The sequence below is a fragment of the Stenotrophomonas sp. yr243 genome (assembly GCF_900184195.1).
GTDB classification, from domain to species: domain Bacteria; phylum Pseudomonadota; class Gammaproteobacteria; order Xanthomonadales; family Xanthomonadaceae; genus Stenotrophomonas; species Stenotrophomonas lactitubi.
Genome location: NZ_FXWT01000001.1, coordinates 94,481 through 546,903, shown reverse-complemented (window position 1 = coordinate 546,903; position 452,423 = coordinate 94,481). Strand labels below are relative to the sequence as shown.

The 452,423-nt window shown below is 66.0% G+C and carries 430 protein-coding genes, 2 tRNA genes, 1 other RNA gene and 3 pseudogenes (1 of these 436 cut by a window edge); 243 read left to right on the top strand and 193 right to left on the bottom strand.

The window, feature by feature from the left end; translation table 11 throughout:
* The 6 genes from panB to QOL57_RS02540 form a co-directional block, all read left to right on the top strand.
* Window positions 1-724, top strand: the 3' portion of a protein-coding gene (gene panB, locus QOL57_RS02565; RefSeq protein WP_089240331.1) for a 3-methyl-2-oxobutanoate hydroxymethyltransferase. The gene continues 92 nt to the left of window position 1, outside the view; only the last 724 of its 816 coding nucleotides appear in the window; its start codon lies off the left edge, out of view; its stop codon occupies window positions 722-724.
* Entirely contained in the window at window positions 721-1,560 is an 840-nt protein-coding gene (gene panC, locus QOL57_RS02560; protein WP_089240333.1) for a pantoate--beta-alanine ligase, read from the top strand. Before panB ends, panC begins: the two co-directional genes overlap by 4 nt.
* A gap of 66 nt (window positions 1,561-1,626) precedes the next feature.
* Complete coding sequence (locus tag QOL57_RS02555) at window positions 1,627-2,121, top strand: hypothetical protein (protein WP_089240335.1); 495 nt, start codon at window positions 1,627-1,629, stop codon at window positions 2,119-2,121.
* A gap of 87 nt (window positions 2,122-2,208) precedes the next feature.
* Window positions 2,209-2,589, top strand: coding sequence for an aspartate 1-decarboxylase (gene panD / locus QOL57_RS02550; RefSeq protein WP_004153087.1), 381 nt, complete (start codon window positions 2,209-2,211; stop codon window positions 2,587-2,589).
* A complete protein-coding gene (gene pgi / locus QOL57_RS02545; RefSeq protein ID WP_089240337.1) occupies window positions 2,586-4,100 on the top strand; it encodes a glucose-6-phosphate isomerase in 1,515 nt (504 codons plus the stop codon). The genes panD and pgi overlap by 4 nt, the downstream gene beginning before the upstream one ends.
* A gap of 26 nt (window positions 4,101-4,126) precedes the next feature.
* The gene (locus QOL57_RS02540) at window positions 4,127-5,065 is read left to right on the top strand and encodes a hypothetical protein (protein ID WP_141134257.1); all 939 of its coding nucleotides are present in this window, start codon (window positions 4,127-4,129) and stop codon (window positions 5,063-5,065) included.
* A 38-nt stretch (window positions 5,066-5,103) separates the two neighbouring features.
* Here QOL57_RS02540 and QOL57_RS02535 read toward each other — a convergent pair whose 3' ends face one another.
* Window positions 5,104-5,673 carry a response regulator transcription factor gene (locus tag QOL57_RS02535; RefSeq protein ID WP_032952096.1) on the bottom strand — a complete coding sequence of 190 codons (570 nt, stop codon included), beginning with the start codon at window positions 5,671-5,673 and terminating at the stop codon, window positions 5,104-5,106.
* Window positions 5,670-6,890: an ATP-binding protein gene (locus QOL57_RS02530; protein WP_089240341.1), complete on the bottom strand. Its 1,221-nt coding sequence runs from the start codon at window positions 6,888-6,890 to the stop codon at window positions 5,670-5,672. The genes QOL57_RS02535 and QOL57_RS02530 overlap by 4 nt, the downstream gene beginning before the upstream one ends.
* A 114-nt stretch (window positions 6,891-7,004) precedes the next feature.
* Here QOL57_RS02530 and ispG point away from each other — a divergent pair, with 114 nt between their 5' ends.
* The 3 genes from ispG to QOL57_RS02515 all read left to right on the top strand — a co-directional run bounded on the left by ispG (window position 7,005) and on the right by QOL57_RS02515 (window position 9,850).
* Entirely contained in the window at window positions 7,005-8,270 is a 1,266-nt protein-coding gene (gene ispG / locus QOL57_RS02525) for a flavodoxin-dependent (E)-4-hydroxy-3-methylbut-2-enyl-diphosphate synthase (RefSeq protein WP_089240343.1), read from the top strand.
* Window positions 8,251-9,000, top strand: coding sequence for a phosphatase PAP2 family protein (locus QOL57_RS02520; RefSeq protein ID WP_089240345.1), 750 nt, complete (start codon window positions 8,251-8,253; stop codon window positions 8,998-9,000). Before ispG ends, QOL57_RS02520 begins: the two co-directional genes overlap by 20 nt.
* 202 nt (window positions 9,001-9,202) lie before the next feature.
* Window positions 9,203-9,850: a response regulator gene (locus QOL57_RS02515; RefSeq protein ID WP_025878804.1), complete on the top strand. Its 648-nt coding sequence runs from the start codon at window positions 9,203-9,205 to the stop codon at window positions 9,848-9,850.
* A 289-nt stretch (window positions 9,851-10,139) separates the two neighbouring features.
* Here QOL57_RS02515 and QOL57_RS02510 read toward each other — a convergent pair whose 3' ends face one another.
* From QOL57_RS02510 to zwf, 5 genes are all read right to left on the bottom strand, one after another.
* Entirely contained in the window at window positions 10,140-10,799 is a 660-nt protein-coding gene (locus tag QOL57_RS02510) for a bifunctional 4-hydroxy-2-oxoglutarate aldolase/2-dehydro-3-deoxy-phosphogluconate aldolase (RefSeq protein WP_089240347.1), read from the bottom strand.
* 237 nt (window positions 10,800-11,036) lie between these two features.
* Complete coding sequence (edd, locus tag QOL57_RS02505) at window positions 11,037-12,953, bottom strand: phosphogluconate dehydratase (RefSeq protein WP_089240349.1); 1,917 nt, start codon at window positions 12,951-12,953, stop codon at window positions 11,037-11,039.
* 58 nt (window positions 12,954-13,011) lie between these two features.
* A complete protein-coding gene (gene pgl, locus QOL57_RS02500; RefSeq protein ID WP_089240351.1) occupies window positions 13,012-13,734 on the bottom strand; it encodes a 6-phosphogluconolactonase in 723 nt (240 codons plus the stop codon).
* Window positions 13,731-14,738, bottom strand: coding sequence for a glucokinase (gene glk / locus QOL57_RS02495; RefSeq protein ID WP_089240353.1), 1,008 nt, complete (start codon window positions 14,736-14,738; stop codon window positions 13,731-13,733). The genes pgl and glk overlap by 4 nt, the downstream gene beginning before the upstream one ends.
* The gene (zwf, locus tag QOL57_RS02490) at window positions 14,735-16,171 is read right to left on the bottom strand and encodes a glucose-6-phosphate dehydrogenase (protein WP_089240355.1); all 1,437 of its coding nucleotides are present in this window, start codon (window positions 16,169-16,171) and stop codon (window positions 14,735-14,737) included. Before zwf ends, glk begins: the two co-directional genes overlap by 4 nt.
* A gap of 352 nt (window positions 16,172-16,523) precedes the next feature.
* Here zwf and ugpC point away from each other — a divergent pair, with 352 nt between their 5' ends.
* Complete coding sequence (ugpC, locus tag QOL57_RS02485) at window positions 16,524-17,606, top strand: sn-glycerol-3-phosphate ABC transporter ATP-binding protein UgpC (protein WP_089240356.1); 1,083 nt, start codon at window positions 16,524-16,526, stop codon at window positions 17,604-17,606.
* 127 nt (window positions 17,607-17,733) lie between these two features.
* Here ugpC and QOL57_RS02480 read toward each other — a convergent pair whose 3' ends face one another.
* A complete protein-coding gene (locus QOL57_RS02480; RefSeq protein WP_089240358.1) occupies window positions 17,734-18,609 on the bottom strand; it encodes a folate-binding protein YgfZ in 876 nt (291 codons plus the stop codon).
* Between the two features lie 269 nt (window positions 18,610-18,878).
* Between QOL57_RS02480 and sdhC the strand changes: the two genes are divergently transcribed.
* The 9 genes from sdhC (at window position 18,879) to QOL57_RS02435 (ending at window position 25,667) form a co-directional block, all read left to right on the top strand.
* Window positions 18,879-19,271, top strand: coding sequence for a succinate dehydrogenase, cytochrome b556 subunit (sdhC, locus tag QOL57_RS02475; protein ID WP_089240360.1), 393 nt, complete (start codon window positions 18,879-18,881; stop codon window positions 19,269-19,271).
* Complete coding sequence (gene sdhD / locus QOL57_RS02470; RefSeq protein WP_025878813.1) at window positions 19,268-19,654, top strand: succinate dehydrogenase, hydrophobic membrane anchor protein; 387 nt, start codon at window positions 19,268-19,270, stop codon at window positions 19,652-19,654. The genes sdhC and sdhD overlap by 4 nt, the downstream gene beginning before the upstream one ends.
* 31 nt (window positions 19,655-19,685) lie before the next feature.
* Window positions 19,686-21,476, top strand: a complete 1,791-nt coding sequence (sdhA, locus tag QOL57_RS02465; RefSeq protein ID WP_089240362.1) for a succinate dehydrogenase flavoprotein subunit — start codon at window positions 19,686-19,688, stop codon at window positions 21,474-21,476.
* 66 nt (window positions 21,477-21,542) lie between these two features.
* Window positions 21,543-22,328, top strand: coding sequence for a succinate dehydrogenase iron-sulfur subunit (locus QOL57_RS02460; protein ID WP_089240364.1), 786 nt, complete (start codon window positions 21,543-21,545; stop codon window positions 22,326-22,328).
* Between the two features lie 73 nt (window positions 22,329-22,401).
* A complete protein-coding gene (locus QOL57_RS02455; protein WP_089240366.1) occupies window positions 22,402-22,650 on the top strand; it encodes a succinate dehydrogenase assembly factor 2 in 249 nt (82 codons plus the stop codon).
* On the top strand, window positions 22,601-23,050 hold the full coding sequence (locus QOL57_RS02450; RefSeq protein WP_089240368.1) for a hypothetical protein: 450 nt from the start codon (window positions 22,601-22,603) through the stop codon (window positions 23,048-23,050). Before QOL57_RS02455 ends, QOL57_RS02450 begins: the two co-directional genes overlap by 50 nt.
* A gap of 23 nt (window positions 23,051-23,073) precedes the next feature.
* On the top strand, window positions 23,074-24,315 hold the full coding sequence (locus QOL57_RS02445; protein ID WP_089240370.1) for a lipoprotein-releasing ABC transporter permease subunit: 1,242 nt from the start codon (window positions 23,074-23,076) through the stop codon (window positions 24,313-24,315).
* On the top strand, window positions 24,308-25,021 hold the full coding sequence (gene lolD, locus QOL57_RS02440) for a lipoprotein-releasing ABC transporter ATP-binding protein LolD (protein WP_089240372.1): 714 nt from the start codon (window positions 24,308-24,310) through the stop codon (window positions 25,019-25,021). The genes QOL57_RS02445 and lolD overlap by 8 nt, the downstream gene beginning before the upstream one ends.
* Window positions 25,022-25,217: 196 nt before the next feature.
* On the top strand, window positions 25,218-25,667 hold the full coding sequence (locus QOL57_RS02435) for a DUF6491 family protein (protein WP_089240374.1): 450 nt from the start codon (window positions 25,218-25,220) through the stop codon (window positions 25,665-25,667).
* A gap of 67 nt (window positions 25,668-25,734) precedes the next feature.
* On the opposite strand, the gene QOL57_RS02430 is transcribed toward QOL57_RS02435, so the two are convergent.
* From QOL57_RS02430 to ftsY, 3 genes are all read right to left on the bottom strand, one after another.
* Window positions 25,735-26,004, bottom strand: a complete 270-nt coding sequence (locus QOL57_RS02430; protein ID WP_025878821.1) for an oxidative damage protection protein — start codon at window positions 26,002-26,004, stop codon at window positions 25,735-25,737.
* A 5-nt stretch (window positions 26,005-26,009) separates the two neighbouring features.
* Window positions 26,010-27,134 carry an A/G-specific adenine glycosylase gene (gene mutY / locus QOL57_RS02425; protein WP_089240376.1) on the bottom strand — a complete coding sequence of 375 codons (1,125 nt, stop codon included), beginning with the start codon at window positions 27,132-27,134 and terminating at the stop codon, window positions 26,010-26,012.
* Between the two features lie 117 nt (window positions 27,135-27,251).
* Entirely contained in the window at window positions 27,252-28,580 is a 1,329-nt protein-coding gene (gene ftsY, locus QOL57_RS02420) for a signal recognition particle-docking protein FtsY (protein ID WP_089240378.1), read from the bottom strand.
* Between the two features lie 131 nt (window positions 28,581-28,711).
* Between ftsY and QOL57_RS02415 the strand changes: the two genes are divergently transcribed.
* Window positions 28,712-29,014: a hypothetical protein gene (locus tag QOL57_RS02415; protein ID WP_089240380.1), complete on the top strand. Its 303-nt coding sequence runs from the start codon at window positions 28,712-28,714 to the stop codon at window positions 29,012-29,014.
* A gap of 348 nt (window positions 29,015-29,362) precedes the next feature.
* On the opposite strand, the gene htpG is transcribed toward QOL57_RS02415, so the two are convergent.
* Complete coding sequence (gene htpG, locus QOL57_RS02410; RefSeq protein ID WP_089240382.1) at window positions 29,363-31,255, bottom strand: molecular chaperone HtpG; 1,893 nt, start codon at window positions 31,253-31,255, stop codon at window positions 29,363-29,365.
* Window positions 31,256-31,926: 671 nt separating this feature from the next.
* Between htpG and rsmD the strand changes: the two genes are divergently transcribed.
* The 6 genes from rsmD (at window position 31,927) to QOL57_RS02380 (ending at window position 36,737) form a co-directional block, all read left to right on the top strand.
* Window positions 31,927-32,505 carry a 16S rRNA (guanine(966)-N(2))-methyltransferase RsmD gene (rsmD, locus tag QOL57_RS02405; RefSeq protein ID WP_089240384.1) on the top strand — a complete coding sequence of 193 codons (579 nt, stop codon included), beginning with the start codon at window positions 31,927-31,929 and terminating at the stop codon, window positions 32,503-32,505.
* Between the two features lie 26 nt (window positions 32,506-32,531).
* Window positions 32,532-33,041: a pantetheine-phosphate adenylyltransferase gene (coaD, locus tag QOL57_RS02400; protein WP_008267036.1), complete on the top strand. Its 510-nt coding sequence runs from the start codon at window positions 32,532-32,534 to the stop codon at window positions 33,039-33,041.
* Between the two features lie 78 nt (window positions 33,042-33,119).
* A complete protein-coding gene (locus QOL57_RS02395) occupies window positions 33,120-33,611 on the top strand; it encodes a hypothetical protein (protein WP_089240385.1) in 492 nt (163 codons plus the stop codon).
* A gap of 132 nt (window positions 33,612-33,743) precedes the next feature.
* Window positions 33,744-34,025 carry a YfhL family 4Fe-4S dicluster ferredoxin gene (locus QOL57_RS02390; protein WP_025878828.1) on the top strand — a complete coding sequence of 94 codons (282 nt, stop codon included), beginning with the start codon at window positions 33,744-33,746 and terminating at the stop codon, window positions 34,023-34,025.
* Complete coding sequence (ggt, locus tag QOL57_RS02385) at window positions 34,022-35,749, top strand: gamma-glutamyltransferase (RefSeq protein ID WP_089240387.1); 1,728 nt, start codon at window positions 34,022-34,024, stop codon at window positions 35,747-35,749. Before QOL57_RS02390 ends, ggt begins: the two co-directional genes overlap by 4 nt.
* Before the next feature lie 100 nt (window positions 35,750-35,849).
* Window positions 35,850-36,737, top strand: a complete 888-nt coding sequence (locus QOL57_RS02380) for an MBL fold metallo-hydrolase (RefSeq protein ID WP_089240389.1) — start codon at window positions 35,850-35,852, stop codon at window positions 36,735-36,737.
* 310 nt (window positions 36,738-37,047) lie between these two features.
* Here QOL57_RS02380 and QOL57_RS02375 read toward each other — a convergent pair whose 3' ends face one another.
* Together QOL57_RS02375 and upp are read right to left on the bottom strand one after the other, a co-directional pair.
* On the bottom strand, window positions 37,048-37,338 hold the full coding sequence (locus QOL57_RS02375; protein WP_089240391.1) for a PsiF family protein: 291 nt from the start codon (window positions 37,336-37,338) through the stop codon (window positions 37,048-37,050).
* A gap of 118 nt (window positions 37,339-37,456) precedes the next feature.
* On the bottom strand, window positions 37,457-38,089 hold the full coding sequence (gene upp / locus QOL57_RS02370; RefSeq protein WP_089240393.1) for a uracil phosphoribosyltransferase: 633 nt from the start codon (window positions 38,087-38,089) through the stop codon (window positions 37,457-37,459).
* 153 nt (window positions 38,090-38,242) lie between these two features.
* On the opposite strand from upp, the gene QOL57_RS02365 reads away from it, so the two are divergent.
* The 4 genes and pseudogenes from QOL57_RS02365 to QOL57_RS02350 form a co-directional block, all read left to right on the top strand.
* Window positions 38,243-40,795 (top strand): TonB-dependent receptor, encoded by a 2,553-nt coding sequence (locus tag QOL57_RS02365; RefSeq protein WP_089240395.1) that lies wholly within the window; start codon window positions 38,243-38,245, stop codon window positions 40,793-40,795.
* Window positions 40,795-41,925 carry a phytase gene (locus QOL57_RS02360; RefSeq protein ID WP_089240397.1) on the top strand — a complete coding sequence of 377 codons (1,131 nt, stop codon included), beginning with the start codon at window positions 40,795-40,797 and terminating at the stop codon, window positions 41,923-41,925. The genes QOL57_RS02365 and QOL57_RS02360 overlap by 1 nt, the downstream gene beginning before the upstream one ends.
* A gap of 59 nt (window positions 41,926-41,984) precedes the next feature.
* Window positions 41,985-43,286 (top strand): metallophosphoesterase family protein, encoded by a 1,302-nt coding sequence (locus QOL57_RS02355; RefSeq protein WP_089241258.1) that lies wholly within the window; start codon window positions 41,985-41,987, stop codon window positions 43,284-43,286.
* Window positions 43,287-43,296: 10 nt separating this feature from the next.
* Window positions 43,297-43,431: pseudogene (locus QOL57_RS02350) on the top strand (inorganic diphosphatase); the annotation flags it as partial.
* Between the two features lie 261 nt (window positions 43,432-43,692).
* On the opposite strand, the gene QOL57_RS02345 reads toward QOL57_RS02350, so the two are convergent.
* The 3 genes from QOL57_RS02345 to QOL57_RS02335 are packed head-to-tail and all read right to left on the bottom strand — an operon-like array spanning window position 43,693 to window position 44,610.
* Window positions 43,693-43,815 carry a hypothetical protein gene (locus QOL57_RS02345; RefSeq protein WP_280521850.1) on the bottom strand — a complete coding sequence of 41 codons (123 nt, stop codon included), beginning with the start codon at window positions 43,813-43,815 and terminating at the stop codon, window positions 43,693-43,695.
* Between the two features lie 45 nt (window positions 43,816-43,860).
* Window positions 43,861-43,983, bottom strand: a complete 123-nt coding sequence (locus QOL57_RS02340; protein ID WP_280521851.1) for a hypothetical protein — start codon at window positions 43,981-43,983, stop codon at window positions 43,861-43,863.
* A gap of 45 nt (window positions 43,984-44,028) precedes the next feature.
* Window positions 44,029-44,610, bottom strand: coding sequence for a hypothetical protein (locus QOL57_RS02335; RefSeq protein WP_089240399.1), 582 nt, complete (start codon window positions 44,608-44,610; stop codon window positions 44,029-44,031).
* A 112-nt stretch (window positions 44,611-44,722) separates the two neighbouring features.
* On the opposite strand from QOL57_RS02335, the gene QOL57_RS02330 reads away from it, so the two are divergent.
* Both QOL57_RS02330 and QOL57_RS02325 read left to right on the top strand, forming a co-directional pair.
* Complete coding sequence (locus QOL57_RS02330; protein ID WP_089241260.1) at window positions 44,723-46,138, top strand: deoxyribodipyrimidine photo-lyase; 1,416 nt, start codon at window positions 44,723-44,725, stop codon at window positions 46,136-46,138.
* A 141-nt stretch (window positions 46,139-46,279) separates the two neighbouring features.
* Window positions 46,280-46,975: an OmpA family protein gene (locus tag QOL57_RS02325; protein WP_089240401.1), complete on the top strand. Its 696-nt coding sequence runs from the start codon at window positions 46,280-46,282 to the stop codon at window positions 46,973-46,975.
* A gap of 164 nt (window positions 46,976-47,139) precedes the next feature.
* On the opposite strand, the gene QOL57_RS02320 is transcribed toward QOL57_RS02325, so the two are convergent.
* On the bottom strand, window positions 47,140-48,171 hold the full coding sequence (locus tag QOL57_RS02320; protein ID WP_025878839.1) for a LysR family transcriptional regulator: 1,032 nt from the start codon (window positions 48,169-48,171) through the stop codon (window positions 47,140-47,142).
* 147 nt (window positions 48,172-48,318) lie between these two features.
* Here QOL57_RS02320 and QOL57_RS02315 point away from each other — a divergent pair, with 147 nt between their 5' ends.
* The 6 genes from QOL57_RS02315 (at window position 48,319) to QOL57_RS02290 (ending at window position 56,142) form a co-directional block, all read left to right on the top strand.
* Window positions 48,319-48,546: a hypothetical protein gene (locus QOL57_RS02315; RefSeq protein WP_089240403.1), complete on the top strand. Its 228-nt coding sequence runs from the start codon at window positions 48,319-48,321 to the stop codon at window positions 48,544-48,546.
* Entirely contained in the window at window positions 48,543-49,313 is a 771-nt protein-coding gene (locus QOL57_RS02310) for an SDR family NAD(P)-dependent oxidoreductase (RefSeq protein WP_089240405.1), read from the top strand. Before QOL57_RS02315 ends, QOL57_RS02310 begins: the two co-directional genes overlap by 4 nt.
* Window positions 49,314-49,404: 91 nt before the next feature.
* Window positions 49,405-50,628, top strand: coding sequence for an efflux RND transporter periplasmic adaptor subunit (locus QOL57_RS02305; RefSeq protein ID WP_089240408.1), 1,224 nt, complete (start codon window positions 49,405-49,407; stop codon window positions 50,626-50,628).
* 127 nt (window positions 50,629-50,755) lie between these two features.
* Entirely contained in the window at window positions 50,756-53,926 is a 3,171-nt protein-coding gene (locus QOL57_RS02300; RefSeq protein WP_089240410.1) for a multidrug efflux RND transporter permease subunit, read from the top strand.
* A gap of 63 nt (window positions 53,927-53,989) precedes the next feature.
* On the top strand, window positions 53,990-54,727 hold the full coding sequence (locus tag QOL57_RS02295; RefSeq protein ID WP_089240412.1) for an SDR family oxidoreductase: 738 nt from the start codon (window positions 53,990-53,992) through the stop codon (window positions 54,725-54,727).
* A complete protein-coding gene (locus QOL57_RS02290) occupies window positions 54,721-56,142 on the top strand; it encodes an efflux transporter outer membrane subunit (protein ID WP_025878845.1) in 1,422 nt (473 codons plus the stop codon). Before QOL57_RS02295 ends, QOL57_RS02290 begins: the two co-directional genes overlap by 7 nt.
* Before the next feature lie 43 nt (window positions 56,143-56,185).
* Here the strand turns inward: QOL57_RS02290 and QOL57_RS02285 are convergent, their stop codons facing one another.
* Window positions 56,186-56,563, bottom strand: a complete 378-nt coding sequence (locus QOL57_RS02285; RefSeq protein ID WP_089240414.1) for a VOC family protein — start codon at window positions 56,561-56,563, stop codon at window positions 56,186-56,188.
* Window positions 56,564-56,702: 139 nt separating this feature from the next.
* Between QOL57_RS02285 and QOL57_RS02280 the strand changes: the two genes are divergently transcribed.
* Window positions 56,703-56,966, top strand: coding sequence for a hypothetical protein (locus QOL57_RS02280; RefSeq protein ID WP_089240416.1), 264 nt, complete (start codon window positions 56,703-56,705; stop codon window positions 56,964-56,966).
* Between the two features lie 18 nt (window positions 56,967-56,984).
* Here QOL57_RS02280 and QOL57_RS02275 read toward each other — a convergent pair whose 3' ends face one another.
* The 6 genes from QOL57_RS02275 to QOL57_RS02250 form a co-directional block, all read right to left on the bottom strand.
* A complete protein-coding gene (locus QOL57_RS02275; protein WP_089240418.1) occupies window positions 56,985-57,839 on the bottom strand; it encodes an endonuclease/exonuclease/phosphatase family protein in 855 nt (284 codons plus the stop codon).
* A gap of 137 nt (window positions 57,840-57,976) precedes the next feature.
* On the bottom strand, window positions 57,977-58,219 hold the full coding sequence (locus QOL57_RS02270; RefSeq protein ID WP_080149122.1) for a hypothetical protein: 243 nt from the start codon (window positions 58,217-58,219) through the stop codon (window positions 57,977-57,979).
* 41 nt (window positions 58,220-58,260) lie between these two features.
* Window positions 58,261-58,491, bottom strand: coding sequence for a hypothetical protein (locus tag QOL57_RS02265; RefSeq protein WP_089241262.1), 231 nt, complete (start codon window positions 58,489-58,491; stop codon window positions 58,261-58,263).
* Window positions 58,492-58,577: 86 nt separating this feature from the next.
* On the bottom strand, window positions 58,578-59,282 hold the full coding sequence (locus QOL57_RS02260) for a PA1136 family autoinducer-binding transcriptional regulator (protein ID WP_089240420.1): 705 nt from the start codon (window positions 59,280-59,282) through the stop codon (window positions 58,578-58,580).
* Between the two features lie 5 nt (window positions 59,283-59,287).
* Complete coding sequence (hchA, locus tag QOL57_RS02255; protein ID WP_089240422.1) at window positions 59,288-60,160, bottom strand: glyoxalase III HchA; 873 nt, start codon at window positions 60,158-60,160, stop codon at window positions 59,288-59,290.
* An 86-nt stretch (window positions 60,161-60,246) separates the two neighbouring features.
* On the bottom strand, window positions 60,247-61,173 hold the full coding sequence (locus QOL57_RS02250; protein WP_089240424.1) for an AraC family transcriptional regulator: 927 nt from the start codon (window positions 61,171-61,173) through the stop codon (window positions 60,247-60,249).
* Between the two features lie 119 nt (window positions 61,174-61,292).
* Here QOL57_RS02250 and QOL57_RS02245 point away from each other — a divergent pair, with 119 nt between their 5' ends.
* A complete protein-coding gene (locus QOL57_RS02245; protein ID WP_089240426.1) occupies window positions 61,293-61,985 on the top strand; it encodes an alpha/beta hydrolase in 693 nt (230 codons plus the stop codon).
* Window positions 61,986-62,054: 69 nt separating this feature from the next.
* Here the strand turns inward: QOL57_RS02245 and QOL57_RS02240 are convergent, their stop codons facing one another.
* The 5 genes from QOL57_RS02240 to ssrA all read right to left on the bottom strand — a co-directional run bounded on the left by QOL57_RS02240 (window position 62,055) and on the right by ssrA (window position 66,875).
* Window positions 62,055-64,061 carry a hypothetical protein gene (locus QOL57_RS02240; RefSeq protein ID WP_089240428.1) on the bottom strand — a complete coding sequence of 669 codons (2,007 nt, stop codon included), beginning with the start codon at window positions 64,059-64,061 and terminating at the stop codon, window positions 62,055-62,057.
* Between the two features lie 116 nt (window positions 64,062-64,177).
* Entirely contained in the window at window positions 64,178-64,645 is a 468-nt protein-coding gene (locus QOL57_RS02235) for a hypothetical protein (protein ID WP_089240430.1), read from the bottom strand.
* Between the two features lie 90 nt (window positions 64,646-64,735).
* A complete protein-coding gene (locus QOL57_RS02230) occupies window positions 64,736-65,059 on the bottom strand; it encodes a hypothetical protein (protein ID WP_089240432.1) in 324 nt (107 codons plus the stop codon).
* Window positions 65,060-65,082: 23 nt separating this feature from the next.
* On the bottom strand, window positions 65,083-65,436 hold the full coding sequence (locus tag QOL57_RS02225; protein ID WP_089240434.1) for a TM2 domain-containing protein: 354 nt from the start codon (window positions 65,434-65,436) through the stop codon (window positions 65,083-65,085).
* Between the two features lie 1,046 nt (window positions 65,437-66,482).
* Window positions 66,483-66,875, bottom strand: a transfer-messenger RNA (tmRNA) gene (gene ssrA / locus QOL57_RS02220).
* A gap of 163 nt (window positions 66,876-67,038) precedes the next feature.
* Here ssrA and QOL57_RS02215 point away from each other — a divergent pair.
* Both QOL57_RS02215 and QOL57_RS02210 read left to right on the top strand, forming a co-directional pair.
* Entirely contained in the window at window positions 67,039-67,470 is a 432-nt protein-coding gene (locus QOL57_RS02215) for a GNAT family N-acetyltransferase (RefSeq protein WP_089240436.1), read from the top strand.
* Between the two features lie 141 nt (window positions 67,471-67,611).
* The gene (locus QOL57_RS02210; RefSeq protein WP_089240438.1) at window positions 67,612-68,184 is read left to right on the top strand and encodes a hypothetical protein; all 573 of its coding nucleotides are present in this window, start codon (window positions 67,612-67,614) and stop codon (window positions 68,182-68,184) included.
* A gap of 91 nt (window positions 68,185-68,275) precedes the next feature.
* Here the strand turns inward: QOL57_RS02210 and smpB are convergent, their stop codons facing one another.
* Window positions 68,276-68,779: an SsrA-binding protein SmpB gene (gene smpB, locus QOL57_RS02205; protein ID WP_025878861.1), complete on the bottom strand. Its 504-nt coding sequence runs from the start codon at window positions 68,777-68,779 to the stop codon at window positions 68,276-68,278.
* A 57-nt stretch (window positions 68,780-68,836) separates the two neighbouring features.
* On the opposite strand from smpB, the gene QOL57_RS02200 reads away from it, so the two are divergent.
* Together QOL57_RS02200 and QOL57_RS02195 are read left to right on the top strand one after the other, a co-directional pair.
* Complete coding sequence (locus tag QOL57_RS02200; protein ID WP_089240440.1) at window positions 68,837-69,262, top strand: type II toxin-antitoxin system RatA family toxin; 426 nt, start codon at window positions 68,837-68,839, stop codon at window positions 69,260-69,262.
* A 3-nt stretch (window positions 69,263-69,265) separates the two neighbouring features.
* Complete coding sequence (locus QOL57_RS02195) at window positions 69,266-69,523, top strand: RnfH family protein (protein ID WP_089240442.1); 258 nt, start codon at window positions 69,266-69,268, stop codon at window positions 69,521-69,523.
* Window positions 69,524-69,559: 36 nt separating this feature from the next.
* Here QOL57_RS02195 and bamE (QOL57_RS02190) read toward each other — a convergent pair whose 3' ends face one another.
* Window positions 69,560-69,955 carry an outer membrane protein assembly factor BamE gene (gene bamE, locus QOL57_RS02190; RefSeq protein ID WP_025878864.1) on the bottom strand — a complete coding sequence of 132 codons (396 nt, stop codon included), beginning with the start codon at window positions 69,953-69,955 and terminating at the stop codon, window positions 69,560-69,562.
* 103 nt (window positions 69,956-70,058) lie between these two features.
* Here bamE (QOL57_RS02190) and fur point away from each other — a divergent pair, with 103 nt between their 5' ends.
* Window positions 70,059-70,466 (top strand): ferric iron uptake transcriptional regulator, encoded by a 408-nt coding sequence (gene fur, locus QOL57_RS02185; protein WP_025878865.1) that lies wholly within the window; start codon window positions 70,059-70,061, stop codon window positions 70,464-70,466.
* Window positions 70,467-70,523: 57 nt separating this feature from the next.
* Here fur and QOL57_RS02180 read toward each other — a convergent pair whose 3' ends face one another.
* Window positions 70,524-71,768, bottom strand: coding sequence for an SGNH/GDSL hydrolase family protein (locus QOL57_RS02180; protein WP_089240444.1), 1,245 nt, complete (start codon window positions 71,766-71,768; stop codon window positions 70,524-70,526).
* Between the two features lie 97 nt (window positions 71,769-71,865).
* Between QOL57_RS02180 and QOL57_RS02175 the strand changes: the two genes are divergently transcribed.
* On the top strand, window positions 71,866-72,783 hold the full coding sequence (locus QOL57_RS02175; RefSeq protein ID WP_089240446.1) for a LysR family transcriptional regulator: 918 nt from the start codon (window positions 71,866-71,868) through the stop codon (window positions 72,781-72,783).
* 104 nt (window positions 72,784-72,887) lie between these two features.
* Here QOL57_RS02175 and recN read toward each other — a convergent pair whose 3' ends face one another.
* Window positions 72,888-74,549 (bottom strand): DNA repair protein RecN, encoded by a 1,662-nt coding sequence (gene recN, locus QOL57_RS02170; RefSeq protein ID WP_089240448.1) that lies wholly within the window; start codon window positions 74,547-74,549, stop codon window positions 72,888-72,890.
* A gap of 115 nt (window positions 74,550-74,664) precedes the next feature.
* On the opposite strand from recN, the gene hrcA reads away from it, so the two are divergent.
* The 4 genes from hrcA (at window position 74,665) to dnaJ (ending at window position 79,723) form a co-directional block, all read left to right on the top strand.
* Entirely contained in the window at window positions 74,665-75,729 is a 1,065-nt protein-coding gene (gene hrcA, locus QOL57_RS02165) for a heat-inducible transcriptional repressor HrcA (protein ID WP_089240450.1), read from the top strand.
* A 63-nt stretch (window positions 75,730-75,792) separates the two neighbouring features.
* Complete coding sequence (gene grpE / locus QOL57_RS02160; protein WP_089240452.1) at window positions 75,793-76,308, top strand: nucleotide exchange factor GrpE; 516 nt, start codon at window positions 75,793-75,795, stop codon at window positions 76,306-76,308.
* A gap of 201 nt (window positions 76,309-76,509) precedes the next feature.
* Window positions 76,510-78,435, top strand: a complete 1,926-nt coding sequence (gene dnaK / locus QOL57_RS02155; protein ID WP_089240454.1) for a molecular chaperone DnaK — start codon at window positions 76,510-76,512, stop codon at window positions 78,433-78,435.
* Window positions 78,436-78,589: 154 nt separating this feature from the next.
* Window positions 78,590-79,723 carry a molecular chaperone DnaJ gene (dnaJ, locus tag QOL57_RS02150; protein ID WP_025878872.1) on the top strand — a complete coding sequence of 378 codons (1,134 nt, stop codon included), beginning with the start codon at window positions 78,590-78,592 and terminating at the stop codon, window positions 79,721-79,723.
* A gap of 64 nt (window positions 79,724-79,787) precedes the next feature.
* On the opposite strand, the gene QOL57_RS02145 is transcribed toward dnaJ, so the two are convergent.
* Both QOL57_RS02145 and QOL57_RS02140 read right to left on the bottom strand, forming a co-directional pair.
* The gene (locus QOL57_RS02145; protein WP_141134259.1) at window positions 79,788-80,171 is read right to left on the bottom strand and encodes a hypothetical protein; all 384 of its coding nucleotides are present in this window, start codon (window positions 80,169-80,171) and stop codon (window positions 79,788-79,790) included.
* A 147-nt stretch (window positions 80,172-80,318) separates the two neighbouring features.
* A complete protein-coding gene (locus QOL57_RS02140; protein WP_089240458.1) occupies window positions 80,319-81,116 on the bottom strand; it encodes a helix-turn-helix transcriptional regulator in 798 nt (265 codons plus the stop codon).
* A gap of 73 nt (window positions 81,117-81,189) precedes the next feature.
* Between QOL57_RS02140 and QOL57_RS02135 the strand changes: the two genes are divergently transcribed.
* From QOL57_RS02135 to QOL57_RS02125, 3 genes are all read left to right on the top strand, one after another.
* Window positions 81,190-82,389, top strand: coding sequence for an MFS transporter (locus QOL57_RS02135; protein WP_089240460.1), 1,200 nt, complete (start codon window positions 81,190-81,192; stop codon window positions 82,387-82,389).
* 561 nt (window positions 82,390-82,950) lie between these two features.
* Window positions 82,951-83,859 (top strand): pyridoxal kinase, encoded by a 909-nt coding sequence (gene pdxY, locus QOL57_RS02130; RefSeq protein WP_089240462.1) that lies wholly within the window; start codon window positions 82,951-82,953, stop codon window positions 83,857-83,859.
* Window positions 83,856-84,980: a prephenate dehydrogenase gene (locus tag QOL57_RS02125; RefSeq protein WP_089240464.1), complete on the top strand. Its 1,125-nt coding sequence runs from the start codon at window positions 83,856-83,858 to the stop codon at window positions 84,978-84,980. The genes pdxY and QOL57_RS02125 overlap by 4 nt, the downstream gene beginning before the upstream one ends.
* Window positions 84,981-85,146: 166 nt before the next feature.
* Here QOL57_RS02125 and QOL57_RS02120 read toward each other — a convergent pair whose 3' ends face one another.
* From QOL57_RS02120 to QOL57_RS02100, 5 genes are all read right to left on the bottom strand, one after another.
* The gene (locus QOL57_RS02120) at window positions 85,147-85,341 is read right to left on the bottom strand and encodes a hypothetical protein (protein WP_089240466.1); all 195 of its coding nucleotides are present in this window, start codon (window positions 85,339-85,341) and stop codon (window positions 85,147-85,149) included.
* 68 nt (window positions 85,342-85,409) lie between these two features.
* The gene (locus QOL57_RS02115; protein WP_089240468.1) at window positions 85,410-87,188 is read right to left on the bottom strand and encodes an ABC transporter transmembrane domain-containing protein; all 1,779 of its coding nucleotides are present in this window, start codon (window positions 87,186-87,188) and stop codon (window positions 85,410-85,412) included.
* Entirely contained in the window at window positions 87,181-87,777 is a 597-nt protein-coding gene (locus QOL57_RS02110) for a YigZ family protein (RefSeq protein ID WP_089240470.1), read from the bottom strand. Before QOL57_RS02110 ends, QOL57_RS02115 begins: the two co-directional genes overlap by 8 nt.
* Before the next feature lie 34 nt (window positions 87,778-87,811).
* Entirely contained in the window at window positions 87,812-88,801 is a 990-nt protein-coding gene (locus QOL57_RS02105; protein ID WP_089240472.1) for a hypothetical protein, read from the bottom strand.
* Window positions 88,798-89,316, bottom strand: coding sequence for an RNA polymerase sigma factor (locus QOL57_RS02100; RefSeq protein WP_218946912.1), 519 nt, complete (start codon window positions 89,314-89,316; stop codon window positions 88,798-88,800). The genes QOL57_RS02105 and QOL57_RS02100 overlap by 4 nt, the downstream gene beginning before the upstream one ends.
* Window positions 89,317-89,563: 247 nt before the next feature.
* Between QOL57_RS02100 and QOL57_RS02095 the strand changes: the two genes are divergently transcribed.
* Entirely contained in the window at window positions 89,564-92,410 is a 2,847-nt protein-coding gene (locus QOL57_RS02095; RefSeq protein WP_089240476.1) for an EAL domain-containing protein, read from the top strand.
* Between the two features lie 19 nt (window positions 92,411-92,429).
* Here QOL57_RS02095 and QOL57_RS02090 read toward each other — a convergent pair whose 3' ends face one another.
* Both QOL57_RS02090 and QOL57_RS02085 read right to left on the bottom strand, forming a co-directional pair.
* Entirely contained in the window at window positions 92,430-93,023 is a 594-nt protein-coding gene (locus QOL57_RS02090; RefSeq protein ID WP_089240478.1) for a TIGR00730 family Rossman fold protein, read from the bottom strand.
* Between the two features lie 201 nt (window positions 93,024-93,224).
* The gene (locus QOL57_RS02085) at window positions 93,225-94,721 is read right to left on the bottom strand and encodes an aminotransferase class III-fold pyridoxal phosphate-dependent enzyme (protein ID WP_089240480.1); all 1,497 of its coding nucleotides are present in this window, start codon (window positions 94,719-94,721) and stop codon (window positions 93,225-93,227) included.
* Window positions 94,722-94,967: 246 nt separating this feature from the next.
* Between QOL57_RS02085 and queA the strand changes: the two genes are divergently transcribed.
* From queA to fabV, 6 genes are all read left to right on the top strand, one after another.
* Window positions 94,968-95,999 (top strand): tRNA preQ1(34) S-adenosylmethionine ribosyltransferase-isomerase QueA, encoded by a 1,032-nt coding sequence (queA, locus tag QOL57_RS02080; RefSeq protein WP_089241264.1) that lies wholly within the window; start codon window positions 94,968-94,970, stop codon window positions 95,997-95,999.
* Between the two features lie 140 nt (window positions 96,000-96,139).
* Window positions 96,140-97,270, top strand: a complete 1,131-nt coding sequence (gene tgt, locus QOL57_RS02075) for a tRNA guanosine(34) transglycosylase Tgt (protein WP_089240482.1) — start codon at window positions 96,140-96,142, stop codon at window positions 97,268-97,270.
* Between the two features lie 136 nt (window positions 97,271-97,406).
* Entirely contained in the window at window positions 97,407-97,751 is a 345-nt protein-coding gene (gene yajC, locus QOL57_RS02070) for a preprotein translocase subunit YajC (protein ID WP_089240484.1), read from the top strand.
* A 61-nt stretch (window positions 97,752-97,812) separates the two neighbouring features.
* Window positions 97,813-99,669 (top strand): protein translocase subunit SecD, encoded by a 1,857-nt coding sequence (gene secD, locus QOL57_RS02065; protein WP_089240486.1) that lies wholly within the window; start codon window positions 97,813-97,815, stop codon window positions 99,667-99,669.
* Window positions 99,670-99,684: 15 nt separating this feature from the next.
* Entirely contained in the window at window positions 99,685-100,665 is a 981-nt protein-coding gene (gene secF, locus QOL57_RS02060; protein WP_089240488.1) for a protein translocase subunit SecF, read from the top strand.
* A gap of 677 nt (window positions 100,666-101,342) precedes the next feature.
* On the top strand, window positions 101,343-102,602 hold the full coding sequence (gene fabV / locus QOL57_RS02055) for an enoyl-ACP reductase FabV (protein WP_089241266.1): 1,260 nt from the start codon (window positions 101,343-101,345) through the stop codon (window positions 102,600-102,602).
* A 111-nt stretch (window positions 102,603-102,713) separates the two neighbouring features.
* Here fabV and QOL57_RS02050 read toward each other — a convergent pair whose 3' ends face one another.
* From QOL57_RS02050 to QOL57_RS02040, 3 genes are all read right to left on the bottom strand, one after another.
* The gene (locus QOL57_RS02050) at window positions 102,714-104,783 is read right to left on the bottom strand and encodes an EAL domain-containing protein (protein ID WP_089241268.1); all 2,070 of its coding nucleotides are present in this window, start codon (window positions 104,781-104,783) and stop codon (window positions 102,714-102,716) included.
* A gap of 91 nt (window positions 104,784-104,874) precedes the next feature.
* Window positions 104,875-106,059 (bottom strand): NAD(P)/FAD-dependent oxidoreductase, encoded by a 1,185-nt coding sequence (locus QOL57_RS02045; RefSeq protein WP_089240490.1) that lies wholly within the window; start codon window positions 106,057-106,059, stop codon window positions 104,875-104,877.
* Window positions 106,056-106,604, bottom strand: a complete 549-nt coding sequence (locus tag QOL57_RS02040; protein WP_033830883.1) for a YaeQ family protein — start codon at window positions 106,602-106,604, stop codon at window positions 106,056-106,058. Before QOL57_RS02040 ends, QOL57_RS02045 begins: the two co-directional genes overlap by 4 nt.
* A 180-nt stretch (window positions 106,605-106,784) precedes the next feature.
* Between QOL57_RS02040 and QOL57_RS02035 the strand changes: the two genes are divergently transcribed.
* A complete protein-coding gene (locus QOL57_RS02035) occupies window positions 106,785-107,654 on the top strand; it encodes a pseudouridine synthase (protein WP_089240492.1) in 870 nt (289 codons plus the stop codon).
* Window positions 107,655-107,667: 13 nt separating this feature from the next.
* Here QOL57_RS02035 and QOL57_RS02030 read toward each other — a convergent pair whose 3' ends face one another.
* Window positions 107,668-108,156, bottom strand: coding sequence for a YaiI/YqxD family protein (locus QOL57_RS02030; protein WP_089240494.1), 489 nt, complete (start codon window positions 108,154-108,156; stop codon window positions 107,668-107,670).
* Between the two features lie 304 nt (window positions 108,157-108,460).
* On the opposite strand from QOL57_RS02030, the gene QOL57_RS02025 reads away from it, so the two are divergent.
* The 4 genes from QOL57_RS02025 (at window position 108,461) to QOL57_RS02010 (ending at window position 112,314) form a co-directional block, all read left to right on the top strand.
* Window positions 108,461-108,670: a cold-shock protein gene (locus tag QOL57_RS02025; protein WP_025875108.1), complete on the top strand. Its 210-nt coding sequence runs from the start codon at window positions 108,461-108,463 to the stop codon at window positions 108,668-108,670.
* A 152-nt stretch (window positions 108,671-108,822) separates the two neighbouring features.
* Window positions 108,823-109,512: a glutathione S-transferase gene (locus QOL57_RS02020; protein ID WP_089240496.1), complete on the top strand. Its 690-nt coding sequence runs from the start codon at window positions 108,823-108,825 to the stop codon at window positions 109,510-109,512.
* Window positions 109,513-109,543: 31 nt separating this feature from the next.
* On the top strand, window positions 109,544-111,109 hold the full coding sequence (locus QOL57_RS02015) for a YdiU family protein (protein ID WP_089240498.1): 1,566 nt from the start codon (window positions 109,544-109,546) through the stop codon (window positions 111,107-111,109).
* Between the two features lie 668 nt (window positions 111,110-111,777).
* Complete coding sequence (locus tag QOL57_RS02010; protein ID WP_089241270.1) at window positions 111,778-112,314, top strand: adenine phosphoribosyltransferase; 537 nt, start codon at window positions 111,778-111,780, stop codon at window positions 112,312-112,314.
* Window positions 112,315-112,419: 105 nt separating this feature from the next.
* Here QOL57_RS02010 and dbpA read toward each other — a convergent pair whose 3' ends face one another.
* The 4 genes from dbpA to QOL57_RS01990 all read right to left on the bottom strand — a co-directional run bounded on the left by dbpA (window position 112,420) and on the right by QOL57_RS01990 (window position 115,941).
* A complete protein-coding gene (gene dbpA / locus QOL57_RS02005; RefSeq protein ID WP_089240500.1) occupies window positions 112,420-113,796 on the bottom strand; it encodes an ATP-dependent RNA helicase DbpA in 1,377 nt (458 codons plus the stop codon).
* A 134-nt stretch (window positions 113,797-113,930) separates the two neighbouring features.
* Window positions 113,931-114,203, bottom strand: coding sequence for a hypothetical protein (locus tag QOL57_RS02000; RefSeq protein ID WP_089240502.1), 273 nt, complete (start codon window positions 114,201-114,203; stop codon window positions 113,931-113,933).
* Between the two features lie 44 nt (window positions 114,204-114,247).
* Window positions 114,248-114,790, bottom strand: a complete 543-nt coding sequence (locus QOL57_RS01995; protein ID WP_157803072.1) for a CbrC family protein — start codon at window positions 114,788-114,790, stop codon at window positions 114,248-114,250.
* A 74-nt stretch (window positions 114,791-114,864) separates the two neighbouring features.
* A complete protein-coding gene (locus tag QOL57_RS01990) occupies window positions 114,865-115,941 on the bottom strand; it encodes a YeiH family protein (protein ID WP_089240506.1) in 1,077 nt (358 codons plus the stop codon).
* A gap of 101 nt (window positions 115,942-116,042) precedes the next feature.
* On the opposite strand from QOL57_RS01990, the gene QOL57_RS01985 reads away from it, so the two are divergent.
* Window positions 116,043-116,918 (top strand): LysR family transcriptional regulator, encoded by an 876-nt coding sequence (locus QOL57_RS01985; protein WP_089241272.1) that lies wholly within the window; start codon window positions 116,043-116,045, stop codon window positions 116,916-116,918.
* A gap of 329 nt (window positions 116,919-117,247) precedes the next feature.
* Window positions 117,248-119,128, top strand: a complete 1,881-nt coding sequence (locus tag QOL57_RS01980) for an ATP-binding cassette domain-containing protein (protein WP_089240508.1) — start codon at window positions 117,248-117,250, stop codon at window positions 119,126-119,128.
* A 159-nt stretch (window positions 119,129-119,287) separates the two neighbouring features.
* Here QOL57_RS01980 and QOL57_RS01975 read toward each other — a convergent pair whose 3' ends face one another.
* A complete protein-coding gene (locus QOL57_RS01975; protein ID WP_089240510.1) occupies window positions 119,288-119,749 on the bottom strand; it encodes a cytochrome c in 462 nt (153 codons plus the stop codon).
* 9 nt (window positions 119,750-119,758) lie between these two features.
* A complete protein-coding gene (locus QOL57_RS01970; RefSeq protein ID WP_089240512.1) occupies window positions 119,759-120,154 on the bottom strand; it encodes a c-type cytochrome in 396 nt (131 codons plus the stop codon).
* Between the two features lie 205 nt (window positions 120,155-120,359).
* Between QOL57_RS01970 and QOL57_RS01965 the strand changes: the two genes are divergently transcribed.
* The 3 genes and pseudogenes from QOL57_RS01965 to QOL57_RS01955 all read left to right on the top strand — a co-directional run bounded on the left by QOL57_RS01965 (window position 120,360) and on the right by QOL57_RS01955 (window position 128,112).
* Window positions 120,360-121,511 carry an efflux RND transporter periplasmic adaptor subunit gene (locus QOL57_RS01965; protein WP_089240514.1) on the top strand — a complete coding sequence of 384 codons (1,152 nt, stop codon included), beginning with the start codon at window positions 120,360-120,362 and terminating at the stop codon, window positions 121,509-121,511.
* A 62-nt stretch (window positions 121,512-121,573) separates the two neighbouring features.
* Window positions 121,574-125,029, top strand: a pseudogene (locus QOL57_RS01960) (efflux RND transporter permease subunit); the annotation flags it as partial.
* Window positions 125,026-128,112, top strand: a complete 3,087-nt coding sequence (locus tag QOL57_RS01955) for an efflux RND transporter permease subunit (RefSeq protein WP_089240518.1) — start codon at window positions 125,026-125,028, stop codon at window positions 128,110-128,112. The pseudogene QOL57_RS01960 and the gene QOL57_RS01955, both read left to right, overlap by 4 nt.
* Window positions 128,113-128,262: 150 nt before the next feature.
* On the opposite strand, the gene QOL57_RS01950 is transcribed toward QOL57_RS01955, so the two are convergent.
* The 6 genes from QOL57_RS01950 to ykgO form a co-directional block, all read right to left on the bottom strand.
* A complete protein-coding gene (locus QOL57_RS01950; protein ID WP_176429876.1) occupies window positions 128,263-129,495 on the bottom strand; it encodes a TraB/GumN family protein in 1,233 nt (410 codons plus the stop codon).
* The gene (locus QOL57_RS01945; protein WP_089240522.1) at window positions 129,488-130,018 is read right to left on the bottom strand and encodes a GNAT family N-acetyltransferase; all 531 of its coding nucleotides are present in this window, start codon (window positions 130,016-130,018) and stop codon (window positions 129,488-129,490) included. The genes QOL57_RS01950 and QOL57_RS01945 overlap by 8 nt, the downstream gene beginning before the upstream one ends.
* Before the next feature lie 14 nt (window positions 130,019-130,032).
* A complete protein-coding gene (locus QOL57_RS01940) occupies window positions 130,033-130,920 on the bottom strand; it encodes a carbon-nitrogen hydrolase (protein ID WP_025875046.1) in 888 nt (295 codons plus the stop codon).
* 164 nt (window positions 130,921-131,084) lie between these two features.
* On the bottom strand, window positions 131,085-132,122 hold the full coding sequence (locus QOL57_RS01935) for an agmatine deiminase family protein (protein ID WP_089240524.1): 1,038 nt from the start codon (window positions 132,120-132,122) through the stop codon (window positions 131,085-131,087).
* A gap of 39 nt (window positions 132,123-132,161) precedes the next feature.
* The gene (locus tag QOL57_RS01930) at window positions 132,162-132,491 is read right to left on the bottom strand and encodes a hypothetical protein (RefSeq protein WP_089240526.1); all 330 of its coding nucleotides are present in this window, start codon (window positions 132,489-132,491) and stop codon (window positions 132,162-132,164) included.
* Between the two features lie 146 nt (window positions 132,492-132,637).
* Window positions 132,638-132,763 carry a type B 50S ribosomal protein L36 gene (ykgO, locus tag QOL57_RS01925; protein WP_005409283.1) on the bottom strand — a complete coding sequence of 42 codons (126 nt, stop codon included), beginning with the start codon at window positions 132,761-132,763 and terminating at the stop codon, window positions 132,638-132,640.
* A gap of 197 nt (window positions 132,764-132,960) precedes the next feature.
* Between ykgO and cmk the strand changes: the two genes are divergently transcribed.
* The 8 genes from cmk (at window position 132,961) to galU (ending at window position 141,252) form a co-directional block, all read left to right on the top strand.
* Window positions 132,961-133,638: a (d)CMP kinase gene (gene cmk, locus QOL57_RS01920; RefSeq protein WP_032977572.1), complete on the top strand. Its 678-nt coding sequence runs from the start codon at window positions 132,961-132,963 to the stop codon at window positions 133,636-133,638.
* A gap of 201 nt (window positions 133,639-133,839) precedes the next feature.
* A complete protein-coding gene (rpsA, locus tag QOL57_RS01915; protein WP_025875032.1) occupies window positions 133,840-135,525 on the top strand; it encodes a 30S ribosomal protein S1 in 1,686 nt (561 codons plus the stop codon).
* Between the two features lie 89 nt (window positions 135,526-135,614).
* Window positions 135,615-135,920 carry an integration host factor subunit beta gene (locus tag QOL57_RS01910; RefSeq protein WP_005409286.1) on the top strand — a complete coding sequence of 102 codons (306 nt, stop codon included), beginning with the start codon at window positions 135,615-135,617 and terminating at the stop codon, window positions 135,918-135,920.
* A 77-nt stretch (window positions 135,921-135,997) separates the two neighbouring features.
* Window positions 135,998-136,282 carry a lipopolysaccharide assembly protein LapA domain-containing protein gene (locus QOL57_RS01905; protein ID WP_025875021.1) on the top strand — a complete coding sequence of 95 codons (285 nt, stop codon included), beginning with the start codon at window positions 135,998-136,000 and terminating at the stop codon, window positions 136,280-136,282.
* A gap of 6 nt (window positions 136,283-136,288) precedes the next feature.
* Window positions 136,289-137,467 (top strand): lipopolysaccharide assembly protein LapB, encoded by a 1,179-nt coding sequence (lapB, locus tag QOL57_RS01900; protein ID WP_032977571.1) that lies wholly within the window; start codon window positions 136,289-136,291, stop codon window positions 137,465-137,467.
* 3 nt (window positions 137,468-137,470) lie between these two features.
* Window positions 137,471-138,448 carry a glycosyltransferase family 4 protein gene (locus QOL57_RS01895; protein ID WP_089240528.1) on the top strand — a complete coding sequence of 326 codons (978 nt, stop codon included), beginning with the start codon at window positions 137,471-137,473 and terminating at the stop codon, window positions 138,446-138,448.
* 15 nt (window positions 138,449-138,463) lie between these two features.
* A complete protein-coding gene (locus QOL57_RS01890; protein WP_162292010.1) occupies window positions 138,464-140,377 on the top strand; it encodes a nucleoside-diphosphate sugar epimerase/dehydratase in 1,914 nt (637 codons plus the stop codon).
* Complete coding sequence (gene galU / locus QOL57_RS01885) at window positions 140,374-141,252, top strand: UTP--glucose-1-phosphate uridylyltransferase GalU (protein WP_025875017.1); 879 nt, start codon at window positions 140,374-140,376, stop codon at window positions 141,250-141,252. The genes QOL57_RS01890 and galU overlap by 4 nt, the downstream gene beginning before the upstream one ends.
* A 495-nt stretch (window positions 141,253-141,747) precedes the next feature.
* Here the strand turns inward: galU and QOL57_RS01880 are convergent, their stop codons facing one another.
* The 3 genes from QOL57_RS01880 to QOL57_RS01870 all read right to left on the bottom strand — a co-directional run bounded on the left by QOL57_RS01880 (window position 141,748) and on the right by QOL57_RS01870 (window position 146,127).
* Window positions 141,748-142,956 (bottom strand): acetyl-CoA C-acyltransferase, encoded by a 1,209-nt coding sequence (locus QOL57_RS01880; protein ID WP_089240530.1) that lies wholly within the window; start codon window positions 142,954-142,956, stop codon window positions 141,748-141,750.
* Window positions 142,957-143,059: 103 nt separating this feature from the next.
* Entirely contained in the window at window positions 143,060-145,432 is a 2,373-nt protein-coding gene (locus tag QOL57_RS01875; protein WP_089240532.1) for a 3-hydroxyacyl-CoA dehydrogenase/enoyl-CoA hydratase family protein, read from the bottom strand.
* A 26-nt stretch (window positions 145,433-145,458) separates the two neighbouring features.
* A complete protein-coding gene (locus tag QOL57_RS01870; RefSeq protein WP_089240534.1) occupies window positions 145,459-146,127 on the bottom strand; it encodes a TetR family transcriptional regulator in 669 nt (222 codons plus the stop codon).
* A gap of 346 nt (window positions 146,128-146,473) precedes the next feature.
* Here QOL57_RS01870 and ndk point away from each other — a divergent pair, with 346 nt between their 5' ends.
* The 19 genes from ndk to QOL57_RS01775 all read left to right on the top strand — a co-directional run bounded on the left by ndk (window position 146,474) and on the right by QOL57_RS01775 (window position 171,064).
* Entirely contained in the window at window positions 146,474-146,899 is a 426-nt protein-coding gene (ndk, locus tag QOL57_RS01865) for a nucleoside-diphosphate kinase (protein WP_089240536.1), read from the top strand.
* 10 nt (window positions 146,900-146,909) lie between these two features.
* A complete protein-coding gene (gene rlmN, locus QOL57_RS01860) occupies window positions 146,910-148,115 on the top strand; it encodes a 23S rRNA (adenine(2503)-C(2))-methyltransferase RlmN (protein WP_089240538.1) in 1,206 nt (401 codons plus the stop codon).
* Window positions 148,102-148,887, top strand: a complete 786-nt coding sequence (gene pilW, locus QOL57_RS01855) for a type IV pilus biogenesis/stability protein PilW (RefSeq protein ID WP_089240540.1) — start codon at window positions 148,102-148,104, stop codon at window positions 148,885-148,887. The genes rlmN and pilW overlap by 14 nt, the downstream gene beginning before the upstream one ends.
* Before the next feature lie 18 nt (window positions 148,888-148,905).
* Window positions 148,906-149,766, top strand: a complete 861-nt coding sequence (locus tag QOL57_RS01850) for a RodZ domain-containing protein (RefSeq protein ID WP_089240542.1) — start codon at window positions 148,906-148,908, stop codon at window positions 149,764-149,766.
* Between the two features lie 64 nt (window positions 149,767-149,830).
* Window positions 149,831-150,469, top strand: a complete 639-nt coding sequence (locus QOL57_RS01845; RefSeq protein ID WP_089240544.1) for a tetratricopeptide repeat protein — start codon at window positions 149,831-149,833, stop codon at window positions 150,467-150,469.
* Complete coding sequence (gene bamB, locus QOL57_RS01840) at window positions 150,469-151,677, top strand: outer membrane protein assembly factor BamB (protein WP_088100629.1); 1,209 nt, start codon at window positions 150,469-150,471, stop codon at window positions 151,675-151,677. The genes QOL57_RS01845 and bamB overlap by 1 nt, the downstream gene beginning before the upstream one ends.
* A 15-nt stretch (window positions 151,678-151,692) precedes the next feature.
* Entirely contained in the window at window positions 151,693-153,090 is a 1,398-nt protein-coding gene (gene der / locus QOL57_RS01835; RefSeq protein WP_025874993.1) for a ribosome biogenesis GTPase Der, read from the top strand.
* A gap of 213 nt (window positions 153,091-153,303) precedes the next feature.
* The gene (moeB, locus tag QOL57_RS01830) at window positions 153,304-154,440 is read left to right on the top strand and encodes a molybdopterin-synthase adenylyltransferase MoeB (protein ID WP_089240546.1); all 1,137 of its coding nucleotides are present in this window, start codon (window positions 153,304-153,306) and stop codon (window positions 154,438-154,440) included.
* 354 nt (window positions 154,441-154,794) lie between these two features.
* Window positions 154,795-156,630: a monovalent cation:proton antiporter-2 (CPA2) family protein gene (locus QOL57_RS01825; protein ID WP_089240548.1), complete on the top strand. Its 1,836-nt coding sequence runs from the start codon at window positions 154,795-154,797 to the stop codon at window positions 156,628-156,630.
* 175 nt (window positions 156,631-156,805) lie between these two features.
* Window positions 156,806-157,684 carry a bifunctional methylenetetrahydrofolate dehydrogenase/methenyltetrahydrofolate cyclohydrolase FolD gene (folD, locus tag QOL57_RS01820; protein WP_089240550.1) on the top strand — a complete coding sequence of 293 codons (879 nt, stop codon included), beginning with the start codon at window positions 156,806-156,808 and terminating at the stop codon, window positions 157,682-157,684.
* Window positions 157,685-158,100: 416 nt separating this feature from the next.
* Window positions 158,101-159,558: an IMP dehydrogenase gene (gene guaB, locus QOL57_RS01815; protein ID WP_089241276.1), complete on the top strand. Its 1,458-nt coding sequence runs from the start codon at window positions 158,101-158,103 to the stop codon at window positions 159,556-159,558.
* Window positions 159,559-159,719: 161 nt separating this feature from the next.
* On the top strand, window positions 159,720-160,145 hold the full coding sequence (locus tag QOL57_RS01810) for a hypothetical protein (protein ID WP_283401528.1): 426 nt from the start codon (window positions 159,720-159,722) through the stop codon (window positions 160,143-160,145).
* The gene (gene guaA / locus QOL57_RS01805) at window positions 160,142-161,707 is read left to right on the top strand and encodes a glutamine-hydrolyzing GMP synthase (protein WP_089240554.1); all 1,566 of its coding nucleotides are present in this window, start codon (window positions 160,142-160,144) and stop codon (window positions 161,705-161,707) included. Before QOL57_RS01810 ends, guaA begins: the two co-directional genes overlap by 4 nt.
* Window positions 161,708-161,947: 240 nt before the next feature.
* Complete coding sequence (locus tag QOL57_RS01800; RefSeq protein WP_280521852.1) at window positions 161,948-162,136, top strand: helix-turn-helix domain-containing protein; 189 nt, start codon at window positions 161,948-161,950, stop codon at window positions 162,134-162,136.
* Window positions 162,137-162,165: 29 nt separating this feature from the next.
* Window positions 162,166-164,295 carry a DNA methyltransferase gene (locus tag QOL57_RS01795; protein ID WP_089240556.1) on the top strand — a complete coding sequence of 710 codons (2,130 nt, stop codon included), beginning with the start codon at window positions 162,166-162,168 and terminating at the stop codon, window positions 164,293-164,295.
* Window positions 164,296-164,298: 3 nt separating this feature from the next.
* On the top strand, window positions 164,299-166,899 hold the full coding sequence (locus QOL57_RS01790; RefSeq protein WP_089240557.1) for a DEAD/DEAH box helicase family protein: 2,601 nt from the start codon (window positions 164,299-164,301) through the stop codon (window positions 166,897-166,899).
* Between the two features lie 159 nt (window positions 166,900-167,058).
* A complete protein-coding gene (locus tag QOL57_RS01785; RefSeq protein ID WP_176429888.1) occupies window positions 167,059-169,692 on the top strand; it encodes a TrlF family AAA-like ATPase in 2,634 nt (877 codons plus the stop codon).
* Complete coding sequence (locus QOL57_RS01780) at window positions 169,674-170,849, top strand: RNA-binding domain-containing protein (RefSeq protein WP_089240560.1); 1,176 nt, start codon at window positions 169,674-169,676, stop codon at window positions 170,847-170,849. The genes QOL57_RS01785 and QOL57_RS01780 overlap by 19 nt, the downstream gene beginning before the upstream one ends.
* A gap of 62 nt (window positions 170,850-170,911) precedes the next feature.
* Window positions 170,912-171,064 (top strand): hypothetical protein, encoded by a 153-nt coding sequence (locus tag QOL57_RS01775; RefSeq protein ID WP_176429877.1) that lies wholly within the window; start codon window positions 170,912-170,914, stop codon window positions 171,062-171,064.
* A 101-nt stretch (window positions 171,065-171,165) separates the two neighbouring features.
* Here the strand turns inward: QOL57_RS01775 and QOL57_RS01770 are convergent, their stop codons facing one another.
* Window positions 171,166-171,522 (bottom strand): hypothetical protein, encoded by a 357-nt coding sequence (locus QOL57_RS01770; RefSeq protein WP_089240562.1) that lies wholly within the window; start codon window positions 171,520-171,522, stop codon window positions 171,166-171,168.
* A gap of 544 nt (window positions 171,523-172,066) precedes the next feature.
* Window positions 172,067-172,990 carry a LysR family transcriptional regulator gene (locus tag QOL57_RS01765; RefSeq protein WP_089240564.1) on the bottom strand — a complete coding sequence of 308 codons (924 nt, stop codon included), beginning with the start codon at window positions 172,988-172,990 and terminating at the stop codon, window positions 172,067-172,069.
* A 96-nt stretch (window positions 172,991-173,086) separates the two neighbouring features.
* On the opposite strand from QOL57_RS01765, the gene QOL57_RS01760 reads away from it, so the two are divergent.
* Window positions 173,087-173,926 (top strand): type 1 glutamine amidotransferase domain-containing protein, encoded by an 840-nt coding sequence (locus tag QOL57_RS01760; protein ID WP_089240566.1) that lies wholly within the window; start codon window positions 173,087-173,089, stop codon window positions 173,924-173,926.
* A gap of 98 nt (window positions 173,927-174,024) precedes the next feature.
* A complete protein-coding gene (locus QOL57_RS01755) occupies window positions 174,025-174,762 on the top strand; it encodes a hypothetical protein (RefSeq protein WP_089240568.1) in 738 nt (245 codons plus the stop codon).
* Between the two features lie 69 nt (window positions 174,763-174,831).
* Here QOL57_RS01755 and QOL57_RS01750 read toward each other — a convergent pair whose 3' ends face one another.
* From QOL57_RS01750 to QOL57_RS01740, 3 genes are all read right to left on the bottom strand, one after another.
* Window positions 174,832-178,038: a zeta toxin family protein gene (locus QOL57_RS01750; RefSeq protein ID WP_089240570.1), complete on the bottom strand. Its 3,207-nt coding sequence runs from the start codon at window positions 178,036-178,038 to the stop codon at window positions 174,832-174,834.
* 5 nt (window positions 178,039-178,043) lie between these two features.
* Window positions 178,044-178,385, bottom strand: a complete 342-nt coding sequence (locus QOL57_RS01745; protein WP_244900797.1) for a hypothetical protein — start codon at window positions 178,383-178,385, stop codon at window positions 178,044-178,046.
* Window positions 178,386-178,495: 110 nt separating this feature from the next.
* A complete protein-coding gene (locus tag QOL57_RS01740) occupies window positions 178,496-178,834 on the bottom strand; it encodes a hypothetical protein (RefSeq protein ID WP_230112326.1) in 339 nt (112 codons plus the stop codon).
* A gap of 208 nt (window positions 178,835-179,042) precedes the next feature.
* Between QOL57_RS01740 and QOL57_RS01735 the strand changes: the two genes are divergently transcribed.
* On the top strand, window positions 179,043-179,825 hold the full coding sequence (locus QOL57_RS01735) for a 3-hydroxybutyrate dehydrogenase (protein ID WP_089240574.1): 783 nt from the start codon (window positions 179,043-179,045) through the stop codon (window positions 179,823-179,825).
* Between the two features lie 91 nt (window positions 179,826-179,916).
* On the opposite strand, the gene QOL57_RS01730 is transcribed toward QOL57_RS01735, so the two are convergent.
* The 3 genes from QOL57_RS01730 to QOL57_RS01720 form a co-directional block, all read right to left on the bottom strand.
* Window positions 179,917-180,357 (bottom strand): chemotaxis protein CheW, encoded by a 441-nt coding sequence (locus QOL57_RS01730; RefSeq protein ID WP_089240576.1) that lies wholly within the window; start codon window positions 180,355-180,357, stop codon window positions 179,917-179,919.
* 175 nt (window positions 180,358-180,532) lie between these two features.
* Window positions 180,533-180,991, bottom strand: coding sequence for an SRPBCC family protein (locus QOL57_RS01725; RefSeq protein WP_089240578.1), 459 nt, complete (start codon window positions 180,989-180,991; stop codon window positions 180,533-180,535).
* Between the two features lie 2 nt (window positions 180,992-180,993).
* Window positions 180,994-181,308: a metalloregulator ArsR/SmtB family transcription factor gene (locus QOL57_RS01720; RefSeq protein WP_032976138.1), complete on the bottom strand. Its 315-nt coding sequence runs from the start codon at window positions 181,306-181,308 to the stop codon at window positions 180,994-180,996.
* A 440-nt stretch (window positions 181,309-181,748) separates the two neighbouring features.
* Between QOL57_RS01720 and QOL57_RS01715 the strand changes: the two genes are divergently transcribed.
* The gene (locus tag QOL57_RS01715) at window positions 181,749-182,273 is read left to right on the top strand and encodes a GNAT family N-acetyltransferase (RefSeq protein ID WP_089240580.1); all 525 of its coding nucleotides are present in this window, start codon (window positions 181,749-181,751) and stop codon (window positions 182,271-182,273) included.
* Window positions 182,274-182,366: 93 nt separating this feature from the next.
* Complete coding sequence (locus tag QOL57_RS01710) at window positions 182,367-184,136, top strand: oleate hydratase (RefSeq protein ID WP_089240582.1); 1,770 nt, start codon at window positions 182,367-182,369, stop codon at window positions 184,134-184,136.
* Window positions 184,137-184,219: 83 nt separating this feature from the next.
* Here the strand turns inward: QOL57_RS01710 and QOL57_RS01705 are convergent, their stop codons facing one another.
* A complete protein-coding gene (locus tag QOL57_RS01705; protein ID WP_089240584.1) occupies window positions 184,220-185,065 on the bottom strand; it encodes an oxidoreductase in 846 nt (281 codons plus the stop codon).
* Between the two features lie 102 nt (window positions 185,066-185,167).
* Here QOL57_RS01705 and QOL57_RS01700 point away from each other — a divergent pair, with 102 nt between their 5' ends.
* The 3 genes from QOL57_RS01700 (at window position 185,168) to QOL57_RS01690 (ending at window position 187,427) form a co-directional block, all read left to right on the top strand.
* Complete coding sequence (locus tag QOL57_RS01700; protein WP_198512181.1) at window positions 185,168-186,121, top strand: AraC family transcriptional regulator; 954 nt, start codon at window positions 185,168-185,170, stop codon at window positions 186,119-186,121.
* Between the two features lie 127 nt (window positions 186,122-186,248).
* Window positions 186,249-186,836: a TetR/AcrR family transcriptional regulator gene (locus QOL57_RS01695; RefSeq protein WP_089240586.1), complete on the top strand. Its 588-nt coding sequence runs from the start codon at window positions 186,249-186,251 to the stop codon at window positions 186,834-186,836.
* 90 nt (window positions 186,837-186,926) lie between these two features.
* Complete coding sequence (locus tag QOL57_RS01690; protein WP_089240587.1) at window positions 186,927-187,427, top strand: hypothetical protein; 501 nt, start codon at window positions 186,927-186,929, stop codon at window positions 187,425-187,427.
* A gap of 24 nt (window positions 187,428-187,451) precedes the next feature.
* On the opposite strand, the gene QOL57_RS01685 is transcribed toward QOL57_RS01690, so the two are convergent.
* Window positions 187,452-188,693, bottom strand: coding sequence for a hypothetical protein (locus tag QOL57_RS01685; protein ID WP_089240589.1), 1,242 nt, complete (start codon window positions 188,691-188,693; stop codon window positions 187,452-187,454).
* A 75-nt stretch (window positions 188,694-188,768) separates the two neighbouring features.
* Window positions 188,769-189,770 carry a transcriptional regulator FtrA gene (gene ftrA / locus QOL57_RS01680; protein WP_089240591.1) on the bottom strand — a complete coding sequence of 334 codons (1,002 nt, stop codon included), beginning with the start codon at window positions 189,768-189,770 and terminating at the stop codon, window positions 188,769-188,771.
* A gap of 340 nt (window positions 189,771-190,110) precedes the next feature.
* On the opposite strand from ftrA, the gene QOL57_RS01675 reads away from it, so the two are divergent.
* The 10 genes from QOL57_RS01675 (at window position 190,111) to QOL57_RS01630 (ending at window position 201,745) form a co-directional block, all read left to right on the top strand.
* Window positions 190,111-192,687, top strand: a complete 2,577-nt coding sequence (locus tag QOL57_RS01675) for a TonB-dependent receptor (RefSeq protein WP_089240593.1) — start codon at window positions 190,111-190,113, stop codon at window positions 192,685-192,687.
* A 52-nt stretch (window positions 192,688-192,739) separates the two neighbouring features.
* On the top strand, window positions 192,740-193,321 hold the full coding sequence (gene msuE / locus QOL57_RS01670; RefSeq protein WP_089240595.1) for an FMN reductase: 582 nt from the start codon (window positions 192,740-192,742) through the stop codon (window positions 193,319-193,321).
* A gap of 3 nt (window positions 193,322-193,324) precedes the next feature.
* Window positions 193,325-194,350 (top strand): LLM class flavin-dependent oxidoreductase, encoded by a 1,026-nt coding sequence (locus tag QOL57_RS01665; protein ID WP_089240597.1) that lies wholly within the window; start codon window positions 193,325-193,327, stop codon window positions 194,348-194,350.
* Window positions 194,351-194,516: 166 nt separating this feature from the next.
* The gene (locus QOL57_RS01660) at window positions 194,517-194,879 is read left to right on the top strand and encodes a DUF3088 family protein (protein ID WP_089240600.1); all 363 of its coding nucleotides are present in this window, start codon (window positions 194,517-194,519) and stop codon (window positions 194,877-194,879) included.
* A gap of 14 nt (window positions 194,880-194,893) precedes the next feature.
* Entirely contained in the window at window positions 194,894-195,871 is a 978-nt protein-coding gene (locus QOL57_RS01655; RefSeq protein ID WP_089240602.1) for an LLM class flavin-dependent oxidoreductase, read from the top strand.
* Between the two features lie 16 nt (window positions 195,872-195,887).
* On the top strand, window positions 195,888-197,231 hold the full coding sequence (locus QOL57_RS01650) for an LLM class flavin-dependent oxidoreductase (protein WP_089240604.1): 1,344 nt from the start codon (window positions 195,888-195,890) through the stop codon (window positions 197,229-197,231).
* A 4-nt stretch (window positions 197,232-197,235) separates the two neighbouring features.
* Window positions 197,236-198,456, top strand: a complete 1,221-nt coding sequence (locus QOL57_RS01645) for a M20 aminoacylase family protein (protein WP_089240606.1) — start codon at window positions 197,236-197,238, stop codon at window positions 198,454-198,456.
* Entirely contained in the window at window positions 198,453-199,013 is a 561-nt protein-coding gene (locus QOL57_RS01640; protein ID WP_089240608.1) for a GNAT family N-acetyltransferase, read from the top strand. Before QOL57_RS01645 ends, QOL57_RS01640 begins: the two co-directional genes overlap by 4 nt.
* Window positions 199,010-200,752 carry an amino acid ABC transporter permease/ATP-binding protein gene (locus tag QOL57_RS01635; RefSeq protein ID WP_089240610.1) on the top strand — a complete coding sequence of 581 codons (1,743 nt, stop codon included), beginning with the start codon at window positions 199,010-199,012 and terminating at the stop codon, window positions 200,750-200,752. The genes QOL57_RS01640 and QOL57_RS01635 overlap by 4 nt, the downstream gene beginning before the upstream one ends.
* An 18-nt stretch (window positions 200,753-200,770) precedes the next feature.
* Complete coding sequence (locus QOL57_RS01630; protein WP_089240612.1) at window positions 200,771-201,745, top strand: ABC transporter substrate-binding protein; 975 nt, start codon at window positions 200,771-200,773, stop codon at window positions 201,743-201,745.
* A 103-nt stretch (window positions 201,746-201,848) separates the two neighbouring features.
* On the opposite strand, the gene QOL57_RS01625 is transcribed toward QOL57_RS01630, so the two are convergent.
* The 3 genes from QOL57_RS01625 to QOL57_RS01615 all read right to left on the bottom strand — a co-directional run bounded on the left by QOL57_RS01625 (window position 201,849) and on the right by QOL57_RS01615 (window position 206,373).
* Window positions 201,849-202,220: an Imm1 family immunity protein gene (locus QOL57_RS01625; protein ID WP_157803073.1), complete on the bottom strand. Its 372-nt coding sequence runs from the start codon at window positions 202,218-202,220 to the stop codon at window positions 201,849-201,851.
* Between the two features lie 22 nt (window positions 202,221-202,242).
* Entirely contained in the window at window positions 202,243-205,362 is a 3,120-nt protein-coding gene (locus QOL57_RS01620; RefSeq protein ID WP_089240616.1) for a discoidin domain-containing protein, read from the bottom strand.
* Window positions 205,363-205,476: 114 nt separating this feature from the next.
* Window positions 205,477-206,373, bottom strand: coding sequence for a LysR family transcriptional regulator (locus tag QOL57_RS01615; protein WP_089240618.1), 897 nt, complete (start codon window positions 206,371-206,373; stop codon window positions 205,477-205,479).
* An 84-nt stretch (window positions 206,374-206,457) separates the two neighbouring features.
* Here QOL57_RS01615 and QOL57_RS01610 point away from each other — a divergent pair, with 84 nt between their 5' ends.
* Window positions 206,458-207,237, top strand: coding sequence for an NAD(P)H-dependent oxidoreductase (locus QOL57_RS01610; protein ID WP_089240620.1), 780 nt, complete (start codon window positions 206,458-206,460; stop codon window positions 207,235-207,237).
* A gap of 56 nt (window positions 207,238-207,293) precedes the next feature.
* On the opposite strand, the gene QOL57_RS01605 is transcribed toward QOL57_RS01610, so the two are convergent.
* The gene (locus QOL57_RS01605; protein ID WP_089240622.1) at window positions 207,294-208,373 is read right to left on the bottom strand and encodes an MBL fold metallo-hydrolase; all 1,080 of its coding nucleotides are present in this window, start codon (window positions 208,371-208,373) and stop codon (window positions 207,294-207,296) included.
* A gap of 103 nt (window positions 208,374-208,476) precedes the next feature.
* Here QOL57_RS01605 and QOL57_RS01600 point away from each other — a divergent pair, with 103 nt between their 5' ends.
* Window positions 208,477-209,088: a TetR/AcrR family transcriptional regulator gene (locus QOL57_RS01600; RefSeq protein ID WP_089240624.1), complete on the top strand. Its 612-nt coding sequence runs from the start codon at window positions 208,477-208,479 to the stop codon at window positions 209,086-209,088.
* A gap of 16 nt (window positions 209,089-209,104) precedes the next feature.
* On the opposite strand, the gene QOL57_RS01595 is transcribed toward QOL57_RS01600, so the two are convergent.
* Window positions 209,105-209,737, bottom strand: a complete 633-nt coding sequence (locus tag QOL57_RS01595) for a TetR family transcriptional regulator (RefSeq protein ID WP_089240626.1) — start codon at window positions 209,735-209,737, stop codon at window positions 209,105-209,107.
* 103 nt (window positions 209,738-209,840) lie between these two features.
* Here QOL57_RS01595 and QOL57_RS01590 point away from each other — a divergent pair, with 103 nt between their 5' ends.
* Window positions 209,841-210,500: an O-methyltransferase gene (locus QOL57_RS01590; protein WP_089240628.1), complete on the top strand. Its 660-nt coding sequence runs from the start codon at window positions 209,841-209,843 to the stop codon at window positions 210,498-210,500.
* A gap of 7 nt (window positions 210,501-210,507) precedes the next feature.
* On the opposite strand, the gene QOL57_RS01585 is transcribed toward QOL57_RS01590, so the two are convergent.
* Both QOL57_RS01585 and QOL57_RS01580 read right to left on the bottom strand, forming a co-directional pair.
* Entirely contained in the window at window positions 210,508-212,448 is a 1,941-nt protein-coding gene (locus QOL57_RS01585; RefSeq protein ID WP_089240630.1) for an EAL domain-containing protein, read from the bottom strand.
* A 99-nt stretch (window positions 212,449-212,547) separates the two neighbouring features.
* Window positions 212,548-213,264 carry an SDR family oxidoreductase gene (locus tag QOL57_RS01580; protein WP_089240632.1) on the bottom strand — a complete coding sequence of 239 codons (717 nt, stop codon included), beginning with the start codon at window positions 213,262-213,264 and terminating at the stop codon, window positions 212,548-212,550.
* A gap of 71 nt (window positions 213,265-213,335) precedes the next feature.
* Between QOL57_RS01580 and QOL57_RS01575 the strand changes: the two genes are divergently transcribed.
* The 4 genes from QOL57_RS01575 to QOL57_RS01560 all read left to right on the top strand — a co-directional run bounded on the left by QOL57_RS01575 (window position 213,336) and on the right by QOL57_RS01560 (window position 217,015).
* Entirely contained in the window at window positions 213,336-214,139 is an 804-nt protein-coding gene (locus tag QOL57_RS01575) for an APH(3')-II family aminoglycoside O-phosphotransferase (RefSeq protein WP_089240634.1), read from the top strand.
* 147 nt (window positions 214,140-214,286) lie between these two features.
* Window positions 214,287-214,877, top strand: coding sequence for a TetR/AcrR family transcriptional regulator (locus QOL57_RS01570; RefSeq protein WP_089240636.1), 591 nt, complete (start codon window positions 214,287-214,289; stop codon window positions 214,875-214,877).
* The gene (locus tag QOL57_RS01565; RefSeq protein ID WP_089240638.1) at window positions 214,874-215,908 is read left to right on the top strand and encodes a DUF418 domain-containing protein; all 1,035 of its coding nucleotides are present in this window, start codon (window positions 214,874-214,876) and stop codon (window positions 215,906-215,908) included. Before QOL57_RS01570 ends, QOL57_RS01565 begins: the two co-directional genes overlap by 4 nt.
* 99 nt (window positions 215,909-216,007) lie before the next feature.
* Complete coding sequence (locus QOL57_RS01560) at window positions 216,008-217,015, top strand: aminoglycoside phosphotransferase family protein (RefSeq protein WP_089240640.1); 1,008 nt, start codon at window positions 216,008-216,010, stop codon at window positions 217,013-217,015.
* Between the two features lie 558 nt (window positions 217,016-217,573).
* Here QOL57_RS01560 and QOL57_RS01555 read toward each other — a convergent pair.
* The 7 genes from QOL57_RS01555 to QOL57_RS01525 all read right to left on the bottom strand — a co-directional run bounded on the left by QOL57_RS01555 (window position 217,574) and on the right by QOL57_RS01525 (window position 224,208).
* Complete coding sequence (locus QOL57_RS01555; RefSeq protein ID WP_089241280.1) at window positions 217,574-218,461, bottom strand: DMT family transporter; 888 nt, start codon at window positions 218,459-218,461, stop codon at window positions 217,574-217,576.
* 32 nt (window positions 218,462-218,493) lie between these two features.
* On the bottom strand, window positions 218,494-219,558 hold the full coding sequence (murB, locus tag QOL57_RS01550; protein WP_089240642.1) for a UDP-N-acetylmuramate dehydrogenase: 1,065 nt from the start codon (window positions 219,556-219,558) through the stop codon (window positions 218,494-218,496).
* An 8-nt stretch (window positions 219,559-219,566) separates the two neighbouring features.
* The gene (locus tag QOL57_RS01545) at window positions 219,567-220,622 is read right to left on the bottom strand and encodes a quinone-dependent dihydroorotate dehydrogenase (protein WP_089240644.1); all 1,056 of its coding nucleotides are present in this window, start codon (window positions 220,620-220,622) and stop codon (window positions 219,567-219,569) included.
* A gap of 9 nt (window positions 220,623-220,631) precedes the next feature.
* Window positions 220,632-221,402 carry a class I SAM-dependent methyltransferase gene (locus QOL57_RS01540; RefSeq protein ID WP_089240646.1) on the bottom strand — a complete coding sequence of 257 codons (771 nt, stop codon included), beginning with the start codon at window positions 221,400-221,402 and terminating at the stop codon, window positions 220,632-220,634.
* 7 nt (window positions 221,403-221,409) lie between these two features.
* Window positions 221,410-221,700: a DUF4190 domain-containing protein gene (locus QOL57_RS01535; protein WP_025874887.1), complete on the bottom strand. Its 291-nt coding sequence runs from the start codon at window positions 221,698-221,700 to the stop codon at window positions 221,410-221,412.
* Between the two features lie 187 nt (window positions 221,701-221,887).
* A complete protein-coding gene (locus QOL57_RS01530) occupies window positions 221,888-222,676 on the bottom strand; it encodes an SDR family NAD(P)-dependent oxidoreductase (protein WP_089240648.1) in 789 nt (262 codons plus the stop codon).
* Complete coding sequence (locus QOL57_RS01525) at window positions 222,676-224,208, bottom strand: aldehyde dehydrogenase family protein (RefSeq protein WP_025874884.1); 1,533 nt, start codon at window positions 224,206-224,208, stop codon at window positions 222,676-222,678. The genes QOL57_RS01530 and QOL57_RS01525 overlap by 1 nt, the downstream gene beginning before the upstream one ends.
* 196 nt (window positions 224,209-224,404) lie before the next feature.
* On the opposite strand from QOL57_RS01525, the gene QOL57_RS01520 reads away from it, so the two are divergent.
* A tRNA-Arg gene (locus QOL57_RS01520) sits at window positions 224,405-224,481 on the top strand.
* A gap of 93 nt (window positions 224,482-224,574) precedes the next feature.
* Here the strand turns inward: QOL57_RS01520 and QOL57_RS01515 are convergent.
* From QOL57_RS01515 to QOL57_RS01430, 18 genes are all read right to left on the bottom strand, one after another.
* Window positions 224,575-225,564, bottom strand: a complete 990-nt coding sequence (locus tag QOL57_RS01515; protein ID WP_089240650.1) for a tyrosine-type recombinase/integrase — start codon at window positions 225,562-225,564, stop codon at window positions 224,575-224,577.
* A 180-nt stretch (window positions 225,565-225,744) separates the two neighbouring features.
* On the bottom strand, window positions 225,745-226,056 hold the full coding sequence (locus QOL57_RS01510; protein WP_089240652.1) for a hypothetical protein: 312 nt from the start codon (window positions 226,054-226,056) through the stop codon (window positions 225,745-225,747).
* Complete coding sequence (locus QOL57_RS01505; RefSeq protein WP_089240654.1) at window positions 226,053-226,643, bottom strand: hypothetical protein; 591 nt, start codon at window positions 226,641-226,643, stop codon at window positions 226,053-226,055. Before QOL57_RS01505 ends, QOL57_RS01510 begins: the two co-directional genes overlap by 4 nt.
* The gene (locus QOL57_RS01500; protein WP_089240656.1) at window positions 226,640-228,739 is read right to left on the bottom strand and encodes a DNA cytosine methyltransferase; all 2,100 of its coding nucleotides are present in this window, start codon (window positions 228,737-228,739) and stop codon (window positions 226,640-226,642) included. The genes QOL57_RS01505 and QOL57_RS01500 overlap by 4 nt, the downstream gene beginning before the upstream one ends.
* Window positions 228,732-228,923 (bottom strand): hypothetical protein, encoded by a 192-nt coding sequence (locus QOL57_RS01495; protein WP_141134260.1) that lies wholly within the window; start codon window positions 228,921-228,923, stop codon window positions 228,732-228,734. Before QOL57_RS01495 ends, QOL57_RS01500 begins: the two co-directional genes overlap by 8 nt.
* A gap of 4 nt (window positions 228,924-228,927) precedes the next feature.
* Window positions 228,928-229,428: a DUF1643 domain-containing protein gene (locus QOL57_RS01490; protein ID WP_089240660.1), complete on the bottom strand. Its 501-nt coding sequence runs from the start codon at window positions 229,426-229,428 to the stop codon at window positions 228,928-228,930.
* Window positions 229,421-230,386, bottom strand: coding sequence for a hypothetical protein (locus QOL57_RS01485; protein ID WP_089240662.1), 966 nt, complete (start codon window positions 230,384-230,386; stop codon window positions 229,421-229,423). The genes QOL57_RS01490 and QOL57_RS01485 overlap by 8 nt, the downstream gene beginning before the upstream one ends.
* Window positions 230,383-230,667 carry a hypothetical protein gene (locus tag QOL57_RS01480; protein ID WP_089240664.1) on the bottom strand — a complete coding sequence of 95 codons (285 nt, stop codon included), beginning with the start codon at window positions 230,665-230,667 and terminating at the stop codon, window positions 230,383-230,385. The genes QOL57_RS01485 and QOL57_RS01480 overlap by 4 nt, the downstream gene beginning before the upstream one ends.
* The gene (locus QOL57_RS01475; RefSeq protein WP_089240667.1) at window positions 230,664-230,876 is read right to left on the bottom strand and encodes a hypothetical protein; all 213 of its coding nucleotides are present in this window, start codon (window positions 230,874-230,876) and stop codon (window positions 230,664-230,666) included. Before QOL57_RS01475 ends, QOL57_RS01480 begins: the two co-directional genes overlap by 4 nt.
* Window positions 230,877-230,953: 77 nt before the next feature.
* Window positions 230,954-231,196: a hypothetical protein gene (locus QOL57_RS01470; protein WP_089240669.1), complete on the bottom strand. Its 243-nt coding sequence runs from the start codon at window positions 231,194-231,196 to the stop codon at window positions 230,954-230,956.
* Window positions 231,196-231,600, bottom strand: a complete 405-nt coding sequence (locus QOL57_RS01465; RefSeq protein ID WP_089240672.1) for a hypothetical protein — start codon at window positions 231,598-231,600, stop codon at window positions 231,196-231,198. The genes QOL57_RS01470 and QOL57_RS01465 overlap by 1 nt, the downstream gene beginning before the upstream one ends.
* A complete protein-coding gene (locus QOL57_RS01460; protein ID WP_089240674.1) occupies window positions 231,593-231,775 on the bottom strand; it encodes a hypothetical protein in 183 nt (60 codons plus the stop codon). The genes QOL57_RS01465 and QOL57_RS01460 overlap by 8 nt, the downstream gene beginning before the upstream one ends.
* A gap of 211 nt (window positions 231,776-231,986) precedes the next feature.
* Window positions 231,987-232,226: a hypothetical protein gene (locus QOL57_RS01455; protein ID WP_089240678.1), complete on the bottom strand. Its 240-nt coding sequence runs from the start codon at window positions 232,224-232,226 to the stop codon at window positions 231,987-231,989.
* Window positions 232,223-232,462 carry a hypothetical protein gene (locus QOL57_RS01450; protein WP_089240680.1) on the bottom strand — a complete coding sequence of 80 codons (240 nt, stop codon included), beginning with the start codon at window positions 232,460-232,462 and terminating at the stop codon, window positions 232,223-232,225. The genes QOL57_RS01455 and QOL57_RS01450 overlap by 4 nt, the downstream gene beginning before the upstream one ends.
* On the bottom strand, window positions 232,459-232,695 hold the full coding sequence (locus tag QOL57_RS01445) for a hypothetical protein (protein ID WP_089240682.1): 237 nt from the start codon (window positions 232,693-232,695) through the stop codon (window positions 232,459-232,461). Before QOL57_RS01445 ends, QOL57_RS01450 begins: the two co-directional genes overlap by 4 nt.
* A 165-nt stretch (window positions 232,696-232,860) precedes the next feature.
* The gene (locus QOL57_RS01440) at window positions 232,861-233,745 is read right to left on the bottom strand and encodes a zinc ribbon domain-containing protein (protein ID WP_089240684.1); all 885 of its coding nucleotides are present in this window, start codon (window positions 233,743-233,745) and stop codon (window positions 232,861-232,863) included.
* 25 nt (window positions 233,746-233,770) lie between these two features.
* Window positions 233,771-234,433 (bottom strand): S24 family peptidase, encoded by a 663-nt coding sequence (locus QOL57_RS01435; RefSeq protein WP_089240686.1) that lies wholly within the window; start codon window positions 234,431-234,433, stop codon window positions 233,771-233,773.
* Window positions 234,426-235,139, bottom strand: coding sequence for a hypothetical protein (locus QOL57_RS01430; RefSeq protein WP_244900801.1), 714 nt, complete (start codon window positions 235,137-235,139; stop codon window positions 234,426-234,428). The genes QOL57_RS01435 and QOL57_RS01430 overlap by 8 nt, the downstream gene beginning before the upstream one ends.
* A gap of 54 nt (window positions 235,140-235,193) precedes the next feature.
* Between QOL57_RS01430 and QOL57_RS01425 the strand changes: the two genes are divergently transcribed.
* From QOL57_RS01425 to QOL57_RS01190, 48 genes are all read left to right on the top strand, one after another.
* Window positions 235,194-235,637 (top strand): phage regulatory CII family protein, encoded by a 444-nt coding sequence (locus QOL57_RS01425; RefSeq protein ID WP_089240690.1) that lies wholly within the window; start codon window positions 235,194-235,196, stop codon window positions 235,635-235,637.
* Window positions 235,634-235,945: a winged helix-turn-helix domain-containing protein gene (locus tag QOL57_RS01420; protein ID WP_089240692.1), complete on the top strand. Its 312-nt coding sequence runs from the start codon at window positions 235,634-235,636 to the stop codon at window positions 235,943-235,945. Before QOL57_RS01425 ends, QOL57_RS01420 begins: the two co-directional genes overlap by 4 nt.
* A 22-nt stretch (window positions 235,946-235,967) precedes the next feature.
* Window positions 235,968-236,843, top strand: a complete 876-nt coding sequence (locus tag QOL57_RS01415; protein ID WP_244900802.1) for a helix-turn-helix domain-containing protein — start codon at window positions 235,968-235,970, stop codon at window positions 236,841-236,843.
* On the top strand, window positions 236,809-237,411 hold the full coding sequence (locus QOL57_RS01410) for a hypothetical protein (RefSeq protein WP_244900804.1): 603 nt from the start codon (window positions 236,809-236,811) through the stop codon (window positions 237,409-237,411). The genes QOL57_RS01415 and QOL57_RS01410 overlap by 35 nt, the downstream gene beginning before the upstream one ends.
* Window positions 237,412-237,600: 189 nt before the next feature.
* The gene (locus QOL57_RS01405) at window positions 237,601-237,819 is read left to right on the top strand and encodes a hypothetical protein (protein ID WP_089240696.1); all 219 of its coding nucleotides are present in this window, start codon (window positions 237,601-237,603) and stop codon (window positions 237,817-237,819) included.
* Window positions 237,777-238,193, top strand: coding sequence for a Ref family recombination enhancement nuclease (locus QOL57_RS01400; protein ID WP_244900806.1), 417 nt, complete (start codon window positions 237,777-237,779; stop codon window positions 238,191-238,193). Before QOL57_RS01405 ends, QOL57_RS01400 begins: the two co-directional genes overlap by 43 nt.
* On the top strand, window positions 238,186-238,689 hold the full coding sequence (locus tag QOL57_RS01395; protein WP_089240700.1) for a hypothetical protein: 504 nt from the start codon (window positions 238,186-238,188) through the stop codon (window positions 238,687-238,689). The genes QOL57_RS01400 and QOL57_RS01395 overlap by 8 nt, the downstream gene beginning before the upstream one ends.
* On the top strand, window positions 238,686-239,024 hold the full coding sequence (locus tag QOL57_RS01390; RefSeq protein WP_157803074.1) for a Lar family restriction alleviation protein: 339 nt from the start codon (window positions 238,686-238,688) through the stop codon (window positions 239,022-239,024). The genes QOL57_RS01395 and QOL57_RS01390 overlap by 4 nt, the downstream gene beginning before the upstream one ends.
* Window positions 239,024-239,233 carry a hypothetical protein gene (locus tag QOL57_RS01385; RefSeq protein WP_089240704.1) on the top strand — a complete coding sequence of 70 codons (210 nt, stop codon included), beginning with the start codon at window positions 239,024-239,026 and terminating at the stop codon, window positions 239,231-239,233. The genes QOL57_RS01390 and QOL57_RS01385 overlap by 1 nt, the downstream gene beginning before the upstream one ends.
* Complete coding sequence (locus QOL57_RS01380; RefSeq protein ID WP_089240706.1) at window positions 239,233-239,556, top strand: hypothetical protein; 324 nt, start codon at window positions 239,233-239,235, stop codon at window positions 239,554-239,556. Before QOL57_RS01385 ends, QOL57_RS01380 begins: the two co-directional genes overlap by 1 nt.
* On the top strand, window positions 239,553-239,786 hold the full coding sequence (locus tag QOL57_RS01375; protein ID WP_089240708.1) for a hypothetical protein: 234 nt from the start codon (window positions 239,553-239,555) through the stop codon (window positions 239,784-239,786). Before QOL57_RS01380 ends, QOL57_RS01375 begins: the two co-directional genes overlap by 4 nt.
* Window positions 239,776-240,189 carry a hypothetical protein gene (locus QOL57_RS01370; protein WP_089240710.1) on the top strand — a complete coding sequence of 138 codons (414 nt, stop codon included), beginning with the start codon at window positions 239,776-239,778 and terminating at the stop codon, window positions 240,187-240,189. The genes QOL57_RS01375 and QOL57_RS01370 overlap by 11 nt, the downstream gene beginning before the upstream one ends.
* Entirely contained in the window at window positions 240,186-240,911 is a 726-nt protein-coding gene (locus QOL57_RS01365; protein ID WP_089240712.1) for a hypothetical protein, read from the top strand. Before QOL57_RS01370 ends, QOL57_RS01365 begins: the two co-directional genes overlap by 4 nt.
* Complete coding sequence (locus tag QOL57_RS01360; protein ID WP_141134262.1) at window positions 240,887-241,684, top strand: hypothetical protein; 798 nt, start codon at window positions 240,887-240,889, stop codon at window positions 241,682-241,684. Before QOL57_RS01365 ends, QOL57_RS01360 begins: the two co-directional genes overlap by 25 nt.
* A gap of 102 nt (window positions 241,685-241,786) precedes the next feature.
* Window positions 241,787-242,452, top strand: a complete 666-nt coding sequence (locus tag QOL57_RS01355) for a glycoside hydrolase family 19 protein (protein ID WP_089240716.1) — start codon at window positions 241,787-241,789, stop codon at window positions 242,450-242,452.
* A complete protein-coding gene (locus QOL57_RS01350) occupies window positions 242,449-242,766 on the top strand; it encodes a hypothetical protein (RefSeq protein ID WP_089240718.1) in 318 nt (105 codons plus the stop codon). The genes QOL57_RS01355 and QOL57_RS01350 overlap by 4 nt, the downstream gene beginning before the upstream one ends.
* A gap of 5 nt (window positions 242,767-242,771) precedes the next feature.
* Entirely contained in the window at window positions 242,772-243,038 is a 267-nt protein-coding gene (locus tag QOL57_RS01345; protein ID WP_141134263.1) for a hypothetical protein, read from the top strand.
* Window positions 243,025-243,459: a hypothetical protein gene (locus QOL57_RS01340; protein ID WP_089240722.1), complete on the top strand. Its 435-nt coding sequence runs from the start codon at window positions 243,025-243,027 to the stop codon at window positions 243,457-243,459. The genes QOL57_RS01345 and QOL57_RS01340 overlap by 14 nt, the downstream gene beginning before the upstream one ends.
* Complete coding sequence (locus QOL57_RS01335; RefSeq protein WP_089240724.1) at window positions 243,435-243,737, top strand: hypothetical protein; 303 nt, start codon at window positions 243,435-243,437, stop codon at window positions 243,735-243,737. Before QOL57_RS01340 ends, QOL57_RS01335 begins: the two co-directional genes overlap by 25 nt.
* A complete protein-coding gene (locus QOL57_RS01330; RefSeq protein ID WP_089240726.1) occupies window positions 243,734-244,033 on the top strand; it encodes a hypothetical protein in 300 nt (99 codons plus the stop codon). Before QOL57_RS01335 ends, QOL57_RS01330 begins: the two co-directional genes overlap by 4 nt.
* A complete protein-coding gene (locus QOL57_RS01325) occupies window positions 244,033-244,248 on the top strand; it encodes a hypothetical protein (protein ID WP_089240728.1) in 216 nt (71 codons plus the stop codon). The genes QOL57_RS01330 and QOL57_RS01325 overlap by 1 nt, the downstream gene beginning before the upstream one ends.
* 121 nt (window positions 244,249-244,369) lie before the next feature.
* Window positions 244,370-244,612, top strand: coding sequence for an HNH endonuclease signature motif containing protein (locus QOL57_RS01320; RefSeq protein ID WP_198512182.1), 243 nt, complete (start codon window positions 244,370-244,372; stop codon window positions 244,610-244,612).
* Between the two features lie 102 nt (window positions 244,613-244,714).
* Entirely contained in the window at window positions 244,715-245,140 is a 426-nt protein-coding gene (locus tag QOL57_RS01315; RefSeq protein ID WP_089240732.1) for a hypothetical protein, read from the top strand.
* Entirely contained in the window at window positions 245,073-246,827 is a 1,755-nt protein-coding gene (locus tag QOL57_RS01310) for a terminase TerL endonuclease subunit (RefSeq protein ID WP_089240734.1), read from the top strand. Before QOL57_RS01315 ends, QOL57_RS01310 begins: the two co-directional genes overlap by 68 nt.
* A complete protein-coding gene (locus QOL57_RS01305) occupies window positions 246,824-247,393 on the top strand; it encodes an HK97 family phage prohead protease (protein WP_089240736.1) in 570 nt (189 codons plus the stop codon). Before QOL57_RS01310 ends, QOL57_RS01305 begins: the two co-directional genes overlap by 4 nt.
* Before the next feature lie 106 nt (window positions 247,394-247,499).
* Window positions 247,500-248,939, top strand: a complete 1,440-nt coding sequence (locus tag QOL57_RS01300) for a phage major capsid protein (RefSeq protein ID WP_198512183.1) — start codon at window positions 247,500-247,502, stop codon at window positions 248,937-248,939.
* Between the two features lie 75 nt (window positions 248,940-249,014).
* Window positions 249,015-249,278 (top strand): hypothetical protein, encoded by a 264-nt coding sequence (locus tag QOL57_RS01295; protein WP_089240740.1) that lies wholly within the window; start codon window positions 249,015-249,017, stop codon window positions 249,276-249,278.
* Complete coding sequence (locus QOL57_RS01290; RefSeq protein WP_176429878.1) at window positions 249,278-250,714, top strand: phage portal protein; 1,437 nt, start codon at window positions 249,278-249,280, stop codon at window positions 250,712-250,714. Before QOL57_RS01295 ends, QOL57_RS01290 begins: the two co-directional genes overlap by 1 nt.
* Complete coding sequence (locus QOL57_RS01285; protein WP_089240742.1) at window positions 250,707-251,573, top strand: hypothetical protein; 867 nt, start codon at window positions 250,707-250,709, stop codon at window positions 251,571-251,573. The genes QOL57_RS01290 and QOL57_RS01285 overlap by 8 nt, the downstream gene beginning before the upstream one ends.
* Window positions 251,566-251,961, top strand: a complete 396-nt coding sequence (locus tag QOL57_RS01280; RefSeq protein WP_089240744.1) for a phage head-tail connector protein — start codon at window positions 251,566-251,568, stop codon at window positions 251,959-251,961. Before QOL57_RS01285 ends, QOL57_RS01280 begins: the two co-directional genes overlap by 8 nt.
* The gene (locus QOL57_RS01275; protein WP_089240746.1) at window positions 251,961-252,302 is read left to right on the top strand and encodes a phage head closure protein; all 342 of its coding nucleotides are present in this window, start codon (window positions 251,961-251,963) and stop codon (window positions 252,300-252,302) included. The genes QOL57_RS01280 and QOL57_RS01275 overlap by 1 nt, the downstream gene beginning before the upstream one ends.
* Complete coding sequence (locus QOL57_RS01270) at window positions 252,299-252,802, top strand: hypothetical protein (protein WP_089240748.1); 504 nt, start codon at window positions 252,299-252,301, stop codon at window positions 252,800-252,802. The genes QOL57_RS01275 and QOL57_RS01270 overlap by 4 nt, the downstream gene beginning before the upstream one ends.
* Entirely contained in the window at window positions 252,783-253,340 is a 558-nt protein-coding gene (locus QOL57_RS01265; protein ID WP_089240750.1) for a methyltransferase domain-containing protein, read from the top strand. The genes QOL57_RS01270 and QOL57_RS01265 overlap by 20 nt, the downstream gene beginning before the upstream one ends.
* Window positions 253,334-254,014, top strand: a complete 681-nt coding sequence (locus QOL57_RS01260) for a glycosyltransferase family A protein (protein ID WP_089240752.1) — start codon at window positions 253,334-253,336, stop codon at window positions 254,012-254,014. The genes QOL57_RS01265 and QOL57_RS01260 overlap by 7 nt, the downstream gene beginning before the upstream one ends.
* On the top strand, window positions 254,011-254,502 hold the full coding sequence (locus QOL57_RS01255; RefSeq protein WP_089240754.1) for a hypothetical protein: 492 nt from the start codon (window positions 254,011-254,013) through the stop codon (window positions 254,500-254,502). Before QOL57_RS01260 ends, QOL57_RS01255 begins: the two co-directional genes overlap by 4 nt.
* Complete coding sequence (locus QOL57_RS01250; RefSeq protein WP_089240756.1) at window positions 254,502-254,855, top strand: DUF3168 domain-containing protein; 354 nt, start codon at window positions 254,502-254,504, stop codon at window positions 254,853-254,855. Before QOL57_RS01255 ends, QOL57_RS01250 begins: the two co-directional genes overlap by 1 nt.
* A gap of 52 nt (window positions 254,856-254,907) precedes the next feature.
* On the top strand, window positions 254,908-255,405 hold the full coding sequence (locus tag QOL57_RS01245; protein WP_089240758.1) for a phage tail tube protein: 498 nt from the start codon (window positions 254,908-254,910) through the stop codon (window positions 255,403-255,405).
* Window positions 255,406-255,467: 62 nt separating this feature from the next.
* Window positions 255,468-255,857 (top strand): phage tail assembly chaperone family protein, TAC, encoded by a 390-nt coding sequence (locus QOL57_RS01240; RefSeq protein ID WP_089240760.1) that lies wholly within the window; start codon window positions 255,468-255,470, stop codon window positions 255,855-255,857.
* 32 nt (window positions 255,858-255,889) lie between these two features.
* Window positions 255,890-256,096: a hypothetical protein gene (locus tag QOL57_RS01235; RefSeq protein ID WP_089240762.1), complete on the top strand. Its 207-nt coding sequence runs from the start codon at window positions 255,890-255,892 to the stop codon at window positions 256,094-256,096.
* A gap of 17 nt (window positions 256,097-256,113) precedes the next feature.
* Entirely contained in the window at window positions 256,114-258,270 is a 2,157-nt protein-coding gene (locus QOL57_RS01230) for a hypothetical protein (RefSeq protein ID WP_089240764.1), read from the top strand.
* The gene (locus tag QOL57_RS01225) at window positions 258,263-258,598 is read left to right on the top strand and encodes a phage tail protein (protein WP_089240766.1); all 336 of its coding nucleotides are present in this window, start codon (window positions 258,263-258,265) and stop codon (window positions 258,596-258,598) included. The genes QOL57_RS01230 and QOL57_RS01225 overlap by 8 nt, the downstream gene beginning before the upstream one ends.
* A 9-nt stretch (window positions 258,599-258,607) precedes the next feature.
* Window positions 258,608-259,417 (top strand): hypothetical protein, encoded by an 810-nt coding sequence (locus tag QOL57_RS01220; protein WP_141134264.1) that lies wholly within the window; start codon window positions 258,608-258,610, stop codon window positions 259,415-259,417.
* 2 nt (window positions 259,418-259,419) lie between these two features.
* A complete protein-coding gene (locus QOL57_RS01215; RefSeq protein WP_141134265.1) occupies window positions 259,420-259,899 on the top strand; it encodes a hypothetical protein in 480 nt (159 codons plus the stop codon).
* A complete protein-coding gene (locus tag QOL57_RS01210) occupies window positions 259,896-260,591 on the top strand; it encodes a phage minor tail protein L (RefSeq protein ID WP_089240770.1) in 696 nt (231 codons plus the stop codon). The genes QOL57_RS01215 and QOL57_RS01210 overlap by 4 nt, the downstream gene beginning before the upstream one ends.
* A 371-nt stretch (window positions 260,592-260,962) precedes the next feature.
* Window positions 260,963-261,703: a C40 family peptidase gene (locus QOL57_RS01205; RefSeq protein WP_089240774.1), complete on the top strand. Its 741-nt coding sequence runs from the start codon at window positions 260,963-260,965 to the stop codon at window positions 261,701-261,703.
* Complete coding sequence (locus QOL57_RS01200; protein WP_089240776.1) at window positions 261,696-262,286, top strand: tail assembly protein; 591 nt, start codon at window positions 261,696-261,698, stop codon at window positions 262,284-262,286. The genes QOL57_RS01205 and QOL57_RS01200 overlap by 8 nt, the downstream gene beginning before the upstream one ends.
* The gene (locus QOL57_RS01195) at window positions 262,283-265,750 is read left to right on the top strand and encodes a DUF1983 domain-containing protein (RefSeq protein WP_244900808.1); all 3,468 of its coding nucleotides are present in this window, start codon (window positions 262,283-262,285) and stop codon (window positions 265,748-265,750) included. The genes QOL57_RS01200 and QOL57_RS01195 overlap by 4 nt, the downstream gene beginning before the upstream one ends.
* A 292-nt stretch (window positions 265,751-266,042) precedes the next feature.
* Entirely contained in the window at window positions 266,043-266,747 is a 705-nt protein-coding gene (locus QOL57_RS01190) for a hypothetical protein (RefSeq protein WP_089240779.1), read from the top strand.
* Here QOL57_RS01190 and QOL57_RS01185 read toward each other — a convergent pair.
* Together QOL57_RS01185 and QOL57_RS01180 are read right to left on the bottom strand one after the other, a co-directional pair.
* Entirely contained in the window at window positions 266,734-267,186 is a 453-nt protein-coding gene (locus QOL57_RS01185; protein ID WP_089240781.1) for a hypothetical protein, read from the bottom strand. The two genes, QOL57_RS01190 and QOL57_RS01185, sit on opposite strands and share 14 nt — an antisense overlap.
* Before the next feature lie 104 nt (window positions 267,187-267,290).
* Window positions 267,291-267,956, bottom strand: coding sequence for an SOS response-associated peptidase (locus QOL57_RS01180; RefSeq protein ID WP_089240783.1), 666 nt, complete (start codon window positions 267,954-267,956; stop codon window positions 267,291-267,293).
* A 324-nt stretch (window positions 267,957-268,280) separates the two neighbouring features.
* Here QOL57_RS01180 and QOL57_RS01175 point away from each other — a divergent pair, with 324 nt between their 5' ends.
* The 3 genes from QOL57_RS01175 (at window position 268,281) to QOL57_RS01165 (ending at window position 269,413) form a co-directional block, all read left to right on the top strand.
* Entirely contained in the window at window positions 268,281-268,790 is a 510-nt protein-coding gene (locus QOL57_RS01175) for a hypothetical protein (protein WP_089240785.1), read from the top strand.
* Window positions 268,791-268,799: 9 nt separating this feature from the next.
* Window positions 268,800-268,903, top strand: a tRNA-Ser gene (locus QOL57_RS01170).
* 156 nt (window positions 268,904-269,059) lie between these two features.
* Window positions 269,060-269,413 (top strand): N-acetyltransferase, encoded by a 354-nt coding sequence (locus QOL57_RS01165; RefSeq protein ID WP_342351571.1) that lies wholly within the window; start codon window positions 269,060-269,062, stop codon window positions 269,411-269,413.
* Between the two features lie 262 nt (window positions 269,414-269,675).
* Here the strand turns inward: QOL57_RS01165 and QOL57_RS01160 are convergent, their stop codons facing one another.
* Both QOL57_RS01160 and QOL57_RS01155 read right to left on the bottom strand, forming a co-directional pair.
* Complete coding sequence (locus tag QOL57_RS01160) at window positions 269,676-270,035, bottom strand: response regulator (protein ID WP_089240789.1); 360 nt, start codon at window positions 270,033-270,035, stop codon at window positions 269,676-269,678.
* Window positions 270,025-271,158 (bottom strand): PAS domain-containing sensor histidine kinase, encoded by a 1,134-nt coding sequence (locus QOL57_RS01155; protein ID WP_089241288.1) that lies wholly within the window; start codon window positions 271,156-271,158, stop codon window positions 270,025-270,027. Before QOL57_RS01155 ends, QOL57_RS01160 begins: the two co-directional genes overlap by 11 nt.
* Before the next feature lie 178 nt (window positions 271,159-271,336).
* On the opposite strand from QOL57_RS01155, the gene QOL57_RS01150 reads away from it, so the two are divergent.
* The 5 genes from QOL57_RS01150 (at window position 271,337) to QOL57_RS01130 (ending at window position 277,478) form a co-directional block, all read left to right on the top strand.
* Entirely contained in the window at window positions 271,337-274,435 is a 3,099-nt protein-coding gene (locus QOL57_RS01150) for a response regulator (protein WP_089240791.1), read from the top strand.
* The gene (locus tag QOL57_RS01145) at window positions 274,432-275,256 is read left to right on the top strand and encodes a CheR family methyltransferase (protein WP_089240793.1); all 825 of its coding nucleotides are present in this window, start codon (window positions 274,432-274,434) and stop codon (window positions 275,254-275,256) included. Before QOL57_RS01150 ends, QOL57_RS01145 begins: the two co-directional genes overlap by 4 nt.
* On the top strand, window positions 275,256-275,831 hold the full coding sequence (locus QOL57_RS01140; RefSeq protein ID WP_089240795.1) for a chemotaxis protein CheB: 576 nt from the start codon (window positions 275,256-275,258) through the stop codon (window positions 275,829-275,831). The genes QOL57_RS01145 and QOL57_RS01140 overlap by 1 nt, the downstream gene beginning before the upstream one ends.
* On the top strand, window positions 275,828-276,967 hold the full coding sequence (locus QOL57_RS01135; RefSeq protein WP_089240797.1) for a hybrid sensor histidine kinase/response regulator: 1,140 nt from the start codon (window positions 275,828-275,830) through the stop codon (window positions 276,965-276,967). Before QOL57_RS01140 ends, QOL57_RS01135 begins: the two co-directional genes overlap by 4 nt.
* An 82-nt stretch (window positions 276,968-277,049) precedes the next feature.
* Window positions 277,050-277,478 carry a BLUF domain-containing protein gene (locus tag QOL57_RS01130; RefSeq protein WP_089240799.1) on the top strand — a complete coding sequence of 143 codons (429 nt, stop codon included), beginning with the start codon at window positions 277,050-277,052 and terminating at the stop codon, window positions 277,476-277,478.
* Window positions 277,479-277,481: 3 nt separating this feature from the next.
* Here QOL57_RS01130 and QOL57_RS01125 read toward each other — a convergent pair whose 3' ends face one another.
* Complete coding sequence (locus tag QOL57_RS01125) at window positions 277,482-277,769, bottom strand: metalloregulator ArsR/SmtB family transcription factor (RefSeq protein WP_089241290.1); 288 nt, start codon at window positions 277,767-277,769, stop codon at window positions 277,482-277,484.
* A gap of 117 nt (window positions 277,770-277,886) precedes the next feature.
* Between QOL57_RS01125 and QOL57_RS01120 the strand changes: the two genes are divergently transcribed.
* From QOL57_RS01120 to QOL57_RS01110, 3 genes are all read left to right on the top strand, one after another.
* The gene (locus tag QOL57_RS01120) at window positions 277,887-278,324 is read left to right on the top strand and encodes a YeeE/YedE thiosulfate transporter family protein (protein WP_089240801.1); all 438 of its coding nucleotides are present in this window, start codon (window positions 277,887-277,889) and stop codon (window positions 278,322-278,324) included.
* On the top strand, window positions 278,321-278,734 hold the full coding sequence (locus QOL57_RS01115; RefSeq protein ID WP_089240803.1) for a YeeE/YedE family protein: 414 nt from the start codon (window positions 278,321-278,323) through the stop codon (window positions 278,732-278,734). Before QOL57_RS01120 ends, QOL57_RS01115 begins: the two co-directional genes overlap by 4 nt.
* 63 nt (window positions 278,735-278,797) lie before the next feature.
* Entirely contained in the window at window positions 278,798-279,850 is a 1,053-nt protein-coding gene (locus QOL57_RS01110; protein WP_089240805.1) for a linear amide C-N hydrolase, read from the top strand.
* Here QOL57_RS01110 and QOL57_RS01105 read toward each other — a convergent pair.
* Window positions 279,847-280,629 (bottom strand): DUF6491 family protein, encoded by a 783-nt coding sequence (locus QOL57_RS01105; RefSeq protein ID WP_089240807.1) that lies wholly within the window; start codon window positions 280,627-280,629, stop codon window positions 279,847-279,849. The two genes, QOL57_RS01110 and QOL57_RS01105, sit on opposite strands and share 4 nt — an antisense overlap.
* Window positions 280,630-280,709: 80 nt before the next feature.
* Between QOL57_RS01105 and QOL57_RS01100 the strand changes: the two genes are divergently transcribed.
* The 6 genes from QOL57_RS01100 to thrC all read left to right on the top strand — a co-directional run bounded on the left by QOL57_RS01100 (window position 280,710) and on the right by thrC (window position 287,539).
* On the top strand, window positions 280,710-281,429 hold the full coding sequence (locus QOL57_RS01100; RefSeq protein ID WP_089240809.1) for an AraC family transcriptional regulator: 720 nt from the start codon (window positions 280,710-280,712) through the stop codon (window positions 281,427-281,429).
* A 66-nt stretch (window positions 281,430-281,495) separates the two neighbouring features.
* Entirely contained in the window at window positions 281,496-282,446 is a 951-nt protein-coding gene (locus QOL57_RS01095) for a DMT family transporter (protein WP_089240811.1), read from the top strand.
* Between the two features lie 138 nt (window positions 282,447-282,584).
* Window positions 282,585-282,722, top strand: a complete 138-nt coding sequence (locus QOL57_RS01090) for a hypothetical protein (RefSeq protein ID WP_176429879.1) — start codon at window positions 282,585-282,587, stop codon at window positions 282,720-282,722.
* Window positions 282,723-282,807: 85 nt separating this feature from the next.
* Window positions 282,808-285,312 (top strand): bifunctional aspartate kinase/homoserine dehydrogenase I, encoded by a 2,505-nt coding sequence (thrA, locus tag QOL57_RS01085; RefSeq protein ID WP_089240813.1) that lies wholly within the window; start codon window positions 282,808-282,810, stop codon window positions 285,310-285,312.
* Window positions 285,309-286,223, top strand: coding sequence for a homoserine kinase (locus tag QOL57_RS01080; RefSeq protein ID WP_089240815.1), 915 nt, complete (start codon window positions 285,309-285,311; stop codon window positions 286,221-286,223). Before thrA ends, QOL57_RS01080 begins: the two co-directional genes overlap by 4 nt.
* Before the next feature lie 29 nt (window positions 286,224-286,252).
* Window positions 286,253-287,539, top strand: coding sequence for a threonine synthase (gene thrC, locus QOL57_RS01075; protein WP_089240817.1), 1,287 nt, complete (start codon window positions 286,253-286,255; stop codon window positions 287,537-287,539).
* Between the two features lie 102 nt (window positions 287,540-287,641).
* Here thrC and QOL57_RS01070 read toward each other — a convergent pair whose 3' ends face one another.
* Complete coding sequence (locus QOL57_RS01070) at window positions 287,642-288,394, bottom strand: helix-turn-helix domain-containing protein (RefSeq protein ID WP_089240819.1); 753 nt, start codon at window positions 288,392-288,394, stop codon at window positions 287,642-287,644.
* Between the two features lie 126 nt (window positions 288,395-288,520).
* On the opposite strand from QOL57_RS01070, the gene hisS reads away from it, so the two are divergent.
* The 19 genes from hisS (at window position 288,521) to cueR (ending at window position 309,219) form a co-directional block, all read left to right on the top strand.
* Window positions 288,521-289,918: a histidine--tRNA ligase gene (gene hisS / locus QOL57_RS01065; RefSeq protein WP_089240821.1), complete on the top strand. Its 1,398-nt coding sequence runs from the start codon at window positions 288,521-288,523 to the stop codon at window positions 289,916-289,918.
* Between the two features lie 23 nt (window positions 289,919-289,941).
* On the top strand, window positions 289,942-290,211 hold the full coding sequence (locus tag QOL57_RS01060) for a hypothetical protein (RefSeq protein ID WP_089240823.1): 270 nt from the start codon (window positions 289,942-289,944) through the stop codon (window positions 290,209-290,211).
* A 164-nt stretch (window positions 290,212-290,375) separates the two neighbouring features.
* Window positions 290,376-290,684 carry a YerC/YecD family TrpR-related protein gene (locus QOL57_RS01055; RefSeq protein ID WP_025874839.1) on the top strand — a complete coding sequence of 103 codons (309 nt, stop codon included), beginning with the start codon at window positions 290,376-290,378 and terminating at the stop codon, window positions 290,682-290,684.
* A gap of 34 nt (window positions 290,685-290,718) precedes the next feature.
* Window positions 290,719-291,630 carry an ATP phosphoribosyltransferase gene (hisG, locus tag QOL57_RS01050; protein ID WP_033830971.1) on the top strand — a complete coding sequence of 304 codons (912 nt, stop codon included), beginning with the start codon at window positions 290,719-290,721 and terminating at the stop codon, window positions 291,628-291,630.
* On the top strand, window positions 291,627-292,922 hold the full coding sequence (gene hisD, locus QOL57_RS01045; protein ID WP_089240825.1) for a histidinol dehydrogenase: 1,296 nt from the start codon (window positions 291,627-291,629) through the stop codon (window positions 292,920-292,922). The genes hisG and hisD overlap by 4 nt, the downstream gene beginning before the upstream one ends.
* Window positions 292,919-294,013, top strand: a complete 1,095-nt coding sequence (gene hisC / locus QOL57_RS01040) for a histidinol-phosphate transaminase (protein ID WP_089240827.1) — start codon at window positions 292,919-292,921, stop codon at window positions 294,011-294,013. The genes hisD and hisC overlap by 4 nt, the downstream gene beginning before the upstream one ends.
* Window positions 294,010-295,083 (top strand): bifunctional histidinol-phosphatase/imidazoleglycerol-phosphate dehydratase HisB, encoded by a 1,074-nt coding sequence (hisB, locus tag QOL57_RS01035; protein ID WP_089240829.1) that lies wholly within the window; start codon window positions 294,010-294,012, stop codon window positions 295,081-295,083. Before hisC ends, hisB begins: the two co-directional genes overlap by 4 nt.
* Window positions 295,080-295,682, top strand: coding sequence for an imidazole glycerol phosphate synthase subunit HisH (hisH, locus tag QOL57_RS01030; protein ID WP_089240831.1), 603 nt, complete (start codon window positions 295,080-295,082; stop codon window positions 295,680-295,682). Before hisB ends, hisH begins: the two co-directional genes overlap by 4 nt.
* Entirely contained in the window at window positions 295,679-296,413 is a 735-nt protein-coding gene (gene hisA, locus QOL57_RS01025; RefSeq protein WP_089240833.1) for a 1-(5-phosphoribosyl)-5-[(5-phosphoribosylamino)methylideneamino]imidazole-4-carboxamide isomerase, read from the top strand. Before hisH ends, hisA begins: the two co-directional genes overlap by 4 nt.
* Window positions 296,407-297,183, top strand: a complete 777-nt coding sequence (gene hisF / locus QOL57_RS01020) for an imidazole glycerol phosphate synthase subunit HisF (RefSeq protein ID WP_089240835.1) — start codon at window positions 296,407-296,409, stop codon at window positions 297,181-297,183. The genes hisA and hisF overlap by 7 nt, the downstream gene beginning before the upstream one ends.
* Window positions 297,173-297,793 (top strand): bifunctional phosphoribosyl-AMP cyclohydrolase/phosphoribosyl-ATP diphosphatase HisIE, encoded by a 621-nt coding sequence (gene hisIE, locus QOL57_RS01015; RefSeq protein ID WP_089240837.1) that lies wholly within the window; start codon window positions 297,173-297,175, stop codon window positions 297,791-297,793. The genes hisF and hisIE overlap by 11 nt, the downstream gene beginning before the upstream one ends.
* Before the next feature lie 64 nt (window positions 297,794-297,857).
* Window positions 297,858-299,447 carry a calcineurin-like phosphoesterase family protein gene (locus QOL57_RS01010; protein WP_089240839.1) on the top strand — a complete coding sequence of 530 codons (1,590 nt, stop codon included), beginning with the start codon at window positions 297,858-297,860 and terminating at the stop codon, window positions 299,445-299,447.
* Window positions 299,448-299,495: 48 nt separating this feature from the next.
* Window positions 299,496-299,780 carry a hypothetical protein gene (locus QOL57_RS01005; protein ID WP_089240841.1) on the top strand — a complete coding sequence of 95 codons (285 nt, stop codon included), beginning with the start codon at window positions 299,496-299,498 and terminating at the stop codon, window positions 299,778-299,780.
* 85 nt (window positions 299,781-299,865) lie between these two features.
* A complete protein-coding gene (locus QOL57_RS01000) occupies window positions 299,866-300,888 on the top strand; it encodes a glucokinase (RefSeq protein WP_089240843.1) in 1,023 nt (340 codons plus the stop codon).
* A 52-nt stretch (window positions 300,889-300,940) separates the two neighbouring features.
* The gene (locus QOL57_RS00995; protein ID WP_089241292.1) at window positions 300,941-301,939 is read left to right on the top strand and encodes a N(4)-(beta-N-acetylglucosaminyl)-L-asparaginase; all 999 of its coding nucleotides are present in this window, start codon (window positions 300,941-300,943) and stop codon (window positions 301,937-301,939) included.
* Window positions 301,936-302,667, top strand: a complete 732-nt coding sequence (locus QOL57_RS00990) for a copper homeostasis protein CutC (RefSeq protein ID WP_089240845.1) — start codon at window positions 301,936-301,938, stop codon at window positions 302,665-302,667. The genes QOL57_RS00995 and QOL57_RS00990 overlap by 4 nt, the downstream gene beginning before the upstream one ends.
* A 383-nt stretch (window positions 302,668-303,050) precedes the next feature.
* The gene (locus QOL57_RS00985) at window positions 303,051-306,008 is read left to right on the top strand and encodes a TonB-dependent receptor (RefSeq protein ID WP_089240847.1); all 2,958 of its coding nucleotides are present in this window, start codon (window positions 303,051-303,053) and stop codon (window positions 306,006-306,008) included.
* A 244-nt stretch (window positions 306,009-306,252) separates the two neighbouring features.
* Window positions 306,253-308,754 carry a heavy metal translocating P-type ATPase gene (locus tag QOL57_RS00980; RefSeq protein WP_089240849.1) on the top strand — a complete coding sequence of 834 codons (2,502 nt, stop codon included), beginning with the start codon at window positions 306,253-306,255 and terminating at the stop codon, window positions 308,752-308,754.
* Between the two features lie 12 nt (window positions 308,755-308,766).
* Window positions 308,767-309,219 (top strand): Cu(I)-responsive transcriptional regulator, encoded by a 453-nt coding sequence (gene cueR, locus QOL57_RS00975; protein ID WP_089240851.1) that lies wholly within the window; start codon window positions 308,767-308,769, stop codon window positions 309,217-309,219.
* A 77-nt stretch (window positions 309,220-309,296) separates the two neighbouring features.
* Here the strand turns inward: cueR and QOL57_RS00970 are convergent, their stop codons facing one another.
* Window positions 309,297-309,491 (bottom strand): heavy-metal-associated domain-containing protein, encoded by a 195-nt coding sequence (locus tag QOL57_RS00970; RefSeq protein WP_089240853.1) that lies wholly within the window; start codon window positions 309,489-309,491, stop codon window positions 309,297-309,299.
* Between the two features lie 153 nt (window positions 309,492-309,644).
* Window positions 309,645-312,719, bottom strand: a complete 3,075-nt coding sequence (locus tag QOL57_RS00965; RefSeq protein ID WP_089240855.1) for a TonB-dependent receptor — start codon at window positions 312,717-312,719, stop codon at window positions 309,645-309,647.
* A 1,049-nt stretch (window positions 312,720-313,768) separates the two neighbouring features.
* Between QOL57_RS00965 and QOL57_RS00960 the strand changes: the two genes are divergently transcribed.
* From QOL57_RS00960 to QOL57_RS00935, 6 genes are all read left to right on the top strand, one after another.
* Entirely contained in the window at window positions 313,769-316,207 is a 2,439-nt protein-coding gene (locus QOL57_RS00960) for a GH92 family glycosyl hydrolase (protein ID WP_176429890.1), read from the top strand.
* 96 nt (window positions 316,208-316,303) lie between these two features.
* On the top strand, window positions 316,304-317,353 hold the full coding sequence (locus QOL57_RS00955; protein ID WP_089240857.1) for a LacI family DNA-binding transcriptional regulator: 1,050 nt from the start codon (window positions 316,304-316,306) through the stop codon (window positions 317,351-317,353).
* A 70-nt stretch (window positions 317,354-317,423) separates the two neighbouring features.
* Window positions 317,424-318,737, top strand: coding sequence for an L-fucose:H+ symporter permease (fucP, locus tag QOL57_RS00950; RefSeq protein ID WP_089240859.1), 1,314 nt, complete (start codon window positions 317,424-317,426; stop codon window positions 318,735-318,737).
* Window positions 318,738-318,744: 7 nt separating this feature from the next.
* Complete coding sequence (locus tag QOL57_RS00945; RefSeq protein ID WP_089240861.1) at window positions 318,745-319,740, top strand: carbohydrate kinase; 996 nt, start codon at window positions 318,745-318,747, stop codon at window positions 319,738-319,740.
* Window positions 319,737-320,963 (top strand): AGE family epimerase/isomerase, encoded by a 1,227-nt coding sequence (locus QOL57_RS00940; protein WP_089240863.1) that lies wholly within the window; start codon window positions 319,737-319,739, stop codon window positions 320,961-320,963. The genes QOL57_RS00945 and QOL57_RS00940 overlap by 4 nt, the downstream gene beginning before the upstream one ends.
* A gap of 58 nt (window positions 320,964-321,021) precedes the next feature.
* Window positions 321,022-323,643 carry a glycoside hydrolase family 2 protein gene (locus tag QOL57_RS00935; protein WP_089240865.1) on the top strand — a complete coding sequence of 874 codons (2,622 nt, stop codon included), beginning with the start codon at window positions 321,022-321,024 and terminating at the stop codon, window positions 323,641-323,643.
* Between the two features lie 124 nt (window positions 323,644-323,767).
* Here the strand turns inward: QOL57_RS00935 and mtnC are convergent, their stop codons facing one another.
* From mtnC to QOL57_RS00910, 5 genes are all read right to left on the bottom strand, one after another.
* Window positions 323,768-324,463 carry an acireductone synthase gene (gene mtnC, locus QOL57_RS00930; protein WP_089240867.1) on the bottom strand — a complete coding sequence of 232 codons (696 nt, stop codon included), beginning with the start codon at window positions 324,461-324,463 and terminating at the stop codon, window positions 323,768-323,770.
* Between the two features lie 3 nt (window positions 324,464-324,466).
* Entirely contained in the window at window positions 324,467-325,024 is a 558-nt protein-coding gene (locus tag QOL57_RS00925; RefSeq protein ID WP_089240869.1) for an acireductone dioxygenase, read from the bottom strand.
* A gap of 92 nt (window positions 325,025-325,116) precedes the next feature.
* Window positions 325,117-325,758, bottom strand: coding sequence for a methylthioribulose 1-phosphate dehydratase (locus QOL57_RS00920; protein ID WP_049467062.1), 642 nt, complete (start codon window positions 325,756-325,758; stop codon window positions 325,117-325,119).
* A 548-nt stretch (window positions 325,759-326,306) separates the two neighbouring features.
* The gene (locus tag QOL57_RS00915) at window positions 326,307-327,734 is read right to left on the bottom strand and encodes an amino acid permease (RefSeq protein ID WP_089240871.1); all 1,428 of its coding nucleotides are present in this window, start codon (window positions 327,732-327,734) and stop codon (window positions 326,307-326,309) included.
* Window positions 327,735-327,831: 97 nt separating this feature from the next.
* On the bottom strand, window positions 327,832-329,307 hold the full coding sequence (locus QOL57_RS00910; protein WP_089240873.1) for an amino acid permease: 1,476 nt from the start codon (window positions 329,305-329,307) through the stop codon (window positions 327,832-327,834).
* A 176-nt stretch (window positions 329,308-329,483) separates the two neighbouring features.
* On the opposite strand from QOL57_RS00910, the gene QOL57_RS00905 reads away from it, so the two are divergent.
* Window positions 329,484-330,053, top strand: coding sequence for an NUDIX hydrolase (locus QOL57_RS00905; protein ID WP_176429880.1), 570 nt, complete (start codon window positions 329,484-329,486; stop codon window positions 330,051-330,053).
* A 181-nt stretch (window positions 330,054-330,234) separates the two neighbouring features.
* Here the strand turns inward: QOL57_RS00905 and serA are convergent, their stop codons facing one another.
* Window positions 330,235-331,476 (bottom strand): phosphoglycerate dehydrogenase, encoded by a 1,242-nt coding sequence (serA, locus tag QOL57_RS00900; protein WP_089240876.1) that lies wholly within the window; start codon window positions 331,474-331,476, stop codon window positions 330,235-330,237.
* Window positions 331,477-331,645: 169 nt separating this feature from the next.
* Between serA and QOL57_RS00895 the strand changes: the two genes are divergently transcribed.
* The 3 genes from QOL57_RS00895 (at window position 331,646) to QOL57_RS00885 (ending at window position 335,263) form a co-directional block, all read left to right on the top strand.
* The gene (locus QOL57_RS00895; RefSeq protein WP_089240878.1) at window positions 331,646-333,034 is read left to right on the top strand and encodes an FAD-binding oxidoreductase; all 1,389 of its coding nucleotides are present in this window, start codon (window positions 331,646-331,648) and stop codon (window positions 333,032-333,034) included.
* Between the two features lie 62 nt (window positions 333,035-333,096).
* Window positions 333,097-333,396: a DUF2388 domain-containing protein gene (locus QOL57_RS00890; protein ID WP_089240880.1), complete on the top strand. Its 300-nt coding sequence runs from the start codon at window positions 333,097-333,099 to the stop codon at window positions 333,394-333,396.
* A 100-nt stretch (window positions 333,397-333,496) separates the two neighbouring features.
* Window positions 333,497-335,263 carry a DUF4105 domain-containing protein gene (locus QOL57_RS00885; protein ID WP_244900811.1) on the top strand — a complete coding sequence of 589 codons (1,767 nt, stop codon included), beginning with the start codon at window positions 333,497-333,499 and terminating at the stop codon, window positions 335,261-335,263.
* On the opposite strand, the gene QOL57_RS00880 is transcribed toward QOL57_RS00885, so the two are convergent.
* Both QOL57_RS00880 and QOL57_RS00875 read right to left on the bottom strand, forming a co-directional pair.
* A complete protein-coding gene (locus QOL57_RS00880; RefSeq protein ID WP_089240882.1) occupies window positions 335,241-336,308 on the bottom strand; it encodes an ATP-binding protein in 1,068 nt (355 codons plus the stop codon). The two genes, QOL57_RS00885 and QOL57_RS00880, sit on opposite strands and share 23 nt — an antisense overlap.
* The gene (locus QOL57_RS00875) at window positions 336,308-337,024 is read right to left on the bottom strand and encodes a response regulator (RefSeq protein ID WP_089240884.1); all 717 of its coding nucleotides are present in this window, start codon (window positions 337,022-337,024) and stop codon (window positions 336,308-336,310) included. The genes QOL57_RS00880 and QOL57_RS00875 overlap by 1 nt, the downstream gene beginning before the upstream one ends.
* A gap of 130 nt (window positions 337,025-337,154) precedes the next feature.
* Between QOL57_RS00875 and QOL57_RS00870 the strand changes: the two genes are divergently transcribed.
* The 4 genes from QOL57_RS00870 to QOL57_RS00855 all read left to right on the top strand — a co-directional run bounded on the left by QOL57_RS00870 (window position 337,155) and on the right by QOL57_RS00855 (window position 342,656).
* Window positions 337,155-338,315: an efflux RND transporter periplasmic adaptor subunit gene (locus QOL57_RS00870; RefSeq protein WP_089240886.1), complete on the top strand. Its 1,161-nt coding sequence runs from the start codon at window positions 337,155-337,157 to the stop codon at window positions 338,313-338,315.
* Between the two features lie 21 nt (window positions 338,316-338,336).
* Window positions 338,337-341,501, top strand: a complete 3,165-nt coding sequence (locus QOL57_RS00865) for a multidrug efflux RND transporter permease subunit (protein ID WP_089240888.1) — start codon at window positions 338,337-338,339, stop codon at window positions 341,499-341,501.
* Window positions 341,482-341,874 (top strand): nuclear transport factor 2 family protein, encoded by a 393-nt coding sequence (locus tag QOL57_RS00860; RefSeq protein ID WP_089240890.1) that lies wholly within the window; start codon window positions 341,482-341,484, stop codon window positions 341,872-341,874. Before QOL57_RS00865 ends, QOL57_RS00860 begins: the two co-directional genes overlap by 20 nt.
* An 83-nt stretch (window positions 341,875-341,957) precedes the next feature.
* Window positions 341,958-342,656, top strand: a complete 699-nt coding sequence (locus tag QOL57_RS00855; RefSeq protein WP_089240892.1) for an MliC family protein — start codon at window positions 341,958-341,960, stop codon at window positions 342,654-342,656.
* Between the two features lie 50 nt (window positions 342,657-342,706).
* Here QOL57_RS00855 and QOL57_RS00850 read toward each other — a convergent pair whose 3' ends face one another.
* The 7 genes from QOL57_RS00850 to QOL57_RS00820 all read right to left on the bottom strand — a co-directional run bounded on the left by QOL57_RS00850 (window position 342,707) and on the right by QOL57_RS00820 (window position 349,522).
* Complete coding sequence (locus QOL57_RS00850; RefSeq protein WP_089241298.1) at window positions 342,707-343,255, bottom strand: hypothetical protein; 549 nt, start codon at window positions 343,253-343,255, stop codon at window positions 342,707-342,709.
* Window positions 343,245-343,811 (bottom strand): elongation factor P-like protein YeiP, encoded by a 567-nt coding sequence (yeiP, locus tag QOL57_RS00845; RefSeq protein ID WP_089240894.1) that lies wholly within the window; start codon window positions 343,809-343,811, stop codon window positions 343,245-343,247. The genes QOL57_RS00850 and yeiP overlap by 11 nt, the downstream gene beginning before the upstream one ends.
* A 49-nt stretch (window positions 343,812-343,860) precedes the next feature.
* A complete protein-coding gene (locus QOL57_RS00840; RefSeq protein ID WP_089240896.1) occupies window positions 343,861-344,631 on the bottom strand; it encodes an SDR family NAD(P)-dependent oxidoreductase in 771 nt (256 codons plus the stop codon).
* 79 nt (window positions 344,632-344,710) lie between these two features.
* The gene (locus tag QOL57_RS00835) at window positions 344,711-347,284 is read right to left on the bottom strand and encodes an EAL domain-containing protein (protein ID WP_089240898.1); all 2,574 of its coding nucleotides are present in this window, start codon (window positions 347,282-347,284) and stop codon (window positions 344,711-344,713) included.
* The gene (locus tag QOL57_RS00830; protein ID WP_089240900.1) at window positions 347,281-348,174 is read right to left on the bottom strand and encodes a hydroxymethylglutaryl-CoA lyase; all 894 of its coding nucleotides are present in this window, start codon (window positions 348,172-348,174) and stop codon (window positions 347,281-347,283) included. The genes QOL57_RS00835 and QOL57_RS00830 overlap by 4 nt, the downstream gene beginning before the upstream one ends.
* A 171-nt stretch (window positions 348,175-348,345) precedes the next feature.
* Entirely contained in the window at window positions 348,346-348,732 is a 387-nt protein-coding gene (locus QOL57_RS00825; RefSeq protein WP_089240902.1) for a VOC family protein, read from the bottom strand.
* Between the two features lies 1 nt (window position 348,733).
* Window positions 348,734-349,522: an enoyl-CoA hydratase-related protein gene (locus tag QOL57_RS00820; RefSeq protein WP_089240904.1), complete on the bottom strand. Its 789-nt coding sequence runs from the start codon at window positions 349,520-349,522 to the stop codon at window positions 348,734-348,736.
* Between the two features lie 119 nt (window positions 349,523-349,641).
* Between QOL57_RS00820 and QOL57_RS00815 the strand changes: the two genes are divergently transcribed.
* From QOL57_RS00815 to QOL57_RS00805, 3 genes are read left to right on the top strand one after another with little or no spacing between them, the layout of a single operon-like run.
* Entirely contained in the window at window positions 349,642-349,896 is a 255-nt protein-coding gene (locus QOL57_RS00815) for a FeoA family protein (protein ID WP_089240906.1), read from the top strand.
* On the top strand, window positions 349,893-351,755 hold the full coding sequence (gene feoB, locus QOL57_RS00810; protein WP_089240908.1) for a ferrous iron transport protein B: 1,863 nt from the start codon (window positions 349,893-349,895) through the stop codon (window positions 351,753-351,755). Before QOL57_RS00815 ends, feoB begins: the two co-directional genes overlap by 4 nt.
* Entirely contained in the window at window positions 351,755-352,009 is a 255-nt protein-coding gene (locus tag QOL57_RS00805; protein WP_089240910.1) for a DUF6587 family protein, read from the top strand. Before feoB ends, QOL57_RS00805 begins: the two co-directional genes overlap by 1 nt.
* 205 nt (window positions 352,010-352,214) lie before the next feature.
* Here the strand turns inward: QOL57_RS00805 and QOL57_RS00800 are convergent, their stop codons facing one another.
* From QOL57_RS00800 to QOL57_RS00790, 3 genes are read right to left on the bottom strand one after another with little or no spacing between them, the layout of a single operon-like run.
* Window positions 352,215-352,796 carry an NAD(P)H-dependent oxidoreductase gene (locus tag QOL57_RS00800; RefSeq protein ID WP_089240912.1) on the bottom strand — a complete coding sequence of 194 codons (582 nt, stop codon included), beginning with the start codon at window positions 352,794-352,796 and terminating at the stop codon, window positions 352,215-352,217.
* A 55-nt stretch (window positions 352,797-352,851) separates the two neighbouring features.
* Window positions 352,852-353,247, bottom strand: a complete 396-nt coding sequence (locus QOL57_RS00795; protein ID WP_089240914.1) for a MerR family transcriptional regulator — start codon at window positions 353,245-353,247, stop codon at window positions 352,852-352,854.
* Window positions 353,248-353,251: 4 nt separating this feature from the next.
* Window positions 353,252-354,031: a 3-oxoacyl-ACP reductase gene (locus tag QOL57_RS00790; RefSeq protein WP_176429881.1), complete on the bottom strand. Its 780-nt coding sequence runs from the start codon at window positions 354,029-354,031 to the stop codon at window positions 353,252-353,254.
* Window positions 354,032-354,101: 70 nt separating this feature from the next.
* Here QOL57_RS00790 and dapB point away from each other — a divergent pair, with 70 nt between their 5' ends.
* From dapB to QOL57_RS00765, 5 genes are all read left to right on the top strand, one after another.
* Window positions 354,102-354,830 carry a 4-hydroxy-tetrahydrodipicolinate reductase gene (gene dapB / locus QOL57_RS00785; RefSeq protein WP_089240918.1) on the top strand — a complete coding sequence of 243 codons (729 nt, stop codon included), beginning with the start codon at window positions 354,102-354,104 and terminating at the stop codon, window positions 354,828-354,830.
* 334 nt (window positions 354,831-355,164) lie between these two features.
* Window positions 355,165-356,295 (top strand): glutamine-hydrolyzing carbamoyl-phosphate synthase small subunit, encoded by a 1,131-nt coding sequence (gene carA / locus QOL57_RS00780; RefSeq protein ID WP_089240920.1) that lies wholly within the window; start codon window positions 355,165-355,167, stop codon window positions 356,293-356,295.
* 149 nt (window positions 356,296-356,444) lie between these two features.
* Window positions 356,445-359,687: a carbamoyl-phosphate synthase large subunit gene (gene carB / locus QOL57_RS00775; protein ID WP_089240922.1), complete on the top strand. Its 3,243-nt coding sequence runs from the start codon at window positions 356,445-356,447 to the stop codon at window positions 359,685-359,687.
* 8 nt (window positions 359,688-359,695) lie between these two features.
* On the top strand, window positions 359,696-360,160 hold the full coding sequence (greA, locus tag QOL57_RS00770; RefSeq protein WP_176022519.1) for a transcription elongation factor GreA: 465 nt from the start codon (window positions 359,696-359,698) through the stop codon (window positions 360,158-360,160).
* 3 nt (window positions 360,161-360,163) lie between these two features.
* Window positions 360,164-361,084: a phosphoglycerate mutase gene (locus tag QOL57_RS00765; RefSeq protein WP_089240926.1), complete on the top strand. Its 921-nt coding sequence runs from the start codon at window positions 360,164-360,166 to the stop codon at window positions 361,082-361,084.
* Between the two features lie 38 nt (window positions 361,085-361,122).
* Here the strand turns inward: QOL57_RS00765 and QOL57_RS00760 are convergent, their stop codons facing one another.
* Window positions 361,123-362,181: a DUF1176 domain-containing protein gene (locus tag QOL57_RS00760; protein ID WP_089240928.1), complete on the bottom strand. Its 1,059-nt coding sequence runs from the start codon at window positions 362,179-362,181 to the stop codon at window positions 361,123-361,125.
* Window positions 362,182-363,225, bottom strand: a complete 1,044-nt coding sequence (locus tag QOL57_RS00755) for a DUF1176 domain-containing protein (RefSeq protein ID WP_089240930.1) — start codon at window positions 363,223-363,225, stop codon at window positions 362,182-362,184. It lies immediately after the preceding gene.
* 121 nt (window positions 363,226-363,346) lie between these two features.
* On the opposite strand from QOL57_RS00755, the gene recJ reads away from it, so the two are divergent.
* Entirely contained in the window at window positions 363,347-365,104 is a 1,758-nt protein-coding gene (gene recJ / locus QOL57_RS00750) for a single-stranded-DNA-specific exonuclease RecJ (protein ID WP_089241300.1), read from the top strand.
* Window positions 365,105-365,116: 12 nt separating this feature from the next.
* On the opposite strand, the gene QOL57_RS00745 is transcribed toward recJ, so the two are convergent.
* Entirely contained in the window at window positions 365,117-366,166 is a 1,050-nt protein-coding gene (locus QOL57_RS00745) for a DUF1176 domain-containing protein (RefSeq protein ID WP_089240932.1), read from the bottom strand.
* Window positions 366,167-366,299: 133 nt separating this feature from the next.
* Between QOL57_RS00745 and QOL57_RS00740 the strand changes: the two genes are divergently transcribed.
* On the top strand, window positions 366,300-369,215 hold the full coding sequence (locus QOL57_RS00740) for a VIT domain-containing protein (protein ID WP_089240934.1): 2,916 nt from the start codon (window positions 366,300-366,302) through the stop codon (window positions 369,213-369,215).
* 102 nt (window positions 369,216-369,317) lie between these two features.
* On the opposite strand, the gene QOL57_RS00735 is transcribed toward QOL57_RS00740, so the two are convergent.
* Window positions 369,318-370,529, bottom strand: coding sequence for an acyltransferase family protein (locus QOL57_RS00735; RefSeq protein WP_089240936.1), 1,212 nt, complete (start codon window positions 370,527-370,529; stop codon window positions 369,318-369,320).
* A gap of 197 nt (window positions 370,530-370,726) precedes the next feature.
* On the opposite strand from QOL57_RS00735, the gene QOL57_RS00730 reads away from it, so the two are divergent.
* From QOL57_RS00730 to QOL57_RS00695, 8 genes are all read left to right on the top strand, one after another.
* Window positions 370,727-371,569 carry a LytTR family DNA-binding domain-containing protein gene (locus tag QOL57_RS00730; protein WP_089241302.1) on the top strand — a complete coding sequence of 281 codons (843 nt, stop codon included), beginning with the start codon at window positions 370,727-370,729 and terminating at the stop codon, window positions 371,567-371,569.
* 90 nt (window positions 371,570-371,659) lie between these two features.
* A protein-coding gene (prfB, locus tag QOL57_RS00725) for a peptide chain release factor 2 (protein WP_099818762.1) occupies window positions 371,660-372,785 on the top strand; the annotation gives its coding sequence in 2 pieces (ribosomal slippage) (window positions 371,660-371,734 and window positions 371,736-372,785; 1,125 coding nt in all).
* Window positions 372,786-372,884: 99 nt separating this feature from the next.
* A complete protein-coding gene (locus tag QOL57_RS00720; protein ID WP_089240938.1) occupies window positions 372,885-373,667 on the top strand; it encodes a helix-turn-helix transcriptional regulator in 783 nt (260 codons plus the stop codon).
* Between the two features lie 684 nt (window positions 373,668-374,351).
* Complete coding sequence (locus QOL57_RS00715) at window positions 374,352-375,743, top strand: NAD-dependent succinate-semialdehyde dehydrogenase (RefSeq protein WP_089240940.1); 1,392 nt, start codon at window positions 374,352-374,354, stop codon at window positions 375,741-375,743.
* A 75-nt stretch (window positions 375,744-375,818) separates the two neighbouring features.
* Complete coding sequence (locus tag QOL57_RS00710; RefSeq protein ID WP_089240942.1) at window positions 375,819-377,459, top strand: acetolactate synthase large subunit; 1,641 nt, start codon at window positions 375,819-375,821, stop codon at window positions 377,457-377,459.
* A gap of 200 nt (window positions 377,460-377,659) precedes the next feature.
* Window positions 377,660-379,171 (top strand): lysine--tRNA ligase, encoded by a 1,512-nt coding sequence (lysS, locus tag QOL57_RS00705; RefSeq protein WP_089240944.1) that lies wholly within the window; start codon window positions 377,660-377,662, stop codon window positions 379,169-379,171.
* 204 nt (window positions 379,172-379,375) lie between these two features.
* Window positions 379,376-380,521, top strand: coding sequence for a two-component system response regulator (locus QOL57_RS00700; protein WP_089240946.1), 1,146 nt, complete (start codon window positions 379,376-379,378; stop codon window positions 380,519-380,521).
* On the top strand, window positions 380,518-382,689 hold the full coding sequence (locus QOL57_RS00695; RefSeq protein ID WP_089240948.1) for a response regulator: 2,172 nt from the start codon (window positions 380,518-380,520) through the stop codon (window positions 382,687-382,689). The genes QOL57_RS00700 and QOL57_RS00695 overlap by 4 nt, the downstream gene beginning before the upstream one ends.
* A 105-nt stretch (window positions 382,690-382,794) precedes the next feature.
* Here the strand turns inward: QOL57_RS00695 and QOL57_RS00690 are convergent, their stop codons facing one another.
* From QOL57_RS00690 to betI, 5 genes are all read right to left on the bottom strand, one after another.
* Window positions 382,795-383,667: a crotonase/enoyl-CoA hydratase family protein gene (locus tag QOL57_RS00690; RefSeq protein ID WP_089240950.1), complete on the bottom strand. Its 873-nt coding sequence runs from the start codon at window positions 383,665-383,667 to the stop codon at window positions 382,795-382,797.
* Between the two features lie 161 nt (window positions 383,668-383,828).
* Window positions 383,829-385,505 carry a long-chain fatty acid--CoA ligase gene (locus tag QOL57_RS00685; RefSeq protein ID WP_089240952.1) on the bottom strand — a complete coding sequence of 559 codons (1,677 nt, stop codon included), beginning with the start codon at window positions 385,503-385,505 and terminating at the stop codon, window positions 383,829-383,831.
* Between the two features lie 230 nt (window positions 385,506-385,735).
* Window positions 385,736-387,412 carry a choline dehydrogenase gene (gene betA, locus QOL57_RS00680; RefSeq protein ID WP_198512189.1) on the bottom strand — a complete coding sequence of 559 codons (1,677 nt, stop codon included), beginning with the start codon at window positions 387,410-387,412 and terminating at the stop codon, window positions 385,736-385,738.
* 107 nt (window positions 387,413-387,519) lie between these two features.
* On the bottom strand, window positions 387,520-388,992 hold the full coding sequence (gene betB / locus QOL57_RS00675; protein ID WP_089240956.1) for a betaine-aldehyde dehydrogenase: 1,473 nt from the start codon (window positions 388,990-388,992) through the stop codon (window positions 387,520-387,522).
* Between the two features lie 41 nt (window positions 388,993-389,033).
* Window positions 389,034-389,624, bottom strand: a complete 591-nt coding sequence (gene betI, locus QOL57_RS00670; protein ID WP_089240958.1) for a transcriptional regulator BetI — start codon at window positions 389,622-389,624, stop codon at window positions 389,034-389,036.
* Window positions 389,625-389,794: 170 nt separating this feature from the next.
* On the opposite strand from betI, the gene QOL57_RS00665 reads away from it, so the two are divergent.
* Window positions 389,795-391,345 (top strand): BCCT family transporter, encoded by a 1,551-nt coding sequence (locus tag QOL57_RS00665; RefSeq protein ID WP_089240960.1) that lies wholly within the window; start codon window positions 389,795-389,797, stop codon window positions 391,343-391,345.
* 158 nt (window positions 391,346-391,503) lie between these two features.
* Here the strand turns inward: QOL57_RS00665 and acnA are convergent, their stop codons facing one another.
* Together acnA and bamE (QOL57_RS00655) are read right to left on the bottom strand one after the other, a co-directional pair.
* Window positions 391,504-394,257: an aconitate hydratase AcnA gene (gene acnA, locus QOL57_RS00660; protein WP_089240962.1), complete on the bottom strand. Its 2,754-nt coding sequence runs from the start codon at window positions 394,255-394,257 to the stop codon at window positions 391,504-391,506.
* Between the two features lie 258 nt (window positions 394,258-394,515).
* The gene (gene bamE, locus QOL57_RS00655; RefSeq protein WP_089240964.1) at window positions 394,516-394,896 is read right to left on the bottom strand and encodes an outer membrane protein assembly factor BamE; all 381 of its coding nucleotides are present in this window, start codon (window positions 394,894-394,896) and stop codon (window positions 394,516-394,518) included.
* 190 nt (window positions 394,897-395,086) lie between these two features.
* Here bamE (QOL57_RS00655) and QOL57_RS00650 point away from each other — a divergent pair, with 190 nt between their 5' ends.
* From QOL57_RS00650 to acnB, 3 genes are read left to right on the top strand one after another with little or no spacing between them, the layout of a single operon-like run.
* Window positions 395,087-395,311: an AbrB/MazE/SpoVT family DNA-binding domain-containing protein gene (locus tag QOL57_RS00650; RefSeq protein ID WP_025878955.1), complete on the top strand. Its 225-nt coding sequence runs from the start codon at window positions 395,087-395,089 to the stop codon at window positions 395,309-395,311.
* A 6-nt stretch (window positions 395,312-395,317) separates the two neighbouring features.
* Window positions 395,318-395,719 carry a type II toxin-antitoxin system VapC family toxin gene (locus QOL57_RS00645; RefSeq protein WP_089240966.1) on the top strand — a complete coding sequence of 134 codons (402 nt, stop codon included), beginning with the start codon at window positions 395,318-395,320 and terminating at the stop codon, window positions 395,717-395,719.
* Window positions 395,720-395,760: 41 nt separating this feature from the next.
* Window positions 395,761-398,352, top strand: coding sequence for a bifunctional aconitate hydratase 2/2-methylisocitrate dehydratase (gene acnB / locus QOL57_RS00640; protein WP_089240967.1), 2,592 nt, complete (start codon window positions 395,761-395,763; stop codon window positions 398,350-398,352).
* A gap of 122 nt (window positions 398,353-398,474) precedes the next feature.
* Here acnB and QOL57_RS00635 read toward each other — a convergent pair whose 3' ends face one another.
* The 50 genes and pseudogenes from QOL57_RS00635 to QOL57_RS00390 form a co-directional block, all read right to left on the bottom strand.
* Window positions 398,475-399,461 (bottom strand): hypothetical protein, encoded by a 987-nt coding sequence (locus QOL57_RS00635; protein WP_089240969.1) that lies wholly within the window; start codon window positions 399,459-399,461, stop codon window positions 398,475-398,477.
* Window positions 399,462-399,505: 44 nt separating this feature from the next.
* A complete protein-coding gene (locus tag QOL57_RS00630; RefSeq protein ID WP_089240971.1) occupies window positions 399,506-401,089 on the bottom strand; it encodes a hypothetical protein in 1,584 nt (527 codons plus the stop codon).
* Between the two features lie 92 nt (window positions 401,090-401,181).
* Window positions 401,182-402,255, bottom strand: a complete 1,074-nt coding sequence (locus tag QOL57_RS00625; protein WP_089240973.1) for a chemotaxis response regulator protein-glutamate methylesterase — start codon at window positions 402,253-402,255, stop codon at window positions 401,182-401,184.
* Entirely contained in the window at window positions 402,252-402,848 is a 597-nt protein-coding gene (gene cheD / locus QOL57_RS00620) for a chemoreceptor glutamine deamidase CheD (protein WP_025878962.1), read from the bottom strand. Before cheD ends, QOL57_RS00625 begins: the two co-directional genes overlap by 4 nt.
* Complete coding sequence (locus QOL57_RS00615; protein ID WP_089240975.1) at window positions 402,845-403,714, bottom strand: CheR family methyltransferase; 870 nt, start codon at window positions 403,712-403,714, stop codon at window positions 402,845-402,847. Before QOL57_RS00615 ends, cheD begins: the two co-directional genes overlap by 4 nt.
* A 32-nt stretch (window positions 403,715-403,746) precedes the next feature.
* Window positions 403,747-406,011 (bottom strand): methyl-accepting chemotaxis protein, encoded by a 2,265-nt coding sequence (locus QOL57_RS00610; protein WP_283401527.1) that lies wholly within the window; start codon window positions 406,009-406,011, stop codon window positions 403,747-403,749.
* A 742-nt stretch (window positions 406,012-406,753) separates the two neighbouring features.
* Entirely contained in the window at window positions 406,754-409,144 is a 2,391-nt protein-coding gene (locus QOL57_RS00605) for a methyl-accepting chemotaxis protein (protein ID WP_089240979.1), read from the bottom strand.
* 98 nt (window positions 409,145-409,242) lie between these two features.
* The gene (locus QOL57_RS00600; RefSeq protein ID WP_025878966.1) at window positions 409,243-409,626 is read right to left on the bottom strand and encodes a hypothetical protein; all 384 of its coding nucleotides are present in this window, start codon (window positions 409,624-409,626) and stop codon (window positions 409,243-409,245) included.
* A 137-nt stretch (window positions 409,627-409,763) separates the two neighbouring features.
* Window positions 409,764-410,255 carry a chemotaxis protein CheW gene (locus QOL57_RS00595; RefSeq protein ID WP_025878967.1) on the bottom strand — a complete coding sequence of 164 codons (492 nt, stop codon included), beginning with the start codon at window positions 410,253-410,255 and terminating at the stop codon, window positions 409,764-409,766.
* Window positions 410,256-410,469: 214 nt separating this feature from the next.
* Complete coding sequence (locus QOL57_RS00590; protein WP_089240980.1) at window positions 410,470-411,243, bottom strand: flagellar brake protein; 774 nt, start codon at window positions 411,241-411,243, stop codon at window positions 410,470-410,472.
* 213 nt (window positions 411,244-411,456) lie between these two features.
* On the bottom strand, window positions 411,457-413,703 hold the full coding sequence (locus tag QOL57_RS00585; RefSeq protein ID WP_089240982.1) for a methyl-accepting chemotaxis protein: 2,247 nt from the start codon (window positions 413,701-413,703) through the stop codon (window positions 411,457-411,459).
* Between the two features lie 386 nt (window positions 413,704-414,089).
* Entirely contained in the window at window positions 414,090-416,069 is a 1,980-nt protein-coding gene (locus QOL57_RS00580) for a chemotaxis protein CheA (protein WP_089240984.1), read from the bottom strand.
* 45 nt (window positions 416,070-416,114) lie between these two features.
* Complete coding sequence (locus QOL57_RS00575) at window positions 416,115-416,480, bottom strand: response regulator (protein WP_025878971.1); 366 nt, start codon at window positions 416,478-416,480, stop codon at window positions 416,115-416,117.
* Window positions 416,477-416,785: an STAS domain-containing protein gene (locus QOL57_RS00570; protein WP_059064119.1), complete on the bottom strand. Its 309-nt coding sequence runs from the start codon at window positions 416,783-416,785 to the stop codon at window positions 416,477-416,479. The genes QOL57_RS00575 and QOL57_RS00570 overlap by 4 nt, the downstream gene beginning before the upstream one ends.
* Window positions 416,786-416,869: 84 nt before the next feature.
* Window positions 416,870-418,099, bottom strand: a complete 1,230-nt coding sequence (locus tag QOL57_RS00565) for a chemotaxis protein CheW (RefSeq protein WP_089240986.1) — start codon at window positions 418,097-418,099, stop codon at window positions 416,870-416,872.
* Entirely contained in the window at window positions 418,096-418,878 is a 783-nt protein-coding gene (locus tag QOL57_RS00560) for a ParA family protein (RefSeq protein WP_025878974.1), read from the bottom strand. The genes QOL57_RS00565 and QOL57_RS00560 overlap by 4 nt, the downstream gene beginning before the upstream one ends.
* A gap of 151 nt (window positions 418,879-419,029) precedes the next feature.
* Window positions 419,030-419,896: pseudogene (gene motD / locus QOL57_RS00555) on the bottom strand (flagellar motor protein MotD); the annotation flags it as partial.
* Between the two features lies 1 nt (window position 419,897).
* The gene (locus tag QOL57_RS00550; RefSeq protein WP_089240989.1) at window positions 419,898-420,638 is read right to left on the bottom strand and encodes a flagellar motor protein; all 741 of its coding nucleotides are present in this window, start codon (window positions 420,636-420,638) and stop codon (window positions 419,898-419,900) included.
* Window positions 420,639-420,763: 125 nt separating this feature from the next.
* Entirely contained in the window at window positions 420,764-422,608 is a 1,845-nt protein-coding gene (locus tag QOL57_RS00545) for a chemotaxis protein CheA (RefSeq protein ID WP_089240991.1), read from the bottom strand.
* 2 nt (window positions 422,609-422,610) lie between these two features.
* A complete protein-coding gene (locus tag QOL57_RS00540; protein WP_025878978.1) occupies window positions 422,611-423,216 on the bottom strand; it encodes a protein phosphatase CheZ in 606 nt (201 codons plus the stop codon).
* Entirely contained in the window at window positions 423,216-423,608 is a 393-nt protein-coding gene (cheY, locus tag QOL57_RS00535) for a chemotaxis response regulator CheY (protein ID WP_005413247.1), read from the bottom strand. The genes QOL57_RS00540 and cheY overlap by 1 nt, the downstream gene beginning before the upstream one ends.
* Window positions 423,609-423,627: 19 nt before the next feature.
* Window positions 423,628-424,371 carry an RNA polymerase sigma factor FliA gene (locus QOL57_RS00530; RefSeq protein WP_025878979.1) on the bottom strand — a complete coding sequence of 248 codons (744 nt, stop codon included), beginning with the start codon at window positions 424,369-424,371 and terminating at the stop codon, window positions 423,628-423,630.
* Window positions 424,368-425,255, bottom strand: a complete 888-nt coding sequence (locus QOL57_RS00525; protein ID WP_025878980.1) for a P-loop NTPase — start codon at window positions 425,253-425,255, stop codon at window positions 424,368-424,370. Before QOL57_RS00525 ends, QOL57_RS00530 begins: the two co-directional genes overlap by 4 nt.
* Complete coding sequence (flhF, locus tag QOL57_RS00520; RefSeq protein WP_089240993.1) at window positions 425,242-426,861, bottom strand: flagellar biosynthesis protein FlhF; 1,620 nt, start codon at window positions 426,859-426,861, stop codon at window positions 425,242-425,244. Before flhF ends, QOL57_RS00525 begins: the two co-directional genes overlap by 14 nt.
* A gap of 145 nt (window positions 426,862-427,006) precedes the next feature.
* A complete protein-coding gene (gene flhA, locus QOL57_RS00515; protein WP_089240995.1) occupies window positions 427,007-429,109 on the bottom strand; it encodes a flagellar biosynthesis protein FlhA in 2,103 nt (700 codons plus the stop codon).
* Window positions 429,106-430,236: a flagellar biosynthesis protein FlhB gene (flhB, locus tag QOL57_RS00510; protein ID WP_089240997.1), complete on the bottom strand. Its 1,131-nt coding sequence runs from the start codon at window positions 430,234-430,236 to the stop codon at window positions 429,106-429,108. Before flhB ends, flhA begins: the two co-directional genes overlap by 4 nt.
* Window positions 430,237-430,465: 229 nt before the next feature.
* Complete coding sequence (locus QOL57_RS00505) at window positions 430,466-432,592, bottom strand: bifunctional diguanylate cyclase/phosphodiesterase (protein WP_089240999.1); 2,127 nt, start codon at window positions 432,590-432,592, stop codon at window positions 430,466-430,468.
* 162 nt (window positions 432,593-432,754) lie between these two features.
* The gene (gene fliR / locus QOL57_RS00500; RefSeq protein WP_089241001.1) at window positions 432,755-433,546 is read right to left on the bottom strand and encodes a flagellar biosynthetic protein FliR; all 792 of its coding nucleotides are present in this window, start codon (window positions 433,544-433,546) and stop codon (window positions 432,755-432,757) included.
* 16 nt (window positions 433,547-433,562) lie between these two features.
* Window positions 433,563-433,832 carry a flagellar biosynthetic protein FliQ gene (locus tag QOL57_RS00495; protein ID WP_005413254.1) on the bottom strand — a complete coding sequence of 90 codons (270 nt, stop codon included), beginning with the start codon at window positions 433,830-433,832 and terminating at the stop codon, window positions 433,563-433,565.
* A gap of 77 nt (window positions 433,833-433,909) precedes the next feature.
* Window positions 433,910-434,689: a flagellar type III secretion system pore protein FliP gene (gene fliP / locus QOL57_RS00490; protein WP_089241003.1), complete on the bottom strand. Its 780-nt coding sequence runs from the start codon at window positions 434,687-434,689 to the stop codon at window positions 433,910-433,912.
* Window position 434,690: 1 nt separating this feature from the next.
* Window positions 434,691-435,098, bottom strand: a complete 408-nt coding sequence (fliO, locus tag QOL57_RS00485) for a flagellar biosynthetic protein FliO (protein WP_089241005.1) — start codon at window positions 435,096-435,098, stop codon at window positions 434,691-434,693.
* Entirely contained in the window at window positions 435,095-435,430 is a 336-nt protein-coding gene (gene fliN / locus QOL57_RS00480) for a flagellar motor switch protein FliN (protein ID WP_089241007.1), read from the bottom strand. Before fliN ends, fliO begins: the two co-directional genes overlap by 4 nt.
* A complete protein-coding gene (fliM, locus tag QOL57_RS00475; protein WP_025878989.1) occupies window positions 435,427-436,431 on the bottom strand; it encodes a flagellar motor switch protein FliM in 1,005 nt (334 codons plus the stop codon). The genes fliN and fliM overlap by 4 nt, the downstream gene beginning before the upstream one ends.
* A gap of 10 nt (window positions 436,432-436,441) precedes the next feature.
* A complete protein-coding gene (locus QOL57_RS00470; RefSeq protein WP_025878990.1) occupies window positions 436,442-436,957 on the bottom strand; it encodes a flagellar basal body-associated FliL family protein in 516 nt (171 codons plus the stop codon).
* 221 nt (window positions 436,958-437,178) lie between these two features.
* Window positions 437,179-438,348 (bottom strand): flagellar hook-length control protein FliK, encoded by a 1,170-nt coding sequence (locus QOL57_RS00465; protein ID WP_089241009.1) that lies wholly within the window; start codon window positions 438,346-438,348, stop codon window positions 437,179-437,181.
* Window positions 438,348-438,830 (bottom strand): flagellar export protein FliJ, encoded by a 483-nt coding sequence (gene fliJ, locus QOL57_RS00460; RefSeq protein WP_089241011.1) that lies wholly within the window; start codon window positions 438,828-438,830, stop codon window positions 438,348-438,350. Before fliJ ends, QOL57_RS00465 begins: the two co-directional genes overlap by 1 nt.
* Entirely contained in the window at window positions 438,827-440,227 is a 1,401-nt protein-coding gene (locus QOL57_RS00455; RefSeq protein ID WP_089241013.1) for a FliI/YscN family ATPase, read from the bottom strand. Before QOL57_RS00455 ends, fliJ begins: the two co-directional genes overlap by 4 nt.
* Window positions 440,224-440,832 carry a FliH/SctL family protein gene (locus QOL57_RS00450; protein ID WP_176429891.1) on the bottom strand — a complete coding sequence of 203 codons (609 nt, stop codon included), beginning with the start codon at window positions 440,830-440,832 and terminating at the stop codon, window positions 440,224-440,226. The genes QOL57_RS00455 and QOL57_RS00450 overlap by 4 nt, the downstream gene beginning before the upstream one ends.
* 29 nt (window positions 440,833-440,861) lie before the next feature.
* Window positions 440,862-441,848: a flagellar motor switch protein FliG gene (fliG, locus tag QOL57_RS00445; protein WP_089241304.1), complete on the bottom strand. Its 987-nt coding sequence runs from the start codon at window positions 441,846-441,848 to the stop codon at window positions 440,862-440,864.
* Window positions 441,849-441,858: 10 nt separating this feature from the next.
* Window positions 441,859-443,505, bottom strand: a complete 1,647-nt coding sequence (gene fliF, locus QOL57_RS00440) for a flagellar basal-body MS-ring/collar protein FliF (protein ID WP_089241017.1) — start codon at window positions 443,503-443,505, stop codon at window positions 441,859-441,861.
* A 12-nt stretch (window positions 443,506-443,517) separates the two neighbouring features.
* Window positions 443,518-443,883: a flagellar hook-basal body complex protein FliE gene (gene fliE, locus QOL57_RS00435; RefSeq protein WP_025878997.1), complete on the bottom strand. Its 366-nt coding sequence runs from the start codon at window positions 443,881-443,883 to the stop codon at window positions 443,518-443,520.
* An 847-nt stretch (window positions 443,884-444,730) separates the two neighbouring features.
* Window positions 444,731-446,236 carry a sigma-54 dependent transcriptional regulator gene (locus QOL57_RS00430; protein ID WP_089241019.1) on the bottom strand — a complete coding sequence of 502 codons (1,506 nt, stop codon included), beginning with the start codon at window positions 446,234-446,236 and terminating at the stop codon, window positions 444,731-444,733.
* Window positions 446,233-446,610 (bottom strand): response regulator transcription factor, encoded by a 378-nt coding sequence (locus tag QOL57_RS00425; protein ID WP_049460600.1) that lies wholly within the window; start codon window positions 446,608-446,610, stop codon window positions 446,233-446,235. The genes QOL57_RS00430 and QOL57_RS00425 overlap by 4 nt, the downstream gene beginning before the upstream one ends.
* 14 nt (window positions 446,611-446,624) lie before the next feature.
* Window positions 446,625-448,034 carry an RNA polymerase factor sigma-54 gene (gene rpoN, locus QOL57_RS00420; RefSeq protein ID WP_089241021.1) on the bottom strand — a complete coding sequence of 470 codons (1,410 nt, stop codon included), beginning with the start codon at window positions 448,032-448,034 and terminating at the stop codon, window positions 446,625-446,627.
* 300 nt (window positions 448,035-448,334) lie between these two features.
* On the bottom strand, window positions 448,335-448,967 hold the full coding sequence (locus tag QOL57_RS00415) for a response regulator transcription factor (RefSeq protein ID WP_089241023.1): 633 nt from the start codon (window positions 448,965-448,967) through the stop codon (window positions 448,335-448,337).
* 91 nt (window positions 448,968-449,058) lie between these two features.
* On the bottom strand, window positions 449,059-449,637 hold the full coding sequence (locus tag QOL57_RS00410) for a PilZ domain-containing protein (RefSeq protein WP_089241025.1): 579 nt from the start codon (window positions 449,635-449,637) through the stop codon (window positions 449,059-449,061).
* Entirely contained in the window at window positions 449,634-449,927 is a 294-nt protein-coding gene (locus QOL57_RS00405; RefSeq protein ID WP_025879004.1) for a hypothetical protein, read from the bottom strand. The genes QOL57_RS00410 and QOL57_RS00405 overlap by 4 nt, the downstream gene beginning before the upstream one ends.
* Entirely contained in the window at window positions 449,924-450,340 is a 417-nt protein-coding gene (gene fliS / locus QOL57_RS00400; RefSeq protein ID WP_089241027.1) for a flagellar export chaperone FliS, read from the bottom strand. The genes QOL57_RS00405 and fliS overlap by 4 nt, the downstream gene beginning before the upstream one ends.
* Window positions 450,341-450,469: 129 nt before the next feature.
* Window positions 450,470-451,888: a flagellar filament capping protein FliD gene (gene fliD / locus QOL57_RS00395; RefSeq protein ID WP_089241029.1), complete on the bottom strand. Its 1,419-nt coding sequence runs from the start codon at window positions 451,886-451,888 to the stop codon at window positions 450,470-450,472.
* A gap of 443 nt (window positions 451,889-452,331) precedes the next feature.
* Window positions 452,332-452,409: a flagellin gene (locus QOL57_RS00390; protein WP_258954736.1), complete on the bottom strand. Its 78-nt coding sequence runs from the start codon at window positions 452,407-452,409 to the stop codon at window positions 452,332-452,334.
* Window positions 452,410-452,423 lie beyond the last annotated feature (14 nt).

Below are 452,423 nucleotides of genomic sequence, written 5' to 3'. Positions count from 1 at the left end.
CGACGCAGGCTTCGCCCGCACGTTCGATGCCAATGGTGTCGACCTGATCCTGATCGGCGATTCGCTGGGCATGGTCGTGCAGGGCCACGATTCGACCCTGCCGGTGACCGTCGCCGACATGGTCTACCACACCCGCGCGGTCGCCCGCGTGCTGCAGCGCGCGCTGCTGATCGCCGACCTGCCGTTTGGCGCCGATGCCACCCCGGAACGCGCGCTGGATGCTTCGCTGCAGCTGCTGCAGGCAGGCGCGGAGATGGTCAAGATCGAAGGTGCCGGCTTCAAGGTCGACATCATCCGTTACCTGGTCGAGCGTGAGATTCCGGTCTGCTCGCACCTGGGCCTGACCCCGCAGTCGGTGCTGCGCCTGGGTGGCTTCAAGATCCAGGGCCGTGGCGATGCCGCGCGCCAGCTGGTGGAAGACGCCAAGGCCGTTGCCGAGGCGGGCGCCAGCATCATGGTGCTCGAATGCGTGCCGACGCCGGTTGCCGCTGCCGTCACCGCTGCCGTTCCCGTGCCGACCATCGGTATCGGTGCTGGCCCGCAGTGCGATGGCCAGGTGCTGGTGCTGCACGACTTCCTCGGCCTGGACAGTGGCCACCGTCGTCCGAAGTTCGTCAAGGACTTCCTGGCCGAAGGTGGCTCGGTGGCCGGTGCCACCCGCGCCTACGCCGATGCCGTGCGCGATGGCAGCTTCCCCGACGAAGAGCACGCGTACGCCCAATGATCCAGACCTTCAACGAACTCGGTGCACTGCGCGCGCAGATCGCGCAGTGGAAGGGCGAGGGCCTGCGCGTGGCGCTGGTGCCGACCATGGGCAACCTGCATGGCGGGCACCACGCGCTGATCACGCTGGCAAAGCAGTACGCCGACAAGGTGGTGGCCAGCATCTTCGTCAACCCGACGCAGTTCGGGCCGAACGAGGATTTCAGTCGCTATCCGCGCACCCCCGAAGCCGATGTGGCCGGGCTGGAGCAGGTGGGCTGCGATGCAGTGTGGCTGCCCAGCGTCGAAGCGATGTACCCGCTGGGCGTGGACAAGACCACGCAGATGCATGCGCCGGGCGTCAGTGAAGTGCTGGAAGGCGCCAGCCGCCCGGGCCATTTCGATGGCGTGTGCACGGTGGTGGCGCGACTGTTCCTGCAGGTACAGCCGGACGTGGCCGTGTTCGGCCGCAAGGACTACCAGCAGTTGGCAGTCATCAAGCAGATGGTGGCCGAGCTGTCGTTCCCGATCCAGATCGTCGGTGCCGAGATCGTGCGGGATGAGGATGGCCTGGCCAAGAGCTCGCGCAACCAGTACCTCAGCGCCGAGCAGCGCCCGTTGGCGACCACCCTTCATCGCACCCTGCTGGGCATGCGCGAAGGTTATGTCGCCGGGCACGGCCGTGAACGCATCGAGGCCGACGCCGTCGCTGCGCTGCAGGCGGCCGGCTTCCAGGTGGATTACGCGGTGCTGCGCACCCCGGAGCTGGCCGAACCGACCTTTGATGGCGGTGGCCGCGTGGCCCTGATCGCCGCCCGCCTGGGCACCACCCGGTTGATCGACAACCTGGAGTTCTGAGCCGCATGCGGCTCAGGGGCGCCCGCAGCGGGCGCCTCTCACCTTCCCATGGACGGGAGACCGGAAATGAATACCCCCACCACTACCGGCCGTCTTGCCCGGGCCTCGATCCTGGCGGTACTGGCCGCCGGCATGGTGCCTGCCCAGCTGATGGGCGCCCTGTTGTTCGCGCTCGACTTCGCGCGTACGCCCGTACCGGCACTCACCGGCGGTGCGCTGATGTTCGTGCTGGGCGTGTGCAACGCCATCGCGGTGTTGCTGCCGATGGCGCTGATCCTGCAGTCCCAGCGGCGTCTGCGCCGGACCGCCTTCCTGCTCGTGGGGTTCGGTCTGGGCGCGCTGGCCATGGCGACCTGTGCCTGGCCGGGCGCGGACAATGGTCCGCTGCTGCAGCGCCTGCGCTATGTCGATACCTTCGACGTGATCAGCTACGGCCTGTCGGTGCTGGCCGCGGGCGGCTTTGGCCTGGTCGCCGGGCTGACCTTCCATGCGGTGTTCGGCCTGTCGCTGCAGGGCGTCTGCGGGCATGCCCCGGCAGCACTACCGGTCGAGGGCGCCTGAACGGTCTTCAGCGTCCCGTCCCAGCCCCCTGATGACGGCCAAGCGGGTGCTAGAATCCGCTCTTTCCTTTGCCGTTGCAGCGCCCCCATGCACCTGTCCCTGCTCAAGACCAAGATCCACCGCGCCACCGTCACCCATTCCGAGCTGAACTACGAAGGCTCGATCGCCATCGATGACAACCTGCTGGCTGCCACTGGCATCCGTGAATTCGAGCAGGTGCACATCTGGGACGTGACCAACGGTGCGCGCTTCTCGACCTATGCGATCCGCGCCGAAGCCGGCAGCGGCGTCGTCTCGCTCAATGGTGGCGCCGCGCGCCACGTGCAGGTCGGTGACATCATCATCATTGCCGCCTTCGCCAGCATGACCGAGCAGGAAGCCGACAGCTTCAAGCCGAAGCTGGTGTACGTTGATGGCAACAACCAGATCTCCCACACCAACGACACGATCCCGACCCAGGCCGCATGACAACGAACAACGGATTCGACTCGCTGCATTCCCACGCCCAGCGCCTGAAGGGCGCAAGCATTCCCAGCCTGCTCGCCGCCGAACCCGGCCGTGTGCAGGACCTGGCGCTGCGGGTCGGTCCGTTGTATGTCAACTTCGCCCGGCAGAAATACGATGCCGCGGCGTTGCAGGCGCTGTTGGCGCTGGCTGCCGAACGTGATGTCGGCGGTGCCATCACGCGCCTGTTCCGTGGCGAGCAGGTCAACCTGACCGAAGGCCGCGCTGCGCTGCACACCGCGCTGCGTGGTGATGTGGTCGATGCGCCGGTGGCGGCCGAGGCCTATGCCACCGCGCGCGGCATCCGCCAGCGCATGGGTGTGCTGGTGCGCGCGCTGGAAGACAGTGGCGTGACCGATGTGGTCAGCGTCGGTATCGGTGGTTCCGATCTCGGTCCGCGCCTGGTCGCCGACGCGCTGCGTCCGGTCACAGGTGCACGCCTGCGCGTGCATTTCGTGTCGAACGTGGACGGCGCCGCCATGCAGCGCACGCTGGCCACGCTGGATCCGGCGAAGACCGCTGGCATCCTCATTTCCAAGACCTTTGGTACCCAGGAAACCCTGCTCAACGGCCAGATCCTGCATGACTGGCTGGGCGGCAGCGACCGCCTGTACGCGGTCAGCGCCAATCCGGAGCGCGCCGCCAAGGCCTTCGCCATCGCCGCCGATCGTGTGCTGCCGATGTGGGATTGGGTGGGTGGCCGCTATTCGCTGTGGTCGGCCGTCGGTTTCCCGATCGCACTGGCCATCGGCTTCGAGCGCTTCGAGCAGTTGCTGGAAGGTGCCGCGCAGATGGATGCGCATGCGCTGGACGCGCCGCTGGAGCGCAACCTGCCGGTGCTGCACGGCTTGACCGACATCTGGAACCGCAATCTGCTGGGCTCTGCCACGCACGCGGTGATGACCTACGACCAGCGCCTGGCGCTGCTGCCGGCCTACCTGCAGCAGCTGGTGATGGAAAGCCTGGGCAAGCGCGTGCAGCGCGATGGCCAGCCGGTCACCACCGACACCGTGCCGGTGTGGTGGGGCGGTGCCGGCACCGACGTGCAGCACAGCTTCTTCCAGGCCCTGCACCAGGGCACCAGCATCATTCCGGCCGATTTCATCGGCTGCGTGCACAACGACGACCCGTATACGGTCAACCACCAGGCGCTGATGGCCAACCTGCTGGCGCAGACCGAAGCACTGGCCAACGGCCAGGGCAGCGACGATCCGCACCGCGACTATCCGGGCGGCCGCCCGAGCACGATGATCCTGCTCGACGCGCTCACCCCGCAGGCGCTGGGCGCCTTGATCGCGATGTACGAGCACGCGGTGTACGTGCAGTCGGTAATCTGGAACATCAATGCCTTCGACCAGTTCGGCGTCGAGCTGGGCAAGCAGCTGGCCAGTGGCCTGCTGCCCGCTCTGCAGGGTGAGGATGTGGCAATCGCCGATCCGATGACCCGCGAGATCCTGGCGCAGCTGAAGGGCTGAGCGCGCCGCGCCGGATGCATATTTCGATGCACTGGCGCGACCTCGTTCGACGAAGGCAGCCCGAGTCGTGGGCGGGTCTGCACCTGACCGTGTCGGCCCCCCTGCGCCCTGCGCTTGTGGTTTCGGTGTGCCCGCCGGACCGGATGCGGGTCGGTACCGAGGATCGCCCCATGTTGTGGGCGAGGGTGGAGCCCGACTACTTCGGCGTGGACCTGCTTCGCGGCGCCTCCCCGGCCTCGCCTGCGATCATTCCACCGATCACGGCTGCCGAGGCGCGGGCGTTGCACTCGCATGATCCGGTGCGGACTGCCGCAGCTTGGGCACGCCATTTCGCGCAGGCCCTTGCCCGTTCGGATCGATCTCCGCTGGCCCAGGGCGAATGGCTGCTGCAGCCGACGCTGCATGGCGCAGAGCGTGCGCGGATGCCGCTCACGCTCGCATCAGATGCGCTGGCCCGACCGGCGGTTGATAACTTGAGCTGGTCGGACGTGATGCACGGCGACTGCCTGCCTCCCGTCCTGTTGCGGACGCCATCACTGGCCGCGGATGGGCGGGTCAAGGCTTGGGCAAGGCAGACCCGGGCAGGATTACTGCCACCGGTGCTGCTGATGTGGGTCAGTGGCCTGCAAGCACATGTGGTGCTGGACGGACACGATCGACTGCAGGCGGCCGTGCAGGAGGGTACCGCTGTGCCGGTGCTGGTTCTGCTGCGTCACGGCGAACGGTGCGTGGATGAGCAAGGCCTGGCGCGCGCTGACGCCATCGCTGATCGATCTGGCGACGCGGCCATGACAGTCGAGGCCCGCAACCGGCTGCTGCTCGATCTGTATACCCCTGCACGCGACGTCCTGCCCAGTCGGGCCGATCTGCTGCGTGGCGGAGTGGATCGATGGATTGCGGAAGTCGAAGCCGAGGCCAAGCAGCAGGGCGTCGAGGTGGGCGTGCTGCTGGGGGGGGTGACCTAGCGTGCGCTACCGACATCCCGTTGCGGGATGCCGGACATTCACCGACTCGGATCGCGCTCCGGGCTCGGCCGTTTGGCCAGCTTGCGCTGCAGCGAACGCCGGTGCATGCCGAGCAGGCGCGCGGCCGCCGACACGTTGCCGCCGGTTTCATGCATCGCCTGTTGGATGTGTTCCCACTGCAGGCGGCTGATCGGGGTCATCGCATCGGGCACTTCCATCTCGCCGTCATCGGCGGGACCATCGTCTTCTTCGCCCAGCGCGCGCAGGATCATCGGCACTGTCGATGGCTTCGGCAGGTAGTCGTCGGCGCCGAGCTTGATCGCCTCCACCGCGGTGGCGATGCTTGCATAGCCGGTCACCAGCAGGATCCGCATGTCCGCACGCAGCGCGCGCAGCGGTTGGATCAGCGCCAGGCCGGAATCGCTGCCCAGCTTCAGATCGATCAGTGCGAACGCTGGCGGATGCTGGCGGGCCAGTGCCAGTGCGCTGGCGGCATCCTGTGCGGTCTGCGTCTCCAGCCCTTTACGGGCCAGGCTGCGCTGCAGCGTGCGCAGGTAGAGTTCGTCGTCGTCGACCAGCAGGCCAAGGGTGGAAGCAGTCATGGTCATTCCTCGCGGGGGGCCAACGGCAGGCGGAAGCCGACGCGGCTACCGGCCCCTTGGGCCGGGCGCATCCACATCTCGCCATCTAGGCGTTCGATGGTGGCATGGGACAGGGCAAGCCCGACGCCCATGCCTTCACTCTTGCTGCTGCCGAACAGCTTGCCCGGCAGCACGGCGGCGCGGGCATCGAAGCCATGGCCGTAATCGCGTACTTCGCCGATCAGATCGTCGCCTTCGATGCGCAGGCTGAGGTCGACGCGCGGTCGTCCGGCCTGCTCGCCGGCATCGGCAGCGTTGTTCAGCAGCACCATCAGCAGGTGGCCGACGCCCGGGTCCAGCGGCAGGCGCAGCGGTGCGTCGTCGTTGCGATGCAGGTCGATGGTCGGGCGCACCAGCCGCCACTGCTCCAGCACCTGCTGGGCCGTGGAGTGGGCGCGGCCGGGGCGGTCGTTGGAGGCCGGCGCGGCCAGTGCCAGCACGCGCTCGCGGCATTGCACCAGCAGCTCGCGCAGGGTTTCCATGTCCTCGCGTACTTCCGGCTCTTCGCTGCGCTCGGCCACGTCGTCGGCGAGCAGGGTCATGGTCGCCAGCGGTGTGTTCAGTTCGTGCGCCACCGAGGCCGCATGCGTGGCCAGGGCGACGATGCCTTCGTTGCGCGCGAAGCGTTCGCGCAGCGCCGACAGTTCCAGCTCGCGCTCGCGCAGGGCGATCGCCAGCCGGGTGGAGAAGATCAGTACCACCGCAGCGGACAGCAGGAAGGTGGCGATCACGCCCCAGCGATTGAGGTCCAGTGCGTTGAAGTAGCCGGCCGGCAACGGTTGCCCGAACAGTCCGCTGGCGGCATAGCCCAGCAGGCAGGCGCTGGCCACGGCCAGGGCCCAGCGCAGGGGCAGGGCGAACGCGGCCAGGGCGATCAGGATCAGGAACAGCGAGCCGAACGGATTGGCGATGCCGCCGCTCCAGCTGACCATCCAGGTGAGGATGATCACGTCCACCAGGATGTGGCCGAAGGCGGTCAGCGGCGCGGTATCGGCAGGTTCCGGGCGCAGCTGCGTATACAGGTTGAATACGGCAAGCACGGCCACGCCCGACCACAACGGCAGTTGCGGCAACGGCAGTCCCAGCACCCAGGTGGCGACCAGGATGGTGGCCGCCTGGCCAGCCACGGCCAGCCAGCGCAGGCTGCACAGGGTTCGGAGAAACGGGGCGTCGGGACCGGTCATTCGCGCCCATCGTATGCGTTCGCGGGGATGCCTGCCTGCGACAATCGGCCGCAGCCGCACTGCCGCCTGAATGCGACACACCCGCAAGGTCGGGGCGGGCGTTAGAATGCCCGCATGCATGACGCCGTCACCCGCCCTACAGCGCCCTCCGATGCCACTGCCTGGCCCCGTCGCCTGACCCAATCGGTCCAGATCGGTGGAGTCACCGTGGGCGGTGGCAAGCCGGTGGTGGTGCAGTCGATGACCAACACCGACACCTCCGACGTGGCTTCCAGCGTGAAGCAGGTCGCCGAGCTCTGGCGCGCCGGTTCGGAAATGGTGCGCCTGACCGTCAACACGGTCGAAGCGGCGGCGGCGATCCCGCGCATCGTCGACAAGCTGGCGATGATGGGCATCGATGTACCGCTGATCGGTGACTTCCATTACAACGGCCATCAGCTGCTGACGGCCGAACCGGCCTGTGCCGAAGCGCTGGCCAAGTACCGCATCAACCCGGGCAACGTGGGCTTCGGCAAGAAAAAGGACCTGCAGTTCGCCCAGCTGATCGAGTTCGCCATCCGCTACAACAAGCCGGTGCGCATCGGCGCCAACTGGGGCTCGCTGGACCAGGCCCTGGCGGCGAAGCTGATGGACGAGAACAACCATCGCGAACAGCCCTGGGACGCCGGCCGCGTGCTGCGCGAGGCGCTGATCCGTTCGGCGCTGGATTCGGCCGAGCAGGCCGTGGACATCGGTCTGCCGCGCGATCGCATCATCCTTTCGGCCAAGGTCAGTGGCGTGCAGGAACTGATCGCGGTCTACCGCGACCTGGCCCAGCGTTCGGATTTCGCCCTGCACCTGGGCCTGACCGAAGCCGGTATCGGCAGCAAGGGCATCGTCGCCTCGGCGGCGGCGCTGAGCGTGCTGCTGCAGGAAGGCATCGGCGACACCATCCGCATTTCGCTGACGCCCGAGCCGGGCCAGTCGCGCACGCAGGAAGTGATCGTTGCCCAGGAACTGCTGCAGACCACCGGCCAGCGCGCGTTCACCCCGCTGGTCACGGCCTGCCCGGGCTGCGGCCGTACCACCTCGGAGTTCTTCCAGGAACTGGCCAAGGTGGTGCAGACACACGTGCGCGAAAAGATGCCGCTGTGGAAGATCCAGCATCCGGGCGCGGAGAACATGACCCTGGCGGTGATGGGCTGCGTGGTCAACGGGCCGGGTGAGTCGCGCCATGCCAACATCGGCATCTCGCTGCCGGGTACCGGCGAAGCACCGTCGGCGCCGGTGTTCGTCGATGGCGAGAAGAAGGTGACCCTGCGTGGCGAGAACATCGCCCAGGAATTCGTCGCCCTGATCGATGATTACGTTGAACGCACCTATGTCCGAAGCGCCGGGTAAGCCGACGATCCTCGCTGCACCGGAGCCAGCCTCCGGTTTCCGCCACTGGATGGCGCGCAATGCCTGGCGGCTGCTGTTGCTGTTTGCCGGTGTGCTGCTGCCGCTGGCCGGATTCGTCGCCCTGGCCGACGAGGTGCACGAGTTCGAGTCCTTCCATTTCGATGCGCCGCTGCTGTGGCAGATGCACGGCCTGCATTCGCCGTGGCTGGACCGCATCTTCGTGCTGCTGTCGAAACTGGGTTACGAGTGGTTCCTGATTCCGGCCGATGTGCTGATTGTCGGCGCACTGGCCTGGCACCGGCGGTGGCGCGAAGCGACCTTCGTGGCCGTGAGCTTTGTAGGGTCCGCGCTGCTGAACATGGGCAGCAAGCACTTCTTCCAGCGTGACCGGCCCAGCCTGTGGGAATCGATCGCGCCGGAATCCACGTTCAGTTTCCCCAGCGGCCACGCGATGGGCTCGATGACCCTGGCGGTCACCCTGGTGCTGCTGGCCTGGAATACCCGCTGGCGCTGGCCGGTGCTGCTGCTGGCGCCGTCGTTCAGCCTGCTGGTAAGCGTTTCCCGGGTCTATCTGGGGGTGCATTACCCCTCGGACATCCTGGCCGGATGGTGTGCCGCGCTGGTTTGGGTGGTAGGGTGCTACCTGGTCATGTTCAGCCGCCGTCATCCATGGCGACGGCACGGTTCGCCGCCAGCGACGGCCAGCGAAGCGATCACGCAAGGGGAGTGACGTGGATGCCCTCCCAAGGGCGTCTACCTGAGGGACGGGTTGTTTCGTTGTAGCGGGTTCTGCAGGGCAAGGGGCACGATCAGTGCGTGAAGAATGTGATGCGCAAGGCAGAACGCCGGAATTGCGCAACATCCGCGCTTGCAGTGGTCAGGTGCTCCTGCCTAGGTTGACCCGTATTGGCCGCATTCGAAGAGGTACGTGAATGACGATTCGAGTCTACCTGGTGGATGACCACGCGTTGGTCCGCACCGGGATGAAGATGATACTGTCGAGTGAAACCGACATTGAAGTGGTGGGCGAGGCCGAGACGGGCGAAGACGCGCTGCCCGCTATCCGCCAGCTGCAACCGGACGTGGTGCTGTGTGATCTGCACCTGCCCGGGGTGAGCGGAATGGAAGTGACCGAGCGCATCGTCCGGGGCCACCGCAGCACGCGGGTGGTCATCGTGTCGGTGCTGGAGGACGGTCCGCTGCCCAAGCGCCTGCTCGAGGCCGGCGCCGCCGGTTATATCGGCAAGGGCTGCGATGCGCAGGAACTGCTGCGCGCGGTGCGTGACGTGGCCGCCGGACGGCGTTACCTGGGCACGAGCATCGCGCAGAACCTGGCGTTGTCCACGGTGGAAGGCAACGGCTCGCCATTCGACAACCTGTCGCCGCGTGAGCTGGAAGTGGCATTGCTGCTGACCCAGGGCCTGCGCCAGGAAGACATCGCCCGCCGTCTGAGCCTGAGCGCGAAGACGGTCAACACGCACAAGGCGCGGTTGTTCGAGAAGATGGGAATCCACGACAACATCGCGTTGGCGCGGATGGCCAGCCAGTATGGGTTGGTGGATCCGGCGCGGCCGCTGTAAGGGTTTCGGCCAACGGCTGAGCCCCTCGCGGTGTGCGGTGGGTTTCATGGGGTTGGCCCTGCGGAGGGATTGCGCAGGGGACGCCGTGAATCCATCCCTGGAGGCTCGGGCGCGCCATCCATGGCGCTTACGCCCCTGCGCAATCCCTCCGCAGGGCCACGGACAGGTTCCGTGCGCCGCTACCGCGGAATGAAGAAGGAAGAGCGGGGGCGGGTCGCGCGCTGCGCGCGCTCGCAGCCAGGGGTCGGATCCCTTTCCCTGCGGGAAAGGGCTCTGACCCCGTACTGTTTCAGTGGCCGCGTACGCGCTTGACGATCTTCGCGGCCTGCGCCGCGCTTTCGCGCACCTTGTCCCACTGGCCGGCGTCGATCCAGTTGCCCGGCACCATCCACGAGCCACCGATGCAGACCACGTTCTTCTGCTCCAGGTACTCGGCGGCAGTGTTCTCGGTGATGCCGCCGGTCGGGCACAGCTTGAGGTCGGCAATCGGGCCGGCAACGCCCTTGATCATGGCCAGGCCACCCACGGCCGTGGCCGGGAACAGCTTGCAGACACGGAAGCCGCGCGCGTAGAGCGACAGCAGCTCGGTCGGCGTCGCCGCACCCGGCACCACCGGCAGCGGTGCCGCAGCCAGCGCATCGGCCAGCACCGGCGGCGTGCCCGGGGTCACCAGGAAATCCGCGCCCGCATCGATGGACTGCTGCATCTGTTCCACCGTCAGCACCGTACCGGCGCCGACCACCACATCCGGCAGTTCGCGCTTGAGCATCGCCAGCGCTTCCATCGCCACCGGCGTCCGCAGCGTCAGCTCGATCGCCGGCAATCCGCCTTCCAGCAACGCCGCACTGACTGCACGCGCCTGGTCCAGCGTATGAATCGTCACCACCGGCAGGATGCCGGCCGCATGCAGCAACTCCGCCGCCTTCACCTGATGTTGTTCGATACCCATAGCTCTGCTTCTGCCTTTGCTTTCGCTCTTGTTGTGCTTTCAATGATCACTTCGCGGCGTATCGGCGCCGGAAACTGTGATGCGGCGGAGGGCAGGCCGTCGCCAGGACCGTTCGCGCCACGGATGGCGCGATCGAGCCTACAGGGATGTATTTACGGCGTGTCCTGGCGACGGCCTGCCCTCCGCCGCCCCCAGGAAACCAACCGCCGCCGCATACCCGCAGCGCTCTTCAATCCCTCAGGCGTCCTTACCCTCATGTGGCGCCGCCGCCGCAGCAGCATCGTGCCCCAGCTCATACTCCGCGTCGTAATCCCACGGCCCACCGTCAGCCGCCGCCGGACCACACGAAATCGAGATCGCGCCCTGATCCGCCGGACCCACCACACGCCGGTTGATCGCGAACAGGTTGCGGCCCAGGTCATTGGCGGCCGGCGCCGTATTCGGCGCATGCGTACGCGCCGCCCATTCGGCCGCGTCCACCAGCACTTCAAGCGTGCCGGCTTCGCCATCCAGGCGGATGATGTCGCCCTCGCGCACCTTGCCCAGTGGACCACCGCGTGCGGCTTCCGGGGTCACGTGGATCGCCGCCGGAATCTTGCCCGACGCGCCGGACAGGCGACCATCGGTGACCAGCGCCACGCGCCGGCCCTGGTTCTGCAGCAGGCCCAGCAGCGGTGCCAGCGAATGCAGTTCGGGCATGCCGTTCGCGCGTGGGCCCTGGTAACGCACCACGGCCACGAAATGCTCGGGCAGCAGGCCGCCGGCGTGCAGCTTGTTCAGCACCTGCGGTGCATCGACCACCACGGCCGGCGCTTCGATGGTGCGGTACTGCGGCTTCACCGCCGACAACTTGATCAGCGACTTGCCCAGGTTACCGCGCAGCAGGCGCAGGCCGCCCTGGCTCTCGAACGGATTGTCGACACCGCGCACCACTTCTTCATCGGCGCTGCGTTCCAGGCCTGGCAGATACACCAGCTTGCCCTCGCGCAACTGCGGTTCGAGGGCGTAGTCGGCCATGCCGCCACGGGCCACGCTGACCAGATCGCCATGCATCAGGCCGGCCTTGATCAGTTCGCCGAACACGAACGCCGGGCCACCCGCTGCAGCAAAGCGGTTCACGTCGGCTTCGCCGTTCGGATAGACGCGCGCCAGCAGCGGAATCAGCTGCGACAGCTCGTCGAAGTCATCCCAGGTCAACACGATGCCGGCCGCACGGGCCACGGCAATCCAGTGGATGGTGTGGTTGGTCGAGCCACCGGTAGCCATCAGCGCGATGATCGCGTTGATGATCGCGCGCTCGTCGATGATCCGGCCCAGCGGACGGAAGTCGTCGCCCAGCGCGGTGATGTCCAGCGCACGCTCGGTGGCTTCGCGGGTCAGTGCATCGCGCAGCGCGGTATCCGGGTTGACGAACGACGCGCCCGGCAGCTGCACGCCCATTGCCTCCAGCAGCACCTGGTTGGAATTGGCAGTGCCATAGAAGGTGCAGGTGCCCGCGCCGTGGTAGGAGGCCGATTCGGCTTCCAGCAGTTCTTCGCGGGTGGCTTCGCCGGCGGCGTAGCGCTCGCGCACTTCGGCCTTCTGCTTGTTGGGAATGCCCGGCGTCATCGGGCCGGCCGGCACGAACACCGCCGGCAGATGGCCAAAGGCGAGGGCGCCGATCAGCAGGCCCGGCACGATCTTGTCGCACACACCGAGGTACACGGTGGTATCGAACATGTCGTGGCTGAGCCCGATCGCGGTGGCCTGGGCAATGACATCACGCGAGAACAGCGACAGCTCCATGCCGCCACGGCCCTGGGTGACGCCGTCGCACATCGCCGGCACGGCACCGGCCACCTGCGCCGTAGCGCCGAGTTCGCGGGCCACCGCACGGATCTGTTCGGGATAGGTCTCGAACGGCTGGTGCGCCGACAGCATGTCGTTGTAGGCGGTGATGATGCCCAGGTTGGCCGTCACGCCGCCACGCAGGCGGCTCTTGTCGGTGCCACCGCAGGCGGCGAAACCGTGGGCAAGATTGCCGCAGCTGAGGCGGCTGCGGAACGGGCCATCGCGCAGGGAGGCGTCGATCGCTGCCAGATAGGCGGCGCGCGAGGCGGCGCTGCGGCGGATGACGCGCTCAGTGATGGCTTGCAGTTGCGGATGGAGGCTCATTGGCTACCGGCGTTCGAGGTGGCGAGAGGCAAGCGGCGGCAGGGCGCCGCCGCCGACATCAATCAGCCCAGTGGACGCGCAGGCGCGCGCCGTCCAGGTTGATCGCGTTGAGGATCGGATACTGCTGGGGGTCGTTGCTGTCCAATGCCTGGCGCAGCACCTGCAGCTTCTGCTTGCCGCGCAGCAGCAGCAGACGCTGGCGGCACTGACCCAGCCCGCGCGGGGTCAGGGTGATGCGCAGCGGCCACTGGTTGGCACCGGGGCAGCCGGTTGCATCAAGCGCGGCATACGGCAGGGTGCTTTCGAGGGCACGCTGCAGGTCGCGTGAGCCCGGGAACAGCGAGGCGGTATGGCCGTCATTGCCCATGCCCAGTGCGACCAGGCTTGGCCGCTGGCTGTGCTGGGCCTGCAGGTTGGCGGTGTACACGCACTCGGGCAGCGGCTTGCCGATCCGCACCAGCGGATCGAAGTGCGCACCTTCAGCACGTGTGAGCAGGTTCTCGCGCACCAGCCACGCATTGCTGTCGCGATCCTGCGGGGACAGCCAGCGCTCGTCGGCCAGGCTCACTTCAACGCGGTCCCAATGCACGTCCAGCTCGGCCAGCGCCTGGTACACCGGTGCCGGCGTGGTGCCGCCGGACAGCAGGATGCGTGCGCGGCCCAGCTCGGTGATGTCGTGGTTGATCGCCTGTGCCATTTCAGCAGCAACCGCTTCGATCCAGCCATCGGCATCGCCATGGTTGATGAACTCGATACGGTCGTCGTGGAAGGTGGGGCTCATGCGGCAACTCCTGGTGCGTCACGTTCGGCGTCGGCGGCATAGGCAGCGGCGCCCAGCAGTCCGGCGTGGGGATGCATCACGGCCAGCGACGGCACCCGCGCCATGATCGAAGAGAACCGGCCCTTGTGTTCGAAGCGCTGGCGGAAACCGGAGTGCTGCAATGAATCGAGCATTTTCGGAGTCAGCCCGCCGGTCAGGAACACGCCGTCCCAGGCGCCCTGGGTCAGCACCAGATCACCGGCAATGGCGCCGAACACCGCGCAGAACACATCCACGGTACGCATCGCCTGTGGATCGCCGTGCAGGGCGCGGGCGGTCACGTCCACCGGTTGCAGTTGGCCCGGGTCGATACCCGCCATCTCGCAGATTGCGCGATGGATGTTGACCAGGCCGGGGCCGCAGATCAGCCGCTCGTTGGAGACGCGCCCGAACTGCTCGGACAGGATCTCCAGGATGCGGATCTCTTCTGGCGTTCCCGGTGGGAAGCTGACATGGCCGCCTTCGGTTTCCAGCGGGTAACAGCGGCCGTGGCGAAGGATCAGGCCGCCGACGCCGAGGCCGGTCCCCGGCCCGATCACTGCGTAGTTGCGCGGCTGGCCCAGCTTGCCTGGGACCCAGGCGGCACCGCCGACCTGGACCACGTCATCGGGTTGCAGCAGCGAGATTGCCATCGCCTGCGCGGCGAAGTCGTTGATCAGGTGCAGTTCGTTGAAACCCAGCATCGCGGCTGTGCGGCTGCGCGAGATCACCCATGGATGGTTGGTGATGCGGGCTTCGTCACCATCGACACGACCGGCGACTGCGAACACGCCACGGCTTGCGGTGGCGCCGATCTGTTCCAGATGGTGGCGCGCGGCGTCACCCAGCGACGGGAACTCCGCCACTGCGTACTCGCGGATGCTCTCTTTCAGCAGCGGGGCGTCCTGCGAGGTGTCGGCAAGGGCGAAGCGGGCATTGGTGCCACCGATGTCGGCGACCAGCACCGGCTGCGAGCTGGCACTCATTCCGACGCTCCGCTATCCGGCGCATCCACGCCCTGCGGCAGGAAGTCGACCGCGTTGGCCGGTCCCCATTGGCCGGCAGGGTAGGGTTCCAGCGGCAGGTCGGCGGCCTTCCAGGCATCGGCGACGCTGTCGATCCAGGCCCAGGCGGCACGCACTTCGTCATCGCGCACGAACAGGGTGTGGTTGCCATTGAAGGCGTCCAGGAACAGGCGTTCGTAGGCGATACGGCGATGCAGGCCGGTCGGCACCGAGAGTTCCAGTTCCAGTGGCTGCAGTTCCAGCGCGCCCCATTCCGGGCCGGCCAGGCTGCTCATCAGGCCCAGTTCGATGTTCTCCTGCGGCTGCAGCTGGAACACCAGGCGGTTCGGTGCGGCCTGCGCACGCTGCGGACGCTCGAACAACCAGTGCGTGACCGGCTTGAGGGTCACCACCACGCGGGTGGTGCGCTCGGGCAGGCGCTTGCCGGTGACCAGGTGGAACGGCACGCCGCTCCAGCGCCAGTTGTCGATGTGCGCGGTGACGCCTGCGAAGGTTTCCACATCGCTGCCTTCCGGCGGCTGGTAGGCCTGTGCGGGCTGGCCGTTGATGCTGCCGGCGGTATAGCGGCCACGCACGCTGTCACGCGCTGCGTGCTTGGCATCCAGCGGGCGCAGCGCACGCAGCACCTTGACCTTCTCGTCGCGGATGCGGTCGGCTTCCAACGACGCCGGCGGCTCCATTGCCACCATGCACAGCAGCTGCAGGATGTGGCTCTGCACCATGTCGCGCAGCGCGCCGGAGCGTGCGTAGTAGGCGTCACGGCCGTCCACGCCTTCGCTTTCGGCGACCAGGATGTGCACCGATTCGATGTAGTTGCGGTTCCATACCGCTTCCAGCAGCGTGTTGCCGAAGCGCAGCGCGATCAGGTTCTGTACCGCCGCCTTGCCCAGGTAGTGATCGAGGCGGAACACGCGGTCTTCGTCGATCCACTGGCCGATGGTGGTGATGATCTCCTCGGCGCTTTCGCTGTCACTGCCGATCGGCTTTTCCAGCATCAGGCGCGCAGGTGCGGCCAGTGCGCCGCCCTTGGCCAGGCCTTCGCAGGTGGAGATGTACAGGCCCGGCGGGATCGCCAGGTAGCTCACGCAGCGGCGGTCGACCAGGTCGGATACCGCGGCGGCGACCGAGTCGACGTCGCGCAGGTCGACCGAGCGGTAGTCGATGCGGCGCAGCAAGGAGGCGATGTCCTCCTGGCTGGCCATCGGCATCGCCTGCTGCAGTCGTGGCCGCAGGATGTCATGGAAGGCTTCGGTGTCATGGCCGGACAGGGCCAGCGCACGGATGCGGAAATCCTCCGGCAGCAGGCCGTCGCCGAGCAGGCGCAGCAGCGAAGGGAACAGGTAGCGCTGGGCCAGATCACCTGTGGCACCAAACAGGAAGAGTGTGTCGTGCATCGCTCGAGTTTCAGATCCGGGTGACATCGTTGTCAATCGCTTCATGGCTGGGTTCGGGGGACATCCGCGCAACTGCCTGTCCGAGGCTCGGTGGAGGCGCTTTCCCGGCGTGCCGGAAGACCGTTCCAATCGAAACCACTACGCAGGTGGCCTTTCGTCTGGCCATCGACGCATATCGGCGCGCACCGACGTTCGGATAGTGCCACGTGAAAACGTTTACATGGCAGAATGGGCAACTGTATTCGATTGCAGTGGTCGCCGTCATGCGGCGACCGCGCAATCATCACTGCCATCGGGAGGGCCGAGGCAGTCCCAAAAGACAGCCCGGCGTCGGGCGGACTGGATGAGTGAAATGGCAAAAGTGCAGTTGCAGGGTGTGCGCAAGGTCTACGACAACGGCCAGGTCGCGGTGAAGGACGCCACCTTCGAGGTCGCCGACGGCGAACTGATGGTGCTGGTCGGCCCGTCCGGGTGTGGCAAGTCGACCCTGCTGCGGATGGTGGCAGGGTTGGAAGAGATCAGCGGCGGCACGTTGACCATCGGTGATCGCGTGGTCAACGACGTGGCACCGAAGGACCGCGACATCGCGATGGTGTTCCAGAGTTATGCGCTGTACCCGCACATGACCGTGGCCGAGAACCTGGCCTTTGGCCTGAAGCTGCGCGGGCATGACAAAGCCACCATCGACAAGCGCATCAGCGAAGCCGCGCAGACGCTGGGCCTGACCGAGATGATGGACAAGCTGCCCAAGGCGATGTCCGGCGGCCAGCGCCAGCGTGTTGCACTGGGCCGTGCGCTGGTGCGTGAGCCGGCGGTGTTCCTGCTCGACGAGCCGCTGTCCAACCTTGACGCCAAGCTGCGCCACAGCGTGCGCACCGAGATCGCGCAGCTGCACCGCAAGCTGGGCACCACCATGATCTACGTGACCCACGATCAGGTTGAAGCGATGACCCTGGGCCAGCGCATCGTGGTGCTGAAGGACGGTGTCATCCAGCAGATCGATACGCCGATGGCGCTGTACGACCGTCCGGCCAACCTGTTCGTGGCCGGTTTCCTCGGCAGCCCGGCGATGAACGTGCTGCGCGGCACCCTGCAGGGCGACGCCGGTGGCGTGACCGTGGTTGATGGCGCGTGGCAGGCTCCGCTGGGGCAGGCGACGATCGATCCGGCGTGGCTGCAGAAGCCGATCGCGGTGGGCGTGCGTCCCGAACACCTGCAACCGGCAGACAGCGAAGACACGCATGCGTTCACCGCGCGCGTCGAAGGCATCGAGCCGGTCGGCAACGAGATCTTCGTCAACATGAGCAGCGGCCAGCACGCGCTGACCATGCGCGTGGCGCCGCAGTCGCTGCCGGGCGTGGGCGAGGACATCCGGGTGGCGATCCACCCGCAGGGCCTGCATTTCTTCAACCCGGAAACCGGCGAGCGCCTATAGTCCTGTAGAGCCGAGCCCACGCTCGGCTGCTTCATCGCAGTGCGGACCAACGGTCCGCACCCACCGGAACAGGGGCTCGGGCTCGGTAGATCCACGCCATGCGTGGATGACGTACCGGATCGACGCCTCAGCGCGCCAACCCGTCCAGCAGTGGCATCCGCTGCGCGGGCGCATCACCCACCTGCAGTTGGCCGTCATTGGTCTCCAACGGCAGCACCGCCAGCGCCAGATCGCCGGCCACGCTGGCCAGGGTGCCGAGCGCGACGCCGTCCTGCTGCACGCCATCGCCGGCCTGCGCCGGTGCTGCGGTATGCAGCAGCTGCACCGCGCGCTTGGCCTTGCCGAGGAAATGGGTGCGCGCGACGATTTCCTGACCGGGGTAGCAGCCCTTCTTCACGCTGTAGCCGTTGAGGCGGTCCAGGCCCAGCTGTTGCGGGGTCCACACCTCGCGCTGGCTCGCTTCCAGTCGCGGCAGGCCAAAGCGCAGGTCGGCCTGGCGCCAGGCCAAGGCAAAGGCAGCGTCCCCGGCTTCGTCGCTGTCCGGGAAGGCCTCGACCGGGCCGATGCGCAGCGTGCGGGGAAGTGCGTCGCTGCCCAGGTCCAGCTCCCAGCCGTGGCTGCCAGCCAGCGCGATGGCTGCGCCGGTAGCGGCTTCCGGCGCAGTAAAGGCTCCGGCCACTGCCAAGTCAGCATGCACCTGCAATTTCACTTTGCGGCGGAACACGAAGCGCTGCAGTTGCGACGCAATCGCATCGGCATCGCCGTCGGCGAGCACCAGCAGCACATGGTCATCGGCCAGCCGCAGCAGCTGAAACACTGCCAGGGTGCGGCCTTTGGCGCTCAGCCACGCGCTCCATTGCCAGTGCAGCTGGGGCAGGGCGGTCACGTCGCTGCTGAACTGGGCATGGGCAAAAGCCACTGCATCCACGCCCTGCAGGCTCAGCAATTGATGGCCGGGCAGGCGCGGATATGCGACGAAAGCAGGGGGAAGGTTGTCAGGCACGTGAACGAGGTCTAAAATTTGTGCGTTGCGAGACCCATCATGATAGGCCAAACAACCCCCACTCCCGACGCCGAAGCTGAAGCCCCGCTGGTTCCCCCGGTCCCTGTGCCCGTGGAACAACCAGAGGTGGAAGAAGAATTCGGTGGCCGCGGCGGACTCGATCCGGTGCGGTATGGCGATTGGGAAAAAAACGGACGCTGCATCGATTTTTGATCAGCATTGAGCCAACGCGGCCTTATGCCGCCCAGCCGAGACAACGAGCCCAGCGAATGGCGACCAGACAACGTCCCCTTTCTCCGCACCTTCAGGTGTATCGCTGGCAGATTCAGATGGCCACCTCGATCCTGCATCGAGCCACTGGCGTCTTTCTGTCTGTTGGTGCCCTCATCATCGCCGGAGGCCTGTTGGCTCTGATGATGGGGCCCGAATCCTGGAACTGCTTCACCGGCCATGCCGGGGCCTGGTATGGCCGCGTGTTCCTGTTCGCGTGGACATGGTCGTTCGCCTATCACCTGTGCAATGGCATCCGCCATATCGTGCAGGACTTCGCGATCGGATTCCGCATTGCCACCTTCATCCGCAGCAGCTGGATGTCGGTGATCGGCAGCCTGCTGATCACCCTGGCGGTGTGGGCCTATGTGATGTTCGGAGGTGCCGCGTGAGCAAGTTCCGTACCCCGTTGAAGGGCGTGCGCGGTCTCGGTTCGGCCAAGACCGGCACCGAGCACTTCGTGCATCAGCGCCTGACCGCCGCCGCACTGGTGGTGCTGGGCATCTGGTTCCTGGTGTTCGTGCTGGGCCTGCTGGGCTCGGATTACGTGACCGCCACTGCCGCGATCGCCAAGCCGTGGAACGCCGTTCCGCTGATCGGCCTGCTGATCGCCATGTTCTGGCACGCCCAGCTCGGCCTGCAGGTCGTGCTGGAGGACTACATCCACGAATCGCTGCTGGCCCTGGTGCTGCAGACCGCGGTGAAGTTCGTCGCCGTGCTCGGCATGATCGTCAGTGTGTTTGCGGTGGGCCGCATCGCCCTCGGCGTTGCCTGAGCCCAGGCGCCAAGACAGGAATCCAGACTAGATGTCCGCTTACAAGATTACCGAACACAAGTACGACATGGTCGTGGTGGGCGCCGGCGGCGCCGGCCTGCGTGCCACGTTCGGCCTGGCCGCCAAGGGCCTGCAGACCGTGTGCCTGACCAAGGTCTTCCCGACCCGGTCGCACACCGTCGCCGCCCAGGGCGGTATCTCCGCCGCGCTCGGCAACATGGGCGAGGACGACTGGCGTTACCACTTCTTCGACACCATCAAGGGGTCGGACTGGCTGGGCGACCAGGACGCCATCGAGTACATGTGCCGTGAAGCGATTCCGGCGATCATCGAGCTCGAGCACTACGGCGTGCCGTTCAGCCGCACCGCCGAAGGCAAGATCTACCAGCGTCCGTTCGGTGGCATGACCACCCAGTACGGCGAAGGCCCGGCGGCGCAGCGTACCTGCGCGGCGGCCGACCGTACCGGCCACGCGATGCTGCACACGCTGTACCAGCAGTCGCTGAAGCACGACGCACGCTTCATGATCGAGTACTTCGCACTCGACCTGATCTTCGATGACGAAGGTGCCTGCCGCGGCGTGCTGGCGTTGGACATGTCCGACGGCACGCTGCACCTGTTCCGCGCCCAGGGCGTGGTGCTGGCCACCGGCGGTTACGGCCGTGCCTACTTCAGCGCCACCTCGGCGCACACCTGCACCGGCGACGGTGGCGGCCTGGCCATGCGCGCCGGCATCGCCATGCAGGACATGGAGTTCGTGCAGTTCCATCCGACCGGCATCTACGGCGCCGGCTGCCTGATCACCGAGGGTGTCCGCGGTGAAGGTGGCATCCTGCGCAACAGCAGCGGCGAGCGCTTCATGGAGCGCTACGCACCGCACTACAAGGATCTGGCTTCGCGCGACGTGGTCAGCCGTTCGATGACCATCGAGATCCGCGAAGGCCGCGGCGTCGGCGAGCACAAGGACCACATCCTGCTCGATCTGACCCACCTCGGCCCGGGCGTGATCGACGACAAGCTGCCGGGCATTGCCGAGAGCGCCCGCATCTTTGCGGGCGTCGACGTGCACAAGCAGCCGATCCCGGTGATCCCGACCGTGCACTACAACATGGGCGGCATCCCGACCAACTACCACGGTGAAGTGGTGCGCAAGGACGGCGAGAACCCCGATGCGGTCGTGCCGGGCCTGTACGCTATCGGCGAAGCGGCCTGCGTTTCGGTGCACGGTGCCAACCGCCTGGGTTCGAACTCGCTGCTGGATCTGGTGGTGTTCGGGCGTGCGGTGGCCAATCGCTGCGCGGCGACGATCACCCCGGGCGCGTCGCACAAGACCCTGCCGGCCGACGCCTGCGACAAGGCGCTGGGCCTGCTGGACAAGCTGCGCCACGCCAACGGCGATACGCCCACTTCGGTCATCCGCGATCGCATGCAGCGCACCATGCAGGCTGACGCGGCGGTCTTCCGTACCAGCCAGACGCTGAAGGAAGGCTGCGAGAAGATGGACAAGATCTTCGACTCGTTCCAGGACGTGAAGGTCTCCGACCGTTCGCTGGTCTGGAACTCGGACCTGATCGAGACCTACGAGCTGAACAACCTGCTGCTGAACGCGGTGGCGACGATCAACTCGGCCGAGCAGCGCAAGGAAAGCCGCGGCGCACACGCGCACGAGGACTTCCCGAACCGCGACGACGTCAATTGGCAGAAGCACACCCTGGTCAGCGTGGACGAGAAGGGCAAGTGCAGCTTCGACTACCGTCCGGTGCACATGTACACGTTGACTGATGACGTGTCCGTGGTGCCGCCGAAGCCGCGCGTGTACTGATCCGACCCCGCCTAACATGCAATCCGCGCCCTCGGGCGCGGGCCGCCTGAGCCAACGAGAGCAGCCATGGCCGAGTTTTCACTCCCCAAGAATTCCAAGATCACGAAGGGCAAGCACTTCCCCGCCAGTACCGGCGGCAAGAACGTGCGCACCTTCAAGATCTACCGCTGGAGTCCGGACGACGACAGCAATCCGCGCACCGACACCTATGACGTCGATCTGGACGCCTGCGGCCCGATGGTCCTGGACGCGCTGATCAAGATCAAGAACGAGATCGATCCGACCCTGACCTTCCGCCGCTCGTGCCGCGAAGGCATCTGTGGTTCGTGCGCGATGAACATCGACGGCACCAACACCCTGGCCTGCACCCGAGCCATCTCGGACTGCGGCAAGAAGGAAGTGCCGATCTACCCGCTGCCGCACATGAACGTGGTCAAGGATCTGGTTCCGGACCTGACCCACTTCTATGCGCAGTACGCCTCGATCAAGCCGTGGATCCGCACCCAGACCCCGGCACCGCCGGACCGTGAGCGCCTGCAGTCGCCGGAAGACCGCAAGAAGCTCGATGGTCTGTACGAGTGCATCCTGTGCGCGTGCTGCTCGACCAGCTGCCCGAGCTACTGGTGGAATGGCGAGCGTTACCTGGGCCCGGCGATCCTGCTGCAGGCCTACCGCTGGATCATCGATTCGCGCGACGAGGACACCGGTGCGCGCCTGGACGATCTGGAAGATCCGTTCAAGCTGTACCGCTGCCACACCATCATGAACTGTGCCCGGACCTGCCCGAAGGGCCTGAACCCGGCGCTGGCGATCGCCGAGATCAAGAAGCTGATGATGGAACGCCGCGCCTGATACGGCGCCGGGTAGCTGCATGACCCCAGTAGAGCCACGCCATGCGTGGCTTTGCTGTATCTGGAGAAACACGATGGAAGAAGATGTTCTGCTGAAGAAGCTGCGTTGGCGTTGCCGGCGCGGCATGCGCGAACTGGACCAGTTGTTCGGTCGCTACCTGGACCGTGAATGGAGCAGTGCACCGACCGAAGAGCGCGAGGTTTTCCTGTTCCTGCTCGATTGCGAGGACGATAAGTTGTGGCGCTGGTTCATGGGCTACGAGGCCTGCCCACATGCGCACGCCGTGCCCCTCATGCACAAGATCCTCGCCCTCAAGCCTTGAGTGGCGCCCGTCGCGGCTGCAGGCCGGTGCTCAGTTGGCCGTACTGCTCGCCGCGCCGTGGCTGCTGCGGGCCTCGGATCTGCCGTCCGTGCATCTGGTTCCCGCGCTGATCGGGGTCTGGGTGCTTGGCCTGGCCGAACTGGCCTGGCGCCTGCGGCGGCCCCGCGTGGTGGTGCAGCTGCCGCCTGTGCCAGAGCCGCTGCGCGTGGACGGCCACGACATTCCCGAGCCGCGACTGGTGGTGCGCGGGCCGTGGCTGCTGCTGCACTGGCGCGAGGACTGGCATCGCCGACGGCTGTTGTTCTGGCCGGATGTGCTCGATCGCGGGCAGCGACGTGAACTGCGACTGGCCGTATCCGCACGCGCCGTTTCCCGTCAGCCCCGGTCGGTGGCACCATAGGCTGAATCGACTGGCGTGCCTGCATGTTCAAACCCATTCCCGTGGCCATTGGCCTGCGCTACCTGCGCGCCAAGCGCCGCAACGGCTTCATCTCCTTCATTTCGATGGCATCGATCCTGGGCATCGCGCTCGGGGTGACGGTGCTGATCACCACACTGGCGGTGATGAGCGGTTTCCAGAAGGAGATCCGCAGCCGCCTGCTGCAGATGACCGCACACACCACCATCAGCCGCGACGGCGAACCGATGCCGGACTGGATGCGCGTGGTCGATGTGGCCAGCAAGGATCCGCGCGTCGCCGGCGCTGCGCCGTATATCGAGATCCAGTCGATGATCAGTGGCCCGCGTGTGCAGGGTGCGATCATCCAGGGCATCGACCCGGCGCTGGAACCCAAGGTGTCGGTGATCGACAAGAAGGTCACCAAGGGCAGCTACGGCAGCCTGACCCCGGGCAGCTTCAACCTGCTGCTGGGCAAGGAACTGGCCGTCTGGCTGGGCGTGGACGTCGGCGACCAGGTGCTGGTGACGTTCGCGGAAGTGCAGGGCACGCCGGCCGGCGCGGTGCCGCGGATGAAACGCTTCACCGTCAGCGGCATCTTCGAGGCCGGTTACAACGAAGTCGATCGCGGTGTGGGTTTTGCCAACATGAAAGACCTGGAGCGCGTACTGCGTTCCGATGGTGCCACCGGCGTCCGCCTGAAGCTGCATGACATGGACCGCTCGCTGGAGGTGGGCGTGGACCTGGCGCAGAACCTAGGCGGCGCTTATCGGGTCAGCGACTGGACCCAGCAGAACGCCAACCTGTACCACTCGCTGCGCATGGAAAAAGTGGTGATGGGCATCCTGCTCTCGCTGATCATCGCCATGGGCGCGTTCAACCTGGTGTCCTCGCAGGTGATGCTGGTGACCGACAAGCAGGCCGACATCGCGATCCTGCGCACCCTCGGCCTGACCCCGGGCGGGGTGATGCAGGTGTTCATGGTGCAGGGCTCGCTGATCGGCATCTTCGGCACCCTCGCAGGCCTGATCGGCGGCATCACCCTGACCTTGAACCTGGAGCGCATCCTCGGCGCGATCGAAGCGGTGTTCAAGATCAAGCTGCTGCCGGAGGATGTGTACTACATCACCGGCCTGCCTACCGACATGCAGACCGGCGACATCGTGGTGATCACCCTGGTCGCGCTGCTGATGAGCTTCCTGGCCACTCTGTATCCCGCCTGGCGGGCAGCACGCACCCAGCCGGCGGAGGCCCTGCGTTATGAATAAGGTCTTCAATCGCGGCGATGAAGTGATCCGTGCCGAAGCGCTGGGCAAGACCTACGCTGAAGGGCGCATGCAGACCCCTGTGTTCGATGGCCTGGACCTGACGGTGACCGCCGGCGAGACGGTTGCGATCATCGGCGCCTCCGGTGCCGGCAAGAGCACGCTGCTGCACCTGCTGGGCGGGCTGGACACGCCCACCGCGGGCGAGGTCTATGTCACCGGCCAGCGCATGTCTGCGCTGTCGGACACTTCGCGCGGTCTGCTGCGCAACCAGGCGCTGGGCTTTGTCTACCAGTTCCACCACCTGCTGCCGGAATTCACCGCGCTGGAAAACGTGATGATGCCGGTGATGCTGGCCGGTACCGCAGTGGCGGAGGCCAGCACGCGTGCGACTGCGCTGCTGGAATCGGTCGGCCTCGGCCATCGCCTGGATCACAAGCCCGGCGAATTGTCCGGTGGCGAACGCCAGCGTGCTGCAGTGGCGCGTGCGCTGGTCAATCACCCGGCCTGTGTGCTGGGCGACGAGCCGACCGGCAACCTGGATGACCGCACGGCCGCGACCGTGTTCGAGTTGATGCTCGAGCTCAACCGCGCCCGCCACACCAGCCTGGTGCTGGTCACCCATGACCGTTCGCTGGCGCGGCGCCTGGACCGGGTGCTGGAACTGCGCGAAGGGCGCCTGCACGCGCTGGCCCACGCCGACGTCTGAGCGGGCTGGGCCCGCTTTGGTAGATGCCGACCTTGGTCGGCTGGTCCTGCAGGGCAGGCGCCAACCAAGGTTGGCGGCTACCGCGGTTGCAAGCGACCTGGGAGCGCCGACCAACGGCTGAACTGGGCCGCCGGCCGTCGCGCCGGCGCTGCCTGACTGGGCGCATGATGTGCACAGTTCGTCCGTGGAGATCGCCATGAAGACCCTGTTGTTGATCGCCGGGCTGTGCCTGGCCCTGGCTGGCTGTGCAACCACTGGCCGCTTGGGCAGTGCCGAGAAGCTGGAGCTGTATCGTGCCCACGCCGGCGCACCGCAGAAGGACATGCAGTTCTTCGGCAGCCTCAATGGCTGGACCGAACTGGGCGACAGCGCGCTGGCGGTCTGGACCAAGCCCAGCGAGGCCTACCTGCTGGAGCTGAGCGGACCGTGCCCGGATCTGTCCTACGCACCAGCGATCGGCTTGACCAGCCACATGGGCCGCGTTTCCGCACCGTTCGACAAGGTGCTGGTGCGCGACCCGACCAGCGGCCCGCGCATGCCGTGCTTCATCAAGACCATCCGCAAGCTGGACGTGAAGTCGCTGCGGGCGGAGGAAAAGGAAATGCGCCAGGCGCAGGTGCAGGAACGCGAAGAGTCCACGAAATAGGCCGGTAGCGCCGGGCCATGCCCGGCGGATGCGGGAACGCCGGGCATGGCCCGGCGCTACCTCCAGATCAGGCTTCCGGGGTGAAACCAGCGGGCTTCTCCGCGTCCTTCTCGAACAGGAACTTCACCAGTTCCGTTTCCAGGAAGGCGCGATGCTCCGGCTTGCGCGGGGAGAGGCGGTTCTCGTTGATCAGCATGGTCTGGTGTGCCAGCCATGCGGTCCAGGCTGGCTTGCCGATGTGGTTGAAAACGCGCTGGCCCAGCTCACCCGGGTAAGGCACGAAGTCCAGGCCCTCGGCATCGCGTTGTTCGTACTGGCAGAAGACGGTTCGGGGCATGGCACTCACTCGTGGTTGCGGGATTTCGCGGAGGTTCGCTTCGGGGCCTTGATGGGCGTGCCATCAAGCAGTTTTCGGATAGGGGCTGGCAAGCCCAGTGCAGACAGTTCGGCGGCGTCGACCCAGCGCAGCGTGGGTTCTTCCACACGCAGGCCGTGCACCTGCCGTGACAATACCTGCAGATGCAGCTTGTAGTGGCTGAAGGTGTGCTGCAGCACCGGTAGTTCCTCGGCATCTTCCAGTGAACCATCGACGTGCACGTCGAACCAGTCCTGCAGCTCGCTGCCCGCATCGGCCTGCGGAAGTGTCCACAGCTGCGCCCAGATGCCGGTATCCGGCCGCTTCTGCAGCAACACGCGCTGCTGCTTGTCGCGCAGCAGCAGGGCCACCGCCTCGCGTTCGGGCAGCACCTTGCTCGGCTTGGCTGTTGGCAGTTCGGCGGTGCGGCCTTCGCGACGGGCCACGCAATCCTCCTGCAGGGGGCAGATCACGCAGGCCGGTCTGGATCGGCTGCAGACCGTCGCACCGAGGTCCATCTGCGCCTGGGTGTAGTCGGCCATGCGTCCCGCCGGTACCTGCGCGACCTGCGCTTCGGCGATGGCCCACAGCTGCTTTTCGACGGCGGGCAGGCCAGGAAAGCCTTCGACGCCGTGATAGCGGCTGAGCACGCGCTTGACGTTGCCGTCGAGGATCGCGAACGGGTCGTTCCAGGCTTGGCTGAGGATCGCGCCGGCGGTACTGCGGCCGATGCCGGGCAGGTCGTGCAGGGCATCGAAATCACGCGGCAGGTCGCCCCCGTGTTCGCTCACGCAGCGTTTGGCGGCGGCATGCAGATTGCGCGCACGCGCGTAGTAACCCAGCCCGGCCCACTGCGCCATCACCGCGTCGTTGCTGGCGGCGGCAAGGTCGGGGAGGGTGGGGAAGTGCTGCAGGAAACGGTGGAAGTACGGAATGACCGTTGCCACCTGGGTCTGCTGCAGCATGATCTCCGACAACCAGACCCGATACGGGCTGCGCGGATGCTGCCAGGGCAGGTCGTGGCGGCCATGGTCGTCGAACCAGTGCAGCAGGCGGGCGACGAAGCCGTGCTCGGGGGCTGGCATGGCGCTGGCGTTCTGCTGGCGGGGCATTGGTACTCCAGGAGGCAGCCACCCATGGGGTGGCTCTACTACGGCAGCGGCCGGTCACCCATGGGGTGGCTCTACCGGGTTGCAGTAGAGCCACGCCATGCGTGGCTGCACGGTGTATCAGGCACCCAGCGCTTCGGGCAACAGGGCGTCGACGAAGGCTTCCGGATCGAACACGCGCAGATCTTCCGGGCGCTCGCCGATGCCGGCGAAACGGATCGGAATGCTGAACTCACGGGCCAGCGCGAACACCACGCCGCCCTTGGCGGTGCCGTCCAGCTTGGTCACCACCAGGCCGGTCACCTTGACCGCGGCATTGAACTGGCGCAGCTGCGAAAGCGCGTTCTGGCCGGTAGTACCGTCGATCACCATCAGAACTTCGTGCGGCGCGTTCTCGTCGATCTTGCCGAGCACGCGGCGGATCTTGCCCAGTTCGTTCATCAGCCCGGACTGGGTGTGCAGGCGGCCGGCGGTATCGGCGATCAGTACCGACGTGCCGCGGGCCTTGCCGGCCTGCAGCGCGTCGTAGGCCACCGAGGCGGCATCGGCGTTCTGCCCCTGCGCGACCACGGCCACGCCGTTGCGCTCGCCCCAGATCTGCAGCTGGGCCACGGCGGCAGCGCGGAAGGTATCGCCAGCGGCCAGCATCAGGCTGTGGCCCTCGTCCTTGAAGCGCTTGGCCAGCTTGCCGATGGTGGTGGTCTTGCCGACGCCGTTGACGCCGACGGTCAGCACCACGAAGGGCTTGGCGTTGCGGTCGATGACCAGCGGCTTTGACACCGGCTGCAGGATCGCGATGAGGTCAGCACGCAGTGCCGCCAGCAGGGCGTTGGCATCGATGAATTCGCGCGCCTTCATGCGCTTGCGCAGGTCGGCGATCAGGTCGGTGGTGGCGGCAACGCCGACGTCGGCGGTCAGCAGCGCGGTCTCGATCTCGTCCAGCAGGTCGTCATCGAGTTTGGGATTACGCGAGAACAGGCCGCCGAAGCTGCGGGCGAAAGTGCTGTTGCGCAGGCGTTCGCGCCAGCCGGGCTTGCCGGCCGGGGCGGGCGGGGCATCGACCAGCACCGGCAGGTCGGCGGCCGGGGCGGCCGGTTCCTGCGCGGGGATGACCGGGGCCAGCGGAGCGAGGACCGCAGCGGCGGCGGCCGCTTCGGCTGTGAAGTTCTCCGGCGCCAGCACGCGTTCCGGCGCGGCTTCCGGAATGGTCTCCTGCGGCGCTTCCAGCGTTGCCTGCGCTGCTGACGTTGCGGGCGCGACGACTTCGGGGGTGGCGGTTGGCATCGGCGCTTCCGCCACGGGCGGGGCTACCGGTGCGGCCGGGGCCTGCTCGGGCGGCGCGGCCGACGGGAATGCCGCCGCCAGCTCTTCAGCCGAGTAGTGCTGGGTCTTGGGCGCGTCCGGTGTGGCGGCGTCCTGGGGCTTCTTGCGGCGGAAAAAACTGAGCATTGGCAAAAGGCGCTGAAATCAGAGGGATATGCTACCACCCGGGCCTGTCTGGCCGGCGTGGACTCAAGGTCGCAGCCGCGCGGCCGTTAACCGGTGCGGAAGGCTGCATTGGGTGGCCTGGGAGACCCCCGATGAACGATGTGACCGGTGTTGCCCTCAGCGGGATGCGTGCGGCCCAGCGGGGCGTGCAGGTGGCCGCGCACAACGTGGCCAATCTGGCGACCGCGGATGCACCGCGCCTGCAACTGCAGCGCGAAGCCGCAGTGCAGGGCGGGGTGGAGACCCGCGTGACGTCCACCGGCGACACCGACCCGTCCGCGCCGCTGGGTGACCTGTTGGCCGCCAAGGCCGAGGTGGTGGCCTTTGCTGCCAACGCTGCGGTGATCCGCCGCGAGGACCAGATGCTGGGCTCGCTGCTGGATCGGCAGGCGTGATCTGAGCGGCTTTGGGCGGGCCTGGTGGCTGGCCTTGAGGGCAATCGTGGCCTGCTTCTGCGGAACACCAACCGCGCCGTGCTTCGGGGGACAACCGCGATCCGCTCTGGTAGGTGCCAACCTTGGTTGGCACGCTTTTGCAGTCGAACCAAGCGCCAACCAAGGTTGGCACCTACCAGGGCAGCGACAGCGCCAACCAAGGTTGGCACCTACCAGGGCAGCGACAGCGCCAACCAAGGTTGGCACCTACCAGGCCAATGACAGCGCCAACCAAGGTTGGCCTCTACCGGGGCAATGGCGGTGCCAACCGAGGTTGGCGCCCACCAGTCTGGGCGATCCCGGCATCGATCAGGCCGACAGCTCCAGCAGCAGCTTGTTCAGACGGGCCACGTAAGCACCCGGATCCTTCAGGCTGTCGCCAGCGGCCAGTGCGGCCTGGTCGAACAGCACCCGGCCCAGGTCGTCGAAACGTGCGCCGTCGGCTTCGGCATCCAGCTTGGCGATCAGCGGGTGACCCGGGTTGATCTCCAGTACCGGCTTGCTGTCGGGCACCTTCTGGCCGCTGGCTTCCAGGATCTGGCGCATCTGCAGGCCCAGGTCCTGTTCGCCGATGGCCAGCACCGCCGGCGAATCGGTCAAGCGGTGCGACACGCGCACTTCGGCCACGTCATCGCCGAGCACGTTCTTCAGGCGCTCGACCAGGCCTTGCTTGTCCTTGGCAGCGGCTTCCTGTTCCTGCTTGTCCGCTTCGCTTTCCAGCGCGCCCAGGTCGAGGTCGCCGCGGGCGATGTCGACGAAGCCCTTGCCGTCGAAATCGGTCAGGTAGCCCATCAGCCACTCGTCGATGCGGTCGGTCAGCAGCAGTACTTCGATGCCCTTCTTGCGGAACACTTCCAGATGCGGGCTGTTGCGCACCTGGCTGTAGCTCTCACCGGTCAGGTAATAGATCTTGTCCTGGCCTTCGGCCATGCGTCCGATGTAGTCGGCCAGCGACACGGTCTGTGCATCGGCCTCGCCACGGGTGGAGGCGAAGCGCAGCAGGCCGGCGACCTTCTCACGGTTGTTGTAGTCCTCGGCCGGGCCTTCCTTCAGCACCTGGCCGAATTCCTTCCAGAACGTGGCGTACTGCTCGGGCTTGTCGTTGGACAGCTTCTCCAGCATGTCCAGCGAACGCTTGGTCAGCGCGGCCTTCATCGAATCGATGACCGGGCCGGACTGCAGGATTTCGCGCGAGACGTTCAGCGACAGGTCGTTGGAATCGACCACGCCCTTGATGAAGCGCAGGTACAGCGGCAGGAACTGCTCGGCCTGGTCCATCACGAACACGCGCTGCACGTAAAGCTTCAGGCCCTTGGGTGCATCGCGGTGGTACAGGTCGAACGGCGCACGGCCCGGCACGTACAGCAGCGAGGTGTACTCCAGCTTGCCTTCGACCTTGTTGTGGCTCCAGGCCAGCGGGTCGCTGTGATCGTGGGCGACGTGCTTGTAGAACTCGGTGTACTCCGAATCGCTGATCTCGGTGCGCGGGCGGGTCCACAGTGCGCTGGCGCGGTTGACGGTTTCCCATTCGACGGTAGCACCTTCTTCGCCGCCTTCCTTGGGCATCTGGATCGGCAGGCCGATGTGGTCGGAGTACTTCTTGAGAATGCTGCGCAGGCGCCAGCCGTCGGCGAAGTCGTGCTCGCCATCCTTCAGGTGCAGCACGATGCGGGTGCCGCGCTCGGCCTTGTCGATGGTGGCGACATCGAAATCGCCTTCGCCACGCGAGGTCCAGCGCACGCCTTCACTGGCGGCCAGGCCGGCACGACGCGAGGTGACTTCGACCTCGTCGGCGACGATGAAGGCGCTGTAGAAGCCGACGCCGAACTGGCCGATCAGCTGCGAGTCCTTCTTCTGGTCGCCGGACAGCTGGCGCAGGAAGTCGCCGGTGCCGGATTTGGCGATGGTGCCGAGGTGGGTGATGGCATCGGCGCGGCTCATGCCGATGCCGTTGTCTTCGATGGTAATGGTGTGCGCGGCCGGATCGAAGCTGACGCGCACGCGCAGTTCGCTGTCGCCTTCCAGCAGCTCGGGCTGGGTCAGGGCTTCGAAGCGCAGCTTGTCGGCGGCGTCGGCGGCATTGGAGACCAGCTCGCGGAGGAAGATCTCCTTGTTGGAGTACAGCGAGTGGATCATCAGCTGCAGCAGCTGCTTGACTTCGGTCTGGAAGCCAAGGGTTTCGGTCTGGACGGTTTCGGTCATCGGGTAGGGCTCCATGTGCGGTGCCGCGCAAGCGCGTGCGGCCTCGCCAAGGGGTAAGGGTGATTGTCCCGAAATCAAGGGGTTGTTCTGGCAGGGCTGCGCCCTGCACCCGCAGAGGCCAGGGCAACAGCAACAGCAACGGCAAGAGCGGGCATTCCGTGGGATGGCGGGGCGGTGTGGGTGGGCAGGACACGCCGTAAACCCATCCATGGGGGCTCGATGGCGCCATCCATGGCGCCAACGGTCCTGCCCACCCACACCGCCCCGCCTTCGACAGATCGTCGCGACCTGCAGTAGATAGATCCACGCCGTGCGTGGATGAAATCTCTCAGATATCGAAATCCAAAACAGGGGCAGATCCGTTTTCCGCAGGAAAGCGGATCTGACCCCACGAGCCGTTCCAACAGATCGCAGGAAACTGTCGAAGGCGGGGTGGGTCAGGTTGTGGGGGTGTCCGCGGCATGGATGCCGCGGCCAAGCCCCCATGGACGGGTTTACGGCGTCCCCCACAGCCTGACCCACCCCGCCTACCCACAGGAAACCAGCTTTTGCCGTTGCTCTGGCTGTTGCTTCGGCCGTTGCTGTGGCCTCTGCGGGTGCCGGGCGCAGCCCGGCCGAACTACAATCCCGCTCATGCTGAAATTCTCGAATACCTCCCGCCGGGGGCGCCGATGAGCGGCCGTACTGCGAATGACGGCCAGGTCCGCATCATCGGCGGGCGCTGGCGCAATACCCGGCTGCCGGTGCCGACCCTGCCGGGCCTGCGGCCCAGCAGCGACCGCGTGCGCGAAACCCTGTTCAACTGGCTGACGCCCAAGCTGGGCGGGGCCCGCGTACTGGACCTGTTCGCCGGCAGCGGCGCGCTGGGGCTGGAAGCCGTCTCGCGCGGTGCCGCGCATGCCACCCTGGTCGAGCGCGATGTGCAGCTGGCGCGCAATCTGTCCGCTGCCGTGGCCAAACTGCAGGCAGGCGACAGCGTCACGGTCGCCCAGGCCGACGCGCTGCGGTGGCTGCAGGCCGCGCCGGCGCAGCAGGCCGATCTGGTGTTCATCGACCCGCCGTTCGCCGATGGCCTGTGGCAGGACGTGCTGGCCCAGCTGCCGCGGCATCTGGCCGCCGATGCCTGGCTGTACCTGGAGTCGCCAGCCAGCCACGTGCCGGTGCTGCCCCCGGAATGGCTGCTGCACCGCGATGGCAGCACCCGCGAGGTGCGCTTTGCCCTGTACCGCCGCGCCACTGCTACACTTTGACCTCATCTGAACATCTGCAACCGCCCATGACCGTGGCCAACCGCCGCATCGCCGTCTATCCCGGCACGTTCGACCCCATCACCAACGGTCACATCGACCTGGTGAGCCGGGCCGCGCCGCTGTTTGAAAAGGTCGTGGTGGGCGTGGCGCAGAGCCCCTCGAAGGGACCGGCACTGCCGCTGGAACAGCGCGTGCAGCTGGCGCGTGGCGCCCTCGGCCACCACAGCAACGTCGAGGTCATCGGCTTCGATACGCTGCTGGCCCATTTTGTACGTTCGGTGCAGGGCGGCGTGCTGCTGCGCGGGCTGCGCGCGGTGTCCGACTTCGAGTACGAATTCCAGATGGCGAGCATGAACCGCCACCTGATCCCGGAGGTCGAGACCCTGTTCCTGACCCCGGCCGAGCAGCACAGCTTCATCTCGTCCTCGCTGGTCCGCGAGATCGCACGCCTGGGTGGCGATGTGTCCGGCTTCGTGCCGGCCGCCGTGCTCGAGGCGCTGCGCAAGGTCCGCGAAGCGAAGTCGGCGCAGTCGTAAGCCCTGCCCAGCAGTAGATCCTGTAGTACCACGCACCCCATTACGCACACCAACACGCAACATTCCGGGAGGAAACCCATGAACAACACCATGCGCGCGATGCTGATCGCCTCGTTTGCCCTGGCTTTCACCGCCTGCAAGAAGGAAGAAGCCGCTCCGGTCGACGAAGCCAAGCAGGCGCTGGTCGCCCCGGCCAAGGAAGACGACGCAGGCTGGAAGAAGTACCTGCAGGAAGTGGCCATCCAGAACATGGGCAACATCACCAACAGCCCGTTCCTGTACTACCTCTCGCCGGAAACCGACCCGGACTTCCAGGCCAAGTACGAGCGCCAGACCGAGAGCGCGACCCAGGCCGTCGCCCGTGGCGTGCAGCCGGGCAACATGCTGGCCTTCGGTTCGTCGGCCTCGGGCAAGATGGCTGACATGATCCAGGTCGTGTTCAAGGACGTCTCGCCGGATTCCATGAAGGGCGTGCGCGTCGTGTTCATCGGCCAGTCCGCCGACAACGCCCGCGTCCAGGCCGTGGTCCAGCCGACCGGTGCCGAGTACATTTTCGTCGAAGCCAAGTAAGACCGAGCCGAGGCGGTCGTGCTGCGGCACGACCCGGGCGGCGCCCTGCGATGGGCGCCGCTGATGACCTGACCGGCCCGCGCGCCCGCGCAGGCCGGTCCTTGTCCCAAGGCGCGGGCGTGGAGTATCGCCATGTCGCTGAAAATCAATGAGCTCTGCGTCAACTGTGACGTATGCGAGCCGGCCTGCCCGAACCAGGCCATCACGATGGGTGAAACCATCTACGTGATCGACCCCGCCCGCTGTACCGAGTGCGTGGGTCATTTCGACGAACCGCAGTGTGTGGTCGTGTGCCCGGTCGAATGCATCGACCCCGATCCGGACATCGTCGAAACCGAAATCGAGCTGCTGGCCAAGTTGCGCCAACTGCAGCACGATCATCCCGAACTCTATGCGGAGCCCCCATCCGAATGAAGCCGTTCGCCCGCCCCCTGTTGTTGCTCGGCCTGCTGCTGAGCCCCGTCGCTTGGGCTGATGCCCCGGCCCGCGCCGAGCGCCCTGACGGCGCGGCCATCGCCAGCGGCCACGCCCTGGCCACCCAGGCCGGTGTCGACATCCTGACCCAGGGCGGCAACGCCTTCGACGCGGCGGTGGCCGTGTCCTCGACCCTGGCCGTGGTCGAGCCGATCAGTTCTGGACTGGGCGGCGGCGGCTTCTTCCTGCTGCATGATGCGGCCACCGGCAACGACGTGATGCTGGACGCGCGCGAGACCGCGCCGGCCGCAGCGACGCCGCAGGCCTTCCTCGACAAGAAGGGCGACCTGGACCGCGACCGCTCGGTCAACGGCCCTTGGTCGGCCGGCATTCCCGGCCTGCCGGCGGCGCTGGTCGAACTGTCGGCCAAGCACGGCAAGCTGCCGCTGGCGGCCTCGCTGCAGCCTGCGATCCGTATCGCACGTGAAGGCTTCCCGGTCTATGAGCGCATGGCCAAGGGCTATGCCTCGCGCCGCGAGGTGATGGAACGTTATCCCGGTACGCGCGAGGTCTACCTGCGCAATGGCAAGCCGATCGCCACCGGTGACCTGTTCAAGCAGCCGGAACTGGCGCAGACCCTGGAACGCCTGGCAGCCGGCGGCTTCGATGGCTTCTACAAGGGCCAGACCGGCAAGCTGCTGTTGGCCGGCGTGAAGCAGGCCGGTGGCAAGTGGACCGCCGAGGAACTGGCTGGCTACCGCGTCAAGCAGCGCGCGCCGATCGTCTTCAACTACAACGGCTGGAAGATCACCACCGCGCCGCCGCCGTCCTCCGGTGGCATCGCCTTGGCCAGCATGCTGCAGATCCTGGAAGGCTGGGACATCAAGCAGATGGATGCGGCGCACCGCACCCATCTGGTGGTGGAGTCGATGCGCCGTGCCTACCGTGACCGCACCTTCTTCCTCGGCGATCCGGATTTCGTGCAGATCCCGCAGAAGGTGCTGGCCAGCAAGGATTACGCGCAGGGCCTGCGCGCGACCATCCACCCGGAAAAGGCCACCCCCAGCGACCTGCTGTCGGGCAATCCGACGCCGCTGGAGGATGACGAGACCACCCATTTCTCGATCATCGACCGTGACGGCAACCGTGTCGGTGCCACCCAGACCGTCAACCTGCTGTACGGCTCGGGCCTGATTCCGAAGGGAACGGGTGTGCTGCTGAACAACGAGATGGACGACTTCGCGCTGAAGCCGGGCACGCCAAACGCCTTTGGCGTGATGGGCTACGCCGCCAATGCACCGAAAGCCGGCAAGCGCATGCTCAGTTCGATGACGCCGACGTTCATGGAGAACGACGACAAGGTGATCGTGCTGGGCACGCCCGGTGGCAGCCGCATCATCACCATGGTGCTGCTGGGCATCCTCGGCTACGACGCTGGCCTGGATGCGCAGCAGGTCGCCGCGCTGCCGCGCTACCACCACCAGTGGCTGCCGGACCTGATCGAAGCCGAGAGCAACGCTTTCGACGCTGCGACCATCAAGCAGCTGCAGGCGATGGGCCACAAGATCGACCTGCCGGGCGAGGTCGCCGCCGGTGGCCGTGGTTCCAGCCATGTGTGGGGCAACCTGCAGACGGTGGAATGGGACCGCAAGGCCAACAAGCTGTTTGGCGGCAGCGATCCGCGCAACCCGGTCGGCAGCGCCCAGGTCGTGCCGGCTCCCTGATCCGGCGGCGGACGCAGACCTGAGAACCCCGCCCGCAACGGCGGGGTTTTTCATTTCCCGGCTAGCGATTATTTAACGAGCGGCGACCGATAATTGCGCCATGAAACTATGGTCGATCCGCGGTAATACCCAGCGCCTGGATGGCGGTGCGATGTTCGGCAATGCACCGCGTGCGTTGTGGGAGAAATGGGCAGCGCCGGATGAGCTCAATCGCATCGAGTTGGCCTGTCGTGCGTTGTTGGCAAGCCCGCTTGAGGGCAAGACGGTGCTGTTCGAAACCGGCATCGGTGCGTTTTTCGATCCGCGCATGCGCGAGCGCTATGGCGTGCAGGAAAGCCAGCATGTGCTGATCGATTCATTGCGCGAAGCCGGCTTCGAGCACGAAGACATCGACGTGGTGGTGCTCAGCCATCTGCACTTCGACCATGCCGGTGGCCTGCTGGCAGCGTGGCGCGAAGGCCGCGAACCGGAACTGCTGTTCCCCAATGCGACGTACGTGGTCGGTGCGCAGCATTGGCAGCGCGCGTTGCAGCCGCACCCGCGCGATCGCGCCAGCTTCATTCCGGAACTGCCGGGCCTGCTGCAGGCCAGTGGGCGCCTGGAAGTGGTGGACGGTGAATATTCGAAAGTGCTTGGCCACAGCGTGCGTTTCAGCTACAGCGACGGCCACACGCCGGGGCTGATGCTGGCCGAGATCGTAGGGCAGGGGCGCGCAGGCGCAGGGGCGCACGGCGGTGTGGTGTTCTGCGCCGATCTGATTCCCGGTCGTTCGTGGGTGCACGTGCCGATCACGATGGGCTACGACCGCAATGCCGAGCTGCTGATCGACGAGAAGCGGCAGTTCCTGGAAGACAAGCTGGCGCGCAACGTGCATCTGTTCTTTACCCATGATCCGCAGGTGGCGTTGGCGCAGGTCGGGCGGGATGAGAAGGGGCGTTTCGTTACGCTGCATGAGCAGGGCGAGCTGAAGGCGCGGGCGTTGGGGTGAGGTGTGCCGGCAGGGCTGCGCCCTGCACCTGCCGAGGCCGAAGCCGAAGCAACAGCAACAGCAACAGCGGGCTATCCGTGGGGTGGCGGGGCGGTGTCGGATGACGGGGACGCCGCAAGTACGTCCTTGTAGGCTCAGCCGCGCCATCCATGGCGCGGATGCCCCGCCATCCGACACCGCCCCGCCGCTGACAGATTTTCGTGACCCGTCGGGGTCGGATCCCGTTGCTGCGCAACGGGCTCTGACCCCGTTCAACGACGGTCAGTGGATCCACGCCATGCGTGGATGGGCCTTTCTTCGCTGTTTTTTACTATGCCTTGAGGCAGCTGCTCATGAAGGTCTTGCGGGCGTCGCCGGCGAGCTTCCTGGTGGCGGCGTCGGCGTTGCACTTCTTCATGCGTTCCTGCGGCGTGGTGGGGGCTGCCGGGGCGGCTGCGTGCGCGCTCAGGCATGTGCTCTGCGCGGATTTGTAGGCGTCGCCCTTCAGCCCTTTGTTCTTTGCCGAACAGTCGGCCATGCGCTGCTGTTGCGGGGTGGCTGCGTTGGCGGCAAGCGGGAGGCTGAGCAGCAGGGCGGCGGCGAGCAGGAATGATGCTTTCATGGTGGCTCCAGGGCAGGGCGGCTGCGCGGAGCATTCGCCCGTCGCCGCAAAGCCGGCGTGAAGGTGCCTGGAGCAGGTGGAGCACTTCCTTTCGAAAGCGCTCCGACCGCGGTCGATCTCAGCCCACGCGGGTACCGAAGATGCGGTCGCCGGCATCACCCAGGCCCGGCAGGATGTAGCCCTTTTCGTTGAGCTGCGCGTCGATCGCGGCGGTGTAGATCTCCACGTCCGGGTGCACGGCCTTCACTGCTTCGATGCCCTCCGGTGCGGCAACCAGGAAGATGCCCTTGATCCGGCGGGCACCGGCGCGCTTGAGCATGTCGATGGTGGCGATCAGGGTGCCGCCGGTGGCCAGCATCGGGTCGAGGATCAGCGCGTCGCGCTCTTCCAGGCGGCCGGTCAGGCGCTCGAAATAGGGCACTGGCTGCAGGGTTTCTTCATCGCGCTGCAGGCCGACCACGCTGACGCGGGCGGCCGGGATCAGCGACAGCACGCCGCTGAGCATGCCCAGGCCGGCGCGCAGGATCGGCACCACGGTGATCTTGGCGCCGGCGATGCGCTGCACGGTGACCGGGCCGGACCAGCCCGGCAGGGTGTGCGGCTCGGTTTCCAGGTCGGCGGTGGCCTCGTAAGCCAGCAGCGTGCCAAGCTCGTTGGCCAGTTCGCGGAAATCCTTGGTGCTGAGCGCGGCGTTGCGCATCAGGCCGATCTTGTGCTGCACCAGCGGGTGGCGCACTTCGACGATCTTCATGGGAGGGTCTGGCAGAAGGGGAGAGCCCCATTTTAAGCGGAATGCTCGGTGGTGCCGAGCCGGGTCCGGCAGGCCAGGCTCCACCGGTGTCATGCCCATGCAACCTCGCGGACATACCGTGCTGACCCAATCTTTACACCGTTGGGGATAGCTGTGCAGAAGAAGAACACGTTGGGCCTGGCAATCAGCCTCTCGCTGCTGGTGACGGCCAGCCCGTCGGTACTGGCAGCCGAAACTGCTGCCGCGGCCGGCGGCGGCGCCGCGGCGACTGATCTGGACCGCATCGAAGTACGTGCGCAGCTGGAATCGCAGGTGCGCGCGGTTGACCTCAAGCGCAGCAGCGACGCCATCGAAGACGCCGTGTCCTCCGACGCGCTGGGACAGTACCCGGACAAGAACGTGGCCGAGTCGCTGCAGCGCCTGCCGGGCATCAGCGTGACCCGCGACCAGGGCGAAGGCCGTTTCGTTGTGGTGCGTGGCCTGGATGCCAACCTCAACAGCGTCAGCGTCGACGGCATCGCCATCGGCACCCCGGAAGATTCCAGTCGTGCGGCGCCGCTGGACGTGATTCCGTCCGATTCGACCGAGCGCCTGCGCGTGGTCAAGTCGCCGACCCCGGATATGCCAGGTGACGCAATCGGTGGCGCGATCCTGGTCGAATCGGCGTCGGCCTTCGACCGTGACGGCCGCAGCCTGCGCGGCAAGATCGAAGCCAGCCACCAGCAGCTGTCCGGCGAAACCAGCCCGAAGGCCGCTTTCAACTACAGCGAAGTGTTCAACGATACCTTCGGCGTGGCGCTGGGCGTGAACTACCAGAAGCGCAAGTTCGAATCGGACAACACCGAAGTGGAGTACGACGGCGAAGACGATGCCGCGCCGGGCGACGTCACCGCGATCAACCTGCAGCACCGCAAGTACGAAATCGAGCGCAAGCGCATCGGCGCCAACCTCAACCTGGACTGGCGCCCGAACGATGACAGCAAGTACTACCTGCGTGCGCTGTACAGCCAGTTCGATGATGCCGAAACCCGCCAGCGTGTGATCTTCAATTTCGACGACGCGAAAATGGTCAAGACCGGTACTGACCAGTACCGCCTGGATGGAATGCCGAAGGATTCCATCGACAAGCGCATGCGCTACCGCACCAAGGAAGAGAACACCTTCGCGGCCAGCCTGGGTGGCGAGAACAAGCTGACCAACGCCGTGGTCGATTACAAGCTCGGCTTCACCCGTACCGAAGAGCGGGTGAACGATGAAATGGAGGCGCGCTTCAAGCTCAACGGCAAGGCCTTCAACGGAACGCTGGACCAGAGCAGCCGCCTGCCCAGCTACAGCTTCGACAATCCGCAGTGGCTGGACAACGCGAACTACGCGTTCGATCGCATCGTGCTCTCGCCCAAGCAGGTGAACGACAAGGAACACAGTGCGCAGGTCAACGTGCGCTTTGACGGCGACAACAGCAGCATCAAGTTCGGCCTGCTGGGGCGCTGGCGCGACCGCGACGTCAACGTCGACGAAAGCGAACTGCGCGTCGGCCCGAAGATTGCCCTGTCCAGCTGGACCACCGGCTCGCCCGATCACCGCCACGGCACCCTGGGTGACGGCATGGATTCGGATGCCATGCGCGCGTACTGGGCGGCCAACGGCGGCCAGTTCAGTGCCCGTCCTCAGGACGTCGGTGCCAATGCGATGACCTCGCTGGAAGAGGACTACATCGCCAGTGAAGACATCTTCGCCAGCTACGCCATGGGCACCTGGGATGTCGGCGCGCTGCGCATCATCGGCGGCGTGCGCGTGGAGAACACCCGCTTCAAGGCCGAGGGCAACCAGGTCGATGTGGCTGCCAACGGCCGCAGCTACACCGTGACCCCGCGCGTGGCCAACAGCAGCTACACCAACGTGCTGCCGGGCCTGCACCTGCGCTACGACGCGGCCGATGACTGGGTGCTGCGTGCCTCGGCCAACAAGACTGTTTCGCGCCCGTCCTTCGGCGATATCTCGCCGCGCGTCGGCTACAGCCGTGGTGACGAGGAAGTGCGCCTGGGCAACCCGGAGCTGGACCCGTACGAATCGAAGAACATCGATCTGTCGGTGGAGAAGTACCTCGGCAGCACCGGCATCGTCTCGCTCGGTCTGTTCCACAAGTCCATCGACGGTTACATCGTCGAGACGGTACGCACCAACGATCCGGCGTACGGCGGTTTCGACGTGACCCAGCCGATCAACGGCCGCAAGGCGACGGTGCGTGGTGCGGAGCTGAACTGGCAGCAGCAGCTGGCCTTCCTGCCCGCCGGCCTGGACGGCCTGCTGGTGGGCGCCAGCGGCACCTGGCTGGACACCGAATTCGACGCGGGCATCGAGGATCGCGCCGGTGAGGACTTCGCCTTGCCGCGCGCCTCCAAGCACGTGTACAGCGCACACATCGGCTATGAAAAGTACGGCCTCAGCACGCGCCTTGCGGCGGTGTACCGCAGCGAGTACCTGGACACCATCGGCAAGGGCCGTGCATTCGATATCTACGTGGCACCCAACACCCAGCTCGACTTCTCGCTGGACTACAAGTTCAACGCGAACGTGAGCCTGTACTTCGAAGCGCAGAACCTGCTGGACAAGCCGTTGGAGCTGTACCAGGGCACGCGCTCGCGCACCCTGCAGCTGGAAGAGTATGGCCGTACCTACGCCGTAGGCCTGAAGGTGGCGCTGTGATGGTGCGCGGCATGACCCTGATGGCCGCCTCGCTGGCCGCCTCGCTGGCCGCCGTTCTTGCCGCCGGCTGCACGCCGGCAGCGGACAAGGCGCCGGCCGTGGCTGCAGCGACGGGCGCTGTGGCACCCGTCGAGCGCAAGGTGGCGACCATCGCCGAGGCGTTCCTGACTCCGATGACCCCGGCCGACAACATCGATTCGCCGGCTTCCTGGCAGGCACTGGATGGCAAGACCTGGCTGATCGCCACGGCCAAGGCCACCGACAAGCTGGCGGTCTACGACGGCAGCAATGGCCAGCATCTGCGTGACGTCGGCAGCACCGGCACCGATCTGGGCCAGTTCGATCGTCCCAATGGCATCGCAGTGACCGATGACCTGCTGTGGATCGTCGAGCGCGACAACCACCGTGTACAGGTGCTGTCACTGCCGGACTTCGCTCCGTTGGCCACCTTCGGTGCCGACGACCTGCGCAAGCCCTACGGCCTGTGGGTGGACCGCCGCGCCGATGGCTACAGCGTCTACGTCACCGACTCCTGGGACAACGGCGAGGACGCACAGGGCAAGGACATCCTGCCGCCGCTGGCGGAGCTGGACAAGCGCGTGCGCCAGTACCACGTGACCCGCGACGGTACCAAGGCCCAGGCAACGCTGTCGGCCAGCATCGGTGATACCAGCGAAGCCGGCGCGCTGCGCGTGGTCGAATCGATCTGGGGTGATCCGGCCAATGATCGCCTGCTGATCGCCGAAGAGGACGAAAGCTACGCCAGCGAATTCAAGGTCTACACCCTGGCCGGGCGCTTTACCGGCACTACCTTCGGTCGCGACGTGTTCAAGGCGCAGGCCGAAGGCGTGATGCTGCGCACCTGCGGCAAGGACGGCTGGTGGATCACCACCGAGCAGGGCAAGCAGCGCAGCGTGTTCCATCTGTTCGACCGCCATACGCTGAAGCCGGTGGGCGCGTTCCAGGGCAATACCGTGGCCAACACCGATGGCATCTGGATGATGCAGCAGCCGACGCCGCGGTTCCCGCACGGTGCGTTGTATGCGGTGCACGATGACCAGGGCGTGGTGGCGTTCGACTGGGAGAGCATTGCCAAGCAGCTGGCCCTTCCGCTGGAGTGCGGTTCGTGAGCCCGCGTTTGACGCGCGTGCTTGCGGTCGGCCTGCTGTTGGCATTGCCATCGCTGGCGATGGCGGCAGCCGAGCCCAACACCCAGGTGCCGTCGGGCAGCCGTTACTACGCAGCCGCATCGGTGCCGGACCGCATCGTCGCCTCTCCGTCGGTCGACCCCAGCCACGGTTTCGCGGTGGCCTGGCGCACCGATGGCAGCGTGCAGTCGCCGCTGCTGGAAATCGCACTGGCCGACGATTCGCCGGCCATCGAGGGCATCCGCCAGGTGCGCGCGAAGACCCAGACGCTGCAGACCGAGAACGGCCTGTCGCATCATCATCGCGCCGATATCGATGGCTTGCAGCCGGACACCCTGTACGTCTATCGCGTACAGGGCAATGGCAGCTGGAGCGCCTGGAACCAGCTGCGCACCCTGGCCGCTGCCGAGCAGCCGCTGACCCTGCTGTACTTTGGTGATACCCAGAACAAGAACGTCAGCCATGTCAGCCGCGTGGTGCGGGCCGCACAGAAGGCCGCACCCGATGCGCGGATCAGCCTGTTCGCCGGTGACCTGGTCAGTGGTGGCGATAACATGGACGACAGCGAATGGGGCGAATGGTTCGCCGCCACCAGCTGGCTGGCGCAGGAGACGCTGGTGGCGCCGGCGATCGGCAACCACGAGTATTTCGAGGAATTCGAGGACACCCCGCAGGAGCGCCGCGTACTGGGCCGTCATTGGCCGGTGACCTTCGCCCTGCCGGGCAACGGTGCCAATGCAGCGGCGGGTACCAGCTACTGGTTCGATGCGCAGGGTGTGCGCGTGGCCGTGGTCGATGGCACTTCAGCGCTGGATCTCGGCACCGCCAAGGCGCAGGCGCAGTGGCTGGACAAGGTGCTGGCCGGCAACCGGCAGCCGTGGACCATCGTGCTGCTGCACCAGCCGTTCTATTCACCGCGCGAAGGCCGCGAAAATGCAGCCCTGCGCAAGGTGCTGCTGCCGGTGGTGCGACGCCACAAGGTGGATCTGGTGCTGCAGGGGCATGACCACACTTACGGCCGTCGCGGTGAAGGGCAGGCGGCAACGCCGCAGTACGTGGTAACAGTGGCAGGGCCGAAGCAGTACCGTCTGTCGGACGAAGCACGCAGGACGATGGAACCTGTGGGCGAGGACACTCAGCTGTTCCAGGTGTTGCGTATCGACCCGCAGCACCTGCGCTACGAGGCGCGCACCGTCACCGGACGCCTGTACGACGCCTTCGAGCTGAAGCGCGATGGCAGTGGCAGCAAGCAACGGGTGGAATTGCAGGAAGGGCGGATTGCTCCGCGTGACTGCGCACGTGCGCAGACCGCCAAGGGTCGCACCGACCGCTGCTGGGAGTGAGGACAGACCGATGAGCACGCGCCCGCGCATCGTTCCGATAGCCGCCATTGCCGTTGCCCTGTTGCTGATGGGCAGCGCGGTGGCCGCAGCAGACTCGGTGCTGCCCCCGTTCCTGACCGCACTACTGAAGCAGGCGCCGCAGGATAGAGAAACGGGCGGGTGATCAGGGAAGGCATGAAGTAGATCCACGCCACGCGTGGATTGAACCCACCCGTGCACCATCCACGCACGGCGTGGCTCTACTGCATCGCGTCCAGGAACAGTTCTGTCTCGTCCGTGCCGCTCAGCAGCGCTGAAGCAGGCGCCGCAGGAAAGAAAGACGGGTGGTGATCAGGGAAGGCATGAAGTAGATCCACGCCATGCGTGGATTGAACCTTTCCGTACACCATCCACGCATGGCGTGGATCTACTGCATCGCGTCCAGGAACGGTTCTGCTTCATCCGTGCCGCCCAGCAGCGCTGAAGCAGGCGCCGCAGGAAAGAAAGACGGGTGGGTGATCAGGGAAGGCATGAAGTAGATCCACGCCATGCGTGGATTGAACCCACCCGTACACCCTCCACGCGCGGCAGGGATCTACTGCATCGCGTCCAGGAACAGCTCTGCCTCGTCCGTGCCGCCCAGCAGCGCTGAAGCAGGCGCCGCAGGAAAGAAAGATGGGCGGGTGATCAGGGAAGGCATGAAGTAGATCCACGCCATGCGTGGATTGAACCTTCCCGTGCACCATCCACGCATGGCGTGGATCTACTGCATCGCGTCCAGGAACAGTTCTGCTTCATCCGTGCCACCCAGCACTGCAGCGACAGCGCGCAATGCCGCTTCGCGATGTTCGGCACGGATCCCGCCATCATCGTCATCGCTGTACAGATCTTCATCGGCCTCGAGGTAAACGCTGCCGGCCGCCGCCAGTGCGGCCATCAAGGTCGGTACGTCGGCGACGAACTCGTCGGCGTTCCAGTGGCCCGCGCCATGACGGGCGAACAGAACGCGGCCATCGTTGATGTCGAGGATGAGAGGATCGGCGCCACGGTCGGCGATCACCAGCCAGTGCGCTGGCCAGTCGCTGATCGGTTCGCCATCGATGCCGTTCCAGCGATAACCAGCCTGGTAAGCCCACAGGCGCTGCAGGGGCGGCAGCCACACTTCGAGGCCCGGTACGGTGATGCCGCTGGGGCCTTTGGCAGGATTGAATACCTCACCGAACGGGCCGACGCGTGCATAGAATCCGGCCAGCACGTCCGGCAGCGGGAACGGCCCTTGCCACGCGTCGGCGGATTGCGGTTGCAGGGGGCCAAAGCGGGCAAAAGTGGCGCGAAGATCATCCATGACGAGGGCAGGGCGGAGGCGGAAGAGCACGCAGCCTAGCAGAGCCGGTCGCACGCATCGCCTTCACCGCCACTGGCTATCATGGCCGCCCAGCAACAGAGAGGCAGTGCACGTGTCGGTAGCGTTGGTATGGTTCCGTCGGGACCTGCGGTTGCAGGACAATCCGGCGCTGCAGGCGGCGCTGGACGCAGGCCACGATGTGGTGCCGGTCTACATCCATGCCCCGCACGAAGAGGGCGACTGGGCGCCGGGTGCCGCGTCGAACGCATGGCGCCACCGCTCGCTGGCGGCGCTGGATGCCGACCTGCGTGCACGCGGCTCCTCGCTGGTGCTGCGCACCGGCGGCAGCCTGCCGACCCTGCAGGCGCTGATCGATCAGACCGGCGCCGAGGTGGTGTACTGGAACCGCAAGTACGAACCGGCGACACAACCGCGCGATGCCGCCATCAAACGCACGCTGCGCGAGCAGGGCATCGATGCGCAGAGCTGCAACGGCAGCCTGCTGTTCGAGCCCTGGGACATCGCTACCCAGCAAGGGCAGCCCTACAAGGTATTCACTCCGTACTGGCGCAACGTGCTCAGTCATTGGCGATTGCCTGCCCTGCTGGAAGCACCGCGCTTGTTTACCGCACACACGGTTGAAGGCCTGGCCCTGGACGCGTTGCAGCTGGCGCCGTCATTGCAGTGGGATTCCGGCTTCTGGGAGCACTGGCAGCCGGGCGAGGCCGGCGCGTTTGAGGCGCTGTCCGTATTCGAAGATGGTGCGCTGCGCGGCTATCGCGAGCAGCGCGATCTGCCGGATCGAGTAGGTACTTCGCGACTGTCGCCGCACCTGCATTTCGGCGAAATCGCCCCGTGGCGCATCGCACACGCGCTGGAGGGCCTGCGCAGCGCTGGCACCGATGCCGACATCGACGGCTACCTGCGTCAGCTGGGCTGGCGTGATTTCGCCTACCACCTGCTGCACCATTTCCCGAAAACGCCCACGGACAACCTCAATCCACGCTTCGATCGCTTTCCGTGGGCCAACCCCAGTGCCGCCCAGCTGCAGGACTGGCAGCGCGGCAACACCGGTGTGCCCATCGTCGATGCTGGCCTGCGCGAGCTCTGGCATACCGGCTACATGCACAACCGGGTGCGGATGATCGTCGCCAGCTACCTGTGCAAGCACCTGCGTGCGCATTGGCTGCACGGCGCGCACTGGTTCTGGGACACGCTGGTGGATGCGGACCTGGCCAACAATACGATGGGCTGGCAGTGGGTGGCCGGTACCGGTGCCGACGCGGCTCCCTATTTCCGGGTATTCAATCCCGTTACCCAGGCCGAGAAGTTCGATCCACAAGCGAGTTACATCAGTCGTTGGGTGCCGGAGCTGGCGGCGCTGCCGGTGAAGGCGCGCTTCGCTCCCTGGCAGCACCCGCAACTGTTGGCCGAACGCGCGCCCGGGTATCCGCGTACGCCGCTGGTGGACCTGGCGGCAGGCCGTGATGCGGCGCTGGCCGCCTACCGTCAGTCGGCGGCGGGGTAAAGCGCTGGCTGAGCGGTCCAGACAGCTAGCTGAACACGTCCCTGTCGGCCGGTGCGATCATCATGCCGACATCGCGTCCGGCTGTTTATCCTCGTTGCCGCCCGCAAGCCGCCGGCCCGACCGGAAACCAAGGAGAACACCATGATCCGCAACACTACCCGCAACGTCGCACTGGCCCTGATGAGTGCGGCCGTCCTGTCGGCCTGCGCCACCGGCGGCTCCTACGTGCAGAGTGATCCGTACGGCAACCCGACCGAGCAGCAGAACCGCACCGGTCGCAACGCCCTGATCGGTACCGCCATCGGCGTGGCCGCGGGCCTGCTGACCGGCGACAGCGCGACCGAGCGTCGCCAGCATGCGCTGATCGGCGCGGGTATCGGTGCACTCAGCGGCGCCGCCGTGGGTCAGTACCAGGATCGCCAGGAGCGCGCGTTGCGCGAGCGCACCGCCAACACCGGCATCGACGTCGAGCGCCAGGGCGACAACATCATGCTGAACCTGCCGGACGGCATCACCTTCGACTTCGGCAAGTCGGCACTGAAGCCGCAGTTCTACGGTTCGCTCAATGGCGTTGCCGGCACCCTGCGCGATTACAACCAGACCATGATCGAAGTGGTCGGCCACACCGACAGCATCGGCAGCGACGCGGTCAACAATCGCCTGTCCAAGGAGCGCGCTGATTCGGTGGCGCAGTACCTGATCGGCCAGGGCGTGCAGAGCGTGCGCATCGAGACCCTGGGCGCTGGCAAGTCCTATCCGATTGCCGACAACAGCACCGATGCCGGCCGTGCCAAGAACCGCCGCGTCGAGATCCGTGTGATTCCTCTGAAGCAATAACGCGCAGCGTTATTGCTGTTCCGGCGCAGCCGGAACGAAAATGCCGCCCTTGCAGGCGGCATTTTTTGTAGGTGCCGGGCTTGCCCGGCACGCCGATAGCGCATGTAGAGCCGTGCCGACCAAGGTCGGCACCTACCAGGATGGGCTCGCGCTATTGTTGCAGTCTACGCCGCCGACGCAGCCACCTTCTCCAGAATCCGCTTGCCGCTGCTCGCCAGCGCCGCTTCTTCCTGTTCCTGCTGCTGCCGCGCCAGCTTCGCGCCGGGGCACTGCGCCAGCATGTAGTTGGCATCGAAGTTGAGCTTCTCGACCAGGAAATCGACGAACGCGCGCACCTTCGGCGAGACCAGGCGGCCACCGGCAAACACCGCATTGAAATCCACTTCCGGCCCGGTCCAGCCGGCCAGTACGCGGCGCACCATGCCCGACTCGACGAACGGCTTGGCCATCACGTCGCCGGTCAGCAGCAGGCCTTCGCCACACACCAGCGCGCCATTCAACGCAGACATGTCGTTGGCCGTCATCAGCGGCGTCACCGGGAAGTCGCGCAGTTCGCCACCGTTCTCGCCCAACTGCCAGGTAAAGCGTGGCGAGTTGCCGGTGTGGTACGGCTTGCGCATGGCCAGGATGCGGTGGAACTGCAGCTCTTCCGGATGCAGCGGCTCGCCGTAGCGCTCGATGTAGGCCGGGCTGGCGAACACCTGCGTGCGCAGGCTGCCAAGCTTGCGCGCCACCAGGTTGGAATCGGGCAGGGCACCCACGCGCAGGGCGAGATCGGCCTCGCCGGCGATCAGGTCCAGCTTCTCGTTGCCCATGTGCATGTCCAGGCGGATCTCCGGATACTGCGCATGGAACTGGCCCAGCAGCGGCGCGATCCAGGTGATGCCGATCGAATAGGGCACGGTGAAGCGCAGCCAGCCGCGTGGGCCCGACTGCAGCTGGCTGACCGCGCTTTCGGCTTCTTCAAGCTCGCGCGCGATGCGCTGGCAATGCTCGTGATAGATCGAGCCGGCCTCGGTGAGGCCGAGGCGGCGCGTGGTCCGGTGCAGCAGTCGCGCGCCGAGGCGCGTTTCCAGTTCCTGCACCTTGCGGCTGACCGTGGTCTTGGGCAGGCCGAGCGATTTGGCAGCCGCGATGAAGCTGCCTTGCTCGACCACTTTGACGAAGATCAGCGTCTCGTTGAGATCGTGGGACATGGTCAGGAATCCTGGACGTCGGGGATGGGGCAATCGTGACAGAACGATTGGACCGGGGACGGGATGATTATTCCCCTTAATCAGGACTAATCAAGTAGGGGTTTGAGGTCTATCGTGGCGCCATTCGCTAATTGGAGCCCGTCCGCCATGAGCCTGCGCAACATTCTTGCCCGCTTCCGGATCGCCGGCCAGAACGCCCTGGACCTGGCGATGACCGTCGAATCCCGCCCTAGTTCCTTGGTACACAAGGACTTTCGTGAGTTTACCGCACCCATGCGTCAGCAGCGTGGCGGTGCCTTGCGGCTTGCTTCGCATAAGGGTGACCGACTGCGTCGAATCGGGACTATCCCGGATTTGGGAGGAAATGTCCCGTGAATGGGATTCTGACCCCCGAGGTCCTGGTTCTCGGCGGCACCGGTGCCGTCGGCCAGGGTGTAGTCGGCGCATTGCTGGAGGCCGGCAGCCCCGTGCTGGTGGTCGGCCGCGATCCGCGCCGCCTGGCGGCATTGCACGAGCAGTTCGCCGATGAGCCGGGCCTGCAGACAATGCTGGGCTCGCTCAGCGACGACAGCTCGGCACGCGTGCTGGCCGAACGCGTGGCGCAGCGTCCGCGCCCGCTTGCGGCAGTGATCGCGGCAATGGGTGGTCCGTACAACCGCGGTCGTGTGGTCGAGCGCGGCGGTGACGCACTGGCGGCGGCATTGCAGGCTGACCTGATGCCGCATGTGCACGCGGTGCGTCATCTGTTGCCGCTGCTGCAGGACAACGTGCACGCCCGTCGCTACGTGATGATCGGCAGCCCGGCCGGGCTCAAGCCCTGGGCCGGTTATGGCGAGACCTCGATCACTACCGCCGCGCTGCGCATGTACGCGCAGGTGGTGCACCAGGAAGCGCAGGCCGTGGGCGTTCGCGCGCAGATGCTGGAAGTGTGCAGCCCGGTATGCACGCCGGCCAACGCCGCCAATGCCTGCATCGAATGGCCCAGTTCGCTGCTGGTCGGCCGCCGCGTGGTGTCCCTGCTCGACGGTTGCCGCGACAACCGCGCGATCGTCCGTTGCGACAGCAGCGATGCCGAACTGCCGCGCGGTCTGCTGCACCTGGAAATACCGCCGCTGTGGCGCGACACCGCAGGCGTTGCTTGACCTCAGCCTTGGTTGAGGTCGCAGGATACGCCGCCGAAAGTTGATAGCAATTCTCAAATAGCTGTACCACCCCTCCGTACGGATGCATGCCATGACTTCCCCCAACACCACTCCACATCGTTTCCGTCATCGCCTGGCGATGGCTGGCGTGTCGATCCTCGCTGCCGCCGTCCTGGCTGCCTGCAGCGGTGGCCATGCCGAAGAAGCTGGCGCACCGCCCCCGCCGCAGGTCAGCGCTGCCCCCGTGCTGCTCAAGCAGATCAGCCAGTGGGACGAATTCAGCGGTCGCGTCGAGGCCGTACAGAGCGTCGAACTGCGCCCGCGCGTGTCCGGCTACATCGACAAGGTCAACTACGTTGAAGGCGAAGAAGTGAAGAAGGGCGCCGTCCTCTTCACCATCGATGCCCGCAGCTACCAGGCCGAGTACGATCGCGCCAACGCCGAACTGGCCCGTGCACGCACCCAGGCGGTGCTGGCCCGCAGCGAGTCCGAGCGTGCCAAGCGCCTGGCCGAGCAGCAGGCAATCTCCACCGAGACGGCTGAACAGCGTCGCGCGGCCGCCGACCAGTCCGGTGCGGCAGTGCAGGCTGCGCAGGCCGCCCTGGACGCAGCCCGCCTCAACCTCGAGTTCACCAAGGTGCGTGCGCCGATCGACGGCCGTGCCGGTCGCGCGATGGTCACCGCAGGCAACCTGGTCACCGCCGGTGACAGTGCCAGCGTGCTGACCACGCTGGTCTCGCTGGATACGGTGTTCGTGTACTTCGATGCCGATGAAAGCACCTTCCTGCGGTACGCGCAGATGGCACGCAAGGGTGAACGCCCGAGCGAACGCGACAGCGAGCTGCCGGTGAAGGTCGGTCTGTCCGGTGAAGAAGGCTACCCGCACACGGGCAAGGTCGACTTCCTCGACAACCAGGTCACCCGCAGCACAGGCACCATCCGCGTCCGCGCGCTGCTGGACAATGCCGACCGCCAGTTCACCCCGGGCCTGTTCGCCCGCGTGCAGCTGCTCGGCAGCGGCCAGTTCCAGGCCATGTTGATCGATGACAAGGCCGTGCTGACCGACCAGGACCGCAAGTACGTCTACGTGGTCGACAAGGATGGCAAGGCCCAGCGCCGCGACATCCAGCTTGGCCGCATCGCCGAAGGCCTGCGCATCGTCGAGCAGGGTCTGGCCGCCGGTGACAAGGTGATCATCGATGGCGTGCAGAAGGTCTTCATGCCCGGTATGCCGGTGCAGGCGAAGGCGGTGGCGATGCAGCCCACCGCTGCGCCGGCGCCGGGTCGCGATGCAACTGCCGCACTGAACCACTGATCCGCCGTCTCCTGATCCGCGTACCCGCTTAGCTGCCGGTGCCAGCGGCAGCCGTCACTGCCTTCACCAGATTGGTGAGGGGCAGGGCGGCTGTTGCCCGCCGACGGCCTTTTCCAGGAATTCTTCCATGGACTTTTCCCGTTTCTTCATCGACAGGCCGATCTTCGCGGCGGTGCTGTCGATCGTGATCTTCGCCGCCGGCCTGATCTCGATTCCGATGCTGCCCATCGGCGAGTACCCCGAAGTGGTGCCGCCGTCGGTAGTGGTGCGTACCGTGTATCCCGGCGCCAACCCCAAGGTGATCGCCGAAACCGTGGCCACCCCGCTTGAGGAGGCCATCAACGGCGTTGAGGGCATGATCTACCTCAAGTCGGTGGCCGGCTCTGACGGCGTGCTGCAGATGACCATCACCTTCCGCCCGGGCACCGACCCGGACGAAGCGGCGGTGAAGGTGCAGAACCGTGTCGCCCAGGCCCAGGCGCGACTGCCCGAGGACGTACGCCGGCAAGGCGTGACCACCCAGAAGCAGTCGCCCACCTTCCTGATGGTGGTGCACCTGACCTCGCCCAACGGCAAGTACGACACCCTGTACCTGCGCAACTACGCCCGCCTGCACGTCAAGGACGCGCTGGCACGTATCCAGGGCGTGGGCGACGCGCAGATCTTCGGTGGTGGTGACTACGCCATGCGCGCCTGGCTGGACCCGGACAAGGTTGCCTCGCGCGGCCTGACCGCCAGCGATGTGGTGCGCGCCATGCGCGAGCAGAACGTGCAGGTCTCGGCCGGCCAGCTCGGCGCCGAGCCGATGCCCAACAGCCAGTTCCTGACCCTGATCAACGCCCAGGGCCGCCTGCGCAGCGAGCAGGAGTTCGGCGACATCGTGCTCAAGAGCGGCGCCGACGGTGAAGTGGTGCGGTTGTCGGACGTGGCCCGGGTTGAACTGGGTGCCGGCGATTACACGCTGCGCTCGCAGCTGGACGGCAAGAACGCGGTAGGTATCGGTATCTTCCAGGCCCCCGGCGCCAACGCGCTGGAGATCCGCGACGCGGTGATGGCCAGCATGGACGAGATGCAGAAGACCATGCCTGCCGACGTGAAGTACGAGGCGGTGTATGACACCACCATCTTCGTGCGTGACTCGATCAAGGCGGTGGTCTCCACCCTGCTGGAAGCCATCGCGCTGGTGGTGCTGGTGGTGATCCTGTTCCTGCAGACCTGGCGTGCCTCGATCATCCCGCTCATCGCGGTGCCGGTGTCGATCGTCGGTACGTTCGGCGCGCTGTACCTGCTGGGCTTCTCGATCAACACGCTGAGCCTGTTCGGCCTGGTGCTGGCGATCGGCATCGTGGTCGATGACGCGATCGTGGTGGTGGAAAACGTTGAACGCAACATCGAAGAAGGCCTGACCCCGCTGGCCGCTGCGCATCAGGCGATGCGCGAAGTGTCCGGGCCGATCATCGCCATCGCGCTGGTGCTGTGTGCGGTGTTCGTGCCGATGGCGTTCCTGTCGGGCGTCACCGGTCAGTTCTACAAGCAGTTCGCGGTCACCATCGCCATTTCCACGGTGATCTCGGCGATCAACTCGCTGACCCTGTCGCCGGCCCTGGCTGCCCGCCTGCTGAAGCCGCATGGCGCGCCGAAGGATGCGCCGACCCGCATCATCGACCGTCTGTTCGGCTGGGTGTTCCGTCCGTTCAACCGCTTCTTCAAGTCCAGCTCGGAAAAGTACGAGCGCGGCGTGTCGAAGATCCTCGGCCGTCGTGGTGCGGTGTTCGTGGTGTACGCGGTGCTGCTGGTCGGTACCGGCTTCATCTTCAAGCTGGTGCCGCCGGGCTTCATTCCGACCCAGGACAAGCTGTACCTGATCGCGGGTGTGAAGCTGCCGGAGGGTTCGTCGATCGCGCGTACCGATGAAATGCTGCGCAAGGTCGCCAAGATCGCCCAGGAAACCGACGGTGTGGCCCACACCATCTCGTTCCCGGGTCTGAATGCCCTGCAGTTCACCAACACCCCCAACACCGGTGTCGCGTTCATTCCGCTCAAGCCGTTCAGCGAGCGCCATGGCCGCACCGCCGCGCAGATCAATGCGGAGATCAACCAGAAGATCGCAGGCCTGCAGGAAGGGTTTGCCTTCGCCATGATGCCGCCGCCGATTCTCGGCCTCGGTAACGGCAACGGCTACCAGATGTTCATCCAGGACCGTGGCAACCTCGGCTATGGCGCGTTGCAGAACGCGGTGCAGTCGATGCAGGGTGCGGTTGCGCAGACCCCGGGTATGGCCTTCCCGATCACCAGCTACCAGGCCAACGTGCCGCAGCTGGATGCCGAGGTGGACCGTGTCAAGGCAAAGGCCCAGGGCGTACAGCTGACCGAGCTGTTCGACACGCTGCAGACCTACCTCGGTTCGGCCTACGTCAACGACTTCAACCAGTTCGGGCGTACCTGGCAGGTGATCGCACAGGCCGATGGCCAGTTCCGTGACAGCGTCGAGGACATCGGCAAGCTGCGGACCCGCAACGATCGTGGCGAGATGGTGCCGATCGGCTCGATGGTCACCGTCAAGGAAACCTACGGTCCGGACCCGGTGCTGCGCTTCAACGGCTACCCGGCCGCTGACCTGGCCGGTGAAGCCGACCCGCGTGTGCTGTCCTCGGCCGAAGCGATGAACAACCTCACCGCCATCGCCGCCAAGGTGCTGCCGGTCGGCATGGCTACCGAATGGACCGACCTGAGCTACCAGCAGGCGACCCAGGGCAAGGCTGCCTTCATCGTGTTCCCGGTGGCGATCATGCTGGCCTTCCTGGTGCTGGCCGCGCTGTACGAAAGCTGGTCGCTGCCGCTGGCGGTGATCCTGATCGTGCCGATGACCCTGCTGTCCGCGCTGTTCGGCGTGTGGATGACCGGCGGCGACAACAACGTGTTCGTGCAGGTCGGCCTGGTGGTGCTGATGGGCCTGGCGTGCAAGAACGCGATCCTGATCGTCGAGTTCGCCAGGGAGCTGGAGATGGGCGGCAAGGGCATCGTCGAAGCGGCACTGGAAGCCTGCCGCCTGCGTCTGCGCCCGATCGTGATGACCTCCATCGCCTTCATCGCCGGCACCGTGCCGCTGGTGCTGTCGCATGGTGCTGGCGCCGAAGTGCGCTCGGTGACCGGTATCACCGTGTTCGCCGGCATGCTGGGCGTGACCCTGTTCGGCCTGTTCCTGACCCCGGTGTTCTACGTGGCACTGCGCAAGTTCGTCACCCGCAACGGTGGTGGCCAGCTGGTGCAGCACGGCGAGCCGACCATCCACCACTGACATGGAAAACAGCGGCGCCGGCAACCACCGGCGCCCGCTTCCCCCTACCAAGGCAATGAATCCATGAACACCCATCAGAACAAGATCGCGCTGGTCACCGGCGCAACCCGCGGCATCGGCCTGGAAACCGTGCGCCAGCTGGCGCAGGCCGGCGTGCATACGCTGCTGGCCGGGCGCAAGCGCGAGACCGCTGTCGAACTGGCACTGAAGCTGCAGGCCGAGGGCCTGCCGGTGGAGGCACTGCAGCTGGACGTCAACGATGGCGCCAGCATCGCCGAGGCGGTCGAGCAGGTGCGCCAGCGCCATGGCCGTCTGGACATCCTGGTCAACAACGCCGGCATCATGATCGAGAACCCGGCACAGCTGCCGTCGGAGCAGTCGCTGGACACCTGGCGTCGCACCTTCGACACCAACGTGTACGCGCTGGTGGCAGTGACCCAGGCCTTCCTGCCGCTGATCAAGCAGGCCAAGTCGGGCCGCATCGTCAACGTCTCCAGCATGCTGGGCTCGCAGACGCTGCATGCCGATCCGACCTCGGGCATCTACGATTTCAAGATCCCGGCCTACAACGCCTCCAAGGCCGCGGTGAACAGCTGGACCCTGGCCCTGGCCCATGAGCTGCGCAGCACGCCGATCAAGGTCAACACCGTGCACCCCGGCTACGTGAAAACCGATATGAACGGTGGAAACGGCGAGATCGAAATCGCCGAGGGCGCACGCTCCAGCGTGCAGATGTCGCTGATCGGCGAGTCTGGCGCCAGCGGCAGCTTCACCTACCTGGGCGAGGTGCTGCCATGGTGATCCGCACCCTGGCGATGGCCGTCTCCAGCCTGGTGCTGGCGGGCTGTGTCAGCGTCGGCCCCAATTACAAAGCACCGGTGCAGGAGCCTGTCGTCCTGCAGGGCGCGCAGCAGCCGGTCTTCAGCACCACCTCGCCGGTGGCCAGCTGGTGGGCGCAGTTCGATGACCCGGTGCTTGAAGAACTGGTCCATGGCGCGCTGTCGGACAACCTGGACCTGCGCGTGGCTGTCGCCCGTGTCAGCCAGGCCCGTGCAGTGTTCGTCGAGAGCCGCTTCGACCAGGCGCCACACGTTACCGCTGGCGGCAGCTACGATCGCCGCAAGCAACCCGATCCGCAGCTGGGTGGGCAGCGGGTGTTCAGTGAAAGCTACCAGCTCGGCTTCGATGCGGGCTGGGAGCTGGATCTGTTCGGCCGCAAGCGCCGTGCTGCAGAGGCCGCGCGTGCCGACCTGGACGCAGAGCAGGCCAACCTCGCCGACGCGCAGGTGCTGATCGCTGCCGAAGTGGCACGCAACTACTTCGAGTTGCGTGGCACCCAGAAGCGCATCGCGGTAGCCCAGCGCACCCTGGTCAACCTGCGCGATACGCAGCGGCTGACCGAGGCTCGCTGGGAACTGGGTGCCGGCAGCGAGCTGGACGTGCAGAGCAGCCGCGCACGGTTGAAGGCCATCGAGGCCGACATCCCGCTGCTGGAAGTGGCCGAGACGCAGTCGCGCAACCGGCTGGCCGTGCTGCTTGGGCAGCGCCCGGAAGTGCTGACCGCCATGCTGGCACCGCACGAAGTGCCGGCGTTTGCCAAGGCATTGCCGCTGGGTGATACCCGCGAACTGCTGCGTCAGCGTGCCGACGTGCGGGTCGCCGAACGTCGCCTGGCTGCCGCCACCGCACGTGTCGGCGTTGCCACGGCCGATCTGTTCCCGCGGCTGTCGTTGTCCGGTTTCGTCGGCTTCCTCGGTGGCGATGCCAGTGGCCTGGTCAACGGCAACAACAAGGCCTGGTCGCTGACCCCGTCGTTGAGCTGGGCGGCATTCGACTTCGGTACGGTCAAGGCACGCCTGCGTGCCAGCAAGGCCGAGGCCGAGGGCGTAGCTGCGCAATACGAACAGGCTGTGCTGCTGGCGCTGGAAGACACCGAAAACGCGTTGACCCGCTACTCCAAGCAGCAGGCGCGGCTGGCCATCGTGGTCGAGCAGGCGCAGGCAGCGCGACGTGCCGAATCGCTGGCGCAGATCCGCTACCGCGAGGGGTCGGAAGACTTCCTGACCCTGCTTGACGCGCAGCGCACGCAGCTGGTGGCCGATGATGCACTGGCGGCCGCCGAATCGGAGGTCAACGTCAGCGTGGTGGGCGTGTACAAGGCACTCGGTGGCTGGGGCCAGTCACCGCAGGCGCCGAGCGTGGCCCAAGCGCGCTGATCGGCAGGGGACGGGAGCATCTGCTTCCGTCCCCTTTTTTTCGCTATGGCCAGAGGTTGGCCGGGGCATCGTGATCGCGCATGCGTACGATGCAGAAACGATGACCGGTGGGCGCTTCCATCACCCACCAGCGTTTGACGAAACCGACCCGGCGCGCACCGAGCTTTTCCAGCCGTTCGGCTTCGGCGTCGATGTCATCGCTTTCGATATCCAGATGCACCCGTGACGGGTGATCGACCCGCTGCACCTCCACATTCAATCCCGCCGGCGCACCTGTCAGGTCGGCGTACTGTGCGTCGCCTTCGGCACGGGCGGGCTCGGCCTGCAGGCCCAGCGCTGCGGCCCAGAAGCGGGCGCTGTCTGCGGCAGGCGTGTCCTGGCAATCGATGATGAATCCGGCCAGTCGGCTGCGATGGGTCATGTGCCGTCTCCGCTCAATGAGGGTGCCGGCAGGGTAGCGCGTGCGCCGCCGCGCGCGTTCTCGCGGTCATGACGTTTCTGACTCTGCCGGAAGTACCGCCCACCGTGTAACTAGTGGGGAAACCAAGGGAGGACGGGACATGAGCGAACAGAAGCAATCGGCCCAACGGACGCTGCTGGGTGATCCCGGCCTGCCGGGGGCTGGCCTGTCGGTGGCCGTGGTGATGCTGCTGGTGCTGGCGGCGATGGCTGCGGTGATCGGCTTCCTGCGCCTGCCCGATTCAATGCTGGGTATTGGCCTTGTCGGCATTGCGGTGTTCCTCGCCGTCGGCGCACGCATCTGCCAGGCGCGCGACCAGCACCAGGCGCTGTACCGCCTGCTGGGCAAGCGACCCCCGCCGTAGCGAGGGTCGCTGCAGTGCTCAGTGTTTCGGCCAGTCCAGTTCAACGACCAGCGGGAAGTGGTCGGAGGGCAGCACGCCATCGATGCGGCGGTCATCGGTCAGGAAGCTGCGTGCTTGGAAGCCGCGCACCAGCACCCAGTCCAGCTCGGCGGTCGCCGTTCCTGTGAAGTCGTGGAAGGTCAGGCGCGGACCCTGCGGCGACTTGACCTGGCGACGGGTGTCCTGAAGCACGCGAGTGAAGGCCTGGTAGGTGCCGCCGCCCGGCTCGCTGTTGAAATCACCGGTCAGCACCACCGGCAGATCGGAAGGCAGCGCGGCCACGCGCGCGGCGATCAGTTCGGCGCCCTTGATCCGTCGCGGTTCGTCCTCGTCGCGGTAGGGCAGGTGGGTGTTCATGAAGTAGAAGCGGCGGCCGTCATCCAGGCGACGGAACACTGCCCAGGTGACCATGCGCGGGAACAGGTTGCCCCAGCTGATGCTGCCTGCGACCTCGGGCGTATCGGACAGCCAGAAGTTGCCGGATTCTTCCACCGCCAGCACCTTGCTGTCGTAGAACACGCCCATGTGTTCGTCGCCACTGCCACCGCGTCGGCCTTCGCCGAACCAGCGATAGTCGGGCAGGTGCTCGGCCAGGTAGTTGGCCTGCTCCAGCACCAGTTCCTGGGTGCCGATCACCGCCGGGTGCGCCTGCTGGATCACCTTGACCATGGCATCGCGGCGGTCTTGCCAGCGCTTGCCAGGGTCGGTGTCGGCGGGCGTACGTACGTTGAAGGACATCACTTTCAACGGCGCGGGCGAGGCTGCCCAGGTGACGGCAGGCAGTGCAAAAGCCAGGAGTGCGCAGAGCGCGGACGTGCGGAAGCGTGACAACATCGTGGAATCCCTCCATTCCATGAAAGCGGTTTCATGGAGGATGCCATGGAAGGCAAGGGCAGCGGTATGCCGGGACGGGCGGCTGCAAAGGTGCCGGGCGGACGGCGTGCGACCGCCCGGCAGATGCTACTGGGCGATCAGGGGTCGTACATCATCCCGTTCTCGTCGCGGTTGTAGTGGTCGCTGGCCACACGGGTGCCATCGTCATAGACCACGTACAGCGTGCAGCGCTGGTGGATGCCGAAGCCGGCACGGAAGGGCACGCACTCTTCCTGCAGGCCGACCTCTTCGGCGGCATTCGCCGGTGCTGAAGGCACCAGCGCGGCAAGTGCCACTACTGCAGCGAAGGAAAAAGCGGTCATTCGATTGTGCAGCGTCATTGATCACACTCCTTGTAGTCGTAGTCGGTGTCCAATCCAGATCAGTCCGCCGGGAGGTACCACTGGCCGTTCTGGTCGATCCAGTACACCCAGGTATAGGGATTTCCGTTCTCGTCGACGCCGTGGGTTTCGCAGCGCTGGTGATAGTGGGGGCCCATTTTCACTGGTACGCAGATGTCGCCACCCGAGGGGTCTGCGTGTGCGTCCCCCATCGTCGCCATGCTGCCCACGATCAACATCAATGCGGCCATCGAGGCCAGTTGCAGTTTCATCAGCATCATCCTTGCTTCTGCAATCGCGCACATGCGCCTGGCCTGTTTAGCATGCGACCGCAGCAGCCGGAAGTGTCGCGCCTCGTTCAGTCTCCGATTTCACCCCGTCGGCCGGCCGCCCGCACTGCCTGCGCGTTGGTCGCCACGCCCAGCCGCTGGCGTGCTCTGCGCAGGTGGTTTTCCACCGTGCGCGTGGACAGACCCAAGGTGGCAGCGATGTCAGCCTGGCGCCGACCGGCGGCAACCCAACGCAGTACCTCGCGCTCGCGAGCGCTGAGTGTGCCGGCTGGCACAACCGCCGGGGCGACAGACAGCCGATGCGCCGCACGGAAGGCGGCGGCGCCGATCAGCTCCAGCAGCAACCGTGCCGATGGAGATGCGTCGATCGTGCGCCCGCCCCAGCTGACCGCCCCTTCCAACCCGGTCGCACCGAACACCGGCACCTGCAGGCCGTGCAGTCCTTCGCCGCGCGGTTGCCGCACGACCTGGTAGCGCTCGCCGCGCATGCCCTGCTGCTTGCTCCAGAAGAAGGGCGCATCGCTGTCCAGCACATGCCGATTGACCGGGCACGCATGCAGATAGTGCGCCACGTCAGTGCTGGTGCCATCCCCGAACCAATCGCCATCGATCCAGTACAGGCGCTGCGCGCCGCGTTCCAGATCGGTGCCGGTGGCGAACATCAACGTGCGGTCATAGCCCAGCGGCGCGCCGGTGCTGCGCAGCAACGCGCCGATCGCCGCCAGCGAGCGTGCGCGTTCCAGCACCAGCAATGACGGCACGACGCTGTCCATGTCGATCAGCGACCGGCCAGCGCATCCAGCAGCGTGCGTGCGGCCAGCTTGCCCAATGCATTGCCGGCCAACGGGCTGTCGCCGGTCAACAGCAGGCGGTCCTGCATCACGCTGCCATCGATGCCCTCGTTGACGATCTGCACGCCCTGCTGTGCCAGACGCTCACCGAAGAACCATGGCAGCTGGCCAGGCATGTAGCCGATATCCGGTGTCTGCCGGTCCATCGAATCGGGGAAGGCGCAGATCCGATGGCCGCGGAACAATGAACCGCCATCGGCTTCATCCACGCCGGCTGCCAGCAGCGCGGCAGGGCCGTGGCAGAGGGTGATGATGTGGCGTTGCTGGGCCATCGCCCATTGCAGCGTGGCCTTCACTGCACGGCTTTCCGGCAGGCCGATCAATGCACCATGACCACCGGGAATGAAGACCGCGGCATAGTCCGAACCGGCATCGAGTGAGCCCGCCACCTCGTCCAGGTGCAGGGGCTGGCGGAAGCGAGGCTCGTGGCGCTCGTACAGGCTACCGATCTCGCGGTCTTCGCGTGGGAACGCCCACCATTCGAACTTCACCGGGTTGCCTGACAGTGTGGCCACATCGATCTCGAAGCCGGCCTTGTCCAGGTGATACATCGGCAGCAGCGTCTCCACCGGATGGTTGCCGGTGGAGAACAGATGGCCGTTGGCGGTTGGCAGATAACGTTCGTCGGCGGCGATCATCAGCACTTTCCAGCGTCCGTCACGACGGGCATCGGGATAGTCCGCGCCGGACAGATCGGTGGTTGCCGAAGTGAACTGGGACAGCGAGTACGGCGACGGGAAAAACGCATCGCGCTCGGCCGGATCGGGGCTGGGCTGACGGCTGGGCTCTGACGTGTTCATGCGGACCTCCTGCGGAAGAGAGTCTTCAGCTTAGACAAGCCGATGCGTACGCACGATGAGGGATTTCCCCCAATGACCGCACGCGCTCAGTCCTCGCCGATCCATCCGTTGGCCGCCGGCCCGTGTTGGCGATAGCGGTTCGGGCTCACGCCGAAGTGGCGACGGAATGCGCGGCTGAACGCTGGCTCGGATTCATAGCCCACTTCGCCGGCAATCTGTGAGATGCGACGATTGCCGCTGGTCAGCAGTTGTGCCGCCAACTGCAGCCGCCAGCCGGCCAGGTAGCGCATGGGGGTTGTTCCAGTCGCGAGGGTAAAGCGCTGCGCGAAACCCGAACGTGAGTGGTTCAAGACCGAGGCAAGGCTTTCCACGGTCCAGGGCGCACTCGGCCGCGCCTGCATTAGGGTCAAGGCGCGCCCGACCAGCGGATCGGCCAGCGCGTGCAGGCGCTCGCAGTTTTCCGCGGCACTGGTGCCCAGCCAGTAGCGCAGGGTCCAGACGAAAAGCAGGTCGAGCAGCCGCGACAGCATCAGGCCGCTGCCCAGGCTGGGGTGGGCGGCCTCGGTCTGGACTGAAGCAAGGGTCACTGCCATCCAGTCGGTGGAACTGGCCGGGAATCCCGTGGGCATCCTGTCCACGCCGGGAACGTGCAGCCAGCCGGGCAGGGCATCCAGCAACAGGCTGCTGCCGGGGCCACTGAATCCGAAGGTGGCCCGGGTCAGCTGCACGTCACCGGCCGAATCGGAAGGGCAGTCGATGCGGTGCGCGCGGCCATGCGGCATCAGCAGCAGGTCTCCGGTCTGCAGCAGCGCGGCACTGCTGCCCGTGTGCAGCTGCGGCGTTCCCTGTTCGATGAAGTGGAAGCAGCCATCGCCGGCAGGCAGGCTCAACGACTGCCCGGGACATACCCGCTGGCGGGCGACGTCGCCGCCGTGCATGCGGGCGGACTGGAAGATCGCGAAGAGAGCATCGGATCCGGTATGCAGCGCGAGGGTGTCGTGGAGTCTTGGCATGTTTTTCCGGAGTCTGGGCACCGCCGTTCAACCGGGCGATCCGTAGTCTGGTGAAGAACGCGATGGCCGCATCCGCTGCCACCTGCGCAACATCCCATCCAACGTAGGAGAACTGCAACATGAGCAAGCCCACTGTGATCCTGGTTCATGGCTTCTGGGGCGGTGCCGCCCATTGGGCCAAGGTGATCCTCGAACTCGACCAGCGTGGCCTCACTGACCTGCACGCGGTGGAGCTGCCACTGACGTCGCTGGCCGACGATGCAGGACGCACCCGCCAGATGATCCGCCAGATCGAAGGACCGGTGCTGCTGGTAGGGCATTCCTATGGTGGCGCGGTGATTACCGAAGCTGGCAACGAACAGAACGTGGTGGGGCTGGTCTACATCGCCGCGTTTGCTCCCGACGCCGGCGAAAGCCCCGGTGCCATCACTCAGCAGCAGCTGCCCGAGGCAGCGCCGAACCTGGCCCCGGACAGCGATGGCTATCTGTGGCTGCAGACGGAGAAATTCCACGAGAGCTTCTGCCAGGACCTGCCTGCCGGCGAAGCGCGGGTCATGGCAGTGACCCAGAAGGCGCCCTTGGCGAGCACCTTTGGCGATGCCATCAGCGATCCGGCATGGCGGCACAAGCCCAGTTGGTACCAGGTGTCCAGCGCCGACCACATGATCCACCCCGACAACCAGCGCCGGATGGCCGCGCGCCTGCAGCCGCGTGCCTGTATCACCCTGGACGCGAGCCATGCATCGTTGGCCTCGCAGCCTGCGGCAGTTGCCGACCTGATCCTGCAGGCGGCGCAGTCCACTGACGGCTGAACGCAGCGCAGCCTCCCCAGCTTGCCGGTCAGGGCAGTGCGGGCCGCGGTCGTCACCAACGCCGCGGTATTACCTGGCCGGCAACGGATGGGCCTCCATATCCTCATGCAGGATGCGGCGGAGTTCGACGATGGCCGGTGTAGCTTCCTGCACGCTGTGACCGGACACGATCACCTTTTCCGAGACGGCATTGGGCAGGTGCGAACTCCAGTACGGGACCAGTCCATCATCGGTCTTTTCCAGCGGACCTTCTGCCTGGGTACGGGCGATGATCGAGTGGTAACGCACCTTCGGCGATATCGGTAGATCGGCCACTGCCTTGACGAAGGCATCGTCCTTGTCCAGGTTCTGGATGCTGTTCATCTGGTAGCCGTGCTTGTCATCGTTGCGCTCGACCTTGCCGTCGTTTGCCAACGTCGCGACATCCTCCAGCACGGTCAGCGGCAGGCGCACGAAACGGCCCAGCCAGCGTCCCAGGCGCGTGCCGGCAACATCGGTGCCGCGATGCGGGGTGGCGATGAACACCACCCGTGAAATTTCCGGTTCCGGCTGGAATGTCAGCACCGGCGCGCCCTTCGTGCGCAGCAGTTCGCGCTGCGCCGGGGTCATCTGCGCGGTCGCCAGCAGGGTGTCGACCAGGTGGTCACCGGAGGAGGACACCATCAACCGCGAAATCACCCCGCCCATGCTGTGCGCGACCACCACCATGTCGTGCGATGCGAGCGCCCGGCCGCTTGGGTCGTAGTGCCGCAGTGCCTCGTGCAGGATCCGCCGGATCTCGTCGTGGCTGAGCGCGATCGGCATGTTGGTCGGGTAGTAGAACTGCCAGATCTGGAAGTCGCCGCGGATCTCATCGTCGCGCATCAGCTCGTTGGCCACGTTCACCCACGCTTCCGGGCTGCTGGCCAGTCCATGGATCATCAGCAGCACGCGGCGGTTCGGATCGTACGGCTGCATCATGAACAGATGCGGCTTTTCGATGCCACCTTTGCCACCGAACAACGAACGCAGCGATTGCCGGCTGAAGTTGGAGCGGGCCAGCCACAGTGCATAGCCCGCGGTGAAGTTCGCCGCCAGCGGTACCTGCTCGCCGTGAAGTTCCACCACCGCCACCTGGTAGGGGTCGTGGATCTCCAGTTCCGGCTCGTCGTCGTGCAGCACCTCCCACAGGTTCTTTCCCGAGAAGCGCAGCAGCACGGTCATTGACGGCGACGGCATCTCGCTCCAGTCGCGCTCGGCCGCCGGTGCGGTGCCTGCAGCGGCCGCCGCCAGCCCGGTGCTGGCCGGGTCGGCCATCACCGCCACCAGTTCGGCACCGAAGCCATCACGTCGATGCACGCTGCGCAGGGTGCCGGTGAAGGACATCGATGCCGCTGGTACCAGTTCGATCGGTTCGCGCGTGTCCGCTGCCGCGCCATCGTCGGCAGGCGCCAGCACGAAGGTCCACCGACCCAACTGGAATCGCCCGTTGTCGTTGCGCACCTGCTTGCTCGAATAGGCCTCGAACAGCAGCACGGCGGATTCCTGCACGGCCAGGTTGTAGTAGTCGCGAACCTGGGTCTGGCGGTCTTCGAAGCCACGCTGGTTGGCGGTGCGTTCGGTGAAGAACAGATACGCATAGGACTGCCGTGCGATCTGCATCCACGCATCCAGGCGCGGTTGGAAGGTCGGGTCGGGCTGAGCGGTCGCGGCCTTGCTGCGCGCAACCGACGCTGACTCGCGCTTCGGCGCCGGCATCGTCATTGCGTACTGCACCCACAGCTCGGCCAGCGACGAGCGCTTGTCTTCCTCGCGGACGACGATGCTGGCCTCCATCGCTTCGATGCACGGCAGACCCGGCTTGGCGCAGGCACCTTCGTCCAGGCCTGCCACGCGCAGGGTCTCCATGGTGGCCGCGCTGAGCTTGCCGCTGGTGAGGATGTCACCGCGCTTGAGCGCGATGTACTGGCCCGGTGTGACCGTGCCCACCTGCACCGATGGGCCGAACTGGCGCAGCGTCGCGCACCCGCTGAGGGTCAGCAGGGCAATGAGGACGAAGGTGGTGTGGCCGATGAAGCCGATGCCTGTTCTTGCCATGTGGACTCCCTGCGCTGGCGCCACTCTAGCGGCAGGCGTGTCAACGCGAAAGCAGGGCTTCGGTAGCGCCGGGCCGTGCCCGGTTAGCACCATCTGTCAGCTGATCTACCAGCAGATCACCCTTCGATCAGGCAGGTCACCGAAGCCGAATAGCCTTCGTAGTCGTCAGCGGCGCCGACATGCAGGGTGTGCCTGGCATCAACCTTCTTGAGGTAGGAGGGCGCTTCGGTCTCGGCCTCCTCGTTCACCGTCGTCACTCCCCAGGATCGGGCCAAACGCTGGTGATCGACACCCTTCAGATACACATGCAGGCTCTTGTAGGGCTTGGAAATGCTCACATCCGCGCTGGCCACGGTTCCACCGAACAGCGCCACGGGCTTGTCCTTCGGCTCGAACACGCTACCTGGGTCGCGGGTCAGGCCGGCGGCATGGAATGCCTGGTCCACCTGCGCTTCAGTGAAGTCGGAGCCGGCCTTGCAGGCCAGCAGGGCTTCCAGTGCAGCGGTGCTGTTCGCCGGAGATGCGGCAACAGCGGCGGTCGATACGGCCAGGCCCAGCATCAAAGCAATCAGCGGCTTGTTCATTGCAGATCCTTCTGTATCGCGGAGGAGCGTGGGCGCCGGCACGAAGTCCGGGCAGACAGCCGGAAGTGTGGCGCAGGGCAGCGCTGTCGGCTAGGCCCCTATGCTGGGCTGCCAGGAGGTTCCCCGATCAAGCGCATCCAGTGCCAGTTGCGCCCAGTTGCGTGCCTCTTCCAGCGGATGCTGCAGTTCAGCCTGCAAAGTCGGGATGACGGTGCTGTCGCCTGATTCGCCGAGCAGTTCCAGCAGTTTTCCGCGCGAGTAACCATCGTGCGCAGACGCCAGGCGGGCGAGCAGGTGCGGTACCGCAATGGCCGCGGCCGGGCGAAGACCCCAGTAGGCGTCTTCGAAGGTTGCCGGGTCCTGATCCAGGATCTGGTCGAGCCAGCAAACAACGTCGATTCTGTCGAGATCCATGGCAGTTCCTCCCGGGCCAGGGATTACACCATCTGCACGCCAGAGGCGTCGGTTTCCACCGTGATCATTTCCACCAGCGCCCACAGGCCGGTGATCATTACGCCGATCAGCAGCCACCCCAACAGCAGCGTGATCAGTAGTTGGCAGATCGCGCGTCCGTGGTAACCGGCGTAGAAGTTGTGGGCGCCGAAAATGCCCACGAACAGGGCGAGGAGGATGTAGATTGCCCGGTTCCTGGCGATCGGCAGGGCTTGCGATACCGGTGCCGCATAGAGGGCGTCGATCGGCCGCGGAATGGCCGGCGGGGCAGTTGCATCGCAGAGTGGGCAGGCTGTCATATCGCTGCGTGCCTTGCAGTTGCATTCGGAGCTGTTCATCAACGCCACGGTGCTTCTCCTTGTCGAGGCGGCGGTTCTGGACTTGATGCGGCCAACAAAAAAGCCAGACCCCAATCGACGGGGGATCGGGCTTTTCGTGCCCGGAAGGGTGGTAAAAACGGTGGAGGTGAGCCCGAATCACGCAGACCGCAAGTAACTGATCGAGCGGAGAGTTTCCTTGCCGAGGGCAGGGGCATGCCCCAAGGATACCTCCACCCCATGCGGACTAGGCCGGTTCGGTTTCGTCGGCTTGGCCCCCGTCATCGTGACTTGGGTGATGACTTCATCTGGGCATCTCGGACGCAGGGAGGTTTTCAAGCACGACCTGATCCAACCCGCAGCGTGCATGGTTGAACCTGGAGCGGGCAGTGGATAGGGTTGTCCCATTGCCAGCCAAGCAGACCGCACACATGGGTCTCATCTATATCGCAGACGAATTGCACGTAGAAAGGCTGCTGATAGAAGCTGAAGGCTTTGAGGATTCCATGCTTTCCAAGCAATAGCTGTTCCGCCTCGCAATACCAATACCGGGGAATCGCATGACGAGTAGTCCAAACCCAGAGAAACAAGGTGGATCTTTTGCGTTCAGTCTGGCCATAGGTATTGCCATAGGAATTTGTGGGGGCGCCGTGATGGGCAACATCGCTCTTGGCGTCACAGTGGGCGTTGGGATTGGCGTCATGATCTCCGTTCTGCGAAAAGGAAAGCGAATCACCTAGCACTTCTCAGCAGCTTTCCCATGCCGGCGATGCGCCCCTTCCAACACCGGCTGCGGGCACCGCAGGGGTGAGGTAGAGCCGGAGGCCGCCATTGTCGGTCAGCGTCGATACCTTCTCGGCAGGCATGGCGCGCCGGATGGCGCTGCCAGTGAGGGGACCTGATGAGGGGTATGGCTTTGGTGGGGCGGGGCGGATACCCCTTGGTATACCCCCACCGACTCACGGATTGGAACGGATCGCCCGGTCTGTAGCGGGCAATAAAAAAGCCCGGAAACCCTTGCTGCTTGTGGGTTTCCGGGCTTCTCCGGTTCTTGACGAACCGCTCATTGGTGGAGGTGGGCGGAATTGAACCGCCGTCCGAAGGCACTCCATCCCCAGCACTACATGCTTAGCTCACCGTTGAATCTCATCCCGGGACAGCACGGCGTGCAAAGCGCATCCAAGGACCAGCCTGTTGTGTTCTTGTGCCGGACTGACAGGCAGCCGCCCAGCGCGATTCCATGATAATGACTCTACGCTGCGAGCATGGACACAAGCAGTTTCGAGGCTCCGCCTAAGTCGGCAGAAGGTCACGCACCGCAGTTTTTAGGCTGCGAGGGCGACCGGAGCGTAGTTGTCGTCGTTGGCAACTAGAGTTTTGCAGCTGGATTTACGAGGAAAGCTACCCCCTCGGCATGCGCCAGGCGACTTCACAACCCCCGTCGAAACCAATGCACCCCCGGTTTCTTCAAGTACTGCAAGGTACAAGGCCTGTTCCGTGTTGCCACGATCAGTACCTGCCTAACACTGCACATGCTACGCCAAAAAGCCTGAACAGTCACCCGGCCCCTTGGGTCGCTTGCTAGCATCGACGGTTCGTACAGTCGCCCAAGGAAAGGACAGGATGAAGCTCGAAATCGCCGTGACCGACGCGCCCGGCACCCAAGCACTGGAGCTGATCGCCGATGGCCTGGATCAGTTCAATCTGGAGGCCGCCGGCCATGCCGATCGACGCACCTTGGCTGTGCTGGCCACCGATCCGGCCAGCGGTGAAGTTGTGGGTGGCCTGAGCGGGCGCACCTCGCTGGGCCTGTTGTTCATCGACCTGTTCTACCTGCCGGCTGCACAGCGCGGCAATGGCCTGGGGTCGCAGATGCTTGCCGCCGCCGAAGAGGAGGCGCGCAGGCGCGGTTGCCGTTCCGCCGTGCTCTACACCATCAGCTTCCAGGCGCCAGACTTCTATGTGAAGCATGGCTGGACTGTGTTCGGCCAGGTGCCGTGCGATCCGCCGGGCACCAGCCGGGTCTTCCTCAGCAAGGACCTGTCTGTCGCTTGAGCGGCAGACGCACGGTATCCGTCACGTCAATCCGCAACATGTTGTAGAGCCACCTTCATAGCGGATTGCTAACGTCGCTGGCACGAATTTGCGACACACTGGCCACGACCATTCGAGCCAGCAAAGATACGGAGACGGCCGGTGACCGAAGCAATGCAACAGCGCAGCCTGCGTCAGCTGGTTGGCCCGGTAGGGGCCGATTACCAGCGGCGGGCACTGCCGCCCGGCTGGGTCTGGGCGGTGCTGGCGGTGTTGCTGGCTGGAACGTGGGCAACCGAGCTACCGGCCACGGCGGCAGCTGCGCTGATCGCCAGTGCGGTGGTGGTGCACTGGCCTCGGCGTGGCCGCTTCCATTGGCTGGGTTGGCGGCTGCCGGCGCTGGCGGTGCTGGCCGCGCTGTTGTGGGGCCCGGATGTGCTGTCACAGTGGTTCGAGCATGGCCTGGCCCTGACCCTGATGTCGCTGGCCAGCCTCAGCATCGGCGTGCATGTCTGGCAGTCGCGGCAGTTGGCGCGGCAGCTGCAGGCGTCCGCCGATGCGATGGATGATGCCCAGCTGCTGGCCTTGCTGCCGGTTGACGCCGCGCGGTTGGCGCAGCAGTGGAGGGCCGGTGATGATCGCCACGCGCCGGAGCTGTCGGTGGTGATGCACCTTGCGGTGATGCACGCTGCGCTGTCACCGCGCCTGCGCGGGCAGGGCATGCTGGCGGGCTGATCAGCGTCTTGTAGAGCCGAGCCTGCGCTCGGCTGCTTCTTTGCCGAAGCCGAGGATGGGCTCGGCTCTACACGAAAGCGGGCCGGCGTCCTTATGCGTCGCGGTTGCCGCGACGCATCACCCGCTGCTTCTCGATCGCCCAGTCACGATCCTTGGCGGCATCGCGCTTGTCGTGGGTCTGCTTGCCCTTGGCCAGCGCCACTTCCAGCTTGATCTTGTTCTTGCTCCAGTACATGGCGGTGGGCACGATCGTGTAGCCATCACGCTCGACCTTGCCGACCAGCTTGTCGATCTCGCTCCGGTGCAGCAGCAGCTTGCGCTCGCGCCGGTCGTTGGCCACCACGTGGGTGGAGGCCTGGATCAGCGGGGTGATCTGCGCGCCGATCAGGAAGATCTCGCCGTCCTTCACATAGGCGTAGGCGTCGACGATGTTGCCACGGCCAGCGCGGATCGACTTCACTTCCCAGCCCTGCAGGGCCAGGCCGGCTTCGAAGCGGTCTTCGATGTGGTACTCGTGACGGGCACGCTTGTTCAACGCGATGGTCTTGTTGGCCGTCGCGCTCTTTGCTTTATCCTTGCCGGTGTTCTTGCTCATTTCCGTATTGTCTCCGATTCGGGCCCGCCCGGTCGATTGCCGAAGCGTCCTGTATTCATGCCTACTATCCGCCGCAGTGCCCTGGTCGAACATTCGGCCGCGCGCATGTTCGATCTGGTCAACGACGTCCAGGCCTATCCGCGCCGCTTCCGCTGGTGCTCCAACGCTCGCATCCTCGAACAGGGCGAAGACCGGCTGGTCGCTCGCCTGGACCTGGGCCTGGGTTCGTTCAGTACCTGGTTCCAGACCGAAAACACCCTGCAACGTCCGCACAGCATCGACATGCAGCTGCGCGAGGGGCCGTTCAAGCAGCTGCACGGCCGCTGGGAATTCCATGCCCTGGCCGAAGATGCCTGCAAGGTCACCCTCACCCTGGACTTCGAGCCGAGCTCACGCCTGCTTGGCCCGGCGTTGGCGATCGGCTTCCAGGGGTTGGCCGATCGCATGGTCAACGATTTCGTCCGCGTCGCCGACGAGGGCTGAACGATGATCGAGGTCGAGGTCGTGCTGGCCTGGCCACAACGGGTGCTGTCGCGCCGGCTGCAGCTGGAGGAAGGGGCGACCGTGGCTGATGCAGTGGCAGCGGCCCAGCTCGAAGGCAGTGCCGACTGTCCGGCTGCTGCAGTGCATGGCGTACTGGCGCGCCCGCAGCAGCTGCTGCTGGATGGCGATCGTGTCGAGCTGCTGCGTGTCCTGCAGGCCGATCCGAAGGACAACCGCCGGCGACGCGCGCGCGGCGGTTGATTCTCAATACCCGTCCCGAAGGACGGGCAGGGTGGCTCAGCGGCCGCCCTTCTTCTTCTTGTCCTTCGGCAGATTGCGGCCGAACTGGCGCACGGTCTGCTGGGCAAGGGCCTTGTCGTTGGCCGGGAAGTAATCGCCATCCCAACGGGTGACCACGTCATTCTCGAAGTACACGACGAAATTCTTCACGTCGGTACGGCCCAGGCGGTTCACGCGCTCGGTCGAGGTGTAGTCCCAACGCTGGGCGTGGAACGGATCCGGCACCGACGGGGTGCCCAGCAGGGCAGTGACCTGCTGCTTGCTTTGCCCGACCTGCAGTTTGGCAACGGCATCTTCCCGGATCAGGTTGCCCTGGTAGATGGGTTGCTTGTAGATGATGCCGCACCCGGTGGTGGACAAGGCGACGGCGGCGACCAACAGGAGATTGCGCATCGGGACTGGCGGTTGGGGAAATCAATCCGATGATACACTCCCGGCGTGCCACCGCGACCCAATCCGAGGCAGCTGGCGCTAAATCGCCAATGAACGGAGACCTATGGAAACCCACGACCTGCGTAAAGTCGGCCTGAAGGTGACCCATCCGCGGATGCGGATCCTGGCGCTGCTCGAGCAGCGCAATGCCCAGCACCACATGACCGCCGAAGACATCTACCGCCAGCTGCTGGAGCATGGCGACGAGATCGGCCTGGCCACGGTGTACCGGGTGCTGACCCAGTTCGAGGCTGCCGGCCTCGTGCTCAAGCACAATTTCGAAGGCGGCCAGGCCGTCTACGAACTCGACCGCGGTGGCCACCACGACCACATGGTCGACGTGGACAGCGGCAAGATCATCGAGTTCGAAAGCACCGAGATCGAAGACCTGCAGCGCAAGATCGCCGCCGATCACGGCTACGAGCTGGAAGAGCACTCGCTGGTGCTGTACGTGCGCAAGAAGCGCAAGTAAGTGCCGCAGCCAGCTGATTGCGACGAAACCCCGGGCATGCCCGGGGTTTTTCGTTTGTCACCGTAGATCCACGCCATGCGTGGATGGCTCCATCAGGACCTCCAGATCCACCGCCTCGGCCATCGCCCGGTTCCCCGCATCGCCCGGGTGCAGGTGATCGCCGGAGTCGTAGGCGGCCGCCATCCGTGAGGGGGCGGCCGGATCGCGCAGGGCGGCGTCGAGGTCGATCACCGCATCGAACGGACTATCCGTGCGCAGCCAAGCATTGAGCTGCCGGCGCTGGGCATCCTTGCCAGGGGCGTAGTAGTCGTCCAGCGGGGTGCCGGGCAGGGCACCGGCAAACGGCGTCAGGGTCGCGCCGAGGATATGCAGGCCGCGGGCATGGGCGCGTTCGGCCAGGTCGCGGTAGCCGGCCTGCAGCTCGGCCAGGGTCGGCCGCGTCTCGTCGCGGGCAAAGGCCGTGCCTGGCCAGCTGATGTCGTTGATGCCGATCAGCACGACCACACTGGCGACGCCGGGCTGGTCGAGCACATCACGCTGGAAGCGGTCCAAGGCCGATTGGCCCATGCCATCGCGCAGCAGACGGCCGCCGGAAATGCCGGCATTGACCACTGCCACCCCTTCTGGCGCCAGCCGCGCGGCGAGATGATCGGTCCAGCGCTGGTCCTGGTCAAGGCTGGCGGTGGCGCCATCGGTGATCGAATCGCCGATCACCACCACACTGCGCGCGCTGGACGCCGCCTCGACCTCGATGCCCGACAACAGCAGGCGGGCCGTGGTGCTGTTGGCACCTTGCAATGCGGGCCATTGATGCTGGTCACCCGGCGCAATCCAGCTGGTCTGCCGCCCGTCCCAATGGAAGGTCCGCAGCGGCGTGGGGTCGGGCAGGTAGACGCTGACCTGCAAGGCCTGCCGATCAGCGGTGGGAAGGGGGAGCGGATCGCTCAGGCGGTCCTGCCCCGGCGCAATCACGACCCCGGGCTGGCCGTCGAAGCGCAGCGGCTGCGGCGTGTCACCCGTATGTGCAGCCACGCTGGCAGCGCCGATCCGCAACGGTTGGGTGCCATAGGCATTGCTCAGCCGGACCCGCAGGCGCACCCCGCCCAGGCTGAGGCGAGCGCTCTGCCGGAAGGTCTGGTCCTGCAGTTGGCCGGGGATGAGGGTAGGGAACAGGAAATCAGCGCTCCATATCGGCTGCGGGCTGGCTTGCCAGCTGGCGACCCAGTGCGGCGCGGGTGACGCGGCGGCGGCGCCGGACAGGGCAAGCAGGGCGGTGGCGGTCAGTTGGCTCAGACGATTCATCGGAATGACCTGGTGGGAGGGACAGCCATGGTGCGTCCGCGTTCACCTGTGAACTAGACTGCGTATGGACAATCATCTGTGAATCAAATTCATTGCCATGGCACGCACCGACATCAACCGATCCGGCGAACTGGAAGTGTTCGTGCGGGTCATCGAGACCGGCGGCTTTTCTGCCGCCGCCCGCAGCCTGGAGATGACGCCCTCGGCGGTCAGCAAGCTGGTTGCGCGCCTGGAGCAACGGCTGGGGACGCGCCTGCTGCAGCGTTCTACCCGCCAGCTGCAGCTGACTCCGGAGGGGTGTGCGTTCTATGAGCGTGGCCTGCGGGTGCTGGCTGATCTGGAAGAGGCCGAGCGCTGCGCCAGCGCCCACGCCGAGCCGCGCGGGCGGCTGCGGGTGAATGCCAACGTGCCGTTCGGCCAGCACTTCCTGCTGCCGCTGCTGCCGGAGTTCCTGCAGCGGCACCCGCAGGTGGGGGTGGACCTGACCCTGACCGACGAAGTGATCGATCTGCTGGAGCAGCGCACCGACGTGGCGGTGCGGGCTGGCCCGTTGAAGAGCTCCAGCCTGGTCGCGCGCCGGCTGGGGGCAACGCGGATGATGATCGTGGCGGCACCGGCCTATGCGGCACGACACGGACTGCCGGCCAATGTCGACGCGCTGCCGGCGCACAACCGGCTGGATATCGGCCACGCACGGTCGGTGCAGGGCTGGCCGCTGTTGCATGACGGGCAGGAGCAGCGGGTGCTGCCCAGCGGAAATGCGCGCGCCAGCAATGGCGATGCGCTGCGTCAGCTGGTGCTGGGCGGGCTGGGCATGGCCCGGCTGGCGGCGTTCCAGGTGCAGGCCGACCTCGCGGCAGGGCGGTTGTTGCCAGTACTGGAGGACGCCAACCCGGGCGACCTCGAAGAGGTACACGCCGTGTTCCTGGGGCAGGGCGGTTACCTGCCGCTGCGCGTGCGTGCGTTCCTCGATTTCCTGGTGGAGAAGGTGGATCTGGCGCGACCGCTGGGGTGACATGCGCCGCGCTGCCGCGCGGAAGCCGAGCATGGGCTCGGCTCTACACGTCGGTTCCGTTCGAGATTCCTGTAGAGCCGAGCCCACGCTCGGCGCCACCAGCCTCAGGCCTGCAACAGCTTGCGCGCGGCGGCGCGGGCTTCCTTGCTCACTTCCACGCCACCCAGCATGCGCGCCAGCTCTTCCTCGCGCGCCTTGGTGTCCAGCTTCTCCACCGCGCTCTGGGTCATGCCTTCCACCGGCGCCTTGCTGACCCGGTAGTGCGCGTGGCCCTTGGAGGCAACCTGCGGCAGATGGGTCACGCACAGCACCTGACGCTTTTCGCCGAGGGCGCGCAGCTTCTGGCCGACGATGTCAGCCACCGCGCCACCGATGCCGGAGTCGACCTCGTCGAACACCATCGTCGGTACCGCATCCAGATCCAGCGCGGCCACTTCGATGGCCAGCGAAATGCGTGACAGCTCGCCGCCGGAAGCGACCTTGCGCAGCGCACGCGGTGGCTGGCCGGCATTGGCCGCGACCAGGAATTCGACGCGCTCGGCACCCTGTGGATCCGGCTTGCCGTTGTCCTGCGGCTCCAGTTCGATCAGGAACTGGCCGCCGCCCATGCCCAGCTCGGCGATGATGCCGGTGGTGGTGGCTGACAGCTCGGCAGCAGCGGTGCGGCGGCTGGTGGTCAGCACTGCGGCCTCGACACGCCAGGCCGCTGCGGCCTTTTCAATCTCGCCGGCCAGGCGCTGCAGGCGTTCGTCGGCGCCGCGCAGCTGCTCCACTTCGGCGTGCATGCGCTCACGCTGCGCATCCAGCTCGTCCATCGGCACGCGATGCTTGCGTGCCAGATCGTGCAGGCGGCCCAGACGGCGCTCGTTCTCTTCGAACTGGTCCGGATCGGCATCCAGGTCGTCATGTACCCGGTCGAGCAGGGCCAGGGCTTCGTGCAGCTGGATGGAGGCGCTGTCGATCAAGGCATCGACGTCGCCCAGGCGCGGGTCATGTTCGGCCACCCTGGCCAGTTCATGCCGCACCTGCTGCAGCAGATCGAGCGCCGAGTGGCCTTCGTCACCGTTGAGCTGGTCCGTAGCTGTCTGGCAGGCGCTCAACAGGGCGCTGGCATGCGCCTGGCGGCGATGGCTGGCGCCGAGCGCGGTGATCGACTCCGGCTCCAGATCTTCACGATCCAGTTCACGCAGCTGGTGTTCGAGGAAGCCGATGCGGTCACTCACATCGCCCTGTTGCGACAGTGCCAGGGATTCATCGACCAGCGCCTGCCAGGTGGCGGCAGCACGGCGCACCTGGCGTCGTTCGCCTTCGTTGCGGGCATAGGCGTCCAGCAGGGCCAGCTGCGACGGACGCGTCAGCAGGGCCTGCTGCTCGTGCTGGCCATGGATCTCCACCAGCAGGCCGGCCAGGTCGGCCAGCTGCGCCAGGGTGACGGGGCGGCCGTTGATCCACGAGCGCGAGCCGCCGTCGGCGCGGATCACGCGGCGCAGCTGGCATTGGTCTTCATCGTCCAGCTCGTTGCTGGCCAGCCACTGGCGGGCGGCCTGCAGCTGGTCCAGCGCGAACTCGGCCGACAGTTCGGCCCGGGCCGCGCCGTGGCGGACCACGCCGCTGTCGGCGCGCAGGCCGGACAGGAAGCCCAGGGCGTCGACCATCAGCGACTTGCCCGCGCCGGTCTCGCCTGAAACCACGGTCATGCCCGGCCCGAACTCCAGTTCGGTGGCGCGGACGACGGCGAAATCCTTGATTGAAAGATGTCTGAGCATGGGTAAGGGGGTGTCTGCAGCCGCGCAACGCTAGCACGCGCAGCGGGGTCGTCCAATGACTTGCCAAGGGGATGCGCCGCCATTATCTAATGTCCCTGTCTCACAGGTTGATTCCATGCACGGTTCTCCCGACCAACTTGCCCCACGCGCGCGGCACCTGCTGCGCACGCTGATCGCGCGCTACATCCAGGACGGCGAACCCGTGGGCTCGCAGACGCTGGCGCGCGTGGCCGGCCTGGAGGTCAGTCCCGCCACCATCCGCAACATCCTCGGTGACCTGGAAGACCTGGGCCTGCTGGCGTCACCGCATACCTCGGCGGGGCGGATTCCGACCGCGCATGGCTATCGGGTGTTCGTCGACAGCCTGCTGCAGATGCAGCCGCCGGGCGAAGGTGAGCTGGCCCGGCTGCGTCAGGAACTGGCCGGAGGCGGCAGTACCCAGGCCCTGCTCGGCAGTGCCTCGGAGCTGCTGTCGGCGATGAGTCATTTCGTTGGCGTGGTCAGCGCCCCACGGCGTGAGCAGTTCGCCTTCCGCCAGATCGATTTCGTGGCGCTGGACGGGCGCCGGGTGCTGGCGATCCTGGTGTTTGCCGACAATGAGGTGCAGAACCGGGTGATCGAGACCCGCCAGGACTTCGCACCGGGGCAGCTGGAGCAGGTGGCCAACTACCTCAATGCCCACTTCGCCGGGCTGCCGCTGGCCGAAATCCGCACCCGCCTGCTGCTGGAGCTGCGCGACGCGCGGTCGGAGCTGGAACAGGTGCTGGCGCACAGCATCGAGCTGGCCGAGCAGGCCCTGCAGCCCCCGGCCGATGACATGCTGGTGGCCGGCCAGACCCGTCTGATGGGGGTGCAGGACCTGTCCGACCTGGAGCGCCTGCGCGAACTGTTCGAGCTGTTCTCCAGCAAGCGCGAGATCCTGCAGCTGCTGGAGCGGACCATCCAGGCCCCCGGCGTGCGCATCTTCATCGGCGAGGAAACCGGCGTGGTGCCCTTGCAGGGCGTCTCGCTGGTCACCGCGCCGTACACCGCCAATGGCCAGGTACTGGGCGTGCTGGGCGTGATCGGGCCGAAGCGGATGGCCTACGACCGCATGATCCCGCTGGTGCAGGCCACCGCCGATGTGCTCGGTGCGGCCTTTTCGCCCGGTGGGCGAAGTCCAGGTGCATCGGACGCTTGAAACGCAGCATCCCGCCCACACTAGGGTGGGTGGAGGCGGAGAGTGACCGCCAGGGACCCAGACATGAATCAAGATCAGCCAGACATCGCCGCCCAGCAGGCCGCCGCCGACGCAGCTGCCGCCGAGGGCGTCAACGAACAGATCGAACAGCTCCGCGCCGAAGTGGAGCAGGTCAAGGCCGAAGCGCTGCGTGAGCGCGCCGACCTCGACAACCAGCGCAAGCGCGTGGCCCGCGACATCGAGCAGGCACGCAAGTTTGCCAACGAAAAGCTGCTGGGCGAGCTGCTGCCGGTATTCGACAGCCTCGATGCCGGCCTCAAGGCCGCCGGCGACGATGCCCATCCGCTGCGTGAAGGTCTGGAAATGACCTACAAGCAGCTGCTGAAGGTTGCCGCCGACAACGGCCTGGTCCTGCTGGACCCGACCGGCCAGCCGTTCAACCCGGAACACCACCAGGCGATCAGCCAGGTCGCGGCCCCCGGCGCCGCCCCGGGCAGCGTGGTGACCGTGTTCCAGAAGGGTTACCTGCTCAACGAGCGCCTGCTGCGGCCGGCGCTGGTGGTGGTTGCCGCCGATTGACCCCGCGCGCCGGGCCAGGCCTGGCGCGGGTGTCCCCGCCCCGGACGGTGCATCGGCACGACCGACGCTGAACGTGTTGGGCGAACGGAAACACAGCGTTCGGCGGGTGGCTTGAATGTTCCACGAGCCTCCCCCACATCCCATTCATCCACCGGCCGAACGGCCGGACTGACAAAAACAACATCCTTCAAGGAGTCCCCCATGGGCAAGATCATTGGTATCGACCTCGGCACCACCAACTCGTGCGTGGCGATCATGGACGGCGGCAAGGCCCGCGTCATTGAAAATTCGGAAGGCGATCGCACCACCCCGTCGATCGTCGCCTACACCAAGGACGGCGAAGTCCTGGTCGGTGCCTCGGCCAAGCGCCAGGCCGTGACCAACCCGAAGAACACCTTCTACGCGGTGAAGCGCCTGATCGGCCGCAAGTTCACCGACGCCGAAGTGCAGAAGGACATCGCGCACGTCCCGTACGGCATCCTGGCCCATGACAATGGCGATGCCTGGGTGTCCACCAGCGATGCCAAGAAGATGGCGCCGCAGGAAATCTCGGCCAAGGTGCTGGAGAAGATGAAGAAGACCGCCGAGGACTTCCTCGGTGAGAAGGTCACCGAAGCGGTCATCACCGTGCCGGCCTACTTCAACGACAGCCAGCGCCAGGCGACCAAGGACGCCGGCCGCATCGCCGGTCTGGACGTCAAGCGCATCATCAACGAGCCGACTGCGGCCGCGCTGGCCTATGGCCTGGACAAGGGCGACAACAAGGATCGCAAGATCGTTGTGTACGACCTGGGCGGCGGCACCTTCGACGTCTCGGTGATCGAGATCGCCAATGTCGACGGCGAGAAGCAGTTCGAGGTGCTGGCCACCAACGGCGACACCTTCCTGGGTGGCGAAGACTTCGACAACCGCGTCATCGAGTATCTGGTTGAAGAGTTCAACAAGGACCAGGGCATCGACCTGCGCAAGGATCCGCTGGCCCTGCAGCGCCTGAAGGATGCTGCCGAGCGCGCCAAGATCGAGCTGTCCAGCGCCCAGCAGACCGAAGTGAACCTGCCGTACGTCACCGCTGACGCGTCGGGTCCGAAGCACCTGAACATCAAGCTGACCCGCGCCAAGCTGGAGTCGCTGGTGGAAGAGCTGATCAAGAAGTCGATCGAGCCGTGCCGCGTTGCGTTGAATGACGCCGGCCTGCGTTCGAGCGACATCAGCGAAGTGATCCTGGTCGGTGGCCAGACCCGCATGCCGAAGGTGCAGCAGGCTGTCACCGAGTTCTTCGGCAAGGAACCGCGCAAGGACGTCAACCCGGACGAAGCCGTGGCACTGGGCGCTGCGATCCAGGGCGGCGTGCTCGGCGGCGACGTCAAGGACGTGCTGCTGCTGGACGTGACCCCGCTGTCGCTGGGCATCGAAACCATGGGCGGTGTGTTCACCAAGATCATCGAAAAGAACACCACCATCCCGACCAAGGCCTCGCAGGTGTTCTCCACCGCCGAGGACAACCAGTCGGCCGTGACCGTGCACGTGCTGCAGGGTGAGCGCGAACAGGCCCGCTTCAACAAGTCGCTGGCCAAGTTCGACCTGTCCGGCATCGAGCCGGCCCCGCGTGGCCTGCCGCAGGTGGAAGTGTCCTTCGACATCGACGCCAACGGCATCCTGCACGTGTCTGCCAAGGACAAGAAGACCAACAAGGAACAGAAGGTCGAGATCAAGGCCGGTTCGGGCCTGTCCGAGGAAGAGATCGCACGCATGGTCGCCGACGCGGAAGCCAACCGCGAAGAAGACAAGAAGTTCCAGGAGCTGGTGCAGGCCCGCAACCAGGCCGATGCCCTGATCCACGGCACCCGCAGCGCGATCACCGAGCACGGCAGCAAGGTCGGTGGCGAAGTGATCGGCAAGGTTGAAGCGGCCTTGGCCGATCTGGAGACCGCGATGAAGGGTGACGACAAGGCACAGATCGAAGCCAAGTCGAAGGTGCTGGAAGAAGCCGGCCAGTCGCTGTTTGCTGCCGCTTCGGCCGACCAGGGCGGTGCAGCCCCGGGTGCCGACGCCGGCAATGCGGGCAAGGCGCAGGATGACGTGGTGGACGCCGAGTTCACCGAAGTCAAGGACGACAAGAAGTCCTGATCCGGACCGACGCGGGACGCTGCTTGCCAGCGTCCCGTTGTCGTATCAGGGTCCTGACCGCCCTCTGGCGCGTCGGGGCGCCCGACGCAAGAGCGGACCTGGTTCCGCTCTTCCGCTTTGACGAATCCCGACTTTCCGGAATGCGATCCACGATATGAGCAAGCGCGATTACTACGAAGTGCTGGGCGTTGCCCGCACCGCCACCGACGAAGAACTGAAGAAGTCCTACCGTCGTTGCGCGATGAAGTTCCACCCGGACCGCAACCCGGGTGATGCGGCGGCCGAAGCCTCCTTCAAGGAGTGCAAGGAAGCCTACGAAGTACTGTCCGACGGCAACAAGCGCCGCATGTACGACAGCCATGGCCACGCCGCGTTCGAACACGGCATGGGCGGTGGCGGTGGTGGTCCGGGCGGCCCGGACATGAACGACATTTTTGGTGACATCTTCGGCAACATCTTTGGTGGTGCCGGCGGCGGTGGTCCGCGCCAGGCGCGCCGCGGCGCCGACATCGGTTACGTGATGGAGCTGGACCTGGAAGAAGCGGTGCGTGGCGTCGAACGCCGCATCGAGATTCCGACCCTGGCCGAATGCGGCGACTGCGATGGCAGTGGCTCGGAAGACGGCAAGGTCGAGACCTGCAACGTCTGTCATGGCCGCGGCCAGGTGCGCATCCAGCGTGGCATCTTCGCCATGCAGCAGGCCTGCCACAACTGTGGTGGCCGTGGCCAGATCATCGCCAAGCCCTGCAAGACCTGCCACGGCAACGGCCGTGTCGAAGAAGACAAGGTGCTGTCGGTGAAGGTGCCGGCGGGCGTGGATACCGGCGACCGCATCCGCCTCGCGGGTGAGGGCGAGGCTGGCCCTGCGGGGACGCCGCCGGGCGATCTGTACGTGGAAGTGCGCGTGCGTGAGCACCACATCTTCCAGCGCGACGGCGACGACCTGCACTGCGAAGTGCCGATCCGCATTTCGCAGGCCGCGCTGGGTGACACCGTGCGCGTGGCCACCCTCGGTGGCGAAGCGGAAATCCGCATTCCGGCCGAGACCCAGACCGGCAAGCTGTTCCGCCTGCGCGGCAAGGGTGTTCGTTCGGTGCGCAGCCGCAGCGAAGGCGACCTGTACTGCCGCGTGGTGGTGGAGACGCCGGTCAACCTCACCAGCGACCAGCGCAAGCTGCTGGAGCAGTTCGAAGCTACCTTCAACGGCGAAGATGCGCGCAAGCATTCGCCGAAGTCGGCGACCTTCATCGATGGGGTGAAGGGCTTCTGGGATCGGATGACGTCCTGAGTCATCGACGGACATGTTGAACGACAGCGCCGGGCTCTGCCCGGCGTTTTCGTTTGCGGCTGCTTTACAGGATTTCCCAATCGGCTTTTCCGTACAGCCGGCGCCCCTCGAACAGAAGCGTTCCGCGATCACCCACGACATCCAGTTCGAACCAGGGCTGGCCATCCCGTTTTTTGGGCCGGACGTAGAAGCGTTTCTGGGCACGGTTCATTTCGATGTAGTACGGGTTCCGCAGGGCGGCATCCTTGGGCTGTTCCTTCCAACGAACATGGATGTAGCCATCGTCGTTTCGACCTTGGATCTCGAGAAAGAAATGAAAACCGTCCTTCTGTTCATCCGAGTAGAAACGGAACTGCGTGCCGCTCGCATATGCGGATGGTTGCATTGCCGTCAGGGACAGCAACACAGCAACCGCAAGCCATCGGGTGATACTCCATGCTTTCGTCACAAGTCCTTCCTCTTCCGTGGGGCGCTATCGGAACATGGATGCGGTTGCGAGAATGAGACGGATTTTCCACTTGCGTCCTGACAAGCAGAATCCCTACCTGTAGGTAGCGCAGTAGATTCACGCCATGCGTGGATGCCGTTCAACGGCTCAGCGGAAAAACGCCGCCGGTGTCTGCCCCAGCTGGCGCTTGAACATGCTGGTGAACGCACTCGGGCTTTCATAGCCCATCGCCAGCGCCACATCGATCACCTTCTCGCCGCGGGCCAGCCGTTCCATCGCGGCCAGCAGGCGCGCCTGTTGCCGCCACTGGCCGAAGGTCATGCCCAGTTCGCTGGCGAAGTGGCGCTGGATGGTTTTCACGTCGATCGCCAGCGCCTGCGCCCAGTCCTGCAGGGTCGCCTCGTCGCCTGGATGCTTCTGGATGTGCTGGCAGATCCTGTGCAGGCGCGGGTCGACGGGCTCGGGCAGGTGCAACGGGAGTACGTCCATGCGGTGCAGCTCATCGAGCATCAGTCGCACTACGCGGCCATCGCGGCTGTCCTCTTCATGCGGTCCGGCGATCAGGCTGGCCGCCTGCAGCAGTTCGCGCAGCAGAGGTGCCACCTGCACGGCGAACGCCTCTGCCGGCAGGTGCGGGGCGAATGCCGGTTCGATGTACAGGCTGCGCATGTGCACGTCGGCGATGCAGTCCACCGCATGTGCCATGCCCGCCGGCATCCAGATGGCACGGGTGGAGGGCACCACCCAGCGGCCGACTTCCGATCGCACCACCATCAACCCGGACATGGAATAGACCAGCTGATGTCGGCGGTGCTTGTGTGCCGAGATGTGGGTGCCGGCACGGTAGTCGCGCGCGCGGCAGGTCACCGGACGATGCACCGGCACCTCGTTCCACGGCGCGGTTTCGCGGACAGGGCAGGGGGTGTCCTTTTTGCGATAGGCCATGACCAGAACGCGGCAGAAGGGAGTGGAAGGCCACCGTAGCATGCACGGCTCGCCCCCATCCTGACCGTGCGCAATGTCGACTCTGGCTTCTCCCGCCGTATCCGCCCGCCCCGTATCGCCAGGAGTGCTGGCGGCGATCTCCAGCTCGCACATGGTCAACGACATGATGCAGTCGCTGATCCTGGCCATCTATCCGGTGATCAAGGGCGGCTTCAACCTCAGCTTTACCCAGATCGGCCTGATCACGCTGACCTACCAGCTCACTGCCTCGATCTTCCAGCCGCTGGTCGGGCTCGCCACCGACCGCCGGCCGGCGCCGTACTCCCTGCCAATCGGCATGGCCTCGACCTTGTGCGGCATGCTGCTGCTCGGCTTTGCGCCCAATTACGCGATGGTGCTGCTGGCCGCCGCGCTGGTCGGCATCGGTTCGGCCATCTTCCATCCGGAAGCCTCGCGCATCGCACGCCTGGCCTCCGGCGGCCGGCATGGCCTGGCGCAGTCGGTGTTCCAGGTGGGGGGCAACTTCGGTACGGCGCTGGGGCCGCTGATCGCCGCCGCGGTGATCGTGCCCTACGGCCAGCATTCCGCATCGTGGTTCGCCGGTGCAGCGTTGATCGGCATTGCCCTGCTGACCTACGTCGGCCGCTGGTACTCGCTGCATCTGGGCGCTCCCCGCCCGGCAACACATGGCGTGATCGCCGCGCGCCATCCACCGCGCACGATCGCCCGGGTGCTGGCCATCCTGCTGGTGCTGATCTTCAGCAAGTACTTCTACATGGCCAGCATCGGCAGCTATTTCACCTTCTACCTGATGCATCATTTCGGTATTCCGGTGGCGCAGGCGCAGCTGCATCTGTTCGCCTTCCTGGTGGCGTCCGCAGCGGGCGGCTTCTTTGGTGGGCCGCTGGGTGATCGTATTGGTCGCAAGCCGATCATCTGGGCCTCGATCCTGGGCGTGGCACCGTTCGCGCTGATGCTGCCGCATGCCGATCTGCTGTGGACCACGATACTGGCGGTGCTGATCGGCTTCGTGCTGTCTTCCGCGTTCTCGGCCATCGTGGTCTACGCGCAGGAAATGATGCCGCACCGGATCGGCATGGTGTCCGGTCTGTTCTTCGGCTTCGCCTTCGGCATGGGCGGTCTCGGCGCAGCCGTGCTGGGTCTGCTGGCCGACAAGACCAGCATCGAATTCGTCTACCAGCTCACCGCGTTCCTGCCGCTGCTGGGCATCGTGGCTGCTTGGCTGCCGACTTCCAGGCCTGCTGCGCACTGAGGGTGTTCTTCTGCAGGGCTGCGCCCTGCACCCGCAGAGGCTTCAAGCCAAGGCAACGGCAACGGCAACGGCAGAAGCGTGCATTCCGTGGGATGGCGGGGTGGGTCCGGTTGCGGGGGACGCTGCAAGTACGTCCATGTAAGCTCGGTCGCGCCATCCATGGCGCTCACGCCCCCGCAACCGGACCCACCCCGCCTTCGACAGATCTCCGCTGCTGTTGGTGGGTGTCGACCTTGGTCGACACGTAGATCCACGCCATGCGTGGATGCTCTTCGATTCAGATTTGAGATATTCGACTTCGACAGAGATTCATCCACGCATGGCGTGGATCTACTGCTCGCGGGGAACTGTCGAAGGTGGGGCACTGTGGGTTTGCGGGGTGTGAGCCGCATGGATGCGGCGACCAAGCCCCCATGGACGGGTTTACGGCGGCCCCGCAAACCCACAGTGCCCCGCCATCTCTCGGAATGTCGCTGTTGCTGTTGCCGTGGCCTTGGCTGTTGCCTCTGCAGGTGCAGGGCGCAGCCCTGCCGAAAAGCCCCTTGGGCGTAGAATGCGGGCATGAGCGAATCCCTCGACAACCACTTGGTCCACGGTCGCCGCCAGCGGCCCGACGGCCCTTCGCCGATCGATGTCATTTCGGTCCAATCGCAACTGGTCTACGGCCATGCCGGTAACAGTGCCGCGCTGCCGCCGATGCGCGCGCTCGGCGTGCGCGTGGCCTCGATCCCGACCACGCTGCTGAGCAATGCGCCGTTCTACGAGACCACCCGTGGCCGTGTGCTGCCCAGCGACTGGTTCGCCGACCTGCTGCTCGGCACGCGCGAACGTGGTCTTCCGCAGCGGGCGAAGATGCTGGTGTCCGGCTACTTCGGCAGCGCCTCCAATGGTGCCGCGTTTGCCGATTGGCTGGACGAGATCCTGCCGGCATGCCCGCAGCTGCGCTACTGCCTGGACCCGGTGATCGGCGATACCCACACCGGTCCCTACGTGGAGCCAGGCCTGGAAGCGATCTTCGCTGAACGCCTGCTACCGCATGCCTGGCTGGTCACCCCCAATGCCTTCGAACTCGGTCGCCTGACCGGCATGCCCGCGCTGGTCGAAGCCGATGCCATCACCGCCTCGCGCGCGTTGCTGGCACGGGGGCCGCAGTGGGTGCTGGCCCACAGCGTCGGCGGCAATCCGGGCGAGCTGGTGACGCTGGCTGTGGGGCGCGAGGAAACCTGGCGCTGGACCTCGCCGCTGCTGCCGGTCGACGTGGCCGGTACCGGCGATGTGCTGATGTCGCTGATGGTGTCCTTCCTGCTGCGCGGTGAGCCGATGCAGATGGCCATCTCGCGTGCCATCGCCGGCACCCACGCGGCGCTGGAGGCGACCCTGGCCCATGGCTTCGAAGAGTTCGACGTGATCGCGGCCGCGCCGGCGGCCTTGGCCGACGGGATGCGCTTCCGCGCTGAACGGCTGGCATGAGCGAGCTGCACGAACGCACGCCGCGCACGGTCGGCATCGTCGGCAGTGCCGGCGCCTATGGGCGCTGGCTGACCCGGTTCTTCGAACAGCACATGCAGGTACAGGTGATCGGCCACGATCCGGCCGATCCGAGCTCGCATGCGCCGGAGCAGCTGCTCGAACAGGCCGATGTGCTGGTGTTCTCCGCACCCATCCGGCACACGTCCGCGTTGATCGCCGAGTACGCGCGCCTGTCGGCTGGCCGCGAACAGGAACGCTTGTGGCTGGATGTAACCTCGGTGAAGGAAGCGCCGGTGCAGGCGATGCTGGCCTCGCGCGCCGAGGTGGTGGGTCTGCATCCGATGACGGCGCCGCCCAAGGCGCCGACGCTGAAAGGCCGGGTGATGGTGGTCTGCGAGGCGCGACTGCAGCACTGGCGGCCCTGGGTGGACGCGCTGTGCCTGGCACTGCAGGCAGAGTGCGTGCGGGCCACGCCGCAGCACCATGACCAGATGATGGCGCTGGTGCAGGCGATGGTGCATGCGACCCATCTGGCCCAGGCGGGTGTGCTGCGCGAGTACCAGCCGCAGTTGGGCACGCTGGCGGCGATGCTGCCGTATCGATCGGCTTCGTTCGAACTGGATACGGCGATCATCTCGCGCATCCTGTCGTTGAATCCGGCGATCTACGAAGACATCCAGTTCGGCAATCCCTATGTGGCGCCGATGCTGCAACGCCTGATCGGCCAGCTGCAGACGCTGCAGGCGCAGGTCGGGCAGGGCGACGATGCCGCGCGCGGCGCATTCCGCGAACACCTGCTTGGGGCCAACAGAAGTGCCTTCGGCGATCAGGCGCTGGCTGCGGGAAACTACACCTTCGAGCGCGTCGGCTATCTGCTGGCCGACCTGACCGAGCGCAACGCACTGTCGGTGCATCTGCCTGAAGACCGCGCGGGTTCGCTGCGCGAACTGCTCAACGTGTTCGAGCAGCATGGCATCAGCCTGGCCTCGATCCATTCCTCGCGCACGCCCGCCGGCGAGGTGCATTTCCGCATCGGTTTCGTGGCAGGCAGCGAGCCGGAGGCTATCGCCGCCGCCGCCGCCGAGGTGGATGCCAGCGGGATCGGTCGGGTGCTCGCATAGAACATTCATCCACAGGGCGTGTGGATGGCTTCTGCGCAAACATGTGGATAACCGGCTGCAGGCCTTGGCGGGCAAGGCTGTCAAGATGGTTGGTCAAAAAATGACCAACCTTTTTTTGACGGAACCAACGGCTGAGCCAAGCGTGGCCCGGCGCTACAGCGGACCGTTAGATCGACAGCCTGACCTCACCACCGCTGGTGGTGAATTCGCGGCCGTTGCGCACCAGCTGGCGGCCGTCGTCGAGTTCATAACGCGGCGTTATCTCGGAGCCATGCCCGCTGCCGCTGGCCTCGGGCTTGAACTCGATGATGATGTGGCTTTCGCCATTGCTGTCGACAGCAGGGAACTGACGGAACGACATACGTGACCTCCTTCAGTGGTTCATCGCTACCCCGTCAGAGTGATCCGGCCGGTGTTAGCCGGCCGTCATCAATCGATGAACTGCAGGCGTGCAAGCTCGGCATACAGGCCGCCTTCAGCCAGCAGCTCAGCATGCGTGCCTTCGGCCACGATGCGGCCATGATCCATCACCACGATGCGGTCGGCCTTCAGCACGGTCGCCAGCCGGTGGGCGATGACCACCGTGGTACGCCCGGCCATCAATCGTTCCAGTGCCTGCTGCACGCCGTATTCGCTCTGCGCGTCCAGCGCGCTGGTGGCTTCGTCGAGCAGCAGGATCGGTGCGTCCTTCAGCAAGGCACGGGCGATTGCCACGCGTTGCTGCTGGCCACCGGACAGGCGGGCACCGCGCTCGCCCAGTTCGCTGTCGTAGCCCTCCGGCAGCGCACGCAGGAAGGCGTCGGCCTCGGCGGCGCGGGCTGCATCTTCCACCTCGGCGTCGCTGGCCTCCAGCCGGCCATAGCGGATGTTGTCGCGTGCACTGGCGGCGAACAATGTCGGCTGCTGTGGCACCAGCGCGAGCTGCGCGCGAAGCTCCGCCGGATCGACCTCGCGTACATCGATGCCGTCCACGCAGATGCGGCCGGCTGCCGGATCGTGAAAGCGCAGCAGCATCGACAGCACCGTGCTCTTGCCGGCGCCTGACGGGCCGACCAGAGCGACGGTTTCACCCGGTCGCACGTGCAGGTTGAAATGGTCCAGTGCGGCCTGATCCGGTCGCTGCGGGTAGTTGAACACTACGTCGTCGAAGTGGATTTCGCCACGCAGCGGCTGTGGCAGCGCGTGCGGCTTGGCCGGCGCACGGATCTCGATGTCTTCCTGCAGCAACTCGCCGATGCGGCCCATGCCGCCGGACGCGCGCTGCAGTTCATTCCACACTTCGGCCAAAGCGCCGACCGAACCGCCGCCGATCAGTGCGTACAGCACGAACTGGCCCAGCGTACCGGCGCTGAGGCGCCCGTCGATGACGTCGTGCGCGCCCAACCACAACACACCGACAATCGCGCCGAACACCAGCAGGATGGCGCTGGCGGTGACCAGCGACTGCGCACCGATGCGCCGACGCGCGGCACGGATCGCATCGCCCAGCGCATGGTCGAAACGGCCGCGTTCATAGGGCTCGCGCGCATGCGCCTGCACGGTGCGCACCGCACCCAGCGTTTCGCTGGCCAGGCTGTTGGCATCGGCGATGCGGTCCTGGCTGCTGCGCGCGATGGTACGCAGCTTGCGCGCGCCGATGATGATCGGCAGCACCGCCAGCGGGATGCCGAGCAGCGACCAGGCGGCCAGCCGCGGGCTGGTGACGAACAGCATCGCCAGGCTGCCGACCACGGTGACGCTGCTGCGCAGCGCCACGGACATGGTCGAGCCGACCACGCTGCGCAGCAGTTCGCTGTCGGCGGTCAGGCGCGAAACCAGTTCGCCGCTGCGGCTGCGATCGTGGAAGCCGGCGCCGAGCTGGATCAGGTGTGCGTAGAGGCGGCTGCGCAGATCCGCCACGACCTTTTCGCCGAGCAACGAAACAAAGTAGAAACGCGCGGCCGTTGCCAACGCCAGCACCACCGCGACCAGCATCAGCAGTGCAAAGGCACGGTTGATCTGGCCACCGCTGCTGAAGCCGTGGTCGATCATCTGCTTCACGGCCGGCGGCAGGCTCAGGGTCGCCGCCGAAGAAACGGCCAGGGCCAGCAGCCAGGCGCTGAACAATCCGCTGTGGCGGCGCACGAACGGCCACAGCGTGCGCAGGCTGCCGAGGCGGCGCAGCGGCGGGGAAGCCGGATCGGTGGCCGGTGCGTCCTTGTCAGTCATCGAGGAGGTCATCTTGGATACGGATACGATCACGGGTGGCGTCGCGCAGGCGGGTTTTCAATGCGTCGACCTGGTCTGCGGGCAATTCCACCCGCAATCTCACGCCATTTGCATCGAACTGTTCATCGCGCTTTTCGGCGGCGTGGGCGGGCAGGGCGGCGTGCAGCGCGCCGAGGTCCTCGAATCCAGCCAACAGCTGCAGCCGCGCCATCGCGACCAGCGGCAGGCGTGGCGCGGTGCGCAGGCATTCGGCAGCGGCGCCGCCGTACGCGCGGACCAGGCCGCCGGCGCCCAGCTTGATGCCCCCGAACCAGCGGGTGACCACCACCATCACCCGGTCGAATCCCTGGCCATCAATGGCCGCCAGGATCGGCCGGCCAGCGGTGCCGGCCGGCTCGCCATCGTCGCTGGAGCGATAGTCCTGGCCGTGCCGGTAGGCCCAGCAGTTGTGGGTCGCATCGGCCACGGCCACCTCCTGCAGAAATGCCAGCGCAGCAGACGCACCCTCGATCGGCGCGGCATGCGCGATGAAGCGGCTGTGCTTGACGTCCAGGGTGTGGCTGACCGGTCGGGCGAGGGTATCGGGCATTCCCTTCATTCTACGGGCTTGCCGTCGACGTGCTTCAGTCGTCCAGCAATGGCCGCACATCCTTTGGCAGGCGCGCCTCTGGATAGGTCTGCAGGTAACGCTCCAGGCTCGCCCGGGCCAGGTCGCGCTGGCCGGCGTCGCGACGCTCGCGGATCTTCTGCAGCCATTGCCGGCGGGGCAGCCCGGCGTCGGCCTGCACTTCGGCCTGTACGGCCTCCGCGCTGAGGCCTGCGTCGCTGGCGCGGCGCATGACACCAGGCGCGGTTCTGCCGGCCGCGTCCTGCTTGCTCGAGGTGAGCGCGATGCGGTCTTCGGCCGTGGCCTGTGCGGAGGTCATCGATTCCGCCGTCGTTGCAGTGGCCTTGCGCGCCTTCATCGCAGCGGCAGGAACCGCAGGCGCGGCTGCAGGTGCAGGCGCCGAATAGGCTTCGGGTGCGGGTGGCGCTGCCGCAGGCATCGCAGGCGAGGCAAAGGCGGTGTCGGCGGCAGGCGCAGGTGGTGGAGCCGGCGCCATCATCGGGGCAGGCAATTGCCGAGGTGCGGCGGGCGCGGGTTTCGGCACGTCTGCGATGGTCGCTGCCCGAGCCGGTGCTGCCTCAGCGGCCGCAGGTGCAGCACCTGCTGTCGGTGCAGGTGCCGGTTCGGTGGCCGCGACATCGGCGGCCGCGCTGTCGTAGGCCATGCCTTCGGCGTTCGCATCGGCCGCCATTTCCTGTGCAGCCGGCGCGGTGGCAGCCGCCTCCGCCGGGGCCGACGGCGGCTCTGGACGCATCTGCCAGGCAATGCCCACGGCGAACACCGTCGATGCGGCCACGCCGAATACGGCCGGCCAACGGCGGCGCGGTCGCAGCGTGCGCGGTGCGACCGGGGGCGGAGGCGCCTCGCGTGCTGGCGTGTCCACGGCCGCACGCGCAGCGGCCAGGATCGCCGCGTCCAGCGCCGGCGGAGGGCCCTGTTCGGCGCGTCGCCCAAGCAGGCGTGCCAGCTCGCGTTCTTCCGGGGTCAGGGGATCGTCTCGGTTCATGCGTTCAGTCCCGCACGCAGCTTGTCCATCGCATAGCGCAGCCGCGATTTCACGGTTTCCCGGCCAACGCCGGTGATCTGGCCGATCTCCTCCAGGCTCAGTTCCTGTTCCAGCCGCAGCTGCAGCACTTCACGCTGTTCTGCGGGCAGCTCTTCCATCGCCAGTTGGATGCGGCGACGTTGTTCGAATTCGGACAGTTCCGCTTCCGGGGTCTGCCCATCCTCCAGCGCGGCCAGGCGCAGATCGGCATCGGCCGGTGCAGCAGGGCGATGGCGGGCGGCGCGCCAGTGGTCGTTCAGGCGGTTGTGGGCGATGCGGAACAGCCAGGTGCTGAAGGCCGCGTCGGCCTGCCAGCCGGCCCGTGCGCTGATCACCCGTTGCCAGACGTCCTGGAACATCTCCTCGGCCAGCGCGGTGTCGCGCAGCTGCCGCAGCAGGAAGCCGAACAGGCGCTTGCGATGACGTGCATACAGGCTTTCGAACGCGTGCACGTCACCGGCGGCCCAGGCCAGCATCAAGGCTTCATCGGTTGGCAGGGCACTGGCATCCACGCGGTACAGGGTAAGCCCTGCAGGCGGTGGCGCATAGCCGGCGATGGCGTGGGACAGGGCGACGGTCACGGCGGGAATCAGGAGAGGATCGACAGGAAAAACGCCCGACGGCACGTTTCGGGGTTACCGGGCTTCCATTGCCCCCCGGGTGGCGCGTTATGCTCGGTAATTCAGGGGAGGCGGCGCTCAGGCGGCGCCAAGAGAACGTCATTTGTCCACCGAAGCCGACCGCGCGCTGGAAGCGTCACACAACGAGCCTGTGCTGAGCGCGGCGCTGGTGCGCGCGCTGCATGCGCTGCTGCCGGAATCGGCGGTCGTGCGCGTCGGTTGGGACGATCCGCAGCTCGGCAGCGGGCAGGGCGGTTGGCCGATCGGTGGCGGCGGCGAGGACGTCTGGCAGCCCTTGGCCGACCATGCCGAAGGCCGTCATGGCTGGGAGTACGACGGCGCCCGCCTGCTGCTGTCGGTGCGCGGGGCGACACCCTCCCCGGCCTGGTGGGGGCTGGCCCGGCAGGCGATGGAGCTGGCCTTGCAGCGCGACCGCCAAGCGGGTCAGATCAAGGCGCTGGAACAGGCCGAACGATTGCAGCAGGCCTTGTTCCAGATTGCCGACCTGGCCGGTGCCGACCTGGAAATGGGCGAGATGCTGCGCCACGTGCATGGCGTGCTGGGCACACTGATGTATGCGCAGAACTGCTACATCGTCGAGTATGACGATGCCCGCCGGCAGATCCGCTTCCTGTACTTCGCCGACCAGGTCGATGACTTCGTTGCCGATCCTGCACAGAGCTACGACATCGACCAGATGCCGCGCAGCCTGACCGTGGCGTTGCTGCGGCATGGCCGGCCGCTGAGCGGACCTTCGCGCGAACTGCTGGCGCGGGTAGACCAGGAGCACGACCCGCAACGCGGCCCGGAAAGCCTGGACTGGCTGGGCGTGCCGATGCTGCGCGATGGCCGCGTGTGCGGTGCGATCGTGGTGCAGAGTTACGAGCATGCCGACCGCTACGGCGAAGCCGAACGGGCGCTGCTGGGTTTTGTTGCCCAGCACGTGCAGACCGCCATGGACCGCCGCCAGGCGCAGGTGCGGCTGGAGCAGCAGGTGGAACGGCGCACGCAGGAGCTGCAGCGCGCCAATCTCAGCCTGCAGGATGAAGTGGCCGAGCGCCGTCGTGCAGAGCAGCTGCAGACCGCGCTGTACAACATTGCCGAGATGGCGATGTCGGCCGACAGCCTGGCGCAGTTCTACGGGCAGGTGCACGGCGTGGTCGGGCGCTTGCTGGATGCGCGCAACTTCTATATCGCGCTGGTCAATGCCGAGAGCGACGGGCTGGATTTCGTCTATTCGGTAGACGAGCACAACGCCAGTCGTGCACCGCGCGCGTTCAGCCGAGGGTTGACCGAATATGTGGTCCGTCATCGGCGACCGCTGCTGGCCTCGCGTGCACAGATCGATGCGCTGCTGGAAACCGGCGAGGTACGTGAATCCGGTGCACGTTCGCAGTGCTGGCTCGGTGTGCCGCTGCTGCGCGACGACGAAGTGGTCGGCGCGATCGTGGTGCAGAGCTACACCGAGCAGATCGCCTTCAGTGTGCATGACCAGCGCCTGCTGATTTTCGTCGCACAGAACATCGGCACCGGTCTTGCGCGCCAGCGCGACCAGCAGCGCCTGCGCTCGGCGCATGCCGAGCTGGAAAAACGGGTGGAAGAGCGCACCCGCGAACTGGGCGAGGTCAATGAGAAGCTGCTGGGCCAGATCGGCGAACGCCTGCGCGCCGAGCAGCGCCTCACCCATCAGGCCATGCACGACGCGTTGACCGGGCTGCCCAACCGCCTGCACCTGCTGGACAGGCTGCAGGATGCGCTCGCACTGGCCCGGCGCGAAGGCGGGCCGGTGTTCGCGGTGCTGTTCCTGGACCTTGACCGCTTCAAGCTGGTCAACGACAGCATCGGCCACGCCGCCGGCGATCGCATGCTGGTGGAAGTGGCCAAGCGCATCGTATCGATGGCGGGTGACAACGACGTGGTTGCGCGCTTGGGCGGCGATGAGTTCGCCGTGCTGCTGCAATGCCCGGACGGACTGGCGCAGGCCCTGGATTTCGGCCAGCGGTTGTTGTTGGCACTGCAGGAGTCGATGTGGATCGCCGGTCGCGAGCTGTTTCCGTCCGGCAGCCTGGGCATCGCCCTGTGGAACCCGCGCTACCGCACCGGCGAGGAGCTGCTGCGCGATGCCGATGCGGCGATGTACCGGGCCAAGGCCCAGGGCCACGACCGCTGCTCGATCTTCGACGAGGAGATGCGCGAGCAGGCGCTGCGCAGCCTGGATCTTGAGGCTGACCTGCGGCGCGCGATCAACAACCGTGATTTCGTGCCGTTTTACCAGCCGATCGTGCGCCTGTCCGATGGCGAAGTGGTTGGCCACGAAGCCCTGCTGCGCTGGAAGCACGAGCGCCGCGGCCTATTGCTGCCGGGCGCGTTCCTGGAACTGGGCGAGGAAAGTGGTCTGATCGAACAGGTCGACTGGCTGATCTATGAGCAGGTCATTGCCGGCCTTGCCGACGGCGGGCGTGGTTATGTCTCGGTCAACGTGTCGCCACGGCATTTCCGCTCCGCCGAGTTCAGCGGTCGCCTGTATGGTTTGCTGGAGGCCTGCAACGCCGATCCACGGCGGCTGCGCCTGGAGATTACCGAGGTCGCGCTGCTCGACGATGGTCCGCATACGCTGCACATCCTCAAGGGTCTGCGCGAACGCGGCATCCAGGTGCAGCTGGATGATTTCGGTACCGGCTTCTCGGCGCTGTCCTACCTGCACCGCTTCCCGATCAGCACGTTGAAGATCGACCAGAGCTTCATTGCCGGCCTGCACGGGCCGGAGGCGCAGAGTACGCGCGCGCTGGTCGAGGGAGTGCTGTCACTGGCCCGCACGCTGGGCATCGAGACCATCGGCGAAGGCATCGAGACCGAGGCGCAGCGTGACACGCTGTTCGAGCTCGGCTGCGACTACGGCCAGGGCTACCTGCTGGGCCGGCCGGCACCGTGGACGCGCGCGGCGGCCTGAGCCACCGCGCACGCAGTCTTCAACGCAGCGCCGCGCGTCGCTTCTCGTCGATCCACTTCGAGGCCTGGGCCGGCTGGTAGTTCTTCATCCAGGTCAGCATTTCCTCGATATCCGAGCCATACCACAGGTCCTGGCGCTGCTCCGGGTGCAGGAAGCGCTCTTCCACCATGCGATCGATCATGCCGATCAGCGGTGCGTAGAAGCCGTCCACATCAAGGAACGCGCAGGGCTTGTTGCCGATGCCGAGCTGGCGCCAGGTCAGCATCTCGAAGATCTCTTCCATGGTGCCGAAGCCGCCGGGCAGGGCGACGAAGCCATCGGACAGATCGAACATGCGCGACTTGCGCTCATGCATCGAACCGACGATCTCCAGTTCGGTCAGGCCGCGATGGGCCACTTCCCAGTCGGCCAGCTGGCGCGGAATCACGCCGGTGACCTCACCGCCGGCGGCGAGCACGGCATTGGCCACGGTGCCCATCAGGCCGACATTGCCGCCGCCGTACACCAGACGCATGCCGTCGCGGGCGATGCGATCGCCCAGCGCAATGGCGCGTTCGGTGTAGACCGGCTTGCTGCCAGCGTTGGAACCGCAGTACACACAGATCGACTTCATGGATCTTCCTGTCTTGGCCGGAAACGAAAACGCCCCGCGGTCGACCAGTGAAGCCGGTCGCAGGGCGGGGTGTCCGGGCAATTATGAGGCCTTGCCGTTGTTCTCTGTAGCGCCGGGCCATGCCCGGCGGCATTTCGTTCAGATCTCCGCCAGCCCGTCAGCATTCAGCCGGGCAGCGCCCGGCTCTACGAGGGTCTGCGGTTACGCAGCGGCCGCCTGCTCGCGGCGGGGCCCTTCACGCAGCGCGCGGCCCACCATGCCCACCAGCAGGTCCAGCTCGCTGCTGTCCATGCCGAAGTGCGGGGTGAAGCGCAGCGAGTTCTCGCCGCCGTGGATCACGTTGATGCCGTGCTGGCGCAGCCATTCCTCGGTGGAATTGGCGCCATAGCACTTGAACTGCGGCGCCAGCTCGCAGGAGAACAGCAGACCGGTGCCCTGCACCTTGGTGATCAGGCCGCCCAGTTCGTTCTTCAGCTGCTCCAGCTTGCGCACGGCCTCAGCGCCGCGCTCGGCGATCGCCGCGCGGACCTGCGGGGTCAGCTGGGCCAGGGTGGCGCAGGCCACGTCCAGCGCACGCGGGTTGCTGGTCATCGTGTTGCCGTAGATGCCCTTGCGGTACAGCTGTGCGGCGTGCTCGGTCACTGCCAGCACCGACAGCGGGTACTGTGCAGCGTTCAGCGCCTTGGAATAGGTTTCCATGTCCGGTGCATCCAGGCCTTCGAAGCCCGGATAGTCGACCACCGACAGTACGCCGTGGGCGCGCAGGCCGGCCTGGATCGAGTCCAGCAGCAGCAGGCTGCCGTGGGCGCGGGTCAGTTCGCGGGCCAGCGCATAGAACGCCGGCGGCACGGAGCGGCCCGGGTCACCTTCGCCCATCACCGGCTCCAGGAACACCGCTTCGATGAACCAGTTGTTGTGCGCGGCATCCTCGAACACCTTGCGCAGGCCGACCTCGTCGTACGGTGCGACGGTGATCACCGACTCCTCGCCACGGTAGCTGGCCAGGTGCTGCATGTAGGTCTTGCGGCTGGAATCGGAATACAGCGCCGGGCGGTCGGTTCGGCCGTGGAAGCTGCCCTTGATGACCACGCGCTTGATCGCCGCACCGGCATGGCGGGCGCCCGGGTCGGTCTGCAGCTTGGCGTTGACGTCGGCGATGCGCGCAGCCAGGCCAACCGCTTCCGAACCGGAATTCAGGCACATGAAGCGGGTGAACGGACAGCCGCCACGACGGTGGCCGATCTCGGCCCGCAGCGCGGTGATGAAGCGCTGCTGGGACAGGCTGGGGGTCATGATGTTGGCCATCACCTGCGGCCGTGACATCGCTTCCATGACCGCATCGGGGGTGTGGCCGAAGCCGAGCATGCCGTAGCCACCGGCGTCGTACAGCACCGCGCCCTTCAGGGTGACCACCCACGGGCCGCGTGCGGCCAACGCCACGTACGGGGTCACCGCATCATCGGCGTAGAAATTGACGAAGCCGTCCTGCATGGCATCGATCTGCGCCTGCTCATCCTGTGCCAGCAGCGGCCCCAGCTCGGCCTGCACGCGCGCGAATTCGGCGGCGGCGGCATCGACCGCGGCAACCAGTTGCGGGTGGTTGGCGGCGAGGCCGGTCAGGGTTGCGTCATCCAGGCCGTTGGTGAGGCGGGTGCCGGGCTGGGCGCGGAGGGGGGCGAGGCGTTCGATGAAGCTCATTGCAGATCTCCTGAAACGTTGGGTCGCACGGGCCTTCAAAAGCAAAACGCGCGTCTTCACGCGCGCTTGGGGCGGGCTCGTGCAGCGGACTTCCTCGTCGATGCTAGCACTTGTTTTTTTGCGCGATAACCCCGCAAAAGACTGCTGCATAGCAGCATTTTGCGCGACGTTCGAGGTCCGCAGCGCAGGCTCGCAGACGCTGGACGTACAATGCGCGCCATTGTCGACCTGTTGCCGTCCACTGCCTTGAAGAAGTCCGATTTCCATTACGACCTGCCGGCCGAACTGATCGCCCAGGCACCCTTGGCCGAACGCTCGGCGAGCCGTCTGTTGCTGGTACCGGCGGCTCCTGCTGACTTCACCGACCTGCAGGTGCGTGACCTGCCGTCGCTGCTGCAACCGGGCGATCTGCTGGTGTTCAACGACACCCGGGTGATCCCCGCGCGCCTGTTCGGGCAGAAGGCCAGCGGTGGCCGCGTGGAGATCCTGATCGAGCGCCTGCTCGGCGGCCAGCAGGCCCGTGCGCAGGTGGGTGCCAGCAAGTCGCCGAAGCCCGGCAGCCGCATTGCCCTGGATGCCGGTGGCGAAGCCGAGGTGCTGGGTCGCGACGGCGAGTTCTACGTGCTGCAGTTCCATGTGCCGGAGTCGCTGGAACAGTGGCTGCTGCACGCTGGCCGGCTGCCGTTGCCACCTTACATCCAGCGCGAGCCGGGCGTGGACGATCGCGAGCGCTACCAGACCGTGTTTGCCCGCGAAGTGGGCGCAGTGGCGGCGCCGACCGCCGGCCTGCATTTCGATGAAGCGCTGCTGGCGGTCCTGAAGGACAAGGGCGTGGATTTCGGCCACGTCACCCTGCACGTGGGCGCAGGCACGTTCCAGCCGGTGCGCGCCGACGACCTGAAGGACCACGTGATGCACCGCGAGTGGCTGAACGTGGGTGCAGAGCTGGTGCAGCAGGTGCGGCGCACGCGTGCGGCCGGTGGCCGGGTGATCGGCGTGGGCACGACCGTGGTGCGCGCGCTGGAAAGCGCGATGCGCGATGGCGAACTGCTGCCGTTCGCTGGCGAAACGCAGATCTTCATCACCCCGGGCTACCGGATCCGCAGCGTCGACGCGATGGTGACCAACTTCCACCTGCCGGAAAGCACGCTGCTGATGATGATCTCGGCCTTTGCCGGCAAGGAACGGGTGTTCGAGGCTTACCAGCACGCGATCGAGCAGCGTTATCGCTTCTTCAGCTACGGCGACGCGATGTTGCTGTTCCCGCAGGCGGGGTAGGGCGCCGGCATTCGCTTGTGGTGGGTGCGTACCGTTGGTGCGCACTTGCTGGCCATCCGCCGGGCATGGCCCGGCGCTACCGGAGCAGAAAAGGCGGTTTTGGGAGACAATGGGCGACTATTTGCCCGAATGACCGCTCCATGTCCCGATTGCAGTTCCAGCTCCAGACCCGTGATGGCCGCGCCCGCCGTGGCCGCCTGACCTTCCCGCGTGGCACGGTGGAAACGCCGGCCTTCATGCCGGTGGGAACCTATGGCTCGGTCAAGGGCATCCTGCCGGACCAGGTGCGGGCACTGGGCGCCGAGATCATCCTCGGCAACACCTTCCACCTGTACCTGCGCCCGGGCCTGGACATCATCGCCGACCATGGCGGCCTGCATGGCTTCTGCCGCTGGGATGGCCCGATCCTGACCGACTCCGGCGGCTTCCAGGTGTTCTCGCTGGCCCATCGCCGCAAGATCACCGAGCAGGGCGTGACCTTCGCCTCGCCGACCGACGGTGCCCGGGTGTTCCTGGGGCCGGAAGAGAGCATGAAGATCCAGAAGGTGCTCGATTCGGACGTGGTGATGATCTTCGACGAGTGCACGCCGTACCCGGCCACCGAGGACGTCGCCCGCCGCTCGATGGAGCTGAGCCTGCGCTGGGCGCAGCGCAGCCGCAACGCGCATGACGAGCTCGGCAATGATGCTGCCCTGTTCGGCATCGTCCAGGGCGGGGTGCATACCGAGCTGCGCAGCCGTTCGGCCGAGGCCCTGCAGGGGATCGGCTTCGACGGCTATGCCATCGGCGGCCTGGCCGTGGGTGAGCCGGAAGACGAGCGCAATGCCATGCTCGACCATCTGGACCCCGAGCTGCCCGCCGACCGTCCGCGCTACCTGATGGGCGTGGGCCGCCCTGAGGACCTGGTCGAGGGTGTCGCACGTGGCGTGGACATGTTCGATTGCGTGATGCCGACCCGGAATGCGCGCAACGGCCACTATTTCACCTCGTTCGGCACCGTCCGCATCCGCAATTCACAGTACGCGCGGGACATGGACCCGATCGAGCCGGGCTGTGGCTGCGTGGCCTGCGCCGGCGGCTATACCCGCTCGTACCTGCGCCATCTGGACCGCTGCAACGAGATGCTGGCGCCGATGCTGGGCACCCAGCACAACCTCTTCTATTACGAAAAACTGATGGCCGACATCCGCGCGGCCATCGAGGCGGGAACCTTCCTGGCCTTCCGCGAGTCCTTCTACGCAGCACGCGGGGCGGTAGCGCCGCCCCTGTAAACCCGCAGCACCCCCTGCCAAACGGCCCAAGGACGAATGCCCGGGGCCGTGGCATACTTCAAGGCTGACCCAGATCCGCGGTCGACACCTCGTGCCCGTGAAACGGCCGAAGCGCCGCCCAACCAAAGGACCAACGATGAACCTGCTTGCCTTCCTGATTCCCGCCGCCCACGCCCAGGCCGCTGGCGGCCAACCGCAGGGCATGGGCCTGACCACGCTGCTGTTCCCGATCATCCTGATCGCCATCATGTACTTCCTGATGATCCGCCCGCAGATGAAGCGGCAGAAGGAGCACAAGTCCATGCTGGAGAAGATCAAGCGCGGCGACGAAGTGCTGACCAACGGCGGCATCGCCGGCAAGGTCACCGATATCGGCGACAACTTCGTCACCGTCGAAGTGGCCGAGAACGTGCGCATCCGCGTGCAGAAGGGCGCTGTCGGCAGCGTGCTGCCGACCGGCACCCTGGATTCGGCCAAGTAAGCCACTCCCTTTCTGAAGCACAACCGCGGCGCCGGGGATGGCGCCGCGCGGGACCCAAGCAATGCTCGAATTTCCACGCTGGAAGTACGTCGTCATCGTGATCGTACTGGCGCTCAGCGCGCTGTACGCACTGCCCAACATCTACCAGAAGGACCCGGCCATCCAGATCACCGCCAACCGTGGCGGCCAGGTCGACGATGCGCTGCGTGACCGTGTGCTGGCCGACCTGAAGAAGGCCGGTGTCACCACGCTCGGCGCAGAGAAGGAAGGGGACAGCCTGATCGTCCGCCTGTCGGACCTGAAGTCGCAGTCCGCCGCCAGTGATGCGCTGCGTGACAGCGTGGGTGAGAACTACACGGTGGCCCTGAACCTGGCCTCGACCGTGCCGGACTGGCTGGCCAAGCTCGGCGGTCGCCCGATGGTGCTGGGCCTGGACCTGCAGGGCGGCGTGCACTTCGTGCTGCAGGTCGACCAGAAGGCTGCGCTGGACAAGCGTCTGGACGCCTACACCGAAGACGTGCGCAGCACCCTGCGTGATGCGCGCATCGCCTACCAGTCGGTCGAGCGTCGTGCCGACAACACCATCGTCGCCAACCTGAGCCCGTCGGCCGGCGAAGATGCCGGTACCCGTGCCCGCGCCGCGCTGGCCAAGGCGCAGCCGACCCTCGGCTACGACGTCAGCGGCAACCGCATCACGGTCTCCATTCCGGAAGCCGAGATCGCGCAGATCGCCAACGGCGCCATCGAGCAGAACATCAACACCCTGCGCAACCGCGTGAACCAGCTCGGCGTGTCCGAGCCGATCATCCAGCGCCAGGGCGCCGACCGCGTGGTGGTTCAGCTGCCGGGCGTGCAGGACACCGCCGAAGCCAAGCGCATGATCGGTGCTACCGCCACCCTGGAATACCGGGCTGTGGTGGATGGCAACGCGCAGGATGCCATCGCGTCGGGCCGTATCCCGCCGGAAGCCAAGGTCTACCAGCGCCGTGACAACGGCGGCCCGGTGTTGCTGAACAAGCGCGTGATCGTCACCGGTGACCAGATGGTGGCCGCGCAGGCGGTGACCGACTCCACCAGTGGCACCCCGGCAGTCAGCGTGACGCTGAACAATGTCGGTGGCCAGCGCATGTTCGACTTCACCAGCGCCAACGTGAACAAGCCGATGGCGGTGGTGTACACCGAACGCGTGCCGACCGTGACCGTCGTCGACGGCCAGGAAGTGCGTGGCTTCAAGGTCAACGAGGAAGTCATCTCGGTGGCCAACATCAACGGCGTGTTCGGCAAGAACTTCCAGACCACCGGTCTGCAGAAGAAGGAAGCCGAAGACCTGGCCAAGCTGCTGAAGTCGGGCTCGCTGGCAGCACCGATGGACTTTGTCGAAGAGCGCGTGGTCGGCCCGAGCCTGGGTGCTGAGAACGTCAAGAACGGCATCACCGCGGTGGTTTACGCGTTCATGTTCACCCTGGTGTTCTTCACCATCTACTACCGCATGTTCGGCCTGATCACCTCGGTCGCGATGCTGTTCAACCTGCTGATCGTGGTGGCGGTGATGTCGCTGTTCGGCGCGACCATGACCCTGCCGGGCTTTGCCGGCCTGGCGTTGTCGGTCGGCCTGTCGGTCGACGCCAACGTGCTGATCAACGAACGTATCCGTGAAGAGCTGCGTGCCGGCGTGCCGGGCAAGACCGCGATCGTGACCGGTTACGAGCGGGCATCGGGCACCATCCTCGACGCCAACCTGACCGGCCTGATCGTCGGTGTGGCGCTGTTCGCATTCGGTACCGGTCCGCTGAAGGGCTTCGCGCTGACCATGATCATCGGTATTTTCGCTTCCATGTTCACCGCGATCACCGTATCGCGTGCACTGGCGACGCTGATCTACGGCCGTCGCAAGAAGCTCCAGAACGTGGCCATCTGACGGGACGACACGCACATGAAACTGTTTCCGCTGCACATCCTCCCGAACGATACCAAGATCGACTTCATGCGCTGGCGCCATGTCGCGATGGTCGTCACGATCATCGTGTTCCTGGCATCGATCGGCATCATCGGCTTCAAGGGCTTCAACTACGCTCTGGACTTCACCGGCGGCACCCTGATCGAAGCCCGCTTCGAACACGCGGTGGACGTCGAGGATGTCCGCAGCAAGCTTGAGCAGAACGGCTTCGACGGCGCCCAGGTACAGAGCGTCGGTGGCAACACCGACCTGCTGATCCGCCTGGCCCCGCACGGTGAACATGCTCCGGGTACCGGTGGCGCCTCTGCCGAGGACAAGGCCACTGCTGCGGCCGTGGTCAAGGCGGTTTCTTCGGCGGACAACCAGGCCACCGTGCTGCGCAACGAGTTCGTTGGTCCGCAGATCGGCAAGGACCTGGCGATGAATGGCCTGTACGCCACCATCTTCATGCTGGCCGGCTTCCTGATCTACATCGCGGTGCGCTTCGAATGGAAGTTCGCGGTTACCGCCAGCATCGTGGCCATGTTCGACCTGATCGTGACGGTGGCCTACGTGTCGCTGCTCGGCCGTGAGTTCGACCTGACCGTGCTGGCCGGCCTGCTGTCGGTGATGGGTTTTGCGATCAACGACATCATCGTGGTGTTCGACCGTGTCCGCGAGAACTTCCGCAGCCTGCGCGTGGAGCCGATGGAAGTGCTGAACCGTTCGATCAACCAGACACTGTCGCGTACGGTGATCACTGCGGTGATGTTCTTCCTGTCTGCGCTGGCCCTGTACATGTACGGCGGCAGCTCGATGGAAGGCCTGGCCGAGACGCACATGATCGGTGCGGTGATCGTGGTGCTGTCCTCGATCCTGGTGGCGGTGCCGATGCTGACTGTCGGTGCCCTGCGCGTGACCAAGCAGGACCTGCTGCCCAAAGCCAAGGACGTCGAGGCTCTGGCGCGTCGTCCCTAAGCCTCTACTGCACGCAGTACACAGAGAACCCCGCGCAAGCGGGGTTTTTTGTTGGCAGGGCTGCGCCCTGCACCTGCAGAGGCAACAGCAACAGCAACATCAACAGCGGGCATTCCGTGGGTGGGCGGGGCGGTGTCGGATTGCGGGGACGCCGCAAGTACGTCCCTGTAAGCTTGTCAGCCGCATCCATGCGGCTGACACCCCGCAATCCGACACCGCCCCACCTCTGACAGATCCCCACGGCTGTGGGTAGGTGTCGACCTTGGTCGACACATCTGTCAGACATCGAAACAATTCTGGGGTCAGATCCGTTTTCCTTCGGAAAACGGATCTGACCCCGAGAGCAGTCCCGACAGATCGCAGAAAACTGTCGAAGGCGGGGTGGGTCCGGTTGCGGGGGTGTCCGCGGCATGGATGCCGCGGCCAAGCCTACAGGGACGTATTTACGGCGTCCCCCGCAACCGGACCCACCCCGCCACCCCACGGATAGCCGGCTTTTGACGTTGCCGTTGATTGCAGCAGGTGCAGGGTGCAACCCTGCAAAACACCACCACCCTACGGCAGCGTCGGTTGTGCAATCGGCCCCTGCGCACTACGATCCTGCGGTTCGCGCGCACACGCGTGCCCGTATTCCTGCTGAGCGCCCTGTGCGCCGCATCTGCCAACCCGAGGTCTTCATGGTCATCAAACCGCGCGTCCGCGGCTTCATCTGCGTCACCACCCATCCGACCGGCTGCGACGCCGCCGTCAAGCAGCAGATCGACTACATCCGTGCGCGCCCGCCGATCCAGAACGGCCCCAAGCGCGTACTGGTGATCGGCGCCTCGACTGGCTATGGCCTGGCCGCGCGCATCACCGCCGCCTTCGGCAGTGGCGCTGCAACCCTGGGTATCTTCTTCGAGCGCCCGGGCAGTGAAACCAAGCCGGGCACGGCGGGCTGGTACAACTCCGCGGCGTTCCACAAGTACGCCGACGAAGCGGGTCTGTATGCCAAGAGCATCAACGGCGATGCGTTCTCCGACGAGGTGAAGGCGAAGACCATCGAGATGATCAAGGCCGACCTCGGTCAGGTCGATCAGGTGGTCTACAGCCTGGCTGCGCCGCGCCGCAAGCATCCCAAGACCGGCGAGATCATCAGCTCCACGCTGAAGCCGATCGGCGAGCCGATCACCCTGCGTGGTCTGGATACCGACAAGGAAGTGCTGACCGAAACCCACCTGCAGCCGGCGACTCCGGAAGAAATCGCCGGTACCGTCGCGGTCATGGGCGGTGAGGACTGGCAGATGTGGATCGACGCGCTGGCCGATGCCGGCGTGCTGGCCAATGGTTGCACCACCACGGCCTTCACCTACGTGGGCGAAGAGATCACCCAGGCGATCTACTGGAACGGCTCCATCGGTGCCGCCAAGAAGGATCTGGACGACAAGGTGCTGGGTCTGCGCGAGAAGCTGGCCAAGATCGGCGGCGATGCGCGCGTGTCGGTGCTGAAGGCAGTGGTGACCCAGGCCAGCTCGGCCATTCCGACCATGCCGCTGTACCTGTCGCTGCTGTTCAAGGTGATGAAGGCGAAGGGCACCCACGAAGGCTGCATCGAGCAGCTCGACGTGCTGTACGACATCCTGTACGGCGCCAAGGCCGATGGCGTTGCGGTCGATCGCCTGCGCCACGATCTGGTTGATGGCGATGGCCACACCGTCGCGCTGATCGATGAAGAAGGTCGCCTGCGCGCCGATTACAAGGAAATGGCGGCTGACGTGCAGGGTGAGGTGCTGGCGCTGTGGCCGCAGGTGACCAATGAGAACCTGTACGAGATCAGCGATCTCGCCGGCTACAAGGCCGATTTCCTGCGTCTGTTCGGTTTCGGTGTCGAAGGCGTCGACTACGAAGCCGACGTCAACCCGGACGTGAAGATCGACAATCTGGTCGATCTGACCTGATCGAAGAAGGCCGGCGAAAGCCGGCCTTCTGTTTCTGTAGAGCCGAGCCATGCTCGGCTGCTCTTCGCTTGGACCCTGCAGCCGAGCATGGCTCGGCTCTACAGAGAGGCGTCAACTGAACTCGAAGTTCATCGTCGGCGCTGCCGGGCCGACGAAATCGCCCTGCACGTAGTCCACGCCGGCACTGAACAGCAGTGTCATCGAGTTGGCGTCGCTGACGAACTCGGCGATGGTGCGGATGCCGGCTTCCTGCGCGCGTGCGGTGATCTGACTGACCCGGTCGATGTTCTCGCGGGTGGCGGCCAGGTCGCTGGTGAAGCCGCGATCGAGCTTGAGGAACTGCGGCTGGAAGTGGGCCAGCAGCTGGAACGAATCCAGGCCCGAGCCGAACTGCTCCAGACCAATCCGGCAGCCGAGCGGTGCCACTTCCGCCAGGAACTGCTGGGCGCTGCGCAGGTGCGTGAACACCTTTGACTCTGGCGCATGCAGCCACAGGCGTTCGCCCGGTACGCCGTGTGCCTGCAACTGCTGGCGCAGCGTGGCGATCATCTTCGGATCATCGAACGATTCCGGCGTGACCTTCACCAGTATCTGCGTCGGATGCCCCTCGCGCGCACGCGCGCCCAGTACCGCGATCGCCTGCGAGACGACCCAGCGGTTGATGTCCGCCAGCAGGCCGTGTTCTTCGGCGATGCCGAGGAAGGCGGTCGGGCTCAGCAGCTCTCCGTTGTGTTCCAGCCGCAGGTAGGCTTCATACAGCTCCAGCGACTCGCCCTGCAGGTTCAGCACCGGCTGGTAATGCAGCTGGAAGCCATCGCCTGCCAAAGCCTCGCGGATACGTGCGACCCAGCGCTGCACGCGCTCTTCTTCCACGCGATCGACAGCGGCCGGGTCGAAGATGCGGCAGGTATTGCCGAGCGCGGCAGCGGCCTGTGTACATTCACTGGCGCGCGCCAGCACCTGGCCGATGCTGGCGATCTTCTCGCCCACCTGCACCCCGCCAATGCTGACGGTCACCGTGGCCGAGCGCGCACCGATGCTGAAGACGTGCGCGGCGTAGGCTTCACGGATGCGCTCGGCCAGTGCCACGGTCTGCGCATAGGGGCCGGACTGCAGCACGGCGAAACTGTGTTCGCCGAAACGGGCCAGCTGCGCATCCTCGCCAACGACCTCGGCCAGCAAGGCGGCGAGGGCGCCGATCAGGGCGTCGGCCGAGGCCAGTCCGATATCCGGGATCAGACGTGCGTAATGATCCGGTTCGACCATCAGCAGGCCGAACTGACCCTCGCTGCGCCCCGCCTGTGCAACCGCGTCCTCGACCTGCAGCATGAAGGTCGGGCGGTTGAGCAGGCCGGTGACCTGGTCGCGCTGGCGCAGGTCTTCGACCTCGCGTGCCAGCTCCGGGTCGAATTCCATGCGCCGGCGGAACACCACCTGCAGGCAGGATTCGCCCTCGTAGGTGGCTGCGGTGAACTCCATCGTCGCCGGGAAGGCGTTGCCATCCTGGTGGCGGGCGTCGAGCTGGTACTGCGGTGGTGGCGCTTCGCCACGGCTGAGTGACTTCAGCAGCTGCTTGAAATCATCCACGTGCTGGGCGGCGACCATGTCCAGCAGCGAGATGCCTTCGACCTCCTCGAAATCCTCGTAACCGAACATTTCCAGGTAGGCATCATTGGCACGGATGTGCATGCCTTCATGGACGTAGGCAATCGGTTCACGCGACGAGGCGATCAGCGCGTCGCAGCGACGCTCGGTCTCGCGCATCTGCGCCTCGATCCGGCGCAGGCCGCGGCGTGCCTGCAGGTCGACCCACTGGTCGCGGACCACTGCCAGCAGGTGTTCGGCGCGCTGGCGCAGGGCGAGGGCGCGAACGCCGTTGCTGCTGGCCTGTACCAGTTCATCCTCGTCGATGCGCTCGGCCAGCAACACCAGCGGGATGTCCTTGCCGCTGGCGGCGATGTGCTGGGCCACCAGTGGCAGCGGGATGCTCTGCGAGGGCGCAGCCAGCACCAGGTCGATCGCCTGGCTGGCCAGTACCTGCGACAGCTCGGCCGAGTCCTGCGGGCGCCATGGGCGCACGGCGATGCCGCTGTTGCGCAGGGTGCTGACGATGGCTTCGGCGTTCTCGCCGCTGTCATCGACGATCAGCAGGCGGATGGTGATGTCGTTCGCGTTCTGCATGCACTGCTCCCCAATCTGCAAATCTAGATACACGATGCGTGGCGGCGCGTCCATGCGCGCAACGCTTGCGTGCCCGGAACGGCGATGCGGTTCACACCACGCAGCCGGCCGCGTGCCCGCTGGCCCAGGCCCACTGGAAGTTGTAGCCGCCCAGCCAGCCGGTCACGTCCAGCACCTCGCCGACGAAATGCAGGCCGGGCACGCGCTTGGATTCCAGCGTCGACGACGAGACCTCATTGGTATCGACACCGCCAAGGGTGACTTCGGCGGTGCGGTAGCCCTCGGTGCCGCTGGCCACCAGCGGGAATGCTGAAAGCACCTGTGCCGCCTTGCGCAGGTCCGGCTCGTCCAGCTGACGTACCGGGCGGTCGGGCAGCCAGTGCTCGCACAGGCGCTGCGCCAGTCGTTTGGGCAGCACATCGCCCAGCACCGTACGCAGTTCCGCGGCGGGGCGTTCGCGCTTCATCTGGCGCAGCCATTCGGCGGCATCCTGGCCGGGCAGCAGATCCAGCGACAGCGCGTCACCGGGTTGCCAGAACGAGGAAATCTGCAGGATGGCCGGGCCACTGACGCCACGATGGGTCAGCAGCATGAAGTTGCGGAAGCTGGTGCCATTGCAGCTGGCCTCGACCGGCAGGGCGACGCCGCTGAGCTCGGCCAGGCGCTCCTGGTGGGTGCCGCTGAGGGTCAACGGCACCAGGCCGGCGCGGGTCGGCAGCAGCTGGTGGCCGAACTGGCGCGCGATCTCATAGCCGAACCCGGTTGCACCCAGGCTGGGAATGGACAGGCCGCCGGTGGCGACTACCAGCGAGGCGCAATGGAACAGGCCGTGTGTGGTCTGCACGCGGAAGCCGTCAGTACCGTGTTCGATGCGCTCGACACTGCACTGCGTGCGGATCTGCACGCCGGCCTGCTGGCACTCGTCCACCAGCATCTTCACGATCTGCTTGGACGAGACATCGCAGAACAGCTGGCCCAGCTCTTTTTCGTGATAGGCGATGCCGTGGCGCTCGACCATCTCGATGAAGTGGTAGGGCGAATAACGCGCCAGCGCCGACTTGCAGAAATGCGGATTGGCCGACAGGAAGTTGGCCGGGGTGGTGCCGGTGTTGGTGAAGTTGCAGCGGCCACCGCCGGACATCAGGATCTTCTTGCCGATCTTGTTGGCGTGGTCGATCACCTGCACATGCCGGCCTCGCTGGCCCGCCGTGATCGCGGTCATCAGCCCGGCTGCGCCGGCACCGATCACCAGCACGTCGCAGCGGATCGTGCTCATGCCTTGGCGCGCTTTCGCCAGTTGGGGATCACGTCCAGCTGCATCTGATCGTTGAGCAGCTGCACTTCGGCGTCCTGGATCAGCACGCTCCAGCGCATCGCACGCTGGATCTGCTGGCCCCACAGATCGACGAATCCGCCGTCCAGGTCGACCACCGACAGATTGTCGAAGCGGGCCAGGCCCTTGCTCTGCTTCTGCCACCAGATGTCCGACGCGTTGCCGCCGTAGTTGACCACCTGCACCTGTCGGCTGCGGTTGCTGGCCTTGCGGATGCGCGACTCGTCCGGATGGCCGAGGTCGATCCACTGCAGGATGTCGCCGGTGTAGTCGTGTTCCCACAGGTCCGGCTCATCGTCGGTGCTCAGGCCGCGGCCGAACTCCAGGCGGTCGCCAGCGTTCAGCGCGAAGGCGAGCAGGCGCACCATCAGGCGTTCGTCGGTTTCAGACGGATGCTGGGCCAGGGTCAGGTTGTGGGTCGCGTAGTAGCCGCGATCCATGTCGCTGATCTGCAGTTCGGCCTTGCGGATGGTGGCGGTGAGGGCCATGAAGATCCAGAGGGGTAAAGACCGTCAATGATAGAGGTTTGCCCCGGGGGTGTCCGGTATGGGGGTGTCGGCAGGGCGTGATCGGTGGCACGCTGGCCGCCCTGATTCTTCCGGCTTGCCCTGTCGTATGTCCCGTTCACGTCCGCGCCGCCTGCAGATCTTCGGCATCGCGACCACATCATGACCACGCCCAGCCGACTGCAGCTGCCGCCCGGCAACTGGGATTCCCTGCTGGAGGGGCTGTGCGCGCGCTTCCCGCGCATCGATCGGTTGCAATGGGAGAGTCGCTTCGCGCGCGGGCGGGTACAGGACGCACAGGGCAGGGCGCTGGCGGCAGACATGCCGTGGCAGGTGGGTCTGGAGATCCGCTACTTCCGTGAAGTGGCGGACGAACCGGTGATCCCGTTCGTGGAGACCATCCTGCATCACGACGCGCACCTGCTGGTGGCTGACAAGCCGCACTTCCTGCCGACCGCTCCTGCCGGTGCCTTTGTGCGCGAAACCCTGTTGGCGCGCCTGATCGAACGCACCGGCAATACAGACCTGGTGCCGTTGCACCGCCTGGACCGGTTGACGGCTGGGCTTGTGCTGTTCTCCACCCAGCCGGAAACGCGTGACGCCTACCAGCGACTGTTCCGTGAGCGTCGCATCGAGAAGACTTACGAGGCGCTGGCCCCGGCCCTGCCGGACCTGCGGTTCCCGCTGGAGCGGCACAGCCGGCTGCAGCCAGGGGAGCCGTTCTTCCGCATGGCTGAAGTTCCCGGCGAGCCGAATGCACGGACGCGTATCGAGCTCATCGAAGCGCAAGATCGGGTCTGGCGCTACCGGCTCGTGCCGGAATCCGGACGCAAGCATCAGCTGCGCGTCCATATGGCGGCGCTCGGCGCGCCGATCCTGGGCGACGGGTTCTACCCGCAGCTGCAGGACCGGCCGCAGGGTGAGGGCGAGCCGCCGTTGCAGCTGCTGGCGCAGGCACTGGCCTTCGATGATCCGCTGACGAGCCAGCGGCGGAGCTTCCGCAGTGCGCGCACCTTGAGCGTTGCCGGCTGACGCGCGGCCGGATTCACCTGTTCGGGCGGCGCGCCAGCCAGCGGTCCAGCTCGGCAGCGAACAGCTGGCGGTCGCGCGCACCCAGAGGAGGCGGTCCTCCGGTCTGCACGCCCGCGCCACGCAGTTCCTCCATGAAATTGCGCATCGACAGCCGCTCGGCCATGTTGTTGGGGGTGTACAGCTGGCCGCGCGGGTTCAGGGCCACGCCCTTCTTCTCCAGCACCAGGGCGGCCAGCGGGATGTCCTGGGTGACCACCAGGTCGCCGGCGGCCACCCGCTCGACAATGGCGCTGTCAGCCACATCCAGTCCCTGCGGCACCTGGATCGAGCGCAGCCAGCGCGAGGGTGGGGTTCGGATCCACTGGTTGGCGACCAGGGTCAGCTCCACACCGACCCGTTCAGCTGCACGGAACAGGATGTCGCGAATGACGACGGGGCAGGCGTCTGCGTCCACCCAGATGCGGGTGAGCAGGGGTTCAGCTCGGGTTTCAGCTTCAGTCATTTACCCAGTGTAGGGTAGGAAAAACCTGAATGGGGGCCCGGGTTTAGCCTCGATCTGGTGCAACCCCTTGCCCTGTCTAGGGGCTGGCCGTCTGTCGCTGAATATCAAGGCTATCGCTTTTTGCTCAAAACACGCGTATCGTCTGGCCCACTGTGTTTGCTAGGGTCACCGTGAATCGTGGCCTGGTGCAGTTGATCTCACGATCCGCTCATCGATCCGCTTTACCAACGCCTGCAACTCAGTCTCGGCCCCGATACCCGGTGGCTGCGATTTTTTTCAACATGTGTTTCAGGAGTTAGTAAATATGTCTGATCGTCAGACCGGCACTGTCAAGTGGTTCAACGACGCCAAGGGCTTCGGCTTCATCACCCCGGAAAGCGGCCCGGACCTGTTCGTGCATTTCCGCGCGATCCAGGGCACCGGCTTCAAGACCCTGCAGGAAGGCCAGAAGGTTACCTTCGTCGCCGTCCAGGGTCAGAAGGGTATGCAGGCTGACCAGGTGCAGGCGGTCTAATCCGTCTGCTACCGTTTGGTAGCCAGAACGCCGGGAGCGAAAGCTCCCGGCGTTTTTCGTTATGGGCTTCTTGCAGCGTCGAGCCAGGTCCGGCTCTACAAAGGGCATGCACCCGGCACGGTACGATGCAGATCTCCCCAAGGATCGTCCCCATGCGCATCGTCCATCATCTGGAAAACTCCCGTTCGCTGCGCGTGCTGTGGATGCTGGAGGAGCTGGGGCTGGACTACGAGCTTCGCCGCTACCCGCGCGACCCGAAGACGATGCTGGCGCCGCCGGAACTGCGTCAGGTGCACCCGCTGGGCAAGGCCCCGGTGCTGCAGGACGGTGAACTCATCCTCGCCGAATCCGGCGCCATCCTCGATTACCTGGCTGACCGCTACGACGTGCATCGTCAGCTGTCGCCGTCGCCGGTACCGGCCGATGGCAAAGAGCGCATCGATTACCGCTACTGGCTGCACTATGCCGAAGGCTCGGCGATGCCGCCGATGCTGCTGACCTTGGTGATGAGCCGCATCCGCAGCGCGCCGATGCCGTTCTTCGCGCGGCCGATCGCCCGCAGCATCGCCGACAAGGCCGAACGCGGTTTCGTCGGCCCGCAACGACGCCTGCATCTGGACTGGATGGAGCGGCATCTGGCCGAAAGCCCGTGGTTTGCCGGCGAGCGCTTCACCGCCGCGGACATCCAGATGAGCTTCCCGATCCAGGCAGCGGCCGCACGCGGCGGCGGGCTGGACGACAAGCCGGCATTGCGTGGCTTCCTCAAGCGCATCGGTGAGCGTCCGGCCTACCAGCGTGCCGAGGCGCACGGTGGGGCATTGCAGGCCCTGCGCGGCGATTGAGGACGGCCGTCCTCGCCCCCATGCTGTACTCATGGATACCACAGCTCCCCAGTTCGACAACCGCCTGCTGAATCTGCTGCCGGGCGATCCCGAGTCCGGCCCGCGCCGGCGCGAAGTGCTGGGTGCGGCCTGGTCGCTGGTGATGCCGACACCTGTTGCAGCGCCGGTGCTGCTGGCGTGGTCGCCGGAGGTTGCCGGGATGCTCGGATTCGATCTTGCGCAGGTCGATGATGAAGGCTTCGCCCAGGTGTTCGGTGGCAACGCGCTGTATGCGGGCATGCAGCCGTGGGCGGCCAACTATGGAGGCCATCAGTTCGGGCATTGGGCAGGTCAGCTGGGTGATGGCCGCGCCATCTCGCTGGGCGAGTTGATCGGCGCCGATGGCAGGCACTGGGAACTGCAGTTGAAGGGCGCCGGGCCAACGCCGTACTCGCGCGGTGCTGACGGCCGTGCGGTGCTGCGCTCGTCGATCCGCGAGTTCCTGTGCAGCGAGTCGATGCATCATCTCGGCGTGCCGACTACTCGCGCCCTGTCGCTGGTCGGCACCGGCGAGGACGTGGTGCGCGACATGTTCTATGACGGTCATCCGCGCGCGGAGCCCGGCGCGATCGTCTGCCGGGTATCGCCCTCGTTCCTGCGTTTTGGTTCATTTGAACTGCCCGCTTCACGTGGCGAGACCGCACTGTTGAAGCAGATGGTCGACGCCTGCGTCGCCCGAGATTTTCCGGAACTGAAGGGGCAGGGCGAAGCGCTGTATGGCGACTGGTTCGCACAGATCGCCGTGCGCACCGCAGAGATGATCGCGCACTGGATGCGCGTCGGTTTCGTGCATGGGGTGATGAACACCGACAACCTCTCAGTGCTCGGCTTGACCCTCGACTATGGCCCATATGGCTGGGTCGAGGACTTTGATCCGGACTGGACGCCGAACACCACCGATGTGCAGGGGCGTCGCTATCGTTTCGGCACCCAGCCGCAGGTGGCGTACTGGAACCTCAGCCGTCTGGCACAGGCGCTGTCGCCGTTGTTCGCCGACGTGCAGCCGCTGCAGGCAGGGCTGGCCGCCTACCAGGCGACCTTTGTTGCGTGCACCCGTCGCGATGTGGCGGCCAAGCTGGGTCTGGCGGCGGCCGACGATGCCGACCTGCAGCTCTACCAGCGCTGGCAGCAGCTGATGCAGGACGGCGGCATGGACATGACGCTTGCATGGCGTGCGCTGATGCGCATCGATGCCAACGCGCCCGATGCGGGGGTACTGGCCGAAGTCTTCTATGACGCCGAGCGCGAGTACGCGGTGCAGGAACCTCTGCAGCAGTGGCTGCAGGATTACGCGGCACGGCTGCGTGCCGATCCGCTGCCGGCACCAGAGCGGTTCGCGAAGATGGGCGCAGCCAATCCGCTGTATGTGCTGCGCAACTGGCTGGCACAGGAAGCGATCGATCGCGCCGAACAGGGAGACCTGGGCGGTGTGCATGCGCTGCAGGACGTGCTGCGTGATCCATACACCGAACGCCCGGGGCTGGAGCATTACGCCGGCAAGCGCCCGGCGTGGGCAGACAATCGCGCAGGCTGCTCGATGCTGTCCTGCAGTTCCTGAGGGTGGGTTTTGGCAGGGCTGCGCCCTGCACCTGCAGAGGCCAGGTCAACAGCCAGAGCAAAAGCTGGGTTCCGTGGTTTGGCGGGGCGGTGTCGGAGTGCGGGGACGCCGCAAGTACGTCCTTGTAGGCTTGGCAGCCGCTTGCTCGTGTGCGCGTTCCTGCGCACACGGCCAGACCGGGGTTGGGTGTCCTGCCCAACCCGCCCGACGCATGCGTCGGGCCCATGCGGCTGACACCCCGCATTCCGACACCGCCCCACCTCCGACAGATTCCCGCTGCTGTGGGTAGGTGTCGACCTTGGTCGACACGGTAGATCCACGCCATGCGTGGATGCTCTTCGTTCAATTCTCGAAATATTCGATTTCGATAGAGATTCATCCACGCATGGCGTGGATCTACTGGCCACCGGCAAACTGTCGAAGGCGGGGCACTGTGGGTTTGCGGGGTGTGAGCCGCATGGATGCGGCGACCAAGCCTCCATGGACGGATTCACGGCGCCCCCGCAGACCCGCAGTGCCCCGCCATCCCACGGAATGCACGCCGTTGCTGTTGCCTCGGCTGTTGCTGCTGCCTCTGCAGGTGCCGGGCGCAGCCCGGCCGAACCCCTCAACAGGCAGCCGGCGCCCGGAACAGGTACCCTATGCCGCCATCAGACAACCGAATCGCCATGACCGACGCCATCGTCGCTCCGCAGTGGGCCTCGCGCCTGCGCGACATCGCCGACTTCCCCAAGCCGGGCATCCTGTTCAAGGACATCATGCCGCTGCTCGCGCACAGCGAGGACTTCCGTGGCGCGATCGCAGCGATGGCCGATCGCTGGCGCGAGCAGAAGCTGGACGCGGTGGTCGGCATCGAATCGCGCGGCTTCATTCTGGGCGCCGCCATGGCGCTTGAGCTTGGCGTGGGCTTCGTGCCGGTGCGCAAGCCGGGCAAGCTGCCGGGCAAAGTGCTGCGCGAGGAATACACCCTGGAATACCGCAGCGACTGCATTGAAGTGCATGCCGATGCGCTGCCCGCAGGTGCGCGCGTGGCGATCATCGACGACGTGCTGGCAACCGGCGGTACGCTGGTTGCTGCGTTGTCGCTGGTGCGCCGCCTGGGCGTGGAAGTAGTCGGCGCCGGCGTGCTGGTCGAGCTGGACGGCCTGGGTGGCCGTGGCCGCTGGGAAGCGGATCTGCCGCTGCACACCGAACTGGTGTTCTGATTCCGGTAGCTGCCAACCTTGGTTGGCACCGGATGGATGGGCCAACCAAGGTTGGCCACTACCAGGTCATGTCGCTGCCAACCGTGATTGGCAGCGCTCCTTCAATCACATCATCCGCACGCGGAACCGTCGGCCCTTGATCTTGCCGGCTTCCAGCTTCGCCACCGCCTTGTTGACCTGCTCGCGGGCGATTGCCACATAGGAGCGGGTCGGGAAGATCGCGATCTTGCCGATGAACTTGGCCGACAGGCCGGCATCGCCGGTGAGTGCGCCGAGGATGTCGCCCGCGCGCAGCTTGTCGGTCTTGCCGCCATCGATACGCAGGGTGCGCATCGCCGCCTGCGGCAGCTCGGCCGGGCGCGACGTCGCCAGCGGCGTCTTCTGCCAGTCCAGCGGCTCGCCGCGCTGCGCTTCGATGGCGTCGGCGCGGTTCTTTTCGCGGCCTGCCACCAGGCTGATCGCCAAGCCACTGGCGCCGGCACGACCAGTACGGCCGACACGGTGCTGGTAACTCTCGACGTCGGTCGGCAGCTCGTAGTTGATCACCGCGGCCAGCTCTTCCACATCCAGCCCGCGTGCGGCGACGTCGCTGGCAACCAGCACGTTGCAGCTACGGTTGGCCAGGCGCAGCAGCACTTCCTCACGGTCGCGCTGCTCCATGTCGCCATGCAGGGCGAGCGCGGAGAACCCGAACTGCTGCAGCGAGTTGGCCACTTCGTCCACGTCCTTGCGGGTGTTGCAGAACACCACGGCCGATTCGGGCGTGTACTTCAGCAGCAGGCCGGCCAGTGCCTTCTGCCGGTGCGCCGGTTCGACTTCGCAGAACAGGTGTCGGATGGCCGGCGCCTGATCGGCGCCTTCCACGGTTACTTCCACGGCATCGCGCAGCAGGTCGCGGGCCATGGCGCGAATGGTGTCGGGGAAAGTGGCCGAGAACAGCAGGCTCTGGCGATCGCGGTGGGTACGGCCAGCGATTTCACGGATCGGTTCTTCGAAACCCATGTCGAGCATGCGGTCGGCTTCGTCCAGCACCAGCGTACGCACGGCGCCCAGATTCAGTGCGCGCTTGCGCGCCAGCTCCTGCACGCGGCCGGGCGTGCCGACCACCACGTGCGGATCATGGCTTTCCAGCGACGCCAGCTGCGGGCCCAGCGGCGTGCCACCGGTCAGCAGCAGCAGCTTCAGGTTGGGGATGCCGGTGGCCAGCTTGCGGATCTGCTTTGCCACCTGGTCCGCCAGCTCGCGGGTGGGGCACAGCACCAGCCCCTGCACGCGGATCAGGCTGGGGTCGATGGACTGCAGCAGGCCCAGGCCGAAGGCTGCGGTCTTGCCGCTGCCGGTCGGGGCTTGGGCGATGACATCGCGGCCATCGAGGATGGCGGGCAGGCTCTGCGCCTGGATCGGCGTGAGGGTGGTGTAGCCGAGGGCATCCAGGCCGGGCTGCAGGGCCGGGCTCAGCGGCAGGGTCGAGAAATCAGTCATGGCGCATTGTACCTGCGCGCGCGGCCGGTCCCGCCTCGCAGCCTTCATCCACGCATGGCGTGGATCCCACGGGGGAGGCGGCGCCTTTGGAATTCAGTAGATCCACGCCATGCGTGGATGCTCTGGCCGTCCCCTCAGCCCAGCCCGAGGGCCTCCAGCTGCGCAGCCATCGCCTGCAACTGCTCCGGGGTGGCCGGCTTTCCAGCGGCCCTGGGTTCCAGCAGCAGCTGGTGGAACCACGGGTTGGCGTGCTGCGTGTCGAAATTGAACGCACAGCTTGCCTGCTCGCCCATCACCGCCTGCACGATCCCGATCAGCGTGTCTTCGGCTTCATCGACATTGCCCGGCCCATAGCGATCATCCAGCAGGCGCAACGGGATCGGCAGCAGGGTGGGAGATGCGGGCATGCCTCAAGTCTAACGATCCACGTTGGACAGGAGCAGGAGGAGACTCAGGCCGCGTCAACATGGAACTGGATCAGGCCGCAGTGCAGGCACTCGAACGTGTAGAAACCGATATCTGCACCGGGCGCGTAGTCGCTGACCAGCTCCGACCAGAGTATTTCGTCGGCGCTATTGGCCGCGCACCATGCCGCGATGGTCGTTGCCGAGGCCTGACTCACCTGTTCCATGGTGGCGTCGCCCAGGAAGCGGCAGACATCGCTGCAATGTGCCAGCCATTTTTCCCCTTGAAAACTGACATAGCCTGGCGTGCGCAGGGACAGCTCTTCCAAAGCGGTTTCGGGCACGCCTTGGTCGAGGTCCAGACTGCAGGCAAATGCCACATCCAGTGCCGACGCTGCACGGCCATCGGCAATGCACCAAGGGCAGATCTGCTCTGAATAATCTTCGCGCCCTGCGTGTATGGCATCGCGCAGGTACACGTACCCACGCGCTTGCTGGCAGACCCTGCAGGCAGCAGTGGACGGCCCCACGTTGCCCGTCGCAACCGGGTCCGGGTGGTAGCGGAAGTTTGGAAAGTCATTGATGCTCATGGCGTCCATCCAGTGCAGCGCAGGGGACGTTCTTGTACGACCTGCGGATGGTCTCGGCAAGCGGGGAGGGTCGCTCAGCCCAGCACCGCCAGCACACCCTGGTGGATCGCCAAGCCGCCGAACAGCAGCCAGCCGAACAGGATCAGCGCCAGCAGCAGCGGCTTCAGGCCGGCCTGGCGCAGGGCCGAGACGTGGGTGGTCAGGCCCAGTGCGGCCATCGCCATCGCCAGCAGCACCGTATCCAGCTGCACCAGTCCTGCCTGCGGCCCGGCCGGCAGCAGGTGCAGCGAATTGAGGCCGGCAACCGCCACGAAACCGAACGCGAACCACGGCACCACGATCCGGGCCTTGCCACCGTCCGCCGCCTTGCCGCCACGCGCCAGCCACAGCGACAGCGCGATAAGGAACGGTGCCAGCAGCATCACCCGCACCATCTTGGTGATGACCGCGGTATCGGCGGCCGGCTCGCTCACCGCGCGTCCGGCGGCGACCACCTGCGCGACTTCGTGCACGGTCGCGCCGGTGAACAGGCCGTACTGCTGTGCGTCCATCGCCAGCCAGCCATGTGACTGCAGCAGCGCGTACAGCGCCGGATACAGGAACATCGCCACCGTGCCGAACACCACCACCGTCGACACCGCCACCGTCACCTGCGCAGCACGGCCGCGCACCACCGGTTCGGCGGCCATGACGGCGGCCGCACCGCAGATCGCGCTGCCGGCACCGATCAGCATGGCTGCTTCGCGCTCCATCTTGAACACCCGCACGCCCAACCAGCAGGCCAGGCCGAAGGTGCTCGCCACCACCAGTACGTCCATCAGCACGCCGGCGATGCCGACGTGGCCGATGTCCTGGAAGGTCAGCCGCAGGCCGTACAGCACGATGCCCGCGCGCAGCAGCCAATGCTTGGAGAAGCCGACGCCCGCCGTGCTGGCAGGGGCCAGCCGTGGGTAGAACGTGTTGCCGACCACGATGCCAGCGACGATCGCCACGGTCAGCGCGCTCAGGCCGTGCGCCTGCAGCCAGGGCAGCTCGGCCAGATACAGCGAAGCGGCCGCGACCAGGCCGACCAGCAGCAAGCCCGGCAGCCGCGGCTGCCAGCGCTGGCGCAGGGCGGGCAGGGACCAGGAGGAGAGAGCAGGGGCGTTCATGGCAGTGGAAGGGTCTGGAGAGGCTATGCCAGCCTGCGCTCACACCGTTGACCAGTAAAACGAATAATATTGGTGAAAATTACCTATCTAGCGGGTTGAATGTGCGCCTGACCCTCCGCCAGCTGCAGGTCTTCGTCGCCATCGCCGATCACGGCAGCACCACGGCCGCCGGCCAGGCCATCGCCCTCTCACAATCGGCCAGCAGCGCCGCGCTGCAGGAACTGGAGGCGCATTTCGGCACGCCGCTGTTCGACCGCATCGGCCGTCGCCTGGCGTTGAACGGCCACGGCCGGGCATTGCTGGAACCGGCGCGCGCGCTGCTGGTCAATGCCGCCGATCTGGAGCGGCAGTTGGCGGCGGGCGGTGACCCGGCCCAGGGCGCACCACTGCGGCTGGTACTGGCGGCCAGCACCACCATCGGCAACTACCTGCTGCCGCCGCGTATCGCCGAACTGCTGCGGCAGGCGCCGCAGGCCGAGGTCGATCTGCGCATCGATAACAGCGCAGGCGTGGTGGCGGCAGTTCAACGGTTGGACGTGGATGCAGGATTGATCGAAGGTCCATGCCACGAACGCGGGCTGCAGGTGACCGCCTGGCAGCAGGACCCGCTGGTGATCGTGGCAGCGGCGGATGCGGCTCCGCGCTGGTCGCTGGATGAACTGCGCGCAGCGCGTTGGCTGCTGCGCGAACCCGGTTCAGGCACCCGCGAGGCCGTTGAACAGGCGCTGCTGCCGCATCTGCGCGGCTTCGCGCAGGCGCTGCAGCTGGGCAACACCGAAGCCATCAAGCAAGCCGCCATCGCCGGCCTCGGCCTGGCCTGCCTGTCCCGCCACGCCCTGGAAGAACCCCTGGCCCTGGGCCGCCTGCGCATTCTGGAAACCCCGCTGCCGGCGCTGCAGCGGACGCTGTGGCTGGTACGCCACCCCGGCAAGCAGTGGTTGCCGGGCCTGCAGGCGTTGTTGGGGGACGTGGAGTAGTCCGCTGGTATCCAGTCGATTGCATCCATTGGAAGATCCTGCGGCGATCATCCACGCATGGCGTGGATCTACTGTGTCGACCAAGGTCGGCACCTACCGACAGCAGCGGGAAACTGTCCAAGGCGGGGTGATGTGGGGCTGCAGGACCGTTGGCGCCATGGATGGCGCCATCGAGCCCCCATGGAGGGGTTTACGGCGTGTCCTGCAGCCCCACATCACCCCGCCATCCCACTGCAAGCCCGCTTCAGGCTGTTGCTGTTGCTGCGGCCGTTGCCCCGCGGGTGCCGGGCGCCGCCCGGCCCAGCCCCGCAACCCGCTACAATGGTCGGATGCCTCTGATTACTCTGCAAAACGTCGACTTCAGCGTCGGCGGCCCGCTGTTGCTGGAAAAAGCCGAACTGTCGATCGAACCGGGCGAGCGTATTGCCCTGATCGGCCGCAACGGCGCCGGCAAATCGACCCTGCTCAAGCTGCTGTCCGGCGACCACAAGCCCGATGACGGCGAAGTGCGCGTGCAGCAGGGCGTGCGCGTGACCCGCCTTGAGCAGGAAGTGCCGCATGGCGCCGCCGGCAGCGTGTTCGACGTCGTCGCCGACGGCCTGGGCGAACTGGGCCAATGGCTTGCCGAATTCCATCACCTCAGCCACGCCGACGTGTTCGATGGCGAAGCGCTGGGCAACGTGCAGGCAAAGATCGATGCCGCCAACGGCTGGGGCCTGGATCAGCGCGTCAGCGAGACCCTGACCAAGCTCGACCTCGATGGCGACGCGGAGTTCGCGCGCCTGTCCGGCGGCATGAAGCGCCGCGTGCTGCTCGGTCGCGCGCTGGTCTCCAGCCCCGACCTGCTGCTGCTGGACGAACCGACCAACCACCTGGACATCGAAGCCATCGACTGGCTCGAAATGTTCCTCAAGAACTGGAACGGCAGCGTGGTGTTCGTCACCCATGACCGCCGCTTCCTGCGCGCGCTGGCCACCCGCATCGTCGAGATCGATCGCGGCCAGGTCACCAGCTGGCCGGGTGACTGGGCCAACTACGAGCGCCGTCGCGAAGAACGCCTCAACGCACAGGCGCAGGAAAACGCGCGATTCGACAAGCTGCTGGCGCAGGAAGAAGTGTGGATCCGCCAAGGCATCAAGGCGCGTCGCACCCGTGACGAAGGCCGCGTGCGCCGCCTGAAGGCGATGCGCAACGAGCGTTCGGAGCGCCGCGACCTTAGTGGCAACGTCAAGATGGAAGCGGCCCAGGGCGTGAGCTCGGGCAAGAAGGTCATCGACATCAAGGACATCTCGTTCGCCTTCGGCGATCGCACGATGGTCCGCGATTTTTCCACCACCATCCTGCGCGGCGACCGCATCGGCCTGATCGGCCCCAACGGCAGTGGCAAGACCACGCTGCTGAAGCTGCTGCTGGGCGAACTGCAGCCGCAGAAGGGTGAAGTCAACGCGGGAACCAACCTGCAGGTTGCGTACTTCGACCAGTACCGTGCAGTGCTGCGCGAAGACTGGAGCGCGATCGAGAACGTGGCCGAAGGCCGCGATTTCCTCGAGTTCAACGGCAAGCGCAAGCACGTGCACGCCTACCTGCAGGACTTCATGTTCACCCCCGAGCGCGCGCGCGCGCCGATCACCCGCCTGTCCGGTGGGGAGCGCAACCGCCTGCTGCTGGCCAAGCTGTTCGCGCAGCCGTCCAACCTGCTGGTGATGGACGAACCGACCAACGACCTGGACGTGGAAACCCTGGAGCTGCTGGAAGAGCTGCTGGGCGAATACAACGGCACGTTGCTGCTGGTCAGCCATGATCGTGACTTCATCGACAACGTGGTGACGTCCACCTTGGTGATGGAAGGCGATGGCGTGATCGGTGAGTACGTGGGCGGCTACAGCGACTGGCAGCGCTACGCCGCCAGTGTCGCTGCCGCGCCTGCGGTGGTTGCTGCGGCCAAGTCCGCGGTCGCTGCGCCGGTGGCTGCTGCGGAACCGGCTGCGCCCAAGCGCAAGCTTGCCTACAAGGAAGCGCGCGAGCTGGAGCAGTTGCCCAAGACGATCGAAAAGCTCGAAGGCGATGTCGAAGGCCTGACCGCAGCGATGAACGATCCGTCGTTCTACACGCGCAGCAGCGCCGAAGTGACCGCGCACACCCAGCAGCTGGCCAAGGTACAGGCTGAACTGGATGCCGCGTACGCACGCTGGGAAGAGCTGGAAGGCTGAGCGGGAGCCGGGTCATGCCCGGCTCAGTAGATCCACGCCATGCGTGGATATCCGGATCCGTGCGGACCAACGGTCCGCACCCACGTGAATGTCTGCATCAGTGCGGACCAAGGTCCGCACCCACCAAAGCGGATTCCGCACCCACCGGGGGCCCGGCGGTCATTTAACCCCGTGCAGATCCCGCAGCTGGCTCGTGCGGCTGCCGAAGTACGCCGCCAGATCGGCGATGTCCTGATCGCTCAGGTCCTTCGCCTGCGGTGTCATCAACGCATGCTGGCGGTCACCGGCACGGTAGGCCTGCAGCGCATGCGCCAGGTAATCGCCATATTGCCCACCCAGCTTCGGGTAGGTCGGATCGATCGGCGCATTGCCGTCGGCACCGTGGCAATCGATGCAGCTCTGGCTGGTGGCCTTGCTCTTGACCTTGGCGCGGGCCTCACCGGCGGCTTCACGCCCGGCAGGCAGGCCAGCGGATGAAGACGATCCGTGCTCGCCGCTGGCATGGCCGGGATCGCCGGCGGATGTTTCGCTGTTCTCCACCTGTGACTGCGAGCAGGCCGCCAGCAGAAGGGCGACGGACAGGGCGATGGCGTGACGCAGTGGATGCGCGGCTTTCGACATGGGCGGGCCTTACTTGACGGTGGACAGGTAAACAGCGAGATCGGCGATCTCCTGTTCGCTGAAACTCATCGACTGTGCCTGCATCGTGGGATGCCGGCGCTTGCCCTGGCGGTACTCGGTCAGGGCCTGGGTCAGGTACTGCTGGGTCTGGCCACCGATCTTCGGTACCCGGTAACTGGGGTAGGCGTTCTTGTAACCGGTGATGCCATGGCACCCCTGGCAGGTATAGGCCAGCACACGGCCGTTGTCGAAACTGCCGGTGGGCGTGGCGGCCGCCGGCACAGGGGCCGTAGCCGGTGCCGGGGCGGGTGCTGCAGGAGCAGAAGCAGGAGCGGGCTGTGCGGCGGCCCCGAGGGGCAGGAGGACGGCCAGAGCGAGACAAGCGGCGAGCGGCTGCGGGCGCATGGTGTCTTTTCCGGGGATTCGGGTCTGGTCGTTCCGGCGTGGGGTACGGAACGACCCGAGTATAGCCTCAGGTTTCATCTAGCTGAAATGGGGTCGGTCCGACCGGCGGCGTGAAGGCACCATGACCTTTGGGATATGGTGTTGCCGTGAAGTGGTGCATTACTTTGCTACAACACCTGCCCACGCATCCTCCAGGGATCTGACGATGTCGCACCAAACCTTCCTGCCCGGCCCCCGCAGCGGACTCTGCGCTGCCGCGCTGCTGCTCTCCACCTCCCTGCTGCTGAGCGGTTGCGCCGCTGGGCCCAACAACGAGGCCAAGGCGGCCGAGACCAAGGACGAGAAGAAGGTCGACGCGGTGCCGGTGGAAGTGGCCGTGGCCAGCCATCGCGCGGTGGCCGCCAGCTACACCGGAACCGCGGCACTGGAGCCGCGCGCCGAATCGCAGGTGGTGGCCAAGACCTCGGGCGTTGCGCTGGCGGTGCTGGTCGAGGAAGGGCAGCGGGTCAGCGCCGGGCAGCCTCTCGTTCGCCTGGATCCGGACCGCGCGCGCTTGTCCGTAGCGCAGAGCGAAGCGCAGATGCGCAAGCTGGAAAACGACTATCAGCGTGCACAGAAGCTGGTCAGCCAGCAGCTGGTCAGTGCGGCCAGCGTCGACCAGCTGCGCTACGACCTGGAAAACATCCGCGCCCAGTACCGCCTGGCCACGCTGGAACTGTCGTACACCACCGTGGTCGCACCGATTTCCGGCGTGATCGCCTCGCGGTCGATCAAGACCGGCAACTTCGTGCAGATCAACACGCCGATCTTCCGCATCGTCGACAACTCGCGGCTGGAAGCCACCCTCAACGTGCCCGAGCGCGAGCTGGCGACGCTGCGCGCTGGCCAGCCGGTCACGTTGTCGGCCGATGCGCTGCCGGGCCAGACCTTCACCGGCATCGTGGACCGCATCGCGCCGGTAGTGGATTCGGGCAGCGGCACCTTCCGTGTGGTCAGTGCTTTCGATGGCGCCGCGCAGTCGCTGCAGCCGGGCATGTTCGGCCGCATCCGCATCGACTATGACCAGCGTGCCGATGCACTGGTGGTGCCACGCCTGGCACTGCTGGACGATGGTGAGCCGGCAGTGTTCCGGGTGCGCGAGGGCAAGGTCGCGCGGGTGCCGGTCAAGCTCGGCTATGCCGAAGGGCCCTGGGTGGAAATCCGTGAGGGCCTGGCCGCTGGCGACCAGATCGTCACCGCCGGCAAGGTCGCCCTGCGCGATGGCACGGCGGTGCAGGTGATCGCCGATCCTAAGGCCAAGGCGAAGACGGTAGCCACCTCGGCCGAGCCGGCAGAGAAGGCCGGGAGCACGCAATGACCGCGCCCGGCCACGACCCCGGTGCCTCGCCAGGGAGCGACGGCGCCGCCGCAGGCATGCGTGGCGGTCTGGTGGAGTTCGCCACCCGCCGTCGCGTCACCATCGCCATGTGCACGGTCACCCTGCTGCTGTTCGGCCTGATCGCGCTGGGCAACCTCAAGGTCAACCTGCTGCCCGACCTGAGCTATCCGACGCTGACCGTGCGCACCGAGTACACCGGTGCGGCGCCGACTGAAATCGAAACCCTGATCACCCAGCCGGTCGAAGAAGCCGTGGGCGTGGTCAAGAACCTGCGCAAGCTGAAGTCGGTTTCGCGCACCGGCCAGAGTGATGTGGTGCTCGAGTTCGCCTGGGGCACCAACATGGACCAGGCCAGTCTGGAAGTGCGCGACAAGATGGAGGCGCTGAACCTGCCACTGGAAGCCAAGGCGCCGGTGCTGCTGCGCTTCAACCCCTCCACCGAGCCGATCATGCGCCTGGTGCTGTCGACCAAGGCCGCGCCTGCGACCGACGAAGAAGCGATCCGTGAACTGACCGGTCTGCGTCGCTATGCCGATGAAGACCTGAAGAAGAAGCTGGAGCCGGTCACCGGCGTGGCGGCGGTGAAGGTCGGCGGTGGCCTGGAAGACGAGATCCAGGTCGACATCGACCAGCAGAAGCTGGCCCAGCTCAACCTGCCGATCGACACCGTCATCAAGCGGTTGAAGGAAGAGAACATCAATATTTCCGGCGGCCGTCTGGAGGAGGGCTCGCAGCGCTTCCTGGTGCGTACCGTCAACCAGTTCGCCGACCTGGAAGAGATCCGCAACCTGCTGGTCACCACCCAGGCATCCAACGGCAGCGCGGCCGACTCGGCGCTGCAGCAGATGTTCAACATCGCGGCCTCGACGGGTTCGGCTGCGGCGGTCGCTGCTGCGTCCGCCGCGCAGAGCGCTTCGTCCGGCGGCGCCTCCAGCGTGGTCGCCAACGGTGTGCCGGTGCGCCTGAAGGACGTGGCCACCGTGCGCCAGGGCTACAAGGAACGCGAAGCGGTCATTCGCCTGGGCGGCAAGGAATCGGTCGAACTGGCGATCTACAAGGAAGGCGATGCCAATACCGTTGCCACTGCCGAAGCGCTGCGCAAGCGCCTGGAGCAGATCAAGGCAACGTTCCCGGCCGATGCCGAACTGACCACCATCGAAGACCAGTCGCGCTTCATCGAGCACGCCATCGCCGACGTCAAGAAGGACGCGGTGATCGGTGGCCTGCTGGCGATCCTGATCATCTTCCTGTTCCTGCGTGACGGCTGGAGCACGTTCGTGATCAGCCTGTCGTTGCCGGTCTCGATCATCGCCACGTTCTTCTTCATGGGCCAGCTCGGCCTGAGCTTGAACGTGATGTCGCTGGGTGGCCTGGCACTGGCTACGGGCCTGGTGGTGGATGACTCGATCGTGGTGCTGGAGAGCATCGCCAAGGCGCGCGAACGCGGCCTGGGCATCCTGCAGGCGGCGATCGCTGGCACCCGCGAAGTGAGCATGGCAGTGGTCGCCTCGACCCTCACCACCATCGCGGTGTTCCTGCCGCTGGTGTTCGTCGACGGCATCGCCGGCCAGCTGTTCCGCGACCAGGCGCTGACCGTGGCAATCGCCATCGCGATCTCGCTGCTGGTGTCGATGACCCTGATTCCGATGCTGAGCTCGCTGAAGGGCCGGCCGCCGCTGGCCTTCCCGGAAGAAGCCGCGGCCGAGCCGTGGCAGCCGCAGAGCCGCTGGCAGAAGCCAGTCGCGCTCGGCCGTCGTGGTGTGATGGCAACGATGCGCTGGAGTTTCTACGCGCTTGCGTGGCTGGTGGTTCGTATCTGCCGCGGCGTGGCTGCAGTGGTCGGCCCGGTGATGCGCAAGGCCAGCGACATCGCCATGAAGCCGTACGCTGGTGCCGAGCGTGGCTACCTGCGGCTGCTGCCGGGTGCGCTGGCCCATCCCGGCAAGGTACTGGGCCTGGCCGCACTGGCGTTTGTCGGCACGATGGCGCTGGTGCCGATGCTCGGTGCCGACCTGATCCCGCAGTTGGCGCAGGACCGTTTCGAAATGACGGTCAAGCTGCCGGCGGGCACACCGCTGAAGCAGACCGATGCGCTGGTGCGTGAGCTGCAGTTGGCACACGGCAAGGGCGAGGGCGTGGCATCGCTGTATGGCGTCAGCGGCAGTGGCACCCGCCTGGATGCCAGCCCGACCGAGAGTGGCGAAAACATCGGCAAGCTGACCATCGTGATGGAAGGCGGCGGCAACCCGCAGACCGAAGCGGAGATCACCGAGCGCCTGCGTGACACCATGGGCCAACACCCGGGTGCGCAGGTGGACTTCGCGCGGCCGGCATTGTTCAGCTTCTCCACGCCGCTGGAGATCGAACTGCGCGGACAGGACATGGCGACCCTGGAAGTGGCGGGCCAGCGCCTGGCGGCGCTGCTGCGCGGCAATGCGCACTACGCCGACGTCAAATCCACCGTGGAAGAAGGCTTCCCGGAAATCCAGATCCGCTTCGATCAGGAGCGTGCCGGTGCACTGGGCCTGACTACGCGGCAGATCGCCGATGTGGTGGTGAAGAAGGTGCGCGGCGATGTGGCCACCCGCTACAGCTTCCGTGACCGCAAGATCGATGTACTGGTGCGCGCGCAGGAAACCGATCGTGCCAGCGTGGAGAGCATCCGCCGCTTGATCGTCAATCCGGGCAGCACTCGTCCGGTCACCCTGGACGCAGTGGCTGATGTGGTCGCCACCACCGGCCCGAGCGAGATCCATCGCGCCGACCAGACCCGGGTTGCCGTGGTCTCGGCCAACCTGCGCGACATCGACCTTGGCGCGGCCATGCGCGAAGTGCAGCAGATGGTGTCCGAACAGCCGTTGGGCGCTGGCGTGGGCCTGCACATCGGCGGCCAGGGTGAGGAGCTGGCACAGGCCGCGAAGTCGCTGATCTTCGCCTTCGGCCTGGCGATCTTCCTGGTCTACCTGGTGATGGCCTCGCAGTTCGAATCGTTGCTGCATCCGTTCGTGATCCTGTTCACCATCCCGCTGGCGCTGGTCGGCGCGATCCTGGCATTGATGCTGACCGGCAAGCCGATCTCGGTGGTGGTGTTCATCGGTTTGATCCTGCTGGTCGGTCTGGTCACCAAGAACGCGATCATCCTGATCGACAAGGTCAACCAGCTGCGCGAGGCCGGCGTGGCCAAGCACGAGGCGCTGGTGGAAGGCGCCCGCTCGCGCCTGCGACCGATCATCATGACCACCCTGTGCACGCTGTTCGGCTTCCTGCCGCTGGCGGTGGCGATGGGCGAGGGCGCCGAGGTGCGCGCACCCATGGCGATCACCGTGATCGGTGGCCTGCTGGTGTCGACCCTGTTGACCCTGCTGGTGATCCCGGTGGTGTACGACCTGATGGACCGCCGCGGTGATGCCTATTACCGCGAACGCGGCCGCAAGCATGCCGGTGAAGGCCTGCACGCCGCGCAGGGCAGCGGTGCGGGTGGGGAGGAACCGGCATGAGCATTGCCGAGTTCTCCATCCGTCGGCCGGTCACCACCATCATGTGTTTCGTGTCGCTGGTGGTGGTCGGACTGATCGCCTCGTTCCGGCTGCCACTGGAAGCGCTGCCGGACATCTCCGCACCGTTCCTGTTCGTGCAGATTCCGTATACCGGCTCCACCCCCGAAGAAGTCGAGCGGACCATCATCCGCCCGGTGGAGGAGTCGCTGGCGACGATGACCGGCATCAAGCGCATGCGTTCATCGGCAACTTCAGAAGCGGCGTCGATCTTCATCGAGTTCAGCGACTGGGATCGCGATATCGCCATCGCCGCTTCCGACGCGCGCGAGCGCATCGATGCGATCCGCAGCGATCTGCCTGACGATGTGCAGCGCTACAACGTGTTCAAGTGGTCCAGCAGCGACCAGCCGGTGCTGAAGGTGCGCCTGGCCAGTACCACCGACCTGACCACCGCCTACGACATGCTCGACCGCGAGTTCAAGCGGCGTATCGAGCGGATTCCGGGCGTGGCCCGGGTCGAGATCACCGGCGCGCCGCCGAATGAGGTAGAGATCGCGATCGATCCGAACCGCCTGAACGCACACGGCCTGAGCATCAACGAGCTGAGTGATCGCCTGCGCACGCTGAATTTCTCGATCTCGGCCGGGCAGATCGACGACAACGGCCAGCGCGTGCGCGTGCAGCCGGTGGGTGAGATCACCGACCTGCAGGAAATGCGTGATCTGGTCATCAACGCCAAGGGACTGCGCCTGGGTGACATTGCCGACGTGCGGCTGAAGCCGGCGCGTATGAGCTACGGCCGTCGCCTGGATGGCAATCCTGCCGTCGGTCTGGACATCTACAAGGAACGCAGCGCCAACCTGGTGGACGTCTCACGCGGCGCGCTTGCCGAGGTTGAAGCGATCCGCGCGCAGGACTCGATGCGCGATGTGCAGATCAAGGTGATCGACAACCAGGGCAAGGCGGTGACCTCGTCCCTGCTGGAGCTGGCCGAGGCCGGCGGCGTCGGCCTGATCCTGTCGGTGACGGTGCTGTTCTTCTTCCTGCGCCACTGGCCGTCCACGCTGATGGTGACGCTGGCCATTCCGATTTGCTTCACCATCACCCTCGGCTTCATGTACTTCGCCGGCGTCACGCTCAACATCCTGACCATGATGGGCCTGCTGCTGGCCGTGGGCATGCTGGTCGACAACGCCGTGGTGGTGGTCGAGAGCATCTACCAGGAACGCGAGCGACTGCCGGACCAGCCACGCCTGGCCTCGATCATCGGCACCCGCAACGTTGCCATCGCGCTCAGCGCCGGCACCTTGTGCCACTGCATCGTGTTCGTGCCCAACCTGTTCGGCGAAACCAACAACATCAGCATCTTCATGGCGCAGATCGCGATCACCATCTCGGTCTCGCTGCTGGCCTCGTGGCTGGTGGCGGTCAGCCTGATCCCGATGCTGTCCGCACGCATGGCCACACCGAAGCTGGTGCATTCGCAGACCGGCGTGATCGCGCGCCTGCAGCGTCGATACGCGCAGCTGCTGGACTGGTCACTGCGCCATCGTGGCTGGAGCCTGCTGGGCATCCTGCTGGTGGTGCTGGTCAGCCTGGTGCCGATGAAGCTGACCAAGATCGACATGTTCGGTGGTGATGGCGGCAAGGACATCTTCATCGGCTACATGTGGAAGGGCGCCTACACCTACCGGCAGATGTCCGAGGAAGTGGCCCGCGTCGAAGCCTGGGTCGAGGAGAACCGCGAACGCCTGCACGTGCAGCAGGTCTACTCCTGGTACAGCGAGCAGGAAGGCAGTTCGACCGTGGTCACCCTGGACGAGAAGTACGCCAAGGACATCAAGGCGCTGCAGGAAGAGCTGCGCAAGGGCCTGCCGAAGTCTGCGCGCACCGACTACTTCGTTGGCAACCAGGGCGGTGATGGTGGTGGTGGCGGCAACCAGGGCGTGCAGGTGCAGCTGGTCGGCGACTCCAGCGCGATGCTGCAGGAGATCGGCCAGGAAGTCCTGCCGCTGCTGGCCCAACGCACTGAGCTGCGCGATGTGCGCATCGACAATGGCGAGAAGGGTGGCGAGCTGAAAGTGCACGTCGACCGCGAGCGTGCAGCGGCGTTCGGATTCAATGCCGAGCAGGTGGCCAGCTTCGTCGGCCTGGCGCTGCGTGGCGCGCCGATGCGCGAGTTCCGTCGTGGTGACAACGAAGTACCGGTGTGGGTGCGCTTTGCCGGTGCCGAACAGAGCAGCCCCGAAGACCTGGCGGGCTTCAGCGTACGCACCGGCGATGGCCGCAGCGTGCCGCTGTTGAGCCTGGTCAGTGTCGATGTTGGTTCATCGGCGACCCAGATCGGCCGCACCAACCGCCAGACCACGCTGACCATCAAGGCCAACCTGGCCGAGAAGATCACTGCGCCGGACGGCCGCAAGGCCATGGAAGCAGTGCTCAAGCCGATGAACTTCCCGGCCGGCTACGGCTTCACCTTCGACGGCGGCGACTACGGCGATGACAACGAGGCGATGCAGCAGATGGTGTTCAACCTGCTGATCGCGCTGGTGATGATCTACGTGGTGATGGCCGCGGTGTTCGAATCGCTGCTGTTCCCGGCGGCGATCATGAGCGGCGTGCTGTTCTCGATCTTCGGCGTGTTCTGGCTGTTCTGGATCACCGGCACCTCGTTCGGGATCATGTCCTTCATCGGCATCCTGGTGCTGATGGGCGTGGTGGTGAACAACGGCATCGTGATGATCGAGCACATCAACAATCTACGCCGGGGCGGGATGGGGCGTACCCAGGCGCTGGTGGAGGGTTCACGCGAGCGTCTGCGCCCGATCATGATGACCATGGGCACGGCGATCCTGGCGATGGTGCCGATCTCGCTGACCGATACGCAGATGTTCGGCAACGGGCCGGAGTATTCGCCGATGGCGCGTGCGATTGCCGGTGGCCTGGCGTTCTCGACCGTGGTCAGCCTGCTGTTCCTGCCGACCATCTATGCGGTGCTCGATGACCTGCGCAATGCGGTGGTGCGCCTGATCCAGCGCGCCCGCGGGCTGGAGACGGTAGAGCCGGGCGCTGCCCGGCTGTAATGCACAGCAAAATGTGTTTGTGGTGGGGGGGAGACCGGTCGTAGTGGGGCGGTCTCCCCCTTTTTTTCATCGCCGTATCGTGTAAATGCCGTGCCAACCTGGGTTGGCACCTAGCAGCAGGGCCGAGCCATGCCCGGCGGGGCAGCGCGATCAGCTCGCCACCGTGCTCCACACCTTGCCGGCAGTCAGCCACAAGCCCAGCATGCTGCCCAGGTTGGTCAGCATGAAGGTCAGCACCACGCGGGTGACGCGGTTGCGGTACCAGCCCTTCAACGACTGTGCGTCGTCGCGCAGCTTGAGGAAATCCTCGTAGGTCGGCTTGCGCAGGCGCGCCTCCACCAGGGCCGCGAACGCACCGGTGGGGATGCTCAGGCGGAACGGCTTGAACGGCGCCACCACGATCGCGGTGAGGATGCTCAGCGGGTGGCTGCCGGCCACCAGGCAGCCCAGGCCAGCCAGGCCGCCGGTATACATCGCCCAGGTCGCCAGCAGTTCGGTGCCCACGCCCAGTCCACCACGATAGAAGCCGACACCGATGCCGGTAGCCACGATGGCCAGGATCGCGAGGGTGAACCACGGGATGTTGCGCTTCTTCGGCACCGCTTCCAGCTGCTCGCGCAACGGCGCGGCCGCCTCGGTATCGGTTTCCAGATAGCGCGCCAGGCCGGCCAGGTGACCGGCACCGACCACCGCCAGCACTTCGCGCTGCTGCGGATCATGCGCTTCACGCAGGCGCGTGGCCATATAGCGGTCGCGCTCGCCGATGATCGTTTCGTACAAGGCCGGGTTCTCGCTGGCGAACTCGCCGAAGCTCGATTCCAGCATGTCGCCCTGCTTCAGCTTCTCGATCTCGTCCTCGCCGACATCCTCGGACGAGAACAGGCCAGCGCCGAGCCCGGCCACCAGCTTCAGCTTGCCGAAGAAGCCCAGTCGCTGCGAAGCGCGGCGGAACGTCAGCCCGACTTCGCGGTCGATCAGGTGCACCGGCAGGTTGCGCTCGCGCGCCAGTTCCACCGCACGCTTCAGTTCGGCGCCGGGCTCGATGCCGAGCTGTTCGGCCAGTCGGCGCTGATAGGCCGACAGCGCGAGGTTGGCCGCGAACAGGGCCACGCGACCCTTGCGGATCACTTCCACCAGGTCCAGTTTGGCCAGCGTGTCCGGGTCGCTCAGCGCCTGCAGGCGCTGTGGGTCCAGCTCGACCGCCACCGCATCGAAACGGCCGCTGTCGATGGCTTTTTCCACTGCCTCGACGCTGGCATGGGAGACGTGGGCGGTGCCCAGCAGGGTGTAGCGCACGCCGTCGCGTTCGACGACGCGTACGGGCTGGCCGGCGAACAGATCGTCGCCGGTTTCGGGAAGGGTTTCGGTCATGGAATCATTCATTGGAAGGAGCGGAATCGGCGCCATCGCCGAGCGCGCGCTGCATCTGTACGGTGTCCAGCCAGCGGCCGTGCTTGCGGCCGAGGCCACGGAACACGCCTACCAGCTGGAACCCGAAGCGTTCGTGCAGCTTGATGGAGGCGGTATTGGTCGGCTCTCCGATCACCGCCACCATCTGTCGATGGCCGCGCGCGGTGCAGGCATCGATCAGTGCCTGCAGCAGGCCGGTGCCGACGCCACGGCCCTGGAAGCGTGCATCGACATAGACCGAGTTCTCAACGGTCCACTGGTAGGCGATGCGCGTGCGGTAGGTGTTGGCATACGCATAGCCGGCAACCTGGCCGTCGATCTCGGCCACCAGGTAGGGGAAGCCGCGGTCGATGATGTCGCGCATGCGGCGCAGCATCTCGGCCTGGTCGGGAATCTCGTACTCGTAGGTGTTGACGAAGTCGGTCACTTCCACCGCGTAGATCGCGGTGATCGCAGCGATGTCGGCAGGGCCGGCATCACGGATGAGTACGGCCATGCGCGGGCTCCGGGTCAGTCGATGTAGCGCTTGAGCAGATCGCCGTAGGCGTCGATGCGACGATCGCGCAGGAACGGCCAGATGCGGCGCACGTGCTCGCTGCGTTGCAGGTCGACCTCACACATCAGGATCGTCGCGTCGGTGCCGGCTTCGGCCAGGAATTCGCCCTGCGGGCCCAGCACGTGGCTGTTGCCCCAGAACTGGATGCCCGAGGCGCCCAGCGGCGACGCTTCATGGCCCACGCGGTTGCAGCTGAGCACCGGCACGCCGTTGGCCACGGCATGGCCACGGTGGCTCAGCACCCAGGCGTCGCGCTGGCGGGTCTTCTCGTCCTGCACGTCATCCGGGTCCCAGCCGATCGCGGTGGGGTAGAGCAGCAGTTCCGCACCGGCCAGCGCCATCAGGCGCGCCGCTTCCGGGTACCACTGGTCCCAGCACACCAGCACGCCGAGGCGGCCGACCGAGGTGTCGATCGGCTTGAAGCCGATGTCGCCCGGGGTGAAGTAGAACTTCTCGTAGAAACCCGGGTCGTCCGGAATGTGCATCTTGCGGTACTTGCCCAGCAACGTGCCGTCCTTCTCGAAGACCACGGCGGTGTTGTGGTACAGGCCGGCAGCGCGGCGCTCGAACAGCGAGCCGACCAGCACCACGCCATGCTTCTTCGCCAGCGCGCCCAGGCGCTCGGTGCTGGGGCCCGGGATCGGCTCGGCCAGGTCGAATTCATCGACCGATTCGTGCTGGCAGAAGTAGGGACCGTTGTGCAGTTCCTGCAGCAGCACCAGCTTCGCGCCCTGCGCCGCAGCGTCGGCAACACGCGCTTCGATCACCGCCAGGTTGGCGGCGGCATCACCGTGGTTGCGCTCCTGGATCAGGGCGACGGTAAGGGGGCTGCGCGAGTTCATGCGGGGCGATCCTGCGGGGGAAAACCCGCATGTTAACGCGGATGCGGCATGACAGCGTGTTGGCTGCTGAATGGTGCACGCAACCGGTAGCGCCGGGCCATGCCCGGCGGATTTTCCAGATGCCGCTGCGCTCGCCGGGCATGGCCCGGCGCTACCGCGTGGCTTTATGCCTTCAACAACCCTGCCGGCAGCTGCATGGTGATGCAGTGCAGGCTGCCGTTCTGCCAGATCAGCGAGCGGCAGGGCACCTGCACGATCTCGCGGTCCGGGTGGGCCTGTGCCAGCACATCACGGGCCAGGTCGTCGGCCGGGTCGCCATAGGCCGGCATCAGCACCGCGCCGTTGACGATCAGGTAATTGGCATACGAAGCAGCCAGGCGGCGGCCCTCATCGATCACCGGCTTTGCCCACGGCAACGGGAACAGCCGGTACGGCTGGCCGTCGCGCGTGCGCAGTGCGGCCAGCTCGGCACCCATCGCCTGCAGTTCGGCGTAGTGCGAATCGCTGGCGTCGTCGCAGGCCTGGTAGACGATGCTGTCGGCCGAGGCGAAGCGGGCGAGGGTGTCGATATGGGCGTCGGTGTCGTCGCCTTCCAGGTAGCCATGATCCAGCCACAGCACGCGTTCCTGCTGCAGCCAGTTCGCCAGGTCGGCGCTCAGGCTGTCGCGGTCACGGTCGGGATGGCGTTCGTGCAGGCACTTCCAGGTGGTCAGCAGGGTGCCTTCGCCATCGGTCTCGATGCCGCCGCCTTCCAGTGCGAACGGAATGCTGCGTACCGCCGCATCGTTGAACACGCCGGCCTGGTCGAGCACGCCGACCAGCTGGTCATCGAGGGTGGCATCGAACTTGCCGCCCCAGCCGGTGAAGCGGAAGTCCAGCAGCTGGAAGCTGCCGTCGGCGCGGCGCAGGGTGATCGGGCCCGAATCACGCAGCCAGGTATCGTCGTACGCGGCGGTGGTGAAGTGGACCTTGTCCATGTCGATGCGGTTGGAGCGCAGCCGCATTTCGGCGTAGGTCTCCACGTCATCGTCGGCCACGCAGATCAGCACCGGCTGGAAGCGGGTGATCGCCGCAACCAGGGCGATGTAGGTCTCTTCCACCTGGCCCAGGCGGTCGGCCCAGTCGGTGTCGGCGGTGGGCCAGGCAATCAGGACGCCGCTCTGGGCTTCCCATTCGGCAGGAAAACGAAGGGTCTGGTTCATGGTCTCGCTACACGCGCCCGCCGGTGGCGGGCATGGGGGTCAACGGATCGGCGGCTTGGGGCCGATTTCGTTCGGATCCGCCTGGTTTGCCACCACGTCGATCACCTTCTGCTTCTCGAAGTAGACGGTGAACTGCGGGTACACCCAGCGGTGGATGGTCGGCCATTGCCGTTTCTGTCCGCCGCGCGGCTGCAGCTGCTCTGCCGGCGCGCCGAACTGGGACTGCACCTGCTGCATGCTCTGGCCGCGGACGGGCAGGGCGCCGGCCGGCTTTTCGCGGGCGCGGTCGACAAGCAGGGTATCGGCCAGCGCCGGGGTGGCGGCAGCCAGGGTGGCCAGTACGGCCAGGGTGCACAGGTAACGCGTCATCTCGATCTACTCCCCAGTGGTCAAGAACAGCGATTACAGCAAAAACGGCAGGAAAAAACCGCATAAACAAAAAACCGCCCGAAGGCGGCTTTTTGCATCGGGTCGGCCCCGCGTGGGGCCAGCCGCGGTCACAAGGACCGTTGGGCTTAGCGCTGACGCGCCTTGAAACGCGGGTTCGACTTGCAGATGACGAAGATCTTGCCACGACGACGCACGACCTTGCAGTCACGGTGACGGGCCTTCGCCGACTTCAGGGAGGACAGAACTTTCATGGCATACCTCGGCGTAAACAGTAGTTGTTCGGGTGGAGCGTGGCCGCGATATGCGAAAGACAATCGGCAGTTGACGCTCGTTCAAGCCCGCCATTCTACCGGGCTTTTCCCCATGGTTTCAAGTGGTTGCACAAATGGCCCGTTGCGGGGTGTCTGGCAGGGGCTAGAATGCCCCCTTCACACGCGCAAGGACCCCCATGAATCCACTCGTTCCCGTCCTGACCATCGACGGCCCATCAGGGGCCGGCAAGGGTACCATCAGCCGCATCGTGGCGCGCCGGTTGGGCTGGCACTACCTGGATTCGGGCGCTCTGTACCGCGCCGTCGGCGTAGCGGCCAGCTGGGCCGACATCGACACCTCCGATGCCTCCGCGCTGGTGCGTTGCACCTTTGACACCCATGTCCAGTTCGTCGAGCAGGGCGATGCCATGCGGGTCCTGGTCAATGGCACCGACGCCACCGACGAGCTGCGGCTGGAGACCACCGGGGCGCTGGCGTCGGCGATTGCCGCCATTCCCGAGGTCCGGGCCGCCCTGAAGGAGCGCCAGCGCGCATTCAGGATGGAGCCGGGGCTGGTCGCCGACGGCCGCGACATGGGCACCGTCATCTTCCCGGACGCCCCCTACAAGGTCTTCCTGACCGCCAGTGCCGAGGAGCGCGCCGAGCGCCGGCATAAGCAGTTGAAAGACAAGGGGGTTTCTGTTAACTTTGAAGACCTCCTGCGCGAGATCATGGCCCGCGACGCCCGTGATGCTCAGCGTACCGTGGCGCCCCTGAAGCCGGCAGACGATGCTGTCCTCATCGACACCACAGGCATCGGCATCGAAGATGTCGTTGCCAGAGTGATGGATCTGCTTCCGGTTCCGGCTGCCTGATCCGTTCGCGCGGGAGCTCTGCCAGCAGCATCGGTGGAGGTCGCGTATCTGCAGTGCTGTAAAAGCTCCGTCGCGCAATGATGCGTGGCGGTTTTCCTACTTCCACACACGACCTGCATTTCCGGGGTCGACCAACAGGCGGGCGGCAGCCATTCCCTGAAGGGAAGCCAGCCGACCCATGTGTCCAACAGAGTAAATCTAATGACCGAATCATTTGCCGAACTGTTTGAAGCCAGCCAGGCCAACCTGGCCAAGCTGAAGCCGGGCGCCATCGTCAGCGGTACCGTTGTTGAAGTCCGCGGCGACGTCGTGGTGATCAACGCCGGGCTGAAGTCCGAAGGCATCGTGCCGATCGAACAGTTCCGTAACGACGCTGGCGAAATCGATGTTGCCGAAGGCGACATCGTCAAGGTCGCCCTCGACTCGATCGAGAACGGCTTCGGTGAAACCGTCCTGTCGCGCGAGAAGGCCAAGCGCGCGATGGTGTGGGACGAGCTGGAAGAAGCGTTGGAAAAGAACGAAACCATCACCGGTCGCATCAGCGGCAAGGTCAAGGGTGGTTTCACCGTGGACATCAAGGATGTCCGCGCCTTCCTGCCGGGTTCCCTGGTCGATGTGCGCCCCGTGCGCGATCCGGCCTACCTGGAAGGCAAGGAGCTGGAATTCAAGCTCATCAAGCTTGACCGCAAGCGCAACAACGTCGTGGTCTCGCGCCGCGCTGTCGTCGAAAGCGAGCACTCGGAAGAGCGCGAGCAGCTGATGGACAAGCTGCAGGAAGGCGCGATCCTGAAGGGTGTCGTCAAGAACCTGACCGATTACGGCGCATTCGTGGACCTGGGCGGTATCGACGGCCTGCTGCACATCACCGACATGGCATGGAAGCGCGTGCGCCATCCGTCCGAAGTCGTGAACGTCGGCGACGAGCTGGACGTGCGCGTGCTGAAGTTCGACCGCGAGCGCAACCGCGTTTCGCTGGGCCTGAAGCAGCTGGGCGAAGATCCGTGGGATAACATCGCCCGTCGTTACCCGGCCAACAGCCGCGTGTTCGGCAAGGTCTCCAACGTCACCGATTACGGCGCATTCGTCGAGATCGAGCCGGGCGTCGAAGGTCTGGTGCACGTTTCCGAGATGGATTGGACCAACAAGAACGTCAACCCGTCCAAGGTTGTGCAGGTCGGTGACGAAGTTGAAGTCATGGTCCTGGACGTCGACGAGGAGCGTCGCCGCATCTCGCTGGGCATGAAGCAGGTTGCCGCCAACCCGTGGGAAACCTTCGCTGCCACCCATAAGAAGGGTGACAAGGTGTCGGGCCAGATCAAGTCGATCACCGACTTCGGCATCTTCATCGGCCTGGACGGCGGTATCGACGGCCTGGTTCACCTGTCCGACATCAGCTGGGCGACCACTGGCGAAGACATCGTTCGCAACTTCAAGAAGGGCGACAACCTGGACGCAGTGGTCCTGGCCGTCGATCCGGAGCGCGAGCGCATTTCGCTGGGCGTCAAGCAGCTGGAGCAGGATCCGTTCGGCCAGTACATGGCGACCAATCCGAAGGGCTCCAAGGTCGAAGGCGTGGTGAAGGAAGTCGACGCCAAGGGTGCGATCATCGAGCTGTCCGACGGCATCGAAGGCTATGTTGCAGCTCGCGACATCGCCAACGAGCGTGTCGACGACGCGACCCAGCACCTGAAGGTCGGCGACAAGGTTGAAGCCAAGTTCGTGGGCATGGATCGCAAGGGTCGTACCCTGCAGCTGTCGATCAAGGCCAAGGACGACGCTGAAATGCGCGAAGTGCTGGAGGAATACCAGTCCTCTTCGGCTTCCAGCGGCACCACCCAGCTGGGCGCGCTGCTGCGTGCACAGCTGAACGGCAACAAGTCCGAGTAATATCGGCCTTACGCTGTTCGTTGTTTCCTGGACGGCCCGGGCACTGCCCGGGCCGTTTCAGGCTGAGATGCCCCTGATGTGAGCCGGTAATGACCAAATCCGAACTGATCGAAATCCTCGCGCGCCGGCAGGCGCACCTGAAGGCCGATGATGTCGATCTGGCGGTCAAGTCATTGCTGGAAATGATGGGGGGCTCACTGTCGGCCGGCGATCGCATCGAGATCCGCGGCTTTGGCAGCTTTTCGCTGCACTACCGTCCGCCGCGCCTGGGTCGCAACCCGAAGACCGGCGAATCGGTTGCCCTGCCGGGCAAGCATGTCCCTCATTTCAAGCCAGGCAAGGAACTGCGCGAGCGGGTCAGCAGTGTGCTGCCGCTGGACGCAGATCCGGCCTGAGCCATCCGTCGCGCGACTTCGTGCGAATCCCACCACGAGTCGGATAAGCTACGGCCTCCTGCCAATGGAGCTGTCGCATGAAAGTTTTTCGTCTGCTGGTCCTGCTGGCGGTTCTCATCCTTGGTCTGATCATCGGTGCGGTCAACATGACGGCCATGTCGATCAACCTGCTGTTTACCCAATTGAACACGTCCGTCGGCGTGGCGCTGATTGCCGCCCTGCTGATCGGTGTCGTGGTCGGTGCTGGCCTGGTGCTGGTAAGCGTGGTCATTCCGCTCTACAGCCAGCTGCGCCGTGCCAACAAGTCGGCGGCTGCACCGTCGGCGCCGGTGGCCCCCTCCCAATCTTTTGATGGACGTTGATCGAAGATGGAATTCGTTTCCGAGTGGTTCTGGTTCTTCCTGTGTCTTCCGTTGGCGGCGCTGGCCGGCTGGGTGATCGGACGCCGCGGCGGTCAACGCCACGGTGACAACCAGGTCAGCCACCTGTCCAGCACCTATTTCCGTGGCCTGAACTACCTGCTCAACGAGCAGCCGGACAAGGCCATCGAACTGTTCCTGCACATCGCCGAGCTGGACAAGGAAACCTTCGAGACCCAGGTCGCGTTGGGCCATCTGTTCCGCCGCCGTGGTGAAGTGGACCGCGCGATCCGTCTGCACCAGGGCCTGGTCAACCGCCAGGACCTGAGCGACGCGCAGCGCGTGCAGGCCCTGCTGGCACTGGGCGAGGACTACATGAAGTCTGGTCTGCTGGACCGTGCCGAAACGGTGTTCACCGAGCTGGCGCAACTGGACCAGCGCGCACCGCAGGCGCTCAAGCACCTGATCGGCATCTACCAGGCCGAGCGTGACTGGGAAAAGGCGATCGACAACGCTACCCGCTTCGAAGATGTCACCGGCGAGCCGATGGGCAAGCTGATCGGGCAGTTCGAATGCGAGCTTGCCGAGCGCTTCCGTGGCGCTGGCAAGCTGGAAGAGGCGAGGGCGGCCATCGCCCGCGCCTACCAGGCCGATGCGATGTCGGTCCGTGCCGGCATCATCGAGGGCCGCCTGGAAACCGATGCAGGCAACGCCGAGGCCGCCGTGCGCGCCTTCGAGCGTGCTGCCCGCAACGATCCGGAGTACCTGCCGGAAGTGCTGCCGGCGCTGATGGAAAACTACCGCAAGGTCGGTGACCTGGGCGGTGCGCGCGCCTTCCTGTCCGAGATGACCGAGCACTACCGCGGCATCGCCCCGGTGCTGGCGCTGACCCGCCTGATGGAAGAGCAGGAGGGTGTTGCACCTGCCCGCGCCTATCTTGGCCGCCAGCTCAAGGATCGCCCGTCGGTGCGTGGCGAATCGGCACTGATCGACCTCACCCTGGCCGAGGGCGCAGATTCCACCGCGACCCTACACGACCTCAAGCACATCACCGACCAGTTGCTGGTGCGCAATCCTGCCTACCGCTGCACCCGCTGCGGATTCGGCGCGCGTACCCACCACTGGCAATGCCCCAGCTGCAAGGAGTGGGGCACGGTCAAGCCGCTGTTGAATTACGCGGTGCTCTGAACCATGCCGTGGCTTGTGATGGCCGCGCTGCTCGGCCTGGCCCTGCTCAGCGCGGCATTGACCTGGGCGGCGCGCGTGTATGCCCTGCGCAGGCAGTTGCTGGACCAGCCCGGCGAGCGCCGCAGCCACAGCGTCGCCACCCCGCGTGGTGGTGGCATCGCCATCGTGATCAGTCTGCTGGTTGCTGCGGCCGTGGCCGCCTGCGTCTGGCCGGTTGCTGCCCCCAGCCTCGCCGTCGCCAGCCTTGGTCTGTTGCTGGTTGCCGGCATTGGCTGGTGGGATGACCATCGGCCGCTGCCAGCCATGCGCCGGTTGCTGGTGCATTTCCTCGCCGCCGCCTTGCTGGCGGGGCTGGTCAAGATGCACGGGGGCAGCTGGCTGCTGACCCTGCTGGTGCTGTTCTTCACCGCCTCGCTGATCAACATCTGGAATTTCATGGATGGGATCAACGGGATTGCCAGCAGTCAGGCAGTCATCGTTGCGCTGGGCTTCGCCACCGTGCTGCCCTGGCCCTATTCGCTGGTGGCCGTTGTTCTTGGCCTGGCATGCCTGGGTTTTCTGCCATTCAATTTCCCGCAGGCGCGGATCTTCATGGGTGATGTCGGTAGTGGCGCGCTGGGCTATGCCGTGGCGGTGGTGCTGGCCGTCGCTGCGGTGCACACCGACATCAACTGGATCCTGCTTCTGCTGCCGTTGTCTGCCTTCCTTGTGGACGCGGGCTTCACGCTGTTGGCGCGCATGCTTTCCGGGCAACGCTGGATGGAACCCCACACCCAGCACGTCTACCAGCGCGCGGTCCAGGCAGGAGCCAGCCATGCCCAGGTGACAGGGATGTACTTTGTTTTGGGCCTGTTCAGTATTACAGTGTTCAATATCTGCACCAATTTGCAGCCGAGGTGGGAGGCTGCCGTAGCGGTCGCGTGGTTTGCCGCGTTGACCCTGCTGTGGCTCCTCCTGCGCAATGGATTGCGCCACCGATAAGGAATTACTCGATCTATGTCTTCACCCTGGCGGGACAGAATCCTCGGTCTGATGCCGCGTACGGCCATCGTCTGCCACGACTTGTTCATGGTATGGGCCTGTTGGCAGCTGTTGCATGCAGGTCGTTACTCGATCCTTGCCGACGCTCCGGCATTGCCGCTGTGGAACGTGGACACCACGCTGGTGCTGGCGCTGCAGGGCCTGGTGTTCTGGCGTATCGGCCTCTATCGCGGGCTGTGGCGCTTCGCCAGCGTCAGCGACCTGCTGAACATCTTCAAGGCCAGCTTCATCGGCCTGATCGCCATTGTTCTGGTGCTGGCCTGGAAGCGCTTCAACGGCGTGCCGATGTCGGTGCTGGTGATCTATCCGTTCGCGCTGTCGGCACTGCTGGGCGCGCCGCGCCTGTTGTACCGGGCGTGGAAGGACTACCAGTCGCTGCAGTCCGATTCGTCCGCGCGCCGCGTGCTGATTCTCGGCGCCGGCCAAGCCGCTGAGACCCTGGTGCGGGACCTTCGCCGATCCGGCAATTTCGAGCCGGTCGGCCTGCTCGATGATGCACCGCACCTGCGTGGCGCCAAGCTGCAGAGCCTGCCGATCCTGGGCACGCTGGACGACGCACCGGCGGTGGCCCGTGAGACCGCGGCCAAGCTGCTGGTGATTGCCATGCCCTCGCTGGATGCCGTCGGCATGCAGCGCGTGGTGGCCATCTGCGAGAGCACAGGCATTCCGTTCCGCACGGTGCCCAAGCTCAGCGACATCCTGCAGGGACAGTCGTTGCCGGGCCAGTTGAAGGAAGTGGCGATCGAAGACCTGCTCGGGCGCAAGCCGATCATGCCGGACTGGAACCTCATCCGAGGCTGGTTGGGTGGGCGCACGGTGATGGTCACCGGTGCCGGTGGCTCGATCGGGTCCGAGTTGTGTCGCCAGTGTGCGCGCCATGGTGCTGGTCGTATCGTGCTGCTGGAGATCAGCGAGCTGCTGTTGTTGACCATCGAGGGCGAGCTGCGCCGCAGCTTTCCTGATGTCGAGATCGAAGCCGTGCTCGGTGACTGCGGCGATCCTGCGGTGATCCGTCATGCGCTGTCGCTGCACCCGGTCGACACCGCCTTCCATGCGGCTGCCTACAAGCACGTGCCGGTGCTGGAGCGTCAGCTGCGCGAAGCCGTGCGCAACAACATCCTGGCCACCGAGAACGTGGCCCGCGCCTGCCTGGAAGCCCGCGTCGAGCACTTTGTGTTCATTTCGACCGACAAGGCGGTGGATCCGGTCAATGCGCTGGGCGCCAGCAAGCGCTATGCGGAGATGATCTGCCAGAGCCTGGACCAGAAGTCCACGCACACCCGTTTCGTGACCGTGCGCTTCGGCAACGTGCTGGCATCGGCCGGCAGCGTGGTGCCGTTGTTCCGCGAGCAGATTCTCAAGGGCGGCCCGGTCACGGTGACCGATCCGGAGGTCAGCCGCTATTTCATGACCATTCCCGAGGCATGCCAGCTGATCCTGCAGGCGGCTGCGTCGGCGTCGCACGGGGCGATCTATACGTTGGACATGGGCGAGCCCGTGCCGATCCGGGTGCTGGCCGAACAGATGATCCGCCTGGCCGGGAAGCAACCCTACAAGGACATCCCGATCATCTACACCGGCATGCGTCCGGGCGAGAAGCTGCACGAGACGCTGTTCTATTCCGACGAGGACTACCGGCCGACCGCGCATCCGAAGATCCTGGAAGCCGGCGTACGTGCGTTCTCGCGTGACATCGTGCTGGGCAACGTGCCCAAGCTGCGCGAGGCGATTGCCAGGTACGACATCGATACGATCCAGGAAATCCTGTTCGCGACCATGCCGGAATTCTCGCCAATCGAACAGGATGCTTACATTTCATCCGCTAAGGTTGTGCCCTTTCCGGCACGTGAGGCCAGCAGGCACCAATGAGCAAGCGCATTCGCAAGGCGGTATTCCCGGTAGCGGGTCTGGGCACGCGTTTTCTTCCGGCGACCAAGACAGTGCCCAAGGAGATGCTGCCGATCATCGATCGGCCGCTGATCCAGTACGCCGTGGATGAGGCGATCGAGGCGGGCTGTGACACCCTGGTGTTCATCACCAACCGTTACAAGCACGCTGTCGCCGACTATTTCGACAAGGCCTACGAGCTGGAGCAGAAGCTCGAGCGCGCGGGCAAGCACGAACAGCTGGAGTTGATCCGCCATGTGCTGCCGGAAGGCGTGCGCGCGATCTTCGTTACCCAGGCCGAGGCGCTGGGCCTGGGCCACGCGGTGCTGTGCGCCAAGGCGGTCATCGGTGACGAGCCGTTTGCTGTGCTGTTGCCGGATGATCTGATCTGGAACCGCGGCGCGGGTGCGCTGAAGCAGATGGCCGACCTCAACGAGGCCAGCGGCGCCAGCGTCATCGCCGTGGAGGACGTGCCGCACGACAAGACGGCCAGTTACGGCATCGTCGCCACCGAGGCGTTCGATGGCCGCAAGGGGCGTATCTCGCAGATCGTGGAGAAGCCGAAGCCGGAAGACGCACCGAGCGATCTGGCGGTGGTGGGTCGCTACGTGCTGAGCCCGAAGATCTTCGAACTGCTTGAGCAGACCCGGACCGGTGCCGGCGGCGAGATCCAGCTGACCGATGCGATCGCCGAGCTGCTGAAAACCGACGAGGTCGATGCCTATCGTTTCGAGGGTACCCGGTTCGACTGCGGCACCCATCTGGGGCTGGTCGAGGCGACGATTCGTTTTGCGCTGGACAACCCGAAGCTGGCCGGCCCGGCGCGCGAGAAGCTGGCGGCGATGCTGGCGGAATAAGGGTTTTATCAAGCGCTCCGTGCAGCGCCTCCCGGCATAGGTGGGGAGGCGGGGGCGGGCCGCTGCAGGACACGCCGTGAACCCATCCATGGGGGCTCGTAGGCGCCATCCATGGCGCCTGCGGTCCTGCATCGGCCCGCCCCCGCCTCTCGACAGTTGGCTGGTGGCGCGGACGGGAAGGGCGGAATCAAGAGCAGGGCAGAAACGAAAAAGGCAGCCGATGGCTGCCTTTTTTCGTGGGTCGGGGTCGGATCCCTTTGCGCAGCAAAGGGCTCTGACCACATCGTGGAAAGCATCCACGCATGGCGTGGATCTACTTTTCTCACCCCCTCCGCCGCACGGAATGTTGGGTGGCCCGGGTGGGTGAGGCTGACCGGGACTGTCAGCGGCATGGATGCCGCTGCCAAGCCCCATGGATGGGTTTTACGGCGTGTCCCGGGCAGCCTCACCCACCCGGGCCCCACAGCCAGCAATCAGCCGGCAACGCTTTGAACCTTACAGCGCCTCGAAAATGCCCGCCGCGCCCATGCCGGTGCCGATGCACATCGTCACCATGCCGTACTTCTGCTGGCGACGACGCAGGCCGTGCAGCAGGGTCGCGGTACGGATTGCACCGGTCGCACCCAGCGGGTGGCCCAATGCAATCGCGCCGCCCAGCGGATTGACCTTGCTCGGGTCCAGGCCGCAATCGCGGATCACCGCCAGCGATTGTGCGGCGAAGGCTTCGTTGAGCTCGATCCAGTCCAGCTGATCCTGGGTCAGACCGGCCTGCTTCAGTGCCTTCGGAATCGCGGCGATCGGGCCGATACCCATCACTTCCGGGCGCACACCGGCCACCGAGAAGCTGACGAAACGGGCCAGCGGGGTCAGGCCGTAGTCCTTGATCGCCTGTTCCGATGCCAGCAGCACCGCGCCGGCGCCATCGCTCATCTGCGAGGAGTTGCCGGCAGTGACGGTGCCGCCGAACTGGCCGTTGCGGAACACCGGGCGCAGCTTGGCCAGGCCTTCAGCGGAGGAATCCGGACGCGGGCCTTCGTCGGTGTCGGCCACCTTGTTGCGGGTGATGATGCGCTTGCCGTCGGCCAGGTCGGGCTGGTGCGAAACGATCTCGTACGGGCTGATCTCGTCCTTGAAATCACCATTCTGGATGGCGGCCATGGCCTTCTGGTGCGAGGCGAGGGCGAATGCATCCTGGTCTTCGCGCGAGACCTTCCATTCTTCAGCGACCTTCTCGGCGGTGATGCCCATGCCGTAGGCGATGGCGACGTGGTCGTTGTCGAACACGCTCGGGGCCATCGCGATCTTGTTGCCCATCATCGGCACCATCGACATCGATTCGGTGCCGCCAGCCAGCATCAGGTCGGCATTGCCAAGGCGGATGGCGTCGGCCGCCTGCGCCACGGCCTGCAGGCCGGAGGAGCAGAAGCGGTTCACGGTCTGCGCGGCGATGGTGTTCGGCAGGCCGGCCAGCAGCACGCCGATGCGGGCCACGTTCATGCCCTGCTCGGCTTCCGGCATCGCACAGCCGATGATCGCGTCATCGATGCGGTTGACGTCCACGCCCGGCGCCTGCGCGACGACGCTGCGCAGCACGTGGGCGAGCATGTCGTCGGGGCGGGTGTTGCGGAACATGCCCTTGGGCGCCTTGCCAACCGGGGTGCGGGTGGCGGCGACGATGTAGGCGTCCTGGATTTGCTTGGTCATTGCAGTGATCTCTTGAGTTTTTACCGGCGTGCCGACCAAGGTCGGCACCTACCAGAAGCAGGGGACGGTGCCGCCCCGAATCAGGGGCGGCACCCACCATCAATCAATTACGCAGCGGCTTGCCGGTCTTCAGCATGTGCGCGATGCGGGCCTGGGTCTTTTCCTGCTGGGCCAGTTCGACGAAGTGCTTGCGCTCCAGGGTCAGCAGCCACTCTTCGTCGACCAGGGTGCCGCGGTCGACCTTGCCGCCGCACAGCACGGTGGCGATGCGCTCGGCGATCTCGTAGTCGTACGGGCTGATGAAGCGGCCTTCCAGCATGTTGACCAGCATCATCTTGAAGGTCGCGATGCCGACGTCACCGGCCACCTGGATGCGGCGTGCCGGCAGCGGCGGACGGTAGCCCGCTTCGGCCAGGGCGCGTGCTTCGGCCTTGGCGATGTACAGCGCTTCGTAGCTGTTGAACACCACCTTGTCGGTGCTGCGCAGCAGGCCCAGTTCCTGGGCGTTGACCGCCGAGTTGGACACCTTGGCCATCGCCACGGTCTCGAAAGTCTTCTTCAGTTCGGCGAACACGTCACCGCCCGGGCCTGCGGCCTGCGAGGCACGCACGGCCAGTTCCTTCAGGCCGCCACCGGCCGGCAGCAGGCCGACGCCGGCTTCGACCAGACCGATGTAGCTTTCCAGGAAGGCCACGGTCTTGGCGCTGTGCATCTGGAACTCGCAACCGCCACCCAGGGCCAGGCCGCGCACCGCAGCTACCACCGGCACCAGCGAGTACTTGATGCGCTGGCTGGTGCGCTGGAAGTTGTGCACCATTTCCTCGAACTGGTCGACCTTGCCGGCCTGCAGCAGACCGAGGGCACCGGCCAAGTCGGCACCGGCGGAGAAGGGTTCCTTCTGCTGCCAGATCACCAGGCCCTGGAAGTCCTTCTCGGCGCGCGTGACGCACTCCTGCAGGCCGTCCAGCACGTGGTCGGACACGGTGTTCATCTTGGTCTTGAAGCTGACCACGGCGATGCCATCACCGTCGTGCCACATGCGCAGGCCGTCGTTCTCGAACACGGTCTCGCCCGGGGCGAACTTCTCGCCCAGCAGCGGATCGGGGAAGCGCTGGCGCTGGTATACCGGCAGCGACGAACGCGGCAGCTTGGCATTGCGCGACGGGCTGTAGCTGCCCTCGGCGGCGTGCACACCGTCGCGGCCATCGAACACCCAATCCGGCAGCGGGGCGTTGCTCATGCTCTTGCCGGCGACGATGTCATCGGCGATCCACTGCGCGACCTGCTTCCAGCCGGCGGCCTGCCAGGTTTCGAACGGGCCCAGCGACCAGCCGTAGCCCCAGCGGATGGCCAGGTCGACGTCGCGGGCGGTTTCGGCGATGTCGGCCAGGTGGTAGGCGCTGTAGTGGAACAGGTCGCGGAAGGTCGCCCACAGGAACTGCGCCTGCGGGTGCTGGCTCTCGCGCAGCTTGGCGAACTTCTCGGCCGGGTTCTTGATCTTCAGGATCTCGACCACTTCCGGTGCAGCGGCGCGGTCAGCCGGACGGTAGTCCTGCTTTTCCAGGTCCAGCACCACGATGTCCTTGCCGACCTTGCGGAAGATGCCGGCGCCGGTCTTCTGGCCCAGTGCACCCTTGGCAATCAGCGCATCCAGCCACTTCGGCGACTTGAAGAATTCATGCCACGGGTCGTTCGGCAGGGTATCGCCCATGGTCTTGATGACGTGGGCCATGGTGTCCAGGCCGACCACGTCGGAGGTGCGGTAGGTGGCCGACTTCGGGCGGCCGACCAGCGGGCCGGTCAGGCCGTCCACTTCATCGAAGCCCAGGCCGAACTGCTGGGTGTGGTGAATGGTGGACAGGATCGAGAACACGCCGATGCGGTTGCCGATGAAGTTCGGGGTGTCCTTGGCGTACACCACGCCCTTGCCCAGGGTGGTGACCAGGAATGCTTCCAGGCCTTCCAGCACGCTGGCGTCGGTGGTGGTGGCCGGAATCAGCTCGGCCAGGTGCATGTAACGCGGCGGATTGAAGAAATGCACGCCGCAGAAGCGGTGGCGCAGCTGTTCCGGCAGCACGTCGGCGAGCTTGTTGATGCCCAGGCCCGAGGTGTTGGAGGCCAGCACGGCGTGGTCGGCCACGAACGGCGCGATCTTCTTGTACAGGTCCTGCTTCCAGTCCATGCGCTCGGCGATGGCCTCGATGATCAGGTCGCAGTCCTTCAACTGTTCCAGGCCGGTCTCGTAGTTGGCCGGGGTGATGGCTTCGGCCAGCGACTTGCTGGCCAGCGGTGCCGGGCTCAGCTTGCCGAGGTTGGCGATCGACTTCAGCACGATGCCATCGGCCGGACCTTCCTTTGCGGGCAGGTCGAACAGCACGGTGTCGACGCCGGCATTGGTGAGGTGGGCGGCGATCTGGGCACCCATGACGCCGGCACCCAGCACGGCGGCGCGGCGGACTAGCAGGGAATTGGACATGGTGTAGGGCCTTTGTTGGTCAGCAGTTACTGGGTGGAATCAATGGAGGCGGGCAGGGCGCTGCCGCTGCGGGCGGCGGCGCGGAATCCGGCCTCGGCGAAATGGATCAGTTCATGCGCGGCATGGGCACGATGCGCCGTTTCGGTGACACCGGCGGGTCGCTTGATCAGCCCGAAATCGGCCATGGCATAGGTCAGCGAGCCGGCCAGGAAATCCAGGCGCCAATAGAGCTCCTCCTTGCTCAGGCCGGGCACGCAGATGGCGATCGCCTTGCCGAACTCACGCAGCACGTGGCCGTAGTGGTCGGACAGGAACTTGCGCAGGTTGTCGTTCTTTTCAGCGTACGCGCGGGCGATCACGCGGACGAAGGCGCCTCCGTTCTGGCGGTCCTGGGCCAGTGCCAGGGCGGGCTCGACGAAGGCGGCCAGCACCGGCCGCAGTTGCCCGGGATGTTCGTTGCGGGCGCGCTCGAGCTGGGCCAGGCGAGCGCCGGTCATCTCGTCCATGCGGCGGCGGAAGACCTCGTTGACCAGGTTTTCCTTGGAGCCGAAGTGGTAGTTCACCGCAGCGATGTTGACGTCGGCCTGGCTGGTGACCTGGCGCAGCGAGGTGCCGGCAAAGCCGTGCTGGGCGAACAGCTCCTCGGCGGCGCCGAGGATCCGGTCCTTGGTCGAGAAGTGGGCGGGCTTGGCCATCGGGCGGGCGGACCTTAATCAAACGATTGTTTGATACTAGAACCAGACGGTACCGTATGGCATTTTGCAGTGCAGCAAAAATGCCTGGGCCGGTCAGAATCCGCTCAGGTGGGTGAATGGGCGGACCTGAACCTGTAGTGCCAAGCCCATGCTCGGCTGCTCTTCGGCCCAAAGACCAGCCGAGCATGGGCTCGGCTCTACAAGAGGGCCGCACGGCCCTCTACCACGCGCGGGCTTTATCTTTTACAATCCGCGCACGTTTATCAGGCTAAGCCCGCGTTTCGACGCGGCTTTTTTTTTGTTACCCTTCGGGCCATCAGCGGCCCGATTCCATTGGAGACATCCCATGGCGCTGGAGCGCACCCTTTCGATCGTCAAGCCGGACGCCGTTGCCAAGAACGTCATCGGCGAAATCTACGCCCGCTTTGAAAAGGCTGGCCTGAAGGTCGTGGCCGCCAAGTACAAGCAGCTGTCGCGCCGTGAAGCCGAAGGCTTCTACGCCGTGCACCGCGAGCGTCCGTTCTTCAACGCACTGGTCGAGTTCATGATCTCCGGCCCGGTGATGATCCAGGCCCTGGAAGGCGAGAACGCCGTCCTGGCCCACCGCGACCTGCTGGGCGCCACCAATCCGAAGGAAGCCGCTGCGGGCACCATCCGCGCCGACTTCGCCGAATCCATCGATGCCAATGCCGCCCACGGCTCGGACTCGGTCGAGAACGCCGCGATCGAAATCGCCTACTTCTTCGCCGCCACCGAAGTCGTTTCGCGCTGAGAGTGATGCCGTGAACGAGGTCGTACAGCCAACCGCCATCCCTTCCGTACTCGTTGCGGGTCCGGTTGTGGCAAAGCAGAATCTGCTCGACCTCGATCGCGAGGGTCTGGAGCGCTTCTTCGCCGAGACTCTCGGCGAAGCGCGCTACCGCGCCCATCAGGTGATGAAGTGGATCCACCATCACTACGTCACCGATTTCGATGAGATGACCGACCTGGGCAAGGCGCTGCGCGCCAAGCTGCACCAGCACGCCGAGGTCCGCGTCCCCAACATCGTGTTCGACAAGCCCTCCGCCGACGGCACCCACAAGTGGCTGCTGGCGATGGGTACCGATGGCAAGAACGCCATCGAGGCTGTCTACATTCCGGACAAGAACCGCGGCACCCTGTGCGTGTCCTCGCAGGTGGGCTGCGCGCTGAACTGCACGTTCTGTTCCACCGCCACCCAGGGCTTCAACCGCAACCTCTCCACTGCCGAGATCATCGGCCAGGTATGGGTCGCTGCGCGTCATCTGGGCAACATCCCGCACAAGCAGCGTCGTCTCACCAACGTGGTGATGATGGGCATGGGCGAGCCGTTGATGAATTTCGACAACGTCGTGCGCGCCATGAGCGTGATGCGCGACGACCTGGGCTACGGCCTGGCCAACAAGCGCGTGACCCTGTCGACTTCCGGCCTGGTGCCACAGATCGATCGCCTGTCCGCCGAAAGCGACGTGTCGCTGGCGGTGTCGCTGCACGCGGCCGACGATGCGCTGCGCGAGACGCTGGTCCCGCTCAACAAGAAGTACCCGATCGCCGAGCTGATGGCATCGTGCGCACGCTACCTGCGCGCCAACAAGCGCCGCGAGTCGGTAACCTTTGAATACACCCTGATGAAGGGCATCAACGACCAGCCCGAGCATGCCCGGCAACTGGCGCGGCTGATGCGCCAGTTCGACAACGCCGTGCAGGCGTCGCACTCGGGCAAGGTCAACCTGATTCCGTTCAATCCCTTCCCGGGAACCCGCTACGAGCGTTCCGAAGAAGCGCATATCCGTGCCTTCCAGAAGATCCTGCTCGACGCGAAGGTGCTGACCATGGTCCGACGGACCCGTGGCGACGACATCGACGCCGCCTGCGGTCAGCTCAAGGGCCAGGTGATGGATCGCACCCGCCGCCAGGCCGAGTTCAACAAGACGTTGCAGGCAGGGAAGGGGAGCGATGCTGCTGCCTGACCGCTTCTGGCTGGCGCTGCTTGCAGGCGTGCTGGCCCTCTCGGTCACCGCTTGCAAATCGCAACCCAAAGCCAAGCTGGGTCCCAGCCAGGCGACGGTCTATTCGGTCCGCGACCCGGAGGGCGTTCGTCGCCAGGTCCGCGCGGCGGATCTGCTGGCCCTGGCAGTCCGCGACATGCAGAGCGGCAACCTCGATGCGGCCGAGCGCAAAACGCGTGACGCGATCAAGCTGGCCCCTACCGACCCCGATGCGCTGGTGCTGCTGGCCGGCATCGATGATCAGCGTGGCCGCACCCGGCAGGCTGGGGAGGGCTTCCGCAGGGCCGCCGAGCTGGCGCCGCAGCGGGGTGACGTGCTCAATAATTATGGTGCCTGGCTGTGCCAGAACGGACAGGCCGCCGAGTCGCTGGCCTGGTTCGACCGTGCGTTGCAGGCGCCCAGCTACACCACGCCGGCCGAGGCGCAGGCCAACGGCGGCAGCTGTGCGTTGGATGCTGGCCAGCTGGATCGCGCCGAACGCAACCTGCGTGCGGCCTTGACGCAGGTGCCGAACAACCCGGTCGCGTTGGAGGCGATGGCCCAGCTGAGCTTCCGTCGCGGCCAGTTCATGGAGGCCCGCGCCTTCGCCGAACGTAGGATTGCGGCTGCACCGGCCACGCGTTCCGTGTTACAACTTGCGTCTCAAATCGAGGCGCGGCTGGGTGATCAGGCAGCATCTGATCGCTATCTTCAGCGGATTCGACAGGAATTTCCGCAGGACGCGGGCTCCTAACTCCAGGGTTGATGCATTGTGATTGATGACCAGACTGTGAGCGATCTCGAGACCGTGGCCGGCTGCGGCACCCGCCTGCGCCAGGCCCGTGAGGCCGCCGGACTGACCCTCGAAGATGTCGGCCAGCGCCTGCGCATGCCGGTTCAAGTGGTGAAGTCGCTCGAACAGGAGCAGTGGCAGAAGCTCGGTGCGCCGGTGTTCGTGCGCGGCCAGCTGCGCAGCTATGCCCGCCTGCTCGGTGTCGACGTCAGCGAACTGCTGGAACAGGCCCAGGTGGGCCCGGTGGTTCCGCCGACCCTGGTCAGCCACACCCATACCCCGCGTGCGCGCCGGATCGCCGAGAATCTCGGTCGCCGTGCGCTGTATGTCGGTATTACCGCCGTGCTGGCGGTCCCGGTCTGGTTCGCCACCCGTGGCCACTTCGATGGCACCGCGCCTTCGCCGAACACTGCCTCGCTGGACGTGATCCCGGCCGCCGTACCGGTTACCCCGGCCGGTCCCGGGTCTGCCGCTGCCGCGCCGGCCGAAGTGACGGCCGCGCCCGTCATCAAGCCGACGGCTACCCCCTACGTTGCCTCGCTGGCCCCGGTGCCACGCGCCGCGCCGGCTGCTGCCGCCAACCTGGACATGCAGTTCAGCGGCGACAGCTGGGTTGATATCGGTGGCCCCGATGGCGGTACTGTGGAGAAGGCGCTGATCAAGTCCGGTGAAAGCCGCAGCTTCACGCCGGGCCAGGTTGCCCGCGTCACCTTGGGCAATGCTTCGGCGGTCCAGGTTCAGCAGAACGGCGCTATCGTCGATCTGACGCCCTATCAGCGAGCCAACGTGGCACGCTTTCAGGTATCCTCTGAAGGCTCCGTTGTCCCGGTTTCACACTGAGGCGCGGTTTCACCACCTTCGATAATCCCAATGGTCCCTCCCGATGGGCGGGGCGAGAGTACGCATGGCGATCGACGACCTGCTCGACGAGCACGAACAAAGTGAACGCGTCCGCAGCTGGCTGCGGAAGAATGGCGCCAGCATCCTCGGTGGCGTAGTCATCGCCATCGGTGCCATTGCCGGCTGGCAGTGGTACCAGAAGGACCAGGGCGGCAAGCTGGCCTCGGCCAATGTCGAGTACCAGAAGGCCCTGGCGGGTCTGCAGGCAAACAAGCTCGATGACGCGGCCAAGGCGGTCAAGGCGCTGGAGGCTGGCCCGTCCAGCATCTACGGCGACCTGGCGGCGCTGCAGCTGGCCAAGGCCCAGGTTGATGCGGGCAAGAATGAAGAAGCGCTGGCTACCCTGCGCGCGGTGAAGGTCGAAGGCGACCTGCAGCGCGTGGTCGACCAGCGCGTGGCACGCCTGCTGGTGGCTACTGGCAAGGGCGATGAAGCGATCAAGCTGCTGGGCAGCGCCACCGACAGCAGCAGCCTGGAAATCCATGGCGATGCGCTGATGGCGCAGGGCAAGCGTGACGCGGCCCGCGGACAGTATGAGAAGGCGCTGAAGACGCTGGACGTGGCAGCGCCGCAGCGGCGACTGCTGGAAACCAAGGTTATGGACGCCGGCGGCACCGTCGCCGCCCCTGCGGAGTCGGTTTGATGAGTCAGAAGGTCATGATCACGCGCGTCGCCACCGTACTCCTGCTCGGTATGGCGCTGTCCGGTTGCAGCACCATGAAGGGCTGGTTTGCCGGCAAGGACGCAGCAGCAAAGAAGGCACAGGAGCCGGCGGAACTGGTCAAGTTCGAGCCGACCCTGAAGGTCAACAAGGCCTGGTCGGTCAACCTCGGCAAGGGCGAGCGCCGCATCGGCGTGCGCCAGGGCCCGGCAGTGGCCAATGGCCACGTGTTCGCTGCGGCGATCACCGGTGGCGTGCACGCCATCGACCTGCAGACCGGCAAGAAGGTCTGGACCTGGGAGCCGAAGAAGGAAAAGAAGAAGGCCAAGCTGCGGCTGTCCGGTGGTCCGGGCGTCGGCGAGAACCTGGTGGTCATCGGTACCCTCGATGGCCAGGTGATCGCGCTGGACATCAACGATGGCAGCGAGAAGTGGCGCGCACGCGTGCCGAACGAAGTCATCGCCGCGCCGGCCATTGCCCAGGGCATGGTCTTCGTGCGCAGCAATGACGGTCGCGTCACCGCGTTCGATGCCGGCAACGGCACCCAGAAGTGGTTCAACCCAAGCGAGCTGCCGGCGCTGACCGTGCGCGGCAACGCGGCGGTGGTGGCCGGTCCGGGCGTGCTGTTCATCGGCAAGGACGAGGGCAGCGTCGCTGCGCTGGCCATGCAGGACGGCCGCACGCTGTGGGACCAGAATGTCGGCACCGGCGAAGGCCGTACCGAGCTGGACCGCATGGCCGACGTCGATGGCGCCCCGGTGCTCGACGGCAATACGCTGTTCGTGAGCAGCTTCAAGAACCAGACCATGGCCATCGAAGGCCCGACCGGTCGCCCGATGTGGGCGCGTGACCACGGCGGTGCCGGCGGTGTGGCGGTGTCTTCGGGCAATGTTTTTGTTACCGACAACAAGGGCGGCGTGTTCGGCCTGGACAAGGCCAGCGGCGCGGCGATGTGGTCGCAGACCGCACTGGCCCGGCGCTCGCTGACCGGTCCGGCGCTGCACGGCGACTACGTGGTGGTCGGTGACTACAAGGGATACCTGCATTGGCTGCAGGCCTCCGATGGCGCGATGGCAGCGCGGGCGAAAAGCGGCGGTGATGCGCTTCTGGCCCAGCCAATCGTCGTCGATGGGGTGCTGCTGGTGCAGAACGTTGATGGCAAGCTGACCGCATTCCGGTTGGCAAATTAATACGGAGTAATCGCGATGCTGCCTTTGGTCGCCCTGGTTGGACGGCCGAATGTCGGCAAGTCGACCATATTCAATGCACTGACCCGAACCCGTGACGCCCTGGTCCATGACCAGCCCGGCGTCACCCGGGACCGCAACTATGGCGTCTGCCGGCTTGACGAGGACAACCATTTCCTCGTCGTCGATACCGGCGGCATCGCAGAGGAAGAAGAAGGCCTGGCTGGTGCTACCACGCGCCAGGCCCGCGCTGCCGCTGGCGAAGCTGACCTGATCCTGTTTGTCGTTGATGCCCGCGAGGGCACCTCGGCGATGGACGATGAGATCCTGGCCTGGCTGCGCAAGCTGTCGCGCCCGACGCTGCTGCTGATCAACAAGATCGACGGCACCGACGAGGACACCGTGCGTTCGGAGTTCGCCCGCTACGGCTTCAGCGAGATGCTGACCGTGTCGGCCGCCCACCGCCAGGGCCTGGACGACCTGCTGGACGAGGTCATCCAGCGCCTGCCGGAAGAGGGCAGCGGCGAAGAGCTGGACAACGATCCGAACCGCGTGCGCATCGCCTTCGTCGGCCGCCCGAACGTGGGCAAGTCGACCCTGGTCAACCGTATCCTCGGCGAAGAGCGGATGATCGCCTCGGACGTGCCGGGTACCACCCGCGATTCGATCTCGGTGGACCTGGAGCGTGACGGTCGCGAGTACCGCCTGATCGACACCGCCGGCCTGCGTCGCCGTTCGCGCGTGGACGAGGTCGTCGAGAAGTTCTCGGTTGTCAAGACCATGCAGTCGATCGAGCAGTGCCAGGTGGCCGTGCTGATGCTCGACGCCACCGAAGGCGTGACCGACCAGGACGCCACCGTGCTCGGCGCCGTGCTGGATGCCGGCCGCGCGCTGGTGATCGCGATCAACAAGTGGGACGGCCTGACCGACTACCAGCGTGAGCAGGCGGAAACGATGCTGTCGCTGCGCCTGGGCTTCGTGCCGTGGGCCGAATCCGTGCGCATCTCGGCCAAGCATGGCTCGGGCCTGCGCGAGCTGTTCCGTGCGGTGCACCGCGCGCACGAATCGGCGAACAAGACCTTCACCACCAGCGAAGTGAACAAGGCGCTGGAAGTGGCCTACGAGACCAACCCGCCGCCGACCATCCGCGGCCACGTCTCCAAGCTGCGTTACGTGCACCCGGCCGGCGCCAACCCGCCGACCTTCATCGTGCACGGCACCCGCCTGAAGGAACTGCAGGAGTCGTACAAGCGCTACCTGGAGAACTTCTTCCGCAAGCGCTTCAAGCTGATCGGTACGCCGGTGCAGTTCATCTTCCGCGAGGGTGCCAACCCGTACGAAGGCAAGAAGAACGTGCTGACCGAACGGCAGGTCAAGGCCAAGCGGCGCTTGATGAAGCACGTCAAGGGCAAGTGATCCACGAAAAGGCGGCCGCAGGGTCGCCTTTTTGGTTTGCGGCCCATGGGCTGGCGCTACCCCCCGTTTGCGATGGTCCTGTAGAGCCGAGCCCGTGCTCGGCTGCTTTTCGCACGTCAACCGCGGACGCGCTGCACGCGTCAGCCGAGCACGGGCTCGGCTCTACAGATTCTGGTCAAGGCGGGTAGGCGTGGCCTGCGCGATAATGGCGCCATGAGCATTCCAGAGATTTCCCCCGAGCAGGCGCGCGCGCGCGCGGCCCATGGCGCGGTGCTGATCGACGTGCGCGAGGCGCATGAGCGGGCCGGCGGCATGGCCGAAGGCGCGCGCGGCGTCGCCAAGGGTGAGCTGCTGGCTGACGCGGCCGCGCACCTGCCGCGGCCGGAACAGGAGATCCTGCTGATCTGCCAGAGCGGCAAGCGCTCGGCCGATGCGGCGCAGGCGCTGCTGGATGCGGGCTACACGAACGTGAGCTCCGTCGCTGGCGGCACCGTGGCCTGGCGTGAGTTGTCGCTGCCGCTGGTGCAGCCGCTGACCAGCGCCGCCGACCGCGATTTCTACGACCGCTATTCGCGCCATCTGCTGCTGCCGCAGGTAGGCGAGGCCGGCCAACGTCGGCTGCAGCAGTCGCGGGTGCTGGTGCTGGGCGCAGGCGGGCTGGGTGCACCGGCCGGCTTCTATCTGGCCGCAGCCGGGGTAGGGCACCTGCGTTTCGCCGACCACGACCGTGTCGAGCGCAGCAACCTGCATCGGCAGATCGTGCATACCGAGGCTAGTGTCGGCCAGTTGAAGGTGGATTCGGCGCGCGAGCGATTGCTGGCATTGAACCCGTCCATTGAGGTCGAGGCCGTGCCCGAGCGGGTGACCTCGGAGAACGTGGACCGCCTGTTGCAAGATGTCGACGTAGTTCTGGACGGTTCGGACAACTTCCCGCTGCGCTACCTGCTCAACGACGCCTGCATCAAGCACGCCAAGCCGATGGTTTACGCCGCCATCGAGCGTTTCGATGGCCAGGTGAGCGTGTTCGACGCCGGCCGCCAGCGCGGTGTGGCACCGTGCTATCGCTGCCTGTTTCCGGAGCCGCCGCCGCCGGAGTTCGCGCCCAACTGCTCCGAGGCGGGTGTGCTGGGCGTGCTGCCGGGCCTGGCCGGTGTGCTGCAGGCCACCGAAGTGCTGAAGCTGTTGCTGGGCATCGGCGAGCCACTGGTGGGGCGCCTGCTGCGCTTTGATGCGCTGGGCATGCGTTTCCGCGAGACCGGCATCGGGCCGGACCCGCAATGCCCGGTGTGTGCGCCGGGTGTGCCGTTCCCGGGGTATATCGATTACGCCGCGTTCTGCCGGGGTGGATGAACCGGTCGGCGCGTCATCCACGCATGGCGTGGATCTACTGGGGTGGGCGAACCCGGTTGGGCCTCATCCACGCATGGCGTGTATCTACTGTAGAGCCGAGCCTACGCTCGGCTGCTCTTCGCGCTGAGGCCAGAATCAGCCGAGCGTGGGCTCGGCTCTACAGGTCATGGCTTCGGGATTGTGCCAACCAAGGTTGGCACCTACCGAAGCGCGCGCACGGTTTCAGGATGATGTGCGGGGCCAATCCCGTGATCGTTCCATCTCCAAGACAATAAAACGCAACGTACATGCTATTGCCGTCATCGGTGTTGCTCTATCGTTGAGTCCGATTTCGATTTCCGGGGAACCCACCGCATGGCGGTAGAAGCAGCGACCAGCGAACTGGTCAAGGTCGTCGCCCTGTTGGGCGCAGCGGTGGTGATGGTGCCGCTGTTCCGTCGGCTCGGCCTGGGCTCGGTGCTGGGCTACTTCGCCGCCGGCCTGGCGATCGGTCCGTTCGGGCTGGGCTGGTTCTCCGACCCGCAGGCGATCCTGCATACCGCCGAACTCGGCGTGGTCATGTTCCTGTTCGTCATCGGCCTGGAAATGCGGCCCTCGCACCTGTGGAGCCTGCGCAAGGAAATCTTCGGCCTGGGCACGCTGCAGATCGTCACCTGCGCGCTGGTGCTGACCAGCATCGCCAAACTGTTCGGGCTGCCGTGGCAGATCGCCTTCATCGGCGCCACCGGGTTCGTGCTGACCTCCACTGCGGTAGTGATGCAACTGCTGGCCGAGCGCGGCGACATCGCGCTGCCGTCGGGGCAGAAGATCGTCTCGATCCTGTTGTTCGAAGACCTGCTGATCGTGCCGTTGTTGGCGCTTGTCGCGTGGATGGCGCCGGCCGCCGGCAGCGCCGATGGCGAGGGCTCGCGCTGGATGTCGGTGGCGATCGGCGTGGGCGCCATCGTCGGCCTGGTGCTGGTCGGCCGCTTCCTGCTCAATCCGCTGTTCCGGGTGCTGGCCGAATCGAAGGCGCGCGAAGTGATGACCGCCGCCGCACTGCTGGTGGTGCTGGGTGCGGCGCTGCTGATGCAGCTGTCCGGCCTATCTATGGCGATGGGCGCGTTCCTGGCCGGCGTGCTGTTGAGCGAATCGACCTTCCGTCACCAGATCGAAGCGGACATCGAGCCGTTCCGCGGCATCCTGCTGGGCCTGTTCTTCCTCAGCGTGGGCATGGCGCTGGACCTGGGCGTGGTGGCCGGCAACTGGCCGATGATCCTCGGCCTGGTGGTGGCGCTGATGGCGGCCAAGGCGCTGTGCATCTACGTGGTGGCGCGCTTGATGGGCAGCGACCATGCGCAGGCGCTGGACCGTGGCGTGCTGATGGCGCAGGGCGGCGAATTCGCTTTCGTGCTGTTCTCGGCCGCTGCGAGCGCCGGCGTGATCAGCCTGGACATCAATGCCAACTTCACCGCCGTGGTGGTGCTGTCGATGGCGCTGACGCCGCTGGTGGTGCTGGTCTACAAGCGCGTGGCGCCGAAGCCGACGGTGAACCTGGATGGCGTGGACGAGGCCGATGGCCTGTCCGGCAGCGTGCTGCTGATCGGCTTCGGCCGCTTCGGGCAGGTGGCCAGCCAGTCGCTGCTGGCCCGCGACGTGGACGTGACCATCATCGACAACGATGTGGAGATGATCCAGAGCGCGGCGCGCTTCGGCTTCAAGATCTACTACGGCGACGGCACCCGCCTGGATGTGCTGCATGCTTCCGGTGCAGCTACCGCACGCGCGATTGCCGTGTGCGTGGACAAGGCCGAGGCCGCCGACCGCATCGTCGAACTGGTGGCGCATGAGTTCCCGCAGGCCAAGCTGATGGTGCGCTCGTTCGATCGCGAACATTCGCTGCGGTTGATACACGCCGGTGTCGATTTCCAGATCCGTGAGACCTTCGAATCGGCGGTGTTGTTCGGGCAGTCTGCACTGGTCGAGCTGGGCGCGGACGAAGACGATGCGATCGAGATCGCGACCGAGATCCGCCGCCGCGACGCCGAGCGCTTCGAGCTGGAGATTGCCGGTGCCGGTCTGACTGCCGGTGCGCGGATGATGTACGGCAACACGCCGCCCGGCGTGCCGACGCCGACGCCGTTCACCGCGCCCAAGCGCGCGAGCAAGACGCTGAATCCGCAGGACGTTCCGGAAGAAGAAGAGGAATGACCGTCACGCGCCGCGCTTCGCGCTCGCCGGGCATGGCCCGGCGCTACCGGGGTGCCGTGCGATTCGTGGGTAGCGCCGGGCCATGCCCGGCGAGCGCAGCGGGCGATCGCAGCGGTGGGCGAGGGGGGCGTGAATCGGGGACAATAGCGTCCCCGCCGCCCCACGCCTGCCCCCGATGACCGACTCTGCCTCCCAGCTTCCTGCCCGCATCCTCGATGGCCGCCGTATCGCCGAGGACCTGCTCGACAGCCTGAAGGTGCGCGTCGACGCCCGTGTTGCCGCCGGCGGCAGCCGCCCGGGCCTGGCCGTGGTGCTGGTGGGTGGTGACCCGGCCTCGACCGTGTACGTGCGCAACAAGCGCCGCGCCGCCGAGAAGGTCGGCATCGAAGCCTATGACTACGATCTGCCGGCCGGCACCACCGAGGCTGAGCTGCTCGACCTGATTGACCAGCTCAACGCCGACCCGAAGATCAACGGCATCCTGATCCAGCTGCCGCTGCCGGGCATTCCCGATGCACGCCGGCTGATCCAGCGCATCGACCCGCGCAAGGACGTGGACGGCTTCCATCCGGAAAACGTCGGCCACCTGGCCCTGCGCGAGTTCGGCCTGCGCCCGTGCACCCCGCGCGGCATCACCACGCTGCTGGGCCATACCGACCAGCCCGTGCGTGGCCGCAACGCCACCATCGTCGGCGTCAGCAACCACGTCGGCCGGCCGATGGGCCTGGAGCTGCTGATTGCCGGCTGCACCGTCACCAGCTGCCACAAGTTCACCCCCAAGGACGTGCTGGAACAGGCCGTGCGCAACGCCGACATCCTGGTGGTGGCGGTGGGCCGCCCGGGCATCGTGCCGGGCGAGTGGGTGAAGCCGGGCGCGGTGGTGATCGACGTGGGCATCAACCGGCTGGACGACGGCCGGTTGGTGGGCGATGTTGGATTCAAGGCGGCTGCGGAGCGGGCGAGCTGGATCACCCCTGTGCCGGGCGGCGTGGGCCCGATGACCGTGGCCACGTTGATGCAGAACACGCTGGAAGCGGCGGAAGCCGGGGTCTGACCGGGCCTGCTGTTGATGGGGGCGTGCTGATCGCGATGGGCCGCTCCTGGTAGATGCCAACCTTGGTTGGCACTCATCTGACGGGGCCGTTGCCCCAGCTGGGGTCCGGATGCCGGACGGTTTGTGCCAACCAAGGTTGGCACCTACCAAAGGCAGTTACCGGGTGTTCTTGGTGCCCCGCATGACCCGCTCTTGGTAGATGCCAACCTTGGTTGGCACACATCTGACGGGGCCGTTGCCCCAGCTGGGGTCCGGATGCCGGACGGTTCGTGCCAACCAAGGTTGGCAGCTACCAAGGGCGGTGCGCCCGCGCGACACTGTGTCGCAGCATTGCCTATTCCCGGCTACCAAAATTACTGTTCTTGGCCGCCAAAATAGGGTAAAATGTCGCGCTTCCCCACATCTCGGGTATGCCGATGCTGCGCATCCAGGCTGAAGCTCTCACCTACGACGACGTCTCGCTCGTCCCCGCTCATTCGACCATCCTGCCCAAGGACGTCAACCTCGAAACGCGGTTGACGCGCGACCTGAAGCTCAAGCTTCCGATCCTGTCCGCAGCCATGGACACCGTCACCGAAGCACGCCTGGCCATCGCCATGGCACAGCTGGGCGGCATGGGCATCATCCACAAGAACCTGAGCGTGGAGCAACAGGCCGCCGAAGTGGCCAAGGTCAAGAAGTTCGAGGCCGGCGTCATCCGCGACCCGATCACCGTCGGCCCGGAAACCACCATCCGCGACGTGCTGGCCCTGACCCAGGCGCGCAACATCTCCGGCGTGCCGGTGGTGGACGGCGGCGGCCAGCTGGTCGGCATCGTGACCCATCGCGACATGCGCTTCGAGACCGAGCTGGACGATCCGGTCCGCCACATCATGACCAAGAAGGATCGCCTGATCACGGTCAAGGAAGGCGCCGCGTCTGATGAAGTGCTGCAGCTGCTGCACCGCAACCGCATCGAAAAGGTGCTGGTGGTCAATGACGAGTTCGCCCTGCGTGGCCTGATCACCGTCAAGGACATCCAGAAGAACACCGACTTCCCGAACGCTGCCAAGGACATCGCCACCCGCCTGCTGGTCGGCGCCGCCGTCGGCGTGGGCGGCGACACCGATCGCCGCGTGGAAGCGCTGGTCGCTGCCGGCGTGGACGTGATCGTGGTGGATACCGCGCACGGCCACTCGCAGGGCGTGCTGGACCGCGTCAGCTGGGTCAAGAAGAACTTCCCGAACGTGCAGGTCATCGGCGGCAACATCTGCACCGGTGAAGCCGCGCTGGCGCTGCTGGACAGCGGCGCGGACGCGGTGAAGGTGGGCATCGGCCCGGGCTCGATCTGCACCACCCGCGTGGTGGCCGGCGTGGGCGTGCCGCAGATCACCGCGATCGACCTGGTGGCCGAAGCGCTGCAGGACCGCATCCCGCTGATCGCCGATGGTGGCATCCGCTACTCCGGCGACATCGGCAAGGCGCTGGCCGCCGGTGCCTCGACCATCATGGTCGGTGGCCTGCTGGCCGGTACCGAGGAATCGCCGGGCGAAACCGAGCTGTTCCAGGGCCGTTCGTACAAGAGCTACCGGGGCATGGGCTCGCTGGCCGCGATGGAGAAGGGGTCCAAGGACCGCTACTTCCAGGACGCCGCCACCGCCGACAAGCTGGTGCCGGAAGGCATCGAAGGCCGCGTGCCATACCGTGGCCCGGTGGGCGGCATCATCCACCAGCTGATGGGCGGCCTGCGCGCCACCATGGGCTACGTGGGCTGCGCCACCGTCGAGGACATGCGCAGCAAGCCCAAGTTCGTGAAGATCAGCGGCGCCGGCCAGCGTGAGAGCCACGTCCACGACGTGACGATCACCAAAGAGCCGCCGAACTACCGCTCCTGATGCGATTCCGCACCGTCCTTGCGGTCACGAGCAGCCTGCTGATGGCAGGCTGTTCGTTGTCCGAACCGCCGCCGCGCTCCGGGTCTCCGGGCGCGGCGGTTTCGCAATTGCAGGACGTGCAGGCGTGTTCAACGGCATTTTCGCTGCCCGCCGGATGGCGCGTGCAACCGCTGGGCGAGGAGCGTTGGATGCTGCACGGCACCGGCGCGCGCCCGCTGCAGGTAACACTGCAGTGCCGGACGCTTTCGCTCGACGGGCCTGCCGACCCGGTGCTGGAACCCGTGCTGGGCCCGCTGGATACGGCGGCCATGAATGCCAAGCGCATCTACTGGGGCACGCCCACCGAGCCGCTCCATCAGGCGGTGGCAATCGAACGGCGCTGGATGGAAGGCTCGGAAGTGCAGGAAGCGGTCGAGCTGCCACGCATGGTCGATGATCCTGCCGGTGCACCGCACGCGCTGCTGATGCTGCGCTGGGACGAGGCTGATGCCTCACATATTCAACAACGCGAGGCACTCATCGCCTCGTTGACGCAGAGCCTTGAAGCTTCGGGCGCAGCGAAAGACACCACTGGAACGGCACCATGACCAACATCCATAACGACAAGATCCTCATCCTCGATTTCGGCGCGCAGTACACGCAGCTGATTGCCCGCCGCATCCGCGAGCTGGGCGTCTACTGCGAAATCTGGGCGTGGGACCACAACCCGGCCGAGATCGCGGCGTTCGGCGCCAAGGGCATCATCCTGTCCGGTGGCCCGGAATCGACCACGCTGCCGGGCGCCCCGGCCGCGCCGCAGGAAGTGTTCGACAGCGGCCTGCCGATCTTCGGCATCTGCTACGGCATGCAGACCCTGGCCGCACAGCTGGGCGGTGCCACCGAAGCGGCTGACCAGCGCGAATTCGGCCACGCCGAAGTGAACGTGATCAACCCGGATGCCCTGTTCAAGGGCCTGAGTGACCACGGCGGCGAGCCGAAGTTGAATGTCTGGATGAGCCACGGCGACCACGTCTCCGTTGCGCCGCCGGGCTTCACCATCACCGCCACCACCGACCGCATTCCGGTGGCCGCCATGGCCAACGAAGAAAAGCGCTGGTACGGCGTGCAGTTCCACCCGGAAGTGACCCACACCCTGCAGGGCCAGGCGCTGCTGCGCCGCTTCGTGGTGGACGTGTGCGGTTGCCAGACCCTGTGGACCGCCGCCAACATCATCGACGACCAGATCGCCCGCGTGCGCGAACAGGTGGGCGATGACGAAGTGATCCTGGGCCTGTCCGGCGGCGTCGATTCGTCCGTGGTGGCCGCGCTGCTGCACAAGGCCATCGGCGAGAAGCTGACCTGCGTGTTCGTGGATACCGGCCTGCTGCGCTGGCAGGAAGGCGACCAGGTGATGGCGATGTTCGCCGAGCACATGGGCGTGAAGGTGGTGCGCGTGAATGCCGCCGACCGTTACTTCAACGCGCTGGAAGGCGTGAGCGACCCGGAAGCCAAGCGCAAGATCATCGGCAACCTGTTCGTTGAGATCTTCGACGAAGAGTCGAACAAGCTGAAGAACGCCAAGTGGCTGGCGCAGGGCACCATCTACCCGGATGTGATCGAGTCGGCCGGCAGCAAGACCGGCAAGGCGCATGTGATCAAGAGCCACCACAACGTGGGCGGCCTGCCGGAGCACATGAAGCTGGGCCTGGTGGAGCCGCTGCGCGAGCTGTTCAAGGACGAAGTGCGCCGCCTGGGTGTGGAGCTGGGCCTGCCGCGCAGCATGGTCTACCGCCATCCGTTCCCGGGCCCGGGCCTGGGCGTGCGTATCCTGGGCGAAGTGAAGCGCGAATACGCCGAGCTGCTGGCCAAGGCCGATGCCATCTTCATTGATGAGCTGCGCAAGGCGGATCTGTACGACAAGACCAGCCAGGCGTTTGCCGTGTTCCTGCCGGTGAAGTCGGTGGGCGTGGTGGGTGACGCGCGAGCTTATGAGTGGGTGATTGCGCTGCGGGCCGTGGAGACGATCGATTTCATGACGGCGCATTGGGCGCATCTGCCGTATGAGTTCCTGGGTACGGTGAGCAACCGGATCATCAATGAGTTGCGGGGGGTGTCGCGGGTTGTTTATGACATCTCGGGGAAGCCGCCGGCTACTATTGAGTGGGAGTGATTCGGCCTCTGGTGTTTGCTGGCAGTTAGTCGCACGAAGGTCTACCTAAGCCCGCGCAACTGCGGGCTTTTTTATGATTTAGCTGAGCGCATTGCCGGCCAACATCTGGCATCGCTAAATACCGTTTCTTCATGGCATGATGGATAAAACTGAGCTCTTCTACGTCATGAGAAGTTGCCGATAGCCTAGAAGACGCAGGACAAGACATGAGCGCCCCACAGAAAGACAGCAGCTTGGCGGATAAGCCAGCAACGGGAGGCTGGTTGCGCCGTTGGTCGCAAGCCGAAGCTGGATGAGCAACAGGTGAGAGAGATCAAGGCCCTGCTGCATGACCCCGATATACAGGTGGCGGACGTGGCCCGCCGTTATGGCGTGTGCCGAACCACGATCTACAAGCATTGCGGTGTCGTACAACCACGTCATCAATAGCGAAGAAACAATAGAGAGAAAACATTTCCGTGTCCAGACTGACTGATTTGATTGCCAAGGCCAAAGCCAAGGATTCGACCCTGGGGGCTGAGTTGGATCGAGAGTTCAAGATGCTCTCTTCGCGCCTTCCCTTTGGCTTGAACTTCGAGCGGCATAGCCCGGAGGCGGTGGAACTACCGCTGCGCCCGCTGCGCAAGGGCGACAAGGTGCGTGTGCTGCCGGAGCGTGGCGAAACCCGAAAGGGCGATCAGCGGCTGTGGCGGGTGAAGGCCATCCACAAGGCGAAGAAGACGGCCGACCTGGAGTTGCTGGGTGCGGCAGAGATCGAAACGCAGACCGTGGCGCTGGATGATCTGGTGGTGGTGGCCGAGTTCCGCGACACCATCTATCCCGGCTTGGTCAGTACCGGCAAGGTGCAGCGTGGTGGTGACAAGCCCTGCCACACTGTCATCAATGGCGAGAATTACCACGTTCTCAAAGCGTTGACCTACACGCATCGGGGCACGGTGGATGCCATCTACATCGACCCGCCGTACAACACCGGGGCGAAGGATTGGAAGTACAACAACGACTATGTAGAAGGTGATGACCAATATCGCCACAGCAAATGGCTGGCGATGATGGAGCGCCGCTTGCAAGTGGCGAAGGAGTTGTTGAATCCGGCGGATTCGGTGTTGATCGTTACGATTGATGAAAAGGAATATCTGCGGCTGGGGCTGCTGTTGGAGCAGTTGTTCCCAGAGGCCCAAATCGAAATGGTCACGACAGTGATCAGTGCCAAAGGTGTGGCTCGTTTTGGTCAGTTCTCTCGTGTTGAAGAGTTCATCTTTTTTGCAAGAATCGGTAAGTCTACAGTCCAGCTCGGCGAGCAAAATATGCTGGACGAGTCGCGTTCGGCGACAGCACAGATCGGAAAAGACATTGACTGGCTTGGGCTGCGCCGTCGGGAGCCCACGGCAAAGCGCGGAGCGCGACCAAATCAGTTCTACCCGATCTTCGTGGACACGAAGACCGGCTACATCGAGTCCATCGGTGAACCGATCACTGATGATATCGACCGCCTGAAAGTCAAAGTCCCAAAGGGAACCTTCGCGGTCTGGCCGCTAAGGCCAAATGGCGGCGAAGGGCTTTGGGGAATTACGCCTGAAACCGCGAAGTGCTACCTCAAAGATGGCTACATCCGCGCCCGTAACTACAAGCCAGAGCTTGAACAGGTTTCTATCCACTACCTTCCCAGCGGAACGGTGAGCGCAATTCAAGATGGGCGGATCGACGTTGTTGGTCGCGATCCTGACGGCGCAGTTCAAGCAGTTTACCGCGAACGCAAAGGCGTGATCCCCAAACGGGTATGGAACATGACGTCGCACAATGCTGAGAACGGCGGGTCACTGATCCTGTCCAAATTGCTTCTTGGCCGCCGATTCCCGTTTCCTAAATCACTGTATGCCGTAGAAGACTCACTTCGCTTCTTCATAGGCGACAAGCCCGAAGCCGTCATCCTCGATTTTTTCAGCGGCTCCGGCACCACTGCCCACGCAGTAATGCGACTGAACCGTCAGGATGGCGGTCATCGTCAATGCATCAGCGTCACCAACAATGAAGTTGCTGCCGATGAACAGAAGATGTTACGCGAAGCGGGTTTACGCCCCGGTGATGCCGAGTGGGAAAAGAACGGCATCTGCGACTACATCACCAAGCCCCGCGTTGCCAGCGCCATCACAGGCAAGACACCCAACGGCGAGCCCATCAAGGGCGACTACAAATTCCCCGACGAATTCCCGATGGCCGATGGCTTTGAGGAAAATGCAGAGTTCTTCACGCTGACCTATGAGACGCCGGTATCGGTCAATTACAACCTTGCGTTTAACCGGATTGCGCCGTTGCTGTGGTTGCGAGCCGGGGCGCGGGGCGGCCGCATAGACAGGCTGCCTAGTGATGGCTGGGCGGTGGCAGACGCCTATGGCTTGCTTCACCAGGTGGACGCGGCCACACCCTTTATCAAGGCGCTGCCCAAGGCCGATGGAATCCGCATCGCCTATATCGTCACCGATGACGACCGGCGCTTTCAGGCCATTGCCAAGCGCTTGCCTGATGGCGTTGAGCCGGTGCGTTTGTACGAATCGTATCTGACTAATTTCAGCTTCGCTAACGGAGAGTAAGGGATGAAGTTCACGCTAAAAGACTACCAGCGCGACGCCGTCCGCGACTCCCTGAACAATCTGGGCAAGGCCCGCCGCCTTTGGCAGGGCGAGGCCGACAGGACGGCGTTTTCACTGACGGCGGTTACCGGCGCGGGTAAGACCGTGATGGCCGCTGCCACGTTCGAGGCGCTGTTTCACGGTGACGATGAATTCAGCTTCGACGCCGACCCTGGCGCGGTGGTGATCTGGTTCAGCGACGATCCTTCGCTGAACGAGCAGACCCGCTTTCGCTTTATCGAGGCCAGTGACCGCATCAGTTACACCGATCTGGTGGTGGTGGAAAACACCTTCAACCGGCCGAAGTTCCAGGCGGGGAAAATCTACTTTCTGAACACCCAGAAGCTCAGCAAGAACAGCTTGCTGGTTCGCGGCTACGACCCTGAAGAGATGGCCGCCAAGCGGGACGGCACCTTCCCGGACATGCGACCAGACCTGCGGGCCTATACGATCTGGGACACCATCCAGAATACCATTGAAGACCCGGATTTGACGCTCTATCTGGTGCTGGATGAGGCGCACCGTGGCATGGGCGCGCAAACAGCCGCCAGTCAGAACGCCAAGAGCACCATCGTCCAGCGGCTGATGAATGGCGTGGGCAGCGTGCCGGGCATTCCGGCGGTTTGGGGCATTTCGGCCACAGTGGAACGATTTAACAAGGCGATTGAGTCGGCAGGCAAGCACATCAAGCTGCCGAATGTGGAAGTGGATGCCTCCAAGGTGCAGGAATCCGGCCTGATCAAGGACACCATCCTGCTGGATATTCCAGATGAAGCTGGCGACTTTGATACCGTGCTGGTGCGGCGAGCGACCGATAAATTGAAGGAGTCCAGCCTTGCCTGGAGCGCTTACTCTAGGCTGCAACAGGAAGCCCATGTTGTTGTGCCGTTGATGGTCCTACAGGTACCCAACACGCCTGAACCCGATGAAATCGGACGGGCGCTGGATACGATTTTCAAACACTATCCAGAGCTGCCCTCTGCCTGCGTGGCGCATGTTTTTGGGGATCACACTACCCAGCGCTTCGGCAACCGCGATGTGCCCTACATCGAGCCGCAGCGGGTTCAGGAATCGACTTGGGTGCGGGTGCTGATTGCCAAGGATGCCATCAGTACCGGCTGGGATTGCCCGCGTGCCGAGGTCATGGTGTCGTTCCGTGCGGCCAACGACAAAACTCACATCACGCAGTTGTTGGGTCGTCTGGTGCGCTCGCCGCTGGCCCGCCGTGTTCCCGGTAACGACCGCCTGAATGCGGTGGACTGCTTACTGCCGAAATTCAATCGCAAGGCCGTGGAAGAAGTGGTTGATGCGTTGATGACCGGCAGCGAGGCCGCCACACCCGGACGGGTGTTGATCGACTACATCGAGGTGCGGCCGAACCCGGCGGCCGCGCCTGCGGTGTGGGAGGCATTCGAGGCGCTGCCGTCGCAAACCCGGCCGCAACGGGGTGCCAGGCCGGCGGTCAGGTTGACCGCACTAGCACATGAATTGGTATCCGACGATATTCTGTCCGGCGCAGGCCAACGGGCACACGCCGAGATGCATACGGTCTTGGATGCGTTTCAGGCCGACAACGAGGCCAAGATCAAGGCCAAGCGGCAGTCGGTGCTGGTGGTGGACGGCAAGACCGTGAAGGCTGACCTGCTGGGTCAGGGCCGAAGTCTAGAGAAATTCTGGGAAGACGCCGATGTGGCAGTCATCGACGATGCCTACCGCCGTGCGGCGCGCATCTTCAGTCCGCCGATTGCCCATTCCTATGTTGACCATCTGGCCAGTCAGGAAGCCGACCGCGACGAAGACCCGGAGGGCTTTCTTGAGGCCATCATGGAGGCTCGCGTAACCGTTGCCGGTTTGGGGCTGATGATGGAGGCACAGGCTTATTTCGATGCCGAGGCCGATAAGCTGACGAAGGACTGGCTGGTCAAGTATGGGGCGCAGATCAAGGCGCTCAGTGACGATCGACGGGAATCCTACAGGCAGATCATCGAAATGAGCACGGAGCCGCAGGACGTGGGCTTGCTCAAGCCCGAGGCTCGTTATGAGGCGACCAAGGCGAACGAGAACGGCAAGGTGAGAGTGCTCCCGGTCTGGGATGGCCACTTGCTGTGCAACGAGGCCGGTAAGTATCCTGCTGAACTGAATGACTGGGAGTGGACGGTCGTCGAGACGGAATCGGCAAAGCCGGGATTCTCGTTCTGGTATCGCAACCCGCAGCAGCCAGGGCAGGCTTCGCTGGGTATCGTCTATGAGAAAGCTGGGCAGTACGGAATTGTTCGCCCGGACTTTCTGTTCTTTGCCACGCAGGGGGATGGCTTCCTTGTCGTTGATCTGGTTGATCCGCACGGGCTGCATTTGAGCGACGCGCTGGTCAAGTTGCAAGGCTTGGCGCTGTACGCAGCCAACCATGCCGATGCCTATCGCCGGATCGAGTCCATTGCGCAGGTGAAGGGCAGCGACAAACTGCGCGTGCTTGACTTGAAACGGCCGGAAGTGCGGGATGCGATTGCCGTGGGCCAGGATGCAGAGGTTTTGTTCAGCAGCGGGTTGGCAGATGATTACCAGTGACCGTCTAAGCGCAATGACGAATCCGCACATTCGAAATGGATCGATTAACGAAGTTATCTATGATCCAAATACCGCGCAACTGGCAGGCTGCGCGCGGACTCACTATGAGGATGGACCATGATGGAAAATCTGCGACCGAAGCAGCCAGAGGCTCGATCTATGGTCTTTGCAGAAGGGGCGCTGTGGGTCCGCGCTGACTTTCATCTGCATACCCGAGCGGACCGTGAATTCAAGTTCTCGGGCGATGACAACTTTTACAACAGCAACTATGTGGATGCGTTGGAGAAAGCGAACATCCGATTGGGCGTCATCACCAACCACAATAAGTTCGACTTCGAAGAATTCAAGGCACTGCGAAAGACTGCCCAGAAGAAGGGTGTTGCGCTGCTGCCAGGCGTTGAGTTGTCGGTCAATGACGGGGCCAATGGTATCCACACGCTTGTTGTCTTTTCAGATGATTGGTTGGCCGATGGTCATGACCATATCAATCCCTTCTTGGGCGTCGCATTCAAAGGAAAAGTCCCAGCTCAGTATGAGCAGGAAAATGGTCGATCATCGCTGTCTCTGGTCAATACCATCGAGGAGTTGGAAAGCTACCACAGAGACTTCTTTCTCGTCTTTGCTCATGTCGAAGCGCCGAGTGGACTTTGGGCTGAGCTGGATGGGGGGCGTCTTGCTGAGCTGGGCCGAAATGAGTTATTTCGCCGCCGCACGTTTGGTTTTCAGAAGGTGCGCACGTACAACAAGGTGCAAGAGAAAAACAAACCCTGCCGAACTAAAGCACAGCAGCATCTAGGTGAGTGGTATCCCGCCGAACTCGAAGGCTGCGACGCCAAATGCATAGAAGACATTGGCCAGGGCAAAGCCTGTTATCTCAAATTGGGCGAGCTGTCCTTCGAGGCGGTCAAGTTTGCCTTGAGCGATCCGGCAGGGCGGGTAGCCATGGAGCCGCCAAAACATCAAGCGTCGCACATCCTCAGCATTCGCTTCGACGGCGGCATCCTCGACGGGCAAGTGCTGCATTTCTCTTCCGAACTAAACACGTTGATCGGCATCCGGGGCAGTGGAAAATCATCGATCTTGGAGGCAGTACGCTACGCCCTCGACATTCCACGTGGTGAGAAGGCGCAGGACACCAAGTACAAGGATGAGTTGATCCGCCATACCCTTGGCAGCGGCGGCAAGGTGACGCTGACAGCATGCGACGTGTACGGACAGGAATTCACCATCTCCCGCATCTTCCGCGAAGCGCCGAATGTCTATTTGGGCGACAAGTTGCAACCCGGCGTGTCGATCCGGGAGACCGTACTGCGCCGTCCGATCTACTTCGGCCAGAAGGACCTTTCCAGCACCGGTGAGGGCTTCGAGACCGATCTGGTGGAAAAGCTGGTTGGCGAGAAGCTGCGTGTGCTGCGTGACGAAATAGAGGTTCAACGCAAGCGCGTGCGTGACGCAACTCAGCGCTGGCTCAAGCTCAGCAACACGGCCGAACTCAAGCGCGACTTTGAGACCCAACTAAATGATGCCAACTTCCGTCTGACCAAGTTCGCGGAGCACGGCGTTGCCGACAAGCTCCAAAAGCGACTTGGCTTCCAGCAGGACGTCACAGCGCTCGCGCGCATGATGGAGCGGGCAGACAGCTTCATCCTCGCTCTAGGAAGTCTGATTGCCGAGCATGAGGACGAGCTGCGGAACGCAACGAGCTACGTGTCCAAGCAGAATCCGGCTTTCTTCGCAGCCTACTACGTCGAGTTCTCCAACCTCGTGGCCAAGGTCGATCAGCTCAAGCAGATCGAGCAAGACGCGCGAGCCATTGCGGGACGCCTCAAGACTAAGCAGAGCGAGTTTGAAAGTGCAAGCAAGAGCCTTCAGGAGGAGTTCGCACAAGTCGAGCGTCAACTAGCTCAGGAACTCAAGCAAACCGGCATGACAGCCATTCAGCCGGACGACTTCCTGGCCCAGCAGCAGCGCAAAACCAAGGCGGAGCAAATGCTGGAGGCGCTGGCCAAGCAGGAATCACAGCAGACCAGCATCCGCGACGCGCTGTTTGCCGAGATCGACAAGCTCAATGAACTATGGCTGCGCGAGTTCAACACCATCAAGGCAGAGCTGGACCGCGTGAACGCTGGCCACACTGCCCTGCAGATCGAAGCGGACTTCAAGGGTGACAAGGAAGCCGCCATCAACTTCATGCAGCAACTCTTCAAGGGCAGCAACATCCGCGAAACCACGCTGCGCGCAGTGATGGATGACTATGCCGATTTCGGCGGCCTCCTGCGTGCCCTGCCGGGAGCCTTGGCGAAGGCTGGCAGCACCCCCGAGGTCTTCGAAAAGACCTTCATGCAGAACCTGACCGATTTCGTCACCTGGCAGGTGCCCAACCGCTTCGTCATCCGCTATCGCGGCAAAGAGTTGAAGCACCACTCTCTCGGGCAGCGCGCTTCGGCGCTGTTGCTGTACGTCCTCAGTCAACGCCAGAACGACGTGATCATCATCGACCAACCGGAAGACGATCTGGACAACCAGACCATTTACGACGATGTGATCAAGCTGCTACGGGAAATGAAGCCTCATGCCCAATTCATTTTCGCGACGCACAACGCTAACTTCCCGGTGCTGGGTGACGCGGAACAGGTGCACGCCTGCCAATACCAGGACGAGAAGGTCGCCACGCGAAGCGGCAGCATCGACGCCCGGCCGGTGCAGGACGCCATCATCAACATCATGGAAGGAGGCCAGGAAGCCTTCAACCGCCGCAAAGAGGTCTATAACCTATGGAAACCACAGAGCTGATCGACCTGCTCAGCCGGGGCGAGGACAGTAGGCAGCAGTTCAAAACGGACATCAACAATTCTGACGCCTTGGCAGCAGAGATCGTTGCCTTCAGCAACACCGCTGGTGGTCGCATCTTCATTGGGGTGAACGACGACGGTTCGGTGCGCGGTCTATCCAGCGCCGATGTTGCTCGTCTCAACATGCTCATCGCCAACGTGGCCTCGCAGATCGTGCGTCCAGCCGTGAACCCGCTCACTGAGAACGTGCCCCACCCGGCAGGCACGGTGCTGGTGCTCTCCGTCGCTGAAGGTGTTAACAAGCCCTACATGGACAAGAACGGCGCGATTTGGGTGAAGAACGGCTCGGACAAGCGCCGGGCCACCTCGCGCGAGGAATTGCAGCGCCTGTTCCAGCAGGCAGGTTTGGTGCACGCCGACGAAACTCCCGTAGCGGGCTTGAGCGCGGGCGATGTGGACATGCCCTATTTCGAAACCTTTTTCGAGCAGCAATTCGGTGAGTCGCTCGCCCAGCATAACCAGCCGCTGCCGCAGGTACTGACCAACATGAACCTGATGAACGAGGGGCAGCTCAACGTGGCGGGCGGTCTGTTGTTTGCCAAATCGCCGTATTACGCGCTGCCCGCCTTCGTCGTCAAGGCCGTCGCCTTTGTCGGCACCCAGATTGAGGACGAACGCTACATCGACAGCCGCGACATCGTCGGCAAGCTGGCCGACGTGTTCCAGCAGACGCTGGGCTTTATCGTCGCTAACACCCGCGCCGCGCAGGGCGAGCAGGGCTTCAACTCTCAAGGGCAGCCTGAGATTCCCCGCATCGTCTGGGAAGAACTGGTCGCCAACGCCCTCATTCACCGCGACTACTTCGTCAGCGCGCCTATCCGCGTACTGGTCTTCGCGGATCGTGTCGAGATCATCAGCCCTGGCCACCTGCCCAACAACTTGACTATCGAGAACATCAAGGCAGGCAACTCCAATATGCGCAACCCCATCCTGGCGTCCTTTGCCGCCAAGCTCCTGCCTTATCGCGGATTGGGTAGCGGCTTGCTGCGCTCACTGAGGGCATGGCCGCAGATCGAACTCATCGATGATCGGGCCGGCAATCTGTTCAAGGCTATCGTGGCGCGTCCCAGCTTGCTGGAGCCGGCCGGAAGTTCTTGACTGATCGGCTGAGAGTGAGGTGGATAGGCTCCTGGTCTTTAGATCGTCCATATGCTGTCAGCATGAAACTGAACGATGAGAACGAAACGTTCTTCACCACCGAGGACATGGCCGCCCAGACGGCTGCTGCCGGCTGTGAGTTCAAGCCTCGCGGCCATGCCAGAACGAAGAGCGTCCGCGACATCGGGGTAGAACCCCTTCGCGTTCCCACCTGATATCTGGAAGGTGATCTATAACCACCAACTCCATCGAGAGCGTCAATGTGCGTCTTGCTGATCTCTATCGGTGACTGGATTGATCTTGAAGGGCTCGGATCTCACTCCGGCCTAACCTCCCGACAAGCCCACTCACACAACCCCCGGCAAGCCAGAAACAGCCCATCAACAACTCCCTCATCCAGATGCCGCTCTGGCTCCGCTGCCACCCGGCAGCGGTCCGCCGAATGCAGCACCTCCAGCACCGTTAGCAGCCCCACCAATGCGCGCTCGGTTCTTGCCAGGCTCACGCGGCGACCGGGTGATACGTCGTTCTCCGGCCAGGGCAGTCCGTCGGCGCCCTCACACCCGCGCATGCGCTTGAGGATGCCCAAGAAGGTGTTCAGGTCGGGCAGCGGGGTGTCGTCGTTGATGGGCTCAACAGCGTCGTACGAGGAGAAGGTCTCGGATTCGCTCATGGCGTCGGTTTCCTGGGCTGTGCTTAACAGCGCCACCGCGTAAGCGGGGTGGCGGACGATGCGTGGCTGCAAACCGGACGTCAGTTGTCAGTACCCGGCGGGCCCGAAGACCCCCACGCACCGCCCGCCATAAAGGCCGACGGATTACCCGCCGGCACCGGTTAAGGGCGGTGCCGACGGGTAAGCGTAAACAACTAACAGTTCGGGTTTGCAGACCCGGCCACCCGTTGTCGGTGGCGCGCCATGGTGTTTACGCTGCCGCTTCGAATGCCAATAGAAATTTGCGAAGAAATCGCGCGATTCGAGAGCGAAGATCTATTGTTGCACGCGCCCTTCGTGCAGCACGCGACGCCACAAGACGCATTCGTGCAGCCGCTATGTTGATTGCGAATCAAAGTGGCGCAATCGCCTTTGCTGCAAGCGAATAGTGCGATGGCTTTCTTTACAACAGTTCCTAGTCCATAGCGAATGGCAACGCTGCTCGATCAGCCGCCCAGTCCGAAATTCGGTTCAAACCCGACATCGCTAGGGAGTATCAGAGATCTCAACCAACGCCGTCCTCGATGACCGCCGCATTCCCCACCAGCAACTCAATCATCGCCCGCGCCGCCGCCGACTGCCGCCGATGCGGCGCATAGATCACCGAGAACGGGCGCGATCTCCCGCGCAGCTGCGGCAGCACCTCCACCAGCTCCCCACGCATCAACCGCTCGCGCACGATGAACGCATAGCTCTGGCAGATGCCGATGCCCTGTTCGGCCAGCGACACCACGCCCAGCACATCGTCGGAGGTCTCGATGGACGAACGCGGCAGCCAGTCCACGTCGCGCCCGCCGTCGCGGAAGATCCACGGCGCCAGTCGCCCAGTACGCGGCATCACGAAGGGCAGGCACAGGTGCTGCTGCAGGTCGTCCAGCGTCTGCGGCGTGCCGCGGCGTTGCAGGTAGTCCGGCGCGGCCACCAGCAGCAGTGGGGCGTCTTCCAGCTTGCGCGCCACCAGCCCACTGTCCGGCAGCTGGCCCAGGCGGATGGCCAGGTCGAAGCCCTCCGCCACCAGGTCCACGTTGCGGTTGGTGATGTTCAGTTCCACCTGCACCTGCGGGTACTGCTGCGCAAAGCGCGCCAGCACGGGCGGCAGCCGGTAGTGGCCATAGGTGGTGGGCACGCTCAGGCGCACGCGGCCGGCCAGCGCACCGTCCTGAGCCAGTACGTCGCGCTCGGCGGCGTCCAGCAGGCCGAAGGCGGTGCGCACCTGTTCCCGGTAGAGCCGCCCGGCGTCGGTCAGGCCCACGCGGCGGGTGGTCCGCTGCAGCAGCTGCCGGCCCAGCCGCGCTTCCAGACGGGTGACCGCGCGGCTCAGCACCGAGGGCGTGGTGGACAGCGCCACCGCGCCGGCGGTGAACGAGCCGTGCTCGACCACCGCCAGGAACACCTCCACGTCGCCCAGGTAGTCGAACTTGCGGCTCATTTGGCTCTCCGGGGAACAGATGTTTTGCGACGGGGCCAATTTATCGCCGCTGGGGCGATGAATAAAGTGGCGGCCATTCCCCGATAGGAGCTCCCCATGAACCTGATGACCCGGCTGGCCGCAGCGCTGGCCCTGACCCTGGCCGCGACCGGCGCGCATGCCGCCAACGTGCTGGTGGTGCTGTCCGACGAAAACCACCTGGACCTGAAGGACGGCAAGGTGCTGTCCACCGGCTTCTATCTCAACGAGCTGATGCAGCCGGTCAAGCTGCTGTTGGACGCAGGCCACGAGGTGACCTTCGCCACGCCGCAGGGGCGGGCGCCGACGGTGGACGCGTCCTCGGTGACGGCGGCGTATTTCGGCAACGATGCCGCGCAGCTGAAACTGCACAAAGACCTGCTGGAGAAGCTGGCGCTGACCTCGCCGACAGCGGCGCCGGTGGTCAGCCTGTCGCATATCGAGCAGCAGGGCTATGCGCGTTTCGATGCGGTCTACATTCCCGGTGGCCACGCGCCGATGCAGGACCTGCTGAAGAGCCCGGCGCTGGGCCGGCTGCTGGCTGACTTCCACCAGCGCAACAAGACCACCGCGCTGGTCTGCCACGGGCCGATCGCGCTGCTGTCCACGCTGCCGGATGCAGATGGTTTCGTGGCGAAGCTGGAGGCCGGTGCGTTGCCGGCCACGCCGAAGTGGATCTACAGCGGCTACCAGATGACGGTGATCAGCAACCAAGAAGAAGAGCAGGCCAAGCCGCTGCTGGGCGGCGGTGAGATGAAGTTCTACCCGCAGACCGCGCTGCAGCGGGCGGGGGCGCGGTTCACCAGCAACACTACGCCGTGGACCGGGCATGTGGTGGTGGACCGTGAGCTGATTACCGGGCAGAACCCAGCGTCGGCGCTGGAGGTGGGGCAGCGGTTGGTGGAGCGGTTGAAGTAAGTCGGTTTCTTCATCGCATGCTGCGCCATGGCACCATGGTGGACCGGCTTCGTCCTTTGGGGCGAGGTCGGTTTTCCAGGGAAGCCAATCACTACGACATGCGAACGTCCATCCGCTTCATTCTCTCCGCCCTGTGCCTTGGCCTGCTGTCTGGCTGCGCCAGTGGGCCGGACTACCACCATTACAGTCGCGAGATTACCGGCGCGTTCGTGGCCGATGACGGCAAGCTGTACCTGCTGCCGGTCTATGACGAGCCGATGCGCTTCGATGCCGCGCCGTTCCGTGATTACCGCGCCCTGATGGACAGCCCGTTGCGCGAGGCCGTGGTCTGCGCGCAGCTGTACTTCCGTGAGGACTGGCGCGTGCCGGCCGACAGGACCAAGGTGCATGGCAGCTACGCGCTGCTGCTGCGGCCGGAGCAGGTGACGCCGGAACAGGCGGCGCAGTTCAAGCTGGAGCGGTTGGAGATCAGCCCACGGGTGGCCAAGGCGATCGATCGGTTGACACGCCGGCCGTACATCCTTGAAGCGCGGAGTCGCTACGAGCTGGCGGCCAACCCGGACTGCAATCTTTCCAGGCAGGGCGGCAGCTATTACAGCGCGCTGTTCGAGAGTGATGGCGAGCGGGTGAAGTTGCCGGATGCCGCTGCGCTGGCCGCGAAGGCGAAGCTGCCGCAGTCGATTACCGCGCGGGCTGAGCGGATCCGGCCGGACGATACGGACAAGCCGGGCGTTGGGACGGCGGCCGGGAAGGTGCTGGGGGCTGCGTTGGTGCCTGTGGCGGTTCCGGTGTTTGTGCTGAGCCTGCCGTTTTTGGGGCCGGATCATTGGAAGTGATGGGGCGTTGAGGGGGAGCATCCACGCGTGGCGTGGATCTACTGAGACAGCGCTACGCAGTAGATTCGCTCAGCCCATGCTGGCGGCGCGGATCTGGATATCCTGCTGTACGCGCTGATCTTCCAGTTGCTGTTCCAGTTGGTTGGCGATGGCGCGTTGCTGCGCTTCGCGGCTGACCGCGTCGAACTGCTGCATTGATTCTTCAACCGAGGTCTGTGCGGCCAGCTCGGTGGGTATTGCGGCGCGCTGGTGTGCGGGGTCGCTGGGCTCGCCCTGGACCACAAACAGGGTGTGACCGGCGGGCTTGTCTGCGGTCGCGTTGCTCAGCAGTACGTGGTCGACGCGTCCCAGGTCGTTGTCTTTGGCCAGCACCAGCAGGCTGGCGGTCATGCGCTCGCTGGCGTCGTCGAAGGTGCGACCGTGCTTTGCATCCAACGTTGCCACGCCTGCGCGTACCTGCTGGTAGAGGGCGTGATCGGGATGCTCAGGCTGGGTGGGTAGCAGGGGTGCGGGCCGTACTTCTGGTACTCGCGAGGCTGTTGCGCTTGAGGGTTGAGCTGCCTGTGCTTCCACGGGTGGTGGAGTGTAAGGAGGCTCGTGCCCCGAGACCTTGGGCGTGGATTCTGTAGACAGCGGGGGCGTAGCTGGCTCGGCTGCGGTGCGGCTGGCTGGAACTTCTGACTCGGGCTGGATCGGCGCCGGCTTTGGGTCGGTTTCGTGGAGGCGAGCAGTCACTGGCGCGGCGTCGGCCACTTCGGTCTGGTTCGCCGGGGCCGGGGAGTGGGCGTGAGTCGCAACGGGATCCTGCACGGGCACGGGGCGCTCGACGCCTGGCGTAAGCAACGCCCTCGCTTCGGGTTGAGCGCGAGATTGCTCAGCCGCAGGAACGCCAGGTGATGGCACGGGTGCAGACGGCGTCTGGTGGGCAGAAGAGTCGGCATCCGCGCGTGCTTTCTGCTCGCTCGAATCGTCCTGTGTTTGGGGCGCTTCAGCTGCGGTTGGCTCGGGTCGTGGCCCTTCCGGGCGCGCCGGTTCCTGTGCCGATTCGGCACGAACCGACGGAGTCGGTGCTGCAGGCGCAGGAGTGCGGTGCTCCTGCACCAGAGGTGATGCGCTGGGCGCCGGCGCAGCTCGCTCCTCGGCGTGCGCATCGACTACTGCCTGCAGCGTCAGGCGCTCATCGGCGTGTTCGCCGCGCACCTCGGCTACCGCTGCGGCGGCCAGTTGCTGCGCCTGAGGAGCCGCGACGCCCAGCCGGTTCGCTTCCTGCGTGGCCTGATCGTAGGCATCGCGCTCGTTTGCGGTCAGGGCTTCAATACGTCGCTCATGGGAGCCGGGTGTGGGAGCCTCCTGCTGCTGGATCGCCCGGATCTGCGGGTAGGTGCCGTTCAACTCGTCGCGGATGTTGCCCTCGGCCAGCGAATCGTAGATCCAACCGTCATGCAGCCATTCGCCATCGTGCTGGCGTTCATAGGTGCGCCCATCGGATGCCAGAACGTGATCGGGATGGTTCCGGGCGAAGACCACCTCCTCCGGAATCTCGCCGTACTGGGACCAGCTTTGCGTGGTGTATACCTGCTCGTACTGCTTGGCGAAGGCGGCTGAACTCCGGGCGGCGTTGAAGGCCATGATGCCTTGAGCGGTCTCATCGAGATGGGCCGCCTTGGCGGCATCGGCTACTTCCACCGTCGTGTTCTTGATGCCGTGCTCAAGGACTTGATGGACGACCTCACGTCGCCATTCGCCGGTTTCCGGACTGCGCTCCCAGGAGCGCGGCAGTGCGCTGGGTGTGTCGGTGGCGTCGCCGGCAATGCTGAAAGGATTTATCGGTTGATCAGGCTCCCGCATCCGCAGGCCAACGGCCAAGCTTGAGGCTTGGTAGTTCAGTCGCTGTGTCAATTCGGCATCGGCCGTCAGCAGCGTAGTCGGGCCGTAGATCGGGCGATCGGCCAAGGTGCCGACGGTGCCTATGATTTCCCGTTCGCTGTGTGTCCAGCCCTTCTCAGGATGGCCGGGATCAAACGTCCAGACTCTGCCGGTGCCGTCGGTTTGGTTGTTGATCTGGTATTTCTCGATCCATTCGACGATCTCACTGCTACCCCAAGCACCCAACCCGGCACCGATGATGCCGGTGACAATCGCTCCGGGGGCCGACTCGATGCCCAACAGTGTGCCGGCCTTGGCGCCAACCACCGCGCCGGTCCAAGCGCCGACACTGCGTACGCCGAAGTCCAATATTGCGGCTTCCGCGCCTGTGCGGTTGTCGCGCGCGTACAGGTCGGCAATCTTTGTCCCTGCCGTGGCTGCTTCAACGACAGTTGCTGCGGCACCGCCGATGACGGCGCCCCGCACCATGTTTGGACGGACGCGGATGGTGTGGTCAATGGTTTGCGCTTGGCGGAAGTTGGACGCATTGGCTTCAACAACCTTGAGTGCCGCGCGCTCATCGAAAACGGCTGCCGCTGTTGGTGGGCTGACCTTGTCGTTGTAGGGCAGGGTGTTCGCAAGTTCGGCGTGCCAGCGCCCTTGTGTGCGCCAGCCATCGCGCACTGCTTGGGTGATTCGAGGGTCTTTCAGCCGAGCTTCGCGTTCGGCTTCCAGTGCTGCGCCCGGTAGGCGGGCGTCGTTCTGGCTGTCGTAGACCTGAGCGCCTTCGCGTCCGTAGAGCCGAATCTGGATGCCGGTCTCGGCCTGGACCTTGTCCAGATTGCCGGGCAAGGCTTCGTAGACGTGTTTGCGCACGTCCTCGGGGACGTAGCGGCCAAAGCCATTGCGATCCATGGATTTGGTAAAGCGACCTTCGACGCCCAACTCGCTTTCCAGTCGGTGTGCGACGACGCCTCGAATCTCAACATCGTAGCCTTTGGCCTGAAGGCCTTTTATCAGTTTGATCGCGCTATCACCGTTGCCGAGCGTGGTATCGAGGATGAGATTCCTACGACCCTCAACTGCTGCGGAGCGCAATTCTTTGGCCCATTGGCTGGCGTCCTCGTGGGTATGACCGGCCCAGGTGTATGGGTGCCGCTCATACAGTCGCTCTACACCTGGATACGCATCGCGTAGCTCGTCGGGATCCACGACAACTACATTTCCGCCAAGGTCCGCTTTGCCGAAGTCCTTAAGTGTGCTTTTTCCTGAGCCAGGCTGTCCTGCGAGGAGGATGGCCTTCGGTGTTGTCTGTGAGGTGTGGTGACTCAAGCCACTCTCGGGAATGATCTTTTCCCGAAGAGCCGACTGGTGCACATCTGCTGGCAATTGACCGTCCATGGAGGCCATCAGCGTTACCTCATACTGGCTTCAAAGTAGGCGCGCAGCTCACTGAGATTGGCTAGGCCAATGTTGCTGGACCTGGCAAATGACATCAGTCGTTCCTTTTCTTTGGCTCGTTCGATGGCTTGCGGATCGCCTGATGCCACAGCGGCATCAATTTCAGCGCGCGCTTCACTCTTGAATGCACTAAGACAGTCCTCCAACAGCCAGACTGCGGCCTCAAAGGGGGGGGCGTAACTCTGCCGCCCGTCGCTCACTGAAATGAGAGCCCTCTGCAGTTGTTCGATGTGATCCGGATAGTCCTTGAGCAACTCAAGGAGCTTTGTCGGTACCGGGGGAGGGGAATGAGGCATGGGTTTCACCTGGTCAGCGGTTTGACACGTTTTCATGAGTATCTGCACTTGCAGGTATGAGTTCAACGCCACCCAGGTCCTGCTGGGCATCAGAGGAGTGGTCAGATCTCTCAGGGGTTGACTTGAAAGTACTCGTAAAGCTCATGGAGGCCCTTCATTCCCCCGTTGCCGGAGCGCGCCCGGAACATCAGTTTGAACTTCTCATCTGCTTTCGCAATAGATCGAGCTTCGCACGATGCCTCAACGGCGGCCAGGTGAATGCGGGCTTCGCTGATAAAGCCATCAAGGCAGTCCTCCAATAGCCATACCGCTGTCTCAAAAGGCGGGTCGGACTTGATTCTTCTGTGCTCTACCGAGTTGAGAGCCTCCTGCAGCCGTTCGATATGCTCCGGATAGTCTTTAAGCATTTCCCGGAGTTTTGCTGGAACGGGAGGGGAAGAGGGGGCCACGACTTTCACCTTTTCTGCAGATCCATGCGGATTCGAGAGTATCCGCACATGACTCGCTGGGTCCAATGTCATTTACGACATCGGCTGGGTAAGTTGCCGGCCGCCTTGAGCGGGATCATTGGGGTAGGTGGCGTTGAGGGAGAGTATCCACGCATGGCGTGGATCTACGGAGCTACACTGGTCACCTACGCCCGATGGAAGCTCGCCCATGTTCAATGGAAAAGTCGCGGTAGTTACCGGCTCCACCAGCGGTATCGGTCTTGGCATTGCCACCGCGCTGGCGCGGCAAGGCGCCGACATCGTGTTGAATGGATTTGGCGATGCGGCGGAGATCGAACGCATCCGTTCCAGCTTGGAAACCGAGTTTGGTATACGGGTGGCGCACGATGGCGCCGACCTTTCGCGTGGCCATGCGGTGCGCGAGATGATCGACCACGCCGTTGCGACGATGGGACGCATCGACATTCTGGTGAACAACGCGGGCATCCAGCACACCGCGTCGATCGAGGAATTCCCTGTCGAAAAGTGGGATGCGATCCTCGCGCTGAATCTCTCGGCGGTGTTCCACTCAACGGCGGCGGCCTTGCCTTACATGAAGCAGCAGGGTGCCGGCCGCATCATCAACATCGCGTCGGTGCATGGACTGGTTGGGTCGGTGAACAAGTCTGCCTATGTGGCGGCGAAGCACGGCGTGGTGGGGTTCACCAAGGTAACGGCGCTGGAGAACGCGGGCACGGGCATCACCGCCAACGCCATCTGCCCGGGGTGGGTGCGAACGGCGCTGGTCGAGCAGCAGATCACAGCATTGGCTGAGCGCGAGGGAACGGATCAGGAGTCCGCCGCTCGCGCGCTGCTGGCCGAGAAGCAGCCGTCGTTGCAGTTCGTGACACCCGAGCAGCTGGGGGAGATGGTGGTGTTCCTGGCCTCGGATGCTGCGGCTCAGATTACGGGCACGGCGCTGCCGGTGGATGGGGGCTGGACGGCGCGCTAGCTGGCCGGCTGCCCGCCGGGCATGGCCCGGCGCTACCGGGAGATCGGTGTGGGGTCCGGTGTTATCGGGAGGTCGGTGCGATGGTTCGGCGTTATCGAAGCCGGCTGGGATCGATCAGGGGAATCTCGCCCAGGGCATCCAGCGCGATGCGATGACTGTAGAACCCGAACGGCGTATCCGCGGCGGGCCGCACCTTGTGGCGTGGCACGCTTTCGATGTCCTGCACTTCATCGACGGCCAAGGCGAAGGGCTCCGCGCCGGCCTGCATCAGCAGCATGGCCGGGCCGCCGTGGGCGAACGCGCTCAAGCCGATGGCCTGACGCAGGTCGACCACCGGCAGGGCGTGGCCGCGCACGGTGAGGTGCGGGCGCGCGCCACTGCCGGGGCGATCAAAGGTTTCCGGGCCGCGGATTTCAATCGCGGCTTCGACATCGATGGCAAACAGGTGGGTACCGGCCCGCACAACAACAACTTCAATGAAGGCCGGCGACGACGGGGCCGGTTCACCGGCCGAAGGGGGAGAGGGCTGCAAGAGGAACCTGTGGAAGGGTATTTAGACTGCGACGCAATGATGCCGTGTTGACGTGGTGCAACGCGTGCTTGACGGGTGAGCGGCCAACACGCGTTGCATGCGTCGTTCAGCGGAATCAAGGCTCCTTCACGGGTCGGTTGGGGGCCGGGGTAGGGTTGCCAGCCATGGGCTGGCACTACTGGGGTTTGGCGAAGACGTCCAGGCCTTTGCCGGTTTCCAGCAACGACTTCAGGCTCGAGAGCACGATCGGCCAGCCCTGGCGGATGCCGGTATCCATGCCGCTGCCCGGTTCCAGCTCGTCATGGGTCACCGTCAGCTTGACCATGTCCTCATACGGCACGATCTCGAACGTCACCCGGCTGTAGGCCTTCGGGTTGTCCGCCTGCGAGGCGGCGGCCCAGGTGATCACCAGCCGTGAGGGTGGGGTGTTTTCCACCACGTCGCCCATCAGTTCGACCTTGCGTTCGTCATTGGCGCGCACGTGCTGCCAGCGCGAGCCGGGTGTCCAGTCCGATACGTTTTCATGCCCCCAGTAGGTGCGGGCAATCTCCGGCCGGGTGATGGCCTCGAACACCTTCTGCGGTGTGGAGGCGATATAGATCACGTGGATGAAACGGGTGGATTCAGTGCTCATCGTCATTGTCCTTCCAGTTCCTGTTTGAGGTCATGCAGCAGGCTCAAGCGCTGCTGTTCGAACTTGCTTACCCAGCGCGTATAGACGTCGTGCAGCGGCACCGGGTTGATGAAGTGCAGCTTCTCGCGGCCGCGCCTGACGGTGCTGATCAGGTTGGCGTCTTCCAGCAGGCCCAGGTGCTGGGTGACCGATTGCCGGGCCATCTGCAGGTGCTCGCAGAGCTGCCCGAGTGTCTGCCCGTTGCGCTCGCACAGCAGGTCCAACAGCGTGCGGCGTGTGGGGTCGGCCAGTGCCTTGAACACCTTGTCTGCATCCATGGGGGCCTTCAGTTCCAGTTGTCGATCTTGATGTCGTGCGGGCTGGGCTGGCCGCGCCCGATTTCCAGCAGGGATTTCAGGCTCATCAGGAAAATGGCCCATTTGGTGCTGCAGTGGCTTTGATGCCAACTCTGTCTGCGATATCCACCATGACTGCGGCTCCACGGTGGGCGGCGGGTGCCGTCCGTGGGATCACTATAGGCAGGCAAATGCCTGCATGTCAACTGTGGTCCATGGATTTCCAACCGAGGTAGTGCCGGCCGCTGGCCGGCAACCAGGGTGGGGTTGGGAGATTGCAGTTGCCGGCCAGCGGCCGGCACTACCGGTTAGCGGCGCGCAATGGACTTTTGGCCATGGTGATGGCGGCTGCGCGGCGGCATTCTGAGCGGAGCCGGGTGATTGCAGTCGTTCGGGTTCGTTGAATGAAAGGAGCACAACGCGTGACTGATGCAGGAAGAGAGGCGCTGACGATCCGTCGCGCCAGTGTGGCCGATGCGCCTGCGGTGCTGGGCTTGTTCGATGAGGTGATTGCGTGGTTCGTGGCCATCGGCAATCCGCAGCAGTGGGGCACCGAGGCGTGGTCATCCATTCCACGCCGCATCACCCAGGTGACCGATGCCTGCGCACTGCCCGGTGCGTGGGTGGCGGAAACCGCGCAGGGCGAGGTGCGTGCATTCCTGGCGTTGGGCGAGGCGATGCCGTATGTGCCTGCGGCAACCGAGCCAGAGCTGTACGTACGCGTGCTGATTGCTTCGCGCGATGCGCGGGTGCGGGGCATCGGCCGTCGCTTGATGGCGTTCGCCGACGAGCAGGCACGCGCGGCGGGATTGGATTATCTGCGCGTTGATTGCTATGGCGGTGGCAGTGGTGAGCTGGTGCGCTTCTACGAATCGTGTGGTTACGAAAGGTTGTCGACCTTCAATGTGGATGGTTGGCCGGGACAGGTGTTGGGTCGCCGCCTGTGAGGTAGCTGCGTCACTGCGTCGCAGCCTCTCTGCAGGATGCGGTACATCGGTTCAGCGCTAGAGTGGGCATACCCATCCAGGAAGGAGACGCGCATGTACTACAGCAGTGGCAACTACGAGGCCTTCGCGCGCCCGCGCAAGCCGGCGGGCGTGGACAACAAGACGGCGTGGTTCGTGGGTTCGGGCCTGGCCTCGCTGGCCGGTGCGGCGTTCCTGGTGCGCGATGGGCGCATGCCCGGCGAGCGCATCACCATCCTGGAGCAGCAGCAGATTGCCGGTGGCGCGCTGGATGGCCTGAAGGTGCCGGAGAAGGGTTTCGTGATCCGCGGCGGCCGCGAGATGGAAGACCATTTCGAGTGCCTGTGGGACCTGTTCCGTTCGATTCCGTCGCTGGAAGTCGACGATGCCAGCGTGCTGGACGAGTTCTACTGGTTGAACAAGGATGACCCGAACTATTCGCTGCAGCGTGCCACCGTCAACCGGGGCGAGGACGCGCATACGGATGGCCTGTTCACCCTGAGCGAGCAGGCACAGAAGGACATCATCGCGCTGTTCCTGGCTACCCGGCAGGAAATGGAGAACAAGCGCATCAATGAAGTGCTGGGCCGCGATTTCCTGGACAGCAATTTCTGGCTGTACTGGCGCACGATGTTCGCGTTCGAGGAATGGCATTCGGCGCTGGAGATGAAGCTGTACCTGCATCGCTTCATCCACCATATCGGCGGGCTGCCGGACTTCTCTGCGCTGAAGTTCACCAAGTACAACCAGTACGAATCGCTGGTGCTGCCGCTGGTGAAGTGGCTGCAGGAGCGCGGTGTGCAGTTCCAGTACGGCACCGAGGTGACCGATGTGGACTTCGCGCTGCAGGAAGGGCGCAAGCAGGCCACGCGCATCCACTGGACGCGGGATGGCCAGGCCGGTGGCATGGACCTGGGCGCGGACGATCTGCTGTTCATGACGATCGGCTCGCTCACCGAGAATTCCGACAACGGCGACCACCACACCGCTGCGCGCTTGGATGAAGGCCCGGCACCGGCGTGGGACCTGTGGCGACGCATCGCGGCCAAGGATGTGGCGTTCGGGCGCCCGGACGTGTTCGGCGCGCATATAGCGGAAACCAAGTGGGAATCGGCAACGGTGACCACGTTGGACGCGCGCATTCCGGCGTACATCGAGAAGATCGCCAAGCGCGATCCGTTCAGTGGCAGGGTGGTGACCGGCGGCATCGTGAGCGTGCGCGATTCGCGCTGGCTGATGAGCTGGACGGTGAACCGCCAGCCGCACTTCAAGAACCAGCCGAAGGACCAGATCGTGGTGTGGGTGTATTCGCTGTTCGTGGATACGCCCGGCGATTACGTGAACAAGCCGATGCAGGACTGCACGGGTGAGGAGATCACCCGCGAGTGGCTGTACCACCTGGGCGTGCCGGTGGAGGAGATTGACGAATTGGCAGCGACCGGTGCGAAGACGGTGCCGGTGATGATGCCGTACATCACCGCGTTCTTCATGCCGCGCCAGGCCGGTGACCGCCCGGACGTGGTGCCGGAGGGCGCGGTGAACTTCGCCTTCATCGGTCAGTTCGCCGAATCGAAGCAGCGCGATTGCATCTTCACCACCGAGTATTCGGTGCGCACGCCGATGGAAGCGGTGTACACCCTGCTGGGCATCGAGCGTGGCGTGCCGGAGGTGTTTAATTCCACCTATGACGTGCGCACGCTGCTGGCGGCGACCGGCCGCCTGCGCGATGGCAAGGAGCTGGACATTCCGGGGCCGGCGTTCCTGCGCAACCTGCTGATGAACAAGCTGGACAAGACCCAGATCGGCGGGCTGCTGCGTGAGTTCAAGCTGGTGCAGGACGACTGAGCGAGCGGGGCGTAGGTAGCGCCGGGCCATGCCCGGCGGCTTCCACCGCGTGGGCCGCGTCGCTCGCCGGGCATGGCCCGGCGCTACCGCGACGCTGCGCCATCGGTTGAGCGGCTGAGGTATTCCCAGGTGTCGATGCTGTCAGCCATCGATGCCAGCTTCGCCCGCACCAGTTGCACGGCGTCACTGCCCAGCAGCAGATGGCTGGGCGGTGCATCGCTGTCTATCACCTGCAGCATGGCCTGCGCGGCCTTGATCGGGTCGCCCAGCTGATGCCCACTCTTTTCCTCGCGTGCGCGGCGGATCGGGTCGAACAGCGCGTCGTAGTCGCCGATGCTGCGCGAGGCCCGCACCATCGAACGACCGGCCCAATCGGTGCGGAACGAACCCGGCGCGATAGCGGTCACGTGGATGCCGAACGGCGCAACTTCCTTGCCCAGCACCTCGCTGATGCCTTCCAGCGCGAACTTGCTGCCGCAGTACCAGGCGATGCCGGGCAGGGTGATGAAGCCGCCCATGGAGGTGATGTTGAGGATGTGGCCGCGGCGGCGCGCGCGCATGCGCGGCAGCACGGCCTTGATCAGCGCGGCAGGGCCGAACACGTTCACTTCGAACTGATGGCGCAGCTCGTCCAGCGTGGATTCTTCGAGGATGCCTTCGTGGCCGTAGCCGGCATTGTTGATCAGCACGTCGATGGCGCCGATGTCGGCTTCGACGGTGGCCACCAGTGCATCGATGGCGACGGCATCGGTGACGTCCAACAGGCGGCCGAAGGCGCGGCCGGGCGCGAGGGCTTCGAAATCCTGACGGGCGGATTCGCTGCGCACGGTGCCGACCACGCGATGGCCGGCCAGCAGGGCCTGCTGGGCCAGGGCGCGGCCGAAGCCGCTGCTGGTGCCGGTGATGAGGAGGAGGCGGGATACGGTCATGGCTGAGGGCTCGTGGCTGGGGTCTTGCACGTTAGTGGTTGAGTGCGGGGCAGGCCCAGGCCTAAGATTCGGTCGTTCTTGCCTATTCCTATGGGGCGCCCGATGCAATTGACCGATGATCCGCTGCAGCATCCCGCACAGGCGCGCATGGTCGGTCTATTGCAGGCGCTGGCCGTGGACGAGGGCTACACGCTGACGGCAGTGCCCGGTGTGCGGCTGCTGCGCTCGAACCGGCCACTGGCGCGCACGCCGGTGCTGTACGACCCGGGCATCGTGATCGTCTGCCAGGGCGTGAAGCGCGGGTATCTGGGCGGGCAGGTCTACCAGTACGACGCGCAGCACTACCTGGCGGTGTCGGTGCCGGTGCCGTTCACCATGGAAACCGAGGCCACGGCGGAGGCACCGCTGCTGGCGATCTACCTGCATCTGGACCTGCAGCTGGCGGCGGATCTGCTGATTGAACTGGGCGAGCGCGCCGCCAGCACTGAAGTGCCCGCACAGAGCATGATGTCCAGCCCGATGCAGGGCGCGATGCAGGCCACGGTGCTGCGCTTGCTGGAAGCGCTGGCCGATCCGTTGGAGGCAGACGTGTTGGGCCCCTCGCTGGTGCGCGAGCTGTATTTCAGGGTGCTGACCGGTGCACAGGGCGGGGCGATGCGCGAGGCGCTGGCCATGCGCGGGCGCTTCGGCCGCATCGGCAAGGTCCTGCGGTATATCCATGCGGCCTATTCGACGGCGCTGGATGTTGAGGCGCTGGCAGCGCAGGCGGAGATGAGCGTGGCCACGTTCCATGATCACTTCCGCAGCATTACCGGTACCTCGCCGATGCAGTACGTGAAGTCCACGCGGCTGCACCAGGCGCGGCTGCTGATGCTGCGGCAGGGCATGACGGCGGAGGCGGCATCGCTGGCGGTGGGGTACGCCAGCCCGTCGCAGTTCAATCGGGAGTTCAAGCGCCTGTTCGGGTTGCCGCCGGCGGCCGAGGTGGCGCGCATGCGGCGAAGTTTTGCGTTGCCGCCGGCGCCGGCCGATGCGGTGTATTTGTCTTCGCATTGATTGCGGCATTCGCCGGGCATGGCCTGACGCTACCAGGGAAGCCCGTGTCAGGTAGCGCCGGGCCATGCCCGGCGAGCGCAGCGGAGGGCGGTTGACATTGAGTCTACCTACTAGTAGGTTTGCACCCATGAAAGAGTCACTCTCCCCCAAGGCCCACGAGATCCTGGCCCAGGCCCGTTCGCTGCTGGAGGCCGGTGGCTACAACGGTTTCAGCTATGCCGATGTGTCCGCGCGGGTGAACATCAGCAAGGCCAGCATCCACCACCATTTCCCCAGCAAGGCCGACCTGGTGCGCACGGTGGTGGAGCTGTACCGGGCGGAGGCACGCGAGGGCCTGGCGCTGCTGGACCGGCAGCTGGGCGACCCGCTGCAGGAGCTCAATGCGTACGTGGACTACTGGTCCAGCTGCATTGCCGGCGGCACGGCGTCGTTCTGCATCTGCGCGATGCTGGCCGCCGAGATGCCGATGATTCCGCTGGAGGTTGCCGACGAAGTGCGCGGGCACTTCGAGGATCTGACCAGCTGGCTGACCGTGACGCTGGAGAAGGGCGTGGCCCGCGGTCAGCTTCGCCTGCAGGGCACGCCTGCCGACGAGGCCAAGGCCTTCATGGCGTCGGTGCACGGCGCGATGCTGGCGGCACGCGGTTTTGGTGATGCAGCGACGTTCGCGGCGCTGGCACGGTTGTCGATTGCCCGGGTGAGCGCGGCGGTCTGAGTGATTCCCGGAAGGCCTGCGCGAAGCGGGTCTTCTTTTTGCCCATCTAATCTACCTACTAGTAGGTTCATAACTCCAGCAGAGGTTGCCATGAGTCATCCGCTTTCTCCCTTGGGCGTCGTACACACCGCGATCAGCCTGATTCCCATCGTCGCCGGTGTTTACGGATTCATCCGCCATCGCGCCATTGATCCAGCTACGCGCACAGGCAAGCTCTATCTGCTGGGATTGGTGCTGTCGGTGGTGACGTCGTTCACCGTCTCCAGCACCGGGGGGCTCAATCCAGGCCATGCGTTTGGCGTGGTGATCCTGCTGATTGCATTCGGTGGCGTGCTTGCGGCGCGGCTGCGGTTCCTTGGCCGGTTGGCGCCTTATCTATCGACATTCGCGCTGTCTTTCAGCTTCCTGCTGTCGCTGGTTCCGGGCGTGAATGAAACGCTGACGCGACTGCCGGTGGCGCATCCGATTGCGGCCGCGCCGCTGGCGCCGGTGATCCTGCAGACGTTGCTGGGATGTGCGGTGGTGTTTGCGATTGGCTTCGTGGCGCAGTGCTGGCGGATACATGCGCGCAACGCACGCGCACGCGGCTGACGCTGCGCGGGACAGTCCGGGTGATCAGTCTGCCAGCGGTGCTGGTGCGTCTTCGCCATAGGTGGCGTTGGCGCTGCCGCAGGTCGCGTACGCCGCCGCGTTGGCAGGCAGGCCGGTGGCCTTGATGGCACGCCGCGAATCGCCCGCGGACACTTCCACGTAGCGCTCTGCTGCCAGCGTGTCGTCGGGCAGAACGTAAAGCAGCACACGCTGCAGGGTGGATTGGCCGTCCAATGGCTGTGGCTGGCGGAATGCAGGAACCTGCACGCGCGCGCTGTGCCATTCCTGCGGTGCGGCGGCAGTCTGCCAGCGAACCTGTAGCGGCTGGTCGAGATTCAACAGCGCGACACCGGCGGGGTGGTTGGAAGCCGTGCACGCAGCGGGGGGCGCAGCAATGGGCGCGATGGCGTCGTCGCCGATGTCCAGCGTCGCGCCATTGATTTCCAGGCGCACGATCGGCGCGGCGCCGTAGTTGTGCGTCCTGAACTGCACCAGCTCTTCCACGCGGCTGCGCTCGAGCTCGTATTCGGTAGCGCCGGCCAGACGCGCCAGCGCGGGGGCAACCTCGACGTGGTCGGCATAGTGGTAGTAGAGGTGGACGATGTCTGGCCCACCCGATGTGCCCCACACGGGGGGGAGCGCTGTGGTATCCGGATAGGACTGGCGACGCAGTGGCAGGCGGGTGCCGGTGCCCCCGGGCGGGGCGCCGTAATGGTAGTGCTCGATGCCTGGTTTCAGTCGTGCGTTGTCGTAGGGGAAGGCGCTGTCTGCATCGGACTGCGCGTTCGGGTAGCGGTGGAAGGCAACGAAGCGCTCGGGGCTGTCGCCTTGCATGGGCAGGTCAGGCCCGGCACCGGAGTAGGTGGAGGCATAGGGGGAGGTGTCCAGCCACAGTGCATTGCCACTGAGGTTGATGTGCGTTTCGGCGATGGCTGCGCGTGAGCCGCCGGTGGCGGTATCCACGGTACTGTGCAGCGCTTGCCCCAGCGGAACGATGAGCAGGGCGAGGACAGTGGGCAGGAACATCACGGCATGCACACGGCCCGGCACATGCCCACGCTCGCGCACCATGTAGCGAACCCAGGCCAGCAGGAGCACCAGCAGCAGCGGCACGCCAGCCCACAGCGCGAGGGTGACCAACGCCACTACGCCCCAGCCGAGATTCGGGGTGCAGACTGCGATCAGGCCGAGCGCGGCGAGGAGGCTGGCCAGGACCAGCGAGACGCCGATACCGAAGCGGTAGTTCCTGTACGGGGTAGCAGTCATCACCGTTCCATCGGCAGGCCGGGGCGTGCCTGCATCTTGCCGGGTGGATGGCTGCGTGGAAAGACCGGGCGGCTGTCAGCAGCCCACCAGCCGGTCGGCGCTGATGCTACTGCGGTGCTGGTTGCGGTATTCGATGGGGCTGGCGTCGACCATGCCGCGGAAGTGCCGACGGAACGATTCCTGCGAACCGAACCCCGCCTGTTCGGCCACCCATTGCAGTGGACGGTCGGTGGTTTCCAGCAGTTCGCGTGCGTAGGCCACGCGTTCGCGGATGAGCCAGTCGATGGGCGACAGGCCGGTGGCTTCGAGGAACTGCCGCTGCAGGGTGCGCTGGCTCAGCGCGGCCTGCTCGGCGAGGCTGCCCAGCGAATGCGGTTCGCGCAGATTGCGCCGCATCCATTCCATCAGTTTCGCCAGCCGCGTGGGCTCGCCCAGCGGGATCGCGCGGCTGACGCGCTGGCTGCGTTCGGCATCGCGCCACGGCGCCAGCACCAGTCGTTCGGCGACCAGGTTGGCTACGCGCGCGCCGTAATCCTTGCGCACCATGTGCAGCATCATGTCCATGCCGGTGGCCGACCCGGCCGAGGTGATGATGCTGCCGGCGTCCACATACAGCACGTCGTCGCGTACGTGGATGCGTGGGAATTCGCGGGCCAGCGTTTCGGTGAGCCGCCAGTGGGTGGTGGCCTGGCGGCCATCGAGCAGGCCGGCCCACGCAAGCACGAATGCACCGGAGCAGATGGAAGTGATGCGTGCGCCGCGCGCGTGGGCACGGGTGAGGGCATCGAGCAGCGCCTGCGGTGGGCGCTCGCTGGGTTCGCGCCAGCCGGGAATGACGATGATGTCGGCGTCGTCGACGGCGCTCAGATCGTAGGGCAGCTGTACCTGCGCGCTGCCGAGCATGCGCAGCGCACCGGGCTCGCCAGCGCAGAGCTGGGTGCGGTACCAGGCCACGCCCAGTTCGGGGCGGATGGGCGCGAACAGGCCAACCGCGCAGCCGAATTCGAACAGGCCCTGGCCGTGGCAGGCCACGATGGCGACGGTGGGCGCGTTCGGTTCGGCAGGCAGGGTGGGCATGGCTTGATGCTACCGACGCAGGCACGTGCCGCTGAGTGGCGCGCGGGCATGAGGTGATGCCCGCGGGGTATATGGAGCGGTCGCTCCCTTCTTGTAGAGCCGAGCCCACGCTCGGCTCAATACCGGAAGGGGTGGATGCATTCTGACGCGGTCGCGAATAGCAGCCGAGCGTGGGCTCGGCTCTACAGACAGTAGTGCACCGGCGCGGCTGCGTAAGGTCATTACCAGCGGTCATGTGGCTGGCGCGATGTGACGGTCACATGACGCGATATCCGCTGTTGCGCGTTGGGCGTGGGCCCTTGAATGGAGGCGTGTCTCCGGCCCACCCCCACGAGCCCCCATGCCTGCTGCCCACATTCCTGCGCTGTCCACGCTCTCCCTTCTGATTGCCGCCGCCCTGGCCGCTGCCCCGGCGTATGCGGCTGATGCCGATGCGCCGTCGGCGACCACTGCCACTTCCGCCAACCTTGCCGCGTCCACGCTGGATGCGGTGGTGGTGACCGGTTCGCGCACCGGTACGCGCACGGTGAAGAACAGTTCGACACCGATCGACGTGATTTCCGCCGAGGACCTGGCAGCTACCGGACAGGCCAACCTGCTGGAAGCGCTGCAGCGCAGCCTGCCGTCGCTCAGCCAGATTGGTGGCTATCAAAGCGACCAGGAAAGCCTGATCCGCGGCTACCAGCTGCGCAACCTGTCGCCGGGCTACACGCTGGTGCTGGTGAACGGCAAGCGGCGCAACGCCAGTGCGTACGTCAGTGGTGCCAACGGTGGCGGCTATCCGGGCCACGCCTGGGCCGATCTGGCGCTGATTCCGGTGTCGGCCATCGACCACGTGGAAGTACTGCGTGATGGCGCATCGGCCATCTACGGTTCGGACGCGATCACCGGGGTGATCAACGTGATCCTGAAGTCGCAGGCGCACGGTGGCGACGTGTCGGTGGAGAGCGGGCAGAGCACCGATGGTGACGGCAGCCGCACCAGCGTGCGCGCCAACATCGGCCTGCCCTGGGGCGAGGATGGCTTCATCAACCTGTCCGGCGAGAGCACGCGCCAGCACCATGCGATCCGCACGCGACGCTATATCGATGGCTACCTGAGCTATCCGGCGGTGGACGGCAACGGCAACCTGGTGGCGCTGCGGCCGAACAACCGGCTGCCGACAGGTGCGTCGCCGAACCCGGCCGAGGCCGGGCGCGATGCGGAGGCCAACATCATCCTCAGCTCGCCGTCGTATGCGTTGAAGGCCTTCGCGGTGAACGTGGGCCATGGGCTGGGCGAGAACGCGCAGTTCTACGCCAATGCGACGGCCAGTGACCGTACCGCGCAGGCGATCCAGAATTTCCGGCTGCCGGCGACGATCTTCACCACCTACAGGGCGCCGGGCGTGCTGAGCGTGTTTCCCGACGGCTTCCTGCCGGTGCTGGAAACCAAGGAGAAGCAGTACACCGGCACGGCCGGGGTGAAGGGGCAGGTTGCGGGCTGGAACTACGACGTCAGCCTGACCGGCAACCGCAACACGGTGCGCACCTACACCCGCAATTCGGTGAACTATTCGCTGCCGTACCCTGGCTCGCCCACCGACTTCTACGACGGCAAGCTGGACTACCAGCAGGGCATTGCCAACCTCGATCTTCGTCGCAGCTTCGAGGTGGCGGCCTTCGCATCGCCGCTGGAAGTGAGTGCCGGTGCCGAATACCAGCACGAGCAGTACGAGCGCGGGGCAGGGCAGTGGGAGTCGTACACCGGCTTCGGTGCGGCCGCGTTCGTGGGCTATTCCACCGCCGATGCGGTGAAGGCCACCCGTAACAGCAAGGCGGTGTACGCAGGTGCGGCGACCAACATCACCTCGCGCTGGTACCTGGATGCGGCCGCGCGCTGGGAAGACCATTCCGACTTCGGCACGGTGTCGACCGGTCGGCTGACCACGCGCTTCGACTTCACCGACGCGCTGGGTGTGCGTGCCACGGTCAGCAACGGCTTCCACGCGCCGAGCCTGGGGGCGCAGTTCTACCAGGCCACCGGCAGCTGCCCGTGCGGTACCACGCTGGTGGCGCAGGTCGCTTCGCCGGCAGCGGTGGCGCTGGGCGCCACGCCGCTGAAGCCGGAGAAAGCCACCAACTACAGCCTCGGTGTAACCTGGGACCCGAGCCCGGCCTTCCATCTGGCGGTGGATGCGTACCAGATCGACATTCGCGGCCAACTCGGCCAGTCCAGCCAGATCGGCTACAACGCGCAGGACCCGGCGCGGGTGACCGACAACAGCGGCACCGTGCTGACCGCTGCGCAGAAGAACACGATTGATGCGCTGCTGGGTACGGCCGGCATCAGCATCCTGCCCGGTGATGCGTTCTACGCCAGCTATTTCACCAACGTGGGCGACACCCGCACGCGCGGTGTGGAGCTGACCCTGGAAGCGAACCAGGAAACACAGTGGGGCAAGCTGCGCTGGACCTACGCGGCCAACGTGGGCCGCACCACCATCCAGAAGGTGAGCGCGATTCCGCAGGCGTTGCAGGGGCTGCCGAACATCAACCTGCTGACCAAGTCGAGTGAGTACGCGTTGCGCTTCCGCACGCCGTCGTACACGCAGGTGGCGGGGCTGGGCTGGCAGAACGGGCGCTGGCGCTCGAACGTGGACTTCACTTACTACGGCCCGATCAAGCGCCTGAACAACGGCGTGGAGTACAAGCAGCCGCCGGTGCTGGTGACCAACCTGTCCGGCGGGGTGGAGCTGGGTGCGGGCTGGAGCGCGGCACTGGGCATCAACAACCTGTTCGACAAGCGCACCCGCAAGGTGCCCGCGTACGCACGCAGCGCCACCGATGTGGCCAGCATCGAGACCACCTGGGACAGCGGTGATGTGCTGAGCAACGTCGGGACGTTCTGGTACGGGCGCGTCAACTATCGGTTCTGAGGTTCATGCAACACGCAGCCGAGCATGGCTCGGCGCTACATGGGAGCGTTTCATGTCATCTGCATTGAATGTGGTTGCGTTGATTGGTTCGCCGACGGCATCGGCCAACTCGCGCACGTTGCTGCTGGTGCGGCATCTGCTGGAAGAGCTGCGAGAGCGGGTCAACATCAGCGTGGAGCTGGTCGAGCTGGCGCCGATCGCGCGCTCGCTGGGGCAGGCGCTGCAGCGTAGTGAAGTGGAGCCGCAGGTGGAGCGCGCGCTGGCCACGATTGAATCGGCGCAGCTGCTGGTAGCGGCCACGCCGGTGTATCGTGGGTCCTATCCGGGCCTGTTCAAGCACCTGATCGACTTCATTGAACTGGACGCTCTGGTGGATACGCCGGTACTGCTGGCCGCGACCGGTGGCAGCGAGCGCCACGCGCTGGTGATCGACCATCAGCTGCGGCCGCTCTTCAGCTTCCTGCAGGCGCATACGTTGCCGATCGGGGTGTATGCCACGCCGGCCGACTTCGACGGCGACCGCATCAACAGTGCTGCACTGCAGGCGCGCATCCAACTGGCGGCCGAGCGTGCAGCGGGACACCTGGCGCCACTGGCGGCGGCGCTGCCGGCGCCGCTGCGCAGGATCGCCTAGGACATGGCGGTGCAGCTGCGGCACCTGGCGTTCCTCACGCCCGGAAGCTATCTGCCGGAACAACCACGCGCGGGCCTGGACGCGACGCTGGCGTTGATCGCGTTTGCCGAACAGCTGGGCTATGACGGCGCGTGGGTGCGCCACCGTCACTTGGAACCGGGCATCAGCTCGGCAGCGGTGTTCCTGGCGGCGGCCAGCCAGCACACCACGCGCATCGAGCTGGGCAGTGCAGTGATCCAGCTGGGCTATGAAGCACCGTTCCGCCTGGCCGAGGATCTGTCGTTGCTGGATGCGCTGGCCGGTGGCCGGCTGCAGGTGGGCGTCAGTACCGGCGCGCCGCCACACGGGGAACTGGTTGGGCCACTGCTGTACGACAGCGACCCTGCGCACATCGACTTTTCCCATGGCCGGGTGGCGCGGTTGCTGGAAGCGCTGCGGGGGGAGCCGTTGGGTGCCGACGATGCCGAGGTCGGCAATGCTGCCACGCGCTATCGGCCGAGACTGCAGCCGCATGCGCCGGGGCTGGTGGACCGGGTCTGGTATGGCGCTGGCTCTCTGCAGTCGGCGCGTTCGGCGGGTGAGCAGGGGCTGCATCTGCTGCTGGGCAACGTCAACCGCGCCGAGCTGAGTGATGACTTCTTCGTCGCTCAGCTGCAGCACCTGCAGGCCTATCGCGCTGCACTGCCGGTGGACAGCCCGCGCCGCGTGGCGGTGGGGCGGGTGCTGGTGCCCACCGATGGTGTGGATGCGGCCACGCGCCAGCGGATCGACGCCTTCAGTGCGCAGCGGCATGCGCGCACCCTGGCCCCGCAAGGGCCGCGTCGCACCATGTTCGCACCCGACGTGGTCGGCAGCACGGCGCAGATCATCGCGCGGTTGCAGACCGATCCGCTGCTGCAGCAGGTGGACGAGCTTCGCGTGGAACTGCCCTATGAGCTGCCCGAGCAGGACTACCGGCGCATCCTCACTACGGTGATCGAGGACATCGCGCCGGCACTGGGCTGGCGCGCGCCTGCACAGGCGGCCTGACGCCACCCGCGCCCATAACGGCCGGCAGTCTGCTTATTGCCAACCTGCATCTGCATGGCCGGATCCGACCGTGGATTGTCGAGTTCTGGCGCTGGCATCGGGCCTTCCTTCTCTAGCATCGATATCGAAGCGGCAGTGCATTGCCGGCCCCTACGAGGACGATTCCGTGGCTGTAGACGCAACCCACAAACCCATCCTGTTCCTGCTGGACCGCGAGTTCGAGGACGGCCAGTTGCCCGGACAACGCTTCTTCTGCCGGCACAGCCTGCTGCTGGAAGGTGCGCTGTCGAGCATCGACGGCCTGGACGCGCAACTGGACGTGCGCCGTATCGGCTTCAGCCGGCCGCGCCGCGAGGTGATTGCCGAGATCGGCGAGCAGGACCAGTCGCTGCCGAAGCTGGTGCTGCCGCAGGGCGTGGTCAATGAACACGCCAGTGGTGAGTACCAGCAGCGCCAGTACATCTCCGGTGCCGAGCCGATCCTGGCGGCGCTGAACGGCCTGCTGGGCATTCCCGTGGCCCATCCCTGAGCGAGGACGTGACGATGAGCTACCTCACCAGCGTGTTGGACAAGAGCCCAGTGGCCGACGGCAGCACGCCGGAACAGGCGCTGCGCAACAGCCTGCAACTGGCGCAGCGTGCCGAGCAGCTGGGCTATCACCGTTACTGGTTTGCCGAGCACCACGCGGCGCCGACGCTGGCCAGCCCGGCACCGGAAGTACTGGCGGCGTGGGTGCTGGCGCAGACCCGGCGCATCCGCATCGGCAGTGGCGGGGTGATGCTGCGCCACTACGCACCGTACAAGGTGGCCGAGAACTTCAACCTGCTGGCGGCACTGGCGCCGGGGCGCGTGGATCTGGGCGTGGGCAAGGCACCGGGCGGTCTGCCGGCATCGACTGCCGCACTGGCCGCCGGTCGCCCGGCATTCGCCGATTTCGACCAGCAGCTGCGCGACCTGGAAGGGTATCTGTCCGATGCGCAGGCTGATGCGCAGGCGCGGCCGATTCCGCAGACGTCGCCGGAGCGCTTCCTGCTTGGCGCTAGCCCGCAGAGCGCACGGCAGGCTGCGGAACTGGGCTGGCGCTTCGTGTATGCCGCGCATTTCGACGGTGACCCGAAGCACATCGAGGCCGCCTTCGAGGCGTATCGCACGGTGTCCGCGCACGCCCCGTTGCTGGCAACGGTGGCCTTCGCCGCGCCCACCAGCGAGGCCGCTGCGCGCCATATCGGCGCGCTGCGGGTCTACAAGCTGCACCTGGGCCCCGGACAGACGGTGAACCTGCCCAGCCCCGAGGCCGCTGCCGAGTACGCACGGCAGGTGGGTGTCACTGATTTCCGCGTCGAAGAAACACGCCCCAGCGTGCTCTCTGGCGACGCGCAGCACGTACGCAGCGAGCTGGATGCGCTGCATCGACGCTTCGGCGTGGGTGAATTCATCCTCGACGCGCCGGTGGCCGACCTCGACGCACGCCTGACGTCCCTTGAACTGCTGTCGCCCGCTCCCCGCGCGGCGGTGGCCTGACTGCTGGAGCGACCCCATGAGCACGACCCCGCGTCCCATCCCGTTCGGCATCATGCTGCAGGGCCCCGGCAGCCACATGCATGCCTGGAAGCATCCGTCCAACGCGCCCGATGCCAGCGTCAACCTGGGCTATTACATCGATATCGCGCGCACCGCCGAGGACAACGGCATCGCCTTCGGCTTCGTTGCTGACGGCCTGTACATCAATGAGAAGTCGATCCCGCATTTCCTCAACCGTTTCGAGCCGATCTCGCTGCTGTCGGCACTGGCGACGGCAACGAAGAAGATCGGCCTGGCCGGCACGCTTTCCACCTCGTACAGCGATCCGTTCACCGTAGCCCGCCAGTTCGCCTCGCTGGACGTGCTCAGCGGTGGCCGCGCCGGCTGGAACGTGGTGACCTCGCCGCTGGAAGGTTCGGGCCGCAACTACGGCCGCCCGCATCCGGAACACGCGCTGCGCTACCAGATTGCCGATGAGTACCTTGAGGTGGTGCAGGGCCTGTGGGATTCGTGGGATGACGATGCGTTCGTGCGCGACCGCGACAGCGGCACGTTCTTCGCACCGGAGAAGTTCCGTCGCCTCGACCACAAGGGCCGCTTCTTCCAGGTGGAAGGTCCGCTCAACATCCAGCGCTCGCCGCAGGGGCAGCCGGTGATCTTCCAGGCCGGTTCGTCCGACGATGGCATTGCGCTGGCCGGCAAGTACGCCGATGCGGTGTTCACCCACGCGCCGTCGCTGGAGGAGACCCGTGCGTTCACCCAGAAGGTGAAGAACTCGGCGATCGCCCATGGCCGCAGCGCCGGGGACGTCAAGATCTTCCCGGGCATCGGCCCGATCGTTGGCCGTACGGCGGAAGAAGCCGAGGCCAAGTACCAGGCGATTGCTGCGCTGGCGGGGCTGGACGATGCATTGGCGTATCTCGGCCGCTTCTTCGACCACCATGACTTCAGCCAGTACGACCCGGACGCGCCGTTCCCGGAGCTGGGCGATATCGGTGCCAATTCCTTCCGCTCCACCACCGACCGCATCAAGCAGGACGCGCGCGAGCAGGGCCTGAGCCTGCGCCAGGTGGCGCTGCAGGCGGTGAGCCCGCGGCCGAACTTCATCGGCACGCCGGAACATGTGGCCGACGAACTGATCCGCTGGTTCGACGCCGGTGCCAGCGATGGCTTCATCCTCGGCTTCGCCGCGCAGCGCGAAGGCCTGGATGATTTCGTGACCCTTGTGCTGCCCTTGCTGGAAGCGCGCGGCTACCACCGCAGTGAGCTCGAAGGAGAGACTCTGCGCGACCACCTGGGCCTGCCACGCAAGGCGAGCCGTTATGCGACCGACGCCGAGCCGGCGCGGAAGGTGGGATAAGGCGATGAGCGGAGATACCTCGGTAGCGCCGGGCCATGCCCGGAGGAATTCGCCGGCAACGGGCGTACTGCCCGAGATCGCGGCACGTGCCGACGAGGCCATCGCGATCCGCCATGACCTGCACCAGCACCCGGAACTGGCCTTCGAAGAACACCGCACCAGTGCCCGCGTGGCGGAACTGCTGCAGCAATGGGGCTACGCGGTCAGCACCGGCATCGGTGGCACCGGTGTGGTCGGTACGCTGCAGCGCGGGCAGGGCAGTCGCCGGTTGGGCCTGCGCGCCGACATCGATGCGCTGCCGATCCATGAAGAATCCGGGCTGGCCTATGCCAGCCAGCGCGAAGGCCTGATGCACGCCTGCGGCCACGATGGCCACACCGCCATCCTGCTCTCGGCCGCCCACTACCTGGCACACCACGGCCGATTCGATGGCACGTTGCAGCTGGTGTTCCAGCCGGCCGAGGAAACCGGGTCAGGTGCTTCGAAGATGATCGCCGATGGCCTGTTCGAACGCTTCCCTGTCGATGCCATCTATGGCCTGCACAATTGGCCGGGTGTGCCGGTGGGTCACTTCGGGTTCGTCGACGGACCCGCAATGGCTTCGGTGGACTGGGCGCGGCTGCGGGTGATCGGCAAGGGCGGTCACGGCGCCGAGCCGCAGGGCAGCGTCGACCCGATCCTGGCCGCTGCACACATCATCACCGCGCTGCAGAGCGTGGTGTCGCGCAATGTCGATCCGCGGCAGATGGGTGTGGTCACCGTCGGTTCGATCCACGGTGGGCAGGCGGCCAATGTCATCCCCGATGTGGTCGAGCTGAAGCTGACTGTGCGTGCGTACCTGCCGGAGGTGCGCGATACGCTGCGCCGACGGGTCACCGACATTGCCGAGCAGACCGCCGCCGCGTTTGGTGCGCGTGCCGAGATCGAATTCCCGCGCGGCTTCCCCAGCGTGATCAACCACCCCGAACAGACTGCGTACATCCGCGAGGTGGCGGTGCAGGGCTTCGGCGCCGGGCAGGTGGTGGAGGCATTCGCACCGCGTACCGCCAGCGAGGACTTCGCCTTCCTGCTGCAGGCGCGGCCGGGCAGTTTCGTGTTCATCGGCAACGGTGACAGCGCGCCGCTGCACAGCCCGCGCTATGTGTTCAACGATGCGGCCATCGCCCCCGCGGCCAGCCTGTGGGCGCGTTTGGCCGAGCACTACCTGGTGGAGGACGTGGCATGAGCGTGCGGTACGACAACGATCGCTTCCTGTACACCGCGGTGGATGACCCGTTGGCGCGGCCGCTGTTTGACGGCCTGGAACAGGAATACGACAACCGCTATGCGGACGTGCGCCGGCGCATTGGTGGCAGCGCCCGCGAAGAACTGCAGCGCTACCCGGCAGCAGCGTTCGCGGCCCCGGTGGGTGCGTTCGTACTGCTGCTGCGCGACGGCGTGGCAATCTCCGGCGGCGCGTTCATGCCACATCGCGACGACGATACCGCCGAGTTCAAGCGTATCTGGACGCTGCCTGGCCTGCGCCGGCAGGGCATCGCCCGTCGCGTACTGCAGGAACTGGAAGACCAGGCTGCGCGGCAGGGCTATCGACGCGTGTTCCTGACCACCGGCTTCCGCCAGCCGGAGGCAGTCGGCCTGTACCTCAGCCACGGCTACACCGCGCTGTTCGATCTGGATGCGGACCCGGAAACCATCGCGCATCTGCCGTTCGAAAAACAACTGGTGCCGCAGCCGCAGGTGGGCGTCGCGCCCGCCATCGCACTGCACGGAGCGGTGGCATGAGCACACCGTCCACCGCTATCGAGGGCATTCCCCGCCAGCCGGCCACAACGCTGAAGATCGTGCCGGCGCGGCACCCGCTGCAGGTGATCGGTACGGTGCTGGCACTGGCGCTGATCCTGATCGGGCTGCAGTCGGTGCTGGGCAACCCGCGCTGGGGCTGGGGCACGTTCGCCGAATGGTTCTTCGCCCGCCCGGTACTGGAAGGGCTGGGGCGGACCTTGCTGCTGACCGCGCTCGGTACCGGCCTCGGCTTCGCGCTGGGCACCCTGCTGGCCCTGGCCCGCGTCTCCGGTTCACCGCTGCTGTCGGCGGTGTCGTGGGGCTACGTGTGGCTGTTCCGTTCGATTCCGCTGCTGGTGCTGTTGCTGCTGCTGAACAACCTGGGCTACCTGTACAGCACCATCGAACTGGGCGTGCCGTTCACCGGCATCAGCCTCTTCTCGTACCCGACCACGCAGTTGATCGGCGTGTTCACTGCGGCGGTACTCGGCCTCACCTTGAACCAGGCCGCGTTCTCGGCCGAGGTGATCCGTGGCGGCATCCTGTCGGTCGACCACGGCCAGTACGAAGCGGCCGCCGCGTTGGGCCTGCCGCGCGGTCGCCAGGTGCGCCGCATCATCCTGCCGCAGGCGATGCGTTCGATCCTGCCGGCGGCGTTCAACGATGTGATCGGGCTGGCCAAGAGCACCTCGGTGGTTTACGTGCTGGCGCTGCCGGAGCTGTTCTACACCGTGCAGGTGATCTACCGCCGCAACCTGGAGGTGGTGCCGCTGCTGATGGTGGCCACGGTCTGGTACCTGGTGATCCTGACGGTGCTGTCGCTGCTGCAACGGCGGGTGGAGCAGCGTTTCGCCCGCGGCCAGTTGCAGCATGAGCGCAACGTGTCGCGGGTACCGTCGACGCCGCCGCGTCCCGTAGCGCCGCCCAGCGCACGCGTACCCAGTCGCGCGGCCTTTGCCGTGCCGATCGAGGCGGGCACGGGCGCCGCCGTTTCACTGCAGGGTGTGGGCAAGGCCTTCGGCGAGCAGACGGTGCTGGATGACGTGCACCTGGAGCTGAAGGCGGGCAGCGTGACCGTGCTGATCGGTCCGTCCGGTGCCGGCAAGTCCACGCTGCTGCGGCTGATCAATCATCTTGAACGCGCTGACAGTGGCTTCGTCACCGTGGGCGGCCAGCTGATTGGCTACCGCCGCGACGGCGACACCCTGTACGAGCTGCCGGAAAGCGAGATCCGCCGGCGCCGCGCGGAAGTCGGCATGGTGTTCCAAGGCTTCAACCTGTTCCCGCACATGACCGCGCTGGAGAACATCATCGAAGCGCCCATCGCCGTGCGCGGCATTTCGCGGGCACAGGCCGAGCAGCAGGCGCGCACCCTGCTGGAGCGGGTGGGGTTGGCCGACAAGGCCGATGCCTTCCCACGCCAGCTGTCCGGTGGCCAGCAGCAGCGCGTGGCCATTGCCCGCGCACTGGCCCTGCAGCCGAAGGTGTTGCTGTTCGACGAGCCGACCTCCGCGCTGGACCCGGAGCTGGTGTCCGAGGTGCTGAGCGTGATCGAGGAGCTGGCCAGTTCCGGCACCACGCTGGTGATCGTCACCCACGAACTGGGCTTCGCCCGCCGTGTGGCCGACCACGTGGTGATGATGGACCAGGGCCGGGTGATCGAGCAGGGCACGCCGGACGCGCTGTTTGAACACCCGCGCCAGCAACGCACCGCCGATTTCCTGGCCAAGACCCTGTAACCCCTTTCGAGAAACCCCATGAGCCCAGCATCGCAGCGACGTCCCGCACGCAGCACCCTGTTGATCGTCGGTGTGCTGGTCATCGGCATCGCCGGCATCGTCTACTCGCGCGTACGCCAGGGCCCCGATGGCGTGCCTGTTGCGGCGACATCGCTTGCAGCCAGCAATGCGGAGATACTGAAGGGCACGCCCGATCCGAAAGCGCAGGCGCTGATTCCGACCGGCTACCGTTTCGTCACCCCGGGTGCCTTCACCATCGCCACCCATCCGGGCCAGCTGCCGTTGGCCGACTACGGTGCCGACAGCAAGGAGGTGGTGGGCGTGGAGCCCGATATCGCACGATTGATCGCCGATGGCCTCGGCCTGAAGCTGGTGGTGGTGCCGGTGGCCTGGGCCGACTGGCCGCTGGGGTTGGAATCGGGCAAGTACGATGCGGTGCTGTCGAACGTGACGGTTACTGAAGAGCGCAAGAAGAAGTTCGATTTCTCCAGCTACCGTTTCGACCTGCTGGGCATCTACACCCGCACCGACGGGCCGATCCAGAAGATCGCCACGCCCGCCGACGTGGCCGGGCTGAAAGTGGTGGTGGGCGCGAGCACCAACCAGGATCAGATCCTGCGCCAATGGGACAAGCAGAACATCGCCGCTGGCCTGAAACCGGTGCAATACCAGTACTTCGATGATGCGGTGATCGGGCGGCTGGCGGTCATCACCGGTCGCGCGGATGTGTCGTTCGAGCCGAATGCCACCGGCGCCTATTCGGCACGCGATGGCAAGGTGCGCCGGGTTGGCCTGTTCCCGGGCGGCTGGCCGGACGCGGCGGCGATCTCGGTGACCACGCGCAAGGGCAGCGGCCTGGCCGACGCGGTGACCCAGGCGCTGAACACGCAGATCAGCAGCGGCACCTACGCGAAGGTGCTGGCGCGCTGGAATGTGGCCGAAGAAGCGGTGCCGCAATCGCAGACCAATCCGCCGGGGCTGCCGGGGTTCTAGCGATGCCGCTTGGTAGGCGTCGAGCTTGCTCGACGGACGGTGTGCCGACCAAGGTCGGCTTCTACCGGCGGGGCATGCCGACCAAGGTCGGCCTCTACCGGGGTCAGGACTGCCAATCGATGTGCTCCGGACGGGCGCCTGCATTGCCGTGAAAGAAACGGATCGCAGCGAAGCACGCCTCGAGGTCGATGCACCATGCCAGCGGATAGCCATCCACCTGGCCGTTGTCGAGCCGGAAATAGGCGTTGCCGGCGCGATGTTCGTTTCCGCAGGAATGGAAGCCGCCGTCGCCCGGCTCGTGCAGGTACATCAGCCACGCGTGCTCCGCATTGCGCAGCATGCACAGCGTTGGCCCATCGGGCACCGATGCCCACAGCTCGAACTGGGGCAGGGATGCGGCCAGCGCCAGTGCGCTGGCCAGCTGTTCGTCGGTAGTGGCGGCAACCGGGCCGCCATTGAGTAGAAGTTCGATCACTTCGGTTCCTGCAGGGGCGTCATTACCAGCGTGCCTCAAGCATACGGAACGGGCCATCGAGCAGCACCCCGTCCTTGTCGAAGCTCTGTACCGATCGCCCGTCGACACGTACGTCCTTCGGCAGGGTGCGGCTCGGCCACCACACACGTACCGGCGTGCCCTTGCGCAGTCCCTTGCCGAGCGAGACCTGCAGCGTTCCATCGCGTTGGTGCGCCTGCATCTGCAGGGTTCCATAGGCAGTGGGCAGGCGGTCGACGGCCAGGCCTTCACCGGCCACCCAGGAAGGCGGCGTACCCGGCAGCAGCGACAGCGCATCATCGTCCTCGCGCATCAGCATGCCGAACAGGGTGCGGCCGTATTCGGCGCCGATCCAGGTGTGCGGCATGTCGCCCAGGTAGCGCGGGAAGCGCAGCCGCGAATGCACGACCTCGGCCAGCACCTGCCATTCCAGCGGCCGGCGATCGTGCAGCAGGCCCTGCAGCAACTCATCGGCCGCTTCAGGCTGGCCCAGATGCACGTAGCTCAGCACGTTGCGGATTTCATACGGCGTGTAGGCATACAGCGCACCGGGCTGGTTGCGCTTGCGCACATCGTCCAGGTAGCGGGCGAAGGTGGTACGCAGGGCCTCGGCGGGCAGCACGCTTTGTGCGCCGGTCGGGTCCAGCGCGATCGACACGCCGGTCGGGTCGCCGTCGCCGAGGTCGGCCGACGAGGGAATGAAGTCGATGCCCTTCCATGCCATCGTTGCGCGGATCGAGGCATGCAAGGCGTCATACAACGCCTTGTACTGTTCGCGCGCCCACTTCGCGGTTTCGTGGTCGCCCAGTGATTCGGCAAGCCACGCGCCGTCATGCCAGCCCTTCAGACCCCAGTAGTCGTCCCAGTAGCTGTGGGTGGGTGATGGGTAGCCCTCGTGGCTGATCGACGGCGCAAGAATGCCGGCGAAGCGCTCCGGTGCGGGCTGGTCGGCCATGTAGCCCGGCACCAGCGTGCGTTCGCGCAGTTCCTGCAGGAAGCGCAGCGCGGCCTTCACCTTGGGTAGATAGGCGCGCACGCTTTCCGGCCCGCCATCCAGCCGTGCAACGTCGGCCACCAGGGTGACGTACTGGCCCTGGCTGTCGTACTCGATGTCCGAGCCGAAACCGGTGTTGACGCTGCCATCGTCGTTGAGGATGGGCGACACCAGACCGTTGCCGTGCACGCCATGTTCGCTGTACCAGGCCAGGTAATCGCGCGCGACCTTGGCTTCGCCCATGCGCAGCAGCATGGCCGAGGTGGCCATGCCGTCGCGGATGAAGGAGCGGTTGTAGTTGCGTGGGCCGGGCTGCATCGCCGGGCCGGTCTGGTTGATCAGCATGTACGCGGCCTGCGCGCGCAGCATGTCCACCAGCGAAGGATCGGGCAGGCGCAGGCCAACCTGGCCCAGGCGCGCCTGCCAATCGGCGGAGGCACGGCTGGCCAGCGTGTCGAAGGCCTTGTCGCCATCGCGCGGCAGCGATGCGAGGTCGAGGGTCGGTGCTTGCGGCAGCACGCCATTGGCATCGGCGGTGGCGGTGCCAAGTGGGAAGGCCACAACCACCGCATCGCTGGCACCGGGTGCCAGGCTGACGCGATAACTCAACGCCGCCGCTGCCAGGCCTGCGGCATCGCTTGCCTGCTGCGCGGCAGGCAGTTGCCCGCTGGCGATGGCCGAGGTGATCTCGGTGTCGCCTTCGTTGCCGAAGGGCGCGGCGCCGGCGGCATCCACCGCGGTGAGTGACTGCAGCAGCGTGCGGCCATTGACGCGCACGGCGTTGCCTGCAACGGCCACTTCGCGGATCGGCGACAGCCCGCCGTTCTGCCACGGCGGGTTCATCTGCATCGGTCGCACCGCAAGGATCAGCGTGCCTTCGATCGCCGTGCTGCCGGTGTTGCGCAGGCGATGGCGTACGAAGGTGACCGGTTGCCCGTCGCGCTCGATGGCGAAGGCTTCGCTGCGCAGTTCCAGCTCCGGTTGCGGTGACCAGGTGGCCGATGGCATCGGCTTCCAGCCATCGCGAAGGGCGTGCTGCACGGGATGTTCGGCGGCACCGGCCGCGCGGCCATCGGCACTGCGCCAGATCGGCTGCACCAGCGGTGCGCCCTTGTAGGCCTCGATGTTGCCGTATTCGTCGAAGATCGATTTCTGCCGGCCGGCATGCACGCCCACCGCGGTCCAGTAGGTCTGCTGCATGTGCAGCGACGCGGGGAACAAGGCGCGCTGGGCGCCGCTGGCGGCGATCTGGTAGCGCTTCATCGGCGTCATCACCGCCTTCGGGCCGAGCAGGCGGATGCGCTTGATCTGCGGTGCATCGCCTTCCACGGTCAGCCGCAGTGCCTGCAGGTCGAGCGGGACGTCGGCTGCCAGCCAACTCTGCTGCCGGCTCGCTGCCTGCGCATCGTGCGCCAGTTCGTGCCAGCGGCCCTTCGCATCCTGCGCCTGCAGCCGTGCAGCGCCGTGCACGTTGGCCCAATCCACCGCCAGCCCGGTGCTTGGCTGCGCACGGGGCAGGGTGATGTCGAGCGTGTGGATGCCACCCTTGCCTGCGGGGATGGCAACCGTGCCGCCGCCCTGCCAGAGCCCAGCGGACTGGGCGGCATCCAGGCCGGTCACCCGCGCAGTAAGTGCAGCGTCGAGCGGCTCCATCTCGAAGATGGAGACGCCCCAGTCGGAGGTGCGCTGCGGGCTGGCCAGGCGCAGATAGCGAGCCTGGCGCGGCGCGAAATACAGGGTCTCGATGCCGCCCAGCGAGTCGGCCATGACATAGGCGCTCTGCCACTGCTTGCCGTCGAGCGAGGTCTGCAGCGAATAGCCTTCGGGGTTGGAGACATCCCAGGTGAGGCGCGCACCGGCCAGCATCGCCGGTTTGCCGAGATCGATCTGGAACCAATGGCCGGGACTGAACGCGCCACCGGTCACCGTTTTCGGATCGTTGTCGATCAGGTGGCTGATCGCCATCGCCGGAACCTGCTGCGATGACGCGCTGGCCTGCCATTGCGCACGAGGCGGCAGGTTCTGTGCGCTCACGGTTGCGGCCAGTGCGAGGGTCGGCAGCAGCAAGGCCAGGGCAAGGCGCCGGTTCGGCGGGCAGGGAGCGGTCCAGCGGTCAGCGCACAACGTCATTGCGAAGGCCTCACATCAGCAGGGCCCGGGAACGGGCGGGCCTACGCTAGCAAGGGATGTAACCGGTTACATGACGCGTCGCAATATTTCCCGGACGCGTCCCAGCCCGACGTTTCATGAATGCGCACAGATCCGCTCGCGCAACCAGCGATGTGCAGGATCGCGATGCACGCGCTCGTGCCAGAGCATCACCATTTCGAACCCCGGCACATCGAGGGGTGCTTCGACGGCCTTCAAGGCCGGGTCCTGCGCGACAAGGCGCGACGGCATCATCGCCACCAGATCCGTGCGCAGCAGCACGCTGCGCAGGAACAGGAAGTGCGGCACCGACAGCACCACGTTGCGACGCGCGCCGGCATGGGCCAGCGCGCTGTCGGTGCCGCCATGGAAGCCGCCGCCATCAGGTGACACGATCACATGGTCCAGCGCGCAGAACTGCTTGAGCGTCGGCCGCCGCTTCAGTCGTGGATGGTCGCGACGCCCGGCCAGCACGTAGCGTTCCTGGAACAGCGGACGATGGTGCAGCGAGGGAGGCGCGTCGGAGGTGATGTGGAGGGCGAGATCGATCTCGCCGCGTTCGCTCTGCGCCACCATCTGCGCCGGCGCCAGGCTGACGACGGCAATGCGGGTGCCGGGTGCACGCTGGCGCAGGTCGGCCAACGCCGGCAGGACGATCGTGGTTTCGCCGAAGTCCGAGGCCATGATCCGCCAGGTCTGCGTGGCCTGGGCAGGATCGAACGCCTGTACCGGCGCGACCGCACGCAGCAGTGCAGCCAGTGCCTCGGCCAACGGTTCGCGCAGTGCATCGGCCCGTGCGGTGGCACGCATGCCTCGCGGGCCCGGCAGCAGCAGTGGATCGTCGAACAGGTGGCGCAGGCGCGCCAGCTGCACGCTGACAGTGGGCTGGGCCAGATGCAGCCGCTCGGCCGCACGGGTGACGTTCTGCTCTTCCAGCAAGGCCTGCAGGGTCACCAGCAGGTTGAGGTCGATACGACGCAGGGTATTGTCCATGGCAATGCCGGGGATTGCAGGAATTCATTTCAACTATAGCGCGGCGGCGCCTAACGTGGCCGGCAATCCCTCCCTGGTACCACCATGAACGTCCTGCTTGTCTACGCCCACCCCGAACCCACCTCGCTCAACGGCACCCTGAAGGCCTTCACGGTCGAGCGCCTGCAACGCGCCGGCCACACTGTGCAGGTGTCCGATCTGCACGCCATGCAATGGAAGGCGCAGATCGACGCCGACGATCACATCGGGCGGGATCCTTCGGTGCCTTTCCAAGCTTCACTGGATTCTCGCGAAGCGTTCACCACCGGCCGCCAGAGTGCAGACATCGCCGCCGAGCAGGAAAAACTGCGCTGGGCCGACGCGGTGATCCTGCAGTTTCCGCTGTGGTGGTTCTCGATGCCGGCCATCCTCAAGGGTTGGGTGGACCGCGTGTACGCCTATGGTTTTGCGTATGGCGTGGGCGAACATTCCGATCGGCACTGGGGCGACCGCTATGGCGAGGGCGCGATGGCCGGCAAGCGCGCGATGCTGGTGGTGACCACCGGCGGCTGGGAGTCGCATTACGGTCCGCGCGGTATCAATGGGCCGATCGACGACGTGCTGTTCCCGATCCAGCACGGCATCCTGTTCTATCCCGGCTTTGACGTGCTGCCCGCGCATGTGATCTACCGCAGCAGTCGTATCGATGAGGCGTCGCTGCCTGCCGTGCTGGAGGGTCTGGGTGCGCGGCTGGATGGGCTGGCGAGCGATCCGGTGATTGCCTACCGGCGGCAGAACGGCGGTGATTACCTGATTCCGTCGCTGGAGCTGCGGCCGGAGTTGGCTGAGGGTGAGGCAGGGGTGGGTATCCACGTTGCTGGGTGACCGTTGCGTGGGGTCGTGCCGACACGGCCCCATACTTGGCCGCCGAGCGGGAGGGCTCAGCGGAGTTCCACCCGCTCCCACCAGCGCGTTCCAGCGGTCGGTGCCTGCATGTCCAGTGCCTCGCCCATCATCGGCGTGGCCACCGGCACGTTCTTCGCCGCAGCCAATGCGCTGATGCGTTCGAACGGCTGCTGCCATTCGTGCAGGGCCAGGTCGAAGGTGCCGTTGTGGATCGGCAGCAGCCACTTGCCGCGCAGGTCCAGGTGCGCCTGCAGGGTCTGTTCGGGCTGCATGTGCACGAACGCCCAGCGCTGATCGTAGGCGCCGGTTTCGATCATCGTCAGGTCGAATGGACCGTACTTCTCGCCGATGGCCTTGAAGCCATCGAAGTAGCCGGTGTCGCCGCTGAAGAAGATGCGGAAGTCGCCGTCCTGGATCACCCACGAGGCCCACAGGCTGCGATCGCTGTCACCCAGGCCGCGGCCGGAGAAATGCTGGCCGGGCGTGGCGGTCAGGCGCAGGCCAGCGGCTTCGGTGGATTGCCACCAGTCGAGCTGTTCAACCTTGGCGGCATCCACGCCCCAGGCAATCAGCTGGTCGCCCACACCCAGCGGCGCGATGAAGCGCGCGGTCTTGTCGGCCAGCTTCATCACGGCCGCGTGGTCGAGGTGGTCGTAGTGATTGTGCGAGAGGATGACGCCGGCAATCGGGGGCAGTTCGTCGATGCTGATCGGCGGTGCATGGAAGCGCGCCGGGCCCATCCATTGCACCGGCGAGGCGCGTTCGGAGAACACCGGATCGGTCAGCCAGTACTGTCCGCGCAGCTTCAGCAGGATCGTCGAATGGCCGAGCCGGAACAGGCTGCGGTCAGGCGCCGCGTCCAGCGTGGCACGGTCCAGCGTCTGCACCGGAATGGGGTGGTTGGGCACGGTGCCCTTGGGCTTGTTGAACAGGAAGGTCCACCAGATCTCCAGGCCATCGCGCAGGCCCATCGCCGGCTTCGGCAGGGCATTGCGGAACTTGCCTTCGCGGTACTGCGGCGAATCGGGGAAGTCGGGGAGGGACCAGGATTTGCAGAAGGTATAGGCGGTCACGGCGAGGATTCCGAGCAGGAGGACAAGGAGCAGGCGCTTCATGAGTGACGTCCGCAGGGTACACTGCACAGTGTAGTTTCCGATTTCTGAAAAGTACACTGTTGGGTGTAAAATGAGGGCGTTCGTTCAGCTATCTGGTCCCGCCATGTCCCGTGCCCCGCAACGCCTTACCGACCGCAAACGCGAGGCCATCGTCCGCGCGGCGGTGGAGGAGTTCCGTTCGGCCGGCTACGAGGCGACCAGCATGGATCGCATCGCGGCGGTGGCTGGTGTCTCCAAGCGCACCGTCTACAACCACTTCCCGAGCAAGGAAGAACTGTTCGCGCTGATCCTGGAAGAGCTGTGGCACAGCAGCGTGGCCAGCGTCGAGCTGCCGTACCGGGCCGACCAGCCGCTGGACGTGCAGCTGCTGCAACTGCTGCGGCAGAAACTGGACCTGCTGGGCGATGCCAACTTCATCGATCTGGCGCGGGTGGCGATGGCCGAGATCATCCATTCGCCCGAGCGTGCGCAGGCGATCGTCTGCCGCATGGGCGAGAAGGAGAGTGGCGTCAGCGCATGGATCCGTGCGGCGATTGCCGATGGGCGGCTGCGCGAGGTCGATCCGGAGTTCGCCGGCCATCAGCTGCAGGGCCTGGTGAAGAGCTTCGCGTTCTGGCCGCAGGTAACGATGGGCCAGGCGCCGCTGGCACAGGCCGAACGCACGCGCGTGGCCGAGTCGGCGGTGGCGATGTTCCTCGGTTTCTACGCGGTGTAGACCTCGGCCTGCGGGATCAGTGCGCGCCCAGATGCCTGAGGTAAGCGCAGAACATGTCGGCCACCGCATCGGAGTAAGTGCGTATCTGCGCTGCGGTGCGCGGTTCACTGGAGAATTCGCGGCCGGTGGCACCCAGCGTGGTGTCGATCAGATCAACCGCCAGCTGGCGCGTGCCCACCGAGGCCTGCGGCAGCACTTCGGCCATGAACGCGAGCATCGCATCGTCGGACTCGCTGCGTGCTTCCTGCGCTTCCGGTGCATCGCGGTACAGCGGCGCGGCATCGTTCAACGCGCCACGGGTCTGCGCTTCTTCGCATTCCGATTCGATGAACGCATGCACCAGCGTGCGCAGGCGCTGCAGGTGCGGTTGCCGTGTGTCCTGCAGGATGTCGCGCAGCATCGCGCCGGTCTGCTGCCACTCGTCGCGCTGCAGACGGAACAGGATCGCCGCCTTGTTGGGAAAGTACTGGTACAGCGAGCCGACGCTGACGCCGGCGCGTTCGGCCACCCGCGCGGTGGTGAACCGAGGGGCGCCTTCATGCTTCAAAACCTGAGCAGCGGCTTCGAGGATGGCCGCGACCAGGTCGTTCGATCGTGACTGGCGAGGCTGTTTTCTCGAGGAAATCTGCGGCGGGCGGCGCTCGGACATGGTGGTTTTCCAATGCGAATAGGCGGAACGGGGGATCGTCCGTATTCTTGATTGCGACGAATCATTCGCATTCTAACCCCGCCACCGAAAGGAACACCCGCCCATGTCCACCCTGATCTCCGCCCCGGTCGCGCCCCTCCTGGCGCGCCTGTTCACCGAAGCCGACAGCGCGCTCAGCCCGGCCTTGACCGCTGTTTCCGCCGAAGAGCGGCAGCGACTGCTCGGCAGCCGTACCGAATACCGGCGCCTGTACGGCGAGCTGCTGAAGGACCTGTGGCTGCCGGTGTCGCCGGAAACCGGCAACCTGCTGTACCTGCTGGCGCGCAGCAGCGGCGCGCGCAGCATCGTCGAGTTCGGTACGTCGTTCGGCATCTCCAGCATCCATCTGGCCGCTGCGTTGCGTGACAACGGCGGCGGCCGCCTGATCACCACCGAATTCGAGCCGGAGAAGGCGCGCCGTGCCGCCGGCCACCTGCGTGAAGCGGGTCTGGACGACCTGGTGGAGATCCGCGTGGGCGATGCACTGGAGACGCTGGCAGTGGACCTGCCCCATACCATCGATCTGGTGCTGCTCGATGGTGCCAAGGTGCTGTACGACGATGTGCTGGACCTGCTGCAGGAGCGGCTGCGTTCGGGCGCGCTGGTGGTGGCCGACAATGCCGACGACAGCCCGCGCTACCAGCAGCGCATGCGCTCGGGCAGCGCCGGCTATCTGTCGGTGCCGTTCGCCGAAGATGTGGAAGTGTCGATGCGCCTTGCCTGAGAGGTGTTCACGCCAGCTGCCGGAACTGCTCCGGCGGCAGGGCGTGTGCATACAGATAGCCCTGGCCGACATCCACTCCCAGCGCACGCAGTAGTTGTTCCTGTGCCGTGGTTTCGGTGCCTTCGGCGACGACGATGGCACCGCAGCGGTGCGCCACCTCCACGATGAAGCGGACGATGGACTGCGACTTGGCATCGGACAGCGTAGCGATCAGCGCCCGTTCGATCTTGACCTCGGCCACCGACAGCTGCGACAGCAGGATCAGCGTCGAGTAGCCGGCGCCGAAGTCGTCCAGTGACAGGCTCATGCCGGCGGCCAATAGAACCACGACGTTGGCGTCAACGACGTCGCGCTCGACGATCTCGGTCCACTCGACGATCTCCAGCCGCAACATCGCGCCGGGTATGCGTTGCTGCTCCAGCAAGGTGCACAGGCGCGCGCCGAAGCCGGGTTGGCGCAGCGATTCGGCGGACACGTTTACCGCGATCGTCAGCGTGTGCCCGTCATCCCTGCAGCGGCCAAGGAAGGCGATCGCTGCCTGCAGCGTGGCCCATTCCAGTTCGGCCAGACGCCCGCGGCGGCGCAGCAGCGAAACCACCCGCATCGGCGCAATCAGGTGACCATCGCCATCGCGCATCCGCAACAGCGCTTCGGCGCCGACCAGGTGGCGGTCATGCAGGCGGAACTTGGGCTGGTAGTACAGCGGTGCATCGGCGTGCCGCAGCCAGTGGTCAAGCGCGGTCTCGATCAGTGCATCCACTTCACTGTCGCGCTGGATGGGATCGTCGAAGAACACCACGCCGGAGTCGATCGTATTCAAGGCCAGGGTGACGGCGCGGAACGGGATGGAGTTGTCGTCGTGCATGGGTGGGGTCAGCTCGACCACCGCACAGCGGAACACCGGGCGGAAGCCCGGCCAGTCATCGCCGATCACCGTGGACAACCGGTCGGCCAACGCAGGCAGTTCGGCATCCGCGCGTAGATCGGCAAGGCTTGCGTCGAACAGCAGGATTGCCAGCGCGTTGTCTCCGAACTGATACACCTCCATCGTGCCGGTCGGCCTTGCATGCAGCAGGGTGCGGCGCACGGCTTCGGCGGTGTGCGGGTTCCACAGGCCGCTGTCATTCAGGGATCCATAGCGCAGCAGCAGATCCTGCAGGTTGCCCATCTCGGTCACGATCAGGCACGCATTGCCGCGATCTTCGCTGCTGCGCCAATGGCGTTGCAGGCGCTCGTCGAGGGCGCGCAGGTTGGGCAGGCCACTGATCGGATCGATGCGCATCCAGGCATGTTCGCGTTGGCGCTGGGCATCGATCTGCGCGTCGTTGTAGACCAGTGCGAATACCGCCGCCAGCACCAGCAGCGACACCGGCAGGGCCAGTACCCGCTGGGTGGCCAGCTCGAGCAAGGGCAGCTGCGCGCTGCCAATGATCGCCACGCCCAGCGCCAGGCCAAGCAGAGTCACCGCAATGCGCACCCCCCAGGCCTGCAGGATCAGCCGCAGCGAGAGGTGGGTGAGCATGCGCGGGTACATCCGCCCACGCAGCCAGATGCCTGCAAGCACCTGCAGCGCCGCTTCCAGGCCGGCCGGCAGGAAATACTGGGTGCCGGAGAACTGATAGCGCGCCAGCAGGCTGGCCAGCAGGCAGGTGACGCCGCCGCGCCAGCCGCCCAGCAGGCCGCTGATCAGCAGGATGTCGATGCCGAGATTGAGCTTGACCACGCCTTGCGCGTAGCCGGCCACGAACCAGGAGTTGAACAGATAGATCAGGCCGAGAATCGCGCCGATGTAGACGCGGCGCCCTTCGATGGCTTGACCTTGGCGGCGGGTGGCGATCAGGAATACGCCGATCATGCCGATCACTGCGGTGGCCTGCAGCAGGTACAGCGGCAGGCTGGGCAGGGCGCTGTCCAGGATCCGCGTCGAAACCCTTGATAGCGCGTCCATAGCCATAGCCGGTCCTGTGTGCGGCCAACTGCCAGTAGCCGCAGGGTAAACCACGGCCGCGTGTGCGGCCAAACCGGGGTTGCCAGCGCGTGCTGAGCGTTAGTAACGCGGATCGGCGATCGCAGGCAGTACCAGCTCACGGACGAAACTGGAGGGCGACAGCTGCAGCAGGGCGCGCACCATCGACACCACGTCGTGCACCGGCACGTACTCGCCATCGCCGCGTGCGGCCGCCTGCTGCAGGGGCACCGACAGTGCATCGTCGGTATTGAGGTAGCCCAGCTGCAGCGTCGTCACGGCCAGCCGCTGCTGGCGGAAGCCTTCGCGCAGGGCATCGGCGATGCCGTTGAGGGCGAACTTGGACGCGCCAAAGGCCACCTCGGGGCGGCCACTGCGCGGCAGTGCCGAGGTCGAGCCGGTCAACACCAGCTGTGGGCGGCGTCCGCCGAGCACACGCGGCAGCAGCTGTTTGAGCAGCAGCAGGGTGGCGGTGATGTTGACGTCCACCAGCTGCGCCAGCGCGCTGTCACTTTCGTTGAGGAAATCGTAGTGGTCACTGAATGCGGTCTCCTCCCAGATGCCGAGATTGTGGATGAGGACATCGAGATCCGGCGGCGCCTGTGCTGCGATGCTGACGGCCGCGCGTGCCGGCTGGCTCAGGTCTGCTTCAATCCAGTGCAGGTCGACGCCCTCGCCGCAGTCCAGCTGCGTGGGGCGTGTACGCGACACGCCGATGACGGTATCGCCGGGCTGGCAGAGGCCTTCCACGAAGGCGCGGCCGAGGCCTTTGCTGGCGCCGATGACCATGAGTTTCATGCGATGTCCTTTGCTGTGAAGTGTCCGCTTCGGAGAGAATCCAGGCTGTGACCGGGGCCGGAGCGGTGGAGATGGAAGCAGGATCGAGCGATGGCGATGTCATGCCCTTGCCGTCGCAGTGGTGCAGCGCGTTGCGCGATGCGGAGATCGAGATGCAGAGCATCGGCGTGTCGCGCGCTGATGTAGCGCGGGTGCGACGCCCGGGGTTGCCGGATGCGTTCCTGAAATCGGAAGTGATTGATGCCTTCAGCGAGCTGGATGGCGAGATCCTTCGTCTGCGCTGGCTGCGGGCACAGGGACAGCCGGCGCCAACGGTGCTGGATACGACGGAGGAGGGTGGTCGGCGCTGGCTGCTGATGAGCGCGTTGCCCGGCCATGACCTGGCATCGTCGCCGACGCTGCAGCCCACCCAGGTGGTCGTGCTGCTGGCCGATGCGCTGCGCGATCTGCATGCGCTGCCGGTCGTCGCTTGCCCATTCGATCATCGCCTCGCTTCGCGCTTGCCTGTGGTAGCCGCGCGCGTGGCGGCAGGACAGGTCGATGCGGGTGACTTCGACGATGAACGCCTGGGACAGAGTGCAGAAGAGGTCTATGCCGAACTGCTGGCAACCCGTCCGGCGGATGAGGATCTGGTGGTAGCGCACGGCGATGCGTGCCTGCCGAATCTGATCGCGGTCGACGGGCGCTTCAGTGGTTTCATCGATTGCGGCCGGCTGGGCGTGGCTGATCGTTGCCAGGACCTGGCGTTGGCCGCGCGCAGCCTGGTCCACAACTACGGCGACACCCGCTGGATCGCACCACTGCTGGCCCGGTATGGCATGCGTGCCGATGAACATCGACTGGCGTTCTACCGCCTGCTGGACGAATTCTTCTAGGGGCATGCGCGGTCCACTGGCGTTGCATGGCGCGGCAGGATCGGTCCTCAACTGCAGTTAAGGTCAAGCGCGGCGGCCTGAACGGCAACTGGCCGATAGCCTCGGCCTATCTTTTAAAAGGACGAACGTTCGTTCATTGTTTGCGGCATGAACCGAACCGACCGCAATGAGCAGCGCGCCGCGCAGATCCTGCAGGCTGCACTGCAATGCTTCCTGGTGAAAGGCTTCCACCAGACCAGCATGCGCGACATCGCGCAGGCGGCCGGGGTCAGCCTGGGTAATCTCTATAACCACTTTCCGGGCAAGGAGGCGCTGATCCTGGCGACCGCCGAGGTCGAGCAGGATGAGCTGCAGCCCCTGTTGCAACGCTTGACGGACTGCAATGGCGAACGTGCGCAGGTGCAGGTATTCCTGCAGGATTTCCATGCCCTGTGCCGGCAGCCGGAATGGGCGCTGCTGAGTGTGGAAGTGCTGGCCGAGAGCGCGCGCAATCCGGCGGTGGCGGCGGCATTTGCGGGCAACCGCGTGCAGTTGCAGCGCGGTCTGGAAGAGGCCCTGCAGGAGGTTGCGCGGCGTGAGCGCCGGCGCCCCGCGCTGTCGGCGACGCTGCAGTCGCAGGTGCTGCTGGATGCGATCGAAAGCGATGCGCTGCGGCAGGGATTGGGCGAGGCGCGCGATGCGGATGCCGACGTGCTTGATCCCGGCCTGTTGACAGCGCTGCTTGGCGGACGTTCGTGAGCAGCGACGATCGACGGTTGCATGGGCTGGACCTCGCGCGCTATCTCGCGCTGGCCGGCATGGTGCTGGTCAACTTCCGTCTGGCGATGGCCGTCGAGGCCGACGGTGGCGGGGTGCTTGCTGGATTTTTCCATCTGCTGGAAGGCAAAGCCTCGGCAACCTTCGTGACGCTGGCCGGGGTGGGGTTGATGCTGGCCACGCAGCGGCAAGCGTGGTGGCAGGCGAGCATGCAGACCTGGCGGCGGGCAGTGTTCCTGGCCGTACTCGGTCTGCTCAACCTGACCGTGTTTCCCGCCGATATCCTGCACTACTACGCGGTGTACTTCGCGGTGGCGGTGCTGTGGCTGCGCGCCTCGCCTCGTGTTCTGCTGGGCAGCATGGCTGCCCTGGCGATGGTCTCGTTCTGGGCCCTGCTGCGCTGGGACTACAGCCAGGGATGGAACTGGCAGACGCTGGCTTACGAAGGTCTGTGGCAATGGCCGGGTGCGATGCGCAACCTGCTGTTCAACGGTTTCCATCCCGTGTTGCCGTGGCTGTGCTTCTTCCTGCTGGGCATGCTGCTGGCGCGGCTGCCGCTGTCGCAGCCACGGGTGCAGCGCGCCCTGCTGCTGCTCGGCCTGTTGTTGATGGGCGCCGGCCAGGCGTTGCAGCAGTGGGGCCACGGCACGGCGTGGCAGCTGTGGCTGGCGACGCAGCCGATGCCGCCCGGTCCGGCGTATCTGCTGACCGGCGCAGGCGCGGCGTGTGGACTGATCGCCGCGTGCCTGTGGCTGGTGCGGCTGCATCCCGGTGATTGGCTGGAGCCGTTCACCGCGGCCGGACGGATGACGCTGAGCCTGTACGTGGCGCACATCCTGATTGGCATGGGCGTGCTGGAATCGCTCGGTCTGCTGGATGGAAGCGCCAGCCTGTCGTGGGTGTTGATGGCCGCGTTGCTGTTCGTGATGCTGGCAACCGCAGCAGCCTGGTTGTGGTCCTGGCAGTTCGCACGTGGTCCGCTGGAGGCGGCCATGCGACGCGTCGCCGGCTAGTTATTTCGTCGCAGGAGACCGTTGTTGTGACCCGTTAGCCTGTGCGGATGCAGGGCCATCTGCGATAGTAGGTGTCGTCACCAGAGCACGCCTGCAACCATGTCATTCGCTTCGGCGCAGCAGATCGTTGAGGTCCTGCAGCAGTCCTACGACATCAACGCGACAGCGGTGGTGCCGCGTCCGGTGGGTGCCGACGCCAACGCATGCGTCTTCCGCATCGATGCCCGCCACGACCACTGGTGGTTGAAGTGCCGCAACTATCAGGTTGCGCCAGCGGTCTGGGACAGCCTGCATTGGCTGCGTGGCACGTTGGGCATCGAAGAGATCGTTGCGCCCTGGCCGGCATTGACCGGCGGTGCCTCGGTGCAGCGCTGGGGCCTGCAGTTCACGTTGTTTCCCTATATCGAAGGGCAATCGGGCTTCGAGGCACCGCTGAGCCGCGCGCAATGGCGCAGGCTGGGCGAAGTGCTGCGGCGCCTGCATGAGGCCGGGATTCCGCCAGCGCTGCGCCAGGCATTGCCGACGCTGCGGCTTGAAACCGCGGCGGTCGATACGGTGGGTGCGTGGTTGCAGGAACCCGCAATGCTGGCGCAGGCGCAGGATCGATCCGGCAGTGCATTCCTCGCGCTGTGGCAGCAGCAGCGGCCGCGTATCGCCGAACTTCACCAACGTGCTGAAGCACTGCGTCGTGCGTTGCAGGACGAAGCCCCCGCACTGTGCCTGTGCCACACCGATCTGCACGCCGGCAACCTGCTGATGGGGCAGGATGACGCACTGCACCTGATCGACTGGGACGGCCTGGCACTGGCCCCGCGCGAGCGCGACCTGATGTTTGTCGGCGCTGCGGTGGGTGGCCGTTGGGGGCGTGAGCATCCGCTGGGCTTTGCCGAGGGGTATGGCAGCGACCTCGGCGATCCGCGCTGGATTGCGTGGTACCGGCATTGGCGCATCCTGCAGGACCTGATCGAGTTCGAGCAGATGCTGTTGGGCCCCGGCGCGGCGCAGCGCTCGCTGCAGCAGCACCGGCAATCACTGCATTACCTGGGCGAGCAGTTCGCGCCGGGCAATGTATTCGATGCGGCCGAGCGCGCGTATCGGGTGCTGTAGGGGTTTCGGCCGGGCTGCGCCCGGCACCTGCAGAGGCCGAAGCCGAAGCAACAGCAACTGCCGAAGCAACAGCAACCGCGGGCATTCCGTGGGAGGGCGGGGTGGGTCCGGTTGCGGGGGACGCCGTGAATCCGTCCATGGAGGCTTGGGCGCGCCATCCATGGCGCTTACACCCCCGCAACCGGACCCACCCCGCCTTCGACAGATCTCCGCAATCTGTTGGGATGGCATGACTTGCTCTTGGTGGGTGTCGACCTTGGTCGACACGTAGATCCACGCCATGCGTGGATGCTCTTCAATCAATTGTCAAAATATTCTATTTCGATGGAGATTCATCCACGCATGGCGTGGATCTACCAGACACCGGGAAACTGTCAGAGGTGGGGTGGTGTCGGATTGCGGGGTGTCCGCGGCGTGGATGCCGCGGCCAAGCCTACAGGGACGTATTTACGGCGTCCCCGCAATCCGACACCACCCCGCCATCCCACGGAATGCCCGCTGTTGCTGTTGCCGTTGCTCCGGCCTCTGCAGGTGCCGGGCGCAGCCCGGCCAGAACCCTTACTCTGCCGGCTTGGCGGCCGCGCTCGCGGCGACGCTCGCTGCACGCCGTGACAGTACCGCTTCGCGGTGGGCGATGTAGGCGTTGGCGGCGAGGATGATGCCGGCACCAATGATCGTCCAGCGATCAACCCTCTCGGCGAACAGCAGCCAGCCGCACAGGGTCACCAGCGGCAACTGCAGGAAGCTGATCGGGGTCAGCGCGGAGACTTCGCCCAGCCGCAATGCACGCGTCCACAGCAACTGGCCGATGGTGCCCAGCACGCCGGTGGCCAGCAGCCAGACCCAGGCGATGCCGGCGGGCCAGACCCAGACGAACAACGCCGGTATCAGTGACAGCGGCACCCAGAACACGTAGGTGTAGAGCACCACGGTGTCGGCGCTGTCGATGCGGGTGAGCTGCTTGATCTGGATCGCCACCAGCGAGCTGAGCACGGCGGCGGCCACGGCAATCAGGCTGCCGGAAGTGAAACCGGCGGTGCCCGGCCGCACGATCACCAGCACGCCGATGAAGCCCACCACCACCGCCGCCCAGCGCCGTACGCGCACCTTTTCGCCCAGCCATAGCACCGCGGCGATGGTGACGAACAACGGGGTGGAGTAGGACAGCGAAACGGCCTGTGCCAGTGGCAGGTGGCCCAATGCCCAGAACGCGCACAGCATCGACCCCAGGCCGATCGCGCTGCGCACGAAATAGCGCGGCAGCTGCTGGGTCTTCAATGGCGCGTGGCCCGGGCGCAGCAACATCGGCAGCAGCGCAAGCAGGCCGAAGGCATTGCGGAAGAACGCTACTTCCTGGGTCGGCACGTAGCGGGTGGCATAGCGGATCGCCACCGCCATCAGGCCGAACGCCATGGTGCTGCCGAGCATCAGCAGCGCCGCCCGCAACGGGGTGGCGCTGGCGGGTAGGGCCGGTGTGCTCACCACTGTGCGCCGAGCAGGCGGGGCTCCGGTTCGATCGGTACGCCGAACTTCTCCAGCACCGAGGCGGAGATCCGCCGCGCCAGCGTCAGCAGTTCAGTGCCGGTGGCGTTGCCGTGGTTCACCAGTACCAGCGCATGGCTGGGCGCAACGCCGGCATCACCCTCGCGGAAGCCCTTCCAGCCGCAGGATTCGATCATCCATGCGGCCGAGACCTTGCGGCGGTCGTCACGGTCAGCCGGGAACACCGGCAGCTCGGGGAAGTGCTGGAGCAGCACCTCCACCTGTTCCAGCGGCAGCACCGGGTTCTTGAAGAAACTGCCTGCGTTGCCCAGCACGTCGGGGTCGGGCAGCTTGCGGCGACGGATCGCGATCACCGCATTGGCGACGTCCACCGCGCTCGGCAGTTCCACGCCCTGCGCCTCCAGTTCTTCGCGGATGCCGGCGTAGCCCATGCGCAGGTCGTGCAGCAGTGGCAGCTTCAGTTCAACGGCGGTGATCAGGTAGCGGTCCGGCTGCTGTTTGAACACGCTGTCGCGGTAGGCGAATCCGCACTGTTCATTGTCCAGCCGCACCCAGGTCTTTTCCAGGCAGTCCCAGGCCTCTACGGTCTGGATAAACTCGCCGACCTGTGCGCCATAAGCGCCGATGTTCTGGATCGGCGATGCACCGGCCGTGCCGGGAATCAGCGCCAGGTTTTCCAACCCGGACAGGCCTTCCTGCAGCGACCACATCACCAGCCCGTGCCAGGACACGCCGGCTCCGGCGCGGATCACGGCGTGGTCGGCGCGATGTTCAAGGAAACTGATTTCGCGGTTGCCGAACACCAGCACGGTGCCGGGCAGGTCATCGGCGATCAGCACGTTGCTGCCGCTGCCGAGCACCAGCAGCGGGCCGTCGGCCACGTCCGGCAGGGCCAGGACCTCCGGCAGCAGCGCGGCATCGTGCAGTTCCAGCAACTGCGCGGCGCTGGCCTGCACGTGGAAGGTGTTCAGGGCCTGCAGCGGTGCGTTGCGGGTCAGGGTCCAGCGCAGCTGTGCTGCAGTGTTGTTGGTGTCGTCCATGGGGGTACTCACAGCGGTGCCACCGCGCCGCGGCTGGGCGCTTCGCGTCGGCGCCGGATCGCCTCCACACAATCGGCGACCAGCGCCGGGCCCTTGAAGATCAGGCCGCTGTAGCACTGCACCAGCGCCGCACCGGCGGCCATCTTGGCCACGGCGTCGGCACCGGACAGGATGCCGCCGACACCCACCAGCGGCACCGATTCGGGCAGGCGCGCGCGCAGGCGGCGCAGCACCAGGGTGGACTGCTCCAGCACCGGTGCACCGGAAAGGCCGCCGGCTTCATTGGCCAGCGGATCGCCGGCAACCCGGCTGTGGTCGATGGTGGTGTTGGTGGCGATCACACCGTCCACCTGCAGTTCGCCCAGTACACGTGCGGCGGCATCGATGTCGCGCTCGTTGAGGTCCGGGGCCACCTTCACCAGCATCGGCACGCGACGGCCATGCTGCGCGGCCAGGGCTTCCTGGCGCTCACGAAGTTGGCTGACCAGCTGCCGCAGCGCGGTCTCTTCCTGCAGTTCGCGCAGGCCGGCGGTATTGGGCGAGGAAATGTTGACGGTGATGTAGTCGGCCAGCGGGTACACCTTGTCCATGCAGGCGATGTAATCATCGGCGGCCTGTTCGTTGGGGGTGTCCTTGTTCTTGCCGATGTTGATGCCGAGCAGGCCGCGCCGGTTGCGCGCGCGTTCGACGTTGCGCACCAGCGCATCCACACCCGCGTTGTTGAAGCCCATGCGGTTGATGATCGCGTTGTGCGCCGGCAGCCGGAACAGGCGCGGCTTCGGGTTGCCGGCCTGCGGTCGCGGCGTGATCGTGCCGATCTCCACGAAGCCGAAGCCCAGCGCGAACAGTGCATCGATGTGCTCGCCATTCTTGTCCAGGCCGGCAGCAAGGCCGACCGGATTGGGGAACGTCAGCCCGAACACCGTGCTGGGCATCGGCGCGATGCGTGCGGCCACCAGCGGCGTGGTGCCGGTGCGATAGGCCAGGTCCAGAGCGGACAGGCCGAGACCGTGGGCGCGTTCGGCGTCGAGCGAGAACAGGAAGGGGCGGGCAAGCGAATACATGCGTAGGTTTCAGTCCAGCGTGCCGAGGAAGGCTCGGGTTCGATATTCAAAAGCGACCTGGCCGTCGACCGCGTGGGCGGTGAACAGGTCCTGCAGCGCAGCCAGCATCGGCGCGTGGCGCGGATGGCCGGGCTGCGGCGCGTAGGAAGAGGACAGCAGGCGCCCGCTCAGGGCGTCCAGGTCCAGGTGCTGCACGTTCGGCAGTTGCACCATGCCGCGCAGGCCGGAGCCGAACCAGGCCTGCATGGTGGCATCGTCCTGGTAGCGTTCGGCCACCGCGGTGTAGTCGGTGCCGTAGTCCAGCAGCAGTTGTTCGTAGCCGACCAGGAACGGACTGGCATCGAGCAGGCGCGAATTCCAGTAGATCAGCGCCAGGCCGCCCGGGCGCAGGATGCGCTGCCACTCGGCGCGCACGGCCACGGTGTCGAACCAGTGAAAGGCCTGCGCGGCACTGACCAGGTCAACGCTGGCATCGGCCAGGCCGGTGGCCTCGGCGCGGCCATCGACGGCGGAGAAGTGCGGATACTGCGGCGCCAGCCATTGCTCGGCGGCGGCGCGCATCGCCGCGTTGGGTTCGACGGCGACCAGTGGATGGCCGGCGGCCAGGAACTGCCGGCTGGAGATGCCGGTGCCTGCGCCGATGTCAGCAACCAGCGCGCTGGTTGCCACGGCCATCGGGCCATGCAGCCAGTCCATCAGCGCGACCGGATAGTCGGGGCGGTAGCGGACATAGTCCGCGACGCGGCTGCTGAAGCGTTCAGTGCTGTCCGGGGAGGTCATCGTGCTTTCACCAGCGCAGTCCAGGTTTGGCGTCGGCACCGGCCGCCACCATCGCGAAGATCAGGATGGCCACCAGGCCCACCGCAGCGAGGATGTTGAGCCAGCCCATGATCAGCCCGGCCAGGGCCATGCCATCGCCGTCCTGTTCGCCAGCGCGGCGTCGGATCTCGGCGCGGGCCAGGTGCCCGGTGATGATCGCAACGAGGGCGGCGACACCCGGCAGCACGGTCCAGCTGCAGATGCCCGCGATCAGGCTGACCACGGCCAGGGCGTTGCTCTGTCGGGGTGGCACGCTCATCGAGTCCTCCGTGGCAGTGCCGACATGATAGTGCCTCTGCTCCGGCAATCCCATGGCCCGGCCAATGCAAGGCTGCCAGGCAAGGTTGGCAACCATCGGAGCCGGGAGCGGGGTGGCGTTGGTAGGCGTCGACCTTGGTCGACGAAGGCACCGCCAACCAAGGTTGGCGGCTACCGAGGTATCGGCGCTAGCCCATCAATACCTGTCCGCCATCGACGTTGAGCACGTGGCCGGTGATCCAGCGCGCCAGCGGCGAGCACAGGAACAGCGCGGCGTCTGCGATCTCGCGCGGCTGCCCGAAGCGGCCGAACGGAATCTTCGCCAGGGTGCCGTGGTACAGGGCGGGATCTTCGACACGACGTCGATCCCAGAGGCCATCGGCGAATTCGATCGAGCCCGGTGCAATGGCGTTGACCCGGATCCGGTCCGGGGCCAGAGCCAGGGCCTGCGAGGTGGTGTAGTGCGAGAGCGCGGCCTTGGCCGCCGCATACGGTGCACCGCCGGGACGCGGCTGCTGCGCGGCGATCGAGGAAAGATTGAGAATGCAGGCATCGGACGAGGCGCGCAGCCACGGCAGCGCAAGGCGCGAGGCGCGGACAGCGGCCATCAGGTCGATCTGCAGACTGGCGGCCCAGCCGTCTTCGTCATCGGCCATACCGTAGCCGGTGGCGTTGTTGACCAGCACATCGATGCCGCCGAGCGTGTCGGCAGCGGCCTGCAGCCAGGCGCTGATCCGGGCAGGATCACCCAGATCGACGGAGAAGGTGTGCAGTTGCGTGCCCTGTGCTTGCGCATCGGCCTGCAGGGCGTCGAGGCCGGCCTGGCCGCGCGCGCAGGCCGAAACCTGCGCACCGGCGCGGGCAAACGCCAGCGCCAGTTCGCGGCCGATGCCCTTGCTGCCACCGGCGATCAACACCCGGCGGCCGGTGAAATCGATCACCGGCCGGCCGTCGCGCAGAGACGCGGTCGCTGCCATCACAGGTCGAACTTGATGCCCTGGGCCAGCGGCAGCGAATCCGAATAGTTGATGGTATTGGTCTGGCGGCGCATGTAGACCTTCCATGCATCCGAACCGGATTCGCGACCACCGCCGGTGTCCTTCTCGCCACCGAAGGCGCCACCGATTTCCGCGCCCGAAGTGCCGATGTTGACGTTGGCGATGCCGCAGTCCGAACCGGCCGCCGACAGGAAGCGCTCGGCCGTCTTCAGGTTGGTGGTGAAGATCGAGGAGGACAGGCCCTGCGGCACGCCGTTCTGCATGTCGATGGCTTCGTCCAGCGTGCTGTACTTCATCACGTACAGGATCGGCGCGAAGGTTTCGTGCTGCACCACTTCATCGCTGTTCTTCAGGCCGGTGACGATGGCCGGCAGCACGAAGTTGCCGGCGCGGTCGATGCGCGTGCCGCCGGTTTCGATGGTGCCGCCGCTGGCCTTGGCCTTTTCGATGGACGCCAGGAACTGCTGCACGGCGCCGTCGCTGTTCAGCGGGCCCATCAGGTTGGCCGGGTCGGTCGGATCTCCGATCTTGCCTTCCACCTGCTTGTACGCCTTGACCAGCGTGGCCAGCACGTCGTCATGGATGGATTCGTGCACGATCAGGCGGCGGGTGGTGGTGCAGCGCTGGCCAGCAGTGCCGACGGCACCGAACACGATGCCGGGGATCGCCAGCTTCAGGTCGGCGGTTTCGTCGAGGATGATCGCGTTGTTGCCGCCCAGTTCCAGCAGGCAACGGCCGAGGCGGTGCGCGACCTTCTCGGCGACGGTGCGACCAACCTGGGTCGAACCGGTGAAGCTGATCAGCGGCACGCGCTTGTCGGCCACCATCTTTTCCGACAGTGCGGTGCCGGCGTCATTGATCAGGAAGAACAGATCCGGGAAACCGGCATCGCGCAGCGCTTCATTGCAGATGCGCATCGAGGCGATGGCGGTCAGCGGGGTCTTGTTGGACGGCTTCCACAGACAGATGTCGCCGCAGATGGTGGCCAGGAACGAGTTCCATGCCCACACCGCGACCGGGAAGTTGAACGCACTGATGATGCCGACCAGGCCGAGCGGCTGGTACTGCTCGTACATGCGGTGGCCCGGGCGCTCCGAATGCATGGTGTAGCCGTACAGCATGCGGCTCTGGCCCACGGCGAAGTCGGCGATGTCGATCATCTCCTGCACTTCGCCATCGCCTTCAGGCTTGCTCTTGCCCATTTCCAGCGCAACCAGCGAACCGAGGGCGTCCTTGTGCTTGCGCAGCGCTTCGCCGCACAGGCGCACGGCTTCACCGCGACGCGGAGCCGGGGTGGTGCGCCAGACCTTGAAGGCTTCCTGCGCACGCGCGATGACGGTTTCGTACTCGGCCTCGGTGGTGGCGCGGACCTGCGCGATCGGCTCGCCGGTGGTCGGGTTGATCGGGGTGATCAGCTCACCGCCGGTAGCGCTCGACCACTCCCCGTTGCCCAGGTAGGTGCCAGCGTTGATCGCGTCCAGACCAAGGGACTTGAGCAGCTCGGAAGACATGCAGACTCCTGTGTTTCGTTACGTTGTGTTTGGTGCCGTCGCGGGCAGATGGGGGCGCGACGAACTGAGCCGACGATGGTAGCAGAGCCGCCCGATTGCCCATGGTGCGACGCGCCAGCGGAGGGCGCACGGTACGACCGGGAAAGATGAATGCTTGGAGGGCAGGGCGGCTTGCCTGTAAACTTGGCGGCTGCATGGCCCCGTAGCTCAGCTGGATAGAGCGTCCCCCTCCTAAGGGGAAGGTCGCCCGTTCGAATCGGGCCGGGGTCACCACAATCAACAACTTAGGCAGCCTCAGTGGTGTTCATTTCCCACTGTTTCCCGCATATCCACAGGATTTGGTCCCAGTGGTCCCAACGGTCCCGTTCAGTACTTGAGCTTGGCCACTGCGCCATCGTCGCCCTCAGGCGTCAGGTGGGCATAGTACTTCTCGGTTGTGGCGTAATCGGCATGTCCGGCCAGGATCTGCACCCGTCGCAACGGCACCCCGGCCATGACCATGTGGGCGCAGAAGGTGTGCCGCAACCGGTGTAGGCTGCCACCGATCCCCGCCCGCTTGGCATCCGAGGCGAACCAGTCCGACACCGTGTCCTTGTGCACGGCCACCAGCGGATCGGGTAGGTGGCGCAGCGCCCAGCGCGCATACCGATTCAGCGGCACCTCGCGCCACTTGCCCGACTTCGTGCGCCCCTGGCCAACTTCGTCTGGATCGCTCTCGACTCTGAGCCTGCGCCCGGCCACCGAATCCTTACCCAGTCCGACCAGCTCACCGCGGCGCAGCCCCGTGTGCGCCATGAACAACCACAGTGCTGCCCGGGCAGGGTTGGCACGATAGAGCTTGCGCATCGCCGCCCGGTCGTAGAACCGCACCGCCACGCTACGAACCCCGCGCGGTGCCTTGGTTTCCTCCAGCGGGTTGAAGTCCAGCTCTTTCCATTTCACTCCGCGACGGAACGCCGCCTGCAGCCTGCGTACTTCCTTGCCTACGGTTTCCGGGGCCACCTTGTCCTTGGTCAGGCGGTCCGTCTTGTAGGACTCCATTTCCATCGGGCGCAGGGTGTCGATCGGGCGATGGCCGAAGCGGGCAATGAACAGCCGGACCTCGCTCTTTGCCTTGCCGTGCGTGGTGGGATGCTCGGCCTTGTACCAATCCAGGTATGCCTCCAGGAAGTCCCTGACCGTGGGTAGCCGGGGAAGGATGCGCACTCCATGGGTCAGCTCCGCTTCTTTCGCTGCTCGTATGCCCTCAGCCTCGCGTGGGCTGACGCGACCAATGGTGACACGGCTTCGCTTGCCGCCTTCCCGCCAGTTGAGGTACGCGGCGCCGTCCCGCCAGAAGATTGTGACCTTGACCATTGTCTGGAGCCGTAGATTGCAGAGTAGAGGGCGGCTTTCTCGTAGAGCTTTTTGCCCATGAAATTTCGGGGTTCGATGCCGTAGTCGGCGATGTTCGAATCGAACTGGCTTCGTGATACGCCGCAGTAGTGCGCGGCCTCGTCCACGGTCAGCCAGTCCTTTCCGACGATGTCCAGCTTTTCAGCGGCTCCCATATCCACCTCCCGTCGCGCGCTGCACCTTTGGCGATTGCTCGGACAGACCGAGATTGAACTGGACGACGTTGCTTGGCGCCGCTGGTGCTGCGCGCGGGCTCCGCGCTGGCCGGTTGATCCGGCGCCACTCGGCCAGCGCTGCATCGGCGTCCGCCTTTTTGCTGGTCGACCTGCAGCAGCATTCGACCAGGTGGCCACCACCGGCGCTCGCGCGCCGCTCGTCGTGGATGTGGCGCGCGCGATGCCCAGCGGCGCAGTTGGGCAGTCCTTCGGGATGGCTGATCTGCTTCTGTGTCATGGCTTTTCGCACTCCTCGATGTAGGCATTCAGTTGGTCCCGGAGGAACGTCGCTTCCTTGGCCCTGGAACGCCTGTCAAAACTGTTGATGGGGATAGGTCCTGCGTCGATCAGCCACTGCAGCGGCTGCAGCAGCCAGCGCGGATCGAAAGGAAGCCTGCTGCGCGGATCGACCGGCAGCTCCGGCGGCATGCAGTCGGGGCCGGCCCAATCTTCGGAGTCGCCACACCTGGTGCAGCTGCGGTTCTGGAACACGTGTTCCTTCTCCGGCTGCGGCACGCGTGGTTTGTCGAACAGGGCGCGGATGACCAGGCCGCGCGTATCTGCGTAGCAGACCTGCGCGGCATCGGCTTGCATCCAACAACCGGGGCCAACGTCGTCCTTGTGGCGGTACTCCCAGCGGGCCACGTGAGCCGAGTAAAGCTCGGCCATCAGGGTGTTGGCCCAGGCCCGGACCTGGTCGGCGGCAACAGGGCCGCCGGCCGGGTCGATCCGACGCATGGCGGCGACCACCGCGGCGACCGGCGATGATGCCTTGGTGGCGTCAACAACGGCGGCCGGCGCCACCGGGAACTGCATCGCGCTCATGCAGCCACCGCCATGTCGGCCGGCACCCGATCCAGATTGGCCTCAGCCAAGGCGCGCAGCGGCGGCGGGCTGACGCTGTTGCCCACCATGCGGACGGCCGCGCTGGTGGTGAGCGGCGTGCCGTTGGCAGTGCGATCGATGATGTACCCGGTTGGGAAACCCTGCGCGCGGTACAACTCGTGCGGCTTGAGCATGCGCAGGCCGATATCCACGATGACGTAGGGCGTGCCTTTGATGTGGACCGTGACCAGCGCCAGGCGGTCGCGAGTGGTGATGGTATCGACGGGGTCGAGAAGCGCCGGCACGTTGGCGCCGGTGCCGTAGTACTTCACCAGGAACGCGGCAACACGCAGCGCGCCTTCCTGATGCTCCGGCGACAGCTGGGCAAGGTCTGCGGTTACCAGCTGCTGCTGGCTGCCGGTGGCGGTGATCGTGCTGACCGGGTCGCGCGCATCGCGCCCGCCGCCCTCGTAGAAGCCACCGTTGGCCTGCTCCAGGAATGCAGTGGCCAGCGCGTGGTGCTCACCCTGCGCGGCAATGGTCGACAGCGGCTCTTGCGGGTCCGCGCCGGCCATGTTGTTGCGCAGGGTGACCAGCGTAGCGGCAGACACGCCCAGCGCGTGCGCAGCGCCAGCCGGGCGCGCGGCACCAGCACCAGAGGTGATCGTCGGCACTGGCTCGGTTGCCGGCGTGCCAATGCTGTCGCCTCGGAACTTCACCAAGTGGGGGGCGGCGATCGCGTGCTTTACGCCGCCAGCCACGACCGTACCCAGTGGCTGCTGCAGATCGAGCGCGCGGGGTGCCTGGCCCTCGCGCTCGCCGTAGCCGGTCTGCACCAGCACCGGCGCCACAAGCGCGGTGTCAGCCTTCGCGGTCATCGTGTACAGCGGGTCGGCGCCGGAGCGCGGCTCCGACTGGCCGGCCCGCCCGCCGACGCCGGCAAGGATCGGCGTGACCACGGAGAAGTGGCCGCCCTTCACGCCGGCGCAGACGGTACGCAGTGGCTCGTCGGCTCGCATGCTGCCCAGCGAATGGCTGCTGTTCGCGTGCTCGGCGATGAACGGTGCAAGCTCGGGCATGGCCAGCATCAACTCGCCCCGCTGGGCAGCGGTGATGGTGCGCAGCGGCTCGTGCACGCCATGGACGCGGTCGGCACCCTGGTGGGTCACCGGCACAATGAATGGGTCAGCCGACTGGATCACGTGGCGCATGGTGCCCTTGGCGATGCGGCGCATAGTGGCGTCTGCCAGCGGCCGCTTCCGCGCGAAGATGGACGGGCAGGGGATGCTGAAGTCCAGGCAGTCGGCGGCCGATACGCGCGGCTTCTGGCCGGGCGCGGTGCCGTGGCTTGCCGCAGGCCACACGATCGGCTCGCCGTCGCGGCGGCCCAGCAGGAACAGGCGCTCCCGGCTGGTGCCGGCCCCATAGTCGCTCGCCACCAGTTTTCGCCATTCGACCGCGTAGCCCAGCGCACGTAGCGCGGCGACGAACTGACGCCACGTGCGGCCGGCGCGGCTCTTGTCCGGCACCAGCTGCTGATGCTCGACCGGCACGCGCTCGCCGCGCGCTGCGACGGTGCCGTCCATCTTCAGGACGCGACCGGTGGCCTTGCAGCGCTTGGCGATCAGCGGGCCCCAGGTCAGGATCTGCCACACGTTCTCCATGGAGAAGATGCGCGGCGCGGTGTTGGTGCCGTTGAGCCGATCCGCGCGCTGCAGCATGCCGATCCACTTGAGCACGACCCACGACAGGGCGCGGGTCTTCCGGCTGCGCGGCTGACCGCCCTTGGCCTGGCTGAAGTGCGTGCAATCCGGGGAGGCATGGAACCAGCCGACGGGGCGGCCGGCCACGTCCACGCGCGGGTCGGCGTGCCAGATATCTTCTCGGTGGTGCTGGGTCAGCGGGTGGTTTGCGGCGTGCATGCCGATGGCCAGCTCGTCATGGTTGTAGGCCAGTGCGGGATCTATGCCCAGCGCCTGCTTGAGGCCTTCCGATGCACCGCCGCCGCCGGCAAACAGATCCACCACGATTTCGCCGGTGCGCAGGCGGGAGCGCTGCGGGGCGGGGAAGTTGAAGGAGCGGGAGCCGTCAGCCATTGGAATCGTCCTCGTCGTCGTCCTGGTCGCCTTCGTCGGCGTCCATGCAGGTGGAGCAGGTGTGTTCGCCTCGGTGCCATTGGCCGCACTCGTTCCAGCAGAAGCCGTTGCCGCAGGTCTTGCAGACACCGGCATCGCTGAGGTCGAGCGGGTCATCGCAGACACCGCACAGACCGATAGGCATGCCCTTACCCATTGTTCGGCTCCGGCCAGGGCAGCAGTGGCTGCTCGGCGCGCACATAGAGCGGGTGCCTGGGCGCGCCATGCTTGGTGGTGCCGAGACACCACAACCGCGCACCAGCGTCGGTCATGAGCCGCGCGACCGTGGCGCCGCGGCCGGACGCCATCGAATTGGCACCCCAGGCGCACACCACGTCGCCGTATTCGCGTGCGACCCGCCGCAGCCAGTCATCATTGAGAGGCCCGATTGGATCTGCGTGCACCAGCAGCTGCGCCGGATCGGTCGAGCGGAGGGCGAAGAGGTTGGCGACGGTCAGGCCGTTGCAACCCCATGCCTTGGCGAACCCACGGCACCGGCGAATGGTCGGATCGTCCACTGAGGCATCGGCCGTGCTTGGGTTGAGCATCAGGAACAGCGCGGTGCCGCGCTCCGGGTGCAGCACTTCGCAGGGGCGGGAGAGCAGGTAGCGGTAGCTACCGCAATCACTGATGACGGCGCGCTCAGCCATTGCGCACCGCCTGGCTGGCGATCAGGGCGCGCTCTTCGTCCGTGCCGCGTTCTGCCACCCAGCGTCCCAGCCCGGTGAATTCCAGCTCTCCGTCTTCGATTGCCGAACGGATGATGCTTTCACGGCCGCAACCGTTGAGAATCTCAACGTACTGAGTGCTGCCCCAGTCGCCCATTCCGCAGAGATAGCCGAGGACATAGCGAATAGCCCCGTCATGACCTTCGTTGCGGGCGCGCTCCAGGTCCACGGCCTGCGCGGGCGTTGCATTGGGCACGGTGCAGTCACGGGTGTTGTTGGCGAACCGCACGAACAGATGCGCATTCCACCGTTCGCTGATCTGCTCAAATCGGCGCAATGCGGCATCGAGAGCGCCGGTGCGGGCGAAGCTCTCGTCCGGCACCTGGGCGTCGTCGTACACGATCTTGTAGTACCCATCAGGCGGAAGATTCAGCTCCCCCACCGGCTGGCGGGATGGAGTCGGTTCGTCAATAAGAGCCCGAATGTCATCCACCGGACTACCTGTGTAATTGCGGTCATTCGCCCACCGGTCGGACAACACTCGCAGGGTGGCAGCATCAACGCCCACCGGCTGGCGGGCGGCGAGGGCGGCAGTCAGCATCCTCCGCAGCACCTCAGCAAGCTGGGTGTTTCGGTAGAAGCCCGGATGATCGAGTTTGCCCTGCTCGATGTTGTCCGCGATTACGCCGACGATGCGGGCATCGTCGGGGAGCAGCCAGGCTGATTGCGCCGGCATCGCATCCTGACCACCCGGGGAGGGCTGGGCGGAGAGGGCGGCGCGTGCGTAGTCCCGCATCTGCTCGGGGGTGAAGGCGTTGTGCGCCTCATGCCCGAAGTCTCCCCCAGTTACGTATCCGGCCTTCGGCAGCGGCGGCAGCCAATCGCCCAACTGCACGCATCCGCCGTGCGTCGCGGTCGCCAGGGTCTTTTCGTTGCTCATGCTGATTCTCCTTTGACGCGGGCGAGGGCGGCATGAATGCGAACCCAACCCCACCCAGCCGGCCAGTCCGGAAACTCTTCATTGGATATGCCGAGCGCGTGCAGCAGATAGGCGGCCTCAATCAGCTCGGCGACTGCGACGCGGGCTGCGTCGGATTCTTTTCCAAGGAATTCCTGAATCTCTCGGTCGCCATGGCGCGCCTCAAATGCGGAGGCAGCATCGCGAGCCATCACCGCCAGCACATCGACAGCCAGGGTGGCGGGGGTCTTGTCGGTGGTCATGCGTGCTGCTCCTTGCGTTCGGTGATGGCGCGCGCGCTGTGCGCGGCGAGGTTGTCCCAGCGCTCTGCCTCGGCCTTGTAGAAGGCGTGGCGCTCCTGCCGGATGGCTTCCGTGAACTGCACGTCGTGCAGGGCGTGTTCCGCCGCAGCGCGGTTCACTGCGGCCATGCGCACCGGGTCGTGGTCGAAAATGTCGAGTTGGTTGCGCATGGCCTCTCCGTGGATGGGTTGCCGGCGCGTGGAAGTCCGGCCGGCGCGGAGCCCGATTGCCCCGGGCGGGCGGTTGCTCAGTGGGTGTCGTCGGCCTGCAGCGGCGCGCGCTGTCGTGCGGCCGCGCGCTGTCGCATTTCCTCGCGGAACGCTGGCCAGTTCCGGACCAGGTCGCGCACGCCGCACCAGGCGAAATAGGCGATACCGGCGGCGCAGGGCAGGAGGAACGACGCGGCGCCGGTGTAGATGGCGCGCGCGAGCAGCGCGAGCAGCAGTCCGACGATGACGGCGCAGTAGAAGGGCAGAGCCAGGTGGCGCATTACTCGGCCTCCTGCCGCAGGCCGTAGTCGGCGAAGCGGTGGAACGAGCTGTTGACGACCTTCCAGTAGTTGCTTCCGGCGTCGGCGCGGCCGATCCAGTCCGCCAGGAAGTTGACCAGTTCCTGCTGTTGCTCGGCGGTGATCGAGCCCAGGAAGTCTTCCGACGCCTCGCCCAGTTCGTCGTACATCTGCGTCTGCGCCCAGTCGATGAACGCGTCGGCGTCCAAGTGGCTGGCCGGATAGAACGGCTCGCATTCGCCGATGTGCACGCCCGGCCGCAGTTCGCCGGCATCAGCGGTGCGCACTTCTCGATCAAAGGCGGCTTTCATGGCCTCATCGATCGAACCGAGGTGGCCGTGGTAGGTCTCTTCATCGAAGGACCAGCTGTAGGTGGGCTTATCCATGGTTCTGCTCCTGGGGGATGACGTGGAACGTGCCGTCGGCGGCGATGCCGACCTCGGCGTGCATGTCGGGGCCGTTGGCCAGGTCGACGCCGATCCAGATCGGAGCCGGTGCGGCGGGCGGTGTGATGGGCGGGATGCCGACGGCCATGGCGGCGAAGAAGTCGGAGTCGGTCACGCCGCACCGCCTTCGGTAGCCGTTGCCACCGGTTCGCGGTAGCGCCGGGGGAACCAATCGCAGTAGGTGTCGGTGGGCGTGTGCCCGAACATTCCGCAGCACCGGCGCACGTGGACGCAGTCGCCACACGTCTTTCCCGTGGGCAGCTCCATGCAGGTGCTGTCGCTGCACGCCTTGTCGGCGCAGCAGCCGTGCTTACCGCTGGCGGCGGTCATGCGGCACCGCCTTTCACGCTCTCCAGTTCGGCGCGCAACTCGACAATGCGCCGGCGATCCTTCGCAGCATCTGCTTGGTAGCCCGCTGCGACGCGCGCTGACGCAGCCCGGTTGGGGTTGCGCGGGTTGTTTGCCCGACGCTCGAAGTACTGAGCACGATGGCTGGCGCCGCGCTCCAGTCGCAGGCACCAAGCGAGGTTGTCCCGCACGCGCTGCAAGGTGATAGGAGCGCTCATGCAGCACCGCCTTGGGCGCGCATCATTCGCATGGCGGTGCTGAGAGCACCGACCATGTCGCCGATGGCGCGTGCAGCGCTGCAACGGCCTTCGAGGAAGTCGCGGCGGGCGATGATGGCCGCGAAGTCGGCGTTGTGCTGGTGGAAGCCGAGGCGCAGGGCGGCGAGCCGGACGGCTTCAGCGACGGCGGCCGCGCGGACGCGCCTGGTGGGGAAGTACAGGATGACGGCGCTCATGCTCGGGCCACCGGCTGGTCGGGCTCGGCCATGGCGCGCTGGATGATCACCGCGTTGGCGGCGAAAGCCCGGATAGCCTGGGCGGCCAGGTTCAGTTCGAGAGCGAGGCTCAGGGCCTCCGGTGCGGTCAGGGCCAGGCTAATGCCTGGGCACACTTCGATGGTGATCGTTCCGGCGCGGGGCCGGGCGGTTGCGCTGAGTGCGCCTCGCGCTGTGGCGTTGAGCGTGGCCATGCTTGGTCTCCAGCGCCCTGCCTCTGCTGGGAGGCTTCATGGGCGGCTGGCAACAGTAAAGCGACGCTTTAGGTAATTGTCAAGCGATGCTTTAGGTTAATTTTCATGCATCCACGAAAAAGCCCCGCAAAGCGGGGCTTATATAAAGTGACGGGATGAGGCCGCTCAGGGGCTCTTGAGGCGGTCTGGATCAAACCCGCTTACGTCGAACTCCCAAGCCGGAGAACCTTGTCTGAATACGTTTGCCTGGATACGGACAACGTCCACGTCCTTCATGCGCCTTACGAAATCGGCATAGCCTTGGATGAAGATCGTCTCAGTAGAGTTATCAGCAGGCCCAATAGCGCGGTATCGCTTTGGCTCGCCCTCGCCGAACCGTACCAGGACTTCACAGCCCGAGTAGCTACTGCACTGCAGTTGCCCCCTCTCGATTCGCATGAACACATCGTTCCCGTGCTGCGGGTGCTTTCGCAACGATAGGGTGGCGTGCTGAGCGCCCGCGTAAGGAAAATCGAACGTGTGGGTATTGCTGCTCTGCACGTCAGCGCCAATGGACTTCTTGCCGGTCATCGAGTCATTGTCCGACCAGTATCGCCACTGCCTGCCGAGGTTTGCCTTCCGGATCTTGTCTTCTAGCGCCGCGGCCAGCGACGCTGCGTTCTTGCCAGCCTCGCTGCTGCCATTGAAGGCCACCAGTTGCTTCGCGGCCGTGAGTCGAGCCTCGTCGGTGCGGCGTTCATCGTTCGCTTCGGCCAATAGGCGAGCCTGCTTCTGCTCCGCGCTTTCTGCTGGCTTGCCCTGAGCGCCAGGGTTGGTGCCTCCCGAGCTTGCACTGTCCCGGGCGGGCATGCAGGTGGCCACTATAGCCAGGATCACCACCAGCAGAATGATCAGCGCACATCCGGTATTGGTCTTTGATGCAGGCTTGGGCTGATATGCGGGAACAACCGGGGGAGGGGCCGTAGCTCGGATCGGATGGCCGCAATTCGGGCACGCCTCCGCTTGGTCGCTGACCTGTCGGCCACATTCCACGCACGCAATCAACGCCATGTTTTCCCCCTGCCTATCTGTTCCATCAGTTGAGTCGATCAATCCTGTTTCGCAAGTAGACCTTGCCGCCGATCACAGTATTACGAGGCATCGCAAAAGCCGGATACAGCGCTGCATTTGCGCTGACCACGTACACAGCATCGCCACGATCTTGGAGAGCCTTTACCTGCTGCCCGTTGCCTGTGTTGATCAGGTAGATGCCATCACCATCGAAGGAAGTTACCCCCGTGTCGACCATCAGTGATTCGCCCGGGTTGATGACGGGGATCATGGAGTCACCGCGCCCGGTGACCAGCACCAATCGGCCGGGCGCTGGCACGTAGCCAACGATTGACCTTATGTAGGTGGGAGCAAAGTCCATGGCCCTGACGATATCGGGGAAGTCATCATTGATCCGTCCGTCTCCCATGTCCGCCTCTCCATCTAGCTGTTGGACGCGAACATAGCTGCGGTTAGTCGCAGAACTAGAGACAACCTCCACTGCCTCTCCCATCCCGAAGTGGGACAGAGGCTTGCCGGTGAGTTGTGCCAACTTTGGCAGCTTGCGCTTATCCACCTTCCCAGTGCGAAGCCAGCCGGAGACAGCCTGCTCAGTTACACCAAAGGCATCGGCAATGCCCTTCTGGGTGAGCGAGGACTCTTCAATGGCCGAACGAATGGCGGCCGCCATGGCTGAATTGTCAAGCATCGCTTGATTGTCCATGGGCGAGTTGTCGATTGTAAGAAAGCATCGCTTGACTTAAAACTAAAGCGACGCTTAAGCTTGGCAAATGAACCCTATTGCCATCGCCGTTGAGAGGTCTGGAGCAGGTCAGGCTGGCTTGGCTCGCCTGTTGGGGGTCACCCCGCAAGCCGTCAATCAGTGGATCAACGGTAATCGACCGGTGCCACCGCGCCATGTTCTGGCCATCGAGGCTGCCACCGGGGTCTCTCGTCACGACCTTCGTCCCGATGTGTTCGGGAACGCTTCCGGTGATCGTCCACTGACTCGGATTGGACCGGAAATCGATAGCCGCATGAGCAAGCGCGCGCTGCGCGCCCGGCTGGGCATGAGCACCGACAAGCAGCTGGCCAAAGTGCTGCAGCTCCCCGCCGAGCAGGTTGAGGGCTGGGCAGAGGAGGGCGCCTTGCCGGCGCTGCCGCAGATCCAGCGTCTGCTCGGCGTCCAGGAACAGCCCCAGGCGCAGCCAGCGCCGCATGACCCCGATGAAGACCGCTATGCCCCTCTGGAGGTTGCCTGACATGCGCGCGCTGAAGCGACGACTGGCGATCCATCGCCGGCTGCTGGCCTTCCAGCAGTGGGAGGTGTTGGCAAAGAGGCTTATTTCCGGCGGCGCGGGGAACGCGCTCCGGGCGCCGTAGGCGCCTTTCATCCATGAGTAGTTGATGTCCATGGCGCACATGTTGCGCCGCACGAATGCCTGAAACCACGTTCACGAGAGCCCCGAATGAACATCATCGACGCAGCCCACAAGACCGTGCACGCCTATCCCGGCGGCAGCGAGTCACTGGCCCCGCGCATTGCCATGTCAGCGGCGGTGCTCCGGAACAAGGTCAACCCCAATAACAGCACCCATCACCTGAGCCTGGTTGAAGCCAGCGAGGTGATGGGCGTCACAGGCGACTACCGCATCCTGCACGCCCTGGCCGGTGAGCACGGCTACACGCTGAGCAAGATGGATGGTCCGGTGAGCGGGAGCCTGATCGGCTCACTGCTGGCAGCGAGTGGGGCAAAGGGCGATCTGGCCGATGTGATCGCCGAAGCGATGGCTGATCAGCGCATCACGCCCAACGAAGCCAGCGCGATCGCACAGCACTGCGCGCGGCTGCAGGAGATCTTCGCCGAGCTTGCTCAGCACGCGACCAACGCTGCCGCGAGGGACGCGCAATGAACCATCCGGCACGCTCCACCGACCTGAGCACCAGCCACGATGCCGCCGACTACGTGGTGTCCAGCGGCCTGCAGGCTCATCAGCAAGACCAGAGCGCAAAGGCTGTCACCGACAACCCCGGCATGACCAGCCACGAGCTTTCCCAGGCCACCGGGCTGGACCGGTACATGCTCGCCCGGCGGCTGCCGGAGCTGATTAAGGACGGACGCGTTTGGCGCGGCCCGAACAAGCCTTGCAGGGTCAGCGGCCGCTCCGCGTGCACCTGGTGGCCTGTGGCCCCGGGCCAGAACCTGGCCCTGGGGATCTGACGTGAGCGCACGAGTTACAGGCATGGTCTTCGACCGCTACCCGAACGGCGGTGGCGAGATGCTGCTGGCATTGGCGCTCGCCGACCATGCGCACGATGACGGCACGCACATCTTCCCGTCTATTGCCCGCCTTGCCGAGAAGACCCGTCAGTCCGAACGTTCGGTCCAGTACCAGCTGCGCCGCATGGAGCAATCCGGGTGGTTGGTGCTGGTCAACGCCGGCATCGGCGGGCGCCGCAGCGGGTTCGGTGAAGGGGGTCGTACCCGCCAGTATCGGATCAACCCTGAATGGATGAAGGGTGCAGATATTGCACCCTTTGCGAAGGGTGCAAAACAGGCCCTTGAAGGGTGCAAAACGACGCAGGAAAGGGTGCAAAACGGCGTCGAAAAGGGTGCAACAGCTATTGCACCCGAACCAAGAGCAACCAAAAGCAACCAAGAGCAACCCTCACAGCGCGAGTGTGAGCGCGAGGCCGATCCGCTGGCGCTGACCGTCGAGCAGGTCGAGCGCGAGCTGGCCGGTTTCGGCAGCGCGCCGCCCGGCGTCGACCGTGAGCAGCTGGCCCGGTTCGTCCGCCACCGCGCTGCGATCCGCCGCCCGCTGTCCGTCCAGGGCTGGCTGCAGGTCCGCCAGCAGTTGGTCGCGCTGATCGCCGCCGGCCACGACCCGAACGAATCCCTGAAGCAGACCATGGCCGCCGGCCTGGCGCTGCCCGTGATCCCTGTCGCCCAGCAATCCGCAGGAGCAACCCATGCAAGCCCTCAACACGGTTCTGCCGACCGCACCGAACAGCTTGAGCAGCAGTTCTACGCCCAACGCCGAGGCGGTGGCCACGGTTGCGGTTCTGGCTTCGAGCCAGCCGATGTCGTCGACGCCGAGTTCGCCGTCGTCGGGTGAGGCGCTGAACGAACAGCAGACGGCGTACCTGTGGGAATTCTGGAAGCAGATGACGGCCATGTTCCCGGGGAAGTGGGAGCGCGAGAACGGCGCTGCCCCGCTGAAGAAGGACGGCAGCCTGACCATCGCCGCGAGCACGTGGTTCCAGGTGTTGAAGGGACGCAGCCGGGCCCAGCACGCGCGCGGGATGGCCTGCTGCCTGAGCGAGGGCAGGGAGTGGCCGCCGAACCCGCCGAGGTTCCTGACGATGTGCCTGGACATTCCGGTCATGGCGGCGGTGGAGCGGGAGATGGCACCGGGCCGACCGCAGAGCGGCTTCACGGTGCTGGTGCGTTCGCTGCTGGACCTGCACGTCTACGCCAGCGCCGACACGGGCTACCAGCAGCGCCAGATGCTGGGCGAGGCCTACGAACGGGCAGTGCGCCACGTGGTCGACGGAAAGCCGGTGCCAGAGCCGGTGCTGGCAATCGAACAGGAGAAGCACGGCGTTCGGCCCGTCCGCGATCGCGAGTCGGCGCGCGCTGCGATGGAACGGGCCGCTGCCGAACTGAACTTCGATGGTGACTGAAGCGGAACTGGCCCAGGCCGAGCAGGCCGGGAGCTGGGCGCGGGACGCCTGCCGGGATAGGGAGTCGGCACCGCGCTACGAGATGGGGCAGGACGGCGTCAGGCGCCGGCGGCGCTGGCAGGCCGGATGGGATAAGCGGGACCAGGAACTGAGCGCGGCACGCCGCACCACGATGAGGAAGAAGCGCTGATGGACTTCACCAGCTACACAACGCGGAGCAGGTTCGCCAAGGATATTAACGCCGGGTACTCGGCGCGTCTGAATGGTCTGCGCCTGAGCGAGAACCCGCACCTGGTCTGGATCGAATGCGAGACCGAGGACGGCGCCAATCGTAGGGCGGGGCCGCTGAGTGAGAAGGCGCAAGCATGGCAGCACGGTTGGTGGCTGGCCGACCAGGGCGCGCGCTGATGCGGTCGAAAACGCCGCCACCGACGAAAGAAGAAGCGCGCCGGATTCGAAAGGCGAAGGTCGGGCCCTGCATGGTCTGCCTTCTTCTCTACACGCGGAACCTGCTCCCAAAGCACCGCGTGGTGTACGGCTGCGACTACCACCACTGCAAGTCAGGAAACATCCGGCGCGGCCATGCCTTCGGCTTCGCCATGTGCCAATGGCATCACGAGCGCATCCCGCAGGAGGGGAGGTCGTTCGCATGGATGTCCGAGGTTTACGGCTGGAGCCTGAAAGACGGGTCCAGGACCTTCCACGAAATGTACTGCTCCGACGACGAACTGATCGCCCAGCAGACCTATGTGAACCATCTCAGGAGAAGCACCCATGGCTAAGCCGAATGGCCTGTCCGAACAAGTCCGCTGCCTGTTTGAGGACCGCAAGAAGGAGTCGCTCACGCCCCATCGTGTGTTCGAGTTGATGGGCGTGGCCGGCGTGACCAAGACCGCTGAGCGGAACTCCGTTCGCGACGTGCTCACCTGGTTGGTTCGTTGCGGATACCTGATCAAGACGGGCCACCGCGCGACGGCGGCATACCACTACAGCGGTCAGGGTATGCGCTTCCAGAAGGCGAGTGCCGACGAGCTGCGGGAACGCCGAATCGAGCGTGGCAGGGCTTACCGTGCAGCACACGGCGCCCAGCCGAGGGAGCTGCGCATCGACAAGATGACGATCAACCGCGCCCGTGTTGACCTGCGTGCTGACCTGATGCCAGCAAGGGCATGGGGGAAGGAGAAGCTGGGGCAGCAGGAGGCCGAGACGGTGGAGCAGTTCGAGGCCCGTGGCGGCCAGGTGCAGCGCCTTCCGGCCAGCTGGGAGCAGGCGGCATGAAGCCTTGCCCCTTCTGCGGTAGCGGTGATGTGGGCGTGGTCGAGTTCCTCGATGGCGAGGGTGATCGGCTGTTCGCAGTTGGTTGCAGCGGCTGCGGCTGCAACGGTGCGCCCCATATCGCGGCGATGGACGACGCCCGTCCGGCCGCTACCGCGTCGTGGGAGCGCCGGACCCCAAAGGTGGAATGGCTGCCCATCTCTTGGGCTCCGCAGGACGGTACGCGGCTGATGCTGTGGGACTCGGTGAGCAAGCGGCCGGTGTTCGGCAGCTGGCGCGGGGACAACCCGGCGATCACGCACTATGCGGCCGAGCCGGCCGGCCCGGAGGTGGCCTGATGGACACCAGATTCCATGTTGGCCAGCTGGTCATGGTGAAAGAGGATCCCGACGTGTTCCCGTTCTGTGGCGAGATTGCGCGCGTGGCTGCTCTCGACGTTCCGTGTATGGACGGTCTAGGCATGGAAGTAGTCAGCGACCACCTGGGGCCGTTCAAGGGCACCTACGAACAGTTTGAGCCAGTCCCTGAAATGGGAGGGAGGCACTGATGGACGCCATCGAGAAGCGGGCGCGGTTTGAGGAATGGGCGAAGGCAAAGGGCCTGATCCGGATTCTGGATGGTGGCCGTTTTGAGTCCAGCAGTCTGGAACTGCTGTTCGAGGCTTTCGCTCAGGGAGCCGCCCTCGCGCCGCCCGAGGGCTACGTGCTGGTGAACCACACGCAGCTTCGCCAGCTACTGCGGGATGTGGTGACAGCCACTGACTTTGTTGGAGGCAGAGCCCAGTCGAAGCCTCTCGCTCGCCGGCTGGCTGACCAGGCCTGGGCACTGATCGAGTCCCCCGTTGGCGCCGCTCGCGCGGAGGTCCCATGAGCCAGCAACCCGCCTATCACCACCACAACCGAGTGCCCGGCTGGCCGGAGTGCGGGCGCCAGAACATCACGCTGACGGCTGCCCTGCGGATGGTCCGCATGTACGGCGACCGCCTCCCCTCGGTTGCCCAGCTTCGGGCGGACTTCGGGGTCAGCCGGGCGACGGCATTTCGTTGGCGTGCGGCCTTCCGCGACGCGATCGAGCAGCAAGAGGCCGCCCATGCAGGCTGAGCGCGCGCTGGAGCTGGTTCTGCCCTGGCCGAGCAAGGATCTATCGCCCAACGCTAGGGTGCACTGGCGCAGGAAGGCTGAAGCCACGGCGTTGGGACGGCAGCTGGGCGCTGTTCGTGCGTACGAGGCGGGGTGGAAGGGTATGAAGCTACCGCCGGGCCGCCTGCATCTCTGGCTCGACTTTTACCAAGCGCCAGGGAAGGCCCTGCCGGACGACGACAACATGATCCGCAGGTTTAAGCCGTATCGCGACGGTATCGCCCAGGTTCTCGGCATAGACGACAGGCGATTCGTCATCCACCCATACGTGCACGACGAGCGCCGGGCTGGCGGCCAGGTGGTGGTGCGGATCACGGGCGGGCCGGCGGCGGCCGGCCATTCAACAACAGGGGAACGGACATGAATCCACGAGAGACGATGGCGCGCCTTGGCACGAGCACGGTGAAGTTCGATATCGGCCGCGGCGGTGGCAAGCCGGACCTGACCAACCAGGACATCGCAGCGGCGCTCGGCATGGTGCCGGCTGGCCTTGGCCGGGAGCTGCTGGAGGCCTGCTGGTGGCCGGATGGAGCCGCACTGCGCCGGCACAAGCTGCGGGACGCGGTGATTGCCCTGGTGACGCCGGAGCTGCAGCGGCAGCAGCGACGCCTCGCGGAGGCCCGCACGGATCTCGGCCTGGCGGAGGTCTGCATGGGCTGGGGTGGCGCGGCGACGGCGGAGCAACGGGCGAACCGTGATGCCGCCCAGCAGCGGCTGGGCCGGGTAAAGACGCAGTGCTGGCCGATCAGCACCCTGGAGTCGCTGCCGACGCTGGCCGGTGCGGTGATCGGGGAGATTGCGAAGCGCCCGCATTGCCCGGCCTGTGAGGGTAGGGGGCAGGCGATGCTGGGGGAGCTGCTGGTGCCGTGCAAGGGGTGCGGCGGATCGGGGCTCGGCCCGGTCAGCGATCGACGGCGGGCTGCTGCCATCGGCCGGGATGAGTCCAGTTACAGAGAACGCTGGCGTGGCGTGTACGAGTGGCTGCTGGATAGAATGACGGAAGCGGAACAGGAAGCGGCTGCCGCTTTGGCCATGTCGCTCTGTGACATTTCGGAGGTCGCTTGCTCTCGACAGATCGCTTATTGAAATGGCTTGCGTATGCCGAAGCCAACGCGGTTCCCGACCGCATACCGCGCACTGGTCCAGCCGGAGAGGCTGTCCGAGGTGTGAGCGTAATGCTTAAAGTTGGCGATGACCTTTTGTTGTATCGACGGCTTGAGAATGGTCGAGTAGTTTGCCTATCCCTTGATGAGGAAGGCCACTTCGGGCCAGAAAGGGAAATCAGCATCCACGAGGCATGGTTGGCTAAGCCGAGAATTGACGAGTATCTCGGACTCGTACAGCTCACCTTCAATGACTGGGAGAGTTTCGCTCTCGAGCGGCGATATCGCTGGGGACGAATCCGAATCCGCATATTGCGTTTGATCAGAGCAGCGCGTTCCAAATTGGACCGTTACAGGAAGACGACTGCTGTGGAGCGCTATACCGTGCTCAACACCGTCAAAACCCTGCGAGTCGGAGATAACCACCCGACGGCTTGGGACGTAGCGAGTAAGCTGCTGGGGCAATTCTGGACCGACAATGTCGATGCGTTTGACCGGCTTGATCAGGTGGAGGCTATGTTGGACGCCTTGGAGGAATTGGGTGAAGTGAAGAAGAACGGCGCTCGCTACCTGGTCACGGGCAAGGGGATTGCAAGTTTGTCCCAGTACGAAGAGGAGGAGCGGAAGCATCGCGAGTCGATGAAGAACCAAAATGCTATCCGTTGGCTCACGGTGATTATGGCCATCGCAGCGCTGTTGCAGGCGAAGGTGATCAACCTGCCTGCTCTGCTCAACATCAAGGCATGGCCTTGGTGAAGTGCGGGGTTGATACCCCCGCACTTTTCCCGCTATTTTTCTACCATCGCGCACGACCTAACCCCGGCCACCCCGCCGGGGTTTTTCATTTCCGGACCCGCCATGATCCTGACCGCCTCGACAATCCAGCAGGCGGTTGGCTGCAGTGCCGCCGTTGCTGCCCAGTGGGCCCAGCCCCTGACCGACGCCTGCAATGCGTTTGCCATCAGCACAGCGAAGCGGGTGGCCGCATTCCTGGCGCAGGTGGGGCATGAGTCGGGCGGTCTGACTCGCGTTGTGGAGGGCTTGAACTACGGGGCACAGGGATTGGCCGACACCTGGCCGAGCCGATACGCGGTCGATCCCAAGGCCAAGCCGAAGAAGCCGAACGAACTGGCGCGCGCGCTGGAGCGGAAGCCGGTGGCCATCGCCAACAACGCCTATGCAAACCGCTTGGGGAATGGGTCCGAGGCCAGTGGAGACGGCTACCGCTACCGTGGTCGGGGGCCGATCCAGAACACTGGCCGCGCCAACTACGCAGCGATCCGTGACGCACTGCGCGCCAAGGGCATCAAGGGTGTTCCGGACTTCGAAGCCCAGCCCGAGGCGCTGGAGCTGCCGAAGTGGGGCGCTCTCGCAGCGGGTGCCTTCTGGGACGCGCGAAACCTCAACAAGCTGGCCGACGCCGGCCGATTCGACGAGATCACCGAAAGAGTCAATGGCGGCCAGACCGGCGCGGCAGACCGTCGGGCACGGTATGCGCGCGCGCTGAAGGCGCTGGCCGCATGACGATGGAAGCCCAGCCGAGCCAGGACGGCCGAATCCGCATCTCCCTAGGACCGGTGGAAAAGTGGATTGTTGGCGCCTTCGCCAGCTTCACGATAGCCGGTGGCATCTGGCTGGTCAGCTCCATGCAGGCAGTGCTCACCCAGCAGCAGGTCACGAACCAGCAGATGACCACGGTGCAGCAGCAGCTGCAAACCATCAACACCCAGCTGGCGGACGTGCCGGCACTGAAGCTCGAACTGGCCAAGCAGGCCGTGCAGGTCGAGCAGAACAAACAGGACATCCGCGAGCTGAAGCAGCTCAGGGGGCTGAAGTGAAGAAGATGAAACTCACCAGCGACCGGCGCCATTTCTGGCGGCTCTGGTCGGTTCGCCTGTCGCTACTGGCGGGCGTAATCAGTGCAACCGCGCTGGGGATCATCGCTGCATATGCCCTCCTGCCTGCAGACTGGCTGCCGGAGGTGCATGCCGGATTCAAGCAGACCGTGGCCTACAGCGCCCTGGCATCGGCTGGCGTGACCTCGTTCCTCGCTGCAGTGTCGCGCATCTTCGTTCAGCCCAAGCTGGGTGGCAGGCATGCTGATTCCTGATCCGATCCGGCCGTATGCGGTCCTGATCCGCTGGGGTCTGGTGGCGTTGCTCGCCGGCGGCCTGTATGTGTCCGGCTGTCAGCGTGGCGAGAGCCGCCAGGCCGCGCAGGACCAGGCCAGCATCGCCAGGACCGAGAAGCAGCGCGACGACGCCCAGGCGGAAGCTGCAGAGAACCTGCGCGCAGCCAATGCCGCCGGTCAGCTGCTGCAGGAAGTGAACCGCCAGACCCAGCGCGCAATCGACGAGGCCACCCGCCAGCAGCAGGCAGCCAAGGAGGCGGCCCGCCTTGCCGAGGCAGCCGCAGCCCAGACCCAGCGCCGCGCTACCCAGGCCGAGCAGGCCCTGCAGGCAGCCAAGACCCAGCCGGGATGCCGGCAGCAGTTGGAGCAGACCCTATGCGACGCCATTCCGTTGCTGTGATCCTGGCTGCGGCCCTGCCGCTGTGCGGGTTCGGCAGCTGCAGCAAGGCCCAGAAGCCCGACATCCCGCAGACCGTGTACGTCACCGTCGAGCGCACCGTGGCCGTGCCGGCGGCCCTGACCACCCGCTGCCCGGTGAAGCGCGCAACCCAGCGGACCATCGAGAGCGTGGTGTCAGCCTACAACGCCAACGTGCTCAGCCTTGAGCAGTGCAACAACCAGCTGGGCGCCATCGAGAAGCTGGATCAGGCCAACGAACAGAAGCAGGTGAAGCCATGAAGGATCCGCTGATTCTCCAGTTCCGAGCGGATGCAACGGAGCCAACCCCCGCAGGATTGACGCTGCTTCGGTCTCGCCTCGCCGAGGCGTTTCCGGACCGCGCTGTTGTTCTCCTTCCGTGCGGCATGGAGGTTGCGCCTGGCAGCCAAGAGTCACTACTGGAGATCAACGGAAAGCTCGATGCTCTGTTGACGGCACTGGCAGCTGAGGGCGAGGACGGGCAGGACGAACCCTCCCGCAGCCTGGACGGTGAGCTGGTTCCCGGTGAGCGCGACCAGTCGCAGAGCCTCGGCTGATGGCCACACCAGATCACGTTCACACCCGCGATGACGGCCGTGGCCGCCGCAAGGTGGTAGTGAATGGAATGGTTGTGGAGCAGGTCTTCTATGCGGATACGCGAAAGGGCATCGTGCGCTTCTACGAGAAGCCCCTGCGCATCCACAAGCACGGCAAGCGAGCCATCAGCAGGACCCTTCGCGGAAAGGTCGAAGTGGAGTTCCCTGATGGCTAGGTTCCCAGGTCGTCACCGTCCGATGCCTCAGCTGGCACCTGTCCATGTTGCCCAAGCCGCGCCAGAGAACTACGGCAAAGGTCGAGGTGGTAGGCCTTGGCGCCGTAAGCGTGACGCGGTGATGCAGCGTGACAAGTACCTGTGCCAGCCCTGCCGGCACGCCGGTCGGATCGCCCAAGCCGATGAGGTGGACCACATCGTGCCGCAAGCCGAGGGTGGCACCGACACGATGGACAACCTGCAGGCGATCTGCATCCGCTGCCACGACGTGAAGACGAAGGCTGAGGCGGCCAGAGGTGCGAATCGTTCGCATCCACGGCGCGGACGCAATGTAACAAATGAGAATGATTCGCAACAAAAATGAAGGGGGGAGGGGAAAAAGTTTGAGGCGATGCCCTCGGACACCGGCCGCTCAGTCGTTTTTTTGCACCGTCAATTCAGAAAATTCAGTTTTTGAGGGTTCCACATGTCCCGTCCCCGCAAGCCGACCGCATTGAAGGTGGTGGCCGGCACGGACCGGCCCGACCGAGCAGCCCCCGCAGCTGCTGAACTCCCCCTAGTGTCCGACGTGCCACCCGCTCCGGACTGGCTCCCGAACGCTCACGCACACAAGGAATGGGAGCGACTAGCTCCGATCCTCCACGCCAACAAGTTGCTGACCGAGGCTGGATTGTCAGCGCTCGGCCAGCTCTGCGCTCTGCATGGCAAGACTGTCCAGCTCTACGCCGCGGGCGAAGCTCCGGTCGCATCGATGGTCGCCCAGCTTCGCGGACTGATGAATGACTTCGGCCTGACGCCCATAGCGCAGGGAAAGGTGAAACCGAATGGCGACACGGAAAAGCCGGGCAACGCGTTCGCCGCGCTCGGAAAGCCCCGCGCCGCCGGCAAGTGACTACGTTGATGTAGCGGTTGAGTATGCAAAGAGGGCAGCGGCGGATCGTGGAGGCAAGTTCGGCCGGCTGATCAAGCTGGCGGCGAAACGGTTCCTGGATGACCTGAAGAGAGCCAAGAAGAAGGGAAGCCCCTTCACATTCTCGCGCGACCACGCCAACCACGCCTGCAGCTGGATAGAACTACTGCCGCACGTTGAAGGAAAGTGGGAGACGCCAGAGATCCGGCTTCATCCGTCCCATGTTTGGTTCGTGGTCCAACTCTTTGGTTTTCGCAAGGCTGACGGAACGCGTCGCTTCACTTCAGCGCTGTTCGCGGTAGCACGTAAGAACGCGAAGTCGACGTTGTCGGCGGCGATCCTGCTGTACTGCGAATGCTGCGAAGAGGAAGAAGGCGCCCAGGTCATCTCGGCCGCCACCACCGGTAGCCAGGCTCGAATCATCTTCAACGTGGCCAAGCGGATGGCCGAGAAGAAGGCTGATCTGCGCGAAGCCTACGGACTGGAGTGTTGGGCAAACGCTATCAGCCGAGTAGAAACCGGCGCGACCTTCAAACCGATCAACGCCAAGGCCTCGACGCAGGATGGTCTGAACCCGTCCCATGTCGGCCTCGACGAGATCCACGCGCACAAGACGCCTGATCTGCTGAACGTTCTGCAATCGGCCGCCGGTGCTCGGCGGAATCCTCTGTGGTTGTTCACCACCACCGAGGGCTACGCGAATCCCGGCCCATGGTCGGAGATTCGGCAGTTCGCGACACAGCTTCTGGAGGGGGTGTTCGGCGACGCGGCCGATCACTTCCTGGCCATCTTTTTCGCGGTTGACAAGGACGACGGCGACTTCGACGAGAAGGCCTGGCACAAGGCCAACCCGTTGATGGACGTCAATCCCCATCTGCTGGCGGCGATCAGGAAGGAATCCATCGAGGCGAAGGCGATGCCTTCGAAGCTCGCTGAGTTCCAAATCAAGCGGCTTAACCGTCCTGCTGCTGCAGCGAATGGCTTCATCCTGCTGCCGAAGTGGAACGCCTGCCATGGCGCAGTCGACCTGGAGGCGCTGAAGGACGTTCCCTGCTGGGGTGGGCTCGACCTCGCCAGTACGCGCGACCTTGCATCGCTGCGATTGGTCTGGCGCTTGGACGACAAGATCATCACATGGGGCCGTCGCTGGGTTCCAGAGTCCGCAGTGGCGCAGCGAACCGAGCGCGGAACGGTTCCGTATGCAGGTTGGGTAGCAGCCGGCTTGCTGGAGCAAACCGAGGGCGAGGTCACCGACTACGCGGTGATCGAGAAGGCGGTTCTGGATGTCCACGAGCGGTTCAACCTGCAGTCGCTGGCGTTCGACCGCTGGAACGCGACCGAGATGGTCAGCAGGCTGGTTGCCGCGGAGGTTCCGTTGGTTGAATTCATCCAGGGCACGAAGTCCTACCACCCAGCGATGGTGGACCTGGAGCGGGCCTACATCAGCAAGCGATTGGTGCACGACGGCGACCCGGTGCTCGCGTGGTGCGCGGCGAATCTCGTCGCGCGCAAGGACGTGAACCTGAACATGGCGCCGGACAAGCGCCGATCTGCAGACAAGATCGACGACATGACGGCATTGCTGATGGCCATAGGCATCAGCATCCCGGTCGCAGAAGAGAAGAGCGACAAGAAACTCATCCTCATGACTCTGGGTGGAGCCCGATGAACAACGAGAACCGCGCCTACAGCGTGTTGGAGGTCAAGTCCTACGACGACGACCAGCAGATCATCACCGGCTGGGCGACCACGCCGGAGCCGGATCGCTATGGCGACATCGTCGAGCCGCTGGGCGCCAAGTTCGCCGCCGAGCTGCCGCTGCTGTGGCAGCACCGCCACGACAGCCCGGTGGGCATCGTGAAGTTCGGCAAGCCGACGGCGAAGGGCATCCCGTTCACCGCTAGCGTGGCGAAGATCGCCACCCCCGGCGCGCTGAAGGATCTCTGCGACCTCGCCTGGCAGTCGGTGAAGGAACAGCTGGTGCGCGGCGTGTCGATCGGCTTCCGCGCGCTGGAGTACAGCTACATGGACGGTGGCGGCATCCGCTTCACCGAGACCGAGATCTACGAGCTTTCCCTGGTCACCATTCCGGCCAACGCCGCGGCGACCATCCAGACGATCAAGGCCATGGATACCGGCGCGCGGCGACCGGTGAACTACGGCGTCCCTCTCATCCAGCGCCAGGCGGCAAAGGTCGAACGACCGGCCGACGGCGCGGTGAAGTTGCTGCACTGAAGCACCGGGCCGCATGGCCCTGCGGGGTGGAACCCGCTACCCATCATCTGCAGGCACTGCCCGGCGTGGAATCCGGGCCGAACGGCTGCGCCACAAGGAAACTGTCATGACCCTCGCAGAACAGCTGGAAGCCCTCCGCGCAACCCGCGCCGAGCTGGAAAAGAAACTCAGCACCGTCGTCGAAAAGTCGATGGCCGAGAAGCGCTCGATGAACACTGCCGAGCAGGAAGAGTTCGATGCCATCGGCGACCAGATCAAGAACCTGGACGGTGACATCGAGCGCTTCGATAAGCTGGTGGCGATCCAGGCCAAGTCGGCCAAGCCGGTCGCCCCCATCGCCGACGAGAACGGCAACCGCGTCGCCGGCGGCGAAGGCCGCAGCCTGGAGCCGGTTCAGGTGAAGAACACCCAGAAGCTGGAGAAGGGCATCGAGTTCGCTCGGTATGCCATGTGCCAGCTGAAGGCCAAGGGCAATGCGGAGAAGGCATTCCGCCTCGCCGAACGCCACTTCCCGGAAAGCGATCGCGTCGTGCGCACGCTGAAGGCCCAGGCCGAAGGCGCTGACCTCGAACTGATCATGAAGGCGACGATCGAGGCCGGCACCACGCTGGACCCGACCTTCGCTGCGCCGCTGGTGGACTACCAGAATTTCGCCGGGGATTTCGTCGAGTTCCAGCGTCCGCGCGGCATCATTGGCCAGTTCGGCCAGGGCAACATCCCGGCGCTGAACAGCATTCCGTTCAACGTGCGCATTGCCGGCCAGACCAGCGGTGGCAGCGCCGGCTGGGTGGGTGAAGGTGCTCCGAAGCCGCTCACCGCGTTCGATTTCAACGCGACCGAGCTGCGCTGGGCGAAGGTGGCGGCGATCTCGGTTCTGACCAACGAGCTGATCCGCTTCTCCAGCCCGTCGGCCGAACGACTGGTACGCGATGCGCTGGCCGCTGCCGTGAATGAGCGTCTGGACATCGACTTCGTCAACCCGGCGAAGGCGGCCGTAGCCAACGTGTCCCCGGCGTCGATCACCAACGGCGCGACCGCGATCCCTTCTTCGGGCAACGACGCCGATGCCATCCGTGCGGACCTGAAGGCACTGTGGGCACCATTCATCGCGGCGCGCAATCCGCCGCGCAGTGCGGTGTACATCATGGACAGCACCACCGCGCTGGCCCTGAGCCTGATGCTGAATCCGCTGGGTCAGCCGGAGTTCCCGGGCATCACCATGAACGGTGGCACCTTCAACGGTGTGCCGGTGATCGTGTCCGACTATCTGCCGGTCACCAGCGACGGTGGCATCGTGGTGCTGGTCAACGCCTCCGACATCTGGCTGGCGGACGATGGACAGGTCACGGTCGATGCGTCGCAGGAAGCCTCGCTGCAGATGCTGGACAACCCGACCAACAACTCGGCGACTGGCAGCCCGACCACCATGGTCTCGATGTTCCAGACCAACAGCACCGCGTTCCGCGCAGAGCGCTACATCAACTGGGCGCGTCGTCGCGCGTCCGGTGTGGCGTACTTGACCGGCGTGAGCTGGGGCGGCGCGTAATCCACAGCGATCGACGGCGGTGGGGGCTTCGGCCCCTGCCGCTTTCGTGCGTTTACAGGACCAGGTGAGGACATCATGACCAAGGTCGAAATCGAGAAGCGTGGCAGGGTGGCGAAAGTCCACCCGCGAGTGGCCGACATGCTGGTGCAGCGCCATGGCTACCTGCGCCGCGACATGCAGGCGCAGCAGCCGGCTGGCCCGACGCCGGAAGAACTGGCAGCAGCGCAGCAGAAGGCTGCGGAAGCCAAGGCACGGAAGGCGGCCGAGGCCGCTGCGAAGAAGGCGGCGAAGAAAGCCGAAGCGCAGCAGAAGGCTGCGGAAGCCAAGGGCAAAGACTGATGACCGGATTCTCGCCCCGCGAACTGGCCACTGCGATGGGCGTTCGCCAGCACGGCGTCGAGTACCTGCGGAGCCTGTCGCCCGTCGATGCGCGGCCGGGGCGAGAGGGCTGGCACTCGCTGACCGTGCGTGAGCCGTTTTCCGGCGCATGGCAGCAGAACAAGGAAGAGCGGCACAGCACGATTCTTTGCTACCCGACCCTTTACGCCTGCCTCAACCGCATCGCCTCCGACATCGGCAAGCTGCCGTTCGTGCTGAAGTCTGAGGACGAGAATGGGATCTGGCGGGTCGAGAAGAACAACACCGCCTACTGGCCCGTCCTGCGCAAGCCGAACAACTACCAGATCGCGCAGCAGTTCCGCGCAGCCTGGATGCTGTCAAAGCTGATCCAGGGCAACACCTACGTGCTGAAGGGCCGCGATGAGCGCCGCGTCGTCAACCGGCTATGGGTGCTCGATCCCTGCAGCGTGCAGCCCATGGTGTCCGATAGCGGCGAGGTCTTCTACCAGCTCAACTACAGCACCGGCGAGAATCTGCTGCCGAAGAACTACCCAGGCACGCAACTGATCGTGCCGGCCACCGAGATCATTCACGATCGGATGAACTGCTTCCATCACCAGCTGATCGGCGTGCCGCCGCTGTGTGCGGCGCACTGGCCAGCGGTGAAGAACCTCAAGATCCTGAAGGACTCGACCACCTTCTTCTCCAACGGCGCCAACCCGGGCGGCATCCTGACCGCGCCGGCCGGCATGTCCGACGAGGATGCGCAGGCTGTGAAGGATTACTGGAATAGCAGCTTCCAAGGTTCCAATGCAGGCAAGGTCGCCGTGGTCGGTGCGGACATGAAGTTCACCCCGTTCGCCTTCAAGGCGGCCGATTCGCAGATGGTCGAGCAGATGCGGTACTCCGACGAGCAGGTGTGTCAGCCGTTCGGCATTCCGCCGTTCAAGATCGGCATCGGCTCAATCCCTGCGGGCATGAAGGTCGACGACATCAACCAGCTGTACTACTCGGATGCGCTGCAGGCGCACATCGAGGGCATCGAAGAGCTTCTGGACGAGGGCCTTGGCATCTCCCGCCCGATGGGCGTGGAACTGGATCTGGAGCCGCTGCTGCGAATGGACGTGGGCAAGCAGGCGGACGTGCACACCAAGCTGACCGGTGGTGGCATTGAGACCCCGAACGAGGGCCGGCTTGCGTTCAACCTTCCGCCGCTGGAAGGCGGCGACACCGTCTACATGCAGCAGCAGGACTACCCGCTGGACCAGGTCAGCCAGAACAAGATCAGCGCCGCGCCAGAGCCGCAGCCTGCTGTGCCGGCCACCGACGACGACACGCCGCCTGACGATAGCGACGAACTGCGCGCGCTGCAGCAGGAGAATTTCATGATGAAGGCCCTTCACGCCGCGCGAGCCGAGGTATTCCGCAATGACTGACCCCATCGACTTCGGCAAGGAGATCGGCGGCCTGATCCGCGAGGCGATCGCGCCGGTGAAGCGCGAGCTGCAGGAGCTGCGAGAGCTTGCACCGGAGAAGGGCGATCCCGGGCAGGACGCGGAGCCGGTGGACGTGGATGCGCTGGCCGACCTGGTGGTGGCAAAGCTGCTGGAATCGCCTCGCCTGCTGACGCTGCTCGACGTGGCCACGTCCGATGCGGTTTCCAAGCACTTCGAAGCCAATCCGGTGCAGCACGGCCGCGACGCAGACCCCGCAGTGATCGAGGCAACCGTGAAGGCCGCTGTTGATGCGCTGCCGGTGCCGAAGGATGGCCGGGACGCCGATCCGGTCACCGAGCCGCAGCTGGCCGCAGCGGTCGCCAAGTACCTGACCGAGAACCCTCCGCAGGCCGGTGCAGACGGCGTCGGCCTGGCCGGCGCCATGATCGATCGTGCCGGCGAGCTGGTGATCACCACCACCAAGGGCGAGGCGGTCAGGCTGGGCAAGGTCGTCGGTGAAGATGGCCGGGACGGGCTCAGCTTCGAAACGGCCGCCGGCGAATACGACGCCGAGCGCGGCTTCGTGATTACCTTGGGCGCTGGCGAGCGCCGGGCCGAGCTGGTGCTGCCGTACATGGTGCACCGCGGCTTCCACCGCGACGGCCTGGGCATGAAGGCGGGCCAGTCGGTGACGCACGACGGGGCGCTGTGGATCGCCAAGCGCGATAACGCTTCGCGGCCGTGCCTGGAGAACGCGGATGACTGGATCCTTGCAGCGCGCAAGGGCCGGGACGGAAAGGACGGCAAGAGCGTGCGCGTACCGGCCGAGCCCGTGCAGCTGGGTGGCAGTTATGCATGAGTTCGTCACCCGGGCCGACGCCCGCGAGCAGATGCGCATCGACAGCGACGCCGACGACCGCTGGCTGGCGATCTGGATCCCTGCCGTCTCCGCATCGGTGGCGACCTGGCTGAAACAGGAGTGGCGCCTGTACGTTCTCCAGCGCGATTCGGATGGCGAGCTGGTGCGGGACAGCGCTGGCCGGCCGGTGCCGGCAGAGGACAGCAACGGTGAGCCAATCCTGCATCCTGCGGTGATCGCCGCCACGTTGCTGGAGCTGGCCTCCAAGTACCGCTTCCGGGAAGGCGAGGGCGACAACGTAGTGCCGGCCGATGCTGGCCACGGCTATGTGCTGTCGAAGGCCGCCACCGCGCAGCTGGCGCCCCTGCGCCGTACGACGGTGGCCTGATGAGCAACGTAGCGACTGGCACCCTGCGGCACCGCGTGCTGATCCAGCAGCAGGTGACCTCCAGGGATAGCGATGGCGTGTCGCAGACGGTGTGGGTCGGCGTGGCCACGGTGTGGGCCTCGGTGGAGCCGCTGTCGGCCCGCGAGTTCATCCAGTCCGGGCAGACGCAGGCCGCCGTCACCGCACGGATCACCATGCGCTATCGCGAGGGCATGCTGCCGACGATGCGGCTGGTCCACCGTGGCGAGATCTTCAACATTGCCGGCCTGCTGCCGGACAAGGTATCGGGGCTGGAGTACATCACCATTCCCGTCTCGGCCGGGGTCAACGACGGCCAATGATCGAGATCGACCTTCTTGGACCAGGCCCGAGCGCATCGGCGAGCCTGGCCGAAAGGCTGCGCGGCCGTCGGGTTGGCGTTGTCGGTAACGCCTTCGAGCTGGCGCCTTGGGCGGAGTTCTTGGCTGCCAGCGACGTCCAGTGGTGGGACATGCACCCCGATGCGATGCAATTTCAGGGAGCGCGATACACCGCGCATCGAAAAGCGGGGCTGCAGCAGCTTGCCGGGGCGCGAACCAACTGGAACAGCGGTGTGCTTGGCCTGGCAGTAGCGGCGTCGCTGGGCGCCACGCTGGTGCGCCTCCACGGGTTTGACCTGCACGGCTCCCATTTTTTCGGGCCGTACACCAACGGCCTGCGCAACACCGCGCCATCCCGTCGACAGATCCATCAGCTGCAGTTCGCCCAGTGGGCGAGCCAGAACCCACACGTCCGCGTCGTGAACTGCACGGCCGGCTCAGCTCTCAGGTGCTTTGAATTCGATGAACAGATTGCCGCTTAACTCGGTGCGCGGTCGCATCCGCGCCTACATCGAGAGCCATGCCGGTGCCCTGGGCGATGACGTGCTGGAGGTCGGCAGCCGCATCCATGACCCGGCTGCCTGGTGGTGTACGAACCGCGATCTGGCTACCGGCCAGTGGACCGGCATCGACATGCAGGCAGGCGAGGGCGTCGACCAGGTGGCCGACATCCACGACCTACCGGCCGAATGGACAGGGCGCTTCAGCGGCATCGTGTGCTCGGAAGTGCTGGAGCACGTGGCCAGGCCGTGGCTGGCGCTGCCGGAGCTGCGCCGGGTGCTGCAGCCGGACCGCCTGCTGGTAATCACCACGCTGTTCGCCTTCCCGGAGCACGGCTACCCCGACGACTACTACCGCTACAGCCAGAGCGGCCTGCGGCTGCTGCTGGCCGATGCCGGCTTCAGCGACATCGCCACCGAGTACGCCGGCGAGGTGCCGATTGAACTGAACGACCACGGCGAGCGCGGCGTGGCCCGTCGCCGGTTGCCGATGCACACGTTCGCGGTGGCCCGATGCTGACGCTACTCACGGCCACCGGTGCCCGGCCGGCTGCCTGGGCGCTGTGCGAGCGCTGGATGGCGCGACAGGACTACACCGGCCCGGTGCGCTGGATCATCGTCGACGACGGCCCCGAGCCGCAGCCTGTGACCTTTCGCCGGGATGGCTGGCAGCTGGTGCTGGTCCGGCCTTCGCCGCATTGGGCGCCGGGCCAGAACACGCAGGCTCGCAACCTGTTGAAGGGCCTGGCCGCAGTCGATCCGGCTGACAGCCTGGTGATCATCGAGGACGACGACTGGTATGCGCCGGACTGGCTGACCACGGTTGCCGCCGAGCTACAGCACGCCGAGCTGGTCGGCGAGCACCGCGCCCGCTACTACAACGTGGAGCAGCGCCGCGGCCGACAGCTGGTTAACACCGGCCACGCCAGCCTGTGTTGCACGGCCATGCGCGGCTCGGCGCTGCAGGACTTCGCCGCAGCCTGCCGATCGCGCCCGAAGTTCATCGACCTCGAACTGTGGCGCCGCCCGCGCGACCGGCGCCTGTTCGGTGGCCACCGCGTGGTGGGCATCAAGGGCTTGTCTGGGCGAGGCGGCATCGGCATGGGGCATGACCCCGAGTTCAGAGGCGAGGCCGACGCCAATGGCGCGTTGCTGCGCGACTGGATTGGCGAAGACGCCGAGGTATACCTGTGAAAGTGGAATTTCAGCTCCACGGGTTGGACGGCGTGTTGAGCATCTTGGAGGCACTGCCCGCAGAAGTGGTGAGTAAGCGCGGCGGCCCGGTGAAACTGGCGCTGGCCAAAGGCGCCAGACTGTTGCGCGATCACGCCAAGGACAACTTCCGGCGGTCAGTGGCCGAGGGTGGCGGTGATACCACTGGCACGACTGTGGAACACATCGTGGCCAGCCGAGGCAAAGCGCCCGTTGGCACGAAGGGCGAGCGCCAGCTGGTCAGGGTCAAGCGGCGCAGCTACATCAATGCCAACGGCGCAAAGACCACCACTCTGCGCGCTGCGCAACTGATGGAGTACGGATCAGCTTCGCAGCCTGCCAGACCATGGCTGCGGCCAGCGGTACAGCGCAGAGGCAGCCAAGTGATCGACGTGGTCACTGAGGATTTGCTTAAGCGTTTGGAGCAGGTCACCAAGCGCCTGGCTGCGCAGAATGGAGGAAGCCGCTGATGCTCCCCAAGGTGTTCCGAACGATCCATACGCCAGCCGTGATGGCGATTGCTGAGGACCGCATCGCGCGTCATGGCGAAATCGCGCAGACGGAGAAGCGGCCCTACGTTGTCTGGCAGGTCATTACGGGCTCGGCCTTCGACAACCTGAGTTCCGCGCCAGGCGGTGACTTCACCACAGTCCAGATCGACTGCTACCACGCCAAGGATGAAGGCGTGGAGCAGTTGGCGAACGCCGTACGCGCGGCACTTGATGCCGTCCTGATCGTCAACAGGGTCGCGGTCAACAACCGCGATACCGAAACCAAGCTGTACCGCATCGGCCTCGAAGCCGATTTCATCGACCAGCGCTGAACGCTGGTCATCCGTAATGCCGCCCTCGTGCGGCCCTTCAGAGGAAACTGCCATGACCGAGGGCGTCGTCAAGACCCAGGGCACCCATCTGTTCTTCGTCAACCCGAATGCGGCCGGCGGCCCGGCGATCGTGAAGTTCGCCTGCCCGACAGGAGCATCCGGTTTGGGCGGAGCTGCCGACCAGATCGAATCCACCTGCTTGGATGCAACGGTGGACAAGGAGTACCAGCGAGGCCTGGGCAACCCGGGCCAGGTGTCCATCCCGTTCAACTACATCCCCAGCGACGCATCGCACGACGCGCTGTTCAAACTGAAGGACACCGGCGAGAACGTAAGCTGGTACATCGGCCTGAGCGACGGCACCGCAACGCCCACGCTCGACAGCGAAGACGAACTGGTCCCGCCGCTGGCCACTGCCCGCTCCGGCTTCCTGTTCAACGGCTACATCTCCGACGTGAACATCGACATCGCCACCAACGAGATCGTGCGAGGCACGGTCACCGTGCAGCGCAGCGGCGGCGTCACCCGCTACGGCAAGCCGCTGTCCTGATCCCATCCAAGTGCCCGGCGCCCCAGCGGCGCCGTGGCGCAACATCCCTACGGAAGCGCCCCATGACTGAGACCACCAACACCGCAGAACCGCTGCTGGACCCCTCGCTTTTCATCTCCGAAGACGTGCATCGGCGCGAGGTGAAGCTTGCCGACGGCCGCAAGCACACCTTTTACATCCGCGAGCAGGATGCTGGAGTCCTGCGCGCCTTCTTCGCCGGGCAGGCCAGCGACGATTCGGACAAGCAGGCAGATTCAATGGCGCGTCTGATCGCAAAAGCAATCTGCGACCCGGAAGGTAAGCAAGCCCTGTCGCTGGTGGACGCCAAGCGCTTGAAGTTCGCTGTCCAGATTGCACTGACCAAGGCGATCAGCGAGGTGCACAGTTACCAGGGAAAGGAGAGCTTGCCCGCCGAGGAAGCGGAGAGTGGTTCCGATACCAGCTCGCTCTGAGCCTCGGGAAGACCCTCGGCGAGATCGACGCGATGCCGGCCGCTGAACTGAACGGTTGGCGTGCCTTCTACGAGCTGTATCCATTCGACGATCTGCATCGGTTCCACCGCCCGGCTGCAGTGCTCAGTACCGCTTTCGGCGGCAAGTACGAAAGCATCATCGGTTTCCTCGCCCCGAGCCCTGACGACCCGGTTCTGAGCGACGCCGATCGCGATGTATCCAAGGCCCTCGGCTTCTAACCTGACTGGACCACACCATGGCCACTGCCGGCTCAATCGTTGTCGACCTACTGATGCGCACGGGGTCGTTCGAGACCGACACCAATCGCGCGTCCAAGCAGATGAAAAAGCTTGGCAAGGATGCTGGCGACACTGCCGCTGACATTGGACGCGCCTTCGGCTTGATTGGCGGCACCGTTGCTGGCGGCCTGGCCACGGCGGGAACAGCCGTGCTGGGCTGGACCCGGCAGCTGGTAGATGCATCGGCGGAACTGGAGAAGTTCTCCCGCCTGTCTGGAAGCAACGAGCAAGTGTTCCAGCGCATGGCCGCCGGCGCGGCCACCGTTGGAATCCAGCAGGACAAGCTGGCCGACATCTTCAAGGATACCCAGGACAAGCTGGGTGACTTCTTGCAGACCGGCGGCGGCGCAATGAAGGACTTCTTCGAGCAGATCGCGCCGCGCATCGGCTTGACCGCGAAGGAGCTGCAGCACCTGAGCGGCCCGGAAGTCCTGCAGCGCTACTACACCGCTCTGGAGCAGGCAGGCGCCAGCCAGGCAGAGATGGTCTTCTACATGGAGGCGATCGCCAGCGACTCGTCGATGCTGGCGCCGCTGCTGGCGCGTAACGGCGAGGGCTTCCGGAAGTGGGGCGATGAGGCGCAGCGCTTGGGCGCGGTGCTCGACGCCGACACCCTGAAGGCTATGAAGGAGGTGAAGGAACAGTCCAACCTGATCCAGCTTGCGTTCCAGGGCCTGAAGAATGAGGTCGCGGCCGAGCTGCTGCCGCAGTTCAAGGAGCTGACAGCGTTCCTGGGCTCGGACCAGACGAAGAGCGCGTTCGTCTCGATCACGAAGTGGGTGGGCGACCTGGCCGCCGAGATGGCCAACGGCGCCGTGCTGATTGTCAATTTCATCGACAAGGCCAACCAGCTACGAAAGCTGGACGCGGGTGGAATGGTCGGCGATGCCGGCGAAGATGCCCTGAACACCCAGATGGCGCGGCTGACCGACCAGATCAACTACTCCAAGAAGAACACCTCAGGCTTGTTCGGCCTGCCGCTGACCGACGGGCAGGAGGAAGCGCGCCTGAAGCGCATCAATGACCTTGAAGCCAAACGGCTCGACATCCAGAGGGAACTGACAAAGCGGTACAGGTCGGAGGCCGCCGGCGAGAGCTTCAAGGGGGTGACGGGTTCGGTCGACAGCACAGCGCGCATTCCGGGGAGCGGCCCTGCTGCGGGGGCTGGTGCCGCTGGTGCATCGGATCGCCGTGCGGGTGCCTTGACCAAGGAAAAGTCGCTGCTGGAGCAGATCCAGGAGGACTACGAAGCGCTGTACGGCGCCGGCAGCAGCCGTGCGGATGACCAGATCGCAAAGCTGGAACGCGAGATCGCCCTGCATGGTGACCTGAGCGAATCGGCAAAGCTGAACTACGACATTCAGACCAACGCGTTTGGGGCGCTGAGCGAAGCGCAGGCGGAGGTGCTCCGCAACCTGGCCGCGGTGAAGGACGCACAGGACGATTTCGCTGCGCTCTACGGAGACGGCTTGCAAGACCTGGCCAGCAAGACCCAAGAAGCGAACAGCCAGATGAGCGTCTTTGCCGACCAGGCTGCCCGCAACATGCAGGACGCCTTCGCCGACTTCCTGTTCGATCCGTTCTCCGAAGGCCTTGGCGGCATGGTTCAGGGGTTCGCCAAGGCCCTGCAGAAGATGGCCGCACAGGCAGCTGCTTCGCAGATCTTCAAGATGATTGGCAGCTGGGCCAGCAGCTACAGCGGCGCCGGCGCGGGCTGGGTCAACGCGATCGGCTCGGCCATTGGCTCGTCAGGTGGCCGCGCCGGCGGCGGCCCGGTAGCGGCAGGAAGCATGTATCGCGTGGGCGAGGGCGGTCGTCCGGAGCTGTTCGACCAGGGCGGAAAGACGTACCTGATTCCCGGCGATGCCGGCTCGGTCCGGCCCATCACCGCAGGGCTCCCTGCATCGTCGATGCCCGGTGGCGGCGGACCCACGAACCAGTTCAACACCACCCTGAACGTCACGTCTGAGGGCACCAGCACCAGCCAGCAGGGTAGCGGTGACGAAGAGGGGCAGCAGATCCAGAGGGCGTTCCTGGCAATGATCAATCAGTGGGCCGTGCAGCAGTCCCGCCCGGGCGGTCTCTTCCACCAGATGAGCGTGCGAAATGGCTGAGGTATTCACCTGGTGCGTGCGCACCGAGATCACCGGCACCGGCGACTTCCGCACGCGCGCTGCTCAGTTCGGCGACGGCTACCGACAGACCGCTGCCGATGGCCTGAACAACGAGACCCAGCAGTGGCCGATCTCCATCGTTGGCCGCGAGTCGAAGGTCGGGCCCGCGCTGGCCTTCCTGCGTGCGCGGAAGGGCGCGGTGTCCTTCCTCTGGACGCCGCCGCTCGGTGCGCAGGGCCTGTACCTCTGCGAGACCTACACCATCACCCCGCATGGCAATGGCGTCTACACGCTCAATGCCACGTTCGAACAGACGTTCCAGCCGTAAGGGATCACCATGGTACGCCAAATAATCGACACAACTACTGACCATGGGGCCTACAAGGGTGACCCGGCAAAGCTGGCATTTGACAAGTCGAATGCGAACTTCGAAGAACTGTATGCGTTGATGCTGGGGCTGGCGTCAGTCGGCGGCGACAACATGCTTATCAATTGCGGTCTACCTATCAATCATCGTGGCTTTGTTGGTGGTGCGCTTGCGGCCGGAGCGTATGGATATGACCGGTGGAAGGCTGGGGCAGGAGGCTGCAACGTCTCAATAAACGCCGCCACCGGCGTCTACACGCATACCAGCGGTCCTCTGCAGCAGGTGGTCGAATCCCCGCAAATGGCTTGGGGGTTGCCGTTAACGATCAGCGTAGAGAACCCAAGTGGATCTATCGCCGTAAGCGTGGGGGGAGCGAGCGGGACCATATCGGCTGGATCCGGTCGCAGAGGAGTGACGCTCACTCCGACCGGTAGCGGAAACATGATCGTTCAACTGACGGCATCCGGTGTCACTTACTCCCGACCGAAATTAGAGCGGGGAAGCTCTTCCACAGCTTTCGAGCCGCGCCCAGTTGGCGCTGAATTGATGCTCTGCTATCGGTTCTATGAGCCCTTGGCGTTCATTGCTACATCAGACGGTGCGTTCTTCAAGAACGTTCTCTACAAGGTGCCAAAACGTGCAGTTCCAGCGTTGACGGTAGTTTCGGGGAGCATTGCCCCGGCTACGCTGAATGCCCGTGGCAGTACGCTGTTCTTCACTATGGACGGCGGCTCGAGCGCTTCTGGGCAGGTTACTGTAGTTGCTGATTCGGAGCTTTAGCCATGTACCAACTGACGAATGATCCCGATCAGATCATGTGCTTGGACACTGGAGCATTGATTCCTCGCGGCCACCGACTTTGGAATGACTATGCCGCGTACCTAGATGCCGGCAACACCGCGCTTCCTGTGCCAACACCCTATGAGATTCACAGCCCCGAGCACTATCGGTTCATCCGAAGTGCGGCTTGGGCCTGGATGACAGCCTGGGTAGTTGATCGGCGCTATGACAGCATTGAGAGCTGCTGCAGCTACTTCAGCAGCAGCGTGGAGCGATATCGTTCGGAAGCGCGGGCGATGGTGGCATGGCGTGATGCCGTGAACCTTGCGCTTGAACAGCTGGTTACCAATCCGCCGACCGGCATTGAGACGTGGGATCAGGTGCGTGCCTTGCTTCCACAGCCAGAGGCGTATGCGTGGCCGGGGGCGGTGGAACTCCCACTGGATGCTGGTGAATCGGCTCCACCGGTGACGCTGGAATGATCACCGCCGATGCCCAGCAACTCGAACCCGGCGGCCGCATTACCCTGTTCGAGCTGGATGCCAGCAGCTTCGGTGCTGACCAGCTGTTCTTCCACGCGCACCTGCAATCGGGCGTGATCTGGTGGCAAGGGCAAGAGTATGGCCCGTGGCCGATCGAGGCGACCGGCTTCGCGCGCACCAGTGATCAGCCGCCGAACCCTAGGCTGAAGGTGAGCAACATCGATGGCCGTATCACGGCCCTGTGCCTCCTGTTCGATGATCTGGTGGGTGCACGTGTCATCCGCCGGCAGACGCTGGCCAAGTACCTGGATGCGGCGAACTTCGCCGAGGGCAATCCGACGGCTGACCCCAACGAGCACTTCCTGGACGAGATCTGGTTCATCGAGCGCAAGGTGGCCGAGGACAAGCAGACGGTCGAGTTCGAGCTGACCACGGCCATCGACCTCAATGGCGAGCAGCTTCCCGGCCGGCAGGTCATCGCTGGCGTCTGCGGCTGGTTGATCCGTGGGGGCTACCGCGGCCCCTACTGCGGCTACAACGGTCCGGCCGTGGCCGATGCCAACGACGTGCCGACCACTGACCCATCGCGCGACCAATGCGGGGGCAGGGTAGGCAGCTGCAAGATGCGCTTCGGCGCAGACAAACCGCTGCCCTACGGCGGATTCCCTGCCGCCGGCCTGCTGCGCACGTAGAATCGGGACGAGCAACGGCTAACCGCGAGGCGGAATCCGCTTCGTCGAACCCTTGTCCGGTGCATTTACGGAGAGAATGGCGTGGAGAATCAAGACGAGCTGAATCGCATTAGCGACCTCGCAGCCCAGTTGCGCAGCATCGCGAGCGAGGCTGGGCCAATGCACCCTCTGTGGGACAGGATATTTGACATGGAGTCGTTCGCGCGTGGGCAGCAACCCCAGGTGCAAGCCACGGCCCAGCAGTGGATATCGGAAGCCGGGGAGATCCTTCGGAAACAGGCTCATACCCGAAGCTAGTCGCTTCACTATCGATCAATCAAAAACACCTACAAGGCCCGCCGTGTGCGGGCCTTTTCTATGGGCGACACCCAATGCAAAAGACCACTCTTCACGCCATCCAGGCGCACGCCGTGGCCGAGTACCCGCGCGAGTGCTGCGGCCTGATCGTGGCCGGTGCTGGTGGCGAGGCCTACCTGCCGTGCCGCAATGTGGCGTCCACGCCCAGCGAGCACTTCCGGCTGCCGGCGGAGGACTATGCCGATGCTGAGGACGTGGGCGAGGTGCTGGCCGTCGTGCACAGCCACCCCAACGCGCCGGCCACCGCATCGGACGCCGATCGCGTCATGTGTGAGGCCAGCGGCCTGCCGTGGCACATCGTCAGCGTGGGCCAGGTCACCGGTGCCGATCCCGAGTGCGGCGACCTGCAGACCATCCAGCCCATCGGCTACGTCGCGCCACTGGTGGGCCGGCAGTTCGCCCACGGCATCCTCGATTGCTACACGCTGGTGCGGGACTTCTACGACCGCGAGATGGGCATCGCCCTCAACCAGTACGACCGCGACGATGACTGGTGGGAGAAAGGGCAGGATCTCTACAGCCTGGACCGGCTCCGCGCCGAGGGTTTCGACCTGATCGAGGGCGAGCCGCAGCGCGGCGACATGGTGTTGATGCAGATCCGTTCACCGGTGCCGAACCACGCCGGCGTCTACCTCGGCGAGGGCCAGATGCTGCACCACATGCACGGCCGCCTGTCGGAGGAGATCACCTACGGCGGCATGTGGGCCGAGCGCACCCGCTACATCGTCCGCCACAAGGAGGCAGTCCGTGTCTGAGCGCCTGCGCACCGTCCGCCTGTACGGCCAGCTGGGCAGCCGCTTCGGCCGCTCTTTCCGGCTGGCTGTGAACAGTCCTGCCGAGGCTGTGCGCGCGCTGTGCGCGATCCTGCCGGGCTTCCATCAGTACCTGGCCCGTGCGAAGGAGAACGGCATGGCCTTCGCAGTCTTCGTCGGCAAGCAGAACCTGACGAAGGATCAGCTGCAGGACCCTCCAGGGAGCGAGGACATCCGCATTGCGCCGGTGCTGCTCGGAAGTAAGCGCGGAGGAGTGCTCCAGACCATCATCGGCGTGGTGCTGATCGTCATTTCGTACGTGTTTCCGGTAACCGCGCCATACCTGCTGCAGCCCGGTATCGCCATGGTCATCGGCGGCGTGGTGCAGATGCTTGGGCCGCAGCCGAAGGGCTTGGGATCGCAGGATAGTCCCGATAACCGTCCGAACTACAGCATGAACGGGACCGTCAACACCCAGGCGCAAGGCAATCCGGTGCCAGTGGCCTATGGCGGCCATGACACCAAGGGCATGCTGACTGGTTCCGCAGTCATCAGTGGTGGCATCATGGCGGAGGACCAGCTTTGAACCTTCCCGTCGCAACTCCGATCGCGAATGCCGTGCAGTTGGCCGGCGCCGGCGGCAAGAGTGGCAGCAACGGCCGCACGCCGGTGGAGACCCCGGACAGCCTGCACTCGATGGCCGTGGCCAGGATCATCGACCTGGTCAGCGAGGGCGAAATACGTGGCTTGGTCGCCGGCAATCAGTCGATCTACCTCAATCAGGTTCCGATCCAGAACCCGGATGGTGGGCTGAACTTCGCTGGCGTCACCGTCGATACCCGATCCGGAACGCAGGACCAGGAGTACATCCCCGGCTTCCCCTCGGTTGAGAACGAGATCGGGGTGAATGTCGAGCTGCGCAGCGACCAGCCTATCGTGCGCACCGTGAGCGGCTCTGACCTGTCAGCATTTCGCATCCGGCTGGCTGTGCCTGCGCTGCAAAAGGTCGACGAAGAGAACGGCGACCGCAACGGCTACTCCATCGACTATGCAGTGGATCTATCTGTCGACGGCGGCGCCTATACGACCGTACTCAATGATTCGATCACCGGAAAGACCACGACGCAATATGAGCGCAGCCGCCGCATTGACCTGCCGACCGGCTCGCAGTGGCAGATCCGCATTCGCCGACTGACCCCGAACCAGAACAACTCTCTGATCTCGGACACGGTGAACGTGCTGTCGATGACCGAGATCATCGATGTGAAGCTGCGCTACCCGAACTGCGCTCTGGCCGCAGTGCAGGTCGACGCAAGCGCCTTCCAGAGCGTGCCGTCACGCTCTTATCGGATATGGGGCCGCATCGTCCGAGTGCCCAGCAATTACGATCCCATAGGGCGGACGTACAGCGGCGTGTGGGACGGGACCTTCAAGTCGGCATGGACGAACAACCCCGCATGGGCGTTCTTCGACATCGTCACGAACGACCGTTTCGGTCTCGGCAATCGCATCCCCCTGGACTGGGTCGATAAGTGGCGGCTGTACCAGATTGCCCAATACTGCGATCAGCTCGTCAGCGACGGGCAGGGTGGTCAGGAGCCACGGTTCACCTGCAGCTTGTATCTCCAGACGCGAGCGGACGCGTACAAAGTGGTGCAGGACATGGCCAGCATGTTCCGCGGCATCAGCTTCTACGCTGCGGGGCAGGTCATGGCTTCGGCGGACATGCCCAAGGATCCAGGCGCCACCTACAGCCCGGCAAACGTGGTCGATGGTCAGTTCCGCTACGAGGGCAGCGGCAGGAAGGCGCGGCATACCGTCGCGCTGGTGTCGTGGACCGACCCCGACGACTTCGGCCGGCAAAAGGTCGAGCCGGTGCAGCATCTGGATGGCATCGCACGGTACGGTGTGAACCAGACCGAGGTGACTGCTATCGGCTGCCATTCTCGCGGTCAGGCACAGCGCATTGGCAACCACATTCTATTTACCGAGAACCTCGAAACGGAGACGATCCGGTTCGCCGTCGGCCTTGATTCTCTGAACTGCATGCCTGGTGACGTGATCCAGGTGTCCGATCCGAACCGGGCAGGCCGTCGCAACGCTGGTCGCGTCCGGGCCGCCAGTGCCAACAGTCTGACGCTGGACCTTGTGCCGGACACCATGGAAGTCGGGGATACGCTGCGCGCCACGCTCCCCAACGGCAGGACGGAGGCGCGGACGGTCAATAGCGTCAATGCATCGACAGGCGTCGTCACCGTATCGGCCCCGTGGAGCGCTGTGCCGGTTCCGCAGTCTGTATGGGCCACGGAATCCAGTGACCTGGTGCTGCAGCTGTTCCGTGTGATCGGCATCGAGGAAGGCGAGGGGCTGACCTTCAATGTGACGGCGCTGAAGCATGTCCCCGGGAAGTACGCCGCGATCGACGACGGCACCCGTCTGGAGCTGCCGCCGATCAGCATCATCCCGCCCAGCGTGCAGCCGCCGCCGACCAACGTGGCGCTGTCCTCGCACGTGGTGATCGAGCAGGGCATTGCCACGCCGACGCTGACCATCCAGTGGGACGCAGCGGACAAGGCCATCGCCTACGACGTGGAGTGGCGCCGAGACGACCTCAACTGGGTGCGCGCGGGCCGGGTGGCCACCACCAGCATCGAGGTGCCCGGCATCTATGCCGGCCAGTACCTCGCGCGCGTGCGGGCGGTGAATGCGCTCAATGCCGTGTCACTGCCGGCCATGAGTCCGCTGACCACGATCGCGGGCAAGACCGAGCCTCCGCCGGCGGTGACCTCGCTGACCGCAACGTCCATCGTGTTCGGCATCCGGCTGGCCTGGGCCTTCCCGCCCGGGGCGACGGACACGCAGCGCACCGAAATCTGGCGCAGCCCCAGCCCGAACCGCGAGACGGCTACGAAACTGGGCGACTATGCCTATCCGCAGAACCGGCTGGAACTGGACGGCCTGGCCGCCGGCGCCCGCTTCTTCTTCTGGGCGCGGCTGGTCGACCGCAGCGGCAACATCGGTCCTTGGTATCCGGAAGGAACCGGTGTGATGGGCGAGGCCAGCACCAACCAGTCCGACTACGACGCCTATTTCGCTGGCAAGATCAGCGAGAGCGCGCTGGGCCAGGCGCTGCGCGACAAGATTGACAGCATCGACCAGATCGTGCCGCTGATCTGGGACGCCGCTGCGACCTACGAGCCGGGTCAGACCGTGGTGCACAACGGGAAGATCTGGAGCTGGCAGGGAACCGAGCCCGGCAACGAGGAGCCGCCCGGCACGAACTGGCAGGACGTGGGCGATGCGATCGCGCAGGCCGGCGCCATTGTCGGCCGGGTGGATACGCTGGAACTGGAGATCAACGATCCGGAAACGGGTCTGCAGGCTATCGGGCAGAAGACCGAGGGCCTGTTCGTGCAGCTCGATGTGCAGGCCGCGGGCGATGAGGACTGGGGCGCCGGTGACGAAACCGTCTTTGCCGGGACCATGACCATCCAGACGGTGATCGCCGAGGGAGATTACGCCCAGGCGAAGCGGACAGACACTGTGCAGGCGCAGGTTGGACAGACCCAGGCTGCGGTCGAGCAGACCTCGCTGGCCGTGGTCGACCTCAACGGGAAGATCAGCGCTACCTATACCCTACGCGCGCAGGTCACCTCTGACGGCCGGATCTACGGCGCAGGCTTCGGCTTGGGCGTCGAGCAGCAGCCCGACGGCAGTTTCCAGAGCCAGGCGTTGTTCCAGGTGGACCGTTTCGCACTGATCAACATCGCCAACAATGTGACCACCGCACCATTCGTGGTGCAGGGCGGCCAGACCTTCATCAGCCAGGCGCTGATTGGCACCGGCTGGATCCAGAACGCGATGATCGGGGATGTGATCCAGTCCACGGCGGTCGGTGCTGGTGGGCAGCCGCGGTGGAAGCTGGACAAGAACGGCAGCCTGGTAATGAACGGTCCAGTGGGTAGCGGGTATCTGTCGATCAATGATCAGAACATCATCGTCCGAGCGGCCAACGGGCAGCCGCTCGTCGCCATGGGGGACAACATCTGATGGCGGCTGGCTTCAAGGTTTGGAACAACGATGGGTCGGTAAAGTTCGACCTGACAACCCGCTTGACCAGGTTGGTTGGCTCGATCGGAACCGGAACGCAGGACTCATTCATCGATGTGCCTACACAGGGGAACAACGTGTTCTTCTTCGCCGTTACGACGGATCCCAGCCGACCCACAATGGGCATGCCCAACGTAACAATCACCGTGTTGAGTCCCGCCGTATCTCGCCTGGCGTGGAACTTCACTGACAACACGCGTACTTCCTGCACTCTCTACTACGGGCTCTGGTGATGGCTGCTGGATTCAAAGTTTGGACCAACGGTGGCAGCGTTCTGACCATCGATCAGAACTATGAGAACCTCTCGCTGTATTCCTTTGGAAGCGGCGAGACCTCAGCAGCGAATGCTGAGGTCGCTTACGGTACTTACACCCTTCCGATCTCATTGCCTTCCGCTGCGATCCCTCAGTTGGCTCTGAGAACTCACGACCCCTCGAAGTACATTGGGATCGTTGGCCTTTCTATCAGCGGCAACGTCTACACCTTCCTGATTCGCACGCAGGGAGGTCCCGTCGCATTCGACTGGTATGTATTCAGTGTCCCTTCCTTCATCGTGTCGAGCACAAGGGGCTTGAAGCTCTGGCGCGAGAGTGATGGAAAGCTTGTCTTTGACTCCGGGATGAAATGGATGCGAGTCGCGGGCCAGCTGATCGGTGCGACCAACAACGTCCCGCTTGATCCATCGAGGACATACGCAATCGCGTTTGGCGGCGCTGGCATCCAGCAATCCCGGCAGTGGATCAATCAGCCAGAGGTGAACCCGGCAGAGATCGATCAGTACACCTACATTCCTGGTGCCCGCATCTACAACGGTGTATTCCAAGGGGAATCAATGATGGTGCACACCGTTATCTCGTCACCGGGCGTCCCCTCCGACATCGGCCTGATATCGTCGGGGGTAGGGGCTTACCTCGCGCTCGATATCACGGGCTACTAACGATTCGATCCTTGGTGCGACCCTCTTGGTAGCGGACCACATTGCCGAACGCTACATACCCACCTGGGCGTTTGAAGTTCTCGGCAGAAAAGCCGCGCTGGCTGCCCTCGTCGCTGGTGGTGGTGTGGAAGGTAATTCCCGTCGACGTGAACCCGGCCACAGTGTTGGCCAGGTCGATGTCGCACTTCTTCCAGGTGTTGCTGGTGCCCACGCGAATGCCGAACCGATTACCGGACTGACCAATGACGCCGCAGATGGAGACGCGACGCTCTTCCGTGACCTCGATCGCCTTGGTGCTGATGCGAGCGACAAACGCATCCATGGTCTCGCCCTGCGTCGACACTTCGTCGTACAGATGGGTTGGATCCTGCGTGGAGTCAGCGAGGGCATGGCCGGCGACGGCAACGGCCAGGGCTGCGACAAAGATCGATACGCGCATGACGCTCTCCTTGTGTTGTGCTGCGAACAAGGGAGAGGTTACGCCCAATCTGGGGCAGGCGCCTTATGGAAAACCGTTCGCGTTTGGCCGCCGCGAACGTGATCTCAGGCCACGGGCTGCAGCAGACCCTCGCGGTTGTTCCGGGGCGTGTTCACCGCGCGGCTGACGCGGTAGGCCTCCATGCCCGGCGTCTCGCTGGCCAGCAGCATGGCCATGGCATCGTCCGGGCTGGCGGCCATCCACTCATCGATCTGGCCGGCCTGCAGCCACACCGGCATGCGGTCGTGGATTTCGGCTGACACGCCGCTGCTGTCGCCGGTGATGATGGTGAAGGTGCCCAGGTTGCCGTCGGGCAGGAGGTGGCTGGTGTCCTCCCACAGGCCGGCGGCCAGCAGTGGACCGGTGGCATGGATGAACCACGGGTCCTTCTTCCCGTCCTCGGGGTTCACCGACCACTCGTAGTAGCCGGCCATGGGGATGACGCAGCGGCGCTTCTTGAACGCTGCCCGGAAGGCCGGCTTGGTGTCCACCGTCTCGATGCGGGCGTTGATGGTCGAGCCCTGCAGGCCCTTGGCCTTCGCCCAGAACGGCAGCAGCCCCCAAGCCAGCCGGGTGACCTGCCGGCCTTCGCCGCGGTCCAGGATGATCGACGCACGCTGCGTCGGCGCCAAGTTGTAGCAGGGCTGGATCTCGGCCAAGCCGGGGGCAAGGTCTGCCAGACCGGGCTGGCCAAAGTCGACAACGGGAACCTGGACGAATCGGCCGCACATGCCAGGAGCGTAGCCCGGCCGGCCGTGCCCGGGGCGTGTAGGGACAGCCCGACCCGACAGGGCGAGGTTGCCCGATGGCGCGGGTCGGGCAGAGCGGGCATCCTGACCTTACCGGATCCGGGGCCGCAGGCAGCTCAACTCGGGGGCGTTTGAGCAGCGCCGCGCCGGCACAGAGTCGAGTCAGACTCGACCCTGCAATTCGGGCAAATTGACGATTGCGTCAAATCGCCGATGCAGCGCTTAACAATTCCTTCGCCGAACGGTTCAGCCGGTGAACGATCCCTTGTCGCAGCCTTTGCGACCGCTGGCCGTATCCTTCCTGCCATGCTTCCCTCGCACGGCTACCAAGGCTTCCGCTCAGCACCACCACCCTCTGGCTGGGTCCAGATGGGCGACGGCTGGGTGCTGTGGTGGAGCGGTCGGCAGATCGTCCATGTCACGCCGGCAAAGGACGGCGGCGCGCGCGTGCACATGGATGCCAGGAAGATGTGGCAGACCAAGGACGTGCGCGCGGCCAGCATCCAGCAGGGCAAGCGCTACGCCGAGCGGTGGTGCGCGACCAGGCTCTACCCGGAGCTGAGACTGCGCCAAGCGGTGGCCAGGCTGGTGGACAGCACGCCGACCGAGCTGCCGCCGCCGATGCCCGGATTGCCACCCACCCCAGAGCAGCTGCAGCAGGCCCGGCGTTTGGCGGAGGCCGGCACGACGGAGCTGGAACGGGTCAAGGAAGCGCTGGAGCCGCGCAAGCCGCCGGCAGCGACGAAGCCCAGGGCGAGGGATCCGCAGAAGGCGCGGGTGAGGGCCGGTCTGCAGCAGATGCGCCGGGGCGTTTGAGCTAAAATGGACCCAAGCCGGTCCCATCCACCTTGTAAGACATTGATCTAACTATCAGTGGAAACCCCCTCCTAAGGGGAAGGTCGCCCGTTCGAATCGGGCCGGGGTCACCATCCACGTCGGGTGCATCGGCTCGTGCCCGCCACAATGCCGGCGCCATGGATCACGTTCTGCAGCCCGTCCCCCCTTCGCATTTCGCGGTCATCGCTGGCTGGCTCGACTCGCCAGGGGCGACCCTGCGCTGGGCTGGCCCCGGTGTGCCGTTTCCCTTGCCTTCCAACGTTTTTGCCGCTGCGTTGGCGTTGCCTACGCGCCCAGGCTGGACGCTGCTGGACGCCGACGGAACCTGCGTGGGCTTTGGCCAGTATTGGCAGGCGGCCCCTGGCAGCACCCACCTTGGGCGGATCATCGTGTCGCCGCAGGCACGTGGTCGTGGCCTGGGCCGGGTGCTGATGACGGCACTGTGCGCCGAAGCCGTTCGCCACGCCGTTGCAGTGCAACTGACGTTGAAGGTCTATCGGGACAATCCGGCGGCCGTTGCGCTGTACCGCGACCTTTGCTTCGTTGCCAGCGAAGACGCATCCACGCCGGAGCTTCTGTTCATGGCTCGCCGTACAACCTGAGCGGGAAAGGGCAGGGCTCTGCACTCCCGCTGCACATCCTGTGCACGCGCTGCTGCAAGCGGACTCGGCAGTCTGGGGCTGTCCCCATCGATTGCCCAGGAGCGCCTCCATGAATACACCCGGCACCCCCAAGCCTTCCTGGCGCCAGCGCAACGTGCTGCTGACCGTTGCCGCGGTGCTGCTGGTGATCGTGCTGATCCTGCTCTTCGTGCCCTGGTAGCAGCGCGGCGCGCCAGGCCATGCCTGGCGTCGCAGCGACGCCTCACTCCTGCTTGAGCAGCTCCACCAGTTGCCGCAACCGGTAAGGCTTGGGCAGGAATTCCACCTGCTCGGGCAACGGCGGCAACTGCGAGCGCGCGTAGCCGGAGGAAAGAATCATCCGCGCCTGCGGCTGGTCCCGCGCCACATGCTCGCTCAGCTCGATGCCGGACATGCCGTTGGGCATGCTGATGTCACTGAACACCACATCGAAACGCGCGCCACCCTGCAGCAGGGCGACTGCTTCCTGCGCATCCGCCGTGGTCGCCACGTCGATGCCGAAGTCACGCAGGGCCAGGCCGATCATCTCGCGCAGATCGGTCTGGTCCTCCACCATCAATACGCGGATCGGATCATCGGTCATGTGCGGGGTCCTCGGTTGCAGGGAGCAGCAGGCTGACCGTGGTGCCGACACCGGGCGTGGTGGACACATCAACGAAACCGCCACTCTGGGTGGTGAATCCGAACACCTGGCTCAGGCCCAGACCGCTGCCCTTGCCGATGTCCTTGGTGGTGAAGAAGGGCTCGGTCGCGCGCTCGGCGATGTCCGGGGCCATGCCATGGCCCTCATCGCAGACGCTCAACGTCACATAGGTCCGTTGCCGGGATGTGTCGGCGTCGGGGTCCATGCGGTGTTCCAGCGCGGTGGCGATCAGCACCCGGCCGCCCCCAACCGTGGCGTCCGCAGCGTTGCCTACCAGGTTGGTGAGCGCTGTCTGCAGCTGCACGGTGTCGCTGAGTATCGCAGGCAGGCCGGCAGCCAGCGCGGTTTCCAGGGTGACGCCGGCAGGGCAGGTGGCCTGCAGGGCGGGCAACCAGTCGCGGATCCGCGCATTGATGTCCAGCGTTTCGCGGATCAGGGTCTGCCCGGTGCTGAAGGCCAGCAGCTGCCGGGTCAGCAGTGCACCCCGGTCGCTGGCTGCCTGCGCGGTGGTGAGCAGGGCGTTGGCACGCTCATCGTCACCCATGCGCGCGGACAGCAGGTCCAGCGCATTGACGATGGTGGTCAGCAGGTTGTTGAACTCATGGGCAAGGCCGCGGCTGAGCTGGCCGACCGTCTCGAACTGCTGGGTCTGGCGCAGCGCCCGCTGGGCATCGCGCAGGAGCCGTTGCGCCTGCCACTGTTCAGTGATGTCGCGGGTGATCTTGACGAAGCCCACCAGTTCACCGTTCTCGAGCACCGATTCGATGACCACGCTCGCACGGAACGGAGACCCGTCACGGCGCACCCGCCAACCTTCGGCGGCGTGGTACCCGCTTTCCGCCGCCAGTCGCAGCAGGTGCTGCGGCTCGCCGGCATCGCGATCGGCCGGCAGGTAGAAGCGTCCAAAGTGGGTGCCGATGACTTCTTCCGACCGGTAGCCCTTGATGCGCTCGGCGCCGGGGTTCCAGCTGCAGACGATGCCATCGGGATCGAGCAGGTACAGCGCATGATCGCGCACGCTGTCGATCAGCAGTCGCAGCTGTCGGGAAGGGTCCGTCAGCACGGACGGCGTCGAAGCGGCAGCGACCACGATGAAATGCGTATTACCTGTGTGAGGCACGAGAACGTAGGCAGTGCAGTGTGAAGAAGGTGTGCACGCAACGCCCGTGCCATTGGTCGCATGCGGCTGAATGCGACACGGAGTAACATCAGCCCCCTTTTCCAATGTGGAACCGATCTGCATGCGTCCTGGTGCGACTACGCGTGACCGCTGGATCTGGATGACGTCGGCGGTACTGGTGGCGGCTACGGCCGCGCTGGAACTGGTGGTGCCGCTGGGCTACGCCGTTTGGCTGGCCTATTTCATGGCCATCGGCGTCACTGTGTTCCAGCGCAGCGCCCGGGTGCCGTTCGTGGTGGCCGTCAGCGCCTGCGTGCTGCTGGCGGTGGGCTACAACGTGGCGCCGGCCAGTACCAATTCGTCCTTCTCGTTCGTCAACCGGACCATCGGTGGCGCCGCTTTCCTGATGATCGCGCTGATCGCATCGCGTGCGATCCAGGCGCGGCGGGAGGCAATGCGCGCGCTGTGGTTGCAGGAAGCGGAGAACGCAGTCGCGCTCAGCCTGCGCGGTGAGCTGGGGCCGGAACAGATCGCCGAAGCGGCGGTGTCGACGCTGGCGACTCAGCTGGGGGCCGATGTCGGTGCCCTCTACCGGCTGGAAGGCGGTCGCCTGCAGCTGACCGGCGGACTGGCGTTGCCGACCGGCATCCCGGCGACGCTGGGCCTGCAGGAAGGCGTGGCAGGGCAGGTCGCCCGCGATCAGCTGGCGCGGCACCTGCAGGGTGACGAAGCGGCCCCCCTTGAGCTGCAGACCAGCCTGGGGCGCGTGCCTGTGCGCGAGCGCATCCTCGCCCCGGTCAGCAGTGACGGCGCGATTGTGGGCGTGCTTGAACTGGGCCGCGCAGCCATCGGTGCACAGCGTGCACTGGATGACGAGCTGCTGCAGCGCTGCGCCGAAACGATCGGCATGGCACTGCGTACCTCGATGCTGCGCGGGCAGCTTATGGTGCTGCTGGAGGAGTCGCAGCGCCAGGGCGAAGAGCTGCAGGCACAGCAGGAAGAACTGCGCGTGGCCAACGAAGAGCTGGAAGAGCAGAGCCGCAGCCTGATGCAGTCGCAGAGCCATCTGGAACAGCAGCAGGCCGAGCTTGAGCAGAGCAATGTGCAGTTGGAAGAGCGCACCCACGAGCTGGAGGCGCAGAAGCAGGCGCTGCTGGTCGCGCAGGGCCAGCTGGTGCGCAACAGCAACGAACTGGCTGCCACCTCACGCTACAAGTCCGAATTCCTGGCCAACATGTCGCACGAACTGCGCACACCGCTGAACAGTTCGCTGATCCTGGCCAAGCTGCTGGCGGACAACAAGGACGGCGCGCTCAGCGACGAGCAGGTCAAGTACGCCCGCGCCATCCTCTCCTCCAACAACGACCTGCTGGCGCTGATCAACGACATCCTCGATCTGTCGCGCATCGAAGCAGGGCACGTCGAACTGGCCGATGAAGTCGTGGTGGTCGACAGCGTGCTGCAGCGGCTGCGTGAGACCTTCGAGCCGATGGCGCGGCAGAAAGGCCTGGCGCTGCAGATCGAGGCCGATGGCCTGGCCCCCAGCCAGCTGGTGGCCGACAACCAGCGCCTGCAGCAGATCCTGAAGAATCTGCTGGCCAATGCGGTCAAGTTCACCGAGCATGGCAAGGTCAGCCTGCACGTTCGCAGCGGCGGCAATGGCCGGATCCGATTCGAGGTCTCCGACAGCGGCATCGGCATCGCACGCGATCAGTTGCAGCTGATCTTCGAGGCCTTCCGCCAGGCCGATGGCAGCACCCGCCGCCGTTACGGTGGCACCGGCCTGGGCCTGTCGATCTCGCGTGACCTCGCGGTACGCATGGGTGGTGACATCCAGGTGGACAGCGAGCCAGGCCGCGGCAGCTGCTTCATTCTTGAGCTGCCCCTGCAAGGCGCGCCGATGGCCGAGGCCGGCGGAGACACCGCAGTCGCCGCGCCCGAACAAAAGGCACCCGTCGCGCCGACGGCCCCTACGCCTGTTGCCCAGCGCTCCAGCGCCACTCCGGTCGCCGCGGTGGCCGATGACCGTGGCCGGCGCCACCACGCAGGGCGGTTGATCCTGGCCGTGGAAGATGATGCGGTCTTCGCCGAAGCACTGGTGACGCTGGCGCACGAACTCGATTTCGACTGCGTGGTAGCCACCACCGCCGAAGAGGCGTTGGCGCTGGCGGCGGAACTGCGCCCGAACGGCATCCTGCTGGATATCGGCCTGCCCGACGTCTCCGGCCTGACCGTGCTCGAACGGCTCAAGCGCAATCCCGATACCCGGCACATTCCGGTGCACGTGGTCTCCGGCATGGACCGCAGCCAGGTGGCGCGCGAGCTGGGCGCGATTGGTTTCGCGATCAAGCCGACCACGCGCGAGCGGTTGGTGGCAGCCATCGAGCAGCTTGAACAGACCAGCCAGCGCGACGTACGGCGCCTGCTGATCGTGGAGGACGACAACGACCTGCGCCGCAACCTGGAACTGCTGCTGGGCCGCGATCAGCTGCAGATCGCCGCTGTCGGCACGCTTGCCGCAGCGGTGGAACAGCTGAGCACGGTCACCTTCGACTGCATGGTGATGGATCTGTCGCTGCCCGACGGCAGTGGCTACGACCTGCTTGAGCACATGGCCGGCAACGATGATGTCGGCTTCCCGCCGGTCATCGTCTACACCGGCCGTGCCCTCAGCCGCGAGGAAGAGCAGCGCCTGCGCCGCTACTCCAAGAGCATCATCATCAAGGGCGCGCGTTCGCCCGAGCGCCTGCTCGACGAGGTGACGCTGTTCCTGCACAGCGTGGAGGCCAACCTGCCCAGCGACCAGCAGCGCCTGCTGCGCGAAGCGCGCCGCCGCGACACCGTGCTCGACGGACGCACCGTGCTGCTGGCCGAGGACGATGTGCGCAACATCTTCGCGCTGTCCAGCGTGCTGGAGCCGCTGGGGGTGACGCTGGAGATCGCCCGCAACGGCCAGGAGGCCGTTGATCGGCTGGCCCAGCGTGAGGTGGACCTGGTGCTGATGGACATCATGATGCCGGAGAAGGATGGCCTGCAGGCGATGCGCGAGATCCGCGCGCAGCGCCACCTGCAGGACCTGCCGATCATTGCGCTGACTGCCAAGGCCATGCCCGATGACCGTGAGCGCTGCCTGCAGGCCGGTGCCAACGACTACATCGCCAAGCCCATCGACGTGGACAAGCTGGTTTCGCTGTGCCGGGTCTGGTGCTCGCGGCAATGAACGAGCAGGCGCTGTTCGACCTGGAGCTGAAGGTGCTGCTGGAAGCGCTGTACCAGCGCTACCACTACGACTTCCGCAGTTACGCGGTGTCCTCGCTGCGCCGTCGCGTCAGCCAGGCCATGCAGCGTTACGAATGCGAACGCCTGTCGGACCTGCAGCATCGGCTGCTGCATGAGCCGGAGCTGTTCGCCCAGGCCATGCAGTTCTTCACCGTGCAGGTCTCGGAGATGTTCCGTGACCCGGAGTATTTCCGGCAGATGCGCGAACAGGTGGTGCCGGTGCTGCGCACCTACCCCTCGGTGAAGCTGTGGGTGGCCGGCTGCAGTACCGGCGAGGAAGTGTGGTCGCTGGCGATCCTGCTGCACGAGGAAGGCCTGCTCGAGCGCAGCATCGTCTACGCCACCGATATCAACCCCGCTGCACTGGCCACGGCCGAGGCCGGCGCCTACGGCATCGACCGCCTGGCCCAGTTCAGCCGGAACTACCTTGCCGCCGGCGGCACCGCTTCACTGTCGGACTATTACACCACCGCCTACGATGGCGCGGTCTTCGACCGCCAGTTGCGCCGCAACGTGGTGTTCGCCGATCACAGTCTGGCCACCGACACGGTGTTTTCGGAAGTGCACCTGGTGTCCTGCCGCAATGTGCTGATCTATTTCAACCGCGACCTGCAGGATCGGGCGGTGGGATTGTTCCGCGAAGCACTGGTGCATCGCGGCTTCCTCGGCCTGGGCAGCAAGGAGTCGCTGCAGTTCGGTCGCCATCACGATGCGTTCGAAGCCTGTTCGCGGGAGCACCGCCTGTACCGGAAGGTGGCCTGATGGTGGCGATGTCCCGCCCTGATGTGGTGGTGATCGGTGCATCGGCCGGTGGCGTGGCCGCCCTGCAGATCGTGCTTGGCGCGTTGCCGGCCACCCTGCCGGTGCCGGTACTGGTGGTGCTGCACCTGCCGCGCGACCGTTCCAGCCGCATCGCCGATGTGTTGGCACCGTACTGCACGTTGACCGTGCGCGAAGCGGAGGACAAGCAGCCGCTGCAGGCGGGAACGGTGACGTTCGCGCCGCCGGACTACCACCTGTTGGTGGAAGACAAGCAGGCAATCGCACTGTCGATGGACGATCCGGTGCTGTTCTCGCGGCCGGCCATCGATCCGCTGTTCGAATCCGCCGCAGCCGTGTTCGGCACGCGTGTGCTGGCGATCCTGCTGACCGGTGCCAGCAGCGATGGCAGTGATGGCGTAGCCGCGGTGCGCACCGCTGGTGGCCAGGCCTGGCTGCAATGCCCCGAGGAGGCCGAAGCATCGATGATGCCGGCCTCCGCCCTGCAGCATGCCGGCGCCGACGCCGTGCTGCCCCTTGAACTGATGTGTCGCCGCCTGAAGGAGTTGTTTGCATGAACCTGCTGCCGCCGGACCCTGCTCAGTCGCAGGCCCCGGTCAACCTGCTGATCGTCGACGACGTGCCGCAGAACCTGGTGGCCATGGAGGCGCTGCTGCGCCGCGAGGGCGTCAACCTGCTGCTGGCCGATTCCGGCGCCCAGGCGCTGGAACTGCTGCTGGAGCATGAGGTGGCGCTGGCGCTGCTGGACGTGCACATGCCGGAGATCGACGGCTTCATGCTGGCCGAGCTGATGCGCGGCTCGCAGCGCAGCCGCGACGTGCCGATCATCTTCCTGACCGCCTCGCCGGACGATCCGCACAGGGTCTTCAAGGGCTACGGGACCGGCGCGGTGGATTTCCTGCACAAGCCGGTGGCGCCGCAGGTGATCCTCAGCAAGGTCAATGTGTTCATCGAGCTCTACCAGCAGCGACAGCTGCTGAAGGCACGCAACGAGGCGCTGGAGCGCGCGTTGAAGCTCAACGAGACCATGGCCGCGGTGCTGACCCACGACCTGCGCACGCCGCTGTCGGCCATCCTGCTGTGTGCCGACAAGCTGTCGCTGGAGCTGCCGGCCGACAATGCCGGCGCGCAGCAGACACTGAGCTATCTGGAAGCCAGCACGCTGCGGATGGCGCGCATGGTCGAGCAGTTGCTAGACTTCTCGCGGATCCGCAGTGGTGGCCTGCGCCTGCAGACCGGTACCTGCGACCTGGCCGAGGTGACGCGTGCGGTGCTGGTGGAGGCCGGAGCCGGTCATCGGGCTGATCGCATCGCACTGGATGTGCGCGGTGATTCGACCTTGCAGGGCGACATGGATCGTTTGGGGCAGATCATCGCCAACCTGGTCGGCAACGCACTCACCCATGGCGCTGATGCAGTGGTGCAGGTGCAGGTCGATGGCGGCGATGCACGCGTGGTCGCGCTGCGCGTAAGCAACGCCGGCCATGTCGATGAAGCGTTGCTGCCGCGTTTGTTCGAGCCGTTCAAGGCAAGCTTCCACCAGAGCAACGGCTTGGGGCTGGGCCTGTACATCGTTGACCAGTTCGTGCGTGCCCATGGCGGGCAGTTGAGCGCGCGCAACGATGCCGGGCAGGTGGTGTTCGAGGCAGTGCTGCCTCGTCGCAGTGATGGACGCAGCCCGGTCGTTTCCTGAATTCTTCAGCTGGTGAGTGAGCGTACTGAGACGGACTCGTCCGCAACTGCTACCGTGGCACCACTCTTGCAAAGGAAGCTCCATGCCACTGCGTGCCATCGCCTATGTCAGCCAGTCCAAGCCGGATCTGTCCGCCGAACGTCTGCAGACGCTGGTCGAAGATGCCGCGCGCTTCAACAAGCTGGCAGGGGTGACCGGCGTGCTGCTGAATGACGGCGAGCGCTTCCTGCAGTACATCGAAGGCCCACCCGATGGTATCGATTCGGTGTATGAGCGCATCCTGCAGGCCAGCAGCCATGTCGACATCGTCGAACTCGCGCGCGGCCGGGTTGGCCAGCGCCAGTTTCCGTACTGGGCGATGCGCGAGTTGCCGGTCGATGCTGCGCTGCTGCGCCAGCTTTCCGCGGGTGACTGGTCGGGATTCGCCCGCACGGTGAACGGTGACAGCACATTGCTCACCGCGGTGGATCTGTTGACCGAGGTCGTGCGGCCGGCGCTCAGCGCGGGCTGATCGCTAGCGCTGCGGTGCACAGTACGCCGCGTGCAATGCCTGCAGTACCCCCAGCGCCGGACCGTCCAGCAGCCGATAGTGCAGTGTCTGTGCCTGCCGTCGCGTTGCCACCACATCCAGATGGCGCAGCACGGCCAGATGCTGTGACAGCGCCGATGCGCTCAGGCCGGTCACGGCCTGCAGTTCCGGCACCGGTGCTTCGCCTTCCACCAGACGACACAACACACGCAGTCGCGCCGGGTGGGCCAGCGATTTCAGCAAAGCGGCCGCCTGTGCGGCATGCGTGGCCATCGCGGCACTGTCGGTGGTGATGCTCGGCACGGCTTGACCCGATAGTTCAGGAAAGACTAATTTAGGAGAATCTAAATTAAAGGGCAAGCCGATGCGCGCGATGCAGAGGGGCAGGGCATGAACCTGCCATGGGCGGCAATTGCAGGCGGCGGCCTGATCGGTGCGTCGGCGGTGGCACTGCTGGCCACACTGGGGCGGGTGGCGGGTATCAGCGGCCTCACCGCTGGCGCGGTGGCCGCACCACGTGGTGATCGTGGCTGGCGCTGGGCCTTCCTGCTCGGATTGATGGTGGCTGCCGCGGCGGTGCTGAGCTGGCAGGCGGGCGCGGGACAACCACCGCGCGCGTTGTTGCGTGACGCACTGCCGGCCTGGCAATTGATCGCTGCCGGTGTGCTGGTGGGCGTCGGTACGCGGCTGGGCAATGGCTGCACCAGCGGCCACGGTGTCTGTGGCCTCGCCCGTGGTTCACGACGATCGCTGGTGGCGGTGCTGGTGTTCATGGCCTGCGCGATGCTCACCACGTTCCTGGCGCGCCACGGCGGAGGCCTGTCATGAGCCGCAGCCTGTGGGCCGCATGTGCTGCCGGTGGCCTGTTCGGCGCCGGTCTCGCGCTGGCCGGCATGACCGACCCGCGTCGCGTGCTCGGTTTCCTCGATGTGGCCGGCGACTTCGATCCCACGCTGGCCTGGGTACTGGCGTCGGCACTGCTGGTCAGTGCACTTGGCCAGTTCTGGTTGCGGCGGCGGCAACGTCCATGTTGCGCCGAGTGTTTCCAGCTGCCGACGGCGCAGGCCGTAGACAGGCGGTTGTTGCTGGGTGCGGCAGTGTTCGGTATCGGCTGGGGCTGGGTCGGCTATTGCCCGGGGCCCGCGCTGGCCGCGTTGGCGGTGGGCGCGCGCGAAGCCCTGTGGTTCGTGCCGGCGATGGCGGCTGGTTTCTGGCTGCATGACCGCTGGCTGCGCTGAGGTTTCACGTTTGCCTCACCGGTGCAGGGTTCAGATCACTTTTCCCGGGGAAAGGAGCATGGCATGGCACGGATGAAGTGGAACGGCAGCGCGTTGTTGGCGGCGGCACTGGCGACGGCGGCGATGCCGGCCATGGCCTGCACGCGCGCGGTGTATCTGGGCGACAACGGCGATGTCATCACCGCCCGCTCGATGGACTGGAAAGTGGATGTCGCCACCAATCTCTACGTGTTGCCGCGTGGCATCGCGCGCACCGGACAGGCGGGGCCGGCGTCGATCGCGTGGACGGCGCGCTACGGCAGCGTGGTGGCCACCGGCTACGACATCTCCACCACCGATGGCATGAACGAGAAGGGCCTGGTCGCCAACCTGCTGTGGCTGGTCGAGTCGGAATACCCGGCCCAACGCAGCGGCAAGCCCGGCCTGTCGATCTCGTTGTGGGCGCAGTACGTGCTGGACAATTTCGCGACGGTGGAAGAAGCCGTGACCGCCCTGCAGCGCGAGCCGTATTCGATCGTCACCGACAAGGTGCCGGGCGAGGACCGCCAGGCGACGCTGCATCTGTCACTGTCCGATGCCACGGGTGACAGCGCGATCGTTGAATACATCGGCGGACGCCAGGTGATCCACCACGATCGCCGCTACCAGGTGATGACCAATTCGCCTGTTTTCGACCAGCAACTGGCGTTGAACAGCTATTGGCAGCAGATCGGTGGCACGGTGATGCTGCCGGGCACCAACCGATCGGCCGACCGCTTCGCGCGCGCTTCGTTCTACATCAACGCGATTCCGAAAGCGGAAGATCCGGTGGAGGCGCTGGCCAGTGTGTTCAGCGTGATCCGCAACGTGTCGGTGCCGTTCGGCATCACCACGCCGGGCGAGCCCAACATTTCGTCCACCCGCTGGCGCACGGTTGCCGACCACAAGCGGCGCCTGTACTTCTTCGAGTCGGCACTGACACCGAACACCTTCTGGGTAGATCTGAACAAGGTCGATTTCGGCGGCAAGGTGCTCAAGCTCGATCTCGGCCGTGATCAGCGCAATACGTTCGCCGGCGATGCACTGGGCCATTTCGTGCCCAGCGCACCGTTCACCTTCCTCGGCGTCGACGGCTAGTTCGACGCCTGGCTTGAGGCCGGGTAGACCGCCTGGATCGTGCAGGCGCCGCGGCGGGTGTAGCGGGGCAGCGGCGCCACCGCGTCGCTGCGCTCGTCGAAGCTGTCGAAATCCGCCGTAACCACGCGATCGCCGGGGTTGCCGCAGATCAGGCCGTTCTGCATGCCGGATTGGAAGCTCAATTCCGGTGCGCGGTCGAGCTGGAGGCAGTGGCTGCCCAGTTCGACACGGTAAAAGCGATGGCCGCCGCTGCGCAGCGGGTTGGTTTCCACCAGCATGCCCTGCGTGTCGGACGACCAGCCGCGCACGTTGCGGGTGGCGAAGCAGTACGAGGCCGAGCCGCCGAAGCCGCGGCGGACGTCCCTGCGTTCGCTGATGGTCAGCGCCGGCAAGGTGGCCGTGCGCAGACGGTCGCTATCGCGCGCAACGCTGGCGTAGTCGCGGTTCTGCACCGGAGTGACAGCGCTGACGGCACAGCTGCGGCCATCAACCACGACGCGCTCGCTGGGACGACCGCAGGCCCAGCCGGCGGGTGCTTCCAGCTTCAGCGTGGTGGCCGCGCGGACGCCGGGGCAATCCTCGGAGAAGTCGATGCGATAGGCCTGGCCGGAGGCGGCACGCAGCGCGATCGAGCGTGGTGATGCCTGCTCCACTTCCTGGACGCCGGTAGCGTCCATGCAGTGCGGGGCCGGTGGCGTGCGTTCCTGTGCGGAGGCGCCGGTGGCCAGTGCCAGACTGAGACTGGCGGCCAGCATCAAGCATACCTGCTGTTGGGTCATGACCTGCACTCCATGCGTGGGTGACGGGCCGACTATAGCAGCGGTTTGCACGGCCCGTGTTACACGCGCACACTGGCCCGATGGGCGCCATTTTCCACCTGCGGCACTACGGCCGGGCCACTGGGCTGGACCGTCATGACTATGCACAGTGGGTGCTGCCACTGGCGGGTGAGCTGCAGTTCGAGATGGAGGGCCGCGGAGGTCGGCTGGACCTGCTGCAGGGCGCTTTCGTGGCGGCCGGCGAGGCGCACGACCAGATGGCCGAGGGTCCCAACGGTTTTGTGATTGTCGACTGCGGGCCGGGCGTGCTCGATGACGCGACCCAGGAGCACCTGTGCCGGCAGCGCTGGCTGCATCTGCCGCTGTCGCTGCGGCAGCGGCTTGCCCAGGTGCAGATGGGCAAGCCAGTCCCAGTGCTGTTGCCGGAACTGCTGCGGATGTTCGCGCCGGCGGGTAGCGGCGCCCGCCTGCAGGGCCTGTGCGCTGCCGTCGAAGCGATGCCGGGGCAGGCGTGGTCGGTCGCGCGCATGGCCGCCTTCGTCGGCATCAGCGAAAGCCGTCTGCATGCGGTGTTCCAGCGTGAGTTCGGGGTCAGCCCGCAGGCCTGGCTCAGTGCCAGCCGCCTGCGCTGGGCCAAGCACCAGCTGCGGGTCAGTCCGGCATCGATCAGCGATATCGCACTTGCTGCAGGGTATTCCGAGCAGAGCGCACTGACTCGTGCGCTGCGCCGCGAATGCGGGCAGACGCCGGCAGCCTGGCGGCGAGGCGCCCCCGACGCTACGCAAACCAACCGGCAGTAGCCTCGGTCAAGACCGGCCGCCAGCGGCCGCTTACACTGCGCGGCCCGCTCTCCCCGTGAACCCGCAATGCGCAACAACCCGATTGCTCTGGGCATCGCCAATGGCATCGCCGCCGGTGCGCTTTGGGGCGTGGTCTTCCTCGCGCCCGCCGTGCTGGACACCTTCAATGCACTGCAGCTTTCCGCCGGTCGCTATCTGGTCTATGGCCTGATCGCGGTGGCGCTGCTGCTGCCGCGCTGGAAGCGCTTGGCGCCGAAACTCGGCCGCGCCGAATGGATCGGCCTGTTGTGGCTCAGCCTCGCCGGCAACCTGGTGTATTTCCTGCTGTTGGCCACGGCAGTGCAGTGGGCCGGTGGCGCCGCTGCTTCGTTGATTGTCGGCCTGATTCCGGTAGTGGTCACCCTGGTGGGCGTGCGCGAGCAGGGCGCGGTGCCGTTGAAGCCGTTGCTGCCGGCGCTGGGCCTGTGCGTGCTCGGGGTGGCGATGGTCGGCTGGGAAGCGCTGATGTCCGAACACCTGGGCACCCCCTGGCGGCAGCGCTTGATCGGCCTGCTGTGCGCGTTCGGTGCGTTGTTCTCGTGGGCGCTGTATTCCATCGGCAACAGCCGCTGGTTGGCGCGGCGGCCTGATCTTTCCAGCCATGACTGGTCGCTGCTGACCGGCGTCACTACCGGTGGTTTGTCATTGCTGCTGGTGCCGATGGCCTTCATCGGACACGCCGGGTCTCATACGGCCGCTCAGTGGGGTGGGTTCTGGGCAATCAGCGCGGGCGTTGCAGTGGTTGCTTCGATCCTCGGCAATGCATTCTGGAACCGCGCCAGTCGCCTGCTTCCGCTGACCCTGACCGGGCAGATGATCGTGTTCGAAACCCTGTTCGCGCTGCTGTATGCCTTCGCCTGGCAGCGTCGTTGGCCAAGCCTTCTGGAACTGCTGGCGATCATGCTGCTGGTCGGCGGCGTGCTGTTGTGCGCGCATGCGCACCGCACGCCCCGCGCGATCACCGAACATGTCGGCTGAATCGACGCGTTGAAGCCGACGATCACTGGTTTGTCTCAATTGCAACCAAATGCCGGCACGTTGGCCGATGATCGCCGCAAGGAAATATTGCGCCGCAACACTTGACAGCGGCCATCGTGCCGGTGTTTTCTGTACGCCATGGTCCTTGATGCCGCCAACGCCTGTCTGATCGCCCCCGCTGCCGCGGGCCGTTCGACTGCGCCGGTCGCCATCACCACCACCATTACCACCACCACCGTCACCACTGCCCTGGTGCGGCCCGTCGTCTTCGTGTAACTCCCGAAAACAACGGCCCCGCACCATCCAGGTGACGGGGAAACTCGACCACCTGCATGCGACGGGGCCTCCAACCGAGGTCTGCATGTCTTCCATCGCCCCCGCCCATTCGCCTGCTGCGTCCGCTCTGGCTGCGCCGTCCACTGTCGTGCACAAGTTCGGCGGCACTTCGGTGGCCGACGCTGAGCGCTATCGCCATGTTGCCGGTCTGCTGCTGGCCCGCCCCGAGTCGTTGCAGGTCAGCGTGGTCTCGGCCATGAAGGGTGTTACCGACGCGCTGATCGAACTGGCGCACCTGGCAGCCCAGGGCGATGCCGGCTGGCAGGAAGCCTGGCATGCACTGCGCGCACGCCATCGTAGTGCCGCGGTAGCGCTGCTGGGTGAGCAGGTGGGCGACACCGTGGACTGGATCGACGCGCGCTTCGACCAGCTGGCCGAGGTGCTGGCCGCTCTGGCAGTGATCGGTGAACTGCCACGCGAAGTACTCGACCGCGTGCAGGGCCTGGGCGAAGTGTTCTCCGCGCAGCTGCTCGGCACCCACCTGCGTGCCCTGGGTGAGGACTGCGCGGTGCTGGATGCGCGCGATGTGCTGGTGGTCGGCCATGGCGAACTGGGCGTGGATGTCGACTGGGATGCCAGTGCCGGCCGCCTTGCCGCATGGCGGCTGCAGCACCCGCAGTTGCGCGTGGTGGCTACCGGGTTCGTCGCCCGCGACCGCCAGGATCGCGTCACCACGCTGGGTCGCAACGGCAGCGACTATTCCGGTGCGATCTTCGCTGCACTGTTCAACGCCGATGAGCTGCACATCTGGACCGACGTCGACGGTGTGCTGTCGGCCGACCCGCGGCTGGTGCCGGAGGCCGTGCAGCTGCACGCGCTGAGCTACGACGAGGCCTGCGAGCTGGCCTACTTCGGGGCCAAGGTGGTGCATCCGCAGACCATGTCGCCGGCAATCCGGCTGGGTCTGCCGATCTTCATCCGCAACACGTTCCACCCCAGCCATCCGGGTACCCGCATCAGCGCCGAGCGCTCGCCACGCGGACCGGTGAAAGGACTGACGCTGAGCGCGGATCTGGCCCTGCTGAACCTGGAAGGCACCGGTCTGATCGGCGTGCCCGGCACCGCCGAACGCGTGTTCGCCGCGCTGCGCCAGGCGCAGGTCTCGGTGGTGATGATCTCGCAGGGGTCTTCCGAACATTCGATCTGCTGTGTTGTCCGCGCAGGCGAAGCGGCGCGTGGTCGCGATGCCGTGGTGCAGGCGTTCTCGCACGAACTGGCTGCCGGTCAGGTGCAGCGCGTGCAGGTCAGCGAGGGCGTCAGCGTGCTGGCTGCGGTCGGCGATGGCATGGCGGGCCAGCCGGGCGTGGCCGCGCGGCTGTTCGAATCGCTGGGCCGGGCGCAGGTGAACATCCTGGCGATCGCGCAGGGGTCGTCCGAGCGCAACATTTCGGTGGCGGTGGCAAGCGCCGATGCCACCCGCGCGCTGCGTGCCGCGCATGCGGGGTTCTGGCTGTCGCCGCAGACGTTCGCGGTGGGCGTGATCGGTCCGGGCAATGTCGGCGCCGCGCTGCTGGACCAGTTGCTGGCCGCACGCCCGCAATTGCTGGCCAGGGCCAACGTCGATCTGCGCCTGCGCGCGCTTGCGTCACGCTCGCGCATGCGCCTGGAGGCCGATGGCCTGCATGAAGACTGGCGCCAGGCGCTGCAGGACGCCGGACAGGCCAGCGATCTGGACCAGTTCACCGAGCACCTGCTGGCCGCGCATCTGCCGCATGCGGTGGTGATCGACTGCAGTGGCAGCGCAGAGGTCGCCGAGCGCTATGAAGGCTGGCTGGCCGCCGGCATCCATGTGGTGACCCCGAACAAGCAGGCCGGCGCCGGGCCACTTGCACGCTACCAGCGCATCCGCGCGGCAGCGGCCGCCAGTGGTGCGCGCTTCCGCTACGAGGCCACCGTGGGGGCTGGTCTGCCGGTGATCACCACGCTGCGTGATCTGGTGGATACCGGCGACGAAGTGCTCGCTGTCGAAGGTATCTTCTCCGGCACGCTGGCCTGGTTGTTCAATCGCTTCGACGGCAGCCAGCCGTTCTCGGATCTGGTCGCGCAGGCGCGTTCGATGGGCTACACCGAGCCGGATCCGCGCGATGACCTGTCCGGTGTGGACGTCGCGCGCAAGCTGGTGATCCTCGCCCGCGAGGCCGGACACGCACTCAGCCTGGAGCAGGTGCAGGTGGAGAGCCTGGTGCCGGCGTTGCTGCGCGAGGGAAGCGTGGACGACTTCATGGCCCGCCTGGGCGCATCCGATGAGGCGCTGCTGGCACGGCTGCACGACGCCCGTGAGCGCGGTGCAGTGCTGCGCTATGTCGCGCGGCTGGGGCCGGACGGTGCCTCTGTCGGCCTGCAGGAGCTGCCGGCCGACCACGCGTTCGCCAACCTGCGGTTGACCGACAACGTGGTGCAGTTCCGTACCCGCCGCTACTGCGACAACCCGCTGGTGGTGCAGGGCCCGGGCGCGGGTCCGGAAGTCACCGCTGCCGGTGTGTTCGCCGATCTGCTGCGGGTGGCGGCCGGCGAAGGGGCGCGCCTGTGATCGCACGCGCCTTCGCGCCCGCATCGGTGGCCAACGTGGCCGTGGGCTTCGACATCCTGGGCCACGCCATCGCCGGTATCGGCGATACGGTGAGCGTGCGCCGCATCGACGAACCACGGGTGCGCATCGACGCCATCCGCGGCAGTGCGGTCGAATTGCCGCTGGAAGCCGCCGGCAACACCGCTGGCGCGGCGCTGATATCGCTGCGTGAGGGGCTGGGACTGGGCTTCGGTTTTGCCATCGAGATCGACAAGGGCATTCCCTTCGGCTCCGGCATGGGCGGATCGGCCGCGTCCTGCGTGGCCGCACTGGTGGCGGCCAATGCGCTGTTGGACGTGCCACTGTCGCGTGAGGCGCTGTATCCGTTCGCACTGGATGGCGAAGCCGTGGCCAGCGGTGGCCGCCATGGCGACAACGTCGGCCCACTGCTGCTGGGTGGCGTGGCGCTGTGCACCGCCGATCGCCTGGTGCCGGTTCCGGTACCGGCCAGCTGGCACAGCCTGCTGGTGCATCCACATGCGGTGCTGGAAACCCGGCGCGCGCGGCAGGCGCTGCAGGGCAGCTATGCGTTGGGCGAATTCGTTGCGCAGAGCGCCAACCTGGCGCTGGTATTGAGTGGCTGCCATCGCAGTGATGCATCGCTGGTGCGCGCCGGCCTGCGCGACGTGCTGGTCGAGCCGCGGCGGGCGGGCCTCATCGTCGGCTTCGACGCGGCGCGTGACGCCGCACTGGCTGCAGGCGCGATGGGCGCAGGCATTTCCGGCGCTGGGCCCAGCGTATTCGCTTGGTTTGAAGATGCCGACCAGGCGCGCGCGGCAGCGGAACCGGTGCGTGCGGCCTTCGCCGCTGCCGGTTTCGACAGCGATGCCTGGATCTCGCCGCTCGATGCACCCGGAGCCAACTTGTGCTGAATTCTCCCTTCCTACCGGATATCGATCCCATGCAATTCGTTTCGACCCGTGGCCAGTCGCCGGCTGTTGGACTCAGTGCGGCCATCGCCGCCGGTCTCGCGCCTGATGGTGGGCTGTACGTTCCGCAGGCGCTGCCGGCGCCGCGCACGCTGCAGGCCGGTGCGACCCTGGCCGACACCGCCGCTGACCTGCTGGCGCCCTTCTTCGACGGGGATGCGCTGGCCGATGCCTTGCCATCGATCTGCCGTGAGGCCTTCGATTTCCCCGTGCCATTGCGTGCGCTGGGCAACGGTGATCACGTACTGGAGCTGTTCCATGGGCCGACGGCGGCATTCAAGGACATCGGTGCGCGTTTCCTGGCCGGTGTGCTGTCGCGGCTGCAGACCGGCAAGGACCGCGATCTGACCATCGTGGTGGCTACCTCCGGTGACACCGGCGCGGCCGTGGCAGCGGCCTTCCATCGGCAGCCCGGTGTACGCGTGGTGGTGCTGTATCCCGATGGGCGGGTGTCACCGCGACAGGCCCATCAGCTCGGCTGCTTCGGCGACAACATCCGGGCGCTGCGGGTAGCCGGCTCGTTCGATGATTGCCAGGCGATGGTGAAGCAGGCGCTGGCCGACCGCGACCTGCAGGCGCAGGTGCCGCTGAGTTCAGCCAACAGCATCAGCCTGGGCCGGCTGCTGCCGCAGATGAGCTACTACGCGCATGCGGCGCTGACCCATCACGCGCAGCATCAACGGCGCTTGAACCTGGTGGTGCCGACCGGCAATCTCGGCAACGCGATGGCGGCGGTGTTGGCACGCGCGCTGGGCGTGCCGATCGGGCAGATCGTGCTGGCCACCAATGCCAATGCGGTGCTGCCACGCTATTTCGGTGGCGATCAGTACCAGCCGTTGGCCAGCATTGCGACTGTGGCCAACGCCATGGACGTCGGCGCTCCCAGCAATTTCGAGCGGCTGCGCTGGCTGTACCAGGGTGACGATGCCGAACTGCGCGCAGCGTTCCGCGCCTTCGCAGTGGATGACGTGACCATCCGCGCGACCATCGCCAGTGTCCATGCCAGCAATGGCGAGCTGTTCTGCCCGCATACGGCCACGGCGGTGAAGGTGCTGCAGGATCTGCGTGCGGGCGGCGCCAAGGGCGATTGGGCAGTTGTCGCTACCGCGCACCCGGCCAAGTTCGAGGCGGTGGTGGAACCGTTGATCGGCGAAGCGGTTGCGGTGCCGCCGGCCTTGGAGGCGCTGCTGCAGCGTCCAGCGCATGCCGAACCGCTGGCGGCCGATTACGCGGCGTTGCGCGCGGTGTTGTTGCGTTGATGGAGGCGTCTGCGTGGTTGCCGGCCAGCGGCCGGCACTACCCTGATGCGTGCTTCTGGTAGTGCCGGCCGCTGGCCGGCAACCCCAGCAACGTCAGGGCCCTCAGCCCTGCACTTCACCAGCCAGACTGCGCAGGGCATCCTCGTCGAGGATCTCAACGACGTTCAGATGGGGCAGGGCGATCAGGCCCTGCTGGCGCAGCTTGGTGAAGGTGCGGCTGACCGTTTCCATGGTCAGACCAAGATGGTCGGCGATGTCGCCGCGGCCCATCGGCAGCGAAACACGCAGGCCATCGCCACCCAGCTTGGCCTCGCGCGCAGCCAGGCGGAGCAGGAAATCAGCGAGTTTTTCCGCCGGTTGCAGGCGTGCCAATGCCAGTGCGGCATCCTGCGCAGCATCCAGTTCCTGGCAGGCGCGCTGCAGCAGCTTGCGCTCAAGGTGCGGATAACGGGCGCGCAGGCCCTTCATCTGCGGCAGGGCGACGCGGCAGACGCGACTGTCGGCGATGGCCTCGATGTCGTAGCGATGGTGGTCGCTGCCGCTCAGGCCCAGGTAATCGCCGGGCAGCACGAAGCCATTGATCTGACGGCGGCCGTCGGCAAGCGTGCGTACCAGCCGCAGCGCGCCGCCGGTCAATGTATAGACATGCTGGCGCTCTTCGCCGCTGCGGGCGAGGGTGCTGCCCATCGTCAACTGCTGCGACACGGTGACCTGTTCCAGCGCCTGAACTTCATCGGGAGACAGCGCCGAGCACACCGCCAGGTGGCGAACCGAGCAGTGCAGGCAGTCCAGCGTAGGGCAGGACGGCGAGGCGGAGTCATTGGTGGCGGGCGGAGCGCCGGAAGGCCGTGACATGTTGCGGGGGCGTATCGCGGGCGGGGAGGGCCTTATGATACTTCAAGCGGCCGTTCGACCCTGCCCGAGGCGGGGGCGCTAGAATGTCGCCCCCTCCCACGTCCCGTTCCTGCAGGAGTTCCGCCCGTGATCAAGCCCCGTACCCCGCCCGGCACCCTTGAACTGCTGCCGCGCGAGCAGATTGCATTCCAGCGCATGCTGGACGTGATCCGCCGGAACTACGAGCGCTTCGGGTTCCTGCCGGTGGAGACGCCGGTGTTCGAGCTGTCCGATGTGCTGCTGACCAAGTCCGGCGGCGAGACCGAGCGCCAGGTGTACTTCGTACAGTCCACCGGCGCGCTGGCCAACGCCGCCGAATCCGGCGACCGTTCGCTGCCGGAGATGGCGCTGCGCTTCGACCTGACCGTGCCACTGGCGCGTTACGTGGCCGAGCACGAACACGAGCTGACCTTCCCGTTCCGTCGCTACCAGATGCAGCGCGTGTACCGCGGCGAGCGTGCGCAGCGCGGCCGCTTCCGCGAGTTCTACCAGTGCGACATCGACGTGATCGGCAAGGACAGCTTGAGCGTGCGTTACGACGCCGAAGTGCTGGCGGTCATCCACGCGGTGTTTGCCGAACTGCGCATCGGTGACTTCAGCATCCAGCTGAACAACCGCAAGCTGCTGCGCGGCTTCTTCGAGAGCCTGGGCGTGGCCGAGGGCGAGCGCCAGCTGGCGGTGCTGCGCGAAGTGGACAAGCTGGACAAGCGTGGCCCCGACTACGTGCGCGAGACGCTGGTGGGCGAGGGCTTCGGTATTCCGGCCGAACAGGTCGAGAAGATTCTTGCCTTCGTCGCCGTGCGTTCGCAGGGCCATGCCGATGCGCTGGCGCAGCTGGCGGCACTGGAAGCCGGCGCCGGTTCGTCGGAGATCCTGCGTGCCGGCGTGGCCGAGCTGCGCGAAGTGCTGCAGCTGGTGCAGGCACTGGGCGTTCCGGAAAGTGCGTATTGCCTGAACTTCTCCATCGCCCGTGGCCTGGATTACTACACCGGCACGGTGTACGAGACCACGTTGACCGACCACCCGCAGATCGGTTCGATCTGTTCCGGTGGCCGTTATGAAGACCTGGCCAGCCACTACAGCAAGTCCAAGCTGCCGGGCGTTGGCATTTCCATCGGCCTGTCGCGCCTGTTCTGGCAGCTGCGCGAAGCCGGCCTGATCGAGGGCATCGAGGCCAGCAGCGTGCAGGCGCTGGTAGCGTTGATGGACGAGCAGGGCATGCCGCAGTCGCTGGATATTGCCCGTCGCCTGCGCGCCGGTGGCATCAACACTGAAGTGCAGATGGAGCCGAAGAAGATCGGCAAGCAGTTCCAGTACGCGGCCAAGGCCGGTATCCGTTTCGTGGTGCTGGCTGGCGAAGACGAACTGGCGCGCGGCGTGGTGGCGGTGAAGGACCTGCTGCGCGAGCAGCAGTTCGAAATCTCGCGCGACGAACTGGCCAGCACTCTGCAGGTGGAGCTGGAGCAGTCGCGGGTCATGCCGTGACGCGTGCCGCTGCAGGAACACTGATGCTGTTCCTGCTGGCGGCATGCCAGAGCGATCCAGCGTTGCGCAGCACCCGGATCGGCCCTGCGTATTACCAGCTGGTGGCTGATCGCTGCCATGTGATGGATCGAGCGCAGCTTGAGCAGGATCTGCAGGCCCTTGCCGAGCGGGCGTGCCCGGGCCGGGCCGGAGCGCTGCAGAACCTGCAGCCTCGTCCCAGCCGGCAGGGCAGCCTGTTCGGTGAATGCCTGCGGCGCGGCGCGCTGCAGGCAGAGGTCCGCTGCCTGCCCTGATCGAAGTCCTGTCCATTGCTGCATCCGAACGCCCACCGCCCGGTGGGCGTTTTCGTTTCCGCTGCCTGAACGGGCCTGGCGGAACCTGGCCGTGCCTTTGACGCAGCGTGCAAGAATGCGTTAATGTACTAACACGCTATTACATTGATGCAAGAGCCCCGCTCGTGAAAGCCCGCCCCGACATCGCCGCCAAAGATCCGCAAGCCGATCTGGACGCCCTGGCCCAGGCCTTTGCCGCGCTGCGCGAGCCGGAGCAGGTGGTCGCCTTCCTGCGTGACCTGTGCACGCCAGCCGAGCTGGAAGCCATGGCCGACCGCTGGAAGGTGGTGCCGCTGCTGCAGCAGGGCGTGCCCTATCGCGAGATCCACGAGCGCACCGGCGTCAGCGTGACCACCACCGGACGGGTGGCACGCACGCTCGAGCATGGCCATCGAGGCTATGCCGCCGCTGTCGACCGCCTTGCTTCGCGCTGATCCGCGCCCCGTTCCAGACTTCGAGACCTCCCCCATGAGTGCAACCCAGGCAGCGCCGGCGCGAGACCGGCTGCGTATCGCCATCCAGAAGAGTGGCCGGCTGGCCGAGCCCGCCCGCAACCTGCTCAGTGCCTGTGGCCTGAGCTGGCGCGAGAGCCGCGACAAGTTGTTCTGCTACGGCGAATCGCTGCCGGTGGACCTGTTGCTGGTGCGCGACGACGACATTCCCGGCCTGATCGCCGATGGCGTCTGCGACCTGGGCATCGTCGGCCGCAATGAACTGGACGAACAGGCGGCCGCGCGTCGCCAGATCGGCCTGGCCGATGCCTACCAGGCATTGCGGGGGCTGGGCTTTGGCCAGTGCCGCTTGATGCTGGCGGTGCCGGAAGACTGGCAATGGCAGGGGCCGGCACAACTGGCCGGTACCCGCATCGCCACCAGCTACCCCGCCATCCTCAAGCAGTGGCTGGCCGCGCAGGGCGTGGATGCACAGGTGGTGGAACTGTCCGGCTCGGTGGAGATCGCGCCGCGCCTGGGCACCGCCGACCTGATCTGCGACCTGGTCTCCAGCGGCGCCACGCTGCGTGCCAACCAGCTCACCCCGGTGCACAACCTGCTCGATAGCGAAGCCGTGCTGGCCGGTGCGGTACGCGTTCCCGATGATGCGCGCGGCGCGCTGCGCAGCATGCTGCTGCGCCGCCTGGACGGTGTGGTGCAGCGGCAGGACCGCAAGCTGCTGATGTTCCGCGCCAGCGAGGACCGCGTCGACGCGTTGTCGCAGCTGCTGGCCGATGCCGAACCGTTGGTGCGTTTGCCTGCCGATGGCGGTGCATTGCGCCTGCAGACCATGTGCCCCGGTCCATTGACCTGGCAGCGCATGGAAGAACTGGAGCGCGCCGGCGCCCAGGGCCTGATGGTACTGAGCGTGGAGCGGTCGCTGGCATGAATCGTCTGATCTGGTCGCAACTTGACGAGGCCGCACGCAGCGCGGCGCTGACCCGCCCGGTGCAGACCGTGGCGCAGCAGACCCGTGATGCGGTGGCCGCGCTGATCGCGCAGGTGCGCACGCAGGGCGACGCCGCGCTGCGCGCGATCACCGCGCGCTTCGATGGCGTGGATCTGCAGGATTTCGAAGTTTCCGCAGCCGAGTTCACAGCTGCCGATGCCGCGGTGCCGGCCGAGCTGCGCCAGGCCATGGTGGAAGCGGCCGAACGCATCACCCGCTTCCACGCGGCCGGCATGGGCCAGGGCTATACGGTGGAAACCGCGCCGGGCGTGGTCTGCGAGCGCATGCTGCGGCCGATCGGCCGGGTTGGGCTGTACGTGCCGGCCGGTAGTGCGCCACTGCCGTCCACTGCGCTGATGCTGGGCGTGCCGGCGCAGTTGGCCGCTTGCCCACAGGTGGTGCTGTGCACCCCGCCGCGTGCCGACGGTACGGCCGATCCTGCGGTGCTGGTGGCCGCGCGCCTGACCGGTGTGCAACGCGTGTTCAAGCTGGGTGGTGCGCAGGCGATCGCGGCGATGGCCTATGGCACCGAAAGCATCCCGGCGAGCGACAAGCTGTTCGGGCCGGGCAACAGTTTCGTCACCGAGGCCAAGCAGCAGGTGGCACAGGACGGTGCCGCCGCCATCGACATGCCGGCCGGTCCCTCGGAAGTGCTGGTGATCGCCGATGCCGGCGCCAATCCGGCCTTCGTCGCCGCCGATCTGCTGTCGCAGGCCGAGCACGGCCCGGATTCGCAGGTACTCCTGCTGACCGATGACGCAGCGATGCTGGCTGCCGTCGAGGCCGAAGTGGAACGCCAGGTGGCCCTGTTGCCGCGGCAGGACATTGCCCGCCAGGCACTGTCGGCGTCGCAGTTGATCCAGGTTGAATCGCTGGTGGATGCGTTTGCGATCAGCAACCGCTACGCCCCCGAACACCTGATCCTGGCCCTGCGCGAACCGCGCGACTGGCTGGGCCAGGTGCAGGCGGCCGGTTCGGTGTTCCTCGGCGACTACACGCCGGAAGCACTGGGCGACTACTGCAGCGGCACCAACCACGTGCTGCCCACCGCCGGTGCCGCGCGTGCCTACAGCGGTGTCAGCGTGGCCAGTTTCCAGAACCTGATCAGCGTGCAGAGCGCGAGTGCCGCCGGCTTGGCCGCGATCGGTGGCTGCGCGCGCATCCTCGCCAGCGCCGAAGGGCTGGACGCGCACGAACGTGCGGTGGCGCTGCGCATGGAGGTGGCCGCATGAGCGCGGACATCGACGGCGTGCTGGCCTTGGTGCGCTCGGATCTGCAGGCCTTCGCCGGCTACAGTTCGGCGCGCAGCAGCGCTGTGCAGGGTGAGGTGTGGTTGAACGCGAATGAATCGGCGTGGGCCAATCCGGCCGATGCCACCGGCGGCAGCCGCCGCTACCCGGAGCCGCAGCCAGCTGCGCTGCGTGAAGCACTTGCCTCGCTGTACGGCGTGCAGCCGCAACAGCTGCTGGTAGGCCGTGGCAGCGACGAAGCGATCGATCTGCTGGTGCGCGCCCTGTGCGTGCCGTGCCGCGATGGCGTGCTGGTGACGCCGCCGGTATTCGGCATGTACGCGGTCTGCGCGCGGTTGCAGGGTGCGCCGTTGATTGAAGTCCCACTGATCGATGATGAAGAGGGCCTGCGCACGGACCTGGATGCGGTGATTGCCGCTGCGAAGGGGCAGGGCGCCAAGCTCGTTTTCCTGTGCGCGCCGTCCAATCCTGCCGGCAGCGATATCCCGCTGTCGGAAATTGAGCGCGTAGCCGTTGCCCTGCGTGGGCAGGCGCTGGTGGTGGTGGATGAGGCCTATGTCGAGTACGCGCAGCGCGCCTCGGCGACCTCGCTGCTTGCCGCACACACCAACCTGGCGGTGCTGCGCACATTGTCGAAGGCGCACGCACTGGCTGCCGCCCGCGTCGGCACCTTGATCGCCGCGCCGGAACTGATTGCCGTGCTGCGTCGCTGCCAAGCGCCATACCCGGTGCCGACGCCGTGCGCCGAGCTGGCCGTGCAGGCACTGCAGCCGGCCGCGCTGGCACGCACCGCCGAACGCGTGGCCACGGTCATCGCTGAGCGCGAACGCCTGGGCGCCGCGCTGGTTGGCCTGCCGGGCGTCCGCCGGGTGTACGCCTCGGCCGGCAACTACCTGCTGGTCCGCTTTGCCGATGCCCAGGCCGCGTTCGACACACTGCTCGCTGCCGGTGTGGTGGTGCGCGACCAGCGCGCTGCGCCACTGTTGGGGGATGCACTGCGCATCAGCATCGGCAGCCCCGAGGAGAACGACCGCGTGCTTGCGGCCCTGTCGGCACGGAGGGCTGTGGCATGACGCCCATCCTGTTCATCGACCGCGACGGCACCCTCATCGAGGAACCGGCGGATTTCCAGATCGATGCCTACGAGAAGCTGCGTTTCGTGCCGCAGGTGATCCCGGCGCTGCTGAAACTGCGCGATGCCGGCTACCAGTTCGTGATCGTCACCAACCAGGACGGTCTGGGTAGCGAAGGCTATCCGCGCGCCAGCTTCGATGGCCCGAACGACCTGATGCTGCAGATCTTCGAAAGCCAGGGCATCGTCTTCCGTGACGTGCTGGTCGACGCCAGCTGGCCGCACGAGAATGCGCCGACCCGCAAGCCCGGCATCGGCCTGATGACCGCCTACCTGCAGGACCGCAGCATCGACTGGGCGCGCTCGGGCATGGTCGGCGACCGCATCACCGACCTGCAGTTCGCCGACAACCTCAACATCCGTGGCTTCCAGCTTCGCACCGAACAGTTTGGTGGTGAGTGGGACTGGCCGGGCATTGCTCACGCACTCGCCGATGCGCCGCGTACGGCGGTGGTCCAGCGCAATACCAAGGAAACGAAGATCCGTGTCGAACTGGATCTGGATCGTGCCGGCGATGCGCACATCCACACCGGCCTGCCGTTCTTCGACCACATGCTGGAACAGATCGGCAAGCACGGTGGCTTCGCCCTGGACATCCGCGCCGAGGGCGATCTGCACATCGACGAACACCACACCATCGAAGACACCGGTCTGGCGCTGGGCCAAGCCCTGCGCGAAGCACTGGGGGACAAGCGCGGCATCGGTCGTTACGGTTTCACCCTGCCGATGGATGAAACCCTGGCCAGTGCTGCGCTGGATTTCAGTGGCCGCCCGTATTTCGTGTTCGAAGGCGAGTTCAAGCGCGAGCGTGTGGGCGACATGCCGACCGAACTGGTCCCGCACTTCTTCCGATCGCTGTGCGATGCCAGCGGCCTGAACCTCAACCTGCAGGTGCGCGGCGACAACGACCACCACAAGGTCGAAGCGTGCTTCAAGGCCTTGGCGCGTGCGTTGCGGCCTGCGCTTGCGCGGCAGGGCACCGCATTGCCGACCACCAAGGGGGCGCTGTGAGCGAGGTCGTGCTGATCGATGCCGGCGGCGCCAACCTGGGCTCGGTGCGCTACGCACTGGAGCGGCTCGGCGCCACGGTGCGCCTGGTCCGCGACCCCGCTGGCCTGGCCGGTGCGCGACGGGTGATCCTGCCCGGCGTCGGTGCGGCCGGCCCCGGCATGCAGCGACTGCATGCGCAGGGACTGGTCGAGCCGCTGCGCCAACTGCAGGTGCCGCTGATGGGTATCTGCCTGGGCATGCAGCTGTTGTTCGATCGCTCCGAAGAGGCCGGCGTGGATACGCTTGGATTGATTCCCGGGGTGGTGCGCAAGCTGGTGCCGGCCTGTGGCATCCGCGTGCCGCACATGGGCTGGAACCGGCTGCTGCCACTGCGCCCGTCGCTGCTGCTGCAGGGGGTTCCCGAGCGCGCCAGTGCGTACTTCGTGCACAGCTACGCCGCGCCGCTGAACAGCCATACCGTGGCCGCCTGCGACCACGGTGGCCTGTTCACTGCGGTGGTCGAGCAGGGCCGCTACTTCGGTGCCCAGTTCCATCCCGAGCGGTCCGGCGATACTGGTTCGCTGATGCTGCGCAATTTCCTCGAGGGCACCGCTGCATGAGTTTCACCGTCTATCCCGCGCTGGATATCCGTGATGGCCGCGTCGTGCGGCTACGCCAGGGCGACTACGCGCAGGAAACCCACTATGGCGACGATCCGTTGCCGCGTGCGCAGGCGTTCGCGGCGCAGGGCGCGCAGTGGATGCACCTGGTCGACCTGGATGCCGCACGTGCCGGTGGCTATACGCTGGCGCCGCTGTTGGCCGCAATCCGTGCGCAGACGCCGCTGCAGGTACAGACCGGTGGCGGTGTGCGTGGCCGCGACGACGTGGCGCGCATCCTCGATGCCGGCGCCAGCCGCGTGGTGATCGGGTCATTGGCGGTGCGCGAGCCCGAACAGGTGATCGGCTGGCTGGCCGAGTTCGGCCCGGAGCGGTTGACCATTGCCCTCGATGCGCGCCAGGACGCGCAGGGGCAGTGGCAGTTGCCGGTGCACGGCTGGACCGAAAACGCGGGGGTGACCCTGGATGCGCTGGCCGAACGCTACGCGCAGGCGGGCATGCACCATCTGCTGTGCACCGACATTGCCCGCGACGGCATGCTGGCCGGCCCGAACATCAGCCTGTACCAGCACCTGGTGGCGTTGCTGCCCGGCGTGGCGGTGCAGGCGTCGGGCGGTATCCGCGATGTGGCCGATGTGGCTGCGGCGCAGGCCGCCGGGTGCGGCGGTGCGATTCTCGGCAAGGCGCTGCTGGAACAGCGCATGGACCTGGCGGAGGCGCTGGCATGCTGAGCCGCCGCATCATTCCCTGCCTGGACGTACGCGATGGCCGCGTGGTCAAAGGCGTGCGCTTCCGCGATCACGTTGACATGGGGGACATCGCCGAACTGGCCCAGCGCTATCGCGACCAGGGCGCCGACGAGCTGGTGTTCTATGACATCGGCGCCAGCCCCGAGGCACGTTCGGTGGACGTGGCCTGGATCGAGCGCATCGCGCGCCTGATCGATATCCCGTTCTGCGTGGCCGGTGGCATCGACAGCGTGGAGACAGCGCGTCGCGTGCTGTTCGCTGGTGCGGACAAGATATCGATCAACTCACCCGCGCTGGGCCGCCCGGAACTGATCAGCGAACTGGCTGAAGAATTCGGCGTGCAGTGCGTGGTGGTGGGTGTCGACTCGGTGCGCGAGGAAGACGGCCAGTGGCGCGTGCGCCGATTCAGTGGCGACCCGGACAAGACCCAGGCGGTGCCGTTGCGCACGCTGGACTGGATCGTCGAGGCGCAGCGCCGCGGTGCCGGCGAGATCGTGCTGAACTGCATGGACAGCGATGGCGTGCGCCGCGGCTATGACGTGGAGCAGCTACGACAGGCGCGTGCGCTGTGCCAGGTGCCACTCATCGCGTCGGGAGGCGCGGGTGCGATGGAGCACTTCGCCCAGGCCTTTGACCAGGCCGACGTTGACGGTGCGCTGGCGGCCAGCGTGTTCCACAGTGGCGCCATCGCCATTGCCGACTTGAAGCGCTACCTGCGCGAGCAGCAGATCGAGGTACGAGATGTCTATTGATGTGCGGCCGTCGCCGCAGGCGCTGGAAACGCTGGACTGGGACAAGGGCGATGGACTGTTGCCGGCCGTGGTGCAGGACGTCGACACCCTGCAGGTACTGATGCTGGGCTACGTCAGCGCCGAGTCGCTGGCGGCGACGCTGGCGATCGGTCACATGACCTTCTTCAGCCGCAGCAAGCAGCGTCTCTGGACCAAGGGCGAGCAGTCCGGCAATGTGCTGGCGGTGCAGTCGATCAGCGTCGATTGCGATGCCGATACGCTGCTGGTGCTGGCACGCCCGGCAGGCCCCACCTGCCACACCGGGGCGGAAAGCTGCTTCGATGGCGCGCCGAAGGACTTCCTCGGTGGCCTGGACCAGCTGGTCGCCGTGCGTGAGGCGCTGCGTCCTTCCGGCAGCTATACGACATCCCTGTTCGAGGGCGGCATCCGTCGCATCGCGCAGAAGGTGGGCGAGGAAGGCGTGGAGACGGCGCTGGCCGGCGTGGCGCAGGACGATGAAGCACTGCTCAGCGAGGCCTCGGACCTGCTGTACCACCTGCTGGTGTTGCTACGCGCGCGCGGGCTGTCGCTGGAAGATGCCCGCGACGTGCTGGAAAAGCGCCATCGTTGAACAAGGTGTGCGGACCAACGGTCCGCACCTACAATATGGCGTCTTCTTTTCCCCGGACCCCCCCATGAAACTGCCTGCCGCCTGGCTGTGCTGCCTGTTGCTGACCTCGCCGGCCTGGGCCGCGGACACCGTGGTCAGCGGCAAGGTCTATCTGGAGCGTGACGCCAAGCCGGGCCGCGGTGCGACCGATCCGGGCCTGGCCGGCGTGCAGGTGTCCAATGGCGAAACCATCGTCAAGACCGCTGCCGATGGCAGCTACAGCCTGGCGGTGCGTGACGGCCAGACGGTCTTCGTCATCAAGCCCGATGCCTATTCCTTCCCGAAGGCTGCCGACGGCCTGCCGTCGTTCTGGCGGCACTACCGGCCGAACGGTTCCCCTGCGCTGAAGTACGGCGGCATCGCGGCCACCAGTGATGTCGCCCGCAACTGGGACTTCGCCCTGCAGAACGACCGGCATGACAGCCGCCGTGGCTTCCAGATGCTGGTGTTCACCGATTCGCAGACTGCCAGCCTGCAGGACATCGGCTACTACCAGCAGTCGATCGTGGCGCCGCTGGTGGGGCAGACCAAGGCTCGCCTGGGTACCACGCTCGGTGACATCGTCAACGACGACCTGACCCTGTACCCGGCGATCAACAAGGTCACCACCGAGCTCGGCGTGCCGTGGTTCCACGTGCCCGGCAACCACGACCTGGACTTCGACGCGGCCAATGACGCGCATTCGCTGGACAGCTGGCGCAACATCTACGGCCCCGATACCTATGCGGTGGAAGAGGGCGGCGCCAGCTTCGTGTTCCTCGACGACGTGGTGTACGACCCCAATGCCAAGCCGAAGTATGTCGGTGGCCTGCGCGAGGATCAGTTCGCCTTCCTTGCTGCGTATCTGAAGGGTTTGCACAAGGACCGCCTGCTGGTGCTGGGCATGCACATCCCGCTGTTCGATGCAGCACCGGGTCGCGAGACCTTCCGCCATGCCGACCGTCAGCGCCTGTTCGACCTGCTGAAGGACTTCCGCAACGTGCTGGTGCTCAGCGGCCACAGCCACACCCAGCAGCACGTCTACCACGGCAAGGCTGATGGCTGGCAGGGTGCCAGGCCGCTGCACGAGTACAACGTCGGTGCCAACTGCGGTGCGTTCTGGTCGGGCGTGAAGAATGCCGCCGGCGTACCGGACAGCACCATGAGCGATGGCACGCCGAAGGGCTATGCGCTGCTGGACGTGGCCAGCAACGGCAGCTACCGCCTGCAGTACCGGGTGGCGGGTGCGGCAGCCAGCGAGCAGATCGGCCTGCATGCGCCGAAGGTGCTGCGCAAGGGCGCGTACCCGGCGTGGGGCATCTACGCCAACGTCTACATGGGCGAGGACGCCAGCGTGGTCGAGTACCGCGTCGATGGCGGCGCCTGGCAGCCCATGAAGCAGGTCAGCCAGCCTGATCCGCGGCTGATGGTGGAGAACGTCGCCGACGATCTGGCTTCTACGTTGCGCGGCTACGACCGCTCGCCGGAAGCCACCGCCTCGCCGCACCTGTGGCGTGGTGCGTTGCCGACCGATCTGGCCGTGGGCAGCCACAAGGTCGAGGTGCGTTCCACCCAGCCGGATGGTGCGGTGTTCACCGCCAGCACCAGCTACAGCCTGCAGACCGCGCAGCCCTGAGCGCGGGCCGGGCTTCCGTCACGCACTTCCATCACGAAAGGACGCAGCATGGATATCCGCTTCATTGCCGGCACCACGCCGGTCACCCTCAGCCGCCACTGGTTCACCGGCGCGATGATGCTGCAGAGCGCCAGCGAGAAGGTATGGGTGCAGCACCCGCTGCATCCAGGCACGCATTTCTCGTTCTCGCTGGTACAGTCGTGGCAGCGCCATATCGCCGGCCATGAAGTGCTGGTGGAGCGGACCCGGCCGCTGCTGTTCGCCGGGTTCCGTCCGCAGCGCCTGCGGGTGCTGGTGGATGGCGTGCAGGTGGCCGAGCAGGAAGGCATGTGAGCCCGGGCGCCGCTGTCGCCGCGCTAGGCAAAGGCCGGCCGATGCCTGAGAATCGGGACGATTCAATCGATCCAAGCAGGCCAGCGTGAACGTTGCAGCAGTGTCCCCGGTTCCATCCGAACCCGCCCGCAGCGGCGTTCCCCGCAGCCTGGTGGTCGCCGATGTCGGTGGCACCTTCGCCCGCCTGGCGCTGGCTGAGACCGTGCCGGGGCAGGCGCCGCGGCTGGGCAGCTACCGCACCTACGCCTGCGCCGACCACCCCAGCCTGGCGGCGATCCTCGCCGATTTCACCGCCAGCCTCGGCCAGCCGATGGCCAGCGCGGTGGTCGCCATCGCCGGGCTGCTCGACGGCGACACCCTGATCAACGCCAATCTGCCGTGGACCGTGTCGCTGTCGGCGACGCGCCGCGAGTCGGGCCTGCCCGACCTGCAGCTGATCAATGATTTCGAAGCGGTGGCGCTGGCCATTCCCTATCTGCAGGCCGACACACTGGTGCCGTTGAACGGCGATGCCGATCCGGCCAAGACGTTCCCGGCGCTGGTGCTGGGGCCGGGCACCGGCCTGGGGGCGGCATTGCGCTTCGCCGATGGCGAGCGCCCGGTGTTGGCCAGCGAGATCGGCCACGCTGCATTGGGCGCCGGCAACGCGCTGGAGCTGCATGTACTGGGCCAGCTGCTGCAGCGCTGGCCGCACGTGGACAACGAGCGCGTGCTGTCCGGCAGCGGCCTGATGAACCTGTACCCCTGCCTGTGCGAACTGCGCGGCGTGGCGCCGCAATGGACCAGCACCGAAGCGCTGATCGCGGCTGCGCGGCAAGGCGACGATGCGCTGGCGGTGGAGACCCTTCAGGTGTTCTGCGCCTGGCTGGGCAGCCTGGCCGGCGACGCGGCGATCGCGGTTGGCGCGCGCTCGGTGTACCTGGCCGGCGGCATTTCCACCCATGTGCAGGATTTCCTGGCCGACGGCCGTTTCCGTGAGCGCTTCCTCAACAAGGGCGTGCTGACCGACGTCCTGCGCCAGGTGCCGGTGTGGCGGGTCGAACATGGCCAGTTGGGCGTGCTCGGCGCAGCGGCCTGGCACGCCGCGCGGACGCCCGCGCACGATTGATCGGCGCTGCCGGCATCGGGCCGGCGGGCGCAGCATGCAGACGGAGGCGAAGATGGTGGATCGCAGGCAGTTCCTGCAGGCCAGTGCACTGGCCGCAGGTGTGGCAGCGTTGCCGATGGTGAAGGCGCGCACGCAGGGCGGGGCCAAGGTTGTATCGACCTGGGACTTCGGCGTGCCGGCCAACCAGGCCGCGTGGAAAGTGCTGGCGCAGGGCGGCAGTGCGCTGGATGCGGTGGAAGCCGGTGCCCGCTGGGCCGAAAGCGAGCTGTGCAATCCCACCGTCGGCCATTGCGGCAACCCGGACCGCGACGGCGTGCTGAGCTTGGACGCCAGCGTCATGGATGGCGATGGCCGCTGTGGCGCGGTCGCTGCGCTGGTCGACATCCTGCATCCGGTGTCGGTGGCCCGCAAAGTGATGGAGAACAGCCCGCACGTGCTGCTGGTGGGCGAGGGCGCGCAGCAGTTCGCCGTGCAGCAGGGCTTCGAGCGCCAGCACCTGCTGACCCCGAAGGCCGAAGCGGCGTGGCGCGAATGGTTGAAGACCGAGAAGTACGCGCCGCAGATCAATGCCGAGCGCCGCGGTCTACCCGGCAACAGCGACAACCACGACACCATCGGCATGCTGGCGCTGGACGCCAAGGGCAACCTGGCCGGTGCCTGCACCACCAGCGGCATGGCCTGGAAACTGCACGGCCGGGTGGGCGACAGCCCGATCATCGGCGCCGGCCTTTACGTGGACAACGAAGTGGGCGCCGCCACCGCCTCGGGTGTCGGCGAAGAAATGATCCGCAACGCGGCCTCGTTCCTGGTGGTCGAGCTGATGCGCCAGGGGCGCTCGCCGGCACAGGCCTGCCGCGAGGCGATCGACCGCGTTGTGCGCAAGCGCCCCGAAGCGAGCCGCACGCTGCAGGTCTGCTTCCTGGCGATGAACAAGCAGGGCGAGGTCGGTGCCTATGCGCTGCATCGCGGCTTCGTCTACGCGGTGTGCGATGCACAACGCCAGGATGACCTGCGCGACTCGCCGTCGATCTATGCGAGCACGCAGGCGTGAGCGAGCGCCGCACACTGGAGATCGCCAGCAACTCGGTGGCCTCGGCGCTGGCCGCGCAGGCCGGTGGTGCTGATCGCATCGAACTGTTCGACAACCTCGCCGAGGGCGGCACCACACCGTCGTTTGGCAGCATCGCCATCGCCCGCGAGCGGCTGCAGATTCCGTTGTTCGTGCTGGTGCGACCACGCCCGGGTGATTTCCACTACGACGCGCTGGAAACCGAGCTGATGCTGCGTGATATCGCGCAGTGCCGCGCGCTGGGCTGTGACGGCGTGGTGATCGGTGCGCTGGATGAACAGGGCGACATCGACCTGCCACTGTGCCGGGAACTGGTGCAGGCGGCCGGCCCGCTGCAGGTGACCTTCCACCGTGCGTTCGATGCCGCCCGCGATCTGCCTGCGGCGCTGGAACAGGTGATCGGGCTGGGCTGCCAGCGGGTGCTGACCTCCGGCGGCCAGGCCAGTGCCGAAGCCGGTGCCGAGGTACTGGCCGCGCTGGTCGCACAGGCGGCCGGCAGGATCAGCGTCATGGCCGGCGCCGGGCTTGGTCCGGGCAACATCGCCGCCGTGGCGCGCCAGACCGGTTGTACCGAGCTGCACGCCTCGGCCAAGGGGCAACGACGCTCGGCCATGCGGTTCCAGAACCCGGCCCTGCGCGGGCTGGACCCAGACTGGAGCCAGACCGACGCGGCGACGGTGACCGCGCTGCGGAAGGCGCTGGACGGCTGAGAGTCGCCCGGGGTCGGATCCCTTCGCAGAAGGGCTCTGACCCCGGCCAGACGCTATCGGGTCAGAGCCCCTCTACGGGAGGATCCGACCCGGGTACCCGATTCGCCACGGACAAAATCGTTCTGCGCGCGAGTGTCGTGATCGTGTCATCGACATCTGTGCCGCTTTCGTAGCGATGTTTCGCAACTCATTGATTAATTTGCCTGCCGGCAGGCGATAGCGACACGCAGCGGTCGGATGCTGCGTCGCCACATGCCGGGCGTGGTTCAGCTGTGCTTTAGTTTGGATCGATCCACAGGGGAGGGTGATCGAATCGAGAGGGATCGGTTCAACGCCCGGGATCGCCATCCGACCGCGCGTCCACCATCCAAGAGCAACCACCCATGGCTCAGTCCGTCCGCAACCGTCGTCATCTGCTGTCCCAGGCCCTTGTCCTTGCCTTGCTGCCCTTTGCCGCTGGCGCACAGGAAGCGGCCACATCGTCCACCAAGGACCTCGATGCCGTCACCGTTACCGGTTCGCGCATCAAGCGTGCCGGCGTCGAAGGTCCGGCCCCGGTCAACGTGATCACCGCCGCACAGATCCAGAAGGAAGGCTTCGTCACCGTCTACGACGCGCTGAAGACGCTGACCGAAGCGACCGGCACCGTCGAAGCGGCGTCGCAGTGGGGCTCGCACACACCCAACGCGAGCGGCCTGAACCTGCGCGGCATGGGGCCCAACCGCAGCCTTCTGCTGGTCAACGGCCGCCGTGTGGCCGACTACCCGCTGCCCTATGGCGGCGAGACCAATTTCTCCAACTACAGCAACATTCCTGCCGCTGCCGTGGAGCGCATCGAAGTGCTGACCGGCGGCGCGTCGGCGATCTATGGTTCGGACGCCATCGCCGGCGTGGTCAACGTCATCCTGAAGACCAACTACGACGGCGACGAAGTACGCGTGCGCGGCGGCACGTCCACCGAAGGCGGGCGTGATACCTGGGACCTGTCCTGGGCAGGCGGCAAGACCGGCGACAACTGGAGCGTGACCTACGCTTTGCAGTACACCAAGCGCGATCCGCTGTTCGGCCGCGACCGGCCGCAGATGGACGACGCTGACGATGCGCTGTACCCGTCCTGGAACATGGAACAGCGCAAGGTCGGTTTCCGTCCCACCGCAGGCCTTGCCCTGATCGACCCCAGCAACGGCCAGCGCCTGGCGCCGCCGGACGGCACCTGCGAGAAATTCGCTGGCGAGTACTACACCGCCGATCGGCTGGTCTACAACTACAACGCCAATACGGTGAGCAACACCGGCCGCCTGTGCGGCATGAGCGCCGACTACGCCAACTGGCTGCTGACCGGCGGCTCGGAGAACGTGTCGGGCAATCTCTATGGCACCTTTGATTTCGGCGATGGCCTGCAGGCCTGGAGCAACCTGGCGGTGTACCGGTCCGAGGCGATCTGGGGCACCAATCCGCCCAGCGTGTCGCTGATCGACGACGCCAACGGTTACTACTGGGATGCCAACCGCAATCGCCCGGTGCTCGGCGTGCGCCAGTTCACCCCGAACGAAGTCGGTGGCCTGGACACGCTGCGCAATACCAACCGCGAGTTGTCGTGGGATATCAGCGCAGGCCTGCGCGGGCGCCTGGCCGATCGCTTCGACTGGAGCGCCACGGTTGGCCGTTCCTACTACCGCGTTGAAGAGCGGCAGAACGTGGTGGACGAACAGAAGTCGTACGACTTCTTCCTCGGCCCACGGCTGGGCACCACCGGCGACGGAGAGGCCATCTACGCATTGAACGAGGCGCGCTGGTGGAACCCGATCACCCCGGACCAGTACTGGCAGATGGGCACGGTCGCCAAGAACCGCGCGTCCTCCTACGTCAACCAGGCCTCGGCCGACATCACCGGTGAACTGTTCCAAGGCTGGGCCGGACCGATCTCGTTCGCGGCAGTGGCCGAAGTGGCGAAGCAGGGCTATCACCTCAGCCCGGACCCGCGGGCTGGCATCGATTTCGACCTGCAGAACGTTGATCGTGGTGGCGGTGAGCGCACCCGCTATTCGGCCGGTGTCGAGTTCAAGATCCCCTTGGCCGACAGCCTGATCGCCACCGCTGCGGCACGCTACGACCGTTACGGCAGCTACAAGGCCGACGGCGGCGGCGAGGCGCTGGATGTCGGCAGCCAGAAGGAAACCACCTGGAACGCCGGCCTGGAATGGCGTCCGTTCGAGTCGCTGCTGGTGCGCGGCTCCTACGCCACCAGCTTCCACGCGCCGGACATGCACTACCTGCTGGGCCAGGCCAGCAGTTCCGAGGTGTTGACCTATGACCGCCTGCGCTGCATCGAGAGCGGCGCCTATCTGGTCAACAACTGCGGCGTGGGCAATACCGATGTCTGGTATGCGTTCGACGTGAACCGTCGGGGTACGCCGCTGCTGCGCTCGGAAACCGGTGATTCGTGGACGGTCGGCTTTGTCTGGGACGTGCTGCCGAACCTGTCGATGAGCGCGGACTACTGGGCGATCAAGCTGGAAGACATGATCGTCGACGTCGGTGCGGACGAAGTACTGGCCAGCGAAGCGGGCTGCCTGACCGGCAAGAACATGGACGGTACGCCGTGGGCGAACCCGGCGGGTGAGGCTTACTGCGCCGGCATCCTCGCCCGGGTGAACCGTGACAGCAGCGGGCGGTTGGTGTCGATCGAGCGCGGGCCGTTCAACCTGGCCAGCCGCGAAGTGCGTGGTATCGATCTGAGCGCGCGCTATCGCCTGGAGACGGCCGCATGGGGCAGCTTCCAGCTGGGGGTGAACTACACCAACCAGATCTCGACCAAGGAGCAGCGCTACGCCAACGATCCGAACCCCGAGCGCCGCGACCGTGACCTGCGCAGCAAGCTGCGCGCGAGCCTGGCCTGGCAGGGCGGCAACTGGAACGCGAACGTGTATGCCGACCGCATCGGCTCGGTGCCGGGCGTGCGCTATCACTGGGGCACCGACCGCCTGGACAACCCCGGCGGCTGTCTGCCGTTCACCGATGGCTACGTGCCCAGCGACAGCCCGTCGCTGAACTGCCTGGAGCCAGCCACGCGTCCGGATGGATCGGCCAATACGAACCCGAACGCCGGCCAGCAGACGGCGCGCTACTACGGCCGGGTCGGGCCGTTCATCACCTGGAATTTCAACGTTGGCTACCAGGTGACCGAGTTCATGAAGGTCAATCTGTACGTGAACAACGCTTTCAACGCGACCAGCTGGAACCACAAGGACCCGTACAAGGTCGACTACGATTTCGCCCCGACCCGCCTGCTCGGTGCGGTGGGTCGTGAGTTCGCGCTGGAGTATGTGTTCACGTTCTGAAGGACGGCGGCACCGGGCATGACCCGGCGCCAGCCACGGGATGCCGGGCAGCCACGCATGGCGTGGCTCTACTGGGTGCGCGGGGTGACGGGGCGGCCACGCATGGCGTGGCTCTCCTGAGGCTTTGCAGTAGATCCACGCCATGCGTGGATGGGCTTTCGGCGGAAGATGGTGGATTTGACCTTCCCACGATGGCAAGGTCTAGGCTGGTCACCTCTCCAGATGGAACCAGGGAAACCAGGCCATGAGCACCTCCAGCGTTACCGCCGTCCCCGGGACGGCTTCCACCCTCAGTCTGCCGATCGAAGGCATGACCTGCGCCAGCTGTGTTGGCCGGGTCGAAGCGGCCCTGGCCAAGGTCGAGGGAGTCGCCAGCGTGTCGGTCAACCTGGCCACCGAGCGCGCGGACATCCGCTCCTCTGGCCCGATCGATCGCGACGCGCTGATCCAGGCAGTGGAGAAGGTCGGCTACGAGGTGCCGGCTGCGACCACCGAACTGACCGTGGAAGGCATGACCTGCGCGTCCTGCGTCGGGCGCGTGGAGCGCGCGCTGTTGGCGGTGCCGGGCGTCAGCCAGGCCAGCGTCAACCTGGCCACCGAACGTGCGACCGTGCGCGGCGTCGCCGGCATCGACGCACTGGTGGCGGCGATCGACAAGGTCGGCTACGCGGCGCACGCGATCGATGGCGGCACCCAGGTCGATGAGGAAGCGGCGGAAAAAAAGGATGCCGAGCGGGTGGCGCTGAAACGCGACCTGATCCTGGCCAGCGTGCTGGCAGCACCGGTGTTCGTGCTGGAAATGGGCTCGCACCTGATTCCCGGCATGCATCACTGGGTGATGTCCACGATCGGCCTCCAGGCCAGTTGGTACCTGCAGTTCGTGCTGACCACGCTGGTCCTGGCCATTCCCGGCCGGCGCTTCTACCAGAAGGGCTTCCCGGCGCTGCTGCGCTTGGCGCCGGACATGAACTCGCTGGTGGCGGTGGGTACCGCGGCGGCGTTCGGCTATTCGGTCGTGGCCACCTTCATCCCGCACCTGCTGCCGGCGGGCACGGTGAATGTCTACTACGAAGCGGCGGCAGTGATCGTCGCGCTGATCCTGCTCGGACGGTTCCTGGAAGTGCGCGCGAAAGGCCGCACGTCAGAGGCGATCAAGCGCCTGGTCAACCTGCAGGCCAAGGTGGCGCACGTCAGCCGCGAAGGGCGCACCGTCGATATCCCGATCAACGAGGTACTGCTGGGCGACCTGCTGGAGGTGCGTCCGGGCGAGCGCGTGCCGGTGGATGGTGAGGTGACTGAAGGTCGCAGTTTCGTCGACGAGTCGATGATCACCGGCGAGCCGATCCCGGTGGAGAAGTCGGCCGGCAGCAACGTGGTCGGCGGCACCGTCAACCAGAAGGGCGCACTGACTCTGCGTGCCACGGCGGTGGGTGGGCAGACCATGCTGGCGCAGATCATCCGTCTGGTTGAACAGGCGCAGGGCTCCAAGCTGCCAATCCAGGCCGTGGTCGACAAGGTGACGCTGTGGTTCGTGCCGGCGGTGATGCTGGCGGCCCTCGCTACCTTCCTGGTGTGGCTGATCTTCGGGCCGTCGCCGGCGCTGACCTTCGCGCTGGTCAACGCGGTGGCCGTGCTGATCATTGCCTGCCCGTGCGCGATGGGGCTGGCGACGCCGACCTCGATCATGGTCGGCACCGGTCGCGGCGCCGAGATGGGCGTGCTGTTCCGCAAGGGTGAGGCGCTGCAGCTGTTGAAGGACGCCAAGGTGGTGGCGGTGGACAAGACCGGCACCTTGACCGAAGGCCGCCCGCTGCTGACCGACCTGGAGATCGCCGACGGCTTCGATCGCGCGCAGGTACTGGCCCGGGTGGCAGCGGTGGAGTCGCGCTCGGAACATCCGATCGCCCGCGCCATTGTCGAGGCGGCGACGGAGGAGGGCATCGCGCTGCCGGCGATGGTTGATTTCGAGTCGGTGACCGGCATGGGCGTGCGTGCCACCGTCGATGGCGCACGCGTGGAAGTGGGCGCCGATCGTTTCATGCGTTCGCTGGGCGTGGACATCGGCAGTTTCGCCGCGCTGGCCGATCGCCTGGGTAACGAAGGAAAGTCGCCGCTGTATGCCGCCATCGATGGCCGCCTGGCGGCGATCATCGCAGTCTCCGATCCGATCAAGCCGAGTACGCCGGCCGCCATTGCCGCCCTGCACCAGCTTGGCCTGAAGGTGGCCATGATCACCGGTGACAACGCTGCTACCGCGCAGGCCATCGCCCGCCAGCTCGGCATCGATGACGTGGTGGCCGAAGTGCTGCCGGAAGGCAAGGTGGAAGCGGTGCGCCGGTTGAAGGCGGCTTACGGTCAGATCGCGTTCGTCGGTGATGGCATCAACGATGCGCCGGCGCTGGCCGAGGCTGATGTGGGCCTGGCCATCGGCACCGGCACCGACGTCGCGGTGGAGTCGGCCGACGTGGTGCTGATGTCCGGCAACCTGCAGGGCGTGCCCAACGCCATCGCGCTGTCGAAGGCGACCATCGGCAACATCCGCCAGAACCTGTTCTGGGCCTTCGCCTACAACACCGCATTGATCCCGGTCGCGGCCGGTGCGCTGTATCCGGTATGGGGCGTGTTGCTGTCACCGGTGTTCGCCGCCAGTGCCATGGCGCTGTCCAGCGTGTTCGTGCTCGGCAATGCGCTGCGCCTGCGGCGCTTCCAGGCGCCGATGGTAGACGCGTCCCATGCGGCCCACTGAAGGAGCGATGGCATGAACATCGGTGAAGCATCGAAGGCATCCAGCGTGTCGGCCAAGATGATCCGCTATTACGAGCAGATCGGCCTGATTCCGCCCGCTGACCGCACCGTCGCGGGCTATCGCGCCTATTCGCAGGCCGACGTGCATCGGCTGCGTTTCATCCGTCGCGCGCGTGATCTCGGCTTTTCGGTGGCCGAGATCACCGACCTGCTGGGCCTGTGGAACGACACGTCGCGGCATAGCGCCGATGTAAAGCGCCTGGCCGAGCAGCACATCGATGACCTGGAACAGCGCATCGAGAACATGCGGCAGATGGCCGACACATTGAAATCGCTGATCAGCTGCTGCGCCGGCGATGATCGCCCCGAGTGCCCGATCCTGCAGCGGCTGGGCGAGGGCGAAGAGGGTGCTGCGCCGGTTGCAGCGCCCGCCGGGGCAGTACGCAGGCGCGCGCGCAGGACCTGACGAAGACAGATGGAAAAGAAAATGCCCGCCCCGGCAATTGCGCGGGGCGGGCATTGTTCATGCAGTTGGCAGCGTGATCAGGCCGTACGTGGCGGGAAACCCGCTTCGGTCAGTGCCGCGACGATCTGTGCTTCGCTGGCCGAAGTCTGTACCTGCACGCGGCGGCTTGCCGGGTCGGCCGACACGGTCGCTGCCGGGTCGACCAGTTCGATCGCCTTGGTCACGCTGCGCGCGCAGCCACCGCAGGTCATGCCTTCCACATGGAATTCCATCTGTAGCTCCTTCGATTCACTTGGGGGTGGAAGCAGTGTGCACCTTGCAACGATGGCAGGGTCAAGCGATACGCTGAACAAAAAAACGGCAGCCACCTTTACCAGCGCGGCTGCCGTGGAGGATCGTCCCCGCCCGCAGGCGGGGTTGGTGCCTTAGAACTTCCAGTTCACGCCGAAGTACAGCTGGCGGCCGGCATACAGGTTGGACAGCAGACGGGCCTGGCTGTCGTTGCCGATGTAGCTGCGCAGCTCGGACTTGGTGGCGTTCAGCACTGCTGCGGTCACGGTCCAGTCCGCAGTGATGTTGTAGGCCACGTTCAGATCCAGCTGGCTGTACGGCTTGGTGTAGGTGGTCAGGCCGTTGTTGAGGCCGCCCACCACTTCGCCACGACGGTTGTACGAGGCACGGGCCAGGAACTTCTCGTTCTCGTAGAACACGGTGACGTTGGCCTGGTTCTTGGCGCTGCCGACCAGCGGCGACGAACCGATCTCTTCGCCATCAAGCACGATCGAGGCCAGATTGGTGTCGTTGTAGGTGTAGTTGGCCTGGACACCAAAGCCCATGTCGAAGGTGTACTGGCCATACAGTTCCACGCCCTGCGATACGCCGTCGCGGCCGTTGGCTTCGGTGCTGTACTTCTGCACCACCACCGTTTCACCACCGACGGTCATCTGCTGGTCGCGCACGACCGGCACGGTGAAGTTGTCCACGTTCTTGCGGAACAACGCCACACCTGCAACCGAACCCGGCTTGAAGTACCACTCTAGGCCAAGGTCGAACTGCACCGCCTTGAACGGCTCCAGTGCCTTGTTGCTGCCCGAGCCGTACCAGCCGGGGGTGTCGGTGCCGCCAGCGACGCGGCGATCGTTGCTGTATTCCTGGCTGATGTACTGCAGGCCGCCCGGATAGGCGATGCTGGTGTAGCCGGGGCGCGCGATCACCTTCGACGCGGCACCGCGCAGCACCAGGTTGTCGGTGATGTCCCAGGCGATGTTGAAGCTCGGGAGGAAGTCCGTATAGGTCTTTTCCAGCGAGCTGAGGGTATAGACCTTGTCGCGCACCTGGTTGTCCGGCAGACGTACGAAGCCACCCTGGCAACGCAGGTTCGGATCGGCAGCCGGGTCATCGCAGCTCATCGGCGCACCAGCGGCGTTGTCCACGAAGTAGTCGTTGAAACGTTCGACCGAATCGCTGGACTGGGCGAACTGCTTGGTACGCACCACACGCACGCCGACGTTGCCACGCACGCGATCAGTGCGGAAGTTGGCCTGGAAGTAGCCCGAGTAGATCTTCTCGTTGACGTCGTAGACGAAGTCTTCTTCGGTACGATTGTGCGAGCCACCGTAGGTCTGGTTGAGGTAGTCGATGTAGGCCGGGTAGTTGATGCCGGGGAACACGTTGGCATTGAAGCCACCGGCGATGTTGCTGATCGGGTTGGACAGGAAGAAGCCCGGCTGCGCATTGCCTGCGGTCGGATCGCAACCGGCCTGGTAACGATTGTTGTCATAGTCGGCCGGGTCCAGGCCCTGGCAGACCCAGTAGGTGTTGCCGGTGTTGCGGTGCACCTGGCCGTCGCGGTACTTGGCGCCGAACTGGATCGAGTCCAGCCAGCCGGCTTCGAACATCTTGGTGACGTCCGCCTGGAAGTAGTTCTGCTTGACCTCGGTCTGCATCCACGACGAATCGGTGGAGCCGGTATCGACCTCGGCGACGCCAGCCATCAGCTGCTGCTGGATGTCCGGCGAGACGGTCAGCGACGGCGTGCCGGTCAGGTCCCACGCGGTGTACTGGTTGCCCGCCTGCCACTGGTCACCGACCTTGCGGCGGGGCTTTGCCGACATGCGGAAATTCATCGACGGGCCACCCTTGGACCAGGTGCGGCCGCCGGTGAAGCTGGCCTTCCACAGCGGGCTGATGTCCCAGTCGACGGTCAGATCGGCCGTCTGCGAAAGCGCTTTTTCCTTGCTGTAGCCACCAGTCAGCTGCGGGGTGGGGATGGTGCAGTCATCCGGACCCCAGCCCCCCGGCGGCAGGCCAGCTGCGGCGGCCTGGTCTTCGCTGCAGTAATAGGTCTTGCCGGCAAGCTTTTCGTACTGCGCGCCGGTGACGATGCTGCCACTGGGATCGAAGCTCAGCCCGTTGAGCAGGCGCCCGCCGGCCCAGTTGCCATCGCCGTTGTAGCGGGCCAGGTTCCACTCCGGCACCTTCAGCATGTTCTGGGTGTAATCACCCTGCAGCTCAAAGCGGAAGTAGTTCGCAGTCAGGGTCAGGTTGTCGATCGGCTTGAACTGGAAGGTCAGCTGGCCGCCCTTGCGCTCGCGCTTCTCTTCCTTCACCGCGAAGTTCACCGAGGTCGGCATGAAGAATTCGCTGTAGTTCGTGCCAGCCTGGTTGTTGAAACCGGATTGGCCCCACCAGTAGTGGATGCCATCCTGTTCCAGCAGGTTGCCGTTGGCATCGCGCGCGGTGGTGTTGTTGCCGTACCACTGGTAGTCCTCGGTGCTGGTCTCCATGGTGCGGGTGGTGCGCTTCTGCTGGGTCACGCCGACCAGCACGCCGAAGCGCTCGTCCTTGCTGTGCCAGGAATACAGCGCCGACACCTGGGGATCGATGTCGTGGCTGGTATCGGACGAAGTGCCTTCCAGGTTGACGTAGCCGGAATTGGCTTCCATCTCCAGCGGTCGGCGCGTGTGCAGGATGACCGTGCCACCGATGCCGCCTTCGTCGATGCGCGCTTCCGGCGACTTGAACAGCTCGGCGCTGGACAGCATGTTCGACGGCAGCAGGGTGTAGTTGAACGAGCGGGTGGCTTCGTTGTTGGTCTCCGACGAGGCGACGTAGTTGCCGTTCAACTGGGTCAGGGTCAGATCGGGCGCGAGGCCGCGCACGCTGACCGATTTGCCTTCGCCACCGCTGCGGGTGATGACCACGCCGGGCACGCGCTGCAGCGCGTCGGCCACGTTCTTGTCGGGGAACTTGCCAACGTCCTCGGCGGTGATCACTTCGACCACGGCGTTGGCGTCGCGCTTCTGCTGCAGGCTCTTTTCGATTGCGTAGCGATAGCCGGTGACCTGGACGCTGTCCAGGGTGGTGGCGTCCTGCGCGCCGGTCGTTGCCGCCTGCTGCGCGGAAGCGCCAAGCGGGGCGACGGCGGCGGCCAGGGCCAGCGCGATGGCCAGCGACAACGCGTCGTGGCCCTGCGTACGTGTTGAATGCTTCATTGCCATCTCTCCCTCTCTCCTGGATTGATCCGGTGACTGACTGACGCGGAAACTTGAATCGATCTAATTCGTGATGCCGATCTTGCCTTCGCCCTGCAGATGCAACGAGCGCCTGGCAGATGGCGCGGCACGTCCTGTCTTGCTCCCCAACTCCGGGCCATCGCGCTGTCGTCTTGGATCGATCTAAGCGATGGGCGGGGCGATTTTTAGCACGGCAACGGCGCCGACGCATGTTGCTGCGCAATATGGCAGTGACGTGTCGTGCAAATGACCCTTTACGGAAAAATGCTGTAAGCGGTTACATGCGCAAATGGGCGGGGCCGGCCGGGCTGCGCCCGGCACCCGCAGAGGCCTTCAAGCCAGGGCAGCAACAGCAACAGCAACAGCTGGTTTTCTGTGGGATGGCGGGGTGGGTCCGGTTGCGGGGGACGCCGTGAACCCGTCCTTGGGGGCTTGGCCGCGGCATCCATGCCGCGGACACCCCCGCAACCGGACCCACCCCGCCTTCGACAGGTTTCCGCGATCTGTTGGAATGGCATGGCGTGCTCCTGGTGGGTGTCGATCTTGGTCGACACGTAGATCCACGCCATGCGTGGATGAAATCCAATCCATTCGATGATTTCGAAATCGGTAGGAACATCCATCCACGCATGGCGTGGATCTACCAGACATCAGGAAACTGTCAGGGGTGGGGCGGCGTGGGTATGCAGGACCGTTGGCGCCATGGATGGCGCCATCGAGCCCCCATGGATGGGTTTACGGCGTGTCCTGCATACCCACACCGCCCCGCCCACCCCGGTAGTCTGCTTCTGCCCTTGCTCCGGCCTCTGCGGGTGCCGGGCGCAGCCCGGCCGAAGCCCATCCCTCATGCTGCGCCGCAGAATGCATTGGGCGAAATTCCCATGGTCTACTTAAATCGATCTAAATCCGCCGGGGTGCGGATTTGTACCGATGGAAACGAGGGCTCGGCCTGTGCGGCCGGTCCTTCGCTGCCGCCCTGCCGCCAAGGAGTCCTGCCCGTGACCAGGTTGTCCCACCGTCGTCCCGACCGCCGCCTGTCGGCACTGTCCCATCGGCCCTTGGCCCGCATCGTCTGTCTGCTGGCACTGGCCGTGACGCCCTGGCTGCAGGCCGCACCGGCCGCGCTGGAGCGCGAGGTCAATACCTTCATCGGCAGCAAGGATGACGGCAACACCTTCCCCGGTGCCTCGGCGCCGTTCGGCCTGATCCAGGTCAGCCCGATCGGCAGCCACTACTCGGGCTGGCGCTACGACGACGACAAGATCCGCGGCTTCGGCCACTCCTTCCTGTCCGGCGCCGGTTGCTGGGAACAGGGTGGGCAGGTCTCGGTGCTGCCGGTGACCGGCAGCATCGGTCCCGGTGGCGACTTCGATACCGCCAACCCCAAGCAGTTCGACCACAAGGCGTATGCCTCGGCCTATACCCATGACGGCGAAATCGGCCAGGCCGGCTACTACAAGGTGCGCCTGACCAGCTACGGCGGCATTGATGCGGAAGCGACGGCGCGTACCCGCGCGGCTGCCGAGCGCTACACCTTCAGCCAGGGCAAGGGCGATGGCCACGTGCTGGTCAATGTCGGCCAGGCCAACGAGCGCCACTCGGTGATCGGCAGCGTGGTCGACGTGGTGGGTGACCGCGTGGTTGAAGGCAAGCTGGTCACCAAGAGCTTCTGCGGTGGCCATCAGTACACCACCTGGTTCCGTATCGAGTTCGACCGTCCGTTCAAGGCGCATGGCACCTGGGGCGAGGGCGGTGGTCTGCCGGGCGCGCGCCACAGCATGGAAGGCGAGCAGAAGCCGAATGGCGCGTGGCTCAGCTTCGATCTGGCCAAGGGCCAGTCGGTCACGGCCGTCAGCGCGATTTCGCATGTGGACGCCGAAGGTGCGCGCAACAACCTGCGTGCCGAGGGCATGCAGGGCGGGGCGCTGCTCGGCTTCGAACGCATGCGCACGCTGTCGCAGCAATCCTGGCGCGAGCAGCTGGCACGCGTGCGCGTGCAGGGTGGCAATGGCGATGACCGCACCGTGTTCTACAGCGCGCTGTACCACGCGCTGCTGCAGCCGCTGACCGGCAGCGACGCTGATGGCCGCTACCGTGGTTACGACGATGGCATCCATCGCGCCGATGGCTGGACCTACTACGAGTACTTCTCGCTGTGGGATACCTACCGTGCGCAGAACCAGTGGCTGGCACTGACGCGCCCGGACGTGGCGCGCGATATCGGCCGCAGCCTGTTGGCGATTGACGAGCAGGGCGGTTGGCTGCCGCGCTGGGGCTATGCCAACTTCGAGACCAACATCATGACCGGTGATCCGGTCACCCCGTTCATGGTCGACCTGTGGCGCTTCGGTGCGCTCAAAGGCCGTGAATCGCAGGCGTGGGATGCGCTGCGCCGCAACGCGTTCGGTACGCCGCCGCTGAATTCGCGCGCTGCCGGCCGCTCCGGCAACCCGACCTACCTGGACAAGGGCTACGTGGTCTACGACCGTGCGTTCCCGTCCAAGGGCATGGATGTCGATCCTCACCATGGTGGTTCGGCAACGCTGGAGTACGCTCTGGCCGACTGCGCGCTTTCGCAGATGGCCGATGGCCTCGGCCATGCCCAGGATGCGGCGACCCTGCGTGAGCGCGGCCGCAACTGGCGCAAGGTGTGGGACCCGCAGGTACGCGATGCGGAAACCGGCTTCAGCGGCTTCCCGCGCCCGCGCACCGAAGACGGCCAGTGGTATAGCCCGGCCGATGGCCACTACAGCCCGCGCTCGCACCATGGTTTCCATGAAGGCACGGCTTGGCAGTACCAGTGGCTGGCGCAGCAGGACGTGCCGGGCCTGGTCGAGGCGATGGACGGCCGCGAACAGGCGGGCCGCCGCCTGGATGCCTTCTTCGCGATGGATGCGCTGCAGGCCGACCCGCTCAATGCCGCCCGCAAGGAATGGGTGGTCGGGCCGTACAGCTACTACAACCAGTTCCGCTACAACCCGAACAACGAGCCCGACCTGCACTCGCCGTGGCTGTACACGCTGATCGGCCAGCCCTGGAAGACCGCCGCGGTGGTGCGTGCGGCGCAGCAGCTGTTCACCAATGCACCCAACGGTGTGACCGGCAACGACGACCTCGGCACGATGTCGGCCTGGTACCTGTTCAGTGCGATCGGCGTGTACCCGGCGGTGCCGGGCAGTGGCGAGTTCCTGCTGCATACGCCGCGCTTTGCCAAGGTCGAGGTCGAGCTGGGCAATGGCCGCACCCTGCGCATCGAGGCGCCTGGCGCCGATGGTCGCCGCCTGCAGTACGTGCAGGGTGTGCAGGTCGATGGCCAGGCACATGCCCCTGTCTGGCTGGGCTGGAACCAGCTGCAGCAGGGCCCGAAGCTGCGTTTCGCCCTCGATGGCACGGCGCCCACGCAGGGCTGGGGCACGGCGGTGAAGGATCTGCCGGTGTCCTGGTGTGCGGCACCGGGCAGCCAACTGCACTGAGCCGGGCTGTGCCGTTCGAGGCAACCCAGCGAACGGCACGGCACGACAGGGCCGCGATCCATTAGGCTTGAGCATCCATCGGAGTGCGGGAAGACGATGAACGACAACGGCGACAGTTCCAGCAAGCGTTCCGGCAAGGCGGTGACGGTGACCGACATCGCCCGCGCCATCGGCGTTTCGCGCGCGACGGTGTCGCTGGTGCTGCGCGGCAGCCCGCTGGTCAACGTCGATACCCGTGCCCGGGTGGAGGCTGAGCTTCGCCGCCAGCGCTATGTCTACAACCGTGCTGCAGCGAACCTGCGGCGGCGCACATCGTCCAGCATCGCGCTGGTGATCAACGATCTGTCCAACCCGTTCTTCGCCGAATTCGCCTCCGGTGTGGACGAAGCACTGGGTGGGCGCGGCTACGTGACCCTGCTCGGCAGTACCGGCGAGTCACCCGAGCGCCAGCAGGCGGTGCTGTCCACGTTGATGGAGCACACGCCTGCAGGCCTGATCCTGTCGCCGGCCGAAGGCAGCGACGCCACGCTGCTGCGGCAGGCGCTGGGTGCCAATGCCAACGTATTGCTGTTCAACCGCGAACTGGACGGCGCCGACTGGGACTTCCTGACCCTGGACAACCAGCATGGTGCCTACCTGGCCACCCGCCACCTGATCGAGCGTGGTCATCGCCAGATCGCGTTCTTCGGTGGGCACGCGGCATCGAGTTCCTGCCACCAGCGTCGCGCTGGATTCCAGCAGGCGCTGGCCGAAGCCGGTCTGGCGCTGCCGCAGGGCTGGATGATCGAATCGGCACCCAACCGGCTGGAAGCGGCCGCGCGCACCGACGAACTGTTCGTCGACGGCCATCGGCCGAGCGCGGCGGTCTGCTACAACGACACCGTCGCGCTGGGGCTGATGCTGGGCCTGAACTCGCGCGGCATCCGCCCCGGCGGTGACTTCGCGGTGACCGGCTTCGATGATATTTCTGAAGCGTCGGTTGCCGTGCCGCCGCTGACCACTTTGACTGCCGACCCGCGCGAGCGCGGCCGGCAGGCGGCGTCCCTGCTGCTGCAACGACTGGAGGAACCGGATGCGCCACCACGGCGCACGGTCGCCCCGGTACAGTTGCGCATCCGCGAAAGCAGCGCCGCACGTCCGAACTGATGCTCTGCTGCTGAACTGATTGCACCCTTCCACGCACCAACGACCTTTCGCGCATCGAGGCGCGTACCGCATGCCGATCTCCGCAACGCCCCGCCCATCGGGTTCCCCGGGCAACCAGCCTGCCGTCACCAACGGCAAGGCGCTGGCCGTGGTCACCACCATCTTCTTCATGTGGGGCTTCCTGACCTGCCTCAATGACATCCTGATTCCGCATCTGAAGGCGGTGTTCGAGCTGAACTACGCCAAGGCGATGCTGGTGCAGTTCACCTTCTTCGGCACCTACTTCCTGATGTCGTTGCCGGCCGGGCGGCTGGTGGCAGCGCTGGGTTACAAGAAGGGCATCGTGGCCGGCCTGGTGATCGCCGGCATCGGCGCGCTCGGCTTCTGGCCGGCCGCTGAGTTGCGCGTCTATGGCGCCTTCCTCGGTGCGTTGTTCGTGCTGGCCACCGGCATCACCGTGCTGCAGGTAGCAGCCAACCCGTATGTCGCCTTGCTTGGCCCGGAGCAGACCAGTTCCAGCCGTCTGACCCTGGCGCAGGCGCTGAATTCACTGGGTACGGCGATCGCGCCGATCTTCGGCGGCATGCTGATCCTGTCCAACACGGCCATGAGCGGTGAGCAGATCGCCGCGCTGCCGGCCGCCGAACAGCTGGCCTACCGTACCGCCGAGGCGCACGCGGTGCAGGGCCCCTACGTGGGCCTGGCCATTGCGCTGGTGCTGCTGGCGCTGTTCGTGTTCCTGTTCCGCCTGCCGGCGCTGAACGACACCACCGAGCAGGCCGACCACGGCCACCAGCACAGCTATTTCGATGCATTGCGCAAGCGTCACCTGCTGCTGGGCGTGCTCGGCATCTTCTTCTACGTCGGCGCTGAAGTATCGATCGGCAGCTTCCTGGTCAACTACCTGTCGATGCCCACCATCGGCGGCTTCAGCGAGCAGGAAGCCACCCACTATGTGTCGGCCTACTGGACGATGGCGATGATCGGTCGCTTCGCCGGTTCGGCGCTGCTGGCGCGCTTCTCGCCGAGCCGACTGCTGGCGATCTTCGCGCTGGTCAATGTTGGCCTGCTGACGCTGACCATGATGACTTCCGGCAATGTCGCGCTGTACTCGGTGGTGGCGATCGGCCTGTTCAATTCGATCATGTTCCCGACCATCTTCGCGCTCAGCATCGAGCGCCTGGGCCCGCTGACCAGCAAGGGCTCGAGCCTGCTGATCATGGCCATCGTCGGTGGCGCCGTGGTGCCTTACCTGCAGGGCGTCCTGGCCGACCACGTCGGCGTGCAGGCCAGCTTCATCCTGCCGCTGCTGTGCTATGGCTACATCATTTTCTACGGACTGGTCGGCGCCCGCGCGCCGGCTGCCGGCACGCAGGGAGGCTGAGTCGAAAATGGGTTCCATCGTCTGCTTCGGCGAAATTTTGATCGATCTACTAGCGCAGCCGCCGGCCTCGGCCGATACCCCGCGCGCGTTCCTGCAGTACGCCGGCGGTGCGCCGGCCAACGTCGCGGTGGCCGCTGCACGGCTGGGCGCGAAGACCCAGTTCGTCGGCATGCTCGGCCGCGACATGTTCGGCGACTTCCTGGCGGAGAGCCTGAGCGAACACGGCGTCGGCACCGACTACATCGTGCGTACCGACGCGGCCAAAACCGCTCTGGCCTTCGTAGCACTGGACGCGGGCGGCGAACGCAGCTTCAGCTTCTACCGTCCGCCTGCCGCCGACCTGCTGTTCCGTGACAGCGACTTCCAGGCAGGCTGCTTCGATGGCGCGCAGTGCTTCCATGTCTGTTCCAACAGCCTGACCGAAGCAGACATCGCCGAAGCGACGTTCGCCGGCATGGACCGGGCGCGCACGGCCGGCGCGGTGGTCAGCCTGGATCTCAACCTGCGTCCGGCGCTGTGGCCGGCCGATGTCGACCCGACACCGCGGCTGTGGCAGGCACTGGAACGTGCCGACCTGGTCAAGCTGTCACGCGAGGAACTGGAGTACCTGGCGGCACCGCTCGGCGATGACGGCGAGGCACTGGTACTGCGGCGCCTGCTGGCTGCGCAGGCACGCTGGGTGATCATCACCGACGGCGCCGCCACGCTGCATTGGTACACCCGCGAAACGCAGGGCAAGGTCACCAGTTTCCGTGTGCCCACCGTGGACACCACCGCCGCCGGTGATGCCTTTGTTGGTGGCGTGCTGGTCGGGCTGCTGGAGCGGCGTGGGGCGGGTGCGGGCTTTGCCGCGTTCTGCCAGGACCCGCAGGCAATCGCCGCCACGCTGCGCTTCGGCGCCGCTGTTGGCGCACTGGCGGTGACACGCAAGGGCGCGTTCGCTGCGATGCCCTCGTTCGATGAAGTGCAGCAGCTGCTGCAGGCACAGGACCTTCCCGCATGAGTACCTCGCCCGATTTCCGTTCCCCCGCTTTCCTGCGCGCGCACATCGCCGACACCATGGCGTTCTACCACCCGCGCTGCATCGACCCGAAGGGCGGCTTCTTCCACTACTTCCGTGACGACGGCAGCATCTACGATGCCAGCCATCGCCACCTGGTGAGCAGTACCCGTTTCGTCTTCAACTACGCCATGGCGTACCGCGAATTCGGCAATGCCGAGTATCGCGATGCGGTCGAGCACGGCGTGCGCTACCTGCGCGAGGTGCATCGCAACCCGGCCACCGGCGGCTACGCCTGGACCCTACGCGATGGCGTGGTCGAGGACGACATGAACCACTGCTACGGCGTAGCCTTCGTGCTGCTGGCCTACAGCTGTGCATTGAAGGCGGGTATCGAAGAAGCCCGCACGTGGATGGACGAGACCTGGCAGCTGTTGGAGGCGCGCTTCTGGGAAGCCGAGCACGGCCTGTACAGGGACGAGGCCGACGGCAAGTGGAACTTCACCGGTTACCGTGGCCAGAACGCCAACATGCACATGTGTGAGGCGATGCTGGCTGCGTTCGAGGCCAGTGGCGAGCAGCGCTATGTCGAGCGCGCGCTGCAGCTGGCCGACAACATGACCCGCCGCCAGGCGGCCAAGGCCGGCGGTCTGGTCTGGGAGCACTACGACGTCAACTGGAACATCGACTGGGACTACAACCTGGACGATCCCAAGCACCTGTTCCGGCCATGGGGCTTCCAGCCCGGCCACCAGACCGAGTGGGCCAAGCTGCTGCTGATCCTGGACCGCCACGTGCAGGCCGACTGGCTGGTGCCGACCGCGCAGCATCTGTTCGATGTGGCCGTGGAGCGCAGCTGGGACGAGGCGCGCGGCGGCCTGTACTACGGCTTCGCACCGGAGTCGCGCCGGCAGCATGGCATGGACGGCGCGCCGATCGGCGGCGACAGCTTCGTCTGCGACGACGACAAGTATTTCTGGGTGCAGGCCGAGACGCTGGCCACCGCCGCGCTGATGGCCAAACGCACCGGCGATGACCGCTATTGGCAGTGGTACGACCGTATCTGGGCGTACTCGTGGGAGCACTTTGTCGACCATCGTTATGGCGCGTGGTTCCGCATCCTCGACGCTGACAACCGCAAGTACAGCGATGAGAAGAGCCCGGCTGGCAAGGTTGATTACCACACCATGGGCGCCTGCTACGAAGTGCTGAACGTCGTGCGTTGAACATCGTCCGAATGCAGTAGTGCCAGGCCATGCCTGGCAAAAACAACAGGAGCATCACGTGCATCGCCTTCCCCTCGTTGTCCGTCTGCTCCTGCTGCTGTTCGCGGCGACCGCATTCCCCGCCGCCGCCGACCCGCTGCAGGCGCAATGGGAATTCCGGCTGCTGCCCGGCGACGCGCAGGGCGCGGCGCATCCGGGCCTGCAGCAGTGGCGCGCGGCCACGGTGCCGGGCAGTGTGCATACCGATCTGCTGGCGCACGAGCTGATCCGTGATCCCTACGTCGGCGCGCCCGAAGCCGAGCTGCAGTGGATCGGCCTCGCTGACTGGGAGTACCGCGCCCGTTTCGATGTGGATGCGGCCACCCTGGCCAGGCCCAACGCCGAGCTGCGCTTCGATGGCCTGGATACCTATGCCGAGGTGAAGCTCAACGGCAAGCCGCTGCTGCGTGCCGACAATGCCCACCGCACCTGGCGCGCCCGCGTCGAAGGTCGCCTGCGAGCGAAGGGCAATGAGCTGCAGATCGTGTTCCGTTCGCCGATCCGCACGCTGCTGCCGGGCGTGCAGGCGATGCCGCACAAAATCGCAGGCAATTATCCTTCGCCGTACGGCGATGAACCCAAGGACGCGATGGTCGGCAACTTCGCGCGCAAGCCAGCCTACCACTTCGGCTGGGACTGGGGCCCGCGCTACGTTACGGCGGGCGTCTGGCGCGGCGTTGACCTGCAGGCATGGGGCGCGCATCGGTTGACCGACCTGGCCGTACGCACCGATGCGCTTGATGCGGAAAAGGCAACGCTGGCCATAGTGCTGCAGGTGGAACAGGGTGCGGCCGCCGGTCCGGTGGCGGTGGACGTCGAGGTGCGTGATCCCGATGGCCGCAGCGTTGCGCGGGTGCAGCGCACGGTCGAACTGAAGCCCGGCCAGAACAGCGTGGACGTGCCGGTCGAACTGGCCAAGCCACGGCGCTGGTGGCCGGTGGGCCACGGTGCGCAGGATCGTTACGCCGTGCTGGCCTCGCTCGACGGTGGTGCCGATTCCACGTTGAAGCGCGAGCAGCGTATCGGTCTGCGCACGGTCGAGCTGCGCCGTGAGCAGGACGACAAGGGAGGGCAGGGCTTCGCCTTCGTGATCAATGGTGTGCCGATCTTCGCCAAGGGCGCGAACGTGATCCCGTTCGACGCCTTCCCTGCGCGTGTTGATGCTGCGCGCCTGCGCCAGGTACTGGTCGCCGCGCGCGATGCCAACATGAACATGCTGCGCAACTGGGGCGGCGGTTACTACGAAGACGATGCGTTCTTCGATATCGCCGACGAACTGGGCCTGCTGGTCTGGCAGGATTTCATGTTCGGCGGTGGCATGCAGCCGGGTTACGATCCGGCATTCCGCGCCAGCGTGGTCGCCGAGGCGCGCGACAACGTGCGCCGCCTGCGGCACCATCCCAGCATCGTGCTGTGGTGTGGCAACAACGAAGAAGAAACGGCGTGGAAGGATTGGGGCCATGGCCGCGACCTGAAGTCCGCCGATCCGGCGTTCGCAGCGAAGGTCTGGCAGGGTTACGTTGACCTGTTCGGCAACGACCTGCGCCAGGTGGTGAGCGAAGACGGGCTCGGCGTGCCGTACTGGTCCAGCTCGCCCAGCAACGATCTGGACGAGAAAGCCAACGATTCCACCCGCGGTGACAAGCACTACTGGCAGGTGTGGGGCAATCCAGCGCTGCCGGTGCAGGCCTATCTGCGTGAGACCCCGCGGTTCATGTCCGAGTACGGCCTGCAGGCCTGGCCTGCGGTGGCAACGGTGGACCAGATTGCCACCCGTGCCGAGCAGCGCATCGACAGTCCGGTGATCCGCGCGCACCAGAAATTCATGGCCGGCGAGGGCAATACGCGCCTGCTGCACTACATCGAGCTTGGCTACGGCACGCCGAAGGACTTCGAGGACTTCGTCTATCTGAGCCAGGTGATGCAGGCTGATGGCATTGCCTTGGCAGCACTGCACCATCGTGCTTCGCGGCCTTACACGATGGGCTCGCTGTACTGGCAGCTCAACGATGTCTGGCCAGGTGCCTCGTGGTCGAGCGTTGACTACTTCGGCCGCTGGAAGGCGCTGCACTTTGCCGCACGGCGCTTCTTCGCGCCGGTCACCGTGGCGGCGCTGCGCGATGAGGGCAGGACACGCGTGCGCGTGATCAATGACCAGGCCACGCCGTTGGATGCACGGTGGCGCCTGCGGGTGATGGACGTGGAAGGCAAGGTGCTGCGCCGTCGCGAGCAGGCGGTGACACTGGCCGCTGCCGGGGTCACCGACATCGGCAACTACGCCGATGCCGAGCTGTTGGCTGGAGCCGATCCGGCGCGGACAGTGGCGGTGTTCGAGCTACTGCAGGGTGGCAAAGTGACGGCGCAGCAGGTCGTCGGTTTCGTCGAAGCCAAGGACCAGGTGCTGCCACGCCAGCAGTTGAAATCAACCCTGGCGATCGACGGTGACCACTACCGCCTGCGGCTGCAGAGCGCAGCGCTGGTGCGCGCGGCATGGATCGATTTCGGCGCGCTCGACGTCCAGGTGGAAGACAATCTGCTGGACCTGCTGCCGGGCGAAACCCGCGACATCGCCGTGCGCGGCCCGGTGGATCTGACTGCGCTGCGCGAGGCGTTGAAGGTGCGCACCCTCAACGATCGTTGAGGGACACGCTGTACCTTGCTCTGGCAGGTGCCAACCCAGGCTGATCTGCATTGGTAGGTGCCAACCTTGGTTGGCACATCAGAAGCATGCCAACCAAGGTTGGCATCCACCAAAGCGGCCGGCTTTACAGCTGGATCTGCTGGAAGTTCTCGACGCGATCATGGCCGTTGGCGGCTGCGCCGATGCGCGGCATCGGGTAGTCCTCAAGGCGATCGACCAGGCGCGTCTGCAGGCCGGCCTCGCGGGCAGCGTCCAGTTCCTCGACCACGTCGGACAGGAACAGGATCTCGCCAGCGGGAACGCCGATGGCCTGCACGATGTGGCGATAGCTGTCGGCCTCGCGCTTGCCACCGACTTCGGTATCGAACCAGCCCGACACCAGCGGACTGAGATCACCGGCATCGCTGAAGCCGAAGAACAGCTTCTGCGCCGGCACCGAGCCGGAGGAGTACACATACAGCGGCAGGCCCGAGGCGTGCCAGCCCTTCAAGACCGGCGCCACTTCCGGGTAGAAGTGCGCGGTGTAGTCGCCACGACGGTAGCCCGCGTCCCAGATCAGCCCCTGCAGGGCCTTCAGCGCGGTGTGCTTGCGGTCCTGGTCGATCCAGCCCTGCAGCGTCTCGGCTACCAGGCTGTCCTGGCAGGCGCCGCCGATCTCGGTGGCGACGGCGTCCAGCCAACGACGCACCTCCGGCTGCTGGCCATGTTCGGCGACGAAGCCGGGCAGCGCCTGGCGTGCGTACGGAAACAGCACGTTCTTGACGAACGAGATGCTGCTGGTGGTGCCTTCGATGTCGGTCAGGATGACGCGGGGCTGCATTGATCAGGACGCCTGGGTCGGAATGTAACGGGGGAATTTCTGCGCGATGTCGGTGCCGGTGAAGTGACCGACCCAGCCATCCGGCTCGGTGAAGAAGCGGATCGCCACGAAGCTCGGCTCATCGCCCATGTCGAACCAGTGGGTGGTGCCGTCGGGCACAGCGATCAGGTCATCCTTCACACACTCGATCTCGTAGACCTTGTCGCCCACGTGCAGGGTGAACAGGCCCGAGCCGGCGACGAAGAAGCGCACTTCGTCTTCCTTGTGGAAGTGTTCGTCGAGGAACTTCTTCCTCAGCTCGGCGCGGTTCGGGTTGTCCGGCGCGATCGAGGCCACGTCCACGCTCTTGAAGCCGCGCTCGGCGACCAGGCGGTCGATGTCAGCGCGGTAGGCAGCAAACACCTCGTCCTGGCTCGCGCCCGGGGCGACCGGCGCGGTGGCCTGCCAGCGTTCAAAGGTGACGCCGATCTTCTGCAGTTCAGCAGTGATGATCGCGCCGTCCTGGCTGTCCAGCAGCGGCGATTCGGGATGGGTATCGTCGTAGATGCGCAGTCGGCTCATGGCGGCAGCTTGAACGTCTCGGGGGGAGGACAGGGTAGCAGGGTGGCACCGAGGGCCAGATTCCAGAATGGCATCTGGCCTTACCGGAAACGTCAGCGGCGCAGCTTGCGCAGCTCCAGCTCGCAATGCAGCAGGAACTCGAACGCTTCCATGTGCCGGCGCGCTTCGGCCATGTCGCGGCCCCACGCATACAGGCCATGGCCATCGATCAGGTAGCCCCACAGGGTCTGGGTGTCGAGCAACGCGTCAACCTGGGCCGACAGCACGTCCATGTCCTGGGTGTTGGCAAACACCGGGATGTCGATGGCCATCTCGTGGGTGCTGTTGCCGGCGAAGGCCTTCAGCAGTTCGTAGCCCTCCACCCGGATATGCCCCTGCGGCGCATACAGGCGCGAGGCGATGGTCTGCACCGGCGAATGGGTATGCAGCACGCAGCCGATCTCCGGGAAACGGCGATACAGCTGGGTATGCAGCAGGGTTTCGGCGGAGGGGCGCAGCGGGCGGCCGACGGCCTTGCCATCGAAGTCCACCACCATGATGTCGTCTTCGATCAGGCGGCCCTTGTCCTTGCCGGACACGGTGATCGCGGCATGGCGGTCATCCAGGCGGTGGGAGAAGTTGCTGCTGGTGGCCGGGGTCCAGCCGGCCTGGGCCAGTTCGCGGACGTTGTCGATCAGCAGCTGGGCCAGTTCGCTCAGGCGCGCGGTGTCGTAGGGGAAGGTGGGGGCGTTCATGGGGGCGATTTTACTGGATTCGGCCAACGGCTGAGCCCCTCGTGGCTGGCGTCAGAAGCAGATTCCGTGGGTTGGCCGGTCGGGTGGGCTGCGCAGGGGACGCCGTGAACCCGTCCATGGGGGCTTGGCCGCGGCATCCATGCCGCGGACACCCCTGCGCAGCCCACCCGACCGGCCACGGACAGGTTCCGTGCGTCTCAGCCACGGAATGAAGAAGTAAGAGCAGAAGCGGGTCGCTTCGCTGCGCTTGCTCGGAGCGGAGCATGGCTCCGCTCTACAGCAGATTCGTCCCCAAACATTCATTTCCGGGAACGCTTCATCCACGCATGGCGTGGATCTACCGACAGCTGCGTGGACCTGTCGAAGGCGGGGTGGGGTGAGATTGCGGGGGCGTGAGCCGCATGGATGCGGCGACCGAGCTTACAGGGACGCACTTGCAGCGTCCCCCGCAATCTCACCCCTCCCCGCCAAACCCTCAGACCCGCCGGTGCCGTTGCTCTGGCTTCAAAGGCGGGTGCAGGGCCGCAGGCCCTGCAATGCAAAAAACCTCACTTCCCCCGCAGACGGCTGTGCTTGAACCCGTAGAAGAAGTAGATCACGAAGCCGACAAACGTCCACACGCCCATCAGCATCCAGTTGTGCAGCGTCATCGCCGACAGCAGCGCCAGGCAGCTCAGCACGCCCAGGCTGCAGATCAACCACGCGCCCCGGATGCGGAACGGACGCGGCAGGTCCGGCTGGGTACGGCGCAGGATCAGTACACCGGCACATACGGCCGCGAAGGCGATCAGCGTGCCCATCGAGGTCAGTTCACCGAGGATGTCCAACGGGAACAGCGCCGCCAGCAGGGCGATGCCGATGCCGGTGATGACCGTGTTGATATGCGGCGTGCGGTACTTCGGGTGGATCTTGGTGAACACCGGCGGCAAAAGGCCGTCGCGACCCATGATCATGAAGATGCGCGGCTGGCCGATGATCATCACCAGCACCACCGAGGACAGGCCGATCAATGCACCGATCTCCACCACCACCCGCAACCAGCCCAGCTGCGGATGCGCGGCCACGGCGGTGACTACCGGCTCATCGGTGCCCAGCAGCTGGTAAGGCACCAGGCCGGTCATGACCGCAGCCATCGCGATGTACAGCACGGTGCAGATCACCAGCGACAGCATCATCCCGATCGGCATGTCGCGCTGCGGCCTGTGTGATTCCTGCGCTGCCACAGATACCGCTTCGAAGCCGATATAGGCGAAGAACACCATCGCCGCACCGCGCAGAACGCCTTCCATGCCGTACTTTCCGGGGCCTTCGTTGGCGGGAATGAACGGGGTCCAGTTGCTGGTGTCCACGTACTTCCAGCCGACCACGATCACCAGCACGATCAGGCCGGTCTTGAGGATGACCATGGCCATGTTCATCGCCGACGACTTGCTGATGCCGACGTAGCAGAGCCAGGTCAGCAACAGCACCAGGATCGCGGCGGGGATGTTGGCGATGGCACCGGTCGGGCGCAGCTGCGCGTCCAGTGGGGCACTGACCAGCGCTGCCGGTAGATGGATGTCGAAATGGCTGAGCAGGCTGAGGAAATAGCCGGTCCAGCTGACCGCCACGGCCGAGGCGGAGACGCCGTACTCGAGTACCAGCATCCAGCCGATGAACCAGGCCGAGAGCTCACCGAAGGTGGCGTAGGTATAGGTATAGGCGCTGCCGGAGACCGGCACCATCGCCGCGAACTCGGCATAGGCCAGGGCGCAGAAGGCGCAGCAGATCGCGGCCAGCACGAACGACAGCATGATGGCCGGGCCGGCGTGGTTGGCGGCGGCCTGGCCGGTGATGACGAAGATGCCGCCGCCGATCACCGCGCCGATGCCGAGTGCGGTCAGACCCCAAGGGCCGAGGTGGCGACGCAGGCTGAGGCCGTTGGCGTCTTCGTGGGCGGCGTGCGGGTGCTTGGTGGCCCACAGTTGCTTGAACATGTGTGGTGGTCTTGTGCGGTGCGCCCTGTGAACGGGCGCGGGCGGAAATGCTTGCGGATATCGACGGGCCGGCGCAGGGGCCAGCCCGTCGGGAGGATCAGGGCGACTTGGCCAGCTTGCTGTGGCGGATGCCGTAGCCGAAGTAGATCAGCAGGCCCAGCAAGGTCCAGCCGACGAACAGGTGCCAATGCACCACGAACGCCTGCCAGAACAGGAACAGGCACGACAGCGCGCCCAGCGGGCAGATCACCCACACCAGCGGCACGCGGAACGGACGGTGCAGCTCCGGACGGGTGTAACGCAGGATCAGCACGCCCACGCAGACCGTGGCGAAGGCCAGCAGGGTGCCCATCGACACAAGCTCGCCCAGCACGTTCAGCGGCACCAGGCCGGCCAGCGAGGCGGCGATCACGCCGACCACGATAGTGGCCCAGTACGGGGTGCGGAAGCGCTTGTGGACCTTGCCGAACACCTTCGGCAGCAGGCCGTCGCGCGAGATGGTGTAGGCGATGCGGGTCTGGCCCATCATCATCACCAGCACCACCGAGGACAGGCCGGCGATCGCGCCGATTTCCACGGCGGTCTTCAGCCAGGACAGGCTCGGGTAGGCTTCCAGCGCGGTGGCCACCGGCTTGTCGGTGCCCAGCAGATGGTACGGCAGCATGCCGGTCAGCACCGCGCAGACGATGATGTAGACGATGGTGCAGACCGCCAGCGAGCCGAGCAGGCCGATCGGCATGTTGCGCTGTGGGTCCTTGGTTTCACCGGCGGCGGTGGAGACCGCATCGAAGCCGATGTAGGCGAAGAACACGATGGTGGCCGCGCGGAACACGCCGCTCCAGCCGAACTCGCCGGACACGCCGGTGTTTTCCGGGATGAACGGGTGCCAGTTGGCCGGGTCCACGTGGGCCGCACCGATGCCCACGAACAGGCAGATCACGAACACCTTGATGGCGACGATGATCGCGTTGACGAACGCGGACTGGGTCACGCCCACGTACAGCAGGCCGGTCACTGCCGCCACGATCAGTACCGCCGGCAGGTTGAACAGCTTGCCGGAGGCGGCGAACTCGTGTCCGTTCCAGGCGATCGGCGCCGCACTCAGCGCGTCCGGGAACGGCATGTGCAGCGTGGTGGTGATGAAGCTGATCAGGTACGCCGACCAACCCACCGCGACCGAGGCCGAGGCGAACAGGTACTCCAGCACCAGGCACCAGCCGATGAACCAGGCCATGCCCTCGCCGAGGGTGGCGTAGGAGTAGGAGTAGGCGCTGCCGGAGACCGGCATCATCGCTGCGAACTCGGCGTAGCACAGGCCCGCCAGCGCGCAGGCAATGCCGGCGAACACGAACGACAGCATCACCGCCGGGCCGGCGTGGTTGGCCGCGGCCTGGCCGGTGAGCACGAAAATACCTGCGCCGATCACCGCACCAATGCCAAGCATGATGAGGTGTTTCGCCGTGAGGGTCCGTTTCAACGTGGCTTCGCCGTCCAGGCTGCCTTCGATGGGTTCGCCGGCATCGACGTGCCCGGCCGGTTCGACCGGCTTGACCCTCAACAGAGCTTTCAGCATGCAGTACTTCCTGATGATCGGATTGGGAGGGCTGCCGGTACATTGCCAGCGGCCCGAATGGTGAAGGCCGCGCAAACGGCCCGCTGTACCTTAGCCAATGCTGAAGGCACCGCACAAGCGCAAACGCAACAATGAGCGGCGATAATGGCCGGTATTTTTCCGGGCACCCCGCATTCATGAGCGAAACCACCGAATCCCTTGCCGTGCTTGACGATCGCCTGCGCCGCCTGCTGCATGACTATGCGCGCAAAGAACCCGCCCACGACGCCTTGGCTGCCGAATTCGGCACATTGATCGACGATGTAGAAGATGCTTTCCGCCGCGAGCGGCTGGCAGGCCATTTCACCGCCAGCTGCTGGCTGGTCAGCGCAGACGGCCAGCGCCTGCTGCTGACCCACCATCGCAAGCTGCAGCGCTGGCTGCAGCTGGGCGGGCATGCCGACGGCGACCGCGACCTGGCCCGGGTGGCGCTGAAGGAGGCCGAGGAGGAGTCCGGCCTGACCGGGCTGGTGCTGGACGATCCGGCGATCTTCGACCTGGACAAGCATTGGATTCCGGAACGCAAAGACGTGCCGGGGCACTGGCACTACGACGTGCGTTTCGTGATCCGCGCGCTGGGCGGTGAGGATTTCGTGCTCAGCGAAGAGTCGCTGGAGCTGGCCTGGCGCCCGGTGGCCGAGGTCGCCAGCGATCCGCAGTCGGATGAATCAATGCAGCGCATGGCGCGGCGGTGGCTGGCACGCTAGCAACCTGTAGAGCCGAGCCCATGCTCGGCTGCCTTTCTGAGAGCGCCCATGCCGTGCATGAGCCGAGCGTAGGCTCGGTTCTACTAGAGGCAGCGATGCATAGTGCCCAGTAGATCCACGCCATGCGTGGATGGCGTGGTGCCGGATGCGTTCCGCCGGGCCATGCCCGGCGGCACGCCACTCAATACAGGATGCGCGTGCGCAACGTGCCCGGAATCGCTGCCAGTTCGTCACGCACCGCGCTGGCCTGCTCCTCACTAGCGGTGATGTCGATCACCACGTAACCCACCTTCGGGTCGGTGCGCAGGAACTGGCCGTCGATGTTGACGTTGTGCCGCGAGAAGATCTCGTTGACCTTGGACAGCACGCCCGGCACGTTCTGGTGGATGTGCAGCAGGCGCAGGCTGTCGGCGTGCTCGGGCAGGGTCACTTCCGGGAAGTTGACCGCCGACAGGGTGCTGCCGTTGTCGCTGTAGCGCACCAGCTTGGCGGCCACTTCGATGCCGATGTTGTCCTGCGCTTCCAGCGTGCTGCCGCCCACGTGCGGGGTCAGGATCACGTTGTCGTGGCGGGTCAGCGGCGATTCGAAGATATCGCCGTTGCCCTTCGGCTCGACCGGGAACACGTCCAGCGCCGCGCCACCGATGTGGCCGCTGGCAAGTGCAGCATCCAGCGCATCGATGTCGACCACGGTGCCGCGCGCAGCATTGATCAGGTGCGCGCCACGGCGCATCTTCGCCAGCTCGGTGCTGCCGATCATCCACTGCGTGGACGGCGTCTCCGGCACGTGCAGGGTGACGATGTCGGCGCGCGCAAGCAGGTCATCCAGGCTGGCCGCGGCACGGGCATTGCCCAGCGACAGCTTGGTTTCCACGTCGTGGAAGATCACCTGCATGCCCAGCGATTCGGCCAGTACGCCCACCTGGGTGCCGATATGCCCGTAGCCGATGATGCCCAGCACCTTGCCGCGCACCTCGTGGCTGCCGCTGGCCGACTTCGACCAGCCGCCGCGATGGCACTCGGCGTTCTTCTGCGGAATGCCACGGGTCAACATGATCGCTTCGGCGATCACCAGCTCGGCGACGCTGCGGGTGTTGGAGTAGGGCGCGTTGAATACCGGTATGCCGGCCAGTTCGGCCGCATCCAGGTCGACCTGGTTGGTGCCGATGCAGAAGCAGCCGACCGCAATCAGGCGCTTGGCCTCGGCCAGCACCTCGGCGCTGAGCTGGGTGCGCGAACGGATGCCGACGATGTGCGCCTCGGCAATGCGCGCCTTCAGTTCGTCCTCGGGCAGTGCCTTGGTGTGCGCCTCGATCTGGCTGTAGCCGGCGGCGCTGAACACCTCCACGGCGGTCTGGCTGACCCCCTCCAACAACAGCACACGGATATCCTGCTTCGGGAACGAGGTCTTCTTCGGCGACATGGGGCGGCACGGCCAGTGGGACAGGGGCTGACCACTATGCCAGATCGGAACGCCCATGGTGCAGTGCGCAATTGGTTGCAACTGCAGCTATTGAAGGCGCTGCAGGGCTGGACGCTGGGCCCAGCCACTGGCACGCTTGCCCGTTCTTCACGCCCCGCGCTGGACCGTCATGACCGATTCCCGCATCGCCTCGTTGCAGCAGGCCTGTCCCGGCCTGAAGCTGAAGACCGACCCTGCCGACCTGGAGCATTACGGTCGCGACTGGACCCGGCGCTGGACGCCGGCGCCGCTGGCGATCGCGTTGCCGGCCACGGTGGAAGAAGTGCAGGCGGTGATGCGCTGGAGCGCGGCCGAAGGCGTGTCGGTGGTTCCGTCCGGTGGTCGCACCGGCCTGTCCGGCGGCGCGGTAGCGGCCCATGGCGAGCTGGTGCTGAGCCTGGAGCGGATGAACAAGGCGCTGGACTACGACGCCGTCGACCGTACCCTGGTGGTGCAGGCCGGCATGCCGCTGGAGGCACTGCACAACGCCGCGCTGGAGCACGGCCTGATCTACCCGGTGGATTTCGCCGCGCGCGGTTCCTGTTCGATCGGCGGCAACATCGCCACCAATGCCGGTGGCATCCGGGTGATCCGTTACGGCAATACCCGCGAATGGATCGCCGGACTGAAGGTGGTCACTGCCACGGGCGAGCTGCTCGAGCTCAACAAGGGCCTGATCAAGAACTCCAGCGGCTACGATTTCCGCCAGCTGCTGATTGGTTCAGAGGGCACGCTGGGCGTGATCGTTGAGGCCACGGTGAAACTCACCGACCCGCCGCCGGCCAGCAACGTGATGCTGCTGGCGCTGCCCAGCTTCGACGTGCTGATGCAGGTGTTCGCCGCCTTCCGCGCGCGACTGCAGCTGCAGGCCTTCGAATTCTTCACCGACCGTGCGCTGGAGCACGTGCTGTCCCACGGCGCGCAGGCACCTTTCGATGAAGTACATCCCTATTACGTGGTGACCGAATTCGCTGCCGGTGATGAAGCGCAGGAAGCTGCGGCAATGGCCGCCTTCGAAGACTGCATGGGCAATGGCTGGGTCAGCGATGGGGTGATCAGTGCCAGCGATGCCCAGGCGGCGCAGCTGTGGCGCCTGCGCGAGGGCATCACCGAGGCGCTGGCGCGCTACAAGCCCTACAAGAACGATGTCTCGGTGCGGATCTCGTCGATGCCGGCGTTCCTGGCCGAGACCCAGGCGCTGATCGGCGACGCCTACCCGCATTTCGATGTGGTCTGGTTCGGCCATATCGGTGACGGCAACCTGCACATCAATGTGCTCAAGCCGGATGACACCAGCGATGCCGACTTCGTGACCCAGTGCGAGCACGTGACTAAGCTGCTGGCGCATGTGCTGGCGCGCTTCAATGGCAGCATTTCGGCCGAGCACGGTATCGGCCTGGTCAAGAAGGGCTACCTGGACAGCACCCGTGGCCCGGCCGAGATTGCGCTGATGAAGGCGGTCAAGCGCGCGTTCGATCCCGAAGGGCGGCTGAATCCCGGCAAATTGTTCGACCTTTGACACGGGCAAAGACTTCACCCAGCCGTTACGCTCCACCCACCCAATCGATGAACTCCCTGACCATGATCCGTCCGCTTCTGCTGCTTGCCCTGTTGTCCCTGCCGCTGGCCGGCTTCGCTTCGAGCTTTGCCGGCACCTCGGCCGGGTCGGCGACGGGTGCCTCTTCGGGTTCCTCGGGCAGCAGCTCGGGCGATGACAAGGTGGTGCTGGCTGCACGCGATGATGCGGCGGCTTTTGTCGCCAGCGATGGCCAGATCCGTGGCGCGCGCCTGCAGGCGGCACTGGTGCACCTGCGCGAGCAGGATGCAGCTGCACAGCAGCAGAGCGACCTGCAGCTGGCGCGCGCGCTTCTGGCGCGTTGATCCGGGCAGCATGACCTCCGCGTCATCGCTTTCTGTAGAGCCGAGCCATGCTCGGCTGAATGCCAAGCGCAGGCGGGCGATCACAGCAGCCACGCATGGCGTGGCTCTACTGCTGATCGCCCACGCTGCGCATGCGGCTGAGCGCCTGCAGCTCGATCCGTCCGGTCTCGATCCGGCACAGCAGCAGCTCGCCAGCCAGACCCTGGCCGACGTGCGGTCGCTGCTGCCGGAAGGCCTGCTGCGTGCATTGCCCGCGGAGGTGCAGGTCGGCTGGCGTGACGACCTGCCCGCGAACGTGCATGGCCGCGCCTTCGCCGGGCGCATCGCGCTGCGGCGCGACCTGCTGGATGACGATGTGGCCGGTGCCCGTCGTGCCCGCCGCAGCGCGCTGGTGCATGAACTGACCCATGTCGCCGACCGCACTGTTGCGAACTGGTCGCGCAGCGCCCGCTGGCGTGACCTTGCCGGTTGGCAGCGCAAGCCATGGCATCTGGGCCGCGGTGACAATGCCTTCCGCGACCGCAGCCCCGATGCCTACGAACTGACCGACCCGGCCGAGTACCTGGCGGTGAACGCCGAACACTTCGTGCTGGATGCAGAGTTCGCGTGCCGACGCCCGGCACTGGCGCAATGGTATCGGACGCACTTCGGTACGCCGCCATCGCTGCCTGCGCCGCACTGCACGGGCACTCTTCCGCTGCTGCAGGCCGACGCGGAAGAGGGCTCCGCTTCGCTGCTGGAGCTGGACCCGGCCCGGGTGTACGCCGTGGACTATCTGTTCGCCGAAGGCAGTGCGCAGCCGATGAGCCGCTGGGGCCACAGCATGCTGCGGCTGGTGATCTGCCGGCCCGGCCGCGCACCGGGACCGGACTGCCGGCTGGACCTGGAGCATCACCGGGTGCTGTCCTTCCGCGCCTTCGTCGGCGACGTGCAGATCTCCAACTGGCGCGGCCTGACCGGCGGTTATCCTTCGCGCCTGTTCGTGCTGCCGCTGCAGCAGGTGGTGGACGAGTACACCAAGGTCGAACTGCGCGGATTGGCCTCGCTGCCGCTGCAGCTGGACCGCAGCGAGATCGCCAGCCTGCTCGAGCGCACGGCACAGGTGCACTGGAGCTATGACGGCCGCTATTACTTCGTCAGCAACAACTGCGCGGTGGAGACGGCGAAGCTGCTGCAGGCAGGCGTTCCGCGTCTGGGCGAAGCCGGCCTTGCCCAGCTGAGCCCGCGTGGGCTGCGGCGACGGCTGGCACGGCTGCATGCCCTGGACGAGCAGGTGCTGGCCGATCCCGGGCAGGCCAAGGCGCAGGGTTACTACTTTGCCTCTGCGCGCGATCACTACCAGCAGTTGTTTTCGGTTGCCGCAGCGCAGATGGCGTTGCCGGCGCGCGATGTGCGCGCATGGCTGGCGCTGCCGGCGCAACAGCGCGCACCGTGGCTGCTGCGCGGTGATGTGCGTGCCAGCGCCGGCCTGCTGCTGCTGGAACAGGCGGCGCAGCGGCGCGCGGAACTGCGGTCACGCGACGCACTGAAGCGACGGTTGCTGGCCGACCCGGACAGCGCGGCCACCCGTTCGCTGCGTGCGTTGCTGGAACAGAGCGGCCAGTGGTTGCGCCCGGGCCAGTTGCTGGCCGACGCTGGTTACGGCCTGCCGCAGGCGGAAGAACAGGCGGAAGTTGCACGGGCAGCGGCCGCTGCCAGCGCACAGACGGTACCCGCCTGGCAGGCGCTGCGCGTGCAGCTGCGCGCGCAGCTGCCCGCGTCGCAGCGACGTGAGCTGGATGACATCGACCGCAATCTCGCTGTGTTGGGTGCGCGCGTACGTGAGCAGGCGGCCGAAGAGCCGCCTACTGGCGCGGTAGCTCGATGACGAAACGACTGCCTCCGGCTGTGCCCGGGGTGCAGTAGACCTGGCCGCCGTGCGCATCGGCGATGGCCTTGACCACCGCCAGGCCAAGGCCGCTGCCTCCGCCCAGGCGCGATCGTGAGCCGTCGCCGCGCATGAACGGATTGAAGATGTCAGCATGCAGGGCCGGGTCGATACCCGGGCCTTCGTCTTCAATCGCCACCTGCACGTGGGCCAGGGTGTCATGCACGGCGATGCGTACTTTGCCGGGGTTGGCATAGCGGCGCGCGTTTTCCAGCAGGGCCAGCAGCGCCTGCCGCAACCGCGTCGGGTCGCAATGGGCGGGGTGCTCTTCGCGGCTGGTTTCCAGCTCCAGCACGAAGCCGGCGCTGCGGAAGGCAGGATCGACCAGGGTCATCACCGAATGTACTTCGGCCACCACGTCGGTGCGGGCGCGGCGCACATCAAGGCGGGCATTGTCGGCCAGGCTCAGCACCCGCAGGTCTTCGATCAGCCGCGACAGGCCCTCGACCTGCGCCAGCAGGCTGCGGAACTGCGACTCATCAGGCTGGAAAACGCCTTCGGCGAGGCCCTGCAGGCGGCCGCGCAGGATCGTTACCGGTGTGCGCAGTTCGTGGGCGATGGCCGCGTGCCACATCACCCGTTCGCTTTCCATGTGCTGCAGGCGGCGCGCCATCGCGTTGAAGTCGTCCACCAGCGCGGCGACCTCGCCGGGGGAGTTGGCCTCGGCCGTGGCGCGCGCGCCGAGATCGCCGCCCGCCAGCGCGCGTACGCTGTCCACCAGTGAATTGAGCGGCGACAGGATGCGATGGGCCAGGCGGAACGAGGCGGCGATCGCCAGCGCCAGTCCAGTCAGGATCACCCCGACCATCCACGCCAGCTCGGGTCCAGTCGGCAGCCATCCTTCCGGCTCTTCGGCGCTGGCCGGGAAAAATTCGATCAGTACCGCATACAGCAGCCACGAAGAGAGGATCACCATCACGATGACGCCGACGACCATCAGCGACATCGACACGATGATGTGCCGGCTGAGCCCGGAGCGGCGCATCAGCGGTCGGCCATCAGGCGGTAGCCGACACCGCGCACGCTGGCCGGAATCTGGGTGAGGCCCACTTCGTCCAGTTTGCGCCGCAGCTTGCTGACATGGCTGTCCACGGTGCGTTCCAGCGCTTCGCTTTCCGGCAGGCATTCGTGCATCAGCTCGCTGCGGCTGAAGATCCGTGACGGCGCCAATGCCATGCAATGCAGCAGCTTGAACTCGGTCAGGGTCAGCAGCAGCTCGTGGCTGTAGCCGTCGCCTTCCACATGCACCGCGTGGGTGGCGGTGTCGATCAGCAGCGGGCCGACGCGCAGGGCGCTGGGCGCATCCGCCCGCGAACTGCGCAGCGTACGCCGCAGTACTGCGCGAACGCGCGCCGCCACCTCGGCGGGATTGAACGGTTTGACTACATAGTCATCGGCGCCCATCCGCAGTGCGGTCAGCTTGTCCAGATCCTGGTCCAGCGCGGTCAGCATGATGACCGGCGTTTCGCCGCGCTGGCGCAGCTGGGTCAGCACGCTCCAGCCATCCAGCCGCGGCAGCTGCACGTCCAGCAGTACAAGGTCCGGGCGCATGCTGCGATGCATGTCCAATGCAATCTGGCCATCGGCCGCACGCAGGGTACGCAGGCCCTCGCGTTCAAGGTAGGCGGCAAGGATGTCGGCGATCTCGGCTTCGTCCTCGACGATCAGGACCAGCGCCGCGAGGGCAGGGGAGGCATGCATGGCAAGGCGAGGCCGGAAGGTGCTTGCCCTCCATCGTATCTCCACAGTTCCTCCATCGAAACCCCATCATCGCCACGCACACTGCGCGCTTCATGATTCGTCAGCCGCGTCTGCGGCACTGTGCACAGCAATGAGAACCTTCAGGACTCCGGTCGCGCTGGTCGCGACCTTCGCCTTGGCCATGACGGCCTGCTCCCGCCCCGAACCCACCGTCGAGGCCGTGCCGCGTGTCAGCGTGGTTACGGTCGGCCCGCAGGTGGTGCAGCGCGATGATGAACTGCCCGGTCGGGTGGCGGCAGTGCGCACCGCGCAGATCCGTGCGCAGGTCGGCGGCATCGTGCAGCGCCGGATGTTCGAGCAGGGCGCGGAAGTACACGCCGGCGAGCCATTGTTCCAGATCGACCCGGCGGCGTTCCGCGCCGACGTCGATTCGGCGCTGGCTGCCCTTCAGCGCAGCGAGGCCGCCCTTGGCCGCAGCCGTGTGCAGTCACAGCGGCTGCAGGCGCTGGCCGCCGCGCAGGCGGTCAGCCAGCAGCATCGCGACGATGCCAGCGCCGAGCACGAGCAGGCCCGGGCGGCGGTCAACGAGGCGCGCGCGATCCTGGCGCGACGCCAGCTCGACCTGCGCTACGCGACGGTCAGTGCACCGATCGATGGCCGCATCGACCAGGCATTGGTGACCGAAGGTGCACTGGTCGGCGTCGCCGATGCCGAGCCGATGGCGGTGGTGCAGCAGATCGACCAGGTCTATGTGGACGTGCGCCAGCCGGCATCGCAGCTGCAGGCTCTGCGCCGCGGCGCGGTGGACGGTGAGCTGCCGGTGACGATCATCGGCGCGGCGGGTACGCCGCTTCCCGAGCGCGGCCGGCTGTTGTTCTCCGGTGTCAATGTCGATGCACGCACCGGTGATGTGATCCTGCGCATCCTGGTCGACAACCCTGAGCGGCAGCTGTTGCCGGGCATGTACGTGCGTGCCCGGGTGCCGCGCGGTGCGCCGGCCAGCGCGCTGCTGCTGCCGCAGCAGGCGGTGCTGCGCAGCGCCGGTGGCCAGGCCTATGCCTGGGTCATCGCCGCCGATGGCAAAGCAGTGATCCGCACGCTCGAGGTGGACGGCAGCGTCAACCGGCAATGGTTGGTGCGGCATGGCCTGAAGGCGGGCGAGAAGGTCGTGGTGGAAGGCCAGGAGCGCCTGCAGGAGGGCGTGCTGGTCGATCCGCGCGACTGGCAGGTGCCGGTCGCCAGCGCCAACGCCAACGCCAACGCAACGCCGACACCCGCAAGCCAGGGCTGAGCCCTTCCAGGAACCTACGACATGGCTCGTTTCTTCATCGATCGCCCGGTGTTTGCCTGGGTGCTGGCGATCTTCGTCATCCTGGCCGGCGTGCTGGCCATTCCGCGGCTGGCGGTCGAGCGCTATCCGGCGGTCGCACCGCCCAGCGTCAGCATCTATGCCAGCTATCCCGGCGCCAGCCCGCAGACGTTGAATGATGCGGTGGTCGGGCTGATCGAGCGTGAGCTGTCCAGCGTCAAACACCTGCTGTACTTCGAATCGTCGGTGGACACTTCCGGCGAAGCGTCGATCACCGCCACCTTCAAGCCCGGCACCGATCCCGAGCTGGCACAGGTGGATGTGCAGAACCGGATCAAGGCGATCGAGCCACGCCTGCCACGCAGCGTGCGCCAGAACGGACTGTTCGTGGAGGCTGCCGACTCGGGGTTCCTGATGCTGGTGGGCCTGCGCTCACCCGATGGCAGTGTCAGCGAAGCGGCGCTGGGCGATTTCATGGCGCGCAACATCATCGAGGAACTGCGGCGCATCGACGGCGTCGGCCGCGTGCAGTTGTTCGGTGCCGAACAGGCGATGCGGATCTGGCTGGACCCGACCCGCCTGACCGGCTACGGCCTGACCATGGGCGATGTGGCCAGCGCGATCGAGCAGCAGAACCTGGAGATCTCGCCGGGTCGCATCGGCGATTCGCCCGGTGTTCCCGGCCAGCGCATCACCGTGCCCTTGAGTGCCGAAGGCCAGCTGTCCACCCCCGAGCAGTTCGCGGCGATCGTGCTGCGCGCCGGTGCCGATGGTTCGCGGGTGCTGTTGGGTGACGTCGCCCGGGTCGAACTGGGTGCGCAGAGCTATGCCTGGGGCACGCGTGAAGACGGCTATCCGGCGACGGCCGCCGGCGTGCAGCTGCGCCCCGGTGCCAATGCGGTGCGTACCGCCACGGCTGTGCGCGAACGCATGACCGACCTGCAGCCGCTGCTGCCGCACGGTGTTGAATCCAGCATTCCGTTCGACACCGCGCCCTTCGTCAAGGTCTCGATCCAGAAGGTGCTACAGACCCTGGTCGAGGCGATGCTGCTGGTGTTTGCAGTGATGTACCTGTTCCTGCAGAACTGGCGCTACACGCTGATCCCCGCCCTGGTGGCGCCGATCGCGCTGCTGGGTACCTTCGCGGTGATGCTGGCGCTGGGTTTCTCGATCAACGTATTGACCATGTTCGGCATGGTGCTGGCGATCGGCATCATTGTTGACGACGCTATCGTGGTGGTCGAGGGCGTGGAGCGGATCATGGCCGAAGAGGGCCTGCCGCCGCGCGAGGCCACGATCAAGGCGATGCGTGAGCTGACCGGTGCGGTGATCGGCATCACCCTGGTGCTGACCGCGGTATTCATCCCGATGGCGCTGGCCAGTGGCTCGGTCGGTGCGATCTACCGCCAGTTCAGCGTGGCGATGTCGGTGTCCATCCTGTTCTCGGCACTGCTGGCGCTGAGCCTGACCCCGGCGTTGTGCGCGACGCTGCTGCGGCAGGGTACACGTGGTCATCATGGCCGCGGCGGCGTGTTCGGTGCGTTCAACCGTGGTTTCGAGCGGATGACCGGGCGTTACCAGCAGGGCGTGGCGACGGTCCTTCGGCGCAGTGGCCGGGTGATGGGCCTGTTCGCAGCATTGCTGGTGGCACTGCTGATCGGCCTGCATTGGTTGCCGGGTGCGTTCCTGCCGGAAGAGGACCAGGGCTATTTCATGACCTCCATCCAGCTGCCGGCCGAAGCAACCGCCGAACGCACGCTGGCCGTGGTCGAAGCCTACGAGCAGCACGTCGCCTCGCGGCCGGCGATCGCGTCCAACCAGGCCATCCTCGGCTACAGCTTCTCCGGTTCCGGCCCCAGCGCTGCACTGACCTACACCATGTTGAAGGACTGGGGTGAGCGCGGCGGCAGCACCGCAGCGGACGAAGTAAAGGCGGCGCAGCAGGCGATGGCGACGGTCTCGGAAGGCGAGGTGATGAGCGTGATGCCGCCGGCCATCGACAGTCTTGGCCGTTCCTCCGGGTTCTCGTTGGCGCTGCAGGCACGTACCGGGCAGGGCCAGGCCGAGCTGCGGGCCGCCCTGCAGCAGTTGCTGAAGCTGGCAGAGGCCAGCCCGCTGCTGGCCGAAGTGCATGCCGATGGCCTGCCGGCGGGCAGCAATGTGCGCCTGGACATCGATCGCGCCAAGGCGGAGGCGATGGGTGTGGTGTTCACCGACATCAGTGCAACGCTGTCGGCGGCGATGGGCTCGCAGTACGTCAACGATTTTCCCAATCGCGGGCGCATGCAGCAGGTGATCGTGCAGGCCGATGCGCCGCACCGCATGCAGCTGGAGGATGTGTTGAAGCTGTATGTCCGCAACAGCGAGGGCGGCATGGTGGCGTTGTCCGAGCTGGTCACCGCGCACTGGGCCGAGGCGCCACTGCAGCTGCAGCGTTACCTGGGGTTCCCGGCATTGAACCTGTCCGGCGCACCCGCCAGCGGGGTGTCCACCGGTCAGGCGATGATCGAGATGGAGCGCCTTGCACAGCAGCTGCCAGCGGGCTTTGCCCTGCAGTGGACCAGCCAGTCGCTGCAGGAGCGTGAGTCCGGTGCACAGGCGCCGTGGTTGCTGCTGCTGTCGATGCTGGTGGTGTTCCTGGTGCTGGCGGCGCTGTACGAGAGCTGGTCGATTCCGCTGGCGGTGATGCTGGTGGTGCCGTTGGGCCTGCTCGGCGCCGTTGCTGCAGTGCTGCTGCGCGGGATGCCCAATGATGTGTTCTTCAAGGTCGGCATGATCACGGTGATCGGGCTTTCGGCGAAGAACGCGATCCTGATCGTCGAGTTCGCCCGCCAGCTGCAACAGCAGGGACGCGGTCTGGTCGAGGCGACCATCGAAGCGGCACGCCTGCGGCTGCGGCCGATCGTGATGACCTCGCTGGCGTTCGCGCTGGGCGTGGTGCCGCTGATGCTGGCGCAGGGTGCTTCAAAGGAAACGCAACAGGCCATCGGTACCGGCGTGTTCGGCGGCATGGTCAGTGCGACCGTGTTGGCCGTGTTCTTCGTGCCGGTGTTCTATGTGGTGGTGCAGGGCGCGCAGCAGTGGCTTGCGCAGCGCCTGCGCCGACGCCGGCCGACGCCGGGAGGAAGCGTGGATGGAAAGCAGGTGGATGGAAAACGGGAGCCCTGAGGGCCTGTATGAGGCGCAGTTGCGCGTGTTGGAGCAGCAGCTGCGGGATGCGCTGCTGGACGGCGACCATGGCGCAGCCACTGCGCTGCTGTCACCGGTGTTGTTCATGATGGACGGGCAGGGCGGCCGGATGCTCGACCTGCCCTGGTTGCAGGACTGGCGACAAGGCCGTCTGCAGATTCACGCGCTGCAGGTGCATGCGGTGGAAACGCTGCTGTGTGGGCGCCTCGCCTTGTTGTCCGGCGATGTTCAGCTGCATGTGCATTGGCTGGGTCGCGAACACACGCAGCGCATGCGCCTGTTGCGCGTCTGGACAAGCGCTTCCGGTGCCAGCGGCGCGCAACTGCTGTCGATGACGGTGCTGGCGGGCTGAACACGGTCATGCAGCTTTCAGGCCCCGTTTGCGCGCAGATGGTAGGGTCCAAGGTCTCTGTAGTTTCGACAAGGAGTCGAGCCATGCGTGTAATTTCCAGTCTGTTGGCTGCCTCCCTCGGCCTTGCGCTGAGCGCCTGCCAGCCGGCCCAAACGCCCGCCTCCAGCGGCGCAGCCGATGCGGCCGCAACGCCGGTACCGGCACCTGTGGCTGCCGCTGTTGATGGCGGCGGCAGCGAAACCCTCTATCGCTGCGGCGATATTGATGTGCGCGCGACCTTCAACGGTGAGGACGCAGCGACGGTTGTGGTTGGCGGGCGCAGTTTCGCGATGTCCTCCGAACGCGCGGCCTCCGGTGCGAAGTATGCCGACGGCAAGGGCAACAGCTTCTGGACCCGCGGCAGCGAGGAAGCGCTGCTCAGCCTGAAGGGCGAAGCGGATCGTGAGTGTGCAGCGGTGGAAGCGACCGAGGGCGATGGCAGGGCCGGCGACGCGGCGTTCCGTGCCACTGGCAACGAGCCGGGTTGGCTGGCCGTCGTCGATGGTGATGCGCCGGGCCTGCAGGTGGAGGTCGACTACGGCGAGCGCCGCTTCGCGGTCGCCAAACCGACCGAGGGTGCAGACGGCTGGGTTGGCAAGGCCGCCGATGGCACCGACATCAAGTTGAGCTTCCAGCGCACCACCTGCCAGGACGACATGAGCGGTGAGGCGTTCGAGGCCAAGGCGATGTTGACCGTGGGCACGCGCCAGTACCACGGCTGCGGCAACTTCGGCGCGAAGTAACGCGTGGTTACGCGGATCGGTAGCGCCGGGCCATGCCCGGCGTTGATCGGTCAGTCCTCACAGGGCTTCAAGTCCAGCTCGAACACCAGGCCGTAGCGGCTGTTGATCCCGATCAGCGCCGTGCGGATCGCACAGTCACCGCGATGGCGCGCGACCAGATCGGTGAAGATCTTCTCGCGACCCTCGCAGTACGTCGCGCTGGCCTCTTCAAGCTCTCGACGGCGCTCGTCGTCGTAGGGTTCTTCGCCGGCGAAATGCTGGCAGGTGTTTTCGCGCGCGATGAACGCCTGCACGTCGGCGGGCATCTGGCAGTAGATGCGTATGTCTTCGATGTCGTACACGTCGTTGGACACCGCGCAGCCAGCGGCAGCACGGGCCTGTTCCAGTTCCTCGTAACTCGAGGGCAGGCTGGCAGCGGAGGGCTCCTCGGCGGGTTCCTGCAGGGCCGCGGGCGACGCCGCTGCCGGTGCGATGGGAGCCACCGGATCGACCGCTACGGCCTCTGGCGTGGCACCACCTGCGCCGTTGTCCGCTGCCTGCGGCGAGCACGCAGCAAGCAGGGACAGGCAGGCGATCAGCGCCGCGCGGTTAATCGGCACGGCCAGCAAATTCGCCGGTGCTGGTGTTCACCAGCACACGCTCACCGTTGACGATGTATTCCGGCACCATGATTTCGATGCCGGTGTTGAGCTTGGCCGGCTTCGGGCGCTTGGTGGCGGTGCCACCTTTCAGTTCCGGTGGGGTCTCGACCACTTCCAGCACCACCGAGGCCGGCAACTGGATCGCCACCGGCAGGTCGTCGATCACCTGCACGTAGATGCCGGTCAGGCCGTCGGTGATGTAACCCGCGTCATCACCGATCACGTCCGCGTCCAGGGTGTAGGGGGTGTAGTCCTCGTCGTCCAGGAACACGAACGCGTCGCCATCCTTGTACGAGTAGGTGGACTGGCGGCGCAGCAGTTCGACTTCGACCAGGTTGTCGTCGGCATCGAAGCTGGCATCGAGCTTGTTGCCGCCCGGCACGCTGTACATGATGAAGCGGAAGCGGACGTTGCCGCCGCGACCCTGCGGCGAGCTGCGCTCGATGTCGCGGATCTGGTAGACGCCGTTGTTGAACTCGACGACGTTGCCCTTCTTGATGTCGTTGGCTTTCATGATGATGTTGGTTGTTGGGGGAGGGCGCCGTCCCGGCGCCCGGGGGGAATCACTTCGGAGCGAGCCGGGTGGCACCGTCCAGGCGGATGGTCTCGCCGTTGATATAGGTGTTGCCGAGGATGTGGCCGACCAGGCTGGCGAAGTCTTCCGGCTTGCCCAGGCGCGACGGGAACGGGATCGACGCGGCCAGCGATTCCTGCACGGCTTCGGGCATGCCATCGACCATCGGCGTCCAGAACACACCCGGCGCGATGGTGTTGACGCGGATGCCGAAGCGCGACAGCTCGCGGGCCATTGGCAGGGTCATCGCCACCACGCCGCCCTTTGAGGCGGAATAGGCGGCCTGGCCGATCTGCCCTTCGTAGGCGGCAACGCTGGCGGTGTTGATGATGACGCCGCGCTCGCCGTCCACGCCGGCCTCGTTGTGCTGCATGCGGTTGGCGGCGGCCTTGGCGACATTGAAGCTGCCGACCAGGTTGACCATCACCGTGCCCTGGAACCCGGCCAGCGGCATCGGGCCTTCCTTGCCCAGCACGCGGCCAGCGCCGAGGATGCCGGCGCAGTTCATGGCGACATTCAGGCCGCCGAGGAAATCGCAGGCCTGGTCGATGGTCGCCGACACGGACCCTTCATCACTGACGTTGACATTGAAATAGCGGGCGTTGTCCTGCCCCAGCCCGGCAACAGCCGCCGCGCCCTTGGCGTCGTTGAGGTCGAACAGGGCGACCTTGCCGCCCTGGGCAACCAGGTGCTGGGCCACGGCCAGGCCGAGGCCGGAGACGCCGCCAGTGATCACGGCACGTACGGAAGACAGCTGCATTGCACGGTCCTGCAGGTTCAAGAACCGCCGATTCTAACGGAAGCGGCGGCAGCCGCCGTTGTGCACTGCGCCGCCGGCCTCAGCCCAGTTCGCGGGCACGGCGCAGGCGACGCTCGAAGTCCGCGGCGGGCAGACCGTGGGCGAACAGGAAGCCTTGGCCGACGGTCACCCCCAGGTCGAGCAGGCATTGCCGTTGCGCCTCGGTTTCCACGCCTTCGGCGACCACGCCCAGGCCGAGGCTGCGGGCAATCGCGCACACCGCCTCGCAGACAGCGACATCCGAGCGGTTGCGGGGAATGCCTTCAACGAACAACTGGCTCAGTTTCAGCCCATGGATGGGCAGCCGGCGCAGGTAGTTCAGCGCGCTGTAGCCTTCGCCGAAGTCGTCGATGGTCAGCATCACCCCCATCTCGCGCAGGCGGGCGAAAGTGCGCAGGGTGTCCGGCGCATCCTCGATCAGCACCCGCTCGGTGAACTCCAGCTCCAGCACGCTGCCGGGCAGGCCGAACTCATCCAGCACCTGCCGCACCCAGCGGGCGAGATCCTCACCGACGAACTGCCGCCAGGACACGTTGACCGCCACTCGTACCAGGCCGAGCCCATCGTCCTGCCATTGCCGGACCTGCCGGCAGGCTTCGCGCAACGCCCATTGACCGATGCGCACGATGTCGCCGGTGTGCTCGGCGTGGCGGATGAACAGGTCCGGCCGCATCTGGCCCAACTGTATGTTGTGCCAGCGCATCAACGCCTCGCAGGCGATGGTGGCGCCGCTGCGCAGGTTGACCTGTGGCTGGTAGACCAGGTGGAACTCGTCGCCATCGAGGGCCTTGTGCAGCCGGCTCTCGATCTGCAGGCGGTCATGCTGGCGCTGTGCCAGTTCCGGGGAGAACACCTGCCAGCCGTTGCGGGTGCGTCGCTTGCACTCGTACATCGCCGTGTCGGCGTTCTGGATCAGCTGCTGCGGCCGGTTGCCATCGCGCGGTGCACGGGCGATGCCGATGCTGGCGGTGACCGGGAACTCGTCGCTGCCCAGCTGGAACGGCGCCGAAAAGGCCGCAGTGATGCGCTCGGCCAGTTGTTCGGCCTGGTCCGGCTGGTCGCGCAGGTCACAGATCACCAGGAACTCGTCGCCGCCAAAGCGTGCAAGCAGGCCTTCGGTGCCGATTGCGGTGGCGATGCGCCGGGTCGCTTCGATCAACAGTTCATCACCGGCGTTGTGGCCGAGCAGATCGTTGACCACCTTGAAACGGTCCAGGTCGATGTACAGCACGGCCACGCGGTCGTGGCTGGGACTGTCCATGCGCACGCCCAGGTCGCTCAGCACCGCATCGCGGTTCATGATGCCGGTCAGCGGGTCGGTGCGGGCCTGCACGCGCAGGGTTTCCTCGGCCTGCTTGCGCTCGGTGATGTCCTGCACGGTGCCGGTGATGCGCGCGGCATCGACATCGCCGGCCGAGACCTCGCCGATCATCCGGATCCAGAACGAGTGGCCATCGCGGCGCTGGCCCTGCAGCTCCAGGCCGAAGCTGCTGCGGTGTTCGATGGTGTCGGCCAGCGCCTGCTGCAGGGCGGCGCGGTCGTCGCTGCGCAGGCAGTCCAGCAGGTCCGGCATGTCATCCAGATCGGCTGGCTGGCCGACGATGCGCCGCGCCTCATCGGTGAGGTACAGGCGCGGCAGGCCGCGATCCCACTCCCAGCCGCCGATGTGGGCAAGCGACTGCGCGCGCGCGAACAGGGTGTTGTTGCGCTTCAGTTCGGTGATGTCACTGAACATCGCATAGACATGGTCGGCCTGGTCGCAGCCGTTGCCGAACACCGGCACGTTGGTGGTGGACAACCACAGCATGCGTCCGCGTGGGCGGTGGTACAGGCCGATGATGGTGCTGCGGATCATCCGCCCGGCCTGGAAGCAGCGGCTGGTCGGCCACTGTGACTGGGTCAGCGGATGGCCGTGTTCGTCGACGATGATCCAGGCTTCGGGATCGAGCATCGAATTCAAGCCCACGCCACCACCGGTGAGGCCGAGGATGCGGTGCGCTGCGGGGTTGGCAGACAAAACGCGCAGATCGCGGTCGAACAGGATCACGCCCTTGTCGATCGACTCCATCAACAGGCGATAGCGCGACTCGGCGCGCCAGCGCCCGCTCAGGTCGCGGGCGACGGCGACGATGCAGGGCTGGCCTCGGTCCTGGAAGCCGGCCGAATGCACTTCCACCGGAAAGCGACTGCCGTCGCCGCGCATGTTGGTCACTTCGATGACGTAGGTGTCGCCGCGGTTCAGCGCTTCCCACACTGGTTGCAGGTGGTCGCTGGGCAGGTCCGGGTTGAGCAGTTCGATCGGCTGGCCGACGATGTCTTCGCGCGGGCGGTCGTAGGCGACGATGCCGGCACGGTTGACGTCCAGCACCACGCCTTCGGCGCTGAGGATGCTGACCGGGTCGGGCACGGCGTCGAACAGCGCGGCGTAGCGGGCCTGGGTATCGAGTTCGCGCTGCTGTGCATCGGCCAACGCCTGCCGTGCCTGGCGCAGCAGCCTGGCCTGGGCCGGCGATGGGGAAGCGGCCAGCGCCGCGTCCAGAGCGGCCAGCGCGTCGTCGGTTGCGGCGGAAGCATCGCCGATGGCCGGCCGGTCGCGCGGGCCGCTGTCGTTCATGTCGCCGCCAGCGCCTGCCCGACGCGGCTGGCGGTGGCGCGGCCGAGCAACCCGGCCAGCCAGCGGCCGGTCTCGGCCAGCGATGGCAGGTCCACGCCGCACTCCAGGTCCAGGCCCTGCAGCAGGTACACCACGTCCTCGCTGGCCACGTTGCCGCTGGCGCCCTTCGCGTACGGGCAGCCGCCGGCACCGGACACGGCGCTGTCGACCACGCGCACGCCTTCTTCCAGGCAGGCCGCGATGTTGGCGATGGCCTGGCCATAGGTATCGTGGAAGTGCACGGCCAGCGCGCTCATCGGGATCTCGGCAGCCACTGCCTGCAGCATCGCGCGGGCCTTGCGCGGCGTACCGACGCCGATGGTGTCGCCCAGCGAGATTTCGTAACACCCCATTTGATGCAGGGCACGGGCCACACGCACAACGTCGGCCAGCGGCACCTCGCCCTGGTACGGACAGCCGAGCACCGTGGAGACGTAGCCACGCACGCGCACACCATCAGCCGCCGCACGGCGCAGGATCGGCTCGAAACGGGCCAGCGATTCATCGATGCCGGCGTTGGTATTGGTGCGGTTGAAGGCTTCCGATGCAGCGGTGAATACCGCGATCTCCTGCACGCCGACGGCGCGCGCACGGTCGTAGCCCTGTTCGTTCGGCACCAGTACCGGATAGGCGATGCCCGGGCGGCGCTGGATGCCGGCATAGACCTCGGCGGCGTCGGCCAGCTGCGGGACCCAGCGCGGGCTGACGAAGCTGGTCGCCTCGATGGTGCGCAGGCCGGTGGCCGACAGGCGATCGATCAGGGCGATCTTGTCGGCGGTGGCCACGGCCTGCTTTTCGTTCTGCAGGCCATCGCGCGGGCCGACTTCGACGATGCGGACGAAATCGCTCATCGCGGCACCCCCACGGCAGGCGAGGCGGGATGGGCAGGGCAGATGGGATCGACTGGGGTCACGGCGGTTCCTGGGAAACGGGGGCGGCCCGGTCTTCGCCAGGCTGCCAGATGAGATACGCAGGCGGGTCGCACAAGCGGCCACGCCTGCGCCTGGTTGTGGCGGAAGGGCCTACCCGGGCAGGTGGCAGACCGCCTCGATGTTGTTGCCATCCGGGTCGATCACGAAGGCGGCGTAGTAGTCCGGGTGGTACCACGGGCGCAGGCCGGGCATCCCGTTGTCACGCCCACCTGCGGCCAGGGCGGCGGCATGGAACGCATCAACCTGGGCGCGTTCGCCGCAGACGAAGGCCACGTGCACACCCTGGCTGAGGGGCGCCGCATTACCCAGCCAGAAGAACGGCTTGCCGTGGTTGCCGAAACCCACGTGGTCGTGGGCGCCGGTCTGTTCGGCACTGACCTCCATCACCAGGCCGATCTGCAGCGGTGCCAGCGCCTGCAGGAAGAAGCCCTTGCTGCGCGGCAGGTCACCGCTGTTCAAACCGATATGGTCCAGCATGTCAGGCCTCCGTGACCCAGTGCGGGGCGCGCTTGTCGAGGAACGCGCCCAGGCCTTCCTGGCCTTCGGCGGACACCCGCAGGCGGGCGATCAGGGCGGCATTGTCACGGTCCAGGCTGTCGCGATCATCGGCGTCGCGCACCTGCCGGACCAGCAGCTTGGCCGAGGCCGAGGCGATCGGCCCAGCCTTGTCGAGCAGGGCCAGCTGCCGCTGTACCGCCTCGTCCAAGCGTTCGGGCTCCACCAGATGGTGGATCAGGCCGATACGCAGGGCGGTGTCGGCGTCGAAGTGCTCGCCGGTAGCGAACCAGCGACGGGCCTGGCGGCTGCCGATGGCCTCGATCACATAGGGCGAGATCACTGCCGGCAACAGGCCCAGACGGCTTTCGGTCAGGCCGAAGCGGGCGGCGGTGGTGGCGATGGCGATATCGCAGCAGGCCACCAGGCCGACACCCCCACCGAAGGCGGCGCCGTGGACCCTGGCCAGGGTCGGCTTGGGCAGCTCGTCCAGGGTGCGCATCAGCCGGGCCAGGGCCAGCGCGTCCTCGCGGTTGTCGGCCTCGCTGGCCGTGGCCATGCCGCGCATCCACTGCATGTCCGCACCTGCGGAGAAGGAGGCGCCGTGGCCGGCCACCACCACCGTGCGCACGGTGTCATCGCGGCCGGCCGCTTCCAGGGCGGCGGTCAGCCGGGCGATCAGGCCGGCATCGAAGGCGTTGTGCAGCTCCGGCCGGTTCAGCCAGAGGGTCAGGACAGCGCCATTGCGCTCGATCTGCAAAGCATCGTTCATGGGATTCCGGGGTTGCTCCATACCTGTATGGATCATAGCGGGCCATTGGTCATGGGCCATGACGCGACGCGGGAATGTTAGAATCGAGAACCATTTACATCCAGCAGAGAACACGCTAGATGACGCTGTCCGAACTGCCCCTGCACACCTCGGCCGTGGTCGATTCCGTGCAGGACCTGCATGCCAACGATGCCATCGCCCGGCGCCTGCGCGAGCTGGGCTTCGTCAAGGGTGAGGAAGTGCGCCTGGTGGCGCGAGGTCCGGTCGGCGGCGAGCCGCTGCTGGTGCAGGTCGGGTTCACCCGTTTCGCGCTGCGTATCAGTGAGGCACGGCGCGTGGTCATCGACCCGGCCAGCCAGGAGCGACGCGCATGAGCGCCACCGCAACCACCGCCCCGCTGCGCATCGCGCTGGTCGGCAATCCCAACAGCGGCAAGACCGCCCTGTTCAACCAGCTGACCGGCAGCCGGCAGAAGGTCGCCAATTACACCGGCGTCACCGTCGAGCGCAAGGAAGGCCGCCTGCGTGCGCCGTCCGGCCGCGAGTTCGCCGTGCTCGACCTGCCGGGCGCCTACAGCCTGCATCCGGCCAGCCTCGACGAGGCGATCACCCGCGACCTGTGCCGGGGTTTCTACCCGGGTGAGGCCGCGCCGGACGTTCTCCTGTGCGTGATCGACGCCACCAACCTGCGCCTGCACCTGCGTTTCGCGCTGGAACTGCGCGAGCTGGGCAAGCCGATGATCATCGCCCTGAACATGGTCGATGCCGCGCAGCGTCGCGGCATCCAGATCGACGTTGCCGCGCTGGAGCGCGAGATCGGTGTGCCGGTGGTGGAAACCGTGGCGGTGCGCAAGCAGGGCGCGCGCGCGCTGGTGGAACGCCTGGACACGATGGTGCCGCACCTGGATGCGCCGCTGGCCGGTGTTGAGAGTGGCGCGGACTACCACGCGCAGGTGCGCGCGATCCTGGCCGCCGCCGTGCGGATGCCGGCGCGGACCGCGAAGATCGACGACACGCTCGACCGCTGGCTGCTGCATCCGGTGTTCGGCCTGATCACCCTGGTCGTGGTGATGTTCCTGATCTTCCAGGCGGTGTTCGCTTGGGCGACGCCGCTGATGGATGGCATCGAGGCCGGCTTCGCCTGGCTGGGTGAACTGGCCGCCAGCGTGTTGCCGGCAGGCCCGCTGACCAGTCTGCTGACCGACGGCATCATCGCCGGCCTGGGGGGCGTGGTGGTGTTCCTGCCGCAGATCCTGATCCTGTTCGCCTTCATCCTGGCACTGGAGGAGTCCGGTTACCTGCCGCGCGCCGCGTTCCTGCTGGATCGCATGATGGCGGCGGCGGGCTTGTCCGGTCGTTCGTTCATCCCGTTGCTGTCCAGCTTCGCCTGCGCGGTGCCGGGCATCATGGCCACCCGCAGCATCCAGGACCCGCGTGACCGCCTGGCCACGATCCTGGTGGCACCGCTGATGACCTGCTCGGCGCGCCTGCCGGTGTACGCGCTGCTGATCGGCGCGTTCATTCCGGCCGGCAAGATCGGCATCTTCAACCAGCAGGGCCTGGTGCTGTTCGGCCTGTACGTGGCCGGCATCCTCAGCGCGCTGGTGATGTCGTGGGTGATGAAGAAGTGGCGCCGCGACAAGAGCGAGCACCCGCTGATGCTGGAGCTGCCGTCGTACCGCATTCCGCATCCGCGCGACCTCGCCGTCGGCCTGTACGAGCGCGGCATGATCTTCCTCAGGCGCGTCGGCGGCATCATCCTGGCGCTGACCATCCTGCTGTGGTTCCTGCTGTCGTTCCCGGGTGCGCCTGCCGATGCGACGATGCCGGCCATCGACTACAGCTATGCCGGCCAGATCGGCCATGCGATGACGGCGATCTTCGCGCCGCTGGGCTTCAACTGGCAGATCTGCATCGCGCTGATTCCGGGCCTTGCCGCGCGCGAAGTGGCGGTGTCGTCGCTGGCGACGGTGTATGCGCTGTCGGCTGCCGATGACGATGCGGCGATCTCCGCACTGTCGCCGGTGGTGGCCGACGGCTGGTCGCTGGCCACCGGCCTGGCCTTGCTGGTGTGGTTCATCTACGCGCCGATGTGCATTTCGACGCTGGCCACCATCAAGCGCGAGACCAACTCGTGGAAGACGATGGGCTTCTCGGCGTTCTACCTGTTTGCTGCGGCCTATGTCGCGGCGCTGATCACCTACCAGGTGACCGTGGCGCTGGGGGGCGGCTGATGGACGCCGGCCTGCTGATCCAGTACCTGATCATCGCGGTGGCCGTGCTGGTCAGTGCCTGGGTGGTACTGAAGAAGCAGGCGCCCGGCACCGTGCGCAAGCTGCGTGGCGCGCTGGCACTGGCGCTGCTGAAGCCGGGCCGCGCGGCCTGGCTGCAGGCGTTGGGCCGGAAGATCGCGCCGCCGGCCACTGGCGGTGGCGGCGCGTGTGGCGGCTGTGACAGTTGCGGACCGACGCCGCCGAAGCAGCACTGAGGCTGCCTTTCCTGCTTTGCTGGGTGCGAAGCTTGGTTCTTTGGTGGGTGCGAACCTTGGTTCGCACGCCCTTGATCCTTATCCACGCATGGCGTGGATCTACTCATCTCCCGCGCCGCCCTCCAGCGGCGTCGGAATTGATCATCCATGCTTGGCGTGGATCCATGTTGCGGGCAGGGCGAGGCGAGCAGTTTGCCGCGATGCGTCAGCGTGCCTGCGCACCCAGATCGGCAATCTGAGCCAGCCAGCGTTCGCGCTGTTGGGCCGTGCTGCTGCGCACGGTGCCCAAGCGGCTGACCCGCACCGGGCGGATGCCACAGAATTCCAGGATAGTGCTGCGGATCTGGGTAATGCCCGGGTCGCGGTAGATCCACCGGTAATACCAGGGCGGCGTGTCCAGGGTGGTGATGACCCGCGCGCTGCGTCCGGCCAGCAGCCGGTCCCACCAGACCGAATCGCGCCGGTAGCGGAAGGCGAAGCCTGGCAGCAGTACCCGGTCGAAGAAGCCTTTCAGCAGGGCCGGCATCGCCCCCCACCAGGTCGGGTAGACCAGCACAAGATGATCGCAGGCCTGGATCGCGTCGGCGGCGTCCTGCAGGTCGGCTTCCAACGGCTGGATCTGACGATATCCGTGGCGCAGCACCGGGTCGAACTGAAGGTCGCCCAGGGCGATCATGCGCACGTGGTGACCGGCGTTGCCGGCGGCGATCGCGTATCGCTGGGCGAGGGCGCCGCACAGGCTATCGCGGTCGGGATGGCCAAGGAGGATCAGGATGGAGCGGGGCACGGTAGTCTCGGGGGCTGGAAAGCACCCGACGTTGCGCTATGCCCCAAGGGCAGAGTCAAACCGCGGCAGGGCAGCCAGCGGGGACCAGTACGCAGGTGCCGTCGCCCTGCTGCAGCCATTGCCGCAGCTCGTCGCCCACCTGCTGCAACGCGATCTCGACGCGGGCGAGGCGTTCGCGCTCTGCAGCGATCGTCGTGCGCTGGCGCTCCAGCAGGGCCAGCACCGCCACCCAATCGAGCTGGCCGTCATCGCGCTGTAAACGGGAAATCGCGGTCAGGCCGATGCCCAGTCCCAGCGCCTGCCGGATCAGCTGCACCCACGCCACGTCCTGTTCGCTGTAGTCGCGATAGCGGTTCAGGCGCGGCACCGGTGGCAGCAGGCCGCGTGCCTCGTACAGGCGGATCGCCTTGGCGCTGGCGCCGGTGCGGCGCGCGACCTCTGAAATGCGCATCCGTTCAGTCCCGCACCAGGCCGCCGTCGACCACCAGATTCTGCCCGGTCACCGCGCGTGCCCAAGGGCTGGCGAAAAACAGCACGGCGTCGGCGAATTCGGCCGGGGTGGTGACGCTGCGCAGCGGCGTGTTGGCGGCGATGTAGTCGAATACGGCTTCCGGCGTGGCTGCACTGGCGTCGGTCGTGCGCAGCAGGCCGCCGGACAGCATGTTGACCGTGATGCCGTGCGGGCCGAGGTCGCCGGCCAGGGTGCGGGTGAGCGACAGCAGCGCGGCCTTGGCGGCGGTGTAGTCGTGGTAGGGCACCACCGGGTTCTGGAACAGGTTGGTGCCGATGTTGATGATCCGGCCGAAGCGCCGCGCCTGCATGCCGGGCAGGGCGGCCTGCACGGTGTTGAGGGCGCCACGCACGCTGCCTTCGAACTGCGCCTGGAAGGCCGGCCAGCGGATGTCGGCGGCGCTGTCGCGGGCATCGCCATTGAACGAGAACGCGGCCAACGCGTTGTTGACCACGGTGGTCACGCCCTGGCCGAAGTGCGCCAGTGCGTGCTGCAACAGGCTCTCGACCTGGGCGCGATCGGTGACGTCGGCCTGCAGGGCGATGGCCTGGCCGCCCAGCTCGCTGGCCAGTGCGCGTGCGGCCGCTTCGCTGCGGTGATAGTTGATGACAACCCGCGCGCCCTGCGCGGCGAAGGCGCGGGCGATGTGCTGGCCGAGGCCGCGACCGGCGCCGGTGACCAGTACCAGCTGTTCGCTGATCTGCATGATGGTCGGGCAATCCATGGCAAAAGGGCACGCAGCGTAGCAGCGACAGTGCTTGCCGGACCATGCGTGCTGCCGCTAGCCTGCGTGCATGAACCAGACTCCCCTGCGATTGCTTATTCACGGCGCCTCCGGGCGCATGGGCCAGGCCCTGTTGCGGCTGGCCGCCGAACACCCTGATTCCCTGCAGATTGTCGCTGCGGTGACCGGCCGCGCGCCGGCCCAGCGGGTGATCGATGGTGTGCCGTTCTTCGCGGCCAGCGAGTTGCCGGGGGCGCCGGTGTTCGACGTGGCGATCGATTTCAGCCTGCCGGAGGGCTTCGATGCACTGCTGGCACTGTGCGTGGAGCGCGGCGCCGGGCTGGTGTCGGGCACCACCGGCATTTCCACTGCGCAGCGGCAGGCGCTGGAGACGGCGGCGGTGAAGATTCCGCTGGTGTGGGCGTCGAACTTCAGCCTGGGCGTGGCGGTACTGGATGAGCTGGTGGAGCGCGCTGCGCAGGCGCTGGCGGGCTGGAACTGCGACATCGTCGAGTCGCACCATACGCAGAAGAAGGATGCGCCCTCGGGCACGGCGCTGACCCTGGGCGCCGCAGCACAGCGGGGCGGGGCTGAGCCGCAGTACGCCAGTCTGCGCGCCGGTGACATCGTCGGCGAGCATCTGGTGCAGTTCACCGGCCTGGGCGAGCGCATCGAGCTGGTGCACCGGGCCACCAACCGCGACATCTTCGCCCGTGGGGCGCTGTTTGCCGCGCGCCAGCTGCAGGGCCGGGCGGCGGGCAGCTACCGGGTACGCGACCTGCTGGACGGGCCCGGGTAACGGGCCCGGGTCGATGGTAGATGCCAACCTTGGTTGGCAGCCGTTGCTGAACGCGCCAACCAAGGTTGGCGCCTACCGGAGCCGGGCAGGTGGGATGGCAGCGGCCCGGTCATCGGCCTGCATACGCCCCCGGATTGAAATGAATGCGCAATCGCCTGTTCATGAATGGCGATAACCGCTGGCGCGCGCGCCCCGGCACCGCTACAATTCGCACTCGCCGAATCACGAAAGCCGGACCGGTCCCAGACCGTACGTCCGCGCTTTTTTGCAACCGGATTTCCGTGAAGCGCAGGCGTGACTTCGGCACCCCCTCGGTAGCCAAAGTGAGAATTCCGTGACCCAAGCCGCAATCCTCGTCCTCGAAGACGGCACCGTATTCGAGGGCGAATCCGTAGGCGCGCCCGGCCTGTCCGTCGGTGAGGTGGTGTTCAACACCGCCATGACCGGCTACCAGGAAGTGTTGACCGACCCGTCCTACGCCCGGCAGATGGTCACGCTGACCTATCCGCACATTGGCAACACCGGCATGACCGACCAGGACAATGAAGCGTCCAAGGTGTGGTCGGCCGGCCTGATCGTGCGCGACGTACCGCGCCGCCCGAGCAACTGGCGCAGCCAGGTGTCGCTGCAGGACTGGCTGATCCAGCGTGGCGTGGTCGCCATCGCCGGCATCGACACCCGCAAGCTGACCCGCATCCTGCGCGAGAAGGGCGCCCAGAACGGCGCGCTGATGGCCGGCGACGGCATCGATGTGGAAAAGGCACTGGAAGCGGCCCGCAAGTTCCCGGGTCTGAAGGGCATGGATCTGGCCAAGGTCGTGACTACCGACAAGACCTACGTCTGGACCGAGGGCCAGCTGGACCTGGATGCCAATGCCTTCGTCAGCGTGCCGGCCAAGTACAAGGTCGTGGCGTACGACTTCGGCGTGAAGACCAACATCCTGCGCATGCTGGCCGAGCGCGGCTGCGAGGTCACCGTGGTGCCGGCGCAGACCCCGGCTGCTGAAGTGCTGGCGCTGAAGCCGGACGGCGTGTTCCTGTCCAACGGCCCGGGCGACCCGGAGCCGTGCGACTACGCGATCGCCGCGATCAAGACCTTCATCGACGTGAAGATCCCGACCTTCGGCATCTGCCTGGGCCATCAGCTGCTGGGCCTGGCCTCGGGCGCGAAGACGATCAAGATGGGCCATGGCCACCACGGTGCGAACCATCCGGTGCAGGACCTGGACAGCGGTCGGGTGATGATCACCTCGCAGAACCACGGCTTTGCAGTGGATGAAGCGACCCTGCCGGCCACCCTGCGGGTGACCCACCGTTCGCTGTTCGACGGCACCAACCAGGGCATCGCCCGCACCGACGTGCCGGCCTTCTCGTTCCAGGGCCATCCGGAAGCGTCACCGGGCCCGACCGATGTGGGCCCGTTGTTCGACCGTTTCGTGGCGCTGATGGAACAGGCCAAGGCGTGATCAGTACGCCGCCGGTTCGCCGGTGGCGTCGCGATGGACCGTAAGCCTCCGCATCGCGGCTGCCCCTGGCGCGGCGCTGCGGATCAAGATTCCTGATCGACAGCGTGCGATCACCCCCCTTGTCACGCTGTACTGACTTAGAGAAGAAAATGCCCAAGCGCACTGACCTCAAGACCATCCTCATCATCGGTGCCGGCCCGATCGTCATCGGCCAGGCCTGTGAGTTCGATTACTCCGGCGCCCAGGCCTGCAAGGCCCTGCGTGACGAGGGCTACCGCGTGGTGCTGGTCAACAGCAACCCGGCCACGATCATGACCGACCCGGAGATGGCCGACGCCGTCTACATCGAGCCGATCAACTGGCAGACGGTCGAGAAGATCATCGCCAAGGAAAAGCCCGACGCGCTGCTGCCGACCATGGGTGGCCAGACCGCGCTGAACTGCGCGCTGGACCTGGCCGACAACGGCGTGCTGGAGAAGTACAACGTCGAGCTGATCGGCGCCAAGCGCGCAGCGATCATGATGGCCGAAGACCGCGAACTGTTCCGTGTGGCGATGGGCGAGATCGGCCTGGAGTGCCCGACCGCCGCCGTTGCCCACACCCTGGACGAAGCGCTGGAGATCCAGACCCGCGTCGGCTACCCGACCATCATCCGCCCCAGCTTCACCCTGGGCGGCAGTGGCGGCGGCATCGCCTACAACCGCGAAGAGCTGATCGAGATCGTCAACCGCGGCCTGGAGCTGTCGCCGACCTCCGAAGTGCTGGTCGAAGAGTCGGTGCTGGGCTGGAAGGAGTTCGAGATGGAAGTGGTCCGCGATACCGCGGACAACTGCATCATCGTCTGCTCGATCGAGAACCTGGACCCGATGGGCGTGCACACCGGTGACTCGATCACCGTGGCCCCGGCGCAGACCCTGACCGACAAGGAATACCAGCGCCTGCGCGACGCCTCCATCGCCGTGCTGCGCAAGATCGGCGTGGATACCGGTGGTTCGAACGTGCAGTTCGGCATCAACCCGGACACCGGCCGCGTGGTGGTGATCGAGATGAATCCGCGCGTGTCGCGCTCCTCGGCGCTCGCCTCCAAGGCCACCGGCTTCCCGATCGCCAAGGTCGCCGCCAAGCTGGCCGTGGGCTACACCCTGGACGAACTGAAGAACGAGATTACCGGCGGCCTGACCCCGGCGTCGTTCGAGCCGTCCATCGACTACGTCGTCACCAAGATCCCGCGCTTCGCCTTCGAGAAGTTCCCGGCCGCCGATGCACGCCTGACCACCCAGATGAAGTCGGTGGGCGAGGTGATGGCGATGGGCCGCACTTTCCAGGAGTCGATGCAGAAGGCCCTGCGTGGCCTGGAAACCGGCAAGGTCGGCTTCGACCCGACCGGCCTGGACCTGACCAGTGAAGATGATCTGCAGACCCTGCGCCGCGAGCTGAAGGCGCCGGGTCCGGAACGCCTGTTCTTCGTGGGCGATGCGTTCCGCGCCGGCATGAGCGTGGAGGACATCTTCAAGCTGTCCTACATCGATCCGTGGTTCCTGGACCAGATCGAAGAAATCATCGCCGCTGAGACCCAGGTCGCGGCTGATGGTATCGACGCACTGGATGCGGCGCGCCTGCGCAAGCTCAAGCGCGCCGGCTTCTCCGACGCCCGCCTGGCCCAGCTGACCGGCACCAACGAAGCGGCCGTGCGTGCGCTGCGTCGCGCGCACAAGGTGCGCCCGGTGTACAAGCGCGTGGACTCCTGCGCAGGTGAATTCTCCACCGGCACCGCCTACCTGTACTCGACCTATGAGGACGAGTGCGAAGCCGCGCCGAGCAACCGCGACAAGATCATGATCCTCGGCGGTGGCCCGAACCGCATCGGCCAGGGCATCGAGTTCGACTACTGCTGCGTGCACGCGGCACTGGCGCTGCGCGAGGATGGCTATGAAACCATCATGGTCAACTGCAACCCGGAAACCGTGTCGACCGACTACGACACCTCCGACCGCCTGTACTTCGAACCGCTGACCCTGGAAGACGTGCTGGAAATCGTCGAGCTGGAGCAGCCGAAGGGCGTGATCGTGCAGTACGGCGGCCAGACCCCGCTGAAGCTGGCACGCGCGCTGGAAGCCAATGGCGTGCCGGTGATCGGCACCAGCCCGGACTCGATCGACCTGGCCGAAGACCGCGAGCGCTTCCAGCAGCTGGTGGACCAGCTGGGCCTGAAGCAGCCGCCGAACCGCATTGCCCGCAACGACCAGGAAGCCCTGCTGCTGGCCCGCGAGATCGGCTACCCGCTGGTGGTGCGCCCGAGCTACGTGCTGGGTGGCCGCGCCATGGAAATCGTCTACGGCGAATCCGACCTGGCCCGCTACGTGCGTGACGCGGTGAAAGTGTCCAACGATTCGCCGGTGCTGCTGGACCGCTTCCTCGACAACGCCGTCGAGTGCGACGTGGACATCATCGCCGACGCCCAGGGCAACGTCCTGATCGGTGGCGTGATGGAGCACATCGAAGAGGCTGGCGTGCACTCGGGCGATTCCTCCTGCTCGCTGCCGCCGTACTCGCTGTCGGCTGAAACCCAGGCAGAGCTGCGTCGCCAGGTGGTCGAGCTGGCCAAGGCCCTGAACGTGGTGGGCTTGATGAATACCCAGTTCGCGATCCAGACCGACGAGGAAGGCAACGACACCATCTTCCTGCTGGAAGTGAACCCGCGTGCCTCGCGCACCGTGCCCTTCGTGTCCAAGGCCACCGGCATGCCGCTGGCCAAGATCGCGGCCCGCTGCATGGCGGGCAAGACCCTGGAAGAGCAGGGCGCCACCAAGGAAATCGTGCCGGACTACTACTCGGTGAAGGAGGCGATCTTCCCGTTCGCCAAGTTCCAGGGCGTCGACCCGATCCTTGGGCCGGAGATGCGCTCCACCGGTGAAGTGATGGGCGTGGGCCGCAGCTTCAACGCCGCCTTCGCGCGCGCGCAGGAAGCCGGTGGCATCAAGGCGCCGCCGGTGGGCAAGGCCTTCGTGTCGGTGCGCGACCCGGACAAGAAGCGCGTGTTGCCGGTGGCCAAGGCCCTGCTGGCACGTGGCTACAGCCTGGTTGCCACCCGTGGCACCGCAGCGTGGCTGCAGCAGCACGGCATGGACTGCGAGATCATCAACAAGGTGGTCGAGGGTCGTCCGCACATCGTCGATTCGATCAAGAACGGCGAGATCGTCTATATCGTCAACACGACCGAAGGTCGTGCCGCGATCAACGACTCGTTCTCGATCCGTCGCGAGGCGCTGCAGCATCGCGTCACCTATTCGACCACCATTGCCGGTGCCAAGGCGCTGGTGGATTCACTGGAATTCCGCGGTACCGGCCCGGTCTGGTCGCTGCAGGAACTGCACAAGGAGTTGAACGCATGAGAGCACCCATCACGATGAAGGGCGCGCAGCGACTGCGCGATGAACTGGATCACCTGAAGTCGGTCAAGCGCCCGAAGGTGATCGCCGCGATCGCCGAAGCGCGCGAGCACGGCGACCTGAAGGAGAATGCCGAGTACCACGCCGCGCGCGAGGAACAGGGCTTCATCGAAGGCCGCATCAAGCAGCTGGAAGGCGAGCTGTCGCACGCCGAGATCATCGACGTGAGCAAGCTCAATGCAGGCTCCAAGGTGGTGTTCGGCGCCAGCGTGACCCTGGCCGACGTGGAATCGGACGAAGAGAAGAAGTACCAGATCGTTGGCGATCTGGAAGCGGACATCAAACTGGGCCTGATCGCCATTTCCTCGCCGGTTGCCCGCGCGATGATCGGCAAGCTGGAAGGTGACTCGATCGTGATCGATGCGCCGGCCGGCCAGCGCGAGTACGAGATCGTCAGCGTCAGCTACCAGGACTGATCCGTGGCGACGGCGACCCTGCTGTTGCCGGCGCGCAGCCGCTTTGCGGTGGCTGCGTTGCCGGATGATGTGGCGCGCGCCCTCGGCCGCGCCACCACCTCGCAGGGCGACGCCGGTGAACGTGCGCAGCTGCTGCGTCACTTCACGGTCGCCGCGCCGCAATGGCCGGTAGCCGCGTTGACCCGCCAGCGTGACGTCGGCGATGCCGCCGGCGCCTGCTGGCTGCGTGCCGATCCTGCCTGCATGGTGCCGGACATGCATGGCGCGCGCATGATGGGCCACGGCGAAACGCTGCGGCCCAGCCTGGCCGATACGTTGGCCCTGCTGCCCGTGTTGCAGCCACTGTTTGCGGATGCAGGTTTCGTCCTGGATGCACCCGATCCTTCGCGTTGGTACCTGCGGCTGCCGATCGGTACCGAACTGCCGGAGTTCGACAGTCCGGACGAGGTGCTGGGTGATGATCTGTTCTCGCACCTGCCACCGGGCGAGGCGGGCCGTCGCTGGCGCGCATTGATGACGGAAGCGCAGGTGCTGCTGCACACCCATTCATGGAACCAGCAGCGCGCCGCACAAGGCCAACAGCCGATCAACTCGCTGTGGTTCTGGGGTGGTGGCGTGATGCCGGTATCGGTGGCCACGCCACATGCGCAGGTGCGCAGCCGCGATGCGCTGCTGCAGGGTCTGGCCCAGGCCGCAGGCGTAGCGGTGGATGGCGAGCAATCGGTCGATGCACTGGTTGATCTGCGCCAGCTGCGCTCGTTGCAGCAGCTGGGCAGCGATGCAATCCGGCCGCTGCTGGCCGCGCTCAAGCGTGGTGAACTGCAACGGCTGGTGCTGGATTTCGAGGATGGCCTGCAGTTCCAGCTGGACAAAGGCCAGCGCTGGCAGTTCTGGAAGAAGCCGCGCCAGCTTCACGACGGTTGAGGCAAGGCGGCAGCGCCGGGCCATGCCCGGCGGATGCGCTATTGAACATCGGTGACGTAGGTCGGCAACTGCCAGTGCCTGCGGCTCGGGCCGGTGCAGTAGTGACCGACAAACTCCGCGCTCAGGCTCAGACGGGTTCCATCCCACGCCCAATGCCGGCTCGTACCGCAGGCATCCGTACCGGCCACGAATCCTTCTTCAAGGAACACGGCGTGCGGGTAGAGTGGAAACAGCGTGGTCCGGGCGATCAGCGTGGGTGCGAAGGGGGGACGGTCGCGGATCAGCCACGTACCCGCGGACACGATGTAGCGGCCGGTTGCACAGTTCAACAGGGCAAGGACATGGGTAGCATCCACTCGTTCGATGCGTAGTTGGCGCGACGACATCTGTTCGCAGGCGTTCCGCGCGGCGGCCACCGGCTGCAGTTGCTGAAGCAGGTCTGTCCGCTCAGCCAGTTGTCCATCCGTGTCATGTGCTTCGACCAGCAGGGGCGGTGCCTTCAGTGGTGGCGCGGCTACCGCGGCCGGCACCTTCGATTCGGGCTGTGCGCCCTTGCGCACCAGCGCGCCTGGGGTATCCAGCCGACCCTGTGCTTCGTCCATCTTCAGCAGCAGCGTGCGCATGCCGCGATCCGACAGCGGCCAGGCGTGGCCCGAGGCATCGCTCATCTGGATGCGTTTGCCACTCACCAGCGCATCGATCATCGCTGCCACGTAGCGCGAGGGTAGTTCCAGGCCAAGGTCGAGCGCGTCGCTGTGGCCAATGGCACCGAGGTCCCTTCCGTCCACGCGCAGTCGCAGCGCCCCTTCGGGTGCCATCGCCGCAGGGGTACGAGGCGCGTCCTCGGCGCCTTCGGCCATTGACAGCCGTGCGGTGACCGCCGTCTGTGGCCCGCCAGCGCGTTCGAGCAGCACGCTCAGCATCAGCGGTGCCAGCGGACCGTAGGCGGCCAGCCGGCAGGTGCGGGTGTTGTCGCAGGCCATCACCCCGTCACCCTCGACGAAAGAAGTCCCAAGCGGGTCAGCGGCCGAGGCAATTGGCGCCAGAGTGAGGGAGGCCAGCAGCAGGACTGTCGGTAGTAGTGAGGATGCGCGCATTCAACGAACCTCGCTGACCAGCGTCGGCAGGGTCCAGTGCCCACCCGGCATGCCACGGCACAAGCCGGTACTGAACGCACTGCTTGGCTGGAATCTGCGGCCATCCCAGGTCCAGTCCGAGCCGGAAACGCAGTCGCCGATGCCGCGGCCCTTGTAGCGTGCGTAGAGCGTGCGCTCGACGCGCGAGAAGCCCTCTGCTTCCAGCGTGACCGTCTGCGGGGCAAACGGTGGATGATCGCGCGCGATCCAGAAACCATTGCTGTAGTTGTACGCACCCATCTGGCACAGCGCCTGCACCAGGACATGGCGCTCGTCCAGCCGCTCGATCACCATTTCCGGGGTTCCCTTGTACTCGATCAGACGCGGGCAGTCGTCGCTGTCGCCGAGCGTGGCAATCAGCGCGTCGCGCAGCGCTTCGCTGCTGCCCAATGCGCTGTCTTCGGAGCGTGGCGCCGTCAGGGCCGCGCTCACGATCACAGGCTTGGCGCGCGCAGCCGGCACGCTCGCTTCGGCACGCGTGCCGCGCCGTATCAGGGCGCCGGGCGTGCCCACGCGCCCTTGTGCCTCGTCCATTTTCAACAGTACGGCGGCGGCACCACGATCGGAGATCGACCAGCGCGTGCCCCTGCTGTCGATCACTTCGATGCGGGCCTGGCCGGGCAGGGCGGCGAGCAGGGCTGCAACCTGAGCCGGTCGCAGCGCGACTGCTTCGTCGGGCCCAGTGTCCTGCACGGGACCCAGATCACGTCCGTTCACCTGCAGATGCATCGATCCTTCAGGCATTGTGCTTTCGCCATCCTCACCGACCCGCAGCCGCGCCTTCACTGCCGTGCCGGGGCCGCCAGCACGTTCCAGCATCAGGCCCAGCAGGCTGTCAGCCGGTTCCGGACCATAGCCGGCGGCACGGCAGGTGCCGGAGTTGTCGCAGGCCAGGAACCAGTCGTGGTGCACGAACTCGATACCGGGTTCCAACGGTGTGTTTCCGGCGTGGGAAGCGAGTGGCAGCAGGAGGCTGGCCAGCAGTACGGACAGCGGGCGATACATGGCGAATTCCGTTTCAGAAGTGAACAAGCATGGGCGATCAGCACGCCTGCGCCAAGCCCGCGGAGAGCCTGGCAAGCCGAGCGGGTATCATGCGCGGGTCTTCCGTAACCCGGCGATGCCGATGTCCCTTGCCGCCGATGCTGCGCTGCCGTCTTCCGATACGCCGATGATCCGCCGCCGCGATGTCGCCGTACCCGGCGTCTGGCCGGACGGCACGCTGCCACTGTTGGCACGCCTGTACGCCGCACGCGGAGCGCAGACGCCGGAGCTGGCGCTGCCCAAGCTGGGCAACCTGCATGCGCCGGAGCTGCTGACCGGCATCGATGCGGCCGTGGACCTGCTGGTCGAGGCCATCGCCGCCGACAAGCGCATCCTGGTGGTGGGTGATTTCGACTGTGACGGCGCAACTGCCTGCGCGGTCGGCGTGCGCGGCCTGCGCATGCTCGGCGCGCAGCATGTCTTGCATGCCGTGCCCAACCGCATGGTGCACGGCTACGGTCTGTCGCCGTCGCTGGTGGACGAGCTGGCTGCGCTGCAGCCGGATCTTCTGGTCACCGTCGATCACGGCATTGCCTGCCATGCCGGCGTGACCGCAGCCAAAGCGCGGGGCTGGCAGGTGCTGGTGACCGATCACCATCTGCCCGGTCCGCAGCTGCCACCGGCCGATGTCATCGTCGACCCCAATCTGGACGGCGACGCCTTCCCCAGCAAGTCGCTGGCCGGTGTCGGCGTGATCTTCTATGTGCTGATGGCGCTGCGCCGGCAGATGCGCGAAGCGGGTGTATTTGCCGATGGCAAGGGTCCGGACCTGACCACGCTGCTGGATCTGGTGGCCGTGGGCACCGTGGCCGATCTGGTGGTGCTGGATGCCAACAACCGCGCCCTGGTCAGTGCTGGTCTGCGGCGGCTGCGCAACGGTCAGGGCTGTGTCGGCCTGAAGGCATTGATCGAAGCCAGCGGCCGCGACGCCGCACGCCTGACCGCTACCGACATCGGCTTCGGGCTCGGCCCGCGCTTGAACGCGGCCGGTCGACTGGAAGACATGGCACTGGGAATCGCGCTGCTGCTCACCGAAGATCCACGCCAGGCCCGCGACATCGCGCAGACGCTGGAGCAGATCAACGCCGAGCGGCGTGCGGTGCAGCAGTCGATGACCGATGACGCCGAACAGGCGCTGTCGCGAGTGGTGCTCGATACCGCCGGTCAGCGACCGGTCGCGGCCTGCCTGTTTGATGCGGATTGGCACCCGGGTGTGGTGGGCCTGGTCGCTTCGAAGATGAAGGATCGCCTGCATCGCCCGGTGATCGCGTTCGCGCCGGCCGAGCCGGGTGCCGACACCCTGCGCGGTTCAGCGCGTTCGATCGCCGGCCTGCATATCCGTGATGCGCTGGCGCTGGTCGATGCTCGCCATCCCGGCTTGATCGAGCGCTTCGGCGGTCACGCGATGGCTGCCGGCTTGAGCATGCGACTGGATCATCTGGCCGACTTCGAAGCCGCTTTCGTCGCCACCGTGCTGGAAATGCTGGATCCGGCGGCACTGCAGCAGCAGGTGCTCAGCGATGGCGAACTGGCGGCGGACGAGCTCGATCATCGCCACGCCGATGCGCTGCGCCTGGCGGGGCCTTGGGGACAGGGTTTCCCCGAGCCGCTGTTCGACGGCCACTTCGAAGTGGCCAACTGGCGCGTATTGAAGGAACGGCATCTGAAGCTGGAACTGCGTCTGCCCGGCGTACCGGGCACGATCAACGCGATTCACTTCGGTGGCTGGCACGGCAACGCGCCCGGCAAGCATGTCCACCTGGCCTATCGCCTGGCCTGCGATGACTATCGCGGTGGCGCCGCGATCCAGCTGATCGTCGAGCACTGCCTGCCCGCATGAAAAAAGGGGGCGTCAGCGGACCTCGCTTACCCGCGTCGGCACCTCCCAGGTTCCACCAGGAACGCCGCGGCACAGACCGCCGCTGATCGCCGAGGTCGCGACGAAGCGCGTGCCATCCCAGGTCCACGTTTCATCCGACACACAGTCGGCCAGACCACGGCCCTTGTGCGAGGCGACGATCTGACCGTCGCCGTAGTCGATCGCATCGCTGGTCACCCACTGCGGCTGGTAAGGCGCTTTCTCACCGATGACCCAGTAACCATCGCCGGTGTTGTAGGCCGCGCGCCAGCAGGGAACGTTGACCAGCAGGTGCTTGGCATCCAGACGTTGGATCTGCAGTGGCGAATTGCTGATCGGAAGATCCGGGTCGGCCTCGAGCAGGCCTTCGCAGCTGGGCTCTTTCAGGGTGGCGCGCAGCGCTGCACGCAGCGCCGGTGACGCGGCCAACTTGGCGAATGCCGGGTCGTCCGGCGGCGTCGACAAGGTCGCTGCCTTGCGCACAACGGGTTTGGCAACGGCGGCAGGTACGCTGCTTTCGGCGGCAGTACCCTTGCGCATCACCGCGCCCGGCGTCCCCACGCGGCCCTGGAGCTCGTCGGCCTTCAACAGCACTGCTGCTGCGCCCTTGTCCGACAGCGGCCACGCGTGCCCGGCGGTATCGACAACGGTGATGCCGCCATCGCGCACCAGCGCCGAGAGGACTGCGGCGGTCTGCGTCGGGCTCAGCGCATAGGTGCCTGCATCCTTGGCCGGCGCCAGTACGCCGAGGTTACGCTGCTGGATGCGCAGGTGCAGGGCGCCTTTCGGCTGCGGCTGGTCATCGATCGGCTGCAACGACACACGGCCGGAGATGGCTTGATCGGGGCCGCCCTGCCGCGTCAGCAGCACGCTCAGGGTGCTGTCGTCGCCGCTGGCATAGCCGGCCGCGCGGCAGGTGCGGGTGTTGTCGCAGGCCAGGACCCAGTCGTGATGCTGGAAATACAGCCCGGCAGGCGCGTCGACGGCGCCGGCGGCCAGTGGCCAGCACAGGGCCAGCAGGGTGGGAAGCAGGGGAGAACGCATGGGCATCCTTGCGCGGGATCGGGAAGTCGCACATGGTGCGCCCAGGGGCGGCGAAGAGCCAGCATCGAATCGCGTTAACCCCATCCCTCCGTCTGGTGCGTTCAAGCAATCACGATCCCATTGGAGTCCTGTCATGGTCTTCGCCCGATGCTGCACCGTACTGCTGTTGGCCTTGGCAACCTGGCCGGCTTCGCCCCAGGCGTCGCGTCGTCCGGCACCGCCGATGACGTCCACGCCGTTGCTGATCGCACCCGCGGCGGAACAGCCCGTGCAGCTGCGACAGGCGCGCATCGAGGGCGAGGTGCAGGCCGGCATCGCCCAGACCCGGATCACCCTGGAGTTCCACAACCCCAATCAGCGCGTGCTGGAGGGCGAGCTGCAGTTCCCATTGGGCGATGGCCAGCAGATCACCGGCTTTGCCCTGGACATCAATGGCGAGTTGCGCGAGGCGGTGCCGGTGCCCAAGGACCGCGGTCGCCAGGTGTTCGAGGAGATCGCCCGTCGGGGCGTCGATCCGGGCCTGCTGGAGCAGACCGCCGGCAACCAGTTCCGGCTGCGCGTGTATCCGCTGCCCGCCGGCGGCAGCCGCCGCGTGCAGCTGGTCGTACGCGAGCCGCTGGGATACGCAGGGCAGGGCTGGCGTTGGACATTGCCGCTGCAGTTCGTCGCCGGCGCCGCTGCCGTCGAACTGGACGTACAGGCACCGAAGGGTGCTGATACTGGCAGTGCGCCGTTCCGCATTGCTGATGGCCGCCTGCACTGGCAAGGGCGCGGCGCACAGTTGCCGGCCCAGCTGCAATGGACGCTGCCGGCCGAGCGCAAGGCACAGGTGCAGGTTGCACGCTGGCAGGACGGTCATTACCTGCTGGCACAGCTGCCGGTGCCGACGTCAGCCGCGCCGCGCCGTGTGCCGTCGGAAGTGGGGCTGCTGTGGGACGGTTCCGGCTCCGCAGGCCAGCGCGACCGCACCCGAGAGCTCGCGCTGCTCGATCACTACTTCGCGGCAATGGGCGAGGGCAATGTCGCGCTTACCGTGCTGCGTGATCGTGCGGAGCCTGTGCGTCGGTTCCGTATCCGCAGCGGCGACTGGAGTGAACTGCGCAGGGCGTTGATGGCGGTGCAGCCGGATGGTGCCAGTGCACTGGCGCAGTGGCAGCCGCAGCCTGAGGTGAAGGAATACCTGATGGTCAGCGATGGCCTGCTGACCTACGGACCGGAAGCACTGCCGGCGTTGGGTGCCGACCAGCGCCTGTTCGCGATCAGCAGTGCCGGTGCACGCACCGATGCCGCCCGCCTGCGCGGCTGGAGCGAGGCGCATGCCGGCAGTTTCGTGGCACTCGGCAGCGATATCGATGCCGCTGCACGGGAGCTGCTGTCGGTACCGCTGGATGTCCAGATCGATGCCGGCCGTGGCGTGCAGGATGTGGTGATCGATCGCCGCAGCCAGGCCCAGGGCTGGCTGTGGTTGCATGCGCGGTTGGCGGCCGAAGGCGTGCCGATGCGGGTACGCGTGGCCGGCGGCGAGTGGCAGGCACTGCCCGCGACGCAGAAGAACGAAGACGGTGATCTGCTGGCCGGCCTGTGGGCACAGGCACGTCTGCAGCAGATGTCGACCGATCGACGCAGCAACCGCGAGGCGATGCAGCTGCTGTCGCAGCAGTTCAGCCTGGTGGGCCCGGACACCTCGCTGATCGTGCTGGAAACCCTGGACGATTACCTGCGCTATGCAATCCGCCCGTCGGGCAAGCTGCGCGCCGAGTACGACCAGCGCTTCGCGCGCGAGGTTGCAGACCGCGATGCGGCCGACCGTCAGCGCCTGGACAAGGTGGTGACGCAGTGGCAGCAGCGCCAGCAGTGGTGGAATCGCAGCTGGCCGAAGGGGTCACCGCCGCAAGCGGACGCGAAGGCGCTGGAGGTGGCGTCTGCAGATTACGCAATGGAATCGGCGCCGGTAGCGATGCTTGCTGCGCCGTCCCCGGCGGCTCCGCCCGCCCCCGCGCCGGTGGCAGCGGCTGCCGAGCAGCGCATGGAAGCCAGCAGTGCGCGTGCACGTCGCTCAGCGCCTGCATCGAGCAAGGCGCTGGATTTGATCACGCTCACCGGTGGCCTTGCTGCCCCTTCCTCTGCCGCCAACGACGGCCAGCTCGGCATCCAGCTGGCAGCGTGGCAGCCAGACTCGGCCATCGCCCGGCGCCTGCGCCAGGGCCCGCCGTCGCAACTGTACGATCGCTATCTGGCCGAGCGCGCTGCGCATGCCGACAGCAGCGCGTTCTTCCTCGACGTGGCCGACCTGCTGATCGAACAGGGGCAGCGTGATCTTGCCCTGCGCGTGCTCTCCAACCTGGCCGAGATGGATCTGGACAACCGCCATCTGCTGCGGGTGCTCGGTTATCGGCTGATTCAGGCCGACGCTCCGGCGCTGGCGGTGCCGGTGTTCGAGCAGGTGCTGGCGATGGGCCAGGAAGAACCGCAGAGCTTCCGCGACCTGGGCCTGGCGCTGGCTGCAGCGGGCAAACCGCAGCAGGCGTTGGCGCCGCTGTACCAAGTGGTCGTGCGCCCTTGGGATTCCCGTTTCGACGGCATCGCGCTGATCGCCCTGGACGAGCTGACCAACCTGGTGGCCGGCAGCAAGCCGCGGCTGGATACCAAGGGCATCGACCCGCGTCTGCTGCAGGCGATGCCGCTGGACCTGCGCGTGGTGCTGGCCTGGGATGCCGACAACAGCGACATGGACCTGTGGGTGACCGACCCGAACGGTGAGCGCGCCTACTACGGCAACCGCCTGACCTACCAGGGCGGGCAGATGTCGCAGGACTTCACCGGTGGCTATGGCCCGGAACAGTTCTCGCTGCGCAACGCCAAGCCTGGCAAGTATAAGGTGGAGGCGAATTACTTCGGCAGCCGCCAGCAGCTGGTGACCGGCGCAACGACGCTGATGCTGCGCCTGACTACTCATTGGGGCACGCCGAAGCAGAAGGACCAGATGGTGACGATGCGGCTGAAGGACCGTGCCGAGACCGTGTTGGTCGGCGAGTTCGAGGTGCGTTGATCACTGGGACGCCCGTGTAGGGTCGAGCTTGCTCGACTGCTTCGAGGTAGAGCCGAGCCTATGCTCGGCTCATGGCACAAGCAGCCGAGCGTGGGCTCGGCTCTACAACCGTGCTGTTGCGGCGCGTGCGATCGGTGACTCTGGTGGATCGGCACGCAACCCGAACAGCGGCCGCAGCCAGCGCACGCGCCGTACCAGCAGTTCGTGGATCAACAGGCAGCCACTGATGGTGCCGATGATCACCAAGACCGGTTCCAGCCATGCGCCCAGCTGCAGTGGCCGCAGCCAGTACAGCAGTACGATCAGTACGGTCTGGTGCAGGATGTACCAGCTGAAGACCGCCTCGCGGCAGTAGCCCAGGCCACGCCATGGCCGCGCAAGCAGGACCTGCGCCCAGCCGAAGATGGCCAGCAGGGCGCACCAGGTGTACATCGCGCGGCCGACGCGCTCGGTCTGCGCCCATGGCAGCGACAGTACCCATTCCGGCAGATCGCCAACATCGGGCATCCGGGCCAGTGCGCGGATGCCCAGTTCGACAGTCAGCCCGATCACTGCCAGCAGCAGCGTCAATCGTCGGCCGCGCACCAGCAGATCCCATCCGCGCTGCCAGCGCGCCGCAAGGAAGCCGCCGAGGAACAGGGGCAGCGATTCGGCGTGGACATACAGGTCATCGACCAGTGCATGGGTTGGCGGGTGCGCGGGCAGGATGGCCAGCAGTGCCCACGCCAGCCACAGCACCGGCAGCAGCAGGCCCAGCGTGACGATCCAACGGTCGCGAAGATGCAGACCCGGCAGGCGGTGGCGCAGCGGCCGCAACATGCTGGCCAACAGGATCGCCAGCAGCGTGTAGGGGATCAGATAGGCCAGGTACCACAGGTGGTTCCAGGTGAACCCATAGGCAGCACCGCTGAAGCTGGCACCCGGCCACGGCCGGAATTGCCAGTAGCGCCACAGGAAGGCGCCGAGCCCCGGCGTGACGTCGCCCTTGTCCACCGCCTCGCAGTAGGCCTGCAGCGAGACGACCGCGACGATGCCGAACAGCAGCGGCAACAACAGGCGCCAGCCGCGCCGCAACGCGAACTGCCAACGGCCGTGCGCGGGCAGGCACATGCCCAGTGCAGTGCCGGAGATGGCGAACAGCAGCGGCATGCGCCAGCGATTCAACGCGATCATCGGCCACTGCAGCCACCCGGCCGTGTAAGCGCTCTTGAGGTGAAAGTCCCATCCGGCCACGTAAGCCATGGCCACGTGGTAGAGGATCAGCAACCCGAAGGCACCGATGCGCAGGGTGTCGAGGTCGTGGCGGCGGGTCATGGCTGTATCCGTGTTGGCGTTGTCGCAGAGTGGAAGGTCTTCCGGGGTGTCACCATCAGGAGGGGGTAGCTGGATGCCGCGCAGGGTCCAATGGCGGGGTTGGGGGACGAATGGCGTACGTCACCGGGGCTGTGGTTGGCGATAATCCAGCGATGGATGAGCACAACCAGCAGGACCCGCAAGTGCGTGGCGAACCGATGGGCAGCAGCAGGCAGGGGCGACAGGCGGCCGTGTTCTGGGCCGTGCTGTTCCTGGGCACGGCGGCGGCCAACGTACTGGCCAAGGTGATGATGGCGGCGCGTGATGGAGTGCCAGCGCAGTGGATGGCGGTGACGATCGATGAATTCAGCAGTGCGCTGGTGTCGCTGCTGCTGTTGGTGTTGTTGATCCGTGCCGCTTCACGCTGGCCGCTGCATGCCGATACCTGGCGGCAGCGACTGATGCCGTACCTGCTGGGTGCGGTCGCGTGGTGGCTGCTGCACGTGAGTGGGATGGTGCTGCTGCGCAAGGCCGCGCACGCCTTGCTTGGCAGCCACTACACCTTCGGTGACTGGCCGGCGCAATGGTTCTATGAGTTCTTCAAGGACATCCAGACCTACGCGCTGCTGGTCTCGGCGGTACATGCCGTGGCCTGGTTCGGTCGGCGCCGGCAGGGCGAAGCGACCCTGCTGGCCGCCCCCGATGAGGGTCCCCCGGTCGAGCCGGTCGATCGTCCCGACCATTTCCTGGTGCGCAAGCTGGGCAAGGAGTTCCTGGTGGCCACGGCCGACGTCGAGTACGCCCAGGCCGCCGGCAACTACGTGAACCTGCGGGTGCGCGGCCATGACTACCCGCTGCGGATCACCATGGCGGTGCTGGAAGCGCGGCTGGACCCGGTCCTGTTCCTGCGCAGCCACCGCAGCTGGCTGGTCAATCGTGACCAGCTGCGCTCGATCGAGCCGCTGGATGGTGGCGAGGCCTTGCTGCACATGGCTGACGGGGCCCGGGTGCCATGCAGCCGGCGGCAGCTGCCGTTGCTGCGGCAGGCGCTCGCCGGGTAGGGCCGGGGCCGTTCGAACCCGGCTTTTGCGCCGGTTCACTCCGGGCTGCGGTATCATTTGCAGTCATCTTTTGAATGCATAACCGCCGACATGATCGAACTGAATCCTGTCCGCCAGCGCATCGCCGATCTGACCGATCGCGTGTTGTCGCTCCGGGGGTATCTTTGACTACGACGCCAAGAAAGAGCGTCTTGAAGAAGTAACGCGGGAGCTGGAAAGCCCCGACGTCTGGAACAACGCCGAGTACGCCCAGAACCTGGGGCGTGAGCGCTCGACCCTGGAAAAGACCGTGGGCGGCATCGCCGCGGTGCTGGAAGGCCTGAGCGACGCCACCGAACTGCTGGAGCTGGCCGAGTCCGAACAGGACGAGGACACCGCGCTGGCCGTGGTGGCCGACCTGGACAAGCACCAGGCGCACGTGGAGAAGCTGGAGTTCCAGCGCATGTTCTCCGGCCAGATGGACACCGCCCCGGCGTTCGTCGACATCCAGGCCGGCGCCGGTGGCACCGAAGCCCAGGACTGGGCCGAGATCCTGCTGCGCATGTACCTGCGCTGGTGCGAATCGCGTGGCTGGAAGACCGAGCTGATGGAAGTGTCCGGTGGCGACGTCGCGGGCATCAAGTCGGCCACGCTGCGCGTGGAAGGCGACTACGCCTATGGTTGGCTGAAGACCGAGACCGGTGTGCACCGCCTGGTGCGCAAGTCGCCGTTCGACTCGGACAACCGCCGCCATACCAGCTTCACCTCGGTGTTCGTGTCGCCGGAAGTGGACAACAACATCGAAATCGACATCAACCCGGCCGATCTGCGTACCGACGTGTACCGCTCGTCCGGTGCCGGTGGTCAGCACGTCAACAAGACCGAGTCGGCGGTGCGTATCACCCACATCCCGACCAACACGGTCGTGGCCTGCCAGACCGGCCGCAGCCAGCACCAGAACCGCGACAACGCGATGAAGATGCTGGCGGCCAAGCTGTACGAGCTGGAAATCCAGAAGCGCAACGCCGAGCGTGATGCGGTGGAAGCCACCAAGTCCGACATCGGCTGGGGCAGCCAGATCCGCAACTACGTGCTCGACCAGAGCCGTATCAAGGACCTGCGCACCGGCATCGAGCGTTCGGATACGCAGAAAGTGCTCGATGGTGACCTGGACGAGTTCGTCGAGGCCAGCCTGAAGGCCGGCCTGGCGGTCGGCTCCAAGCGCATCGATGCCTGATGCGTGCCCGGCGACAGCGGTACCGTCCGCTGCCCGGGCCCTGCGTTGCGGGACGTCATGGGCGTCCCGCAATGCTGTTGAAACCTGCAAGGCAGGGCGATGATGCGCAGTGAAGCCGAACGCAAGGAACTGGGTGGCTTTCTCAAGGCCTGCCGCGCTCGGGTCGAGCCAGCAACACTGGGGCTGCCAGCGGGGCGCAGGCGCACGCCGGGCCTGAAGCGCGAGGAAGTCGCGCTGGCGATCGGGGTCAGCGTCAGCTGGTACACCTGGATCGAACAGGGCCGCGAAGTTCGTGCCTCGCCCGAGGTGCTGGAGCGCCTGGCGCAGGTGCTGCGGATGAGCGACGACGAGCGCGCCTACGCGTTCGCGCTGTCCGGCTACGGGGTGCCGTTGGAATCACCCGACGAGACGGTGACCGACGGCCTGCGCCAGCTGGTGGAGGCCATGCAGCCGATCCCCGCCTACGTGCGCAACACCCGTTTCGACATCCTGGCCTGGAACCCGGCCATTGCCGATCTGTTCGTCGACTATGGTCAGCTGGCGCCGCATGAGCGCAACACGTTGCGGCTGATGTTCCTGTATCCGCCGTACAGAACGTTGATCCTCAACTGGGAAGAAATGACCCGCGGCCTGCTGGCCAGCTTCCGCGCGGCGATGGCGCAGGCACCGGACAAGGCACCGTTCCTGGCGCTGGCCGAAGACATCGGCGCGCACAGCGTGCAGTTCCGTGCGTGGTGGCCGGAGCACGATGTCCGTCGTTTCGACGAAGGTGCCAAGAAGCTGAACCATCCCACGCGCGGGCTGCTGGACCTGCAGTACGTGGCGCTGGTGCCGGAGAGCCGGCACGACCTGTCACTGGTGACCTACCTGCCGCGCAGGTAGAGGGTTGTTCGGCAGGGCTGCGCCCTGCACCTGCAGAGGCCAGAGCCGAAGCAACAGCAACAGCAACAGCGGGCTTTCCGTGAGTTGGCGGGGCGGTGTCGGATTGCGGGGACGCCGTGAACCCATCCATGGGGGCTTGGCAGCCGCATCCATGCGGCTGACACCCCGCAATCCGACACCGCCCCACCTTCGACAGTCTCCCGGTGGCCAGTAGATCCACGCTATGCGTGGATGCTTTTCGATTTCGATTCGAGATATTCGATTTCGATGGAGATTCATCCACGCATGGCGTGGATCTACCGTGTCGACCAAGGTCGACACCAACCAAGAGCAGGCCATGCCATCCCGACAGATTGCGGAGATCTGTCGAAGGCGGGGTGGGTCCGGTTGCGGGAGTGTCCGCGGCATGGATGCCGCGGCCAAGCCCCCATGGATGGGTTTACGGCGTCTCCCGCCACCGGACCCACCCCGCCATCCCACGGAGTGCCGCTGTTGCTGTTGCCTCTGCCGTTGCTGTTGCCTCTGCGGGTGCAGGGCGCAGCCCTGCCGATAACCCCAACCCTATTCAGGCAGGTAAGTGCAGGTCACAGGATAAACAGACGCCTTGTTGCCTTTGCCGATCGGGTCCACATTCCTTGTCAGGAAACGGGCAGCCGCCCGTTGTCGAGACAACAGGAGACCTGCATGTCCGCTTCCCCCGCAGCCCCCGCTGCCATTTCCCGCGATCCGGCCACCGGCCAGCAGATCGCCAGCCATCCCTTCGCCACTGCTGCCGAGCTGGAAGCGATCCTTGATCGCGGACAGGCCGGCTTTGCTGCCTGGAGTGCGCAGTCACTCGATCAACGCGCGAGCGTGCTGCGTGCGATGGCCGCCGTGCTGCGTCGTGACCGTGAGCCCCTGGCCGCGCTGGCCACCGCCGAGATGGGCAAGGTCCACGCCGAGTCGCTGGCCGAGATCGAGAAGTGCGCGGTGCTGTGTGACTGGTACGCCGACAACGGCGCGGCGTTCCTGCGCGACGAACCGACGTCAGTGGCCGACAACAAGGCCTATGTCTCCTACCTGCCGCTGGGCGTGGTGCTCGGCATCATGCCGTGGAACTTCCCGTACTGGCAGGTGATGCGCGCGGCCGTGCCGATCCTCATGGGCGGCAATGGTTTCCTGCTGAAGCCGGCCGAGAACATCGTCGGCACCGCCGCGCTGCTCGCCGCTGCGTGGCGTGACGCTGGCTTGCCGGAGGGCACCTTCATTGCTGCCAACATCAGCCGCGAAGGCACCAGTACCGCCATCGCCGATGACCGCATCGCGGCAGTGACCCTGACCGGCAGCGTCGCCGCCGGGCGCAGCATTGCCGCGCAGGCCGGGCAGGCGTTGAAGAAAGTGGTGCTTGAACTGGGTGGCTCGGATCCGTTCATCGTGCTGGCCGACGCCGATCTCGATGCAGCGGTCGATGCAGCGGTGGCCTCGCGCTTCCAGAACACCGGGCAGGTGTGCATTGCCGGCAAGCGCATCATCGTCGAAGCGCCGGTGTACGAGCGCTTCGTGGCGCTGTTCTGCGAGCGGGTACAGGCGCTGACGGTCGGCGATGGCCGCGAGGCCGGCAACCGGATCGGCCCGATGGCCCGGCAGGACCTGCTTGAACAGCTTGATGCACAGGTGCGCGCCTCGGTCGCGGCCGGTGCGCAGCTGCTGGTGGGCGGCAAGCAGCTTGATCGCCCCGGCAGCTTCTACGCCCCCACCGTGCTGGCCGGCGTCGAGCCGGGGATGCAGGCGTTCGACACCGAGACCTTCGGCCCAGTGGCGTCGATCAGCCGCGCGCGCGATGCCGACCATGCGGTGGATCTGGCCAACCAGAGCGAGTTCGGGCTCAGCGGCAATCTGTGGACGGGCGACCACGCCCGCGCGATGCAGCTGGCACGCCGGCTGCAAACCGGTGGCGTGTTCGTCAACGGCTTCTCGGCCTCCGATCCGCGCGTGCCGATCGGAGGCGTGAAGAAAAGTGGCTTCGGCCGCGAGCTGTCGCACTTCGGTATCCGCGAATTCGTCAACGCGCAGACGGTGTGGTTCGACCGCCGTTGACGCGGGCCATCCACGCTTGCTGTCAGCATCCCTGCACCGTTCCACCATCACGCATTGCGAGAAGGACGTCATTCCATGTCCAAGGGTTCCGATCTGCTCGTCGCCGCACTCGAAAACGAGGGCGTCGAGCGCATTTTTGGCATTCCCGGTGAGGAGAACCTCGATGTCGTCGAGTCGCTTCGCCACTCCAGCATCGAGCTGGTCATCACCCGCCACGAACAGGCTGCCGTGTTCATGGCCGCCACCTATGGTCGCCTGACCGGCAAGCCGGGCGTCTGCCTGGCCACGCTCGGCCCGGGCGCTTTGAACTTCACCACCGGTGCTGCCTATGCGCTGCTCGGCGCGTGGCCGGCAATCATGATCACCGGGCAGAAGGGCATCGTTGCCAGCAAGCAGGCGCGCTTCCAGATCGTGGACATCGTCGGCACGATGAAGCCGCTGACCAAGTCCGCGCGGCAGATCGTCTCGGCACGCACCATCCCGATCATCGTGCGCGAAGCGTTCCGCACGGCCCTGGAAGAACGCCCCGGCCCGGTGCTGCTGGAACTGCCAGAGGACATCGCGGCGATGGAGGTCGAGGACGCCGCACTGATCCCGCCACACCCGGTGGATCGGCCGATTGCCAGCCCCGAGGCATTGGATCGTGCGGCGCAGATCATCCGCGACGCCAAGCGGCCGTTGCTGGTGATCGCGTCGGCGGCATCGCGGCCACAGTCCAGCGAGGCGCTGTCGGCCTTCGTGCTGCGCGCCGGCATTCCGTTCGTCACCACACAGATGGGCAAGGGCGCAGTCGCCGGCGGCTCGGGCCTGTACATGGGCACGGCGGCGCTGAGCGAGCGAGACTACGTGCACATGGCCATCGACCAGGCCGACGTGATCGTGACCATTGGCCACGAGGTGACGGAGAAGCCGCCGTTCGTGATGCGCCCGGGTGGCCGCACGGTCATCCACATCGGCTATTCGCAGGCCGCGGTCGAGCAGGTGTATTTCCCGCAGGTAGAAGTGATCGGCGATATCGGCCGTTCGCTGACCCTGCTGGCCGACCGTATCGAAGGCAAGGTCGACAACGCCGCTGCGCTGCTGCCGTTGCGCGCGACGATCCTGGAGCACATCGCCGATCGTGCCGAAGAGGCCGGCTTCACGCCGCAGCGGCTGGTGCATGACGTGCGCCAGGTGATGCCGCCGGACGGCATCGTGGCGCTGGACAACGGCATGTACAAGATCTGGTTCGCGCGCAACTACCGCACCCAGGTGGCGAACACGCTGTTGCTGGACAACGCATTGGCGACGATGGGGGCGGGGCTGCCGTCGGCGATCATGGCCTCGATCCTGTACCCGCAGCGCCGCGTGCTGGCGGTGTGTGGCGATGGCGGTTTCATGATGAACAGCCAGGAGCTGGAGACGGCGCGCCGGCTGGGCCTGAACCTGGTGGTGCTGATCCTCAACGACGGCGCCTACGGCATGATCCGCTGGAAGCAGGCGGTGGACGGCTTCGCCGACTACGGCATGACCTTCGGCAATCCGGACTTCGTCAAATACGCCGAAGCCTATGGCTGCCAAGGGCATGAGGTGACCGCGATCGAGCAGTTCATTCCGACGCTGGAAGCGGCGTTCACGGCGGGCGGCGTGCACCTGGTGTCGGTGCCGATTGATTATTCGGAGAACCAGCGGGTGCTGGTGGACGAGCTGCGGCAGGCGTTCCCAGGGAACGGGTGAATCCGGGGCATGACCCGGTAGGTGTCGACCTTGGTCGACACACGGTGGAGCGCCAACCAAGGTTGGCGGCTACCGGAGCGGGGGCGGCCCAAGGCCGGGGAGGGGCCGTCCGGAGGCCGGGGCAGGGCGCTTTTGGTATGCTGGGCAACCGGCTGTGCCGGGCGCAAGACTCCCCCTCACTACACGATTCCCGCAGATCCATGAGCGAAGCTACCGATACCCCCCCCGTCGACGAAAACAAGTTGATCGCCGAGCGCCGTGAGAAACTCAAAGCGCTGCGTGGGCAGGGCATCGCGTACCCGAACGACTTCCGTCGCGAGGACTTCGCCGGCAGCCTGCAGGACGAGTTCGCCGATGCGGAACAGTGGACCGCCGAAACCCTGGAAGGCAACGGCCGCCAGGTGAAGATGGCCGGTCGCCTGATGGCCAAGCGGGTCATGGGCAAGGCCAGCTTCGCCCAGATCCAGGACGAATCCGGCCGCATCCAGCTGTTCCTGCAGGGCAGCGTGCTGGGCGATGCCTACACCGCCTTCAAGGGCTGGGACGTGGGCGACATCATTGCGGTCGAGGGTGGCCTGACCCGTACCAAGACCGGCGAGCTGTCGGTCAAGGCCGAGTCGATCCGCCTGCTGACCAAGTCGCTGCGCCCGCTGCCGGACAAGTGGCATGGCCTGGCCGACGTCGAGCAGCGCTACCGCCAGCGCTATGTCGACCTGATCGTGACGCCGGAGTCGCGCGCGGTGTTCATCAAGCGCTCGAAGATCATCCGTGCGATGCGTGCATGGCTGGACAACCGCGACTTCCTCGAAGTCGAGACGCCGATGATGCATTACATCCCGGGCGGCGCGGCGGCCAAGCCGTTCACCACCCACCACAATGCGCTGGACCTTGACCTGTACCTGCGCGTGGCGCCGGAGCTGTACCTCAAGCGCCTGACCGTCGGTGGCTTGGAGCGCGTCTACGAAATCAATCGCAACTTCCGCAACGAAGGCGTCAGCACCCGCCACAACCCGGAATTCACCATGATGGAACTGTACGAGGCGTATGCCACGTACAACGAGATCATGGACCTGACCGAAGGCGTGATCCGTGACGTGGCGCAGTCGGTGAACGGCTCCACCACGGTTGAGTGGGACGGCGCCAACATCGACCTGGGCCCGGCGTTCCGCCGTTGGCGCATGGACGAGGCGGTACGCCACCACAACCCGGAAATTTCCGCGGCCGACTGCACCGACCGTGATGCGCTGCTGCGCCATTGCGAGCGCTTGAAGATCCGCGTCAAGCCGTCCTACGGCTGGGGCAAGCTGCTGCTTGAGATCTTCGAAGCCACCGTCGAGCACACCCTGATCCAGCCGACCTTCATCACCGATCATCCGGTAGAGGTCTCGCCGCTGGCCCGTGCCAACGACAACGATCCAGGCTATACCGACCGCTTCGAACTGTTCGTCAACGGCAAGGAACTGGCCAACGGCTTCTCCGAGCTGAACGACCCGGAAGACCAGGCCCAGCGCTTCCAGGCGCAGGTGGCGGCGAAGGAAGGGGGCGACGACGAGGCCATGCACTACGACGCCGACTACATCCGTGCGCTGGAGTACGGCATGGCGCCGACCGGCGGCCTCGGCATCGGCGTCGATCGCCTGGTGATGCTGCTGACCGGCAGCAGCTCGATCCGCGACGTACTGCTGTTCCCGTACATGCGTCCGGAGCAGTAATCGGCGTTTTTCGGCGTCTGTTTGTGCGCGCCGTCTCGGTTTGAGACGGCGCGATTGACGCGTCCCGCACTCGGCGTATCGTTATTGCACAACCTTGACACTGGCTATGGCTTGATGGCGTCAGGGGAGGCCGCAATGTGGAGAATCCGCTTCACATTGTGACGACGATCATGAATCGGGGAGCTTGTGACGGGAGTCGAGCCGATGCAGGGTGCCAGCGTGCACAGCGGCGGGGTATCCTCGCCCGCTGACCTTTCAGCATGGTCGAGAAAGCAGGCAGAGAACGCCTTGAACATCGTCATCGTCGATGACCAGACTTCCGCACGGACGATGCTTCGTCACGTCATCGAAGACATCGCGCCGGAACTGAGCGTGCATGATTTCGGCGATCCGTTGACCGCGTTGGCATGGTGCGAATCGTATCCGGTCGACCTGCTGCTTCTCGATTACCGCATGCCGGAGATGGACGGACTGGAATTCGCCCGCCGCTTCCGCCGGCTGCCCAAACATCGCGATATCCCGGTGATCCTGATCACCGTGGTCGGCGACGAGCCGATCCGGCAGGCGGCGCTCGAAGCCGGCGTGATCGATTTCCTGGTCAAGCCGATCCGCCCGCGCGAGCTGCGCGCACGCTGCTACAACCTGTTGCAGTTGCGCCAGCAGACCGAGAACGTGAAGCAGCGTGCGCTGTCACTGGAGCAGCGGCTGCTGGCCAGCATGCATGAGGTGGAGGAGCGCGAGCGCGAGACGCTTTCGCGGCTGGCACGTGCGATCGAGTTCCGTGATGCCGGCACCAGTGCCTACCTTGAACGGATGGCGCGCGTGGCTGGCTTGATCGCCGAGCAGCTGGGCCTGCCGGAAGACGACGTCAAGTTGATCGAAATGGCTGCGCCGCTGCACGACATGGGCAAGATTGCCATTCCCGATGCGGTGCTGCTCAAGCAGGGCAAGCTCAATGATGAGGAGCTGGCGATCATGCGTCGGCATCCACGCATTGGCCATGAGCTGCTCAGTGGCAGCCAGAACCGCTTCATCCAGGTCGGTGCGTTGATCGCGCTGCGTCACCATGAGCGCTACGACGGCAGTGGTTATCCCGATGGCCTGGTCGGCGACGCGATTCCGCTGGAGGCGCGTATCGTCGCGGTGGCCGACGTGTTCGATGCGCTGATCTCGCCGCGCCCCTACAAGGAAGCGTGGACGATGGAAGCCACCATGGCCTACCTGTACGCCCAGCGTGGGCGTCTGTTCGATCCGCGTTGCGTGGATGCATTGCTGCGCGGCCGCGAGCAACTGGAACAGATCTGCGCCGAGCACTCCATCGCCTCTGCACGCCCGGGACTGGGCGCGTGAAACGCCTGCTGTCGCGATTGCGGCTGCGCCTGTCCCAGCGACAGGACAGCGAGCACGGACAGCAGATCGTCCGCATCATCCTGATCAGCCTGATCCTGGCGTACGTGCTGCTGCCTTCGGCACGGCATGAACTGCCGCACAGCCAGTATGTGGGTGTGCTGGCGATCGTGCTGACCGGCCTGAGCCTGTCGCTGCTGTTGTTCGGCTGGCTGCTGTGGCGACCGCAGCGCTCCGATCCCCGGCGCGTACTGGGCATGCTGGCCGACTACGGGCTGATCGCCGCCGGCATGATCCAGATGGGTGAGCCGCTGTCGTGGGTCTACATCGTGGTGATGTGGGTGACGGTGGGCAACGGCATGCGCTTCGGCAACCACTACCTGTATGTGGCCGTGGCGATGGCGATGGTCAGCTTCGGTAGCACCGCACTGTCCACCCCGTACTGGCAGCAGAACGCACGCTTGGCCATCGGCCTGTGGCTTGGTCTTGCCGCGGTTCCCCTGTATTTTTCCACGCTGCTGCGGCAGTTGACCGAAGCGATGGCCGAGGCGCGGCGCGCCAGCGAAGCCAAGAGTCGATTCCTGGCCAACATGAGCCACGAGTTTCGTACCCCACTCAATGGATTGAATGGCATGACAGAAGTATTGGCGACCACGCGCCTGGACGACGAACAGCGTGAGTGCGTGAGTACCATCCAGGCGTCTTCGCGCAGCCTGTTGGCACTGGTCGAGGAAGTGCTGGACATCTCGGCGATCGAGGCCGGAAAACTGCGCGTTGTTGCCGAGGATTTCGTTCTTTCCGAAGTGATCCAGGCCATCGGCCTGATCCTGTTGCCGCAGGCCAAGGCCAAGCGCCTGGACTATCGGGTGAAGGTGGCCGAGACCGTCCCGCCGACCCTGCGCGGCGATGTCGGGCATCTGCGGCAGATCCTGCTCAACCTGGCCGGCAACGCGGTCAAGTTCACCGATCATGGCCGGGTCGAGATCCGCGTCGGCGTTGTCCATGCAGACACGCAGGGTGGGGTGCGGCTGCGCTTCGACATTCTTGATACCGGCATCGGCGTCGCACCGGCGATGCGCCCGCGTCTGTTCGAGGCCTTCGAGCAGGCCGACGTCAGCATGGCCCGTCGCCATGAAGGTACCGGCCTGGGCACGACCATCGCCAAGGGGCTGGTCGAAGCGATGGACGGCGAGATCGGGTATCTGGACAACCCGCCGCAGGGCAGCCACTTCTGGGTGGAACTGCCGTTCGCGCCGCCGCAGCCGGTGGTCCCGGGTGCGGTGCCGACCCTCGCTGCGGGCGACGAAGCCGGTGCCGGCGGTAACGTCATTGCGTTCGCCGATCCGTTCCTGCGCCATCGCGCTCGGGTGCGCAGCATGCAGATCCTGGTCGCCGACGACCACGAGGCCAACCGCATGGTGCTGCAGCGGCTGTTGCAGAAGGCCGGGCACAAGGTGCTGTGCGTCGATGGTGGCGAGGCGGTGCTGGATGCATTGGCCGAAAGCGAGTTCGATGCGGCCATCGTCGATCTGCACATGCCGGGCATGAGTGGCCTGGACATGTTGAAGGAACTGCGGGTGATGCAGGCCGGTGGCGGCCCGCGCACGCCGGTGCTGGTGCTCAGCGCCGACGTTACTCCCGAAGCGATCCAGCGCTGTACCCAGGCCGGTGCACATGCGTTCCTCGCCAAGCCTGTGGTGGCCGTGCGCCTGCTGGACACCCTGGCCGAGATCGCCAACAACGCCCAGCTCAAGTCCAGTGCGCCGCCGATCGTGCGTACCGTCACCAACCTCGATGGCGTGCTTGATACCGGCGTGCTGGATGAACTGGCGTCGCTGGGAATGGGCGAGGGTTTCGAACGCGAGTTCATCCGCCAGTGCCTGGATGATGCCGAGTCGTGCCTGCGCAAGGCAGAAGGCGATGGCGAAGCGGCACGCTGGGACGCTTTCCGCGAGCAGTCGCATGCGATCAAGGGCGTGGCCAGCAACCTCGGCCTGGTGCGCGCGTCCAACCGCGCCGGCGAATTGATGCGGATGGCCGATTGGCAGCTGAAAGCCGAATGGCGGCAGCGTCTTGCGGTGCTGCAGGGGGCGATCAAGGAAGGCCGGCATGCGCTCGATGCGCGTGCCGAACGCAAGGCACGTGGCGTGGCTGACGACGGCGAACGCTAGCGCCGGGCCTGCCTGGCCTGTGCGGCGGGTTGCCCATGCTCGCAGGCCCCATAAAAAAAGCCCGGTGGCCAGCCGGGCTTGAACCCTGCGGGGGAGGGGAACGTATCAGGCCACATCCAGAGTGGCGCGTCGGGTCTGTGCCTTGATCAAACGGTCCATGGTGCGCAGCGAACGGTCGCCCAGCGCCAGCGCCGAATCGACCCAGACCTTGGTGATTTCCAGCAGTTCGTCATAGCTGACCGCCTGCGCCAGGTTGCGCGCGGCATTCATTGCCAGGTACGACTGCGGCAGGCGCTGCTGCTGGCGGATCATCTCTTCCACTGCACTGCGACCTTCACCTTTCCTGACCAGCACGTCGACCACGCCCATCGCGTGCATCTCCTCGGCGCTGTAGACACGGCCGTCGAGGATGATCTTCTCGGCCAGCTGCGGTGACACCCGGCGGCACAGGAACGAATAGGCGCCCATGCCCGGGAACAGGCCGAACAGCACTTCGGGCAGGCCCATGCCGCAGCCTTCCTCGGCCACGATGGTGTGGCAGGCCAGTGCCATTTCCAGGCCGCCACCCAATGCGTCGCCCTGGATCAGGGCGATCGAGCGGACGTCGCCGCCGAAGCCGGTGTGCAGGTGGTGCACGCCTTCCACGCAGCGTTGGGCATAGGTCAGCAGCAGGTCGCGGTTGCCTTCCCGGATCAGCCGGGTGAACAGGTCCAGGTCGCCACCCAGGTTGTAGGCGGCGGCGTCGGAGGCCAGCACGAAATGGCGCAGCTGGCCGCTGTGGCGCTGCGCCGGGCCGCGGGTGATGGCGCTCATGTAGCTCCACATCTCGTCCAGCATGTCCTTGCGGCAGCAGGGACGCACGCCGGTGGAGGCGTCGGCGTGCATGAACAGCCAGTGGGCGGCGCCGTCGGCGCTGTCCTGGGTGCGGATGGTGGCATAGGGCGAGCCGCTGCTGGGCAGCTTTTCGATGGTACTCATGGAAGGGTCCTCGGCGGTGCGGCCCGCAGATCAAGGTGGTGGCCGGCGGGCCGAACGGTCCACTCACGCGGCGATGCTACACCGGCCCCGGGCCCACGCACGCGAAAAGGCCCGGGTCGTTGCCGACCCGGGCCTGAGCGCGTTCAACTTTCCGCAAACCCTTACGGGGCGGGCGTATCGCGGAGTTCGCGACGCAGGATCTTGCCGACGTTGGTCTTCGGCAGCTCTTTTCGGAATTCAACGATTCTGGGGTGCTTGTAGCCGGTCAGGTTGGCCCGGGCGTGTTCCTTGACCATCTCGGCGGTCAGGTTCGGGTCCTTCTTGACGATGACCACCTTGACCACCTCGCCGGACTTCTCGTCCGGTACGCCCACTGCGGCCACTTCCAGCACGCCCGGCATCATCGCGATCACGTCTTCGACTTCATTCGGGTACACGTTGAAGCCGGACACCAGGATCATGTCCTTCTTGCGGTCGACGATGTAGAAGAAGCCGTGCTCGTCCATCTTCGCCATGTCACCGGTGTGCAGCCAGTCGTCGGCGTCGATGGCCTTGGCGGTTTCCTCGGGACGCTGCCAGTAGCCCTTCATCACCTGCGGGCCGCGGATGCACAATTCGCCCACTTCACCCAGCGCCAGGATGTTGCCGTTGTCGTCCTTGATGCAGGCATCGGTGGACGGAATCGGCAGGCCGATCGAGCCGTTGTACTCGGCCAGGGTAAGCGGGTTGATGCAGGCCGCCGGCGAGGTCTCGGTCAGGCCGTAGGCCTCGACCAGGGTGACGCCGGTGGTCTTCTTCCAGCGCTCGGCGACCGCACGCTGCACGGCCATGCCGCCGCCCAGAGTCACCTTCAGCGAGGAGAAATCGACGGTGTCGAAGCCGGGGGTGTTGAGCAGGCCGTTGAACAGCGTGTTGACGCCGGTGATGGCGGTGAAGCGCACCGACTTCAGCTCCTTGACGAAGCCCTTCATGTCACGCGGATTGGTGATGAGGTGGTTGCAGCCACCGAACTTCATGAAGACCAGGCCGTTCGCCGTCAACGCGAAGATGTGGTACAGCGGCAGGGCGGTGATGATCCATTCCTTGCCCATCTCGATGCCCGATGCACTGATCCAGGCTGAGGCCTGCTGCATGTTGGCGATCAGGTTGCGGTTGGTCAGCATCGCGCCCTTGGCCACACCGGTGGTGCCGCCGGTGTACTGCAGGAACGCCACGTCGTCGTGGTCGATCTCGACCTTCGGCAGGGTGTGGCGGCTGCCCAGCTTGAGCGCCTGTTTGAAGCGCACCGCGCCCTTCAGATGGTAGTTGGGCACCATCTTCTTGATGTACTTGAGCACGAAGTTGACGATCACGCCCTTGGTGCCGAGCAGGTCGCCCAGGCCGGTGGTGACCACATGCTTGACCGGCGTATCGGCGATGACCTGTTCGACGGTGTCGCCGAAGTTGTCCACCACCACGATCGCGGCAACCCCGGCGTCGACCAGCTGATGCTTCAGCTCGCGCGCGGTGTACAGCGGGTTGACGTTGACCACGGTCAAGCCGGCACGCAGCACGCCGAAGGTCGCCACCGGGTATTGCAGGCAGTTGGGCATCATCAGGGCGACGCGGTCGCCCTTCTTGAGCTTCAGCTCACCCAGCAGGTAAGCGGCGAACTGCTCGACCAGGGCATCGGTCTCACCGTAGGTGAGGGTCTTGCCGAAACTGGAGTAGGCCGGTCGGTCGCGATACTTCGCGACGGACGCGTCGAAGACCGAAACTACCGAATGGAACTCGTTGACGTCGATTTCGGCGGGAACGCCTTTCGGATAGCTCTGCAGCCAGGGACGATCCAGACTCATATTCCCCCTCCAGGAATCGTGATGATGGGTGCGGCGCGGACAGTATCCGCCAGAACCGCTCTCCGCAGCATACCGCCCCGTAGGGAAAACGCGAAGAGGCGTTCGCGAGGGCTGCGACGGTGGGTGCCGACCTTGGTCGGCACCGCATGTCCGCCGGCGCGCCTGGAGGTGTGCCCACCAAGGTGGGCACCCACCAATGGAGGATGCACGCCGGCGCAGGGCTGTTTGCGTCAGCCCTGCTTGCGCACCGGTGCGCCGTTGGCCTTGTAGTAAGGCGCGGTGCTGCGCGGCAGCGGGGTGCGGCCACGGATCACATCGGCCAGCTTCTCGGCGATCATGATGGTCGGTGCGTTGAGGTTGCCGGTGACCACCTGCGGCATGATCGAGGCATCGACGATGCGCAGGCCTTCCAGGCCATGCACGCGACCCTGGCCGTCGACCACCGCCATCGGATCATCGGCGTGGCCCATCTTGTTCGAGCAGGACGGGTGGTAGGCGGTCTCGGCATGCTCGCGCACGAACGCATCGATCTGCGCATCGGTCTGCAGCGCGCTGCCCGGCGAGATCTCGCGACCGCTGTACGGTGCCAGCGCCGGCTGCGCGAAGATCTCGCGGGTGATCCGGATCGCCGAGCGGAACTCGCGCCAGTCCTGGTCGTGCGACATGTAGTTGAACAGGATGCTGGGATCTTCGCGCGGATCCTTCGAGCGCACGTGGATGCGGCCACGGCTCGGCGAGCGCATCGAGCCGACATGCATCTGGAAGCTGTGCGCCTTGATCGGGTTAGAGCCGTTGTAATTGATCGCCACCGGCAGGAAGTGATACTGCAGGTTGGGCCAGTCGAACTCGGCATCGCTGCGGATGAAACCGCCGGCTTCGAACTGGTTGCTGGCGCCGATGCCGGTGCCCAGGAACAGCCATTCGGCGCCGATCGCCGGCTGGTTGTACAGCTTCAGTGCCGGGGCCAGCGAGACCGGCTTCTTGCACTCGTACTGCAGGTACATTTCCAGATGATCCTGCAGGTTGGCGCCGACGCCGGGCAGGTGATGCACGAGGTCGATGTCCAGGCTGCGCAGCAGGTCGGCCGGGCCAACGCCGGAACGCTGCAGGATCTGCGGCGAGGCGATGGCACCGCCGCACAGCAGCACTTCGCGGCGGGCGGTGGCGCGCTGCGGCTGGTCGTTGTGCAGCCACTGCACACCCACTGCGCGCTTGCCCGAGAACAGGATGCGATCGGTCAGCGCATGGGTGACGATGGTCAGGTTCGGGCGCGGCTTGGCCAGGTCCAGGTAGCCACGGGCGGTGCTGGAGCGGCGGCCCTTCGGCGTGACCGTGCGGTCCATTGGGCCGAAGCCTTCCTGCTGGTAGCCGTTGAGGTCGTCGGTGCGCGGGTAACCGGCCTGCACACCGGCCTCGACCATCGCCGCGAACAGTTCGTTGTTGCCGGCCTTGGGCGTGGTGACGCGCAGCGGGCCGTCGCCGCCGTGGTAGTCGTTGGCGCCGATGTCGCGGGTTTCGGCCTTGCGGAAGTACGGCAGGCAATCCAGGTAGGCCCAGTCTTCCAGGCCCGGCATGCCGGCCCAGTTGTCGTAGTCCATCGCGTTGCCGCGGATGTAGCACATGCCGTTGATCAGCGACGAACCGCCCAGGCCCTTGCCACGACCGCAATCCATCCGGCGGTTGTTCATGAAGGGCTCGGGATCGGTCTTGTACGCCCAGTTGTAGCGGCGGCCCTGCAGCGGGAAGGCCAGTGCGGCGGGCATCTGGGTACGGAAGTCGAGCCGGTAGTCAGGGCCACCGGCTTCCAGCAGCAGCACGCTGACATCGGCATCTTCGGTGAGGCGGGTGGCCAGCACGTTGCCGGCCGAACCGGCGCCGATGATGATGTAGTCGTACTCGTTATGGATGCTCATGGTTGCTCTCCTGCAGGCCGGGCGCGCTGCATGCAGGCGTCCCGGCGGAATGTCGGATCGGCGCGGTGGCCGGACGATGGGCGGTGCTCAGGTCGCGCCGGTCAGAACACGCTGGCGTAGTCGCCCAGTTCGACCTGCACCGACTTGATGCGGGTGTAGTGGCCGAGGGTGGAGATGCCGTTCTCGCGGCCGACGCCGGACTGCTTGTAACCACCCACCGGCATTTCGGCCGGCGACTCGCCCCAGGTGTTGATCCAGCAGATGCCGGCTTCCAGGCGATGGATGATGCGATGTGCGCGGCTGATGTCCTTGCTGACCACGCCTGCGGCCAGGCCGAAGGTGGTGTCGTTGGCGCGACGGATCACTTCATCCTCGTCGTCGTAGGCGAGGATGCTCATCACCGGTCCGAAGATCTCTTCGCGGACAATCGTCATGTCGTCGCGGCAGTCGGAGAACACCGTCGGCAGCACATAGGCGCCGTCGGCCAGGGCGCCGTCGGTGGCGCGACCGCCGCCGGTCAGCAGGCGCGCGCCTTCGCTCTTGCCGCTTTCGATGAAGCGCAGCACGTTGTCCATGTGCGGGAAGCTGGTCAACGGGCCGAAGTTGGTCTCGGCGGCCATCGGGTCGCCGATGCGGATGCGCTTGACGCGCTCGACCACGGCGGCTTCGAACGCGGCCAGCATGCTGCGCGGCACGAACACGCGGGTGCCGTTGGTGCAGACCTGGCCGGAGCTGAAGAAGTTGGCCATCACCGCGATGTCGGCGGCACGGTCCAGGTCGGCGTCGTCACAGATCACCAGCGGCGACTTGCCGCCCAGTTCCATCGTCACTTCCTTCAGCGACGACGACGCGGCGCTGGCCATCACCTTCTTGCCGGTGGCGACGCCGCCGGTGAAGGAGATCTTCTCGATCACCGGGTGCTCGGTCAGCCAGTTGCCGATCTCGCGGCCCGGGCCCTGCACGACGTTGAACACGCCGTCCGGCACGCCGGCTTCGGTGTAGATCTCGGCGAGCTTGATCACGGTCAGCGGGGTCACTTCGGACGGCTTGAACACCATCGCGTTGCCGGCAGCCAGGGCCGGGGCCGACTTCCACATGGCGATCTGGATCGGATAGTTCCAGGCGCCGATGCCGGCGACCACGCCCAGCGGCTCGCGGCGGGTATAGAAGAAGCTCGATTCGCGCAGCGGCAGCTGGATGCCTTCGATGGCGGTGGCCAGGCCGGCGTAGTACTCCAGCACGTCGGCGCCGGTGACGATGTCGACCGTGGTGGTTTCGGCCAGCGCCTTGCCGGTATCCAGGGTTTCCAGGTGGGCCAGCTCGTCATTGCGCTCGCGCAGGATCTCGACGGCGCGGCGCAGGATGCGCGAGCGCTCCATCGCGGTCATCGCTGCCCACACCTTCTGGCCTTCGCTCGCGCTTTCAACCGCGCGCTCGACATCGGCCTGGCTGGCGATCTGCACGTCGGCCAGCACCTGGCCGTTGGCCGGGTTGATGGTCTGGAAGGTCTTGCCACTGGTGGCATCGACGCGGCGGCCGTGGATGTAGAGCTGTTGCACGGGCAGGGTGGTCATCGGCTTGCTCCTGGAAGGGGTGGGGCGGGTTGCTGGCGCGCTCAGGGCGCGTTGGCCTGCAATTGGAAATCGATGTAGCCGTAGGCGATGCGACGTGCCTTGTCGGCGTTGAAGTCACCGCCGACCAGGCTGCCGCGCAGCCACAGGCCGTCGATCATCGCGGCCAGTCCGCGTGCGGACAGGCGTGCCTGCGCATGCGGCAGATGGCGGTTGAACTGGTGGCAGAGGTTGGAGAACAGTCGCTGGTCGTTGGCACGCTGCAGCCGGGTCAGTTCCGGCTGGTGCATGCTCGCGGCCCAGAACGTCAGCCATACACGCATGGCGGTCCCGTTGGTCTGGCTGTCGTCGAAGTTGCCATCGACGATGGCGCGAAGTTGTGAACGTGCGTCATCCGGCGCGGCGTCGCGATAGCGGGCGACGGCGGCCTTCAGTTCGCGCAGGATCTGCCGCATCGCGGCATTGAGCAGGCCGTCCTTGTCGCCAAAGTAGTGGGCGACGATGCCGCTGGACAGGCCGGCCTTCTTTGCGATGGTGGCGACGGTGGCATCGGCCATGCCGATCTCGTCGATGGTCTGGAAAGTGGCCCGGATCAACTGCTCGCGGCGGACCGGCTCCACGCCTTTCTTCGGCATTGTCTCTCCACGGATTGCGACCCGGGATGCCGGGCTGGTGAAGATCATACTTTTTATTGATTGAACGTTCAATCAATAAACCCTACGATGCCGGTCGCGCCCCCACGCCATGGGCCCGGTTTCCGGTCCGGCCCCGCCCATGTGCCCCCCTGGACTGATGAGACGACCCCATGTCTTCCCTGGCTCATCCCAAGCGCTCGCCCCTGCGCTTGAACCGTTTCGTGTTCTTCAGTTCGTCGGTCTCCATCGGCATTCTCGGTGCGTTGACCGTGTTCTTCCCGCAGGCCAGCGAGCACTGGCTGCAATGGGCGCAGGCCGAGGTCTCGGCGGCGTTCGGCTGGTGGTACATGCTGTTGATCGTGGCCTGCCTGGGCTTCGTCCTGTGGCTGGCGTTCTCGCCGTATGGCCGCATCCGCCTGGGCCATAACGAGGAATCGCCCGCCTTCGGCTACGTGGCCTGGGTGTCGATGCTGTTCTCGGCTGGCATCGGCATCGCACTGCTGTACTACGGCGCCTACGAGCCGCTGGACCATTTCCTCAACCCGCCCGGGCAGCCCGGCGGCACGGTTGCGGCCGGCCGCGAAGCGATGGTGCTGACCTTCCTGCACTGGGGCCTGCACGGCTGGGCGCTGTACGCGCTGGTCGGCGTGGCGCTGGGCTACTTCGCCTATCGCCGCAACCTGCCGCTGGCGCTGCGTTCGGCGCTGTACCCGATCTTCGGCGAGCGCATCCATGGCCGCATCGGTGACATGGTCGATGGCTTCGGCATCCTGGCGACGCTGATCTCGATGGTCACCAACCTCGGCATTGGTGCGCTGGTGGTGCAGTCCGGCCTGGTCTACCTGTTCCACATCCCGGATACGCCGCAGGTGCTGGTGGCGATCGTGCTGGTGATGATGGTCGTGGCCACCATCGGCGTCGTTGCCGGTGTGGAGAAGGGCATCGCCTGGCTGTCCAACCTCAACGTGCGGCTGCTGTGCCTGCTGCTGCTGTTCGTGCTGGTGACTGGGCCGACCCTGCACCTGTTCGATGGCCTGGTGCAGAACACCGGCGACTACCTGGGCGCGTTCGTGCGCAAGAGCTTCGACATGTACCTCAATGACCCGAAGGGGCGTGAGTGGATGGGCTCGTGGACGCTGTTCTACTGGGCGTGGTGGATTGCCTGGGCGCCGTTCGTTGGCCTGTTCGTGGCGCGCATCTCGCGTGGCCGCACCATTCGTGAAGTGATCATGGGCGTGCTGCTGATCCCGCTCGGCTTCACCCTGGCGTGGCTGTCGATCTTCGGCAACACCGCCATCGATCTTGTGCTGAACCATGGCCAGGCAGCACTGGGCGAAGTGGCCCAGCATGATGCGGCGATGACCCTGTTCAAGCTGCTGGAGTATCTGCCTGCAGCGCCGTACATCGCCGGCGCGGCGGTGGTGATCGGTTTCGTGTTGTTCCTGACCCCGGTCGATTCGGGCACGCTGATGATCGCCAACCTGTGCACCCGGCGTGTTGACGATGGCGTGGAGGACGGGCATGACGCGCCGATCTGGCTGCGCGTGTTCTGGGCGGCGGGCATCACCGTGGCCAGCGTCGGCCTGCTGCTGGCCGGCAACTTCAGCGCGATGCAGACAGCGGTGGTGCTGTGCGGCCTGCCGTTCTCGTTCATCCTGGCGTTCTACATGTGGGGTCTGTTGAAGGCGCTGCGTACCGACCCGGATGCACCGCGGCGGTAGGTAGCGCCGGGCCATGCAGGCGAGCGCCAAAGGCGCGCGTCAAAGAAGAAGGGCCGGATCTGCGAGGATCCGGCCCTTCTTCTTGTAGAGCCGAGCCCATGCTCGGCTGATGCTGTGGCGATGTAGCCGAGCGCGGGCTCGGCTCTACAGTTGATGCGTTACTTGCTGGCCAGCTGACGCAGCACGTACTGCAGCAGGCCGCCGTGGCGGAAGTACTCCACTTCCTTCGGGGTCAGCAGCATCACCGAGGCTTCGAAGGTCTTCTTCGTGCCATCCGCCTTGGTCGCGGTGACCGTGGCGCGCTTGCTGGCGCCATCCTGCAGGCCGGTGACATCGATCACTTCCGAGCCATCCAGGCCCAGCGACTGCGCGTTTTCGCCGTTGCGGAACTGCAGCGGCAGCACGCCCATGCCGACCAGGTTCGAACGATGGATGCGTTCGAAGCTCTCGGCGATGACCGCCTTCACGCCCAGCAGCAGGGTGCCCTTGGCGGCCCAGTCGCGCGAGGAGCCGGTGCCGTATTCCTTGCCGGCCAGCACCACCAGCGGCACCTTGTCGGCCTTGTACTTCATCGCCGCGTCGTAGATCGCCAGCTTTTCCGGCTGGCCGCCGTTGGTCGGGTAGTACAGGGTGTTGCCGCCTTCTTCGCCACCGAACATCAGGTTCTTGATGCGGATGTTGGCGAAGGTGCCGCGGACCATCACGTCATCGTTGCCACGGCGGCTGCCGTAGCTGTTGAAGTCGGCCGGTTGCACGCCGCGTTCCTGCAGGAAGCGGCCCGCCGGCGAATCCTTCTTGATGTTGCCGGCGGGGGAGATGTGGTCGGTGGTGATCGAATCGCCGAACAGGCCCATCACGCGCGCGCCGTGCACGTCGTCGATGGTGCCGACCTGCATGGTCATGCCATCGAAGTACGGCGGGTTCTTGATGTAGGTGGACGCATCGCTCCACGCGTACAGATCACCATCCGGCGAGGCGATGGTGTTCCAGCGGGTATCGCCCTTGAACACGTCCGCGTAGTTCTGCTTGAACATCTCCGGGCCGACGGTAGCGGCGATGACGTCGCCGATTTCCTTGTTGCTCGGCCAGATGTCGCGCAGGTACACCGGCTGGCCATCGCTGCCGGTGCCCAGCGGTTCGGTGGTCAGGTCGATGTCGGTGGTGCCGGCGATGGCGTAGGCCACCACCAGCGGCGGGCTGGCCAGGTAGTTCATCTTCACTTCGGGGTGCACGCGGCCCTCGAAGTTGCGGTTGCCCGACAGCACCGAGGTCACCACCAGGTCGCCACTGGCGATGCCGGCGCTGACTTCGGTCGGCAGCGGGCCGGAGTTGCCGATGCAGGTGGTGCAGCCATAGCCGACCACATAGAAGCCGATCTTTTCCAGCTCGGTGAGTACACCGGCCTTTTCCAGATAGTCAGTGACCACACGCGAGCCTGGGCCGAGCGAGGTCTTGACCCATGGCTTGCGGTCCAGGCCCTTGGCGGCCGCGTTGCGGGCAAGCAGGCCGGCGCCGATCATCACCGCCGGGTTGGAGGTGTTGGTACACGAGGTGATGGCGGCGATGACCACCGCGCCATCCTTCAGCCGTACTTTCCTGCCGTCCATCTCGATGTCGGCGTAGCCCTTGGCCAACTGCTCGTTGCCCACGGCGGCGCCGCCGCCTTCATTGACGAAGGTGGAGACATCCTCGCTGCGCTTGTCACGGTTGGCGGTCATGCCGACCAGCGCGTCGCGGTAGTTCTTCTGCACGTCTTCCAGCAGCACGCGGTCCTGCGGACGCTTGGGGCCGGCCAGCGAGGGCTTCACCGTGCCCATGTCCAGTTCCAGCGTGGTGCTGTACTGCGCATGCGGGCTGTTGGCGTCGTGCCACAGGCCCTGCGCCTTGGCATAGGCTTCGACCAGCGCGATCTGCTCTTCGCTGCGGCCGGACAGGCGCAGGTAGGTCAGCGATTCGTTGTCGATCGGGAAGATGCCGCAGGTGGCGCCGTATTCCGGGGCCATGTTGCCGATGGTCGCGCGGTCGGCCAGTGGCAGGTGCTGCAGGCCGTCGCCGTAGAACTCGACGAACTTGCCGACCACGCCGAGCTTGCGCAGCATCTGGGTGACGGTCAGCACCAGGTCGGTGGCGGTGGCGCCTTCGGGCAGCTTGCCGGTCAGCTTGAAGCCGACCACCTGCGGAATCAGCATCGACGAGGGCTGGCCGAGCATGGCTGCTTCTGCCTCGATGCCGCCCACGCCCCAGCCGAGCACGCCGATGCCGTTGATCATCGTGGTGTGGCTGTCGGTGCCGAACACGGTGTCGGGGTAGGCGATGGCCTTGCCGTCCTTGTCCGCGGTCATCACCACGCGGGCCAGGTTTTCCAGGTTGACCTGGTGGACGATGCCGGTGTTGGGCGGCACCACCTTGAAGTTGTCGAAGGCCTTCTGGCCCCAGCGCAGGAAGCCGTAGCGTTCCTGGTTGCGCTGGAACTCGATCTTGCCGTTGAGGTCCAGTGCGTCGGGCTTGCCGAACACATCCACCTGCACCGAGTGGTCGATGACCAGTTCGGAGGGGATCAGCGGATTGATCTGTTCCGGGCGGCCGCCCAGCTTGACCACCGCATCGCGCATCGCGGCCAGGTCGACCACGCAGGGCACGCCGGTGAAATCCTGCAGCACCACGCGTGCAGGCATGAAGGCGATTTCGGTGTCGGGCTCGGCGCTGGGCTGCCAGCGGGCGACGGCCTCGATGTGGTCCTTGCCGACGGTGACGCCGCCATCCTCGTGCCGGAGCAGATTCTCCAGCAGGATCTTCATCGAGTAGGGCAGGTGGGAGATGTCGAAGCGCTGGCCCAGCTTGGGCAGGCTGAAGTAGTCGTAGGTGTTGCCGCCGACGTCCAGCTGGCTGCGGGTGGAGAACGAATCGCTCATGCGGGATGACTCCTCTTGCGGATGGCTTGCAGTGGCCCGCATGGGCGGGCCTGCTTGCGTTTGCCGGTGGCACTCCGGCCCCGGATCCGGCCCAGTATCGGCGATCCAGCGCCCGGCAATGACCCGGCAAGCTTGGAACGCAAGGTTACAGCGATGTGTGTAGCCTTCGTGTCAGCGGATGCATCGTTTTTTTCGCCGGCCCGCACGCAGACGGGGCGCTCATGGGCGCCCCGTCCGGGAATGCATCAGCTGCAGGGCTTACTTGCCGTTGGCGGCATCGAGCAGCGGGTTGCCGGTCTTGGCGCCACCGGTGCCGTTGCTCTTGGACTTGGCGGTCAGCACGCCGGCCTTGTTGAATTCGAAGACGGTCGATTCGTTGATGTTCTTGCCGAAGCTCTTGATCTTGGTGAAGTCGTAGTACCAGACCTGGGTGTCGCCCAGCTGCTCGCGGCGATTGGGTGCACCAAAGGCCTCGCTGACCTGCTTCTGGGTGGTCTTGCCGATCTCCGCCGCGTCCATCTGCGCCGGGGTGATCTCGGTGCCGGTGACGTAGGCACCGAACGGGTTGAAGGCGTGGGCCGCCGGGACCGACAGGGTCAACGGGGCAGCCAGCATCAGGGCAAGAGTGAGAGCGCGCATGAAACTTCCTTATTTATGGAGCGGATAGGTGCGGTAGGAGCGCCGGGGCGTCCAGCCGGAGCGCAGCAGGGCTGCCGAGGGAGTCTAACCCCCGAATGCGACTGACGCGGGATGAAGGTCACATATCAGGTGGTTTGTCCCGGATGCGACGGGTATGTATAATTCATACATACTTTTTGAGGCGTACCCCATGGAAGCCACCGTTGCTGAACGCGGACAGATCACCCTGCCCAAGGCAGTGCGTGATGCGCTGGGCCTGACCAAGGGCACCTTGCTGAAGGTGGAGCTGGAAGGCAGCCGGATCATCCTGCGCAAGAGCGTGGACGATGCGATCTCCCGCGCCCGCGGCAAGTTCTCGCTGGACGGCTTCGAATCGGCCGACGCGGCCGTGCGCGACCTGCGCGACGAGGAGTAAGCGGTGATGATCGCCGTCGATTCACCGGTGCTGGTCGAACTGCTCAGCAACGGCCCGCAGGCCGATGCGGTGGAAGCCTGCCTGCGGCAGAGCCTGGTCGGCGGCCGCGTGGTGGTCTGCGGCGCAACCCTGGCCGAGATCTGCGCCGCCCTGCGCGGCGGTGCCGAGGTACTGGAAGCGCTGGAAGAAATGGGCGTGCACTTCAACGCGCTGGAAGCCAAATCGGCACTGCGCGCCGGTGAAATGCACCGCCGCCATCGCCAGCGCGGCAGCGGCCAGCGCCGTGGCCTGGACGAATTCATGATCGGTGCCCACGCCCTGCTGCAGTGCGATGGCCTGATCACCTGGAACGACACGTTTTATCGCGACTACTTCAAGGGCCTGAAGCTGATCGTGCCGCAAGCCTGAGCCCACTTTTTATTCACCTCACGCATTACCCGGGAGTTGTCATGTTGGAAGCCTACCGCCACCACGTCGCCGAGCGCGCTGCGCTTGGCATCCCGCCCCTGCCGCTGACCGCGCAGCAGACGGCCGATGTCATCGAACTGCTGAAGAACCCGCCGCAGGGCGAGGCCGAGTTCCTGCTCGACCTGCTGACCCACCGCGTGCCGGCCGGCGTCGATGACGCTGCCAAGGTCAAGGCCTCGTACCTGGCCGCGATCGCACTGGGCAGCGAGCAGAACCCGCTGATCAGCCGCGAGCGCGCCACCGAACTGCTGGGCACCATGCTGGGCGGTTACAACGTCGCGCCGCTGGTGCAGCTGCTGGACGACGCCAGCGTCGGCGCCATCGCTGCCGACGCGCTGAAGAAGACCCTGCTGGTGTTCGACGCCTTCCACGACGTGCAGGAAAAGGCCAAGGCCGGCAACGCCAACGCCCAGTCCGTGATGCAGAGCTGGGCCGATGCCGAGTGGTTCACCAGCAACCCGGAAGTGCCGCAGAGCCTGACCGTCACCGTGTTCAAGGTGCCGGGTGAAACCAACACCGACGACCTGTCGCCGGCACCGGACGCGACCACCCGCCCGGACATTCCGATGCACGCCCTGGCGATGCTGAAGAACAAGCGTGACGATGCAGCGTTCACCCCTGAAGAAGACGGCAAGCGCGGCCCGATCCAGCAGATCCTGTCGCTGAAGGACAAGGGCCACCTGGTGGCCTATGTCGGCGACGTGGTCGGCACCGGTTCCTCGCGCAAATCGGCCACCAACAGCGTGCTGTGGTGGACCGGCGATGACATTCCGTACATCCCGAACAAGCGCGCCGGTGGCGTCTGCCTGGGTTCGAAGATCGCCCCGATCTTCTACAACACCATGGAAGATGCCGGCGCGCTGCCGATCGAGCTGGACGTGTCGAAGATGGAGCACGGCGATGTCGTCGAGCTGCGTCCGTACGACGGCAAGGCGCTGAAGAACGGTGAAGTGATCGCCGAGTTCCAGGTCAAGTCCGAAGTACTGTTCGACGAAGTGCGTGCCGGTGGCCGCATTCCGCTGATCATCGGCCGTGGCCTGACCGGCAAGGCGCGTGAGGCGCTGGGCCTGGCTCCGACCGACCTGTTCCGCCTGCCGGTGCAGCCGGCCGATACCGGCAAGGGCTTCTCGCTGGCACAGAAGATGGTCGGCCGCGCCTGTGGCCTGGCCGAAGGGCAGGGCATGCGCCCGGGCACCTACTGCGAACCGAAGATGACCTCGGTGGGCTCGCAGGACACCACTGGCCCGATGACCCGCGACGAGCTGAAGGACCTGGCCTGCCTGGGCTTCTCGGCCGACCTGGTGATGCAGTCGTTCTGCCACACCGCCGCTTACCCGAAGCCGGTGGACGTCAAGACCCACCACACCCTGCCGGAGTTCATCTCCACCCGTGGCGGCATCTCGTTGCGTCCGGGTGACGGCGTGATCCACAGCTGGCTCAACCGCATGCTGCTGCCGGATACCGTCGGCACCGGCGGCGACTCGCACACCCGTTTCCCGGTGGGCATTTCGTTCCCGGCCGGTTCGGGCCTGGTCGCCTTCGCCGCCGCCACCGGCGTCATGCCGCTGGACATGCCGGAGTCGGTGCTGGTGCGCTTCAAGGGCAAGATGCAGCCGGGCGTGACCCTGCGTGACCTGGTCAACGCGATCCCGCTGTACGCCATCAAGTCGGGCCTGCTGACCGTGGCCAAGGCTGGCAAGAAGAACATCTTCTCCGGTCGCATCCTGGAAATCGAAGGCCTGCCGGAACTGAAGGTCGAACAGGCGTTCGAACTGTCCGATGCCTCGGCCGAGCGTTCGGCTGCCGGCTGCTCGGTGCGCCTGAACAAGGAACCGATCATCGAGTACCTCACCAGCAACATCACGCTGCTGAAGTGGATGATCGCTGAGGGTTACCAGGATCCGCGTTCGCTGCAGCGTCGCATCGAGAAGATGGAAGCCTGGCTGGCCAACCCGGAGCTGCTGGAGCCGGATGCCGACGCCGAGTACGCCGCCGTCATCGACATCGACCTGGCCGACATCCACGAGCCGATCGTGGCCTGCCCGAACGACCCGGATGACGTGAAGACCCTGTCCGAAGTCGCTGGTGCGAAGATCGACGAAGTGTTCATCGGTTCGTGCATGACCAACATCGGTCACTTCCGTGCCGCTGCGAAGCTGCTGGAAGGCAAGCGCGACCTGCCGACCCGCCTGTGGGTGGCCCCGCCGACCAAGATGGATGCGTCGGAGCTGACCAAGGAAGGCGTGTACGGCACCTTCGGCGCCACCGGCGCACGCATGGAAATGCCGGGCTGCTCGCTGTGCATGGGCAACCAGGCGCAGATCCGCGAAGGCTCCACCGCGATGTCGACCTCTACCCGCAACTTCCCGAACCGTCTGGGCCGCAACACCAACGTGTACCTGGGTTCGGCGGAACTGGCCGCGATCTGCTCGCGCCTGGGCCGTATTCCGACCAAGGAAGAGTACATGGCCGATGTGGGCGTGATCGCCGCCAGCGGCGCGGAGATCTACCGCTACATGAACTTCGACCAGATCGAGGAATACCAGGACGTGGCCAACACGGTCGCTGCCTGAGGGTAGTGCCGGCCACTGGCCGGCATCCAGCTGAAACGAAGAACCCCCGGTGAAAGCCGGGGGTTTTTTGTTGTGCGGATGATGCCCGGCAGTGCCGGCCAGCGGCCGGCGCTGCCGGGGCGTCAGACCTGGGTGACGGCGGCCGCTTCCTCGGTAACGGCTGGCGTGTCCGTCGGCAGCTCCGGTTCCGCGGCCGTTTCCGGCAACACGCCGTGGTCGGGGAACAGGCGCGGCAGTTCGGCGACGAAGCGGACGATGCAGGCTTCGGCGAACTCACGCGATGCGGCTTTCGCCTTTGCATAGTCGTCGGCCTGCCATTCCTGCAGCGGGGCAACCCGTGCTTCATCCTGGCAGTGCACGCCCTGGCCGCCACTGGCGCTGCGGAACAGCTTGCGCACCACCGGGAAGCCGATGGTTACATCGTGGCGCAGCTCGTAGGGTGTCTCTGCGTCGCTGAGCTTCTGGTATACCAGCGACCACTGACCGGCGCTGGCCTCCACGGTACGCTCATCGCTGGGAATGGCGCCGGGATGCGCTGCGAAATAGAGCGCCAGCTGCTCACGGATCATGCCCGGCAATGCACCGAAGGCCGGACTGGGCACGGACTGAATGTCGTCGCCACGCACGTTGTTCTTGCTGAAGCTGTTGCTGGTGCCGATGTCACCCACGCCGCTGAGGAACGCCAGGGCGGACAGCCCGACCTTGGCAGCGGTGACGGCAGCGGTGTCGGCGCGCATCACCAGGCGCAGGACATGGTCGCCCACGCGATTGCCGTTCGGCCCAAGACCCAAGCCGGAGGTGACCTTCACCCGTTGCAGGCTGCTGAGGTCGGTGGCGGGTGCCGGAGCCGCTGCAACATTTTCGGCGGCGGGTGCGGCCACGGCCACGGTTGCCGCTGCTTCATCAACCGATACAGCAGCCGTGGACGCAGCATCCGATGCCTCTGGCGCCGGCGCGGCATTCGCCGCCGGATCGGGCGTTGCCTCGGTCGCGGCTACGGCGGCGGCGACAGACGTGGGTGCGGGCGCTTCGTCGATGGCGTGAGCCGAGGGAGCCAGCAGCAGGCTGGCCGCGATCGCGGCGGTGAGGCAGGTTGGGCGTAATGCCACGGTGGTACTCCTTGGGGAAAAATGATGGAGGCGCGCGCTGCGACTCACTGCGCCACGAATTCCTTGATCGGGAACGCCTTGCAGCGGGTGACCGCAGCGGCGATGTCGACCGGAGCATCGGCGGTGGCATTGCGGCGCTGGTTCACTGATGCCGCCTCCTCCCACAGGCTGGGCAACACCTGCGGTGCATCCAGCACGCGTTGGCGAAGGGCATCGTGCAGGACGCTGCTGTAATCCGTGGCCGGTACCACCACGCACAGGCGCGTGCCGGGATTGCCGCTGGCCTGCTGCAGCATCTGCTGCAGTGCCTCGCTGCTGCCCGCATCGTCGCTCAGCTGCTTCGGCGCGCTGCTCTGATTGGCATCCTGGATCTGCAGCTGGCCGGGGCTGAACAGCAGCACCTGCATGTCCTGGCGCGGCTCGATGCGGACCGGCGCGCGGGTGCCCTCACAGATGGTCGGGGTCGCCCGTGCCTGCTGCGGTGTCATGCTGCCGTCGGCATGCACCTGGCGGATATGCAGCCGACAGATCTTGTCGGCCACTTCAAATTCCACTTCGTAATCCTGGCCCGGCCTGGCCACGAACTGGCCCGACAGCTTGCCGTCGCAGTACAGGCGACTGCTTGCGTCGAAACGTGCCTCGAAGATCAGCGGCTTGCCACCGGGTACTTCGTATTCCTGGTAGCTGAGCGTGGAAAACCGCTCGTTCTCCTTGCTGCGCAGGGTTTCCGTGACGGGGATGCCGAGCACGCCCTTGTCGCCGGCGTTGTTGTACTTGACGTCGATCCTGTCGCGGTAGTCTTCGCGGCAGGCGGCATCGGTGTACAGGGTGGTGGTCCGCCCCAGGGCGGCGTAGACGCGCACCCGTGCCGGGGGCGCGGCGCCGTCAGCGTAGGCGCTGACATCTTCAGCGGCCAACGGGCGCGGGTACATCGCGGGGATTCTCTTGACCAGCTTCTCGAGGCATTTCATCGTGATGATCTGCGCGGCCGCCTTGAGCCGCGCGTAATCATTGGCTTGCCATGCGTCCAGAGTCGCCCGGTTGTCGCTGTCATTGCAGCTGATGATTTCCGCCAGCGTGCCGTCGGCACGGCGCTGCTGGATGGTGCTGGAGTGATTGAGGCGGTAGAGGGGATCCTTCCGCGTATTGCCCTGGTGCACCAGGGCCCATCTGTCTGCACTGAAGCGCAGGGTGCTGGCTTGGTTGGGCACAGCATCGGGGGCGTGCCTGAAGTAGCCGCCCACCAGTGCCTTGGCCACCGACGGCATGAGGGTGATGGCGGGGCTGGCCTGGCTCTCGACGATGCTGCCAGGCAGGGTGTTGCGCCGGAAGTAGTCCGGCTCATTGCCGCTGAAGAGCAGTGCCAGCCCCTTGGGGGTGAGCGCCTCGCTGTCATCGGGGGTAACGATGCGCAGTGCTACATCCGGTGCGTGGACACGCTGCGATCCGGTATCCGGACCGCTCTGGATCTGGACGCGCTCGGACCAAGGCGCGGCACCATCGGTGACGGCGGCAGCGGCCGGTGTGGCCTGCGGCGATGACGGCAGCCCGTCAGCGGCAGCCATCAGCGGGGCCAGCAGTGCGGTCGCCAGCAGGGATGATTGAAAACGGAGGATACGCTGGGCCATGGTCAAGCTCCTTGGAAATCAAAACAGCCATGCCGACCCTTCCGGGGCCGGCGTGTGGAAGACAGGGTGAGACGGTGCGATGCGGTGGACGGTCAGCCGCGGGCCAGCGCCAGCAGACGCTCGGCTATGCGTTCCAGCGGCACCTGTTCCTCGGCCGCGCCGAGCTTGAACGCGGCGCCGGGCATGCCCCAGACCACGCTGGTGGCTTCGTCCTGCACCAGAGTGGGTGCGCCCGCCTGGCGCATTTCCAGCAGGCCGCGCGCGCCGTCATCGCCCATGCCGGTGAGGATGGCGCCGATCGCATTGCCGCCTGCGGCCTGCGCCACCGAACGGAACAGCACGTCCACCGCCGGCTTGTGTCGGTTCACCGCGGGGCCGTCATCCACGCGGCAGCGCCAGCGCGCACCGTCGCGGATGATCCGCAGGTGCTTGCCGCCGGGCGGCAGGTACGCATGGCCGGGCAGCACCGCTTCGCCATCGCTGGCTTCGCGTACGGCCATCGCCGAATGACGGTCCAGGCGCTCGGCGAAAGCAGTGCTGAAACTGGCGGGCAAGTGCTGGGTCATCACCACTGCGGGACCGTCGGCGGGCATGCCTTCCAGCACCACGCGCAGTGCTTCGGTGCCGCCGGCAGAGGAGCCGATGGCGATCAGACGGTCGGTGGTGCGGAACTGGGTTGCCGCCGGACGCAGTGCAGGGGCGGCGTCCAGCGTGAGTTTCGGTGTTGCAACGCGTACAAGCGGGCGCACCCGTGAGCGCGCAGCCATCTTCACCTTGGCGATGATTTCATCGGCATAGGCCTGCAGGCCACGGGCCACATCAAGCTTGGGCTTGGAGACGAAGTCCACCGCGCCCAGACCCAATGCCTGCAAGGTGGTGTCAGCGCCGCGCTCGGTCAACGAGGAGATCATCACCACCGGCAAGGGGTGCAGGCGCATCAGGTTTTCCAGAAACGCTAGGCCATCCATGCGTGGCATTTCCACGTCCAGGGTGATCACGTCCGGAGCCAGGCGTTTGATCTTCTCGCGGGCCAGCAGCGGGTCGGCGGCAGTACCGACCACATCGATGGCCGGATCGCTGGACAGGATTTCGGTAAGCATCTGCCGCACGACGGCGGAATCGTCGACGATCAGGACCCGGCAGGGGGCGTTGCCGGTCAAGGTCATTCGAACAGCTCCACGCCACCGGTGACCGGGGCCTTGGACAGGCGCGCGCGCACGGCCGATTCGGTCGCGGCCACTTCGGCTTCATGGGCGTGCGGCAGGCGCTGCACAACCACGCGACCGGTATCGGCGAAGAACCAGATCTTGCGCGGATGGATGCCGCACAGGTCCTCGGCGAGGATTGGGATGTGCTCGGCCTGCAGGTACTGGCGCACGAACTCGGCGTTGCGCGTGCCGACCGGATTGCTGGTGAAGCCCTTCAGCACGTTGGCGCCACCGAACACCTTCGCCTCGATGCGCTTGCGATGCGCGCCGCGCTTGAGCATGTCGTTGATCAGCAGTTCCATCGCATAGCTGCCATAGCGCGCGGGCGCGCCGTCGCCGGCGTTGCCCTCGGGCAGCAGGAAGTGATTCATGCCGCCGATCTTCAGCACCGGGTCGCGCAGGCATGCCGCCACGCAGGAGCCGAGCGTGGTGGTCAGCGCGGTGGTGTCATCCACCACCAGATACTGGGTGGGCAGCAGCTTGGCGGCGATGGTCTTGAAGCGTGCGTCCTGGTAGCGCATCACATCGTCGGTGCGCAGCGATGCATTCATGCGCTGGCTCCCTGCGCGCGCCGGTACAGGGTACGGCCGCAGGGCTGGATCAGATCGGCGGCGTGCAGGTAGTTCTCCGAGTGGCCGGTATAGAGCAGGCCGTCGTCAGCCAGGTGGTTGACCAGGCGGCCGAGAATCGCGCGCTGGGTCGGCTTGTCGAAGTAGATCATCACGTTGCGGCAGAACAGCGCGTCGAACGGACCGCCGACGTCGTAGCGCGGCGCCAGCAGGTTCAATGGGCGGAACTCGATCAGCTCGCGCAGCGCCGGCAGCACGCGGCACTGGCCTTCGTTGGGACCACTGCCGCGCTGGAAGTAGCGTCGGCGCAGGTCCGGATCGAGGCCGGCGACACGGTCGATGTTGTAGACACCGCGCCCGGCGGTGGCCAGCACCTGGGTATCGACGTCGGTGGCGACGATGCGCACCGGCGGCTTGAGGGTGCCGAACGCTTCGCAGGCGGTGATCGCCATCGAGTAGGGCTCCTCGCCGGTGGAGGCGGCGCACGACCACAGCAGCAGCGGACCGCGGGTGTTGCGCTGCTGCAGTTCCTCGCGCAGCTTGTCGAAATGGTGCGGCTCGCGGAAGAACGCGGTGAGATTGGTGGTCAGCGCATTGGTGAATGCCTGCCACTCGTCACCATCGCCTTGTTCCAGATGGTCCAGGTACTGCTGGAAGCTGCGCATGCCCAGCGTGCGCAGGCGGCGCGACAGGCGTCCGTACACCATGTCGCGCTTGGCCGGGGCGAGGGCGATGCCCACGCGCTGGTAGATCAGGTCGCAGACGCGGCGGAAATCACGGTCGGCGAATTCGAATTCGCGCGTACCGCTGACGATGGGGGTAGGGCTCTGCACGGGTGACGTGTCCATCGGCGGGGCGGCGGCCGCAGCCGCCGCGAGGATCAGAATTCCTGCCAGTCGCCGTCGTTGGAGACGACGGTGCTGGAGTGGGTACGGCGGATCTGTGCAGGCGTCGACAACGGCCGCGAAGGCGCAGGGCTGGCGGCCTTCGGCGCGACCTTGGCGGTCACCGCCTTCACTGCGAAGGCAACCTGGTTGTCGAGGCGGAAGATCGCCACGGCGTCGGCCAGTTGCGCGGCCTGTTCCTCCATCGCCCGTGCAGCAGCGGTGGCTTCTTCCACCAGCGCGGCGTTCTGCTGGGTGGTTTCGTCCATCTGCACTACGGTCTGGTTGACCTGCTCGATGCCGGCCGACTGTTCCTGCGAGGCGGCGGAGATCTCGGCCATGATGTCGGTCACGCGCTGCACCGAGGCGACGATCTCGCCCATGGTGCTGCCGGCCTGGTGGACCAGGCTGGAGCCTTCGGCGACCTTGCCGACCGATTCGTCGATCAGGCCCTTGATCTCCTTGGCAGCGGCGGCCGAACGTTGGGCGAGGGTACGCACTTCGCTGGCGACCACGGCGAAACCGCGGCCCTGTTCACCGGCTCGGGCGGCTTCGACCGCGGCGTTCAGCGCCAGGATGTTGGTCTGGAAGGCGATGCCATCGATGACCGAGATGATCTCGGCGATCTTCTTCGAGGACGCTTGGATGGCGGTCATGGTGGTGACCACCTGGCCGACGACTTTGCCGCCCTGCGAGGCCACGCCGTGCGCGCCGATGGCGAGCTGGTTGGCCTGGCGCGCGTGCTCGGCGTTCTGGCGCACGGTGGAGGTCAGTTCCTCCATCGAGGCGGCGGTTTCTTCCAGATTGGCCGCCTGCTGTTCGGTGCGGCGCGACAGGTCGCTGTTGCCCGAGGCGATCTCGCCGGCCGACAAGGTGATGCTGGAAGCACTGAGCTGGATCTGACCAACGATCTGGGTCAGTTGGCTGACCGTGGCGTTGGCATCGTCGCGCATGCGCGCGAACACACCTTGGTAGTCACCGTGCATGCGCGCAGTCAGGTCGCCGTCGGCGATGGACGACAGCAGCTGCGAGAGCTTGCCGAGGTTGTCATCACTGACCGCCATCATGGCGTTGAGGTTTTCCAGCATCGTGCGGAAATCGTGATCGAAGCGCTGTGCGTCGCCGCGCTGGCTGAAGTCACCCGCGGCTGCGGCACTGGCCAGCTGCTTGATCTCGGCATTGATGCGGCCGAGGTTGGCCTTGACCGTATCGACGGTGGTAGTCATCGCCGCCTTTTCGCCCGGGTAGCGGGCGATGTCGCCGCTGAGGTCGCCGACGGCGTACTGCTGCACGACGTTCAGTACATCGTGCAGGGTCTGTACGTGGCTGCCGACGAGGACGTTGGTCTCCTGCACCATCAGCCCGTATTCGCCGGGGAAGGCACTGGCGTCGATGCGGTAGCTGAGTTCACCTTCATCGTGACGGCGCGCCATCTCGCGCTGGCCACTGATGACCGCGTGCAGCTGCTGCTGCATGCGTGACATCGCTTCGAGCAGGCGACCGGGTTCGTCATGCGGCTGCGGGCCGATGTGGCTGTCCAGCTTGCCGCCGGCAATGCCTTCGGCGACGGCGGTGGCCTGCTTCAGCGGTCGCGCGATGCGGTTGCCGATGATCCAGCTCAACGCCAGCACGATCAGCACCAGCACGCCGCCGGCCAGGGTCATGATGGCGGTGAAGACCAGTGCCTGCTGCTGCACGTCATCCATGTAGACGCCGCTGCTGACCACCCAGTTCCAGGGCTTGAACAGGCCGGCGTAAGCGACCTTTTCGACCTCGCCCTTCTCGCCGGGCTTGGCCCAGCGATAGGTGACGAAACCGCCGCCGGCCTTGGCCGCTTCGATCTGATCGTAGTAGATGCGGATGCCATCGCCGGTACGGAAATCCTTCATGTCCTTGCCCACCAGATCCTTGCGGAACGGGTGCATGAGCACGTGATAGCCGGTGTCGTAGATGTTGTAGTAATAGGTATCGTTGTGCGCGCGCATGACTTCCAGCGCCTGCAGCGCGGCGGCCTTGGCGGCGTCTTCGCTGAGCTCTCCGGTTCCGGCCAGGCGATGGTAGTGGTCGAGGATGCCGTAGCTCAGCTCGACCTGAGTCTTCAGCGAAGACTTGCGGGTATCGGTCAGGTCCAGGTACTGCATGCGGGCAGCGATCACCGAGAGCGCGATCACGCCCAGCGCGATCAGCAGCGTGAGCAGGTTGAGCTTGCGTCGGACGGAGAGATTGCTGAAGTAGTGTTGCCAGCGATGCAGGAGATTCATCGAGCAGTACCCGGGTCGTGGTGGGTGGAGGCGCCGGTGCTGGTCGGGAGCAGCGGTGACATGACCGTTATCGGCCGCGGGGGCGGGGGATTGAGGCGGGGTGTTCGAACGTATTCAGGTTTGCTTGCTGCGGCGGCTGCGGCGCTGCCTGCGGCAGGCTTTTGAGGCAACAGCAACAGCAACAGCAACAGCAATGGCGGGTCATGGCGATGGGTTGCTATGGGTTGGCCGGGTCGGGGTGGGCAGGCAGGACACGCCGTAAACCCATCCATGGGGGCTCGATGGCGCCATCCATGGCGCCAACGGTCCTGCCTGCCCACCCCGACCCGGCCCGCCGAGGCTTCACGTCGGCGGACGGCAAGAGCGTTGGGTTTCCAGGTGGAAAGAGGGGTCAGATCCGTTTTCCTACGGAAAACGAATCTGACCCCGGAAGCGCTGCAGCTGTGGCTTTGCTCTTTGCTTTTCTTTCTTCAATCCGGGGTGGACGCGCAAGGAAACTGTCCGTGGCCGGGAGGGTGGGCTGCGCAGGGGCGTAAGCGCCATGGATGGCGCGCCCGAGCCTACAGGGACGTATTCACGGCGTCCCCTGCGCAGCCCACCCTCCCGGCCAACCCTCAGCAGCCTAGGGCTTCGAGCGACCACCCCGAGGGGCTTCGCCGTTGGCTGGATAATCAGATACTCCGTAAACAAAAACGCCCCAGCGCAGGGCCAGGGCGTCTTCGTACGTCAGGTCAGGCAGGCATCAGAACTCCTGCCAGTCTCCATCGGCCAGTTCGGTGGCCATCGGGCGGCCGCCAGCGGTGCGACGGGCTGGCGGCGCGACCGGTGCCGGGGCGGCCGGTGCAGCAGCACGAGGACCCGGTGCGGCAGCACGCGGTGCCGGCGTGCGCGTGGCGACCACGACTTCGGCTTCGTCGACCACGAAGATCGATACCGCCTCGCTCAGATGACCTGCCTGTTCTTCCATCGCCCGTGCAGCAGCGGTGGCTTCTTCCACCAACGCGGCGTTCTGCTGGGTGGTTTCGTCCATCTGCACCACGGTCTGGTTGACCTGCTCGATGCCTGCGCTCTGCTCCTGCGAGGCAGCGGAGATCTCGGACATGATGTCGGTCACGCGCTGCACCGAGGCGACGATCTCGCCCATGGTGGCGCCGGCCTTGTGCACCAGCGCCGAGCCGTCATTGACCTTGCCGACCGAGTCGTCGATCAGGCCCTTGATTTCCTTGGCCGCTGCAGCCGAACGCTGGGCGAGGGTGCGCACTTCGCTGGCAACCACGGCGAAACCGCGGCCCTGTTCGCCGGCACGGGCGGCTTCCACTGCGGCGTTCAGCGCCAGGATGTTGGTCTGGAAGGCGATGCCGTCGATGACCGAAATGATCTCGGCGATCTTCTTCGACGAGGCCTGGATGGCGGTCATGGTGGTGACCACCTGGCCGACCACTTCGCCGCCCTGCGAAGCCACACCGTGCGCGCCGATGGCGAGCTGGTTGGCCTGGCGGGCGTGCTCGGCGTTCTGGCGCACGGTGGAGGTCAGTTCCTCCATCGAGGCGGCGGTTTCTTCCAGGTTTGCGGCCTGCTGCTCGGTACGGCGCGAGAGGTCGCTGTTGCCGGAGGCGATTTCACCCGCGGCCGAGCTGATCGCGCGGCTGGACTGCTTGATGCGGGTGACGATCTCGCTCAGCTGTGCGGCGGTGGCGTTGGCATCGTCACGCATGCGGGCGAACACGCCCTGGTAGTCGCCGTGCATGCGCACGGTCAGGTCACCCTGCGAAAGCGCGGCGAGCAGGCCGGAGATCTGTTCGATGCTGCCCGAGTTGGCGTCCAGCAGGCCGTTGATCTGCTGCGCCAGCTGCAGGAAGAAGCCTTCCTTGTCGTTGGCATCGATGCGGCCGGACAGGTCGCCGGCAGCGGCCTGGGCGATCACCCGAGCCACTTCTGCCTCGACCTGCGCTTCCTGGGTGCGGTCGCGCCATTCCACCACGTAGCCGACGGTGTCGCCGTCTTCGTTGCGGATGGTCGACACGACCTGGGCGAACTGGGCATCGCCATACTGCATCGGGCGGCGGGCAACGCCGTGCTGCTTGAGGTTGGCCAACAGGGTGTTGTCCATCTCGCCACGGTGCTCGAGCACCGTGACCGGCTTGCCGACCAGCGAGGCGTGGACGTCGAAGTCGGGCAGGTCGCGGCGCAGCTCGTCCTGGTACTGGGCGAGGGTCTGCTGCAAGGCGCGGTTGCTGTAGACGATGGTGTTGTTGGGATCGGTCAGGTAGACACCGGTCGAGCTGTAATCCAGCGCGGTGCGGATGCGCAGGTTCTCGCGGGCGATGGCCTGGTCGGTTTCGGTGCGCTCGCGCAGGTCGCGCTGCATGCGCTGCATCGCCTGCATCAGCTCGCCCACTTCATCCTGGCGGCTGACATCGATGTGACCATCGAGTTTGCCACCGGCGACGTCGTTGGCCACCGAGACGGCGCCACGCACGCTGCCGACCAGGGCGCGGGCGAACAGCCACACCAGCACCAGGCCGAGTGCGGCGCCGCCGAGCAGGGCGATCACGGTCAGCACGGCCGAGGCGGAGTAGGTGGAGGCGGCTTCGTCGCGCGAGGCGCGGGCGAGGCGGTTGTCTTCGGCGATCAGCGCTTCCAGCGCGGCGCCAGCCTTGCGGTGCTTGGTACGGGTCTCGCCGACGAAGGTATCGATCGCGTCGTCGGGCAGGTCCAGTTCCAGCATTTCGGTGACGCTGTCATAGGAGGCCAGCGCGTCTTTCCAGTCCTTGGCGAACGTTTCGAACAGCTTCTTCTGCTGTGCGTTGTCGACCAGCTTCGGATAGTCCTTGATCGAGGTGTCCATGCTGGTGCGCAGTTCGACGGCCTGCTTGCGTGCGTCGGCCTTGACGTCGTCGCTGGCGCGGATCAGCTGCTGGTAGGCGCTGTTGCGATACTCGCCGAGCATGCCGCGCATCTCGCCGGCCATGCGGATGCTTTCCATGCGTGAACCGGCCAGCTCAGTGGTCACGTTGTTCAGCGAATGCAGGCCACGGTAGGCGACGATGCCCTGCAGCAGCATCACCAGCAAGAGGACACCGAAGGTCAGCATGAGCTTCGGCATCAGTTTCAGGTTGTTGATCCACGGCATGGGCGTTGCGATCTCCTAAGGCAGACGCGGCCGGGCACGGGGCCCGGTTGCAACAGCCACGCCGGCACGCTGGCCGGCGCGGTCTGACGGACAGCGGATTACTTGATGTTGGCCAGCTTCAGGCTGGACGGCGAGCTGACTTCGATTTCCGCACGCGAGGCATCGCGCTGGATCTTGCCGATCACGCACACGGTCTTGCCTTCCAGGGTTTCCAGCGGGAAGGAGAACTTGCCGCGGTTCTCGCCGGCGATACGGGCCGAGAAGGTGTGGCGCGGGAAGGCGCCGCCCATGTACAGGAAGGTCGGCTGGCCTTCGGAACCTTCTGCGAAGCGGGCCTTTTCGACCTTGCCGCAGACCATGCCGTCCTTGCCGACGGCGCGCGGTGCCATCTCCGGCGGAATCATCTCGGCCGACTGCGCGAAGGCGGAGGAAGCGGTGGTGGCCAGGACGGCAGCCGAAACGAACGCAAGCAGGGACTTCATCGGGGTGATTCTCCGGGGATGGTGATGGTGGATCCGGCCTTGGCGCGTTCCTGCGCGACCGGCTTCTGTCCCCCTATCGGCGTGGATGGGGGGAACTGAAGGGCTGCGTAACAGAAACGTGAAGAAGGTCCGTTTGCTCAGGCGGCAGCGTCTTCGACGACGTTGGTCTGGCCCATGTCGGCGCTGTCGAGCAGGGTTTCGATGTCCAGCAGAATCAGCATGCGGTCATCGTGGGTGCCGATGCCGGAGATGAAGCGGGTATCTACCGCTGCGCCGAATTCCGGGGTCGGGCGGATCTGCTCGGCCGACAGCGGTATCACGTCGGAGACGCTGTCGACCACGATGCCGACCACGCGGTCTTCCACGTTGAGCACGATCATCACGGTGAAGGCGTCGTAGCGGGCATCTTCCAGGCGCAGCTTCAGGCGCAGGTCGATCACCGGCACGATGGTGCCGCGCAGGTTGATGACACCCTTGATGTAATCCGGGGCATCGGGGACGCGGGTGACGGCGTCGTAGCCACGGATTTCCTGCACCTTGAGGATGTCCACGCCGTAGTGCTCGGCACCGAGAGTGAAGCTGAGGAATTCGCCATCGGCGCCGGCGGCGGAGCTGTTCTTGTCGTTCATCGAGGGGTCCTGGTTCTGCCGGAAGTGCCGGTGTCAGGCTCGATATCGGCCCCGCGGTGGGGGACTTTAGAGGTCTGGTAGTGCCGGCTATGGGCCGGCCATCGCTCCATCCACGCATGGCGTGGATCTACTGGGGCCGGCATCCACGCATGGCGTGGATCTACTGGGGAAGGGTAGTGCCGGCCGCTGGCCGGCAGATCCCGTTGTGGGGATGTCAGAGCTCGCCGTTGCGGCGTGCCTTGCGCTGGCGGTCGATGCGGAAGATGTAGCGCTGGATGGCGCTGTCACCGCCGCGTGGCAGTTCGTCGAAGCGCATGCCGACGCGCTTGACTTCGGTGCCGTTGGGCAGGCGTTGCGGCAGCAGGTTGCAGACCACAAGTTCGATCTGCAGGTCCGGGCCATCGGGCATCGACAATTGAGCCCGGTAGCGCTGCTGCAGGCTGAAGATCGCGCAATCGACGGGCACGGTCACCGCCAGGCCGCCGCCACTGATGTCCACCACCCGCATCGACAGCGCTTCGGCCTGGGCCTCGCCCGGCGGCAGCAGCAAGTGCGGTGAATCGGTGATGGGGGTCTCCAACCGGTACAGTTCACGCCGCTGCAGGTGCACCAGCTCCTCAGGGAACGGTGCCCGGAAGGCGACGTGGCCTTCGTTGTCCACGCGCTGCAGGTCATGCAGGCGGAAACGCACCATCACCCGTTCCAGCTGGGCGAAGCAGAGCAGGTGGTCGGCCTGTTCGGCGGCACGGTTGGACGCTTCCTGCGGGCTGCCATCGAGCAGCAGGATGTCCTCGTCCTCGTCCAGTTCGAGCAGGGCGGTCGGGAAGGAGCGATCGCGGCCGTCGATATGGGCGTTGATCAGTGATCGCTGCTCGATCAGTGAACGCAGCAGCTGCCGCACCTGGCGGGGATTGCGGACCAGAAAGCGATCGTCGGCGGCGTCGGCCGCATGGACTTCGGGCGGTGCAGTGTCGTGGCCGTCGGACATGGAATCTGTGGTCAGGGGCGGGCGCCGACGCGTGTGGGTGCGTGGCTCGAAAGAAGTATCGGCTGCGTTGCGGATTTATGTAGCACCGGACGCGCTCGACTGATTCGTTGTGCCATGCCGGACGCCGAAGGGCAAGCGGTGCGACGGGGCCCGGCATGGCCAGACGCCTGCGGTCCGCTGTCGGGGTGGCGCGGGGCCACCCCGATGCTGCGATCAGAACTCCTGCCAGTCGCCGTCGCCGGCCAGCGCCGGCTGTGCAGCGGGCTTGCGCACGCGCGATGGCGTGGCGATGGGTGCAGGCGTCGCCTTGCGCGGCGCACTTCCGGCCGGGGCCATCGCCGCACGCGGCGTCGCGTTGGCTACGCTCGGCGCGGCCAGACGGAAGCGTGCAACGGCTTCGCCCAACTGCGCGGCCTGGTCTTCCATCGCCCGCGCTGCCGCAGTGGCTTCTTCTACCAGTGCGGCGTTCTGCTGGGTGGTTTCGTCCATCTGCACCACGGTCTGGTTGACCTGTTCGATGCCGGCTGACTGCTCCTGCGAGGCAGCGGAGATCTCGGCCATGATGTCGGTCACGCGCTGCACCGAGGCGACAATCTCGCCCATGGTGCTGCCGGCCTGGTGGACCAGGCTGGAACCTTCGGCGACCTTGCCGACCGATTCGTCGATCAGGCCCTTGATCTCCTTGGCGGCGGCGGCCGAGCGCTGGGCGAGGGTACGCACTTCGCTGGCGACCACGGCGAAGCCACGGCCCTGTTCACCGGCACGGGCGGCTTCGACCGCAGCGTTCAGCGCCAGGATGTTGGTCTGGAAGGCGATGCCGTCGATCACCGAAATGATCTCGGCGATCTTCTTCGAGGACGCTTCGATGGCCGACATGGTGGTGACCACCTGGCCAACGACGCTGCCGCCCTGCGAGGCCACGCCGTGCGCGCCGATGGCGAGCTGGTTGGCCTGGCGTGCGTGCTCGGCGTTCTGGCGCACGGTGGAGGTCAGTTCCTCCATCGACGCGGCGGTTTCTTCCAGGTTGGCGGCCTGCTGTTCGGTGCGGCGAGACAGGTCGCTGTTGCCCGAGGCGATTTCGCCTGCGGCCAGGGTGATGCTCGACGTGCTGGCCTGGATCTGGCTGACGATCTGGGTCAACTGGGCGACGGTGGTGTTGGCATCGTCACGCATGCGGGCAAACACGCCGTGGAACTGGCCGTCCATACGTGCGGTCAGGTCGCCCCCGGCGATCGCCTGCAGCAGCTGCGACAGCTGGCCCAGGTTGCCGTCGGCGACCTGCATCATGCTGTTCAGCTGCTCGATCATCACGCGGAAATCGTGATCGAAGCGCTGCGCATCGCCACGCTGGCTGAAATCGCCGGCGGCAGCGGCCGAGGCCAACTGCTGGATCTGCGTGTTGATCGCCAGCAGGCTGGCCTTGGCCGCATCCATCGATTCGTGCAGGATCGCGCGGCTGCCCGGCAAGCGGCGAGCATCGGGGGCGAGGTTGCCGGTGGCGTACTGGTTGAGCACGTCGATGGCATCACGGATCGCATCGAGGTGCTCGAAGATCACCGTGTTGATGCCGCCGGCGAGCTGGCCGTAGACGCCTGGGAAGTCTTCCGGAATGCGGTGGCTGATATCGGGGCCGGCATGCATCTGTGCCATCAGCTGGGTCTGCTCGGAGAAGCGACGCAGCATCGCGGTCATCTCCGCGGTGGCCGCCAGCATGCGGCCGGCCTCATCCTTGCCGGTCGCCTGGGTGGTGACGCTGAGGTCGCCACGGGCAACCGCCTGGATGGCATGCACGGCCTTGCCCAGCGGGCCGACCACGGCGCGCGAGATGATCACGGCCAAGGTGGCGGCGACCACGACCAGCAGCACGATGGCGGCGATGATGGCCAGCATGCTGTTGCGGTGGGTCGCGTTGGCGTCTTCGATCTTGCCCTGCATCTGGGTTCCCAGCAGCGTACCCAGCGCCTTCAGGTCCTCAAAGGCCTTGCGGCGCAGCGGGCGCGACTGCTCATCGGAGATCTGCCGGGCGGCCTCGCCATCACCCGCCGTCGCCGCTTCGCGCAGCTTGGTATTGGCGGCGAAGTAGCCATCGACGTCGGCCTGCACGGCCTGGTACAGCGCGCGCTCTTTGTCGCCGGCCGGCAGTTTGGCATAGGCGGCCAGCTGCTCGCGCACGACCGCAGCGGTGTCGTTCATGCGCTTGTTGTAGTCGGCCACCTTTTCCGGCTGGTCCAGCATGCTGATCTGGGCCAGTTCATAGGTGCGGAACTCACCCAGCTGCGAGCGCACTTCACCGAGGTACTGCACCGATGGGATGTCGTTGGTCGCCATCGAGGTCAGTTTGGCATTGGCTTCGGACAGGCGGACCAGGGCGAACGCACCCAGCACGACGGTCATCAGGGTGGTCAGGGTGAATCCCACAGCCAGCTTGCGGGCGATGGGCAGATCGTGGAACCACTTCATGCAGGGTGCTCCAAGGTGGGCAGAATGCCGGCGGCGGAGCCGCTGGCAAAAGGTGGTTGCAGGAGGGAACGGTCGTGCCGGGTGGGGGTTCGGTGACTGCCGTCATGTCGAGATAGCGGCGCCTGTGCGGCGGACTTTATGGACCTGTGTCACATTCGCTGGCGTAGGGAGAGGCAACGCAAAGCACGCTGTGGCGGGGCTTTCGCATCGATATCGTGGTTTCAGGGGAAACCATGCGGACGATGGAGTTCACAGTGCGCGTTGACGGAGTTCACAGTGGATCGCGCGCACCCCTGTCAGGTCCAAGCGGGAACGCCGTTGTGCACGCGCGCAAACAAAAACCGCCGCCCCGGAGGGCGGCGGTCAGGCACAGCGCGTGGAGCGGCTCAGGCGGCCTGCGGCACCCGCAGCGAACGCACCAGGCCACCGATGTCGACGATCAGGGCGACGCGGCCGTCGCCGAGGATGGTGGCACCGGAGACACCGCCGATGCGGCGATAGTTGTTCTCGATGTTCTTCACCACGACCTGCTGCTGGCCGACCAGTTCGTCCACTTCCAGCGCGATCTTCTGGCCATCGCCTTCCACCACCACCACCAGCGATTCGCTGCCGGGGGCGCGCTGGCCATAGCCGTAGTATTCGCTCAGCGACAGGATAGGCAGGTACTCGCCACGCACGCGCAGCACGCGGCCTTCGCCGGCCATGCTGCGGATGTCGTCGGGCTGCGGCTGCAGTGCTTCAAGCACGTAGGCCAGCGGCAGGATCAGGGTTTCACCGGCCACCGCCACGGTCATGCCGTCGAGGATGGCCAGGGTCAGTGGCAGCCGGATCAGCGTACGGGTGCCGGTGCCGAGGCCACTTTCAATCTGCACTTCGCCGCCCAGCGCCTGGATGTTGCGGCGGACCACGTCCATGCCCACGCCGCGGCCGGACAGGTCGGTGACCGCGTCGGCGGTGGAGAAGCCGGGCTGGAAGATCAGGTCCCAGACCTGCGAATCGGTGGGGTTGTCCGGGACGGCCAGGCCGCGTTCGTGCGCCTTGGCCAAGATCTTCTCGCGGTTCAGGCCGCGGCCGTCGTCGCTGACTTCGATGACGATGTGGCCACCCTGGTGCGAGGCCGCCAGGGTGATCGTGCCGGTCTCGTCCTTGCCAGCATCGCGACGCACGTCCGGCATTTCCAGGCCGTGGTCGATGGAATTGCGGACCAGATGCACCAGCGGATCGGCGATCTTCTCGATCAGGCCCTTGTCCAGCTCGGTACCTTCGCCGATCGTGCGCAGGCGCACGTGCTTGCCGAGGCGCCCTGACAGGTCGCGGACCAGGCGCGGGAAGCGGCGGAACACCGCATCGACCGGCAGCATGCGCACGCCGATCACCGCTTCCTGCAGGTCGCGGGTATTGCGTTCAAGCAGGTCCAGGCCAGCGAACAGGCTCTCGGCATGGACCGGGTCCAGCGCGTGCGAGACCTGCTTGAGCATGGCCTGGGTGATGACCAGTTCGCCGACCAGATTGATCAGCGCATCGACCTTGTCGACGCTGACGCGGATGGAGGTTTCCGCTTCCTGGCTGGCGCCGGTGCTGGCCGTCGGTGCGGCAGCGGCGGGTGCGGCGGCGGCCACCGGGGCGGCAGCCGGTGCCTGGGTGGCCAGGCTCGGCGGTGCGGCCGGACGGATGTCCAGTTCGCAGTCGTCCAGCACCCAGGCGAAGGTATCTTCGATCTTGCTGCGCGGCACTTTGCCGACCAGGCCCAGGTCCCACGCAAGGTGGGCTTCGAGCGGGTCGAGCTGGGCAAAGCCGGGCAGGCGATCCATGCGCGCGGCCACCTGCAGCGAACCCAGGTGCTCCAGTTCGCGGATGATGCGTAGCGGGTCGTTGCCGCTCATGAACAGCGACGGCGCCGGGGCGAAGCCGATCTGCCAAGCTTCCGGCGTGTCGTCGACCTGGCTGGCGGCAGCAGGTGCAGCGGCGGCGGGCGCCTGGCCGGACAGCACCGATTCCAGCCGCGCCTTCACCGCAGCAACCGCTGCGGGATCGGCGGGCTGGCCGTGCTCGGCCTCGCGCAGCAGCGCACGCAGTACGTCCACCGACGACAGCATCGCATCGACGGCGTTGCCTTCCAGTGCGCGCTTGCCGGCACGCAGCTCATCCAGCAGCGTCTCCAGCACGTGGGTCAACCCGGCGATGGCATCGAAGCCGAACGTACCCGCGCCACCCTTGATGGAGTGGGCGGCACGGAACACCGAGTTGATGATCTCCGCGTCCTGTTGTCCCGATTCCAGGGCCAGCAGGCCAGCCTCCATGGCGTCGAGGCCTTCGCGGCTCTCCTCGAAGAAAGTGGCGTGGAAGCGTTGCAGGTCCATGCTCATGGCAGTGGCGATCCGGAAGCGAAGAGGGGGAGCAGTGCGGGGCGATCAGCCCAGCACTTTCTGCACGGTGGCGACCAGCTGTTCGGGATTGAACGGCTTGACCAGCCAGCCGGTGGCACCGGCGGCTTTGCCTTCGGACTTCTTGTCCGCGGCCGACTCGGTGGTCAGCATCAGCATCGGGGTGAACTTGTAGTCGGGCAGCTGGCGCAGTTCGCGGATCAGCGCGATGCCGTCCATGTTCGGCATGTTGACGTCGGTGACCACCGCATTGAAGCGCTGGCCCTTGGCACGTCCGAGCGCGACCGCGCCGTCTTCAGCTTCTTCGACGGCAAAACCGGCCGAGGTGAGGGCGAAGGAAACCATCTGGCGCATCGACGCCGAATCGTCCACCACCAAGATACGTGCGCTCATGCAGCGTTCTCCACAGATTTCAGGTTGTCATGGGGTACGTCCAGGCCCAGGGCCTGGGTGACGCCCAACAGGCGTGCAGCGTCACGGAAGGTTGCAGTGCAACCGTGGAAGCCAGTGCCCAGGCCTGCCTCGCGGCGGGCCTGCACGAAGGCACACAGCACCTGCACGCTGGCGGTGTGGATGCGACCGACCTGGCTTGCATCCAGGGTCAGCTCGCCTGCTTCCGCCACCAAGGGCGAAAGGCGGTTCTTGAGCTCGGTGCTGCTCTCGATGCCGAGATCCTCACCCAGTTCGACAGTGCTCATCGTTGCTCCGGACAAACGGTTCCAGCATTCATAACGGCACCGCGGGGCGGTTCTTTAGGGGAGGTATCGACGCGGAGCGCCGATTCACCCCAGAAGCTGCGTGGCGTCGAGCAGGATCATCGGCCGCTGGCTGATACGGGCCACGCCGCGGAACAGGTCATTGGATATCTGGCAGATGCGGGCGGTATCGGGCGGTTCGATCTGCGAGTCGGTCAGATTGGCGACGTCCTCGACGGCCGACACGCGCAGCCCCAGGGTCTCGCCGTTCTCTTCGAGCACGACGATGCGGGTCTGCGCGTCATCCTCGGCAGAGGCTGCGCCCAGGTGCAGGCCGAGATCCATCACCGGCACCACCTGGCCACGCAGGTTCATGATGCCGAGCATTTCCGGGGCGGTACCGCGCAATGGCAGCAGCGGCACCGGCAGCACCACTTCCTGCACCTTCAGCAGCTCCAGCGCGTAGGCCTGGGTGCCGCAGCGCAGGCGCAGCCAACGCGACGTGCGTTCGCCGGCGCGGCGGTTCTGCGGGTGCGGGCTGCTGGCGGGCTGATGCGCCTGGGCCTGCAGCTCCTGCCAGGTGCCGGGGCGGTTGCTGGATGGGGTGTCGACCGCGACTCGTGGCGGTGGCGTTACGGCGGCGCGGGTCATCGACGGCATCGCTGCCTGGGCCGGGCGCGCTGCAGGCGTGGCAACGGCCGGCGCGGCGATGGCAGGAACCACCTCGCCGTCGGCGGCAGCTTCGAATGCGGCCTGCAGCCCGGGACTGTCCGTGTGCGCGAGGCTGTCGGCGGCGTCGGTTTCGTAGATCACTTCGTCCGGCAGGTCATCCCACGTGGGTTCCGGCGCGGGAGGTGCAACATGGGCAACGGCCACGGGCGCGGTTTCATGGACGACTTCAGCCGGCAGATCGTCCCAGGTCGGCTCGCGGTCGGCGTCGGCCGCAGGCGCGGTAGCGGCGTCGAAGGCAGCCTCCAGGGCCGCATCATCGTTGGCCGGGGCGACCGCAACGGTGCCGGTTTCGTAGATGACTTCAGCCGGCAGATCATCCCAGGTCGGCTCGCGTTCGGCGTCGGCCGCGGGCGCGGTGGCGGCGTCGAACGCGGCTTGGAGGGAAGCATCGTCATTGGTCGGGGCGGCCGCGACGGTGCCGGTTTCGTAGATGACTTCAGCCGGCAGATCGTCCCAGGTCGGCTCGCGCTCGGTGTCGGCCGCTGCACTGACCGGGCGTGGCGCGGCATCAGCGGCGACCGGTGCCACGGCAATGTCGCCTAGCAGCTCGTCCAGATAGTCATCCAGCATGCCGGTGGTGTTCATGCCGCCTGCTCCAGGGCGCGTGCGTCCTCACCGAGGATCCAGTTCAACGCGCGCCGATAGGCCGCCAGGCCACGGCCCGGATAGTCCTCGCCGATGCTCGGCAGGGTCAGCCCGGCCGCATTGCTGATGCGTGTGTCGATCGGGATCGCATCTTCCCAGACGCGGCTTGCGTGGCGGTCCTGCATGGCACGCAGCGATTCATTGCCGGTGCGGGTGCGGCGGTCGAACAGTGTCGGCAGGATCGAGATCGGCAGCGGACGGCGGCGCGAACGCTCGACCATCTCACCGGTGCGGACCATGCCATCCAGGCCGTGCAGGGCCAGCGGCTCGGCCTGGGTGGGGATGATCAGGCGATCGGCTGCGGCCAGCGCGTTGATCATCAGCAGGCCCAGGGTCGGTGCGCAGTCCAGCAGGATGTAGTCGTGCTGGCCCTGGTGGCGGGCGAGGGCGTTCTGCAGTGCCAGGCCGAGGCCGGGCTGGTTGGCGCTGCGCCGTTCCAGCGTGGCCAGCGAGGCCTGCGCGCACACGTAATCGAGTCCGCCGATGTTGCTGGCGTGGCTGAGCGTGGACAGGTCGGCCGGTGGTGCGCCGAACAGTTCCAGCACGCCGGCCGGTGCCGGTTCGATCGGTACACCGAAGGCGCGGGTCAGCGAGGCATGCGGATCGAGATCGATCAGCAGCACGCGGTGGCCGAGCGCGGCCAGGCCGCGACCGAGGGCTAGGGTGGTGGTGGTCTTGCCGACTCCGCCCTTCTGGTTGGCGACTGCCCAGATGCGCATCGGATTACTCCTTCATTGCCGGGGGAACGGCGGCGCCGACACGGCTGCCAGCCGGCACCGGTGGCAACTGCACCGGTGCGATGGGGGAAGTGGGGGTGGTGGCCGGCGCTGCGGCGGCCTGTTCGCTCGCGTTGCGGGTGGTCCCGGTGGCGGCATTCAGGCGTTCGCCAAGCGGGTCGACCGAATGACTGGTGTCGGCCAGGATGATGACCATCACCCGCCGGTTGCGGTTGCGGCCCTGCGCGCTGTCGTTCTCTTCGCGGGGGCGGAACTGGCCGTAGCCGACCATCGCCAGCCGCGACGGCTGCAGGCCCTGGTCGGCAAACAGATGCACGACGCTGGCGGCGCGCCCGGCCGACAGTTCCCAGTTGGACGGGAAGGTGGCGGTGGCGATCGGCACGTTGTCGGTGTGGCCTTCCACGCGCACGCTGTTGGGCACGTCGCGCAGCACGCCGGCCAGGCTGGCCAGGGTGTCGCGCGCATGCACGTCCAGCGCTGCCGAGCCGGTCGGGAACAGGATGTCGCTGTTGATCTCGACTTCGATCCACAGTTCAGTGCGGCGCACGCTGATCATGCCGCGGTCGATCAGGGGTGCCAGCGCAGCGGTCAGGCGGTCGGCGATGCTGTTGAGCTGGCGCTCGGCACGCGCGATCTGCTCCTGGTTGTGCACCGACACCGGCATGCGCATCTGCGAGGCCATCGCCGGCAGCAGGGTGGGGTCGTGCGACGGCGCTGGAGCGGACGGCCCGATCTTGGTGCCGGACTTGATCACCGATGGGCTGTCCCAACCGCCGCCCTGCACCTGCTTGTTGCCGACCTGCACCGGATTGATGGTGCGCGGCGCACCACCGAAGGCATCGGTGAGGGCGTCGGCCATGATCCGGTACTTGCCCTCGTTGACCGAGGAGATCGCGTACATGACCACGAAGAAGGCGAGCAGCAGCGTCATCAGGTCGGCATAGGGGATGGCCCATGCTTCGTGGTTGGCGTGCTCTTCGTGGTGCTTGCGGCGGGCCATGTCAGTGCAGGAAGCCGGAGAGGTTGGTTTCGATGTTGCGCGGGTTCTCGCCCTGGGCGATCGAGATCAGGCCTTCGATGACCATTTCGCGGTCGCGCGAGTTGTGGGCAATCACGCCCTTCAGCTTGGCGGCGATGGGCAGGAACAGCAGGTTGGCCGAGGCGATGCCGTAGATGGTGGCGGTGAACGCCGCGGCGATGCCGTGGCCGAGCTTGCTGGGGTCGGCCAGGTTCTTCATTACTGCAATCAGGCCGAGCACGGCGCCGATGATGCCCAGCGTAGGCGCATAGATGCCCATGGCCTCGAATACCTTGGCGCCGGCCTGATCCTGGTGTTCCTGGCTGCCGAGTTCGATCTCCAGCATGTGCCGGATCGATTCGGGTTCCACACCGTCCACCAGCAGTTGCAGACCCTTGCGCAGGAACGGATCACGCTGCGCTTCCACCTGCGATTCCAGGCCGAGCAGGCCCTGGCGGCGGGCGATGTTGCTCCATTCCACGATCTGCTGGATCAGTTCGCGACGGTCGCTGTGCGGCGGCCGCACGACCCAGCGCACGATCTTGAACGCATGCTTGAACACCGCCGGCGCGGTATGCAACAGGATGGCGGCGATGGTGCCGACGATGACGATCACAAACGCCGCAGGCGACCACAACGACGCCAGGCCGGCGCCCTTGAGGATGCTGCCACCGACCAGCGAGGCCAGGGCGAGGAAAAGTCCAATGAGGCTGAGTCTATCCATGGGTCCGGTATCGGCTTGTATGAATGGGACTTGAGACACCGGGAGAATCTGGTGTAACGGAGTTCACAGTTTCCTGTGTCGCCGGGCGGGCCCGGCGCTCTTGCGTATCGCGTTCAGGAATCGGGTCAGTCGTGTGGGCTGCGCAGCCCGTCCACGTCCAGGATCAGCGCCATGCGACCATCGCCGATCAAGGTTGCACCGGCGTAACCGCGCAGGCCGCGCAGGGCCTTGGGCAGTGGCTTGATGACCACTTCCTCGCGTCCGCGCACCTGGTCCACCACCAGCCCGAAGCGTGCTTCACCGGCCTGCAGCACGACGATGGTCAGCAGCGGCGAGGCGGCCGGCGTCACATCCAGCCATTGCCGCAGGTCAACCAGCGCCAGCGTGTGCGAGCGGCGGTCAAGCACGGCGCGGCCATCGAACCAGCCCAGCGAGGTGCGCGGTGCATGCAGCACTTCCATCACGCGGGCCAGCGGCAGCGCGTAGACGTCTTCGCCGGCCTGCACCAGCAGGGTCGGCAGGATTGCCAGGGTCAGTGGTACGCGGATCATGAAGCGGCTGCCGCGGCCCAGTTCCGACTGGATCTGGATCTGCCCGCTCAGCTCGCGGATGCGCGACTGCACCACGTCCATGCCGACGCCGCGGCCGGAAATGTCGGTGACCTGCTGCTTGGTCGAGAAGCCGGGCAGGAACACCAGGTGCAGGCATTCTTCGCTGCTCAGGCGAGCAGCGGCTTCCGGATCGATCAGGCCCTTCTCGCGTGCCTTGGCGCGCAGCTTTTCCGGATCGATGCCGGCACCGTCGTCCTGCACCTCGATGCTGACGTAGTCGCCTTCCTGCTGCGCCGACAGGCGCACGTGGCCCATCCGTGGCTTGCCCTGCGCTTCGCGCAGTTCCGGCGTTTCCACGCCATGGTCGATGGCGTTGCGGACCAGGTGCACCAGCGGGTCGGCCAGGGCTTCGACCAGGTTGCGGTCGAGCTCGGTCTCGGCGCCGATCAGTTCCAGGTCCACTTCCTTCTTCAGCGAACGCGCAACGTCGCGCGCCACCTTCGGGAAGCGCGAGAACACCTTGCCGACCGGCTGCATGCGGGTGCGCATCACCGCCGACTGCAGGCGCGCAGTGGCGATGTCCAGCGTGGACACGGCGCGGTCCAGCTCTTCATCGCGCAGGCGTGCGCGCAGCGTCTTCAACCGGTTTCGTGACAGCACCAGTTCGCCGATCAGGTTGACGATGGCATCCAGGCGCTTGGTATCCACGCGCACGGTGTGTTCGGCTTCGGCGACGGGCTTGTTGGGCGCCGGCTTGCCGGCAGCTGGCGGGGCCGGCGAGGGCACCGGTCGCGGTGCCGGCGCGGCGACAACCGCTGCGGTGGTGTTGCTGCCCGGGGCGGCGCCACCATGCAGCTGGTCGAGCAGCGCCTCGAACTCGTCTTCGCTGATCATGTCGTCGGCTTTCTTCGCCGCCGGTGCTACGGTCGTCGGCGCGTTGCCGCCGTGCAGCTGGTCGAGCAGGGCCTCGAATTCGTCGTCGGTGATCAGGTCGCCACTGCCCGTACCCGGCGTCGCGGCCGAGGGTGCAGCCGCGCCACCGCCATGCACGTCGAACTGGGCGACCAGTTCGGGCGGGGCAAAGCCCGGCTCGGTACCCGATGACACCGCGTCGAGCATCGACTGCAGATAGTCCAGTGATTGCTGGGCGGCATCGAAGTGATGTGCCTGCAGTACGGCCTGGCCGGCGCGCACGGCGCCCAGCGCTTCTTCGGCGGCGTGGCACAGTTCGACCATCGCGGTGATGCCGAGGAAACCTGCACCGCCTTTCAGCGTGTGGTAGCCACGGAACACCGCGTTGAGCTGTTCATTGTCCTGCGGTGCCTGTTCCAGCGACACCAGCTGTTCGCCGAGGCGATCCAGGATTTCCTGGGCCTCGATGATGAAATCGGCAGTGATGTCGTCGGCTACCGCGCCCATGGTTACAGCCCCAGATCCGACAACAGGTCGTCGGCGTCGTTCTGCGAGACCGCATGGCGGTCCAGTCCCTTCAGTGCCGGCCCGGCCAGTTCCGGGTCGGTGCGATGCTGTTCCGGCGGCAGGCCGAGTGCGCCGAAGCCTTCGTGCACGCGGCGGACGATGCCGACCACGCGACGGATGATCTGTCCGGTCAGGTCCTGGTAGCTCTGGGTCAGGGCGATCTCGGTGAGGTTGTGGCGGATGCGGTCGAGCTGCACGTCCTGGCCCGGCTGCAGGCCATCAGCGCGCAGCTGTTCGGTCAGGCTGCGGCACTCTTCGGCCAGGTCCAGGGTGCGATGGGTGGCCTGTTCGGTCATCGCCACCACGTGGTCAAGGCGCGCGCAGGCGTCGTCCAGTTCGCCGGCTTCATCGGGCACGGTCGGCAGTTCGCCCAGCGCCTGGCCCAACTCGCGGGCCAGCCGCGAAAGGCCGCTCATCATCGGCTGGGTACGCAGCGCGACCAGGCCGTCGATGCGCTGGCGCCAGGCCGCTTCGTCGCCGGATTCCAGTGCGTCCAGGGCTTCCTGCAGGCGCAGGGCGAGGGCGCTCTTGTCGACCGTGGTATCCATCAAGCGCTGGCCGCCAGGCGTTCGAAGATCTTGCCGAGCTTCTCTTCCAGCGTCTGTGCGGTGAACGGCTTGATGATGTAACCGTTCACGCCGTTCTGCGCTGCTTCGATGATCTGCTCGCGCTTGGCTTCGGCGGTCACCATCAGCACCGGCAGGGTTTTCAGCTTGGCATCGGCACGGATCGCCTTGAGCAGTTCGATGCCGGTCATCACCGGCATGTTCCAGTCGGTGACCACGAAGTCGAACGGCTGGCTCTGCAGCAACGACAGCGCGGCATGCCCGTCCTCGGCTTCGGCGGTGTTGGTGAAGCCCAGATCGCCCAGCAGGTTCTTGACGATACGACGCATGGTCGAAAAATCGTCGACGATCAGGATGCGCATGTTCTTGTTCAAAGCAGAGTTCCTTTGTTGATCAGCTCTCGAGGCCGGCGTCGGCCGCCTCGAAAATCTTCAGTCGGCCACGCAGGCGCAGGACCGCCTGGCCGTGGATCTGGCAGACCCGCGACTCGCTCACGCCGAGCACTGCGCCGATCTCCTTCAAATTCAGTTCCTGCTCGTAGTAGAGCGACAGCACCAGCTGTTCGCGCTCGGGCAGGTGGCCGATGGCATTGCCCAGCTCGCGGCCGAACTCGCCGCGTTCCAGCACCTGCTGCGGGGTCGGGCCGCCCTGGGCGACGGTGTCCAGCTCGCCCTGGTCTTCAATGCGTGATTCCAGGCTCAGCACCTGCCCGCGCGAGGCGTCCTCCATCAGGCGCAGGTACTCGGGCAGCGGCATCTCCATGGCGGCGGCCACTTCGGTGGCGCTGGCGGCGCGACCAGTGCTCTGCTCCAGGCGACGGATGGTCGCAGCAGCGTCACGGGCACGGCGGTGCACCGAACGCGGCACCCAGTCGCCACGACGGATCTCATCGATCATCGAGCCGCGGATGCGGATCGAGGCGTAGGTCTCGAACGAGGCGCCCTGGTCGGCGTCGTAGCTGCGCGACGCTTCGATCAGGCCCATCATGCCGGCCTGGATCAGGTCGTCCACTTCAACGCTGGCCGGCAGGCGCGCGGCCAGATGGTGGGCGATGCGCCGCACCAGGTCCGAGTGCTGGGCGATGACCTCGTTGGCCGCCGTGCGCTGGACCTCTCTGTACTGGGCGGCGCCTTTCATGCGGCCACCCCACGCTGCTTGATGATGCGTTCGAGGAAGAACTCGACGCCACCGCGCGGCTCGGTCGGCGCCTGCCAGCGGGCGGTGCGGCGGGCGATCTCGGTGATCGCCAGTGCCGACGGGCTGGACGGATAGGCCTTCACCACCGGCTGCTGGCGCTGCACCGACAGGCGCAGCCAGTCGTCCTGCGGCACGCAGCCGAGGTAGTTCAGCGAGACATCGGCGAGGAATTTCTCGCAGACGCGGGTCAGCTTCTCGTACAGCACGCGGCCTTCGTTGGGGTCGCGCACCATGTTGGCCACCACCTGGATGCGGTCCACGCCACGTTCGCGCGACAGCACCTTGATCAGTGCATAGGCGTCGGTGATCGAGGCCGGTTCATCGCAGACCACCACCACGGTGTCCTGCGCGGCCTGGCAGAAGGTCAGCACGCCATCGGTGATGCCGGCGGCGGTGTCCACCACCATGATGTCCAGCTCGCGCTCCAGTTCGGAGAACACGTTGACCAGGCCTACATGCTCGGCCGGGGCGAGCTCGGCCATGTGCCGGCGGCCGGACGCGGCCGGTACCACCAGCACGCCGTTCGGGCCTTCGATGATCACGTCATCCAGGCTGCAACGGCCAGCGACCAGGTCGGCCAGGGTATTGGTGGGGCTCAGGCCGAGGATCACGTCGATGTTGGCCAGGCCGAGGTCGGCGTCCAGCAACAGGGTGCGTTTGCCCATGCCGGCAAGCGCCACGGCCAGGTTGGCCGACACGTTGGTCTTGCCGACGCCGCCCTTGCCGCCGGTCACGGCAATCGTGCGCACAGGGCCGAGTGGCTCGCTGCGGGTCGCCGTCAGCGGGAAGGTGGTGGTCAGCTTGGCGTACTCACGCGACGGCATGGTTCAACTCCGGGTTGCAGGGCATATCGGCCGCGCGGCGCAAATCTTCAAGGCGAAGTACAAGATTGGCTGCACTGGCCCGGTGCAGGTCGTCCGGGACGTCCTGGCCATCGGTCACCCAGGTGATCGGCAGCTTGTGGTCCACCGCCACCGACAGGGCGTTGCCGAAGCGACCGGTCTCGTCCAGCTTGCTCAGCACCAGGCCCTGCAGGTTGGCCGCGCCGAAGCGGCGCACCACCTCGTCCATGTCGCCGAAGCTGGTGTTGGCCGGCAGCACCAGCAGGGTGCGGACCTGGCGGGCGGCGCGCAGCCACTGCAGCTGGGCGGCCAGCGCACGGTCGCGCGGGCCCAGGCCGGCGGTGTCGATCAGCACCAGCTTGTAGTCCTTCAGCCGCTCCAGCAGCTGGTCCAGGTCGGTGCCGCTGTTGGCCTCGTGCACCGCGATGCCGAGCTGGCGGCCATAGCCGTACAGCTGTTCACGGGCGCCGATGCGCATCGTATCGGTGGTGACCAGGGCGACGTCGCGGGCCGCATGGGCTTCAGCGAAGCGCGAGGCCAGCTTGGCGATGGTGGTGGTCTTGCCGGCGCCGGTCGGGCCGACCAGGGCGATCACACCGCCTTCCTCCATCGGGTCGACCGGAGCGATCGGCAGCTTGCGCGAGATCAGCCCCAGCATCAGGCCGCGGCCGCGATGCGCTTCGGTTTCCAGCGGAATCTGCATGGCCACGTCGCGGGCGATGCCGGCGTCGAAGCCGTACTCGTCCATCAAGTCCAGCGCGGTGGCGCGCACCGGGCAGCCACGCAGGCGCTCGTCGGTGAAGCGGTTCATTTCGCGCTCGATCACCTGGCGCATGCCGGCCACTTCCTGGCGCAGGTGGCGGATCTCGGCGTCGTCGGCAACCAGAGTGAGAGCAGGTGCCGGCGCCAGGGTCGGCAGCGGTGCGGGTGCAACCTCCGTCGGCTGCACGGCAACCGGCGCATGGGGTGCTTCGTCTTCGGGCGCCGCGGCGGCCTGGCTGGCAACCGGCAACGGCGGCGGCGACGCTGCAGGCACCTGCGCGCTGTCTTCCAGCGGCGGATCGATCTGGAAGCGGGCGCGGTTCACCGGCGCGGCTGCGGCCGGCAAGGGCGCCACGATGGCGTCGGCGAACGGGGCGAAGATCTGTTCCGGCAGCGTCGATTCATTGACGGCGGCACGCGCCAGCGTAGCGGCGAAACCGGTGCTGCCACGGGTCGGCACGATTTCGTCGGCGCTGTCGAGGGTGCGGCCGGTCGCGCCGACGGCAGCGCGGGCGAGGGCGGCTACGGCGGAAGTGGTGGCTGCCACCGGCTCCGGCGCCGGGGTGTTGCTGCGACGGCGGGTGACCGCGGCGATCACCGCGTCGGCGGCGGTACGCGGCTTCGGTGCGGGCGGCGGCGCCACGTCGCGACGCGACGCTTCCAGAGCGCGCTGCACGGCGCTCTCATCGTAGTTGGCGGCTGCCACGATCTCGATGCCTTCCTCGATCCGGCGGTTGGACAGGATCACGGCGTCAGGACCATGTTCCTTGCGCACCAGGTTCATGGCCGAGCGCATGTCGGCGGCGACGAATCGTTTGATTTTCATGCTGTGGTCACGGGACGAAGTCGGCGGAGTGGCGGTCGGAGAACGCGGGTGGTCGGTGGTCTGCACGGTTCGGGTTCCCCTTGGAATCTGTCTGTTGCGGGTGTTTGAAAGTGGTGTCTGTTTTCTGGCGCGTTGCAGGGCGGCGTCAGCTGATCGTTCCGACCAGCTTCAGGCGCTTGTCCTCCGGCACCTCGCTGTACGCCAGGACCGACAGCGACGGAACGCTGTGGCGGACCAGGCGGGCCAGCGCGGCACGCACCGGGCCTGGTACCAGCACGACCGCGGGCTCGTTGCGGGCTTCCTGCTTGCTGACACATTCGGCCAGGCTCTGGTGCAGTCGCTCAGCGAGTCCGGGTTCCAGCGCGGCGCCGTTGCCCTGCGTGGACTCCTGCAAGACACGTTCCAATTGCGGGTTGAGGGTGAATACCGGCAGCTCCGCCGACATTCCGGCGATCTCCTGCACGATGAAGCGGCCCAGCGCGGTGCGCACGGCGGCGGTCAGCGTGGCCGGGTCCTGACTGTGCGGGGCGTGTTCGACCAGGGCTTCGGCGATCTTGCGCAGCTGGCGGATCGGAATGCGCTCGATCAGCAGGTTCTGCAGCACGCGCACCACCGCCGACAGCGGCAGCGCCTTCGGCGTCAGATCTTCGACGAGCTTGGGCGCGCTCTTGGCCAGGTTGGCCAGCAGGTGCTGCACTTCCTCGTGGCCCAGCAGTTCCGGCGCGTGCTCGCGGATCAGGTGCGAAAGATGGGTGGCCACCACCGTGGCCGGGTCGACCACGGTGTAGCCCAGGGTTTCTGCCTGGGCGCGCTGGTGCGGCTGGATCCAGGTCGCGTCCAGGCCGAAGGCGGGGTCCTTGCCGGCGATGCCTTCCAGCGGACCGAGCGCACTGCCGGGGTCCAGCGCCAGTTCGCGGTCGGGATGGATTTCGGCGGTGGCTACCGGCACGCCATGCACCAGTACCCGGTAGCCGTTGGCCGGCAGCTCCAGATTGTCGCGGATGTGTACCGACGGAATCAGGAAACCGACGTCCTGGGTGAGCTTGCGGCGCACGCCCTTGATGCGTGGCATCAGCTCGCCGCCCTGGTTGCTGTCCACCAGCGAAATCAATCGATAGCCGACTTCCAGGCCCAGCGGATCGACCGGGCGCAGCTCGTCCCAGCTCAGTTCCGCCGTGGGTGCGGGGGCGGCAGGGCGGCCCAGCGCGTTCAGTGCGTTGGTTTCGCCTGCCGCGGTGTCGGCCTGCGCCGGCGCCAGGCCCTTGCGGTACACCTTCCAGGCGATGAAGCCGAGGATTGCCGCCAGCGTCAGGAAAGCGACGTTGGGCATGCCCGGCACCAGGCCGACCACGCCGAGGATGCCGGCAGTGATGGCCAGCGCACGGTACTGGCCAAACACCTGGCCGGTCATCGCCTGCGCCATGTCCTGCGAACGCGAGGCACGGGTAACCAGCATCGCCACCGCACTGGAAACCAGCAGCGCTGGCAGCTGCGCCACCAGGCCGTCACCGATCGACAGCAGGGTGTAGGTGGCCGCGGCATCGCCGAAGGGCATGCCATGCTGCAGCACGCCCACGGCCAGGCCACCCAGCATGTTGATGAACAGGATCAGGATGCCGGCGATCGCGTCGCCGCGGATGAATTTGCTGGCACCGTCCATCGCGCCGTAGAAGTCGGCTTCCTCGCGGACCTCTTCACGGCGCAGCTTGGCTTCCTCGCGCGTCAGCAAACCGGCGTTGAGATCGGCGTCGATCGCCATCTGCTTGCCGGGCATGGCGTCGAGGATGAAGCGCGCGGTCACTTCCGAGACGCGGCCGGCGCCCTTGGTGATGACCACGAAGTTGATGATGGTGAGGATCGCGAACACCACGATGCCGACCGCGTAGTTGCCGCCGATCACGAATTCGCCGAACGCGGCAATCACCTTGCCAGCCGCTTCGTGGCCGTTCTGGCCGTTGAGCAGGATCACGCGGGTGGAGGCCACGTTCAGCGCAAGCCGCAGCATGGTGGTGATCAGCAGCACGATCGGGAAGATGGTGAAATCCAGCGGGCGCTTCACGTAGACCACCGCCAGCAGCACCATCAGCGAGATGGCGATGTTGAAGGTGAACAGCGCATCGAGCACCGGCGCGGCCAGCGGCACCACGACCATGGCCAGCAGGGCCAGCACGATCAGCGGCGCGCCAAGACCCTGGCGGATCATCTCAAGTGCGCGACGGGTATTGAAGCTGGATGCCTGGGCGCTCATGGACGGCCCCCGTTGCCGAACTCATCGACCTGGATGTGCGGCGTGGACGGCATCGGGCCGGTCCGCCAGCTGCGCAGCTGGTAGACGTAAGAGAGGACCTGGGCGACGGCTGAATACAGTCTCACGGGGATTTCCTTGCCGAGTTGGCCTTCCCGATACAAGGCGCGTGCCAAAGGCGGGGCAGAGACGATGGCGACCTTGTTGCCGTCGGCCACTTCACGGATGCGCAGGGCGGTTTCGTCCACGCCCAGGGCGACCACGGTGGGCGCATTCATGGCCCCACCTTCGTACTTCAGCGCCACCGCATAGTGGGTCGGGTTGACCACCACCACGTCGGCGGTGGGTACCGCCTCCATCATCCGGCGGTTGGCCATCTGCTGCTGCAACTGGCGGATGCGGCCTTTCACTTCCGGGCTGCCTTCGCTCTCCTTCATCTCCCGGCGCAGCTCTTCGCGGGTCATCTTCAGCTTGCGCATCCAGTTCCAGCGCTGGTACGGCGCGTCGATGGCGGCCAGTACCAGCATCGCGCCGGCGGTGGCCAGCAGCAGCCGCAGGGTGAAGCCCAGGCCGTCGCCGATGGCGGTTTCCAGCGGCTGGTGGATCAGCCCGCGGAGCGTGTTGAAGCTGGTCCAGACGACCATGCCGGCGGCGACGCCGACGAAGGCCACGCGCAGCAACGACTTGATGAACTCGGCCACGGCTTCGGGGCCGTACAGGCGCTTCAGCCCGCTCATCGGGTTCATGCGGTTGATGTCGGGCATCATCGCCTTGGCCGACCAGCGCAGGCCGCCCATCACTACCGGCGCCAGGAAACTGGCCAGCAGGCAGACCAGCACCAGCGGCGCGATCACCCACATCAGCTGCAGCAACAGGTCGCCGAAGTGGCCGAACAGGGCCTTGGGGTGCTGGCGCAGGCTCTGTTCGGGGCTGAGCGCATGGCGCATCCAGGCGCTGGCGCCGCTGGCCATCGAGCCGCTCATGGCCATCACCGCGATCACGCCGGCGCCGAATACGGCGGCCGTGCCCAGTTCACGCGAGCGCGGCAGGTTGCCCTGTTCGCGGGCGTCGCGCAGGCGTTTTTCTGTCGGTTGTTCGGTTTTCTCGCCGGCGGATTCGTTCTCGGACATCACAGGCACTGCAGCAGGGGATGCCGGGGTGCGTGCAAGAATCGTTCCGTGACATGGGCACGGGGCATCCACGCATGGCGTGGATCTACTGGGTTTGGCTTCGCGGGAAGGGCCATCCACGCATGGCGTGGATCTACTGAGTTTGGCTCCGCGGGAAGGGGCATCCACGCATGGCGTGGATCTACTGGGTTTGGCTCCGCGGGAAGGGGCATCCACGCATGGCGTGGATCTACTGGGGGTTACGGGGTGGCCCGCTGGCCAGTTCCACCCGTGGCCGCGGCAGGTCGTGCAGCTGCATGAAGCGGGCCGCGTCCACCGGCCGGCCCAGCAGGAAGCCCTGCAGGTAGTCGCAGCCCAGGCGTTCCAGATAGGCACGCTGCGCGGCGGTCTCTACACCTTCGGCGACGATATCCATGTCCAGCGCGTGGCCCAGCGCAACAATGGCCGACACGATCACCACGTCCTCGGCGCTGTGTTCCAGGTCGCGCACGAACGCATGGTCGATCTTGATCTCGGTGGCCGGCAGACGCTTCAGGTACAGCAGGCTGGAGTAACCCGTCCCGAAATCATCGATGGAGATGCCCACGCCCAGAGCGGAGAAGCTCTGCAGCAGGCGCAGACTGGTATCGGTATCGCGCATCACGGTGCTTTCGGTGATCTCCAGCACCAGGTTGCGCGGGGCGATCGCGTAGCGCTCGATCACCTCGCGTACGTCCTGCAGCAGGTGCGGCGAACTGAACTGCACCGGAGACAGGTTCACCGACATCGTCCAGCTGTCATGGCCGGCATCATGCCAGTGGCGCAGCTGCTGGCAGGCCTGGTCCAGCGCCCAGCGGCCGATCTCGTTGATCGCACCGCTGCGCTCGGCCAGGCGGATGAAGCGGTCCGGCGGAATCAGGCCCTGCTCCGGGTGGCGCCAGCGGATCAGCGCTTCGGCGCCGGCCACCTTCTGCGTGGCCACGCGGATCTTCGGCTGGTAATGCAGGAACAGCTGCTCGCTGCCGATCGCCCGGCGCAGGTCGGCCAGCAGGCGGAACTGCTGCTCGGCGCTGTCGTTCATCCAGTCGGCAAACAGCACGAACGCATTGCGGCCCGACTCCTTGGCCTGGTACATGGCTGCGTCGGCGAAGGCCATCAGCTGGCGTTCGCTGGCAGCGTGGTCGGGGCAGATCGCGATGCCGATGCTGGCGGTCACCTGCAGTTCGTTGTCCGGCAGCAGCGGGCCGCTTCCCACCGCCTGCAGGATGCGCCGGGCCAGGGTCGGCAGGTCTTCATCGTGCTCGATACGCACCACCAGCACGAATTCGTCGCCGCCCAGCCGTGCCAGCAGATCGTGCGGACGCAGCAGCTGGCGGGTGCGTTCAGCCACCGCCACCAGCAACGCGTCGCCGGCCTGGTGGCCATAGGCATCATTGACCTGCTTGAAGCCATCCAGGTCCATGAACATTACCGCGAAGCGGCTGCCGCCCTGTTCGGCCTCGGCCAGTGCCTGCACGATGCGTCGCTGCAGCAGCAGCCGGTTCGGCAGGCGGGTGAGCGGGTCGTGCAGCGCGGCCTGGGTCAGTTCCTGCTGGGCGTCGGTCAGCGAGGTGCTGAGCAGTGAATTGCGCAGGCGCAACAGCTGTGCCTCCACCCGCTGGTCCAGCCAGGACACCACCAGCACCACCGCCAGGATCGCCACGGTCAGCACCACCACCAGCATCGCCAGCCAGTTGTTCTGCAGGCCATCGCCCACCGCTGCGCCGCAGATGCTGCCTTCGGGGAAACGGGCGGCGGCCATGCCGGTGTAGTGCATGCCGACGATGGCCAGGCCGAGCAGTCCGGCGGCGGCCAGACGGTCGCCGATGCGGGTGTGCTGTGCGCGCAGGCGGAAGGCCACGTACAGCGCGGTCCACGATGCGGCCACCGCGACCAGCAGCGACAGCAGCAGCCACGCTGGCTGGTAATCGATGCCAGGCTGCATGCGCATCGCGGCCATGCCCACGTAATGCATGCTGGCAATGCCGCTGCCCATCAGCAGGGCACCGCCGGCCAGGCGTGGGTGGGGCAGGGTGCGCAGCGATACCAGCCAGAGCGCGAACACCGACGAGCCGATCGCCAGTGCCAGCGACAGCAGGGTGATGGGCAGGTCGTAGCCCAGCGGAATGGGCAGGTCGAAGGCGAGCATGCCGATGAAGTGCATCGACCAGATGCCCAGCCCCATCGCAAAGCCGCCGCCGAGGCGCCACCACCAGGTCGCACCCTTGCCTGGCGCGGTGACGGTGCGCCCGGCCATCGCCAGCGCGGTGTAGGACGCCATCACTGCAACCAGCAATGAGGTCGCCACCAACCACGGGTTGTACGTGCCTACCAGCATTCGTCAGTCTCCCGGACCTGCCTGTCAACGGAAAAACTACGGTGGGGCATGCGTAAGGCGAGCGACCAGAGGCCGCCGGTTGCAGCGTCCCCCCGGTCGCTGCGCATTCACTCTAACGCGGGCACCGGGGGGGACGGCAAGCAGCAAAACGTGACGACCGCGTCAGCGGGTCACTGCACCTGCAGCCTCGAAAGCGGCATCGAACAGGCGCTGCACCGGCGGACCCATTTCACCGACCAGCAGGGTCAGCAGGAACAGGCCCAGCAGCAGCGAGACCGGCAGGCCCAGCTGGATCGGATTCAGCGCCGGCGCGGCGCGGGCCAGTACGCCGAAGGCCAGGTTCACCGCCAGCATCGCCACGGTCAGGGGGATGGCCAGGGTCAGCGCCCCCCGCAGCACGGTCAGCAGGAAGGTTGGGGCGATGCTGAAGAAGGCGTGCGGATCGGGCAGGGGCGCGCCGATCGGCAGGGCGCGGTAGCTGTCCACCACCAGCGAGATCAGCGCCAGATGGCCGTTGGCGGTGAAGAACAGCAGGCCGAACAGCAGGTAGAACCACTGGCCGATGACACCGGAGGTGCCGCCGCGCAGTGGGTCGCTCATCTGCGCAAACGCCAGGCCGGTGCCCTGGGCGACCAGTTCGCCGGCCATCGCGCCCGCCTCGAATACCAGACGCAGCATGAAACCAATGGCCACGCCGATGGCCAGCTCGCGGGCAATGGTCAGCACGGTGGCGGCGTCGAAGCCGGTCCAGTCCGGTACCGGCGGCAGCAGGGGCGCCAACGCGATGGCCAGGGTGCCGGCCAGCATCACCCGCACCCGGCCGGGCACGGCGCGGGTACCGATCATCGGCATTGCCATGGCCACCGCACCGATGCGCAGCATGGTCCACAGCACGGTGCCGATCATGCCGAAGGCATTCAGGCCGTCGGCAGCCATCTGGGTGGCGGCGTCCATCTGCGTGCGCGTCCGTCTAGCCGATCAGGTGCGGAATGCGCTGGAACAGCAGCGTGGTGAATTCGACCAGATGGCCGATCAACAGGCTGCCCAGTGCGAACAACACCGCAGTGAGCGCTGCGGCCTTGGCAACGAAGGCGATGGTCGGCTCGTTGAGCTGGGTCGCGGCCTGCACCACGCCCACCACAACACCGACCACCAGTACGGTCAGCAGCAGCGGGCCGGCCACCCACAGCACGGTGATCAGGCCGCCACGCAGTTCGGTCAAGGCAAGTTCGGGGGACATCATGGTTCCATCGGTAGCGCCGGGCCATGCCCGGCGGTGGTCAATGCGGCGGCCGGCACTGCCCGGCGTCGCCTCTGTCAGGCCGGATTGAAGCTCGCCGCCAGCGTGCCGACGGTCAACACCCAGCCGTCGACCAGCACGAACAGCAGGATCTTGAACGGTGCGGAGACCAGCATCGGCGACAGCATCATCATGCCCATCGACATCAGCACACTGGCCACGACCAGGTCGATGATCACGAACGGGATGAAGATCAGGAAGCCGATCTCGAAGGCGGTCTTCAGTTCACTGGTGACGAACGAAGCGACCAGCACCGGGAACGGAATCGCATCGGGGCTGGCGTAGGTGCCGTGCCCGGCGATGCCGGCGAACGTCATCAGGTCGGTCTCGCGGATCTGCGCCAGCATGAAGGCGCGCAGCGGCGTGGTGCTCAGCGTCCAGGCGGTCTGGAAGTCGATTTCGCCATTGAGGTACGGCGCCATGCCGGTGCTCCAGGCCTTGTCCCAGGTCGGCAGCATGATCATCGAGGTGAGGAACAGGGCCAGGCCCAGCAGCACCTGGTTGGACGGCGTCTGGCCGGTGCCCAGTGCCTGCCGCAGCAGGCCCAGCACGATGATGATGCGGGTGAAGGAGGTCAGCACCAGCAGCATCGACGGGATCAGGGTGATCGCCGTCATCAGCAGCAGCGTCTGCAGCGGCAGGCTGACCGGCGCACCGCCGATCTTGCCGACGTTGATGTCCGGCAGCGGCGTGGTCGGCGCGCCCGGGGCGGCGAACGCCAACGCAGGCAGCAGGCACAGGGCGATCAGGGTCAGCCACGGCAGCAGGGTGGCAAGACGGGAACGGGTCACACGCATGTCAGGGGTCCTTGCGCAGCCGCTGTTGCAGCAGCTGGGCGAAATTCGGCAGGTTCTTCAGGTCGGGTACGCGCACCGGCGCAGGGGGCGGCAGCGGTTCTGGCAGGGTGTGCAGGGCGTTGATGCCACCGGCGGTCACGCCCAGCAGCAGCTGCTGGCCGTTGACCTCGACCACCACCACGCGCTCCTTGGCGCCAACATTCAGGCTCGCCACCAGCTTCATGCCCTCGGCCGGGCGGAAGCCACTGCCGGGCAGGCGCTTGAGCAGCCAGCCCAGGCCGAGGACCAGGGCCAGCACCGCCAGCAGGGCCAGCACCGCACCGAACAGACTTGGTGCGGCCGGCGCATGCTGGCCGATCTGCGGGGCCGTCTTGGCGACGGCCAGCGCGGTGGCGGCGAGCAGGCTCAACGCAGTCTCCGGATCCGCTCGCTGGGGCTGACCACATCGGTCAGGCGCACACCGAAGCGGTCGTTGATCACCACCACTTCGCCATGGGCGATCAGCGTGCCGTTGACGAACACGTCCAGCGATTCGCCGGCACCACGCTCCAGCTCCACCACCGAACCCTGGTTGAGCTGCAGCAGGTTGCGGATCGGCAGGCGGGCGCGACCGACTTCCAGCGACAGCGTCACCGGCACATCGAGGATCACGTCCAGGTTCAAATCCGGGCCGGTCGCCTCATCGGCCTGCAGGCTGCTGAACTGGGCCGGGGTCGGTTCGAGGGCGTCGATATCGTTCATTGCGGGTCTTCCTGGATGACGGGTACGCGCGGACGGGTGCCCGGCGGATGGGTAGCGGTGATCTTTACGGCGTTCATGCCGTTGGCGACGCCGAACTCACCGGTGAACACCGGGATGTTCTCCACGCACAGCGGCACCTGCGGGCTCAGGTCGATCGGCAGGATGTCGCCGACCTTCAGCCGGGTCAGATCGCGCAGGGTCATGCGCTTGCTGGCCAGCACGCTGGAGAGGGTCACTTCGGCCACGTTGAGCTGCTCGCGCAGGGTGCGGCCCCAGCTCTCGTCGCGGTCGTTGCGGTCGCTCTGGATGCCGGCGTCGAGCAGTTCGCGGATCGGCTCCAGCATCGAGTACGGCAGGGTCACGTGGATGTCGCCGCCACCGCCGTCGAGTTCGACATGCAGGCGGCACACCACCACGTACTCGCGCGGCGTCACGATGTTGGCGAAGTGCGGGTTGATCTCCGAGTTGATGTACTCGAATTCCACGTCCATCACCGGCGCCCACGCTTCACGCAGATCGGCGAAGGTCTGCTTCAGCAGCAGGTGGATCACCCGCATTTCGGTAGCGGTGAACTCGCGGCCTTCGATGCGCGTCGGGTAGCGCCCGTCGCCACCGAAGAAGTTGTCGACGATGGCGAACACCAGGGTCGGTTCGAACACGATCAGGCCGGTGCCGCGCAGTGGCTTGAAGCGGATCAGGTTCAGGTTGGTCGGCACATACAGCGAGTGCATGTAATCGTTGAACTTGATCAGCTCGATGCCGCGCACGGACAGTTCGGCCGAACGACGGATCAGATTGAACAGGCCGATCCGCCACAGGCGCGCGAAGCGCTCGTGGACCATTTCCAGGGTCGGCATGCGACCGCGGATGATGCGGTCCTGGCTGGCGAAATCGTAGGAGCGTGCTTCGCCACTGGGGGCGTCCGGCTCGGTTTCGACCGCGCCACTGTCCACGCCATGCAACAGGGCATCGATCTCATCCTGGGACAGCAGGTCATTCATCGGGGAGCCCTTACTGGGTCACGAAGCTGGTGAACAACAGGTCGTCGGCACCGTTGCTGCCGGTCTCGGCCTTCAGCACCTTCTGCACTTCGGCCAGTGAATCGGCCTGCAGTTTCTGCTTGCCGGCGATGTCGGCGATCTGCTGCGGGCTGACCTGCGAGAACAGCATCAGCAGGCGTGCGCGGATGGCCGGGGCATGAGTCTTGATCGCTTCCAGCGCGGCCGGATCACGGGTCATCAGCTGCACTTCCACCTGCAGGTAGCGCGGGCCGTCGATCGAGCCGTTGAGGTTGACCACGAACGCCGGTTCCAGCGCGAAGTACTGGGCCGGGGCCGGCGTGGTGGTCTTCTTCGGCGCCTGCGCGGTCTTGTCTTCGTGCTTGGACTGGGTGAAGAACCACACCCCGCCGCCGGCGGCGCCGGCGGCCAGTACGGCGACCAGGGCGGTGATCAGGATCGGACTACGCGGCTTGGCGGTCTTGTCCTTGTCGGCGGTCTTCTTGGTTTTGTCAGCGGCTGCGGCCACGGGGTGAAGCTCCTGAGGGTTGCTTCACCGGGATATGCAAGGGGTGTGCCGGAGTGGCCGGCGAGGGGCGCGACGGAATTCTGTCGGGTGTTCAAATCGGTAGCGCCGGGCCATGCCCGGCGGAATGTCGGGAATCCGCCGGGCATGGCCCGGCGCTACCGTATTCTGGTGGGTGCCAACCGTCCTGCTCTGGTAGGTGCCAACCTTGGTTGGCACGCCTGTCAGGCGTAAGCGTCCAACAACCCGCGCTGGCGGATCAGCTGCGAAGCCGACACCGTGCTGTCGCCCAGTGACGGTTCTCCGTCACCGCCGCGACCGCCGCCAGCCTGGCTGCCCGGATTGCCGTCGCCGCTGTGCTGCTGGCCGACATCGGCATGGGCCAGCTGGAAGCCCTGCTCGCCGAGCAGTTCACGCAGGCGCGGCAGGCTGCTTTCCAGCGCCTGGCGTACATCGACGTGCGGGCTGCTGAAGCTGGCATGCACCTTGTCACCGTTCATCTGCAGACGCACGTCCACCGGCCCCAGGTCTTCCGGATTGAGGCGGATGTGGGCATGGCCGATCTTCTGGTCAGCCAGCCAGCCGATGCGCGCGCCGATGGCCTGGTCGAAGCCATCGTCGCCCAGTACCGGCTTCGGTGTGGGTTCGCCGTTGAAGACAGCATTGCTGGCCAGTGCGGCCTTCAGGTCCTGCAGGGCGGCGGGCAGCGGGGGCTGCAGCGGCGCCGGCGGCGCGCGGTCGCCGATCTGCAGGCTGTCGCCACCGTCGGCCCGATCCAGCGCCTTGCCACCCAGCACCAGTTCGGGCAACGGCAGGCCGCTGGCCTCACCGTCGCCGGCAGCGGATGCTGATGCGTTAGCGGCTGGCACTGCCGCGCCCTGTGCTGCATTGGCGGCCACGGCGGCCGCCGGAAGTGCCGCTGCAGCCAAGGGCAGTGCACCGCCGTCGGCATCGCTGGCCGTCGGCGGCGGCACAACAGGCACCGGATCGACGCCGGTGGGCACGGCCAGCACCAGACCGGCCAACCCCAGCGGCGGCCAGGGCGCGTCGTCCGCGCTGGCCGGCGTTTCCTTGTCATCGGCAGCGGCCGACGTTGCCGGTGCAGCGGGTGTCGTTGTGGTGGTGTCAGTGGCGGTGGCGTCGGCGTCGGACGGTCGTGGCGTCGTCTTGCCCGGATTGCCATCGGATGTTGACGTGGCGTTGGCCGGCTTCGACGGACCGCTGCCGGTGCTGCCGGTGGCCGCCGTGCTGGGATTGCCGGTCGACGCGCTGCCACCCTGCAGCATCTGGCCGAAATCCTTGCCCGAATCACTGCTCGAGGTGCGTGTACTGCTGGCATTGCCGCTGCCGCTGGGCGTCGGTGCGCTGGCGTTGCTGCTCAGGGGGGAAGGCATCACGATCGGCCTCCCTGCTCGCCATCATCCTGGTCTTCGGTCTGCGCCAGACGCGCGCGGCGTGCGCCGATGTCATCCATCTCGCGCTGGTCGCGGCGGTCGGTCACCACCTTTTCCTGCGCGCGGTAGCTGGCGGCCAACTGTTCCAGCACCGCCTTGTCACGGCTGGCCAGGATCAGGCGTGCGCGCTCGGCTTCCACTTTTTCGCGGTTGCCGTTGACGGTCTGCTGCTGCTGTTCCACCGCGCTGTCCAGCCGGTCCAGGAAGGCGCGCCGGTTCAACAGCTGCGCTGGGCTGGTCGCGGCCATCTGTGCGTCGGCCATCTGTTGCGAGGCATATTCCTCGGCATAGCGACGCAGTTCATCCAGGCGCGACAGATGGGTGTCGAGCACGGTCTGGCGTTCGGCCAGGTCGCGGGCGACCGCGTCCTCGTGTTCCTGGGCCCGCTTCAGCAGCGGATCGATGCGCTTGGACTGGATCATGTCAGCCTCTCATTCTCTTGTTCCACCAGGCGCTGCAGCGCCGCCTGGCTGTGCGGTAGATCTGCGGCCTTGGCGACATCCTGGCCGAGGAATTCCATGATTTCCGGCCAGCGCTCAAGGGCTTCGTCGGTCGCTGCGTCGTTGCCGCGCTGATAGGCGCCGATGGCGATCAGGTCGCGGTTGGCCGAGTAGGCCGATACCAGCCGTTTCAGCTTGCGGATGCGCAGGCGCCACGGTTCGTCGGCGATTTCCGTGACCACACGGCTGACCGACGATTCCACGTCGATGGCCGGGTACAGGCCGCTGTCGGCCACACGGCGCGACAGCAGGATATGGCCGTCAAGGATCGCGCGCGCGGCATCGGCGATCGGATCCTGCGGATCGTCGCCCTCGGTCAGCACGGTGTAGAAGGCGGTGATCGAACCGCGACCCTTGGCGCCGTTGCCTGCACGTTCGACCAGTGCCGGCAGCTTGGCGAATACCGATGGCGGATAGCCGCGGGTGGTCGGCGGCTCGCCCACCGACAGGCCGATCTCGCGCTGTGCCTGGGCGAAGCGGGTCAGCGAATCCATCAGCAGCAGGACGTTCAGGCCCTGGTCGCGGAACCACTCGGCGATGGCGGTGGCGCGGTAGGCACCATGCAGTCGGGCCAGCGGTGGGCGGTCGGCCGGGCTGGCGACCACCACCGCGCGGCGCAGGCCTTCCTCGCCGAGGGTGCTTTCAACGAAATCGCGCACTTCGCGGCCACGCTCACCGATCAGGCCGACCACGATCACATCGGCGGCGGTGTAGCGGGTCATCATGCCCAGCAGCGTCGACTTGCCGACGCCGGAGCCGGCGAACAGGCCGACACGCTGGCCGCGACCAATCGGCAGCAGCGCATTGATCGCGCGCACGCCCACATCCAGTGGCTGGGTGATCGGTTCGCGTGCGAGCGGATTGATCGATACGCCGGCCATGCCGACGTGGCCTTCCGCGCGGATCGGGCCCTTGCCGTCCAGCGGCACGCCATCGCTGTCGATGACGCGGCCAAGCAGGCCTTCGCCCACTTCCACGCCGCCACGGCGGGCCGACGGCACCACCCGTGCATTCGGCAACAGGCCATGCAGTTCGGCGCTGGGCATCAGGTAGGTGCGTTCGCCGGCGAAGCCAACCACTTCGGCATCGACCCAGCCGCCGTCGACCACTTCCACCTTGCAGCTGGCTCCCAGCGGCGCTTCGCAGCCGACCGCCTCAAGTGTCAGGCCGACCGCCCGGCGCAACACGCCTTCGCGGATCAGCCCGCGGCCGTGCGCGGTGTCGACCTTCAGGCCGTCCAGGCGGTTGGCCAGGCGCAGGTTGCGGGGAATGGTCCAGTCGGCCGGCGGAGACGACGGCGATGCGGTGTCGGTGTTCATGCGATGGTTCCGGTCTGTCGGATCACAGCATCCAGTGCGCCGCGCAGGCGGGCTTCCAGCGTTCCGTCGATGCGCACCGCTTCGGCATGCACGCGCAGGTCGCCACGGCTCAGGCTGGTGTCAGGTACCAGGCGCTGCTGCGGCGACAGGGTCAACAACGGGGCGAGGGCGGTGATGTCATCCGGATGCAGGCGCACTTCCACCTCACGGTTGCTGCCGCCGACGGCGTCAATCGCCTCGCCGACCAATTGCCCCAGCAGCGCCGGATCGGCCTCGTAGGCACGGCCTACCAGCGCACCGGCGATGCGTACGGCCAGTTCGCCGAGCGCGCCGACCACTTCATTTTCCAGGCGCGCCAGTGGCCGGCCGAAGTTGTCGAGGATGCCCTCGATCTGTGCGACCAGTCGGCGCACCTCGGCCTGGCCCTGGCTGAAGCCATCGGCATGGCCGTGGTCGAAACCTTCCTTCTCGGCGCTGTCCTGGATCGCCTGGATTTCTTCCAGGGTGGGCAGCTGCAGCGGCGGCTCCGGCTCATGCTCCGGGTCCGGCTCGGTGAGTTCGAAGGCATCCTCCACGTCCAGCACCGGTTCGGGCTGGGCCAGCAGATCGGGGGCAAGCCAGCGCACGACGTTGCTCACAGCATCGCCTCCGCGCTGCCACCGATGGTGACGGTGCCTTCATCGGCCATGCGCTTGACGATGGCCAGGATCTCGCGCTGCGCCACTTCCACATCGGACAGGCGCACCGGGCCGCGCGCTTCCATGTCTTCCAGCAGGATCTCGGCCGCGCGCTGGGACATGTTGCGGGTGATCTTGTCGCGCACCTTGATGTCGGCACCGCGCAGGGCCAGGCCCAGCCGTTCGCCGCTGACTTCGCGCAGCACCAGCTGCATCTCGCGATCGTCCAGGTCCACCAGGTCGTCGAACACGAACATCAGGTCCTGGATGCGGCCACTCAGCGGCGCATCGATGCGTGCGATTTCACCCAGGATCGCCTGGTCCTGGCCGCTGTCCATGAAGTTGAGGATGTTGGCCGCGCACTGCACGCCGCCGATGTTGGACGACTTCAGGTTCTGGTTGCCGGCGAACTGGCGTTCCATGATCTCGTTGAGTTCGTTCAGCGCATTGGGCGGAATGCCGTCGAGGGTGGCGATGCGCAGCAGCACGTCCACACGGGTGCGGTCGGGCAGCAGCTTCAGCGCGTCGGCAGCCTGGTCGGTTTCCAGGTGTGCCATCACGATGGCGATGATCTGCGGGTGCTCGTTGCGCACCAGGTCGGCCACCGCACGCGGGTCCATCCACTTCAGTGCGTCCAGGCCGGTGGTGTTGCGGCCCAGCAGGATGCGGTCGATCAGGTTGCCGGCCTTTTCGCTGCCCAGCGCCTGCACCAGCATGTTGCGGATGTAGTCGTCCGAGCCCACGCCCAGCGAGGTCTTGGAGCCCAGCTCACTGCTGAACTGGTCCATCACCCGTTCCACCTGTTCGCGGGTGATGTCGGACATGGTGGCCATGGCGATGCCGATCTTCTGCACCTCCTTCGGCTCCATGTGACGCAGCACTTCGGCCGCATCCAGTTCACCCAGCGACAGCAGCAGGACGGCGGCGCGCTGCACGCCGGTCAGGGGCGCGACCTCAGTCATTGGCCACCCAGCCCTTGACCACTTGGGCCACGCGCTTGGAGTCGGTCTTCACGGCTTCACGCGCCATCCGCAGTCGTTCCTCATAAGAATCCACCGGAAGGGCCAGTGCTTCCGGCCCGCCCAGGCTTGCCCGGTCGGCGCCAAGCGCCGGCAGCGGGGTGCCATCGTCATCCACCAACTGCACGTCCGCGGTGTGCGGTTCCAGCGCCAGTTCTTCCTTCCTGCGGTTCTGCCCGGTGATGCCACGCAGTGCCGGGCGCAGCACGCCGAACAGCAGTGCCATCACCACCAGTGCACCCAACAGCATGCGGCCGGCATCGTGCACCCACGGCAGTTCCCACCAGTTCGGGCCTTCCACCGGCGTGGTATCACGCACGAACGGGGCATTCATCACCGACACGGTGTCGCCGCGCTCGGCACTGAATCCGACGGCCTGCTTGACCAGTGCCTCGACCCGGGTCAGTTCTGCTGCCGACAGCGGCTGCGGCGCAACCTTGCCGTTGGCACCGGCGCGCGGCACGTTGTCCACCAGCACCGCCACCGACACGCGCTTGATGCGACCGGCCGGCTGCCGGGTGTGCTGCAGGGTCCGGTCCAGCTCGTAGTTGCGCGTCGCGTTCTTGCTGCTTTCGGTCGGTGCCTGCGCGGTGGCCGGTGCAGCGGCCTGGCCCGGCGGGCTGTTGCTGGTCGCACCCGGTACGCCCTGCGGGCCCGGCGTGCTGCTGCTGTTCTCGCTCATCTGCTCGCTGCGCAGCTTCTGCGGCTCGCCGTTGTACAGCTCGCGCGCTTCTTCGGTCACCGAGAAGTCCATGTCGACGCTGACTTCCGGATTCACCCGGCCGGGGCCGGTCATCGGTTCCAGCAGTTCGCGGATGCGCTGGTTGAACGAGGTTTCCTGGCGGCGCACCTGTTCGAACTGGGCGGCGTTGACGGCCGCTTCGCTGTTCGGGTCGCTGACGCTGAGCATGCGCCCGCTCTGGTCGACTACGGTGACCCGTTCCGGCGCCAGATCGGGAATGGCTGCAGCGACCATGTGCACGATCGCATCGACCTGGCTGCGTTCCAGCTGCTGGCCGCCGCGCAGTTCCAGGGTGACCGAGGCACTGGCCACATCACGCTGGCGGGTGAACGCGCTGGGCTTGGGAATGGCCAGATGCACGCGGGAGTCGCGCACCGGGCGCAGCGTGTTGATGGTGCGCGACAGCTCGGTTTCCAGCGCGTGCTGGTAGCGCGCGCTTTCCACGAACTGGCTGACACCGAAACCGGGGTCGCGCTCCATCAGTTCGAAGCCGAGCTTGCCGCTGTCGGTCAGGCCCGAGCCCGCCAGTTTCAGGCGGGCGTCGTGCAGGTTCTTTTCCGGCACGGTGATGCCACCGGTGGCCGGGTCCAACTGGAACGGAATCTGTGCGGCACGCAGCAGGTCGGTCGCTTCAGCGGTGGCCTTCTGGTCCAGGCCGGTGTACAGCGGCACCATGCCCGGCTTCTGCGACCAGAAGAACACGAACAGGCCTGCCGCCACGGCCACGGCGATCATCGCCATCAGTCCGAGCCGACGGGTGATCTGCAGGCTTTGCAGCCGGTCGAACCACTGGCCCGCCTTTTCGGCGTTCAGGGATTCCTTGGAGAGCGACAGGGCCATGCGTTTCTATCCTTACAGCGGCATGTTCATCACGTCCTGGTAAGCCTGGACGAGACGGTTACGGACTTCCACGGTGGCGCGGAAGGCGATCTGGGACTGCTGCGAGGCGACCATCACCTTGGCCAGGTCGGCGCCGGGCTCACCGAGTTCGAAGGCCTTGGCGAGGGCGCCGGATTTCTGTTGTGCGTCGTTGACGCCGGCGATGGCGCCGCGCAGGGTTTCGGTGAAGCTGGCAGGCTGTACCTGCGGCGCATCCAGCACCGTGCCCGGCAGGGCATTGCTACGCGGCGCTTCGGCCAGCGGGTTGAGCGCGGGCTGTCCCACCTGGGTCTGGTAGGAGCGGATCTGGGAAAGGATCGAAGTGACGGAGTGGGACATCTGCAACGGTTCCAGAAACAGGGATGGGGGTGTCTGCTGGAGCTAGTGCAAGTGCCGTGCCGAAATCGCTGATCGGTTCAGTGACGTGAGGGTTGGGGGGTGTTCGGCAGGGCTGCGCCCTGCACCCGCCGAGGCAACGGCAAAGGCCGGTGCAACAGCAACAGCTGGCTATCCGTGGGATGGCGGGGTGGGTCCGGTTGCGGGGGACGCCGTAAACCCGTCCTTGGGGGCTTGGCCGCGGCATCCATGCCGCGGACACCCCCGCAACCGGACCCACCCCGCCTTCGACAAATCTCCGCGATGTGTCGGAGCGGCGTGCTGTGCTGCTGGTGGGTGTCGACCTTGGTCGACACAGTAGATCCACGCCATGCGTGGATGGGGCGTTCCTGGGGATGTGTGACGCGTCATTTCACCGGCGTCGGTTTTTTGGCCTATGGCTGCATGGAGCGGCGCAGACCTTCAACAGATATATGTGTCGACAGATACTCCGCGTGCTTCGGAGCCGGCTCGACGCTACGTGGCGCGAACCCTCCGTCACAAGGAAACCGTCGGAGGCGTGGGTGGGTCAGGTTGCGGGGGCGTGAGCGCCATGGATGGCGCGACCGAGCTTACATGGACGTACTTGCAGCGTCCCCCGCAACCTGACCCACCCGCGCATCGCGCAGGAAGCCAGCTGTTGCCGTTGCTTCAGCCGTTGCTTCAGCCGTTGCTTCAGCCGTTGCTTCAGCTGTTGCTTCAGCTGTTGCCTCTGCGGGTGCCGGGCGGCAGCCCGGCAACAACACCCCCATAAACACGAACGCCCGGGCAAGCCCAGGCGTTCGTGCCCCCTTCATGCTGGCAACGCGGGTCAGCTGGCCAGTTCGGCCGGCTCGCGTTCAATGCCGTACTTGCGCAGCTTTTCCACCAGCGTGGTGCGGCGCAGGCCGAGCAGCTGGGCGGCGTGGGCGACCACGCCCTGGGTGCGTTCCAGTGCTTCGTTGATCAGGCCCAGTTCGATGTTGGCCATGTGGTTGCGCAGGTCCAGGCCGTCGTCCGGCAACGCGGCTGGCGCTGCGGCGCGATTGACGGCGATGCCGTGTTCGAGCGACGGCTGGTTGCCGCTGCCCGGGGTGTGGAACGAGAAGCTGCGCAGGTCCAGGCGCTCCTCGCTGGCCACCACCGGCGGCGCAGCGGCAACCGCCACAGCGGCCAGCGTGGCATCGCCACGATAGCGTGCCGGCAGGTCCTGCACGCGCACCGAACCACCCGGGTGCAGCACCGCCAGGCGTTCGACCAGGTTGGTCAGCTCGCGCACGTTGCCCGGCCACTCATAACCGGCCAGCGCCTGCAGCGCTTCCGGGGTGAAGCGCACTTCGCCACGGCCGGTGCGTGCCAGCTGGGTGGCGATGGTTTCCACCAGCACCGGCAGGTCTTCGCGACGCTCGCGCAGGGCCGGCACGTCGATCGGGAATACGTTGAGGCGATAGAACAGGTCTTCGCGGAACTTGCCATCGGCAATCCGGCTTTCCAGGTCGCGATGGGTCGCGGCGATCACCCGCACGTTGCAGCGGATCGTCTGGTTGCCGCCAACACGTTCGAAGCTGCGCTCCTGCAGCACGCGCAGCAGCTTGACCTGCATCGGCAGGCTCATGTCGCCGATCTCATCGAGCAGCAGGGTGCCGCCCTCGGCCATTTCGAAACGGCCCTTGCGCGAGGTCAGCGCGCCGGTAAAGGCGCCCTTCTCGTGACCGAACAGTTCGCTTTCCAGCAGTTCCGCCGGAATCGCGCCGCAGTTGATCGCCACGAACGGACCATCGCGGCGCGGCGAGCGCTGGTGGATGCTGCGCGATACCACTTCCTTGCCGGTGCCCGATTCGCCCAGCACCAGCACGGTGGTGTCGAACGCGGCGACCTGTTCGATCATCGTGCGCAGCGCGCTGACTGCCGGACCGTTGCCGGTCGGACCCTGGTCCTGCACGGCGCCGGCCTGGTGTTCGGCATCCAGGCGCTTGAGGCTGGCGCGGCGCAGCAGGGCTTCCATCTGCGCATGACGCAGCGGCGCTTCCAGCGGCCAGATGTTGGCTTCGTGCAGGCCATGCCGGTGGGCGAACGCAGTGGCGTCACCGTCGGCCAGCAGCACCGGCGGTGGCAGGCTGCTGCCACCCAGCCAGGCGTACAGCGCGGTGCTGGCGGCACTGTCGTCAAGATTGCCGACGATCACAGCCATCCAGTCGTTCTGGCGCTGGCGCGTCAGGTCGAAATCGGCCGCGTCGGAGACCCAGCGCGGGTTGAAGTCCATGAATTCCAGCAGGGCGACGGTGCGCTCGGCACGCACTGCGTCGTTGTCGAGTACCAGGATGCGCGATTCGCTCACGATCGATCCTCCCTGAGGCCTTCCAGGATCGGCATGACTTCCTGGATGTAGGACAGCTTGCTGACGAAGTTGTCGGCACCGGCGCGCAACGCATGCTCGCGATGCTCGACGTCATCGAAGTGGCTGGCAATCACGATATACGGTGCATCGTCCTGCGACTTGATCAGGCGGGTGGCCTGCAGGCCGCCCATTTCCGGCATCGCCAGATCCATCAGCACCACCTGCGGGCGCAGGCTTTCCGAGCGTTCGATCGCTTCCAGGCCGTTGCCGGCGCTGCCGACGATCTGCAGCCAGTCGATCTTGCGGAAGTGGCGCATCGCCGCGTTGATGAAGCCCTCGTGGTCATCGACCAGCAGAACTGTGAGCTTGTTCATGTCCAACATCCTTTTCAGCCCACCCGGGCCAGCTGCGGTTGCCTGGCGTTGACCCGGCGCCGTTCGCGGGCCGGGGCGATATCCAGTTGTTCGCGGTATTTTGCGACGGTTCGACGGGCAATGTTCACCCCCTGGCGGGACAGCAGGCCAGCGATGGCCTCGTCCGCCAACGGGCGTCCTGCGGGTTCGGCGTCGATCAGGCGGCGGACCATGGCCTTGACCGCCTGGCCGGACACGCTGGCGCCTTCCAGGCGCACGGCGAAGAAGTGCTTGAGCTCGAAGGTGCCGCGCGGGGTCTGCAGGTACTTGCCGGTGGTGATGCGCGAAACGGTGGATTCGTGCATGCCGATTTCCTCGGCCACTTCCTTCAGGGTCAGCGGTGCCATGGCTTCCTCGCCACGCACCAGGAAGGCCGCCTGGCGCTCGACGATCACCCGCGCGGTACGCAGCAGGGTGTCGTAGCGCATCGACAGGCCGCGGCTGAACCAGCGCGCCTCTTGCAGCATTTCGCGCAGTGCCGGGGCTGCATCGCCGCTGTCGGCCAGGGCCTGTTCGTACTGGCTGTTGATCGACACCCGGCGGCTGGTGGCCGGGTTCAGTGCCACCTTCCATTGTTCGTCGGCGTGCCAGGCGACCACGTCCGGCACCACCACCGCATTGCGCTCGGGCAGCAGGCTGTCGCCCGGGCGCGGCTGCAGCGACAGGATCAGGCGAACGGCTTCACGCACGTCCTCGATCTCGGCATCGTGCTGGCGGGCGAGGGCGGGGTAGTCGTGGGCGGCCAGGGCATCGAGCGCACCTTCCAGAATGCGCGCGGCCAGATGTCGCGCCGGCACCACGCCGTGCAGGCTGCACAGCTGGGCCAGCAGCGATTCGCGCAGGTCCTGCGCGGCCATGCCGGCCGGCTCGCCCTGCAGCAGATGCTGGCGGATGGCTTCAACACCGTTGCCATCGATGTCGAACTGGGCGCTGGCCAGCAGTTGCAGCTGCGCCAGCGGCGCCTGCAGGTAGCCGGCGTCATCGCAGTGTTCCAGCCAGAAGGCGGCCACGGCCAGTTCGCGCTCGTCCAGATCCAGCGCCAGGCGCTGCAGCACGCGCAGCTGCGGGTCGCTCGATTCGCCAGCGGCGATGCGTGCCATGCGGTCGTCGTCGCCGTCCTGCCAGTTGGCACCGGACACATCCCACATCGAGGATTCCGGCAGTTCGTCGAAGGCGGCCGTATCGACCGTGGTGCTGGCCGCATCGGTGGCTTCGGCGGCGGGCGCTTCGGCGTCTTCGATTTCCAGCAGCGGATTGGAATCCAGCAGGCGCTGGATTTCCTGCTCCAGGTGCAGGCCGTCGAGCTGCAGCAGCCGGATCGACTGCAGCAACTGCGGGGTGAGGTGAAGCTGTTGGCCCAGCTGGGTCGAAAGTGAAGCCTTCATTGCAGTTCCCCGGCGCCGCTCCCCGACGCCTTGTGGAACACATCTTGCTTTTGATCCGGCAGGCGCGGAATCGGGGGGTTCCTGAGGGTGCTGGTGGTATTCCCGACAGTGTGTAAGGAAATCCCCTACACAAGCGCGGGATTTTGACGATTACGGTCGCTAAATCGTTGATTCCTGGTCGGTAGCCGTAATGGCTGCTCACGCTGGTTGTACGGAATCCCGTCGGGGTGCGCGTGGGTGACGGTATTCCGTCGCGAAGCCCGTGGGCGGCACCACGGCGTTACCCGTGGCGTGAGGACGTCATTCCAGCTCGTGCTGGTGGCGTGCAGCCAGCAGCAGCAGATCGTTGGCGCGACGGCAGCCCAGTGATTCCATCATGCGCGCGCGATGGGTTTCCACCGTCTTGACGCTGATGCCAAGGTCGGCGGCGATTTCCTTGTTGCTCTCGCCCTTGCCGATGCGGCGAAGGATCTCGCGCTGGCGCGGCGACAGTGCGGCAATACCGGTCGGCTTTTCGCGGCCGAGCATCGGTGCCAGCATCTTGGCCGAGATCTGCGGGCTCAGGAACACCTGGCCGGCATGCGCGGCACGCAGCGCCAGTTCCAGTTCCTGCGGCGCGGCATCCTTCACCACGAAACCAACGGCACCCCGATCGAGCGCATCGCGCACGTGGGCGGCGTCATCGTGCATGGTCATCATCACGATGCGCGTGCCGGGTGCACGCAGGCGAATGTCGCTCAGCGCTTCCAGGCCGGTACGGCCGGGCAGCGACAGGTCCATCAGCACCACGTCCGGTGCGTGCAGCAGGGCCATCTGCAGTGCCTGTTCGGCATTGCTGGCCTCGGCGACGAGCTGCACGTCGGCAAACCCCTGCAGCAGCCGCGCCAGGCCGGCGCGAACCAGGGTGTGATCGTCGACGATGAGAACTCGCACAGGCACGCTGGAGGTTGGGGAGGGGGGTCCACCTTAACTTAGCTGAACGGGCACGCCAAGGGCCGTCCGTCTACCTGCATGGTGGCAGATTTCAGCGTGCGCGGCGGGCCTCGGCCACCTGCCGCCGGTGCAGCCGGAACAGATGCCGTTCCATCGCCATTTCCAGGCCATCGCCGAGGCGATGGAAGCGCAGCCACAGGTAGTGGCCGCCGCCGCCATCGGCCGCTTCGGCGATGACTTCCACCGGCAGGTCGATATGGTCGGGAAGCCAGTCGCTGGGCTGCAGGCGGACCACGCCGGCCTGGCCGGGCAAGCTGCCACTGCGCGGGCCCAGCTGCAGGCGGATGCCGCGGCGTGACCAGCGCACCGGGCGCAGCGTCGGTTCCTGGCCCTGCTGGCGGATCAGGCGGCCGAGCAGGACCATGGTCAGGTCCACCTTGGCTTCCAGGCGCTGCAGCTGCAGGCTGGCTTCACTGCGTTCTTCGTGTTCGTCGATGCGACTGTCTTCGACCAGCGCCAGGCTGCGCAGCAGGCCTTCGGCACTGCTGGTCCGGCCCACTGCGCTACCAGCCTGGAACTCGGCGGGCAGGGCCAATTCGCAGCTGAGCGTTTCGTCGAACAGCTCGCTTTCAGCCGGGTGATGCAGGGACGTGGTCGGCAGGACGGTCATGCCAGCGATTCTGCCTGCAGGTAGGCATGCGCGGCGCGAAGGGAGCGGCGGCCGTCCTGCATCTGTACGGAGACTGCATCACGACGCTGGCGCAGCAGGCCAAGCAGGCTTTGCTGGCGCTCCAGCAGGGCCGACAACGGAGCGTGGTCGGCGCTGCCCAGCGGTTGGCTCAGCAGTGCGTGCAGGGTGCTGTCATGGCCATCGAGCAGGCTGTCGGCCTGTTCGAACGCCTCTTCGTCGAGGGCCTTCTCGAAGGCATCCAGCTGCGCATTGAGTTCAAGCAGGCTCATGGCGCCACCGCCGCGGGACGACGCTGTTCGTGCGGAATGGCATTCCAGGCACCGTCGATCTCGCCCAGCAGCTGCAGCGATTCGTCCAGTGCAGCGCGGTCGTTGTGCAGGTTGGCCTCGGTCAGGCGCTGCAGCAGATAGTCATACAGCGCCGACAGGTTGCCGGCGATCTCGCCGCCGGCTTCATGGTCCAGCGAGCCGTTGAGGTGGGCGACGATCGCGCATGCTTCGCCGATCGCCTTGCCCTTGCCGGCCTGGTCGCCCTGCTCGAGGGTGGCCTGTGCACGGCGCACGCGCTCCAGTGCGCCGGACAGCAGCAGCGCCACCAGTTTGTGCGGATCGGCATCGGCGACCGCACTGGTCACACCCACCTGGCGGTATTGCTCGGCGTACTGACGGCTGGAACCGTACATTCGTGATTCTCCCTTGCGCGGGGTGCCGGGGTGCGGTCGAAGGGACCGTTGACGCCGGCACTGCGATGATTGCTGTTGCGTCCGTTATCGGTGCGTACGGCGCCAAACTTGAGCGCCGCGCGTGTTTCCTCAGCGGTTCAACTGGGCCAGCTGCTGCTGCAGGGCGGTGTTGCTCTGCTGCAGCTTGCCCATCAGGCTGTCCAATGCCACGAACTGCTTCTTGTAACGGGCTTCGACACCGACCATGCGCGCGTCCAGGTCCTTGCGGCGCTTGTCGATGTTGTCCAGCGTGGTGTTCAGTCCCTTGGTGCGGGCGACGAACGCGCCTTCCTTGCCGACCGTGGTGCTGACGTAGCCGTCCACCAGTGAATACAGGCGGCCGGCACCGCCGGTATCGCCGGTGACGGCCTGGCGGATCTTCTCCGGCTGGGCGGCGAGGGCAGCAGCGAACTTGGTGCTGTCCAGCACCAGGCTGCCATCGGCGTTGGGGTAGCCGCGGGTCTGCAGGCCCAGCGCCTTGGCGTCCAGCTGGTCGCCTGCCAGGTCCTTGAGCACGCCGGACATCGTCGAACGCAGCTGCGCGATCGCACCACGCATCTGCGCGTCGCCGGTCAGTGCAGCCGCTTCCTTGGTCTTCGGGTCGTACTTGGTTTCGGTGTTGATCGCCGCGACGGCCGCGTTGTAGGCGGTCACGAACTCCTGCATCACCTTGGTCGCGGCGGTGGTGTCGGTGCTGATGGTGACGGTGCTCAGGCCCGGCACTTTCAGGTTCAGGGTCAGGCCCGGCACCGCGTCGGTCACGGTGTTGCTGGCACTCACCACTTCCACGCCGTCGATGGTCAGCAGCGCATCCTTGGCGGGGCTGTTTTCCTTCAGGCTGCCGACCAGCGCACCCAGCTTCGGATCGCTGCCGGCGTATTCCAGCTTGATCGCGCTGGCCGCGCCGGTCTTTTCCTGGGCGATGGACAGGTACTGGTTGTCGCCAGAGCTGATCAGCGTGGCCTGCACGCCTTCCTTGCGGCCGGCGGCGTCGATCTTGTTGCGGACGGTGGTAAGCGTGTCGCCTTCCTCCACCTGCACGTTCATCGTCTTGGCCTTGTCGCCCACGCCGACGGTCAGCGTCAAGGTTCCGGCACCGAAGGTATCGGTCTTGGGTACCGAGGTGTCGGCGATCAGCTTGTGCGCCGACGCCAGGTTCTTCACCTCGATCTTGTGCGTACCGTTGGCTGCGGCCGCCTTGCTGGTGCCAAGGTCGTACAGCGCCACCGATGCGGTCAGCACATCGTCGGCGTTGTTGGGGCCAGCCTTGCCGGTGGCGCTGACGGTGCGGGTGTCGAAGGCAGTGGTGGCCTTCAAGGCGGTCAGTGCGGTCTTCAGCTTGTCGAAGGCCGAAGTGACCGTGCCGAGCGACGACAGCTGCATCTTGGTCTTGGACTGCTGCAGGTTCAGCGCATTGTCGGCCGGCTTGCGGTCCGCCGCGACCAGCTGGTTGACGATGCTGGAGATGTCCAGCCCTGAGCCAATGCCACCGTATCCAAAGTCTGCCACGTCGTTTCTCCTGGTATACGGGCCTGGCCGTCGTGCGGCGGCCCGTCGTCAACGAAAATAGCGGCCTGCGCCGCTGGGTCTTGAGGACTTCGTTGATGCATGCGCCGTGCCACTGGCCGGCAGGGCAGTTCTGGCACGCTGGTTGCAGGAGGTCTGGGGCAGGGTGTGGGTGGGTTCACCGCGGGCTGCCGGGGGCCTGTAAAAAACCCTCCCCCAATGCAGGGGAGGGATCAGGCTACTGACAATCGGGGGGAGACGAAGCCGCCCGGTACGTACAGTCAAAATGCACAACGCTGAAAGAGAGGTCCGCAGGGGCGGGCGATGCCAAGCCGGTTCGGGACGTTTCCCGGGCCGGGCATGGCCCGCACCTGTGTACGCCGTGGCTGTCGGGTTGCCGCTACCGTCGGTTCAATCCGACGGTAGCGGCGCCTTCTTGCCGTGGATCAGCGCAGCAGGCTGAGCACGCCCTGCGGCACCTGGTTGGCCTGGGCCAGCATGGCCGTACCGGCCTGCTGCAGGATCTGGGTGCGGGTCA

Excerpts from the sequence above, each read along its gene's own strand:
- panC (WP_089240333.1), top strand. The coding sequence starts at position 721 with ATGATCCAGACCTTCAACGAACTCGGTGCACTGCGCGCGCAGATCGCG.
- QOL57_RS02555 (WP_089240335.1), top strand. The coding sequence starts at position 1,627 with ATGAATACCCCCACCACTACCGGCCGTCTTGCCCGGGCCTCGATCCTG.
- panD (WP_004153087.1), top strand. The coding sequence starts at position 2,209 with ATGCACCTGTCCCTGCTCAAGACCAAGATCCACCGCGCCACCGTCACC.
- pgi (WP_089240337.1), top strand. The coding sequence starts at position 2,586 with ATGACAACGAACAACGGATTCGACTCGCTGCATTCCCACGCCCAGCGC.
- QOL57_RS02540 (WP_141134257.1), top strand. The coding sequence starts at position 4,127 with ATGCACTGGCGCGACCTCGTTCGACGAAGGCAGCCCGAGTCGTGGGCG.
- QOL57_RS02535 (WP_032952096.1), bottom strand. The coding sequence starts at position 5,673 with ATGACCATGACTGCTTCCACCCTTGGCCTGCTGGTCGACGACGACGAA.
- QOL57_RS02530 (WP_089240341.1), bottom strand. The coding sequence starts at position 6,890 with ATGACCGGTCCCGACGCCCCGTTTCTCCGAACCCTGTGCAGCCTGCGC.
- ispG (WP_089240343.1), top strand. The coding sequence starts at position 7,005 with ATGCATGACGCCGTCACCCGCCCTACAGCGCCCTCCGATGCCACTGCC.
- QOL57_RS02520 (WP_089240345.1), top strand. The coding sequence starts at position 8,251 with ATGTCCGAAGCGCCGGGTAAGCCGACGATCCTCGCTGCACCGGAGCCA.
- QOL57_RS02515 (WP_025878804.1), top strand. The coding sequence starts at position 9,203 with ATGACGATTCGAGTCTACCTGGTGGATGACCACGCGTTGGTCCGCACC.
- QOL57_RS02510 (WP_089240347.1), bottom strand. The coding sequence starts at position 10,799 with ATGGGTATCGAACAACATCAGGTGAAGGCGGCGGAGTTGCTGCATGCG.
- edd (WP_089240349.1), bottom strand. The coding sequence starts at position 12,953 with ATGAGCCTCCATCCGCAACTGCAAGCCATCACTGAGCGCGTCATCCGC.
- pgl (WP_089240351.1), bottom strand. The coding sequence starts at position 13,734 with ATGAGCCCCACCTTCCACGACGACCGTATCGAGTTCATCAACCATGGC.
- glk (WP_089240353.1), bottom strand. The coding sequence starts at position 14,738 with ATGAGTGCCAGCTCGCAGCCGGTGCTGGTCGCCGACATCGGTGGCACC.
- zwf (WP_089240355.1), bottom strand. The coding sequence starts at position 16,171 with ATGCACGACACACTCTTCCTGTTTGGTGCCACAGGTGATCTGGCCCAG.
- ugpC (WP_089240356.1), top strand. The coding sequence starts at position 16,524 with ATGGCAAAAGTGCAGTTGCAGGGTGTGCGCAAGGTCTACGACAACGGC.
- sdhC (WP_089240360.1), top strand. The coding sequence starts at position 18,879 with ATGGCGACCAGACAACGTCCCCTTTCTCCGCACCTTCAGGTGTATCGC.
- sdhA (WP_089240362.1), top strand. The coding sequence starts at position 19,686 with ATGTCCGCTTACAAGATTACCGAACACAAGTACGACATGGTCGTGGTG.
- QOL57_RS02460 (WP_089240364.1), top strand. The coding sequence starts at position 21,543 with ATGGCCGAGTTTTCACTCCCCAAGAATTCCAAGATCACGAAGGGCAAG.
- QOL57_RS02455 (WP_089240366.1), top strand. The coding sequence starts at position 22,402 with ATGGAAGAAGATGTTCTGCTGAAGAAGCTGCGTTGGCGTTGCCGGCGC.
- QOL57_RS02450 (WP_089240368.1), top strand. The coding sequence starts at position 22,601 with ATGCGCACGCCGTGCCCCTCATGCACAAGATCCTCGCCCTCAAGCCTT.
- QOL57_RS02445 (WP_089240370.1), top strand. The coding sequence starts at position 23,074 with ATGTTCAAACCCATTCCCGTGGCCATTGGCCTGCGCTACCTGCGCGCC.
- lolD (WP_089240372.1), top strand. The coding sequence starts at position 24,308 with ATGAATAAGGTCTTCAATCGCGGCGATGAAGTGATCCGTGCCGAAGCG.
- QOL57_RS02435 (WP_089240374.1), top strand. The coding sequence starts at position 25,218 with ATGAAGACCCTGTTGTTGATCGCCGGGCTGTGCCTGGCCCTGGCTGGC.
- QOL57_RS02430 (WP_025878821.1), bottom strand. The coding sequence starts at position 26,004 with ATGCCCCGAACCGTCTTCTGCCAGTACGAACAACGCGATGCCGAGGGC.
- mutY (WP_089240376.1), bottom strand. The coding sequence starts at position 27,134 with ATGCCCCGCCAGCAGAACGCCAGCGCCATGCCAGCCCCCGAGCACGGC.
- ftsY (WP_089240378.1), bottom strand. The coding sequence starts at position 28,580 with ATGCTCAGTTTTTTCCGCCGCAAGAAGCCCCAGGACGCCGCCACACCG.
- QOL57_RS02415 (WP_089240380.1), top strand. The coding sequence starts at position 28,712 with ATGAACGATGTGACCGGTGTTGCCCTCAGCGGGATGCGTGCGGCCCAG.
- htpG (WP_089240382.1), bottom strand. The coding sequence starts at position 31,255 with ATGACCGAAACCGTCCAGACCGAAACCCTTGGCTTCCAGACCGAAGTC.
- rsmD (WP_089240384.1), top strand. The coding sequence starts at position 31,927 with ATGAGCGGCCGTACTGCGAATGACGGCCAGGTCCGCATCATCGGCGGG.
- coaD (WP_008267036.1), top strand. The coding sequence starts at position 32,532 with ATGACCGTGGCCAACCGCCGCATCGCCGTCTATCCCGGCACGTTCGAC.
- QOL57_RS02395 (WP_089240385.1), top strand. The coding sequence starts at position 33,120 with ATGAACAACACCATGCGCGCGATGCTGATCGCCTCGTTTGCCCTGGCT.
- QOL57_RS02390 (WP_025878828.1), top strand. The coding sequence starts at position 33,744 with ATGTCGCTGAAAATCAATGAGCTCTGCGTCAACTGTGACGTATGCGAG.
- ggt (WP_089240387.1), top strand. The coding sequence starts at position 34,022 with ATGAAGCCGTTCGCCCGCCCCCTGTTGTTGCTCGGCCTGCTGCTGAGC.
- QOL57_RS02380 (WP_089240389.1), top strand. The coding sequence starts at position 35,850 with ATGAAACTATGGTCGATCCGCGGTAATACCCAGCGCCTGGATGGCGGT.
- QOL57_RS02375 (WP_089240391.1), bottom strand. The coding sequence starts at position 37,338 with ATGAAAGCATCATTCCTGCTCGCCGCCGCCCTGCTGCTCAGCCTCCCG.
- upp (WP_089240393.1), bottom strand. The coding sequence starts at position 38,089 with ATGAAGATCGTCGAAGTGCGCCACCCGCTGGTGCAGCACAAGATCGGC.
- QOL57_RS02360 (WP_089240397.1), top strand. The coding sequence starts at position 40,795 with ATGGTGCGCGGCATGACCCTGATGGCCGCCTCGCTGGCCGCCTCGCTG.
- QOL57_RS02355 (WP_089241258.1), top strand. The coding sequence starts at position 41,985 with ATGGCGGCAGCCGAGCCCAACACCCAGGTGCCGTCGGGCAGCCGTTAC.
- QOL57_RS02345 (WP_280521850.1), bottom strand. The coding sequence starts at position 43,815 with ATGGCGTGGATCTACTTCATGCCTTCCCTGATCACCCACCCGTCTTTC.
- QOL57_RS02340 (WP_280521851.1), bottom strand. The coding sequence starts at position 43,983 with ATGGCGTGGATCTACTTCATGCCTTCCCTGATCACCCGCCCATCTTTC.
- QOL57_RS02335 (WP_089240399.1), bottom strand. The coding sequence starts at position 44,610 with ATGGATGATCTTCGCGCCACTTTTGCCCGCTTTGGCCCCCTGCAACCG.
- QOL57_RS02325 (WP_089240401.1), top strand. The coding sequence starts at position 46,280 with ATGATCCGCAACACTACCCGCAACGTCGCACTGGCCCTGATGAGTGCG.
- QOL57_RS02320 (WP_025878839.1), bottom strand. The coding sequence starts at position 48,171 with ATGTCCCACGATCTCAACGAGACGCTGATCTTCGTCAAAGTGGTCGAG.
- QOL57_RS02315 (WP_089240403.1), top strand. The coding sequence starts at position 48,319 with ATGAGCCTGCGCAACATTCTTGCCCGCTTCCGGATCGCCGGCCAGAAC.
- QOL57_RS02305 (WP_089240408.1), top strand. The coding sequence starts at position 49,405 with ATGACTTCCCCCAACACCACTCCACATCGTTTCCGTCATCGCCTGGCG.
- QOL57_RS02300 (WP_089240410.1), top strand. The coding sequence starts at position 50,756 with ATGGACTTTTCCCGTTTCTTCATCGACAGGCCGATCTTCGCGGCGGTG.
- QOL57_RS02295 (WP_089240412.1), top strand. The coding sequence starts at position 53,990 with ATGAACACCCATCAGAACAAGATCGCGCTGGTCACCGGCGCAACCCGC.
- QOL57_RS02290 (WP_025878845.1), top strand. The coding sequence starts at position 54,721 with ATGGTGATCCGCACCCTGGCGATGGCCGTCTCCAGCCTGGTGCTGGCG.
- QOL57_RS02285 (WP_089240414.1), bottom strand. The coding sequence starts at position 56,563 with ATGACCCATCGCAGCCGACTGGCCGGATTCATCATCGATTGCCAGGAC.
- QOL57_RS02280 (WP_089240416.1), top strand. The coding sequence starts at position 56,703 with ATGAGCGAACAGAAGCAATCGGCCCAACGGACGCTGCTGGGTGATCCC.
- QOL57_RS02275 (WP_089240418.1), bottom strand. The coding sequence starts at position 57,839 with ATGTTGTCACGCTTCCGCACGTCCGCGCTCTGCGCACTCCTGGCTTTT.
- QOL57_RS02270 (WP_080149122.1), bottom strand. The coding sequence starts at position 58,219 with ATGACGCTGCACAATCGAATGACCGCTTTTTCCTTCGCTGCAGTAGTG.
- QOL57_RS02265 (WP_089241262.1), bottom strand. The coding sequence starts at position 58,491 with ATGAAACTGCAACTGGCCTCGATGGCCGCATTGATGTTGATCGTGGGC.
- QOL57_RS02260 (WP_089240420.1), bottom strand. The coding sequence starts at position 59,282 with ATGGACAGCGTCGTGCCGTCATTGCTGGTGCTGGAACGCGCACGCTCG.
- hchA (WP_089240422.1), bottom strand. The coding sequence starts at position 60,160 with ATGAACACGTCAGAGCCCAGCCGTCAGCCCAGCCCCGATCCGGCCGAG.
- QOL57_RS02250 (WP_089240424.1), bottom strand. The coding sequence starts at position 61,173 with ATGCCAAGACTCCACGACACCCTCGCGCTGCATACCGGATCCGATGCT.
- QOL57_RS02245 (WP_089240426.1), top strand. The coding sequence starts at position 61,293 with ATGAGCAAGCCCACTGTGATCCTGGTTCATGGCTTCTGGGGCGGTGCC.
- QOL57_RS02240 (WP_089240428.1), bottom strand. The coding sequence starts at position 64,061 with ATGGCAAGAACAGGCATCGGCTTCATCGGCCACACCACCTTCGTCCTC.
- QOL57_RS02235 (WP_089240430.1), bottom strand. The coding sequence starts at position 64,645 with ATGAACAAGCCGCTGATTGCTTTGATGCTGGGCCTGGCCGTATCGACC.
- QOL57_RS02230 (WP_089240432.1), bottom strand. The coding sequence starts at position 65,059 with ATGGATCTCGACAGAATCGACGTTGTTTGCTGGCTCGACCAGATCCTG.
- QOL57_RS02225 (WP_089240434.1), bottom strand. The coding sequence starts at position 65,436 with ATGAACAGCTCCGAATGCAACTGCAAGGCACGCAGCGATATGACAGCC.
- QOL57_RS02215 (WP_089240436.1), top strand. The coding sequence starts at position 67,039 with ATGAAGCTCGAAATCGCCGTGACCGACGCGCCCGGCACCCAAGCACTG.
- smpB (WP_025878861.1), bottom strand. The coding sequence starts at position 68,779 with ATGAGCAAGAACACCGGCAAGGATAAAGCAAAGAGCGCGACGGCCAAC.
- QOL57_RS02200 (WP_089240440.1), top strand. The coding sequence starts at position 68,837 with ATGCCTACTATCCGCCGCAGTGCCCTGGTCGAACATTCGGCCGCGCGC.
- QOL57_RS02195 (WP_089240442.1), top strand. The coding sequence starts at position 69,266 with ATGATCGAGGTCGAGGTCGTGCTGGCCTGGCCACAACGGGTGCTGTCG.
- bamE (WP_025878864.1), bottom strand. The coding sequence starts at position 69,955 with ATGCGCAATCTCCTGTTGGTCGCCGCCGTCGCCTTGTCCACCACCGGG.
- fur (WP_025878865.1), top strand. The coding sequence starts at position 70,059 with ATGGAAACCCACGACCTGCGTAAAGTCGGCCTGAAGGTGACCCATCCG.
- QOL57_RS02180 (WP_089240444.1), bottom strand. The coding sequence starts at position 71,768 with ATGAATCGTCTGAGCCAACTGACCGCCACCGCCCTGCTTGCCCTGTCC.
- QOL57_RS02175 (WP_089240446.1), top strand. The coding sequence starts at position 71,866 with ATGGCACGCACCGACATCAACCGATCCGGCGAACTGGAAGTGTTCGTG.
- recN (WP_089240448.1), bottom strand. The coding sequence starts at position 74,549 with ATGCTCAGACATCTTTCAATCAAGGATTTCGCCGTCGTCCGCGCCACC.
- hrcA (WP_089240450.1), top strand. The coding sequence starts at position 74,665 with ATGCACGGTTCTCCCGACCAACTTGCCCCACGCGCGCGGCACCTGCTG.
- grpE (WP_089240452.1), top strand. The coding sequence starts at position 75,793 with ATGAATCAAGATCAGCCAGACATCGCCGCCCAGCAGGCCGCCGCCGAC.
- dnaK (WP_089240454.1), top strand. The coding sequence starts at position 76,510 with ATGGGCAAGATCATTGGTATCGACCTCGGCACCACCAACTCGTGCGTG.
- dnaJ (WP_025878872.1), top strand. The coding sequence starts at position 78,590 with ATGAGCAAGCGCGATTACTACGAAGTGCTGGGCGTTGCCCGCACCGCC.
- QOL57_RS02140 (WP_089240458.1), bottom strand. The coding sequence starts at position 81,116 with ATGGCCTATCGCAAAAAGGACACCCCCTGCCCTGTCCGCGAAACCGCG.
- QOL57_RS02135 (WP_089240460.1), top strand. The coding sequence starts at position 81,190 with ATGTCGACTCTGGCTTCTCCCGCCGTATCCGCCCGCCCCGTATCGCCA.
- pdxY (WP_089240462.1), top strand. The coding sequence starts at position 82,951 with ATGAGCGAATCCCTCGACAACCACTTGGTCCACGGTCGCCGCCAGCGG.
- QOL57_RS02125 (WP_089240464.1), top strand. The coding sequence starts at position 83,856 with ATGAGCGAGCTGCACGAACGCACGCCGCGCACGGTCGGCATCGTCGGC.
- QOL57_RS02120 (WP_089240466.1), bottom strand. The coding sequence starts at position 85,341 with ATGTCGTTCCGTCAGTTCCCTGCTGTCGACAGCAATGGCGAAAGCCAC.
- QOL57_RS02115 (WP_089240468.1), bottom strand. The coding sequence starts at position 87,188 with ATGACTGACAAGGACGCACCGGCCACCGATCCGGCTTCCCCGCCGCTG.
- QOL57_RS02110 (WP_089240470.1), bottom strand. The coding sequence starts at position 87,777 with ATGCCCGATACCCTCGCCCGACCGGTCAGCCACACCCTGGACGTCAAG.
- QOL57_RS02105 (WP_089240472.1), bottom strand. The coding sequence starts at position 88,801 with ATGAACCGAGACGATCCCCTGACCCCGGAAGAACGCGAGCTGGCACGC.
- QOL57_RS02100 (WP_218946912.1), bottom strand. The coding sequence starts at position 89,316 with ATGCTGGCCTGGGCCGCCGGTGACGTGCACGCGTTCGAAAGCCTGTAT.
- QOL57_RS02090 (WP_089240478.1), bottom strand. The coding sequence starts at position 93,023 with ATGAAGTCGATCTGTGTGTACTGCGGTTCCAACGCTGGCAGCAAGCCG.
- QOL57_RS02085 (WP_089240480.1), bottom strand. The coding sequence starts at position 94,721 with ATGAGCTTCATCGAACGCCTCGCCCCCCTCCGCGCCCAGCCCGGCACC.
- tgt (WP_089240482.1), top strand. The coding sequence starts at position 96,140 with ATGTCCCGATTGCAGTTCCAGCTCCAGACCCGTGATGGCCGCGCCCGC.
- yajC (WP_089240484.1), top strand. The coding sequence starts at position 97,407 with ATGAACCTGCTTGCCTTCCTGATTCCCGCCGCCCACGCCCAGGCCGCT.
- secD (WP_089240486.1), top strand. The coding sequence starts at position 97,813 with ATGCTCGAATTTCCACGCTGGAAGTACGTCGTCATCGTGATCGTACTG.
- secF (WP_089240488.1), top strand. The coding sequence starts at position 99,685 with ATGAAACTGTTTCCGCTGCACATCCTCCCGAACGATACCAAGATCGAC.
- fabV (WP_089241266.1), top strand. The coding sequence starts at position 101,343 with ATGGTCATCAAACCGCGCGTCCGCGGCTTCATCTGCGTCACCACCCAT.
- QOL57_RS02050 (WP_089241268.1), bottom strand. The coding sequence starts at position 104,783 with ATGCAGAACGCGAACGACATCACCATCCGCCTGCTGATCGTCGATGAC.
- QOL57_RS02045 (WP_089240490.1), bottom strand. The coding sequence starts at position 106,059 with ATGAGCACGATCCGCTGCGACGTGCTGGTGATCGGTGCCGGCGCAGCC.
- QOL57_RS02040 (WP_033830883.1), bottom strand. The coding sequence starts at position 106,604 with ATGGCCCTCACCGCCACCATCCGCAAGGCCGAACTGCAGATCAGCGAC.
- QOL57_RS02035 (WP_089240492.1), top strand. The coding sequence starts at position 106,785 with ATGACCACGCCCAGCCGACTGCAGCTGCCGCCCGGCAACTGGGATTCC.
- QOL57_RS02030 (WP_089240494.1), bottom strand. The coding sequence starts at position 108,156 with ATGACTGAAGCTGAAACCCGAGCTGAACCCCTGCTCACCCGCATCTGG.
- QOL57_RS02025 (WP_025875108.1), top strand. The coding sequence starts at position 108,461 with ATGTCTGATCGTCAGACCGGCACTGTCAAGTGGTTCAACGACGCCAAG.
- QOL57_RS02020 (WP_089240496.1), top strand. The coding sequence starts at position 108,823 with ATGCGCATCGTCCATCATCTGGAAAACTCCCGTTCGCTGCGCGTGCTG.
- QOL57_RS02015 (WP_089240498.1), top strand. The coding sequence starts at position 109,544 with ATGGATACCACAGCTCCCCAGTTCGACAACCGCCTGCTGAATCTGCTG.
- QOL57_RS02010 (WP_089241270.1), top strand. The coding sequence starts at position 111,778 with ATGACCGACGCCATCGTCGCTCCGCAGTGGGCCTCGCGCCTGCGCGAC.
- dbpA (WP_089240500.1), bottom strand. The coding sequence starts at position 113,796 with ATGACTGATTTCTCGACCCTGCCGCTGAGCCCGGCCCTGCAGCCCGGC.
- QOL57_RS02000 (WP_089240502.1), bottom strand. The coding sequence starts at position 114,203 with ATGCCCGCATCTCCCACCCTGCTGCCGATCCCGTTGCGCCTGCTGGAT.
- QOL57_RS01995 (WP_157803072.1), bottom strand. The coding sequence starts at position 114,790 with ATGAGCATCAATGACTTTCCAAACTTCCGCTACCACCCGGACCCGGTT.
- QOL57_RS01990 (WP_089240506.1), bottom strand. The coding sequence starts at position 115,941 with ATGAACGCCCCTGCTCTCTCCTCCTGGTCCCTGCCCGCCCTGCGCCAG.
- QOL57_RS01980 (WP_089240508.1), top strand. The coding sequence starts at position 117,248 with ATGCCTCTGATTACTCTGCAAAACGTCGACTTCAGCGTCGGCGGCCCG.
- QOL57_RS01975 (WP_089240510.1), bottom strand. The coding sequence starts at position 119,749 with ATGTCGAAAGCCGCGCATCCACTGCGTCACGCCATCGCCCTGTCCGTC.
- QOL57_RS01970 (WP_089240512.1), bottom strand. The coding sequence starts at position 120,154 with ATGCGCCCGCAGCCGCTCGCCGCTTGTCTCGCTCTGGCCGTCCTCCTG.
- QOL57_RS01965 (WP_089240514.1), top strand. The coding sequence starts at position 120,360 with ATGTCGCACCAAACCTTCCTGCCCGGCCCCCGCAGCGGACTCTGCGCT.
- QOL57_RS01955 (WP_089240518.1), top strand. The coding sequence starts at position 125,026 with ATGAGCATTGCCGAGTTCTCCATCCGTCGGCCGGTCACCACCATCATG.
- QOL57_RS01950 (WP_176429876.1), bottom strand. The coding sequence starts at position 129,495 with ATGAATGATTCCATGACCGAAACCCTTCCCGAAACCGGCGACGATCTG.
- QOL57_RS01945 (WP_089240522.1), bottom strand. The coding sequence starts at position 130,018 with ATGGCCGTACTCATCCGTGATGCCGGCCCTGCCGACATCGCTGCGATC.
- QOL57_RS01940 (WP_025875046.1), bottom strand. The coding sequence starts at position 130,920 with ATGAACTCGCGCAGCCCCCTTACCGTCGCCCTGATCCAGGAGCGCAAC.
- QOL57_RS01935 (WP_089240524.1), bottom strand. The coding sequence starts at position 132,122 with ATGAACCAGACCCTTCGTTTTCCTGCCGAATGGGAAGCCCAGAGCGGC.
- QOL57_RS01930 (WP_089240526.1), bottom strand. The coding sequence starts at position 132,491 with ATGACGCGTTACCTGTGCACCCTGGCCGTACTGGCCACCCTGGCTGCC.
- ykgO (WP_005409283.1), bottom strand. The coding sequence starts at position 132,763 with ATGAAAGTTCTGTCCTCCCTGAAGTCGGCGAAGGCCCGTCACCGTGAC.
- cmk (WP_032977572.1), top strand. The coding sequence starts at position 132,961 with ATGAATCCACTCGTTCCCGTCCTGACCATCGACGGCCCATCAGGGGCC.
- rpsA (WP_025875032.1), top strand. The coding sequence starts at position 133,840 with ATGACCGAATCATTTGCCGAACTGTTTGAAGCCAGCCAGGCCAACCTG.
- QOL57_RS01910 (WP_005409286.1), top strand. The coding sequence starts at position 135,615 with ATGACCAAATCCGAACTGATCGAAATCCTCGCGCGCCGGCAGGCGCAC.
- QOL57_RS01905 (WP_025875021.1), top strand. The coding sequence starts at position 135,998 with ATGAAAGTTTTTCGTCTGCTGGTCCTGCTGGCGGTTCTCATCCTTGGT.
- lapB (WP_032977571.1), top strand. The coding sequence starts at position 136,289 with ATGGAATTCGTTTCCGAGTGGTTCTGGTTCTTCCTGTGTCTTCCGTTG.
- QOL57_RS01895 (WP_089240528.1), top strand. The coding sequence starts at position 137,471 with ATGCCGTGGCTTGTGATGGCCGCGCTGCTCGGCCTGGCCCTGCTCAGC.
- QOL57_RS01890 (WP_162292010.1), top strand. The coding sequence starts at position 138,464 with ATGTCTTCACCCTGGCGGGACAGAATCCTCGGTCTGATGCCGCGTACG.
- galU (WP_025875017.1), top strand. The coding sequence starts at position 140,374 with ATGAGCAAGCGCATTCGCAAGGCGGTATTCCCGGTAGCGGGTCTGGGC.
- QOL57_RS01880 (WP_089240530.1), bottom strand. The coding sequence starts at position 142,956 with ATGACCAAGCAAATCCAGGACGCCTACATCGTCGCCGCCACCCGCACC.
- QOL57_RS01875 (WP_089240532.1), bottom strand. The coding sequence starts at position 145,432 with ATGTCCAATTCCCTGCTAGTCCGCCGCGCCGCCGTGCTGGGTGCCGGC.
- QOL57_RS01870 (WP_089240534.1), bottom strand. The coding sequence starts at position 146,127 with ATGGCCAAGCCCGCCCACTTCTCGACCAAGGACCGGATCCTCGGCGCC.
- ndk (WP_089240536.1), top strand. The coding sequence starts at position 146,474 with ATGGCGCTGGAGCGCACCCTTTCGATCGTCAAGCCGGACGCCGTTGCC.
- pilW (WP_089240540.1), top strand. The coding sequence starts at position 148,102 with ATGCTGCTGCCTGACCGCTTCTGGCTGGCGCTGCTTGCAGGCGTGCTG.
- QOL57_RS01845 (WP_089240544.1), top strand. The coding sequence starts at position 149,831 with ATGGCGATCGACGACCTGCTCGACGAGCACGAACAAAGTGAACGCGTC.
- bamB (WP_088100629.1), top strand. The coding sequence starts at position 150,469 with ATGAGTCAGAAGGTCATGATCACGCGCGTCGCCACCGTACTCCTGCTC.
- der (WP_025874993.1), top strand. The coding sequence starts at position 151,693 with ATGCTGCCTTTGGTCGCCCTGGTTGGACGGCCGAATGTCGGCAAGTCG.
- moeB (WP_089240546.1), top strand. The coding sequence starts at position 153,304 with ATGAGCATTCCAGAGATTTCCCCCGAGCAGGCGCGCGCGCGCGCGGCC.
- QOL57_RS01825 (WP_089240548.1), top strand. The coding sequence starts at position 154,795 with ATGGCGGTAGAAGCAGCGACCAGCGAACTGGTCAAGGTCGTCGCCCTG.
- folD (WP_089240550.1), top strand. The coding sequence starts at position 156,806 with ATGACCGACTCTGCCTCCCAGCTTCCTGCCCGCATCCTCGATGGCCGC.
- guaB (WP_089241276.1), top strand. The coding sequence starts at position 158,101 with ATGCTGCGCATCCAGGCTGAAGCTCTCACCTACGACGACGTCTCGCTC.
- guaA (WP_089240554.1), top strand. The coding sequence starts at position 160,142 with ATGACCAACATCCATAACGACAAGATCCTCATCCTCGATTTCGGCGCG.
- QOL57_RS01790 (WP_089240557.1), top strand. The coding sequence starts at position 164,299 with ATGAAGTTCACGCTAAAAGACTACCAGCGCGACGCCGTCCGCGACTCC.
- QOL57_RS01785 (WP_176429888.1), top strand. The coding sequence starts at position 167,059 with ATGGTCTTTGCAGAAGGGGCGCTGTGGGTCCGCGCTGACTTTCATCTG.
- QOL57_RS01780 (WP_089240560.1), top strand. The coding sequence starts at position 169,674 with ATGGAAACCACAGAGCTGATCGACCTGCTCAGCCGGGGCGAGGACAGT.
- QOL57_RS01775 (WP_176429877.1), top strand. The coding sequence starts at position 170,912 with ATGAAACTGAACGATGAGAACGAAACGTTCTTCACCACCGAGGACATG.
- QOL57_RS01770 (WP_089240562.1), bottom strand. The coding sequence starts at position 171,522 with ATGAGCGAATCCGAGACCTTCTCCTCGTACGACGCTGTTGAGCCCATC.
- QOL57_RS01765 (WP_089240564.1), bottom strand. The coding sequence starts at position 172,990 with ATGAGCCGCAAGTTCGACTACCTGGGCGACGTGGAGGTGTTCCTGGCG.
- QOL57_RS01760 (WP_089240566.1), top strand. The coding sequence starts at position 173,087 with ATGAACCTGATGACCCGGCTGGCCGCAGCGCTGGCCCTGACCCTGGCC.
- QOL57_RS01755 (WP_089240568.1), top strand. The coding sequence starts at position 174,025 with ATGCGAACGTCCATCCGCTTCATTCTCTCCGCCCTGTGCCTTGGCCTG.
- QOL57_RS01750 (WP_089240570.1), bottom strand. The coding sequence starts at position 178,038 with ATGGCCTCCATGGACGGTCAATTGCCAGCAGATGTGCACCAGTCGGCT.
- QOL57_RS01745 (WP_244900797.1), bottom strand. The coding sequence starts at position 178,385 with ATGCCTCATTCCCCTCCCCCGGTACCGACAAAGCTCCTTGAGTTGCTC.
- QOL57_RS01735 (WP_089240574.1), top strand. The coding sequence starts at position 179,043 with ATGTTCAATGGAAAAGTCGCGGTAGTTACCGGCTCCACCAGCGGTATC.
- QOL57_RS01725 (WP_089240578.1), bottom strand. The coding sequence starts at position 180,991 with ATGAGCACTGAATCCACCCGTTTCATCCACGTGATCTATATCGCCTCC.
- QOL57_RS01720 (WP_032976138.1), bottom strand. The coding sequence starts at position 181,308 with ATGGATGCAGACAAGGTGTTCAAGGCACTGGCCGACCCCACACGCCGC.
- QOL57_RS01710 (WP_089240582.1), top strand. The coding sequence starts at position 182,367 with ATGTACTACAGCAGTGGCAACTACGAGGCCTTCGCGCGCCCGCGCAAG.
- QOL57_RS01705 (WP_089240584.1), bottom strand. The coding sequence starts at position 185,065 with ATGACCGTATCCCGCCTCCTCCTCATCACCGGCACCAGCAGCGGCTTC.
- QOL57_RS01700 (WP_198512181.1), top strand. The coding sequence starts at position 185,168 with ATGCAATTGACCGATGATCCGCTGCAGCATCCCGCACAGGCGCGCATG.
- QOL57_RS01695 (WP_089240586.1), top strand. The coding sequence starts at position 186,249 with ATGAAAGAGTCACTCTCCCCCAAGGCCCACGAGATCCTGGCCCAGGCC.
- QOL57_RS01690 (WP_089240587.1), top strand. The coding sequence starts at position 186,927 with ATGAGTCATCCGCTTTCTCCCTTGGGCGTCGTACACACCGCGATCAGC.
- QOL57_RS01685 (WP_089240589.1), bottom strand. The coding sequence starts at position 188,693 with ATGACTGCTACCCCGTACAGGAACTACCGCTTCGGTATCGGCGTCTCG.
- ftrA (WP_089240591.1), bottom strand. The coding sequence starts at position 189,770 with ATGCCCACCCTGCCTGCCGAACCGAACGCGCCCACCGTCGCCATCGTG.
- QOL57_RS01675 (WP_089240593.1), top strand. The coding sequence starts at position 190,111 with ATGCCTGCTGCCCACATTCCTGCGCTGTCCACGCTCTCCCTTCTGATT.
- msuE (WP_089240595.1), top strand. The coding sequence starts at position 192,740 with ATGTCATCTGCATTGAATGTGGTTGCGTTGATTGGTTCGCCGACGGCA.
- QOL57_RS01665 (WP_089240597.1), top strand. The coding sequence starts at position 193,325 with ATGGCGGTGCAGCTGCGGCACCTGGCGTTCCTCACGCCCGGAAGCTAT.
- QOL57_RS01655 (WP_089240602.1), top strand. The coding sequence starts at position 194,894 with ATGAGCTACCTCACCAGCGTGTTGGACAAGAGCCCAGTGGCCGACGGC.
- QOL57_RS01650 (WP_089240604.1), top strand. The coding sequence starts at position 195,888 with ATGAGCACGACCCCGCGTCCCATCCCGTTCGGCATCATGCTGCAGGGC.
- QOL57_RS01645 (WP_089240606.1), top strand. The coding sequence starts at position 197,236 with ATGAGCGGAGATACCTCGGTAGCGCCGGGCCATGCCCGGAGGAATTCG.
- QOL57_RS01640 (WP_089240608.1), top strand. The coding sequence starts at position 198,453 with ATGAGCGTGCGGTACGACAACGATCGCTTCCTGTACACCGCGGTGGAT.
- QOL57_RS01635 (WP_089240610.1), top strand. The coding sequence starts at position 199,010 with ATGAGCACACCGTCCACCGCTATCGAGGGCATTCCCCGCCAGCCGGCC.
- QOL57_RS01630 (WP_089240612.1), top strand. The coding sequence starts at position 200,771 with ATGAGCCCAGCATCGCAGCGACGTCCCGCACGCAGCACCCTGTTGATC.
- QOL57_RS01620 (WP_089240616.1), bottom strand. The coding sequence starts at position 205,362 with ATGACGTTGTGCGCTGACCGCTGGACCGCTCCCTGCCCGCCGAACCGG.
- QOL57_RS01615 (WP_089240618.1), bottom strand. The coding sequence starts at position 206,373 with ATGGACAATACCCTGCGTCGTATCGACCTCAACCTGCTGGTGACCCTG.
- QOL57_RS01610 (WP_089240620.1), top strand. The coding sequence starts at position 206,458 with ATGAACGTCCTGCTTGTCTACGCCCACCCCGAACCCACCTCGCTCAAC.
- QOL57_RS01605 (WP_089240622.1), bottom strand. The coding sequence starts at position 208,373 with ATGAAGCGCCTGCTCCTTGTCCTCCTGCTCGGAATCCTCGCCGTGACC.
- QOL57_RS01600 (WP_089240624.1), top strand. The coding sequence starts at position 208,477 with ATGTCCCGTGCCCCGCAACGCCTTACCGACCGCAAACGCGAGGCCATC.
- QOL57_RS01595 (WP_089240626.1), bottom strand. The coding sequence starts at position 209,737 with ATGTCCGAGCGCCGCCCGCCGCAGATTTCCTCGAGAAAACAGCCTCGC.
- QOL57_RS01590 (WP_089240628.1), top strand. The coding sequence starts at position 209,841 with ATGTCCACCCTGATCTCCGCCCCGGTCGCGCCCCTCCTGGCGCGCCTG.
- QOL57_RS01585 (WP_089240630.1), bottom strand. The coding sequence starts at position 212,448 with ATGGACGCGCTATCAAGGGTTTCGACGCGGATCCTGGACAGCGCCCTG.
- QOL57_RS01580 (WP_089240632.1), bottom strand. The coding sequence starts at position 213,264 with ATGAAACTCATGGTCATCGGCGCCAGCAAAGGCCTCGGCCGCGCCTTC.
- QOL57_RS01575 (WP_089240634.1), top strand. The coding sequence starts at position 213,336 with ATGGAAGCAGGATCGAGCGATGGCGATGTCATGCCCTTGCCGTCGCAG.
- QOL57_RS01570 (WP_089240636.1), top strand. The coding sequence starts at position 214,287 with ATGAACCGAACCGACCGCAATGAGCAGCGCGCCGCGCAGATCCTGCAG.
- QOL57_RS01560 (WP_089240640.1), top strand. The coding sequence starts at position 216,008 with ATGTCATTCGCTTCGGCGCAGCAGATCGTTGAGGTCCTGCAGCAGTCC.
- murB (WP_089240642.1), bottom strand. The coding sequence starts at position 219,558 with ATGGACGACACCAACAACACTGCAGCACAGCTGCGCTGGACCCTGACC.
- QOL57_RS01545 (WP_089240644.1), bottom strand. The coding sequence starts at position 220,622 with ATGTATTCGCTTGCCCGCCCCTTCCTGTTCTCGCTCGACGCCGAACGC.
- QOL57_RS01540 (WP_089240646.1), bottom strand. The coding sequence starts at position 221,402 with ATGACCTCCCCGGACAGCACTGAACGCTTCAGCAGCCGCGTCGCGGAC.
- QOL57_RS01535 (WP_025874887.1), bottom strand. The coding sequence starts at position 221,700 with ATGAGCGTGCCACCCCGACAGAGCAACGCCCTGGCCGTGGTCAGCCTG.
- QOL57_RS01530 (WP_089240648.1), bottom strand. The coding sequence starts at position 222,676 with ATGGCAGCGACCGCGTCTCTGCGCGACGGCCGGCCGGTGATCGATTTC.
- QOL57_RS01525 (WP_025874884.1), bottom strand. The coding sequence starts at position 224,208 with ATGTCTTCCGAGCTGCTCAAGTCCCTTGGTCTGGACGCGATCAACGCT.
- QOL57_RS01515 (WP_089240650.1), bottom strand. The coding sequence starts at position 225,564 with ATGGTCAAGGTCACAATCTTCTGGCGGGACGGCGCCGCGTACCTCAAC.
- QOL57_RS01510 (WP_089240652.1), bottom strand. The coding sequence starts at position 226,056 with ATGACACAGAAGCAGATCAGCCATCCCGAAGGACTGCCCAACTGCGCC.
- QOL57_RS01505 (WP_089240654.1), bottom strand. The coding sequence starts at position 226,643 with ATGAGCGCGATGCAGTTCCCGGTGGCGCCGGCCGCCGTTGTTGACGCC.
- QOL57_RS01500 (WP_089240656.1), bottom strand. The coding sequence starts at position 228,739 with ATGGCTGACGGCTCCCGCTCCTTCAACTTCCCCGCCCCGCAGCGCTCC.
- QOL57_RS01495 (WP_141134260.1), bottom strand. The coding sequence starts at position 228,923 with ATGCCTATCGGTCTGTGCGGTGTCTGCGATGACCCGCTCGACCTCAGC.
- QOL57_RS01490 (WP_089240660.1), bottom strand. The coding sequence starts at position 229,428 with ATGGCTGAGCGCGCCGTCATCAGTGATTGCGGTAGCTACCGCTACCTG.
- QOL57_RS01485 (WP_089240662.1), bottom strand. The coding sequence starts at position 230,386 with ATGAGCAACGAAAAGACCCTGGCGACCGCGACGCACGGCGGATGCGTG.
- QOL57_RS01480 (WP_089240664.1), bottom strand. The coding sequence starts at position 230,667 with ATGACCACCGACAAGACCCCCGCCACCCTGGCTGTCGATGTGCTGGCG.
- QOL57_RS01475 (WP_089240667.1), bottom strand. The coding sequence starts at position 230,876 with ATGCGCAACCAACTCGACATTTTCGACCACGACCCGGTGCGCATGGCC.
- QOL57_RS01470 (WP_089240669.1), bottom strand. The coding sequence starts at position 231,196 with ATGCGCCACCTGGCTCTGCCCTTCTACTGCGCCGTCATCGTCGGACTG.
- QOL57_RS01465 (WP_089240672.1), bottom strand. The coding sequence starts at position 231,600 with ATGGATAAGCCCACCTACAGCTGGTCCTTCGATGAAGAGACCTACCAC.
- QOL57_RS01455 (WP_089240678.1), bottom strand. The coding sequence starts at position 232,226 with ATGAGCGCTCCTATCACCTTGCAGCGCGTGCGGGACAACCTCGCTTGG.
- QOL57_RS01450 (WP_089240680.1), bottom strand. The coding sequence starts at position 232,462 with ATGAGCGCCGTCATCCTGTACTTCCCCACCAGGCGCGTCCGCGCGGCC.
- QOL57_RS01445 (WP_089240682.1), bottom strand. The coding sequence starts at position 232,695 with ATGGCCACGCTCAACGCCACAGCGCGAGGCGCACTCAGCGCAACCGCC.
- QOL57_RS01440 (WP_089240684.1), bottom strand. The coding sequence starts at position 233,745 with ATGGCGTTGATTGCGTGCGTGGAATGTGGCCGACAGGTCAGCGACCAA.
- QOL57_RS01435 (WP_089240686.1), bottom strand. The coding sequence starts at position 234,433 with ATGCTTGACAATTCAGCCATGGCGGCCGCCATTCGTTCGGCCATTGAA.
- QOL57_RS01430 (WP_244900801.1), bottom strand. The coding sequence starts at position 235,139 with ATGGACATCAACTACTCATGGATGAAAGGCGCCTACGGCGCCCGGAGC.
- QOL57_RS01425 (WP_089240690.1), top strand. The coding sequence starts at position 235,194 with ATGAACATCATCGACGCAGCCCACAAGACCGTGCACGCCTATCCCGGC.
- QOL57_RS01420 (WP_089240692.1), top strand. The coding sequence starts at position 235,634 with ATGAACCATCCGGCACGCTCCACCGACCTGAGCACCAGCCACGATGCC.
- QOL57_RS01415 (WP_244900802.1), top strand. The coding sequence starts at position 235,968 with ATGGTCTTCGACCGCTACCCGAACGGCGGTGGCGAGATGCTGCTGGCA.
- QOL57_RS01410 (WP_244900804.1), top strand. The coding sequence starts at position 236,809 with ATGTCGTCGACGCCGAGTTCGCCGTCGTCGGGTGAGGCGCTGAACGAA.
- QOL57_RS01405 (WP_089240696.1), top strand. The coding sequence starts at position 237,601 with ATGGACTTCACCAGCTACACAACGCGGAGCAGGTTCGCCAAGGATATT.
- QOL57_RS01400 (WP_244900806.1), top strand. The coding sequence starts at position 237,777 with ATGGCAGCACGGTTGGTGGCTGGCCGACCAGGGCGCGCGCTGATGCGG.
- QOL57_RS01395 (WP_089240700.1), top strand. The coding sequence starts at position 238,186 with ATGGCTAAGCCGAATGGCCTGTCCGAACAAGTCCGCTGCCTGTTTGAG.
- QOL57_RS01390 (WP_157803074.1), top strand. The coding sequence starts at position 238,686 with ATGAAGCCTTGCCCCTTCTGCGGTAGCGGTGATGTGGGCGTGGTCGAG.
- QOL57_RS01385 (WP_089240704.1), top strand. The coding sequence starts at position 239,024 with ATGGACACCAGATTCCATGTTGGCCAGCTGGTCATGGTGAAAGAGGAT.
- QOL57_RS01380 (WP_089240706.1), top strand. The coding sequence starts at position 239,233 with ATGGACGCCATCGAGAAGCGGGCGCGGTTTGAGGAATGGGCGAAGGCA.
- QOL57_RS01375 (WP_089240708.1), top strand. The coding sequence starts at position 239,553 with ATGAGCCAGCAACCCGCCTATCACCACCACAACCGAGTGCCCGGCTGG.
- QOL57_RS01370 (WP_089240710.1), top strand. The coding sequence starts at position 239,776 with ATGCAGGCTGAGCGCGCGCTGGAGCTGGTTCTGCCCTGGCCGAGCAAG.
- QOL57_RS01365 (WP_089240712.1), top strand. The coding sequence starts at position 240,186 with ATGAATCCACGAGAGACGATGGCGCGCCTTGGCACGAGCACGGTGAAG.
- QOL57_RS01355 (WP_089240716.1), top strand. The coding sequence starts at position 241,787 with ATGATCCTGACCGCCTCGACAATCCAGCAGGCGGTTGGCTGCAGTGCC.
- QOL57_RS01350 (WP_089240718.1), top strand. The coding sequence starts at position 242,449 with ATGACGATGGAAGCCCAGCCGAGCCAGGACGGCCGAATCCGCATCTCC.
- QOL57_RS01345 (WP_141134263.1), top strand. The coding sequence starts at position 242,772 with ATGAAACTCACCAGCGACCGGCGCCATTTCTGGCGGCTCTGGTCGGTT.
- QOL57_RS01340 (WP_089240722.1), top strand. The coding sequence starts at position 243,025 with ATGCTGATTCCTGATCCGATCCGGCCGTATGCGGTCCTGATCCGCTGG.
- QOL57_RS01335 (WP_089240724.1), top strand. The coding sequence starts at position 243,435 with ATGCGACGCCATTCCGTTGCTGTGATCCTGGCTGCGGCCCTGCCGCTG.
- QOL57_RS01330 (WP_089240726.1), top strand. The coding sequence starts at position 243,734 with ATGAAGGATCCGCTGATTCTCCAGTTCCGAGCGGATGCAACGGAGCCA.
- QOL57_RS01325 (WP_089240728.1), top strand. The coding sequence starts at position 244,033 with ATGGCCACACCAGATCACGTTCACACCCGCGATGACGGCCGTGGCCGC.
- QOL57_RS01320 (WP_198512182.1), top strand. The coding sequence starts at position 244,370 with ATGCAGCGTGACAAGTACCTGTGCCAGCCCTGCCGGCACGCCGGTCGG.
- QOL57_RS01315 (WP_089240732.1), top strand. The coding sequence starts at position 244,715 with ATGTCCCGTCCCCGCAAGCCGACCGCATTGAAGGTGGTGGCCGGCACG.
- QOL57_RS01310 (WP_089240734.1), top strand. The coding sequence starts at position 245,073 with ATGGCGACACGGAAAAGCCGGGCAACGCGTTCGCCGCGCTCGGAAAGC.
- QOL57_RS01305 (WP_089240736.1), top strand. The coding sequence starts at position 246,824 with ATGAACAACGAGAACCGCGCCTACAGCGTGTTGGAGGTCAAGTCCTAC.
- QOL57_RS01300 (WP_198512183.1), top strand. The coding sequence starts at position 247,500 with ATGACCCTCGCAGAACAGCTGGAAGCCCTCCGCGCAACCCGCGCCGAG.
- QOL57_RS01295 (WP_089240740.1), top strand. The coding sequence starts at position 249,015 with ATGACCAAGGTCGAAATCGAGAAGCGTGGCAGGGTGGCGAAAGTCCAC.
- QOL57_RS01290 (WP_176429878.1), top strand. The coding sequence starts at position 249,278 with ATGACCGGATTCTCGCCCCGCGAACTGGCCACTGCGATGGGCGTTCGC.
- QOL57_RS01285 (WP_089240742.1), top strand. The coding sequence starts at position 250,707 with ATGACTGACCCCATCGACTTCGGCAAGGAGATCGGCGGCCTGATCCGC.
- QOL57_RS01280 (WP_089240744.1), top strand. The coding sequence starts at position 251,566 with ATGCATGAGTTCGTCACCCGGGCCGACGCCCGCGAGCAGATGCGCATC.
- QOL57_RS01275 (WP_089240746.1), top strand. The coding sequence starts at position 251,961 with ATGAGCAACGTAGCGACTGGCACCCTGCGGCACCGCGTGCTGATCCAG.
- QOL57_RS01270 (WP_089240748.1), top strand. The coding sequence starts at position 252,299 with ATGATCGAGATCGACCTTCTTGGACCAGGCCCGAGCGCATCGGCGAGC.
- QOL57_RS01265 (WP_089240750.1), top strand. The coding sequence starts at position 252,783 with ATGAACAGATTGCCGCTTAACTCGGTGCGCGGTCGCATCCGCGCCTAC.
- QOL57_RS01260 (WP_089240752.1), top strand. The coding sequence starts at position 253,334 with ATGCTGACGCTACTCACGGCCACCGGTGCCCGGCCGGCTGCCTGGGCG.
- QOL57_RS01250 (WP_089240756.1), top strand. The coding sequence starts at position 254,502 with ATGCTCCCCAAGGTGTTCCGAACGATCCATACGCCAGCCGTGATGGCG.
- QOL57_RS01245 (WP_089240758.1), top strand. The coding sequence starts at position 254,908 with ATGACCGAGGGCGTCGTCAAGACCCAGGGCACCCATCTGTTCTTCGTC.
- QOL57_RS01240 (WP_089240760.1), top strand. The coding sequence starts at position 255,468 with ATGACTGAGACCACCAACACCGCAGAACCGCTGCTGGACCCCTCGCTT.
- QOL57_RS01235 (WP_089240762.1), top strand. The coding sequence starts at position 255,890 with ATGCCGGCCGCTGAACTGAACGGTTGGCGTGCCTTCTACGAGCTGTAT.
- QOL57_RS01230 (WP_089240764.1), top strand. The coding sequence starts at position 256,114 with ATGGCCACTGCCGGCTCAATCGTTGTCGACCTACTGATGCGCACGGGG.
- QOL57_RS01225 (WP_089240766.1), top strand. The coding sequence starts at position 258,263 with ATGGCTGAGGTATTCACCTGGTGCGTGCGCACCGAGATCACCGGCACC.
- QOL57_RS01220 (WP_141134264.1), top strand. The coding sequence starts at position 258,608 with ATGGTACGCCAAATAATCGACACAACTACTGACCATGGGGCCTACAAG.
- QOL57_RS01215 (WP_141134265.1), top strand. The coding sequence starts at position 259,420 with ATGTACCAACTGACGAATGATCCCGATCAGATCATGTGCTTGGACACT.
- QOL57_RS01210 (WP_089240770.1), top strand. The coding sequence starts at position 259,896 with ATGATCACCGCCGATGCCCAGCAACTCGAACCCGGCGGCCGCATTACC.
- QOL57_RS01205 (WP_089240774.1), top strand. The coding sequence starts at position 260,963 with ATGCAAAAGACCACTCTTCACGCCATCCAGGCGCACGCCGTGGCCGAG.
- QOL57_RS01190 (WP_089240779.1), top strand. The coding sequence starts at position 266,043 with ATGGCTGCTGGATTCAAAGTTTGGACCAACGGTGGCAGCGTTCTGACC.
- QOL57_RS01185 (WP_089240781.1), bottom strand. The coding sequence starts at position 267,186 with ATGCGCGTATCGATCTTTGTCGCAGCCCTGGCCGTTGCCGTCGCCGGC.
- QOL57_RS01180 (WP_089240783.1), bottom strand. The coding sequence starts at position 267,956 with ATGTGCGGCCGATTCGTCCAGGTTCCCGTTGTCGACTTTGGCCAGCCC.
- QOL57_RS01175 (WP_089240785.1), top strand. The coding sequence starts at position 268,281 with ATGCTTCCCTCGCACGGCTACCAAGGCTTCCGCTCAGCACCACCACCC.
- QOL57_RS01160 (WP_089240789.1), bottom strand. The coding sequence starts at position 270,035 with ATGACCGATGATCCGATCCGCGTATTGATGGTGGAGGACCAGACCGAT.
- QOL57_RS01150 (WP_089240791.1), top strand. The coding sequence starts at position 271,337 with ATGCGTCCTGGTGCGACTACGCGTGACCGCTGGATCTGGATGACGTCG.
- QOL57_RS01145 (WP_089240793.1), top strand. The coding sequence starts at position 274,432 with ATGAACGAGCAGGCGCTGTTCGACCTGGAGCTGAAGGTGCTGCTGGAA.
- QOL57_RS01140 (WP_089240795.1), top strand. The coding sequence starts at position 275,256 with ATGGTGGCGATGTCCCGCCCTGATGTGGTGGTGATCGGTGCATCGGCC.
- QOL57_RS01135 (WP_089240797.1), top strand. The coding sequence starts at position 275,828 with ATGAACCTGCTGCCGCCGGACCCTGCTCAGTCGCAGGCCCCGGTCAAC.
- QOL57_RS01130 (WP_089240799.1), top strand. The coding sequence starts at position 277,050 with ATGCCACTGCGTGCCATCGCCTATGTCAGCCAGTCCAAGCCGGATCTG.
- QOL57_RS01125 (WP_089241290.1), bottom strand. The coding sequence starts at position 277,769 with ATGGCCACGCATGCCGCACAGGCGGCCGCTTTGCTGAAATCGCTGGCC.
- QOL57_RS01120 (WP_089240801.1), top strand. The coding sequence starts at position 277,887 with ATGAACCTGCCATGGGCGGCAATTGCAGGCGGCGGCCTGATCGGTGCG.
- QOL57_RS01115 (WP_089240803.1), top strand. The coding sequence starts at position 278,321 with ATGAGCCGCAGCCTGTGGGCCGCATGTGCTGCCGGTGGCCTGTTCGGC.
- QOL57_RS01110 (WP_089240805.1), top strand. The coding sequence starts at position 278,798 with ATGGCACGGATGAAGTGGAACGGCAGCGCGTTGTTGGCGGCGGCACTG.
- QOL57_RS01105 (WP_089240807.1), bottom strand. The coding sequence starts at position 280,629 with ATGACCCAACAGCAGGTATGCTTGATGCTGGCCGCCAGTCTCAGTCTG.
- QOL57_RS01100 (WP_089240809.1), top strand. The coding sequence starts at position 280,710 with ATGGGCGCCATTTTCCACCTGCGGCACTACGGCCGGGCCACTGGGCTG.
- QOL57_RS01095 (WP_089240811.1), top strand. The coding sequence starts at position 281,496 with ATGCGCAACAACCCGATTGCTCTGGGCATCGCCAATGGCATCGCCGCC.
- QOL57_RS01090 (WP_176429879.1), top strand. The coding sequence starts at position 282,585 with ATGGTCCTTGATGCCGCCAACGCCTGTCTGATCGCCCCCGCTGCCGCG.
- thrA (WP_089240813.1), top strand. The coding sequence starts at position 282,808 with ATGTCTTCCATCGCCCCCGCCCATTCGCCTGCTGCGTCCGCTCTGGCT.
- thrC (WP_089240817.1), top strand. The coding sequence starts at position 286,253 with ATGCAATTCGTTTCGACCCGTGGCCAGTCGCCGGCTGTTGGACTCAGT.
- QOL57_RS01070 (WP_089240819.1), bottom strand. The coding sequence starts at position 288,394 with ATGTCACGGCCTTCCGGCGCTCCGCCCGCCACCAATGACTCCGCCTCG.
- QOL57_RS01060 (WP_089240823.1), top strand. The coding sequence starts at position 289,942 with ATGCTGTTCCTGCTGGCGGCATGCCAGAGCGATCCAGCGTTGCGCAGC.
- hisG (WP_033830971.1), top strand. The coding sequence starts at position 290,719 with ATGAGTGCAACCCAGGCAGCGCCGGCGCGAGACCGGCTGCGTATCGCC.
- hisD (WP_089240825.1), top strand. The coding sequence starts at position 291,627 with ATGAATCGTCTGATCTGGTCGCAACTTGACGAGGCCGCACGCAGCGCG.
- hisC (WP_089240827.1), top strand. The coding sequence starts at position 292,919 with ATGAGCGCGGACATCGACGGCGTGCTGGCCTTGGTGCGCTCGGATCTG.
- hisB (WP_089240829.1), top strand. The coding sequence starts at position 294,010 with ATGACGCCCATCCTGTTCATCGACCGCGACGGCACCCTCATCGAGGAA.
- hisA (WP_089240833.1), top strand. The coding sequence starts at position 295,679 with ATGAGTTTCACCGTCTATCCCGCGCTGGATATCCGTGATGGCCGCGTC.
- hisF (WP_089240835.1), top strand. The coding sequence starts at position 296,407 with ATGCTGAGCCGCCGCATCATTCCCTGCCTGGACGTACGCGATGGCCGC.
- hisIE (WP_089240837.1), top strand. The coding sequence starts at position 297,173 with ATGTCTATTGATGTGCGGCCGTCGCCGCAGGCGCTGGAAACGCTGGAC.
- QOL57_RS01010 (WP_089240839.1), top strand. The coding sequence starts at position 297,858 with ATGAAACTGCCTGCCGCCTGGCTGTGCTGCCTGTTGCTGACCTCGCCG.
- QOL57_RS01005 (WP_089240841.1), top strand. The coding sequence starts at position 299,496 with ATGGATATCCGCTTCATTGCCGGCACCACGCCGGTCACCCTCAGCCGC.
- QOL57_RS00995 (WP_089241292.1), top strand. The coding sequence starts at position 300,941 with ATGGTGGATCGCAGGCAGTTCCTGCAGGCCAGTGCACTGGCCGCAGGT.
- QOL57_RS00985 (WP_089240847.1), top strand. The coding sequence starts at position 303,051 with ATGGCTCAGTCCGTCCGCAACCGTCGTCATCTGCTGTCCCAGGCCCTT.
- QOL57_RS00980 (WP_089240849.1), top strand. The coding sequence starts at position 306,253 with ATGAGCACCTCCAGCGTTACCGCCGTCCCCGGGACGGCTTCCACCCTC.
- cueR (WP_089240851.1), top strand. The coding sequence starts at position 308,767 with ATGAACATCGGTGAAGCATCGAAGGCATCCAGCGTGTCGGCCAAGATG.
- QOL57_RS00970 (WP_089240853.1), bottom strand. The coding sequence starts at position 309,491 with ATGGAATTCCATGTGGAAGGCATGACCTGCGGTGGCTGCGCGCGCAGC.
- QOL57_RS00965 (WP_089240855.1), bottom strand. The coding sequence starts at position 312,719 with ATGGCAATGAAGCATTCAACACGTACGCAGGGCCACGACGCGTTGTCG.
- QOL57_RS00955 (WP_089240857.1), top strand. The coding sequence starts at position 316,304 with ATGAACGACAACGGCGACAGTTCCAGCAAGCGTTCCGGCAAGGCGGTG.
- fucP (WP_089240859.1), top strand. The coding sequence starts at position 317,424 with ATGCCGATCTCCGCAACGCCCCGCCCATCGGGTTCCCCGGGCAACCAG.
- QOL57_RS00945 (WP_089240861.1), top strand. The coding sequence starts at position 318,745 with ATGGGTTCCATCGTCTGCTTCGGCGAAATTTTGATCGATCTACTAGCG.
- QOL57_RS00940 (WP_089240863.1), top strand. The coding sequence starts at position 319,737 with ATGAGTACCTCGCCCGATTTCCGTTCCCCCGCTTTCCTGCGCGCGCAC.
- mtnC (WP_089240867.1), bottom strand. The coding sequence starts at position 324,463 with ATGCAGCCCCGCGTCATCCTGACCGACATCGAAGGCACCACCAGCAGC.
- QOL57_RS00925 (WP_089240869.1), bottom strand. The coding sequence starts at position 325,024 with ATGAGCCGACTGCGCATCTACGACGATACCCATCCCGAATCGCCGCTG.
- QOL57_RS00920 (WP_049467062.1), bottom strand. The coding sequence starts at position 325,758 with ATGAACGCCCCCACCTTCCCCTACGACACCGCGCGCCTGAGCGAACTG.
- QOL57_RS00915 (WP_089240871.1), bottom strand. The coding sequence starts at position 327,734 with ATGTTCAAGCAACTGTGGGCCACCAAGCACCCGCACGCCGCCCACGAA.
- QOL57_RS00910 (WP_089240873.1), bottom strand. The coding sequence starts at position 329,307 with ATGCTGAAAGCTCTGTTGAGGGTCAAGCCGGTCGAACCGGCCGGGCAC.
- QOL57_RS00905 (WP_176429880.1), top strand. The coding sequence starts at position 329,484 with ATGAGCGAAACCACCGAATCCCTTGCCGTGCTTGACGATCGCCTGCGC.
- serA (WP_089240876.1), bottom strand. The coding sequence starts at position 331,476 with ATGTCGCCGAAGAAGACCTCGTTCCCGAAGCAGGATATCCGTGTGCTG.
- QOL57_RS00895 (WP_089240878.1), top strand. The coding sequence starts at position 331,646 with ATGACCGATTCCCGCATCGCCTCGTTGCAGCAGGCCTGTCCCGGCCTG.
- QOL57_RS00890 (WP_089240880.1), top strand. The coding sequence starts at position 333,097 with ATGATCCGTCCGCTTCTGCTGCTTGCCCTGTTGTCCCTGCCGCTGGCC.
- QOL57_RS00880 (WP_089240882.1), bottom strand. The coding sequence starts at position 336,308 with ATGCGCCGCTCCGGGCTCAGCCGGCACATCATCGTGTCGATGTCGCTG.
- QOL57_RS00875 (WP_089240884.1), bottom strand. The coding sequence starts at position 337,024 with ATGCATGCCTCCCCTGCCCTCGCGGCGCTGGTCCTGATCGTCGAGGAC.
- QOL57_RS00870 (WP_089240886.1), top strand. The coding sequence starts at position 337,155 with ATGAGAACCTTCAGGACTCCGGTCGCGCTGGTCGCGACCTTCGCCTTG.
- QOL57_RS00865 (WP_089240888.1), top strand. The coding sequence starts at position 338,337 with ATGGCTCGTTTCTTCATCGATCGCCCGGTGTTTGCCTGGGTGCTGGCG.
- QOL57_RS00860 (WP_089240890.1), top strand. The coding sequence starts at position 341,482 with ATGGAAAACGGGAGCCCTGAGGGCCTGTATGAGGCGCAGTTGCGCGTG.
- QOL57_RS00855 (WP_089240892.1), top strand. The coding sequence starts at position 341,958 with ATGCGTGTAATTTCCAGTCTGTTGGCTGCCTCCCTCGGCCTTGCGCTG.
- yeiP (WP_089240894.1), bottom strand. The coding sequence starts at position 343,811 with ATGAAAGCCAACGACATCAAGAAGGGCAACGTCGTCGAGTTCAACAAC.
- QOL57_RS00840 (WP_089240896.1), bottom strand. The coding sequence starts at position 344,631 with ATGCAGCTGTCTTCCGTACGTGCCGTGATCACTGGCGGCGTCTCCGGC.
- QOL57_RS00835 (WP_089240898.1), bottom strand. The coding sequence starts at position 347,284 with ATGAACGACAGCGGCCCGCGCGACCGGCCGGCCATCGGCGATGCTTCC.
- QOL57_RS00830 (WP_089240900.1), bottom strand. The coding sequence starts at position 348,174 with ATGAGCGATTTCGTCCGCATCGTCGAAGTCGGCCCGCGCGATGGCCTG.
- QOL57_RS00825 (WP_089240902.1), bottom strand. The coding sequence starts at position 348,732 with ATGCTGGACCATATCGGTTTGAACAGCGGTGACCTGCCGCGCAGCAAG.
- QOL57_RS00820 (WP_089240904.1), bottom strand. The coding sequence starts at position 349,522 with ATGAACGATGCTTTGCAGATCGAGCGCAATGGCGCTGTCCTGACCCTC.
- QOL57_RS00815 (WP_089240906.1), top strand. The coding sequence starts at position 349,642 with ATGACGCTGTCCGAACTGCCCCTGCACACCTCGGCCGTGGTCGATTCC.
- feoB (WP_089240908.1), top strand. The coding sequence starts at position 349,893 with ATGAGCGCCACCGCAACCACCGCCCCGCTGCGCATCGCGCTGGTCGGC.
- QOL57_RS00805 (WP_089240910.1), top strand. The coding sequence starts at position 351,755 with ATGGACGCCGGCCTGCTGATCCAGTACCTGATCATCGCGGTGGCCGTG.
- QOL57_RS00795 (WP_089240914.1), bottom strand. The coding sequence starts at position 353,247 with ATGCGCATTTCAGAGGTCGCGCGCCGCACCGGCGCCAGCGCCAAGGCG.
- QOL57_RS00790 (WP_176429881.1), bottom strand. The coding sequence starts at position 354,031 with ATGGATTGCCCGACCATCATGCAGATCAGCGAACAGCTGGTACTGGTC.
- dapB (WP_089240918.1), top strand. The coding sequence starts at position 354,102 with ATGAACCAGACTCCCCTGCGATTGCTTATTCACGGCGCCTCCGGGCGC.
- carB (WP_089240922.1), top strand. The coding sequence starts at position 356,445 with ATGCCCAAGCGCACTGACCTCAAGACCATCCTCATCATCGGTGCCGGC.
- QOL57_RS00760 (WP_089240928.1), bottom strand. The coding sequence starts at position 362,181 with ATGCGCGCATCCTCACTACTACCGACAGTCCTGCTGCTGGCCTCCCTC.
- QOL57_RS00755 (WP_089240930.1), bottom strand. The coding sequence starts at position 363,225 with ATGTATCGCCCGCTGTCCGTACTGCTGGCCAGCCTCCTGCTGCCACTC.
- recJ (WP_089241300.1), top strand. The coding sequence starts at position 363,347 with ATGTCCCTTGCCGCCGATGCTGCGCTGCCGTCTTCCGATACGCCGATG.
- QOL57_RS00745 (WP_089240932.1), bottom strand. The coding sequence starts at position 366,166 with ATGCGTTCTCCCCTGCTTCCCACCCTGCTGGCCCTGTGCTGGCCACTG.
- QOL57_RS00740 (WP_089240934.1), top strand. The coding sequence starts at position 366,300 with ATGGTCTTCGCCCGATGCTGCACCGTACTGCTGTTGGCCTTGGCAACC.
- QOL57_RS00735 (WP_089240936.1), bottom strand. The coding sequence starts at position 370,529 with ATGACCCGCCGCCACGACCTCGACACCCTGCGCATCGGTGCCTTCGGG.
- QOL57_RS00730 (WP_089241302.1), top strand. The coding sequence starts at position 370,727 with ATGGGCAGCAGCAGGCAGGGGCGACAGGCGGCCGTGTTCTGGGCCGTG.
- QOL57_RS00720 (WP_089240938.1), top strand. The coding sequence starts at position 372,885 with ATGATGCGCAGTGAAGCCGAACGCAAGGAACTGGGTGGCTTTCTCAAG.
- QOL57_RS00715 (WP_089240940.1), top strand. The coding sequence starts at position 374,352 with ATGTCCGCTTCCCCCGCAGCCCCCGCTGCCATTTCCCGCGATCCGGCC.
- QOL57_RS00710 (WP_089240942.1), top strand. The coding sequence starts at position 375,819 with ATGTCCAAGGGTTCCGATCTGCTCGTCGCCGCACTCGAAAACGAGGGC.
- lysS (WP_089240944.1), top strand. The coding sequence starts at position 377,660 with ATGAGCGAAGCTACCGATACCCCCCCCGTCGACGAAAACAAGTTGATC.
- QOL57_RS00700 (WP_089240946.1), top strand. The coding sequence starts at position 379,376 with ATGCAGGGTGCCAGCGTGCACAGCGGCGGGGTATCCTCGCCCGCTGAC.
- QOL57_RS00690 (WP_089240950.1), bottom strand. The coding sequence starts at position 383,667 with ATGAGTACCATCGAAAAGCTGCCCAGCAGCGGCTCGCCCTATGCCACC.
- QOL57_RS00685 (WP_089240952.1), bottom strand. The coding sequence starts at position 385,505 with ATGAGTCTGGATCGTCCCTGGCTGCAGAGCTATCCGAAAGGCGTTCCC.
- betB (WP_089240956.1), bottom strand. The coding sequence starts at position 388,992 with ATGACCACCCTGCCCGTGCAACAGCTCTACATCCACGGCCGCCGCGTC.
- betI (WP_089240958.1), bottom strand. The coding sequence starts at position 389,624 with ATGCCGAAGAAAGGCGTGGAGCCGGTCCGCCGCGAGCAGTTGATCCGG.
- QOL57_RS00665 (WP_089240960.1), top strand. The coding sequence starts at position 389,795 with ATGTCTTCCCTGGCTCATCCCAAGCGCTCGCCCCTGCGCTTGAACCGT.
- acnA (WP_089240962.1), bottom strand. The coding sequence starts at position 394,257 with ATGAGCGATTCGTTCTCCACCCGCAGCCAGCTGGACGTCGGCGGCAAC.
- bamE (WP_089240964.1), bottom strand. The coding sequence starts at position 394,896 with ATGCGCGCTCTCACTCTTGCCCTGATGCTGGCTGCCCCGTTGACCCTG.
- QOL57_RS00650 (WP_025878955.1), top strand. The coding sequence starts at position 395,087 with ATGGAAGCCACCGTTGCTGAACGCGGACAGATCACCCTGCCCAAGGCA.
- QOL57_RS00645 (WP_089240966.1), top strand. The coding sequence starts at position 395,318 with ATGATCGCCGTCGATTCACCGGTGCTGGTCGAACTGCTCAGCAACGGC.
- acnB (WP_089240967.1), top strand. The coding sequence starts at position 395,761 with ATGTTGGAAGCCTACCGCCACCACGTCGCCGAGCGCGCTGCGCTTGGC.
- QOL57_RS00630 (WP_089240971.1), bottom strand. The coding sequence starts at position 401,089 with ATGGCCCAGCGTATCCTCCGTTTTCAATCATCCCTGCTGGCGACCGCA.
- QOL57_RS00625 (WP_089240973.1), bottom strand. The coding sequence starts at position 402,255 with ATGACCTTGACCGGCAACGCCCCCTGCCGGGTCCTGATCGTCGACGAT.
- cheD (WP_025878962.1), bottom strand. The coding sequence starts at position 402,848 with ATGAATGCATCGCTGCGCACCGACGATGTGATGCGCTACCAGGACGCA.
- QOL57_RS00615 (WP_089240975.1), bottom strand. The coding sequence starts at position 403,714 with ATGGACACGTCACCCGTGCAGAGCCCTACCCCCATCGTCAGCGGTACG.
- QOL57_RS00610 (WP_283401527.1), bottom strand. The coding sequence starts at position 406,011 with ATGAATCTCCTGCATCGCTGGCAACACTACTTCAGCAATCTCTCCGTC.
- QOL57_RS00605 (WP_089240979.1), bottom strand. The coding sequence starts at position 409,144 with ATGCCGTGGATCAACAACCTGAAACTGATGCCGAAGCTCATGCTGACC.
- QOL57_RS00600 (WP_025878966.1), bottom strand. The coding sequence starts at position 409,626 with ATGAAGTCCCTGCTTGCGTTCGTTTCGGCTGCCGTCCTGGCCACCACC.
- QOL57_RS00595 (WP_025878967.1), bottom strand. The coding sequence starts at position 410,255 with ATGAACGACAAGAACAGCTCCGCCGCCGGCGCCGATGGCGAATTCCTC.
- QOL57_RS00590 (WP_089240980.1), bottom strand. The coding sequence starts at position 411,243 with ATGTCCGACGGCCACGACACTGCACCGCCCGAAGTCCATGCGGCCGAC.
- QOL57_RS00585 (WP_089240982.1), bottom strand. The coding sequence starts at position 413,703 with ATGAAGTGGTTCCACGATCTGCCCATCGCCCGCAAGCTGGCTGTGGGA.
- QOL57_RS00580 (WP_089240984.1), bottom strand. The coding sequence starts at position 416,069 with ATGAGCATGGACCTGCAACGCTTCCACGCCACTTTCTTCGAGGAGAGC.
- QOL57_RS00575 (WP_025878971.1), bottom strand. The coding sequence starts at position 416,480 with ATGAGCGCACGTATCTTGGTGGTGGACGATTCGGCGTCGATGCGCCAG.
- QOL57_RS00570 (WP_059064119.1), bottom strand. The coding sequence starts at position 416,785 with ATGAGCACTGTCGAACTGGGTGAGGATCTCGGCATCGAGAGCAGCACC.
- QOL57_RS00565 (WP_089240986.1), bottom strand. The coding sequence starts at position 418,099 with ATGAACACCACCGGCATGCTGGATGACTATCTGGACGAGCTGCTAGGC.
- QOL57_RS00560 (WP_025878974.1), bottom strand. The coding sequence starts at position 418,878 with ATGCGCATCTGGGCAGTCGCCAACCAGAAGGGCGGAGTCGGCAAGACC.
- QOL57_RS00550 (WP_089240989.1), bottom strand. The coding sequence starts at position 420,638 with ATGGATAGACTCAGCCTCATTGGACTTTTCCTCGCCCTGGCCTCGCTG.
- QOL57_RS00545 (WP_089240991.1), bottom strand. The coding sequence starts at position 422,608 with ATGGGCGCGGTAGCCGACGACATCACTGCCGATTTCATCATCGAGGCC.
- QOL57_RS00540 (WP_025878978.1), bottom strand. The coding sequence starts at position 423,216 with ATGGATACCACGGTCGACAAGAGCGCCCTCGCCCTGCGCCTGCAGGAA.
- QOL57_RS00530 (WP_025878979.1), bottom strand. The coding sequence starts at position 424,371 with ATGAAAGGCGCCGCCCAGTACAGAGAGGTCCAGCGCACGGCGGCCAAC.
- QOL57_RS00525 (WP_025878980.1), bottom strand. The coding sequence starts at position 425,255 with ATGCCGTCGCGTGAGTACGCCAAGCTGACCACCACCTTCCCGCTGACG.
- flhF (WP_089240993.1), bottom strand. The coding sequence starts at position 426,861 with ATGAAAATCAAACGATTCGTCGCCGCCGACATGCGCTCGGCCATGAAC.
- flhA (WP_089240995.1), bottom strand. The coding sequence starts at position 429,109 with ATGAGCGCCCAGGCATCCAGCTTCAATACCCGTCGCGCACTTGAGATG.
- flhB (WP_089240997.1), bottom strand. The coding sequence starts at position 430,236 with ATGTCCGAGAACGAATCCGCCGGCGAGAAAACCGAACAACCGACAGAA.
- QOL57_RS00505 (WP_089240999.1), bottom strand. The coding sequence starts at position 432,592 with ATGCTGGTAGGCACGTACAACCCGTGGTTGGTGGCGACCTCATTGCTG.
- fliR (WP_089241001.1), bottom strand. The coding sequence starts at position 433,546 with ATGGACGCCGCCACCCAGATGGCTGCCGACGGCCTGAATGCCTTCGGC.
- QOL57_RS00495 (WP_005413254.1), bottom strand. The coding sequence starts at position 433,832 with ATGTCCCCCGAACTTGCCTTGACCGAACTGCGTGGCGGCCTGATCACC.
- fliP (WP_089241003.1), bottom strand. The coding sequence starts at position 434,689 with ATGCGTGTGACCCGTTCCCGTCTTGCCACCCTGCTGCCGTGGCTGACC.
- fliN (WP_089241007.1), bottom strand. The coding sequence starts at position 435,430 with ATGAACGATATCGACGCCCTCGAACCGACCCCGGCCCAGTTCAGCAGC.
- fliM (WP_025878989.1), bottom strand. The coding sequence starts at position 436,431 with ATGAATGACCTGCTGTCCCAGGATGAGATCGATGCCCTGTTGCATGGC.
- QOL57_RS00465 (WP_089241009.1), bottom strand. The coding sequence starts at position 438,348 with ATGCCTTCCCCCCTGAGCAGCAACGCCAGCGCACCGACGCCCAGCGGC.
- fliJ (WP_089241011.1), bottom strand. The coding sequence starts at position 438,830 with ATGATCCAGTCCAAGCGCATCGATCCGCTGCTGAAGCGGGCCCAGGAA.
- QOL57_RS00455 (WP_089241013.1), bottom strand. The coding sequence starts at position 440,227 with ATGAACACCGACACCGCATCGCCGTCGTCTCCGCCGGCCGACTGGACC.
- fliF (WP_089241017.1), bottom strand. The coding sequence starts at position 443,505 with ATGGCCCTGTCGCTCTCCAAGGAATCCCTGAACGCCGAAAAGGCGGGC.
- fliE (WP_025878997.1), bottom strand. The coding sequence starts at position 443,883 with ATGTCCCACTCCGTCACTTCGATCCTTTCCCAGATCCGCTCCTACCAG.
- QOL57_RS00425 (WP_049460600.1), bottom strand. The coding sequence starts at position 446,610 with ATGAACAAGCTCACAGTTCTGCTGGTCGATGACCACGAGGGCTTCATC.
- rpoN (WP_089241021.1), bottom strand. The coding sequence starts at position 448,034 with ATGAAGGCTTCACTTTCGACCCAGCTGGGCCAACAGCTTCACCTCACC.
- QOL57_RS00410 (WP_089241025.1), bottom strand. The coding sequence starts at position 449,637 with ATGACCGTCCTGCCGACCACGTCCCTGCATCACCCGGCTGAAAGCGAG.
- QOL57_RS00405 (WP_025879004.1), bottom strand. The coding sequence starts at position 449,927 with ATGAGCCTGCTTGAACTCAATGCGCAGCTGGATGCCTTCGAGAAGGCC.
- fliS (WP_089241027.1), bottom strand. The coding sequence starts at position 450,340 with ATGTACGGTTCCAGCCGTCAGTACGCCGAGCAATACCGCCAGGTGGGT.